The organism is Pseudarthrobacter sp. lyk4-40-TYG-27 (assembly GCF_030209295.1).
GTDB lineage: Bacteria > Actinomycetota > Actinomycetes > Actinomycetales > Micrococcaceae > Arthrobacter.
This window is the reverse complement of sequence record NZ_JARVSH010000001.1, coordinates 55,392-516,764: the sequence shown is the minus strand read 5'-3', so window position 1 is coordinate 516,764 and position 461,373 is coordinate 55,392. Positions and strand designations below refer to the sequence as shown.

The window sequence follows — 461,373 nt, the reverse complement described above, 5'->3', positions numbered from 1 at the left end:
GAGGCGCAGCACCGAGCGGTGCATCACCCAATGGGTCGCTCTCGATGCAATGGCCCGGGTTAAGCCTGTCGGTGCTTGAGCAACTGACAGTTGCTGTGGCGGTTGGCGGTTGAGCCGTGGGGGTGACGGTTTGCCTTTGCGCTGTAGGGGTGGCGGCCGGCGTGGGAGTTTCAAATTGCGGTTGGGCCGTGATGGTCGCTGGGATCGTTGCAGAATCCGTTGTGGGAGCGGCAGAGGTTGCTGGGCCGGCGGGTGGCCCTTGGTTGGCAGGTGTGGCGGGCTGCGAACTGCAGCCGGATATGACCAGGGCAAAAAATGCGGTCATCGAGAGAAACTTTGCGGTTTTGCGGGGGAGCGAATTCATTGTTGCCTCCTGGCAATTAATGACGAGCTGAATTCGGTGGGGAGCCCCTGCACTCCCTGCGGCGGATGGGAAAACCTGGATATTGGGGCCATGAAAGGCCGCGTTTGGGTCCGCCAATTCTAAGGATCATTTAGCGCGTATAGCTATTGTCCTGCCTCCCTAATCTGTTTTGGGGGAGCTAACTGGAGATCTCCGTACAATTCCGGGTTTGACACGCGGGCGGAGTCCTGACAGGCGCCGATACCTACAACAGCCCTGTCTCGAAGCATCAGCCCATCGGGAATGAACACCGCCTGGCGCTTCTCGGGCACGCCGAAGACGGCCGTCTCTCCAGGGCGCCGTCGGCGGTGGCATCCGAGGGAGGGTTCACCACTTGGCCGGCGCGGTGGTAACCGTGATGAAATAACGGCATCCGCGCCGGCGTTTCTTCAATGAGTGGGAGTACGGCCAGGAGGCGCCAATGACCAGGATCCAGGTCATCATGGGAACAACCAGGACGGGCCGCTTCAGCGAACGTGTCGCCCCTTGGGTGCAGCAGCGGCTGCGGGAGCACGGGTTGGACGTGGAACTGCTGGATCTCCGCGACTATCCGCTGCCGTTCTTCGACCAAAAACCGCCGTCCGTCACCGGGCGTGACTACCCAACCGAGGCAATCGCGGCGCTGGGCCGCAAACTTGATGAAGCGGACGGGTTCGTCATCATGAGTGGTGAATACAACCACGGCTACCCCGCAGTGTTGAAGAACGCCATCGATCACACCTTCATCGAGTGGCAGCGCAAACCTGTTGGCTTCGTCGGCTGGGGCGGCGTAGGGGGAGCCCGGGTGATCGAACAACTCCGACTGGTGGCCGTGGAACTTGACATGGCAGCCATCCGCCAGGCCGTGCACATCCTGCCTGACGTCATACGCCCGGCACTGAAATCCAAAGACCCTGCTGACTTCAGCGTCTTCGAGCCTATCGAGCCCCGGCTCAAAGCTCTCGCCGAAGGGCTCAAGTGGTGGGCCGAAACCCTCGCCAAAGGCCGCGCCATCGACTACGAATGACGGGCTTGCCGCACCCGTGACACGGGTCGTCGTCGGTGACGACGACATGCCTGGGCACCAGAACCGCCGCCTTCGAGACCGCCTGGTTAAAGCGCAAACCCCGCATGTCTACCTACCGGGTTTATTTGCCGCGTTCTGTGAACTCATCATCGAGTTCGTAGTGGCGGAATTCCGTTTCGGGATCCGATTCGCCCGTAGTGACGATTTCATGATCGAGCTGTCGCTGGATCCTGCTGTCCAGTACCTGAACATCGTTATCGGTCATCACTTCCAGATCCTCCGGGAAGTCGTCGTCCGGGGTGAGGCGCAGCTTGTCCGTCATCTCTTGGCCATCCTTCAGGTACTGTCCCGATTAATCGTGTGTGGATCAGTGTACTGGGGCCTGGCCGCAGGGCGCGCGGGTGTCCAGAGCGTCTCGACCCACCGGCCTGCGGTGGAACTCCCGGACCGACATCCGCGGCGTCGATCTGCTGACGACGAGGCGAGGTCACAGGTGTGCGTGCTTCAGGGTGCCGTCTCATAGCCGATGAGCCAGTGGAGCCCGTGGCGGTCGATGACCTGGCCGTCCGCCGCGCCCCATGGCTTCGGGCCAAGGGGATCGACCACCCTGCCGCCCAAGGCGAGCTTGTCGAACCACTGGTGAAGAACGGCAGGTACGGCGGTTCCCAGCAGCGAGAGCATCAGCCCCTCAGATTGGACGGCATTCTCGCCGGTGGCCGCGTCCGCCCCGGCCACGGCGACCGGGCCTGAGAGGACGCCGTGGGCTATGGCATCCGGTGGTCCGTCATTCCGGCTGAACTCCCGGTACGTGAACAAGGAGAGTTCGCCGCCGAAAACGTCCGCGTAGAAACCAAGTGCTTCACGCGCCGTGCCGGGGAACATGACATAGATTTGCGGCGCCGTCATGGCCCACAGCGTACACGGCGTTTCTTGCCCAGGGGAGCGAGAACACGGTGTCTGGGCGGATGTTGCCGGGGGACCGCGGGTCCGACGAGTGTGGCAGGCACCACGGGCGCCGTTGCGCGCGGCAGCGGTGGTTCGAAGCTTCCGTTGACGCCGCGAGAGCTCTCGCCCAACTGGAAACCATCCAAGTAAAAGGTCGGGCGCCCAAGACCGGCTATACCCGCGATGAGTTCGGGCCGGCGTGGGCGGACGTCGACCACAACGGTTGTGATACCCGCAATGACATTCTTGGGCGTGATCTCCTGGACAAGACTTTCAAGCCCGGCACCAATGGCTGTGTCGTTGCCAGCGGCACCTTGGCCGACAAGTACACCGGCACGAGGATCGGCTTCGTCCGCGGCCAGGACACGAGTTCCAGGGTCCAGATCGACCATATCGTTCCACTCAGTGATGCATGGCAGAAAGGTGCACAGCAGCTCAGTGAAGAGCGGCGCAAGGAATTCGCCAACGACCCGCTTAACCTCATGGCTGCGGACGGACCGACCAACGCCGCCAAGGGTGACAGCGACGCGGCAACGTGGCTGCCGCCGAACAAAGCCTTCCGTTGCGACTACGTCGCCCGCCAGACTACCGTCAAGGCCAAGTACAGCCTCTGGGTCACTCCGGCCGAGCATGATTCCATCGCCCGCACCCTTAAGGGCTGCAATTAGAGGAGGTGCCTGCGTCGCCCGTCCTCTGATTCCTGGTTAGAGCCCGCATATGAGCTGCGAACGCCCAATGGAAAGTAGTTGCCAATTTGGAAACTACTTGTTTAGATGGACAGACATTCAACTGAGCGAGGAGTTTCCGTGACAAACCATCCAACCCCGGAGCAAGCCCGTGAGCAGCTCTCTGCCGTCCAGGCCCGCAGCATCACCTCAGAGCGGGACCGTTCGGTCCACGCCCTGGCAACGGCTGTGTTCGGTGCTACCACGGCCTTTTACATGGCGAGTCAGAATATCCTCGCCGGCGGCATGGCCCATGCCGTGAAGACCGTTGCCTTCATTGCCTTGTGGCTGCTCGTTGCCTGGTGGATCGAACGGGCAGCGAAAACGGTCCCTCGAAGGGCGAGGTTGTGGTCAAGGACAGGCATTGCAGGATCCTTCGTCCTGTCCTTGATCGCCGTTCTGCCCTGGCTCAACCATGCGTCCCAATCCGCCGACAACACGTGGCCCATGGTCGCTCTGGGCGCCGTCCTCGCCGCCGCCCCAGCCTTGGCGGCCGCTGCAGCTATCCGTTGGATCTCCAGGTGAGCAGTGCCGGCCAGCATGCCCGGCACAGGCTGGATGAGCACATTCACGCACCCGTCCGGTTCAGTATCGTTGCCGCCTTGGCGCAGGTCGACGAAGCCGAGTTCGCCCACGTCCGCGACACGATCGAGGTGACGGCCCCGGTGCTCTCCAAGCAGGCTGCCCAACTCGAAGCTGTCGGCTACATCAAAATCCGAAAAGGCTACGTCGGAAAACGCCCGCGGACCTGGCTCTCCCTCACGCCTGCCGGGCGGACTGCCTACCAGCACCACCTCGAAGCGCTCCGGTCCATCGCCGCCGGACTGTAGGGGCCCCTGCCTGGTACGCGACAGTGCGGGACGGTCAAGCAGGCACCGGAGAATCGAACGCCGAGGCCAACCGGCCGCCGGCCCCCCAAACGAATGAGTGTGTGGAGTGGCCGGCTGCGCGCGTCTGCCACGGAGCTAACCAGCACGGCGGACGTGGCAGGCCGGGTGTCAGCGGGGGTTTTCGATTGAAACAGTCTCCTGGTGTTCAGGAACGCGGACTTTCCAGCCAAGTTGACGCTTGATTCGGACACGGAGAGCGTCAGCGGCGTCCGGCTCCCCGTGCGTGATGTAGGTCATGTCTGGTGCCTGCGGGGCTGCCTGCATCCATTGGAGCAATTCATTGGAGTCCGCGTGCGCGGAGAGGCCTTCCATCTGGATGACTTCTGCTTCGATGTGGACATCCTGCCCGTAGATGCGGAGGTGTTTTCCACCTGCGGCGAGTGCTGCGCCGCGCGTGCCTCCGGCCTGGTATCCGCTAAGGATGATGGCATTGCGCTTGTCTGGGCCGTAGGCAGCGAGGTGGTGCAGGATCCGGCCGCCCGTGAGCATGCCGCTGGCGGAGATGATGATCATGGGTCCGCCGCGGAGGTTGAGCAGTTTCGATTCGTCCGCGCTGCGGATGGGCTTCGCGACCCTGTACATGGCTTCAAAGTCGTGCTGTGCCAGCCTGTGTTCCTCGCGGTGGCGCTGATACATACCGGAGGCGTCGATCGCCATCGGGCTGTTGAGGTATATGGGGATGGCGGGAATCGCATGCCGGGCCAGGAGGCGGGAGAGGTACAGCAGGACGGTCTCGGCCCGGCCGACGGCGAACGCGGCGACCATGATGACTCCATGTCGCTTGGCCACGCGGCTGATGATTTCGCCGAGTTCAGCTTCCGGGTTTCCTCCTGGGTGTGTCCGATTGCCGTACGTGGATTCCGTGACAAGGACGTTAGTGGTCCCAAGGTCTCGAGGCGGGTACATCAGGGGGTCGTTCCTGCGTCCCAGATCGCCGGTGAAATGCACGGTGTGGCCTGCGAGTGCGAGGTGTACCTGTGCTGCCCCAAGGATATGCCCGGCCGGAAGGAATGTTGCCTCGATGCCCCCTGGCAGCAGGAAAGGGGAGTCGAAGGTCCGGGTTTGAAAACTGTCCAGCGACCGGACGGCGTCTTCAGCGGTATAGAGGGGCATGGGCGGATGGTGCGTTGACGATTCGGTGCGGTCCGCATACCGGGCCTCCTCCTCCTGGAGATAACCGCTGTCCGGGAGCAGGAGGGAACACAGCTCCGCGGTACCGGGTGTCGAGTAAACAGGACCGCGAAAACCATCGCGTACCAAGGCGGGGATGTACCCGCTGTGATCCAAATGGGCATGGGTGAGGACCACCGCATCGACACTCGCCGGGCTGACCAGCAACGGAGTGCGGTTTCGATCACGGAGGACCTTATAGCCTTGGAAAAGTCCGCACTCAACAAGGATCCGGTGATTTTCCGAACGGACCAAGTATCGGGAACCTGTCACCGTGTCCGTAGCGCCCAGGAACTGCAGCGCTGGTGGATGTTGCCCGCTCATACGTGCTCCTGATCCGCCTGGCTGGGTGACTCAACCCTGCGCTCGACTCGTTGGCCGTAAAGGGCCACGCAGGGCCCGCCGTCCTTTCAGTAGATACCTGACCTGTGGGCGCCGACAGGGCCTAACGCCCCTGCCTCCGGGGAGGGAATCCTGGGTTCATGCCTGTACTCCGGATCCCTATCCCAAAATTGCGTCCATTTCCCGGCCCGCGATGTCCACGATGCGTTGCATGGCCGCATGTGCCGCCGCGGGTTCGCTGGCGACAACGGCCCGTGCGACTTCGAGGTGCAGGCGCAGCGGCTCTGGTTCGGGCCGGTCGGGCATCAGCCCGTGGTGGGTCCGGCCGGTCAGGACCTCTCCGATCGCCGATTCCAGGTTGAGCAGCATCTCGTTGCCGGACGCTTTGAGGATCAACGCGTGGAATTGGATGTCCAGGGGAAGAAAGGCTTCGAGGTCGCCGGCTTCGGCCGTGACTTCAAGTCCTGCCGCGAGTTCAAGCAGCAGGCGGCCGTCCTCCGCCGCTATCCGCGTGGCAGCGAGTTTTGCGGCCAGCGGTTCGACGGCGGAGCGGAGCTCAGTCAGTGACCGAAGCTGGGCTGCCCTGCCTGAACCATTCAGCCGCCACCTGACCACGAGCGGATCGAAAACGTTCCATTCGGATTGGGGGCGGATGGATACGCCCACGCTGCGGCGGGAGGTCACCATTCCCAGCGTTTCCAGGACGCGCAGGCCTTCGCGGAGCACGGATCGCGTGACGTCGTACTGCTGCTCCATGTCTTCGGAGCGGAGCACCAGTCCGGTGGCCAGCTTGCCGGACGTAATGTCACTCCCGAGCCGCTCGACGATCGCAGAATGCCTGCTGACGTGCCGGGCGGTCCCTGGTTGATCAGTCATCGCAGCGTCCCCCTTTGGGCCGGAGGCGCACGTCAATTTGCTGGCAGCGCCGCCGGGTTCCATAAATCGTATTTAGTGTGTACGGTGATCCACAGCATATTTGGCGGTCCGGTCAAAAACAAACAGATCCCGGTTCCGCCCCAACCCAAGGAAACCCATGACACCCCTCCTCCTTCCTGCGGCAGCGCAGCCCTGGAACGGCCACGACACCCAACTCGTGGTGGTCGCCGCGATCGGCATCGCCCTCATCGTGCTGCTGATCGTCAAATTCAAGCTTCATCCCTTCCTGTCACTGGTGCTCGGCTCGGCCTTTGTCGGGCTGGCGTCAGGCGTCGGCTTGGACAAGGTCATCAGCAACTTCGAAGACGGCGTGGGCAACACCCTGAAGGAAGTGGGCCTGCTGATTGCCCTGGGCGCGATGCTGGGCAAACTGCTTGCCGATTCCGGCGGGGCAAACCGCGTGGTGGACACGTTGCTTGGCAAGGTCTCCCCGAAGCTCCTGCCGTGGGCCATGGCCCTGGTGGCGGTGATCATCGGTCTGCCGATGTTCTTCGAGATCGGCCTGGTGCTCCTGTTGCCGGTCATCGTGCTGGTCGCCCAGCGGTCCGGCGGAAAGCTGATGCGCGTTGCCATACCAGCCCTTGCCGGCCTTTCCGTGCTCCACGGACTGGTCCCGCCGCACCCCGGCCCCCTGGTTGCCATTTCCAGCCTGAACGCCCCGCTCGGCATCACACTTGCCCTCGGCCTCCTGATCGCCATCCCCACCGTCATTATCTGCGGACCGCTTTTCGCGATCTACGCCGCCCGCTGGGTCCCCGTCGACGCACCGAAGCTGGCCGGCGGTATCGACACCGAACACACGCAGGCGGACCCGGACGCCAAACGCCAGCCGTCCTTCCTCGTCACCCTGCTGACCATCGTCTTCCCTGTCGTGCTCATGCTCCTCAAGGCCATCGTTGACATCATTTCCCCGGACGCCAAGAACCCCAGCGCGGCACGCGTGTTCTTCGACTTCATCGGTGAACCGCTCGTCGCCATGACCCTCGCCGTGCTCCTGGCCCTGGTGACCTTCGGCTACGCCGTCGGCTTCTCCGGCAACAAGATTGGCGGCAAGATCGGTGCCTCCGTGGGACCGATCGCCGCGGTGATCCTCATCGTCGGCGCCGGCGGCGGGTTCAAGCAGACACTGATCGGCGCCGGCGTCGGAGACGCCGTCGCGAAATGGGCCACCGGCGCGAACATCTCGGTGCTGGTCCTCGGGTTCCTCATCGCCGTGGCCATGCGGCTGGCCACGGGTTCGGCCACGGTGGCAACCGTCACGGCGGCCGGCATCGTCGCTCCATTGGCCACGTCCCTTTCCCCGGGGCACGCAGGCCTGTTGGCACTCGCGGTGGGTGCAGGATCGCTGTTCCTCTCCCACGTCAACGACGCCGGATTCTGGCTGGTCAAGGAACTCTTCGGCCTGACCGTGGGCCAGACCTTCAAGACCTGGTCAGTGATGGAGACGCTGATCTCGCTCGTCGGCTTCGGCCTGGTGATGCTTCTTTCCGTGGTGATTCCATGACGCAGGATCCAGTGCCCGCACCAGGGCAGGACCAACAGCCCGTCCTCGTCATCATGGGTGTCTCAGGTTCCGGCAAGTCCACGGTGGCAGGCATCCTCGCCGGCCAGCTTGGTTGGGACCTTGAGGAAGGCGACGACCTCCACTCACCGGAAAACATCGAAAAGATGGCGTCCGGCATCCCGCTGACCGATGACGACCGTTGGCCCTGGCTCGACACGATCGCCTCCTGGATCATCGAACACACCATGGCCGGGATACCAGGCATCATTACCTGCTCAGCGTTGAAGAAGATCTACCGTGACCGGCTCCGTGAGAAGAACGTCGTCTTTGTGCATCTGTCTGGCTCCAAGGAACAGATCGCACGGCGCCTGACGAGCCGCATGGACCACTACATGCCGGCCACCCTGCTGGATTCACAGATCGCCACCCTGGAACCTCCGGGACCGGAGGAAAATACCGTCGTCATCGACGTGGGCCGCACTCCCGCAGAGGAAGCAGCCGAAATCGTCCGCCGTCTGGGCCTTTCCCCTGCCGCAGGCTCCTCGGCCCTCGGCCACCCCAGGCCGGGCACGTCATCCGCCGGCACGTCCGCTGCCGGAAGCGACGGCTAGGGCTACCTCAGGAGTGGCCACAAAATGCAGCGCGCCAATGGCGCGCTGCATTTTTCTTTGCCCGGAATCGATCCGCCGCATTTCGGATAGTTTCCTATCGCGTTCTCGGGGTACATCTTCACGCCGCATCTCGTGATGGTGCACCTGTTGAAGGCCCGGGTGTTTCACGGTCAGCAGTCGTCGACAATCTTGCCGAGGACACCGCCGATGGCGCCGCCGACGGCCGCGCCGCCCGGGCCCCCGAAGTATCCTCCGATGATGGCTCCCGCCCCGGCCAGGGTCCCTTGCCAGTTGCCGCCTGATTTTTTGTAGACGACTGTGGTCTGTCCACCGGAACTGGTTGGCACGTAGGAGCCCATGGCGCCGGATGCATAGGACAGCGCCACGGGGGTGGCGTTGCCGCGGACCAAGAGCTCTTCGTACGCCTTCTTGACCTCGGTGTGGGCCGCGGCAGCGTCGTGTTTGCCGCCCGTGACGGCGTATCCCAGTTCGCAGATGCGCGTCAGCACGGGCAGCTCCGATTCGGTGACGAACTGAAGCTCAAGGAGTTTGTTGAGGACGATCTTGTCGGCCTTGAGACGGTCGCCGCCTGCCTCGGCCATGATCCTCTTGACTTCCCTCCCCGCGGCGCTTTGCATCTCGCTGACGCCGATCCCAAGGAGAGGTTCGAAAGTGGTCATTGGAACGCCTTTCTGCTGGATGGTGTGTACGCGGGCACCCGCGTTCTCGCAGTTTGCTCCCGCCGCGCGCTCGATGGAAGACCGCACTTAAAGTCCCCGGCGCCGGACCAGGGTGACTTCCCGGCGGGCACCGCATGCCGGGACCGGCCGCCTCAAGGGGCCGCCCTGGACTGGCACCGCGGGGAGGTTCAGGCTCCGCCCGTCGCCTGGACCTGCCGCAGGATCTCGTCCACCACGTCATGGAGCGGCGCGGTGGCGTCGATGGCGATGCCGCCAGGCGGGATGTCCTCCCGTGTCCTGTGCAGCTGCTCAATCAGTGCCCGCTCCGCCGGCCGCCCACCCCATTCCTCATCGGGGCGCCCGTCAAGCCGCCGTTTCAGCGTCTCCAGGTCCACCTCCAAGACGAAGACGCCGTCAAACAGGTGGATGAACTTTCCGAGGTTTCTTGAACCGCCGCAGAAAAAGGTCACTGCCTCACTCCGGTCCGAGGCGAGGGCTTCCACGTCGCCCACCCGCCAGAGGTGGTGATGATGCGCAGCGGCGCCGGTGATGCCCGCCTGTGGTTCGCCGGTTTCCGGATCACCCTGGTAGGCCAGCTCCCGGTCGCCATTGATGGCTTGGAAGCCGCGCCGCCGCAACTCGTTGCATACGGCGGTCTTTCCGGTCCCTGAACCACCTTCCACCAGGTAATTCCTTCTGCCCATGCCTGATGGTACCCAGCCGTCAACCGGCTGCGGCCGGAAATGGTTTGATTGGTCAGTGCTCCGTTTCAAACGCTACCTGGTTCTCTGCCTCTTCCTGGTGGGCGTTATGACCGCGTTCTCGTTCTGGGCCATCGGGCAGCCGGGCGCTGACGCACACGGGGCCTTTTCGCCGCCGCCCCGGGCGGCCGTAAAGATGGATGCGTTGTCCGCCGGCATGACGACGGCGGTGAAGGTGACCAGGACCCCGGACGGTGGGTGGCTCGCGCAGGCGGCCGCGCAGACCGGGATCCCCGCTACCGTGCTGCGCGTGTATGTTGCCGCAGCTGCTGCTGCCAACGATTCCAATCCTGGCTGCGGGATCGGCTGGAACACGGTGGCGGCCGTGGGCTTCGTCGAATCGGCGCACGGAACTTACGGCGGCGGGAGCCTGGACAAGGACGGTCACGCAACGGGCCCCATTGTGGGCCCAAGCCTCAACGGCGCCGGCTTCGCCGCCATCCCTGACACGGACGGCGGTGCCCTGGATGGTGACGCCCGCTGGGACCATGCCGTTGGACCGATGCAGTTCATCCCTTCCACCTGGAAGATGGCGGGCCTGGACGGAAACGGCGACGGCCTGGCGGATCCGTTCAACCTGGACGACGCCGCCCTCACCGCCGCGACGTACCTGTGCGGCCACGGCCGCGACCTGACCACAGCGCAGGGGTGGACTAATGCCATCTACTCGTACAACCAGTCAGATGCCTACATCCGGCAGGTGCGCGCCCAGGCCACTGCCTATGCCGCGAAGACGGGCACGGCCGAGTAGCACAGAATTAAGGGCGTGGTTAGACACCTGCCAGGGCAATCCGCCACACCCGCACGGCAGGTAGTCTGGGCGCGTGGACTTCTCCTGCGAACTCGCCAACGGCATCGTGCTCCGTCCCGTCCACCTGTCTGACGCCGCGCCGCTGGCCGCCGCGTTCCAGGCCAACCGCGCTTACCTCGCACCGTGGGAACCGGTCAGGCCCGAGGAGTTCTACACGGTCCAGGGCCAGCATGACGTCCTCACCCGGCGGCTGAAGGACCTCGACGACGGCACCGCACTCCCGATGGTCCTCGTGGCGGACAAGGCAGTGGTCGGCCTGCTGACCCTGAGCTCGATCGTCCGCGGCGCCTTCCAAAACGCCCACGTGGGTTACTGGACCGCACAGGACGCCCAAGGGGGAGGGCTCATGACGTCGGCGCTGGCCGCGGCGATGATCATTGCCAAGGCCCAACTCGGCCTGCACCGCCTCGAGGCGGCCACGCTCCTGCACAACACGGCATCGCAACGGGTGCTGGAGAAGAACGGCTTCGAGGAGTACGGCACCGCCCGGGCCTACCTGCGGATCGCCGGCCAGTGGCAGGACCACCGCATGTACCAGCGCATCCTTTAAGAGCGCCGGACCGCGGCAGCCGCTGCCGCTTTGAGACGCGGGGAGCCTACTTTTCGTCCGGCCCAAGGTCCGGGCCGGACACGAACTGCGCTGCGCGGGTGGCGCTGCCTTGCAGTTCGAGAATGGCGAGTTCGTTGCTGCCGGCCCGGATCAGGGGCCCTGGCACGTAGAGAGTGCGCTGCGGCCCGCGGCTCCAGTAACGGCCCAGGTTGAAGCCGTTGATGAAGGCGTTGCCCTTGGTCCATCCGTCCAGCCGCAAATACCGGTCGCCGGGAGCGTCGGCCGTGAAGGTGGCGAAGGAGACGGAAGGTCCGGCCACGCCGCCGGAGCCGTGCGGCGCACCGCCCCCGGAACCGGGCAGCGGCACTGCAGCGGCCCGGAAAGCCGCAAGGGACGAAAGGTCCACACGCCGGATGGTCCAGTCCGCAAGCTCAACGCCATTCAGCAGCGCCGGCCCGATCAGGCCCTTGGCTTCGCCGATCCTTGGCCCGTAGTTGACCCGGCCCTGGTCTTCGACCAGGATCTGCAGTTTCCCACCTGACGGCAGGACGATGGTGCGCTCGCCGAGTTCGCGGGCCAGGACACCCGCCGGGATGCCGTCCAGGAAGAACTGGGCGCGGTCTCGCACGTCGCTGAACGTGAGGACTCCGGCGTCGGGCATGTGCCGTTCGTAGAGGACGAACCCCCGGTACTGGCCGGTGGCCTCGCCCGGTGGCACGGGGCCGGGGACCGCTGCGGCGGGCAGGGCGCCGGCAACGTCCAGCAGCGCGGCGCTCGACCCCACAACCACCGCCGCCTCGGCAGCGGCCGGGCGCCGCGAAGGGACCTCCGGAGGAACGGGGAAATGTTTGGCTATGACCTCGCGGAACGCAAAGTACTTGTCGGTGGGGTGTCCGTCCTCGGACAGCGGGGCGTCATAGTCGTAGGAGGTGATGGTGGGTTCGTAGATGCCTTTGTCGTTCGCGCCGTTGGTGAATCCGAAGTTCGTGCCGCCGTGGAACATGTAGATATTCACCGACGCCCCGGCGGACAGCAAGGTGTCCAGCTCGGCGGCGGACGCGGCGGCGTCCGTGGTGTGGTGGTGCGTTCCCCAGGTGTCGAACCAGCCGTTCCAGAACTCTGCACACATGAGCGGGCCGTCCGCCTGCCGTTCCCGCAGGAACGCAAGCCGCTCGGCGGCGCGGGAACCAAAAGTGCCGGTCTTGTGCAGCCCTGGCAGTGAGCCGTCCTCGATCATGGTCCCGAACGGCTGGTCGCAGGTAAAAAGGGGAACGTCCACGCCTGCCCGCCTTGCGACGTCCACCAGGTGTTGCAGGTACGCCTTGTCCGAGCCGTGTGCGCCGTACTCGTTCTCGATCTGGAACAGGATGACCGGCCCGCCGCGGGTGGCCTGCCGCTCCGCGACGATGGGCAGCAGGTTCTCCATGAAACCATCCACCGCCGCCAGGTAACGGGGTTCGCTGCTGCGGATACCGATCGAGGGATCGGTGAAAAGCCACGCCGGCAGTCCGCCGTTGTCCCATTCCGCGCAGATATACGGCCCCGGCCGCACGATGGCCCGCATTCCTTCCGCGTCTGCCAGGTCCAGGAACCGGGCAAGGTCCAGGCCGCCGCCGGTCCGGAACACTCCGGGAGCGGGGGAGTGCTCGTTCCACGGCACGTACGTTTCGATGGTGTTCAGGCCCATCAGCCGCGCCTTGCGGATCCGGTCTGCCCAAAGGTCCGGGTGGACGCGGAAGTAGTGGATGGCCCCGGAGAGGATGCGGAACGGCTCCCCGTCCAGCAGGAAGTCGCGGCTGCCGATGGCAAAGGTGTGCACGGAGGGAATCCTAGGAAGTACGCAGGACGGAAGAGTAGGCATAGGCGGCGTTGCTCCAAGCCACAAACAGCAGCGGTGCCGGTGCCAGGGCCACGCCCAGGACCGGTTGCAGCACGGCCGCGGAGGCAATGATCCCCAGCAGCACCAGCATGGCCAGGCTCAGGTACCAGCGCTGGACGGACAGGTAGAGGGACGCCTTGAGCAGGCTTTTCAGCCCGCTGCCGGGAAGGAGTACGACGCCGGCAATCGCCATCACGGCCACGCTCACGGTCATCGCGGCGGCCACCACGATCACGGGCACCAGGAGTGCGGCGGCCGGCATGGACTGCACGATCGCCAGGTCCACGCCAAGGAAGAGCAGTACCGCCACGGCCGCGACTCCGAGCAGGGCCGCCCGACGGAAACCGCGCCGGTAGCCCCGCAGGAAGGAGGCCACCGGCTTGGCCGCGGCGCCGTCGTCGCGCAATGCCTGGAAGGAGGCGAAGAGTCCGGCGAGCGACGGCGCAACGGTGACGCACAGCGCCAGGAAGAAAGGCCATGCCGCGGCCGGATCCGCCACCAGGGCAAGGCACAGCACCAGCGGGGCGTTGGCGAGCGCCACGAGCACATTACCGGCCAGGAAGGTGTAGATGAAGCCGAAAATGCTGCCGAACGCGTCGAACCCGGGGCTGGGGATGCGCCCGGCCAGGCCGCGCCGCGGGGGCCCACCCGGCCGGGACGTGTGGTCCTGCGCCACGGAGGTCATCCCTTCATCCCGCTCGTGGCGATGCCCTGGATGAAGTACCGCTGCCCGATGAGGAAGATGGCCAGGATGGGGATCACCGAGATGACGGACCCGGTCATGATCATGGCGTACTCGGCGTCGAACTGGCCCACGAAGGAACGCAGCCCCAGCTGAACGGTCCAGAGCCGGTTGGAGGTGAGGTAGATGAACGGGCCCATGTAGTCGTTCCACGTGTTCACGAACGTCAGCAGTGCCAGGCTGGCCAGCGCCGGCTTGGACAGCGGCAGGATCACCCGGGCCCAGATCCCGTATTCGCTCAAGCCATCGATCCGGGCGGCTTCGCACAGTTCATCAGGGATGGTCATGTAGTACTGCCGCATCAGGAAAACACCGAATGCGCCGAACGCCTGGAGCAGGATCAGGGCGTTGAAGCTGTTGGTCAGGCCCAGGTTCTGCATCATGATGTACTGCGGCACCATGTAGGCCTGCCAGGGCACGGCGATGGTGCCGATGTAGCAGAGGAACAGGACGTCCCGGCCCGGGAAACGGACCTTGGAGAAGCCGTAGGCTGCCAGCGATCCGGTGAGCACCTGCAGGAAGGTGATGATCACGGCCAGGTACAGCGAGTTCTGCAGGTACCCCATCATGGGGATCCGGGTCCAGATGTCCGTGTAGTTGCTCCACACGAACTCGCTGGGAATCCACTGGATGGGCACCGTGAGGACCTGGTTGTTTTCCTTCAGCGAGGAGGAGACCATCCAGATGAACGGCACCATGAGCGCCACCACCAGCACGGCCAGCACGGCGTAGATGACAAGGTCTGTGGTGCGTTTTTTCTGCTCCCGCGGTGAACGGCGGCGTTCGGTGCGGCGGTCCTCTTCGGCGGTGTTCGGGGGAAGCCCGATTCCCAGGAGCCGGGACTCGGCCTTGAGGTCTTCGGCCATGTTGGTCATCAGCGTTCCCTCCGCTGTTGGATCTTGAACTGCAGGACGGTGACCGTCAGCACGATCAGGAACAGCACGAGCGAGATCGCGGACGAGTAGCCGAACTTCCCCTCGCCGATGCCCTCCTGGTAGATGAGCTGGGACAGGACCGTGGTGGAGCGGCCGGGACCGCCGTTGGTCATCACCACGATGAGGTCGAAGACCTTGAAACTGGAAACCGTCAGCATGACCACCACGAAGAACGTGGTGGGCCGCAGCGACGGAATGGTGACGTTCCAGAACCGCTGCCAGGCGCTGGCGCCGTCAACCTCCGCGGCCTCGTAAAGTTCCGAGGGGATAGCCTGCAGGCCCGCCAGGTACAGCACCATGTAATAGCCCATGTCCCGCCAGACGCTGGTGATGATGACGGCGGGAAGTGCCCAGTCCGAGCTGGAGGTCCAGCCCGGCGCGTTGGCGATACCGATCGCGTGCAGGAACTGGTTGATGGGTCCGTTGTCCGGGCTGAAAAGCATGTTCCAGACGACGGCGACGGCCACCAGGGAGGTGATGTACGGGAAGAAGATGGCCACCCGGAAGAAGCCGATGCCTTTGAGCTTGCGGTTCAGCAGCATGGCCAGCAGCAGGGCCAGGGCCATGGTCAGCGGCACGTGCCCGATCGCGTAGACCACGGTGTTCCGCAGGGCCACCCAGAAGGAGTCGCTGGCCAGCATCCGCTGGAAGTTCGCCAGTCCCACCCATTTGGGGGCACTGAAGGAGGTCCATTCCATGAAGGAAAGGGCGAAGGCGGCCAGCACCGGGATGAGCGTGAAGGCCAGGAATCCCAGGAAGTTCGGCAGGATGAACGTCCAGCCGATCAGGGTGTTGCGCCGCGCCTGTTTCCGGTTGCCCCGGCCGGGAGCCGGGGCTGCAGCGGGCGCGGCGGCCGGGGTGATGGTTTTGGTTGTCATGGCTGCCTGTTACTGGCCCAGGACTTCGCTCTTGACACGCTTGCCCATCTCGGCGATTCCGTCGGCAACCGACTTCTCACCGACCATGATGAGGTCGTGCTCCTGGTTCAGGATCTTGTCCGTGGCCGCGGACTTGTCGCTGACCGGCATCTCCAGGGCGGTGCTGTCCGGCGCGAATGCCTTCTTGGACAGGGCATCGGTGGGCATGCCGTCGAGCTTGAAGTAGGCGTCCGTCACGGCGTCGTCCTGGAGGGCCGGGACCACGCCCACCTTGGAGATGGCCTTGGCTCCTTCTTCGCCGGCGGCCCACTCGATGAACTTCCTGGCCTCGTCGGAGTGGGTGGCGTTCTTGTTCACGGCGAAGGCGGTGGGGGAGCCGAAAGTGGTGGTTTTGCCGTTCGAGTCCTTCTGCGGCATGGGTGCAAGGCCCCAGTTGACGTTGGTCTTGCCGTCCTTCTTGGCCTGCAGCAGGCCGGCGATGTACCAGGTGCCCATGGGCATCATGGCAGCCTGGCCGCTTTCGAACATGGTCCGGTAACTGGTCTTCTGGCTCTTGGCCGTTGCGTAGTCCAGGGAGGCGCCGCTCTTCTGCAGGTCAAGGGCCATGGTGTATTGGTCCTTGAAGTAGCTGTAGTCGCCGCTGTTCTGGTCCTTGCCGTTCTGGGCCGCGGAGATGGCTTCCACCACCGAGCGCCAGATGTGCTGGTAGGTACCGTAGACCTTCTTGCCGTCGGGGGCGGTGCCGCTGAGTTTCTTGGCGATCTCGGCGTACTTGTCCCAGGTCAGGTCCTTGGGGTCGTCGATGCCGGCCGCCTTGAAGAGGTCCTTGTTGTAGTAGAGCAGCCAGAAGTCCTGGCGGTACGGGGCCGCGTAGTACTTGCCGTTGATGTTGAATGCGTCAAGGGTTGCCAGCTTGTCCTTGCCCACGGCGTCCACCACGTTGTTGATTTCCTGGAGCTGGCCGTTGTTCGCGTAGCGGGCATAGTCGATGACGTTCTTCATGGTCAGGACGTCGGTGGTGTCGCCGCCGGCCAGCATGGTGGTGACTTTCTGCGGATAGTCGTCGGCCAGGATGTCAACGGGTTCGATGTGGACGTTGGGGTGGCTGGCTTCGTAGCCGTCGAAGAGGGCCTTGAATTCCGGTGTCCCTGCGTAGTTCCACACGGATACCGTCAACGTGGTCTTGCCGTCCTGGGCCTGCGGTGCCGTGCCTGCGGCCCCGGCGCATCCGGACAGGCCGAGACCTGCGGTGACGGCCAGCGCCATGGCGGTGAAAGTCCTGCGCTTCATTGCGTTCTCCTTTGAGGTTTTGGTTGTGTGCGGCGTGAGGTTGTTCAGGCGCTGAGGGAGAGGTCTGCTGAGACCACTTGCGCCGCGAGTTGCTGCCCGGTCAGGTAGCGTTCAAGGTCGTTCAGTGCTGCATCGGACATCCGCCGGGTTTCCGTTCCCAGAGAGCCTGCGATGTGCGGAGTGATCTCCACGTTGGGAAGGTCGTAGAGAATCGAGTCCGCCGGGAGCGGTTCGGGTTCGGTGACATCCAACAAGGCCTGGATCCGGCCCGTGGCGCACTCGGCTTCGAGGGCCTGCGTGTCCACCAGTGAACCCCGCGCGGTGTTGATCAGTGTTGCGTGGTCCTTCATGGCCTGCAGCTCGGCGGACCCGATCATGTGCCGGGTTTCCGGCAGGGCCGGGGCGTGGACCGTGACGATGTCCGAGGACTCCAGCAGCTCCTGCAGGGACACCAGTTTCCCGCCGGCGTCCGCCACGGCCGCGGAGTCCGCATGGGGGTCGCTGACCAGGCAGGTCACGTCCTGCAGCTGCTGGACCAGCCGGACCACCCGGCGGCCGATGCGGGAGAACCCGATCACGCCGATCACCCGGCCGATGTTGCCCAACTCCCCGCGTGACGTGGCGTAGCCCCAGTCCTCGCGGTGGATGCGTGCGTCGTTCGCGAGCACGTGGGCCTTCTTGCCGGCCAGCACGATCGAAGCGAAAGTGAACTCGGCTACCGGGATGGCGTTTGCGTCGGCGCCGTTCGTCACCACGATGCCGCGTTTCCACAGCTCCGGGGTGACGAAGCTGCGAACTGTACCGGCACAATGGAACACCGCACGCAGGTTGGGCATCCGTGCCAGGGCAGGCGCGTCGAGGCGGGGCACCCCCCAGCTGGTCAGCAGGATTTCGACGTCGGCCAGGTGGCCGGTGATCGCCGGGTTGTCCAGGGAATCGGTCCACGGCGCTTTGCCCAGGTCCACCAGGCCCGCCAGCCGGTCGAGCCGCAGGGAATCGAACTGGTCGGCAAAGGTTCCCTGGTTCATGACCAGCAGGGCCTTGGGTTTACGCGACATTCGGGCCTCCTTTCTTCATTGGTTGGAGAGCGGATCGGGCCGCTGTTCATGTCTTGCATCACATCTAACAATCAGTACATACTCATGAACAAGACAGAACAACCAAGATGATCTAGATCACCCTCAAACGATCATGATCGAACAACAGAATCGATTTTTGATGCCTATTCCGTTAATCCCCGGCGCGGCAACGCCGCCCGGCGCCCCCCTTGCATCGGCGTGGGGGACGCACGCCCGGCCGGATGAGCTGCTGCGCGCCCTCGAGGGCGCGGAGGCCCGCATCACCGTCCGCCCGTCAGGCGATCGAGCCTGGCGCGCTGTGTCCGGAACCAGCCTGGCGGCGCTGCAGCATCAGGCGGTCCTGGAACACGGAACGCCTTGGCCGCAACCGCTGGTTTCCCACTACGCGAGCTACTTCCGTGACGGCAACCGCACCGCCTACGAGGATCTGGTGGCTGCCAGGCAGCAGAGACTCACCCGAGCCGTGGTGATGGCCCTGACCGCTGCCGACCGTGATAAAGCCGACGGGTGGCTTGACGATGTTGTGGACGGCGCCTACCTCCTCTGCGAGCAAAGCTCCTGGTCCTGGGCGGCACACGACGACGTTTTCCGCTGCTCCGGGGACGTGGTTCCGGACCGGGGGCGGCCGTTCCTCGACCTGGGCGCCGGCGAGGTGGCCGCCCAGCTGGCCTGGCTTGACCACGTCCTCGGTGCCCGCCTGGACAGCCGGGCGCCCGGCCTGCGGAAGCGCCTGCGCGAGGAAACCCACCAACGCGTGATCGAGCCCTTCCTGGAACGGCTCGACTGGCACTGGCTGGGCCTGGACGGTGACGTCCACAACTGGAATCCGTGGATCCATTCGAACCTCATCGTCGCGGCGCTGTTCCTGGTGGACGATTCCCGCCTGCAGGCCCGGGTCCTGGCCCGCTGCATCGAGGGGATGGACCGTTTCCTGGCCGCCATTCCGGCGGACGGCGCCATCGACGAAGGTTTTGCCTATTGGTGGAATGGGGCGGGCCGCGCCTTGGAGGGCCTGGCGCTGCTGGAGGAGGCCACCGCGGGCGTCCTCGGTGCCGGCTTGCCGGTGATCCGGGAGCTCGTTGCCTTCCCGCACCGGATGCACATCGGCGGCCCCTGGTTCCTGAACGTAGCGGACGGGCCCGCACGCGCCGCCACGGCCCTTCCGTGGGACATGCTCCACCGCTGGGCAGTGCGCCTGGGGGACGATGACGCGGCACGGCACGCGGCCTCGATGCTCTCCGGGGCGCCGGATGCGGCCGCCGGGTTGGGCCGCGTCCTGCATTCCCTGTTCCGGAGTGCGTCGGCGCCCGGGCGTCCCCAAGGCGTCAATGGCGCCTTCCCGCTGGTGCCGTTCACCTACCTGCCGTCGGTCCAGATCATGGTTGCCCGGGAAACGGCAGGTTCCACCCGCGGCCTCCTCCTCGCCGCCAAGGGCGGCCACAACGGCGAGCACCACAACCACCGCGACGTCGGATCCGTGGTGGTTGCCGTGGACGGCACCCCCGTGCTGGTGGACGCCGGCCAGCCCACGTACACCGCAAAGACGTTTGGTCCGGACCGCTACGATATCCGCGCCATGCAAAGCAGCTGGCACAACGTCCCTGCCCCGTTCGGCATGGAGCAGGGAACAGGCAGCGGGTTCGCCGCCGAAGTCCTCGGGTTGCCCACGGCGGAGCAGCCACGACTCCGACTCGCCCTGGGGGCAGCCTACGGGCTGCAGCCGCACCAGTGGATCCGCACGTCCACCCTGGACCGGGCCACAGGCCGGGTCACTATTGCCGACCACTGGGACCTCCGGGCCGGCCCGCACAGTGGAGGCCCGCACGCTCCAGCACCGGACGGAGCGGCGTCCGACGTCGACATCACGTTCCTGGCATCCGGCACCGTCCGCGTCGGTCCGGCGGGCAGCGCGGAAGTCCACCCGGCCGGTATTCCCGGCACGGACCCCGGAGGCACCGCGGCAACCGGGCGGGGAGCCGCCTTGCGCTGGGAGCCTGGATCCGCCGTCGTCCTCGTGGATGAATGGCACCTGGAAGACCCGCTGCTGTCCGCCGTCTGGGGACCGAAACTCACCCGCCTGCGCTTCCGCGCGCCAACCCCGCCCGGCGCCCCAGGCGCATTCACCCTCACTATGGAGGCAACACCATGAGTCCGGATCCATCCGCCGGCGCGGAAGGAAAATCGTTGTTTTCCCTGCAGCGCCGGGAACGGCTCATGGAGGAGCTGCGCGCCCATGGCGCCATCACCGTCAGGGACATTGCGGCGCGGTTCGGGGTCAGTGAGCTGACCATCCGCCGCGACGTGAACACCCTGGCGGATGAAGGGCTGGTGTCCCGGGTCCACGGCGGCGCCACGCTGCCCAGCCCGCTGGACCGCACCGCGGCGGGCCGGCCGGCCAACCACAGCTACTCGATCGGCATGGTGGTCCCGTCGCTGGACTACTACTGGCCGCAGGTGATCAGCGGGGCGCGTGCCGAAGCGGAAGTCCAGAACCTCCGGATCCTGGTCCGCGGCTCCGCCTACGACGCCGCAGACAACCGGCGGCAGGTCCAGGCCCTCCTGGATACCCAAAACATCGACGGACTGATCGTGGCACCGGACATGGGCGGGGAGCACGGGCAGGAGCTGCTGCGGTGGCTTAACGCGCTGCCCATCCCGGTGGTGCTGGCCGAACGCCGCTCGCCGCCCGAGGTTCCGGCGCACCGGCTCGAGTGGGTGGCCACGGACCATGCCTTTGGCGCCGGCATGGCCGTACGGCACCTGTGGCAGGAAGGGCACCGGCGGATCGGCTGCCTGACGGACTCCTCCAGCCCCACCAGCCCGCACGTCGTCCGGGGTTGGCAGCAGGCCCTCACCGCGCTCAAGATTCCAGTCCAGGGAGCCGTCCTCGAAGACTCCGTGAAACAGGTCAACGGTGACCGGGCACAGCACTTCGACCAGGTGCTGGCACTCTGCTCCGCAACCGGTACCACCGCCATCTTGGTGCATTCGGACACCCAGGCGGTCGCATTCGTCCAGCACTGCGTGGACCGTGGACTTGCCGTGCCGGGGGACATCGCTGTGGTGGGATATGACGACGAGGTGGCCTACCTCGGCGAACCCGCCATTTCAGCCGTCCGCCCGCCCAAGCAGTACGTGGGCAAGGTGGCGGTCCAGCTCGTGGCCGCCCGGCTCGCCGAGGGCCGGATGCGGCCCGTGCACCGGGTGGAACTGAATCCCGACCTGATCCTGCGTGATTCATCGGTGGGGGCGCCGCGCGCTGCCACGGGTGCGCTGCTGGACTCGCCGTAATCACGATGCCGCTCCGCGGGCCGCCCACTGCCCGGCCCGCGGGCAACACACACCCCTAGGAATCCATGCCTGTCCCTGCACGTCCCCTCGCCCTTGTCCTTCCCCCGCTGGACCGGGACTTGTCGCCCTACACCGGCCTCACCCGTGAGCACTGGTGCGCCTACGCGGACCACCTGCTGCGCTCGGCGCACAGATTCGCCACCGACGACCACGCCAACCTGTTCCTGCCGGGCGCCACCAGCGCCTACGGTCGCCGAAGCGACTCGCTCGAAGCCTTCGCCCGCACATTCCTGCTCGCCTCCTTCCGGATCGCCGGAGACCCGGAGGGCACCCGCTGGCTCGCGGACTGGTACGCGAAAGGGCTCGACGCCGGCACCGACCCCGCCAACCCCGACCGCTGGCCCACGCCGGGCGAACTGGACCAGGCCAAGGTGGAAGCCGCATCGCTGGCCGTTGGACTGGCCCTGACCCGCGACGTCCTCTGGGACACGTTGCCCCGCCGGGTGCAGGAACAACTGATCGCCTGGTTCGAGACGGTGATTGGTGAAACCTACCCACCAATCAACTGGGTGTGGTTCCAGATCATGGTGGAGATCTTCCTCGCCGGCGTTGGCGGCAGGTCTTCGGATGCCGATATCGACGCCGGCCTGGCCGTCCATGACTCCCTCCACCGCGGCCACGGCTGGTTCGCCGACGGGCCGGAGCGCGCGTACGACCACTACGTGGGCTGGGCCTTCCAGGTGTATCCGCAGTTGCTGCAGCTCATGGCGCCCGGGGATCCCCGGGTGCAGGCGCGGGCGGCGCTGGACGGCGGCCGGCTGGCGGACTTCCTCGACGACGCCATCCACCTGGTGGGGGCGGACGGCGCGCCCCTGGTCCAGGGCCGCAGCCTGATCTACCGCTTTGCGGCGGCAGCCCCGTTCTGGAGCGGCCAGCTGCTGGGCCATAACCGGTTGAGCCCCGGTGTCTCGCGGCGGGCAGCGTCCGGTGTCCTGGCCTATTTCATGGGCCGTGGGGCGACGAACGACGACGGCCTGCTCACCATTGGGTTCCACGGCGAGTTCCCGGGCATGAAGCAGTCCTACTCCGGCGCAGGTTCGCCCTACTGGGCGGCCAAGGGGATGCTGGGCCTGGCCCTTCCGGCGGACCACCCGGCGTGGACCGCCGTCGAGGAGCCGTTGCCGGTGGAGACCGCAGACACCCGGCTGTTCATCCCGGCCCCGGGCTGGCAGGTGGATGGCACGGCAGCGGACGGCGTGGTCCGGGTCCGTAACCATGGAACCGACCACGCCAACCCCGGAACCCGGGTGGCTGATTCACCGCTGTACGCACGCCTGGGTTACTCCACGGCCACCTTCCCGGACCTGGCGTCCGAGTCCTTGGACAACGCGGTGGTGTTCGCCGATGCCGGCGGGCGGCTGACGCACCGCACCGGGTTTGATTTCCTGGGCCAATTCGGCGCCGGCGGGGTGCAGGTGGGCGCCTCCCGTGCGGCCACGCACTGGATCGCGATCGATCCCGACGGCGGTCCGGACCACGGCAGCGGAGCTGCCGGGGTTGCCACGCCCGGTCCGGAAGTGACGGTTGTTTCGGTGACGCGCGGCGCCGTCGAGCTTCGCCTGGTGCGTGTGCGCGGGGCGTCCGGGGCGGCCGCGCGGCTGCGGATCGGCGGGTGGCCGGTCCCCGCCGGGTCCACGCTCAGCAGTGTGGTCCGTCCCGTGGGCTGGGGGCAGGACCTTGACGACGCCGGCACGTGGCAGTCGGAGGCGCCGCACCCGGTGGGGGAGCAGGTGGCCATTCCGTGGGCCGGCACCGCCGGTCCGGCGGCTGACGGAGATTACGCGGCCGTCGTCGGACTCGGCGGGAACGGACTCACCACCGAACTGGACGCCGCCGGCTTCCGCGGGGACGGCCTGTTCGTGTTTGCCGACGGCACTGCCGTGGACCCCGCCGCCGTGTGGGCTCAGCTCCGGCCGTAGGTCCGGCACCTTCCGCACGGGCCCACTGCACCTCAGGACGTTGCGGCGCCCTCGGCCGGAGGTGCCGCGGGCGGCGCAGCGGCCTCGTGCGGCGCCGCCTCCGATGGCGCCGTGGCCCCTGCCGCGGCGGGCTTGATGTTCTGGTTCACATGGAAGAAGTTGTCGGGGTCGTACTTCGCCTTCAGGTGGGCAAGCCGCGCATAGTTCGATCCGAGGGTGTCCTCGATCCGGGACTGGTCGTCGGCGTCCTGGAAGTTAAGGTAGCCGCCGGGCTCGGAGAACTCGTGCAGCGCGGACCAATATTCCCGGACCCAGGCAATGTTTCGCTCGTTTTCCGCCGGGTCGGGCCACTGCGCCGCGATGACCGGCGCAAAGTCAACGTCGCGGTACGCGAACGCGGTGGCCTCGGGCGCCACCCTCTGGACCGCCCCGTCGATCGGATAGAAGTGGTTGGCCGAGTGGACGCTGGGAATACCCGGTGCGTACTCGACGGCGGTCCGCAACGCCTCGTCGCTGAGGGTGCGGAGGAAGTCAGCCTTCCAGTAACCCTGCAGTCCCGGAACGCCGCTGAGTCCGTCGAACATGACGTTCAGCGCCGGGTACGGCATGGGTGCGAAAAAGCTGCCCAGCACCGTCCCCGCGTCAAGCATCTTCTGCCAGTGTGCCGGTCCCGCGTCAAGATCGCCCGTCCACATGCCGGCAATCACGGCCACCGGCTTCCCGTGCCATTCTTCGGGAAGGAACGGGACCGGCGGTCCCTGGTGGAATCCAAGGAAGGCCCCCATCTCGTCGGGCTCGGCGGCGATCCACTCCCGGTAGGCAGCGCCCACCGCGGCACCGGCCGATGCATCGAAGAACATGATCCCCACATGCACCATGTCCACCGGGTGCAGCCGGAATTCCATCGACGTCACCACGCCGAAGTTGCCGCTTCCGCCCCGCAGCGCCCAAAAAAGGTCCACGTTTTCCGCGTCGCTGGCCGTGACGAAGGTCCCGTCGGCAAGGACCACGTCCGCTGAAGCAAGGTTGTCGCAGCTCAGCCCATACTTCCGGGAAAGGTAGCCGATGCCCCCGCCGAGCGTGAGGCCGGCGACCCCGGTTGAACCGATAATCCCGCCGGTACTGGCCAGCCCGAACGCATGCGCAGCGTGGTTGTAGTCCGCCCACGTGGCGCCGGGCTCCACCCGGGCCAGCCGTGCCGCGGGGTCTACGCGGACGCCGCGGCGGGCCGAGAAATCAAGGACCAGGCCGCCGTCGACCGTCCCAAATCCCGGGGCACTGTGTCCGCCGCCACGCACGGCGACCTCGATCCCGAGGCCCCTGGCGAACCGGACGGCCGCCAGGACGTCCGCCACCTGCGAGACCCGCAGGACTGCTGCCGGACGGCGGCTGATCATGCCGTTGTAGACAAGGCGCGCGGCCTCATACTCGGCGTCCTCCTCTTCGATGACCTGCCCGCGGACCTGTTCGCGGAGCACGTTGAAACGTTCGCTACCCATCACAACTCCAGATATTTGTGTCGAAGACCAGGGGCAGCCGGCTCCATACAGGGCCCAGCGGGGGCCAGCATGATGATTCTTTCGGTATACGCCTGGCCTCTGGCGGGGTCAAGGGAGCGCCGGTGCCATCGGCCCGGTCCGGGCCGCAGGGGCCGTTGGACCCTGTCCTGCCCGCCAACACCCCCTCTACTGTGAAACCGAACACGTCACCGCAGCAACGCTTAAGGGGATCGAATGACCCGGATATCAGTCGTCACCGGCGCCGCCTCCGGCATTGGCAAGGCAACCAAAGAGCTGCTGGAGCAGCGGGGCGGCCGCGTCATTGGCGTGGACATCCACGGCACTGACGTGACCGCCGACCTTTCAACCCCCGCAGGGCGGACAGCGCTGGTGCAGGGAGTCCGGGACCTGGCGGAGCAGGTGGACGCCGTGTACGCGGTGGCCGGCCTGGCCACCCCCACGCCGGCTACCGTGGCGGTGAATTTCTTCGGCACCGTCGCCACCCTTGATGGCCTGCGCCCGCTCCTGGCCGGATCCCCTTCCCCGCGGGCCGTGCTGGTCTCCTCGATGGCCGCCCTGATGCCCAGCGACCCCGACCTCGTTTCCCTGCTCACGGCAGGGGACGAAGCGGCGTCGCTTGCCCGCGCCGAGGTCCTGGCCCGGGAACCGGAAACCACAGGGGGACTCATCTACGCCTCCACCAAGCTGGCGCTCTCACGCTGGGTCCGGCGGCAGGCAGCCACCCCGGAATGGGCCGGCGCAGGCATCCCGCTCAACGCCGTCGCCCCCGGCATCATTGCCACCCCCATGACGGCGGGCCTGATTGACACAGCCGAAGGCCGGGAAGCCCTGCTTGCGATGGTCCCGATGCCGTTGAACGGCATCGCCGAACCGATCGCCGTGGCCCGCCTGCTGGCCTGGCTCGGCGGCGAGGAAAATACCCACCTGTGCGGCCAAGTGGTTTACATCGACGGCGGCAGCGACGCCGTCCTGCGCGGCGACTCCGTCTGGTAACCCCGCAGCCACCCGGGCTGCACGGCCTCCCGCCTGATCCACGGCGTCGGCGCGGGACAGGCGCCCCGCCCCGGCCGTGGGGCTATGGTGGTGCCTATGCGAAGGTGCGCCGATGGCTGATGGACTGACGACGGGCGCCTTGGAGTGCCTATATACGGGAACCGTCTGGGCTGAAGGGCCCGTGTGGGTGCCCTCGACGCAGACCGTGCGCTGGAGCGACATTCCCAACAACCGCATCCTGGAATTCGACCCCGCCACCGGCGCCGTCCGCGACTACGCGCAGAACGTCGAATTCACCAATGGGCGCACGCTCGACCACGACGGCAGCGTGGTGCAGTGCAGCCACGGCCGACGCCGGGTGGAACGGGACAGGAACGGCACCGTGACCGGCCTGGTTGATTCCTTCCGGGGCCACAGGCTGAACTCGCCCAACGACGTGGTCATTGCCGGCGACGCGTCCATCTGGTTCACCGACCCGCCCTACGGCATCCTTCCCGGCACCACGGAAGGGCACGAGGGCGAGCAGGAATACGGAGGCTGCTACGTGTTCCGTCTCGATCCGGCGTCCGGAAACCTTGACGCCGTGATCCCCGACCTCGTGCACCCCAACGGGCTGGCGTTCTCCCCGGACGAGACTGTCCTGTACGTGGCGGACACCGCCGGGCCCAGCCACGGGGTGCCGCTGAGGATCGTGGCCTACGACGTTCGCGATTCCGCCTGCGGGCCCGGCCGCGTCGTGGTGGAACTCCCCGACGGGCAGGCAGCCGACGGACTCCGGGTCGATGTCGAGGGCAGGATCTGGACCTCCGCAGGCCCAGCCGTCAGGATGTACTCCGCATCTTTCGAGTTGCTGGCTTCCATCGACGTCCCGGAGACGGTTTCCAACCTGTGCTTCGGCGGCCCGGACGGCCGGGACCTCTATCTCACCGCGACCACCAGCCTGTACCGGATCCGCACCAGCACAAGCGATGCGGCCGGCCGGAACATTCCATCAACCCATCCCTGAACGTAAGGACATCCATGCAGTACAGAACCCTGGGCCACAGCGGCACTGTCGTGACCAACTACGCGCTCGGAACCATGACGTTCGGCGCGGAAGCCACTGAGGAAGATTCGCACGCCATCCTGGACAGCTACTTCGCCGCGGGCGGAAACTTCATCGACACCGCCGACGTCTACAGTTCGGGCACGTCGGAGGAGATCATTGGCCGCTGGCTGGCCCAGCGTCCCGCGCTGCGGGACACGGCGGTCATCGCCACCAAGGGACGCTTCCCCATGGGAACGGCACCGAACGACGTCGGAACCTCGCGGCGGCGCCTGACGCGCGCCCTGGACGATTCCCTCCGCAGGCTGGGGGTGGACCAGATCGACCTCTACCAGCTGCACGCGTGGGACCCCATCACGCCGCTGGAAGAGACCCTCCGCTTCCTCGACGACGCCGTGAGCCGGGGCAAGATCGCCTACTACGGTTTCTCCAACTTCCTCGGCTGGCAGCTGACCAAGGCCGTCCACACGGCGCGCAACCAGGGCTGGAGCGCGCCCGTGAGCCTGCAGCCGCAGTACAGCCTGCTGGTCCGGGACATCGAATTCGAGATTGTCCCCGCGGCCCTCGACGCAGGGATTGGCCTGCTGCCGTGGTCCCCGTTGGGCGGCGGCTGGTTGTCCGGCAAGTACAAGCGGGACCAGCGTCCGGCCGGCGCAACCCGCCTCGGTGAAAACCCCGAACGCGGCATGGAGGCGTGGAAGGCACGCAATGACAACCCCCGGACCTGGGCGGTCATTGACGCCGTCGAAAACATCGCCGCCGGCCACGGGGTAAGCCCCGCCCAGGTGGCCTTGGCCTGGCTCGCGGACCGGCCGGCCGTGACCTCGGTGATCCTGGGAGCCCGAACCACCGAACAGCTGGCCGACAACATGGCTGCTGCCGACCTGCGGCTCAGCAGTGAAGAAGTCAGCAGGCTGACCGAGGCCAGCCTGCCGCAGACGGGGGTCTACCCGTATGGGCCGATGGCGCAGGAGCAGCGAAGCCGCAAAATGGAGGGCGGCCGCTAGGAACGGCGGCGGTGCGTGGGCCTTTACGCCGGGTGCTTCAGCACATCGGGCAGTTGGTCCACGTACACCGTCTGCGGCGGGTCGTAGTAGATCACCAGCACTTCCTCGCCCACCGCGAAGCCGCTTGATTTGTCATACGGGTAGGCGTGGAACGCCATGATGCCGCCCAGGTACGGCAGCATGACCTCCCCGATGGTGCCCGGCCCGATGCGGCCGGTCACCCGCCCAATCTTTCCCGTCAGGCTCCGGTCCACCTCTTTGTGCATCGGCTGTCCCTACGCGCCCGGAGCCTTGGGCGCACGCTTATCCTCGCCGCCCTTCCGGAGCGCTGACGAGAGGGCCGGCAGATAGTCACCCACCTGGGCCAGGATCCCGCCCAGCATCTTGTTGACCCCATCGCCGCCGTTCAGGACCGTCATCTGCCCCACGTGGGAGAAGGGCTCGGCCGCTGCGGCGATGATCGCGGGCATGTTTTCGGCGAGCTGCTGCGAAATGACGGCGTCCTGGTTGGTTCCCAAAGCCTCGGCCCGGGCCTTGATGCCGTCCGCCTCTGCAAGGGCCTTGGCCTTGATTGCCGACGCTGCCGCGTCGCCCTTGGCCTTGGTGGCTGCGGCCTCGGCCTCACCGGTGACTTTGGTGGCGCCGGCGGCAGCAGCTGCGGCGTTGGCGTTGGCCTGCGCCTGAAGTTCCGTTCGGCGGGCATTGGCCGTGGCCTCAAGCTCGGTGCGCCGGGCCAGGGCCTCTGCGGCGGAGATGTCGGCGGCCTTTTGGCCCTCCGCATCGGTGCGCTTGGCGTACGCTTTCGCATCGGCAGGCTTCCGGACGGTGGTCTGCAGCTTCTGCTCTTCCCGGTCCGCCTCCAGCTTGGCAACTTCGGTCTCCTGAACCACCACCTGCTGCCGGGCCGTGGCCTCCGCCAGCGGGCCGGCCTGCGCAGCGTTGGCTTTGGCGCGTTCGGCGTTCGCCTGCGCCACTGACTGCCTGATCGCCGAGACGCTCTGCGCGTCGGCAATCAGCGCGGCAGCCTCCGCCTCCTTTTCGGCCGCCTCGCGGTTGCGGGTGGCCTCGGCAATGCGGGCCTCCATCTTCACCTGCGCGATGTGCGGCTTGGCGATGTTCTGGATGTACCCGGTGGGGTCCTGCAGGTCCTTGATCTGCAGCGAATCCACCACGAGGCCCAGCTTCTCCATTTCCACGCCGCTGGCGCTGCGGACCTGCGAACCCAGCTTGTCGCGTTCGCGGATGATTTCCTCCATGGTCATGCTGCCAATAATGGAGCGCAGGTGCCCTTCAAAAACGTTATAGACCTGGCTTTCCATTTTTGGTTGCTGGCCCAGGAAACGTCGGGCCGCATTGGCAATAAAAGGCGGGGCATCGCCGATTTTGTAAATGACAACCCCTTCCACGATCACTTGGATGCCTTGGGAAGTAACGCAGGACACTTTGAGCTCAGTCTCATTCAGCGTGAGCGAGAGGGTCCGCACCGTCTGGAGTCCGGGCAGCACCAGGGCGCCCTTGCCGGTGACGATCTTGAAGTCCATTCCGGCCCGGGTTTCGAGGGTTCCGCGGGTCAGCCCGGAAATGATCAGGGCTTCGTTGGGTTCGGCCACCTTCCACATCAGTTTTGTTGCCGTCCAAATGAATCCGATGGCGACGAGCACCGCCAGAATGGTGGCAATAAGCGGGAAGAATGCGGTGAAATCCGGCATGACCAGGTCCTTTCGATGCCGTGGAACAGGCATCACGGTAAAGCCCCAATAAATGCAGCCGTCGGGAATTCCGCCGTAGAAATAAACCTCGCCGTCGGCGCGCCCGGCCAGCTGTTGTAGACAGTCTGGTTGGGCCCCGCCCAAGAGTCCAGAGCTGGGCTGATATTTGCCTGCGGCAACAGAAAACGGGGCGGCCTGCGGGGGAGTCGGCGGCTGTCCGGTCTTGGCCGGCGAGCCTCACCGTCCGGCGGCGGCAGTGAAGGAGTCCACGACCGGCCATAGTACCTCGGGGTGCCGGATATCGCTGTGGGCGCCGGCGAAGGGGTTCTGGTCCTGGGATATCACCGCATTGGCGTCAAGGCAGTAGAACCCGCCCGCGCTGAATCCGTAGGACTCACCCGGCCGGCGCATGGGGACCGTCGTTGCGCCGGCCTGCTGGTAGCCGTCATGGCCCATCCCCTCCCAGCGGTACATGAAGTCATGGACGTCCTCGTTGTCCTGGCGCTGGAGGAAGCTTGCCGTCGGATACCAGGTCCCCACCGCGCGGTCGGCTTTGCTGAAGGTGGCGATGAACGGCCCGTCCACCCGGCCGGCACAGGATGCCAGGAGGCCCGACCGTGCGGGGTCGGTGGGCAGCGGGGACGCGAAACTGAAGTGTGAGAAGGCCCCTTGGATGAGGTAGAGCGACTTGACGGGGCTGCCAGGGCCAACAGCGGAGGCCGGCAGCCCGGCGAGCGCGTTGGCCACCAGCCGGGCCCCGAAGCTGTGCCCCATCAGGTAGATGCGCGGTTGGCCGCCGGGTCCTGCGAGGGAACCGAGGTACGGGCCCAGTCCCTGACTGCCGATGACACCGGCACGGTTCTTCATTTCGTAGTAACTGAACGCGCGCAGCACCTCACGGGCGCCTTTCCACAGCATGCCGAAGGGGTTCCCGATGTCCTGCGCACTCGACTGCGACGGGGCGGCGAGCGCGGCGGCGTGGGTCAGGAGGGGCGCTGTGGTGGCTGCCAACGCTGCCTGCAGGTTCGAGTCCTCGGATTCGGGCGGGGGCACGGGGGAGCTGACCAGCCGGAGCGCAAGGTGGTGGAAGCGTTCGAGGTCCTGCGGATCTTCCGGTTGCCGGTCCAGCAGGTCTCCGATCGCGCCGAGGTCCTGCTCGTTCCGGGGGAACGCCGGAGCCAGGTGCGCCGCCAGTGCCGCCCCCGTGGACGGGGCTGCCGGCGCGGCGGTTGCCTGGTCCTCGGGAAAGAGCAGGGACGGCCAGATGATTCCGACGGCGGCGCAGCCTTCCGCCTGTTGTCCCAGCTGGTCGGACAGATTGCCGAACATCCACTGGTAGAGGCTGCGCGCGGACTGGACATCGCTGTTCCAGCCGTGGGAGAAGACGAAAAGGTCACGGATGCCGCCGTCCGCAACGGCGGCGGCCAGGGAAGCACCGTCTGCCGGGTTTCCAGGGTCTGGGTTGCCATCGGCGGCGAAGGCCAGCTCGTAGTAGTCGAGGTCCCCGATGCGACCGGTCATGGCTGCTCCTGGCTGGTGGGTGGTCAGATCGAGTTCAGGACCCGCATCAGGTCCACCAGGCCGCTGCCTTGGAAGAACGGGTGCCGGCCCAGCGAGCTTGCATTTTGCATGAACAGGTCTTTGACCACCTCAGGCTTGCCGATGAATTCCGGCCGGGCCGAGAGGAACGCGGCGATGGCTCCTGAAACGTGCGGGGCAGCCATCGAGGTTCCGCTGTCCTCGACGTAGCAGGGCATGGGAGCGGTCGCGTCCTTGAAGCCCGGGACCTGGCTGCGGGTCTTTCCGGCTGCTGCTGACGTGATGCGCTCGCCGGGGGCTACAAGATCCGGCTTCAGGCGCCCGTCAAGGGTGGGCCCCTTGGAGGATGTATAGGACACCCCGAAGACGTGCGGCTGGTCCCGGTGCGTTGAGCCGACCGTGATGGCCTTGGCTGCGTTTCCCGGGTCGGTGATGGTGGAGAGCCGGCCGTAGAAGTCGCCGTTATCGTCCCGGGCGTCGCCACCGTTGCCTGCGCTGACCACCACCACGACGCCGGAGCCCACCAGCAGGTCGATCTCCCGGCACAGGGGGCTTTGGCCGGCTGCGAAGTCACCGGGGTACCAATCGCAGCCGAGCGAAAGGTTGACGCCGTGGATCACCATGTTGCGGCCGTAGGAGTTGACCGCCCTGACGTAGTTCAGTGCGGCGATCACGGCGCTGGACAGCGTGTGCTCCTGGTTGTTGAGGACCTTCAGGCTCACCAGCAGGGCCTCGGAAGCCAGGCCGGCCAGAGACCGGCCGGGGTCCAGTTCCCGCGGTGTCCATTCAGGCAGCCCGTCCGGGGTGGAGCGGCTCATCATGATGACTGCCGCCGGGGGAGCGGAGCCGGCGATGATCCCTGCCACGTGTGTCCCGTGTCCGACGTCGTCCACCAGGGCAGGTGCCGGGTCCTGCGGGACCAGGTCCTTGGCTGAGCGGACGGCTCCTGCGTCCTGGGGAGCCGAGCCGTCGGCATCCGGGCCGGAGACCAGAGCCGTGAAGTCGCGGTGGAGATCCGCCACCCGCGGGTCATGCAGGTTGTCCGCTTTTCCCGCGAGGACAGGAAGGAAATGCGGGTGCGTGCCGTCGATGCCCGAGTCGATGACGGCCCATACACATCCGCGGCCCGAGGCCCCGAATGTGCGCAGGGCGGCATCGGCCTGCACAGTGGCGGCCGACCTGTCGATGTGCGGACGCACAATGTAGTCGGGCCACACACGGTAGATGGTGCGCTCCGCAACCCCGTGTGCCGCATCTGCGGCCAGGAGGTCGGTGAGCTCGTCGGGCCGGAGCCGGCACTGGAGGTACAGGGTTGAGACCTGCAGCGGCGGGGCAGGCGGATCCGCAACCGATGAAAAGGTGTCGTTGAAGAGCGTGGCGAACCGGGCCCCCGCGGATGTGGCCAACGTCCCGTGCCCCACCTGCAGTTCCACCAGGACGGCCTGCCGCTGGTTGACGTCGGTGTGGACCAGAAGGTCGTGTCCGCGCTGCTCTGAATTGTTGCGGGGCCTCAGCAGTGAGCTCACCAAACGCGTCATGCCATTCTCCGGTCTCACTGAAGTGCTGCCACCAATTATGGGCAGCGGCCCCGGCATGTCAATAAGGCGCGGGCCGCCCTACCATGAGGTGTGGGCTCGAAAAACCGCATCGTGAGGCGGGCGGCGCTCGCGGTGGCCCTCTCCGTCTCCGGCTGCACCTACACGGACGACCCCCTTCCGCCCGGTACCTTTCCCCCTGCCTTGGAGCCTATGGTGCAGCAGATCCAGCTGTTCCTGAACCAAGGCGCCGTCTCGGCCGTTGTCCAGGTCCGGTGGCCGGGCGGCGAATGGTCACAGGCCTTTGGCGTGCGCGACCTCGACTCCCTGGACCCGGCGCAGCCCACGGACAGGGTGGAGATAGCAGGCGTCACCCAAGCGATGACCGCCGTCGCGGTGCTTCGGCTCGTCGATGACCATCTCATCGGCCTTGATGACCCTGTTATCGACGCCGTCCCTGAACTCGCGGGCCTGCTGCGGCCGCCCGGACCGCTCACTGTGCGCCAGTTGCTGAGTCACACTTCCGGGATGCCGGACGCCGCCACGGCACTGCCCCATGACGTGGACTTCCGCCCGGCACTGTCGCAGGCCCTGGACCTCGAGCAGCAGGTGCAGGCCGCCGGGACGCTGCCTTGGCGGGCCTCCGACGTCGGACTGTTCACATACTCCACCACCGACTACGTGGTCCTGGGCCTCGTGGTGGAAGCCTTGCGCCATAAGCCATTCGCGCAGGTCATGCTGGAACAGGTGTTCTCCCCGTTGGGGCTGAAGGACAGCACCCTGGACCGGCCGGACGCGCGGGCACCAAACATCCTCCATGGCTACGTCACCCTTCACGGCGAGCGTATCGACACCACCGACGACGCGTCCGTCGCCGGCTCCCCGGCATCCGGTGTGGTGTCAACGGTGGCGGACCTGAACCTTTTTATGGCCGCACTCCTCCAAGGCCGGGCCGTTTCCCCGTCCTCGCTGCGGGAGATGAAGACCAGCCCCGGCTTTGGCCGCTTCGGGCTGGGATTGTGGCGCTTCGCGGATCAGTGTTCACCGGCCATGCGGCAGGAAGGCAAGGGCTCGTTCCGGGACTTCCAGACCGTTGCCGTCAGCAGCGACGACGGGCGCTACCAAGCCGCAATGACGGTCACGGCGCCGCCCATGCCCGGCGAGGTTGAAGACCCCGCCAGCACCGGCCGCCGGGACCTCCTCAACGGCCAGATCGAGTCCACCCTCAACGAGGCGCTGGACAGGCTCTGCCAGCCTGCCCGCTGAGCACAAACGCGCCGGTCAGCCGCGCCTAAGGCCGCACCCGGGGCCTGTCCGGATGGTCCCCGCGGATCTACACTGAAGCATCCCGCGACACGTTGCGGCCGGGGAAAGCTGGCGTGGGAACAGAGGATCAACTACATAGCTGGAAGGGCGGACCATGGGCAACGCGTCGCAGGGAGCTAACCGGGCAGTTTCGGAAGCGGCATCGGCCAGCCGCAGCCCGGCGTTACGCATTCTGGCCCGTGCCGGCTTCGTGTTCATCGGCCTGGTCCACGTGTTGATCGGCGTGATCGCCCTGCAGCTGGACAGGGGCCAGGGCGGGGAAGCGGACCAGTCAGGGGCGATCGGATCCCTTGCCTCAAAACCCGGCGGCGGAATCCTCCTGTGGGCAGGGGCGGTTGCCTGCGCGGCCCTCGCTCTGTGGATGGTCGGCGAAGCCGTGTTTGGTGCGCGTTCCGAAAGTGATTCGAAGAAGAAGCTGAAAGAGGCAGGATCCGCTGCCGGAAAGGCCGTGGTGTTCGGTTTCCTGGCCTTCACGTTCGCCGTGTTCGCGACGGGCGGTTCCAAGAGTTCCAGCCAGTCGGCCAGTGACTTCACGGCCAAGCTCATGGCTGCGCCCGCTGGAGTGGTGCTGCTGGTCGTTGTCGGCTTGGCGATCGTTGCCGCCGGCGTTTACTACGCGTACCGGGGCTTCACCCGAAAGTTCATGGAAGACCTGCAGGATCCCGGAAACGCCCGCACCGCTGTCGAGTGGCTCGGCACCGTGGGCTACATCGCCAAAGGAGTGGTCCTCGCCGTCGTTGGTGTCCTGATTATCGTGGCGGCTGCGACTGCCGATCCGTCCAAGTCTTCGGGACTGGATGGCGGCCTGAAGGCACTGGGTTCACAGCCCTACGGCGTGTTCCTGCTCGCGGCCATCGCCGCCGGCCTCATCTGCTACGGCGTGTACTCCATGGCGCGGGCCCGGTACGGCAAGTTCTAGGGAGCGGTCTTGTCAGCCGATGGGCCACCAGTCCGGAAGCAGTTGCCACAGGTCCGCCAGGAATTCCTCCGCCGGCCGGGGCTGATCCTCCAGGAGGCGTGACTCCAGTGCCCCCACCACGCCGTAGGCAATGAACCGCGCCACCATGGGCGGCGGGACGTCGCGGCCACCCGGTGCCGGAACGGCGATGGCCCGGCGTTCGATCAGCAGGCGGACCGAACCTTCGAAATGGGCGCCGAGCATGCCGTGCAACCCCGCAGTTCCCGGCTCGGCGGCCAGGCCGTGGCGGTAGATCCGGCGGTGCGCATCCACGTGGCGGACCACCCCGGCGGTTACGGCTGCGACGGCGTGGCCAATGTCGCCGCCGGACACGGAGAGGTGCTCGTCCCGCAGGGCATCCAGTTCGGCGGAGAGGACCTGCCGCAGCAAGGCGGCGGGGGATGCCGCGTGCTGGTAGAACGTCGACCTGTTGACCCCCGCGGCAGCGGCGACCTGCGCGGCCCCCAGTGTCCCGGCGTCGTGGTCCGCTGCCAGTGCCAGGATGGCGGCGGCGAGCCTGGCATGGCTCCTGGCCGCGCGGGGATCGCGGGCAGCCGGTACCTCCGTGCCCTGATCCGGTCCTTTTGTCATGCCGGTCACACTCCCTGGTGATCTTGGCCGCCGGCGGTGGATATACCGCCCCCGCGGGCGTAGCGTTCTAACTATCCAACATTTGTTGGATAGTTCGATCGGGCCACTGTACCTTCGGCTCACGGTTGAAAGGAAGCACCACCATTCCCAGGTCTCGGCTGGGCCGCCCTGAGGACGTGGCGGCGGCATCCTGCCCGCCGCCAGCGACGACGCCGCGTTCATGACCGGGTCCGAACTCGTGCTCGACGGCGGCTACACCGCCCGCTGAAGCAGAAACCCACAACAATGCAACAGAAAGAAGAGGGCAGCAGCATGCGCGCCATAGTGTTCAACGAATGGAAGCAGTTTCCCGAGCTTCAGGAAGTGGCCCGGCCCGTTCCCGGGCCCGGCGAAGTCCTGCTCAAGGTGGCCGGCGCGGGTGCCTGCCACTCGGATGTGAGCATCTTCGAGGATTTCACGGCTGAGGTGCCCGGAAACATGTCGAAAGGTTTCATCCTGGGCCACGAGAACTCCGGGTGGGTTGAAGCGCTCGGCCCCGGCGTCGACGGCATCAACGTCGGCGACGCCTACCTGGTGTACGGGCCCATCGGCTGCGGGCACTGCAAGGCATGCTCCCGCGGCCAGGACACCTACTGCGAGAATGCGGCGACCAACCCCTACCTGGGTATCGGACTTGGACGGGACGGCGGCATGGCCGAATACGTCACCGTCCCGGTGCGCAACCTCATTCCGCTCGGTGCGGCGGATCCGATTGCCGCGGCACCGCTGGCCGACGCCGCCCTGACGCCCTACCACGCCATCAAGACTGCCCTTCCGCACCTGAACGGCGGAGGCCGCTTCGCGCTGGTGGTGGGACTCGGCGGGCTGGGACAGATCGCAGTCCAGATCCTCACGGCACTCACGGGCGCCACCATCATTGCCACCGACATGAAGCCGGAGGCCATGGCCAAGGCTGAAGCGGCAGGGGCCGTCACCGTGCCCGGCGGCCCGGACCAGGTGGCCAAAATCCGTGAGCTTACCGGCGGCCGGGGCGTGGACGCGGCCTTCGACTTCGTGGGCGTCACCCCCACCATCGCCACCGCCACCGGGTCCATGGCCCAGGGCGGACGGCTGACCGTGGTGGGCATCGCCGGCGGAGTCCACGAATGGACGTTCTTCAACACGCCCTACGAATCCACCATCACCAACACGTACTGGGGCACCATCGAGGAGCTCCACGAGGTGGTGGACATGTACCGGGCGGGCCAGATCGTACCGGAGATCGAGACCTTCTCCCTTGACGACGGCCTGGACGCCTACCGCCGGCTGGCGGAGGGGAAGCTGAGCGCCCGCGCGGTGGTTGTCCCGCACCAGGGCTGACCACCCGGGGCCGGTCCCGGGCGGCCACTCCAGGCCTGCCGGACGGGTCCGGCCGCCCGGCAGGCAACCGATGCAGAAGGTGTGAATTGGCTGTGGAGTTGCTGTGCGATCTGTCGCATTGGCCCCGCCGGCACTACAGTATCCTCACTGAATGCCTACGATGGGACACGGACAAACGACAATAACGTGGCGGCCGGCGACTTAGCCGCCGCCGGATTCCAGGCAGGAGGCGGCACCCATGCAACACACCGTGCCGCTGCGCGGGCACCCGGCCAGGCTCGTTGCTGCCGGCACGTTCGGCGTCCTGCTGGCCGTTACGTCAGGCAGCGCGGCGCAAACCCAGCCGCCGGCCACGGGGGAGGCCCCGGTCCGGGTGGTAGTGGTGGGGGACTCGCTCAGCACCGGCCACGGCACCTCGCCGCAGGAAGCCTGGCCGGCCCTGATGCGCAACGACCCCGTAGGCGCCGGCCTGGAAGTGGTCAACGCAGCAGAAGACGGCAGTGGATACGTCAGCCCCGGCGATTTTGACGGCACGTTTGGCACCCAGGTTGAGGAGCTCGTCAACGCCAAAACGGGGATTGTGGTGTTCTTCGGCTCGGAAAACGACCTCGGCTACGCGTCCGATGAAATTGGCGACGCCGCGCTGGCGGCGATGGACCGGGCCGAGACGCTCGCCCCGGAAGCGAAAATCATTGTGGTGGGACCGCCGTCGTACTCCCCGGACCCGGACCCCGGGCTCCTGGAGATCAGCAGCCAGCTCAAGGCCGCCGCGGCCCGGGCCGGAGGCGAATTCGTGGACCCCATCGCCGAGGGCTGGATCAGCGGCGACTTCGATGACTTGATCGGCCCCGACGGCGACCACCCCACCGTGGCCGGACAGCACTACCTCCTGGAACACATCGGCGCCTACCTTGAGCAGGCGGCGCCGGCTGCCGCGGCGGCCGTGCAAGGACGCCCCGAACCCCAGTGATACGCCGGCTCCTGCCGGCGGCCGGCATGTCGGTCCAGGAATCTGGAGGAATCTATCGATTACCTTCAGGGCGGGGATTACGGTAGAGGAGTGACTGACCGCCCCGAAATCTACACCGTTGGTGAACTCCGAGCAGCGGGCCATGTCCTCAAGGATCTGAGGCACGAAATCCGCGACAATCTCCTCGCCGCCCTGGCAGCAGGTCGTGACCCGTGGCCTGGCCTCTATGGGTTCAGCCGGACCGTCCTGCCCCAGCTTGAGCGAGCCCTGATCGCCGGCCATGACCTCGTGCTGCTGGGAGAACGCGGACAGGGCAAAACCCGCCTGCTCCGCACCTTGGCCGGGTTGCTGGACGAATGGTCCCCGGTGATTGAGGACTCGGAACTGAACGAACACCCCTATCAGCCGATCACCGAACAGTCCCTGGCCCGCGTCCGGGCCGAGGGGGACCGGTTGAGGATCGGCTGGCGGCACCGTTCCGAACGGTACGTCGAGAAGCTCGCAACGCCGGACACGTCCGTGGCGGATCTCGTCGGCGACGTCGACCCCATGCGCGTGGCCGAGGGCCGAAGGCTCGGGGATCCGGAGACCATCCACTACGGGCTTATTCCGCGCTCCAACCGCGGCATCATCGCCATCAACGAGCTCCCGGACCTGGCCGAACGCATCCAGGTGTCCATGCTGAACGTGATGGAGGAACGTGACATCCAGATCCGCGGGTACGTACTGCGGCTGCCCCTCGACGTGCTTGTTGTGGCCTCCGCCAACCCGGAGGACTACACCAACCGCGGCCGGATCATCACCCCGCTGAAGGACCGCTTCGGTGCCGAGATCAGGACCCACTACCCGATCGAACTCGAGGACGAGGTCTCCGTCATCCGGCAGGAGGGCCGGCTGGTGGCTGACGTCCCGCCCTTCATCCTGGAGATCCTTGCCCGCTACACCCGGGCGCTGCGCGAGTCCCCGGCCATCAACCAGGCCTCCGGAGTTTCGGCCAGGTTCGCGATCGCCGGTGCCGAAACCGTGGCCGCGGCGGCGCTCCGCCGGGCCCGGCTCCGCGGGGAGGACCACGCCGTGGCCCGGATCATCGACCTCGAACCTGCCGTGGAAGTCCTGACCGGCAAGATCGAGTTCGAATCGGGTGAGGAAGGCCGCGAACAAGGCATCCTCGACCACCTCCTCCGCACCGCCACCGCAGAGGCCGTCAGGGCCCACTTCCAAGGCCTCGATATGGGACCGCTCGTATCGGCCCTGGACGGCCACCGAACCGTCACCACCGGGGAGCAAGTCACGGCACAGGAGTTCCTCGCTAACCTCCCGTCCCTCAACGGCTCCGGTCTCTACGACGAAATCGGCCGCCGCCTGGGTGCGACGAACGACGGGCAGCGGGCTGCCGCCGTCGAACTGGCCTTGGAAGGGCTCTACCTGGGCCGGCGGATCTCCAAGGAGTCCGACGACGAGGAAACCATCTACGGCTAGGCGCAGGAGGCAGCATGGCCATCCACAAAAGGTCCGCCAGGTACGGCCGGTACACCGGCGGCCCGGACCCCCTGGCTCCGCCGGTGGACCTGGCGGAAGTGCTCGACGCCGTCGCCGAGGACGTGATGGCAGGCTATTCGCCGCGGCATGCCCTGCAAGAGTTCCTGCGGCGAGGTGTACGGAACCGCGAAGGCCTGGACGACCTTGCCCGCCGCGTGCAGGAGCGGCGGCGGGACCTGCTCAGCAGGCACCGGCTGGACGGCACGCTGGAGGAAGTCAGGAAGCTCCTGGATACTGCCGTGCTGGAGGAACGCAAGCAGTTGGCCCGGGACGCCATGATGGACAACACCGAACGCGACTTCCGCGAGATGCAGCTCCAGAACCTGCCGGCCTCCACCGCCGCAGCGGTCAACGAGCTCGCCTCCTACGACTGGCAGTCCGGAACCGCCAAGGAAGCGTACGACCGGATCAAGGACCTGCTGGGTCGGGAGGTCCTGGAACAGCGGTTTGCCGGAATGAAAGAGGCGCTGGAGAGCGCCACCGATGAGGACCGCGAGGCCGTCAATGCCATGCTCCGGGACCTCAACGGGCTGCTGGCGAAGCACCGCCGCGGCGAAGACACCGAGGCCGATTTCCAGGAGTTCATGGCCAAGCACGGCCAGTTCTTCCCGGAAGACCCGCAATCAGTGGAAGAGCTCGTGGATGCCCTGGCGCAACGTGCCGCCGCCGCCCAGCGGCTCCTGCAGTCCATGTCCGCCGAACAGCGCGCGGAATTGATGCAGTTGTCCGCCCAGGCATTCGGCTCGCCGGAACTGATGGCCCAGCTCAGCGAGCTCGACGCCTCCTTGCAGGCACTGCGCCCAGGGGAGGACTGGAGCGGCTCGGAACGGTTCGAGGGGCAGGAAGGACTCGGCCTGGGCGACGGAACCGGCGTCCTGCAGGACATCGCGGAACTTGATGAGCTCTCCGAACAGCTGTCCCAGTCCTACAACGGATCCCGGCTCGATGACCTTGACCTCGACGCGCTGGCCCGTCAACTTGGTGAGGGTGCGGCCGTCAGCGCCCGCACTCTTGCCGAAATCGAGCGGGCCATGCAGGAGGGCGGCTACCTGCGCCGCGGCGCCGACGGCGACCTCCGGCTCTCGCCGCAGGCCATGCGCCGGCTCGGCAAGTCGCTGCTGCGCGACACCGCCAAACAGCTGTCCGGGCGGCAGGGGAACAGGGATACCCGGACGGCAGGGGCCGCCGGTGAACAGTCCGGCTCCAGCCGCCAGTGGGAGTTCGGCGACGCCGAGCCGTGGGACGTGACGCGCACCTTGACCAACGCCATCCGCCGCACCATGGCCGACGGCGGCGATCCGGCGCGCGGACTCCGCCTCGCCGTCGGGGACATCGAGGTAACCGAAACCGAGGCCCGGACCCAGGCCGCCGTCGCGTTGCTGGTGGACGTCTCCTTTTCCATGGCCGCGGAGGGGCGGTGGGTCCCGATGAAGCGCACGGCGCTGGCCCTGCACCACTTGGTGTCCACCCGGTTCCGCGGTGACCGGCTGCAGCTGGTGACCTTCGGCCGTTACGCCCAGTCCATGGACATTGCGGAACTGACGGCCCTGCCGGCCCTGCGGGAACAGGGCACCAACCTCCACCACGGGCTGCTGCTGGCCGGCCGCTTCTTCCGCCGGCACCCCTCCATGCAGCCTGTTCTCCTGGTGGTGACGGACGGGGAACCGACCGCCCACCTGTTGCCGGACGGAGACTCCTGGTTCAACTGGCCGCCGGACGCGGAAACCATCCGGGCCACCGTTGCCGAGCTGGACCGGTTGGGAAGGGCTGGGACGCAGACCACGTTTTTCCGGCTTGGGAACGATCCCGGGCTGGAGCGCTTCATCCAGCGCCTGGCACGCCGGGTGGACGGCCGCGTGGTGGCCCCTGACGTCGGCGACCTGGGCGCAGCCGTGGTGGGGGAATACCTCCGGGCGCACGTCCGCAGCGCCTACGCCGACGGCGACTGGTTCTGACCGGGCCGGGCGCTCCGCAGCGTCCCGGCCCGGGCTGCGGCTTCCGTTCAGGCGGCCGGCTCAGGCTGCCGCGTCGATGCCGGCGGCTTCCCTCCTGGCGGCTTCGGCAGCGTTGAGGCGCTCCCGCTGGGGGACCACCACATACTTGGGGTCGCGCGTCGACGCTTTTCCGGCCTCGAAGACACCGAACCGCAGCAGGGCCGACCCCGCAGCCACGGCGAGGCCACCCACGACGCTGACGGTGCGCGACCGGTGACCGCCGAGGGCCAGCCCCACGGCGCCGCCGATGCTGAAGGCCTTGGACAGGCGCATCAACGTACCGCCCCGGCCCTCCCGCAGTGTCTCCGTGCTCAGGTGGCCGCTGCGTTCCATCCGCAGGCTCGCCACCGTTTCCAGCAGCGCACCCGCCACTGCCATGCGCCGCGCAGGACCGGCCTCCGGGACGGGCGCCAGGGCGGCTGCGATGCCGCCGCCGGCAGCGGCGGCCGAACCGGCAAACACGAACGGCAGGATTTCGTGGGCGTCATGCCAGGTGGGAACCGCGGTGTCGGCCAGCAGCACCGCCGTGTACGTGGCCACCGCGGAACCGCTGACAGCTGCGCCGAGGCCGCAGGCCCGCCCGGCCGCCGGGAACAGTCCCGTGATGTTGGCGGCCGCACTCGCGCCGGCGAGCGGGCCGTACACGGAAAGGATCCACGAACCCATGCTCATGGGCGAGGTGGGTTTGGCCACCCGCAGCATGTTGAGGAACCGTTCCGGCCGGCCCAGGTCATGCACCAGCGCCGCTGCGGACACCGAGATCGCGGTCAGCGCCGTGAGCTTGGCCCGGCGTTCCAATGCGGGCCGCCCCGAGTACTGCGCGCCGGCCGCCAGCATGGAGGAGGCCGCAGCCACGCCGCCGGCAAAAATGTACCCCGCGATGTCCGCCGCCTCCCAGGTGGGTTCCTTGAGAATGGGCCGGCCATAGTATGAGGTGAATTCCTCACGCTCCCGGCGGCGGCTCACTTCCTGGCTCCCCAGAAGACGACGGCGGCCCCCGCCAGGAGCCCGGCAGCAGCACCCGCGGCCCGCCGCCACATGGCAGGCAGGTCCCTGGTGGTCACTACCGGGTCCGGCGGCAGCCCGTAGGTTTCGGGTTCATCCAGCAGCAGGAAGAAGGCCCCGTCACCGCCCACCCCGCCGTCGGGATCCCTGCCGTAGAGCCTGGCCTCGTCCACGCCCCGCTCGTGGAGCTCCGCGACCCGGGCGTCGGCCCGTTCCCGGAGCTCATCAAGCTCACCGTACTGGATGGACTGGGTGGGGCATGCCTTGGCGCAGGCCGGCTCTTCGCCGACACCCAGGCGGTCGTAGCACATGGTGCACTTGAAGGCGCGGCCGTCGTCGGGCCGCTGGTCGATCACGCCGTACGGACACGCCGAAACGCAGTACCCGCAGCCATTGCAGATGTCCTGCTGGACCACCACCGTGCCATGCTCGGTACGGAACAACGCCCCGGTGGGGCACACATCCAGGCAGGCGGCGTTGGTGCAATGCTTGCAGACATCCGAGGACATCAGCCACTTGATGCCCTCGGTTCCGCCAGCCGCCGGAGCCGGAACCTTCTTCTCGATGAAGGCCACGTGCCGCCAGGTGTCCGCGCTGAGCCGGGAAGTGTTGTCAAAGGACTCACCGGTGAGTTGTAACGGCCTCTCCGCAGGCAGCGAGTTCCACTCCTTGCAGGCCACCTCACAAGCCTTGCAGCCGATACAGAGGCTGGTGTCCGTGAAGAAGCCCTTGCGTGCTTCACCGGGTGCTCCGATGGCGGGCATTCCCAACTGCGTGACGCTCATGCCTTGATTCCTTCCTGGCCGGTGTGCTCATCAATGCCTGCCCGCTGACGGTATTCCGCCACCAGGGATGGCAAGGCCGGCCCTTGCGGCCTCCGCCCGGGACGGATGTCCACTGTCAATGCCTTGACCTCCTGGATGTGGACGTTCGGGTCCATGGCGATGGAGGAGAGCTCGTTCATCGCATCGCCGCGGCTGAGTCCGTTGGGGCCCCAGTGGTAGGGCATCCCGATCTGGTGCACGGTGCGGCCCTGCACGGTGAGCGGTTTCATCCGGCCGGTCACCAGGACCCTGGCCTCGATGGCTCCGCGGGCCGAGACCAGGGTGGCCCAGCCGTTGTTGGTGAGCCCCCGCTCGGCCGCCAGTTCCGGTGACACTTCGCAGAACGACTCCGGCTGCAGCTCGGCAAGGTAGGGCAGCCAACGGGTCATGGCCCCGGCGGTGAAGTGCTCCGTGAGCCGGTAGGTGGTCAGCACGAACGGGTACACCTCCGCCCCCGGTTCGCGGCCACTGGGTTGGTACCGGTTGCCGTCATGTTTGAGGAGCTTCCGGACCGGGTTCCGGTTCTGCCCGTAGAGGGCATTGTCGAAGGGGGATTCCTGCGGCTCATAGTGTGTGGGGAGCGGCCCGTCGGTCAGGCCGGCGGGGGTGAAGAGCCAGCCTTTTCCGTCGGACTGCATGATGAACGGGTCGATGCCGGAGAGGGCGTCGGTGCCCGTGGCGTCCTCGGCGGGACGGTAGGACGGTGGTTTGGCGGGCTCGCAGTCGGGGACGTCGTCGCCGGTCCATGTCCCGGCGTCCGCGTCCCACCAGATGAGCTTTTTCCGCTCGCTCCACGGCCGTCCCTCCGGATCGGCGGAGGCCCGGTTGTACAGTTCCCTCCGGTTGGCCGGCCATGCCCAGCCCCACTCGCGGCTGGAAATATCCTGCTCGGTGTGGGGTTTCCGCCGGGCCGCCTGGTTGACGCCGTCGGCGCGGCAGCCGCAGTAGATCCAGCAGCCGCATGAGGTGGAGCCGTCGTCCTTGAGCTGGGTGTAGGCGGAGAGCGGGTTGCCGTCGGGGCCGCGGCCGTTGATCTCGGCGAAAACGGCGTCCGCGTCCGGTTCATCCTGGGTGCCGACGGTGGGGTAGTCCCACGTCAGGTCCAGGATGGGACGGTCGACGTCGTCGCGCGAGTCCGCGAGCAGCTTCCGGATGCGGTTGCCAAGGTGCCAGATGAACCAGAGGTCGCTGCGGCGCTCGGCGCCAGGCTCCACGGCCTGCTCGCGCCACTGGACAAGGCGGTTGGTGTTGGTGAAGCTGCCGGCCTTTTCCGTGTGGGCTGCGGCCGGAAAGAAGAAGACTTCCGTGCCGATGTCCTCCGTGCGCATCTGGCCGGTGGCGATTTCCGGGCCGTCCTTCCACCAGGTGGCGCTTTCGATCAGGGAGAAATCGCGGACCACGAGCCAGTCGAGGTTGGCCATCCCGGCACGTTGCAGGTGGGTGTTGGCGGATCCGACGGCGGGGTTTTCGCCCATGAGGAAGTAGCCCTTGCAGATTCCTTCCAGCTGCGCCATGACGGTGTCGTAGGTGCTGTGGCTGCCGGTGATCCGGGGAAGGTAGTCGAAGCAGTAGTCGTTGCTTGCCGTGGCGGCGTCCCCCCACCAGGCCTTGAGCAGGCTCACGGTGTAGGCGGACATGTTGGCCCAGAAGCCCTGCTTGGCGGAGTCCGCCTCCACGTAGCCGGCCAAGTCCAGGTGCTGCTTGGCGTGCGGCATGGGCAGGTAGCCGGGCAGCAGGTCGAAGAGGGTGGGGATGTCGCTGGAGCCCTGGATGCTGGCATGCCCGCGGAGGGCCATTATCCCGCCACCGGGCCGGCCGATGTTGCCCAGCAGGAGCTGCAAAACCGATGCGGCCCGGATGTACTGCGTCCCTGTGGTGTGCTGCGTCCAGCCCACGGCGTAGGCGAAGGCCGTGGTCCGGTCCCGGCCCGAGTTGCTGGTGAGCGCCTCGGCCACCTCCTCGAACAAGGCCTGCGGTACCCCGCACACCTCTTCCACCATCTCCGGGGTGTACCGCGAGTAGTGCCGGCGCAGGACCTGGAACACGCAGCGCGGATCCTGCAAGGTCTCGTCGCGGTGCCACTTCCCGGCCACGCCGGGCCCGCCGGAACCATGGGACTGGGCGTGCGAGGATTCACCCAGCCTGCTGCCTTCCTGCTCGTCCGCGTCCCGTTCACCGGAGGACGCAGCCGCGAAGCCTCCCTCGTACTGCCAGCTTTCGGTTTCATAGGAGGAATCGTCCGGGTTGAATCCGGAGAAGAGGCCGTCGAGGTCTTCGGTATCGCGAAAATCCTTGCCGAGGATGGTAGCGGCGTTGGTGTAGTTGACGACGTAGTCGTGGAAGTACGCATCGTGGCCAATGACCCAGTTGACCAGGCCGCCCAGGAAGGCGATGTCCGTCCCGGCGCGGATTGGAACAAACGTATCGGCCATGGCGCTGGTGCGGGAGAACCGGGGATCCACGTGGATGATTTTTGCCCCTCGTTCCTTCGCTTCCATGACCCATTGGAATCCGACGGGGTGTGCTTCGGCGAAGTTTGATCCCTGGATCAGGATGCAGTCGGCGCGTTGGAGGTCCTGGAGATAGGTGGTGGAGCCGCCCCGGCCGAAGCTCGTGCCAAGGCCGGCCACCGTGGAGCTGTGGCAGACCCGCGCCTGGTTCTCCACCTGGACGATCCCCAGGGAGGTGAACAGCTTCTTGATCAGGTAGTTTTCTTCGTTGTCCAGGGTGGCGCCGCCCAAGCTGGCGATTCCCATGCTGCGGCGGGTGCGGAGGCCCCCGGATTCCCATTCCCAGGTCTTCCGGCGGGTGTCCACCACGCGTTGGGCCACCATGTCCATGGCTGTTTCAAGGTCGAGCCGCTCCCAGTCAGTACCGTGGGGCCGGCGGTAGAGAACGTACTTTTCGCGGGACTCACCGGTGGTCAGCTGCAGCGAGGCCGAGCCTTTGGGGCACAACCGTCCCCGGCTGATCGGGGAGTCCGGGTCGCCCTCGATCTGGATGACCGTCCCGTCTTTGACGTAGACCCGCTGGGCGCATCCCACAGCGCAGTAGGGGCACACCGAAGGGACCACGTGGTCTGCGGTGGCGATCCGGGGCGTGAGGTTTTCGGTGGCGGATGATTTCACGGCATGATGCCTGCCCGTGGGATCGTTCTCGAGCAGTTGGCGCAGCACTGGCCATTGCAGCGGATTCACCATGGGGCACCCCTTTGGTCGTCGAATCGACATGCCTGTGGCACGGGTCACATGCACGTGGGGAAAATGCTAACAGGGGCTTAGCATTTCTGCACCGGCTTGTGGAAGCGAAATCGCGCCCGCAGATGAGCGTAGGCACGGGCCAGCGTCGGTGCGATACTGCGTTCATGAAGATATCCGCCTGGTGGCCGCTGGTAGGCGACGAAACACGCACGTGGCTCATTGAGCACAACGGCGAGCCCTTGGCGCCCCTTGTCATCACGGACATCATGGCCGTCACCGGCGGCTCGACCGATCCTGAATGGTGGGCTGGAGAATCAGCTGACGGTCCCCAGCTTACTGATGGGGCCGTGGATTGGATCGAAGCTGTCGCCAACGGCGAAGAGCCCACGACAGGCTGAATCCAGAGGTGGGCAGCCGCCGCGCGGTGAAGGCGTTGGCGGTGCTGTTGTCCCCGGAAGTTCCAAGGGTGAGTTCAGGTCACGGCTCCATCATGATGTCTCCAGGGAAGGGCTGGGGCTAAAAAGGTGCGGCGGTGTCGGCTCCTGGCCGCGCAGGCCAGTGGCGCCGGAACCACCGCACCGCGGAACCGAGTGCCTCGTCCAGTGGCGGTGCGTCGGGGTGCCACGCCTTCTCCCACTCCAGGCAGACGGGACCGGCGTAGCCGGCGTCCCGGAGCAGCCCGGCAAAGGCATCGACCGGGAGGGTGCCTGTGCCGACGAGGGCCGGGGTCCGGCTGGCGGGCAACCGGGCGTCCTTGACCTGGACGCTGCCCGCTCCGCCGGTGAGCCAGGGCTGCAGGGCCCGCCACGTTTCGCCGAGGGTCTCACCCACCCGCCACGGATGCATGAGGTCCCAGACGGCGCCTGCGGGCCCATCCACCATGTCCAGGATGGCGGCGATGTCGCTGCCGCGGGGGTGCGAATCGTGCGTTTCAAGCGCCGGGTACGTTCCCAGGTCCCGGGCCAAGCGCGCGACGGCGGTCAGCCGGCCGGCTGCCAGGGCGTTGGCTTCCTGCCTGGCTTGGATGGTTTCGGGAACACTGTCGTATCCGCAGGGGCGGGCAGGGGCTCCCGGGAATACCCTGACGGCCGGTGCGCCGAGATCATGGGCGAGGATCAATGCCGCTTCGAGTGCTCCCACCACCAGCACATCGTCAGCCGGTTCAGCGATCCTGATGTAGCTGGCCACTCCGGTGACCGCCAGGCCTGCCCCCTCGATCCGGGACCGGAGTTCGGAGCGTTCGCGCCGGGTCATGGCCGGGGCGGCGATTTCGCCGCGGCCAAGCCGCAGCTCCACTCCCCGTGCACCGTGCGCCACCAACCAGGACAGGACCGTGTCCAGGCTTTCGCCGGGCGCCCCCAGTGTTGACACCGTCAGTGTTGGTTCGAGCTCCGCTGGGTGGTGCATTCGTCGTCCTGGCCGTTCGCCGTCGCTAATAACGTTTCAACACTGGCGCACGGGGTGCGGCGGGGTCAACGGCCGGCGCCGGTTCGATCACACTCGGTCACCGGGCCCGGATGGTCCGGGCGCCCGGCATCAATGCAGGACCACCACGTCTGTCGCATAGACCTGGGACGAGGTCATGCTGCCGCGGAACCAGCAGACAGCGTGGGTGGAGGGATCCCCGGGCGGCACCATAGGCCGGAGATTGTCCACTGCGGAGCCTTCTGTGATCGCTTCCCAGCCAAAGGTGGCGCCGCCGTCCCGCGTCCTGCCCCGGTAGATCTCGTGGTGGCCGGTGGCCTGCCCGGTCCGCGGGTCGATGGGAGTGGAGATGTACACCTGGTTGAGGTCATGCGGGTCCACCGCGCCCAGGCCCGTATAGTCCTGCTCGTGCGGCAGCAGGGCCGGGCCGGCGGCCGCCAGCGGATGCAGGTTCCACTGCCTCCCGTCGAACCGGGCGTACAGCAGCCGGTGATCATCGACGTCGAGCGGCTGCTCCCGCCGCAGCGGGCCGTTGACGTCGTTGGCGCGGCAGCTGATGATGGCGGCCAGGTCCTGCCCCTGGCGGCGCAGGTCCACGGTCCAGCCGTGGGTAAGGATGTCACCGTCAATGTCCGTTCCCGCCGCGAACACTGTGGTCAGTGCAGCCTGGTTGATCCCCGGCGAGCCGATCAGCGGCTTGCTGACCACCTGGCCCCGGGCGTCGTGCAGTGCGTCGTCGCGGATGTAGCCGTGGTAGATGCTGTTGTTGAAGTCCCGCGGGTGGTGGTCGGTGGTGATGAGGTCAATGCGGTCCGTCCCGTTTCCGCAGTAGCGGGTGTAGCCGTTGACGTAGCCGATCTTGGGGCGGGTGAAGAGTTTTCCGCCGAACCGCCATGTGGTGCCGTCATCTTCTGACACCAGAAGGCTGGGGTCGTCGTTGATGGCACGGACAAAGTTGTACACCCGGGACTCGGCAGCGAGCCGGTGCAGGTTCGAGTAGGTCGCGCCGCGGCCGCCGGCCAGCTCCGTCCAGTCCAAGTGTTCCTCCGGGCCCCATTCGGAGGCGTCATGTGGCCGGGTGGAGATCCGCCAGCGGGAGTAGTTGTCGGTCTTGTGTTTGGCGTACATCGCCAGGTAGCGGCCATCGGGCCTGATCAGGAGCGCCGGGGCGTTGTGGTCGTCCGGCTCCAGCCTTGTGTGGACAACGTGGACCTGGCTGTCACCGGTAGCAAGGTCAAGGACGGCAACCTCGATGTTTCCGCCCCGGCTGTCGCCCCCTGCGCCCCCGGAGGCTGCCACGGAGCCCACCAGCAGCGTGTTGTTGGCCGGGTCCACCAGGGCGCGCTCGTCCTGGAACCAGCACCATGCGCCGTTGTCATTGATGGTGGTCTGCATGCCGGGCATCAGAATCCTGCTCTCGTTGTGGGGTGGGTTCCACCCGTGGGTGCGCCGCCTGGCGTCGGCCACGGAGCCGTCATGGGCTGTGTGGTTGGACCATATGGAAGTATCGGCGGGCCCGGGTGCGGTGGTCAAGGGTGTGGCCAAAACCGGTCGGATTCGAACGTTCAGGCAGCCCCGACTTGTCCGGACACAATGCTTGAAGCTTGAACTAATGCGGGATACCCTTACTTTAATCTTCAACCATTTATGATGATCGCCGAGGCCCGCAATGACAGCAATTGCCCATTCCGCACCGCATTCGTCCGCCCTGCCCGCGGCCACCGTCCGCAGCCAGGTCAGCGTCCCGCTCCGGTTCGTCGACGGCTACGCCACCACCGCCGTCGTCATGACGTTCCATGGCTTGGTGGACGGCCGCGAACACCTGCTGCTGGCCCTGGGCAACTGGGAGCAGGCCCTCCTCGGCGGCGCAACGGCGCCCCTGGTCCGGCTGCACAGCGAATGCATGACAGGGGACGTCTTTGGCAGCGAGCGCTGCGACTGCGGACCGCAGCTCCGGGAAGCCGTGGAACGCATTGCTGCCGCCGGAGGCTTCCTGCTCTACCTCCGCCAAGAAGGCCGCGGCATTGGCCTTTACCCCAAACTCGACGCGTACGCCCTGCAGGACCAGGGCCTTGACACCTATGACGCCAACCTTGCCCTCGGCCATAGCGAGGATGAACGCGACTATACGGCGGCAGCCCAGATGCTCAATGCCCTGGGCGCCACGTCGGTGAGGCTGTTGAGCAACAATCCCGACAAAGCTTCGCAGCTGGCCGCACTCGGCATCGCCACCGCCGAAAAGATCCCCACCGGTGTCCACCTCTCCGAGGCCAACTCCCGCTACCTCGCCGCCAAGCGGGACCGGACCGGACATACGCTGGAGCTCGGCCAGGCCGCCGTCGTCCGCGCCGCCCCGGAAGGCTCGGGCCGCGCCCCCGGTCACGCGGACATGCTGGGCCGCGTGGAAGCCCTGATCCCCGCCCTGCGCGCCAGGGCGGAGGAGGCCGAGCAGCTGCGCCGGCTCCCGGAGGGGACGATGCGGGACCTGGGGGCCGCCGGCATCTTCCGTCTCCTGGCGCCCGCGGGTGTCGGCGGGTATGGCCTGGGCGCACAGACGTACGGGGAAGCCATCAGGGGCCTCGCACGGGGTTGCGCCTCCACGGCCTGGACCGCCGGGCACCTGGCGGAGCACGCCTGGATGCTGGCACGCTGGCCCCGGAAGGTGCAGGACGACGTTTTTTCCGGCGGCGTGATGCCGCTCGCCGCCGCAACCAGTGCCCCGGTTGGTTCGGCGCGGAAGGTACCGGGCGGATATGCGGTTTCGGGCCACTGGAGCTTCGCTTCGGGCATCATGCACTCGCAATGGGCCCTGTTGGCTGTGCAGCATGATGGTATCCGGTTGCAGGCGCTGGTTCCGCTCACCGACCTGGAACTGGTGGACGCGTGGCATACGGACGGGCTCAGGGGAACCGGCAGCAACGACCTCCGCGCGGACTCGCTCTTCGTTCCGGCGGACCGGGTCATGGACTGGGCCGTGCTCAGCGGCCCCGACAATCCCGGCGCAGAGCTCCACTCCGAACCACTGATCTCTGCGCCGATGTCAACCTTGCTCAACCTGGTGGCCCCGGCGGCGGCACTTGGCTCCGCAGAGTATGCCCTGGAGCTGTTCCGGGACCAGCTGCTGCGCCGGAAGGAAAAGAACGGCACCATCACCCGGCAGGCAGACTACGTCCCGGCGCAAACCCGCTACGCCAAGGCGTCCGGGCTGGTGGCCACCGCCCAACTGCACTGGCAGGCGGCACTGTCCCTGCTGCCGGGGGACGGGCCGGCGCCCAGTGGGCCTGCCGCACGGGAGTGGGCCTCGTTCCGGCTGTCGCTGGCCCTAAGCGCGGAGGCCGCCCAGGAGGCGGTCCGGCTCGCCGTCGCCGGATCGGGCGCCGGTGCCCACCGCCTGTCCCATCCGCTGCAGCGGATCCAGCGCGACGTCGGCGTGCTCCTGAGCCACCCCACGCTGGGCCTCGACCCCATCCTGGAGCAGGCGGGCCGCGGCCTGCTGGGCATGGAATTCACCATGCCGTCCTTCTAGGCAGCGCGGCGTCGGTTGCCCGGTGCAGCCGCAGGCGGGAAATCCGTGTCAGGATCAGGTATGCCCCAGCGCCTGATGCTGCTTGACACTGCTTCCCTGTACTTCCGTGCCTTCTACGGCCTTCCGGACAGCATCCGGCGGCCGGACGGTACGCCGGTAAACGCTGTCCGCGGCCTGCTGGACATGATCGCGCGGCTCACCACCGACTACCAGGCCACCCATCTGGTGGCGTGCTGGGACAACGACTGGCGGCCCCAGTGGCGGGTTGACCTGATCCCCACGTACAAGGCACACCGCGTGGCGAAGGCGGTACCGGGCGGGACCGACATCGAGGTGGTCCCCGAGGGCCTCGAGGCCCAACTGCCCATGATCCGCCGGACCCTTGAGCTCGCCGGCATTGCCATCGTGGGGGCCGCAGACCATGAGGCCGACGACGTCGTGGGCACCTATGCCAGCCACGCCGCCTTCCCGGTGGACGTGGTCACAGGAGATCGGGACTTGTTCCAGGTTTGCGACGACGAACGCGGCGTCCGGGTGATCTACACCGCGCGCGGCATGAAGAACCTCGAGGTGGTCACGGAGGAAACCGTGGTGGCCAAATACAAGGTCCTGCCGCAGCAGTATGCCGATTACGCCACCCTGCGCGGGGACGCCTCGGACGGACTGCCGGGCGTTGCCGGGATCGGTGAGAAGACGGCGTCGTCACTGCTCCTGAAGTACGGCACCCTGGAACGATTGCTGGCAGCAGCCGATGAGCCCGGCGGCGGGGTATCCGGCCCGGTCCGGGCCAGGCTGGACGCCGCCGCCGAATACCTGGAAGCCGCCCCCGCCGTCGTGCGCCTGGTCCGCAACCTGGAGCTGCCCACCCTGGACGAGGCGGGGGCCCGGCTCCGGCCCGTGACCGGCAGTCGGCGCGCCGGGCTTGAGCAGGCGGCCGGGGACTGGAACCTCGGAGGCTCGGTCCGCCGGCTGCTCGCCGCACTGGACCAGCGGGCCTGACCGACCCTGGCTGGCCAACAGTATCGGCGGGACAGGCGGCGTTCGTCCCGTGCTGCCACGGCTGGTTACAGCCGCTCCAGTGCCCTGCCCAGGCGCACCGCGGCCTCCTCCAGCCGGGGAGCCGGCACGTCGCCGTACGCAAAGCGCAGGTGCCGGTGGGCATCGGTGCCTGGCCCGGAAGCGAAGAACGAACCGCGCTGGTATTCGACCCCTTCGGCGCTGGCAGCGGCCGCCAGGCGGTCCGGGTCAACTGCGGCATCGGCCAGCCGTGGCCAGAGGAAGAGGCCTCCCGCCGGCCGCACGCTCTCGAAGGCTCCCGGCGCCTCCCGCTCCAGCGCCGCGATCAGCGCCTCCGCCCGTGTCCGGTAGAGTTCGCGGGCACGGCCCAGCGTCGCTTCAAAGAGTCCGGGGTCCGCCGTCAACGCCTCACCCACGACCGCCTGAACCAAGGTTGAACTGTGCGAATCCTGCCGGCTCCGCAGCGCCACCAGGTCCGGAAGCAGCCGCTCCGGCGCCACCAGCCAGCCCAGCCGCAGCCCCGGACCCAAGGTCTTGGTAAAGGTATTGATGTGGATGACGTGGTCAGAGGTATTGAAGGCATCCACGCTCTCCGGGCCGCCGGCGTACCAGAGCTCCCGGTAGGGGTTGTCGGCCAGGATCACGAAGCCGTAGTGTTCCGCCAGCTCCACCAGCCTGCTCCTTGCGGCTGCGGGGAGGGTGCCCTGGGACGGATTGTGGAAGTCCGGCACCGTATAGAGGGCAGTGGGCCGCGCCCCTCGGCGCAGCCTGGCATCCAGTTCGTCCACATCGATGCCGTTGGCGCCTACGGTCACCGGTAGGGTCTGCGCACCCGAGAGCTGCAGCCCGCGCAGGAAGAGCGGGAAGATCGGGTTGTCCACCGCCACGAGGTCGCCGCGCTCCACCACCGCCTGGATGCCCAGGGACAGGCCGTGGAAGCCGCCGTTGGTGATGACGATCCGTTCCACGGGGACGCCCTCGCGTGCTGCGATCCACTCACGCAGCGGGGAGATGCCTTCCGTGCGTGAGTACTGGAGGGCAGGCAAGCCGGGCCTGGCGAGCACCCGGGCGGTGGCGGAGGCCAGTTCGGCGGCCGGCAGCACGCCGGGATCGGGAATACCGCCGAGCAGCTCGATCGCGTCCGGGCGCTTGTCGCGCAAGGTGGCGTCGCCGAACCCTTGGGGTGCGGTGAACCCGGCGATCAGGGTGGGTTTGCGGGCGGAGGCGGTCGGAGTAGCTGTCACAGTGCTGCCTTCTCTGGGTTCGGGATGCGGCTGCGGTCGGCGGGTGCCACGACGGCAGCAGGGATGGTGAGGCCGGAAGTGCCCGGGATGGCCGCCAGGAGCTCCCGGGTATAGGGATGCTTCGGGTGGTCGAAGACCTGGTCTACGGTGCCTTGTTCCACCACACGCCCGCGGCGCAGGACAGAGACCGTGTCGGCCACCTGGCGCACCAGGGCAAGATCGTGGGAGACGAAGACATAGGTCAGCCCGAGGTCGCGCTGGAGCCGGGCCAGCAGTTCCAGGATTCCCGCCTGCACGCTGACGTCCAGCGCAGACGTCGGCTCGTCCAGGACCACGACGTCGGGCCGGACCACCAGTGCCCGGGCGATGGCCACACGCTGCCGCTGGCCCCCGGACAGCTGGGCGGGCCTGCGGTCCGTTACGTCCTCCGGAAGTCCAACGGAGTGCAGGGCGTCCAGGACCCGGTCCTCGCGCTCCGCAGCGGTGCCCACGCCGAACCTGTCCAGCGGCTCCCGGACGATCCTGCCCACCCGCCACGTGGGGTCGAGCGAGGTGAACGGATTTTGGTATACCAACTGGAGGTGCCGGCGCAGGTCCCGAAGCCCCTCCCGGGACAGGCCGGCGGTTGATTGGCTGCCCACGCTGATGGTTCCCGTGTCCGGCGTTTCCAGGCCGAGCAGCAGCCGCACTGCGGTGGTTTTGCCAGAGCCGGATTCGCCCACCAGTGCATGGGTGCGGCCGCGTTCGACGGCGAAGGAAACGCCATCGACGGCGCGTACCTTGTTTCCCCGGACATGGAAGCTTTTGGCGACGCCGGTGACGGCCACCTGGACGGGCCGGTCCGGCGTCGGGCTTTGCCCGTCCGTGCGCTGAAGGCGGTAGCGGTCCGGGTTCAATGCCGGAACATCGGCCTGCAGGCGGCGCGCGTAGTCCGTCCGGGGCGCTGCAAAGACCTGTGCCGAGGACCCCTGTTCCTGGACCGTGCCGTCTTTGAGTACCACCAGTGTGTCGGCCCGTTCGGCGGCGATGGCGAGGTCGTGGGTGATCAGGAGCAGGCCGATGTCCAGTTCCCGGCGCAGGTCCCCGAGCAGGTCCAGGATGAGCTTCTGGACTGTGACATCGAGCGCCGACGTGGGCTCGTCGGCCACGATGACCGATGGCCGGGGAAGGACGGTCAGGGCAATGAGGACCCGTTGGAGCATCCCGCCGGAGAGCTGGTGGGGGTAGGAATCGTAGACGCGGGCCGGGTCCGGCAGACCCACCTGGCCAAGGACGTCCAGGATGGCCTGGCGCCGTAGGGTCGCGTTCCGCTCCCCGGTGAGGGCGGCTGCCTCGTGCGCCTGCGCGCCGATGGTTCGCACCGGGTTCAGGGCCGAGCCCGGATCCTGCGGGATGAACCCGAGCTTCCGGCCGCGGAGGGGGCGGAATGAACGCTCCGGCAGGGCAAGGACTTCCTCGCCGCGCAGCCGGACGCTCCCGCTCACGGTGGCGTCGGCCGGGTGGAGCAGCCGCAGGACCGCTTTGGCGATGGTGGATTTCCCGGACCCCGATTCGCCGATCAAGGTCAGGCTTCCGCCGCGGTCAAGGGTGAAGCCGACGTTGCGGACCACCTCCCTGTGGCCGTAGGCGACATTCAGGCCGTCGACGGCCAGCAGCGGGGACGTTTGATTGTCCGGCACCGGTGTGTCCTTTCCTCGGAGACCTTGAGGGCTCATTTGGTGTTCCTCAGCCAGCGGCTGATGCGGTTAATCGACAGGACGGTGGCCACGATCACCAGGGCCGGGGCGTACACCAGCCACGGGGCCGTGACGTACGTTTTGCCCGACGCGACCAGCAGGCCCCAATCCGATGCCGGGGGCGGATCACCGTAGCCCAGGAAGGCCAGGGCGGCAATCACCAGGATCGATGTGCCGAACTGCAGCACTGCCAGCACCAGCACCGACCGGTACGCGTTGGGCAGGACGTGCGTCAGCAGGGCCTGGAGCCGGTTGCCGCCCTCAAGGTAGGAGGCCTCGACGAACGCCGCGCGGCGGACCCGGATCACCTCCGCGCGCATTAGCCTGGCAAAGACGGCGACGGCGGAGACTCCCGTGGCGATGGCGGCGTTGATGGTTTGGAAGCCCAGTGAACTGACGATCACCACGGCCAGCAGGAAGCCGGGGATGGCGAGCAGTACGTCCACGAACCGGCCAAGGGTCGCATCCAGCCATCCGCCGCGGAAACCGCTCGCCAGGCCGATCGCGCTCCCCACCAGCAGGCCGATGGCCACAGCCACCAGGGCGCTCGTGACCGAGGACGCGGTGCCGTAGACCACCCGGGCGAATTGGTCGCGGCCAAGGTAGTCGGTCCCGAACCAGTGCTGCAGGCTGGGCGGTGCGAGTTTGCTTCCCGTGTTGCCGGCGGCAGGGCCGTAGCCGGTGAACAGCGAGGGGAACAGTGACCACAGCACCACCACGAGGACCACCAGGAAGGAGAGCAGCACCGTGGGCGGTACGGATGTCCGGGAGCGGAAGGGGGCGGCGGCGCTGCGGAGCCGGGCGAAGTCCAGGTTGGCGCTCATGCGTTGGCTGCCTTTCTGACGTTGACCCGCGGGTCGAGCAATGGGGTGAGGAGGTCGGCGGCGAGGTTGACCGCCACGAAGACGACGGCGGAGAGGGACACCACCGCTTGCAGGACCGGCTGGTCCTCGCCCGTGACGGCTTTCTGGACCACGGTGCCGATGCCGTCGCGGCCGAAGATGGTCTCGGTGATGACGGAGCCGCCCAGCAGTTCGCCCACGATGAGGGCCACCATTGCCACGGACGGGAGGGCTGAGGGCTTGACCAGGTGCCGGGTGAACAGTTGCGCTTCGGCGAGGCCCCGGGAGCGGGCCACGAGTGCGTACTCCTGCCGGGATTCGTGGTCCAGGCTGGCAATCAGCACTTCGGCGAGCGGCGCGGAGACCGGGATGGCGAGGGTGACGGCGGCGAACGCTGTGGCGGTGGCGCTGTTGGGGTCCGTGGTGGTGAAGGAGTGCAGCCGGAACGCGAAGAGCTCGATCAGGACCAGGCCGATCACGAAGTTGGGCACGGACAGGAAGAAAGACGGGATGGAGCGCAGCAGCCCGGCCCACCGCCGGGGTGCGTAATGGGCGCCGTAGGCGATGGCGACGGCGAACACGACGGCCATGGCCAGTGCGCTGGCGGCCAGTGTGAGCGTCGACGGCAGGGCGTCGCCAACGATCCGCGCCACCGGCAGGCTGGACTGCAGGGAGAAGCCGAGATCCCCGGTCAGGAACCGGCCCAGGGATAGCGCCAGCTGGACCGGCACCGGCTGGTCAAGGCCGTAGTAGGCCACGATCCGTTGGATGTCGGCCTCGCCGAGTCCCGACTGCGGGTCGCGGAGCGAGTTGCTGATGGCGTCGCCGGGCAGGACCGTGATGACCAGGAAGGTCAGGACGTAGGCGAGGAGCACGACGACCGCCGCCTGGCCGGCCCTGGCCAGGGCGAAGCGGCCGTATCCGGTGGTCATTTGGCGATCCAGGCGGTGTAGAAGTTGGCGTAGGCCAGGCCGTTGTACTGGACGCCCCGGACTGAGGGCGAAATGAGGTAAAGGCGCTGGACCAGCTGGTTCAGCGGGATGAAGTATCCCTGTTCCAGGACGTACTGCTGAAGCTCGCCGGCGGTCTTCGCGCGGGATTCTCGGTCCGAGGCGCTGGCGATCGCGGTGGACAGGTCGTTGAGCCTTTGGTCGCTGGTGCCGACGTTGAACCAGTTCTCGCCATTGTTCTGGCTCGTCAGGACCCCTGCCACGGTGCCGACGTCCACGAAGCTCCGGGAGGTCTGGAACAGCGGCGGCCGGGCGGCCTGGATGGCGGCGTATCCGGCGACGTCTACCACCTTCAGGGTGACCTTGATGCCGATCCGTCCGAGCTGCTGGGCGATGAGCTCGTCCTCGGCCTTGGTGGACGGAACGTACGGGTTGGGGGTCAGTGGGAATTCCAGGACTTTGCCATCCTTCACCCTGAAGCCGTCAGGGCCGGGTTTCCAGCCGGCGTCATCCAGCAGTTTCCTTGCCTTATCGTCGTCGAATGCGAAGGCGCTGCTGTAGTCGCCGGCCTCGGGGACGTTTCCCTGGATGAAGGTCGTGGCAGCGTCCCAGTCTTCCGTATAGACGGTCTTGCGGATCTCTTCGCGGTCGATGCCGTGCTGGATGGCCTTGCGGACGCTGGGGTCGTTGGTGGGGAAGGCCTGGGTGTTGACCTGGAAGCCGTCCACGAAGCCCAGGTACTTGGGGGTGCCCACGGTGAACCCCTGTGCCTTGAGGGATTCGATTTCCTGCGGTTCCACGTTGAAGGCCACTTCCGCCTGGCCGGAAGCCACGGTTGAGGTACGGACGGAGGTGTCCTTGATGACCTTGTACGTGATGGTGTCCAGCCGGGCAGGGCCGGTGTGGCCCAGGGCCGCCGGCCCCCAGTTGTAGTCCTTTCGCTTCTCCAGGACGTAGGAGTCGCCCTGCTTCCAGGACTTCAGGACGAACGGGCCGCTGCCGATTTCCTGGGCGAGGTCCGCCTGGGCCTCGACCGGCAACGCAAGCGTCTTGGGCGACAACAGGATGCAGCCGTGGTAGGAGAGGGTGGCAATGAAGCCCAGGGCGGGGGAGGAGAAGGAGACCTTGACCGTCCTGGCGTCGGTCGCAACAGCTGCGACGAAGTTGCCTGATGGGAAGAGTCCAACTTTGCTGATGCCGCGGTCCGGGGCGCCTTTGGCCCAGGCGGTGAGGTTGGCCACCACGGCGGCGGCGTCCAGGGGCGTGCCGTCCGAGAACGTGACCCCATCCTTGAGGTGCAGCACGAAGTCCTTGGCGCCGTTAAGTTCCTCCCAGCTTTCGGCAACCCAGGGGCTGAGCTGCCCTTTGTCATCGACATAGACCAGCTTGTCGGTGATCTGGCCCCACAGGTTGCCCTCGTAGCTGGAAATGGACGTCTTGCTCGAAACCCAGCCGGTGTCGTACCCCTGGATGAGGAAGGTGATGTTGCCGCCCTCGACCGGAGGGCCGGCGTCGGACGTGCTGCTCGCGGCCACTCCGCCGCATGCGGTGAGGACGGCGGAACCGGTAATGGACGCGAGGCCGGCGAGGAACACACGGCGGCGGAATTCAGTGGGGTTCATGGGAAAGTCTCCTGGATAAAGGGTGGCCGGCTAGATGGCTTTGCCGGGATTAAGAAGTGCGCGCGGGTCAAGCGCTGATTTGATGGCGTGCTGCGCCTGGCGGACGCGGGGGGACAGTTCCAAGGCGGCCCAGTCCTGCTTGATGCTGCCGACGCCGTGTTCCCCGGTGACGGTGCCGCCCAGGGAAAGAGCAACCCTGACCAGTTCCGTGGCGGCATCCTGCAACGCCTGTGGGGGCCGTGTCGGATGGTCGCCCGGACGCTTGTCGAGCGTGATCAGGGGATGGAGGTTGCCGTCGCCTGCATGGGAAACCGCCGAAATCCTGACCCCGAACCGGTCCTCGAGCGCCGGAAACGCAGCATAGACCTGGGGCAGCCGGGATTTTGGGACGGCGATGTCCTCGCCGATGTACCACTGGTCCTGCGGAAGGCCGCGGCCGTTGCGGCGAAGTTCCCACAGCCGTGCGCCGTCGTCGTCCCCTTCCACGCTCACCCGGCCGCCGGCAGCGGCCAGTGCGGCAGCCAGGTCCGCCGTTTGTTCCGCAATGCCGTAGCCGTCGAGTTCAATCAGGATCAGGGCCGCGCCGCGCTCGCGGAGCACCGTGCCGGAGTGCCGGTCGATGTTTTCGAGGCTCGGGGTGTCGAAGAATTCGATGGCGGCGGGCCGCACCGGGGATAGCGTGATGGCTGAGAGTCCATTTGCGCCGTCGGACGTGCTGTCGAAAGATGCAGTGACGGTCCTGCGGGCCACGGGGAGGGGCCGCAGCCGCACGGTGGCGCGGACAACGATGCCCAGGATCCCCTCGGAGCCTACGAACAGCGAGGTCAGGTCGAGCCCGGTGACACCCTTGATGGAGCGGTGCCCCACGGTGACAAGGCTGCCGTCGGCCAGGACGACGTCGAGGGCGAGGACCGATTCCCTGGTCACCCCGTATTTGGCGCAGCGCAGCCCGCCGGCGTTGGTGGCGACGTTGCCGCCGATGGACGAGATGTCGAAACTGGCTGGATCGGGGGCATAGAACAGCCCGTACGGCTCCACGAGTGTATTCAGTGTGGCGTTGATGATGCCCGGCTCCACCACGGCGACTTCGTCGAGCGGCGAGATTTCGATGACCGCATTCATCCTTTCCGTGGACACCACCACCTGGCCGGCTCCGGCGGCTGCGCCCCCGGAAAGTCCCGTCCCGGCTCCCCGTGGAACCACTGTGACGCCCAGGTCCGCGGCCAGACGCACTGCCTGCTGCACCTGCTCCGCGGTGGCGGGAAAGACGACGGCGGGCCCATCGCCGTGCCCGGTGCCTGCGGACTTCGCCGTCGCGGCGTCGTGGCCGTATGGCCGGGTACCGGGCGCCGGGGCCAGAACCTCGATGTGTGGAAACCGGGCAGCCAGTTCGAGGACGAAGGGATCGGCTGCCCTCGACGGTTGAAGGGTGCGTGCTGGCGCTTCGGGTTCTGCTGATGTCATGCCGTGTCCCTTTCAGAGGCAGTTGAGGCGGAAATTATGGCGGCGCAGGGAAATGCGCATTCCGGATGCCGTCAATTTCCGATGAGGTTCCATGGAAAATTAGCCGGGTCCGGCACGTCGCGGCGAATGCCAATGACACCGGGATAAACAAATCGAAATTACGGGACACAGGAATAAATGCGCAGTAAAAGAAGGTCATTCAACGCGTCATAAACTCTTGTTATGACGCTGAAAGTACCGGCATGAAGCTCCATTGCGGTCCGCGTCAGTGCATTGCGTTGGCGGTTGTCGAAAGCAATCCGCTGATGGTTTGGTGAGGTAACGATCCAAACGAGAGGCCACATTATGACCGCCACATCAGATCTCGCTCCCCGCCGGCTGCGGGACATTTTTGGAACTTTTGCCAGCGGATTGACGGTAATTACGAGCTCTACGCCACAGGGGCCGGCAGGCTTCACCTGCCAGTCGTTCGCGTCGCTGTCCCTGGAACCGGCGCTCGTCACGTTCAGCCCGGCGCGTACGTCCACCACCTGGCCCGTGCTGCGCAATGCGGGCACCTTCGCCATCAACATCCTCCCGGCTGAACACCAGCACCTCGCGGGTCAGTTCGCCCGCTCGGGGGCGGACAAATTCGCCGGCGTCAGCCACACCTCGTCGCCCTTGGGCAATCCGGTCCTGGATGACGCCCTGGCATGGCTCGACTGCGAACTGCACGCGGAATACGACGGCGGCGACCACACCATCGTGGTGGCGGCGGTACGGCACCTGGATGCCCGGGTGGACGCTGAGCCGCTGTTGTTCTTCAAGGGACGCTACGCGGGGATCTCGCCGGCCGAGCGCCTGCTCGAAGCTGCCGGCTGACCGGCACCGGTATTTCGGCCAGCCCACCGTCCCGCCCTTTACCCTCCGGGCTCTTGAATCAGTCCCGCCAAGTAGTAAGCTTGCTGAGCAATACCAGTAAGCGTGCTGACTAAATGGGATGGAGCAGGAGCCATGGGCGTTATCTCAGGAACGGCCCTGTCAATGATGTTGACCGTCGGCGGCGTGGCGATGGCAGCCGAAGGGGGTCCGGGAGCCGGGCAACATTACGTTGCAGGACACGTGCTCCTCGGGATGGGGATCGGTCTATTCCTCACCACCTGGATCCGCACCGCTGTCCGCCATATCCTGGCGCGGTCGACTTTCGGTTCGCGGAGGACGCCGGCAGCCCAGGAGCCCGCGGACCCCGCCACCGTTACCGTGCTGCCCCTGCGCGCACCCTCCGTCGTCCCGCTCCGTGGCCGGCATGCGGCCTGAAGCCGGACGCGACACGGACAATGACCGTGTAACAGCGCCCGGCACCCGTGGCAGCCTGCGGCGCCGCGGAACGCGTGCCCTGATCCTCGTGTGCATTGCCGTCGCAGCCTCACTGGTTGCCGGCGCCGCTGCCGTTGGCCCCGGGCGCACCGACCAGGGCCTGCTGCGGGGCTTCCAGGTTCGGGTGCTGGGCATCAGCCAGGCGGCGGCCGAAAACAGGATGGACGGCGCCTTGTCAGCGCTTGCGGCACTGGAGAAGGACCTGGGCGAGGCGGCAGCGGACGGGCGGCTTTCACCCGAGCGGTACAACGGGATCGAAAGCGCACTGGCCTCGGTCCGGGCAGACATCGCAGCGCACGTGGCGGCAGTTGCGCCCGCCGAGGCACCACAGGCTGATCCGGCCGGCGGCGGCCTCTCCGGGGCGCCGGGTGACACCGTAAGCGTTCCGGGTGAACCGGCCGTGGCGGCCGTGGCGCCTGAACCGGCGCCCGCCGTCGATCCGCCGGGCGCGGGGCGTTCGAATGCGGCGAAGGAAGCCAAGGGCAAGGCCAAAGGCCAAGGCAAGCCCTGACAGGGCGCCAAAGAACTCGTCCCGGTCAGGGGAGAATAGATGGATGATTCCTCCTGCAGGCCAAGCCGACGACGGCTTTGACCTCCGCGCCATTGGCGCCGGCCTTGCCTTCGCAGCCTCCGTTCCCCGGCTGCGGCAGGCACTGGAAACCGGCCCCGGGGCCGCCGCCGTGGTGCAGGCCCCGCCGGGAACCGGAAAGACCACCCTCGTCCCGCCCCTGCTGGCCAACCTTGTGGGCACCTCGGGCCGCGTCGTCGTCACCCAGCCGCGGCGCGTCGCAGCCCGCGCAGCAGCCCGGCGGCTCTCGGAACTTGTTGGCAGCCCGGCTGCCGGGCGGGTGGGCTACACGGTCCGCGGCGAACGCCGGGCAGGCCCGGACACCCGGATTGAGTTCGTCACCCCCGGCATCCTCCTGCGCCGGCTCCTGGCGGACCCGGGCCTGGACGGGACGGCCGCCGTCGTCCTGGACGAGGTGCACGAACGCGGCCTCGAAACCGACCTCCTGGTCGGGATGCTCGCCGAGGTCCGCGAGCTGCGCGGTGACCTTGCCGTCGTCGCCATGTCAGCCACCCTCGACGCACCCAGGTTCGCTGCGCTGCTGGGCACATCCGGCCGCCCGGTCCCCGTGGTGGACTGCCCGGCGGTGCATTACCCGCTCGAGGTGCAGTGGCTCCCGGCACAAGCGCCGCGCCTTGACGCCGGGGGAGTGACCCGCGCCTTCCTTGACGAAGTGGCCGCCACGGCTGCGGAGGCCCACGCCGCGGCAGACAGCTCCGTGGACGCCCTGGTCTTCGTTCCGGGAGCCCGGGAGGTCTCGCACGTGGCCGCGGCCCTGCGCGGCAGGCTGGGCAGCAGCGTGGATGTCCTGGAACTGCACGGCCGGATTGGTGCGGCCGAACAGGACAGGGCCGTGTCCGGCCGGCACCCCGGGGACGGCCCACGGATCGTCGTCTCCACGGACCTTGCCGAGTCGTCCCTGACCGTGCCCGGCGTGCGGTTGGTCATCGATTCCGGCCTGGCCCGGGAGCCCAGGCGCGATGCGGGCCGCGGAATGAGCGGGCTTGTCACCGTTTCCTGTTCCCGGGCATCCGCTGAGCAACGCGCAGGACGCGCGGCCCGGCAAGGCCCGGGCACCGTGGTCCGCTGTTACAGCCAGCAGGCCTACGGTGCCGCGCCGGCGCACGTCATGCCGGAGATCAACGTGGCGGACCTGACCAGCGCGGCGTTGACCCTGGCCCGCTGGGGCTCGCCCGGCGGGGAGGGCTTGCCCCTGCCGGACGCGCCACCCCGCCAGGCCATGGATGACGCCGTCGAGGTCCTGCGGGAGCTCGGCGCCGTAACCGACGACGGCCACGTGACGGCCGAAGGCCGGCTGCTCGCGGCCGTACCCGCCGACCCCCGGCTCGCCCGGGCGTTGCTTGAAGGTGCCGCATCCGCCGGGACCCGGCTGGCCGCCGAGGTGGTGGCTGCGCTCTCCGGGGACCACCGCGCGCCCGGGGCGGACCTGCCCCGGCTCCTGGCCCAGCTGCGGGCAGATCCCGGGCCTGCCGGCCGGCGTTGGGCCGAGGAAGCCAAACGCCTTGCGTCCCTGGCCCGCCGGCAGCCGGACCGCCATGCCCCGGTTCCCGCGGCGTTGCCCCCGGGCCGGGGCGAAGCTGTGGGCGCCGTCGTCGCCCTCGCCTATCCCGACCGCGTGGCACGCCGCGTCCCCGGCAGCGAGGGGTCGGGGCAGTACCTGTTCACGTCGGGCACCCGGGCGGGCCTCCCCGGCGGCAGTACCCTCTCAGGCAACGAATGGCTGGCCGTGGCCGACGTTTCGCGGGCCGGTGGCCGGGACGCGGCCGGAACCGGTGCCGTGATCCGCGCCGCGGCACCCTTGTCCGCCACCATGGCCGAAACTGCGGCCGCGCACCTGCTGGCTGAAACCGTGGACACGCGCTTCAGCGGAGGGCGGCTGACGGCCCGCAGGACCAAGCGGCTGGGGGCGGTCGTACTTGCCTCGACACCGGTGCGTCCCACGGCCGCCCAAGGCAGGGCCGCGGTGGCAGCCGCTTTCCAGGCGGGCGGGCTGGCAGCCCTTTCCTGGCCGACGGCGGCGGCCTCCTTCCGGAGCCGGCTCGCTTTCCTGCACCGCCAGGCAGGGGAGCCGTGGCCCGATGTCTCGGATACGGCCCTGCTGGCCCGGCTGGAAGAGTGGCTGGGAACCGGGTTGGAAGCCCTCGCCGCGGGGGCGCCGCTGGATTCCCTCGACCTGGCCGGGGCGCTGCGCGGGCTGCTCCCGTGGCCCGAGGCCGCCAGGCTCGACGAGCTCGCTCCGGAATGGCTTGAAGTGCCCAGCGGTTCGCGGGTCCGGATCGAGTACCCGGAGCCTGGCGACGACGGCGCGGCGCCCGTGGTGGCGGTGAAACTCCAGGAATGCTTCGGGCTGGCTGAATCACCCCGGCTTGCCGGCGGACGGGTTCCGGTGCTCTTCCACCTGCTGTCCCCGGCACGCCGCCCCCTGGCCGTCACGGACGACCTGACCTCTTTCTGGTCCGGCCCATATGCCCAGGTGCGTACCGAAATGCGCGGCCGCTACCCCAAGCACCCCTGGCCGGAGGATCCGTGGTCAGCCCCGGCGAGCGCACGCGCCAAGCCACGCACATAGGGCCGTTAGGGGGCGGCGGGCAGCACCCGCGGCCTGCCCGTGAGGTATCAGATGAACGGGCGACGCTGCCAGGCGCCCTAAGCGTGCGCGGCGATGAACCGGGCCACTGGAAGCGCCAGCGACGCACCCACCTCGTCGGTGGGGCGCTTGTTTCCCGCCACGGCAAAGGAGTGGTCACCGCCCTCCACCCACTCCAGGACCGCATTGGAGCCGATCCGGGCCACGACGTCCGTCAAAATGTGGGGGGTGGCAAACGTGTCGCGCGTTCCCTGCAGGAACAGCATCGGCACCGTGATCCCGTACAGGTGCCCGTCCCGGAGTTTCTCCGGTTTGCCGGGGGCATGCAGCGGGTAGCCCAGGTACACCAGGCCCTGGGCGGCCATGCCGTCGGCAACGGCCATGGATGCCATCCTGCCGCCGAATGACTTGCCCGCCGCCCAGACGGGGCCGCTGTCGCCGTTGGCCTTCGCCTGGGCGCGGGCTGTGTCCATAGCGGCCCGCCAGGCGGCGATGGCAGCCGGAGGGCGGTCGGGGAACTTCCGCCCTGCCTCCCGGTACGGAAAATTGAAGCGCAGGGTGGCCAGGCCCAGGCCGTTAAGGGCGTCCGTGAATCCGCGCAGGAACGGGTGGTCCATCCCGGCTCCTGCGCCGTGCGCCACCACCACTGTTGCGGTGGGTTGGTGCGGGCGCGCGTAGATGGCCGAAAACGTGGCGTCACCTGCAGCGATGACGAGCTGATGGTCGGGGTGGGGCATGGATCCATCATGCCCGAGGGCGGCCGCATATGCCGGTGTCTGCCGGCGGCCGGGTGTACGTTGTCCCCATGGCGAGCGAACAGACCACCATCACCGTCCAAGGTCCCAACGGCGAGCGCGAAATGCGCATCTCCAGCCCCAGCCGCGTCCTCTGGCCGGACCTGGGCCTGACCAAGTTGGACCTCGCCAGGTATATCTGCGACGTGGGGGAGGCCTTCATTGCCGCCAACGGGGACCGGCCCGTGTCCCTCCAGCGGTACTCGGACAACATCGAAGGCGAGATGTTCTTCTCAAAGAACCCGCCAAAGGGCACGCCGGACTTCGTCAGGTCCGTCAAGGTGGTGTACCCCAGCGCCAGGTCCCATCCCCAACTGGTCCTTGACGAACCGGCAGCTGCCGTCTGGGCCGTCCAGATGAACACCGTGGTCTTCCACCCCTGGCCGTCCCGGGCGGAAAACACCGACAATCCGGACCAACTCCGCATCGACCTCGACCCGCAGCCCGGGACAGATTTCGGCGACGCCGTCCCCGCTGCCCTGGTGCTCAAGGACGTCCTTGCGGAGGCAGGGCTCACCGGCTTCGTCAAGACCTCCGGAAACCGCGGCCTGCACGTCTACGCTCCCATCGAGCCAAACCGCGAGTTCCTTGATGTCCGGCACGCCGTCATCGCCGCCGCCCGGGAGGTGGAGCGCCGGATCCCGGACAAGGTGACCACGGCCTGGTGGAAGGAAGAACGCGGCCGCCGGGTGTTCCTCGACTACAACCAGGCCAACCGGGACCGTACCATCGCCGGCGCCTACAGCCCGCGGGCCCTCCCGCACGCCCCCGTGTCCTGCCCCCTCACCTGGGCGGAACTGGAAAAAGCGGATCCAAAGAACTTCACCATCCTGACGGTGCCGGAACGCTTGAAGACGGTGGGAGATCCCTGGGCTGACTTCAGCGCCAAGCCCGGCACCATCGACACGCTCCTGGAATGGTGGGACCGGGACTGCAAGGACGGACTCGGGGAGATGCCCTTCCCGCCGGACTACCCCAAGATGCCGGGCGAACCGCCCAGGGTGCAGCCCAGCCGGGCAAGAAAGCCGGCCGACGCCAACAACGACTGACCCGGGCCCGACACGACGGGCACGTTGGCCCTGTGGCGGCGCCGTCGTCGTCGGACAGTACGACGGCGGCGCCGCCACAGGGCCACGCCACCGCAGGTGCGGCGAGGCTATTCGAAGCGGGACGGGTCGCCCATGCCGCGCCGGACCACCTCGGCCACCCCGCTGGAGAAGTCGACCACAGTGGTGGGCTCGGCGCCGCAGTCTCCGGCGTCGATCACCGCATCCACCTGGTGGTCCAGCCGCTCCTTGATTTCCCAGCCGACGGTCAGCGGTTCGTCCTCATCCGGCAGCAGGAGCGTGCTCGAGAGCAGGGGCTCACCAAGTTCGGCGAGCAATGCCTGGACCACCCGGTTGTCCGGAATGCGCACCCCCACCGTTTTCTTCTTCGGGTGGAGCAGCCGCTTCGGAACCTCCTTGGTGGCAGGAAGGATGAACGTGTAGCTGCCCGGAGTGACAGCCTTGATGCTGCGGAAGACATCGTTCCCAATGTTCACGAACTGGCCCAGCTGAGCGAAATCCCGGCACACGAGGGTGAAATGGTGCTTGTCATCCAGGTGGCGGATGCTTCGGATCCGGTCCAAGGCATCCTTGTTGCCCATCTGGGCTCCCAAGGCATAGCAGGAGTCCGTGGGGTAGGCGATCAGTCCGCCGTCGCGAATGATTTTGACTGCCTGCGCAATGGCGCGCGGCTGGGGGTCGTGCGGATGAACATCAAAGAATCTGGCCATCACCCGAGCCTACGTTCCCTGGGCCGCACCGCACCATCACCCGGGGCACGTTGAGGCTGCCCTTTCGACCGCTCAAACACGGGATGAACAGGGGAGGCATCCCCTACCGGGCCGGCGCCGGATCGGGCAGGATGGTTTCTGCACCCGTTCCGGCCATGTTAAGGAGACCCCGCCATGCCCACCATCCTCAACCCCTACCTGAGCTTCCGGGACAACGCCCGGGAGGCAATGAACTTCTACCAGTCTGTCTTTGGCGGCGAACTGACACTGAGCACGTTCGCCGACTTCCAGGCCAGCGACGATCCTGCCGAAGCCGAGAAGATCATGCACGGCATGCTCACCACCACCCAAGGCCTGGTGCTCATGGGTGCCGACACCCCGAACAGTATGGAATACCACCCGGGTTCATCGATCTCGGTGTCCCTGAGCGGGGACGACGAAGGGGAGCTCCGGGGCTACTTCGAGAAGCTCAGCGGTGAGGGCGGTGCGGTCACGGTCCCCATGGAAAAAGCGCCGTGGGGCGACGTTTTCGGCATGTGCGTGGACCGTTTCGGAGTGTCCTGGCTGGTCAACGTCAACGGCGCGCAAGCCACGCAGGCTCCCTGACCGCAACCTGCCCGGGCCTACGTGGCGGGGACGGCCGGCCACTGCAGTTCCTGCCGCGACCCGGACGAATCCACCCTGCCCACTCCTTGAGGCGGGCCCGCCGTGCTGCGAGGATGGAGGGGTGAGTCCCCTCATGGAATTTCTTTCCGACAAATGGTGGCTGGTTTTCCCGCTGATGGCTTTCGCCGGCCGCTGGGCCGGCGGCTGGCGGCGTGCCGCCGAACGGCGCCACCGGCGCCGGGTTGAACTGTACAACCTGAAGAACCAGGCACGTGAAGTCGAGAGCGCCTCCCTGGCAGAGGTGCAGGCGCTGATGGATGCCCATGACACCACCAACAAACGGTGGCTCGAGTACGAACTCGATGTCGGCAAGCTCATCGACTTTCCGCTGATGACCGACGTCCGTGAGCCGCTCACGGTCGCCTTCCTGCGAGCCAAACGGGAAGCAGACGGCAAGCGGCCGGCATCTGCCGCGGACCTGACTTCCGTGACCGGACTTGAGTCGTACCGGCAGGCAGTCAACAACTTTGCGGTGGCGCTCGACGTCGCGGAACGAGAAGCAAAGCGGATCAGGGACAGCAGGTTCAGCGGTCCCGAGCGCGAACGGCTTGCCACGGCACGGAAACTTCTGATGATCGCGGAAAACCAGGCCGCCACGCCCGCTGAACGCCAGGCCGCTTACAAACGGGCCCGCCGCGAACTGGACGGCCTGATTGTCCTGCCCGATGTAACCGTCGCCGCGATCGAAGAGAAGATCGCGCCGGAACTGGATGCGCCGCCCCGTTCCGCGCAGTTCCACCAGGGCTGAAGCCGCGCGACAGGAGACAGCCCCGGTCCCCGCCGCGATGGCGTGGAAACGAGGCGGACCAACGCCGGCGGACACCCGTTGGCGGCGCCCGCCACTGTTTTGTCCTCATGCCGGGGACGCGTACGATCGATAAGGTTTCCCGCCGGTCCCGGCCCCCACCGCAAGTCATTCCACGCAAACAGCTGGTGAACTATGCTGTGCAAGGCAGCCTGGTAGGAGAAACTGCTGAACGTCGACTCTGCAGATTGGGCAACAGGTGGATATCACCTTCATGGTGGCGCTGGTCATCGCACTGGCACTATTTTTCGACTTCACGAACGGGTTCCACGACACCGCGAACGCCATGGCCACACCCATCGCAACGGGCGCCATCAAGCCGCGGACAGCGGTGGCCCTGGCGGCCGTCCTGAACCTTGTGGGCGCTTTCCTGTCCACCGAAGTGGCCAAGACGGTGTCGGGTGGAATCATCCGCGAAGGATCCGGTGGCGTGCAGATTACCCCGGAGATTATCTTCGCCGGCCTGATGGGGGCCGTCCTGTGGAACATGGTCACCTGGCTCAAGGGGCTGCCATCCAGCTCATCGCACGCACTCTTCGGCGGCCTGATTGGTGCCGCCGTTGTCGGTGCAGGGTTCAGTTCCGTCAACTTCGAGAGCCTGCTCCAGAAGGTCATCCTTCCCGCTGTCTTCGCCCCGGTTATCGCCGGGCTCGCGGCCTACGTCTGCACCCGGCTTGCTTATGCGCTCACCGCCCGCCACGATCCCGAGACCGGCAGCAAGCTCACCCAGAAGCGCGGCGGTTTCCGCACCGGCCAGATTTTCACCTCCAGCCTGGTAGCCCTCGCCCACGGCACCAATGATGCCCAGAAAACCATGGGCATCATCACCCTGGTGTTGATCGCCGCGGGCAGCCAGGCTCCCGGTTCGGGCCCGCAACTCTGGGTGATCACAGCTTGCGCCCTGGCCATTGCGATCGGTACCTACGCCGGCGGCTGGCGCATTATCCGCACCATGGGCTCCGGCCTGACGGAGGTCAAGCCCGCGCAGGGCTTCGCGGCCGAGACCAGCACCGCCTCCGCGATCCTCGCCTCCTCCCATCTTGGCTTCGCCCTCTCCACCACCCAGGTGGCGTCCGGCTCGGTCATCGGCTCCGGAATGGGACGCCGCGGTACCACCGTCCGCTGGAACATGGTGGGCAAGATCGCACTCGGCTGGCTCTTCACCTTGCCGGCAGCGGGAATTGTCGGTGCCCTGACTGCCCTGCTGGTCAAGACCGGCGCGGTGGGCGTGCTGATTGCTGCCGTGGCCGGCAGCGGCGCTGTGCTGTTCATGTTCTTCTACTCGCGCAAGTCTTCTGTGGGCCACCAAAATGCGGTCGAGGTCGAGGAGGCCGGCCAAGCGGTCCGCTTCGCCAAGAAAAAGGCCATGGCCCGCGCCCGGGCCAAAGCGAAGGAACAGGCCAAGGAACAGGCCAAAGCTGACAATGGCGCTGCTGCCAACACCCCTAAGGAGAATCAGCGATGAAGTGGTTGGAACTCCTGACCGTCGCAGGCACCACGCTCATTTCCGCCGCACTGGTGGTTACGCTCTACTCGCTCGGCGTCAGGTTTACGGCAATCGCCGCCGACGCCCAGCAACCCTCCCCGGGGATCAAGCGCTCGGTGGCCTACCTGTGCTTCTCCCTGTGTGGCGTGGCCGTGCTCTTCGGGCTGTACCTGATCATCCCGTACTTCACCAAGTAGCGGGTTCCTCCGGCTGGACCCGACCATGGGCAGCACGGCCGGGGTTGGCTAGGCTGGGCCCATGCCGCGCATCCAGTACTTCGTAGCCGCCTCCCTGGACGGATTCATCGCCACCTCAACGGACGACCTCGGCTGGCTCCTGCAGTTCGACGGATTCGAGGGCGGGGCGGAAAGCTACGACGCGTTCATGGCCGGGGTGGGGTGCATCGTCATGGGCGGGGAGACGTACGCCTGGCTGCAGGAGCACGACGCCGGCACCTGGCCCTACGCGGGCACTCCGACGTACGTCTTCACGCACCATGAGTACGCGGTCGCCGAAGGGGCCGACGTCACCTTCGTCCGCGGCGACGTGGCCGAATTCATAACTGACTTCCGGAAATCCGCGCAGGGCCGGAACATCTGGGTGGTGGGCGGCGGCAACCTGGCCGCCCAGTTTGCCGACGCCGGGCTGCTGGATGAGATCATCCTCTCCCTGATTCCCGTGGTGCTGGGGGAGGGAAAGCGGCTGCTGCCGCTGAAGGGGCCGACGGCCCCGCTCGAACTGGCCGCCTCCCGCACCCTCGGCAGGGGGATCGTTGAATTGCGCTACCTGCTGGCCGCGCAAACAACACCGCCCGGCGCTGCCTGATTCAGCCGGCGTTGTCCCGGAGCATGTTCGTGATCCGGGCAGATGACAGCCGCCGCCCCCGGGCGTCGGTCATGACCACCTCATGGGTGGTGAGCGTGCGGCCCAAATGGATCGCGGTGCACGTACCCGTAACCAGCCCCTGCGCAATCGAACGGTGATGGGTGGCGTTGACCTCGATGCCGACGGCGTGCCTTCCCGGACCCGCGTGCATTCCGGCGGCGAACGAACCGAGGGTTTCCGCCAGCACCACGTGGGCGCCGCCGTGGAGGATTCCCGCGACCTGCGTGTTGCCCTCCACCGGCATGGTGGCGACTGTCCGTTCCGGGCTCATCTCCAGGAAATGGATCCCCATTTTGACCACGAGTGCGCCGACGCCAAACGCGCCCAGCCAGCCGTGCATATGGTCGGGGATTCCGGCCGCTGCCAGCTCTTCGGCGAAGGGGCCCGGCGTGAAATTGTCTGTCATGGCAACTAGGCTGGCACCTGTGAGTGAAACAACCAAACCGGCCCCTTTCCCGTCCCAGGTCCTGGAGGAAGAGCCCTCGGCGCAGCCTGCTTCCACCCCCCAGGACCCGGGAGCCAGTGACGCTTCCCCTGCTGCCGGCGGGTCGGTTTCCGCTACCGTTGCCCCCGTTGTCCCCATCACCGGCCAGCCGCGCCTCCTGGTGCTTGACGGGCACTCCATGGCTTTCCGGGCGTTCTTCGCCCTTCCGGCGGACAAGTTCTCCACCGCCAACGGCCAGCACACCAACGCCATCCACGGGTTTACGTCCATGCTGATCAACCTGATCAAGGAACAGCAGCCCACGCACATCGCCGTTGCTTTCGACGTCTCGGACGAATCCACGCACCGCAAGGCCGAGTACAGCGAGTACAAGGGCGGCCGCAACGAGACACCCCGCGAGATGAGCGGGCAGATCGACCTCATCGGGCAGGTGATGGAAGCCTGGGGGATCAAGACCATCAAGATGCCCGGTTACGAGGCCGACGACATCCTCGCAACCCTTGCCGCCATGGGCGAAAAGGCCGGCTTCGAGGTCCTCCTCGTTTCCGGCGACCGAGACGCCTTCCAGCTGATCACGGACAACGTCTTCGTCCTCTATCCCAAGAAGGGCGTCAGCGACATTCCCCGGATGGACGCCGCGGCCATCGAGGCCAAGTACTTCGTGAGCCCGTCCCGCTACTCCGACCTCGCCGCCCTGGTGGGCGAGACGGCGGATAACCTGCCCGGCGTACCCGGTGTCGGGCCCAAGACGGCAGCCAAGTGGATCAACCTCTACGGCGGCCTCGAAGGGGTGCTGGAAAACATCGACTCCATCGGCGGCAAGGTAGGTGACGCCCTGCGCGGGAATGTGGACGCCGTCAAGCGCAACCGCAGGCTGAACCAGCTCCACACCGACCTCGACCTGCCGGTCACGCTCGACGACCTCTACCAGCCGCGGCCCGACCAGGCCGTCCTTGAGGACCTTTTCGACCAGCTCGAATTCAAGGCCATCCGCGGCCGCCTCTTCGCCCTCTACGGCGACGCCGACACCCCGGCAGCGGAGCGGGACAGCATTGACACCCCGGAGTACAGCACTCCCGCGGATGCCTCTGAACTTGCCGCCTTCCTGGCCGCGGGAGTGGGCCACCGCTCGGCCCTCGCCGTCGACCTCGTGCCCGGACGGATCGGCGAGGACGCCGCGGCGCTGGCGATCGTCCGTGGTGACGCCGCCGTCTACATCGACCTCGCCGGCCAGGACGCGGAGACAGAGAATGTCCTGGCCGGGTGGCTTCGGGACCGGGAGGCGGCCAAGGTGATACACGGCTTCAAAGCCGCGCTGAAGGCACTCTCCGCCCGTGGCCTCAAGCTGGAGGGCGTGGTGGACGACACCTCCATTTCCGGCTACCTGATCGAGCCGGACCGGCGCACCTACGAGCTCGCCGAACTGGCCCAGCACCACCTCAACGTGGGAATCCCCGCTGCCACGGCCAAGGCCGGGCAATTGGAGCTGTCGTTCGACGGCGAGGACACCGCCGCCGCCGATGCCCTGGTCCAGGCCGGCGCCGTCGTCCTCGCCCTCAGCCGCTTCTTCGAGGATGAACTCAAGGAGCGCAAGGCCGAAGACCTGCTGTCCACCCTTGAGCTGCCGGTGGGCCGCGTCCTCGCGGACATGGAACTCGCCGGCATCGCGATCGACATGGACAAAATGGACGAACAGCTCGCCGATTTGGCGCGAGTGATCGACCAGGCCCAGGAACAGGCGTTTGCCGCCATCGGGCACGAGGTCAACCTGGGCTCGCCCAAGCAACTCCAGACGGTACTGTTCGACGAACTGCAGCTGCCCAAAACCAAGAAGATCAAGTCCGGTTACACCACGGACGCGGCATCGCTGAAGAACCTCCTGGAAAAAACCGGGCACGAGTTCCTGGTCCAGCTCATGGCCCACCGCGAGGCCGCCAAGCTGCGCCAAATGCTCGAGTCGCTGAAGAAATCGGTGGCAGAGGACGGCCGCATCCACACCACCTACGCCCAGAACGTCGCGGCAACCGGCCGCATCTCCTCGAACAACCCCAACCTGCAGAACATCCCCATCCGCAGCGAGGAAGGCCGCCGCGTGCGCGGCATCTTCGTGGTCAGCGACGGCTACGAATGCCTGCTTTCCGCGGACTACTCGCAGATCGAAATGCGCATCATGGCGCACCTGTCCGGCGACGAAGGGCTGATCCAGGCCTACAAGGACGGCGAGGACCTGCACCGCTTCGTCGGCTCGAACATCTTCCACGTGCCCACGGACCAGGTCACCAGCGCCATGCGCTCCAAGGTCAAGGCCATGTCCTACGGGCTGGCCTACGGGCTGACCTCCTTCGGCCTGTCCAAGCAGCTGGAGATCTCCGTCGACGAGGCCCGTACCCTGATGAAGGACTACTTCGACCGCTTCGGCGCCGTCCGCGACTACCTGCGGGGCGTGGTGGACCAGGCCCGGGTGGATGGTTACACGGCCACCATCGAAGGCCGCCGCCGCTACCTCCCCGATCTCACCAGCACGGATCGCCAGCTGCGCGAAAACGCCGAACGCATTGCCCTGAACAGCCCCATCCAAGGCTCCGCCGCGGACATCATCAAGCGCGCCATGCTCGGTGTTCATGACGAGCTCAAGGCCCAGGGGCTGAAGTCCAGGATGCTGCTCCAAGTCCATGACGAACTTGTCCTCGAGGTGGCGGCGGGGGAGCGGGCCGCCGTGGAAAAGCTGGTCACCGAGCAGATGGCAGCCGCCGCCGACCTCAGCGTGCCCCTGGAAGTGCAGATCGGCGTCGGCCCCAGCTGGTACGACGCCGGCCACTAGGCTTCCTGCCGGTCCAGCAGACGGCCGGCGTGTTTGTGCTGGTCAAGCGCCGGATTCATTGGCTAGGCTCGGGTAAATGGGTGATCTGAGCGGAAACTATGAAATCCGGCGCTTTCCCGCCGTGTCCAAAGGCAACGAAGGGTACGCGGAGGCCGAAACCTGGGCCAAGGCCGTCGGGTTCGGTTTCCACGACTCCACCCGCACCCCCGAGCACCGGGAGCGGTCCCTTGCCACCTATGAGGTCGACGGCCGGATCTTCACCGGGGTTTACCAGACCGGTCCCGTGGCCCCCTCGTCGCTGCCTGCCGAGGTGCCCGTTGCCACCTTCGGGACCTTCCGCAAAACCCTGAACATTGGCTTCGGCCGCATGCTGGAAACGCAGATGGTTACGGCCGTGACCGTCCGTACATCGCACCGCCGGCGCGGCCTCCTGCGCCGCATGATGACCGAAGACCTCCAGGCCGCCAAGGATGACGGCATCGCCATGGCAGCGCTGACGGCCTCGGAGGGCAGTATCTACGGCAGGTTCGGCTACGGCGTGGCAAGCCTTGAGCGCACCGTGAAAGTGGACACGACGGCCCGGTTTGCCCTGCGGCACACGGCCACGGGCGCCGTGGAAGTGGCGGACCCCAAGACCCTGTTGGACGTGGCCCCCGCCGTGTTCGAACGCGTCCACCGGCACACGCCAGGGTCCCTCGGCCGGCAGGAATGGTACCGGCACCTGGCCTCCGGGTCGCTGGGACGCGACGGCAAGGAAGATCCCGCCATCAAGGTGGCGCTGCACTACGGCCCGGACGCAACCATCGACGGCTATGTCTCCTACAAGTTCCTTGGCTGGGACACCACCCCCTACACGGTGGAAGTGGTGGACCTTGTCGCCGCCACCGACCATGCCTACCTCGAACTGTGGCAGTACCTGGCGGCCATCGACCTCGTGGAGCGGGTCACCTGGAACGAGGCGCCGGTGGATGATCCCCTTGCCTGGGCCCTGGCTGACCCGCGCTGCATCGACGCCTCGGACAGCCGCGACATGCTCTGGCTGAGGATCCTCGACGTTCCACAAGCCCTCGCTGCGCGCCACTACCCTGCCGATGGCCGGCTGGTCCTCAAAGTCGATGATCCGCTCGGCCTCACGCCGGGGATTTTTGCGCTGACCGTGGAGGGCGGCCAGGCCGGCGTCGAACGCCTGCCCGAAGGCACCGCCGCCGACCTCGAACTGGGCGTCTCCGCGCTGTCCTCGATCTTCCTCGGTGCTGTGTGCCCGGTGACCCTGAAAGCTGCCGGCGCCATCGGCGAGCCACGGCCGGGCGCCGCCCTCGAGGCCCGGCAGATGTTTGCGGTGGAACGGGCGACGCACTGCCTGACCCACTTCTGAGTCCCCGTCCCCGCTCCCGGCCGCTTTGACCCGCGTTGCCGGCACCGACTAGAATAAACGGGCGTGTACCACGTGCACGTCCTTGCGGTCCCAGGCCGCATTGAAAGTAATCCACAAAATCAGGATGACCCGGAGGATCCGTCGGATTCACCGTGAATCGCGCCTGCGTTCCATAACGCGGGCGCGCCGGTTTGCCTGACCGACTAACTATCCACAACGGAGCCCCTACTACATGACCATCACCTCCACCGAGAAGCCCGGTACCCCCGTAGTCGCAATTAACGACATCGGTACCGCTGAGGACTTCCTCGCAGCAGTCGACGCCACCATCAAGTACTTCAACGACGGAGACCTCGTCGAAGGTACCGTCGTCAAGGTCGACCGCGATGAAGTCCTGCTCGACATCGGTTACAAGACCGAAGGTGTCATCCCCTCCCGCGAGCTGTCCATCAAGCACGACGTTGATCCCGGAGACGTCGTCTCCGTCGGCGATCAGGTCGAAGCCCTGGTGCTCACCAAGGAAGACAAAGAAGGCCGCCTGATCCTCTCCAAGAAGCGCGCTCAGTACGAGCGTGCCTGGGGCGACATCGAGAAGGTCAAGGAAGAAGACGGCGTCGTCACCGGTACCGTCATCGAGGTCGTCAAGGGTGGTCTTATCCTCGACATCGGCCTGCGCGGCTTCCTGCCCGCATCCCTGGTCGAAATGCGCCGCGTGCGCGACCTGGCTCCGTACATCGGTCAGCAGATCGAAGCCAAGATCATCGAGCTGGACAAGAACCGCAACAACGTTGTGCTGTCCCGCCGTGCATGGCTCGAGCAGACCCAGTCCGAGGTCCGCTCCACCTTCCTCAACAAGCTCGAAAAGGGCCAGGTCCGTCCCGGCGTCGTGTCCTCCATCGTCAACTTCGGTGCCTTCGTGGACCTGGGCGGCGTCGACGGCCTGGTTCACGTTTCCGAGCTGTCCTGGAAGCACATCGACCACCCGTCCGAGGTTGTCGAGGTTGGCCAGGAAGTCACCGTCGAGGTCCTCGAGGTGGACCTGGACCGCGAGCGTGTCTCCCTGTCGCTCAAGGCTACGCAGGAAGATCCGTGGCAGACCTTCGCCCGTACCCACGCCCTGGGCCAGGTTGTCCCGGGTAAGGTCACCAAGCTGGTTCCGTTCGGTGCGTTCGTCCGCGTCGAAGACGGCATCGAAGGCCTGGTCCACATCTCCGAGCTCGCCGTGCGCCACGTTGAGCTGGCCGAGCAGGTTGTCTCCGTTGGCGACGAACTGTTCGTCAAGGTCATCGACATCGACCTCGAGCGCCGCCGCATCTCGCTGTCCCTCAAGCAGGCCAATGAGGGCGTCGACGCCGACAGCACCGAATTCGATCCCGCCCTGTACGGCATGGCCGCAGAGTACGACGAAGAGGGCAACTACAAGTACCCCGAGGGCTTCGACCCCGAGTCCAACGAATGGCTCGAGGGCTACGAGAACCAGCGCGCCGCCTGGGAACAGCAGTACGCTGACGCCCAGACCCGCTGGGAAGCACACAAGAAGCAGGTTGCCCAGCACGCTGCCGACGACGCTGCAGCTGCAACGTCCGGTGACAGCGATTCCGGCGCTACCAGCTACTCCTCCGAGCCTGCTGCCACCGACACCGGTGCCGGCACCCTGGCCTCGGACGAGGCACTTGCTGCTCTCCGCGAGAAGCTGACCGGCAACTAGTTGCCACCGGTGCCGGGTTCATCCCGGCACCAACGCGAACAGGCCCCCTGCCTCTGGCAGGGGGCCTGTTCTCGTTGCTGCGGGTCCCGGGCGCTGCTGCGGCGACAGCGCCTCCCGCCCTCACAGGTGGACGACGGCGTGGACCGTTCCATCGTCGTCGGGCGTCAGAACGGCGCCGGCCGCCTCGAGGAGCCGCTGGGCTTTGAGGTTACCGGCCAAAGTGCGGGCAGTGACGCGGTGCAGGCCCGCCATGCGGGCCTCCTCAAGGACCAGCCCCAGGGCGGCGCGGGCGACCCCGCGGGAGCGAAAGCTCCGTCCCAGCCAGATGCCGGTTTCGGCCGAAAGCACATCGGTGTGGGCTTCCCGTTTGAGCCGGACGGAACCGGCTATGTCACCGCCACTGAACACGGCCCAGGATTTCTCCGCCGCGGGGCCGTCAAGGCCGGCGGCTGCCGCGTGGTGGTAGCTGAAGAACCAGGCGGTGCGCTCAAGGTTCCAGCCGGGGCCGCCGAGCGGGGGAGCCACTTCGTCAGGGGAGGCATCACGTTTGGCCAGTTCGAGCAGCTGGTCCGCGACAGCCCGGTCCACATCCACGATGGTGACCTCAGGCAAGGCGTTCATCAACCCACTCCGTTCCTTCGGGAGTCAGCGCAGCGGAGCCTGCGGTGAGCTGCTGGATCCGTTCAGTTGCTGCCGCAATGGCATCGGCATGGTCGGGTACGGCGATGCGCAGGACCGTGAGGCGGTCCTGGTAGGACGTTTCCGCCATTACCAGGCCGGCGGCGCGCAGGTCGTTCTCCAGCCGGCCGGCCCCGGCGTGCGGCACCGCCGTCCAGCAGATCCGCAGCCTGCTGCGCCGGATCAGGGGTGCCTGTTCCAGTGCCGCGGAGACAGATTCCGAGTAGGCGCGGACCAGGCCGCCCGCGCCCAGCAGCACTCCGCCGAAATAGCGCACGACGACGGCACTGACGTCGCTGAGGTCGGCCACCCCGGGTGCCGTTTCCCTTTTCACCAGCGCTTCGAGCATGGGGATCCCTGCGGTGCCCGCGGGCTCGCCGTCGTCGCTGGAGCGCTGGATGCTGCGGTCCGGGCCGATGACGAACGCGGAGCAGTGGTGCCGGGCATCGTGGAACTCGCGGCGAAGCCCGGCAGCCAGTTCCCGGGCGTCCTCCTCCGTTCCGGCCCTGCGGAGGACGGTGATGAACCTGGACCGCTTGATCTCCAGCTCGTGCCGGACGTCATGGCCGGCCGCCAACGTGGTGTAAGTAGTGGTCCTGCTGTCTTGCGCTTGCACCCGGCCCAGTCTAGCGGCGGCGGGAACCGGCGCTTTCGGGGTTCGGTGGACATTCCGTGACGCCACGGACGCCGGCTTCACACGCGGTTCAGTAGGGTGGGAGGGTGTTGAAAATCGGCTTGACGGGCGGAATCGCCTCAGGAAAATCGGTGGTGGCGGCCCGGCTGAAGGAGCGCGGCGCGATCCTGGTGGATGCGGATGCACTGGCCCGGGAGGTTGTGGAGCCCGGGACCCAAGGCCTGGAACAGATCGCTGCCGGGTTCGGCGCGGACATGCTCGACGGCGACGGGCGGCTTGACCGCGCGCGCCTCGGCGAAGCGGTGTTCGGCCAGCCGGAGCGCCTGGCGGCCCTGAACGCCATCGTCCACCCCCTGGTGCGGGCCCGCGCGGCCGAGCTGACGGCAGCGGCACCGGATGACGCCGTCGTGGTCCAGGACATTCCCCTGCTGGTCGAGACCGGGCAGGGGAGAAGCTTCCACCTTGTCGTGGTGGTGGACGCTCCCGATGACGTTCGGCTGCAGCGCATGCAGGCGCTGCGGGGAATGACCCCGGAAGCGGCGCGTTCACGGATGGCCGCCCAGGCCACCCGCGAGCAACGCCTGGCAGCCGCCGACGTCGTCTTGGACAACTCCGGCACCGTGGAGCAGCTCCTGGACCAGGTGGACCGGCTCTGGGAACAGCGGTTGCAGCCTTACGCCCGCAACCTCGCCGCCGGGACCCGGGCCCCGCGTACCGGCGGGCCGGTCCTTGCCCCGCACAGCCGGGACTGGTCCCGGCAGGCCGCGCTGATCGCGGCGCGGCTGAGGGCGGCCGCCCCTGACGCCATCCTGGCGGTGGACCACATAGGCTCCACCGCCGTCCCCGGCCTGGCTGCCAAGGACGTCATCGACCTCCAGGTGGCCGTGCCTGACATGGCGGCCGCAGCTGCGATCGCGCCGCTCCTGGCCGCTGCCGGATACCCGGCTGTGCGGGGGATCGAATCGGACACGCCGAAACCCGGTACGCCGGATCCCGCGTCATGGCTCAAACGATTCCACGCCAACGCGGATCCAGGCCGGGCGGTGAACGTGCATGTGCGGCCGGCCGGCTCGGCCGGATGGCGATATGCGCTGATGTTCCGGGACTGGCTGCGGAACGATCCTTCCGCGCTTGCGCTCTACCAGGCGCACAAGGCGGACCTCGCCCGCCGCTTTTCCGACTCCGCCGGAACCGGATCCTACGCTGAGGCGAAGGAACCGTGGTTCACCGACGTTGCCTGGCCGGCGATGTCCGCATGGGCCCGGACAGCCGGGTGGGCGCCGCCGTCGTACGCGTCGTGAACGGCCGCCCCGTCCCGGCGCTTGTTCGCCCGTAACGGATTGGACGCTTCACTGTCGGTGCCCGGCTGTAAATTAGATCCATGAGCCTTGCGCAGGAGATCAACCGTGTTGTAGCGCCCTTTGAAGTCATCAGCGAATTCAAGCCCGCGGGTGACCAGCCGGCCGCCATCGCGGAGCTGACCGAACGCATCAACAACGGGGAGAAGGACGTGGTGCTCCTCGGCGCCACCGGTACCGGCAAAAGCGCCACCACCGCGTGGCTCATTGAGCAGGTCCAGCGGCCAACCCTGGTGATGGTCCAGAACAAGACCCTTGCCGCCCAGCTCGCCAACGAATTCCGCGAACTGCTGCCCAACAACGCGGTGGAGTACTTCGTCTCCTACTACGACTACTACCAGCCCGAAGCCTACGTGGCGCAGACGGACACCTTCATCGAGAAGGATTCCTCCATTAACGAGGAAGTGGAACGGCTCCGGCACTCCGCCACCAACGCGCTGCTGACCCGCCGGGACGTGATCGTGGTGGCCACCGTGTCCTGCATCTACGGCCTGGGAACCCCGGAGGAATACATCTCCGGCATGGTCACCCTGCGCAAGGGTGCAGAAATGAACCGGGACGACCTCCTGCGCAAGTTTGTTTCCATGCAGTACGCGCGCAACGACGTCGACTTCCACCGCGGCACCTTCCGGGTCCGCGGGGACACCGTGGAAATCATTCCGATGTATGAGGAACTGGCCATCCGGATCGAGTTCTTCGGCGACGAAATCGAGAACATCCACACCCTCCACCCGCTGACCGGTGAGGTCATCCGCGACGAGGAAGAGATGTACGTCTTCCCGGCATCGCACTATGTGGCTGGACCGGAGCGGATGGCGCGGGCCATCAAGCGGATCGAGGATGAACTCGCGGACCGGCTGAAGGTGCTGGAAAGCCAAAACAAGCTCGTCGAAGCCCAGCGGCTGCGGATGCGGACCACCTACGACCTCGAAATGATGCAGCAGATGGGCTTCTGCAACGGCATCGAAAACTACTCCGCCCATATCGACGGCCGGGAACCGGGCACCGCCCCGCACTGCCTCCTGGACTACTTCCCGGACGACTTCCTGCTGGTGGTGGACGAGTCCCATGTAACCATTCCGCAGATCGGCGCCATGTACGAGGGTGACATGTCCCGTAAGCGGAACCTCGTGGACTTTGGCTTCCGCCTTCCGTCCGCCATGGACAACCGGCCGCTGAAATGGGACGAGTTCCTCCAGCGGGTGGGCCAGACCGTCTACCTTTCGGCCACCCCGGGCAAGTACGAACTTGGCAAGGCGGACGGATTCGTCCAGCAGATCATCCGTCCCACCGGGCTGGTGGATCCCGAGGTGGTGGTCAAGCCCACCAAGGGACAGATCGATGACCTCCTCGGTGAGATCAAGACCCGGGTAGAGAAGGACGAACGCGTCCTGGTGACCACGCTGACCAAACGTATGGCGGAGGACCTCACAGACTACCTGCTGGGTCACGGCGTGAAAGTGGAGTACCTGCACTCGGACGTCGATACCCTGCGCCGAGTGGAACTCCTGCGCGAGCTGCGGATGGGCTCCTTCGATGTCCTGGTGGGCATCAACCTCCTCCGTGAGGGCCTTGACCTGCCAGAGGTGTCCCTGGTCAGCATCCTGGATGCGGACAAGGAAGGGTTCCTGCGTTCGTCCACGTCGCTGATCCAGACCATCGGCCGTGCAGCCCGCAATGTCTCGGGCCAGGTGCACATGTACGCGGACCGGATCACCGACTCCATGGCCCTCGCCATCGACGAAACCAACCGCCGCCGCGCCATCCAGGTCGCCTACAACAAAGACCATGGCGTCGATCCCCAGCCGTTGCGCAAGAAGATCGCCGACATCACGGACCAGTTGGCCAAGGAAGATGCCGACACCGAGGAACTGCTCAAGAACAACCGGCTCGCCAAGGGCGCCAAGCGGGCCAAGTCCGGAGCCAAGGGTGCGGCCCAGGTCCGTGCGGATGGTTTGGCGGCAGGTCCGGCCGAGGACCTGGTGGGACTGATCGAGCAGCTTACCGAACAGATGCACGGAGCCGCCGCCGAACTGCAGTTCGAAGTGGCGGCGCGGATCCGCGACGAGGTCAGCGAACTGAAGAAAGAACTGCGCCAGATGCAGGCCGCCGGCCACGCCTAGGCGGTCTCGTTCCAGGCCTGCCCGGAGGACTGGATGGGCTGCCCATGGAACGGCGGGCACCTCCGTGGGGAGGCGCCCGCCGTCGTTAACGCATGTGGTGCCGGGGTTTCACTTCCTGGCCGAGTCGATCATTCCCTTTGCTTCGTCCATCAGGCCCTTGGCTGCGTCAGCGGGGGACTTCCGGTCGAACAAGACGTCCGTGCAGTACCGCTGGATCAGCGCCTGAACCCCGGAGGAGCCGGTTGGGGGCACCGGCGGGCCGCTCTGCAGGTCAGGCTTGATGTCCTTCAGGAATGCCGCCGCGGACTTGTCCGCCGGGGTCAGCAGCGGGTCGATTGCCGCCTGGACTTCTGAGTTCGTGGGGAAGCCGCGCTCGGTCAGGATGGTCTTGGCTGAGTCCAGGTTGTTGAGCATGTAGTTGACCACCTCAGCAGCTTCCTTGGGATGCTTGCTGCGCGAAGACACGGACCAGAACATGGATGGTTTGTAGGACATTCCGTTGTCCTTCGCGCTGCCTGTGGAACTGGGCGCGCGCAGGATCTTGACGTCGGTCTTCAGCGCCGACTGAAGCGCATTGACCTGGTTGGTCCACCACCACGACATCGCAGTCTTGCCGGTGGCGAAGAGGGTCTGTTCCACCGGGGCGCTGATGTCCTCGGTGGCAATGTTGGCCGGCGGGGCAGCCCCGGCGTTGCGCAGGTCCACGAGGTTCTGGAAGAAGGACGTGGCGGTGCTTTCCTCGAAGCCGAGGCCGCCGTCCGCCGAGTAGAGCGATTCGCCGTGCTGCATCGCCCACGTGTTCAGGTCGGAGTCCGTCAGCGAGTAGGAGCTGCCGTAGTTGGTTTGGCCCGCCTTGGCAGCGGCCTTTGCGATCTGGGCGGCGGTCTTGGTGTAGTCAGCCCACGTCCAGGTCTTGTCGTCCGGGATGGGCACACCGTAGTCCTGGAACATCTTGGCGTTGATCATGACGGCCTTGGCGTTCTGCCCGGTGCTGAGGCCAAACTGCTTACCGCTGACCTGGCCCGAGTCAAGGGCGTCCTGGTCGATCTTGGAGGTGTCGATATTGCTTTGCTTGGACAGGTCCAGGAGGGCGCCCCGGCCGCCATACTCAGCGATATAGGCCTGGTCCATCTGGATCACGTCGGGGGAATCATTGGCGGCGGTGGTTGTGGCCAGTTTGTCCCAGTAGCTGCTCCACACTCCGGGCTCGGCCTGGATCTTGATGTTGGGGTGGGAGGCCTGGAACGCGTCGATCACCTGTTGGGTTTCTTTGTTGCGGAGGTCGTTGCCCCACCACGTGAAGCGGACCGTGACGTTCCCGCCGCTGTCGCCGGCCGAGGAGGGAGAACAGCCGGTGGCAAGCAAGGCGAGGGTGGCCGCAGCTGCGAGCGACTTGACCATCGTGCTGGTGCGAAGCGAAGTCTTCATTGACCGTGACTTTCTGGAGGGGTCTAACAGATGGGGCGAGAAACCGCTTTCTCGCTGGATGTGATTATGACAGCAGCGTCTGCCGGGGGTCAATGGTTCCGGGAAACCGTTATCCAACGGCGTTGCTGGGGTAGAGTTGAAGGCACGTAGGGGAGTATCCCAAAGCGCTACGATCGTCAACACGCAGGGCATGGTTGCCCCGCCGGGCGTAGCGGGCCGCCGCTTCAGCACCAAGTGCACTGGCAGGCCGGAGAGACTTACACCATTTTGTGTACCCTGCGAAAGGCTGTCCCTGTGCTCGACTTGCCCGTATGGTTCGAGGTTGGCTCATTTGTCATCCTTGGCCTGATCCTCCTGACCGACCTCCTCCTGGTGGTCCGCCGGCCCCATGAACCCTCCATGAAGGAAGCCGGCCTGTGGGTTGCCTTCTATGTCGCACTGGCCATGGCCTTCGCCGGAGCGATGTTCGCCTTTACCGGCCCCGAGTTCGGCAGCCAGTTCGTCGCGGGCTGGGTCACGGAATACAGCCTCAGCATCGACAACCTGTTCGTCTTCATCATCATCATGGCCAGGTTCTCCGTACCGCGGAAATACCAGCAGGAAGTGCTGATGGTGGGGATCATCATCGCGCTCATCCTGCGCGGCATCTTCATCCTGCTCGGCGCCATTGTCATTGAACAGTTCAGCTGGGTGTTCTACATCTTCGGCGCATTCCTGCTGTGGACGGCCTGGAAGCAGGCCCAGGACGAAGGCGAAGAGGAAGAAGACCGCGAGAACCCCCTGATCGCCAGGATCCGCAAAGTCATCCCCATGTCGGAGAAGTTCGACGGCGGCAAGCTGCGGACCACGGTGAACGGCAAGAAGGTGTTCACCCCCATGGTGATCGTCTTCATCACCATCGGCCTCACGGACCTCCTGTTCGCCGTGGACTCCATTCCGGCGATCTTCGGCCTCACCCAAAGCCCCTTCATCGTCTTCACCGCCAACCTGTTCGCCCTGATGGGGTTGCGTCAGCTGTACTTCCTCCTCGGCGGCCTGATGAACCGGCTGATCTACCTCAAGCACGCACTCTCCTTCATCCTGGCGTTCATCGGCGTCAAGCTCGTCCTGCACGCCATGCACGTCAACGAACTGCCCTTCATCAACGGCGGACGCCACATCGAGTGGGCACCCGAGATTCCGACCTTCGTGTCGTTGGCAGTCATCGTGGGCACCATCATCGTTGCCGTGGTGGCCAGCCTGCTGAGCTCCAAGGCCAAGGCGGCGGCGATCGATCCGCGGCTCGAGGAAGACGCCCGGAAGAGCCACAGCGACGTCGACTAGGCGTCCGCTGCACCTCTGCAACAGGTAATCCCGGCCCCGCCGGGATTACCTGTTTAAGCCCCTGCATCAGGCGGCAGCGCAGGACTATGCTCGGATCATGGCCAGCACAGCAGCGGACCAGCGCGTGCGCCAGGTGCAGCGGCGCACCGTTGTGCTCCTGGGGACAGCCCAGGTCTTCGGCGGCATCGGCACCGGGGCAACCGTGTCGATCGGTTCCATCCTGGCCGTGGAATTGTCCGGTTCCAGCGCGTGGGCGGGGGCCGTGGCAACGGTCATGACGCTGGGGGCCGCGGCAGCCGCACTTCCGCTGGCGTCGTTGGCCGACCACCGAGGGCGCAGGGCGGGCCAGGTGGCGGGTCTTTCAGCGGCCTTGGCAGGTGCGCTTCTTATGGTCCTGGCCGTCGTGTCCGGGCTCTTTATCCTCCTGGTCCTGGGTGCCGCAGGCATCGGCGTCGGCACTGCGGCCACCCTGCAGGCACGGTTCGCCGCCGTGGACCTTGCAGCCCCCGAACACCGGGGGAGGGCGCTGTCGACGGTGGTCTGGGCCGTGACCGTCGGCGCCGTGACGGGGCCAAACCTCATCCAGCCCGGCACGGTGGTGGGCACGGCACTGGGCCTGCCGCCGGTGGCCGGACCATTCGTCATCGCCGCGGCGGGATTGCTGATTGCCTCCGGCCTGATGTTCGCCGGGCTTCGCCCCGACCCGCTGTTGCTGGCACGCCAGCTCGCGGCTGCGGGAGCCAACACCGCCCAAGACCATGACCCGGCACGCCCGGACGGTGTGGCGGCCGGGCGTGCCGGCGGTTCACTCATCCGCGGGCTCCATGCCATCAGGGACTCCCGGACGGCGGTCCTGGCGGTGACAGCCGTCGTCGCCGCCCACGCAGTGATGGTGGGCGTGATGTCCATGACGCCGCTGCATCTGCAGCACCTGGTGGAAGGGCCTGCGTTCCACCCAGGGCACGTCGCCGAGGGGGACGTGCTGGTGATCATTGGCTTCACCATCTCGCTGCACATCGCCGGGATGTTCGCCCTGTCGCCGGTCATGGGCTGGCTGACGGACAGGGCCGGCCGGATCGAGACCATCGTGATCGGTTTCGCAGTGTTGGTCGCGGCGGTGGTGGTCGCAGGCCTTGGACAGTCTTCCACCCCCGCTGTTGCGGCAGGCCTTGTCCTGTTGGGCGTTGGCTGGTCGGCTGCGACCATCTCCGGGTCCACGCTGCTGGCCGAAAGCGTGGGACGCGACGCCCGGGTCGCGGTGCAGGGCGTCTCGGACATGCTGATGGGCGCTGCCGGAGCGGCAGGCGGTGCGGTGTCGGGGCTCGTCCTGGGCGCCGCCGGCTACCTCGGCCTGAACCTCATCGGTGCCGCCATCGGTGCCGCGGTGCTGGCGGCGGCCATTCTCGCCCGCGCCTCACGCCGCCGGTCAGCGGCCGCCTGAACGCGCCATCCCCAGCAGGCGGGCAAAGATCCGCTCGCCGTCGTCGGCGATTCCATCGTGATGGAAATCGGCGGTCTCCCACACCTGCAGTCCGCGGACCGCTGCCGCCGTCTGAAGGGAGAGGTCCCGGTCAACGTAGATGTCGTCGGTGTAGACGGCCGCTGCCACGGGAACGGTATTGGCAGCCAGCGCCCGCGAATCGTACAGCGGCTTCCAGTCCCGCTTGGCTGCCAGCAGTTCGGCCACGTCCCGGAGCGGCTGCAAGGCGGGATCCTGCTCGAAGTACCACGGGTACACCATCTCGCCGGTCAGGAGCAGCGGCTCGGCGTCGGGCCTGAACCAGGGGTTTTCACCCAGCATCCGCCACGCGGACCAGTTGGTCGCCTGCCCCTGGCCATAGATGGATTCGTGCATGAGCGCATACAGCGGGTTGGAGCGGCGGGAGACGACGGCCTGGAGCTGTTCCAGGAAGGCATCGGACAGGCGGGGTCCACCGGGAGCGGCGACGAAGGCATCTTCCAGGAGATAGTGGAGGCTGTCCACCCGCGTGTTGCCGCCCAGGAATGACCCGGCCATCTGGAACCGCTCCACGGTGAGGGGCGCGCCGTCGGGCATGATCTCGGTCGTGGACCGCAGGTGCCGGGCGATCCGTTCCACCGTCTCCCGGTCCTCGGGGTACCAGCCGAAGTATTCCCCGTTCCGGGCGGCGACGCGCTGGAACGTGGCACGGTAGACCTCGTCGGCGCTGCCAGCGAGCGGCGCCAGGCCACCGGTGATGAGTGCTTCGCGGAGTCCTTCCGGCGCGAAGGAGAGATAGGTCAGGGCGCAAAAGCCGCCGTAGCTTTGGCCGTAGATGGTCCAGGGCGCTGATTCGAGGGCGGCACGGATCAGTTCCGCGTCCGCCACGATCGAATCGGCCCGGAAGTGCTCCAGGTAGGCAGCCTGTGCGGCCGCATCCCCCCGCGCCGGCAGCGTATGCCTGTCGATGGGGGTGGACAGGCCCGTACCCCGCTGGTCCAGCATCAGGATGCGGAACTCTGCCGCCGCAGCCTTCCCCCAGCCGCCCAGGGAAGCCCACCTGTTGCCGCGGCCGCCAGGACCGCCCTGAAGGAAGAGGAGCCAGGGCAGCGCGGCCGCCGCCTCCTCGCTGTACGCGGCGGAGACGTACTCGCGGGCGAAAACGGTGATCGTCTCAGCCGCCGGGGCGGAAGGATCATCTGGAGCGAAGTGGTCCAGGGGGACGGTGAACCAGTGTTCGACGGTCCGCATACCCCGGAAGGCGTGGCTGGCGCCAACGCGATGCCTGGCGGCAAGTGCCGCGCTGTGCCGCTCAGCCACGCGCGGCTGCGGGGACGGAGGTGCCGGACTGCGCCCGGCCGAACCGGTCCAGTGCCTGGCCGGTGAGCCGGAAGGTTGACCATCCGTCCATGGGGACGGCGCCGACGCGGCGGTAGAAGTTGATGGACGGCTCGTTCCAGTCCAGCACGCTCCATTCCACCCGCGCGTAGCCGTTCTCGACGGCAATCCCGGCCAAGTGCTGCAGCAGCGCCTTGCCGTGTCCTTCGCCCCGCGCTCCGGGGCTGACGTAGAGGTCTTCCAGGTAGATCCCGTGCACGCCCTCCCAGGTGGAATAGTTCAGGAACCAAAGGGCGAAACCCTGCACTTCACCGGCCGTGTTCTCAGCCATGGCCGCGAACACGCTTGGGTTGCCGCCGAACAAGGCCCGCTCCAGCAGTTCGGGAGTGTTCCGGACGGCGTCCGGTTCCTTCTCGTAATCGGCCAGTTCGTGGATCATCCGGAGAATGGCGGGAACGTCGTGCGGGGTGGCGGGGCGGATAACACTCATTGCTCGAGCTTACCGCCGGTCCCGCGTCAGAGCCGGTTCACGTCCGTCACCCTGACCACGGCGGTCCCGGTGTCGTCCGACTCGGCCAAGTCCACCTCGGCCGAGATCCCCCAGTCGTGGTTGCCTGCCGGGTCGTCGAAGATCTGGCGGACTTTCCACGTGCCGCGCTCCTCGGTGATGATGAGCAGGCCCGGCCCGCGGGCGTCCGGGCCCGTACCGATGTCGTCGTGTTCGTCGAAGTAGTCGTCCAGCGCGTCTTCCCAGCGCTCGGCACCCCACCCGGATCCGGCGTCGAGTTCACCCAGCGCGGCGGCGTCCTCGTCGGCGAACAGTTCCACGCGGCGGAACATCTCGTTGCGCACCATCACCCGGAACGCGCGGATGTTGGAGGTCAACGACGGCGGGGCAGGCGGTGGCGCGTCGTGCGGCGTGGGCGCCGCGCCGGAGGCCAGTTCCTCCCACTCGTCCAGGAGGCTGGAATCCACCTGCCGCACCAGCTCGCCGAGCCAGGCGGTCAGGTCCTCAAGGTCTTCCCGCAGCATGTCCTGGGGCACGGTCTGGCGGAGCGCTTTGAAGGCATCGGCCAGGTAGCGCAGCACGATCCCTTCGGAACGGGCCAGACCGTAGAACTGCACGAATTCGCCGAAATTCATGGCGCGCTCGTACATATCGCGGACCACCGACTTCGGCGCGAGCTCGAAGTCGCCCACCCACGGTGCAGCCTTGCGGTACACCTCGAAGGCCTCGCCCAGGATCTCCGCGAGAGGTTGCGGGTAGGTGACCTCGTCCAGCATGGCCATCCGCTGGTCGTAGTCGATACCGTCCGCCTTCATGGCGGCCACCGCTTCGCCGCGGGCCTTCTTCTGCTGCGCGGAGAGGATCTGCCGCGGTTTCTCCAAGGTCGCCTCAATCACGGACACAGCGTCCAGGGCGTACGACGGCGACTCCGGGTCGAGGAGGTCCAGCGCCGCGAGGGCGAACGGGGAGAGCGGCTGGTTCAAGGCGAAGTTCGGCTGCAGGTGGACGGTCAGCCGCACGGTGCGGCCGTCAGGTCCCTGTTCTTCCGGCGGGATGCGTTCCACCACCTCGGCGGCCAGGAGTTCCCGGTAAATCCCCAGCGCCTTCTTCATCAGCCGCAGCTGGGACGACCGTGGCTCGTGGTTTTCGGTCAGCAGCCTCCTGGCAGCGGCAAACGGGTCCCCGGGCCGCTCCATCAGGTTCATCAGCATGGCGTGCGTGACGGTGAAACTCGACGTCAGCGGGTCCGGCACGGATTCCACCAGCCGTTTGAACGTCGGCTCGCCCCACGAGACGAAACCTTCAGGCGGCTTCTTCTTCACCACCTGGCGCAGCTTCTTCTGGTCATCGCCGAACTTGGCGGTGGCCTTCGCCATCGCCTTCACGTTCTCGATGACGTGCTCGGGTGCCTGCACCACGACGGTCCCGGCGGTGTCGTACCCTGCCCGTCCGGCGCGGCCGGCAATCTGGTGGAACTCGCGTGAGTTGAGCAGCCGGGTCCGGACGCCGTCGTACTTGCTAAGGGCGGTGAGGAGCACTGTCCTGATGGGGACGTTGATGCCGACGCCCAGGGTGTCCGTGCCGCAGATTACCTTCAGCAGACCGGCTTGAGCCAGCTGCTCCACCAGCCGGCGGTACTTGGGCAGCATGCCGGCGTGGTGCACGCCGATTCCGTGGCGCACCAGCCTGTTCAGTGTCTTCCCGAACCCGGCGGCGAACCGGAAGTTGGCAATCAGCTCGGCGATCTTGTCCTTTTCCTCCCGGGTGCACACGTTGATGCTCATCAGGTTCTGGGCGCGGTCGATCGCTTCGAGCTGGCTGAAGTGCACCACATAGACCGGCGCCTGTTTGGTGGAAAGCAACTCTTCCAGCGTTTCGTGGACCGGGCTCTGGTGGTAGTAGTAGTGCAGCGGGATGGGCCGCTCCGCAGAGCTCACGGTGGTGGTGGGCCGGCCCGTCAAGGACGTCAGGCCTTCCTCGAAGCGGGTCACGTCCCCCAGCGTTGCTGACATCAGCAGGAACTGTGCCTGCGGAAGCTCCAGCAGCGGCACCTGCCAGGCCCAGCCGCGCTGCGGGTCCGAGTAGAAGTGGAATTCATCCATGATCACGGCGCCCAGTTCTGCCGCGGAGCCCTCGCGCAGGGCGATGTTGGCGAGGATCTCGGCCGTGCAGCAAATGATGGGGGCGTCCTGGTTCACGCCGGAGTCGCCGGTAATCATCCCCACGTTCTCCGCGCCGAAGATGTCGCAGAGCGCAAAGAACTTTTCCGATACGAGGGCCTTGATGGGCGCCGTGTAATAGCTGCGCCTGCCCTGGGCCATCGCCTGGAAGTGCGCTGCGATGGCTACCAGGGACTTGCCGGATCCGGTGGGCGTGGCCAGGATGACGTTCGCCCCGGTGGCCAGCTCCATGATTGCCTCATCCTGCGCCGGGTAGAGCGCGAGCCCCCGGCTTTCCGTCCACTCCACGAACAGGGTGTAGAGGGCGTCCGGGTCGACGGCGGAGGCCTGGTTGGGGACGGACAGATCGGTCAGCTGGTCAAGGAGTTTCATTGACTTCCACCTTAGTGCCACGTCATGTCCGTGCTCCCGCCCATGGCCGGGTTAGGCTCGGCCTGGCCGTGTGCGCAGCAGAACCTGGAGAACCTCATGAAATGGGACCCCGTCAAGTACGTCCAATTCGGCGATTACCGGAACCGGCCCTTCTTCGACCTCACCGCCCGGATCCTTGCCGGACACCCTGCCAAGGTGGTTGACCTGGGCTGCGGGCCGGGCAACCTGACGGCGACGCTCAGCGACCGCTGGCCCGGGGCCGACGTGGTGGGCGTGGACTCCTCCGCGGAAATGCTGGCCAAGGCTGCACGCCTCGCGCAGGAGCACCCGTCGTTGCGGTTCGAACAGGCCGACATCGCCGACTGGACGCCCTCGCCGGACACGGACGTCGTGGTCAGCAACGCCGCCCTGCAGTGGGTCCCCGGCCATCAGGACATGCTGCGGGGATGGCTCGCGGCGCTCGGCCCGGGTGCGTGGTTCGCCCTGCAGGTTCCCGGAAATTTCGACGCTCCCTCGCACGCACTGATGCGGGAACTGGCGTCCTCAGCCCCGTGGGCCGACAAGCTTGGCGGGGTGTTGCGTGGCGGGGAGTCCGTGGGGGAGCCGGGGGACTACCTTGGGATCATGCTCGACGCCGGGTACGCCGCGGACGTGTGGGAAACCAGCTACCAGCAGGTCCTTCCCGGGCCGGACCCGGTCCTTGAGTGGGTTCGGGGCACGGGGCTGCGTCCCGTCCTGGCCGCGTTGGCGGAGGATGACGCCAAGCGCTTCGAAGCCGAATACGCCGCAGCACTGCGTGACGCCTATCCGCGGGGACCCCACGGCACCGTCTTCCCGTTCCGCAGGATCTTCGCCGTCGGGCGCAGGGACGGCTGAAACGGGCGACGACTCTTGTTTGATGCATTGGTCACAAGGCGTGACAGCGGCGAAAAGTGATCTGGCTTACAATGTGGTCTGTGGTTTAGGGTCGAGTCGCCGGCCCGCTTCGACCGGGTGCATCTACGGGGGGTATTTTGCTGGTCGGTCTCATCAGGCGGCAACTCGCTGGACAGCAAGCCCAGGTGTGGGCCATCGTGCTGCTCCAGTTGGTCCAGGCAGCGGCCAACCTGCTTCTGCCAACAGTGAACGCGGCGATCATTGACGATGGCATTGTGGCCGGGGATACGGCCGCCATATCCAGGCTGGGCGCGGCGATGGCCGTCATCGCCGTGGTACAGGCGGCGTCAGCCATCGGGGCAGGCTACCTGGGAGCCGTGGTGGCCATGCGGATCGGGCGCCGGCTGCGGGCGGAAGTCTTTGCCCGGATCCAGTCGTTGTCGTCACAGGACGTGGCTCTGTTCGGAACCCAAAGCCTGACCACGCGTGCCACCAACGACACCCAGCAAATCCAGGCATTCGCCGTCCTGGTTTTCACCATGCTCTTTGCCGGACCCGCCATGGGCGTCGGGGGAATCGTCCTGGCCGTGCAGCAGGACGTGGCGCTGTCCGTGGTGGTGATCGTCATCGTTCCGCTGCTCCTGCTGATCATGTACCTGATCGTGCGCCGCCTGATTCCGCTCTACCGGGAGGGCCAGGACCTGTTGGACCGCTCGGGCGGAATCCTGCGCGAACAAATCATCGGTGTGGATGTTATCCGCGCCTTCGTCCGCCAGGATTACGAAGCACGGCGGTTTGCCCGGGCCAACGCCGGACTGACCGCGAACAACCTGCAGTCTGCGCTGCTGGTGGCGGGGATGCTGCCGATGATCATGCTGGTGGTCAACATCAGTTCGGTCGCCGTGGTCTGGTTCGGCGGGCACCGCATCCAGGACGGCCTGATGAACCTCGGCGCCCTCACCGCCTTCATCGCCTACATCATGCAGATCCTGCTGGCCATCATGATGGCCATGTACGTCCTCATGACGGCGCCGCGCGCGGCTGCCTGCGCCGAACGCATCCAGGCTGTCCTGGACACCGAGCCGTCGGTCCGCGACGCGGCGGCCCGGATTCCCGGCGCCGGTAATGGACCAGCCAGGCCGGGCGGCCGGAGTACGGACGCGGGCGCACCGGCACCCGGGCCGGGCCTCCTCCAGTTCCATGGGGTTGGCTTCTGCTACCCGGGAGCTGAAGCGCCGGTGCTCGCGGACATCAGCTTTACCGCAGCACCGGGTACCACCTTGGCGATCGTCGGCTCAACGGGAAGCGGGAAGTCGACGCTGCTGAACCTGATTCCGCGGTTCCTCGACCCCACGGAAGGCCACATCACCGTGGGCGGCCGCGACGTCCGGGACATGCCCCTGGACCTTTTGCGCGGAGCCATGGGGATCGTGCCGCAGCACTCCCACCTCTTCACCGGAACCATTGCGGATAACCTGCGGCTGGGTGCGCCGGAGGCCACCGACGAGGAACTGTGGGCGGCCCTGGAGGCGGCGCAGACCATGCGGTTCATGCGCGACCTCCCGTTGGGTCTTGCCACGCCGGTGGGGCAGGGCGGCGCAAGCCTGTCGGGCGGGCAGCGCCAGAGGCTGTGCATTGCCCGGGCACTGTTGCGCCAGGCGCCCCTCTACCTTTTCGACGACAGCTTCTCCGCCCTCGACTACCGCACCGACACCAGGCTGAGGCTGGCGCTGGACCAGGTTTTGGCGGCCGCCACGGTGGTCGTGGTTGCTGAACGCCTGTCCGCCGTCGAGGACGCGGACCTCATCCTGGTGCTCGACGACGGCCGGGTCGCCGCCCAGGGAACGCATACGGAGCTGTTGCAGGACTCGGCCACCTACCGGGAAATCGCCGAGTCCCAGCTCGCGCTGGACGGCCCCCTGTGACGGCGGCCGGCGAAGCCGTGGCTGCTGCCCACTCCTTCCGGCCCACCGCGGCGAGGCTCCTTGGCCTCCTCCGCCCTTTCCGGCTGCGGGTCCTGGGCGCCGTCGGCGCCACGTGCGCCTTCGCCGGCCTCAACGTTGCCGCTCCCAAGTATCTTGGTGACGCCACGGACCTGGTGGTGGACGGCGTCGTCCAAGGCAGCCTGGACCAGCGCCTCGGCACCCTGCTCGCGGTTGTAGCCGGCATGTACGTGCTCGCCTCACTGTTCAACTGGATCCAAGGGGCGCTGACGGCCCGTGCCGTCCAGGGCCTCATGTTCAGGCTCCGCGCCTCGGTGGAGGACAAGCTGCACCGCCTGCCGTCCACCTACTTCCGGGAGCGATCCCGGGGCGACGTCCTCAGCCGCGCCACGAACGACATCGACAACATTGCCCAGGCCCTGAACCAGGTCTTGACGCAACTGATCGTCTCCGTCCTCATGCTGTGCGGCTCGCTGGCCATGATGCTGTGGATCTCGCCGCTGCTCGCCGCCATTGCCGTTGCCACCGTCCCGGTCTCGACGTGGATCACCGTGCTGGTGGCGCGCCGCTCGCAGGAGCATTTCGCCAGCCAATGGAAGGAGACCGGCGAGCTCAACGCGCACGTGGAGGAATTCATCAGCGGCCACGAGGTGGTCAAGGCCTTTGGCTGGCAGGAGCAGGCTGCGGGAGTGTTCGGCCAGAGCAACGCACGGCTGGCCCGGGCCGGCCGCAAGGCCCAGTTTTCCGCGGGGGTGGTCCAGCCGCTGATGGTCCTCATGTCCAACCTCAACTACATTGCGGTGGCGGTCGTGGGAGCCCTGCAGATCCTGTCCGGGTCCATGACCATTGGCGGGGTCCAGGCGTTCATCCAGTTCAGCCGGCTGTTCACCCAGCCCGTGGGGCAGATTGGCGGCCTGCTCAGCGTCATGCAGTCCTGTGCGGCGTCGGCTGGAAGAGTCTTCGCACTCCTGGACGCGGTGGAGGACCCCCCGGAACCGGCCGGCACGGCACCGGCCGGGCCGGTTGCCGGCCGCATCGTTTTCGATGGTGTCACGTACCGCTACCCGGGTTCGGTCCCCGCGGTCCGCGACCTCACTTTCACGGTTGATCCGGGGCAGGCGGTGGCCATCGTGGGACACACCGGCGCCGGCAAGAGCACCGTGGTGAACCTGCTGATGCGTTTCCTCGAGCCTTCCTCGGGCCGGATCTCCATTGGCGGGCAGGACATCTCCTCCGTTCCCCGCGACCAGCTGCGCTCCCGGTTCGGCGTGGTTCCGCAGGATGCCTGGCTGTTCGCCGGGACCATCCGGGAAAATATCGCCTATGGCCTTCCGGAGGCTTCGGACCACGCCGTCGTCGCCGCCGCGGAGGCCACCCATGCCGACCGTTTCATCCGGTCCCTGCCCCACGGCTACGGCACCGTACTGGAAAACGGCGGCGAGCCCCTCAGCCAAGGACAGCGGCAGCTCATCACGATAGCCAGGGCGCAGCTGGCCGGACGCTCGGTGCTGGTCCTGGACGAGGCCACCAGCTCGGTGGATTCCAGGACCGAGCTCCTGATCCGCCAGGCGATGCAACGGCTCCGGAACGGCCGGACCAGTTTCATCATCGCCCACCGTTTGTCCACGGTCCGGAACGCTGATCTAATTCTGGTCATGGACCATGGACGCATCGTTGAGCAGGGAACGCACGAGAGCCTCCTGGCCGCCAACAGCTACTACGCCGCGCTCTACAACGCACAGTTCGCCGCCCGTGACGGCCGCGCCGGTGTCCTGGAGGGTGGCCTGTGAGCGCCCCGGCGGACTTCCCCGGCGCCTGGCGGCCGAATCCCGCCAGCACCGTGGCGCTGTTCGAGCAACTGCGGCTGCAGGTCATCCACCTTGCTGACAACGGCGCGCTTGCCCCGGGCACCAGGCTCCCGGCCGTGCGTGCCCTGGCGGAAAAGCTCGACGTCGCCCCGCACACCGTGGCCAGGGCTTACAAGGAGCTCGAAGCCGCGGGGATTGTAGCCACCCGCGGGCGGAATGGCACGGTGGTTTCGGCGCGGGATGAGAGGCTCGGCGGCTTGGCCGCCGCCGCGGCGGCGTACGCGGACGTGGCCAAGGCGCAAGGGGCCAGCTTCGCGGAGGCCGTCAAGCTGCTGGCGGCCGCCTACGATGTTCCCTGAGGGCGGAACCGCGCATGTTCGAAGAAGTTTTCGATTAGCATTATGGGGTGCCTAAAGCCGTAGCTGAAGAAACCTCTGCCCCCGCCTCCTCCTTCACCGCCGCCCCCGCTGCCGTCCAGCAGCGGCCAGACCTCTCCAGGCTCGTCGTGAAGGGCGCGCGGGAGCACAACCTGCGCAACGTGGACCTGGACCTGCCCCGTGACGCCATGATTGTCTTCACAGGCCTCTCCGGATCCGGAAAGTCGTCCCTGGCGTTCGACACCATCTTTGCCGAAGGCCAGCGCCGCTACGTCGAATCGCTCTCCGCCTACGCGCGCCAGTTCCTGGGCCAGGTGGACAAACCCGATGTCGACTTCATCGAAGGGCTGTCTCCCGCGGTCTCCATCGACCAGAAGTCCACCAGCAAGAACCCGCGGTCCACCGTGGGCACCATCACCGAAATCTACGACTACATGCGCCTGTTGTGGGCACGTGTCGGCAGGCCGCACTGCCCCGTGTGCGGTGAGCCGGTATCCAAGCAGACGCCGCAGCAGATTGTGGACCAGCTCCTGGAACTCGCAGACGGAACCCGATTCCAGGTCCTGGCGCCGGTGGTGCGCGGCCGCAAGGGCGAGTTCGTTGACCTTTTCAAAGAGCTCAGCGCCAAGGGCTACTCCCGTGCGCGGGTGGACGGCAACCTGGTCCAGTTGAGCGATCCGCCCAAGCTGGGCAAGCAGTTCAAGCACACCATCGAGGTAGTGGTGGACCGCCTCGTGGTCAAGGAAGGCATCAGCCAGCGGCTCACCGACTCCATCGAGACGGCCCTGGGGCTGGCGGAAGGCCGCGTCCTGGCCGAGTTCGTGGATCTTGACGCCGACGATCCCGGACGGATCCGGGCTTTCTCCGAGAACCTCGCCTGCCCCAACGAACACCCGCTGGCCATCGACGAGATCGAGCCCCGCTCGTTCTCCTTCAACAACCCCTTCGGTGCCTGCGCGGCCTGCAGCGGCATCGGTACCCGGCTGGAGGTGGACGAGGAACTGATCGTTCCCAACCCGGAACTCTCGCTCTCCGAAGGCGCCATCGCGCCATGGTCCCTGGGAACCGCCACCACCGAATACTGGAACCGTCTCCTGGAAGGCCTCGCCAAGGAAGTGGGCTTCTCCATGGCCACGCCGTGGGAGAAGCTCGGCAAGGACGTCCGCCAGACCATCCTGCACGGCAAGGACCACAAGGTGGTGGTGCAGTACCGGAACCGGTTCGGCCGGGAACGCAAATACAGCACCGGCTTCGAGGGTGCCATCCAGTACGTCCACCGCAAGCATGGCGAGACCGATTCCGACTGGGCCCGCGACCGCTACGAAGAATACATGCGCCAGGTCCCATGCCCTTCCTGCAACGGTGCCCGGCTCAACCCGGCCTCGCTCTCGGTCCTCATCAACGGCAAGTCCATCGCCGAAGTAGCGGCACTGCCCATGCGGGACTGTGCGGAGTTCCTGAACACCCTGGTCCTCACCGGACGTGAAGCGCAGATCGCGCACCAGGTCCTCAAGGAGATCCAGGCGCGGCTTACCTTCCTGCTGGACGTGGGCCTCGAATACCTTAACCTCGAGCGCCCCTCAGCCACCCTCTCCGGCGGCGAAGCACAGCGCATCAGGCTCGCCACCCAGATCGGGTCCGGCCTGGTGGGCGTGCTGTACGTCCTGGACGAGCCCTCCATCGGCCTGCACCAGCGCGACAACCGCCGGCTCATCGAAACCCTCACCCGGCTCCGCGACATGGGCAACACCCTCATCGTGGTTGAGCATGACGAGGACACCATCCACGTGGCTGACTGGATCGTGGACATCGGACCGGGCGCAGGAGAACACGGCGGCCAGGTGGTGCACTCCGGAACCTACAAGGAGCTGCTGGAAAACAAGCAATCGCTGACCGGCGACTACCTGTCCGGCCGCAAGGCCATCGCCGTGCCCAAAAAGCGCCGGAAGTACGACAAAAAGCGCGAAATCAAAGTGGTGGGCGCCCGGGAGAACAATCTCGTCAACGTCGACGCCGCCTTCCCGCTGGGACTCTTTACTGCGGTGACCGGCGTGAGCGGTTCCGGTAAGTCCACGCTCGTCAACGAAATCCTCTATAAGGTGCTCGCCAACAAGCTCAACGGCGCCAAGCAGGTGGCTGGCCGGCACAAGACCGTCCAGGGCCTCGAGCACCTGGACAAGGTGGTCCACGTGGACCAGAGCCCCATCGGCCGCACCCCCCGATCCAACCCGGCCACGTACACGGGAGTGTTCGACAACATCCGCAAGCTCTTCGCGGAGACCACCGAAGCCAAGGTTCGCGGCTACCTGCCGGGCCGGTTCTCCTTCAACGTCAAGGGCGGCCGCTGCGAAGCATGCTCCGGTGACGGCACGCTGAAAATCGAAATGAACTTCCTGCCTGACGTGTACGTCCCCTGCGAGGTCTGCCACGGTGCCCGTTACAACCGGGAAACGCTGGAAGTCCACTACAAGGGCAAGACCATCGCTGACGTCCTCAACATGCCCATCGAGGAGGGCGCCGAGTTCTTCGCGGCATTCTCGCCCATCGCCCGCCACCTGAACACCCTGGTGGATGTCGGACTGGGCTATGTGCGGCTGGGCCAGCCCGCCACCACGTTGTCCGGCGGTGAAGCGCAGCGCGTCAAACTCGCGGCCGAACTGCAGAAGCGGTCCAACGGGCGCAGCATCTACGTCCTGGACGAGCCCACCACGGGGCTGCACTTTGAGGACATCCGCAAGCTCCTCATGGTCCTCCAAGGGCTGGTGGACAAGGGCAACACGGTGATCACCATCGAGCACAACCTGGACGTGATCAAGAGTGCGGACTGGCTCGTGGACCTCGGGCCCGACGGCGGTTCGGGTGGCGGCCAGATCGTCGCGGCGGGAACGCCGGAGCAGGTCGCCAAGTCCAGCACCAGCCATACGGGGAAGTTCCTGGCAGAAATACTGGGCTGACCAGCAGAGGAATCTGTCCGGAAATATTCCTGTACGGGAATGCGAGTTTCAGGCACTCGCGCTGTCGTGAGAAACTAACCCGGTGACTTCAACAACAGTGCCCGTGATCTTTGACCTGGACGGCACTCTTGTCGACCCGGCCGGTGGAATAACAGAAGGCATTGCATCGGCCCTCCGCGGGCTGGGGCTGCCGGTTCCCGCCCAGGACCTGCTGGATGCGATGATCGGCCCCAAATTGAGCGACTCACTGCTCAACCTAGCGAAGGTGCCGGCGGACCGCCTTGAAGAGGTGGTCCGCCGCTACCGGGAACACTACGTCTCCACCGGAATCGCCCAGAGCAGGCTGTACCCCGGAATCCAGGAAATCCTCGAATCCTTCGCAGCGGCCGGACGGCCCGTTGCCGTGGCCACCCAGAAGCCGCAGCGCCTTGCGCACACCGTACTGGCACACCACGGCATCGACGGCTTCTTCCACGGCATCCACGGGTCCGCCGACGACGAAGCTGCCGTGGACGGCGTTCCGCTGGGCAAGACCCAGATCATTGCCGCAGCCCTGCGGGACCTGGATACCGAACACGCCATCATGGTGGGGGACCGGGCACAGGACGTTTCGGGAGCGATTGCCAACGGCCTGGACTGTATTGGCGTGGCCTGGGGATTCGCGCCAGACGGCGAACTTGAAGAGGCCGGGTCGGTCGCCGTCGTCAGCACTGGTGAGGAACTGGTCACAGTCATCGAACGGCTGCAAGCCGTCCACGCCGCGGCCATGAGCGGGGTGAGCAACAATGGAAATGTTTGATGCCGTTCGCTGGACGACGCGGAGCCTCATCTCCGGCACCTGCCGCCCCACCGTCGTCGGCCTGGACAATGTCCCCTCCGACGGCCCTTTCATCGTGGCCCCCAACCACCTGTCCTTCTTTGACAGTGTGATCGTGCAGGCGCTGATGCCCCGCCCGGTCGCGTTCTTCGCCAAGGCCGAGTACTTCACCACCGGAGGCGTCAAAGGCAAGGTCATGAAGGCCTTCTTCGAATCAGTGGGTTCCATCCCCGTGGAGCGCGGCGAACAGGCAGCCAGCGTCCAGGCGCTCAAGACACTCCTGGACATCCTTGAATCCGGCCGCGGCATCGGCATCTACCCTGAGGGCACCCGGTCCCGCGACGGCATCCTGTACCGCGGACGCACCGGCGTCGGCTGGCTCGCGCTGACCACCGGGGCACCGGTCATTCCGGTGGGCCTGATCGGGACCGAAAAACTCCAGCGGGCCGGCGAAAAGGGTGTCAGGCCACAGCATTTCACCATGAAGGTGGGGGAGCCGCTGTACTTCGATAAGACCGGCCCGGACCACTCGCTGCCCGCGCGCCGTGAAGTCACGGACCGGATCATGGACGCGATCGCTGCCCTGACCGGCCAGGAGCGCTCCACCAGCTACAACCAGAGCAAGTCCGCCGAGTAGCCGTGCTGGCGCAGATGCCCGGCGCGCCTTAGTAGACTTGATAGGTGGCAAATCCAGCAAGTTACCGGCCCAAAACCGGTGAAATCCCCACCAACCCGGGCGTCTACCGGTTCCGTGACCCGCATGGGCGGGTGATTTACGTGGGAAAGGCGAAGAGCCTCCGGTCCCGGCTGAACTCATACTTTGCCAACCCGGCGGGCCTGTTGCCGAAAACCTACGCCATGGTCCACGCGGCCAGCAGCGTCGAGTGGACCGTGGTGGGCAGCGAACTGGAATCGCTGCAGCTTGAGTACACCTGGATCAAGGAATTCAAGCCCCGGTTCAATGTCGTGTTCCGGGACGACAAGACCTACCCCTACCTCGCCGTCACCATGGGCGAAAAATACCCCAGGGTCCAGGTCATGCGCGGGGACAAGCGGAAGGGTACCCGCTACTTCGGCCCCTACACCGCCGGTGCCATCCGCGAAACCATGGACACCCTGCTGCGCGTCTTCCCTGTGCGCAGCTGCAGTGCCGGCGTCTTCAAACGGGCCGAAGCCAGCGGCCGCCCGTGCCTGCTGGGCTACATCGACAAATGTTCCGCACCTTGCGTGGGCCGGATCTCGCCGGACGACCACAGGGCGCTGGCCGACGACTTCTGCGCCTTCATGGGCGGCGAGGCCAAACGGTTCATCAACAAGTTGGAAAAGCAGATGGCCGACGCCGTGGCGAAACTGGACTACGAACACGCCGCGCGGCTGCGCGACGACATCGCCGCCCTGCGCAAAGTCTTCGAACGCAACGCCGTGGTGCTGTCCGAAGACACCGACGCCGACGTCTTCGCCCTGCACGAGGACGAGCTCGAAGCCGCAGTCCAGGTGTTCCACGTCCGGGGCGGCCGGATCCGCGGGCAACGCGGCTGGGTGGTGGAAAAGGTGGAGGACTTCACCACCCCGGACCTCGTGGAGCACCTGCTCCAGCAGGTCTACGGCGAAGACGGCGAGACCCACGGCAGGCTGCCGCGCGAGGTCCTGGTCCCTGTCGCACCCAGCAACGCGGAGGACCTCGCCACCTGGCTTGGCGGCATCCGCGGGGCCAAAGTGGACATCCGCGTCCCGCAGCGCGGAGACAAGGCGGCGCTGATGTCCACTGTGCGAGAAAATGCCGAGCACGCGCTCAAGCTCCACAAAACCCGGCGTGCCGGTGACATCACCGTCAGGTCGCAGGCACTCCAGGAACTGCAGGAAGCCCTTGACCTGCCCGTTCCGCTGCTCCGGATCGAATGCTTCGACGTTTCGCACGTCCAGGGGACCAACGTGGTGGCCTCCATGGTGGTGGTGGAGGACGGCCTGCCCAAGAAGTCCGATTACCGCAAGTTCTCCATCACCGGGCCTGCCGCCTCCGACGACACGGCGGCCATGCATGACGTCCTGACCCGGCGTTTCCGCCATTACCTGCAGGACAAGTCCGCACAGGTGGATGAATCCCTCCTTGCCGCGGATGGGAAAGACCCTGTGGCCGGGGACGCAGTGCTGGACACCACCACGCCGGCGCCCAAGGCCAAATTCGCCTACCCGCCGAACCTTGTGGTGGTGGACGGCGGCCAGCCGCAGGTAAACGCGGCAGCGCGCGCCCTGGCCGAGCTGGGCATCGATGACGTCTACGTGGTGGGCCTGGCCAAACGGCTGGAGGAAGTATGGCTGCCGGACAGCGATTTTCCGGTGATCCTGCCCCGAACTTCCCAAGGCCTGTACCTGCTGCAGCGGATCCGTGACGAGGCCCACCGCTTTGCCATCACCTTTCACCGGCAAAAGCGCGGCAAGGCCATGACCGTCTCCGCGCTTGACGCCGTCCCGGGCCTGGGCGCGTCCAAACGGAAGGCCCTGCTGGCGCATTTCGGTTCGGTCAAGGGCGTCAAGGCCGCCACCGTGGAAGAGCTCTCCGAAGCCAAGGGGATCGGACCCGCCTTGGCCGGCGCCATCGTGAACCACTTCGCCACCGGCACGGACGACGCCGTGTCCGTCCCGGCAATTAACATGGCCACCGGCGAAATCATTGAAACTTAGCTAGGGTAAGTGACGGGGCGGCGCCACTGCGGCGGCCCCTGGCACAACAACGAAACGGGGCGTACTTCATGGCAGACACGACGGCGGGATCCGAGGACGGGCAGGACGGGCTGGAGACAGTCAAGCCGCTCGAAGCGGAGCTGCTGGTGGTCACCGGAATGTCCGGCGCCGGGCGGAGCACCGCCGCCGACGCGTTGGAGGACCACGGCTGGTATGTCGTGGAGAACCTGCCGCCGCAGATGCTCGGCACCCTGGCCGAACTCGTCTCGCACGCTCCCCAGTCCATTCCCCGGCTCGCGGTGGTCATCGATGTCCGCAGCAAGGGACTCTTCGCCGACATCCGGTCCGCACTGGGCGCACTCGCCGCCAGCGGGGTCACCTTCCGGGTGCTGTTCCTGGACGCCAGCGACAACGTCCTGGTCCGGCGCTTCGAACAGGGCCGCCGCCCCCACCCGCTCCAGGGCGGGGGCCGTATCCTTGACGGCATCGCCGCGGAACGCGAGCTGCTGCAGGAGCTGCGCGACAGCTCCGACGTCGTGCTCGATACCTCCAATTACAACGTCCACGGACTCGCCACGGCCATTACGGAGCTGTTCAGCGAAACCGGTCCCGTGGCCCTGCGCCTGAACGTCATGAGCTTCGGCTTCAAGTACGGCCTCCCGGTGGACGCCAACTACGTGGCCGACGTGCGGTTCATTCCCAACCCGCACTGGGTGCCCCAGCTGCGCCCCCTGACCGGCCTGGACAAGGACGTCAGTGACTACGTGCTTGAGGCAGAAGGGGTCAAGAACTTCGTGGACCGCTACGTCCTCGCCCTGGAGCCCGTGTTGGAAGGATACCGGCGGGAAAACAAGCACTACGCCACCATCGCCGTTGGCTGCACCGGCGGCAAGCACCGCTCCGTCGCGGTCGCCGTCGAACTTTCCAAGAAGCTCGCCCAGTACCCGCGCGTCACCGTGACCACCGCGCACCGGGATCTGGGCCGCGAATAATGGCCCTTTTCACCGGCGCCCTGCCCCTGGTGCCACCGGCCGGCGGTACGTCGCCCGGCCAGGACAAGGGCCCCAACGTTGTAGCACTGGGCGGCGGACACGGCCTCGCGGCCTCCCTGTCGGCCCTGCGCCTGCTCACCTCCGAGCTCACCGCAATTGTCACCGTGGCGGACGACGGCGGCTCGTCCGGGCGCCTGCGCGAGGAGTACGGCGTGCTCCCGCCCGGCGACCTCCGCATGGCCCTGTCCGCCCTGTGCGACGACACCGACTGGGGCCGCACCTGGCGCGACGTCATGCAGCACCGGTTCCGCGCCGGCAAAGGCCCGGGCGGTTCCCTCGATGAACACGCCATGGGCAACCTGCTGATCGTCACCCTGTGGGAACTGCTGGGCGACGCCGTCGCCGGACTTAAGTGGGCCGGTGCGCTGCTGGGCGCCCGTGGCCAGGTGCTGCCCATGTCCACCGTCCCGCTCACGATCGAAGGCGACGTCCGCGTCACCACCCCCGGCGGCGGAACGGGGCTGGAGACCATCCACGGGCAAGCGCGCTGCGCCGTCGCCGGGTCGCTCGAAGAAGTGCGGCTCCTGCCGAAATCGGCGCCGGCCTGCACGGAGGCCCTGACGGCGATCGAGCTGGCGGACTGGGTGGTCCTGGGCCCGGGGTCCTGGTACACCTCGGTCCTGCCGCACCTGCTGCTGCCCGAGATGCGCCAGGCACTGTGCAGCACGCCGGCCAAGCGCTGCCTGACCATGAACCTTGCCACCGATACCAAAGAAACGTCGGGCATGAGCGCCGCCGACCATCTCCACGTCCTCCGGCGCTACGCTCCGGAGTTCAGCGTGGACGTGGTCCTCGCCGATCCCGCTTCAGTACCCGACCGGCAGGAGTTCGAGAAGGCCGCCGCCATGATTGGAGCGGAGGTGGTCTTGGGTAAAGTAGGGGCGTCGGGACGCCGCCCAGTCCACGAGCCACTGCGGCTGGCCACGGCGTACCAGGACATTTTTGGGAACAGTTAGGAAGGTGCCATGGCACTGACAGCATCAGTCAAAGAAGAACTGTCCCGTCTGGACATCAAGAAGTCATCAGTGCGCAAGGCGGAAGTCTCCGCCATGCTCCGGTTCGCCGGGGGACTGCACATCATCTCCGGCCGGATCGTCATCGAAGCGGAAGTGGACCTGGCGTCCACGGCCCGCCGGCTCCGCGCCGCCATCGCCGAAGTCTACGGACACCAGAGCGAAATCATCGTGGTCTCGGCCGGTGGACTGCGCCGCGCCAGCCGCTACGTGGTCCGCGTGGTCCGCGACGGCGAAGCACTGGCCCGGCAGACCGGCCTGCTGGACGGCCGGGGCCGCCCGGTGCGGGGGCTGCCGTCCGCCGTCGTCAACGGCTCGGCGGCCGATGCCGAAGCCGTATGGCGCGGGGCGTTCCTGGCCCACGGCTCACTGACGGAACCGGGACGGTCGTCCTCGCTGGAGGTCACCTGCCCGGGGCCCGAATCGGCCCTCGCCCTGGTCGGGGCGGCCCGCCGCCTGGACATCCAGGCCAAGGCGCGTGAGGTCAGGGGAGTGGACCGCGTGGTCATCCGCGACGGCGACACCATCGCGGCGCTGCTGACCAGGATGGGCGCCCACGACGCGTTGATGGTCTGGGAAGAACGCCGCATGCGCAAGGAAGTCCGTGCCACGGCCAACCGGCTCGCCAACTTCGACGACGCCAACCTGCGCCGTTCCGCGCAGGCCGCGGTGGCCGCAGGCGCCCGGGTGGACCGGGCCCTGGAGATCCTCGGCGACGACGTTCCGGACCACCTGAAATACGCCGGGGAACTGCGGGTGGCGCACAAACAGGCGAGCCTGGACGAACTGGGCCGGCTGGCCGACCCCGTGATGACCAAGGACGCGATTGCCGGCCGGATCCGCCGGCTCCTGGCCATGGCGGACAAACGCGCCCTTGACCTGGGCATTCCCGGAACCGACGCCAATGTGACGCCGGAAATGCTGGACGAGTAAGCGCCCCATAGAATCAAAAAGATTCCGGGCGCCAGACGCCCGGATGCACAATCCGAGAGTCACCAACCGGACCGCGTGTCCACGATATTGGAGGATTTTGTGACTGAGTACGTATTGCCCGAACTCAAGTACGACTACGCCGCCCTTGAGCCGCACATCTCTGCGCGGATCATGGAGCTGCACCACAGCAAGCACCACGCAGCCTATGTCACCGGCGCCAACAACGCACTGGCCCAGCTTGCCGAAGCACGGGAAAAGGGCGACTTCGCCAACATCAACCGTCTCTCCAAGGACCTCGCGTTCCACACCGGCGGCCACATCAACCACTCGGTCTTCTGGAACAACCTGTCCCCGGACGGCGGCGACAAGCCCGAAGGCGAGCTGGCAGCTGCCATCGACGACGCGTTCGGTTCCTTCGATGCGTTCCGCGCCCAGTTCAGCGCCGCGGCACTGGGCCTGCAGGGCTCGGGCTGGGGCTTCCTGGCCTACGAACCCATCGGTGGAAACCTGGTCATCGAGCAGCTGTACGACCAGCAGGGGAACGTTGCCTTGGGAACCACGCCGCTGCTGATGCTGGACATGTGGGAGCACGCCTTCTACCTGGACTACGTCAACGTCAAGGCCGACTACGTCAAGGCATTCTGGAACATCGTCAACTGGGCCGACGTCGCCCAGCGCTTCGAAGCTGCACGCGCCAACGCCACGGGACTCATCACCCTCCCGTAGTGAGCTGCGTTATACATCGATGTAACAAACTTCACATTCTGACTTAAACCGGCCGGGATGTGGATGGTCCGCCCCCGCACTTGCGGGGGCGGACCCAGTTAAACGTAAGATGGGTCACGGAAGGCGGTTAGCCTTCAGCAATGAGGCTGGTCGCCCTCCGTGTTAATCATCTCTGCCCAATGGCGTGCGGGATCTGTTAGTTGGCTTGAACGCCCGCTCAACTAGTAGTGCTTCTCAAAGCACCAAGGAGACTGTAAAAGTGACGACCCGTATTGGTATCAACGGCTTCGGCCGCATTGGCCGCAACTACTTCCGCGCAGCACTTGCACAAGGCGCGGACCTGGAGATCGTTGCCGTCAACGACCTCACCAGCCCCGAAGCCCTGGCCCACCTGTTCAAGTACGACTCCGTCGGCGGACGCCTGAAGGAGACCATCGAGGTCAAGGACGGCAACATCGTCGTCAACGGCAACGTCGTCAAGGTCCTGGCCGAGCGCGATCCCGCCAAGCTCCCCTGGGGCGAACTGGGCGTGGACATCGTGATCGAATCCACCGGGTTCTTCACCAAGGCAGCAGACGCCCAGAAGCACATCGATGCAGGCGCCAAGAAGGTCCTGATCTCAGCTCCGGCCTCGGACGAGGACATCACCATCGTGATGGGCGTCAACGACAAGCTCTACGACAACGCCACGCACAACATCATCTCCAACGCCTCCTGCACCACCAACTGCCTCGGCCCGCTGGCCAAGGTGGTCAACGACGAATTCGGCATTGAGCGTGGGCTCATGACCACCGTGCACGCCTACACCGCGGACCAGAACCTGCAGGACGGCCCGCACAAGGACCTGCGCCGTGCGCGTGCTGCCGCGATCAACATGGTCCCCACCTCCACCGGCGCCGCCAAGGCAATCGGCCTTGTCCTCCCCGAGCTCAAGGGCAAGCTGGACGGTTACGCCATCCGCGTCCCTGTGCCCACCGGCTCCGCCACCGACCTCACCGTCACCGTCTCCCGCGAGACCACCGTGGAGGAAGTCAACGCCGCCCTCAAGCGCGCCTCGGAGTCCGAGGAACTGCAGGGCTTCCTGACCTACACGGACGAGCCCATCGTCTCCTCCGACATCGTTGGCGACCCTGCGTCCTCGATCTTCGACGCCGGCCTGACCAAGGTCATCGGCAACCAGGTCAAGGTTGTTTCCTGGTATGACAACGAATGGGGCTACTCCAACCGCCTCGTCGACCTCACGGAGCTCGTGGCATCCAAGCTGGGCTAGGGTTAGACACATGACATCTCACACCCTCAACGAACTGATCGCTGAAGGTGTCCGCGGGCGGTACATTCTGGTTCGAAGTGACCTGAATGTGCCGCTCGACGGCTCTACAGTCACTGACGACGGCCGCATCAAGGCCTCACTTCCAGTGCTGTCAAAGCTCACGGACGCCGGTGCCCGCGTGCTGGTAACAGCCCACCTCGGACGCCCCAAGGGCGCCCCGGAGGACAAGTATTCCCTTCGCCCCGCCGTGGACCGCCTCGCCGAGCTGGCGGACTTCAAGGTCACCCTGGCAGCTGACACCGTGGGTGGTGCCGCCAAGGAGGCTGCTGCCGCCCTGCAGGACGGCGAAGTGCTGGTCCTGGAGAACGTCCGCTTCGACTCCCGGGAGACCAGCAAGGACGACGCCGAACGCGGCGCCTTCGCCGACGAACTCGTGGCACTCACCGGCGACAACGGCGCTTACGTGGAAGATGCCTTCGGCGCCGTCCATCGCAAGCACGCCAGCGTCTATGACGTCGCCACCCGGTTGCCGTCATACCAGGGCGACCTGGTCCGTACGGAGGTGGAAGTCCTTCGGAAGCTGACCACCGACACCCAGCGTCCCTACGTCGTGGTGCTCGGCGGTTCCAAGGTCTCCGACAAGCTTGCGGTCATCGACAACCTGCTTGGCAAAGCCGACACCATCCTGGTGGGCGGCGGCATGCTGTTCACCTTCCTGGCAGCGTCCGGTCACAAGGTGGGCTCCAGCCTCCTGGAGGAAGACCAGATCCCCGTGGTCCAGGACTACCTCAAGCGGGCCGCGGATGCGGGTACCGAGTTTGTCGTGCCCACGGACGTCGTGGTGGCAGAGAAGTTTGCTGCCGACGCCGCGCACGAAACGGTGCCGGCGGAGGCCATCGAAGGCAGCAGCTTCGGTGCCAGCGGCATCGGCCTGGATATCGGCCCCAACACCGCTGCCGCGTTCGCGGAGCGCATCAAGGGAGCCCGCACGGTCTTCTGGAACGGACCCATGGGCGTCTTCGAATTCGAGGCGTTCTCCGCCGGCACCCGCGCCATCGCGCAGGCGCTGACGGAAACCGGGGGTTTCACCGTCGTGGGCGGCGGCGACTCCGCGGCTGCGGTGCGTACGCTGGGATTCGCAGACGACGAGTTCGGCCATATTTCCACTGGCGGCGGTGCAAGCCTGGAATACCTTGAAGGCAAGGAGCTTCCCGGCCTCAGCGTCCTGGACCGGTAGCACAACTGCCACAGCAGTATCGGACTGAACAGTCCTCCGGCCGGCAGGTTGCCCGCGGCAGCCTGCCGGCCGCACACATATCAAGACTTTTATGGAGATCACGTGACTACGTCAACGAACGGCGCCTTCGACCGCAAGCCCTTCATCGCGGGCAACTGGAAAATGAACATGGACCACGTGCAGGGCATCACCCTCCTGCAGAAGCTGGCCTGGACCCTCTCCGATGCCAAGCACGACTACAGCCGGGTCGAGGTTGCCGTTTTCCCGCCGTTCACGGACCTCCGCGGCGTCCAGACTCTGGTCCAGGGCGATGACCTGCAGGTGGCCTACGGCGGCCAGGACCTTTCCCAGTTCGACTCCGGAGCCTACACCGGCGACATCTCCGGCCAATTCCTCGCCAAGCTTGGCTGCACCTACGTCCTGGTGGGCCACAGCGAACGCCGTACCATCCACAACGAGTCCGACGACGTCCTGAACGCCAAGGTCAAGGCGGCTTTCAAGCATGGGGTCACTCCGGTCCTGTGCGTCGGGGAGGGCCTGGAAATCCGCCAGGCGGGAACCCATGTGGAACACACGCTCCAGCAGCTCCGCGCCGGAGTTGCAGGGCTCACCAACGACCAGGCCGCCGAACTGGTGGTCGCCTACGAGCCCGTCTGGGCGATTGGCACCGGCGAGGTCGCGGGCCCCGAGGATGCGCAGGAAATGTGCGCTGCGATCCGGGCGGAGCTCGGCAACCTCTTCGGTGCGGACGTTGCCGCCAAGACCCGCCTGCTGTACGGCGGTTCGGTCAAGGCCAACAACGCCGCCGCCATCCTGCAGGAGCGCGACGTGGACGGGGTCCTGGTGGGCGGTGCCAGCCTTGATCCTGCCGAGTTTGCTAATATTGTCAGGTTCGAGAGCCACCTGGTCACGGACTAGTCCGGCGCCAGTACAAACTCCCGCCATCCCAACTTCCGAAAGGCCGTCGTGGACGTTCTTCATGTCATCCTGCAGATCCTCCTGGGCATCACCAGCCTCCTGCTGACGCTGCTGATCCTCTTGCACAAGGGTCGCGGCGGCGGGCTTTCCGATATGTTCGGCGGCGGCATGAGCTCGGGCCTTAGCTCCTCCGGGGTAGCCGAACGAAACCTCAACCGTTTCACCATCGTCTTGGGCGTTACGTGGGGCGTGGTAATCATTGCCCTCGGCCTGATTATGCGGTTCAGCGGCGGTGGCGACTCCTAAGGGTCCCGCTGACTAGGGTCCAGAGGCCCTCCCGCTGCCCGGATCGGGCATCTAAACTGTGGCTGTCGGTTTACCGGCGGCCACAGTTGCGTTTAAGCTGCCGAAACCGGCCATCCGCTTCGAGGCAGGAGATGTCATGGTCCATCCAGCATCGGGCTTTCGGGGGACCCGCGCCGGGGTGACGGCAGGGTCCGGATCGAGCCTGCAGTCCACCGATTCTTCCGCCCAGCCCCTCCCTCGCATCCGGGTGTCCTACTGGTGCGCGAAGGGACACGAGACCCAGCCAGTCTTCCTTAAGCTCCCAGAGGACCAGATTCCCGTGACCTGGGACTGCCGCCGCTGCGGGGGTCCCGCCTCCCGTGACGGCCAGGCGGCCGCCTTGGCTGATCCGTTCGACGACGGATACAAAAGCCACCTGGAATACGTTAAAGAGCGGCGCTCCGACCGGGACGCGGAAGACGTCCTGGCCGGAGCGCTGGAAAAGCTACGCGCCCGCGGCGTCTTTTCGGACGAGTTGCTGCGGGACACGTGAGGCGGCGTTCTCGTCGATCAGCCACAGGGTACGGGACGTACCGCGCGGTCCGGCGGCAGGTACCTGAACCGGGTTGGCGCCGGCAAGGGCAAGCCCTACCGCCCCGGCCTTGTCCTCTCCGGCCACCACCATCCAGACCTCTGACGCCGTATTAATGGCTGGCAGGGTCAGTGAAATGCGCAGCGGCGGGGGCTTGGGCGAGTTGCGGACGCCCACCACTGTGAGGTTCTTTTCCCTGATGCCGGCTTGCTCAGGAAACAAGGACGCGATGTGGGCGTCGGGACCGACGCCCAGGAGTACCACGTCAAGGCGCGGCAACGCTGACGGCTCATCCGGGCGGTCATCGGACATGTCCGCTGCATGTTCGGCTGCTGCCGCTTCCCGGAGTTGCCGCGCATAGTCTTCGGCCGCCTCCTCTGCGGTACCGAAGTCGTCCGCGGAGCCCGGGGAGTGGACCCGTTCCGGGTCCACGGGAATGTGTGAGAGCAGGGCATCGAACGCCTGCTTGGTGTTCCGGTCCGGGTCCGCGGTACCAACGAAACGTTCGTCACCCCACCAAAAGTTGACCTTGGACCAATCGACGGCGGGAGCCGCCGGGGAATCGGCCACTGCCTTCAGCGTACCGATCCCCACGGTCCCCCCGGTGAGCACCACTGTGGCTTCGCCGTACTTGTCCTGGACATCAACGAGCTTGGTGATCAGGCGGGCCGCGATGGCGGCCATGAGGACGGACGAATCAGGATGGATGCTTACTCTGGGGTCAACGCTCACTGGGTCGGACGCTCCTTAGATTGGTACGTGGCAGTCCAATAGTAATCACTTCGCCAAACACTTCGTCCGGGTCAAGCCGGCGGAGCTCCTCGGCCAGGCAGTCGCGGAGGCTGCGTCGGGGGAGGGTGATCCGTTGGGCGGGTTGGCCGGGCTGGGTGAGTTCGGCGACCGAGAGTCCGGGGCGGAAGAGCTGCACGTCGCCGCCGGGCCGGCTGAGGCGGACGCGGCGGATCCCTGTCCCGGCCGGGTCCGCGACGATGGTCACGGGTGCGTCCAGGGTCAGCGTGAGCCACGCCGCGAGCAGGATGGTGGACGGTGAGTCCGAGGCGCCTTCGACCGCGACCGCGGTGACGGGGGAGGAATCGACTTCGTCCAGTGCCGCGGCCAGCTGGATCCGCCAGTTGGTCAGCCGGGTCCAGGCGAGGTCGGTGTCACCGGCTTTGTAGGTGTGGTGGATCCGTTCCAGTGCCGCCTGCGGGTCCGGTTCGTTGGCAGAGTCTGTGATCCTGCGGTGCGCGATCGCGCCGATGGAAGTCTCGCACGCGTTCTCGGGTGCCCCGTGCGGCCACCAGGCCACGATCGGGGCGTCCGGGAGCAGCAGGGCGGCCACCAGGGATTCGGACTCGTGCGCGAGCTGGCCATAGCCGCGGAGCACGATGACCTCGGATGCGCCGGCATCCCCGCCCACGCGGATCTGCGCGTCGAGCCGGTCCTCGGCGTCCTTTCCGGCGTCGGCCAGGACGATGATCCGGCAGGGGTGTTCCCGGCTGGCGTCATTTGCGGCCTCAATGGCTTCTTCCTCAAGCCCGGACTTGGTCACCACCACGAGGGTGAGGACCCGACCCAGGGCGATCACCCCGCCCTGCTCGCGCAGGGACATGAGCTTCTTGGATACCTTCGAGGTGGTGGTATCGGGCAGGTTTACGATCATGGCCTTCTCCAGGTTCGTCCGTCGCGGGCCAGCAGCTCATCGGCGCTGGCCGGGCCCCAGGAGCCGGGGGCATAGGGTTCGGGCTGTTCGGCCAGGGTGGCCCAGTATTCCTCGAACGGGTCCAGGATCTTCCAGGACAGCTCCACTTCCTGATGGCGCGGGAACAACGGCGGCTCACCAAGCAGAACGTCCAGGATCAGCCGCTCGTACGCTTCGGGGCTCGATTCGGTGAACGAGTGCCCGTAGCCGAAGTCCATGGTCACGTCACGGACTTCCATCTGGGTGCCGGGGACCTTGGAACCGAACCGGATGGTTACGCCCTCGTCGGGCTGGACCCGGATCACCACGGCGTTCTGCCCGAAGTCGTCCTCGCCATGGTCGCGGAAGAGCAAATTCGGGGCTCGTTTGAAGACCACGGCAATCTCGGTGACGCGGCGGCCCAGGCGCTTGCCCGCACGCAGGTAGAACGGAACCCCGGACCAGCGGCGGGTGTGGATGTCCACCCGGATCGCCGCATAGGTCTCCGTGGTGGAGTCGGCGGGGATGCCTTCCTCTTCCAGATAGCCCTGGACCTGCTCGCCGCCCTGCCATCCACCGGTGAACTGGCCGCGCGCGGAGTGCGTGGAGAGATCGTCCGGGAGCTTGACCGCGGCGAGGACCTTTTCCTTCTCCGCCCGCAGGTCATCGGCATTGAAGGAGATCGGTTCCTCCATAGCCGTCAGTGCCAGCAACTGGAGGAGGTGGTTCTGGATGACGTCGCGGGCCGCACCCACACCGTCGTAATACCCGGCCCGGCCACCGGTGCCGATGTCCTCGGCCATGGTGATCTGGACATGGTCCACGTAGTTGGCGTTCCACAGCGGTTCGAACAGCTGGTTCGCGAAACGCAGTGCCAGGATGTTCTGGACCGTCTCCTTGCCCAGGTAGTGATCGATCCGGAACACGGCGTCCGGCGGGAAGACGGACTCGACAATGTCGTTAAGCTGCCGCGCCGATTCCAGGTCATGGCCGAACGGTTTCTCGATCACCACCCGCCGCCACTTGTCCCCGTCAGCCTGCGCCAGGCCGTGCTTGGAGAGCTGCCGGCACACCTGCTCGAACGCCTTGGGCGGGATCGACAGATAGAACGCGTGGTTCCCGCGGGTGCCGCGGACGTCGTCGAGCTCCTTGATCGTCTCGCCGAGGCGCTCGAACGCGGCGTCGTCGTCGAACTCGCCCTGGACAAACCGGATGCCCTCGGACAGCTGGTTCCAGACCGCCTCATCGAACGGTGTGCGCGCGTGCTCCTGCACGGAGGCCTTCACCTCGGCGGCGAAGTCCTCCTTGTCCCACTCACGGCGGGCGAATCCCACCAGCGCAAAGCTGGGAGGCAACAACCCGCGGTTGGCGAGGTCATACACCGCCGGCATGAGCTTCTTCCGGGCAAGGTCGCCTGTCACCCCGAAGAGGACAAGCGACGAAGGACCGGCAATCCGGTTCAAACGGCGGTCACGCGGGTCGCGCAACGGATTACGCCCGCGGCCCGCGCCCTTCCTGCCGTATTCAGTTTCTGGCATGGTTGCTTCTGCGCCTTAGCTCTCGGTTGCGGATGCGCGGGTGGACAGCGCTGCGACAAGGTCCTGCAGCTGCGCCACACCGGCGGCACGGTCGGTGAGGTGGAGGCGCAGCACGGGCCGGCCGTGCTGGCCCAGGACCTGGGCGTCGCCTGCAGCCTGGGCGGCAATGAGCTCGCCGAAGCTGAACGGCCGGTCCGGGATCGCGAGGTCCTCGGCCGCCGCAGCGGTGACCTGCAGGAAGACGCCGATCGCGGGGCCGCCCTTGTGGAACTGCCCGGTGGAGTGCAGGAAGCGCGGGCCCCAGCCGAACGTCACCGGCCGGCCGGAAGCCGCGGCGAGCTCGTCACGGATTCCTTCAAGGCCTGAAAAGGCCAGGCGGTCGAAGTACGCCTGGACGCTCAGGTAGCTGTCGGCAGCGAGCGTGCCAAGGAGTGCTTTGACGGCTTCGGCGGCGGTGGTGGCGCCGCCGAGCCAGTCGCCGCCCCGGACCTCGATGGCACCGTCCACGAAAGCGGCAGGGGTCGGCTCCGGCTGGGCATCCAGCAGCCCCCGGGCAGCCACCTTGGCGGCTTCCACGTCAGGCTGGTCGAAGGGGTTGATGCCCAGCAGCCGGCCCGCAACGGCGGTGGCGAACTCCCACACCATCATCTGGGTGGCGAGGCCTCCTGCGATGGCCACCTGGTTGTCTCCGAGTTCGACGTCGGCATCCGCGGCTACCAGCCGCACCACCAGGACGTCCGGCGCGCCGGAGGTCACCTCGGGCGCGTTGGGACCCGCCACGACAGGCAGGATGCCCGTCCCCAGCTTGCCCGTCGATTCAGCGATGAGCTGCTCGGCCCAGTCGGCGAAGCCAACGATGCCGGAGCCGTCCTCGGCAATGACGATCTTGTTCCGCAGCGGGCTGGTACCGCCGAGGGCGGCGCCCAGGGCGAGGCCGATGTTTTCGGGTGCGTCGTCATTGAGGACCTCGGCGGCTTCCTCGGCCTCATCCAGGAAGGCCTGGATATCAACCCCGGCCAGGCCTGAGGGCACCAGTCCGAACGCCGTCAGCGCCGAGTAGCGTCCGCCGACGTTCGGATCGGCGTTGAACACCGCGCGGTAGCCGGTTTCGCGGGACGACTTGTCCAGCGGGGAACCGGGATCGGTCACGATGATGATCCGGCTCTTGGCGTCCAGCCCGGCCTCGGTGAAGGCCTGCTCGAAGATGCGGCGCTGTGAGTCGGTTTCCAGGGTGGAACCGGACTTGGACGAGACCACGATTGCGGTCTCGGCCAGCCGGTCTTCAAGGGCAGCACGGACCTGGTCGGGGTCCGTGCTGTCCAGCACCGTCAGCTCGACGCCGGCCGTGCCTGCGATAACCTCGGGGGCCAGCGAGGATCCGCCCATGCCGCAAAGCACGATCCGGGTGACGCCTTCGGCGCGCAGGGCGTCGCGGAGTTCCAGGATGTCCTTGACCAAGGATTGTGAAACGGTGGCCGCCTCCACCCAGCCGAGGCGGATGGCCGACTCCGACTCCGCATCAGGACCCCACAGGGTGTGGTCCTTCGCGAAGATCCGGGTGGCGATCCGGTCATTTACCAGGGCGGGAAGGTGCTGGTCCAGGGCTTGCTGGGCAGCGCCGGTGGCGTCGAAGCTGAGTGTGCTCATTGTGTGTTAGGAGGCCTTCCGTGCAGAGGCGAGGGCACCTTCGACGTCGGCCAGCAGTTCTTTCCAGCTGGCCACGAACTTGTCCAGGCCTTCGGTTTCGAGCAGGGCGACGACATCGTTGTAGGAGATGCCGAGCTTTTCCAGGGCGTCGAGGGTGGCGTTCGCCTCGGCGTACGTGCCGGTGACCGTATCACCGGTGACCACGCCGTGGTCGAAGGTGGCGTCCAGGGTCTTCTCCGGCATGGTGTTGACGACGCCGGGAGCGACAAGTTCGGTGACGTAAAGGGTGTCGGGGTACGCCGGGTCCTTAACGCCGGTGGAGGCCCACAGCGGACGCTGGGGGAGTGCCCCGGACCCGGCGAGCAGTGCCCACCGCTCAGTCGAGAAGAGTTCCTCGTAGACCTGGTAGGCAAGGCGGGCGTTGGCAACGCCGGCCTTCCCCTTCAGTGCCTTGGCTTCGTCGGTGCCGATCTTGTCCAGGCGCTTGTCGATCTCGGTGTCCACCCGGGAGACAAAGAACGAGGCCACGGAGTGGATCTTCGCGAGGTCGTGGCCGTTCTCCTTGGCCTGCTCCAGGCCGGACTGGAAGGCGTTGATGACCGCGCGGTAACGCTCCAGGGAGAAGATCAGCGTTACGTTGACGCTGATGCCCTCGGCCAGGGTGGCGGTGATGGCCTCGAGGCCTTCCAGGGTTGCCGGGATCTTGATGTGGACGTTGTCCTTGTTGACCCGCTGGTAGAGGTGCTTGGCCTCGGCGATGGTGCCTGCGGTGTCCCAGGCCAGGCGGGGGTCGACTTCGATGGACACGCGGCCGTCGACGCCCTTGGTGGCTGCGGCCACCGGGGCGAAGAGGTCGCAGGCGTCGGCGACGTCGGTGGTGGTGATCTCGAAGATCGTGTCTTCCACGCTGGCGCCCTCTGCTGCCTTGCCGGCAATGATGGCGTCGTAGTCCGTGCCGGAGGTGATGGCTGCGTGGAAGATGGACGGGTTGGTGGTCACGCCAACCACGTTCTTCTCTTCAATGAGCTTGCGGAGGGTGCCGGTTTCCAGGCGTCCGCGGGAGAGGTCGTCGAGCCAGATGGAGACTCCGGCGTCGGAGAGCTGCTGGGTGGGAGTAGTCATTTCTGTATCTCCTAAAAGATGAGGTTTAGCCCTGGAGGCTGGAGAGGGAATCCTTGGCGGCGGCAGCAACTGCTTCTGCCGTGATGCCGAATTCCTGGAAAAGGCGCTTGTAGTCGGCGGAAGCGCCGTAGTGCTCGAGGCTGATGGAACGGCCGGCGTCGCCGACGAATTCCCGCCAGCCCAAGGCCAGTCCGGCTTCAACCGAGACGCGTGCCTTGACGGCGGCCGGCAGGACGGATTCGCGGTAGGCGGCATCCTGCTTCTTGAACCACTCGACGCACGGCATGGAGACGACGCGGGCGGCGATACCGTCGGCCTGCAGCGCTTCGCGTGCCTGGACGGCCAGCTGGACCTCGGAACCGGTGGCAATGAGGATCACGTCGGCAGGTACCGTGGCGCCGTCTTTCGAAGCCTCGGCCAGGACGTAGCCGCCCTTCGCAACCCCGGCCGTGGAACCGAAGGTGTCGCCGTCGGCGTCGCCCGCACCGCGTTCCCACGTGGGGATGTTCTGGCGGGTCAGGACGATGCCTGCGGGGTTGGCGTGGTTTTCCAGCATGGTCTTCCAGGCGGCAGCAACCTCGTTGGCGTCGCCGGGGCGGACCACGTCCAGTCCCACGATGGCGCGCAGTGAGGCCAGCTGTTCCACCGGCTGGTGGGTGGGGCCGTCCTCGCCCAGGCCGATGGAGTCGTGCGTCCAGACGTACAGGGACGGCACACCCATCAGGGCGCCGAGGCGGATGGCGGGCCGCTGGTAGTCGCTGAAGATCAGGAAGGTGCCCGAGAACGCCCGGGTGTTTCCTGCCAGGCTGATGCCGTTGACGATCGACGCGGCAGCGTGCTCGCGGATGCCGAAGTGCAGCACCCGGCCGTACGGGTTGCCGGACCACGCGTCGGTCTGCTTGGAGGCCGGCACGAAGGACGGCGAGCCCTCGATGGTGGTGTTGTTGGACTCGGCGAGGTCGGCGGAGCCGCCCCAGAGTTCGGGCATGACCGGGCCCAGCGCATTGAGGACCTTGCCGGACGCCGCGCGGGTGGAAACGTCCTTGCCTGCGGGGAACACCGGCAGGGCGTCGTCGATGCCCTCGGGAAGTTCGCGGGCTTCGATGCGCTGCAGCAGTGCTGCCCCTTCCGGGTTGGCTGCCTGCCAGGCGTTGAACGACTCTTCCCACTCTTTGTATTCGGCAGCGCCGCGTTCAACCACCGCACGGGCGTGTTCGAGCACTTCCTGGTCCACGTCGAAGGACTTGGCGGGGTCGAAGCCCAGGACTTCCTTCAGCGCGGCGACTTCCTCGGCGCCCAGGGCCGAGCCGTGGATCTTGCCGGTGTTCTGCTTCTTGGGTGCCGGGTAGCCGATGACGGTGCGCAGCGAGATGATTGACGGCTTGGAGGTTTCGGCCTTCGCGGCGAGCAGGGCCGAGTAGAGCTCCTGGACGTCTTCCTTGTATTCGCCCGTGCGGGTCCAGTCCACGCGCTGGGTGTGCCAGCCGTAGGCCTCGTAGCGCTTCAGGACATCCTCGGTGAACGCGATGTCGGTGTCGTCCTCGATGGAAATGTGGTTCTCGTCGTAGATCACCACGAGGTTGCCAAGCTCCTGGTGGCCGGCAAGCGAGGATGCCTCGGAGGTCACGCCTTCCTGGAGGTCGCCGTCGGAGGCGATAACCCAGATGGTGTGGTCGAACGGCGATTCGCCCGCGGGAGCGTCGGCGTCAAAAAGACCGCGCTGGCGGCGCTGCGAGTAGGCAAAGCCCACGGAGGACGCCAAGCCCTGGCCCAGCGGGCCGGTAGTGATTTCCACGCCGGCCGTGTGCTTGTACTCAGGGTGGCCCGGGGTGAGTGAACCCCAGGTGCGGAGCGCTTCCAGGTCCTTCAGTTCCAGCCCATAGCCGGAAAGGAACAGCTGGATGTAGAGCGTGAGGGAGGTGTGGCCGGGGGACAGGATGAAGCGGTCGCGGCCCAGCCAGTGCGGATCACGCGGATCGTGGCGCATCAGCTTCTGGAAAAGAAGGTACGCGGCCGGGGCCAGGCTCATCGCCGTACCCGGGTGGCCGTTGCCCACCTTTTCTACGGCATCCGCTGCCAGCACGCGGATGGTATCCACGGCGCGCTGGTCCAGGCTGGTCCATGACAGTTCTTGCTCTTCCAAATGTGGCACGAAAACCGGGCCCCTCTCTGTGCTGGTGGCAGTGGTACACCGGATCCGGCTAAGGGCGCGCTCTGTGGCGCCGCTTTGGTGTGTACCAGCCGTTCACCATCGAAACGTTGATCTTTGCATTCAGTCACGAACAGCAAGTGGGAATGCGTTTTCCACCGCTTACTTGCTGCGTGCTGATCTGGTGACAGCTTAGCTCTTATCCATAGTCCGGGCGGCCCGAATCTCACGTTTTGGACGCAATTTCCCCTTTTGTGAAAGGCTCCGGCGGAAGGCTGAGTTAATCTGCTCGAATGGGCCTGCGAGCGATCAACTGCGCATATGGCAGGCCCCGGGCGGGGGTGCCGGCACGGTATGATATTCGGAGGCCAACACCGGTGGGCACCACTGCAGCCGGAGTCTCCCGGCAGATGCAGGCACATGGCAATTTCTTTTCGTCGTGCCATGCCCGGGGCGGGGCCGCACGACCGGAGCTGCACAGCCAGCCTCAACTGCCACACAGAACGGGTGACTGCCACCGTGAGCACAACAGATACGCCGCTAAACGCATCCCGGGCCTCCGGCGCCGGGTTTGCCCGCAAGGCAAAGGCGTATCTCGCCCTCACCAAACCCCGCGTGATCGAACTGCTCCTGGTGAGCACCCTGCCCACCATGATCTACGCCGAGCGGGGCTTCCCGCCCATCGGCCTGATCCTTGCCACCCTGGTGGGGGGCGCCTTCGCCGCCGGAAGTGCCGGGGCATTCAACTGCTACATCGACCGGGATATCGACAAGCTGATGCACCGCACCGAAAACCGGCCGCTGGTGACGGGCGAAGTCACGCCCCGCGAAGCGCTGGTCTTCTCGTGGCTGCTGGGTGCGGCGGCGATCGTGATCCTCTGGTTTGGTGCCAACCCGCTGTCAGCCTGGCTCGGCCTGGGCGCCATCTTCTTCTACGTGGTGGTCTACACCATGATCCTCAAGCGCCGTACCGCACAGAACATTGTGTGGGGCGGCGCCGCAGGGTGCTTCCCGGTCCTGATTGCCTGGGCTGCGGTGACCAATTCGGTGGAGTGGCCGGCGGTCATCCTCTTCATGGTGATCTTCCTGTGGACACCGCCGCACTACTGGCCGCTGTCCATGCGCTACGGCGAGGACTACCGCAACGCCAATGTCCCGATGCTCGGCGCCATCGCCGGCGCCAAGGTGGTTTCCGTCCAGGTTGTCCTCTATGCCTGGGCCATGGTCGCCTGCTCGCTGCTGATGATTCCCGCAGGCGGTGCCGGTTGGGTCTACACGGCCACCGCCGTCCTGGCGGGCGCATGGTTCCTTTATGAATCCCATGCCCTGTATGCGCGTGCGCAGCGGGAGGACATCCCCGACAAGCGGGCCATGAAGGTGTTCCACGGCTCCATCAGCTACCTGACCCTGCTCTTTATCGCCCTCGCCGTCGATCCCTTCATCGGCCGGGCGGTGGCAGGCGGCTAGCCCAAACGCCGCACCAACCTGCCGGCGGCCCCCACCTCACGGTGGGGGCCGCTTTTTGTTGTTGAGCCTTGTTGGGCGGCAAGCGTGGGGGGGTAAGCCAATGATTCGTTGCCTTGGCGAACAATATGACATCTTTGTCATATCTGTCACGTTAACTGTCATTGAACATGACCAGCTGCTTACGGTGGACCGGACCCTTCCCGCAAGCAAAGGAAAGAGCCCATGGAAGCCCGTCCCACAGCCGTCCCCGCTCCCAGCCACAGCCCACCGGGTGGAAACTGGAATCCGCTCCGGAAAAAACCCGGCATCTCCGGGTTTGCCTCCCATCTCGGTGCCGACATTCCCGCTTCACTGGTGGTGTTCCTCGTCGCGCTCCCGCTCTCGCTTGGCATTGCGGCCGCATCCGGTGCCCCGATCATGGCGGGATTGATCGCCGCCGCCATCGGCGGCATCGTGGCCGGCAGCCTTGGCGGCTCGCCGCTTCAGGTGAGTGGTCCCGCCGCCGGGCTGACCGTCGTCGTGGCCGGCCTGGTGCAGGTGTTCGGCTGGCAGGTGACGTGCGCCATCACCGTGGCCGCCGGCGTCGTGCAGCTGCTGCTGGGCATCAGCCGTGTCGGCCGGGCAGCCCTGGCCGTTTCCCCCGTGGTGGTCAAAGCCATGCTCGCCGGCATCGGCGTCACCATCATCCTGCAGCAGCTGCACGTGCTGCTGGGATCGCGGCCCGCGGGCTCTGCGCTTGAGAACCTCGCAGGACTGCCCGCCGCCATTATCAACCTGGAACTGCATGCCGCCCTGCTGGGCCTGGCGGTCATCGTGATCCTGCTGTGCTGGCGGTTCCTTCCCGCCATTGTCCGCCGGGTGCCCGGCCCGCTGGCAGCAGTTGCCGCCGGTACCGCGTTGGCGGTCGCCTTTGCCCCGGGGGTGGAACGGATCTCCCTCGACGGTTCGATCTTCGATGCGATCGCCCTGCCGCAGCTTCCCGACGGAAACTGGCGGGCGTTCGCTTTCGCAGTCCTGACCATGGCCCTGATCGCGAGCATCGAATCGCTCCTTTCCGCGGTTGCAGTGGACAAAATGCACACCGGACCGCGAACCAACCTCAACAAGGAACTCGTCGGCCAAGGCGCCGCAAACATCGTCTCCGGATCACTGGGCGGCCTTCCCGTCACGGGTGTGATCGTCCGCAGCGCCACCAACGTGGAAGCCGGCGCAGCCACCCGCACGTCCGCCGTGCTGCATGGCATCTGGGTCCTCGCCTTCTCGGCGCTCTTCGCCGGACTGATCCAGCTCATCCCGCTGGCCGTCCTCGCCGGCCTGCTGGTGGTCATCGGTGCACGCCTGATCAAGGTGGCCGATATCCGCACCAGCCTGCGGACCGGTGACCTCCTGATCTACGCCGTGACCCTTGGCTGCGTCGTTTTCCTGAACCTGTTGGAGGGCGTCATGATCGGGCTCGCCCTGGCCGCCGCGTGCGTGCTGTGGCGGGTCCTGCGCGCCCCGATCCAGGCCCACCCGCCCGCCGCCGCGTCGTCGCCCTGGCGGGTGACAGTTGCCGGATCCTGCAGCTTCTTCGCCCTGCCGCGGCTGAACGGGACGCTGCAGTCAATCCCCGCCGCCGTGGACGTCGTGGTGGAGCTGAATGCGGACTACGTGGACCATTCGTTCCGCGAAGCCCTGCTGGCCTGGCAGGTCCAGCACCAGGCCACAGGCGGAACCGTGAACCTCGAAGAGCACGGGAACACCCTGTTCCGGGACGCGGCCCACCAATCGCCCCGCCGCGGAGAAGCCAGCGAGCTGCCGCTGCCACCCCGGAAGGAATCCCTGCTGCAGGGAATCAACAAGTATCACCGCCGGTTCGCGGACCAGGTGCGTCCCCTGGTGCACGACCTGGCCGAAGTGCAGAACCCGGACAGCCTGTTCGTGGCCTGCGTTGACTCGCGCGTCAACCCCAACCTGATCACCAGCAGTGGTCCGGGCGATCTGCTCACCCTGCGGAACATCGGCAACGTTGTGTGCAACCACGGCCAGGATTCCTCGATCGACTCGGCCCTGTCCTTCGCCGTCACGGGCCTGGGCGTGAAGTCGCTGGTGATCTGCGGGCATTCAAACTGTGGCGCCATGAAGGCGCTGATCGCCGAGGCGGACGGCGCGGACCACGCTTCCCTGGGCCCGGCGTTCGGGCGTTGGCTGGGGCACGCCCGGCAAAGCCATGCGGAACTGCTGGCGGGCCACCCGGTGGGGAGGCAGGCCGCCGCCGCCGGGTACGGCACGGTGGACCAGTTGGCGATGGTCAACGTCGCCGTGCAGCTGGGCAAGCTCCACAACCATCCGCACGCGGGGCCGGCCCTGGCCGGCGGGCAGGTCCAAGCAACCGGCCTGTTCTACGACATTGCCACCGCGCGGGTCCTCGAAGTGACGCCGGACGGCATAGCGGACCTCGACCCGGCGCTCGGGTCCAGGCTGCAGGACGGCGCCTTGGCGTCCGGTTAGTCCGGGCACCTGCGGCACGGCCTGCGACTAGAGAAAAGGCGCCCCGGTCCATAGACGGACCGGGGCGCCTTCTTCGTGGCGATGCCTGAACCTACGTGGCTGTGCTCGAGCGGGCGAGATCCCAGGCGTTCGTCGATGCAGCCATCAGCAACGCGGCACCGAGCATATGGGCCGCCACCAGCAATGCGGGAATGCCGTTGTAGTACTGCGTGAACCCGATGACAGCCTGCAGGACCGTGACTCCGAGGAGGGCCAGCACGGCGGTCCGGAACGGGCCGGTGATCCGCCGGCGCACCACCAGGACGAGGGCCACCACCGTGCCGGCAGTCACCAGGTAGGCGGGTACAGCATGGATGTGCGACACAAGGTCCCAGTCGAGGTTGTTGCGGGGCGCGTCGGCGTCACCGGCGTGCGGCCCGGCCCCGGTCACCACCACGCCAAGCATGACGGCCACGGCAGAGAAGAGGGCGACGGCGGCCGTCACCGGGCGCAGGACCGCGGGGAGCACGGCCGGCCGGGCCGCCAGGAAACGGCCGGTCCGGCCGAAAGCGCGGTTCACCAGCAAGGTGGAGAACACCACCAGGGCCATGGACACCAGGAAGTGCAGGCCCACCACCCATGGGTTGAGGTTGGTCAGCACGGTGATGCCGCCGATCACGGCCTGCGCCGGGATGCTGGCCAGCAGGCCCAGGGCCAGCAGGAAGAGGTCCTTGCGTTCCTTCCGCAGGTTCCACAGGTACACCAGCAACAGCACGGCAACCGCGGCCAGGACAAACGTCAGGAGCCTGTTCCCGAATTCGATGAAACCGTGAACGCCCATTTCCGGGGTGTTCACCAGCGAATCGGAAGTGCAGCGCGGCCACGTGGGGCAGCCAAGCCCGGACGCCGTCAGCCGGACGGCGCCGCCGGTGACCACCAGGAGTGTCTGGCCAATCAGCGACGCGACAGCGAGGCGGCGGACGCGGACGTCCACGGTGCGGGGCAGCCGGGACGCCAGGCGGCTGGCGAGCTGGGGGAGGCGGGAAGCCGTGGTCACGATTTTCTCAATTCCACTTGAACCAACGGATGGCTGCGGCCCCGGCGATGACGGTCCAGAGCAGCAGGATGAGGGCGGCGCCGCCATTGACGGCCCCGCCCAGGAAAGCGGCGCGCATGGATTCGCCGAGCGCGCCGGAGGGCAGGAAGTGGATGACGGCCTGGGCTGCGGCGGGCAGCCGTTCGGCAGGGATGACGATGCCGCCCATGGCGCCCAGGAGGATCCACAGCAGGTTGGTGATGGCCAGGGTCGCTTCCGGCCGCACCGTTCCGGCCACCAGCAGCCCCAGCGACGTGAAGGCTGCGGCGCCAAGCGCCAGCAGTCCCAGGCCGGGAAGCCAGCCGGCCGCCGTCGGCTGCCAGCCCAGGGCCAGCGCCACGAGGCCCACCACAACCACCTGCAGGCAGAGGACGGCCAGGACGGAAAGGACCTTGCCGGCGATCAGGCCGCCACGGCCGAGCGGCGTGGTGGAAAGGAACCGCAGAACGCCGTACCGGCGGTCAAACCCGGTGGCGATGCCCTGGCCGGTGAAGGCGGTTGACATCGCGCAGAGGGCCAGGATGCCGGGGACCGCCACGTTCACGCGGCTGGAGCCCATGCCGTCCAGGAACGGGGTCACCGTCAGGCCAACCAGGGCAAGGAGCGGAAGCACCACTGCAAGGATCAGCTGTTCTCCGTTCCGGAGCATCGTCAGTGCCTCGTACTTGCCCTGCAGCAGCACGCGGCGAAGCAGGGGAGCGGGCTGCTGGTGCTCCTGCGGTGCTGCGGCGCTCATCGGATGTCCTTTCCCGAGATATCCAAAAAGACGTCTTCAAGGCTACGCGCCTGAAGGCTCATCGAGGCCGGCATGATTCCCTTCGCTTCCCACCACTGCGCCAGGGCGGCCAGATGGCGCGGTGTCAGGGTGCCGGTCACCGTGTAGCTCCCGGCGCGTGCTTCGGAGACGTCGACGCCGGCGGGCAGCACGGCGGCCACGTCCAGGCCGGCCGGTGCCTCGAAGACCAGGGTCCGGACGTGTTCGGCGCCCGGGTCCGCCACCGGGCTGCGCTGCAGCAGTTCCTGGACCGTTCCCTCTGCCACGTTGCGGCCGCCGTCGATGATGTAGACGTAATCGGCAAGGCGCTGGGCATCGTCCATCAGGTGTGTCGTGAGGATGATGCCCATGCCGCCGTCGCGAAGTTCGGCAATCAGGTCGAACACCAGCTGGCGGGACTGGGGATCCAGGCCGGCGCTTGGCTCGTCGAGGAACAGTACTTCGGGACGGCCAATCAGGGCGGCGGCCAGGGCAAGGCGCTGCTTTTGGCCGCCGGACAGCCTGCGGACGCTGGTCCGGCTGAAGGTATCGATACCCAGCCTGCCCACCAGGTCTTCAAGGGGCCAGGGGTCGGCGTAGAGGCCGGCGATGTGCCGCAGCAGCGGCAGTGGCCTTGCTGACGGCGGGAGCCCGCCATCCTGGAGCATGACGCCAACGCGGGCGCGGAGGCCGGACCCGGCCGCGGCCGGGTCCTGGCCCAGCAGCGAGATGCTGCCGCCGCTGCGTTTCTGCAGGCCTTGGGCGCATTCGAGGGTGGTTGTCTTGCCGGCACCGTTGGCGCCCAGCAACGCGGTCACTTCCCCCCGCTCGGCGATGAGTGAAACGCCGCTCACCACCCGAAGCATCTTTCCGTCCAGGTTGGACAGGGGGCCTACGTCCTTGATGAGCCCATTAATGGACAGGACAGGGGACTTGGGGGATCGCACCACAGTATTCTACGGGATGTAGTATTCAGTGCCGTCCTTGCTGCGGCTCCCGCGTCCGGCGCCGGGCGGCACTCCCGGGTGGCACGGGAAGCGCGCGGTCACATTCCGGCAGGACCCAAGGTCAGCCTGCCCTTACTGGAGTCGTGGACTAAATTACGACATGATTGTGTTGTGTATTCCATGACCAATGCTGCCGCTGTGCCCTTGGCGGGGCCGGCTCCCGTGGCTGATGCCGACGAGCGTACCCGTGACCGGGTGCTCGCTGCCGTCCTGGAACACGGACCCGTCAGCGCCGCCGAGCTCGGAGACATGCTGGGATTCACCCCGGCGGCTGTCCGCCGGCACCTGGACCACCTCTCCCGTGCAGGCGTCATCGAGGTCAAAAGGGTGGCGAAGCCCGGCGCGGGTGCAGGCCGTCCCGCCCGCCGCTACGTCCTGAGTTCACAGGGCCAATCGAGCTTGGGCAATGACTACCTGGACATCGCCGCCCTGGCCCTCCAGCAGCTGCAGAAGGTTGCCGGCCCGGACGCGGTGCGCGCCTTCGCGGAAGAACGATTCGCGGACATGGAGCGGCGCTACGCACCCGAAATCGAGGAAGCAGGCCCGGACATCCGGGACCGCGCCACGGCACTTTCGGCCGCTCTGAGCCGGGACAACTTCGTGGCTTCCGCCGCCGCCATCGAAGCGAAGGCGCCGCTGCCCGCCGCACTGTCCAGCGTGCAGCTCTGCCAGGGGCACTGCCCCATCCAGCAGCTCGCCGCCCGCTTCCCCGTCTTCTGCGACGTCGAAACCGAAGTGTTCTCACGACTGGTCGGAGTGGACGTCCGCCGCCTGTCCACCCTGGCCCGCGGCGGCCACGTCTGCACCACCCACATTCCTACAGGCAGGCTGCCTGCCAAACCGGCCACCGTGCCGGCCGCAGCCCCCGCCGGCCTGGACGAAGTAATCAACCATCAGCAAGAAAGGCCGTGATGACGGACCAACTATCAGAGAAAGCAGTAGCCGAAAACACTGTGATCTCGGAGATTCTGGAAAAGAATCCCGAGCTCCACGGCATCGGCAACTACGAGTACGGCTGGGCTGACAAGAACGATGTCGGCGCCAATGCGCGCCGTGGGCTCAACGAAGAGGTTGTCCGGGACATTTCGGCTAAAAAGAGCGAGCCGGAATGGATGCTTGACCTGCGCCTCAAGGGCCTGAAGTACTTCGACCGCAAGCCCATGCCCACCTGGGGCGCGGACCTGTCCGGCATCGACTTCGACAACATCAAGTACTTCGTACGGTCCACCGAGAAGCAGGCTGCCACCTGGGATGACCTGCCCGAAGACATCAAGAACACCTACGACAAGCTGGGCATCCCCGAGGCCGAAAAGCAGCGCCTTGTTTCCGGTGTCGCCGCCCAGTACGAGTCCGAGGTTGTCTACCACCAGCTGCGTGAGGACCTCGAACGGCAGGGTGTCATCTTCCTGGACACCGATACTGCCCTGAAAGAGCACCCGGAGATCTTCCAGGAGTACTTCGGCACGGTTATCCCGGTGGGCGACAACAAGTTCGCCTCGCTGAACACCGCCGTCTGGTCCGGCGGCTCCTTCGTGTACGTGCCCAAGGGCGTCCACGTGGAGATCCCGCTGCAGGCCTACTTCCGCATCAACACGGAAAACATGGGCCAGTTCGAGCGCACGCTGATCATTGCCGACGAGGACTCCTACGTCCACTACATCGAAGGCTGCACCGCGCCGATCTACACCTCGGACTCGCTGCACTCCGCCGTGGTGGAAATCATCGTCAAGAAGGGCGCCCGCGTCCGCTACACCACCATCCAGAACTGGTCGAACAACGTCTACAACCTGGTGACCAAGCGCGCCATCTGCGAAGCCGGCGCCACCATGGAATGGATCGATGGCAACATCGGCTCCAAGGTCACCATGAAGTACCCGGCCGTCTACCTGGTGGGCGAGCACGCCAAGGGCGAAACCCTGTCCATCGCGTTTGCGGGCGAAGGCCAGCACCAGGACACCGGTTCGAAGATGGTCCACATCGCGCCGAACACCAAGAGCTCCATCATCTCCAAGTCCGTTGCCCGTGGCGGCGGCCGCGCCGCCTACCGCGGCCTGGTCCAGGTCCGGGAAGGCGCCAAGCACTCGGCCAACACCGTGCGCTGCGACGCGCTCCTGGTGGACACCATCTCCCGGTCTGACACCTACCCGTACATCGACATCCGCGAGGACGATGTCCAGCTGGGACACGAGGCCACAGTCTCCCGCGTCAGCGAGGAGCAGCTGTTCTACCTCATGTCCCGCGGCATGCCCGAGGACGAGGCCATGGCCATGATCGTGCGCGGCTTCATTGAGCCGATCGCCCGTGAACTGCCCATGGAATACGCCCTTGAGCTGAACCGCCTCATCGAACTCCAGATGGAAGGATCCGTCGGTTAATGACTGCCGAAGCTACTACTGAAAAGGCGCGCATCGGCGCACCGTCGATCGCCGGTTTCACCGAGGAGGGCGAACACCTCGTTGCCTCCAAGGTGGACCGCCACCACAGCCATGGCGTACAGGTCATGGCCTCCCGCGCCGAGCGCCTCACCAGCCACAAGGTGGCCGATTTCGCGCTGCCGAACGGCCGCGAAGAGGAGTGGCGCTTCACTCCGGTGCGCGAACTGGCGAACCTGCTTTCCGACACGGCCGCGGAAGCCGGCGCCCTGGGCGTCTCCGTCGAAGCGCCCGAGGCTGTCCGCCAGGGAACCCTGCGGGCCGGTGAGGCCCCCCGCGGTGCCACCCTGGTCCCGGCCGACCGGGCCGCCGTCGTCGGCTCCGCCAACTCGGAAGAGGCCCAGTTCATCTCGATCCCGGCCAACACCGAACTGGACGCCCCGGTCCGGCTCGTCCTGACCGGCAACGGGGCGGGACTGCGCACCAACTCCCACCATGTGATCGAAGCCGGGGTGAACAGCCGTGCGGTGGTGATCATCGAACACGACGGCTCGGCCGACCACAACGGCAACGTGGAGATCCTGGTCCGCGAAGGCGCCCACCTCACTGTCGTTTCACTGCAGCTGTGGGGCGACGACGCCAAGCACCTGGCCCAGCACGACGCCGAGGTCGCCAAGGATGCGGTCTACAAGCACATTGCCGTCTCCCTCGGCGGGAAGATCGTGCGGATGAACTCCAACGTCCGCTTCGCCGGTGAAGGCGCCGAGGCCGAGCTCCTGGGCCTCTACTTCGCCGACGCCGGCCAGCACCTCGAGCACCGCTCCTTCGTGGACCACAACGTGGCCAACTGCAAGTCCAACGTCCTGTACAAGGGCGCGCTGCAGGGCAAGGGTGCGCACACGGTCTGGGTTGGCGACGTCCTCATCCAGAAGCAGGCCGAAGGCACCGACTCCTACGAAAAGAACCAGAACCTGGTCCTGACCGAGGGCTGCCGCGCGGACTCCGTTCCGAACCTCGAGATCGAAACCGGCCTGATCGAAGGCGCCGGCCACGCAAGTGCCACCGGCCGCTTCGACGACGAGCACCTGTTCTACCTGATGGCGCGCGGCATCCCCGAGGATGTTGCCCGCCGGCTGGTGGTGCGCGGCTTCCTGAACGAGATCATCCAGCAGATCAAGGTTCCGGCCCTCGAAGAGCGCCTGACCGAGGCTGTGGAACGCGAACTCACCGCAATCGACTACTAGGACGGACGGGCACGAACGCATGAACGGGACTCCCAAGGGCGAGCTGGTGTGCAGCGCCAATGACATCAAGGTCAAGCAGGCGCTGCGCATCCTGGTGGACGGCTATCCTGTGGCAGTCGTCAGGGACTCGATGGGCGACATCCACGCCATCGGCGACACCTGCTCGCACGCGGACATCTCACTGTCCGAGGGCGACGTGGAAGGCTGCGCCATCGAGTGCTGGGGGCACGGCTCCCAGTTCGACCTGCGCAGCGGCCAGCCCCTCCAGCTCCCTGCCTACGATCCCGTGCCCGTCTTCGCCGTCGAACTCGATGGCGACGACGTCTACGTGGACGTCACCAACGTTTTGAACGGCGCGGCAGTAAACAACTACTGAGCGCCCGCAGCACCGGACTTACGAACGAAGAAGAAAGAAGAGCATGTCAACTCTTGAGATCAAGGACCTGCACGTCAGCATTGACACGGAGCAGGGCACCAAGGAGATCCTGAAGGGCGTCAGCCTGACCATCAGGACCGGCGAAACGCACGCCATCATGGGCCCCAACGGCTCCGGCAAGTCCACGCTGGCATCCACCATCGCCGGCCACCCCCGCTACACCGTGACCAGCGGCACCATCACGCTGGATGGCGAAGACGTCCTGGCCATGAGCGTCGACGAGCGCGCCCGCGCCGGTGTCTTCCTGGCCATGCAGTACCCGGTCGAGGTTCCCGGTCTCACCATGACCAACTTCCTCCGCACCGCCAAGACCGCCATTGACGGCCAGGCGCCGGCCCTGCGCACCTGGACCAAGGACGTCAAGGCCGCGATGGAGAAGCTGCGGATCGACGCCGACTTCGCCCAGCGCAACGTCAACGAAGGCTTCTCCGGCGGCGAGAAGAAGCGCGTGGAGATCCTGCAGCTCGAGCTCTTCAAGCCCAAGTTCGCCGTCCTCGACGAGACTGACTCCGGCCTGGACGTCGATGCCCTCAAGATCGTCTCGGAGGGCGTCAACCGCGCCCACGCCGAAGGCAACATGGGCACCCTGCTGATCACTCACTACACGCGCATCCTGCGCTACATCAAGCCTGACTTCGTCCACGTGTTCGTGGACGGTCAGGTCGTCGAGGAAGGCGGCCCCGAGCTGGCCGACCGCCTCGAGGAAGAGGGCTACGACCGTTACGCCACGGGCGCCGGTGCAGCCACCATCGCGGCTGCTGCCGCAGCACAGGCCTAGTAAGGACTTGTCATGACCGAAATCAAGCCGGGCCGAACGGCCCTGGAGGACGTCGAAGAGGCGCTCAAGGACGTCATCGACCCTGAGCTTGGCGTCAACGTGGTGGACCTGGGTCTGCTGTACGGCCTCAAGTACTCCGACGACGACGGCGCCCTGCTGATCGACATGACGCTCACCACTGCTGCCTGCCCGCTCACCGATGTTCTCGAGGAGCAGGTGGGACAGGCCCTGGACGGCGTTGTGGACGACTGGCGCCTGAACTGGGTATGGATGCCGCCCTGGGGTCCCGAGCGGATCACCGACGACGGCAAGGACCAGATGCGGGCCCTCGGCTTCAACATCTGAATAAGTACGACGACGGCGGGCCACCTTCCCCTGGGAAGGTGGCCCGCCGTCGTCGTCCCCACCGGCCCTTTACGCCCCTCGGTGGCGTAGGGCCAGGCGTGGGCCCGGTTAAAGGGTGGCGGCGCTGAAGGTGTCGCACTGCTTGATGTCCCCGGACTGGTAGCCGCGGGCAAACCAGCGCTGGCGTTCCTCGCTGGACCCGTGCGTCCAGCCCTCGGGGGAGACCCGCCCCGTGGCCGCCTTCTGGATCCGGTCGTCACCCACGGACGCGGCCGCCGAGAGGGCATCGTTGACATCCTGCTGGGTGAGCGGTTCCAGGTAAGGCTGGCCGGTGGCCGGGTCCGGAGTGCTGGAGGCATACTTGGCCCACAATCCTGCGTAGCAGTCAGCCTGCAGCTCGGTCCGCACGGAACCGGATTCGGGTCCCTGGGGGTCCTGCTGGGCCCGCCCCAGGTCGCCCAGCAGGTTTTGGATGTGGTGGCCAAACTCGTGGGCCACCACATATTCCTGCGCCAGCGGGCCGCCGGAGGAGCCAAACCGGTCCACGAGTTCCTGGAAGAACCCTGGGTCGAAGTACGCGGTGGTATCGGTGGGGCAGTAGAACGGACCCACCTCCGAGGTGGCGGCCCCGCAAGCGGTATTGGTGCCGCCGCTGAAGATCACTGCTTCGGGGCGGGGATACTGCACGTTGTACTTCTTAAGGTAGCCGGGCCAAAAGGCGTTGAGGCTGTTGACCGTACCGGTGATCCGGCAGTCGAGGCGGGCATCCGCGTCCGCACCGGTGGTGCAGGCAGGTGCGGTGCCCTGGGATTGTCCGGCAGTCCCGCCGTCGGTCAACCCGCCAAGGAGGTTGGGGTTGACGCCCAAGAGCAGCGCAATGAGCAGCACCAATCCGCCGCCAATCCCGCCCCCAACCTTGACCCCGGTGCCCATGCCCCGCCGGTCCTGGACCTGGGACGGATCCAGCTGCGCGTTGTCGTTGAAACTCATAACGTCACAATACCCGCGGCCCGGAGGCTCAATCCGTGCCTGCCGGTAAAGTTGGTCCGTGCCTTTCCTGAACAAGATCCAGCGCTGGGCGGAGCAGCGGCCCCACCACACCGCCGTCGTGGTCGCCGGGCGCCGGCTGGACTGGGCGGAGCTGCGGGACGCTGCCGCAGAGCTGGTGGCGGAGACAAAGTCGGTGACCACCCTCTGCGAGGCCAATTCGGTGGATTTCGCGGCCAGGTTCGCTGCGGCGGTCGCCGGCATCCGGCAGTGCGCGGTCCTCGACCCCTCCTGGCCCGCCGCCCTGCAGGAGGACATCGTCCGCCGGGTTGAGGCGTGCGCGGTTCCTGCCCAGGTGGACCCGGACGACGCCCTGGCCGACGGGCCGCCGGACACCGGATTCCTCATTGGCCTTACCTCGGGAACCACGTCGGTGCCCAAGGCCTTCACCCGCTCCCGGGACTCGTGGCAGCAGTCCTTTGACGCGTCCATCGAGTTCTTCGGCCTGCGCCAGGATGATGTGACCCTCGCGCCCGGCCCGCTGGCGGCCAGCCTGAACCTGTATGCCCTGGCCGAATGCCTTTATGCCGGCTCCGAGTTCCAAACGCTGGAGTCGTTCGACGTCGGCGACGTCCATGCGGCTATTACGCACGACCGGGTAACCCGGCTGGTGCTGGTGCCCACCATGCTGCGGATGCTCAGTGAACGCGGCATGACCGGATGCGTTGACGCATCGGGGATCCGGACCATCATCTGTGCCGGTTCCAAACTCGATGCCAGGACCCTTGAAGCCGCCCGGCGCTGGGCGCCCAACGCGACGATCTACGAGTACTACGGTGCGTCCGAGCTCAGCTTCGTCTCCGGACTCGGACTGGCGGCCGGTCGGTCCGGCACGCCGGGTGGGACCGGCATAGGCCGGCCTTTTCCCGGCGTCGAGGTCAGCATCCGGGATGACGCCGGCGCCGGGGTGCCGGAGGGCAGTTACGGCAATATCTGCGTCCGCAGCGGCATGGTCAGCAACGGCTATTTGTGGGGGGACGACGGCGAGGCCCTGCGCTCGTTCGGGAGCTGGTTCACGGTGGGGGACCAGGGCTATCTGGCGGACGGGGAGCTGCACATCCTGGGCCGGCGTGCGGACATGATCCTTACCGCCGGGCGGAACGTCTACCCGCATGAGGTTGAACTGGCGTTGGCCGCCGTTCCAGGGGTGGCCGCAGCGGTGGCTGCCGGCATGCCTGACGACCTGCGCGGGCAGCGTGTGGTGGCCGGCGTGGTCCCGTCCCAGGGCGGAATCACCGCCACCCAGCTGCGGGCCGGGCTGGAGGAGCTCCTGGCCAGGGACAAACGGCCGCTGCAGTACTACGTCCTGCCCGAACTCCCCACCACGGACCGCGGCAAGGTCAGCCGCAGCCTGCTGCTGGAATGGATCAACGCCAGGGACCCGCGGGTGCGCAGCCTTGGTGGCTGAGGATCTCCCGGCGGAGCGGCAGCCGGTCATCATCGCCGCCCTCCGGACACCGGTCTGCCGGATCAATGGGCCTTTGCGGGCCCTGCGCTCCCATGAACTCCTGGCCCCGGTCTTGCGGGAGCTGGTCGGCCAGGCCGCCCTGGAGCCGTCCGCCGTTGACGACGTCGTCATCGGCAATGCCGTGGGGGGCGGCGGAAACGTGGCCCGTCTTGCCCTCCTGGAAGCCGGGCTGCCGGTCACCGTTCCGGGGCTCACCGTGGACCGGCAGTGCGGCTCCGGCCTGGACGCCATCGTCCTCGCAGCACGGCTGGTCGCCGGCGGCGGCAACCCGGTATACCTTGCCGGCGGAGTGGAAAGCACCAGTACGGCACCGTTGCGTGCGCACCGGAACGACGACGGCGGTCCGGAGTTCTACCATCGCGCCCAGTTTGTGCCGCACAGCTTCGGCGATCCGGACATGGGCGTGGCCGCCGAGACGGTGGCGCAGGAATACGGTGTCGGCCGGGACCGGCAGGATGCGTTTGCGCTGACCAGCCACCGGAAAGCCCTGGCAGCAGGGCGGGACGGGACCTTTGAGGGCGAAATCGTAGCCCTGCCCACCCCGGGAGGCACCGTCGCCACCGATGACGGACCGCGGGCCGGCCTCACCCCGGCAATCATGGCGCGGTTCCCTGCCGCCTTCGTCGCCGGGGGCACCGTCACCGCCGGGAACTCGTGCTTCGACGCGGACGCAGCGTCCGCCGTCGTGATGACATCGCTGCAGCGTGCACGCGAACTGGGCGCCCGTGACGCGCTGTTGGTGCGCGGTACCCACACCGCCGGGGTTGCTCCGGGGGTGCTGGGGATCGGTGCCGCGAGCGCGGCCCGGCAGGTGCTGGCCGGGGCCGGTGTCGCGGCCGGGGACCTGGACCTCGTGGAATTCAACGAAGCGTTCGCCTCGCAAACGCTCGCATGCCTCGATGAGCTGGGGATCGATCCGGCGGGGGTGAACCTGGATGGCGGTGCTTTGGCCCTGGGGCACGCCTACGGGGCCTCCGGGGCCGTCCTGGTGACCCGGCTGTTCGCGCAGGCACGGAAATCGGGAGTCGATGGCACCTTGGCGATGGCGATGATCAGCATGGCGGGCGGCATGGGAACGGCCGCGCTCCTGGAGTACCGGCGCCTGGGCTGCTGAGCCGGGTTTTAGCGTGCCCCGTCAGTCCTCGGCCTCGCCCAGGCCGCGGGCGGCGAGGGCTTCCCCGGTTTGCCGTGCGTAGGCCACGGAGGTGATGAACACCGGCAGGACCAGGGCCCGCGGATTGCGTTCCAGGCCCCTTGCCCGCGCGGAGTCCCGTACGTCAGCGAATGTTCCCGCGATGTACGGAATGCTGCGGAGCATGATGCCGATGGTCAGCGCGAAACGCTCAGGGTCGGCACCGAACCTTTCGAAGGGGCGTGCCAGCCGGACGACGCCGTCAAGCAGCTGCTGCACCGGAGTGGTGGCGGTGAGCAGGGACGCAGCAACGACGCACACCAGGATGTTCAGCACAATCCTTGCGCCGGTGGGTGCGCCCAGCTGCCACGCCTGGAAGAGTCCCACCACCAGGAGCACGGGGACCAGCGGCCGGACAGCCCCCCAAAGCCTCTTCCCCCCGGCGCCTGCCGCCAGGAAGAGTCCGCCGAGAACTGCCAGGACCGCAGCAGAGACGCCCCAGTCCACGATGACGAAGGATGCCAGGCCGCACCCAACCACGAGGAGGAACTTCAGCGCCAGCGGTGACCGGTGGAGGAACGAGCTCCCCGGCACGTAATTGGCCAGGAGGAATCCGTGGCCCCTCATGGCGTGTCCGTTGCGGTGTTGATCCTGTTGAGCCCGTCCATGCACCAGGAACGGTAGGCTGCCACGGCGTCGGCCGGTGCGCCATCGAAAGCCACACGCCCCTGTTCGATAACCAGCACCCGGTCCATTTCCAGGGCAAGGTCCAGGTCGTGGGTGGACATGATGATCTGCTGGTCCAGGCCCGCCAGGGTCCTCCGGAGCAGCTCGCGGTTGCGCAGGTCCAGCAGTGTTGACGGTTCGTCCAGGACCAGGACCTTGGGGTCAATGGCCAGGACGGCGGCGAGGGCCATCAGCTGCCGTTCGCCGCCGGAGAGTTCGTAGATGCTTTGGTCTGCCAGCGTCAGGAGGCCGAGCCGCGCCAGGGCAGCCTCGGCCCGGCTGCGCCGCTCGGCTCCGTTCTTCACCGAGCGGCGCAGTGACAGCTCCACGTCCTCCCGGCCGGTGGGCATCACCAGCTGGGAGAGAGGGTCGGTGAAGACGAAACCGACGTTCCGCCTGACTTTCCGCACGGCACGTTCTGTGTCGTCGCCGTCGACCGCCACCGTGCCCGTGGTGGGCTGGACCAGCCCGTTGACCAGCCGCAGCAGCGTGGACTTGCCGGAGCCGTTGGCGCCGATGACGCCCACCCGTGGTTCGTCCAGCCGGAGGTTGACGTCATCAAGGAGGACCTTGGGCTGCGGGGAATCCTCTTGTTGGACCGCAACCGTTACCTTGTCGAATGTCACGGTGGGCATGGCTTGCAGTCCTACGCCGTTGCAGGGGTGGCGGCCTGCCGCCGTACCCGGCGGACCAGGACATCGGGGAAGGCGCGGTGCAGCGCGACGGCGATGGCCGCCGCAAGGATGTTCTTGATGACGTCGCCGGGGTAGAAGACAAGGTCGCCCACGAAGGCCTGTTCCAGGGTTGCCTTCGAGTTCAGGGCGATGCCCAAAATGCCCAGGGTGTGGACCACCACAACGCTGGTGGCCGTGGCGGCGAGGAAGAACCAAAGCGCGCGGGCCTTGCTGGTGCGTTTGATGATGATGGTGGCCAGCCAGCCCACCACTCCCGCCGCGATGGGGAAAGCGATGATGTAGCCGGCTGAGGGGCCGGCAAGGATGCCCAGGCCGCTGCGGCCCTGGCTGAAGATGGGCAGGCCGGCGAGCCCCAGGAGGGTGTAGAGCCCGACGGCGGCAAGTCCGCGGGCAGGACCGAGCACCAGGCCGGTGAGCATCACGGCGAGGGTCTGGAAGGTAATGGGGACGCCAAAACCGTTCAGGGCCAACCCCGGCACGAGTGCTGCGCCGGCGACGAGGGCGGCGAAGACGGCAATAAGCCCCAGGTCGGTGCCGTTCCAGCGGCGGCGTCCTGTCGGTTGGCTGTTCGGTGTAGTGGTGCGGGTGTTGCTCATGGCGGTCCTGTCGGGGTTGTACAAGCGGAATCTAATGTACCGCCGACGTTACCGGGGTGGAACGGTGCCTATTTTGTAGGGGGTCTACTACGCCGGGTGCGGGCTGCGTTGGGCTGGGCACAAATTGGCTCCTAGGTTGCCTTCCGACGGCGGGGTGCGGCTGAGCGCGGCGGAGCTGCGCGGAGGTGCGCGGATGCCCGGCCGAGGATGCGCGCGAGGTCGTCAACGTCGCTGTCTGACAGGGCCGCGAACAGCAAGCTCCGCACGGCGTTGATATGGCCGGGGAACACGGCCCCGAGCACGGTGCGGCCGGCGTCGGTGAGTGTCAGGACGGTGCTGCGTTCGTCCTCGGGGGAGGGGGAGCGGGAGACGAGGCCGCGCTGTTCGAGCGATTGCGCCTGGTAGGTCAGCCCGCTGCGGCTGTAGACAACGCCGTCGGCGAGGTCCGTCATGCGCAGCTGCCCGTCCGGGGCGTCTCCGAGGCGGGCCAGGAGCTGGAACTGGACGTAGCTGAGGTCACCGGCATCGCGGAGCTGTTTCTCCACTGCGTGGCGGAGCAGGCTGCTGACCTCCGTGAACGCGAAATACGCCCCGAGCTGGGTGGGGGTCAGGTTCAAGGGTGCTTCGTCCATGGTTCCATCCTAGGGATTGATTCGAGTTCGAAGCAATGCTACCTTCATTCCATTGCTTCAAATTCGAAGCATCAACTGAAAGGGACAATCATGAAGGCAGTGCAGTTTCACGAGGCAGGCGGCCCCGAGGTGCTTCAGCTCACGGAGATCGAGCAGCCGGTGCCGGCCGCTGGAGAGGTCCGGCTGCGTGTAGCCGCGTCCGCCTTCAATGCGGCCGATAACGGAATGCGGGCGGGATTCCTGCCGATCCCGGTGGTGCTGCCGCACGTTCCCGGCTATGACGTATCCGGCATCGTCGATGCGGTAGGCAAAGACGTCGAGGGTATTTCGGCAGGCGATCCGGTCATCGGGTTCCTGCCCATGGAACAGGACGGCGGCGCCGCGGACTACGTCATTGCCCCCGCCGATGCGGTCGTGGCCGCCCCGGCGACCATTCCACTGGCTGATGCAGCGGCACTGCCTTCTGTGGCATTGACGGCCTGGCAAGCCCTCGTTGACGAGGGGCAGCTGGAGGCGGGGCAGCGGCTGCTCATTGTCGGCGCCGGCGGTGTGGTGGGCAAATACGCCATCCAACTCGCGAAGCGCGCCGGCGTGCACGTGGTGGCAACCGCAAGTCCACGCAGTATCGACGCTGTCCGCGCGGCAGGCGCGGATGAGGTCATCGACCATACGGCCGTCGACCTGCTCGGCGCCGTCGACGGGCAGGTGGATGTGCTGCTCAACCTGGCTCCGATCGAGCCGGAGCAATTTGCTGCGCTGGTGGCCCTGGTACGCGATGGCGGCGCGGTGGTCAGCACCACGGCATTCATGCAGACGCCGGGCGACGAGACGCGTGGTGTGCGTGCTGCCACCGTCTACGTCCGTCCCAACCGCGAACGCCTCTCAGAGTTGGTATCCCTGGTCGACGACGGGCAACTCACCGTCGAAGTCACCCGACGCATTCCCCTCGCGGAACTGCCTGCCCTCCACGCGGAGGCGAGCGTTGGCCGCGTGCCCGGCAAGGTCATTGTCCTGGCGGGCTGACCTGCTGCCCGAACGTCGGTTTCGGGGATGGCGAACGCTTCCGGCATTCGGGCTTTGCATTGGTGGGCAGGCAAGCAGGCGTTGTAGCCGCCTTACATCGGAGAGAGGATGAACGCACCAGCTGAAATTCTCGGACAAGGACCCGACGATGCCCGAACTCCTCATCGACTTCATCACCTCGCTCGACGGCTACGCGGCTGCGGACGGCTGGCCGGGCTGGTGGGGACTTGAAGGGCCCGAATACCTGGCATGGCTCGGAGATACCCCCGAAGTCGACTACACCGTGCTGATGGGGGCAACGACGTACCGCGTCATGTCAGGCCTCTCCGCTGCCGGCGAACCCGGTACCGAACCTCTGGCCGGTCTGTCGACGATCGTGTTCTCGAAGACATTGCGCGAACCCCTCGCGTGGGCTAACGCTCAACTCGTCGCGCGGGACGCCGTTGAGGCCGTGCGAGAGATGAAGGCAGCCGGGACGACGTCAATGCGCACGATAGGCAGCCTCAGGCTGTGCCGGTCGCTACTGAAGGCAGGTGTCGTGGACCGCTTCCGCGTGGTCATCTTCCCCGTCATCACCGGGAGCACCGGCCGAGAGAGGATCTACGACGGGTACCCCGACGTCGCCCTCGACATGATCGGCAGCCGGACCTTCGATGGACGCATCCAGCTGGTTGAATACGTCCCGACTGTGCTGTCAGGGCCCACGGGTTCGTAGATGGTCTGAACCGGACCAGTATTAGCTCAAGCTGAGATCAGATGGATGCTCATCAGTGTCAGTTCGCCTGCAGGGAAGATCCCGCGCCACGCCGGGCCGCGGCGGATCACTCACTCGGCCGGATCGGCGTCCGGTTTCATCCAAAACGGCGAGTAGTGGTAACCGTCAGGATCGTCGAACTGGCGCTGGTACATGAAGGGGTAGTCGTCGGTATCACCGATCCGCCCGCCGGCGGCACCGGCGCGCTCAACGAGCTCATCGACCGCCTCACGGCTCCCGACATCAAACGAGACAGTGACCTTTGACGGCGTATCGGGTCCGCCTACCAGCTCCTCGGCGCCGCCGACGCTCGCATACATCTCGCGGCTGCCGAGCATGACGAACTGCTCTGGTGCGATCGCGAAACATGACACGTTCTGATTGGACATTTCCGGTTTAAGAGTCCACCCCAGTGCGGCGTAGAAAGCGGTGGCGCGTTCAACGCTGTCAACCGGGCAGGTGATGAAGAGGCTCATGCGGCTCATAGTTGCAAGATGCAAGTATGAGGTCAAGATCCCAGCGGCGGTCCGCAACTGGGCTGGGCGCTGCCGCATTGCCGAGGCGTCCCGCCCGGGTCCGCTGTGGCTTCGCCACTGACTTCCAGCCGGACAATCGCTCGACCGCTGGACGACCCCAACCCAGCCGAATACTGGTTACGCCGGTTTAAGGACTGTCACACGACATGTCGGCACATCTGTCTGCCGCCATGAGCGGGACTCAGGCAGCAGACTGCGCGCCAAAACAGGGGTTTGCGGGAAGCGCCTGCTTGGTACCCTGTGCCGTATGCCCATCAAACTTGAAAACGTCGGCATCGCCGTCAGCGATCTGGAAGCAACAATCGCGTTCTTCACCGACCTCGGCCTCACCGTCCTGGGACGGGACACGGTCAGCGGCGACTGGGCAGACACGGCTGTGGGCCTGGAGGGCAACCACGCCAAAATTGCCCTCCTCCAGACCCCGGACGGCATCGGCCGCCTCGAACTGTTCGAATACATCCACCCCGATGCAATCCCCACAGAGCCCACCCTGCCCAACGAAATCGGCATGCATCGAGTGGCCTTCTCCGTTGACAGCATCGAGGATGCCCTTGGCATTGCTGCCAGGCACGGCTGCCACCCGCTGCGCGGCGTCGCAACGTATGGCGACGTCTACAAACTCTCCTATGTGCGCGGCCCAAGCGGAATCATTGTGATGTTCGCCGAGGAACTGCAGAAGGGCTGAGGACGCCCGGCGCCCTGCAATATACTCCGAACATGCCCATCACGCACCCTGCCCCAAATCCCCACCGCCGCAATAGCACACTGCGCGGAGGCCGGCTGTGAGCGGCGGTCTCGTCGCCCTGCTCGATGACGTGGCAGCGCTGGCCCGGATCGCGGCCGCCTCGGTGGACGACGTCGCGGCCGGCGCCGCAAAGGCCGGAGCCAAGGCCGCGGGCGTGGTCATCGACGACGCCGCCGTCACCCCGCAGTACGTCTCAGGTGCGGACCCGGCCCGGGAACTGCCAATGATCAAGAAGATCTTCTGGGGCTCGATTCGCAACAAGCTCTTGATCATCCTCCCGGCCCTGCTGCTCATCAGTGCGTTCGTTCCCGGGATCATCCCCTTCATCCTCATGCTCGGCGGTACCTACCTCTGCTATGAAGGAGCGGAGAAGGTCTGGCACAAGTTCCGTGGCGGCCATCATGACGCCGGGGAGGCTCCGGCCGTGGAGCGCGGGCACGATGCCGAGGCAAAAGTGGTCAAGGGCGCCATCACCACCGACTTCATCCTGTCCTGCGAAATCATGGTCATCTCCATGAATGAGGTGGCAACGGAATCCATTTGGGTCCGGGCGTTCATTCTGGTGCTGGTGGCGTTTGCCATCACGGTGCTGGTTTACGGTGCGGTGGCCCTCATCGTCAAAATGGACGATATCGGGCTGCACCTGATGGACAAGGACTCGTCACGTTCAAAGCGCATCGGTGAACTGCTCGTCAGGGGGATGCCGGCCGTCCTGGCGGCCATCACGTTCGTCGGCACGATTGCCATGCTGTGGGTTGGCGGCCACATCATGCTGCAGGGGGCCCACGATCTCGGCTGGCACGCACCCTACGACCTCGTCCACGCCCTGGAGCACCCGGTGGAATCCGTTCCAGCCGTCGGCGGCCTCCTCGCGTGGCTCGTCAACACTTTGTGCTCGGCGGTACTGGGACTTGCCTGGGGCCTGGTGGTCCTGGCCGTCGTGGGCCCGCTGATGAAAGTGCTGCCGTTTGGCAAGGCCAAAGAAGCCAAGGACGGTCATGACGCGGCCGCCCGCCGGCAGTCGGAGAATCACCAGGGCTGACGCCGCGCGGCGAACAACAGCCTCCGCTAGAACGCGTAGCGGATCCGGCAGTACGGCGCTATGTCGGCGACGAGTGTGGAGAGCTGCCGCACGTAACCGGCCTTCGCCCGGGCGCGGTACCTGACGTTGCTGAAGCCGTTCGACGAGACCTTGGCTTCCTGCAGGCCGGGACGCCACAGCACCTCCTCTGCCTGTGGGTGCCAGCCAAGGTTGACGTTGTGCAGCTGCTCATTATGGGTGAGGAAGATGACCTCCGCCGCCAGTTGGGCTTTGGCTTCGGAGGTCAGGGTTGCGTCGAGTTGGCGCAGCAGTTGTTCCCAGTCCGCAAGCCAGGTATCCGTGATGATGACCGGGGAGAAATTCACGTGCACTTCGTAGCCGGCTGCAACAAAATCGTTGATGGCGGCCATCCTGTCGGCAACCGGCGATGTGCGGACATCGATGGACTTTGCCAGGTCCGCGGGCATCAATGAAAAGCGGATCCTGGTGTGGCCGCCATGGTCCCATTCCAGCATCGCGGGGTTGACGAACTTCGTGGCGAAGGACAGCTTGGCGTTGGGCAGTTCGCGGAACAACGCGACCAGCTCTTCCACGTTGTCGCTGATCAGGGCGTCTACGGAGCAGTCGCTGTTTTCTCCGATGTCATAGACCCAGAGCTCAGCGTCGCACTGGTTGGGCTCCAACTTGATCCCCTGGCGGGCGGCATGCCGTTCGATGGCTCCGGCGATCTGCCCGATGTTGGCGAACACGGTGACCGGGTTGCTGTAGCCCTTGTGGCGGGGAACATAGCAGTAGGCGCACGCCATGGCGCACCCGTTCGCGGTCGAGGGTGCGATGAAGTCCGCCGAACGCCCGTTGGGCTTGACGGCCAGCGACTTCTTCACGCCGAGGACCAGCGCCTCCGTCTTGATCCGTGACCAGCGCGGGACGTTCGTTTCGTCACCGTGCACGTCCGGAATGTTCCAATGGTTCTCCACCAGCACGACATCGGCATCCGGCCAGCGTGCCACGATCTCCTGGCCACGGGGCAGCTCCAAAGCTTCAGGCTGGGCATAGATGCGGCGGACCTGGAGGAGACGGTCAAATTCCATGCACCCCATTCTCCATGGGTGCAGGAAGCCGGCATCCGCACGCCACGGCCGGTGCCGGCACCGATAATCCACTGGCCCGGACGTTGAAAATGCGGTGGCCCGCTGGACGGTAGACTGGACTGTGCCGTTCTCCGGCCGTTTACCGCCCCGCCCAACCACAGACGCTCCGGGCCGCGGCTTATCCCTGTTTGTGAAAGGCCTTACCTGCTGTGATTACTGTCCAGGATCTTGAACTGCGTGCCGGCGCCCGGCTCCTCATGGACCAGGTGAGCTTCCGCATCGACAAAGGGGACAAGATCGGCCTGGTGGGCCGGAACGGGGCCGGCAAGACCACGCTGACCCGCGTCCTTGCAGGGGAGGGGCTTCCGGCTGCCGGCAAGGTCACCCGCAGCGGCGAAATCGGCTACCTTCCCCAGGATCCGCGGACCCCTGACATGGAACAGCTGGCCCGGGACCGGATCCTCTCTGCCCGTGGCCTCGATATCGTCGTCGGCAAACTCCGCAAGGCGCACGATGAGATGGCCAGCGAGGACCCCGAGGTCCAGCGGAAGGCCATGAACCGCTACGACCGGCTGGAATCGGAGTTCCTGGCCGCGGGCGGCTACGCGGCCGAGGCTGAAGCGGCGTCGATCTGTTCCAACCTCGCTCTCCCCGACCGCCTGCTGAACCAGCCGCTGAAGACGCTCTCCGGCGGGCAGCGGCGCCGCGTGGAGCTGGCCCGCATCCTGTACTCCGATGCCGAGACGATGCTGCTGGACGAGCCCACCAACCACCTCGACGCCGACTCCATCGCCTGGCTGCGTGACTTCCTGAAGAACCACCAGGGCGGCCTGATCGTCATCAGCCACGACACGGACCTGCTGGAAGCCACCGTCAACAAGGTGTTCCTGCTGGACGCCAACCGTGCCCAGATCGACTTCTACAACATGGACTGGAAGCGCTACCTCCAGCAGCGCGAAACGGATGAGCGCGCCCGCAAGCGTGAACGCGCCAATGCCGAAAAGAAGGCACAGGTCCTCATGGACCAGGCCAACAAGATGCGGGCCAAGGCCACCAAGGCCGTCGCCGCGCAGAACATGGCCAAGCGTGCCGAACGGCTGCTCAGCGGCCTGGAAGCGGTCCGCGAGCAGGACCGCGTGGCAGCGCTTCGTTTCCCCGATCCGTCGCCCTGCGGCAAGACCCCGCTCACCGCGGACGGGCTCAGCAAATCCTACGGTTCGCTGGAAATCTTCACCGACGTGGACCTGGCGATCGACCGCGGTTCCAAGGTGGTCATCCTGGGGCTCAACGGCGCCGGCAAGACCACCCTGCTGCGCATGCTCGCCGGCGTGGACGCACCGGACACCGGCGAGGTCATCCCGGGCCACGGGCTCAAGGTGGGCTACTACGCCCAGGAACACGAAACCCTGGACCACGACCGCACCGTGCTGGAGAACATGCGCTCCTCCGCGCCGGACATGAAGGACGCCGAGGTCCGCGGCATCCTGGGCTCGTTCCTGTTCTCCGGCGACGACGTCGACAAGCCCGCCGGCGTCCTCTCCGGCGGAGAGAAGACCCGCCTGGCCCTGGCCACCATCGTGGCTTCCAGCGCCAACGTCCTGCTCCTCGATGAACCTACCAACAACCTGGACCCCGCCAGCCGCGCCGAAATCCTGGGCGCCCTGCGGAACTACACCGGCGCCGTCGTCCTGGTCAGCCACGACGAGGGCGCGGTGGAGGCCCTCAACCCCGAACGCGTCGTCATGCTCCCGGACGGTGTGGAGGACCTCTGGAACGAGGACTACCTGGACCTGATCACCCTAGCCTAGCGGACGGTCAGCTCCCGGGCCGCGGTCATGCGGAGCAGCTGCTGGTAGGTGATGCTGAACATGGAGTTATGGTCGCCTGCTCCGGCCCAGAGCACTTCGTGTTCCCGCAGGCTGGTATCCAGCAGGGTCCTGATGGGCGCGGGGTGGCCCACCGGTGCCACGCCGCCCACCTGCTGGCCCGTGTGCTCCAGGACAAAGTCGGGGGAGGCCCGGCGGATCCTGCCGTGGCCCAGCTGCCCGGCCACCAGCTTCGTGTCCACCCGCGCCGCGCCGCTGGCGAGGATCAGCAGCGGCCGGCCGTCCAGTTCAAAAACCAGGCTGTTGGTAATGGCCGCAACGTCGCACCCCAGCGCTTCCGCCGCTGCCAAGGCGGTGGGGACGCCGGCAGCAAAAGTCCGCACCGTATCCGGTAACCCTGCTTCGAGCAGTGCCGAGCGCACCAAGGCGACCGGGCCGGCGTCGTACCCGCTCATTCTTAGAACCCCTGCGCGTCCAGGAGGGCGTCTTCTTCTTCCTCGGCCGTCGCCTTGGTGCGCTTCCGCGCTGGTGCCGGCCGACGGCGGGCAGCCGGGACGGCGGAGTGGACGGCCCCGTCGGCGGGCGTCTCCTCATCCTCGGCGTCAATCGCGGCGTTGCGCGCCTGCTGCCGCGCCGCATAGCCAAAGCCGACGAACATGAGCACGCCGAACGCGAACCACTGCAGGGAGTAGGACAGGTGCGTCCCCTCGTCCGTGGACGGCTTGGGGAACGCCACGGGCATGTCGGCAACAGCGGGCGTTTCCGAGGCCAGCTGGCCGTACGCCCCCGTGAACACCGGATAGCCCAGTTGCGCCGCATAAGTTTGCAGGTCGATGGACGCCAATTGTCCCGTGGGTGCCCCGCGCTGCAGCTCGGGCTCGCTGTGCTTCAAGCGCACGACGGCGGTCACCTCACCGGCCGGGGGCGCCGGCACCGAATCCGGACTGCCGGGATTCTTGTTTCCGATGGGCAGCCAACCCCGGTCGATCACCACGGTTTCGCCGCTGTCCAGCCGGAACGGGACAACAACCTCGTACCCCGGCTGGCCGTTGAGGGGCCGGTTCCTCACCACGCGCTGGCCGGCAGCATCGTAGGTTCCCTTGAGCTCAACCTGGGTCCATTCCTTGGCCGGGTCCAGCTGCGCGAACTGGTCCTTCGCCTGGGAGAAAGGGATGGGGGTTGCCGAATAGTTGTTGACGACCCTGTTGATTTCGGCAAGGGTTTCGGCGCGGCGGTCCATCTGCCAGCGGCCCAGGAAGACGCAGGCCGTGGCAAAGATGGCGGCCAGCAGGAGATAGCCCAGCCACTTGCTGGAGAAGAGGAAGCGGTACATTCAGATGTCCTGCTCCAGGGGGACCGCGTCCGCCTGCAGGGGAAGGGTTTCCTTCCAGAGTCCCCGCGTTTGCAGATAGTCCTCAAGCCATACCCGGTGCTCCGCGCAGGCCAGCCAGGTCTTCCGCCGCTCGGGAGCGTGGATCTTGGGATTGTTCCAGAGGAGTTGCCAGGACGCTTCGGACCTGCAGGCCTTCCGCGAGCAGAGAGCCGTTGACTCCGATGCCATGTCCGATCCTGCTGCGAAATCGAAAAGGCTCATGGCGCCTGCCGCTCCTCTCCCTGTTCCTCGTCGTCTGCTACCAGTTCGCCCTGGAGCACCGCGCTCCCTGCTTCTTCGTCCTCGGCCGGGGGAGCTGGGCTTTCGAGCTCCGCCAGGGGCGCGGAATCGATCAGCAGGTCGCTGTGCCCTTCGGCCTTGTCGTTGCCGTTGGCTATGACCACCGCCACCCAGGGAAGGAACACCGCGCCGGCCACCGCAATGATCTTGAACCAGCCGTCCACTACGAAAATCATGACCAGGCAAACCATGCGGATGCCCATTGCCAGGGCGTACTTGATCATCCGCTGTCGCATGTCCTCCGAGTGCGCTCCAGCAGCTTCGGTAATGCTGTGTACCTCGGTATCGCCGGAGAACCGGCCCGGTTCTCCGGGCGCGGAATGTCCCGCATGGTTTTCAAGGGTCACGGTGAATAATCACGCTCCAAAGGCTTCCCTCAATTCTCGCACCATCGGCAGTGCTGCCCAAACCCGTACCGGGGCTGCCGCTAAGATCGGAGGCAGCCCAAACCACTCACTGCAACCGCGGCCCAGCCTGCCGCAGAAAACCGGAGCCCTCTATGACTGAAGCAGTTTCCGCAGCCCGCAGCGTCCTGATCACCGGCGGAAACCGCGGTATCGGCCTGGCAATCGCACAGGCATTCCTGGCCAACGGCGACAAAGTGGCCGTGACCTACCGCAGTGAATCGCAGCTGCCGGAGGGAATCCTCGGGGTCAAGGCCGACGTGACCGACGAGGCCTCCGTGGACGCAGCCTTCAAGGCAGTGGAAGCCGCCCACGGCCCCGTCGAAGTCCTGGTGGCCAATGCCGGCATCACCAAGGACACGCTGCTGCTGCGCATGAGCGAGGACGACTTCACCTCCGTGATCGACACCAACCTCACCGGCGCGTTCCGCGTCATCAAGCGTGCGTCCAAAGGGATGATCCGGCTGCGCAAGGGCCGCGTCGTCCTGATCTCCTCGGTGTCCGGCCTGTATGGCGCTCCGGGCCAGATCAACTACTCCGCGTCCAAGGCCGGACTGGTGGGCATCGCCCGGTCCCTCACCCGCGAACTTGGTTCACGCGGCATCACCGCCAACGTGGTGGCCCCCGGTTTCATCAATACCGACATGACCGCCGAACTCCCCGAAGCAACCCAGAAGGACTACCTGGCCAGCATTCCGGCCGGCCGCTTCGCCGAAGCGTCAGAGGTTGCCAATGTGGTCCGCTGGATCGCCAGCGACGAAGCCGCCTACATCTCCGGGGCCGTCATCCCGGTGGACGGCGGCCTGGGCATGGGGCACTGACCGGTCCTGCCCACGGCCATGCAGCGAACTAGGCCGGCGGCGCTTATTTGTCGAGGTCGGACAAAGGCATTGGGAACAGCCGCTGGCATGATGGACTGCAGGCCACAACGATTTGGATGTTTCGAACAAAGGAAGCTCGTATGGGACTGCTGGACAACAAGACGGCCATCGTCACCGGATCATCGCGGGGCATCGGCGCGGACGTAGCCAAGCTCCTCGCCTCGGAAGGGGCCGCCGTCGTCGTCAACTACCGCCAGAAGGCGCCCCGCGCCAACAAAGTGGTGCAGGGAATCGAGGCTGACGGCGGCCGGGCGGTAGCCATCGGTGCCGACCTCACCACGCAGGAAGGCGTGCAGGCGCTGGCCAGCGCGGCCATGGAAAACTTCGGGTCCCTGGACATCCTGGTCCTGAACGCTTCCGGCGGCATGGAAACGGGAATGGGGGAGGACTACGCGCTCAAACTGAACCGTGACGCGCAGGTCAACATGCTCAACGCCGCCGTGCCCCTCATGCGGGAAGGCTCCCGCGTGGTGTTTGTCACCAGCCACCAGGCCCACTTCATCAACACCGTTCCCACCATGGAAGCCTACGAGCCCGTTGCCCGCAGCAAGCGCGCCGGTGAGGACGCCCTCCGGGAACTGATCCCCAACCTCGCGGAGAAGGGCATCTCCCTCGTGGTGGTCTCCGGGGACATGATCGAAGGCACCGTCACCGCCACGCTCCTGGACCGCTCCACGCCAGGTGCCATCGAGGCACGCCGCGCCGAAGCCGGGAAGCTGTATTCCGTGGAGGAATTCGCCCAGGTTGTGGCCGGCATGGCCACGGCCGACGTCGAGTCCGGCCACACCGAGTACGCCGGCGGCGCAGACTACTTCGGCAAGGGCGTCCAGTAGCCGCCCGCTGTTGTACCCCTTAAACCCCTGATGGGCTCCGCCAGGCGGAGCCCATCAGTTGGTTAACAGGGACTCAGACCCCGGCGATGTAGCGGACGGCGTCCAGGTACGGCATGTTCACTGCGGCATCCGCGACCGCCCTCACGGCCGGCTTGGCGTTGAACGCTACGCCGATGCCGGCGGCGCCGAGCATGTCCAGGTCGTTGGCACCGTCACCTACGGCAACAGTGTGTTCAAGGGCGATGCCCTCCGCCGCGGCCCACTCGCGCAGGTACTTCTCCTTCGCGGCCCGGTCCACCACCGCGCCGAGCACCTTGCCGGTCAGCGCACCGTCCACGATTTCCAGTTCGTTGGCCTGCCAGTAGTCCAGGCCAAGGTCCGCGGCGATCGGCGCGAGGATCTGGTTGAAGCCACCGGAGACCACAGCCACCACGTGGCCTGCGGCCTTGAACGCGGCAACGAGTTCGGCGGCGCCTTCGCTGAGTTTCACTTCGTGGCGGACGGAATTGACGACGTCGGCCGGCAGCCCCGCGAGGACAGCCACCCGGGCGTGGAGGGACTGCGCGAAATCCAGTTCGCCGCGCATGGCGGCCTCGGTCACGGCGGCAACTTCCTCCCGCTTGCCGGCGTACGCGGCCAGGAGTTCGATGACCTCCTGCTGGATCAGGGTGGAATCGACGTCCATGATCAGCAGCTTCCGTTCGGCGGCGCGCAGCCCAGCCGGTACCAGAGCGGTGTCAAAACCCCCGATCGCGGCCTCCGCCACGGCCCGCCGCAGGGACGCGAGCCCGGCCGCCGTGTCGTCTGGAAAGTCCAGTTCGGCCAAGGACACCTGGTAGCGGTCATCGCCCAGGCCGGTCTCGGACAGCACCTCGGCGCCCTGTGCAGCAAGGACGGAACGCAGCTGCTCCAGCCCGTTGGGGGTCAAATTTTGGCCATAGCTGACCGCAGTCACGTTCGAAGTCATGCCTGCAATCTTATCGAGCGGCAACAAGGTCCCCTGCATTCGTTGCGCACCCGCCTTCGGGGTTCCCTGGGACCTTCACACCGGTTATCAGTCATCATCTTTTTTGTCCTAGTGTCTATTCCTATGAGTGATGTTCTGGAACTGGACTCCGTCAGCGTTGTCCGAGGTAAAAAGACCCTGCTGGACAAGGTCGACTGGCAGGTCAACGAAGGCGAGCGGTGGGTCATCCTTGGCCCGAACGGCGCCGGCAAAACCACCCTCCTCCAGATTGCGGCAGCCCGGCTCCACCCCAGCAGCGGCACCGCAGGCATCCTTGACGAAGTCCTTGGCCGGGTGGACGTCTTCGAGCTCCGGCCACGCATTGGCCTGTCATCGGCAGCCCTGGCCACCCAGATCCCCGAGCATGAGAACGTCCTCAACGTGGTGGTCACCGCGGCGTACGGCGTCACCGGACGCTGGCGGGAAGGGTACGAGCGCGACGACGAACGGCGCGCCTTCCGGCTCTTGAACGACTGGGGCATGGGACCGCTGCTCAACCGGACCTTCGCCACCTTGTCCGAGGGGGAGCGGAAGCGTGTCCAGATCGCCCGCGCCCTGATGACCGATCCCGAGCTGCTGCTGCTGGATGAGCCGGGCGCCGGCCTGGACCTTGGGGGACGTGAAGAACTGGTGCACAAGCTTGGCGAGCTCGCCCGCGACGAAGCTGCTCCGGCCATGGTCCTGGTCACGCACCACCTCGAAGAAGTGCCTCCCGGCTTCACGCACGCCATGCTGCTCCGCGACGGAGGCGTGGTGGCCGCCGGCCCCATCACCGAGGTCCTCACCGAAGAACACCTGAGCACCACTTTCGGCCTTCCCTTGGACGTGTCCGAAAACGCGGGCCGTTACACCGCCACCGCGCGCCGTTAAGCCACGCCTGCCCAACCGTTGTGGAATTTTTCAGCAGCATCATTGTGTTCATCGCCGGCCTGTGGGCCGGGACCATCAATGCAGTAGTTGGCTCCGGGACCCTGGTCACCTTCCCGGTCCTCATCGCCCTGGGGGTGGCCCCGGTCGTGGCTTCCATGAGCAACGCCATGGGACTCGTCGCCGGTACCGCGGCCGGTGCGTTCGGCTACCGCCGGGAGCTCGCAGGACGGGGACGCCAGGTGCTCCGGCTCCTGCCGGCGTCGGTCCTCGGCGGGATCACCGGGGCCTGGCTGCTGCTGCACCTGCCCGAACAGGTCTTCCATTACGTCGCACCCGTGCTCCTGGTACTGGCGCTGCTGATGGTGGTGTTCCAGCCCAGGCTCCAGGACTGGGTCCGCAACCGCGAGGCCAATCCGGAGCACGCCGTACGGGACAAACGCCACGGGATCCTCCTGGTGGTGCTTGTGTACCTGGCCGGCGTGTACGGCGGCTACTTCGTCGCAGCACAAGGAATCCTGCTGGTGGGAATCCTCGGCGTGTTCCTCACCGGGACCATCCAGAACGCCAACGCCATGAAGAACATCCTGGTCCTCGGCGTGAACATGGTGGCCGCCATCTCCTACCTGGTCTTCGCCTTTGACCGGATCAACTGGCTGGTGGTTCTGCTGATTGCCGTCAGTTCCACCATCGGCGGCCTGATGGGATCGAAGGTGGGCCGGAAGCTCTCGCCGCGCGTCCTCCGGGCGGTCATCTTCAGCCTGGGCATCGTGGCCCTGGGCGTCATGATCGCCAACCTGCTGAAATAATCACCCGGTGACCTTCCACTACCTCGAATCCGCTGATGACCCGCGCGTAAGCGACTACACCACGCTCACCGATGTCCACCTGCGCAAGCTCCGCGAGCCTGCCGAGGGGATGTATATCGCCGAATCGTCGCGGGTGCTCCGCCGCGCCCTGGCGGCAGGCCATGCGCCGCGCTCTTTCTTCCTAGCAGAGAAGTGGATGGCGGACCTCGACGACGTCTTCCAGGCCTACCCTGACGTTCCCGCCTACATTGGCTCGGCCGCGTTGCTGGAGGAAATCACCGGTTTCCACCTCCACCGCGGCGCGATGGCGGCGATGCAGCGCCCGGCCCCGGTGCCCCTGCCGGAGCTCCTCGCCGGTGCACGCCGCGTGGCCGTGCTGGAGGACACCGCGGACCACACCAACGTGAGTGGTCGCAAAATCCAAGAGCCTGATCGAGCTCGTACGCCGGGACGATCAAGGATCGCGGTCCTGGAGAACCTTACCGACCATACAAACGTTGGGGCGATTTTCCGCAGCGCCGCAGCCATTGGCGTCGACGCTGTCCTGGTCTCTCCGCAGTGCGCCGACCCGCTCTACCGACGCTCCATCCGGGTGTCGATGGGGACTGTGTTCCAAGTGCCCTGGACCAGAATCGAGTCGTGGCCTGGTGACCTTGAGGTACTCAAGGACGCAGGCTACTTCGTCGCCGGCATGTCGCTCGGCCAAGGTGCCATCACACTCGATGAGCTGGTCGCCCAGGATCACCCGAACCTGGCCCTGGTCTTCGGCACGGAGGGAGAGGGGCTGAGGCCTGAGACTGATCAGGTGCTCGACGCGCGCGTGACCATTCCGATGATGAACGGCGTCGACTCCCTCAACGTGGCCGCCTCGTCGGCGGTCGCCTTCTACGCGACCAAGTAGGGGCTGAGCGTGACGCCCCCGCCCCTACCGCGGCGTCAGGAGCATGAAGAGCCGGCATTGATGCGCCGGGGGATGCACCGCATCAATGCCAGCGGCGACTCCCCAGGATCGTCACAGCGGCGGTGATGGTGACGCCGAGGCCGATCGGGACGCTGAAATGGATTTGCAGCAGGAGTACTCCGCTGGCGGCCCCGGCGAACATGGCCAGGACAGCGCCCAGCCGTCGGTTGAGCAACCGGGGCCGTTGCTTGCCCACAAGTGACTCTCCGGCGAGGGAAGTCATGGTGGAAGTAATGACCACTGTGGTCATGTCTCGTACGCCCAAATGCCGCGCAATCAGGGCTTGGGAGCCCATGTGCATGGCGATAACGGCGGCCACAATGACACCAATGGACTGCCGGCCGACGTCTTCCACGATGAGAGAGATGGCGGCGGTTCCCGTCAACGCGATACAACCCGCTGTGAGAAGGAGCGTCACCCGGCGGTTCCAGCCTTTCGGGCTTGACTGGAGCGTAGATCCGGCAACCGCCGCGCCAAGGAGAAAGGCACCAAGTGCTACCAGTGGGCCCAAAGTTGGCAGGTTCGCCGCCCCGGCTAACGCCATCGCAAGAATCACCACGTTGCCGGTCATATTTCCGGTGAAGACGTGATCAAGTCCAAGGTAGCCGACCGCGTCAACCACACCTGTAACGAGCGTTAGGGCCATCATGAGCATCAGTCGGAACTTTTCCGGAGACGACGCATTTTCTTGTGGGGTAGAGGCGGTTTTGGTACCTGAGCTGGCTACAGCTGATGTCATGGTCTAAGGGATCTTTCATCGTGAGGGGAGGTCTCTATGACCGCCCCTCGGACATGCTTGTTGGTGGTTTTAGATGGAATTTGCGCCGGTGGCCGGGGCGCCATCGTAGCGTCGACGTGCAATCACGGAATGGCCGGCAAGGTCGTCCCGGCCCTTGCCGTTCCGGATCGTGAACGTTGTCTCGCCCAACTGGGCAACGGTGTCATCGTCAATCAGGCTTCAAGCTTGGAATGCTCGCCCAGACGGTGCCATGAACGGTTGTAGTAGACCAGGGCGTCGCCGGGTTCGCCCGCTTGGACGTCACGCAGCACGCGGGACTCCAGGGCGTGAACGGCGATGATGGTGGATGTGCCCACCTCCATGCGATCGATGACGGCGCAGCGCACCCAGGCGCGGACATCCTCATACACCGCTTCGCCGGTTGCAAGGGGCGACCAGCGGTGCGTCTGGTCAAAGCGGTCGGCGCCGGGGGTCGCTCCAAACTTCGCCAAGTCGACGTCGAGCGCGTCCAGCAGGTGCACGACGACGGTTTCGGCGCGGGAAAGTACTTCGGACGCAGAGGACAGTGCCGAGACCGAGAAGATCATCAACGGAGGTTCCGCACTCACTGACACGACCGAAGATACCGTCAGTGCCACCGGTCCTTCGCCGGCATCGGCCGTGATGACGGCGACACCTCCCGGATGGCCACGGAACAGTGCTTTGAATTCGTCGGCGGAGAGGGAGGACGGGAAGCTTTGCGTCGGAGCCTCGAGCCATGTGTCCGTGGGGTAAGCATGGAACATCCTTATGACACCTTGGGGGCGGAGCGGGCGAGTTCCTCGCGAATGATGTTCGTCCCTGCGCTGAGGGCACTCAGCTTGGCCAGTGCGACGTCCCGGGGGAACGGTGCCATGCCACAGTTGGAGCTGGGGATGAGCTTGTCCGCATCGACGAACTGGAGGGCCATGCGGAGGGTGTTGGCGACCTCCTCCGGGGTCTCGATGGTCTCGCTTGCGACGTCGATTGCCCCGAGCATGACTTTCTTGCCGCGGAGGAGCTCGATGAGGTCCATGGGCACGTGAGAGTTCTGGGATTCCAGCGAGATGATGTCGATGCTGGAGTTCTGCAGGAGCGGAAACGTTTCCTCGTACTGCCGCCACTGTGAGCCGAGCGTCGCCTTCCAGTCATTGTTCGCCTTGATCCCGTAGCCGTAGCAGATATGCACGGCGGTCTCAGCGCGCAGTCCTTCTGCGGCTCTCTCAAGCGCAGCCACGCCCCAATCCTTGACCTCATCGAGGAAGACATTGAACGCGGGCTCGTCGAACTGGATGATGTCAACGCCGGCCGCTTCGAGTTCTTTCGCCTCCTGGTTCAGGATCGTGGCGAACTCCCAGGCCAGTTTCTCGCGGCTCTTGTAGTGGTCATCGTAGAGCGTATCCACCATCGTCATTGGACCGGGAAGAGTCCATTTGATCGGCCGGTCAGTGGTCGCGCGGAGGAACTTTGCGTCGTCGACGAATACCGGCCGCTCGCGGCGCACCGGTCCGACGACGGTCGGTACGCTTGCGTCGTAGCGGTCGCGGATGCGCACGGTCTTGCGTTGTTCAAAGTCGACCCCGCTGAGATTCTCGATGAAGGTCGTGACGAAGTGCTGGCGGGTTTGCTCGCCGTCGCTGACGATGTCGATGCCGCGCAGGCTCTGCTCGTGGATGGCGATGCGCAGGGCATCCTGTTTGCCCTCGAGCAGCGCTTCTCCCTCCAGCTTCCACGGGGACCAAAGAGTCTCCGGCTGTGCGAGCCACGATGGTTTCGGCAGGCTACCGACGACGGTGGTGGGCAAAAGTGTGTTCATGATTGACGATTCTCCGTGGGTCAGTTGACGAGGGCGGGGTAGTTGGCGGTCCACTGGTCCAATAGATCCTTGTGGGGCTTGATGAAGTGCTCCTCCGTGTACTTCGCCTGCGTGATCGCGAGCTGACCGCGCTCGACGCGGTCGTAAGCGATCTGGGTCCGCGAGTAATCCTGCTCGCACAGGCTCGGCTGGTAAACGTGGGCGGCGGCGGAGTTCGCGTTGTAGACCTCCGGGCGGTAGATCTTCTGGAACGTCTCCATGGCGCTGATGGTGCCGATGAGCTGCAGGTTGGAGTAGTCGTTGAGCAGGTCGCCGCGGAAATAGAAGGCGAGCGGCGCAACGCTGCCGCGTGGCATGAAGTAGCGCACCTGCAGCCCCATCTTTGCGAAGTACGCATCCGTCAGCGAGAACTCGTCCTGCTGGAACTCGACGCCCAGGACCGGGTGGCGGTTCTCCGTTCGCCGGTACGTCTTGCTTGTGGAGACGCTGATGCACACCACTGGCGGCTGCGGGAAGCGCTCCCGGTATGCCGGGGAATCGAGGAAGTGCTGGAACAGCTTGCCGTGAAGATCGCCGAAGTCCTCGGGCACTGTGGGCTTGCCTGAGTCCCCGGCTGCCGCTGGCAGTACGACGCTGAAGTCGAAGTCTCGGACGTAGGAGGAGAAGTTGTTGCCGACGATCCCTTGGTGGCGGACCCCGTTCAGCAGGTCGACGATCTGGATATCGAGAACCTCGAACAGCGGGAACTGCTGATCCGTGCCGTCCGCGGTGAACTGTATCTGCACGGAAACGATCTCAAGCTCGAGCGCGTAGCGGTCCCGATCCGGGTTGTCCCAGTCTGCGAGATCGTTGAAACGGCGCCGAATCATGGTCAAGGCGTTGCGGAGGTTCTCCTGACGGTGCTCGCCCCGCGCCAGGTTGGCGAAGTTCGTCGTGATCCGGGATCCTTCCGACGGGGAGTAGTCCTCGTCGAAGCGGGTCGTGGTAATGCTGAAGGTGAAGTCGTCTGCCATGTGCTGCCAATCCGTTGATGGGCCGGAGACGGCCTTTCCGAAGGGGATGCATCCATGCTGCAACCTTCCGAGGGGTATCAAGTAACTAGTGGCGGTTATGCATTCATATAGAATTTGCCTATGCCTCAGATAACGAGCGGATTGACCCTGCAGCAACTGCGCTACTTCATAGAAGTTGCAGCTGAGGGGTCGATCTCCGCGGCTGCCGATCTTCTCTACGTCGCGCAGCCGACGATGTCCGCCGCGATGAAGGACCTTGAGGCCAGGGTGGGCCGTGCGCTCCTGGTTCGCTCCGCCCGCGGGGTCACCCTCACCGCCGACGGAGTAGAGTTCCTCGGCTACGCGAGGCAGGTCGTCGAGCAGTTCGCTCTCCTCGAGCAGCGCTACCTTGGTAGGCCACCGCGGCGACGCCTGCTTGGGGTGTCAACGCAGCATTACTCGTTCGCGGTGGACGCCTTCGTCCGGATGGTTAAGGCCACTGAGGTGGCCGAATACGAGTTCTCGCTGCGTGAGTCCCGCACTTGGGACATCATCGAGGACGTCCGGACGCTCCGCAGCGAGATAGGCATCCTCTACCGGAACGATTTCAACCGGAAGATCATCGACAAGCTGCTCCGCGAATCCGGGCTTGCGTTCTCTCCGCTGTTCCTCGCCGATCCGCACATCTTCATTTCACGGAACAACCCGCTCGCCTCAAAAGAGCGGGCGACCCTGGAAGACCTTGCCGCCTTGCCGCGGCTGACCTTCGATCAAGGTGCGAACAACTCCTTTTACTTCGCCGAGGAGATTCTCTCCACCTTGTCCAGTAAGCAGGAGATCCGGGTCTCTGACCGTGCGACGATCTTCAACCTCATGATCGGGCTCCACGGCTACACGATTTCGACGGGAATCATCAGTGGGCAGCTCGACCCGGAGATCGTCGCCATCCCGCTCGACGTTGACGAACGCATCGAAATCGGCTGGATTGGCCACGCCGCGATTCCGCTCACCGACCAAGCGCAGCGCTACCTCGGGGAACTGCGGGCCGTCGTCGCTGAATTCGGCGTAGCGCTACTCGGCTGACTGCAGTTGAGCGGGCGGTTCTTTACCCTTCCCTCAATGTGGCCGCGGCCTCAGCCGTGGCGTTCTGGGAGTTGCGCGCACGGGGGTGACCTGCACCTTCGCAGGGGCGCCGGTTCGTCAGCCCCCTCGGCTTGGTCTATGATGGATAGCTGGTTGTCCTGCTTTTTCAGCTTCGGCTGATCCGACAGATCCCAGCCATCCCATTCATACCTGGCAACTGGCAAAATCCAGTTGCGCGAACAAAGGTCCAATTATGAAGTCTGATACCCACCCGAAGTACGAAGCTGTTGTCTTCAACGACCTGGCCTCCGGCACGAAGTTCCTGACCCGCTCCACCGTGTCTTCCTCCAAGACCATCGAGTGGGAAGACGGCAACACCTACCCGGTCATCGACGTCGAAATCTCGTCCGAGTCCCACCCGTTCTACACGGGCAAGCAGCGCATCATGGACTCCGCAGGCCGCGTCGAGCGCTTCAACGCTCGCTTCAAGGGCTTCGGCGGCAAGAAGTAATTCCTTCGCCCAAGCTTGTTGCTGGACGCCCGCACCGGAAACGGTGCGGGCGTTCTGCTTTAACCGTGCACCCGTTTTTTGGGGCAGGATGGGAAGCATGAGCCAGCCCTTTCCTGCCACTGATCCTGCCGGCACCCCGCGACTGCACGGCGAATACAAGGTCCCCGGCGGCAAGCTCGTCGTGGTCGACCTTTCCGTCGAGGACGGGGCTCTGGCGGAGGTCTCCGTCAGCGGCGACTTCTTCCTCGAACCCGACGAAGCCCTGGAAGACATCAACCGGGCATTGACCGGACTGCCGGAGACGACGACGGCCGCGGACCTTGCTGCTGCCGTCACGGCCGCCCTCCCGGCCGGGGCCGTCCTGTTCGGCTTTTCGGCCTACGCCGTGGCCGTGACGGTCCGCCGCGCGCTTGCCAAGGCGACCTCCTGGACGGACCACCACTGGAACGTCATTGCGCCAACGGTGCTCCCCACGGAAATCAACGTTGCCCTGGACGAGGTTCTCACCGAGGCCGTCGGAGCGGGGAAGCGGACTCCCACCCTCCGGTTCTGGGACTGGCAGGAACCGTCCGTGGTGATCGGCAGCTTCCAGTCCGTCCAGAACGAGGTGGATCCCGACGGCGTGGCCAAGCACGGCATCAACGTGGTCCGGCGGATCAGCGGCGGCGGCGCGATGTTCATGGAAGCCGGCAACTGCATCACGTACTCGCTCTACCTGCCACAGACGCTGGTGGACGGGCTGAGCTTCGCCGACTCCTACCCGTTCCTGGACGCCTGGGTCATGGCGGCACTGGAGAAGCTCGGTATCAACGCCTTCTACGTCCCCCTCAACGACATCGCCACGGATCAGGGAAAGATCGGCGGCGCCGCGCAAAAACGCCTGGCCAACGGGGGAATGCTGCACCACGTGACCATGAGCTATGACATCGACGCCGACAAGATGGTCGAGGTGCTGCGGATCGGCAAGGAAAAACTCTCTGACAAGGGCACCCGCAGCGCAAAGAAGCGCGTCGATCCGCTCCGCCGGCAGACGGGCCTTGCCCGGATGGCGATCATCGAAGCCATGATCGAGGTGTTCAGCGAGCGCTACGGGGCCGCCCCGTCACAGCTGGCCGGGCACGAGCTCGCAGCCGCCGAGGAACGCGTGGCTGCGAAATTCGGCACCGAGGAGTGGCTCTACCGCGTTCCGTAGCCTCACGGCGGTTACCCGCCGACCGATGACGAAACGCCGGCGGCCTGCGCCTTGAGCGCCCGCACCAGGTGGCTTCGCTGTTCGATGATGATCCGGCGCAGGGCTCGCGGTGCATCCCCGTTGGCCGCCAGCCAGTCATCCGTCCGCCGGACCACTGCATGCTGTTCAGGAGCCGCGCCCTGCGCCAAGTTCTGCGTTGACGGGTAGAGCCCGCGCACGATCCGGCTGGCGATTTCGATGCTCCGCTCAGCCCAAACGGTCCGCAGGCAATCGAAGTACGGGCCGACGTACGGGTCAAGCAACTGTGCCGGTGCCGTGCTGAAACCATTGATGGTGGCTGACAGCAGCTGGTTGGAAAGCTCGTCTTTCTTCACGGCGGCGTCCCAGGCTGCCGCTTTCACGTGGGCTTCGGGACGGGCCGCCATCGCCGTTGCGTGGCCGGCGCGGCCGGAGGCCGTGGTGTCCCGGGCGAGTTCGGCATCGAGTTCGGTGGCGGTGGCCTGTCCGTTGGCGGCCAGCGCGTGCCACAGTTGCCAGCGCAGTTCAGCGTCGACGGCCAGGCCTGGCACGGGAGCTGAGCCGTCCAGCAGGCCGCGGAGCCGCGGGAGCAGGGCGGGATCGTGCCTGCTGAAGCCCGCCAAGGTCCGCGCCCAGGCCAGTTGCTGGTCCGAACCCGGTGTGGCCCGGTCCAGTTCGGTTGCCGCGGTGGCGAGGAAGGACGCGCGGACCGAGTCCCTGGCTGCCGGCGGGACATAGTGTTCGACGGCGGTGGCCGCGTTGTCGAGGACGTTCAACAGGACGCCGATTCCGGTCTCGGCGGGGGCAAACGCGGCTACGGCGTCCACATAGAGGGCGGCTGGGCTTTGCGCGTCGCGGGCAGAGTTCCACAAGGCCGTCCAGCAGAGGGCGCGGGCCATGGGGTCGGTGATCCGGTCCAGGGCGGCGCGGACAGTCGCCAGGGAGTCCGGGTCCAGCCGTACCTTGGCGTACGTCAGGTCGTCATCGTTGACCAGGATGAGGGCGGGCCGTGGCTGTGCGGCAAGCTGGGGGAGTTCCGTCCTGGCGCCCGCCACGTCGGTCTCAAAGCTCTTGGTACGGACCAGCGCGCCCTCGCCGTCGAAATCGTAGGAGCCGACCCGGAGGCGGTGCGGCCGCAGCTCTTCGCGTCCGGTGGCCGGGTCCACTGCTTCCTGGACGATGGCCACCCCTGCCGGCAGGCCGTCGTCGGAACCGCCGGCGCCTACTTCAAGGGACAAGGTGGAGATCCCGGAGGTCTGCAGCCACTGGTGGGCCCAACCGGTCAAATCCCGGCCGGAAGCGGCCTGGAGGGCCTCGAGGAGATCGGCCAGCGTGGTGTTTCCATAGGCGTGGTTGCGGAAATACTCCCGTGATCCGGCGATGAAGGCGTCAAAGCCGACGTAGGCAACCAGCTGCTTCAGCACCGAGGCGCCCTTGGCGTAGGTAATGCCGTCGAAGTTCTGCTTGGCGGCTTCGAGGTCGGGGATGTCCGCCACGATCGGGTGGGTAGTGGGGAGCTGGTCCTGCACATAGGCCCAGGCCTTGCGCTTGTTGGCGAAGTTGACCCAGGCGGTGTCCCAGCCGGTGGCCTGGTCCACGCCCAGGGTGCCCATGTAGTCGGCGAACGACTCCTTGAGCCAAAGATCGTCCCACCACTGCATGGTCACCAGGTCGCCGAACCACATGTGCGCCATCTCGTGCATCAGGGTGTTGGCCCGGGCTTGGTACTGCGCATCCGTGGCGCGGGACGTGAAGACGTAGCTTTCCGTGAAGGTGACCAGGCCGGGATTTTCCATGGCGCCCAGGTTGTACTCGGGCACGAATGCCTGGTCGTACTTCCCCCAAGGGTAGGGGAAGTCGAAGAGGCGGTTGAAGAAGTCCAGGCCTGCCTTGGTGAGCCCGAACAGCGCCTCCGGGTCAAAGGACGCCGCCATGGACGCCCGGCAGTAGAGGGCGAGCGGCACGTCCAGGCGGGTGCCGTCGTCGAGCGTTGCCTCCCAGCGGTCTTCTGCCTTGAAGTAGGGGCCGGCGAGGACCGTGGTGATGTACGTGGACAGGGGCAGCGTGGTGGCGAAGTCCCACCGGGCGGTCGCCGGATCGCTGGTGAGCAGGGTGCGGTTCACCTCTGCCCCGTTGGATGCCACCTGCCAGTGGGCCGGCGCCGTCACATGGAAGGTGTAGGCGGCTTTGAGGTCCGGCTGCTCGAAGTTGGCGAAGACCCGGCGGGCGTCGGCCGGCTCGTACTGGGTGTAGAGGTAGCACTGGCCGTCGGCCGGATCCACGAAGCGGTGCATGCCTTCGCCCGAGCGGCTGTACAACGCCGTGCCGGTAACGGTCACCTGGTTCTCGGCCCGCAGGTTGTCCAGCCGGATCCGGGCGCCATCCACCACCTCCGCCACCGGCAGGCCCTTGCCGTTGAGGAACACGCTGTGCACTTCGCCGCCGATGAAATCCAGGAACGTGCTGGCGCCGGGCTCTGAAGCCGTGAAGTTGATGACGCTGCGGCTCGTGTACCCTGCGACGGCCGGATCCGCCGCTTGCCGCACATCCAGCGAGATGTCGTAACTGGTGGTGCTGATCAGGACTGAACGTTCAGCGGCTTCGCGGCGCTGCAGATTCTCATGTGACACCCGGCTATCTAATCATGGTGCCGTTTGATTGACTCAGCCCGCGATCACGAAGGCGGCTGCGAGGCCCAGCACGGCAATCAGGAGCCAGGAGGCGAGGGCCGCGAGGAGCGCCGGCCCGCCCGTGTGCAGCAGGGTGCGGATCCGCACCGCGGAGCCCAGCCCGAACAAGGCTGCGCCCAGGAGGATGTCCTGCAGGGTGGCACCGGCCTCGAGCCAGCCGGGACCCAGCCAACCCGTTGACCGGAGCGCCACCATGGCAACGAACCCCAGGACAAACAACGGCACCAGCGGCGGCCTTTTCGCGGTGGAACCGTCCGGCCCGGCCGGGGGCCGGGCGCCGCTGCGGTGGTGCGCCCCCGCCAGCGCGGCAACCGGGGCCAGCAGCAGGACCCGGGTGAGCTTGACGACGACGGCGATCGCCAGCGCCGCGGTGCCGGCGGTTTGCGCCGTGGCCACCACCTGGCCGACGTCGTGCACCGAGGCACCCGTCCAGGCGCCGAAGACGGCCGCGGAAAGCCCCAGCGGATGGGAAAGCAGGGGAAGGACACCAATGGCCAGGGTTCCGCAGAGGGTCACCAGGGCCACCGGCAGGACCGTATCCGCGTGCCGGATGCGGCGGACGGCGGCCATGGCGCCGATTGCCGAGGCGCCGCAGATGGAGAACCCGGTGGCCACCAGCAGCGCTGTCACCGGCGGCAGGCGGAACAGGCGGGAGATCGCGTAGGTCCCGCCGAAACTGGCAGCCACGACGCCCACGATCAGGACCAGCGCCGGCCAGCCCAGGCCCAGGACGTCCATGACGCTGACCTTCAGGCCCAGGACCACGATCCCGCCGCGCATCAGGTGCTTGCCGGCGAAATCCAGACCCGGCCGGGCACGGCCGGCCGTCCACGCTCCCGATCCCGGCAGGTTGGCGGCGAGGACGCCCAGGACCACGGCAACGGTCATGGCCGGCAGGGCAGGAACCAGTCCGTGCACGAGAAACGCGGCGGCAACGGCGGCTGCCGCGGTCAGTAAGCCTGCCATGAGCCGGACCAGCGGGCGACGGGAACCGCCGTGGCCCGGCGCTGGGAGGCTTCTGCTGTCTGGCACTCACCTACTGTGCCCGAAGAGGCCCGTAAAGTACGAACCGGGCCATCGGTGCCAACACGCCAGAATGGATGGCAGTAATGAATTCGAAACAAAAAGATGGTTGGCTATTGGACATGTCAGACCTATTCCAGGATTACTCCGAGGCCGCGGGCCGCACCGGGGCCTACGACGAGATGTTCGCCCCCGGCCAGCAGGCCAGGGACTCGTACGGGCAGGTGGCGGACGCCCTCCGGAAGCTCTCGCTGGCGGACGTGAGTGCGCGCGCGGATTCGATGGCCCGCACCTTCCTGGACCGCGGTGTCACGTTCGACTACGCGGGCGAGGAACGGCCCTTTCCGCTGGACATCGTTCCCCGCGTCATCCCGGCCGCCGAGTGGAGCGTCCTGGAGCGCGGCGTCGCCCAGCGTGTGCGCGCCCTCGAGGCTTTCCTGAACGACGTCTACGACAAGATGACGGTGGTCTCCGACGGCGTCATCCCGCGCCAGCTCGTGACCACCAGTGCACACTTCCACCGCCAGGTCCACGGCTTTGAACCGGCCGGCGGGGTCCGGGTCCACATTTCCGGCATCGACGTCGTCCGCGACGCCGCCGGCACGTTCCGCGTCCTGGAGGACAACGTGCGTGTTCCCTCCGGCGTGAGCTATGTGCTGGAGAACCGGCGCGCGATGGCCAAGGGCCTGCCCGAAGCCTTCGGCCAGCAGCTCATCAGGCCCGTCGAGGAGTATCCCCGCCGGCTGCTCTCGGCCCTGCGCAAGACCGCGCCGGCCGGCGTCGACGACCCCACCGTCGTCGTCCTCACCCCCGGCGTGTTCAACAGCGCCTACTTCGAGCACACGCTCCTGGCCGGGCTCATGGGCGTGGAGCTGGTGGAAGGCCGCGACCTCATCTGCCGCGGCAACCGTGTCTACATGCGCACCACCGCGGGCGAACAGCGCGTGGACGTCATCTACAAGCGGATCGACGACGACTTCCTGGACCCGCTGCAATTCCGCTCCGATTCCATGCTCGGCTGCCCCGGCCTGGTCAACGCCGCCCGCGCCGGCGGTGTCACCATCGCCAATGCCGTGGGCAATGGCGTGGCGGACGACAAACTGGTTTACAGTTACGTCCCTGACCTGATCCGCTACTACCTCAGCGAGGAACCCATCATCGCGAACGTGGACACCTTCCGCCTCGAGGAGAAGGAGGCCAGGGAGTACACCCTGGACAACCTTGCCGAACTGGTGGTCAAGCCGGTGGACGGGTCCGGCGGCAAAGGACTGGTCATCGGCCCGGACGCTTCCAAAGATGAACTGGACGCCCTCCGCCAGCGGATCATCGCAGATCCGCGCGGCTGGATCGCCCAGCCCGTGCTGCAGCTATCCACCGTTCCCACCCTCGGCGGGGACAAATTCGGTCCCCGGCACGTGGACCTGAGGCCCTTTGCCGTGAACGACGGCGAGAATGTCTGGGTGCTCCCCGGCGGGCTCACCCGGGTGGCGCTGAAGGAAGGGTCCCTGATCGTCAATTCCAGCCAGGGCGGCGGATCCAAGGACACCTGGGTCCTCGCCGATTCACCCCAGATGCCGGTGGAAACTGTTCCCCGCCAGTCGGTCACGGTCCGCGAGCGGGTCTCCGTGTGGCCCGTGGAAAGCAACTGGCGGGACCGCCAGTCGGAGCAGCAGCAGTGAGCCGCGCCGCCGTCGGGCATTTTTCTTTCAACGTTCCGGACGCGCAGGAGGTAGCCGCGAATGCTTAGCCGTATTGCCGAGTCCTTGTTTTGGATCGGCCGCTATGTGGAGCGGGCGGACGGCACCGCCCGCATCCTCGACGTGCACCTGGAGCGCCTGAACCACCTCCCGATGGAGGAACGCCGAAGCGTTGCCCAGGAACTCCTGGCGGTAATGGGAGCCCGGCCGCAAAGCGAAGACTTTGGCCTGCCCGAACTGCTGCACGCCCTGGCCTACGACAAGACGAGCGCCACGTCCATCGCCGGGTCCCTCGGGGCAGCCCGGGAAAACGCCCGCCGTGCAAGGGAAACCGTCTCGTCCGGTTTGTGGGAGAGCCTGAACACCACGTACTACGGGCTCAGCCAGCACCGCAAGGATGTGGTGGGCACATACCGCTTCTGCAACTGGACCCTGGAGCGGACGGCCATGGTCAGCGGCCTGGCCGACACCACGGTCAGCCACGACGAAAGCTGGCTCTTCCTGGTCCTGGGCCGATCCCTGGAACGCGCCGACATGACGGCCCGGATGCTCTCGACCCGCGACGTGCTCTCTGCGGGCATGTCCTGGGTCAACATGCTCCGCTGCGCCGGTGCCTACGAATCGTTCCTGCGGACCCGGCGGGCAGCGTTCGGCGACCAGCACGCGGCCGAATTCCTGCTCCTGGACCGGTTGTTCCCGCGGTCGATTGTCTACGCGCTGCGCGACGCCGACGAGTGCCTTGCCAAGCTGGATCCGTCCGCGCAGCGGGTTGGCTTCATCAACGACGCCCGCCGCATCGTTGGCCAGGCCCGGACCTTCCTCGAGTTCCATCGGACGGATGACCTCATGTCCGAACTGCCAGAGCACATGGAGCGGGTGCAGAAGGCGGTTTCCCAGGCCTCGGATGCCATTTCCCGTAAGTACTTCAATCAGGCGGACGAACTTGCCTGGGTGGGAGAAGTGTCATGACCCGGTTGAGCATCGTCCACAGGACGGCCTACAAGTACAACAAGCGGGTAACGCTGTCCTACAACGAAGCCCGGATGACACCGCTGACGGACTCCCAGCAGGTAGTGCTGGAATCCGTGGTCAAGGTGTCCCCGTCCCAGGCAGCCGTCAGCACCTACCGTGACTACTGGGGCACCCGGGTGACGGCCTTTGACATGCAGATGCCGCACGACCACCTCGAAGTGGTCTCCAACATCACTGTGGAGGTGCACCGGGCGGAAAAGATCCCCACCGAGGCGGACATCGTGGGCTGGGACGTCCTGGCGTCGCCGGACACCCTGAACACGTTCAGCGACTGGCTGCCGCAGTCCCGGCTGAGCGACCCCGGTGAGGAAGTCCTGGGCATCGTTCCCGGCGTGGTGGCCGGCAAGAACCCGCACGAGGCGGCCATGGCGGTCTTTGCTTGGATGCGGGGCGAGATGACGTATATGTCCGGCTCCACCGCCGTCACCACCAATGCGGAAGAGGCCTGGGGCCAGCGCCAGGGTGTCTGCCAGGACTTGGCCCACCTTGCCATCGGTGCACTGCGGAGCTGCGGCATTCCGGCCCGGTATGTTTCCGGCTACCTGCACCCGCGGTCCAGTGCCGGGATCGGCGAAACCGTGGCCGGGCAGTCGCACGCCTGGCTGGAATGGTGGGACGGGGACTGGCGCAGCTGGGACCCCACCAACCACAAACCGGCCGGGGACTTCCACGTCACGGTGGCGCGTGGCCGGGACTACCGGGACGTGCCTCCGCTGAAGGGCATCCTGTCCGGCGGTGGCGGGTCCGCCCTCAACGTAAGCGTCGAGATCACCCAGCTCGCCTGACCACGGCGCCCCCGGCCCTCGCGGCCGGGGGAGGTGCCGGCGTCGTCCTATTCCGGTGCTGACCTGGCCGAACTGCTGATCTGCGTCCACCAGGTCATCGGATCGGTGACTTTGAAGCGGCGCCCGGTCATGGACTCCGGGGTGACGCGCACGAACGCATCCTTGCGTCCTGCCTGCCAGGGGAACAGGTAGAGGCGGGAGGTATCGAGGACCTCCTCGGTGCTGGTGACCAGTGCGGCGGTCCCCTTGATCACCACGCTCCACGCCAGGCCAGTGGCCGGGTCCACGCCGTCTGCCTCCACGGCGACGGCGGCGTCCTCACCGGTTGCGGCGGAGAGCTTGGTGCCCTGGCCGGTGCGGAACACCAGGGTGCCCCCGTCCACTGTGTAGTTGACCGGAAAAATGTCCGGCCGCCCGTCCACCAGTACCGCGAGCCTGCCCACGGAGACGGTCCGCAGCAATGCCCAGCAATCGTGGTGTTCCAGGTTCTCCACTTGGGTTGATGACTCGTTGCTCATGCCGTGAGCATACGCCCATCACCAGGGGCTGGGCTTGTAGTCCTTGAGGAAGACACCGTACTGGTCCTCACCGTTTTCGCCCATGACGATCGGATCATAGACGCGGGCCGCGCCGTCCACCAGGTCCAGGGGAGCGTGGAAGCCTTCCTCCATGAGCCGGACCTTGGTGAAGTGGGGCCGTTCGTCGGTGATCCACCCGGTGTCCACGGCCGTCATCAGGATGCCGTCGGTGTCCAGCATCTCCTGGGCGCTGGTGCGGGTCATCATGTTCAGCGCTGCCTTGGCCATATTGGTGTGCGGGTGTCCCGGTCCCTTGTAGGCCCGGGAGAACTGGCCTTCCATGGCGGAGACGTTCACGATGTACTTTCGTCGCGCCGTGGACCGTTTCATGGCCCCGCGAAGGCGGCTGACCAGCAGGAACGGGGCCGTGACGTTGCAGAGCTGGACTTCGAGCATTTCCAGCGGATCCACTTCGTCCACCACCTGGGTCCAGCTGTTGATGGTGGCCAGGTCCGGGACCAGCCCCCCGGCGTCGATGGCCGTCCCGGACGCAATCCGTTCCAGTGACGCCGAACCGGTGGACAGGGCGAGCGACGTGATCGCATCGCCGGCCAGGACCGGGTGTTCGGTCACGCTGCCGGCCAGGGCCAGGGGGTGCTTGTCATGGGCGTGGCCGAAGGTCAGCAACTCGGGACCACCGTTGGCGTGTTCCAGGGCCGGGGGTAACGGCTCATCCTCGGCATCCACCAGCGGCTTGTAGGCGTTGCCTGACCGGCGGACGGTCTGGGCCGCGTTGTTAATGATGATGTCCAGCGGCCCGGCCTCGTCCAGCGAATCGGTCAATGCCATCACCTGGGCCGGATCACGGAGGTCGATGCCGACGATCCGGAGCCGGTGCAGCCAGTCGGCGCTGTCCTCCATGGCGGCGAACCGGCGGGCGGCGTCCTTGGGGAAGCGGGTGGTGATGGTGGTATGGGCACCGTCCCGGAGCAGCCGGAGGGCGATGTACATCCCGATCTTGGCGCGGCCGCCGGTGAGCAGCGCACGCCGGCCGGTGAGGTCAGCGCGTGCGTCGCGCTTGCTGTGGCTGAAGGCCGCGCATTCGGGGCAGAGCTGGTGGTAGAAGGCATCCACCTGGGTGTAATGCTGCTTGCAGATGTAGCACGGACGTGACCGGATGAGGTGGCCGGCGATGTTTCCGGTGGCGGACGGAGCCAGTTTGTTGCCGCGGGTTTCGTCGTCGATCCGGTCCGGGGCAGCGGTGGCGGTCTGGGCGATGACTGCCCGGTCGGCTTCGGCAATGGAATCGCGCTTGGTGACCCTGCGGTGGCGCTTGACGGCCTTGAACATCTTGCCGGTGGCGCGGCGCACCGAAACGTAGTCGGGGTGCTCCTCGTCGTACGCGTGGATCGTATTCAGGACCTTGAGGCAGGCCTGGATTTCCTCAGGGGTCAGATCGGGGGAGCTCATTAGCCAAATTTTACAGCGTACGGCGCGGGCCGAAGGACCGTCCAGGTGCTCCGGCCCGCGCCGTATGCTCTTGCCGTCAGTACTAGGTCAGGACACCCTGGCGCCGTCCGGTGAGGCCTGCGCCGCGGCGGCCGCGTGCGTCCCGGCCACCTTGCCCACGGTCTCGCGGACCTCGGGGTACCGGTCAGCCGCAGCCTTGACGGCGTTTGGCATGAGCCCCAGGTGTTGGGCGGCCAGCTGCCGTTCGTCGTCGCCGGGTTCCGGTACCTGCTGGCCTTTGGCCAGGACGGTGATGCCGGATTCGGTGACCTTGAAACCACGCGCCCGGTCCAGGTCCGGGTCCAGGCCGATGGCAGCCCCTGCCGGCACCTTGACATTCTTGTCCAGGATGGCCCGGTTGATCACGGCGCCCGCTCCAACCTGAACCTTGTCCATCAGGACCGAGTCCGTGATCCTGGCGCTCGTGGCCACGTAGACGTCGTTGGAAAGGACGGAGCCTTCAACGATGCCGCCGGAGATGACCACGCCGCTGGCCACGATCGAGTCCAGGGCCGTTCCCACCGTGTTGTTGTCGCCCCGGACGAACTTCGCGGGCGGCGAGATGCTTTGCCGGGTGTAGATGGGCCACTCGGAGTTGTAGAGGTTGAACACCGGCATCGGGGAGATGAGGTCCATGTGGGCATCGTAGAAGGAGTCGATGGTGCCCACGTCGCGCCAGTAGGTGCGGTCACGGTCAGTGGAGCCGGGAATGTCGTTGAGCGTGAAGTCGTAGACACCTGCTTCACCACGGTTGACGAAGTAGGGGATGATGTCGCCGCCCATGTCGTGTTTGGTGTCCAGCCGCTCGGCATCCACATGCAGGGCTGCCACCAGGGCGTCAGCGTCGAATACGTAGTTGCCCATGGAGGCCAGGAACTGGGACGGGTCCGCCGCCAGGCCCGGCGTGCTGGCCGGTTTTTCGACGAACGCGGCGATCTTCTGGGAGTCGTTCTGGTCCACTTCGATGACGCCGAACTGATCGGCCATGTGCAGCGGCTGCCGTACGGCCGCGACCGTGGCCTTGGCGCCGCTGTGGACGTGCTGGGCCACCATCTGGGCGAAGTCCATTCGGTAGACGTGGTCCGCGCCGACCACGACGACGATGTCGGGGTTGGCGTCATGGATGAGGTTCAGGGATTGGTAGATGGCGTTGGCGCTGCCAAGGAACCAGCTCTTGCCCACGCGCTGCTGGGCGGGAACGGAAGCGATGTAGTTGCCCAACTGGGTGGACATGCGCCAGGTCTCGGAGATGTGGCGGTCAAGGCTGTGCGACTTGTACTGGGTCAGGACGACGATCTGCAGGTAGCGGGAATTCACAAGGTTGGATAACGCGAAATCGATAAGGCGGTAGCTGCCGGCAAAGGGGACGGCGGGTTTGGCCCGGTCTGCCGTCAGTGGCATCAGCCTGTTTCCCTCGCCGCCTGCGAGGACAATGGCCAGGACTTTCTTATTTAACGGCATGGTGGTCGCTCCTGTACGCCTTCGTAACTCCCAAGACAGTCCGGTGCACCCGGACTCCTTCACACTAGAACAGTTATGCGTGAAGGACTACCTTGGGTCTTGTGCGTATAGACATTGTGACTAAAGAGTTTCCGCCGGAGATCTACGGTGGCGCCGGGGTGCACGTCGCCGAATTGAGCAGGGTGCTTAGTAAGCATGTTGACCTGCAGGTTCGTGCTTTCGGGGCGCCGCGCGACGCTGACTACCACGGGGCGACGGTGACGTCCTACCAGGTGCCGGAGGACCTCGGCGGGGCCAATGCCGCGGTCCAGACCCTGGGCGTGGACCTCCGCATCGTGCCGGATGTCCAAGGCGCCGACGTGGTCCATTCGCACACCTGGTACGCCAACATGGCGGGGCATCTGGCGTCGCTGCTTCACGGAATTCCGCACGTTCTCAGTGCCCACAGCCTCGAGCCGCTGCGTCCTTGGAAGGCTGAGCAGCTCGGCGGTGGCTACGCCCTTTCGTCCTGGGTGGAGAAGACGGCGTACGAAGCTGCGGCCGCCATCATCGCCGTTTCGGAGGGCATGCGGCAGGACATCCTGCGCAGCTACCCCAACGTGGACCCGGAGAAGGTCCGGGTGGTCCACAACGGCATCGATGTTGCGCTGTGGCAGCGTGACGAGAATGACGACGCCGTCCGCGCCCTGGGCATCGATCCAGCCAAACCAAGCGTCGTTTTTGTGGGAAGAAACACGCGGCAAAAGGGCGTCCCCTACCTCCTGCGGGCCGCCGCGAAGCTTCCCGCCGACGTTCAGCTGGTCCTGTGCCTGGGCGCGGCCGACACCCCCGAGCTGGCAGCGGAAACCGCCGCACTGATCGAGGACCTGCAGAAGCAGCGCACGGGCGTTGTCCTCATCGAGCGGATGCTGCCGCGCCATGAGCTGATCCAGGTGCTCAGCCACGCCACAGCGTTCGCGTGCCCCTCCATCTACGAACCCCTCGGAATCGTCAACCTCGAGGCGATGGCCTGCGGGGCAGCCGTGGTCGCCAGCGCCACCGGCGGCATCCCCGAAGTGGTGGAGCACGGCACGACCGGGCTCCTGGTGGACCTGGAGCAGGTGACCGACGGTACCGGAACGCCGCTGGATCCGGAGAAGTTCGTCAAGGAGTTCGCAGCAGCGCTCACCGAAGTGGTGTCAGATCCCGAGCGTGCCCGCGCCATGGGACAGGCCGGCCGGGAACGTGCCGAAAAACACTTCTCCTGGGAATCCATCACCGAGACCACCCTTGAGGTCTACCGTTCGGTGCTGCCCGCCACCAGCTGAGCGTTCCACGCAGAAAACGACGCCGGCGCCGCCCCCGTGGAAGGGGAGCGGCGCCGTCGTCGTTATGCCACCCGAGGGGGCGGCCCGTGTGTCTCAGCCGTTGCGGCCGGCCGCGGTCTTAGCGATCAGGACCTTCTCGTCCACCGGAGCCTGGCCACTGGCACGCTCATTCCGGAAGTGCGCACGGGCCTCGTCCTGGCGCACCTTTTCGGCACCCGTGGCGATGGCGGCGCGGACATGGTCCTCCCCGTAGCCGAAAGCGTCCACCAGGTCCACGGCGTGGGGACGGATCCTCTCCAGCAGCCGGTTGATGTAGCCGCCCACTGTCCGTGCCCGCTGCATGGAGAGGCGGCCGTTCATGAGGTACCAGGACAGATTCTTCTCGATCAGGGACAGGCCAAAGAGGTCCCGCAGCCAGGTCAGGACCTTCCTGGTGCCCGGGTCGGCCACCTGCTGGAGCGCCTCGGTAAAGGCCTCCCACTGCAGCAGCTCGGCGTGTGCCTGGGCAGCGTCGATAAGCTCGTTCTGGTGCCTGTTGAACAAGGCTGCGCCCTTGTCCAGCGAGAGGCGCTTGCTGCCCTTGAGTGCGGCACCCGCCTCAGCCACCATGGTCTGCACCCTGTCGGTCAGGAGCGCGCGCTGGCCTTCCTCGTCGCGGAGGGCGATTGCAGCCTTCTGGACCGACCCGGTGTCCGCCACGAACTGCGCCACCTGGCGCAGGCCGGTGCGGTGGACCGCGGCGCCGGCCGCCTGGTTTACCACGTAGCGCGCCAGCACGCCGAAGTCCACGTTCCGGAACTCCTTGGCGTAGTCGGCGAGCAGGCGCTTGGCCACAAGCTGCAGCAGCACGGTGTTGTCGCCCTCGAACGTGGCGTAGACGTCAAGGTCGGCCCGGAGCGAGGCGAACCGGTTCTCGATCAGGAATCCGGCACCGCCGCATGCCTCCCGGCACTCCTGCAGGGTATCCAGCGCGTGCCAGGTGCTCAGTGGCTTGAGCGCCGCCGCCAGGGTTTCGAGGTCCTGGCGGTCCGCGTCGGTGTCGTGCGCGCCGGAGAAGACGTCGTCGAACTTCTGCAGCAGCTGTTCATGGGCAAAGCCGGCAGCATAGGTGGTGGCGAGGCGGGTGAAAAGCCTCCGCTGGTGCCGCTGGTAGTCCAGCAGGACTTCCTCGTCGGTGTGGGACGAAGCGTTGAACTGGCGGCGTTCGGTGGCGTACTGGATGGCCGCCTTCAACGCCAGCTTGGACGCGGCAACGGCAGCGCCGTCCAGGGACACGCGCCCTTGGACCAGCGTTCCCAGCATCGTGAAGAAGCGGCGGCCGGGACTCGCAATGGGGGACGTGTAGGCGCCATCGGCGTCCACGTTGCCGTACCGGTTCAGGAGGTTGGTGCGCGGGACGCGGACGTTCGTGAAGTGCAGGCGGCCGTTGTCGATCCCGTTCAGGCCGCCCTTGATGCCATCATCCTCGCCGCCGATGCCGGGCAGGAACTCCTTGGTGTCCGGGTCCCGGAGGTCAACATAGAGTGCGTGGACGCCGTGGTTGACTCCCCTGGTGACAAGCTGGGCGAACACCACTGCTCCCAGTCCGTCCATGGCAGCGTTGCCGATGTAGTCCTTCCACGCTGCACGGAACGGGGTGTGGATGATGAATTCCTCGGTATCCGGGTCATAGGTGGCCGTGGTGGCGATGCTGGCAACATCAGAACCGTGCCCTGTTTCCGTCATGGCGAAGCAACCGGGGATGGCCAGGCTCATGATGCCCGGCAGCCACTTGGCGTGGTGTTCGGCCGTGCCCAGGTGCATGACGGCCGACCCGAACAGCCCCCACTGGACCCCGGCCTTGATCTGCAGTGAAGGATCCGCCACCACGAGTTCCTCGAACCCGGCGATGTTTCCGCCGTGGTCGTCGGAGCCGCCCAGTTCCGCCGGGAATGCGCGGTGGACGGCGTTGTTGTCCACGAGGTATTGCAGCTGGCCGAATACCCGTTGGCGATGGTCCGTATGTGTCAGGCCCTCGACCTTGTGCAGTTCCGGCCGTGCAGCCAGGTCCCGGGCTTGGAGCCGGACATCGGCCCACTTTCCCAGGAGGTGCCGGCCCAGGGCCGCGACGTCGACGGCGGGTGCAGGGGAGTCGGCTACGGGGTTGGCTGCCGGGGTTGCCGGGGAGCGGAGCCCTTTTCGGGCGGTGCGGTCCACTACGTCAGTCATGTCACAGTCCTTCTTTGGCGGATAACTTGGTGGTCGGTGGGGCGGGGGTGAGTTCGGGTGCTATGCCAACACACAGCCACGCCGTAATGTGGCGGGCCATGGCTTCCTGGCTGGGCTTGGCGGGGGAGTCCGGAGTGTTGAGCCATTGCTCTCCAGCGTTCCGTACCAGGCCGATCGCGGCCCGGGGCCAGAATCCGATGACCGTTTCCCCCACATCACCCAGATGGGAGCGCATGGGCGCAGCGATCATGTCCGCAATGGCATCGAAGAAGTGGCCCAGGGCGCCGGTCGACGTCGCGGGAGACGTGGGTTCCGTGGGCTCGGCGGGGGTGTAGCTGGTGACGAATGCATAGACGCTGGGGCTGGTGTCCGCCATCTGCAGGTAGGCCGAGACCATCGCGAGCAAGCCTTCCCGCGGCGTCACGGCACTCTGCGCGGCTTCCTTGATGCGGTTCTGCATCTGGCTCAGGACCACTTCCCCCACCGCCTGTTGCAGGCCGGCTTTGTCCCCGAAGTAGCGGTAGAAAACAGACTTGGAGGTTCCTGCCGCGGTGGCGATCTCCTCCATGGACGCATCGCTTCCGAGGGCATGGACCGCTCTGCGGGCCTGCTTGATCAGCTCCCGGCGGCGTTCCTCGCGGTGACTCTGCCAGCGTGCCGAGCGGCCGTCTGAACTGGCGGCAGGCGGGAGCTCGACGGTAAGCGGAAGGCTGGAAGTGTGGAAGTTCACGATACCCAGCGTATCAGGTACGCTGGGTATCGATAACCGCATGTGAGCAGAGGAGCCACCCATGTCCATCGACGGACAGTCCACGCCAGCACCTGACGAATCAGTTCGACCAGCAGTTTCTGCGCCGCGCAGGGCGGTGATTGTTGGCGGCAACAGGATTCCCTTCGCGCGCGCCGGCGGCGCCTACGCAAAGTCCTCCAACCAGGACATGCTGACCGCAGCCCTTGACGGCCTGATCGCACGGTTCGGCCTCCAGGACGAACGGATCGGACAGGTTGCCGCAGGAGCCGTCCTGAAGCACTCCAGGGACTTCAACCTCACCCGGGAAGCCGTCCTGGGGTCTGCACTGTCCGCCGAAACCCCGGTGTACGACCTCCAGCAGGCATGCGCCACCGGGCTCGAAACCGTGGTGGGGCTGGCCAACAAGATCAAGCTGGGACAGATCGATTCCGCCATCGCCGGCGGCGTGGACTCAGCCTCTGATGCCCCCGTGGTGGTCAGCGAGGGGCTCCGCGACATCATCCTTGACCTCAACCGCGCCAAGTCGCTTCCACAGCGGCTCCAGATCCTGAGCCGCCTCCGGCCAAAGGACCTGGCCCCGCTGGCACCCGGTACCGCGGAACCGCGCACCGGCCTGTCCATGGGGGAGCACCAGGCGCTGACCACGGCGCAGTGGCAGATTTCCCGCGAAGCGCAGGACGAACTGGCACTGAACAGCCACCGTAACCTCGCAGCCGCCTATGATTCAGGCTTCTTCGACGACCTGCTGACTCCCTACCGGGGACTGACGCGGGACGCCAACCTCCGCGCTGATACTTCCTTGGAAAAACTGGCATCGCTGAAGCCGGTGTTCGGCAGGAACCTGGGCGCCGGCGCCACCATGACAGCAGGCAACTCCACCCCGTTGACCGACGGCGCCTCAACCGTCCTTCTTGCCTCCGACGACTGGGCCGATGCCCGCGACCTGCCCAAACTCGCCGCCGTGGTGGACGCCGAAGCCGCAGCAGTGGACTTTGTACACGGCAAGGATGGCCTGTTGATGGCCCCGGTCTTCGCCGTGCCGCGGCTCCTGGCCAGGCAGAACCTGACACTGGGAGACTTCGACTTCTTCGAAATCCATGAAGCCTTCGCCGCCACGGTCCTCAGCACGCTGGCCGCCTGGGAGGACGAGGAATTCTGCCGGACCCGTCTCGGGCTTGACGGCGCGTTCGGCAGCGTCGACCGTTCACGCCTCAACGTCAACGGATCTTCGCTCGCGGCGGGTCATCCCTTCGCCGCCACCGGCGGACGGATCGTGAGTTCGCTGGCCAAGATGCTGCACGCCAAGGCGGACGCGGAGGGCCGGCCCGTCCGCGGCCTGGTGTCTGTGTGCGCGGCGGGCGGCCAGGGCGTCGTCGCGATCCTGGAATCGGTGTAGGGGGCAGTCATGACGGATACATATACCCAGCTGGTCAACAGCGGTGCGGGCCGCAACCTGGCCAGAAAGCTCGGACTCCCGCAGCCCGCAGTGCTTCGGCGCTACCAGCCAGGACAACCGCTGGTCGTTGGCCCGGTCGTCGTCGTCGGAAACAGTCCTGCGGCGGACAGCCTCGCCACCGAACTGCTGTCGTGGGACCTCGATGTCCGGAGGCACGCCGTTCCGGCCGAAAAGCTGGGCGCCATCATCCTGGTCCTCGACGAGCTGGAGCATCCCGCGGATTTGGAACAGCCGGTACTCTCCGCTGCAGGTTCGTTGCGGGACCTGCAGGCCGGAGGTCGGGTCATTGCGGTGTCCCGGCCCGCGGCGGGCGTTTCTTCCCCTGCAGCAGCGGCTGCCCGCCAGGGCGTGGATGGTTTCCTGCGTTCCCTGGCCAAAGAGTTGCGGGCGGGCGCCACGGCCAACGGTGTCCTCCTCTCGGACGGCACCACCACCACGAGTCCCAGCGCACTGGGCGCCATCAGGTTCTTCCTTTCCAGCCGCTCGGCATTTGTTGACGGGCAGTTCCTGACGGTCTCTTCCCCGGACGGTGCGCTTCCCGCCAACACAGACCGGCCGCTGGAGGGCAAGGTCGCTGTGGTGACAGGCGCAGCCAGGGGTATCGGCGCGCAGATTGCCCGGACCCTGCACCGCGACGGTGCCATGCTGGTCCTGGTTGACATTCCGGCGGCGGGTGACCAGCTGGCGGCCGTGGCCAACGAGGTGAGGGGTACGGCGCTGCAGCTGGACATCAGCGGCGCAGACGCCGGGGCGCGGATCCTTGAGCATGCAGCGCAGCGGCATGGCCGCCTGGATATCGTGGTGCACAATGCCGGGATTACCCGGGACAAACTGCTGGCCAACATGGACCATTCCCGGTGGAACTCGGTCATCAACATCAACATCGCAGCCCAGCTTCGGATCAACGAAGCCCTCCTCGCCGCGGACCACTTCCGCTCGTCACCGCGGATCGTGTCAGTTGCCTCCACGAGTGGCATTGCCGGCAACAGGGGCCAAACCAACTACGCCGCCTCCAAAGCAGGCGTGATGGGAATGGTGCGGGCCACGGCACCGCTGCTCGCCGCCAGTGGCGGCACCATCAATGCCGTCGCGCCCGGGTTCATTGAGACCGAGATGACTGCGCGGATCCCTTTTGCGGTCCGTGAGGTGGCGCGCCGGCTCAACTCGCTGCAACAGGGAGGCCTTCCCGCGGACGTGGCGGAAACCATTGCCTTCCTGGCCAGCGACGCCGCAGGTGGTATCAACGGGGAGGTGTTGCGGGTGTGCGGTCAAAACCTGGTGGGGGCATGACACTCCAGCAACCAGTGATCCTGGCGGAGATGCCCTCGCTGTCCAAGCTGTATGTCAACGCCGCCGCCCAGGCAGCACGTCGCAGGCTCCTGGGAACGCATGATTCCGCCGATCTTCCGGCCGAGAGCCACGACGTCAGGGGCGTCACCGTGGACGTTGGAAACCTCACGGCGTACCAGCACCTCATTGGTGAGACCGCCAGTGACGTCCTGCCTGCCGGCTTCATCCATGCCCTGGCCTTTCCCCTCGCCATGAGCGTCATGAACCGCGACGACTTCCCACTGCCGCTGCTGGGGATGATCCACCTGCGCAACAGCGTTGAGCAGAGAACGCCGTTGGTCTTCACGGACGTGCTTGACATGACCGCCAGGGTGGAAAATCTTCGAGGCCACCGGGCAGGGACGCAGGTGGACGTCGTGGCTGAGGTGCGACGCGCGGGCTCGGCGGACATTCACTGGCGCGGAGTTTCCACCTACCTGGCCAAGGGGTTGTTCCTTCCCGGCATCGACAAACCAACCGCCGCGGCGCCGAAACCGGAATTCATTGCTCCGGCACCGACGGCGCTGTGGCACTTGGGGGTGGACACAGGACGGGCGTACGCCGCCGTGTCAGGTGACTTTAATCCAATCCACCTGAGCGTCCTCTCGGCCAAGGCGCTGGGGATGCGCCGGTCGATAGCCCACGGAATGTACCTCGCCTCGCGTGCGCTCGCCGACGTCGGTCCCGCCCGGGGCGACGCCTTCAGCTGGGACGTGGAGTTTGAAGCGCCGGTTTTCCTGCCGTGCCGGGTGGCTTTGGAGATCAGCACGGACCAGGCCTCGTCCGGTGCGTGGAAACATTCGCGCTATGTGGCCTGGAACCCACGTTCGGGGCGGCGCCACTTCCACGGCACAGTCTCAGCGCTTTAGGCAGTATGACGGTGCGCCGGATCAGTCCTTCGGCTTGGCGGCGCGCAGGATGCGGTGCAGGCTCAGGAGGACCGATTCGGAGGCCGGGACGGTGCCCTCCTCGGCTTGCCTGGCGGTGGTGGCGGCCATGCAGGCTTCCACTGCCGCCTTGGCCGCGGCATAGCGGTCCTGGTGATTGTTGTCTTCACCTTCGACATCGATAGACAGCAATTCTCCAGTGGCCGTGATCGCAGCGGCCAGGGGTTCGGTGTCCTCGAGGGGAATCTCATACGGCAGGTCGTTGTTCCAGATCACGTCGGAAAGAACATCGGTCATGTCCTGGATATGGAATGTCACCTGCTCCAGGTTCTGCAACTCGCGGTAGTCCTGGTCGATGTCCCTCGGATGCAGCTTTCGCCGCGGGTTGGCGCGCCGGCTGGCATCAGCTTCCTTGACCAGGTGGCGTACCGATCTTGCCGCGTCGGACAGCTCCTCCGACCTGCGCGACCATTCCTCGTGTTCCGGCGGCCATTTTTCCGTCAGGGCCGCACCCATGTCGGTCAGTTGCCTGCCAAGGGCGCGCCTGAGTTCGGCCAGGCTGGTGGCGGCCGCGTTCAGGTGCAGCGGTGGAAAGATCAGGAAGTTCACGGCGATGCCCACTGCCACTCCAGCGGCCATCTGCAGGAGGTAGCCGTAGGAGAAGTCCTCGGCATTCCTGCCGCCGACCAGCAGGACCAGGAGCGCGGCCGTTGGAATCCAGTCACTGCCGGAGCCGATGCCTGGCAGCCCGCCCAACAGCACTCCGACGCCCATGAAGAGAGCCACCGTCAACGGTGAGGGATCGGAAATGCTGACCAGGATGAACGCCAAACCGATCCCCACGGCAAGTCCCGCGATGGCCTGGAGTCCGTTCCGGACCGAGCCCGCGACGTTGCGGTACATGGCCACCAGGGCGCCCAGCGGCGCATAATACGTGTAGTGCGACGCCGCCCCGGGCATCAGCGGAGCGATTGTGAAAGCCAGGCCCGCTGCGAGCGCGGCTTTCGCCGCCAGTTGCAGCCGTTGCGCTGCAAAGGCAGCGGAAATTCCTTCCACCGATTGTTTGAGAAGTTGGGTCCCCCGAGCCCACCGTGCGTCCGGTCGTGCTTGAGTATTGCCCATCCGGCCACAGTAAGGCCGGCATCCCGTCAGGACAAGCCGGCCGCGGAACGCCGCACTTCGGAGGCCAGCCGGTGGGCCCTGCCCGGGGTCCGCCCTTCCTCCTGGCGGCGGGGGACATATCCGAAGCCAAGGGCGTAGGAGGGATCCGCAAAGCCAAGGGCAGCGTTCGCTCCCTCATGCCCGAATGCGCGGTGGCTGCCGAAGTTCCTTGACGGGTGCGGTTTCATGAAGACGACGGCGAACGCATTATCGAGCCCAGAGGACCGGTCAAGGCCCCACACCTGTTCCCGTGACATTGCTTCGATGGTTGTGGCCTCGAGGAAGGGACGGCCGCCGTCGACGCCGGTGGTTGCGGCGGCGTAGAGGCGGGCCAGCCCCTCGGCGGATCCCACTCCTCCGGCCGCGGACATGCCTGCTGCCCGGACTGCGCGGATGTTCGGCAGCTCCATGATGGTGCTGACGGGTGCGTTGCCGTTAATCCCTTCCAGGCTCAGCGGGTCCACCCATCCCTGGTCGGGGGTGTCCTGGTAGAGGACGTCCCGGTACCGCGGTTCCAGTTCTTCCGGCAGGCCGAGGAAGAAGTCCACGCCGTGGGGCGCGCGGATCCTTGCTTCGTAGACAGCCTGCAATGGCTCGCCGGCGGTGCGTCGGCACAGCTCCTCCATCAGAATTCCAATAGTGAGGGCGTGATATCCGAACTGCCGCCCCGGCTCCCAGAGGGGCGGTAACGCGGCGAGCCGCGCCGCAGCCTCGGGCGTGGTGAACTCGGTGAGCCCGAACCCGCCGTCGATACCCAATAATCCGGCCTGATGGGACAGGGCTTCCCGGACCAGCAGCCTGTCTTTGCCGTGGGCGGCGAACTCCGGCCAGTAGTGGGCCACCGGACGGTCCAAATCGAGGAGGCCGTCCTGGACCAGCAGTGCGATGACCATCGCACCGACGCCCTTTGAACAGGAGTACGCCCCCGTCAGGGTGTCCGGCGCCATGTCCGGGCCTCCAGTCAGCCGGACCACCTGCCGGGATCCCTGGTAGGCCGCCAGTTGGGCGCTGTACCGGGGGTCCTCAGCGAGCAGGGTCTCGAACAAGGCCAGCACGTTCTCGTATCCGGGGGCGACGAAGCCAAGGGAAGTCAGCATGCCTCCCAGCATAGGGGAAAGCGATTTCCTGCCCGGGCTTTGCGGACTAGCCCACGGCTCCGTGTCCGGCAGCCACTTCTTCGCCCGGCCGTACCGGACCCGGCGGTGTGCCGTCCCCGAAAGGCCGGCCGCCAAGCGCTTCGCGGCCATGCGGGGTCAGCCAGCCAGCCAGGTCCGGCCCCTTCGGCACGATCCCGGTGGGGTTGATGTCCTCGTGGACGATGTAGTAATGCTGCTTGATCTGGACGAAATCGGTGGTATCACCGAAGCCCGGAGTTTGGAACAGGTCCCGGGCGTAGCCCCAGAGCGCGGGCATCTCACTGAGCTTTTGCCGGTTGCACTTGAAGTGGCCGTGGTAAACGGCGTCGAAGCGGGCCAGCGTGGTGAAGAGCCTGACGTCCGCTTCGGTGATGGTATCGCCGACGAGGTACCGCTGGCGCGAGAGCCGCTCTTCGAGCCAGTCCAGGGCCGTCCAGAGCCGGTCGTACGCGGCGTCGTAGGCCTCCTGCGAACCGGCGAAACCGCAGCGGTAGACGCCGTTGTTGACTTCGGTGAAGACGCGCTTGTTGATCCGGTCGATCTCCCCGCGGAGGTGCTCCGGGTAGAGTTCCGGTGCGCCCGGCCGGTGGAAATCCACCCATTCGGTGGAAAAGTCGAGCGTGATCTGCGGGAAGTTGTTGGTCACGACTTCGCCGGTTGGTATATCCACGACGGCGGGGACGGTGATGCCCCGCGGATAGTCAGGGAAACGCTTGAAATAGGCCTCCTGGATGCGCTCAATGCCCAGGACGGGATCAACGCCACCGGGATCGAGGTCGAACGTCCAGGACCGGGCATCGTGGGTAGGTCCGGGCTGGCCCAGTGAGATGACGTCTTCAAGGCCCAGCAGCCTGCGGACTATGACCGTTCGGTTGGCCCACGGGCAAGCCCTGGCGGCAATGAGCCGGTACCGTCCCGCTTCCACCGGCCAGCCGGGTTCACCGTTGCTGCCGGGGGCGGCATCCCTGGTGATGCGGTCTTCGATGTAGTTGGTGTCACGGGTGAACTCCGCACCGCCGGTCACATATGCGCCTCGGGTGCTGTGCTCGGTGCTGTGGTCCGTCGCTGTGGGACTGCTGTCGGTTTCCTGGCTCATGGCACTAGCGTATGCGTCCGGCTCAACAATTCAGGCGCCGCCAAGCAGGATCCGGGAGACGGGCAGCCAGGCCGCAAGCCATGAGCCGGCCACGAGCGCGCTGAAGATGGTGATCCAGACGGCGGACGGCACGGAGGTGGCGCGGTACAGCAGGTATGCGTCGGAACTTTCCAGGCGGTCGCGACGCCGGAGGTGGACGTGGGTGAGTTTGGCCAGGTCCCGGACTGCGGCCACGAGCAAGGCGAGGCCGAAGATGACGGCGGCATGTCCGGCAGCCGAGGCCGTTGCCAGGAACGTGAGGGCAGCGGCGCCGGCCATGGCGGTCAGGGTGATGGGGAATCCGGCAAGGTTGCGAAGGAACAGTATTGACGCGGCCAGGACCACCACGCTTGCCGCCATGGCTGCGGCACCCCACCCGGTGACTCCGCACCACACGAACGCCGCACCAACGAGTGCCGGGACCGGATAGCCCCAGAAACACGACCAGGCAGCGGCAACACGGCTCCGGCTGTAGGCAGTCGTTGTTCCGGAGTGGTCCAGACGGAGCCGGATCCCGGACAGCCGCTGGCCCGAGGTTACAGCGGCAACCGCGTGGCCCAGTTCGTGAGTTGCGGTGGCAAGGAGTCCAAAGTAGCGCCAGGAACGGCGCGGGATGGACAGCGCCGTGGCTGCTGCCAGGGACAGCAACATCTCTACCCAGGTGATGTTGGGCACGGGTGCCTGGGAGAAGGCCGCCGCGAAGGTGTTCCATACGCCAGCTGGGCTGTCCAACGCTGCCTCCTGGCTGCCGGGTCGTCGTCGTAAGTTCCTTGACGGCACGTTACCCACTTTGTCTGGGTGAACGCTTAAAACCGGAAGGCACGCCTTGTGCGGCGTGCCTTCCGGATGGTTTTCACGAGGGTCCAGGTGTTTTGCCCGGAACTGTTTCTTCCTAGCCTTCGCACTCAGTGCAGTAGCTGTGGCCGTCTTTCTGGCGCGCAATCTGGGACCGGTGCCGGACCAGGAAACAGGAGTAGCAGGTGAATTCGTCCTCTGCCTGCGGAATGACCTGGACTACGAGTTCCTCAGCGACGAATTCGCCGCCAGGGACGCCGGCGCCGTCCAGCCCGTCAGCTTCGTCCAACTCCTGCACAACACTGCGGGCGTCGGGAGCATTTGCTGACTGGAGCTGCTCAAGTGAGTTGTCCTGCGATTCCTTGACGTCGGAACGCAGTTCATCGTAATCGGTTGCCACTTTAGGTGCTTCTCTTTTCTTTGATTGGCTGTCGGGTATGAAACGTACAGCATCCGGCCCGTATTCCCCAATAGGAAGCGCCGCGGACGCTGTGGATTTAGGCGGCTTCGATGTGGATCTGCGCAGGGTCAGCCGGAGCCGTGGGGCCCTAAAATTGGGACTATGAGCACGGAGCTGGAGATCGCTTTGGTGTTGGGGACCGCACTCCTGTGGATGGCGGTGACGCTGACCATCCTGTCCGCCATTGACCGTCCGGAACGCAAAGCGCGGCGCCAGCAACGGCGTGATGTCCGGACGGAGAAACGTCGGATCGAGTACCGGCCTGCCGTGGCCGGTTCGCGTATCCACCGCCATTCCCGTCCCCGCAGGTTGCATCCGCACTGACGGCTTGTGGGCGGGTGTGCACACGGCGACCAGGCGGGCGGCGAGGCTGCCCGGTGCGGCTCGGCGCCCGCCGTTGGACACGCTCCCTGGGAGCCCTCCACACACCGCAAAGCCGGCTGCATAGTCAAGTCTTGACGAGGTTCTCAACGCCGCTGACACTTTCACGATGGGAGTAAGCGAAGAGTTGCGGGCCCTCGGCGAAGTGGTGGACCGGTTGGCAGCGAGGTTTCCTACGCTGTCCAGGGAGCAGATCGAAGACGTGGTGCAGCAGGAGCACAGCATGCTTGATACCGGGAGGGTGCGCGCTTTCATACCGGTGCTTGTCGAGCATGCGGCGAGGGACCGGCTTTCGCAATAGTGCCCAGGCGGCGTCGCCGCCGCCGGTCCCCGCCGGTTACGGCGCGACGTCGATGAGCACCTTTCCGACGATGCCCTGTTCAACGGCGTCGTGCGCAGCGGCGGTCTCTTCAAGGGGGAAGCGGGTCAGCGGCAGCCCGTAGTCTTCGCCGACCCGGAGCGCGCCGGCCTCAAGGGCTCCGGAGACCGCAGCAACCGCATCCTGTTTCTGTTCGTCAGTCACCGTGTAGGTGAGGATGAATTGCAGCCGGACGTTTTTCGTCATGCCCTCGCGGATGGGCACGGTCAGTGACTCCCCGGGGTTTGCGGCGTAGACGGAGATCGTCCCGCCCGGCTTGAGCACCTCCAGGCCTGCCTCGATGTTTGCCGGAGCGTTAACCTCCACAATGGTGTCCACACCGTCCGGGGCCGCGTCGCGGACAGCACGCACCACGTCGTCGGTCCGGTAATTGATGACCGTGCCTGCTCCCGCCCGCCGGGCCAGTTCCGCTTTGTGGTCGCCGCTGACGGTGGTGATGACGGTTGCCCCGGCCCATCGTGCCAACTGGATGGCTGCATGACCCACTGCCCCCGCGCCGCCGGTGACAAGGACGGTCCGTCCGGCCAGGGCCCCGGGGGAGAGCCGGGACGGTCCGCCTTCGCTTGAGGTGAGGGCCCGGTGGGCAGTCAAAGCAGGGATGCCGAGTGAGGCGCCGGCGTCAAAGGACTCTCCGTCCGGAAGAGGCACAACCTTTCCGGCCGGGACAGTGACGTACTCCTGTGCGGTGCCTTCGTTGCCGCCCCACGCGACATCCCAGAGCCAGACACGGTCCCCGACGCCGAACCTGGCTACCCCGGCACCTACGGCATCGATCACCCCGGCTCCGTCCTGGTTGGGAACCTTGGGCGCGTCCAGTTTCCTGCTCCCGCCGCCGGAGCGTGACTTCCAGTCAGTAGGGTTCACTCCGGACACCAGCAGCCGGACCCTGACCTCGTCCTGGCCGGGGTCCACCAAGGGCCTGTCGCGGAGCTTCAGGACCGCCGATGGGCCCGTCTCTTCGTACACGATGGCCTTCATGTCTTCTCCCTATCCACGCTCGGCTGTAAGTACCGCTCCAACTTACCGCGCCCGCACAGTGCCACTGCAGGTTGTTCGTGCCGCGTGGCCCCCGTTGCGTGGCCCGAAACCTTCCCGCTACCGGCGCCTAGAACCGGTCTGTGCCGCGGAGGGACCGAGGGCGCCCGTCCGGGTCCACGACAAGCCGGTACAGGGGATCGGCCCAGAGCCGGTGGAGGGGCGGCAGGGGCTCTATGGTGTGGCGCTGCACCTGTCCGGGAGGCCGAGGAGCGCGGCGCCCGTTTCGGTGCCACTGCGCAAGGGCATCGGCAGTGCTGTTCCACAAGTCCAGGCTGGCCGTCGGCTCAAGGAGCCGCGGGTCGTCGGGGTCCAGCCCCAGGTGCTCGGTCCACAGCTGGATCCGTAGCTCCCTGGCCAACGGCCCGGATCGGGCAGGTTGGCCGGCCTCGCCGGGGCTGCCTCTTTCCGGTTGGGAGGTATCGACGACGGCGCACGTCAGTTCGCTGTCAGTGGTCCAGGACCGGCGGTTGAAATTGTCCGATCCGCAGGTAAACCAGGTGTCGTCGATAATGCAGATTTTGGCGTGGACGTAGATCGGCGTGCTGTCGCTGTTCTCCAGGTCGAAGACGCCAACCCGGTCCGGTGCGGCCCGCCGGAGCATGGAGACGGCACGCTGTTGGCCCAGCCGCCTGGGCGGGCCGCCCAGCCGACCGTCAGAGTCCGGATAGCGAGGGACGACGATGATCACCTGGAGCGAAGGGTTGCGCTCCAACGCGGTTGCGATTCCGGCCGCGACATCTGTTGACCACAAATACTGGTCCTCGATGTAGATGAGGGAACGGGCCTGCGAGAAGGCTTTCGCGTAGGCGCGGGCAATGCTGCGCTCGCCGTTGGGAGCGAACGGGAAGGGTGGATGCTTCCGGCCGTACGTACGCAGCAGCTGGACTGCGTGCGGGCCCGCCGGCGGCGGGGGTGGGGCAGCGTCAGGCAGGGGCCGGGGGTGACGGGGCATCCGGGCCAGGCGCTGCAGCAACATGCGGTATGGCGTGTGCCGGTCCAACGGGTGGGGATCGTTCCAGCGTTCAGCGAAGACCGCCAGGACATCAGCCACTACGGGGCCACGCAGCTCCAGCGCGGCGTCGTGCCAGGGGGGCCGCTGACCGTACTTGGGGTCCATCTTCACCGCCTGCGGGTCACCGCCATGGCGGGCGTCATCCCGGCGGCTGTGTGAGAGGTCCAGCCCGCCAACGAAAGCGACGTCCTTCGATGGGTCGTCGCGACGGCGGATCACCACCAGTTTCTGGTGATGGGAACCGAAGAGGCGCACCCGCTGGTCCAGCAGCGCTTCGCCGCCTGCATCGTTGATTCGCCTGCTGAGCAGTTCGTTGGAGCGTCCACTGATGGGGGCCGATATCCGCTCTCCATGGGACCGCCAAACGAGTCCACGGACTTCCACCCCTACCCGGGCCAGCTCCGCCAGCACCGTGCCAATCGTTGGGCCGTCAGCGGAAAGCCGCTCATCGGCATCCCCCCGCCAGTCCGTGAACCACACCCGGTCACCGGCCTTGAGAGCCGACAATTCCCCGTGCAAGCGGGAAAAGTAGGACGCCCCGTGGATCAAGGGCCGCACCAGGTTTCCCTCTGACCACGCTGGTGATCCGTCGTTCAACGCTTGCACGGCACTGGCAGGATTTCCGCGCTCGGACCTGCTCAAAAACCACTTGCGGGCGATGTTGTCCAATCGGCGCTCCTTGTCGGGGCCCCGGGGCAGGGCGCTTCGTTCCCAAACTAGCCCATGGACGCGGCCCGCGGCGGTATCTCCGGGAGCGGCCGTTTCCTTGTTGTTCCGGGGAAAATTGGGAAAATTGTTACCCCTGTGCAGGCTATTTCGACCGCATCGACAGTACGATGAGCACGTTCCAGTCACTTCTGACACCTGGGGGAAACCTTGAGCTATCCGCAATACCCGTCGCAGCAGCCCTATCCGCCGCAGCAGTATCCGTCCCAGCAGTCCTGGCCCGGCGGGGAACCCCCGCTCTGGGCCCCTTACTATGGCGCCCCGTTCCCGGTGGCGGTCAAGCGGTTCTTCAAGAAGTATGCAGCCTTCTCCGGCCGGGCCAGCAGGAGCGAATACTGGTGGTGGACGCTCGTCGCCGTCATCGTCGGCATCGTCCTGAACATCATCATCAGCTCCGGCATGGTGGCGTCAACGTCGACTTACGGCAGCGCTCCGCAGCTGGGTCCTGGAGCAGTTGTCGGACTGATCCTGGGCATGATCTGGGGCCTGGCCACCATCGTCCCGTCGCTGGCTCTGACGGTCCGCCGCCTGCATGACAGCAACAAGAGCGGCTGGCTGATCCTGCTGGGACTCATTCCGTTCGCCGGAGCGATCATCCTGCTGGTCTTCACCCTCATGGGGCCGGACCCGGCCGGGCAGCGGTTCGACCAGCCCACTCAATAACCCAGCTGCCGGCCCGCCGGAAAGGCGGGGGTAAGGAAGAGGGGAAGACCACCATGGTCTTCCCCTCTTTCATGTCTTGGGCCCGTCGCATTCCCGGGTGGCGGCAGGTGCCGGCTGCAGCGTTTGGGATCAGCGATCGGCCGTTGTCTGTGCCAGGTGACCTTGGAGGACATCGCGGACCGAAGTCCACCGGTGCGGCCCGTACCGGTGGTTGTCGACATGGCGGAGTTCGGCCTGGCCGCTGAACATGCTGAAGAAGTACTGCATGCCCTGCCAGGCCGGAAAGGCTCCCTCCCTGTCCTTCGAGAAGCGGCGGCCGATCCTGCCCATCGCCGACAGGGTCCCGGTGGTTCCGGCCCACTGCAGCGCAAAGGGCTTTCCCGTGAGTTCGGTCATGGTCCGGGCAACGGAACGGGCAGTGACCCGGTCACCGGCCACTTCGACAACCCGGGGTGCGGCCTTGTCGAGCGCGACAAGCGCGACGACGCGTGCCACATCATCTTTGGTGGTGAAGTCGAGGATTTGGTCGGCTGAGGACCAGTAGAGGACCCGGCGGCGCGAGAACAGGATCATGGGCGCCTGCCCGGTGAGCATGTCCGCAAACGCACCGTTCAGGACGGACGTCACGCGGAGGGGAGCGGCGTCGAGTTCCGCGGCGAAATCACGGCGGAGCTCGAAGTTCCGGTTGCTGCCGGGAGTGACGCGACGGTAGTCGGCGGAGTAATCCGACGGGATGAACCGCGCCACACCTGCCTCGATGGCGGCTGCGAGGAGCGACCTTTGCGCGTCGATGATGACCGGACGCGCCCCGCTGACAGCCGAGATGACCGTGTCGACGCCGGACAGGGCGGAGACGAGGCCGGCGTGGTCCGTGTAGACGGCCTCGCGGACCTGCACGCGATCCGCCCCGCCGAAGACTTTCTGCGCCCTGCCGCTCCCGGGACGGGTAAGGACCCGGACGAGCGTGTCGTGGCGCAGCAGCTCACGAACAATGCGTTGGCCGAGATCGCCGGTGGCTCCGGCGACAAGGACGGTACTGGTAGTCATGGCCTGCCTTCCCGGTGGGATTGGTGGTGCGACGCCGGTAAGGAACCCCGGGAATCGCCTGGGGTTGCCCGGATACAGAAAAACCCCGGAAAATCATTGATTTTCCGGGGTTTCCCAATGTGCGCGGAGGGGGACTTGAACCCCCACCCCCTTTCGAGGACTAGCACCTCAAGCTAGCGCGTCTGCCATTCCGCCACCCGCGCAGGTGGTATTTCGGGAAGCCGTCCCGCCTTTCAGCGTTTCGCGCCTCTCCGAAGCAGCGAGAAAAACTCTAACATGACTTTTCGGGAAGAACGAATCGGGCCGAATGGGTAGGCTGAGGACAGCGATTCAGCTCGTGCCACCCAGTCATTCCCTACAAAGGAGATACCAATGCCTGACGTCCTGCCCGAGGATGAAGTTGTCCGGATTTGCCAGGAACTCATCCGGATCGACACGTCCAACTACGGTGACGGATCGGGTCCGGGCGAGCGGGCAGCTGCTGAATACACCGCAGGGCTGATCGAGGAAGTGGGATTGGACGCGGAGATCTTCGAATCCGCCCCGGGCCGCGCCAGTGTTGTGAGCCGCTTGGCGGGGGAGGACCCTTCGGCAAGTGCCCTGGTGGTCCACGGCCACCTGGACGTCGTGCCCGCCCTGCGTGACCAGTGGTCAGTGGACCCGTTCGGCGCGGAACTGAAGGACGGGCTTATCTGGGGACGCGGCGCCGTCGACATGAAGGACATGGATGCCATGATCCTGTCCGTCATGCGCAGCTTCGCCCGGGACGGCAGGAAGCCCAAGCGCGACATCATCTTTGCGTTTTTCGCCGATGAGGAGGCCGGCGGCGTCTACGGCGCCCGGTACGCCGTGGACAACCGTCCCGAACTCTTCGAGGGCGCCACCGAGGCAATCTCGGAGGTGGGCGGTTTCTCCGCCACCATCGGCGGCCAGCGCACCTACCTGCTGCAAACCGCCGAGAAGGGGATCTCCTGGCTTCGGCTGGTGGCCCATGGCAGGGCCGGCCACGGCTCGCAGATCAACACGGACAACGCCATCACCCGACTGGCCGCGGCTGTCACCCGCATCGGCGAGTACAAATGGCCCATCGAGCTCACCCCCACGACCCGCCAGTTCCTTGACGGAGTGACTGAACTCACCGGAGTGGAGTTCGACGCCGACAACCCGGACCTCTTGCTGGACCAGCTTGGCACCGTGGCCCGCTTCGTCGGCGCCACCCTGCAGAACACCACCAACCCCACCCTCCTCAAGGGCGGTTACAAGCACAACGTCATTCCGGAGTCGGCCGAAGCCCTTGTCGACTGCCGCACGCTGCCCGGCCAGGAACAGCAGGTCCTGGAAATCGTCCGCGAGCTCGCCGGCACCGGCGTGGATGTGAGCTATGTCCACAACGACGTCTCATTGGAGGTTCCCTTCGCCGGGAATTTGGTGGACTCCATGATCGATGCCCTCCACAAGGAGGACCCGGGCGCCAAAGTGCTGCCCTACACCCTCTCCGGTGGCACGGACAACAAGTCGCTCAGCCGGCTGGGGATCACCGGCTACGGCTTCGCACCGTTGATGCTTCCGGACGAGCTCGACTTCACCGGTATGTTCCATGGGGTGGACGAGCGGGTCCCGGCCGATTCCCTCAAATTCGGCGCACGGGTGCTGAACACCCTGCTGACCAACTACTAGGGGACGGCTGTGACTCCGGAACAGCTGCTGCCGGACGCTCTCCTGGAGCGGATCCGGCAACGCGCGGCCGGTTACGACCGGGACAACGCCTTCTTCCACGAGGATTTGGAGGAGTTGGCGGCTGCGGGATACCTGAAGCTCTTCGTGCCGGCGTCCGACGGCGGTCCGGGCCTTGGGCTCCGGGCGGCGGCGCAGTGCCAGCGCAGGCTGGCAACGGCTGCCCCCGCCACCGCACTGGCAGTCAATATGCACCTGGTCTGGACCGGCGTCGCACATGTCCTGGCCGCCCGGGGCGACGACTCCTTGTCCTTTGTCCTGGAAGAAGCCGCGCAGGGCGAAGTGTTTGCGTTCGGCAACTCCGAGGCGGGCAACGACTCCGTCCTCTTTGACTCACGGACCATCGCGGCGCCGGCCCCGGACGGCGGGTACACGTTTACCGGAACGAAAATCTTCACGAGCTTGTCGCCTGCCTGGACCCGCCTCGGGATCTTCGGCAAGGACCCTGCGGCCAGGGATGGAGCGGGAGAGCTTGTCCATGGATTCATCCGCCGCGGATCGCCGGGCTACCGGATCCTTGACGATTGGGACACGCTGGGCATGCGGGCCAGCCAGTCCGCCACCACGGTGCTGGAAGGCGCGGCAGTACCGGCGGACCGGATCTTTCGGAAGCTGCCGGTGGGGCCCAACGCCGACCCCCTCATCTTCGCCATCTTCGCCTGCTTCGAGACGCTCCTTGCCGCCGTCTATACGGGGCTGGGGGAGCGTGCCCTGACAGTGGGCGTGGAGACGGCAAAGCGGCGCACATCGTTCAAGAACGGCGGACGCAGCTACGCCCAGGACCCCGACATCCGCTGGAAAGTCGCCGAAGCGGCCATGGCCATGGATGCGCTCTACCCCCAGCTGGACGCCGTGGCGGCGGACGTCGACGCGCTGGCTGATCACGGGTCCCAGTGGTTCCCCAAGCTGGTGGGGCTGAAGGTGAATGCGACCGAAACCGCCAGGCGGGTAGTGGACCTGGCCATCCGGGTCAGCGGCGGATCCAGCTACTTCAGGGGCTCCGAACTGGAGCGGCTGTACAGGGACGTGCTGGCCGGCATGTTCCACCCTTCCGACGATGAGTCAGCCCACAACACCGTCGCCAACGCCTGGCTCGGTCCCCTGGAGGAGTAACCCCGGCGCGGGGCACCTGCTCCTGTTCGTTCCCCCAAGGGCCGCTGGTTCCCCAAAGCCCGCCCTATACGGTGCGTTGGACCTGCATGACCCGGCGGCGCAGCCAAAACCGCCGGCCGCCGCCCATGTAAAGCTTGCTGCGTTCCAATTCCCACTTGCCGTACTCGGAGTGTTCCACCAGGCGGCGCCGCGCCTCCGGCAGGGAATCCTCAGGGCTGAGCGTCAGTACGAGGTATTCGTACTGCCGTAAATAGTCCCGCTCCCGCTGGACTGAGCTGGTGAGAAATTGCTCCTTCATTTGCTCTCCATTTTCGTTCTTTTCCGGCTAACGTGAAGTCATGAGCATCGATCCGCGTGTCGCGCTTTCGTCCCTGACCACCGCTTTGGAAGAACACCTTATAGCAGCATCGAACCGGCGCGGGGACGGTGACCCCTCCGTGGAGGCAGCCTTTTTTGCAGTTGCAGATGCGTTCGAAGTTTATGAAGACGCCCTCTATGAGGCCTACAACGAAGTTACCCCGTTGCAGGTGTTCGACGATGAAGACGACGATGATGAAGCCGACGTGGACGACGACGAAGACCTGGAGATTGTGGAGGAATAGCGCAGCGGGGAAAGACTCTGGAGCCCGCGGGATCCCGGTGGTGGGTCGCTAGGCGGACACGTCTTCCAGCGCCCTGGCAATTTGGGGCGGCAGCGGGGAGAGCTGGGCGTCGAGGATCTCTTTCAACTGCACGTTCGTGCGGGCCCCGACAACAACTGTGGCGACGCCGTGCTGGGACAGCAGCCAGGACAATGAGACATCATGCGGTGAACGTCCCAGCCCGTTGGCTGCCATGCACACGGCGTCCACGATGCGGGACGGCTTCTCTTCCAGGTAGGGCTCCACGTAATCGGCCTCGCCCGCGGAGGCGCCGCGCGAACCGGCCGGAATGCTGCCCCGGTATTTGCCCGTGAGGACACCCCGGCCCAGGGGACCCCAGGCCATCAGGCCCAGCCCGGCGTCTTCGAGGGCCGGCATGAGTTCCGATTCCGCCGACCTGTTAAGGAACGAATACTCGGCCTGGGCGGCCACGAGCGGTACGCTGCTGATCGCCGCAGCCTTAGCCGCCTGCCAGCCTTTGAAATTGGAGATTCCGGCGTACCGGGCCCGGCCCGACCGGACAGCGAACTCCAGTGCTGCCAGCGTCTCCTCGAGGGGAACGTTTCCGTCCCACTCTTCGGCGAACCAGAGGTCCACGTAATCCGTGCCCAGCCTGGCCAGGCTGGCGTCCAGCCCGGTGAGCATCGCATTCCGTGAGGTATCCACGGCGCGCCGGCCATCCGGCGTCGTCATTCCCGCTTTGGTGGAGATGGAAATTTCCGTGCGGGATACCACGTCGCCCAGCAGCGCGCCCAGGATCGCTTCGGAGCCCCCGCCAGCGTAGGACGCGGACGTGTCCACATGCCGGCCGCCCGCACCAAGGAACGTCCGCAGCATCTCGGAGGCGTCCTGCTCGTCGGTCTCCCGGCCCCAGGAACGGGTGCCCAGGGAGAGGGCTGAAACTCGCAATCCACTGTTGCCGACGTAACGCTGCTGCATAGCAGCAAGCTTACGGGCAGAAGCGCCACCGCCATGCCGTAGGGTCTTAGCGTGAACTGGTTTGAAGCGGCCCTGCTGGGCCTAGTGCAGGGACTGACCGAATTTCTACCGATTTCATCGAGCGCACACCTGCGGATTGTGGGGGAATTCCTTCCCAACGCGCAGGATCCGGGTGCAGCTTTTACGGCCATCACCCAGCTGGGCACGGAAACAGCTGTGCTGATCTACTTCTGGCGTGACATTGTCCGCATCGTCAAAGCCTGGGCGGGCTCACTGGCCGGCAAAGTGCCGCGGCAGGATCCCGATGCCCGCATGGGCTGGCTGGTGATTCTGGGCAGCCTGCCGATCATCGTGCTGGGGCTGCTCTTCCAGGACCAGATTGAATCGGTCCTGCGCAGCATGTGGATCGTTGCCACCATGCTGATTGTCTTTGGCCTCGTCCTCGCCGTGGCGGACGCCATCGGCGCCCAGAAGCGGGACCTGGCCCACCTGACCTACAAGCACGGCATCTTTTACGGCCTGGCCCAGGCCATGGCCCTGATCCCGGGTGTGTCACGCTCCGGCGGCACCATTACCGCCGGACTCCTGATGGGCTATACCCGTGAGGCCGCCGCCCGGTATTCCTTCCTGCTCGCCATCCCCGCCGTTTTCGGCAGCGGGCTCTACCAGCTCTACAAAGTGGTCACCAAGGAAGGCATTACGGGGCCGTTCGGTCTGCCGGAGACCGCCCTGGCCACCGTGATCGCACTGGTGGTGGGGTACGTGATCATCGGCTGGTTCCTGAAGTTCGTCTCCACCCGCAGCTACAGGCTGTTTGTCTGGTACCGGATCTTCCTTGGCCTCGCCCTCTACCTCCTCCTCGGTTTCAACGTCATCAGCGCCTAGGACTAGGCTTTACCTGTGAAATCCTGGACTTCCCGCCCCGTTCCCGCACTGCCCGGAAACATGCCCGCCATCCGGCTGTTCGACACTGCGGCAGGCCGCGAAGTGGCCCTCGAACCGGAGGCCAGGCCCTCCATGTACGTCTGCGGCATCACCCCCTACGACGCAACCCACATGGGTCACGCCGCCAGCTACGTCGCCTTCGACCTGCTGAACCGTTCGTGGCGCGACGCCGGCAGCGAGGTGTCCTATGTCCAGAACGTCACCGACGTGGACGACCCCCTGCTCGAGCGCGCCACCGCCACCGGGGTTGACTGGCGCGATTTGGCCGCACAACAGGTGGAGCTCTTCCAGACCGACATGGAAGCCCTCAACGTCCTGGCGCCGGACCACTACGTGGGCGCTGTTGAGTCCATCGGGCTCATCGTGCCCGAAGTGGAACGGCTGGTGAGCATGGGCCTGGCCTACACAGTGGGCGGCAGCAACGGCGAACCCGACGGAGACGTCTATTACGACGTCGAAGCAGCCGGCAAGCAGTCAACCGCACCTGACGCGTGGGCACTTGGCGCCATTTCCCACCTGGGCGAAAGCGCCATGCTGGAGCTTTTCGCCGAACGTGGCGGCGACCCGGGGCGCGCCGGAAAGCGGCAGGCCCTGGATCCGTTGCTGTGGCGGGTGGCGCGGGACGGCGAACCAAGCTGGCCCGGTGGAAGCCTGGGCCCAGGCCGGCCCGGCTGGCACATCGAATGCACCGTCATCGCGCAGAAGTACCTCCCGTCACCATTCACCGTGCAGGGCGGCGGCTCCGACCTGATCTTCCCGCACCACGAAATGGGCGCCGGCCACGCCTACTCACTGGCTGGAGTCCCCCTGGCGAAGCACTACGCACACGCCGGCATGGTGGGGTTGGACGGCGAGAAGATGAGCAAGTCCAAAGGCAACCTGGTGCTGGTTTCGAAGCTCCGTGCCGCCGGCGAGGACCCGGCTGCCATCCGGCTGGCGATCCTGTCCCACCATTACCGTTCCGACTGGTCGTGGACGGATGAAGGGTTCTCCGCGGCCAAGGCAGACCTCGCGGCATGGCGGACGGCCCTGCAGCATGCCCCCGCAGGTTCGGGGACGGCGCTCCTGGCCGAGATGCGCGAAGCGCTGGCAGCGGACCTCAACGCGCCCGCAGCGGTTGCCGCCGTATCCCGGTGGGCACGCAAAGCCAATGATGCCGGCGCTGCTGCCAGCGCCGCCGACGCCGCCCTGGTCAAGGACGCGGTGGACGCCCTCCTGGGCATCCAGCTGTAACGAACTCCGCTTCGGGCGGCACAAAAAGGGCCTGGCCCGGAGTCCTCCGGGCCAGGCCCTTTCCGCGTCCGGCGGGTTTCAGCCCCTGTCCTGGCCCCGCCGCTTCAAATACCGCTCGAATTCCCGGGCAATGGACTCGCCGCTCGCTTCGGGCAGATCGGCGGTGTCCTTGGCTTCCTCCAACTGGCGCACGTAGGCGGCGATCTCCGGGTCCTCCGTGGCCAACTCATCCACCCCGCGCTCCCACGCCTCGGCCTCCTCGGCCAGCTCATGGGTATCCAGGGGCACCTGGAGGAGTTCCTCGATGCGGTGCAGGAGGGCGAGCTGGGCCTTGGGCGAGGGTGCCTGGGCCACGTAGTGCGGTACGGCAGCCCACAAGGACACGGTGGGAATGCCTGCCAGCAGGGACACCTCGGACAGCACGCCGACAATGCCCACTGGCCCTTCGTATTGGGACGCTTCCAAGTCCATCCGCTCCCGGAGCGGGGCGTCGTCGGAGGACGTGCTCACCGGAATCGGGCGGCTGTGCGGGACATCCGCCAGGAGCGCTCCGACGAGGACCACGTAATCCACGTGCAGCGCTTCCGCATGAACCAGGAGCTCAGCGGTGTAGGCGCGCCATTTATAGGATGGCTCGGTGCCCTGCACAAAGATGACATCCACATTGGAATTTGGCGCGCTGGCTTTGTAGATCCGGGTGGAAGGCCACTTGATCTTCCGTTCGCCTGCCGCGTTCCTGCGGACGGTGGGGCGCGTGAACTGAAAGTCGTAGTACTCGTCAGCATCGATGGAGGCGACTTTCTTGCCGCCCCACAATTTGTTCAGGTAGCGCAACGAATCGCTGGCCGCTTCTCCGGCGTCGTTCCACCCTTCAAAGGCGGCAAGCATCACCGTTACGCGCTGTCCGTCTGCCACCGGCTGGAGGAACCGTTCCCGCTCGGGTCCGGCACCCTCTTCCGCCGTGGCTCCCTCGAAGCTATTCATTTCTTCACCCTACGTCCAAGGTGCTTGGTCGTGCATGGATTGAAGCGCCGCAAATCCCCGTAAACCCGTCCTTGTGGCACCCCTGCCGCGTCATATTCGCCAAGGGCGTAGCCCACAGCCTCCGCCCAGCCACGCCCCGTAGACTGGCTATATGTCAATACCTGCCGCCAGTTCACCGCTCAAGGCCGTCCTCTGGGATATGGACGGGACCATCGTGGATACCGAGCCGTACTGGATCGCCGCCGAGCGGGCACTGGTTGAGGCGCACGGAGGAACCTGGAGCCACCAGCAGGCCATGCAGCTGGTTGGACAGTCACTGACTTTTTCTGCCGGACTGTTGCAGCAGGCGGGTGTGGAGCTGGAAATCCGCGACATCATCGACGCCCTGACGGCCCAGGTCATCAGCAGCGTCCAGCAGCAGGTGCCGTGGCGGCCCGGTGCCCGTGAGCTGTTGGAAGAACTCCACCAAGCCGGGGTCCGGTGCGCCTTGGTCACCATGTCCGAAGGTCCACTGGCCCGGGAGGTGGTGGCCAACCTTCCCAGGCCTTACTTCGACGTGCTGGTCACCGGTGACACCGTTACCCAGGGCAAGCCGCATCCGGAGGCCTACCTGACGGCAGTGGAGTTGTTGCAGGAAGCCGACCCCGAGCTCGGCATCCACCATTGCGTCGCGCTGGAAGATTCCGTGCCGGGCGTGGCTGCAGCGGTTGCCTCCGGGGTCGCAACGGTGGCAGTGCCGCACATCGTTCCCCTGCCCGACCATGAGAGCTACGAGCTCTGGGACTCCCTGGCCGGCCGGTCACTGGGAGAGCTGGAAGCCCTGCTGGTGGGTGCGGGTCCAAAAGGCCTCGCGGCACCCGCTTCGGGTGATCCCCGTGGCTGAGCACAGCACGAAGCCTGGCACCGGCCAGGAGGCCCCCGGGCGCCGCGAAGGGATCCCGCTGGGACGGATCGCCGGCGTCCCCGTGGTCCTGGCCTACTCATGGTTCGTCATTGCGGCCTTCACGGTGATCGTGTACGGACCGGTACTGGCACGGAACAACCCCGTGCTGGGCGCCAGTGCCTACGTCGTCGCTTTCGCCTACGCCGTCCTGCTGTTGATCTCTGTGCTCGTGCATGAACTGGCCCACGCCCTCACCGCGAAAATCTACGGCTGGCCCACCCAGAAAATCGTCCTGAACCTCTGGGGCGGCCACACCCAGTTCGAGAGCTTCACAGCTTCCCCGGGGCGCTCGGTAGTGGTGGCCCTTGCCGGACCGGCGGCCAACTTCGTCCTGGCCGGGGGCGCGTGGCTGGTGCTGGGCACCAACAGCCTGGGGAGCGTCGCCGAAATCCTGACGAACATCTTCATGTGGGCCAACTTCCTCATCGGCGTCTTCAACATCCTTCCTGGCCTTCCGCTGGACGGGGGCCGGATGGTCGAGTCCATCGTCTGGAAAGCCACCGGCAGCCAGGCCAAGGGCACCGTTGCCGCCGGCTGGGGCGGGCGGATCATCGTCCTCGCCATCGCCTACTGGTTCCTGGTACGCCCCTTCCTTGCCGGTGACAGCCCGGACTTCAGTTTCCTGATGATCACCATCCTTGTTGGCGGCTTCCTGTGGATGGGCGCGTCGGCGTCCATCCAACAAGGGACACTGCGCGGCAGGCTCCCGCTGGTCAGTGCCGCGGCATTGTCCATGCCCGCTGCCGGCCTGCCTGCGACCGCAACCGCCGGAGACGCCCTGCGCCTCTCGGAGGGAGGGGCAAGGGCAGTGGTGGTCTGCGGACCGGACGGACGGCCGCAAGCCGTGGTGGACCCGGAGGCACTCCAGTCAGTCCCCGCTGCCGCGGCGGATTCGACGCCGGTTGATGCCGTTTCCTTCCCGCTCGCGGGCGGCGCGTACGTTCCCGAGTGGTCCAAGGGACAGGAGCTGGTCCAGTTCCTGTCCCAGGTTGCGGGCCGCCACTATGCGGTGGTGGACCACAATGGACAGGTCACCGGACTGTTGACGCAGGAAGCCGTCCTCGCAACCATCACCGGCAAGAGTCCGCGGAACAATAGCTCCCCTCAGGGCCAGAACCGGTAGAGTTACCTGCCGGTCATGCATTGCCGCCGCCAACGCCAACTGGCGCCCCGAGGGACCAGGGGAGCGCGGCACCACCAGGTTTACAGGAGCGAGGAAAAATCATGAGCAGCGAAACTGCCGTCAACGACGCCAAGGGTGCAGCACCATCCAGTGTTGCCGCCAGCGGCTCGCAGCCGGTGGGAGCCGCCCGTCGCCGCGGCCCTTTCCGCGAGGGCGAACGCGTCCAGCTGACCGACGAACGCGGCCGGATGAACACCATCACCCTGGAGCGTGGCGGCGCTTTCCACACCCACCGCGGCTTCCTTAATCACGACGAGATCATCGGCAAGGTGGATGGCTCGGTCGTGGTAAACAATGTGGGCCAGCAGTACCAGACACTGCGCCCGCTGCTTTCCGACTTCGTCCTCTCCATGCCGCGCGGCGCCGCTGTCGTCTACCCCAAGGACGCGGGCCAAATCGTCACCATGGCGGACATCTTCCCCGGCGCCCGCGTGGTGGAAGCCGGCGTCGGCTCGGGTGCCCTGTCCATCTCGCTCCTGCGTGCGGTCGGCGACAACGGCTACCTCCACTCCTTCGAGCGCCGCGAGGAATTCGCCGACATCGCCCGCGGCAACGTGGAAACCATCTTCGGCGGCCCGCACCCTGCGTGGCAGATTTCGCTCGGCGACTTCCAGGAGGAAGTGGTCAAGGCCGAGGCCCCCGGCTCCGTCGACAGGGTGGTCCTGGACATGCTGGCACCCTGGGAATGCCTCGACGCCGTGGCCACGGTCCTCGCCCCCGGCGGCGTGTGGATCAACTACGTCGCCACCGTCACGCAGCTCTCCCGGACGGCTGAGGCCATCCGCGCCGACGGGCGCTTCACGGAACCCGATGCCTGGGAGTCAATGGTCCGCGGCTGGCACCTCGAAGGTTTGGCGGTACGCCCCGACCACCGCATGGTGGCCCACACCGGGTTCCTCCTGGTCAGCCGCCGGCTGGCCGACGGGGTCACCGGAATCTCCGTGAAGCGCCGTCCTTCGAAGACCGAATTCAACGAAGAAGACGTCAATGCCTGGACCCCCGGTGCCGTAGGGGAGCGGGCGGTGTCGGACAAGAAACTCCGCCGGGCCGCCCGCGACGCCATTGCCGGCACGAACGTCGTGGACACCCCCGAGGTTACGAACTAGTCCATATTTCGGGAGTCTCCATCCCTACCCGCCTTCTTGGGACTAATGTCTTAAGAGAAGCGCAGGAAGGGGCTGATACATCATGGAGACTCCAAACCAGGACTCCGGACGTACACCGGCAGAGCAGTCTGCCGCCAACGACCTCTCGGTTGCTGACCGCCAGGTCAACATACTTCGGGACAAGCTCAGGCACATCGACCGCCAGCTCGCAGCGGCAACCCAGAACAACACCAAGCTGGTCACCATGCTTGAGACCGCGAAAGCGGAAATCCTGCGGCTTAAGAACGCCCTGGACCAGGAAGGACAGCCGCCGTACAGCTTCGGCACCATCCTGCAGATCAATCCCAAACGGCAACCCGCTCCGGGCAGCAGCGGACAGGCCGCCACCGAGGAATCAGTGGACATTTTTAATGCCGGCCGGAAGATGCGGGTGGGCATCAGCCCCTTGGTCAACATCAACCAGCTGGCGGTCGGGCAGGAAGTACTGCTTAACGAGGCGCTCCTGATCGTCGCCGGGCTCGGCTATGAGCGGGCCGGCGAGCTCGCCACGTTGAAGGAGATGCTGGGACGCGACCGCGCCCTGGTGGTGGGCCGTGCGGACGAAGAACGCGTCGTCCGCCTGTCCGGTGCCCTCCTGGCCGAAAAGCTCAGGGTCGGCGATGCCCTTTCCATCGATTCACGCACCGGATATGCGCTGGAAAAGGTTCCGCGTTCCGAGGTGGAGAACCTGGTCCTTGAGGAAGTTCCGGACATCACCTACGAGGACATTGGCGGCCTCGGGCCCCAGATCGAACAGATCCGCGACGCAGTCGAACTGCCGTTCCTGCATCCGGACCTCTACCGGGAGCACGGGCTGAAGGCCCCCAAGGGCATCCTCCTCTACGGTCCCCCCGGCTGTGGCAAAACGCTGATCGCCAAGGCGGTGGCCAATTCCCTCGCCGCCCGGGCGGCAGAGCGGTCCGGGAACGTGGATCTCAAGAGCTACTTCCTCAACATCAAGGGGCCCGAACTCCTTGACAAATATGTGGGCGAAACGGAACGGCACATCCGGCTGATCTTTTCCCGCGCCCGTGAAAAGGCTTCCGACGGCAGCCCCGTAGTGGTCTTCTTCGACGAGATGGACTCGCTGTTCCGTACCCGCGGCACCGGGATTTCGTCCGACGTCGAGACCACCATCGTGCCCCAGCTCCTCAGCGAGATCGACGGCGTGGAACGCCTCGACAACGTGATCGTGATCGGTGCGTCCAACCGTGAAGACATGATCGACCCCGCGATCCTCCGGCCGGGCCGGCTGGACGTGAAGGTCAAGATCCAGCGCCCGGACGCGGAAGCCGCCGCAGACATCTTCAACAAATACATCACACCCGACCTGCCGTTCCACGAATCGGACCTGGCCGAACACAACGGTGACGTCCAGGCGACGGTAGACGCCATGGTCCAGCGCACCGTCGAAGCCATGTACTCCACGGACAAGTCCAACGAGTTCCTGGAGGTCACCTACGCCAACGGTGATACCGAAATGCTCTACTTCAAGGACTTCAACTCGGGCGCCGTGGTCCAAAACGTGGTGGACCGGGCCAAGAAGTACGCCATCAAGGATTTGCTGACCTCGCACCAGAAGGGACTGCGGATCGAACATCTCCTGCGCGCCGTGGTGGATGAGTTCCGCGAACACGAGGACATGCCCAACACCACCAACCCTGACGACTGGGCGCGCATCTCCGGGAAGAAGGGCGAACGGATCACCTACATCCGAACCATCGTCCAAGGCAAAGCCGGGCAGGAGCCCGGGAAGTCGATCGAAACCATGCCCACCACGGGACAGTATCTGTGACGGGTGCATCAGGACCCGCCGTCGGGGACGCCCTCCCTGCCGGCGGGGCCATGCGGGTGATGGGAGCGGAAACCGAATACGGCATCCATGCTCCCTCGGCACCCTCGGCCAACGCCACCATGATGAGTGCCCGCGTTGTCCAGGCCTATGCCCAGGTCACCCGGCAGCGGGCCGCCGGGGGAGCGGAAACCCGGTGGGACTACACGGATGAAGAACCCCTGCACGATGCCCGGGGCTGGACGGTGGACCGCGGATCGGCGCATCCCAGCCAGCTGACCGACCAGCCGCCGGTGCTTGACGCCGAGTCCGTAGCGTTGGCCTACGGCCGTGAGGAACTTGAGCTCGACGGCCAGGACGAGTCCGGGTCCCTGTTAATGAACATGGTCCTTGGCAACGGGGCACGGCTGTACGTTGACCATGCCCACCCGGAGTACTCAAGCCCCGAGGTCACCAACCCGCGCGATGCCGTGGCCTGGGACGCAGCGGGCGACCTGGTCGTCCTGGCCGCTGTCCGGCGCCTGGCAGCCGACCCTGCCCTTCCTCCGGTCAATCTCTACAAGAACAACACCGACAACAAGTCCGTTTCCTATGGGTCGCATGAAAACTACCTCATGCCCCGATCCGTACCATTTGGCGACATTGTCCGTGGACTGACACCCTTCTTCGTCAGCCGTCAGGTGGTGTGCGGAGCCGGACGCTTGGGACTGGGCCAGGACAGTTCCGTCCCCGGTTTCCAGGTCAGCCAGCGGGCCGACTTTTTTGAGGCGGAAGTCGGGCTGGAAACCACCATCCGCAGGCCCATCATCAACACCCGGGACGAGCCGCACGCCACCGCGGACAAGTATCGGCGCCTGCACGTGATCATTGGGGATGCCAACCTCAGCCAGGTGTCCAGCTACCTCAAATTCGGTACCACCGCCCTGGTCCTCAGCCTGATCGAAGCCGGGCTGGCACCAAAAATCGAGGTCTACGAGCCTGTTACCGCACTGAAGACGGTCAGCCACGACACGTCGCTGACCGCCAAGCTGCGCCTCCTGGACGGCCGTCGGGTGACGGCGCTGGACCTTCAGTGGATGTACCACGAGGCCGCCGCAAAACTTGCGCAGGACACCGGCGTCGGTGACGCCGTGGATGGCGACGGCCACACCCACGACGTCCTGGAACGGTGGGCTACCGTCCTGACGCAGCTGGACAACGACCGCACCGCGGCTGCGGGGTCGGTGGAGTGGCTGGCGAAACTCTCCCTGCTGGACGGCTACCGGCAACGCGACGGACTGGAATGGAGTGATGCCCGGCTCGGCTTGGTGGATCTGCAGTGGTCCGACATCAGGCCTGAAAAAGGCCTGTACTACCGCATGCTCGCCAGGGGCCGGATGCAGCGTGTGGTGGACGACGCCGCCATCGCCGCCGCAGTGGCGGAGCCTCCGGAGGACACGCGGGCGTTCTTCCGCGGCAAGTGCATCAGCAGCTTCGGCAAGGACGTCGTGGGCGCCAGCTGGGATTCGGTGATCTTCGACGTGCCGGGTTACGGACGGCTCCAACGCGTGCCCACCCGGGAGCCCTTGAAGGGAACCAAAGAGCTGACCGGAGCGTTGTTTGAGCGCTACCGGGAAGCCGGACCGTTCCTGGGAGAACTGCTGGGACACAACAGCACTCCGCCTGCGGCGTAAACCGCGCCGGAATGCCCGTCCCGTGGCAGGATGGGGATATCGGAGGATCCGCCGGATCCGCCGGAAGAACGAGGAGGGAAACCGATGGCAGGCCAGGAGCAACAGCAGCCGCAGTCACGTGACAGCCAGGTCGAAGACGACATTCCCGAGGCACCCCCGGCACCGCCCGAGGCGCAGGCATCGGCGTCGACCGAAGGCGTGGACGACCTCCTGGATGAAATCGACGGCGTGCTGGAATCGAACGCCGAAGAATTCGTCCGGGCCTTCGTCCAAAAGGGCGGCCAGTAACCCGGACCCGATGGGTGGCGGAAGCCGCGGCCGGCCGGAATCTGTACCGACGTTGAGGTACCACGTTCAAGGAGTGATGAGTGCAGGAATCAACCGCCAACCAGGTAGCCGCCAACGCCACCTCGTCCTTTACCGAGCATCTGCAGCGGGACCGGCCGGAGCTATTGCCCTTTAGCCGGTCCTTCTCCGGCAGCGCGTCAGCGGCTGCCCCCGTGCAGGTTCCCCACGCCACCACGATCGTAGCGATGAGCTACACCGACGGTGTCCTGATGGCGGGCGACCGGCGGGCCACCATGGGCAATGTCATTGCCAGCCGGCACATTGAGAAGGTTTTCCCCGCCGACCGCTTCTCGGTCCTTGGCATCGCCGGAACCGCAGGCATTGCTATCGACCTGACCCGGCTCTTCCAGGTTGAACTCGAGCACTACGAGAAGATCGAGGGCACCCAGCTCAGCCTTGAGGGAAAGGCAAACCGGCTGGGCGCCATGATCAGGGGCAATCTGCCCATGGCATTGCAGGGCCTGGCAGTGGTACCGCTCTTCGCCGGCTTCGACACGGGCGCCAACGTGGGCAGGTTGTTCTCCTATGACGTCACCGGAGGCAGGTACGAGGAACACGAACACCACACGGTGGGCTCGGGTTCAGTCTTCGCCCGCGGGGCCTTGAAGAAGCTTTGGCGGCCCAACCTCACCGCCGCCGAGGCGCTGTCCGTGGCCGTGGAATCCCTCTACGACGCGGCGGACGATGACTCCGCCACCGGCGGTCCGGATACCGTCCGGCAGTTGTGGCCGGTGGTCTATACCGTGGACAGGACGGGCGCCCGGCGGGTTCCGGACGCCGAACTATCGGCCGCATCGCGGAACATCATCGAATCCCGCACCATCGCCGGACGGGAGGCCTGAGATGACGCAGCAGTTCTACGTCTCGCCTGAACAGCTGATGAAGGACCGCGCGGACTTCGCGCGGAAGGGCATCGCCCGCGGCCGCTCGGTGGTAGTGATCAGCTGCGCGGACGGCATCGCCCTGGTCGCCGAGAACCCTTCCCCGTCACTGCACAAGATCGGCGAGATTTACGACAAGATCGCTTTCGCAGCCGTAGGGAAATACAACGAATTTGAAAGCCTCCGCCAGGCAGGTGTCCGCTACGCCGACGTTCGCGGCTACTCCTATGACCGCGAGGACGTCACCGCCCGCGGGCTGGCCAGCGTGTACGCGCAAAGCCTCGGAGCAGTCTTCACCGCCGAGCAAAAGCCCTTCGAGGTGGAGCTTGCCGTCGCCGAGGTGGGCCCCACCCAGGCCGACGACCACCTGTACCGCCTGACCTTCGACGGCTCGATCGCAGACGAACACAGCTTCGTCGTCATGGGTGGGCAGGCCGAAAAAGTCTCCTCCGCCATCGACGCCGGCTGGCAGGCCTCCCTGGGGTTCGCCGACGCCGTCCGCCTGGCCCTGAAAGGGCTGACCCCCGCCGCGGACACGGACCAACCGCCCACCCCGCTGCCCGCAAGCGCCCTCGAAGTGGCGGTCCTGGACAGGCGTTCCGAAAGCTCCCGCGGGACACGGCGCGCCTTCCGCAGGCTGAACGACGCGGACATTACGGCATTGCTGGCCTAGGAGGACCACATGGACAAGAGAATCTTCGGTATCGAAACCGAATTCGGGATCTCGTATTCAAGCCCCGACTCGAGGCCTCTTGCTCCCGAAGAGGTGGCGCGGTACCTCTTCAGGAAGGTGGTCAGCTGGGGACGCTCATCCAATGTTTTCCTCACCAACGGTTCCCGGCTCTACCTCGATGTTGGATCCCACCCCGAGTACGCCACCGCCGAGTGCGATGACCTTGCCCAGCTGATCGCCCATGACCGCGCGGGCGAGCTGATCCTCGACGACCTCGTGGACGAAGCCCAAGCCAGGCTGGCGGCGGAGGGCTTCAACGGCACCGTTTATTTGTTCAAGAACAACACGGACTCCGCCGGGAACTCCTACGGCAGCCACGAGAACTACCTCATCCCGCGGCGCGGGGAATTCTCCCGCCTCGCGGAGATCCTGATCCCTTTCCTGGTGACCCGCCAGCTCATCGCAGGGGCCGGAAAGATCCTCAAGACGCCGCACGGAGCCACCTACGCGTTCTCCCAGCGTGCCGACCACATTTGGGAGGGCGTATCCTCCGCAACCACCCGGTCACGCCCCATCATCAACACCCGGGACGAGCCACACGCGGATGCCGAGTTCTACCGTCGGCTCCACGTCATTGTCGGGGACTCGAACATGTCAGAGGCCACAGCGCTCATGAAGGTGGGCACCGTGGACCTGGTCCTGCGGATGATCGAAGCAGGCGTGATCATGCGCGACATGCGGATGGAAAACCCCATCCGGAGCATCCGCGAAATTTCCCATGACCTCAGCGGCAGGGCACTCGTGCGGCTCGCCAACGGCCGCCAGCTTACCGCCCTGGAGATCCAGCAGGAGTACCTCACCAAGGTCACCGCTTTCGTCCAGGAACATGGCGCGCACAACCCGCACGTTCCAGTAATCCTGGACCTGTGGGAACGGACCCTCCACGCGATCGAGACCGGTGATACCAGGAGCATCGACACCGAAATCGACTGGGCCATCAAGAAGAAGCTGATGGACAACTACCGCGAACGCCATGGCCTGGGCCTGGAGGCGCCACGCATCGCCCAGCTGGACCTGACGTACCACGACATCTCCCGCAGCCGGGGCATCTACTATTTGCTGCAGTCCCGCGGTGCCGTGCGCCGGATCGTTGACGATACCGTCATCAAGGGAGCCGTGGACGCGCCGCCGCAAACCACGCGCGCCAAGCTGCGGGGCGACTTTGTCCGCCGCGCGCAGGAGTTGGGCCGCGACTACACGGTGGACTGGGTGCACCTGAAGCTCAACGACCGTGCCCACCAGACCATTCTCTGCAAGGATCCGTTCCGCAGCGTAGATGAGCGCGTGGATGCCCTGCTCGACTCTATGGGCTGACGTCCAGCTTCAGGGTCTATTCTGGATAAGGTCCTTTTAACGGGACCTGCCACGGCATTGTCCGCTGCCATGCGGAATGCCGTATCCATCTTGCCCCGACGAAAGTTTCCTACGTGCGCCGACTACTAGCAATCCTCCTTCCCGGCCTGCTGCTGCTGACCGCCTGTGGAGGCACAGCTTCACAGCCTGAGCCCACCAGCCAGTCCGCCGGGGAGACTGCAAAGTTCGACTCCCTCAAACTCACGGACAACGGGGACAAGAAGGCCCCGGGCGTGGACTTCGACAAGCCCCTGTCCGTCACTGAACCGACCATCAAGGTCGTTTCCCAAGGCAGCGGCGACGCCGTCAAGGCAAACCAGGTAGCCAAGATTTCGATCCTGGCCCTGAACGGCACCGACGGATCCCAGCTGGAGGACACGTTCCCCAGCGAGCCCGAGAGCCTCGAGCTGACCGACGACCTCAAGACCAGCAGCCCGGTCATCTACAACGCCTTCGTTGGCGCGAAGGTCGGATCCAGCCTGGCCTTGGCCGTCCCCGGCCAGCAAAGTGCCCCGTCAGCCAGCCCCAGCCCGTCCGACGGCGCCAGCCCCAGCCCGAGCGCTGCAGCTGATCCCACCCAGTTGCTGATCATCAAAGTCATTTCCGCTGCCGACTCCACGCCCGTCCTGGACAAGCCCCAAGGCGAGACCGTGACGCCGCCTCCCGGCCTGCCCACCGTGACGGAAAAAGACGGCAAGCCGGAAATCAACGTTGCGGGTGCCCCCGCGCCCACATCCCTCGTATCGCAGGACCTGATCAAGGGCACGGGCGCCACCGTCAAGGAATCCGACACCCTGACCGTGAACTACGTTGGCGTCAACCTCGCCGACGGCACAAAGTTTGATTCCAGCTTCGACCGCGGCCAACCGGCAACCTTCCCGTTGACCGGTGTCATCAAAGGCTGGACCCAGGGCCTGGCCGGCAAGACGGTAGGCTCCCGTGTCCTGCTGGTCATCCCCAAGGACCTGGCTTATGGCGACGCCGGCCAGGGCCAGGCGAAGGGTGACCTTGTCTTCGTAGTGGACATCCTCGGGGTCAAGTAGCAACACTTACAAGGAGGCCGCATCCTTTCGCGGCACCCACCAGTACACTCACGCAGAGGAGCAAACATGTCGTTTGGACAGCGGGAATTCGACCGCCAGAAGCCCGAAATCGATTTTCCGGAAGGCGACGTCCCCACGGAACTGGTCATCACCGACATCATTGAGGGCGACGGCCGGGAAGCCCAGGCGGGCGACACCGTCTCCACCCACTATGTTGGCGTGGCCTGGTCCACGGGCGAAGAGTTCGACGCCTCATGGGGCCGCGGCGCACCGCTGGACTTCCGTGTCGGCGTCGGCCAGGTCATCCAGGGCTGGGACCAAGGCCTGCTGGGCATGAAGGTCGGCGGCCGCCGCCGCCTCGAGATCCCCTCAGAACTGGCATACGGCTCCCGAGGAGCCGGTGGAGCGATCAAGCCCAACGAGGCGCTGATCTTCGTTGTGGACCTCGTCGGGGTCCGCTGACTTTCAGCACACCGCACCAACCACAGGCGCGGCAGCACGGGGATGTTTCCCGGTGCTGCCGCGCTTTCGGTTTAAGGCGGAGGAGTTTAGTAACGTAGCCAAGGTGTCCGTATCCCGCACTGAACGACTCCTCAACCTGTTGATCGCGCTCCTGAATACCCGCTATGGGCTGCGGCGCAGTGAACTGCGGGAGAAGGTCTACCACGACGCCTCCGGCAACGACGTCGCATTTGGACGGATGTTCGAGCGCGACAAAAACGACCTGCGGGCGATGGGCTTCGACGTCGAGACCCTCACGGACACCGGCTGGAGCGAAGACGACCCCGCCACCACGCGCTACCGGATCGGCAAGGAATCCAACAGGCTCCCCGACGTCCAGCTGGCACCAGAAGAATGGACCGTCCTGCTGCTCGCCTCGCAGCTCTGGGAGCGGGCGGCCCTGGGCGCGGCGGCCCAGAGCGCACTTCGCAAAATCCAGGCCTCCGGACAGCTGGCGGACGTTGAACTGCCCGCCGGTGTCCAACCCCGGATCAAGCCCGCCGGACAAGCCTTTGATGACATCGTCACCGCCATGCATGCCCGGCATCCGGTCAGCTTCACCTACCTGGCCGGCAGCACCGGCAAGGAGGAAGAACGGGTGGTGGAACCCTGGGGCCTTGGCAGCCGCTTTGGCCAGTGGTACCTGATGGGGAAGGACCGCATCCGCAACGCGCCCCGGCATTTCCGTCTTTCCCGGTTCACCAGCGCCGTCACGGTACTAAGCAAAGACCAGTACGCCCCGCCCGCGGACTTCAGTATCCGCGCCGCATTGGACCGGCTGCCTGAACTGCCGCTGCGCGCCGCCGTCGTGGACGTCAGGAAGGGGCGCCTCCTCGCCTTGCGGAGCCGTGCCGGAGCCGCCGCAACGCAGGTGCCGGGCGGACCGCCCGCCGACGGCTTTGACCGGCTTGTCCTGGAATACCGGGATCCGGAAGTGCTTGCCGAGGAACTCGCCTCCTACGGGCCGGACGCGCTGGTGGTGGACCCGGAAGACCTCGCCGCTGCCGTGCGCCGCCGGCTTAGGGCCGCCGCCGCCTTCAGCGCCGCACCCATCCCCGCCTACACGTTCGTCGACGTCCACGCCCGGGCCGCCCGCAAGCGGACCTCCGAGGACCAGCTCAAGCGCATGCTCCAACTGGTCCCTTTCCTGGTCCACAACCAGGGCCTGCACATCCAGGATGTCGCAAAGCATTTCGGGATCACCCGCGAGGAACTGGAGGCTGATCTCCAGATCCTCATCTGCTCCGGGCTGCCCGAGGGTTACCCGGATGACCTGCTTGATATCCAATGGGAAGACGGCCACGTCTTCATTTCCCAGGATCTGGACTTGAAGCGTCCCGTCCGATTCACCGTGGAGGAAGCCTGCGCACTGCTGACGGGCCTCGAAACGCTCAACGGCCTGCCCGACCTGCCCGGCGGCGGTGCACTGGAATCGGTCACCCTCAAGCTGCTCGCCGCAGCCGGTGAGGAAGGCCTCCAGGCGGCCTCCATTGCCGGACCCCAGGTGGCACCGGCAGACGCCGACACCCATGCCACCATCCGGCAGGCCATTGAAACCCGCTCCCAGCTGCGGCTGACCTACCTCTCGCCCCAGCGGGACGCGGTCACGATCCGGGATGTCGACCCCCTACGGCTCTATTCGCTGGACAACACCTGGTATTTCGAAGCCTGGTGCCACAGCGTGTCAGGACTTCGGAACTTCCGCCTGGACCGGGTGCAGGAGGTGCACCCCAACGGCGCACCTGCAGGCCGCCACGCCACGCCCGGCCGCGGCGTGCCCGCCAAACTCTTCACCCCCAACGACGACGACACCACAGTGATCATCCAGCTCACCCGGCAGGGGAGGGGCCTGGCGGACGACTATTACGCGGAGCGCACCGCGGAATTGCCCGACGGCGGCCTGGTGGCCGAGATCAGGTTTGGCAGCACTGCGTGGCTGCCCATGTTCGTGGCCCAGCACGGGGGCACGGCCAGGATCCTGGCGCCGGCGGAACTTGCCGCGGCGGCAAGCGAGTGGCTCGCGGCGTCGCTGGCAACCTACGGCGGATAGACTTCCAGCATGCCTTGGTGGTCCTGGATCCTGATATGGATAGCGCTTGTTGCGGTGTCCCTGCTGTTCTATGTCCTGTTGGGCATCCGCCTTTACCGCCAGTTCATGGCTACGGTAAGGGACCTCAGCGAGGCTGCCGCCAGGCTGGGAAGCCTGGGTCCGGCCGGGTTGCCGGAGGAGCCCGCCGCTCCATTAGGTGTCGCGCCAGGTTCGGCCGTTTTTGCCTCGCCCGCTGTCATGAGACATGATTACGAGGCATCCAAATCGGCCAGGCAGGAAGAACGCCGCCGCCGTCGAGTGCAGCGCAAAAAGGACCGGGGCCAGCCGCAGGCGTTCGGAGATCTCGACTTCACATAGAAGTAGGATGTATTTAGAGGAAAGGATTTCCCGTGGGAAGACTCTTTGATGGCCCCTGGCCAATCGTCATTATCATCGTCGTAGCTTTGCTTCTTTTCGCCGCCCCCAAGCTTCCGGCCATGGCCCGCAGCCTGGGCCAGTCAATGCGGATTATCAAATCCGAGGTAAAGGAAATGAAGAACGACGGAAAAGCCGAGCCCGCCGAGCCCTCCGGGCCGGTGGAAGGCACCATCGTGAACCATCCCAAGGCGAAGCCCGGTGAGCCGACAGACGGCACTGACGTTCCGCCGTCGACCCGCGCCTGACCTCCCGTGGCACTGTCGCGGGCCCGTAAAGCCAACCCAGAGGGACGGATGTCCCTCTGGGAGCACCTCAAGGAGCTGAAGAACCGGCTGATCAAGTCGGCCATCGGCGTCGTTATCGGCGGCATTGGGGGCTGGATACTTTACGATCCGCTGTTGAAGGCGCTGGCCGAGCCGGTCAACAGGATCTCCGATGAAACCGGCGGCCTGGCCGCCATCAACTTCGGGACCATCGCCTCACCCTTTGACTTCAAGCTCCAGATGTCGCTCCTCATTGGGGCAGTGATCTCCAGCCCGATCTGGATCTACCAGCTGTGGGCGTTTATCACTCCCGGCCTGACGTCCAAGGAACGCCGCTACACCCTGGGCTACATGGCAGCCGCCATCCCGCTGTTCCTTGCCGGCATTTGGGTTGGGTGGCTGGTGGTTCCCCAGGTGGTGCATGCGCTGACGCAATTCACCCCCGCAGGCTCCTCAAGTGTGATCGATGCACGCACCTACATCGAATTCGTCACGCGCATGGTGCTGATGCTGGGCCTGGCGTTCCTGGTTCCGGTGGTCCTGGTCGGCGTCAATATGGCAGGCCTTGTGTCCGGCCGCACCATCCTCAAAGCGTGGCGCATCACGGTGTTCCTCGTCTTCGTCCTGGCAGCTATCGCCGCCCCGGGCGCGGATGCCATCTCGATGTTCATGCTCGCCGGGCCCCTGCTGGCGCTGTTCTTTGCCGCCATTGGGATCTGCATCATGAATGACAAGCGGCGTGACCGCCGCCAGGCCAAGCAGGTTGCCGAAACCGAGGCCACCGCAGACGTAGCCACCCCGAGCAGTGAACTCAAGAAGCTCTAGCCTGCCGCTAGGCTTGGGATATGTCTTCCAACACCGGGCCGTTCTCCACCGGGCCCACCGATTCAGAAGAACTGTCTCCCGCTGAAAGGTACCGTGCCAGCGCCGAACGCAGGGCTGAAGCCGCCACGTACCTGGGACAGTTTTCCGGAACCCTCGAGTTCGAGCTTGACGACTTCCAGCGGCAGGCCTGCCGTTCACTGCAGGAAGGCAGGGGAGTCCTGGTGGCGGCCCCCACCGGCGCGGGCAAAACCATCGTTGGCGAGTTTGCCATCTACCTGGCCCTGCAACGTGGCCTGAAGGCGTTCTACACCACGCCCATCAAGGCGCTCAGCAACCAGAAATTCAGCGAGCTCGCCGCGAAGTACGGCGCGGACAACGTGGGGCTCCTTACCGGCGACACCAGCATCAACGGCGACGCGCAGGTGGTGGTGATGACCACCGAGGTCCTCCGGAACATGCTGTATGCCGACTCTGCCACGCTTGGCGACCTTGGCTACGTGGTCATGGACGAAGTGCACTACCTGGCCGACCGGTTCCGCGGGGCGGTCTGGGAAGAAGTCATCATCCATCTGCCCAGCGAGGTCCAGGTAGCTTCGTTGAGCGCCACCGTCTCCAATGCCGAAGAATTCGGGGCGTGGCTGGACACCGTGCGCGGCGACACAGACATCATTGTCTCTGAGCACCGGCCGGTACCGTTATGGCAGCACGTCATGGTGGGCCGCCGGATCATGGACCTGTTCGCCGGCGAAACCACCTTCGACGAGATCGCCCCGCCCGGTGGGGACGGAATCGATGAGGCGCCCGCGCAGGCCAAACCCCGCGAAGACGCCAAGGGCCGCGGCTTTGACGTCAACCCTGAACTGCTTGATGTGGCACGCCGCGAAATCCAGCAAAGCTTCCGGAGCCGGCAGGGACCGGGAAAGCGCGGCCAGCGCGGCCGGCGCGGCGATGACCGCCCGGTCCGTGGCAGCGAACCCGCAGGGGTGCGCAGGGCCAGCCGCCCCCAGGTGATCGCCAGCCTCGACCGGATGGACCTCCTGCCGGCCATCACCTTCATCTTTTCCCGTGCCGGGTGTGAGGGGGCAGTCGCCCAATGCGTCGCATCCGGCCTGTGGCTTACCACGGAGACCGAACAGCGGATCATCGCGCAGCGGGTAGACGAAGCCGGGCAGGACATCCCACCGGACGACCTTGATGTCCTGGGCTTTTGGACCTGGCGCGACGGACTGCTCAGGGGTTTCGCTGCCCATCACGCCGGAATGCTGCCCACTTTCAAAGAGGTGGTGGAGAAACTCTTTGCCGACGGACTGGTCAAAGCCGTCTTCGCCACGGAGACCCTTGCCCTCGGCGTGAACATGCCCGCGCGTTCGGTGGTGCTGGAGAAGCTGGACAAGTTCAACGGTGAGGCCCACGTGGACATCACCGCGGGCGAATACACCCAGCTCACCGGCCGCGCCGGCCGGCGCGGCATCGACGTCGAAGGCCACGCCGTGGTGCTGTGGCAGCCCGGGACGGACCCGACAGCGGTCGCCGGCCTCGCCTCCCGGCGCACCTACCCGCTGAACTCGAGTTTCCGGCCCACCTACAACATGAGCATCAACCTGCTTGCACAGTTTGGCCGGTCCCGGGCCCGCGAAATCCTCGAATCGTCCTTTGCCCAGTTCCAGGCCGACCGCTCCGTGGTGGGTCTCGCCAGGCAGGTCCGAAGCAGGGAAGAATCCCTTGCCGGTTACGCCAAATCCATGACCTGCCACCTGGGCGACTTCACCGAGTACGCCCGGCTGCGGAGGGAATTGTCGGACGCCGAGAACGCCACGTCCCGGACCAAGTCCCGTGTGCAGAAGTCGCTGAGCGACGACTCGCTGGCCCGGTTGCTGCCCGGAGACGTGGTCAACGTTCCGGGTGGACGCGCGCCAGGACCCGCCGTCGTCCTCAGTTCCGACCACGGCAGCCGCGAACCGCGGCCGGCCGTCCTCACGCTGGACAACCAGCTCCGGCGGATCGGCACGGACGACCTTGAGGGTCCCATCGCGCCCGTAACCAGGATCCGGATCCCCAAGTCCTTCAACGCCAAGGTGCCCAAGTCACGCCGGGACCTCGCCTCCTCGGCGCGGAATGCGCTGCGGGAGAACCGCCCACCCGCGCCCGGCCAGAACCGGAACCACGACTTCGGCCGCGGAGCGGCGCTGCCCAACCAGGAAAAGCGCATTGCCGATCTCCGGCGTGCCCTCCGGGCGCACCCCTGCCACGGGTGCAGCGAACGGGAAGACCACGCGCGGTGGTCCGAGCGCTGGTGGAAGCTGCGGCGGGAAACGGATGGCCTGGTCCGGCAGATCCAGGGCCGTACCAATACCATCGCCAAAACCTTCGACCGGGTCTGCGACGTGTTGTCCGCTTACGGCTACCTGGAAGACACGGGAGACGGCCGGCTTGTCATCAGTCCCGACGGGCAGCGGCTGCGCCGGATCTACGGCGAGAAGGACCTGCTCATCTCCCAGTCCCTGCGGCTGGGTGCCTTCGACGACCTTGACGCCACAGAGGTGGCAGCGCTGGCCAGCGTCCTGGTGTACCAGGCCAAGCGGGAGGACCGGGGACTGCGGCCACGGATGCCCAGCGTCTCGCTGGAGACCTCCGTGGACATCGTGGTCAGGGAGTGGTCCGCCCTGGAGGACGTGGAGGAGGAGAACAAGCTTCCGCTGACCGGCGAACCCGAACTTGGACTCGTCTGGCCGCTGTACAAGTGGGCCCGGGGACGGCATCTGCAGGATGTCCTGAGCGGGACGGACCTCGCCGCCGGCGACTTCGTCCGTTGGGTCAAGCAGGTTGTGGACCTGCTTGACCAACTGGCCAAAATTCCCGGCCTTGATCCACGCCTGTCCCGGCTGTGCGTTGAAGCCATCACCCTGATCCGCCGCGGCGTCGTCGCTTACTCGTCTGTTCTCTGACCTTTCTACCCCGCCGGCCGGCGTCGGCCTGTTCACACCCCAGGAGTCCTGCCCACCATGCCCAATCCCGCTGCCACGTCCCGCCCCGCTCCGGTCCTGTACCGCAACGGATCCGTCTACACCGCTGCGGACCCATTCGCGACAGCCATGCTGGTGGATGGCGACACCGTCGCCTGGGTTGGTTCTGAACAGGCGGCTGCGTCCATCGCCGACAGCTCGATGGAGGTCATCGACCTCCGCGGCGCACTGGTGGCACCGGGCTTCGTGGACTCGCACATGCACCTGACGGAAACCGGCATCGCCCTGGACTCCCTGCAACTCGGCTCAGCAACGTCTGCCCGGGAGCTCCTGGACGCCGTCGCCGGCGCTAAGGGCGAAGGCACGGTGTTGGGGCACGGCTGGGATGAGACCACATGGGCGGACCCCACGCTGCCCACGGCGGACGAATTGGAGCGGGCGGCCGGAGGCCGGCCGGTCTACCTTTCCAGGGTTGACGTGCACTCGGCGCTCGTCTCACCGTCGCTTGCCCGGTCCGCGGCCCTTCAGGGCCAGGACGGGTTCGACGGCGGAGCCAGGGTCATCCGGGCAGCCCACGCCGCAGCGCGGCTGGCCACACGGAAGCTGCCGGCCGGGGCCCTGAAGCAGCACCAGGCCCGCGCCCTGGCCGAGGCTGCCGCCAACGGGTACGTCGCCCTCGCCGAGATGGGGGCGCCCCACATCGGCGGCCTGGACGATCTCAAGAGCGCCGTCGCATGGAACGCACAGGATGCATCGGCCCGGCCGGTTCCCGAAATCCTGCCGTACTGGGGCGAGGCGGTATCTTCCGAGGAGCAGGCCCGCGCCCTCGTTGCGCAGTTCGGCGGTGGCATCCGCGGGCTCGCCGGGGACCTGAATATTGACGGATCGATTGGCTCCCGGACTGCCGCCCTGCGGGCCGGTTACAGCGACGCCGGCCACGAGCGCGGCGCTGCGTACCTGGACGTCGAGCAGGCCGCAGCCCATCTCGCCGCCTGTTCTCTGGCCGGTATCCAAGGCGGTTTCCACGTGATTGGAGACGCCGGGCTGGACGTTGCCCTGGAGGCGCTCGACCGTGCCGCCCAAGTGGTCGGCGCACAGCGGGTGCGTGCCGCCGGCCACCGCTTCGAGCATGTTGAAATGGTGGATGCCGCCGCCGTCGAAAAACTGGCTTCCTATTCGGTGACTGTGAGCGCCCAACCGGCGTTCGACGCAGCCTGGGGCGGACCCGGCGGGCTTTACGAGCAACGACTGGGGGAGCGGAGCCGGTCCATGAATCCGTTCGCCTCGTTCTACTCAGCAGGGGTCCCAGTCTGCTTTGGCAGCGACAGCCCGGTGACCCCGCTGCGTCCTTGGTCCAGTGTCCGCGCGTGCGTGGAGCACCACAACGAGGGCGAAAGAATTTCCGCACGTGCCGCGTTCCTGGGCCACACCCGCGCCGGCTGGAGGGCCGCCCGGCACACCAACCCGATGGCCGGGCAACTCGTCCCCGGAGCCCCGGCAAGTTTCGCCGTATGGGAGGTGGAAGAACTGATGGTCCAGGTGGCTGACGGCCGGGTCCAATCATGGAGTACGGATCCGCGTGCCAGGACCCCGCTGCTGCCGGCGCTGGACACGGGTTCGGATCCCGTGTGCCTCCAAACCGTGAAAGACGGAGCCGAACTGTTTGCCAGCCCGGCCTTGCGTTCCTGAGCCAGGTTTCTACCGCCCTATAATGGGTAGTTGCGCCCACCGCCGGCCAGCCCGGCACCAGGTGCTCCGACCACTTCCACCAGGAAAGGCCCTTCGTGCGCGTCCTTACGATCATTCCCACCTACAACGAACTGGAATCGCTGCCCAAGACGCTCCAGCGCCTGCGGACGGCTGTTCCGGCGTCGGACGTACTGGTGGTCGATGACAACAGCCCCGACGGTACCGGCACCCTGGCCGACGGCTTCGCCGCGGAGGATCCCCAGGTCCACGTCCTGCACCGCAAAGGCAAGGAAGGCCTTGGGGCGGCCTACATCGCAGGTTTCAAGTGGGGACTGGAAGCCGGCTACGACGTCCTCGTCGAAATGGATGCCGACGGCTCGCACCAGCCCGAACAGCTCCCGCAACTCCTTGAAGCCATTGAGCAGGGCGCAGACCTGGCCATGGGCTCGCGCTGGGTCCCCGGCGGCAGCGTGGTCAACTGGCCGCTGTACCGGCAGGCAATCTCCCGTGTGGGCAGCACGTACGCCCGGCTGATGCTCGGCCTCCGGATCAAGGACGTCACCGGCGGCTACCGCGCCTTCCGCCGAAGCACTTTGGAAAAGCTCAACCTGGACCAGGTGGATTCGGTGGGCTACGGCTTCCAGGTGGACCTCGCCTGGCGCGTCGCCAAACTCGGCCTCCGTATCGAAGAACGCCCCATCACCTTCGTCGAACGCGAACTGGGCGCCTCGAAGATGAGCGGCAACATCGTGGTGGAAGCCATGATCAACGTCACCAAGTGGGGACTCGCGGCTCGCTGGAACACGCTCGCCGGCAAAGTGAAAAACACAAACTCGTAGCCCTTACCGCGGTTAAAGAAAGGGGGCGTCCCCGCACTGGAAGTGCGGGGACGCCCCCTCGTTTTTGCGTGGCCTAAGCGGAGCGGCGCTCTCCACGGCGTTCGCGCAGAATGGTGAGGCGGTCCTCAAGGATCTGTTCCAGCTCAGGAAGGGACCGGCGTTCCAGCAGCATGTCCCAGTGGGTGCGGACTGCTTTGTCGTTGCTCGTATCCGGCTTTTCGCCGTCTACCAGGAGCGCTTCCTTGCCGGTCTTGGAGACCCATACCGGAGGAATTTCCGCCTCGGAGGAGAACGTGACGAAGACCTGCTCGCCATCCTCGCAACGGTACTCGACCCGCTGGCGCGGAGCCGGCTCAACTCCGGACTCGGTCTCCATGCTCTGCGCACCAAGGCGCATGCCCCGCAGGCTGCGATCGCTCATGATTTCTCCCTCTGGTCGGTTCGCGGATGAAAACTCCGCGACTGCCGGTGGTGACGATGCGCCGCCGGACTCTTGTGTGCACTGTGCTGCATCATTGGATTCAACGCATTGCGAAGCTGTGTTGTTCCAGCTGGTGGTATCCTGCCGGACAAATACACAATTATACGGGCTTTTTGCCGCCGGAACCAAAACAGGGAGGGGCCCGCGGCGCGGGTCCCTCCCTGTTTCAGGGTCTGGTTAGGGCTCGGTCCGCTGGGCCGGAACGTCGTCGAACAGTCCGTTCGCCGCCTGTTCAGGTGCGTTGCCTCCCAAGGCGCTTCCGATTCCCTTCAGGGCCTCACCGACTTCACTGGGGATGATCCACAGCTTGTTTGCCGAGCCTTCGGCCAGTTTCGGCAGCGTCTGGAGGTACTGGTAGGCCAGGAGCTTCTGGTCCGGGTTTCCCTTGTGGATCGCATCGAAGACCTTCTGGATGGCTTGCGACTCGCCGTCTGCCCGGAGGATGGCGGCTTTGGCCTCGCCCTCGGCCTTGAGGATGGCGGCCTGCCGCTGTCCTTCAGCGGTAAGGATGGCGGACTGCTTGGTCCCCTCGGCGGTAAGAATGGCGGCGCGCCGGTCGCGTTCGGCACGCATCTGCTTCTCCATCGAGTCCTGGATGGAGTGGGGCGGATCGATTGCCTTCAGCTCCACCCGGGACACGCGGATGCCCCAGCGGCCCGTCGCCTCATCAAGAACGCCGCGGAGCTGCCCGTTGATCTGGTCACGCGAAGTCAGGGCCTCCTCGAGGTTAAGCCCGCCCACCACATTGCGCAGCGTTGTCGTGGTGAGCTGCTCCACCGCCTGGATGTAGTTGGCGATCTCATAGGTGGCGGCGCGTGGATCTGTGACCTGGAAATAGACCACCGTGTCGATGGACACCACCAGGTTGTCTTCCGTGATCACCGGCTGCGGTGGAAAGGAAACCACCTGTTCGCGCAGGTCCAGCAAGGGCAGGAGCCGGTCCACAAAAGGAATCAGGATGGTCAGCCCCGGGTTGAGCGTCCGCTGGTATTTGCCCAGGCGTTCAACGACGCCGGCACGTGCCTGCGGGATGATCCGGACCGACCGGACCAAAACGATGATGACGAACACGATCAGGACCACCAACACAACGGCCAGTGCGGTTCCGCCTGCGTTTTCCATAAAACTCCTTATCCCCCAAATGTCAGGCTGTTTCAGGGCCGGTGGCCGCCGCCGGCGGCACCGAAACCACTGCTGTTGCGCCGTCAATGGCCGAGACGACCACTTTCTGGCCTGCGGGAAGAACTCCCGCCGCGGAGCGTGCGCTCCAAATATCGCCGCCGATTTTCACCAAACCGCCGTCCGAGGTCACGGCCTCCATGACGATTGCGGGTTCGCCGATGAGGCGGTCAACGTTGGTCCGCTGCTCGGACGGGCCCTTCTTCAGGTGCGAGAGTGCCACCGGCCGCACGAACGCGACCATGAGCAGGGATACGATGCAAAAGACCACCACCTGGAGCCAGGGTTCGGCGCCGGCAAAGTCAGCTGCCAGGGCGGCAAGAGCGCCGCCACCGAGCATGATGAAGAACAGGTCAAGGGTGATCATCTCGATCACGGCAAACGCCAGGAACGCCGTGAGCCACAGCGCCCACCAGTTTTCCCCAAGCCACTCGAACATCCTGTTTCCCCCTTCGTCACGGGGGAGCCGCGTCTGCGGACCCGCCTGCAACTGTCTTTTCATCCTAGTCCGGGGACCGGGCAAGCGCGCCGGACGCAGGCGCCGGCCCGGGGATAGTGGCCAAGTCGTTACGCGGCGCCGTGTTTCCTGGGCCGGAACACCATCAGCCTGAACCGTGCGCCGGCCGTCACGGGTTCGGGGCGGCTCTCCAGCCTTTCCGCGATGTGCCCGGGATCCAGGTGGTGTCCCGCCGGTCCCATGAAGGCAAGGTCCGCGGCGGCCGCGCGGGTCAACGTGAAGGCTATGTCGACGTCGGAGGAGCTGTCCAGGTCGAAATAGCCGGCCATGCCCTCCGCCAGGCGGTCATCCTTCCCCTCTTCGATGCCGAGCATCCCGGTGACCGCGGCAAGTTCCGAGAGGTGGCCGGGCCGGGGAGTCACCACCACCAGCGCCCCGGCAGGGCGCAGTACCCGGGCGAATTCGGCCGGGTTCCGCGGGGCAAACACCACCGTGACAGCGTCCACCGAGCCGGTGGCCACCGGAAGGGGCTGCCAGATGTCGCAGACCATGTTGATGGCTTCCGGGTTGAGCCGCGCGGCGCGGCGCAGCGCAAACTTGGATATATCCAGGCCGATGGCCGCCACGTGCCGCCCGCCAGCGTCCGCGGCGTCGAGGATCTCGCGGAGGTAATGGCCGGTTCCGGTTCCGGAATCCAGCACCGCGGCACCTGTTTCCGAGAGATAAGGGACGACAGCGGAAGCTACGGCGCGTGCCAGCGGCAGGTAATGGCCGTTCCCCAGGAAATTGACGCGGGACTGCACCATGGCGGCGCTGTCCGCCTCAAACGACGTTCCCTTGCCAACCAGCAGGTTGAAGTAGCCTTGCCGGGCGGCATCAAAGTGGTGACCGGCAGCGCAAGCCAGCCGGGGTTGCGTCCCGGCGCCGGGTCCGAGGAGTACCAACGGATTCGAGCAGACGGGGCACAGGAGGGGGAGGTCCGCGGATGGCATGGACACCAGTTTATGGTGGTCTGCCCGTCCTGCTGCCCGTTACTGGACAGAGGGTGGCCCGCCCGAGGTCAGCCGAGGGATATTCCCGCGGGGCCGGCGTCGAACCCCAACCCGGTGCTTGCCCTGCCGATGCCGGGTTCCGCCCAGTGGGCCGCATATTCCGCATTGCTGCTGAGGGAACGGAGCTGGGCACGGTCGATATAGAGGATGCCGTTGAGGTGGTCCGTCTCGTGCTGGACGATGCGGGCCTGCCAGCCGGAAAAAACGCGCTGCTCCGCCGCGCCGTCGGGCGTCAGGTAGTCCAGCAGCACGGTGTCCGGCCGCGACACCACGGCCTGCAGCCCGTTGAGGGAAAGGCATCCCTCGTAGAACGCTGCCTGCCCGGACCCTTGCGGGGTGTAGCGGGGGTTGAGGATTGCCAGGAATTCCAGCGGGCTCCGGTGCCGCAGCGCTGCGGCGCCGGGGTCGACGTCGTACAGGTCTTCCAGGACCGCGAGTTGCAACGGGATGCCAAGCTGGGGCGCGGCCAGGCCGACACCGGGGGCTTCGTGCATGACCTGGCGCATGACCTCGATGAGGCGGCCAAGCTGCTCCGCCGAAAGTTGGCCGTGGAACTCTGCGGCCTGCTGGCGCAATGCGGGGTGGCCGGCCTGGACGATCGGCGGCAGGGAACCGGTCGACAGGATCCGCTCCACGGCCTCGCGGATTTCGTCGGGTCCGGCAGTCGTCGGGGGAGCACTCTGGATCATGATGACAGCCTACTGGGGGACGGCCTGCGGAAACCTCGGCTAGGGTCGATTGCATGGTTGATGAGTTGGCGCACGGCTCGCCGCTGGCGCGTGTCCTGGAGTTTATCCGTGTCCTTGAAGCGGGGGGTGGCGCCGCTGAAATCCGCCCGTTCCTCTCGGACGGATTTGTCCTCACGGAAGCGCCGCACCTGCTGGCACCGGAGGGATCCACCCGGACGCTGGAGGGCGTGCTTTCCGGTGCTGACCAGAGCCGCCAGGTAGTGGAGGACCAGGAGTTCGTGGTCCGTCGGACGACATGCGAGGGCGGCCGCGTGGCCGTGGAAGCCGATTGGTCGGCCACCCTGCTGATGGATCTGCGGTACTGGGATCGCGGCGAGACCATCCGGGCCAGGACGTCCTCCGTCTTTGAGGTGAAAGACGGCTTTATTGTGAGCCAGGACAGCTACGACTGCTATTTCCGCTAGGCACGCCCCGGCCCACCACTGGTTCATTGCATGGTGAACCGCATGGCTGCCCACCGGTTGACTGCCGGAATGGAGGCGGCAGTACCGAGTGCCGCCGTACGGATTCGAAGCAACGGAGCCGGCAGGGGCCGGCCGAGCGCCATGTTGATTTCGGCCTGGCGGCGCGCACGGACCGCTGCCCTTCGCCGGGCCCTTTCGAAGTCACTGAAGTGGCTGTCCGCAGGGCCGCCGGGGAGCGCCTCGAGAACCAGCGGGGCGAGTGCTTCGGCATCAAGCCAGCCCAGGTTCATGCCCTGGCCGCCGATGGGGCTGATTTCATGGGCCGCGTCGCCCAGCAGGATTACCCGTCCGGCCACAGTACGGCCGGCGATGGCCGAACTGACGCTGAAGGCGCTCAGCATGGAAGTGGTGGCCGGGTCGGGAACGATTCCGGTCCGCCGGCCCACCAGGCCGGCCAGGTCGGTGGCCGTTGCGGAACCGGCCGGGCAGTCGAGCCGCACCACCCAGCGGCGGATTCCGCCCGGGAGCGGGAACGATTCCACGATGCCCTGCTGCTCGAGGAAGAGGGCAGCCTTTTCACCCAGTCCGCTGTCGTCGTCGAAATCCCCCATGAGGTAATGGTCCTGATACGTCCGGCGGGCGGCAGCCACGCCCAGGGCGCCCCGGAGCCGGGAGCGGGCACCGTCCGCGGCCACCAGCAGTGCGGCCGTGGCCCGGGCCGGCGCGAGCGATGGATGATCCGGGGACTCGAACGCGACGGTGACCCCGGCGCCGTCGTCAGTGAGCCCCGTAACGGTTGCGCCCCTGACCAGGGCGTTCGGGTCCAAGGCCAGCACGCGGTCCGCCAGGATTTGCTCCGTCCTGAACTGGGGCAGCGCAAGGACAAAGGGAAAATTGGCGGACACAGTGCCGAAAGCCATGGTGCCGACTGTCCTTCCCCTGCTCAGGGCGACGCCTTCACGGATCCGGACACCCTCCCGAACCAAGGCTGGTACCACGCCGATCCGGCTAAGTGCCTGCAGCGCCGGCGGGTGGATACCGATGGCCCGGGTGTGCTGGTTCCGTGACGTACGCTGTTCCAGCACCTTGACGGTGACGCCCTCCTGGAGCAGGAGCCCGGCAAGGAACAGCCCAACAGGGCCGCCGCCGGCGATGACAACATCGGCAGCCAGCTCAGCCATGTCGCCACGTCAGGACGTGGTGGAATGCAGACGACCGTTCCACGAACCAGCCCGGGGGAGCGGCGGCGGACAATTCAGCGGGTTTATAGCTGCGCCGGATGGAAGTCAGGCCGTCCTCGCGGATGAAGGAGCGCCGGAACGGCAGCGCGGCAACGCTGAAGAGGGCGAAGGCTGCCGGGCTGCGGATGAGGTCGTTATGCAGCGATGTCCTTTCCGCGAGGATTTCCGAATCTGCCAGCAGGTGCCGGAACTCTTCGGGAGACAGATGGTGCAGGACATGGTTGGAAATGACGACGTCGAACCGGGCCTTCTCGCGGACGAGGTCGCTGCTGTGGGCCTGCCGGAAGTCCACACCGGAGGCAGCAGCACGCTGCCGGGCAAAGCGGGCGGCTCGGGGATCCGGGTCGATTCCCGTGATGTGCATCTCTTTCCCGTCCCGGGCGGCCCAGCGGGAGAGCATGACGGCGAGGTCGCCGCCGCCGCATCCGACATCCAGGATGGTCAGCGGGCGCGGCTGTGGCGGAACGATGGGCCGAAGCTCCCTCGCGTACAGTCCCCGCCACCCGGACAAGACTCTGTTGATGACGCCGAACTGGCGGTAGGTGTTGTCCAAAAGCTGGGCATCACAGTCGGCGCGGTCCATCTGCTCGACGGCAGCAGCAGCGCGGCGGGCCAGCATGAAATCCATCGCCCGGACCCGGTCAGCCGACTGTGGCTGCCTCGGCGGTGGCCGCATCGGACGTTTTTCCGTGTCTTGCAACGGCCTGACGGAGCTTGGTAAACAGGCCTGTTTCCACGGTGAGTCCTGGGCCGAAGGCCATGGAACAAATGCGTTCACCCCCGCCGGTTCCGTCCCGGAGTGGTTGTTCCAGGATGTGCTTGAGGACGAAAAGCACCGTGGCGCTGCTCATATTCCCGTAGTTGCGAAGGATTTCGCGGGCGGGCACCAGCTGCTCCTCCGTGAGGTCAAGCCGGGACTCGACCTTGTCCAGGATGCTGCGGCCGCCCGGATGGATGGCCCAGTGGGGGATTGAGGTGTAGGGGAGTGCCGCCAGTTCCGGTTCCCGTGCCAGCAGGGGCTCCAGGGCGCCCACAATGTGTTCGTCGATGATGTGGGGCACGTAGTTGCCGAGCACCATTTCGAACCCGTTGTTGCCGATGTTCCAGGCCATCGAGTCTTCGCCGACAGGGGTGAGGACCGTTTCGAAGTGGTCCAGGGCGAGCAAAGCGGTGTCGTGGGCTCCGGGCCGGGCCGTGACGACGGCGGCAGCGGCTCCGTCGGCGAACAGCGCTGAACCCATGATGGCATCGGGATCGTTGGACGTGCGCACGTGCAGGGAACACAGTTCCGCGCAGACTACCAGGACGACGGCCTTGGGATCGGCCTCGCAGAACAACTTTGCGGCGCGCAATGCGGGAAATGCCGCGTAGCAGCCCATGAAGCCCAAGTGGTACCGCTGGACGGCCGGGTTCAGCCCCAGCTCGCGGACCACCTTATAGTCCGGGCCGGGGTTGAAGAATCCAGTGCATGAAACAGTGATGAGGTGAGTTATGTCAAGTAAACCAAGATCCGGGACGGCCGCCAGGGCAGCGCGGGCTGCCTCAATGAAAAGCTTCGTGGCTTCCCGGGCAAAGATATCGTTGCGGACCTTGGTGCTGGGATTCAGCAGGAGTCCGGATTCCTGGTCGTAGAACTGCGGGTTGTCCGAGCGGGATGCGTTCGTCATTTCCTCTACGGCGGTAAACCGTGTCTCGATGGCTGCACCGTCAAAGCAGGTGTTCACCAGCCGGGATCCCAGACGCGACAATCCCGGCTGCGCAGCGAAGACATCGCGGGCTTCGGACTGGATCAGCTTGGTCGTCGGGACTGCAGTTTCCAGGGAACACACGTAGGCCGTCATTGGTTCATTCTTGACGCGCGCCGCACCAAAGACAATGGGCCCCGTGCCGATTGACCAGCCGATTCGCGGGATTGGGCCTTGGGGATCCGCCCCGCTCCCGGAGATTCCCAAAGCGCCGATAATCTACATTATGTAAAGTAACGTTTTCGGAGAGCCTGGACTGGAGCGCTTCGCAGCCCTCTCCCGGTTCCCGATTTTGGCGGACGCTCAGTGGCGCCGGCGTATGGAGGCCCCAACCACGCCTCCGAGGGCGAGCCCCACAGCGCAACCCCAGAAAGGGCTCTGAAACAGGGCCAGGCCCAGGCTGAATCCCATAGCGGCCCCGACCAGCGTGCAGATCCATAACGGTTTGTTCACTATCTCTCCGGATGCAGGGAGTGACGTCGATCCCTGCCGACATTACTGCATGCCCCCATAACTGCTTCGAAGAGACAACACCCCCCATTGCAGCAAATAGGTAGCTGCGACCGGTGTGCGGCGGCTCTTTGCGGTCCTATCCTGTTGCACATGGCGGCAAGCCGAAAGGCCTGCTGCGGGCCACAAGGTGGAGCGGTTCCTCGGATGCCGCCCTTTTCATGAAGCTGGCGCCGGCGCCCCACCCCTACGTTTCCCAGGACGCCCGATGCGAGAATTTGCCTGCCTTCAACATTGCCCAGCCTGCCCCGCGAACGGGCAGGCGTGTCAGAGCCATTTGCGGGGGGAAGCCCTGAAGCGGGCTCCGGGACGTCCGATCCTGCTACTGCGGCCGGCCCCGGTTTGGGTCCGGTCACTCCGGGCCATCGCCATCGCATATACAGTCACAGACGTCCTCGTTGAGTGGGATGGTGACGCCGGGTACCAGCTCAGCTGGGAGGCGAGCTGGCTTGTCCGCAAGGTGCGCCGAGCGCCTGCCGGCGACCCCCTTCCGGAGGCACCCTGACCACCCCACTCCCCTGGCCCTGCCTACCAGCCCGGCAGCCGCTCATGCTGCCCCGGACAGCTAGAGTGAAAGCCATGGATTCCCTCAAGACGAAGCCTGCACCATCAGTTGTGGCGCGAACCGTTATCCTTGCCGCCGCGGCTGACCTCATCCTCATCCTGGCATTTGCGGCAATTGGACGCGATGCCCACCACCGGGAAGAACCGGTCCTGGGTGTCTTGCTCACAGCGTGGCCATTCCTTGCCGGCGCAGCCGCCGGCTGGATGGCCGCACGGGCATGGAGGAATCCACTGTCAGCACTCCGTGCAGGAGTTCCCGTATGGGTTGGCAGCCTGGTTGGTGGAATGGTCCTCCGGGCGCTGACCGCCCAGACCGTGGTCCTCCCCTTCATCATCGTGGCCACATTGGCCTTGGCAGTTTTCCTGGTGGGCTACCGGCTGCTGCTTGCCGGCGTGGTACGCCTGCGTCGCAGGTGAAGCCTCAGCTCAACGGGGAAATCCCCAGCCTGGAAGGCATCCGGAAGATGCCCGCCCGTGTAATAGGCTGGCAGCAGGGAAACAGCTGCCGGGCTTAGCCGCGGCGGAACTGATTGAAGGGGTTCAAACGTGGTCACCGCATTTGTTCTGATCAAGACTGACGCCGCACGCATTCCGGAGACGGCCGAGGAAATATCGGCCATTGAGGGCATCAGCGAGGTGTACTCCGTCACCGGGGAATGGGACCTTATCGCCGTGGCGAGGGTGCCAAGGCACGAGGACCTGGCAGACGTCATCGCTGACAAGCTCTCCAAGGTGCCAGCAGTGGTCCACACCACCACGCATATTGCCTTCCGCGCCTACTCGCAGCACGACTTGGACGCCGCATTCTCGCTTGGCTTCGAACAGTAGGCGGACCTAGGCGCGGGACAGCGAAACCCAGCGGTCCAGCACCGCAGCGGCTGCACCGGAATCGATTGAGTCCGCCGCCCGTACGAAAGCCGCCTGCATACGTTCCAGGAACGGACCACTTGCGTCGAGATCGAAGGCGACCAGGCCGGCGGCCGCGTTGACCAGGACCGCGTCCCGGGCCGGACCTGGCTTCCCGGAGAGCACATCCCGGACCACACCGGCATTTGCAATGGCGTCTCCCCCGCGCAGTTGTTCCACGGTGGCCAGGCTGATGCCCAGGTCTTCAGGTGAGAAACGGAGCTCGCTGACGGCACCGTCGCGGATTTCCCACACGGTCGACGGACCGGTTGTCGTCAGTTCGTCGAGGCCGTCGTTCCCCCGGAACACCAATCCCCTGCTCCCCCGCCGCGCCAGGACGCCGGCCACGAGGGGCGCCATCCTTGCGTTGGCAACGCCGACGGCCGACGCCTGTACGTTGGCGGGGTTCGTCAGAGGCCCCAGGAAGTTGAACGCGGTGGGAATCGCCAGCTCGCGCCGGGGAACGGCGGTGTGCCGGAAGGAGGGGTGGAAGACCTGGGCAAAGCAGAACGTGATGCCGGCTTCCTCCGCATTGCGTGCCACCCGGTCGATAGGCAGGTCAAGGCGGACACCGAGCGCCTCCAGCACATCGGCAGAGCCGGACGACGACGACGCCGCCCGGTTGCCGTGCTTGACGACCTTGGCGCCGGCACCCGCCGCTACCAGGGCGGCCATCGTCGAGATGTTGACAGTGTTAAGTTGGTCACCACCGGTGCCGACGATATCGAGCTTCTCCCCGGAGATTGCCACCGGCTTGGCGTGGGCCAGCATGGCTTCCACCAGGCCGGAGAGCTCGGCCACTGTCTCCCCCTTGGCGCTGAGTGCCACGAGGAAACCGGCGATCTGGGTTGGCGTCGCTTCGCCGGACATGATGGTGTCCATGGCCCACGACGTGTTGTCGGCCGTAAGATCGGCGCCCTTGATCAGCGCCGAGATGAGCCGGGGCCAGGTGTTGCCGGACGCTGCAGATGCCTGTGAAGTCACCTGCTGATGCTATCGAGCGATGGTGCGCGCTGACCAATATGAACGTCGGCCGGAACTTTTCGGGGCGAATTCGCGTCTTTGTAGAAAAAGTCCCCCGAAAAGGCGGTTTGCGTTGGGCAGCACGGACTTTTGCAGACATAATGTCTATGTGACATCTGCGACCCATGCCCCCAGTACCCCGGCGCACCCCACGCTGAACCGCCCCAATATGGTTTCTGTCGGAACCGTAGTGTGGCTGTCCAGCGAGTTGATGTTCTTCGCCGGTCTCTTTGCCATGTACTTCACGCTGCGCTCAACGAGCGGTCAGATGTGGGCGGAAGAGACAGCCAAGCTCAACTTCCCCTTTGCGCTCGTCAACACGATCGTCCTCGTGGCCAGTTCCTTCACTTGCCAGATGGGCGTGTTCGCCGCCGAACGGCTGCAACCCCGCCGCGCCGGCGGAGCCCTGCAGTTCGCCCGCTGGGGAATGAACGAATGGTTCACCCTGACGTTCCTGATGGGCGCGTTCTTCGTTGCCGGCCAGACCACCGAGTACGCAATGCTGGTTTCCGAGCACGTCTCGCTCTCCTCCAACGCTTACGGCTCTGCCTTCTACATGACCACCGGCTTCCACGGCCTGCACGTCATTGGCGGCCTGATTGCCTTCCTGCTCATCATGGGCCGGTCCTTCGCCGCGAAGAAGTTCGGACATTTCGAAGCAACGTCCGCAATCGTCACCTCTTACTACTGGCACTTCGTTGACGTCGTGTGGATCGGCCTCTTCCTGGTCATCTACGTACTCAAGTAGCCAGCTTTGATTCTTTTTCTACAAGAGGCAGAATTTCAGGTAGCGGCTCCCGGAGCCGGCGCAGGATCGAATAAAGGAACCACCACGTGAAGGCACTCTCACAAAAGCGGCGTCACCCACTTGCAGCAATAGCGCTGCTCCTGATGGGGCTCCTCATCACTGGTGGGCTCTACGCCGTGGCCACCAGCATGAACGAGGCCAAGGCGAGCACCACCACGGCAAGCGCAAGCGACGTCGAAGAGGGCGGCAAGCTTTTCGCGGCGAACTGCGCCACCTGCCACGGCATGGGTGCCAGCGGTTCCAAGGATGGTCCCTCGCTGGTGGGCGTCGGCGCCGCAGCTGTTGACTTCCAGGTTGGCACCGGCCGCATGCCGATGCAGATGAACGGACCCCAGGCGATGAAGAAGCCTGTCCAGTTCAACGAGCAGCAGACCTCACAGCTTGCAGCCTATGTCGCTTCCCTGGGAGCCGGCCCGGCAATTCCTGCAGACGAGCTGACAAACGGCGGCGGCGACGCTGCTGCCGGTGGAGAGCTGTTCCGCACCAACTGCGCCATGTGCCACAACGCCGCCGCCGCCGGCGGTGCGCTGACCCGCGGCAAGTTTGCTCCTGCTCTTGCCGACGTAACCGGCAAGCACATCTACGAGGCCATGGTCACGGGCCCGCAGAACATGCCGGTGTTCAACGACGCCAACATCACCCCCGAGGGCAAGAAGGACATCATCACCTTCCTGAAGCAGATCGAGTCCACCGGATCCCCGGGCGGAGCCGACCTGGGATCCCTTGGCCCGGTAGCTGAAGGCCTGTTCGTGTGGGTTGCCGGTCTCGGCGTCATCATCGCCTTCACCATCTGGCTGACCTCCAGGACTTCCTGACGTCCCGCAGGACACACAAAACTTCTGCTGCCCTGTCAGCAGCTTGAAATTAGAAACTAACCCGGCAACTGCCGGGACGAGAGAAGGATGAGGCGAATTATGGGCAACCATAGTGACGGCAGTCCGAACCACTCGGGCACCGTAGCTACGGCTGGTCAGAATGAGGTGGAGAAGTTCCAGGATCCTGGGATTCCCCCGCATCGTTTGCGCCTGGCTGACACGGACCCGAGAGCCGCAAAGCGGGCAGAACGGCAGGTCGCCTTACTGTTTGGCATTTCTGTTGTTGGCACCCTGATCTTCCTGGTGGCGTACTTCGCCATCGATCTGGGTGACGACTCCAGCATCGCCACCATCCGGCTCCAGAACGCCCTGCTGGGCATTGGCACTGCCTTTGCCATGTTGGGTATCGGAACCGGCATCGTGCACTGGGCCAAAGCCCTGATGCCCGATCACGAAGTCTCCGAAGAGCGTCACGCGATCCGTTACGAGGAAGACCGCCAGGCTGCGGTCCGCATCGTCGACGACATCGTGGAAGAGACCGGCATCAAGCGCCGCCCGCTGATCCGTAACACCCTCCTGGGTGCGGTGGCCCTGGCTCCGCTTCCTGCAATCGCGATCTTCGGCGACCTCGGACCCCGCCCTGACGACAAGCTTGCACATACCATGTGGGCTCCGCAGGACGGCAAGCGCAAGCGCCTGACCCGCGACCCTGACGGAACCCCCATCAAGGCTTCGGATGTCACCATCGGCTCGGCGTTCCACGTCATCCCCGAGGGACTCAACGAACTCGAGGAAGGCAAGCTCAACGAGAAGGCAAAGTCCGTTGTCTTGCTCATGCGCCTGGATCCCGCCTCGCTGAACCCGTCCAAGGGCCGCGAAGAGTGGGGTTACAACGGCATCGTTGCCTACTCGAAGATCTGCACCCACGTTGGCTGCCCCGTTGCTCTCTACGAGCAGCAGACGCACCACCTGCTGTGCCCGTGCCACCAGTCCACCTTCGACCTCACGCAAGAGTGCAAGGTGATCTTCGGCCCCGCCAGCCGTCCTCTCCCCCAGCTGCCGATCGCAGTTGATGACGAGGGCTACCTCGTCGCTACCAGCGACTTCCATGAACCCGTAGGACCAAGTTACTGGGAGCGTGATTCGCATGAGCGCAGCATCAACAGCTGAGCCGGCTTTCGTCGCCAAAACCAAGACAGGCCGGATCACCGACTTCGTCGACTCGCGTGTCGGCGGTTCGGGGATCCTCCGCGAGTTCGGCCGCAAGGTCTTCCCCGATCACTGGTCATTCATGTTCGGCGAAGTGGCGCTGTACTCCTTTGTCATCCTGCTGCTGTCCGGAACCTTCCTGACGTTCTTCTTCGATCCGTCCATGGCGGAGACCCACTACGACGGGTCCTACGTCCCCCTTAAGGGCGTGGAAATGTCGGTGGCGTACAGCTCGTCACTGAACATCTCGTTCGACGTGCGTGGCGGACTCTTCATGCGCCAGGTCCACCACTGGGCAGCACTGCTGTTCGTGGCGTCGGTGGCCGTGCACATGCTCCGGGTCTTCTTTACCGGCGCGTTCCGCCGCCCGCGTGAGATGAACTGGGTTGTCGGCTGTGTCCTGCTGATCCTGGCCATGGCCGCCGGCTTCACCGGCTACTCGCTTCCCGACGACCTGCTCTCCGGCAACGGCCTGCGCATCATCGACGGCGTGATCAAGTCGATTCCGGTCATCGGCACGTACATCTCGTTCTTCCTCTTCGGCGGAGAATTCCCGGGCACGGCCATCATCAGCCGCCTGTACATGCTGCACATCCTGTTGGTGCCGGCACTCATCCTGCTGATGATCGTTATGCACCTCTTCATGGTCGTGGTCCACAAGCACACCCAGTACCCCGGTCCCGGCCGGAACGACAACAACGTCGTCGGCTATCCCCTCGGACCCGTGTACGCCGCGAAGGCCGGTGGATTCTTCTTCATCGTCTTCGGCGTGATCGCTTTGATGGCCGCGTTCTTCACCATCAACCCCATCTGGAACTACGGACCTTACGATCCCTCCCCGGTTTCCGCAGGCACCCAGCCTGACTGGTACATCGGGTTCGTCGACGGCGCCCTCCGGCTCATGCCCGGGACGCTTGGCAACTGGCACGTCGAGCAGATCTTTTTTGGTCACGTGTTCACGTTCAACGTCCTCCTGCCTGCACTGGTACCGGCCGGGATCCTCTTCACCGTGATGTTCACCTACCCGTGGATCGAGCGCTGGGTGACCAAGGACGACCGTGAGCACCACGTCCTCGACCGTCCGAGGAATGCTCCGACCCGTACCGCCATCGGCATGGCCGGCTTCGTCTGGTACTGCGTCATGTGGGCGGCCGCAGGTTCGGACCTCATCGCAACCCACTTCGGTGTCTCCCTGAACGATGTCACCTACTGGCTGCGTGCACTGTTCTTCGTCGGCCCGATCATCGCGTTCATCGTCACCAAGCGCGTGGCTTTGGCCCTGCAGCGCAAGGACCGCGAAATCGCCCTTCATGGCCGCGAGACCGGCCGGATTGTTCGGCTTCCGCACGGTGAGTTCATCGAGGTGCACGCGCCCCTGGATGAATACAAGCGGTACAAGCTGGTTGGTTTCGAATCACCCCAGGTACAGCCGGCTGTGCCGAACGAGCACGGCGTGGTCACCCGGAAGGAAAAGCGGCGCGCGCTGCTCTCCCGCTGGTTCTTCGAGGACCGCGTTGCTCCGGCAACACCCGCGGAGCTGGAAGCAGCACACGGCCACGGCCACGAGGCTGTCGAAGCTGCAGAGGGCACCAAGAGCCTGACGCACTAGGAAACTCCAGCTGCAACGAAGGGCCCGATCCATGCCGGATCGGGCCCTTCGTTTTGTCTTCCGGGCTCCTGTACCCTGAACACCGCCGGCAGTACTCCCCCGGGCTGTTTCAGTGGTTGCGCGTCCTGCGGGCACCAGGCCGCTGCAACGGAACCCACAGCTTGTACCGGTCGGCGCGGTAGTACGAAACGGAATAGTCGACCATGGCGCGCGCCACAAACGCATGCCGTTGGATCTTCAACAATGGCGCCCCCACCTCCACGTTCAGCAACCGCGCCGTGGAGGGCGATGCAGCCGTCGCCTCGATCATGTCCTCGCCCCACTCCATCACCAGGCCGAATTGTTCGCTGAGGACGTTGTACAACGACGTGGGAGGTTCGTGGTCAAGCAGGCCAGGGACGCGGTGGGCAGGAATAAAGTTCTCGTCGACACTCATCGGCTCCCCGTCCGCCAGCAGGAGCCGGCGGAACCGTACCACCGGTGTTCCCTCGTCGAGCTGGAGTTCGCGGGCCAGGAAGGCACTGGCTCCTATCTGCTCGAAACTGAGGACTCTTGCCGCGGGAACCATGCCGCGGCGCTGCATCTCCTCGCTGTAGGACGTCAGCTTAACCTGAAGGTCGAGTTTCGGCCGCCGGACGAACGTTCCCAGCCCGACTACACGTTCGATGACCTCCTCCCCCACCAAGGCATCGATGGCTTGCCGGACGGTCATCCGGGCAAGTCCGAATCGTTCGGCAAGGTCACGCTCAGATGGAAGCGCTGAACCCGGAAGGCAGGATTCGGCTATGTACGCCCTCAGGATCTCGCGGAGTTGCACATAGATCGCGGTGCCGCTGGTGCGGTCAATTTCGCCGGTGATAGCGGTGGCGCCAGCTGCCATGGTCCCTCTTCCTGCCGTGGTTGTCTTCCCTCATTTTAGGACGGTCTAGACCAGTGGGTGACCGCTGTCCTTTTTAGTGCCGCGGGTTGCCCGCCCGCTATATTTAGTCAGGAAAATTTGACCGCCGACGGATGGGGCCGTCGTGACGAAGGAGTCCCCTTTGCCAACACTGAAGGCCGTAGTGACAGCACCTGAGGGCCTGCACGCACGCTCTGCAGCCGTGTTCGTCCGTGCCGTTACCGACACAGGGTTTCCCCTGGCCATTCGAAAGGACGGTGGCGGCCTTGTGGACGCACGTTCCCTGCTCCAGGTGATGGCGGCCGACTTCCGGCAGGGCTGCGAAGTGGAACTGGTGGTCAGCGACGACGCCTTGGACGGCGCTCAGGACCACGGGCGGGCGCTGGAAGCACTCAGGGACCTCTGCAGGCTCCTGGAGTCCCAGGGGGCCACCCAGGGCGTCTAGGAAATGCAAAAACGTCGGGCCCCACCGAAAGGTGGGGCCCGACGTCGTTATTACTGCGGAGGCCTAGTGCGCGTGGTCACCGCGGCTGTATTCGTAGACCCAGCCGACGAGGGCGACGACGGCAATGCCGCCGGCGATGAAGACGATCCAGAAACCGACTGCCATACCGAGGAAACCGGTGGCGCACGCAATCCCGAGAACCAGGGGCCACCAGCTCCAGGGGCTGAAGTGTCCCTGCTCGCCGGCACCCTCGTGGATCTCGGCATCGCTGCGGTCTTCAGGCCGCAGCCCAACCCGCTTACCGGTGAATCCGAGGTAGGCGCCGATCATGCCTGCCAGGCCGCCGACGAGGAGAATGCCCAGGATGCCGACCCATTCGCTCCAGTTGGTCAGGAAGCCGTAGACCAGGGCGACGGGGACGAAGAAGAAGACTCCAGAGCCAAAGATCCAGGATTCAATTTTCACTGTGCGGTGTCCTTCTGGTCAGCGTTGCCGAGCACTGCGGCTGCGGGGGCAGGCGAATCGACGGTGTGTACCTGTCGGAGTTCCGGGTGGTGGAGGTCCAGCGCAGGACGCTCTGAGCGGATCCGGGGCAGGGACGTGAAGTTGTGGCGCGGCGGCGGGCAGGACGTGGCCCACTCCAGCGACGCTCCGAAGCCCCAAGGATCATCCACCTGGACCTTTTCGGCATTCCGCCACGTGATGTAGACGTTCCAGAAGAACGGAATCAGGGAAGCGCCGAGCACGAAGGATGCCACCGTGGAGAACTGGTTCATCCAGGTGAAGTTGTCCTCAGGCAGGTAGTCGGCGTAGCGGCGGGGCATGCCCATGACGCCGAGCCAGTGCTGGATCAGGAAGGTGCCGTGGAAGCCCAGGAACAGCAGCCAGAAGTGGATCTTGCCCAGGCGTTCGTTGAGCATCTTGCCGGTCCACTTGGGCCACCAGAAGTAGAACCCGGCGAACATGGCGAACACGACAGTGCCGAACACCACGTAGTGGAAGTGCGCAACCACGAAGTAGGAGTCCGATACGTGGAAGTCCAGCGGCGGGGAAGCCAGGATGATGCCTGTCAGGCCACCGAAGAGGAACGTGATGAGGAAGCCGATGCTCCACAGCATGGGGGTCTCGAAAGTCAGCGACCCCCGCCACATGGTACCGATCCAGTTGAAGAACTTCACGCCGGTGGGCACCGCGATGAGCATGGTCATGAACGAGAAGAACGGCAGCAGGACTGCGCCGGTGACGTACATGTGGTGGGCCCAGACGGTCACGGAGAGGGCAGCAATGGCGATGGTTGCGTAAACCAGGCCCTTGTAACCGAAGATCGGCTTGCGGCTGAACACAGGGAAGATCTCAGAGACGATACCGAAGAAGGGCAGCGCAATGATGTATACCTCGGGGTGCCCGAAGAACCAGAACAGGTGCTGCCAGAGGACTGCACCGCCGTTCGCGGGATCGAAGATGTGCGCACCGAACTTCCGGTCCGCGCCGAGGGCGAAGAGGGCTGCGGCCAGCGGCGGGAATGCCATGAGCACCAGGATCGCCGTGATCAGGGTGTTCCAGGTGAAGATGGGCATCCGCCACATGGTCATGCCCGGGGCGCGCATGCAGATGATGGTGGTGATGAAGTTGACCGCGCCGAGGATGGTGCCGAAGCCGGACAGTGCCAGGCCGAATACCCACAGGTCACCGCCGATGCCAGGGGTAAACGTGGTGTCCGAGAGCGGCGCGTAGGCGAACCAGCCGAAGGACGCAGCACCCTGGGGGGTGATGAAGCCCGACACCGCGATGGTGGAGCCGAAGAGGAAGAACCAGAACGCGAGGGCGTTAAGGCGCGGGAACGCGACGTCGGGGGCGCCGATCTGCAGCGGCATGATCACGTTGGCGAATCCGGCAAAGAGCGGGGTGGCGAACATCAGGAGCATGACCGTGCCGTGCATGGTGAACAGCTGGTTGTACTGTTCCTTGGTCTGCAGAATCTGCATGCCGGGTTCGAAGAGCTCGGCGCGGATCAGCAGGGCCATCACGCCGCCGAGGCAGAAGAACACAAACGATGCGATCAGGTACATGTACCCGATGGTTTTGTGGTCTGTGGAGGTGATCCAGTTGACGACGATGCGTCCCTTGGATTTTGGTACCACGGGCGCCGACAGGGCTCCCGCGGGTGCGGATTGGGTGTACGTAGCCACGTCGCTCCCCTTACTTGGTTTCGTTCAGGTTCGGGTTGCGGTCGTACTCAGCACCAAGCAGGCCGGTGTTGCCTTCAGCCTTGAGCTGGTCCATGTGTGCCTGGAATTCGGTTTCCGACACCACCTTGACGCGGAACAGCATTTCGGAGTGGTACTCGCCGCAGAGTTCGGCACACTTGCCGTCGTAGGTGCCCTCTTTAGTGGGGGTGAACCGGATGTAGTTGGTCTTGCCGGGGATCATGTCGCGCTTCTGCAGGAAGGCGGGAACCCAGAACGAGTGGATGACATCGCGGGAATTGAGTTCGAGGTCAACGGACTTGTTGACCGGCAGGTACAGCGTCGGAAGCTGTTCCATGTCGATGTTGCTGCCGGTCAGGTGGGCCTGGACACCGGCCTCGTGGAGGTCTTCCTGGATGACGTCGCCGGACTTGTAGTTGAAGTCCCACGCCCACTGCTTGCCGCGGACGTCGACGACGACGTCGGCAGGCTGCGAACGGTCATCGATCGCCTGCTGGTCACGGTCGGTGAAGTAGAAGAACACCAGGACCATGAAGATCGGGATAGTGAGGTAGAAGACCTCGAGGGGAAGGTTGAAGCTGGTCTGCCGCGGGAAGCCCACGGTTCCCTTGCGGCGGCGGTAGGCCACCAGGCACCAGATGATCAGGCCCCAGGTAATGGTGCCCACCACGAGCGCAGCAATCCATGAGTTGACCCAGAGGTCCATGATGCGGTCGGTGTTGCTGGTGGTGCCACGTTCAGTGGGCATCCACCCTTTCTCTACCTCTGGCGAACATCCGGTCAAAACCAACGCGCCGGCAATAGCCAAGCTTGAGATCGTTGTGATCGTTTTGCGTCGGCTGCCGGTTCGGTTCTGCGAACTCACAGACGGCCCTTCCTACTTGTTGCTGTTGTCCGGGCTGCCATGGGCGCTCCGGGCACACTAAAAGTTTTACTACTCGGTGTAGAGCTTACCGCTCTGCCGGGCGTTTCGCCCACATGTCAGCGCCGAGCCTCCGTGCCGTTTTGGACGGCGGGAAGCTCGGCGCGGACATCGGGCGAAATAACCGGGTTAGTGGAACGAATCACCGCAGGCGCAGGAGCCTCCGGCGTTCGGGTTGTCGATGGTGAAGCCCTGCTTCGAGATGGTGTCCTCGAAGTCGATGCTGGCCCCGCTGAGGTACGGAACGCTCATCTTGTCCACGACGACCTCAACTCCGTCGAAGTCACGGACGGCGTCGCCGTCGAGGAGCCGCTCGTCGAAGTAGAGCTGGTAGATCAGCCCCGAGCAGCCGCCGGGCTGCACAGCCACGCGGAGCCGCAGGTCCGTGCGGCCTTCCTGCTCGAGGAGGCTGCGTACCTTGCCTGCAGCGACGTCGGTCAGGTCAACCTCGTGAACGGGCAGTTCTTCACTGGCCGCAGCGGTGGTCGCGGTGCTGTTTTCGTTGGTTGCGGTGCTCATTGGCCTACCTTCTTAGGACGGTCTGGCGGCGCCGCCTGACGGCGCCTGCCCCTACGGATACGGTATGGGCTATAGCTACATGCTACGCGCGGCAGTCCTGTAGCTCTAACTCCTGACGTAACCGTCAAAACCTGCCGGTTGTTCCCTGGGAGCGCCGCCTAGGCGAGGCCTTCGCTGTTGAGCCGGGCCAGCATCAAGGCTTCAGCCAGGACGGCGTTGCGGAAGTCCCCGATGTGCAGGGATTCGTTGGCGCTGTGGGCGCGGGAATCAGGGTCCTCCACACCCGTCACCAGGATCTGCACGTCGGGGTAGACCTCCGTCAGGTCGGCGATGAACGGGATGGAACCGCCTATCCCGGTTTCGACGGCGGGAACTCCCCAGGCCTCGCCCAGGGCCCACATGGCCAGCGAAGCGGCGGCCGAAGAGGTGTCGGTGCGGAATGGATTCCCGGCCTCCCCCGGCGTGAAGACCACCTTCGCGCCGAAGGGGGCGTTCGCTTCCACGTGGCGGCGCACCGCTTCCATGGCCTCCGCCGGCGCCTGCCCCGGCGCCAGCCGGAGGCTGAACTTGGCCCGTGCCCGCGGAATCAGGGTGTTCGAGGCAACATCGACGCCGGGCGCGTCGAACCCGATGATTGACAACGCGGGTTTGGTCCACAGCCGTGAGGCGATGCTTCCGGTGCCGGCGAGGCGCACTCCGTCCAGGACCGACGCATCGGCGCGGTAGTCGGCCACGGGCATCTCGACGGACGCTGTGTCGGTGGCGACCAGCCCCTCGATGGCGACGTTCCCGTCGTCGTCGTGAAGGGTGGCGATCAGGCGGGACAGCAGGGTCGGTGCGTCGAGGACGGGGCCGCCGAACATGCCCGAATGCACGGCATGTTCGAGGACCTGGACCTCGATGACGCCGTCGACCAGTCCGCGGAGGCTGGTGGTCAACGCCGGTATCCCGACTTTCCAGTTGCTGGAATCCGCAACAACGATGACGTCCGCACGCAGCAGTTCGCGGTTGGTCTCCAGGAAGGAACGGAACGTTGGCGAGCCGGCTTCCTCCTCGCCTTCGATGAAGAAGGTCACGCCGAGTCCAAGGGAGTCGGAAAAGACCTCGGAGACGGCAGCATAGGCGGCAATGTGCGCCATGATGCCGGCTTTGTCGTCGGCGGCACCGCGCCCGTACAGCCGGCCGTCCTTTTCGACGGCGGTGAATGGCGCGGTCTCCCACAGGGCTTCGTCACCCACAGGCTGGACGTCGTGGTGGGCGTAGAGCAGGATGGTCGGCTTCCCTTCCGCCGCAGGGCGGCGGGCGACCACGGCGGGGCCGCCGGGGGTGCCGTCCTCCTTGTTAACAGTCAGGACCTGTACCTCGGGCAATCCTGCTTCACGGACCAGGGCGGCGACGGCGTCCGCGCTGCGTTCGAGCGGGGTGCGGTCGAAACTGGGCCAGGCAATGCCTGGAATGGCCACCAGATCCTTGAGCCGGGCGAGGGTCTGGTCGAAGGACCGGTCCACCGCCGAACGGAGATCGTCCGTCCAGCCGGCAGCGCCCTGTCCTGATGTATCTGCAGTGGTGTGCGGGCTCGCCGCAGGTGATGAAGTCATGGCCAAAACATTACCCCCGTCACATTGGGCCGCAGGCCGCCTGCAGCCGGGCGGACAGGCGGCGGGCGTGTTCCCGCAAGGTATTCTTGTCAGGTGTTCGGACGTAGAAAAGAAGCGCCCTCGGCGCAGGAAACAGTAGACCAGCAGGCAGCGGAAGCGGCAGCCCGGCAGAACAGCGCGGTGGGCAAGGGTGCCCCGACCCCCACCCGGAAGGCCCAGGAAGCTGCCCGTAAGCGTCCGCTGGTGCCGGAGGACCGCAAGGCGTCCAAGGCCGCCGAACGCCAGGCTGTCCAGGACCAGCGCTTGAAGATGCGCCGCGCGCTGGACACCGGAGATGAGAGGTTCCTCCCGCTGCGGGACAAGGGGCCGCAAAAGCGTTTTGCCCGGGACTTTGTGGATGCGCGCTTCAATCTCGGCGAATACCTGATGTTCGGTGCGCTGCTCTTCGTCCTGGTGTCCTTGGTGGTTCCGGCCTCGAGCGACATGATGGTCTACGTGCTCGGCGCGTTCTGGGTGATGTTCCTGGCCGTCTTCGTTGACGTTTTCATCCTCTCCCGCAAGCTCCGGAAGAACCTGGCCCAGAAGTTTGGTGAGGTGGAACGCGGAACCGTCTGGTACGGCTCCATGCGCTCCCTGCAGTTCCGCAAGCTGCGCCTGCCCAAACCGCAGGTTGGCCGCGGCCAGTACCCGTCCTGACGCGCGGGACCACTTAAACGCAGGAACCCCGGTGGTCAGCCCACCGGGGTTCCTGCGTTTAACGCTGGGGGTCAGCGGTGCCGGCGCTTCGCCAGCTGCCTGTTGATCCGTGCGGCCCAGAACGGTCCTTCGTACAGGAACGCGGTGTATCCCTGCACCAGGGTGGCCCCTGCGTCGAGCCTGTCCTGGACGTCCTGGGCGGACTCCACGCCACCAACTGACACCAAAGCCAGCGCATCATCAGTGGCGTCTTTGAGCCGCTTCAAGACCTCCAGTGAGCGCTGTTTCAGGGGAGCCCCGGACAGTCCGCCGGCTCCGCACTTTTCCACATCGCCGGCCGCCGAGGAAAGCCCCGTACGGGCGATTGTTGTATTGGTGGCGATGATGCCGTCCAATTTCAGGTCCAATGCAAGCCGGGCAACGTCGTCGATGTCCTCATCGCTCAGGTCCGGGGCGATCTTCACCAGCAGCGGTACGTGCCGCCCGGCGGCCCTGTCGGCTTCCTGCCCCACGGCGACCAGGAGCGGGCGGAGCGTTTCCACGTCCTGGAGCAGCCGCAGCCCCGGAGTGTTGGGTGAACTGACGTTGACCACCAGATAGTCGGCGGCGGGGGCCAGGCTGCGTGCGCTGACGAGGTAGTCGTCCACGGCGTCGGCCAGCTCCACCACCTTCGTTTTGCCGATGTTCACACCGATGACGGGACGAACGTCCGGGTACCGGCGCTGAAGCGCTGCGCGCGCGGCCTTGAGCCGGGGCGCGACGGCTGCGGCGCCGTCGTTGTTGAATCCCATCCGGTTGATCACGGCCCTGTCCTGAACCAGGCGGAAAAGCCGGGGCTTCTCATTGCCGGGCTGTGCCTGGCCGGTGATGGTTCCCACCTCCACGTGGCCGAATCCAAGCTCGCTGAGGGCTTCGATGCCAAGCCCTTCCTTATCGAACCCCGCGGCAAGGCCGAAGGGCGAGGGGAAAGTCACGCCAAACGCGGTGGTCCGCAGTGACGGCGCGGGAGCCGTGAGCTTCTGCAGGACCCTTCCCGCGCCTGTGGCATGCGCGAGCCGGATCCCCTTGAATCCAATTTTGTGGGCGCGCTCGGCGTCCATCCATGAAAAGGCCAGCTTGAAGAAAGTGGGATAAACGCGCATGCCTCCAGTTTCCCGTCTCGTGGCGTCCCACACCAAAACGGAGAAGCGCCCTGGCAGGCGGCCGTACCCGCAGCGCCGGATTAGCATGATGGCATGCACTGGCAGCGGGACATCCTGGGCGGGGACTTCGAGTCCTGTTCCTTCGTGGCGACCAGTGCCGACGGCGTGGAGCGGACAGCAACCTTGGTCCGGCTCCGGCCGGCCGGCGATGTGGCCGCTTCGGATGGCCCGCGACGGTCAGTGCTGTTCCTTCACGGGTGGAGCGACTATTTCTTCAACGCAGACCTGGCCTATTTTTGGGCGCGGGCCGGGTACGACTTCTACGCGCTGGACATGCACAACCACGGGCGCAGCCTGCGGCCGGATTTCCCGGGCGGCTATGTTGGCGATCTGGCCGCCTATGACGCGGAAATACAGGAGGCGTGCAGGCTCATCGCCCGTGCCGGCGGGCCCGGGCCCATGGCACTGATGGGCCACTCCACGGGCGGGCTGGTGGCGGCACTCTGGACGAGCCGCCACCCTGGCGCCGTGTCGCAACTGATCCTCAACAGCCCCTGGCTGGAGATGCACGGGAGTGCACTGGTACGCCGCGCCGCGTCAGGCATGGTGGGGCCGGTGGCCCGGTTCCGGCCCCAGGCGGTGCTCCGGCTTCCCCAGCGGGGCCACTACTGGCGCACCATCAGCAGTGCGGCCGACGGCGAGTGGCCGCTTGACGAGCGGTACCGCCCACGCATGGCGTTCCCGGTGCGTGCCGGCTGGCTGAGGGCTGTCCTCGCCGGCCACGCCCGGGTGGCACGGGGACTGGGGATCCAGGTGCCCATCCTGGTGCTGCTGTCCGCGGGAAGCGCCAACGGGCTCCTCTGGTCGGAGGACATGCGGCGGACCGATGCGGTCCTGGATGTGGCAATCATCGGCGCGCGTGCCCTGACCCTGGGCACCACGGTGACCGTGGAACGAATCGACGGCGCGCTGCACGACGTCTTCCTGTCCCCTGAGGCGGTCCGAACCGACGCCTACGCGCGGCTGGCACGCTGGCTGCGGGCTTACGGCTGAGGCCGTTCCGCTTCTGACCCGGCCGGTGCGGCGGCGTCGACAGCCCCACCGTAGCGGCGGTCCCGGCGCGCATATTCTTCGACGGCGGCCCACAGGGTGCGCCGGTCCACGTCCGGCCAGAGCGTGTCCATGAAGACGAACTCGGCGTAGGCGGACTGCCAGAGCAGGAAGTTGGACAGCCTTTGCTCACCCGAACTGCGCAGGAAGAGATCCACGTCCGGCAGGTCCGGCTCGTCGAGGTACTTCTGGATGGTCCGTTCAGTGATGGAACCCGGTTTGAGCCGTCCCGCGGCCACATCCGCGGCTATCGCCGACACCGCGTCCGTGATCTCAGCACGGCCGCCGTAATTAACACACATGGTCAAATTACAGGTGCTGTTGGCCGCCGTGAACTCCTCGGCTTCCTCCAGTTCGCGGATCACGGACCCCCACAGCCGGGGCCGCCGGCCTGCCCAGCGGATCCGCACGCCCCACTCGTCCAGCTGGTTCCGCTGCCTGCGCAGCACATCCTTGTTAAATCCCATCAGGAAGCGGACTTCTTCCGGAGACCTGCGCCAGTTTTCCGTAGAGAATGCGTAAACACTGACGTACTCGATCCCGAGTTCGATGGCACCGGCCATGACGTCAAGGAGGGCCGGCTCCCCCGCCTTGTGCCCTTCGATCCGGGGAAGGCCCCGCTGGTTGGCCCAGCGGCCGTTGCCGTCCATCACGATGGCCACGTGGCGGGGTATGAACTCCGCCGGGATCTTGGGCGCCACCTCGCCTGAAGGATGCGGGTAGGGTGCCGTTACCGGATGGGTCCGCCTGCGGGCTGCATTGTTCTTCTTACCCAGGGCCACTGTCAGGTACGCTCCACGTGTTTGAGGGATTTCAGGACTCGTTCCAAATGCCATTGCAGGTACGCCGCCACCAGGCCCGCCGCTTCCTTGCGGTGCTGGGCCAACGATGCGTCCGCCGTCGTCCAGTCACCGGTCAGCAGGGCAGCGAGCAGGCCGACGGTCTCGGGCGCCGGGGCAGGGGAACCGGGGGGCCGGCACCGGGCACACACCATGCCGCCAAGGGGCGCCGAAAACGCCGAATGCGGCCCCGGCGCGCCGCAGCGGGAACAATCAGTGAAGCTCGGCGCCCATCCGCCAGTGGACAACGCACGCAGGAGGTAGGAGTCCAGAATCAGGCCGGCAGCATGTTCATCCCGGCTCAACGCAGCCAGGGCACCCACGAGCAGGTTGTACTGCGCCGTGCCGGCCTCGCCGTCGACGTCTGTCAGCTTCTCCGCCGTCTCGGTCATGGCGGCGGCCACCGTGTACCGCCCGTAGTCCGCTGCGATGCTGCCGCCGTAGGCACCCTTGGCCACCGCCTGGGTGACGATATCAAGGGTGCGTCCGGATACGAGTTGCAGGTCAGCCACCATGAACGGTTCAAGCCGGGCACCGAACCGGCTGCTGGTGCGGCGTACGCCCTTGGCCACCGCGCGGACCTGCCCGTGGTGCTTCGTCAGGAGCGTGATGATCCGGTCCGCCTCGCCCAGCTTGTGGGTGCGGAGCACCACGGCGTCGTCCCGGTACGCCCGGGAGGCAAAAGACTGTTGGACCACGCTCTATCTTCCCATTCTGCCCGGCCGTAGGTCGCCAGGACGCGGTTGTGCCGCCGGCGGAACCGGCGGCACAACCTCGCAGGCGTCAGGCCTGGGCGTCGCGGATGGCGCGGTTGACGGCCGAAATGACCGCCTTCAGCGACGACATGCTGGTATTGGCGTCGATGCCGACACCCCACAGGACCCGCTCCCCCACTGCGCACTCGACGTACGCGGCGGCCATGGCGTTGCCGCCTTCGGACAAGGCATGTTCGCTGTAGTCCAGCACCCGGACGTCCACGCCGTCGTCGTGCAGGATGCTCAGCAGCGCGGCGATCGGACCGTTGCCGGTACCGGTGCGCCGGACCTGCGCGCCATCAATGGTGAGCGAGGCGTGAAGCGTCATGCCGCCGTCGTCATCTGTTTCCGTCTTGACGGCACCCAGCGAGTAGCGGCCCCACTGCCCGTCCGCCTGGCCGGAGGGCAGGTACTCGTCCTGGAAGATCTGCCAGAGCTGGGCCCCGCTGACCTCCCCGCCGACAGTGTCGGTGCGCCGCTGGATGACGCCGGAGAACTCGATCTGGGCACGGCGCGGCAGGTCCAGGCTGTGCTCGTTCTTGAGCAGGTACGCAACGCCACCCTTGCCGGACTGGGAATTGACCCGGATCACGGCTTCGTAGCTGCGGCCCAGGTCCTTGGGATCCACCGGCAGGTACGGCACCTGCCAGGTGAAGTCGTCCACGGCCTTTCCGGCCGCAGCGGCATCGCGCTCCAGGGCTTCGAAACCCTTCTTGATGGCGTCCTGGTGGGAGCCGGAGAACGCGGTGAACACCAGGTCGCCGCCGTAGGGGGACCGCTCCGGGACGGGCAGCTGGTTGCAGTACTCCACGGTCCGGCGGACGTCGTCAATATTGGAGAAATCGATCATGGGATCGATCCCCTGGACGAACAGGTTCAAGCCCAGCGTCACCAGGTCCACGTTGCCGGTCCGCTCGCCGTTGCCGAAGAGGCAGCCTTCGATGCGGTCGGCACCGGCCATGTATCCCAGCTCCGCGGCGGCGACACCGGTGCCGCGGTCGTTGTGCGGGTGCAGGGACAGGATGATTCCCTCGCGCGGGTGCAGGTGGCGGCTCATCCACTCGATGGAGTCGGCGTAGACGTTGGGCGTTGCCATTTCCACCGTGGCGGGGAGGTTGATGATGACCTGGCGGTCGGCGGACGCCTCGAAAACATCGGCGACGGCGTTGCAGACGCGGACGGCGTACTCGAGTTCCGTGCCGGTGAAAGACTCCGGCGAATACTCGTAGGTCACGTGCGTGTCAGCGAGCGTTTCCTCGTACTTTTTGCAGAGCCGCGCACCCTGCAGGGCGATGTCCAGGATTCCGTCCTCGTCCTGGTTGAACACCACACGTCGCTGCAGGACCGACGTGGAGTTGTACAGGTGCACGATGGCCTGCTTGGCGCCCACCAGGGACTCGTAGGTCCGCTCGATCAGGTGCTCGCGGGCCTGGGTCAGGACCTGGATGGTGACATCGTCAGGAATATGGTTTCCCTCAATGAGCTGGCGGACAAAGTCGAAGTCCGTCTGCGACGCAGACGGGAAACCGACCTCGATTTCCTTGTAGCCCATGCGGACCAGCAGGTCGAACATCTTCATCTTGCGGGCCGGGCTCATGGGATCGATCAGGGCCTGGTTGCCGTCGCGCAGGTCAACGGCGCACCAGCGCGGGGCTTTGGTGATGATCTTGTCCGGCCAGGTGCGGTCCGGCAGTTCAACCTTGATCAGGTCCTGGAAGGGCGTGTACCGGTGGGCAGGCATTCCGGAGGGCTTTTGTGCGTTACGCATGATGTTCGTGGCCTTTTCTATCGATCTTCAGTGAAAGGGTGGCCGGGCAACACAAACTCCGCAGCGAGGGTGGGCCGTGCGCTAGATAGCGTCTGTGGCCTCGCCGCGGCAGCTAAGGAGAAGGAGCTCTGCACGCACACTTTGAGCGTAACACGGGTGCGTAAGATGAAAGGGCACTACCGTCCGTAAAGTCCAGCATGCAGACGCCTCCGTGTTCGCCCGGCAGCGGCGTCGCAGCAAAAAGGAGTTTCAGTGCCCATTTCGGGGATCGATCTGTCCACCATTGATCACACAGTCCGGCCGCAGGATGACCTGTACCAACATGTGAACGGCGCCTGGTTGAAAGCCACCGAGATTCCCGACGACCGGCCCCTGGAAGGTACGTTCACTGCCCTCCGTGACGGGTCCGAGATCGCCGTCCGGGACATTATCGAGGAAGCGGCGGCCAAGGGCGCGGATGCCACGGGCATCGAACGGAAGATCGGCGACCTCTACAACAGCTTCATGGACGAGGCAACTGTTGAGGGCAAAGGCCTGGAACCCATCCGGGCCCGGCTGGCCGAAGTCTTCGCCACGGCGTCAGTCGAAGAGCTCATGGCGCTGGCAGGCCGGCTCTTCCGCGCCGACGTCGGCGGCCTCTTCTACATCTACCCGGCACCGGACGCGGGTAATCCGGACCGGGTCCTGCTCTACACCGGCCAGGGCGGCCTGGGCCTGCCCGACGAGTCCTACTACCGCGAAGAGAAGTTCGCTCCCATTGTCTCGGCATACACCGGACACGTGGGGAAGATGTTCGAACTGGCCGGCGTGGCTGATCCGAATGGTGCGGCTGACCGGGTGGTCCAGCTGGAAACGAAACTCGCCGCCCACCACTGGGACAACGTCACCCTGCGGGATCCGCAGAAGACCTACAACCTGAAAACGGCAGATGAAGCCGCTGCGCTCTTCCCGCTTTTGGGTACCTGGTTTGAGGCAGCCGGGATTGAGCCGGCCAAACGGGCCGAAATCGTGGTGAGCACGCCTGACTTCTTTTCGGGGGCCACCGCGCTCCTGGACGAAGTGCCGCTTTCCACGTGGCAGGAATGGCTGGCGATGCGCGTCGTCAGCGCCGCCGCACCCTACTTGTCCTCGCCGTTCGTGGACGCCAACTTCGCGTTCTACGGCACCACGCTCAGCGGCACCCCGCGGAACAAGGACCGTTGGAAGCGGGGGGTCGCGGTGGTCGAATCCGGTCTGGGCGAGGCCGTGGGCCAGATTTATGTTGCACGGCATTTCCCCGAAACCCACAAGGCCCGGATGCAGACCCTGGTGGCAAACCTGACCGAGGCCTACCGCCGGAGCATCAACGATGTCGCCTGGATGGGTGAGGACACCAAGGCGGAGGCCCTCCGCAAGCTTTCGGCCTTCCGTGCCAAGATCGGCTTCCCGGACGAGTGGATCGACTACTCAGCCGTCGAAATCAAGCCCGATGACCTGCTGGGCAACGTGGAGCGCGCCCACAACGCCGATGTGGACCGGCACCTGGATGAGGTGGGCAAACCCGTGGACCGCAACAAGTGGCTGATGACGCCGCAGACGGTCAACGCCTACTACCACCCGATGATGAACGAAATTGTGTTCCCGGCAGCCATCCTGCAGCCGCCCTTCTTCACGGCGGACGCCGACGACGCCGTCAACTATGGCGGCATTGGTGCGGTGATCGGGCACGAGATCGGCCACGGTTTCGATGACCAGGGTTCCCAGTTCGACGGCGGCGGGGCGCTCCGCAACTGGTGGACGGACGAGGACCGTCAGGCATTCGAGGCCCTGACGGCCCGGCTCGTGGCGCAGTATGACGCCCTGTCCCCCACCGCGGCACCCGGCCACCACGTCAACGGCAGGCTCACGCTGGGCGAGAACATCGGCGACCTGGCAGGGCTCACCATCGCCTACAAGGCTTACCTGATCAGCCTGGACGGTAAGGAACCCGAGGTCCTGGACGGCTTCACCGGGCAACAGCGCTTCTTCGCCTCCTGGGCCGCGGGCTGGCGCCAGGTCATCCGCCAGGAGGAAGCCGTCCGTCGCCTGGCCACGGACCCGCATTCCCCGAACGAATTCCGCACCAACGCGATCGCCAAGAACCTTGACGCATTCCATGAGGCATTCGACGTGACGGAGGCTGATGGCATGTGGATGCCCGCCGCTGACCGCGTCAGCATCTGGTAGCGGCCGCGCGGGATTCCGGGCAAACAGCAGGCCCCGCCGGTACCGGCGGGGCCTGCTGTTCGTCTGCGGGAGCCTTCGCCTGCTCCGGGCAGGGCGCTGCCTGCTACTGACGGACGATCAGTGCAGGGTTGGCCTGCTGGCAGACCTTGTCCCCTGCGGTCTGGTTGACGATGTCAGACGGCAGCGCGGGCGCGCCGGAACCGAAGGCAGTGCCGGTGGTGAAGTCACTGCCCACGTACACCTGGACGCCCTGGATGGCCGGCAGCGGAATTACCTGTTCGGCTGGAATGCCCAGCAGGGCGGCGACGTCGGTGGCCACGTCGGCGAAGTTGGGGCCGTAGTAAACGGCCGTCTTGGCCACCGGCTGTGCCTGGAACTGCGACGTTGCGGCGAAGCCGCCGCTGACCAGGGCCTGCACAAGTTCCTGCGCCCTGCCGGGGACGCCACTGCCATTGGCAACGGTGACGGGCTGGATCGCCTTGTTGTACGGGGGTACCGGCGCCGCTGTCTCCGTCGGCGAGGGCGTTGGCGTGGCAGACTCGCCAGGGGCCGGTGCTGTGGTGGTGGGTGCCGTCGGGTCGGTCAGGTCGACGTTCTTCCGGAGCGCGGAGAAAAGCTGGGCGCCCGCAGGTTCGGCGATCACCAGGCGGTTGGGGTCGGTGGGTGCCGGCGTGGTGGGCACGGCCACGAACGCAACCTTGCCGATGTCGATGTTCTTCAACCGGTTGCCGATGGTGAGGAGGGCCGGAACGGAGGCCAGGCCATCGTCCACTGTCAGGTTCTGGGTGACGACGTCAGCGATCTTGAGCATCCTGGCGGGGTCGGACAGCGTCCCCTCGTCCTTGATCTTGCGGGTCAGCGACGACAGGAACCCCTGCTGGGCCTTGATCCGGCCCAGATCGCCGCCGTCGGCGAACGCGTGCCGGGTCCGGAGGTAGGAAAGGGCCATCTCGCCCTGGACGGACGATGTCCCGGCGGGGAGGCGAAGCCCCGAGTCGGGGTCGAAGACGGCGTCGCTGATGCATACCTCCACGCCACCGACGGCGTTGGAGAGTTCCTTGACGGCGTTGAAGTCGGCCATCATAAAGTGGTCCACCTGCATGCCGGTGAGTTTGTTGACGGTATCCACGGCACATCCGATGCCGGCCTCACCCATGGCCTCATTGATCATCACGCCACTGCGGGCAGGGTAGACCTTTTTGGTCTTCTGGTCGGTGCACTGCGGGATGTCGACCAGGAGGTCACGCGGGAAGCTGATGACGTTGACGCGCTTGTTGTCCTCGGAAATGTCCATCAGCATCATCACGTCCGACTTGCCATAGCCGGTGGAATCGTCCGCGGACCCGTACTGGGAGTTCTTCCCGTCCCGGGTGTCCGAGCCGAGAATCAGGATCTGCATCCGGCCTGTGGCATCATTGGCAGGCGATTCGGTACTGCCACCGCCGGCGTTCAGTGGGGCCTTGGAAATGTTGCCCTGCAGCCGGAAGAACCAGAAGCCGGCAAAAGCGATCCCGCCCACCAGGACTGCGGCCACCACGCCGGTGAGGATCTTCAGCCAGAGGGGCATGGTGCGCAGCGGCCCCAGGTGGCGCGCCGCCCCTGTGGCACCGCCGTCCGCGTGCCGGGATACCGGTCCCGGTCCGGCTGAGAGGTCAGCCTCGTTGTCGCGTTCGTCGCGGCCTCGACCCACGTGGTGAACCTTCCTCTTAGTACAAAGTCCGGTCCATTTTAGTGGTCCAGTCTGGAGATGCGGCAGGACGGCTCCATTGGGCGCCCTGGGGGCTGCTCAGAAACCCAGTTTGACCAGTTGCTTCGGGTCGCGCTGCCAGTCCTTGGCTACCTTGACATGGAGGTCGAGGTAGATGCGGGTTCCCAGGAGCGCTTCGATACCCTTTCGGGCGTTGGTGCCCACTTCACGCAATCGGCTGCCGCCCTTGCCGATAATGATGGCCTTCTGCGAGGGCCGTTCCACGTAAAGGTTGACCCGGACGTCCAGCAGCGGGTTGTCATCGGGACGGTCTTCCCGGGGGACGATCTCCTCGACGACGACAGCCAGGGAGTGGGGAAGCTCATCCCGGACGCCTTCCAGCGCCGCTTCGCGGATCAGTTCGGCCACCATGACGGCCTCGGGCTCGTCCGTGAGCTCACCGTCCGGGTACAGCGGAGGCGACGGCGGCATGTGGCTGATCAGCACGTCGGCCACGGTTTCCACCTGGAAACCGTCAGCGGCTGAGACGGGCACGATGTCTTTCCAGCCGTCCTCCCCCATCACCTCGCGGCCCAGGGCCGCAACGGCGAGGAGCTGCTCAGTCAGAGCCTGCTTGTCCACCAGGTCAGCTTTGGTGACGATGGCGATGACGGGTTTGCGTCCGACGGCGGCAAGCTGTGTGGCGATGAACTTGTCACCGGGTCCGATCTTCTCGTTGGCCGGCAGGCAGAATCCGATGGCGTCAACTTCGGACAGGGTGTCGGCGACGAGGTCGTTGAGGCGCTTGCCCAGCAGCGTGCGTGGCCGGTGCAGTCCAGGGGTGTCCACAAGGATCAGCTGGGCGTCTTCACGGTGGACGATGCCCCTGATGGTGTGCCGCGTGGTCTGCGGTTTGGCCGAGGTGATGGCCACCTTCTTGCCCACCAGCGCGTTGGTCAGGGTGGACTTGCCGGCGTTCGGCCTGCCGACGAGGATCGAAAACCCTGCGCGGAAGCCGCCGAAATCGTCCGGCGCCGCGTCCTTATTTTTCTTGCTCACGTGGAACTCCCTGCTGGGTTGTTTCGGCCTCTTCCAGGAGGCCTTCAAAGTCAGTCTCTACTCTTGGTACGGGCGCCGCAATGATGTGGCTGACCCTGTTGCGCCGGCCTTCCAGCCGCTCAGCGCGAAGGGACACTCCCTGTACTTCCACGCTGCTGCCCACGATCGGGACCCGGCCAAGTGCCTTGGCCAGCAAGCCACCGACGGTGTCCACCTCGTCGTCGTCGAGCTCCAGGTCGAAAAGTTCGCCGAGATCGTCGATGCCCATCCTGGCGCTGACCCGGTAGGAGCCGTCACCCAGCGCCACAGCCTCGGCACTTTCGGTGTCGTATTCGTCCACGATCTCGCCGACGATTTCCTCGATCAGGTCTTCCAGCGTGACCAGGCCTGCGGTACCGCCGTACTCGTCGATCACGATTGCCACGTGGGTGGATTCCTTCTGCAATTCGCGCAGGAGGTCACTGACGGGTTTGGACTCTGGCACGTAGCGCACTTCCCGGGCCAACGCCTCAACGACGGGTGGCTCCTCACCGGTTTCCAGCTGGTGGATGACCGCTGCGACGTCCTTGAGGTAGATGATGCCCAGGATGTGGTCGGTGTTTTCGCTGATCACCGGGATCCGTGAATATCCGGAGCGGAGGAACAGTGACATCGCCTGGTGAAGGCTGGAACCGGCGTCGATGCTGACGATGTCGGTCCGCGGCACCATCACGGCCCTGACCAGGGTGTCGCCGAAGTCGAAGACCGACTGGATCATCTCCGCCTCGGTGTCCTCGATCATGTCCGATTCACTGGCCCGGTCCAAGAGCTCACGGAATTCCTGCTCACTGAAGAATGCGTCGTCCCCGCCCGGTGCTCCCGGGGCAGCGGAACTGCCGAGGGCCACGAGCCAGCCGGGAATGGGGCCCAGCACACTGGTGAGGAAACGGACCATCGGGGCGGTGAACCGCACCACGGTCGTGGAGTGCAGTCTCCCGAGCTGTCGGGGTGAGACACCTACGATCACGAACCCGAGAACGGCCATGATGCCGGTGGCTACGAGGCCTGCCAGCCAGACGTTGTCCAGGAGGCTGGCCACCAGGACGGCCACTGCCACGGCCGAGGCCATCTCGAACCAGACACGCCAGAACCGGAGGGCCCGGGTGTGTGCCACCGGCTCCGCGAGGATGCGGCGCATGGCCGTGCCGCGGCTTTTGTGCAGTGCCGCTTCCGCGTCGTGCCGGGGAAGGAAACTGAAGGCGGCTTCGGCCGCTGTCAGCAGGGCCGCGACGGCAAGGAAGACCAGTGCCACCGCGACGAGGAGCAGTTGCGTCACTGGGTCGTCTCGGCGGGTGCTTCTTTGCCGGTGAATCCGGTCAGGAGTTCGCGCTGCAGGCCGAACATCTCCGCTTTTTCCTCCGGTTCCGCATGGTCGTAGCCCAGCAGGTGGAGGATTCCGTGGGTGGTCAGGAGCAGCATTTCGTCCTGCAGCGAGTGGCCGGCGTTCCTGGCCTGGACCTTCGCCACCTGCGGGCAAATTGCGATATCGCCCAGCATGCCCTGGGGCGTCGGCCGACCCGGGGTTCCGGGCGTGAGTTCGTCCATGGGGACCGAGAGCACATCCGTGGCGCCGGGTTCGTCCATCAGTTCAATGTGCAGCTTTTCCATGGCCGGTTCGTCCACCAGGAGGATGGACAGCTCGGCCTGGGGATGGATGTAGAGCTGTTCAAAGATGTACCGCGATAATGCAACGAGTTCGGCTTCTTCGACGTGGACGCCGGACTCGTTGTTCACCTCGATGCTCACGCGTGTTCCCCCCGCTTTTCCCTGTTGACTGAGTGCTTGACGCGGTTCCGCTGGGCTTCGTCCCAGACGCTGTAGGCGTTGACGATGTCGCCGACCAAGCGGTGACGGACCACGTCCGCGGCGTCAAGGACGGAGAAGTTCACGTCCTCGATGCCCTGCAGGATTTCCTCCACGATCCGCAGCCCCGAACGCGTTCCAAACGGCAGGTCCACCTGGGTGACGTCTCCGGTGACCACCATCTTGGAGCCGAACCCGAGACGGGTGAGGAACATCTTCATCTGTTCCGGCGTGGTGTTTTGCGCCTCGTCGAGGATGATAAAGGCGTCGTTGAGTGTCCGGCCGCGCATGTAAGCCAGTGGTGCCACCTCGATGGTCCCGGCGGCCATCAGCCGAGGGATGGACTCGGGATCCATCATGTCGTGCAACGCATCGTAAAGCGGCCGAAGGTATGGATCGATCTTGTCGCTCAGCGTTCCGGGCAAGAAGCCAAGGCGTTCCCCTGCCTCCACCGCAGGGCGGGTGAGGATGATGCGGCTGACCTCTTTTTGCTGCAGGGCCTGGACGGCTTTGGCCATGGCCAGGTAGGTCTTGCCGGTGCCTGCGGGCCCGATCCCGAAAATCACCGTATTGGCGTCGATCGCGTCGACGTAGTTCTTCTGGTTCAGCGTTTTGGGCCGGATGGTCCTGCCGCGGCTGGAGAGGATGTCATGGGTGAGGACGTCCACCGGGTTCTGCAGTGACTGGGTGCGCAGGAGCGCCACGAGCTGCTGCAGCACAGCAGGGGTGATCACCGTGCCGCGGGCCACGAGGCCACGGACCTCCTGGAGGAGCCGCATGATCCGGGGGACGTCGCTGGCCGGACCGCTGATGGAGAGCTCGTTGCCGCGCACGTGGAAGTTGACGTCCGGGAACTGGACTTCGATGAACCGCAACGCCTCATCGTGGCTGCCAAGTGATTGAACCATCTGGTCCGAATTCTCAAACAGGACAACTTCGGTCCTGGTGCCCGGCAGTGAGTGGGGAAACTCCCCCGGGCTGCCGTCGCCTGTGTTGAGCCGGCGCTTACCATTCGCTGATTCAGTCATGGTGCTGGCCCGCAGGCCTGTGGTCCCCTCGAAGTTCTTCAATCCAATTTTCCGTGCCGGAAAGGGGCGCCCGTTGCACGGTGCTCCTTGCCCAGCGATCCCATCATCTTACGCCAGCAGCAGGCGTCTGCGGGCACGGCGGGCTGCTGCCCATCACACAGGCGCGGCCGTTTGGTATCAACTTCATATCGGCCTCATATCGTTCCCGTTGCAGTTGGGGCGTGAGGGCCACAGAACCGCTGCTGGGCTGCACCGCTGTGCAATGCTGGAAATCCAGCAACTGCTGGGACTCCAGGCCGTCAGGGGATCGGCCCGCCACGCCACGAAAGGACAAGGGCAGGACAGTGCCGGATACCTCTGTGCCCAAAAGGGCAGGCCGAACGATGGGCCCCTTGCGCCCGGCGGTCCTGGCAGGCGTCCTGGTGCTCGTTCCCATACTGGCAGGCTGCACCGCTGAGGGCGGCCCATCGCCCACCGGCACCCTCGCCTCGGTCCCGGCGTCCGGCGGGACCATGCCGGACGCACCGTCCACCAGCGCTCCGCTGGAGACCACCCAATCCTCCAACAAGGCGCCCGTGTATTGGATCGGCCGCAGCGGCGGCAACATTTTCCTGTACCGCGAATTCCGCGATGTCCCGGAGCAGGACAACCCGGTAACGCGTGCGTTGCGGGCCATGATGTCGGAGAAGCCGCTCGACCCCGATTTCTTCACGCCATGGCAGAATCCGGATAAGTTGGCCACCTCGATTTCAGGCAAAGACGTCATTACGGTGGACGTTTCGGCTGACGCGTTCAACAGCAACCTCGACGCCGACATGGCTGCCCGCGCCATCCAGCAACTGATTTATACGGCCACCGCGGCGGCCGCCAGTTCGGGGCTGATCGACACCAGCCAGCAGGTCCGGGTCCGGATCCTCGTGGACGGGCACACCGACTACGTCGCTTTCGGGAAGGTCCAGCTGGGCGCCCTGATGACCCGTGCTGCCGGCCTGGTGGCGCCGGTCTGGATCATTGATCCGCAGGAAAATACCGAAGTCCCGGCAGGAACCGTGAAGATCACGGGCCGCAGCACGTCGCCGGGAGCCAAGCTCCACTGGCAAATCCTGCAGGTTGCGGACAACGGTGGCGGCAAGACGCCTTTCCTGAGCGGCGAAACGACGGCGGCCGCGGAGCAGGGCCAGGCGGGGGTCTTCACACTGGCCCTTAACCTGCCGGCCGGTGACTATGAACTCCACGTGGCGCAGGCCGGATCCGGTGGAGAACCGGACCGGAACGAGGACACCCGGTCCTTTAGGGTGCGGTAGCCCAGCGTCCCAGGATATCGCTGGCCAGCACGACGGCGGCCGGGCCGGCAGTGGAGGACCGCAGGACGTGGTGCCCCAGCAGGGCCGTCACCGCGCCGTTGTCACAGAGCTTCGTCACCTCGCGGGGACTGATGCCGCCTTCGGGGCCAACAATCAGCAGGATCTCGCGGGGCCCGGTGCCCGCGCTCCCCTGCCATCCTTCCAGGACGGTGCGCAGGGGCCTGACAGCGTCTTCGTGCAAGATCACGGCCAGGTCCGCGGCGGCCACGGCGTTGCAGAGCCCGGACGTTTCAACGGCGTCCCGTACCTCGGGAATCCAGGCGCGGCGGGCCTGCTTGGCGGCAGCGGCAACGGCCGACTGCCACTTGGCATGGGCCTTGGCGGCCCGGTCCCCCTTCCAGCGGACGATGGACCGTTCCGACTGCCAGGGTATGACGGCATCGATGCCCAGTTCCGTTGCCGTCTCAATGGCCAGTTCGTCCCTGTCGCCCTTGGCCAGCGCTTGCGCCAGCACCAGCCGGACCTCGGGCCTGTCTTCGGCCACCACGGTCCCGCACTCCACTTCCAGCGCGGAGGACGATGCTGATGCCACCTTGCCGGTCATGCGGGCGCCGGCGCCGTCCACGATGTCCACGGCCTCCCCCGGCGACAAGCGCTTCACGGTGACTGCGTGCCGGGCTTCAGGGCCTTCCAGGACAAAGACCTGGCCGGGCGCCAGGCCGTCCAGCGAGCCGGGGCTGGCAAAGAATACGGGGTTGCTCACCGCTACAGGTTACCGAGCCGGTCCCGGAGCTTGGCGAACATCCCGCCGCTGGCAGCGAGCTTACCCTCGGTGATCTGTTCCCCACGGAGCTTGGCCAGCTGGCGCAGCAGGTCCTCTTGCGCGGCGTCGAGTTTGGCGGGAGTGTCCACTTGGAGGTGGACCTTCAGGTCTCCGCGCCCGTAGCCCCTCAGGTGGGTGACGCCCAGACCGCGGAGGGTAATGACCTCGCCGGACTGGGTGCCGGGCTTGACGTCGATCTCCTGGCTGCCGTCGAAGGTTTCCAGGCTGACGTCCGTGCCGAGGGCAGCCGCTGTCATGGGGATGTGCAAAGTGGCGTGCAGGTCATCGCCTTCGCGGACATAGGTGGCGTCGTTGTTGACCCGGATCTCCACGTAGAGGTCGCCTGCGGGGCCACCGGCGGGGCCGGCTTCGCCTTGCCCGGAGAGCTGGATGCGGGTTCCGGTGGCAACACCGGCAGGAACCTTGATGGTCAGTGAGCGGCGGCTGCGGATGCGGCCCTGGCCGCTGCATTCGTTGCAGGGATCCTTGATGACCGTGCCGAAGCCTTCGCAGGTGCCGCAGGGGGCCGCCGTCATGACCTGGCCAAGAATGGAGCGGACGGCACGCTGGACCTGGCCGCTGCCGCCGCAGATATCGCAGCGCTCGGGGTGTGTGCCGGGGCGGCAGCACGATCCGTCGCAGGTGGGGCAGACGACGGCGGTGTCCACTTCGAGCTTCTTGTTGACGCCAAAGACGGCGTCGCGGAGGTCGATCCGGACGCTGATGAGCGCGTCCTGGCCCCTGCGCACCCGGGACGCCGGACCGGACGTGCCGCCGGCGCCGAAGAAGGTGTCGAAGATGTCCTGGAACGCGAACCCTTGGCCCGCGTAGCCCGCACCGCCGAAGCCGTTGTCCGTTCCGTTCTCATTGCCGGTGGTGTCGTAGATGCGGCGCTTCTGGGGGTCGGAGAGGACCTCGTAGGCGTGAGTGACTGCCTTGAAGCGTTCCGACGCGTCCGCCCCGGGGTTTACGTCCGGGTGGAGGGTGCGGGCCAGTTTGCGGTAGGCCTTTTTGATCTCTTCGCCCGTAGCTTCGGGGGAGACTCCAAGGACGTCATAGTGGCTGCTCAAAGTTCGTATCTCTTCCTTGTTGTACTGCGTGCCGTTGGGCCCGGTGTCCGGTCCCGTTGCCGGACGTGGTCCGGCAACGGAGGATCAGGGCCCCAAAATCCTGGAAAGGTAGCGGGCCACGGCCCTGACGGCGGCCATGGTGGTGGGGTAGTCCATCCGTGTGGGGCCAAGGATCCCTACCTTCGCGGCGCTGTCAGGGCCGTAGCCTGTGGCCACCACCGATGCCTCCGCGAGGCCGTCGTAAGGGTTCTCCCGTCCGATGCTGACGGCCACGCCGCGGTGGTCCTGTGCCATTTCGCTCAGCAACCGCAGCATCACCACCTGCTCCTCGAGTGCTTCGAGCACCGGGCCGATGCTGAGTGGAAAGTCTACGTTGGACCGGGCCAGGTTGGCCGTTCCGGCCATGACCATCCGGTCTTCCCGGCTGCTCTGGGCCAAAACCTCCAGCCCAAGCGCGAGTGCGTGCGCGGCCTGGCGCTGAGGGTGCGGCGCGGCGGCGACGACGGCGGGCAAGGCCTGGGCGAGGTGGCTCAGCGACGTGCCGCCCAAGGCCCCGAGGAACCGGGTCCGCAACTCCGCCAGCGCCTCGTCACCCAAGTCCTGGCCGACGTCGATCACGCGCTGCTCGACTTTGCCGCTGTTGGCAATCAGCACCACGAGTACTTTGCGCGGTGCCAGCAGCACGAATTCGATGTGGCGGACCAGGGCCCTGCTCAAGTGCGGGTACTGGACCACTGCCACCTGGTTGGTCAGCTGGGACAGGAGGCGGACCGTGCGATCCAGGACGTCGTCGAGGTCGTCCGCTCCTTCCAGGAGTGATTGGATGGCCCGCCGCTCTGCGGCCGACAGGGGCTTGACCGCCGAGATCTGGTCCACGAACAGGCGGTAGCCCTTGTCCGTGGGTATCCGCCCTGCGCTGGTGTGCGGCGCGGTGATCAGGCCCTCATCCTCCAGCGCCGCCATGTCGTTGCGGATCGTGGCGCTGGACACACCGAGATGATGGCGCTCCACCAGCGCTTTTGAGCCGACCGGCTCGCGGGAGTGGACGTAGTCCTCCACGATCGCCCGCAGCACTTCCAGTTTGCGTGGCTCGCTCACTCTCCACCTCCATCCACGGTCCGGGGCGCGTGCCCCGTCCGGTGCCGCCCAGGGGTTAGCACTCGACATGCCTCAGTGCTAACAGTCTATTATGCCTCGGCCCGTTGTTAGCATTGGTACCGCTCCGGGCGAAACTCCGGGGGTGAGGACCTAATGCGAGGCGGATCGAATCCATGGACTACCAGAACTGGGGCCCCCGCGGGATTTCCGCCCCTGCCCGGACCGAACTGCCGGAGGTTCCCGTGGAGCGCGGCATGGTGCTTGAGGAAGTCCAGTCCGGCTGGGTTGGGGCTGTCACCCGGGTGGAGAAGTCCGGCGGAATGCACGTGGTTGCCCTCGAGGACCGGCGCGGAAAGTCGCGGTCCTTCCGGCTGGGCTTCGGCTTCCTCCTGGAGGGACAGCCGATCCGCCTGATGCCGCCGGCGCCCGCCCGCGCTGGGGCCGGTCCCGCCGCAGGGCGGACCGCGTCCGGGTCGGTTCGGGTGGCAGGGCAGCGCGCCCAGGTCGCAAAGGCGAGCCGGATCTGGGTGGAAGGCAAGCATGACGCTGAACTGGTGGAGAAGGTGTGGGGAGACGACCTTCGGGTGGAAGGCATCGTCGTCGAACCCCTGCACGGCATCGACGACCTCACGGCCGCCGTGGCGGACTTCAGGCCGGGACCTGGGCGCCGCCTCGGGGTCCTCGTGGACCACCTGGTGCCCGATTCAAAGGAATCGCGCATCGCCGAGGCTGTGATGGCCTCCCCTGGTGCCGCCGGAAATGTCCTGATCGTCGGCCACCCCTACGTGGATGTGTGGCAGGCCATCCGCCCCGCGGTGCTGGGCATCCAGCAATGGCCGGCGATTCCCCGCGGCCAGGACTGGAAGACCGGCATCCTGAAGGCCTTTGGCTGGCCGCACTCCACCAAGGAAGATATCGGGCTGGGGTGGCAAAAGCTCCTCGGCGCCGTCCGCACGTACGCCGACCTGGAACCGTCGCTGCTGGGGCGGGTTGAGGAAGTGATCGACTTCCTCACCGTGCCCTGAAAGCCGCTCCCGCCCCGCGACCCAGTATTCTGGATACTGCGATGCCTTGCTTTTCACAGCATGTCACCGAGTCCTTATTAGTCGTCAGCACCACTTGCACCCCAGAAGGAAAACAGACTGTGGCAGAAAACGCACGTGATCACAGGGATGGCCAAGGCCGTTCCGAGTACCATGGCGTCCCCGCCAATGCGCTGCCGCTCACGGCCAGCGAAGACCGCCAATGGGCCACGCTGGCCCACTTCGGCGGGATCCTGGGGTGCATTCCGTCCCTGCTGATCTACCTGATCTTCCGGGACCGCGGACCGTTCACCGCGCAGGAGTCGAAGGAAGCGCTGAACTTCAGCCTGACGCCCACCATCGCCGCGGTCCTGGCCAACATCCTGGTGTTCATTCCCTACGTGGGCAACATCTTCGCCGTGATCGCCACGCTGATCTGGGTGGCGCTGACCTGCTTCTCGGTGGCCGCAGGGATCCACGTCAACCGGGGCCAGCCGCACCGCTACCCGTACAACCTGCGCTGGATCAAATAGTCCCCAGCGGCTCCCAGCCCTCGCAAGCTCAGGCCGGGGCCCTCGCCGCTGTGGGCCCACCCAGCGGCTCCCAGCGCAATCAAGCCCCCACAAGCCCCGCCGGGTTCGTGCTGCGGTTAGTCGGGCAGGATCCTACGGACCACGGCGTCCGCCAGGAGCCGGCCCTTCAGGGTGAGGACCAGCCGTCCGTGGAACGCCGCGGCCGGTTCCACCAGTTCGTCCGCGATCAGGGCCGCCACCTCATGGCGGCCCAAGGTGCTGAGCGTCGAGACGTCGAGCCCTGACTGCAGCCGCGCCTCAAGCATCACCCGCTCCAGTCGCCTGGTGTCCGAATCCAGGGTTTCGCGGCCCGCAGCCGGCGAATAGCCCTGCGCGAGCCGGTTGGCGTAGGCCACAGGGTGCTTGACGTTCCACCAGCGCACGCCGCCCACGTGTGAGTGGGCGCCAGGCCCTATCCCCCACCAGTCGTCGCCCCGCCAGTAGGCCAGGTTGTGCCGGCAGGCCTGGTCCGGGGTCCGGGCCCAATTGCTGACCTCGTACCAGCCCAGCCCGGCTTCGGTGATCAGCTGGTCGGCGAGCTCGTACTTGTCGGCGTGGTCGTCGTCGTCGATTCCCGGGACCTCGCCGCGCCGCATCTGTGCGGCGAGCTTGGTGCCTTCCTCGACGATCAGCGCATAGGCGCTGATGTGGTCGGGCTCGTACGACAAGGCTGTTTCAAGGGAGTACCGCCAGTCGGCCAGGGATTCACCGGGCGTACCGTAAATCAGGTCCAGGCTGACGGCAAGTCCCGCCTCCCGGGCCCACCGGACCACCTGCGGAACCCGGCTCGGGGTGTGGGTGCGGTCCAGGACCTTCAAGACGTGCGGGACGGCGGATTGCATGCCGAACGACACCCGGGTGAAACCGGCTTCCTTGAGGATGGCGAGGGATTCGGGCGTGACCGAGTCGGGATTGGCCTCGGTGGTGACTTCCGCGTCCTCTTCGATTCCCCACTGGTCGATGGCGGCACGAAGAATCATGGCGAGGTCGCCGGCCGGCAGGAGCGTAGGCGTGCCGCCGCCGAAGAAAACGGTGCTGAGCTTGCGTGCCGGGACGCCTGAACGCTGCAGTACCCGCGCGGCCAGCCCCACTTCCGAGACGGCCGTGCCCGCATAGGCATCCTGGGAAGCTCCGCCGCCGAGTTCCGTGGCCGTGTACGTGTTGAAGTCGCAGTACCCGCAGCGCACGGCACAGAACGGGATGTGGACGTACAAGCCGAAAGCCCGGGCCGCCGCACCGTCCGCTGCCTGAGCAGGCAGCAGGCCGTCCGACGGCGCCGGGTCGCCAAGGGGAAGAACGCTGGGCATCAGCGGGTCCCCCGCTGCGCGGTGGTCACTTCTTCTTGGCCTTGTCCTTTGAATCGTCAGTGGTGAGGGCGGCGATGAACGCTTCCTGCGGAACTTCCACCGTGCCCACCATCTTCATGCGCTTCTTGCCTTCTTTTTGCTTCTCCAGCAGCTTGCGCTTACGGGAGATGTCGCCGCCGTAGCACTTGGCCAGGACGTCCTTGCGGATCGCGCGGATGCTTTCACGGGCGATGATCCTGGAGCCGATGGCCGCCTGGATGGGCACCTCGAACTGCTGCCGCGGGATGAGTTCGCGCAGCTTGCCGGTCATCATCACGCCGTACGCGTACGCCTTGTCCCTGTGCGTGATGGCACTGAACGCGTCCACCTGTTCGCCCTGGAGCATGATGTCGACCTTGACCAGGTCGGCTGCCTGGTCACCGTCGGCCTTCCAGTCCAGGGACCCGTAGCCGCGGGTCTTGGACTTCAGGATGTCGAAGAAGTCGAACACGATCTCGGCCAGCGGGAGGCGGTACCTGATCTCCACCCGGTCCTCGGACAGGTAGTCCATCCCGCCCAGCACGCCGCGGCGGGCCTGGCAGAGTTCCATGATGGCGCCGACGAACTCGTTGGGGGCCAGGATGGTGGCGGACACCATGGGTTCGCGCACCTCCGCTACCTTGCCTGTGGGGTACTCGCTGGGGTTGGTCACCTGGACCACCTTCTTGTCCTCCAGGGTCACCTCGTACTCAACGTTCGGTGCGGTGGAGATGAGTGCCAGGTTGTATTCGCGTTCCAGGCGTTCGCGGGTGATCTCAAGGTGGAGCAGGCCGAGGAATCCGACACGGAAACCGAAACCAAGGGCTGCGGAGGTTTCCGGTTCGTACACCAGGGCTGCGTCGTTGAGCATGAGTTTCTCAAGGGCGTCGCGGAGTACCGGATAGTCGGCCCCGTCCAGCGGATACAGGCCGGAGAACACCATGGGCTTGGCGTCGGCGTAGCCGGGCAGTGACTTTGCGGCCGGCTTGGCCAGGTTGGTGACGGTGTCGCCCACCTTGGACTGGCGCACGTCCTTAACGCCGGTGATGAGGTAACCCACTTCACCGACGCCGAGGCCCTTTGACGGCGTGGGTTCCGGGGAGCTGACCCCGATTTCCAGCAGCTCGTGCGATGCCCTGGTGGACATCATCTGGATGCGCTCACGGGGGTGGAGCATGCCGTCCACGACGCGGACGTAGGTGACGACGCCACGGTAGGTGTCATAGACGGAATCGAAGATCATGGCACGGGCCGGTGCATCCGGGTCGCCCGTCGGGGCGGGGAGGTCGCGGACAATCTTGTCCAAGAGCGCCTCCACACCGACGCCGGTCTTGCCGGACACGCGCAGGACGTCCTCCGGATCGCCGCCGATGAGGTTGGCGAGTTCGGCTGCGTATTTCTCCGGCTGCGCTGCCGGAAGGTCGATCTTGTTCAGCACCGGGATGATGGTGAGGTTGTTCTCCATGGCCAGGTACAGGTTTGCCAGTGTCTGCGCCTCGATACCCTGCGCTGCGTCCACCAGGAGGATTGCCCCCTCGCAGGCGGCCAGCGATCTGGAGACCTCATAGGTGAAGTCCACGTGGCCGGGCGTATCGATCATGTTCAGTGCGTAGCTGACCCCGTCCACTTCCCATGGCATGCGCACGGCCTGGGACTTGATGGTGATGCCCCGCTCACGCTCGATGTCCATCCGGTCCAGGTACTGGGCCTTCATGTCGCGCGCCTGGACAACCCCGGTGGACTGCAGCATCCGGTCAGCCAGCGTGGACTTGCCGTGGTCAATATGCGCGATGATGCAAAAGTTCCGAATAATGGCCGGATCTGTCGCGGCGGGCACCGGTGCGGTGCGGGCCATGGGAGACACGCAGGGTCCTTACTGTTGGCATTGTTCGCAGCCAGCCGGCAGGCAACCCCGAAGGTGCCGGGCGGTATGGCCGCACATCTTGAACTCCCAGTGTCCCACGTCCCGGGCCGCGGCACCGCATCCTGCCGCGCCACAGTGGGGGCGTTCCGCCGGCCGCGCAGGGCGATAGGGTTTCAGCATGGCTATCGACCTCCGCTCCGTGGCTAACGCCGTCCGCCGCGGCCTGCGCATGCTGCAGTTGCGAGGCCCCGTCGAGGGTGCTCCCAAGTCCGCCTATCCGGGTGACTTCACCGGCCGGTCTGCCGTGCGGTATGCACCCCGGCCCGACGGCGATCCGGACCCCGGTGAGGTGGTGTGGACCTGGGTCCCTTACGAGGAGGACCACAGCAGGGGCAAGGACCGCCCCGTGCTGCTGGTGGGACATCATGGGACATATCTCCTGGGACTGATGATGACCAGCAGGGACCGGGTGGCGCCGGGTACGGCCTCCGACCTCTACGTGGACCTGGGCTCCGGCGCCTGGGACAAGCAGGGCAGGGCCAGCGAGGTCCGGCTGGACCGGGTCCTGCAGATCAGGCCGGACAGCGTTCGGCGGGAGGGCGCCGTCCTGGACAAGGCGCGTTTTGAGAAAGTTGCCTCCGGGCTGCGCCGGCGGCACGGTTGGACATAGGCACCGGAAATGGCCAGTCCCGTCCCTGACCTGCTATTCTTTATTGCTGTGTGTCCGTGCAGGTCGACGGTCACTGATGGTTGGCCGCCATAGGTATCCCCACGCCGCTCAGTCAAGGCCAGCCGGAAAGCCCTCTAGACCATTTCCGCATTACAAAGAGAGTTCACACGTGGCGAATATCAAGTCCCAGAAGAAGCGCATCCTGACCAACGAGAAGGCCCGCCTGCGCAACAACGCAGTCAAGTCTGAGCTGAAGACGGCCATCCGCGCCGTCAACACCGCCGTTGAGTCCGCTGACAAGGAAGCTGCTACTACTGCGCTCGTTTCTGCCAGCCGTAAGCTGGACAAGGCTGTCAGCAAGGGTGTTCTGCACAAGAACAACGCAGCGAACCGCAAGTCGGCGATCTCCAAGAAGGTCAACGCACTCTAAGGTTTCCAGTTCCCGCGAACTGATGGTGTGGCCGGTACCGGAAGGTGCCGGCCACACGCGTTTAAGCGGCGGCCTGCCAGGCAGCGGGCACAGTGGTACGCAGCCGACCCTGGACGCCGGCAGCAGGATGCCCCGGGCGCCTCGCCGGCAGTCGCGTCTGCCGGCGTTACCTGCCCTGGACCGACATGGCGATCACCGTCACGGCATGTTCGACGGCGTAAACCGGATCCCGTGACAGGCCCTTCACTTGGGCGTCAGCCTCTGCCGTGGCCTGGATGGAGCGCACGAGGCCCTCGGGGGTCCAGCGGCGGACGTCCCGCTGGGCCTGTTCAACCAGCCAGGGCTGCATTCCGAGTTCCGCCGCAATCTGGGCGGACGATCCTGATGCGCCGGCCACCCGCGCCACCGTCCGCAGCTTTGCGGCGAGGGCGGCAACCAGGGGTACCGGATCCGCGCCCGTGGCAAGGGCGTGGCGGAGGGTGGACAGCGCCAGCGGCGCGTTTCCCGCCATGGCGGCGTCCGCCACCTTGAAGGCCGTGGCTTCGATGCGCCCTCCGTAGTACCGGTCCACAGTCTCGGACGTGACGGTAGTGGTGGCGTCAGCGATCAGCTGGCTGCAGGCGGCAGCGAGTTCGGACAGGTCTGCACCCACGGCGTTCACCAGGGCCTGGACGGCGTCCTGGTTGATCCGGCGTCCGGCCGCCTTGAATTCCGAGGTGACGAAAGAGATTTTGTCAGCGTCCTTCTTCAAGGGCTGGCAGTCAACGACTGGCCAGCCGCCCTTCTTGACGGCGTCGAGCAGCTTTTTTCCGCGGGCGCCGCCGGCGTGTCGAAGCACGACGACGGCATCCGGCTCGGGGTGCTGCACGTAAGCCAGCGCGTCGGCCAGGAAGGCTTCGTTCATGGCTTCCACAGATTCGACTTCAATGAGTTTGCTCTCGCCGAACAGCGAGGGGCTGACCTGCATGGTCAGGGCCCCCGGCTCATAACCGGCGGCGTTGATGCGGCTGAGTTCGACGTCCGGCGCCGCCGCCCGGACTTGCGCCCGGACCCTGTCCATGGCCCGGATGCCAAGGTATTCCTCCGGACCGGTGACCAGCACGATCTGCGCCGGGGTCACGTCCCGCCAGGAGGCAGCGTTCGACGCCGGAGAGCGGGTTTCACGCTTTTGCGCAGCGGCCATCGAAGGTCCCTTCCGGAGGTTTTGGTGCAGTATCCCAGCCTGCCATGTCCGCGCCCGGGCTCCAAGCTGCCGGTTCTGAGGCGGCGGGTGGAGACGACCAGCGGCCCTCCCCGGAACCCCGGACAGGGCCGATGGTGTGACTGGCCTACACCGCTGCGAACGGCTCGGCAGGTCGCGTTCCTCCCTTTAATACCTGCTGTAGGTCAGCTTTACCTTGCCGTCCTCAACAGAGACGTTGGCACTCATGGAAACCGAGGTTGTGTCTGTTGCAGGCTTCCAATCGGCTGTTCCGAAACCGAATGAGGTATCCCTCTCGTAGCTGACTGTCGCTTTCCCGGGGGTCTGTGTACGAATACGCCACGGGGTAGACCCATATGGGTCCTTGCTTATGGTGAACGTGGGTTTCGACGTGAGTGTCCAGTGAAAGTTCCGGGAGTAGCGCGAGGAACTGTAGTTGTCGAGCGGGCAATTGGCCGGCTGGGCCTCGGTGGACTTCACACACTCGGCAAGATAGGCGTCGATCTGTGACATGGCTTCGGACTTCAGGGCGTCAGAGGCGTCCACTTTGAGGCTGGCGGTCGAGGGCGCCTGGGCGGCCCCGATGGTGACCAGTGCCGTGGACTTCTGAGCGGCCAGAAATTTTTCCGAGGAGGGCAGTTCAACGGTGTATTCGCCGGGCAAAGCAGGGTAGCTAAGGCCGGATGAGCCCATAGAGCTGCCCGCTAGGTCGACGTCGAGCTCTTGACCGTTGATTAGGACCTTCTTCAGCGGCGTGTCCGACGTGATGCGGACGCTCTGAAGAGGTGTGGACTCCATCTTCCAGTGATCGTCCAGGAGTTCAGGATTCGACTTGCGAAGGCTGTACGTCTCCTGCTTCTTACGGCCGTCCTGGTGTACCTCAGCCACCACCGTAGCCGTGTCATCGGCGACCTTCGTGGACACAATGTCGAAGCCGTCGATGCGCTTGGCAGCCTTGGCGTAGACCTGATCGGACAGCAGGACCCGTTGGTCGTTGGCCACGCCGGGATCGGCCAGTGCCATCGCCTTGGAAGCCTCGCCGTTCTGAAGTGCCTGTAGGTAGCTGCCCACGGCCTTATCAGGACCGTTGTTGCCCTTGATGACGTTGAGTGCAATGACTCCCCCGACCACCAGTACGACCACCAAACCGGCGGAGCCCAGCATGAGTCCAAGCTTGCGCTTCGTGCGGGCGGACATCGGCTCCCGGGGCGCCAGCGCAGGATGGGCTCCGGGTGCTGCACGGCCAACTGGGGCCCCGGCACCCGGTGCAGGGGCCGTGCCAGCCGGTGCAGCTGCTGCCGATTCGGAAGGAGCAATCTTGTAGGCCAGGGCCAGGGGAACATACCGGCTCAGCTGGGGCGCGAGATAGCGCGCTGATGCTTCTGTAGCGCCGCCCCAGAGCATCAGGAAGAACGGGGTAAACCATGCCAGCGTCATGCTGCCGACACCGGACGCCAGTGACCCGGCGTCAAAGGTGCCGGTCACGCTGCTCAGCCACGTGACCAGTGCCCCGGCAACGAGGAATGCAGCAGGGAGCGCTGCCCAGTCAGTGACCTTGTTGGTCACCACGGGCCCCCGGCGCAAGTACCAGAAGACCGAGGTCGCCACGATTGATATCAGCGCCAGGAGAAGCAGCAACCATCCGGCCCAGCCAGGGATGCCGTACTGGTCCAAGGCGTGCCCGAAGCCGAAGCTGATGTCGGAAGCGGAGGAATTCGCCGATGAGGCCACTGAGGAGCCCAAGTTCCAGTTGCGGGTGAGAGCACCCAGATGGCCCAGGCCGAACATGAAGAAGCCTGCCGTGGGTGCCCACAGCGGCGAGGAGAGGGTGGACTGCCACCCGGACTTGATGCCCAGGACAATCACAACTACCGGGATGGCGATGGCCAGAAAAACGACGTAATGCACCGCGACAGTCTCAAACGCCCGGCGGACCGCCGCACGGAGACCGGCGCCTGTAATTGCGCGCGGGCGCACTGATGCCCGCCCTGCGAAAGTGGCGAGCGTTCCGATCACGAGCGCAAATACGAAGGACCCGAGGGTCACAGCGCCGATCGGGCTGATCTTCACGCTCGGCACCGGTATGGAAATGGCGAAGATCGCCCCGAGGATATTGACCAGCAGAGTGAACACCAGGCCCGTTGTTACTGCCTCGATCCAAGTTCCGGCGGTTGTTTGGGCTGCGGCCCGCTTGGCGGCGTACCGGCCGCCGAAGTACAGCACTGCGATCGAGACGGCCGTCAGCAGCAAGGGAACCGCGAAGACGGAAGCGGATCCGTGCACGTTCCCCATGAAGGGAATGGTTGCGTCGATGCTCGAACCGAGCGCGCCAAGCTGGCTCATGACGACCAGCTGCACGGCCAGCTGTCCTATCAGGGACCACGGTGACGGCATCGGGCTTTCACTGGGAAGCATGGAATTCGACGGCAATTCGGTATTGCCACCGTTGCTGGCGCTAATACCGATCAGTGCCAGAATTAGGAAAAGAAAGGCGGTGATGAAAATCACCACATACGAAATGGCGCCGACCAGGGCCCCGGGAATCAAAGTTTTATAGTCGAAAGTCTTCAGGAGACTGGAGCCCGGGGCCGCGCCCGACCCGGAATGGCCGGCGTTTCCTGCATTGCCGGCAGGCGGCCAGCCAGGTGTCTCAGTGGTCTGCCCGGATGACCCGGCCTGCGGATACTGCTGTTCAGTCACAAATTCCCCCAATTGTTCTTGTGCTTCTCAATCGTGCCACAGCCTGAATATTGTTGCGCGGTCAACCTCTGTGTTTTGTGGATTTCTTTGGCACGCACACTTTCAGGACATCGCCTGAATACTTGCTGAACTTTTTTCGAAGCCCAACTTATGAATTGCTTCCGTTGCATTTGCCGCCGCAGCCGGGGCCGTCGCGCCAGCGCTTCAAGCTCTGCACGTGGCGGAGGCGATGCATTCGGATCTCGAGCAGTTCGATCAACGCTTCAGTCCCCGTGTGCGCCTCCTGGATCCGACGGAGGAGGTGCCTTGGCCGGGCAGTCGCCCACACCACGGCGAACGTGAGGACTGACAGCAGCAGCATGGAGAGCAGGCCGGGTACCCCTTCCGGCCATGGCAAAGCGGACCCGGGCAGCTGCGCCGCGAACCTCGCCGTGGCGGCAACCGCTGAACTGAAGGCTCCCGCCACGGCAATCAGGACCGTGGCGGCGCAAGGAATGAGGGACACCAGGGGCACTGCGGCGGTCCCCAGCAGGGTCACAGGCGCAACCAGGGGCGCGGCCACCACGTTGGCCGGCAGGGCATATGTGGCGAACTGTGGCTGCAACAGGACGATGACGGGCCCGCACAGCAGCTGGGCGGACAGCGGGACGGCTACCGAAGCAGCCAGCCACCTCGGCACCACCACGGGAATCCAGTCGATGATCGGCCGGCCCAGGAGGATGATGCCCAGCGTAGCCAGCACTGATAGAAGAAAGCCGAAACTGGTGCCAAGTGCTGGATCTGACAGCAGGAGACCGATGACGGCCAGGCAGAGGAAGCTCAGCCCACGTCCCGAGCGTCCCCCGGCGAGGCTTGCAACCCCGATGGCTCCCATCAGGGCCGCACGCAGGACGCTGGCATCCGGACCCACAAGGACCACGAACAGCGCCAACCCGGCAAGGGCCACTCCCGCAGCGGGCGCACGGGGCAACCGGAACCGCCGGCACAACACCAGCAAAGCCCCCAGCACCAGGCTGCAGTTTGCCCCGCTCACCGCGGTCAGGTGTGTCATGCCCACCGCTTTCATGGCGTTCCCCAATCCCTGGTCCAGGGCGCTGGTGTCTCCGGTGACCATTCCCGGCAGGAGACCGCGGGCGTCCGGCTCCAGGAAGGACGCGGCCGACACGAACCGGTCCCGAAGCTCCCGTGCAGCCTCCTGCAGGACTGGACCGGCCGATGTCCCCGCAGGCGCAGTGGAGGCCGCGAGGCTTCCCGCTTCCGTGCGTCCAGGTTCGGCCGGCCGCAACGTACCGGCCGCACGCACCGTTTGTCCCGGGACCAACGAGCCCCAGTCCTGTCCGCCCATGACAACCAGCGGGGCATGCGTGCGAATTCGAGCCCCGCCGGTCGAGACTTCCTGGGTCACCACCGGCACCGACCACCGTTCCGCCGCTCCCCCTGGTCCCGTCACCGCCCGTGGACTTCCGGCGACCTCCACGATGGCGACGACCGACCTGCCTGCTGCGATCGCCTCTGCCAGGGGTCCGTCGAAGCGCTGTGCTGAGCCCGCCGCCGACTGCGCGGCAGCGGCAGCGGCAAGCATCAGGGAGACCCCGACAGCAGCCATGAAACTCCTGGCCCGGGCCTTCCGGCTTGGTGTGGCCCGCGGCCCTTGGACGGGTTCACGTGTTCCCCTGCGGCTGCCTCTGGCGGCGCCGGAAATGAACGCTGCCGCAACGGCCGCCAAGACGGCGCACAGCAATCCCAGGGACGGAGGCGGCAACCAGATCCCGGCCACGGCGCCTCCCCAAACCAGTGCTGCCGGAAGGGCGAGACGGAGATCGGTGCGGCGCCGGGGCGCAGTAACAGCAGAATCCGCCGCTGCCGGGGCGTCCGGCGCTTCCGCCGCGTGCTTGCGCACAAAGCCGGCGCACCATATCAGGCAGCCCTGAAGGAGCCGGCGTTGACGTGAACCAAGCGGAACCGTTCGTGAGTGTCCCGCGGTTCTTGAGGGCACCGGACCCTGCCCGTTCCCTGGCCGCCCGGGTGCTTCTCCCCGGACCGCTGACTCCACGAATTTGCTCCATGAGTTCTGCTGCGGGCCCCTTGCATGGCGGTCCTGCTCAGGCAATCCAGGCCCGGTGTCACCACCACGCGGCGCCATCTCAGACCGTCACCAGGGGCAGCAGGGACTCAAGCATCTTGGGCCCGACGCCATCCACCGCGTCCAGTTCCTCAACACTCTTGAAGGGGCCATGGTCTTTTCGCCAGTCGACGATCCGCTGCGCGAGCACGGGGCCGACCTTGGGAAGGGTGTCCAGTTCCGCCACACTTGCGGTGTTGAGGTTGATCTTCCCGCCGGGCTGGCCTGATCCGGCAACCGGACCGGCGGTGTCCGGGCCACCACCGCTTCCTGTCCCTTGGGCGGACGGAAGCGGCTCCCCCACCTTCGGGACCTGGATCTTCTGTCCATCTTCCAGGACAAGTGCGAGATTGAGCCGGTCCACGTCAGCATCGGCTGCAGGACCGCCCGCTGCAACAATGGCGTCGTCAACGCGGCTGCCCTGCCGCAAACGGATGACCCCGGGGCTGCCCACGGCCCCGGTCACATGCACCACCACCTGGCCGCCGCCGGACACGGGCTCCCCCTGGGCCTGGCCGGAATCCGCTGGCGAGTCCGGGCGGCCCTCTGCTGCACCGGCAACCGGGTCCTTGGAGGACGCATGGCTACCGCCGGAAATGCCTGTGCCGCCCAGTGGCAGGATTTCGGGGGCGCCGGCTCCCGCCTGCCACCAGAACCAGGCTCCGGCAGCCAACGCCAGCGCGGTGAGCAGCGCGGCAACGCGCAGTCCCATCCGCCACCGGAGGCGCAGGCCCGCATCTTTCCTGCCATCCGCGGCGGGCCCTGTGCCGGCCTCGTCCGGTTGTCCCGGGCCATGGTACTCAAAGCCACCCGGGCCCGGACCGTCCAGCAGGAGGCCCGGGCGTCCCCCGCCCAGCGTGGACTGGAGCCGGTCCCTCGCATGCCGCGCCTGCTGACCTGCTGCTCCAGCATCCCGGCGTGACATAGCTCCACCCTAGGGAGCCCCGCCACCGGTCGACAGGGAGCGAAGCTCCTATGTGGAAAGGCTGGCGCCGCCGGTTCCCCTGCCGACGATGACGGCAAGCACTCCGAGCCCGGCGTGGGCCGCAAGGACAGCGGGCAGGGCGCTGATCTGGGCAGGAGGGCAGTCGGGCAAAGCCGCTGCCAGCCTGGCGGCCAGGCCGTCCGCTTCCGCCTGGTTTCCAAAGTGGTGTACGGCCAGGCGCACGGTTTCTCCCGGGCGGGGCACCGCTTCTGCCGCAACGATCTCTTCCAGCCGGGCCACGGCTCGCGCGGCGGAACGCACGCGTTCCAGCGGAACGATCCTGCCGCCGTCGACCGCCAGGATGGGTTTGATGGCGAGCATGGTGCCCACCAGCGACGCTGCGGCGCCGATCCGGCCGCCGCGGCGCAACTGTTCCAGGCTGGGAACGTAGAAGTAGACCCTGGTCCGGGTTGCCTGGGCGTGGGCGGCCGCGGCGACGTCGGCGCAGCCTGCACCGGCTGCCGCGGCTGCGACTGCAGCTTGGACGGCCATTCCCTGGGCCATGCCGACAGTTTCCGTGTCCACCACCTCGACCGGGATTCCAACCCGTGCCGCAGCGAGCCTTGCGGCGTCCGCCGTACCGGAGAGTTCACCGGAAATGTGGACTGACACCACGGCCTCGAATCCGCGCTGTTGGGCTGCGCGGTACGCCTGCTCGAACTGCCCGGGTGAAGGCCGGGACGTTTTTACGGCGGTTCCCGAAGCGAGGGCCACGGCGATGGTTTCCAGGATGTCGTCTTCGCCTTCGCCATAGATCTCCGCGCCCACCATGACGGGCATCGGCACTACGGTGAGGATTCCGTCGTGCGGAAGCCCCGCCAGATAGCTGGCCGGCAGGGCGGCTGCAGAGTCTGTGACGACGGCGGTGCGGACCGCGGCGCCGGGGCCCTGCCGCGTGGTCCCGGGACGGGCAGAGGGCCTGAGCGCCGAGAGCCGGGACCGTACCCACGGCCAGGCGGCGGCATTACTGTCAGGCAAGGGGCCTCCTGGATACGGTGTCCGGCTCAGGCGGCACCGGCCGCCGGAAAATATCCGACGGCCGGTGGATACTGCGGGTGCAGCGGTCAGGCCGGAACGATGTTGACCAGCTTAGGCGCACGGACAATCACAGTCCGGATGCCGCGGCCGTCGAGGGCACGCTGGACATTTTCGGAGGCCAGGGCCAGCTCACGCAACTGGTCCTCGGAAACGTCCGGAGACACCTCCAGGCGGTCGCGCACCTTGCCCTGCACCTGGACAACGGCGGTGACCGTGTCCTGGACCAGGAGGGCGGGATCGTGTGCCGGCCAGCCTGCATTGGCCACCGATGCCGGGTGGCCCAGCAGGTTCCACATGTCCTCGGCCGTGTACGGTGCGAACAGGCTGAGGATCACGGCTACAGCCTCTGCGGCCTCCCGGACGGCCGGGTCCGCGGCGCCGGCCCCGGAATCGATGGTCTTGCGGGTGGCGTTGACCAGTTCCATCAGCTTGGCCACCACCACGTTGAACTTGTTGGCATCCAGCAGTTCGGCGGCGTCGGCGATGGTGCGGTGCGTTACCGAGCGCAGGGTACGGTCACCGGCTGCGGCGTCCACCCCTGGGTCGCTGGCAACATCCTGTGCGAGGCGCCAGGCGCGGGCCAGGAACTTGGCCGAACCCGACGGCGACACGTCGGCCCAGTCCACATCGTCCTCGGGCGGGGAGGCGAACACCATGGTCAGGCGGACGGCGTCCACACCATACTTGTCCAGCTGTTCACCGAGGTCCACGCCGTTGCCCAAGGACTTGCTCATGGCCTTGCCGCCGTTGAGCACCTGCCCCTGGTTGAGGAGGGCACTGAACGGTTCGTCGGCGTCGATCATGCCCAGATCGTGGATGACCTTGGTGAAGAACCGGGCATACAACAGGTGCAGGATGGCGTGCTCCACGCCGCCGACGTACTGGCCAACAGGCATCCAGTCGTTGATCTTCTGCGGGTCGAAGGGGCCCTCGGTGAACTGGGGCGAGACGAAGCGCAGGAAGTACCAGGACGAGTCCACGAAAGTGTCCATGGTGTCCGTGTCGCGCTTTGCCGGGCCGTGGCAGGAGGGGCACTCGACATTGACCCACGCTTCGGCAGCCGCCAGCGGGGACGTGCCCTTCGGCGACAGGTCCTCGCCACGGAGGTCGGACGGCAGCGTCACCGGCAGCTGCTCGTCCGGAACGGGCACTTCCCCGCAGGACGGGCAGTGGATGATGGGGATCGGGGTGCCCCAGAACCGCTGGCGGCTCAGCAGCCAGTCGCGGAGCCGGAAGTTGACGAACTTCTCGCCGGTGCCCTGCTCTTCGAGGATCTTGATTGCGGCCGGGATGGCCTCGGCCTTGGGCAGCCCGTCCAGAGCCCCGGAATTGATCAGGGTGCCCTCGCCGGCAGTCGCCGTGCCGGACACGGCCGGATCCTCCTCGCCGGTGTCCAGGACCGCCCGGACAGGCAGGTCAAAGGTCTTGGCGAAGTCCAGGTCGCGCTGGTCGTGGGCGGGCACGGCCATGATCGCGCCGGTGCCGTAGTCGGCCAGGACGTAGTCTGCGGCCCAGACCGGGAGTTTCTCCCCGTTCAGCGGGTTGATGGCGTACCGGCCGGTGAAGACACCGGTTTTCTCCCGTTCCGTTGACTGCCGTTCTATTTCCGAAAGGGCCTTGACCTTCTCCCGGTAGTCCTCCAGGGCGGCGGCGTGTTCGTCGGTGACGAGTTCGACGGCGAGCGGCGCGTCAGCGGCCACCACGAAGAACGTTGCCCCGTACAGCGTGTCCGGACGGGTGGTGAAGACCGTGACGTCCTTGGCGGGCTTGCCGCCGTCGGCCTCGATCACGAAGGTGACGTGGGCGCCCTCGGACCGGCCGATCCAGTTCTTCTGCATGGCCAGCACGCGCTCGGGCCAGTGCCCGCGGAGCTCGTCCATGTCGTCCAGCAGCCGGTCGGCGTAGTCGGTGATCTTGAAGTACCACTGGTTCAGGGACTTCTTGGTGACGGTGGTGCCGCAGCGCTCGCAGGCACCGTTGACCACCTGTTCGTTGGCCAGCACGGTCTGGTCCTTGGGGCACCAGTTGACCGGCGAGTCCTTGCGGTAGGCCAGGCCGCGCTCGTAGAAGCGCTTGAACAGCCACTGCGTCCAGCGGTAATACTCGGGGTCGGACGTATGCAGCCGGCGCGACCAGTCGGCGGAGATCGCGTACCGCTTGAATGAGGCTGCCTGGGTGTCGATGTTGGCGTACGTCCACTCACTGGGGTGGGCGTTGCGCTTGATGGCTGCGTTTTCCGCGGGCAGGCCGAACGAGTCCCACCCGATCGGGTGCAGGACGTCGTAGCCCTTTTGGCGAAGGTACCGGGCCACCACATCGCCCATGGCGAACGCTTCGGCGTGACCCATGTGCAGGTCGCCCGAGGGGTACGGGAACATGTCAAGCACGTAGCGGCGTTCCCGGGACCCGTCGTCCACCGGGGTGAAGACCTTGAGGTCCTCCCACACCTGGGGCCATTTGGCCTCCATGGCGATGAAACTGTAGGTGCCCTCTTCGGGCCCTGCCGATACTGTTGCTGTTCCGGTCTCTGTCTCCGGCTGAACGCCCACTGCTGGCCTCTTCTATTCTTTTCGATCTTGTCCGATCAGGACGGGTCGCGCCTGATCCTTCGGTCCCCTGCTCCGGGCCCGCACTTCGTCCCGGACACACAAAAGCCCCTCACACGGAGGGGCTGCCGCTCGACAATCCGGGAGTCTGGCCGGGATGCCGGGCGGCTAGCTAAGAAGGAGGATCGCACGCATACCACCACTTTAGCGCACGGCTTGCGAGCGTTATGTAAGTCGCCACGAGCGGCTGAATCGGCCGGCCCGGAAATGCCGAACTGTTGAGGGGGCCCGGGAGCGGCTTCGGGCGTCCGCGAAGCGGGCGGGGCCCCCTCAACAGTGAAGGCATCGGCTCGTCGGCCTACTTCACGTCCTCGTCAACCCAGTCCATGGACTTGGTCACGGCCTTCTTCCAGAGGCGCAGCTGGCGCTCCTGCTCCGCCTTGTCCATTTGCGGCTCCCACCGCTTGTCCTCGGACCAGTTGGCGGACAGTTCGCCCAGGTCCTTCCAGAAGCCGACGGCGAGGCCGGCCGCGTAGGCGGCGCCCAACGCCGTGGTTTCCACGACCTTGGGCCGGATCACCGGAACACCCAGGATGTCGGCCTGGAACTGCATGAGGGCATCGTTGGCGACCATGCCGCCGTCGACCTTCAGCTCGCTCAGCGGCACGCCGGAGTCCGCGTTGACGGCGTCGAGCACTTCGCGGGTCTGGAACGCGGTGGCTTCCAGGGCAGCCCGGGCGATGTGGTTCTTGTTGACGAAGCGGGTCAGGCCGACGATCGCGCCACGTGCATCCGAGCGCCAGTAGGGAGCGAAGAGGCCGGAAAACGCGGGGACGATGTACACGCCGCCGTTGTCTTTTACGGCCGCGGCCAGGGTCTCCACCTCCGGCGCGCTGCTGATCATGCCCAGGTTGTCCCGCAGCCACTGGATGAGGGAACCCGTGACGGCGATGGATCCTTCGAGGGCGTAGTGCGGCTTGGCGTCGCCGAGCTTATAGCCAACGGTAGTGAGAAGCCCGTTCTTGGAGTGGACGATCTCCTCGCCGGTGTTGAAGATCAGGAAGCAGCCGGTGCCGTAGGTGTTCTTGGCTTCGCCGGTGTCGAAGGCTGCCTGCCCGAAGGTTGCCGCCTGCTGGTCGCCCAGGATCCCTGCTACCGGCGTCTCGCGGAGCAGCTGGGATCCGTGGACCTCGCCGTAGACCTCGGAGGAGGACTTGATTTCCGGCATCATGCTGCGCGGCACGCCGAAGATGCCAAGGATTTCGTCATCCCACTGGAGGGTGTCAAGGTCCATGAACAGCGTGCGGGACGCGTTGGTGACATCGGTGACGTGGACGCCGCCGTCCACGCCGCCTGTCAGGTTCCACAGGACCCAGGCGTCGGTGTTGCCGAACACCAGGTCCCCGGCCTCTGCCTTTTCGCGGGCGCCGTCGACGTTGTCCAGGATCCATTTGATCTTGGTCCCGGAGAAGTAGGTTGCCAGCGGGAGCCCCACTTTTTGCTTGAACCGGTCTCCGCCGCCGTCCTTGGACAGTTCATCGACGATGTCCTGGGTCCGGGTGTCCTGCCACACGATGGCGTTGTAGACCGGCTTGCCGGTGGTCTTGTCCCACACCACGGCGGTTTCGCGCTGGTTGGTGATGCCGACGGCGGCAATATCGTGCCGTGTCAGGTTCGCCTTGGAAAGCGCGGAGCCGATGACCTCACGGGTGTTGTTCCAGATTTCCGTGGCGTCGTGCTCCACCCAGCCGGCTTGCGGGAAGATCTGTTCGTGTTCCATCTGGCCGGAGGAGACAATGGCGCCGCTGTGGTCGAAGATGATGGCGCGGGTGCTGGTGGTGCCCTGATCGATAGCGATTACGTACTGGTTCATGATGACGTCCTTGTCCGGTTTGTTGATCTGTCGTGTGGGTTCAGGATGCTGCTGTGACGATGATGGGGACAACGCGGGCCACGAGGCCACCGAGTGCGCCGCCGATCAAGGGTCCGACGACGGGCACCCAGGAGTAGGCCCAGTCGCTGGAGCCCTTGCCCTTGATGGGAAGCAATGCGTGGGCGATGCGGGGTCCAAGGTCCCTCGCGGGGTTGATGGCGTAGCCCGTCGGGCCGCCGAGGGAAACACCGATGCCTACCACGAGCAGGGCAACGGCGAGCGGGCCGAGCCCGGAGGGGGTTCCGCCGAGGGTCAGGATGACCAGCACCAGCACGAAGGTGCCAATGACCTCGGTAATGACGTTCCAGGGCGTGGACCGGATGGCCGGCCCGGTGGAAAACACGCCGAGCTTGCTGGCGGGCTCAGGTTCGTCGTCGAAGTGCTGCTTGTATGCCAGCCAGCAGACCACGGCGCCGAGGAACGCGCCCAGCATTTCGCCGCCAAAGTAGGTCAGGGTGGAGGCGAAATCCACGGTGACTCCCGGAGCGTACTCGGCTTTGCCGTTAAGCAACAAGCCGAGCGTGACGGCGGGATTCAGGTGCGCGCCCGACTTGGCGGCAACGAAGACACCCGCGAAGACGGCTATTCCCCACCCCCATGTGACCATGAGGAACCCGCCGTTGTTGCCTTTTGTTCCCCGCAAAGCCACGTTGGCAACGACGCCGCAACCCAAGAGGGTCAGCATGCCGGTACCAAAGACTTCGGAGAGGAAAACTATTCCTAGAGACATCTTTGACTCCTTCTGTTTTTAGTTGTCGGCCCTCCGCGGGTGGAGGGCCGTTGGGCCGGGGTGACTCGCTCCCCCGGCCCCGCCCGGCCTCAGGAGACCAGGCTGTGCGTTTCCACCCGGTGGAAACGCTGCAGCACGTCCTGGGCGTGCTTGATCTCTGCGGTCCGCGTCGCAGCGTCCCAATTGAGCGGTCCGGAGAGCACCTCGGCGAGCTCGTTGAGCAGCTCGCCGGTGACGAGTCCCCGGAAGGCCAGGGAGGTGCGCCGGATCAGGACATCCACCAGATGGCCCACCTGTTCGTGTGCCGCCATGTATTCCAGTTCCCGGACGCTGAGCTCACGGGTGGAACGCAGCGCCTGGTCAGGGGCGGCGTCGAGGTACCCGATCACTTCTTCGGCCCGCGTTCCGTAGCGGGTCAGCAGGCCCGCCGTGCGGTCCGCGTCCCGGCCGGCCGACATGTGCGCCTTGATCCACTGCTGGACGCCGTTATCGTCAGCGGGGAATCCGGCACCGCCGCCGATGGGCAGCTGCGCGGTGGAAACCTTGCGCTGCATGCCGAGTTCGGCGAGGACGTCGTTGGCGAGGTGCTCTGCGAGGGCGCGGAACGTTGTCCACTTGCCGCCCACCAGGCTCAGGACGACGGCGGAGCCCGCGTCCTGTCCGGAGGTGCGGCGTTCGATGCGGTAGTCGCGGGAGACGAAGCCGGGCTGGGTGGCGTCATGGCGTGGCAGGGGGCGGACCCCGGAGAACGTATACACGATGTGTTCAGGAGTCACGTCGACGGACGGGAAAACGTGCCCGATCAGGTCGAAGAAGTACGCAATCTCGTCGTCGGTGCAGACGGCGTCCTCGGACATGTCGGCGTCGACGTCGGTGGTACCCACCAGGACCCGGTCACCCATCGGGTAGATCAGGACGATCCGGCCGTCAGTGTGCTCAAAGAAGATTTCGCGGCCCCGGCACGCGGCAAGGAGGCCCGGGTGGTCAAGCACGATGTGCGAGCCCTTGGTGCCGCCCATGAAGGATGACGCGGCACCCATGGCTCCGTTGGTGAGGTCCACCCACGCGCCGGTGGTGTTTACGATGACGTCCGCCGTGAAATCGAACTCCTCGCCGGTGAGTTCGTCACGGAGCCGGACGGTGCTGCCCCGCCCGGTCCCCGGGTTGGGTGCCGGAGACACGGACTGCAGGGACAGGTAGTTGCTGGCACGCGCCGTGTTGCCCTGTGCGTTGTGGGCCTGCTCCGTCCCCGCGGGGCGGCCGGCCTTCACGCCGTCCTGCAGGACGTCGAGGGTGAGCCGCTCCGGGTTGTGCACGGAGGCATCAAAGTAGGTGGCAGTGTATTTGACGTCCGGACGGAGGGCAGGCAACTCCTTGAGGGCGGCCTTGTGCGTGCGGAACTGGTGCCGCGGCACGGTGCCGCCGTCGCGGGAGAACGAGTCGTAGAGGCTCAGCCCGACTTTGATAAGGAACGCACCGCGCTCCTTCGGCTTGCCCTGCTGCTTGTGGGTCAGGAAGCGCATAGGCGCGGACAGGATGCCCGAAAACGTGCTGAAGATGGGAATGGTGGTCTGCAGCGGCTTGACGTAATGCGGCGCGATCTTCAGCAGCCGGTTGCGTTCCACCACGGATTCGCGCACCAGGCGGAACTCGCCGTTTTCGAGGTAGCGGATCCCGCCGTGGATCATGTGCGAGGATGCGCCGCTGGCCCCCTGGCAGTAATCTCCGCGTTCCACGAGCGCGACGTCGACGCCCTGCAAAGCCAGGTCGCGGAACGTACCTACCCCGTTAATGCCGCCGCCCACCACGAGTACTTTGGCGTGCGGCCTGCGCCGGAGGCTGTGTACCGATGAGCGTTCGGCTCCGGCCCGGGGCGCGCCGGCAGACAGTTGGACAGTTGGTTCCTTGGGTCCCAAAACAAACTCCCTTGGGGCTTTGAGTGATGCGGCTGCCACCGTGGCGTGCCGCCGTTCTGCTCTATTCTTTGGAGATATGGAAAATGGAGTCAAGCACTATGCACAAACGTGCAGATGGGAAATGAGATGACTCTCTCCAGGGACGCAGATGCCCTCCGAGCTGCACAAATGTACTATCTGCAGGACCTCACCATGGATGCGATCGCACGCGAACTGCGTACCTCCCGGTCCACCGTTTCACGCCTCCTGTCCGCCGCCAGGGAATCGGGGCTGGTGCAGATCCAGATCCGCAATCCGCTCGATACCGGCCCGGAGTTGGAAGGCATGATCCGGCGCAGGTACAACCTTGACGTGCACGTTGTACCGGTCCTGGGGACGCTCAACGAAGCCGAAACCCTGGACCGCGTGGCCATGCAGGCCGCACGCACCATCGGTCCCCTGGTGGACTCCAATGCCATCATCGGCGTTGCCTGGGGATCCACCCTCAGCGCGGTCAGCCGGCACCTCACCCGGAAGATCACCCACGACAGCGTTATCGTCCAGCTCAACGGCGCAGGAAACATGCACACCACGGGCATTACCTACGCCAGCGACATCATGCGAAGGTTTGGCAGCGCCTACGGCGCACGGGTGGAGCAGTTTCCCGTCCCGGCCTTCTTCGACCACGCCGCCACCAAGACGGCCATGTGGAATGAACGCAGCGTGCAGCGCGTCCTGGAACTCCAGGCCAAGATGAGCATTGCCATCTTCGGTGTCGGTTCGGTGCACGCCGACTACCCCAGCCACGTCTACGCGGGCGGATACCTCGACGAGGAGGACCTGAACGCGCTGGCCAACTCGGACGTGGTGGGCGACGTAGCCACCGTGTTCTTCCGGGCCGACGGTTCCTCCAACGGGATCGTCCTGAACGAACGCTCCACCGGGCCGGCACTTGCCCAGTTGCGCCAGGTGCGCCGGAGGATCTGCGTGGTCTCAGGTGTCTCCAAGATCAACGGCCTCCGCGGGGCCTTGGCCGCGAGGCTGGCCACGGACCTGATCCTGGACGAAGCCACCGCCCGCCGGCTGGTCGATTACGAGGGCCTGACAAGCTGAAGTGGGTAGAGTCGTTTCCATGAGAACCTCACCCCGGCTCAGCCTGAACAACGGCGTGCTGATCGACCAGCTTGGCTTCGGGCTGTATAAGGTGCCGGCGGCGGACGCAGAAGGCCTGGTGGCCACGGCGCTCGCGGCAGGCTACCGCCACTTCGACACCGCGGCCATGTACGGAAACGAGACCGGCGTCGCGCGTGGCATCAGTTCCCAGCTTGGCGACGGAACCGGAAGCGGCGGGTCCGGGGAGCTGTCCCCTTCCCTGACCCGGGAGGACGTCTTCATCACCACCAAGGTCTGGAACGACCATCACGGCTACGACTCCACGCTGCGTGCCTTCGACGACTCCATGGTCAACCTGGGCCTGGACTACGTGGACATGTACCTGATCCATTGGCCATGCCCGCGGCGCGGGCTGTTCCCGGAAACGTACCGCGCACTGGAGACCCTCTACCGCGAAGGCCGCGTCCGCGCCATCGGCGTCAGCAACTTCCAGCCCGCCCACCTTGACCGGCTCCTGCAAAGCGCCGAAGTGGTTCCTGCCGTGAACCAGATCGAACTGCACCCCTGGCTGCAGCAGGAAGAACTGCGCAGCAAGCACGCTGACCTGGGTATCCGGACCGAAGCATGGAGCCCGCTGGGCCGCGGCCAGGTGCTTGCGGATCCGGTCATCGAAGCCTGCGCCGCCGAGCACGGCAGGACCCCGGCGCAGGTAATCCTGCGCTGGCACATGCAGCTGGGCAACATTGCCATCCCCAAGGCAAGTTCGGAGGCCCGCATCCGGGAAAACCTGGACGTCTTCGGGTTCGAGCTTTCCGAACGGGACCTGGCCGCGATTACTGCGTTGGACCGCGGGCAGCGCACCGGTTCGCATCCGGACAACGTCAACTAGGCGCGGGCATGGATACCGTGAACCCGGGGACCTCCACTGCGCCGGCATACGTGAGTGCCGCACTGGCAGCGCGGACTTCGGCCGGCACCGTAACCCTCGACGGCGGCAGCGTGGCGTTCTGGACCTACGAGCCGCTGGAGGAAACACCGGAAACCCGCACCATCCTGGTGATCCACGGTTTCCGGGGCGACCATCACGGGCTCCTGCGCGTCGCGGACCAATTGCCGGACATGCGCATCATCATGCCCGACCTGCCGGGCTTTGGCAGGTCCGACGCCTTCGGGCAGGACGAGCATTCGGTGGAACGCTACGGACAGTTCGTCAGCGACTTCATGGCGGCCCGCGGGCTGGGACCGGACACCGTCCTGCTGGGCCACTCTTTCGGTTCGATCGTGGCAGCGCACTTTGTGGCCGGCCACCCCGGCGCAGTCCGTCCCCTGATCCTCATCAACCCCATTGCTGCCCCGGCGCTGGAGGGGCCCAAAGGCGTGATGACGCGGCTGGCAGTCCTGTACTACCGGCTGGCGGCAAGGCTCCCCCGCAAACCGGGGCTGGCCCTGTTGCGCAACCGGCTGATTGTGCGCGTCATGAGCGAGACCATGGCCAAGACACGCGACAAGGAACTGCGGGCATTCATCCACGGCCAGCACCACGCGTACTTCAGTTCCTTCGCCGACCGCGACAGCCTGCTGGAGTCCTTCACGGCGTCGGTCAGCAACCACGTGGCCCAGGTGGCCGGCCGGCTGGACCTCCCCGTGCTGCTGGTGGCCGGCGAAAGGGACGAAATAGCCACGCTTCCCAGCCAGCAGCGCCTCCTGGCACTGCTGCCGGACGGGGAGCTGAAGGTGATTCCCGGCGTCGGACACCTGATCCACTACGAAACGCCGGAGCCCGCCGCCCGCCACATCCGCAGCTTCCTGAAGGATCATCCCGCGTGAAGATAGTTATCGACGCCCGCTTTACCCGCACCGACCACCATGACGGCATCAGCCGCTACGGGGCCAGCCTGATCGCCGCCACGGCGAAAATCGCAGACGTCTCCATGCTGGTCTCCGACGTCCGCCAGCTCGCCCTCCTGCCGGATGTTCCGTACACGCTGATCAACAGTCCGCTCTCACCGCTGGAGCTGTTCGTGGCCCGCAAGGTCAACGGCCTCGGCGCCGATGTGGTGGTGTGCCCCATGCAGACCATGGGCACCTGGGGCAGGAAGTACGGCCTGATCCTGACGCTGCACGACCTCATCTACTACGAGCACCCCGCTCCCCCGGGATTCCTGCCGGCCCCGGTCAGGCTGCTCTGGCGCCTCTACCACAAGGCGTTCTGGCCCCAGCGGCTGCTGCTGAACCGGGCCGACACGGTGGCCACCATCAGCCGGACCACGGAGGCGCTCATCGCCAAGTACCGCCTCACCCGCCGGCCGGTGCGCATCATCGCCAACGCCCCCCAGCCGGCCCAGGTCCACCGCACCCCGGGTGACGGCGCGGACAAGACGCTCATCTACATGGGCTCGTTCATGCCCTACAAGAACGTGGAAACCATGGTGGCCGGCATGTCCGGGCTGCCCGGCTACACCCTGCACCTGCTGAGCCGGATCAGTCCACAACGGCGCGCGGAACTCGAAGGCCTGGTGCCGCCGGGCGCCGCCGTGGTGTTCCACAACGGCGTCACCGACGAGGAGTATGACGGGCTGCTGCGGCGGGCCACCGCACTGGTAAGCCTGTCCAGGGCCGAGGGCTACGGGCTCCCCCTGGTGGAAGCCATGGCTGTGGGGACGCCGGTGATCGCCAGCGACATCCCGATCTTCCGCGAGGTGGGCGCGGACGCAGCCCTGTACGTGGACCCGGGCTCCCCCGAACAGTTCGCGCACGCGGTGGCGCAGTTGCAGGATGACGGGCATTGGCAGGACATGTCCCGGCGTTCCGTGGCGCGGGCCGCCGAATTCAGCTGGGACGAATCGGCGAGGCAACTGGTGGATGCGGCACACGAAGTGGTGGCGAACAGGCGGCGCTGAGCGCGTCTCCAGTCCGGTGACGCAGGCGAGGCAACAAGCACCGTGCTGCCAACCCGTTACAGGACGTCCACGCCGTCCAGGCGCAACTGTACCGGCTCCACGGTCCGCTTGGCGCCCGCGGCTGCCCGGGTGGCCCGCAGGACACGGACGACGGCGGCCGCCTGGCCATACGGGAAGAACAGCAGGGTCCGGACGTCCTCGGCCGAGCGCCTCCCGGACGGCGGAGCGGTCAGCACCAGCGGCGCCGGGCCTGCGGTGCGCACCGTTATTCCGGCGCTGCCGAGCCCGGCCTCCACGGCGGCCGTGAAATGTTCGACGGCGGGTCGCGGCCCGGTGACAGATGCGATCCGGACCGCCGGGGGCAACTGGAGTTCCATCCTCAGGGCCAGCTCCCGCTGGGCATAGCCGGCAGGATCCCAACGGAGCAGGGCGCCTGTGGCAGCGGTGTCCGTGGCCGTCACCACCACCAGTCCGCCGTCCGGGGCAGGGCGCACCAGTGCCGCGGCGTTCAGCCACCGCCTGACCGTGTCCTCGCCGGCGCGGAGGGTTTCCCGCCGCAGCAGGGAGTCGCCGTCCAGGAGCAGGGCCGCTGCATAGCCGCCGGCCGCGACCGGCTCCGCCCCCACCGTGGCCACCACCAGGGCCTTTGCCTCCCCCACCCTGGCCTTTACCTGGTCACCGGAGGAGGTAACGACGGTTTTGCCGGGAAAAGCCCTCCCCAACTCCTCCGCAGTACGCAGGACCCCGGTGGCCCCTTTCCGGAGCCGCCGGCCGCCGCAATGGGTGCAGCTCCAGTCCGGTGCCGGCGTCGAACACCAGCGGCACTGGGGAAGCGCCGACGTGCCTGCCAGCGCCAACGGCCCCTGGCAGGTTCCGCAGCGTGCCGGCTCGCGGCACGTTTCGCAGACCAGTGACGGCGCGTAGCCGGACCTGGCCACCTGCACCAGGACAGGTCCGCGCTCCAGGCCTTCCTTGGCGGCCTGCCAGGCCGCGTGCGGAAGCCGGGCGACCGTTGCGAGCGGGTCGCGGGCCTGCTCGAAGGTGTCGGCGGTGCTGACGACCCGCGGAACGGTGGCCCGCAGGGTGTTACGCGGGGTGCTCACGGGGATGGCCCACCCGGACTCCACCAGCCGCTGGACCTCCGTGCTGCGCGAGTGCCCGGCCAGGAGGCAGGCGGCGCCTTCCTGTTCCGCCCGCAGGAGCAGGACTTCCCGGGCGTGCGGGTAGGGTGCGCGTTGCTCGATGTGGAGGTCGTCCCCGTCGTCCCAGCAGGCGACCAGGCCGAGGTCCGGTACCGGTGCGAAGGCGGCAGACCGGGTGCCGATGGCCACTTTGGCGGTGCCGGCCAGCAGGCGAAGGTAGTTGCGGTACCGGGGCGTGGGGCCATCGTCTGCGGTGAGCCGTGCCACGGCGTCATCCGGCAGCACGTCCTTGAGTGCTGCCTCGAGGCGGTCAAGGTCGCGGTAGTCCGGCACCACCAGCAGGGCGCCGCGGCCCGACGTGTAGGCGGCGGCAGCGGCTTCGGCGAGGAGGTGCGGCCACCCGGCGGGTCCGTAGCCCTGGAGCGGGTTGACCACCGCGCGCGGCGCTCCACCGGCGGCCAGGTGCCGCAGGAAGGCCGCACCGGTGCGGTAGTCCGCCCAGGCTGAGGGGCCGGCGGCGGCGGGAGTGGTTCCGGCTTCCGCTTCCGCGCAGGCGCCCGGGTAATCCTTCTCCAGCCTGGCGACGCGGGGTGGAACGGCGAGGCGGAGGACATCGCTGACGGTACCGGCGTACCGGGCGGCGACTGCGGTGGCCAGGTCCCGGACGGCGGGCGTGAGGACCGGAACCGGTGAAACGACCTTGGCCAGGGGCACCAAGGCATGTCCGGCGTCGGACTCCGCCACCCGTTCGAGGAGGAAGCCGTTGAGGTCCTGGCCGTTGAACTTGACCTTGACCCGCACCCCGGGCCGGGCCTCCCGGTCAAGGGAGGCCGGGACGGCGTAGTCGAAAGGCCGGTCCAGGTGCGGGAGGGAGGACTCCACGAGAACCCGCGCCACCGGCAGCTGTGCTGCCATGGCTCCGGAGGACGGAGTCCGAACCGGAAATCCCTGCAGCAACGATGGCTGGACGGAACTGTCAGCAACCATGGCGGTTACCTCCGTTCAGCTACCGGGTTGGACAAGGACAGCCAAGCAGCGGGCACTGACATTGGTCTTCCGGACGCCTCACGGGGACTGTCAGGCGTTGAAGAATGCCTTCAGGTCATCCACCCGGTCCAGGCGTTCCCAGGTGAAGTCAGGATCGTCGCGGCCGAAGTGCCCGTGCGCGGCGGTCTTTGCGTAGATGGGCCGCTTCAGGTCAAGGGCGTCAATGATGGCGCGCGGGCGCAGGTCGAAGATCTCGGCGATGGCGGCGCTGATCCTGGCCGGGTCCACGGTCTCGGTGCCGAACGTCTCCACGTACGTTCCCACGGGCCGGGCCTGGCCGATCGCGTAAGCGATCTGGATCTCGGCGCGCTTGGCCAGTCCTGCGGCCACCACGTTCTTGGCCACCCAGCGCATGGCGTAGGCAGCAGAGCGGTCCACCTTGGACGGGTCCTTGCCGGAGAAGGCGCCACCGCCGTGGCGGGCCATGCCGCCGTAGGTGTCCACAATGATTTTGCGGCCGGTGAGTCCGGCGTCCCCAACCGGTCCGCCGATAACGAACTCACCGGCCGGGTTGAGGATGTTCGTGGTGCGCGAGAGGTCCAGGTTGGCGCCGGCAAGAACGGGTTCGATCACGATGGCGGCGAGGTCCGCGCGGAGCTGCTCGAGGCTTGCGCCGTCGGCGTGCTGGCTGGAGATCACTACTGTCTCCACGGAGACGGGGACGTCTTTGTCGTAGCCAACGGTCACCTGGGTCTTGCCGTCCGGGCGGAGGTAGGCCAGCTGGCCCGTCTTGCGGACCTCGGTGAGTCGTTCGGACAGCCGGTGGGCGAGCCAGATCGGCGTCGGCATGTAGGAAGGGGTCTCGTCGCTGGCGTAGCCGAACATCAGGCCCTGGTCCCCTGCGCCCTGGAGGTCGTAATCGTCCTCCTGGCGGCCCTCGCGCGCCTCGAGTGAGTTGAACACACCGCCGGCAATGTCGTTGGACTGCTGTCCGATGGAGACGGAGACGCCGCACCGGGCGCCGTCGAAGCCGTTGGCCGAGGAATCGTAGCCGATTCCCAAGATGGTCTCACGGACGATCTGCGGGATCTCGACGTAGGCGTCGGTGGTGACTTCGCCTGCCACGTGCACCAGACCCGTGGTGGCCATGGTTTCCACGGCCACGCGCGACTCGGGGTCGGCTGCCAGCAGCGCGTCCAGGATGGCGTCGCTGATCTGGTCGCAGATCTTGTCCGGATGGCCCTCGGTGACCGACTCGGACGTGAAGAGCCGGAGCGCGGCGGGCGTGGCCCCGTGGGCCTGGGGAAGGTGCAGCGGTAAAGTCACTCAACTACCTTACTGGTTGGTGTTGCTTGCCAGGCGGGAGATGTCCCCGTGCTAAGCAAACGTGGCCTGAAACACTTCAGGCGCGGGGCGAAACGTGGTTCAGTTCAAAGCTGATGCGCCTGATGATGGCTTCCGAAACCTCGGTTTTGGTCCCGGACGCCTCCTGTGGTTCGGAGCCGGCCCGGGAGAGGATGACCACCGCGTTGGAGTCCTGGCCAAAGACCTTGTCCATCCCCACGTGGTTGACCACCAGCAGGTCGCAGCCCTTGCGCTGCAGTTTGGCTTGGGCGTAAGCCAGGACGTCGCCCTGGCTGTCTCCCGTTTCGGCGGCGAAGCCGACGACGAGCTGGCCGCTTCCGGCACGGGATGCGTTGCGCTTCTCCACGAGTTCCTGCAGGATGTCCGGGTTGCGGACCAGGGTGATGACGGGGTCGGCGGTGTCGTCCCGCTTCTTGATTTTGGTGTCCGAGACTTCTCCGGGCCGGAAATCGGCCACGGCAGCGGACATGATGATCACGTCGGAATCGGCTGCTGCAGCCAGTGCGGCCTCACGGAGCTCCAGGGCCGTCTCCACACGTTGCACCTCAACCCCTGCCGGCGCCGGGACCTCCATGTGGGCTGCCAGCAAGCGCACGGTGGCCCCGGCATTCCGCGCGGCAACGGCCAGCGCGACGCCCTGCTTGCCGGAGGACCGGTTGCCGAGGAACCTGACCGGGTCCAGGGATTCCCGGGTTCCGCCGGCGCTGATGGTGACGGTGCGTCCCGCCAGCGGAAGCTGGTAATCGGACCGGCCCTGCACCAGCGCCATGGCGGCGTCGAAGATGGCCTGGGGTTCCGGGAGCCTGCCCGGTCCCGAGTCTGCCCCTGTCAGCCTGCCGGAGGCGGGTTCAAGGACTGCAGCACCACGCCCGCGGAGAGTTTCCACGTTGGCGCGGGTGGCGGCATGTTGCCACATCTCCGTGTGCATGGCCGGGGCGAAGAGCACCGGGCCGTGGGCCATGAGCAGCGTGTTGGTCAGGAGGTCGCCGGCCTGGCCGGTGGCTGCCTTGGCAAGGAGGTCGGCCGTGGCGGGTGCGACGACCACGAGGTCGGCCTCGTGGCCCAGCCGTACGTGGTTGACCAGGTGCACGTCATCGAAAACGCTGTTGCTGACCGGGTTCCCGGACAGCGCCTCCCAGGTGGCGGTACCGACGAACCGGGTGGACGCCTCGGTGGGGATCACCGTGACGTCATGGCCGGCTTCAGTAAAAAGCCGGAGGAGCGACGCCACCTTGTAGGCGGCAATCCCTCCCCCGACTCCGAGGACTATGCGCACGTGACCTCCGTCAACAGCAAGTCAGTTCGGCTGCAGGACTACTCTGCGGCTTCGATCGGCGTGGAAACCAGCTTGCCTTCGTTGATCTCGCGCAGGGCGATCGAGAGCGACTTCTCGTTCAGCTTGGTATCGACCAGGGGGCCGACATATTCGAACAGGCCCTCGTGCAGCTGGGCGTAGTAGGCGTTGATCTGACGAGCACGCTTGGCACCGAAGATCACCAGGCCGTACTTGGAATCCGCTACCTTCAGCAGATCGTCGATCGGCGGGTTGATGATGCCTTCAAGGTTCGTAGACACGAATTTCTCCAAATTCCTAGCGGGCTGACGGTTCCGGCAGATGTGGATGCGGGGTCAGCCCCATGAGTGAAACAAGCTCGTCCGCTGCCCGGCGGACGTCATCGTTGATGACGGTGTGGTCGAACTCCGGTTCAGCAGCAAGTTCCAGTTTAGCGGTTTCCAGCCGGCGCTGCTGTTCCTCGGGGGTTTCGGTCCCCCGGCCCACCAGCCGTCGGACCATCTCGTCCCACGTCGGCGGCGCCAGGAAGACGAACTGCGCGTCCGGAACAGCCGCCTTGACCTGCCGGGCCCCCTGCAGGTCGATCTCCAGCAGGACTGAGCGGCCCTCGGCGATCGCCCGGTTCACGGTGCTCTTCAACGTGCCGTAGGTGTTCTGGCCGTGGACCACGGCCCATTCCAGCAGTTCACCGTCGGCGATGAGCTGCTCGAATTCTTCCTTGGACTTGAAGAAGTAGTGGACGCCATCCTCTTCCCCGGGCCGGGGGGCGCGGGTGGTGGCCGAGACGGAAAGCCAGACTTCGGGGTAGTTGTCCCGGATGTAGGTGGACACGGTGCCTTTGCCAACAGCCGTCGGACCTGCGAGGACTGTCAGTCCGGGTTTCTTGCTCACGTATTCCTTTTGCTGGAGGTGGGGAAGCGCAGGCGGCCGGCCTGCGCTAATGCTCGTCTATAAAATCTACCAGCGCCCGCCGCTGGTGGACGCCCAGCCCGCGGACCCGGCGGGAGGCCGCAATGCCCAGCTGCTGCATGATGGCCGCGGCCCGCACCTTCCCGATGCCGGGAAGGGCTTCAAGGAGTTCGGACACCTTCATCCGGGCCAGGGCGTCGTCCTCAAGGGCTGAGCCAATGATGTCCGCCGCGGACCTGTCCCCGTTTCGAAGGCTTTCCTTGGCCGCTGCCCGGGTGGCCCTTGCCGCCGCCGCCTTGCCCAGGGCCTCGGCCCGTTCAGTCGCAGATAAAGGTCGCAGGACCATCACGGACACCCCCGGAGTCGGCGGATTTCATCCAAGGGCGGCCGCCCTTGGACCTGTCCTGAAAATACCCTTTGGTGCAGCCTGAAGCAATGCATCCGGGGAATTGGCGGACTATTGTCCCCGCAGCCCGTCCAAGGTGCGCTGGGCAGCTTCCCGCAATCCGCCCGGCAGGGGTCCCGCCGAGAGGATGTCCCGGCTGGAGGTTCCCAGGACCAGCGGGTACGCGGCGCCGAACGTGGCCCGGAGGTCGGCAGGGGTAGCTCCCTGGGCGCCAAGGCCTGGCGCCAGGATGGGGCCGCGGACTGCTGCGAGGTCCAGCTCGAGGTCCGTCAGCGCTGTGCCAACGGTGGCGCCCACCACCAGGCCCACGGACCCCAGGTTTCCTGCGTAGCGGGCGTTCTCCGCGGCTGCGGCGGTGGTGATCCTGCGCGCCACCGAATCGCTGCCGCCAACGTGCTGGACGGAGGCGCCTTCCGGGTTGGACGTCAGGGCGAGGACGAACACGCCCCGGCCTGTGTCCGCGGCAAGGTCCAGCGCCGGCCGCAAGGACTCGAACCCGAGATAGGGGCTGAGGGTGACCGAGTCCGCCGCCAGCGGGGAGCCGTCACGGAGCCACGCGTCGGCGTAGGCGGCCATGGTGGATCCGATGTCCCCGCGCTTGGCATCGGCGATGCTGAGCACCGACTGCTCGCGGGCCCCGGCCAGGACCTCTTCCAGCACGGCAATACCGGCGGAGCCATGCCGTTCGTAAAGGGCCACCTGGGGCTTCACCGCGGCAGCGAGCGGAGCCACGGCCTCAAGGACCGTCAGCGAAAACCGTCTCAGCCCGGCGGCGTCGTCGTCCAGGCCCCAGCTTTCCAGCAGCGCCGGGTGCGGGTCGATGCCCACGCAGAGCGGACCGCGGGATGCCATGGCGGCGCCCAGCCGGGAGCCAAAGGACTCCCGGCCGGCGCCCGGTACCTGCTCAGGCATGCTGCAGGGCCGCCTTCTGCTGCGACTCGGCGAGGGCAGCCGCGTGCTCCTGCAAGCTGGTGACGGACCACTCGTAGGTGCGCATGGCTTCGATGGCCTGGACGGCGGCGTTGAACTCGGCCACCGTGGTGATGCACGGAATGCCGATGGACGTGGCCGCGGCCCGGAGCTCGTAGCCGTCGCTGCGGGCTTCGCCGCCGGACGGTGTGTTGAAGACCATGTCGATCTCTCCCGCGACGATGAGGTCGGCGATGGTGCCTTCCCCTTCGGCGCTGCTGCCCTCGGCCACCTTGCGTACCGGGGTGGCCTGGATGCCGTTGCGGCGCAGGACATCGGCGGTGCCGCCGGTGGAGACGATCTCGAAACCGAGGTCCGAGAGGCGCTTGACGCCCATGATCACCGAGCGCTTGTCCCGGTTGGCCACGGACACAAAGACCTTGCCTTCGGTGGGCAGGGCGTTGTTCGCGCCCGCCTGGCTCTTGGCGAAGGCGGTGTCGAAGTGCTTGTCGATGCCCATGACTTCGCCGGTGGAACGCATCTCGGGCCCGAGCAGGGAGTCCACCACCTTGCCCTCGAGCGTCCGGAACCGGCTGAACGGCAGCACGGCTTCCTTGACGGCCACGGGCGCGTCCAGCGGGAGGGTGGATCCATCGCCGGTTTCGGGCAGCATCTTGTAGGCGCTGCGCAGCTGGTTGATGGTCACGCCGGTGCCGATCAGCGCGGCGGCCTTGGCCATCTGGACGCCGGTGGCCTTGGACACGAACGGCACGGTCCGGGAGGCGCGCGGATTGGCTTCCAGGACGTACAGGACGTCCGAGGCCAGCGCGAACTGGATGTTGATCAGTCCGCGCACGCCCACGCCCTCGGCGATGGCGCGGGTGGCCACGCGGACCCGTTCAATGACGTTGCTGCCCAGGGTGATGGGCGGCAGGACGCAGGCGGAGTCACCGGAGTGGATGCCGGCTTCCTCGATGTGTTCCATGATGCCGCCCAGGTACATGTCGGTGCCGTCGAAGAGGGCATCGACGTCGATCTCGACCGCGTCTTCCAGGAACCGGTCGATCAGGACCGGGTGGTCCGGGGTGATCTCGGTGGCGTTGGCGATGTAGCGCGAGAGGTTCGGCTCGTCGTAGACGATTTCCATGCCGCGGCCGCCCAGCACGTAGGACGGGCGGACCAGGACGGGGTAGCCAATCTCATCGGCAATCTTCTTGGCGTCCTCGAAGGAGACGGCCGTACCGTTCTTCGGCGCCACCAAGCCGGCCTTGTCCAGCACGCGGGAGAAGGCGCCACGGTGCTCGGCGAGGTCGATGGCCTCCGGTGAGGTACCCAGTATGGGCACGCCGGCGTCGGCGAGCTGCTGCGCCAGCTTCAGCGGGGTTTGGCCGCCGAGCTGGACGAACACGCCCATGACGCCGCCCGTGCGTTCCTCGGCCGCGATGACCTCGAGGACGTCCTCGAGCGTAAGGGGCTCGAAGTACAGCCGGGTGGAGACGTCGTAGTCGGTGGAGACGGTTTCCGGGTTGCAGTTGACCATGACGGTCTCATAGCCTGCCTTGCGGAGCGCCATGGACGCGTGGACGCAGGAGTAGTCGAACTCGATGCCCTGGCCGATGCGGTTGGGGCCTGAGCCGAGGATCAGGATGGACGGCTTGGAGTGCAGCGCGACCTCGTCCTCCTCGTCATAGGCCGAGTAGTGGTACGGCGTGTAGGCGGCGAATTCGGCGGCGCAGGTGTCAACGGTCTTGTAGACGGGGCGGATGCCGAGGGCCTGGCGGACGCCCCGGACCACTGCCTCAGGGTTGTGCGTGAGGGAGCCGATCTGCTCGTCCGAGAAACCGTGGCGCTTGGCGCGCTTGAGCATGTCCGCTGTCAGAGCACCGGCCTGGCGGATTTCGCGGGAGATCTCGTTGAGCAGCTGGAGCTGGTCAAGGAACCAGGGATCGATCTTGGTGGCCTCGAAAAGCTGCTCCACGGTGGCGCCGCCCAGGAGGGCGCGCTGGACCTGGTGCAGGCGCTCGGTGGTGGGGCGTTTGGCCTTTTCGATGAGTTCGGCCACTTCCCATTCAGGGACGCTGCTGAAGTCCAGCTGCGAGCCCTTCTGTTCCAGGGAGCGCAGTGCCTTCTGCAGTGCTTCGGTGAAGTTGCGGCCCATCGCCATGGCCTCGCCCACCGACTTCATGGTGGTGGTAAGGGTGTTGTCCGCCGCAGGGAACTTCTCGAAGGCGAAGCGCGGCACCTTGACCACCACGTAGTCGAGGGTGGGTTCGAAGGACGCCGGGGTCTTCTGGGTGATGTCGTTGGGGATCTCGTCCAGGGTGTAGCCCAGCGAGAGCTTGGTGGCGATCTTGGCGATCGCGAAGCCGGTGGCCTTGGAAGCCAGTGCGGAGGAGCGGGAGACGCGCGGGTTCATTTCGATGACCACCACACGGCCGGTGGCGGGGTCGATGGCGAACTGGATGTTGCAGCCGCCGGTATCGACGCCCACCTCGCGGATGACGGCGATGGCGACGTCGCGCAGCTTCTGGTACTCGCGGTCAGTGAGGGTCAGCGCCGGAGCAACGGTGATGGAGTCGCCGGTGTGCACGCCCACGGGGTCGAAGTTCTCGATGGAGCAGACGACAACCACGTTGTCGTTCTTGTCCCGCATCATTTCGAGCTCGTATTCCTTCCAGCCCAGGATGCTCTCCTCGAGCAGCACCTCGCTGGTGGGGCTGTACTGCAGGCCCTGGCCGACAATGCGGCGCAGGTCGTCCTCGTTGTAGGCCAGTCCGGAGCCGAGTCCGCCCATGGTGAAGGAGGGGCGGACCACCATGGGGTAGCCGAGGTCGTCGGCTGCCGTGAGGGCTTCATCCATGCTGTGGATGATGTGGCTGCGGGCGGATTCCGCGCCGCAGCGCTCCACGACGCCCTTGAACTTTTCCCGGTCCTCGCCCAGCTCAATAGCGGCGATGTTGGCACCGATCAGCTCGACGTTGTACTTCTCCAGTACACCGTTCTTGTCCAGGGCGATGGCGGTGTTCAGCGCGGTCTGCCCGCCCAGGGTGGGCAGGACGGCGTCCGGCCGTTCCTTGGCGATGATCTTCTCCACCACCTCAGGGGTGATGGGCTCAACGTAGGTGGCGTCGGCGAACTCGGGGTCGGTCATGATGGTGGCCGGGTTGGAGTTCACGAGGATGACGCGAAGGCCCTCCTCCTTGAGGACACGCAGGGCCTGCGTGCCGGAGTAGTCGAATTCGGCGGCCTGGCCGATGACGATCGGGCCGGAACCAATGACGAGGACGCTTTTGAGGTCTGTACGTTTTGGCATTACTTCTTGTCCTCGGTCTTGTTGTCGTTGGCAGTCTTGGTTTCAGCGTCCTTGGTGTCCGCCATCAGGTCGATGAAGCGGTCGAACAGGTACGCGGCGTCGTGCGGGCCGGCGGCAGCTTCGGGGTGGTACTGCACGGAGAACGCCGGGATATCCAGGCAGGCGAGGCCTTCCACAACATCGTCGTTCAGGCTGATGTGGCTGACTTCCACCCGGCCGTACCGTGATTCCGGCGCCTGGGTGGCGCCGTCGAGCGGGGCGTCCACGGCGAAGCCATGGTTCTGGGAGGTGATTTCGACCTTCCCGGTGCGGCGGTCCATCACGGGCTGGTTGATGCCGCGGTGTCCGTAGCGGAGCTTGTACGTGCCAAAGCCCAATGCCCGGCCCAGGATCTGGTTGCCGAAGCAGATGCCGAAGTACGGCAGCTTTTCGTCCAGGACTGAGCGGAGCAGCTTGACCTGGGCGTCTGCGGTCGCTGGGTCGCCAGGGCCGTTGGACATGAAGAAACCGTCCGGGTTGACGGCCTTGACATCCTCAAGGGTGGCGGTGGCCGGCAGCACGTGGACGCGGACGCCCCGCTCGGCGAACCGTACCGGGGTCATGGCTTTGATGCCGAGGTCGATCGCCGCGATGGTGAAGCGGGGTTCACCTTCCCAGCCGTGGTCCTTCGGTTCTACGACGTAGGCTTCGTCGACGCTGACCTCCTCGGCCAGGCGGGAACCTTCCATGGGCGCACTGGCCAGGACGGCGTCGAGCAGTTCCTTGTCCGTGGCCCCTGCCGCCCCGCCGGAGAAGATGCCGGCGCGCATGGTCTTGTGCTCGCGCAGGTGGCGGGTGATGGCTCGGGTGTCCACGCCCTGGATGCCGACGATGCCCTGGGCCACCAGCTCCTCGTCAAGGGAGCGCTCGGAGCGCCAGTTGGAAGGCCGGCGGGCAGCGTCCCGGACAATGTAGCCGGCCACCCAGATCCGCCGCGACTCGGCGTCCTCGCTGTTCACACCGGTGTTGCCGATGTGGGGTGCCGTCTGTACCACGAGCTGGCGGGCATAGGACGGGTCGGTAATGGTTTCCTGGTAGCCGGTCATGCCGGTGGCGAAGACGGCCTCGCCCAGGGCGGTGCCGGTGGCGCCGTAGCTGGTGCCTCGGAAAATGCGGCCGTCTTCGAGAACCAGCGCAGCGGGGGCTGACACAGGAGCGGAGGTGGTTGCTGTCAATGTATTCGCTTTCACTGTCTTACTTTCCACTGGTGGCACCAGCCGCTGGGGCTGACGAAATCAATTCCTGAAGGGCCTGGTAAAGCACGTCTTTGTCGGCGGCGCGTCGGGTCCGGAAGCCGGTGTCAAGCTCATGCGCGCCGAGCATCCAGGCCAGCACGAGCAGGCCGTCTTTCTCGACGAACTTCCCGGCCATGCCGCTGTCCTGCCGGACACCGGTCAGGGAAGCGGCAGGGATGTAGAGCGCCGGCGCTCCGGCCCGTTCGTAGAGGACGCCATGCGGGTAGACCGCGAGGGTTGCGTTGGTGCGGATCCCAAGGCCGTGGACGGCGATCCGGTCGAGCCAGTCACCGGCGGTGGTGGTGGCAACGTACTGCCCTTCGGCGACAGCGGCGGGTTCACCGGTTGCCGCAGGCACCTCGGGCAGCTGTTCGACGTCGGCCTGGCGCCTGAGCCGGTTGCGCCAGCCGATGCCCAGGAGGACAAAGGCGACGGCGACGACCGCCAGCATGGCAAGTCCGGGGAGGATTTTGTCCATCAGGCAACGCCCGCCGTGGTGGCTGCGGCGTCGGGGTGGGGCGTGTTCAGTGCACCCTCGAGCACCGTGGGGTGTCCCTTGTAGAAGGTGGCAACCACCTTGCCCGGCAATTCCCGGCCCTTGAACGGCGAGTTGCGGCCCATGGTGGCCATCGTGGACGGATCGACGGTCCAGCGGGCTGCCGGGTCCACCAAAATGAGGTTGGCGGGTTCGCCGGCTTCGATGGGCCGTCCCTGGTCGGACAGCCGCCCGATCTTCGCCGCGGCCGTGGAGGTGACGCGGGCGAAGTCCGCCCACGTCATCAGTCCGGTTTCGATCATGGCGTGCTGCACGACTGAGAGGGCCGTTTCAAGTCCGGTCATGCCCATGGCGGCCTGCGCCCATTCACATTCCTTGTGCTCGCTGGGGTGCGGTGCATGGTCGGTACCCACAACGTCGATCGTGCCGTCTGCGAGCCCGGCACGCAATGCCTGGACGTCGGCATCGGTGCGCAGCGGCGGGTTGACCTTGAAGACGGGGTCGTAGCTGCGCACGAGGTCATCGGTCAGCAGCAGGTGGTGCGGGGTCACCTCGGCGGTGACGTCGATGCCCCGTTCCTTGGCCCAGCGGATGATTTCCACGGAGCCTGCCGTGGATACGTGGCAGACGTGCAGCCGCGAGCCGACATGCTGGGCCAGCAGGACGTCGCGGGCGATGATGCTTTCCTCGGCGACGGCAGGCCAGCCGGTCAGGCCGAGAACCGCGGAGACGTCGCCCTCGTTCATCTGTGCCCCGGCGGTGAGGCGGGGTTCCTGCGCGTGCTGGGCCACGACGCCGTCGAACGCCTTGACGTATTCCAGCGCCCGGCGCATCAGGACGGGATCGTGGACGCAGATGCCGTCGTCGGAGAACATCCGGACCCGGGCGCGGGAGTCGGCCATGGCGCCAAGTTCCGCCAGCTGCTCCCCCGCCAGTCCGACCGTGACGGCCCCGACCGGACGCACGTCCACCCAGCCTGCGGCCCGGCCCAGGGTGTAGACCTGCTCGACGACGCCGGCGGTGTCGGCGACGGGGGTGCTGTTGGCCATGGCATGGACAGCCGTGTAACCACCCAGGGCCGCTGCGCGGGTTCCGGTTTCGACGGTTTCGGCGTCCTCGCGGCCGGGTTCGCGCAGGTGGGTGTGGACATCCACCATGCCGGGCAACGCCACGCAGCCGGCGGCGTCGATCACCGTGGCTCCGCCGGCATCCAGGCCGTGGCCGATCTCGGCGATGATGCCGTCACGGATCAGCACGTCCGAGGCTTCGCCGCCCAGGATGGAGGCGCCCTTGATGAGGTAGGTTCCGGTGGTGGTCGTCATCAGATGCTCTCCTTGATGGGCGCGGCGGTGGTGTAGGCCGGGGCCCGGGTTGCGGCTGGTTCGCGGGAATCCCCGGAGAGCAGCAGGTACAGTGCGGCCATCCGAACGGACACGCCGTTGCGGACCTGTGCCAGGACGGTGGACCGGGGTGAGTCGGCTGCGGCGGCGCTGATTTCCAGGCCCCGGTTCATGGGACCTGGGTGCATGATGATGGTGTCTGTCATGCCGAGGTCGTCCAGGGCGCGGAGCCGGTTGTCGTCGAAGCCCCAGCGGCGGGAGTATTCCCTGGTGCTGGGGAAGAACGAGGCGTTCATGCGTTCGCCCTGGACCCGGAGCATCATGACGGCGTCCACGCCGTTTGCCAGGGTTTGGTCGAGGTCATAGCTGACACTGCAGGGCCATTGTTCGACGCCGACCGGCAGCAGGGTGGGTGGCGCCACCAAGGTGACCTCCGCGCCCAGGGTCCGGAGCAACCAGACGTTGGACCGTGCCACGCGTGAGTGCAGGACATCGCCGACGATCGCGACGCGCAGGCCTTTGAGGTCTGTTCCCTCCGACGCCGTTCCGGCCAGCCGCGCCCAGTGCCGGCGCATGGTGAAGGCGTCCAGGAGGGCCTGGGTGGGGTGTTCGTGGGTGCCGTCACCGGCGTTGATGACGCCGGCGTCGATCCAGTCCGTTGCGGCGAGCCGGTGCGGCGCGCCGGAAGCCCAATGGCGGATGACGACGGCGTCGGCCCCCATGGCGGACAGCGTCTGGGCGGTGTCCTTGAGGGATTCTCCCTTGGATACCGAGGACCCCTTCGCGGCGAAGTTGATCACATCCGCGGAGAGCCGCTTGGCTGCGGCTTCAAAGGAGATCCGGGTCCGGGTGGAGTCCTCGAAGAAAAGGTTGACCACCGTGCGTCCGCGCAGGGCCGGGAGTTTCTTGACCTCCCGCTCGCCCACGGCAGACATTTCCTCGGCGGTGTCCAGGATGCGGATGGCATTTTCAAGGCTGAGGTCCTGGGTGGACAGGAGGTGTTTCATGCGCCGCCCTCGATCACGACTTCGTTGACCGGTGATCCGCCTTGGGGTGTGTCGGTCTCCTCGAGCCGGACCCGTACCTTTTCGGCGGAGGAGGTGGGCAGGTTTTTGCCCACATGGTCAGCACGGATGGGAAGTTCGCGGTGGCCCCGGTCGATCAGGACGGCCAGCCGGACGATGCGCGGGCGGCCGAGGTCAACGAGGGCGTCCAGGGCGGCGCGGATGGTGCGTCCCGAGTACAGGACGTCGTCGATCAGCACCACTACCTTGTTGTCGATCCCCGTCCGGGGCAGTTTGGTGGGGTACGGCGGCCGGGTCCCCTGGTGGGAAAGATCGTCGCGGAACATGGTGACGTCAAGCTGGCCCACGATGGCGGCGGCGTCCACGGTGGCGTCGGCAGCCGCGATTTTTTCGGCCAGGCGGACGGCCAGCGGGTATCCGCGGCGGGGAATGCCCAGCAGGACCAAGTCCCGGGATCCCTTGTTGGCTTCGAGGATCTCATGGGCGATACGAGTGAGTGCCCGGTCGATGTCCGCCTGGCTGAGGACAACCCTGGCTGGAACCGGTGCGCTGGTGACAGAAGTCAACGCTCGTCTCCCCTTTCCCCGCCTCACAGGACGGAATTAAAAAAGGAACATTTGCTGTTCAAAATTACCACATCGCCTCGCCGTGCCTGCGCCCGGGAGACGCGTTGCTGGTCACATCGGCTGGCGCGGATTCGTGGTTCCTTGGCGCTCCGGCGCCCCCCGCCTAGGCTTTCCGTTATGCCGATGTATCCGCAGCAACCAACACCAGGGCTCCCCGAGGACCCCTACCGCGAAGCACCCGGGCCGGTCCCCCGGCAGGCCAACCCCAGCTGGATGGGCCAGGTCCATCCAGGACACTACCGCCCGGCACCGGGGCACGGCGGCCAGCCCCTGGCAACGGTCGGTCCGCACCTCCCGGAGACTGCGCTGCGGGTATCCCGGGCACGGACCGGACTGGCGGGACTGTCCATCGCAGGCGGTGTGCTCGCGTTCCTGAGCCTGTTCCTGGTGGTCCCGTTCCTGCTGTCCAATACCGGCGCCGGCGGATTCCTGATCGGGTTCCTCGCGTCCCTGGTTCCCTTGTCCGTGGTCCTGGCGGCGGTCCACATTATCGACAGGTGGGAACCGGAGCCGAAGCGGCTGCTGTTGTTCGCCTTCGTGTGGGGTGCTGCGGTATCCGTTGCGGTGACCCTGCTCATCCAGCCGTTCTTTGTGATCGCGTTCCAGTTCACGGACCAGGCGGACCTGCAGACGTATATGGCCACCGTGCAGGCGCCGGTGGTCGAGGAATTTGCCAAGTCCCTGGGCCTGCTGATCATCCTGCTGGCAGCGCGACGGCAATTCGACGGGCCCGTTGACGGCGTCGTTTTTGCCTTCACCATCGCCGGCGGGTTCGCCTTCACCGAGAACATCCTCTACTTCGGCAGGGCCGTGGCCGAATCGGCTTCCCCAGCCAGCGACCTCGCCCAGATCTTCTTCCTCCGCGGCGTGATGTCGCCCTTCGCGCACGCGATCTTCACCGGAACCACGGGACTGGTGATGGGGTTCGCCGCGCGGAAGTGGCATACCGGAGCGTCCGTGGGAGCCTTCCTGGCAGGGCTGCTGCCGGCCATGTTCCTGCACAACAGGTGGAACAGCATGGGCAGGGGCTTCCTGCTGGACTACATCATGGTCCAGGTTCCGATCTTCCTGCTGGCGGTGGCAGGCATCATCTTCCTTCGGGTTGCCGAGAAGCGCCTGACCCGGCAGCGGCTGCTGGAGTATTCGGCCGCGGGCTGGTTCACGCCGGACGAGGTGCAGCTCCTGGCGACCCCCGCCGGAAGGCGCACGGCGTTGTCCTGGGCCGCCACCGCGGGCCGGAAACCGCAGATGAAGCAGTTCCTGAAGGCGGCCACACAGCTCGCGAATATCCGCCAGCGGATCCTGAGCGGGCGGGACGTGCCTCTTCACCAGGCCGAGGAGCGGCACCAGCTCCAAAGGATCCTGGAGCTCCGGGCGGCCATCGCCCGTTGAGAACGCAGAAGGAGCCCGCCGGATGTCCGGCGGGCCCCTTGGCGTTCGGCTGACGCCGCAAACCTGGGCTCTTCCCTAGGCGAGCAGCGAAGGCTTCAGCTGTTGCAGGCGCCCGAGCAGGCCGTTGATGAACTGCGGAGACTCATCCGTGGACAGCGTCTTGGCCAGTGCAACGGCTTCGCTGACCGCAACTCCGTCGGGGACGTCATCGTTGTACAGGAGCTCCCACGTACCGATGCGGAGGATGATGCGGTCCACTGACGGCATCCGTTCCAGGCTCCAGCCCTGCGAGTAGGTCTCCAGGAACTCATCAATGGCTGCCTGCTGGGACACTACGCCCTCAACGATTTCCACGGTGTAGGGGTTGACCACCTGGTCGGTCTTTTCCCGGCGTGCGCGGAGCACGTCAAATGCCGAAACAGAGCGTTGCTCCGCCTCGAAAAGAACATCCAGTGCCCTGTTGCGGGCTTTACCGCGGGCGCTCACTACTCGGTGACCCGGCCCAGGTAGCTGCCGTCGCGGGTGTCCACCTTGACCTTGGTGTTGTTCTCGATGAACAGCGGCACCTGGATCTCGTAACCCGTTTCCAGGGTGGCAGGCTTGGTGCCGGCGGACGAGCGGTCGCCCTGCAGGCCCGGCTCGGTGTAGGTGATTTCGAGGACGACGCTCGGCGGCAGTTCGATGTAGAGCGGGTTGCCGTCGTGGATGGCGATGTTCACCATCTGGTTCTCAAGCATGAAGTTGGTGGCGTCCCCCACCGTGGCCCCGGAAACGGTGATCTGGTCGTAGTCGGAGGTGTCCATGAACACGAAGTCCGCGCCGTCCTGGTACAGGTACTGGTAGTCGCGGCGGTCGACGGTGGCCGTCTCAATCTTGAGGCCGGCGTTGAAGGTCTTGTCGACAACCTTGCCGGACATCACGTTGCGCATCTTGGTGCGGACAAAGGCGCCGCCCTTGCCGGGCTTGACGTGCTGGAACTCGATGATGTTCCACAACTGGCCCTCAAGCTTCAGGACCGTTCCGTTCTTAATGTCGTTAGTGGTTGCCACTGGTTTCCTCTGGTTCCTTTATCCGGCCGTGTGGGCCAGGTGCTGTATGCCGGGCGGGCAAACCAAAGCGGCCCGCCTGCACGTGTTTGTCAAAAATCGCGTGGATGCAAAAATTCCACAACCATTCTACCGGTAAATACCGGGCAGCTTGTCCGCTGCCGCCGCCTGCCTCCTCAGCAGGCCAATTCCAGGATGTCCCGTGCACGCTGGAGCGCCACGGTGGAGGAATAGATTTGGGCAGCATCCGCGGACTGCGCCACCCGCAGGTCCAGCGCCTTGGAGAACGACTCAACGGCGGCCGAGGTTTGGCCGGCTGCGTACTGGGCCTTGCCCAGGAACTGCAGTGCCAGCGCTTCGCGGGGCGTGCCGTGCACCTCGGCCAGGAGTTGCCGGAACAGCTCTATGGCGCGGTCCATCCGGTGGGTGACGCTCAATACCTCGGCTTCGAAAACGCGCAGCCGGAACGATTCCGGGTCCTTGAACCGTGCTTCGGCCAGCAGTTCAGCCGCTTCGGAGGCATGGCCCTCGACCAACAGGACGAAAATGTGGTCCGCGGGGTCGGTGGAGGCCGACAGGGCTTCCCGGACAGCGTCCTCGTTGACGATCTGGGGCATCAGGGTATCCGGGTTTATGCGGATGCCGGGAAATCCGGCCTGGGGCCAGTCGGCGGTGCCATTCATGTCGCCCTGCATCAGGACGCAATTTCCTGGTACGCGGCGAACAGCAGCGAGGTGTCCGGCACATCAAGGATGCCCGGCTTGGCGATTCCGTCCAGCACCACGAAACGCAGCAGGTCGCCGCGGGACTTCTTGTCGCGGCGCATCCCATCCAGCAGACCCTGCCAGCGGTCCCGGCGATAGGTGACCGGCAGCCCAAGGCCGTCCAGGATGCTTCGGTGCCGGTCGGCGTCGGCATCGCTGAGCCTGCCCACGCTGCGGGCAAGTTCGGCCGCAAACATCATGCCCACGGACACGGCTGCGCCGTGCCGCCACGAGTAGCGTTCCACCAGCTCGATGGCGTGGCCCAGGGTGTGTCCGTAATTCAGGATTTCCCGGAGCCCGGATTCTTTGAGGTCCTCGGAAACCACCTTCGCCTTGACGGCGATGGCGCGTTCAATCAGCTCGCGCAGCGCGTCGGAGCGGGGGTCCACCACTGCGGCCGGGTCTTTCTCCACGAGATCGAGGATGGCGGGGTCGGCAATGAAGCCGCACTTGATGACCTCGGCAAGCCCGGAAATGATCTCGTTCTTCGGCAGCGTTTCCAGCGTGTCCAGGTCGGCCAGGACGGCCGCGGGCGGGTGGAACGCCCCCACGAGGTTCTTTCCTTCCGCGGTGTTGATGCCGGTTTTGCCGCCTACCGAGGCGTCCACCATGCCCAGCAGGCTGGTGGGCATGTGGATGACCTTGACGCCGCGCAGCCACGTAGCGGCAACGAAGCCGGCGAGGTCGGTGACTGCTCCCCCGCCCACAGCCACGATGGCGTCCGAGCGGGTGAAGTCGTTCTGGCCCAGGACCTGCCAGCAGAATGCCGCGACCTGGATGTGCTTGCCTTCCTCGGCGTCCGGGATTTCCGCCGTAAGCGAGGTGAAGCCGGCCTCGGCCAGCTCGTCGCGGACGGTGTCTCCGGTGAGGCGCAGCGCGCGGGGGTGGATCACCAGCACCCGGCGGACGCGTTCACCCAACAGGGCGGGAAGTTCTCCAAGCAGGCCGCGCCCCACGACGACGCCGTAGTTGTTTCCAGCACCTTCGCCGGTGACGTTGATGACTGTTGATTGAGTGTTCACTTCTCAACTTCCTGTTTGGCAGCTGCGTGGTGCCGCAGTGCTGCTTCCAGCCGTGCGCCGAGCTCGGGTATGGAGCCGTGGCGGACGTCCAGGGTGATGTCGGCCAGCCTCTCGTAGACCGGCCTGCGGGTGGCAAACATTGCTGTCCAGCGGCCCATGGCGTCGCCGGCGAGGAGTGGCCGGCCCGAGTTCCGGGCGATCCTGCCTGCCACCGTATCAGCGTCGCATTCGAGGTAGACCACGGTGCAGCGGCCCATGAGCTGCTGGGTCCCGGAGTCCAGTACGGCCCCGCCGCCCAGGGAAATCACCGTGGTGGTCCCGGCCGCGTCCTCAACGGCGTCGGCGACGGTCCGGGCTTCGATTTCGCGGAACGCGTGCTCCCCGCGGCCCGCGAAGATATCGGCGATGGAACCGTGGCCGGCAACGATGACGGCGTCGGTGTCAATGAAGCGGGCGCCCAGCTGTTGCGCCAGTTGCTGGCCGATGGCCGATTTGCCGACGGCCATGGGGCCGATGAGCACGATCGGCCGGCCGCCTGCGGGGCCGGTACTGCTGTGATGGAGCACTACTGGCCGATCGAGTCCAGGGAAGCCGGGATGTTGTCCAGGTAACCCTTGATGTTGCGGGCGGTTTCCGGCACGGAGTCACCACCGAACTTCTCCATGACGGCTTCGGCCAGGACCAGTGCCACCATGGCCTCGGCCACGACGCCCGCAGCCGGGACGGCACAGACGTCGGAGCGCTGGTGGTGGGCCTTGGCCGGTTCGCCGGTGCTGACGTCGATGGTGCGCAGGGCGCGCGGCACGGTGGCGATCGGTTTCATGGCGGCGCGGACCCGGAGGACGTCGCCGATGCTCATGCCGCCTTCGATACCGCCGGCCCGGTTGCTGGCACGGCCGATCCGGCCCTTGCCGTCACGGACAATTTCGTCGTGGGCGGCTGAACCCCGGCGTGCAGCGGTCAGGAAACCGTCGCCGACCTCCACGCCCTTGATGGCCTGGATCCCCATGAGTGCCGCGGCCAGCCGGGCATCGAGCCGCCGGTCCCAGTGCACGTAGCTGCCAAGTCCCGGCGGAAGCCCGTAGGCGAGGACCTCGACCACGCCGCCCAGCGTTTCGCCTTCTTTGTGCGCGGCGTCGACCTCCGCAACCATCGCGTCGGAGGTTTCGCGGTCGAAGCAGCGCAGCGGATCCGTGTCCAACGCGATGACATCGCCGGGCAACGGCAGCGGCCGGCCTTCGGGGACGGTGACGCTGGCGATCGAGACAGTGTGGCTGACCAGTTCGATGCCGAGGTGCCGGAGGAACCGGGCTGCCACGGTGCCGAGGGCCACCCGGGTTGCCGTTTCGCGGGCGCTGGCGCGTTCCAGGACAGGACGCGCTTCATCAAACCCGTATTTCTGCATGCCGGTGAAGTCGGCGTGGCCCGGACGGGGCCGCGTCAGCGGTGCGTTGCGGGCCTGGTCGGCGAGGAGTTCAGCGTCAACGGGGTCGGCAGACATGATCTGCTCCCATTTGGGCCATTCGGTGTTGCCCACCTGGATGGCGACGGGACCGCCCTGGGTGCGGCCGTGCCGTACACCGCCAAGGATGGTGACCACGTCCTGCTCGAATTTCATCCGTGCGCCGCGGCCGTAGCCGAGCCGGCGGCGGGCCAGGGAGTCTGCGATGTCCCCGCTGGTGATTTCCACACCAGCCGGGACGCCCTCAATAATTCCCATCAAAGCCGGGCCATGGGATTCACCGGCAGTCAACCAACGCATAATTTCCATCCTGCCACGTAGGGCGGTCAGAACGCCCGTCGGGCAAGGCCGACTGCGTCACACATCACATCTATGACAGCTGCGTTAACGTCTTCCCCGCGCCGGGTGAAAAGCCGCACCTGCTCCACCGCCTGGTACAACAGCATCTCCAGGCCGGGCACCACGCGGCCGCCTCCGGCCTGCCACACAGAGGCCACCAGGCTGGGCCAGGGATCGTAGGCGACGTCCAGGAGGACACCCGGCGTCGTCGTCTTCAAGGCGGCGATTTCGGCGGCGAGCCCGTCGGCCGCGCGTGGCGGCAAGGTGGAGATGACGACGTCGGCTTCCGACGTCGGGCGCGCGGCGGCGGTGAGGGGGCGGACCTCCAGCGCGACCCCCAGGCTGTCGGCAGCGGCGCGGACGTCCGACGTCCGCGACGAATCACGGACGTACACCTGGACCGTGGTGGTGCCAAGTTCCTTGAGGGCAGCAACAGCCGACGCCGCCGTGCCGCCGCCGCCGAGGATGACGGCGGACGGCGCCGCAGCCGTCCCGGCGTGGCGCAGGGCATTCACGATCCCCGGGACGTCGGTGTTGGAACCTACCGTCTTCACTGCGCCGCCGGATTCCTCGAAGGTGACTGTGTTCACGACTCCCAGGGTCTGGGCCACTCCGCGGACTTCGTCCACTTCATCAAGCATGGCGGTCTTCAGCGGCATGGTCACGGAGAGCCCGCGCCAGCCGGGCTGGTTCCGGATCTGGCGCATGAACGACGGCAGCAACTGCTCGGTGACGTCGATGGCCGTGTAGCTGATGGCCGCGCCCAGCCGCTCATACGCCGAAAGGTGCAGCGCGGGAGACTTTGAGTGGCTGATCGGGTGGCCCAGGACGGCAGCCCGCAGGCTCATGTGCAGCGGCCCGCGTTGGCCTTGCACCACGCGTTGTATTGCTCAACATTGACGTTATGTTCGGCGAGCGTCTTCGCGAACTTCGTTTCGTTGGTGTCCAGGTTGACGGTCACCCAGTACAGGTAGTCATTGGACTTGGGCCGTGCTGCCGCGTCGATGGCAGTCTTGCCGGGCGAACCAATGGGGCCCGGCGGGAGTCCGGGGTTGGCATAGGTGTTGTACGGGTTGGACTTGTCTTTGCGCTGGTCATCCGTGAAGTTCAGGCTCTTGGTGCCCAAGCCGTAAGTCACCGCCGAATCCACCTGGAGGAAACCGCCGGTCTGGTCGTTCGGCTTGAGCCGGTTATAGATCGCACCGGCCACGTCGCCGTAATCGGCCTGGCCACCCTCGGCCTGGACAATGCTGGCCACAATGACGGCCTCGTACTGCTTGGCGGGGTCGGTGATTCCCTGCGACACCAGCTCATCGGTGGTGGCTTTCACGAGGGCCTGCAGGATGTCCTTGGCCGGGGTTCCGAGCGGGAAGCGGTATTCTCCGGGGGCGAGGTAACCTTCGAGGTTCTTCGCGTTTGCCGGCAAGCCAAACTGGGCAGGCTGGTTGCTCAGGGCCTGCAGCTGCTGGATGGAAACGCCCGAACCCTCGGAAATTGCCTGCAGCGACTCACCGATCCGCAGACCTGCGCTCAGGGCGAAGTAGATGACCTTGGACTTGTCTTTGCCGGCCAGGACATCAACGGCGTCGGCGTTCTTCATTTCGGTCTTGAAGACGTAGTCGCCCGGCGACAGCGTTGCGCCGGAGGCATGGAACGCCTGCATGAAGGTGTCGGCATTGGCGACGACCCGCTGGTTCTCAAGGTCCACAGCTACGGACCGGGTGCCCTCGCCGCTTGCCACGGTCACGTGGACCTCGCCGGTCCCCGGTCCGGGGAAGTCCGATGGCTTGCCGCTGCCGAGGAGGGGCTTGAGGAACTGCGCGCCCACGGCCACGGCCGTCACGAACACAGCGAGCGTCAGGAACAGCGCCAGCAACCTGCGCCGGCGCCGGACCTTCTTCGAGGGCCGGGGCACTGACTGGGCTGCCGAGGACACGGGAAGCAGCTCATGGGCGGCATCCGGGTGGGCAGCATCCGGATGCGCATCGTCGTGGTATCCGGCGTCGTATGAATGGTCGTCGGGGATTTCCCCGTAATGGTGCCCGTCGGCGTCATGGTGGCCGTCGGCGAAGGGGGCGTGGTCCGGGTGGTGGGCCACGTCGTCGTGGTGCTGCACGTCCTGGTGGTGTGCCACGTCCGCGTAGGCGTACGCGTCCCCGGGGTGCTCCGTATCCGGGACATACGCCAGCTCCTCGTGCTGGTGTACGTCGTCGCCAACCTGCACGTCGTCATGCGGCGGCGCAACGGCGTCCTGGTGGGTTCCGGCGGAAAGCCCGTTACTCCAGGCTCCAGCGGGGTGGGAGTCACCGGGGTGCGGTCCGTCCTGGATGGATGGCGGCGCATCGGGGGCAGCCGGCACGTCCTCGGCGCCAGGCAGCGGAGCAAAGGTTGGTTCTCCGGCCGAGGGTGCGGTTGCCGGCGGCGTGACGGGAGGCGGCGGGACCTCGCCCGTCTCATAGGCCTGCTCGGGGACGGCGTCGTGGCCGCCGGTATTGAGGCTCTTTTCGCGTGCGCGCAGTTCCTTGCGGGTCAACGGCCTCGCGGCCCCGGCGTCCTGCGGGCCGGAAGTGTCGTCAATGTTGGCAGGGCTCACTGTTGCCTTCCATTATCTGAAAATCGGGCCGTGTCTGCGGAGATGGCGCGGACTGGTTCGTCCACCCCACCGGCCCCCAGGTCCACGGTCGGGGATGGCGCTGTCACGCGTGAGCCGACATCCGCTCCCCTGGCTTTCTGCATGTCGATGGCGTGCTGAAGGATACCCGCCGCCGCGACCTGATCAACTACTTTACGGTGGTTCCTGCTGCTCATGCCAGCTTCGTGCAGGTTCCGGTGCGCCGTAACGCTGCTCAGCCGCTCGTCCACGAGGTTCACCGGGACCGCCAAACCGCGGGCGGAAAGCTCTTCAACCAGCAGCAGGGCGTAGTCCGTGGCCATCCTGGCGGACGCGTGTTCTTCGCCCTTCATGGTGCGCGGCAGTCCCACGAAAACCTGGACGGCTCCCTGTTCCTCCGCCAGTTTGGCGATGACCCGCACGTCCGAGTTCTTCTTGGCGTTCCGGTCAAGGGTCTTGTAGGGCGTGGCCAGGATCCCGTCGCGGTCGCACAGGGCCACCCCTACCCGGACGGTGCCCACGTCCACCCCCAGTTTGACGCCCTGGGGGTAGCCGCCGGCAGCTGCAGGATTGGTCATGACAGGATTAGCGCGCGGAAATGGCGTCGACGACGGCGGCCAGCGCGGCGCCAACCTTTCCGGCGTCGGTCCCTCCACCCTGGGCAACATCGTCCTTGCCGCCACCGCCACCGCCGAGAACGCCGGCGGCGATCCGGACCAGCGCACCGGCTTTGACGCCGGCCTCCCTGGCTGCCTCGTTGGTGGCCACCAGGATCAGCGGACGGTCGTTGGCGACACCGGCGACGGCAACCGCGGAGGCCGCCGAGCCGAGCCGGTTGCGCAGGTCCAGGGCCAGGCCGCGGAGGTCGTCGGCTCCACTGACGGTGCCGGCGTCGTGGGCCAGCACCTTCACTCCCCCGGCGTCCTTGGCCGTGTCCACCAGCCGCGCGGCAGAGGCGGCCAACTGTTCCTTGCGGAGCCGGTCCAGTTCCTTCTCGGTGGCCTTCAGCTTGGCCAGCGTGGCGGAAATCCTGTCGGCGAGCTGGCCGGACGGGACTTTCAGCAGGTCGGTCAGTTCGGTCACCAGGGCCCGCTCGGCGGCAAGGTGGCGGAAGGCTTCCATGCCCACGAAGGCTTCCACGCGCCGGTTGCCTGAACCGACGGACTGTTCGCCCAGGAGGGACAGGCTGCCGATCAGCGAGGTGTTGGCAACGTGGGTGCCGCCGCAAAGCTCGCGCGACCACGCGCCGTCGATTTCCACCACGCGTACTTCGCTGCCGTAGTTCTCGCCGAAGAGGGCCATGGCACCCATGGCCTTCGCCTCGGCCAGGCCCATGATCTTCGTTTCCACCGCGTAGTTGTTGCGGATGGCAAGGTTGGACACCTCTTCGATTTCCGAACGCGTCGCCGTGCTCAGGCCTTCGCCCCAGGCAAAGTCGAAGCGCAGGTAGCCGGCCTTGTTGAAGGAGCCGCGCTGGGTGGCCTCCGGCCCGAGGATCTGGTGCAGGGCGGCATGCACGATGTGCGTGCCCGTGTGGGCCTGCTCGGCGGCGTGGCGGCGTTCACGGTCGACGGCGGCGCGCACCAGCGAGTCCGCGCCGATCTCGCCTTCGCGGACAATCGCCTTGTGTACGCTCAGGCCCTTGATGGGGCGCTGGACGTCCAGGACCTCGACGACGAACCCGTCACCGGTGATGAGGCCGGTGTCGGCAGCCTGGCCGCCGGCCTCGGCGTAGAACGGGGTTTCGGCGAGCACGAGTTCGATTTCGTCGCCGGTGGCAGCCTGCTGGACCTTGCGTCCGGCGCTCAGGAGGCCGCGGACACGGGACTCGCCTTCGAGTTCGGTGTAGCCGGTGAAGACCGTCTCACCCTGGCCCAGGAGCTCCTGGAACACGGTGACGTCGGCGTGGCCGCCCTTCTTGCCCTTGGCATCTGCCTGGGCGCGCTGGCGCTGTTCCTGCATCAGGCTGCGGAAGGCAGCCTCGTCAACCTTTAAGCCCGCCTCTTCGGCCATCTCGAGCGTGAGGTCGATGGGGAAGCCGTAGGTGTCATGGAGGGTAAAGGCGTCCTCGCCGGACAGCGGCTTGTTGGCTGCCTTGGATTCCTTTACGGCGTCCTCAAGCCGCGCAGTCCCGGACGCAATGGTGCGCAGGAACGCTTTCTCCTCGGCGTAGGCGATGCGGCTGATCCGGGCGAAGTCGGCGTCAACGACGGGGTACACGCCCTTCATGGCATCCCGCGACGCCGGCAGCAGCTCCGGCAGGCAGGCCTGTTCGACGCCCAGCAGGCGCATGGAGCGCACGGCACGCCGGATCAGGCGGCGCAGGACGTAGCCGCGGCCCTCGTTGGACGGGGTGACGCCGTCGGAGATCAGCATCAGGGCCGAGCGGATGTGGTCGGCCACAACCCGCATCCGGACGTCGTCCGTGTGGTGGGGGTCCTCGGGAGTCTCAGCGGAGGTGTACTCCTTGCCGGAGAGTTCCGCGGCCTTGTCGATGACCGGCCGGACCTGGTCGGTCTCGTACATGTTCTCGACACCCTGCAGGATCATGGCGAGGCGTTCCATGCCCAGGCCCGTGTCGATGTTCTTCTTGGGCAGCTCGCCCACGATGTCGAAGTCCACCTTGGAGCGCACGTTCTCGATCTGGTACTGCATGAACACGAGGTTCCAGATCTCGATGTAGCGGGTCTCGTCAGCCAGCGGGCCGCCTTCGATGCCGTAGGCCGGTCCGCGGTCGTAGTAGATCTCCGAGCAGGGCCCGGCAGGACCCGGCTGGCCGGTGGACCAGTAGTTGTCCGACTTGCCCATCCGCTGGATGCGTTCAGCGGGGACGCCGGTGTTCTTGAGCCACAGTTCCTCGGCTTCGTCGTCCTCTTCGTAGACGGTCACCCACAGCCGCTCGGGCGGAAGGCCGTAGCCGCCGTCGTCAACGCTCGTGGTGAGCAGCTCCCACGCGAACTTGATGGCGTCTTCCTTGAAGTAGTCGCCGAACGAGAAGTTGCCGCACATCTGGAAGAAGGTGCCGTGCCGGGCCGTCTTGCCCACTTCTTCGATGTCACCGGTGCGGATGCACTTTTGCACGCTGGTGGCACGGGAGTAGGGCGGTTCCTCACGGGCGGTGAGGTAGGGGATGAACGGGACCATGCCGGCCACCGTGAACAGCAGCGAGGGGTCGCTGGAGACCAGCGATGCGGAGGGAACCGCCGTGTGGCCCTTGCTGACAAAAAAGTCCACCCAGCGCTTAGTGATCTCCTGCGACTTCATGAGCTGTTTTCTTACCCTTCGTGGTCCGCGGCTCCTGCCGGGCGCGGAAAGTTAATTCAGGTGGCGGGATCCGGGATTGGTTCCTGCCGGTTTTCGTTGGCTGCCGTTGCTTGCCCCGGGGCTCAGCGGCGCACCAGTTCCGCGGAGTCGACGCCCAGTGCGGCGCGGAGGTCGGTCTCACGCTCGCGCATCCCGGCCCGGACGGCATCAGCGAAGTCGTAGACGCCGTCTGCCAGGCGCCCAACAGCACGGTTGAGGCCTTCGGGTCCGAGGTTGGCCTGCGCCTCGGTGACTTTACGGAACGCGATGACGCCGATGGCCACGCCAATTCCCATCCAAACAATTCTTTTCATGTTCGTTCTTTTCGAATCTAGCGGCTGCGGCGGCCGGCTGCGGGCTTCCTGCGGTTCGCGAAGGCACTGCGCACGCCGTAGCTGAACGCGGCCACCTTGATCAGCGGCGAACCCACCGTGGCGGCGACCAGCGAAGACAGGGCGGAAATGTTGGCGGATGCATCCGAGACGTTGGACGAGATGCCATCGACCTTCTTCAACTGCTGGTTGGTGGTCGAAACGGTGGCGGTGACCTCGTCCATCAGGGGCGTGGCGCCGTCACTGATGGACTTGATGGCGGTGCGCACCTCGTCGAACACACTTCCCAGCTTCAGGATGGGTACCGCGAGCAGCAGCACCAGGAGCGCGAACACCCCGGCAGCGATCAGGCCGGCAATATCGCCACCAGACATAGACGTTCATCTCCTCGAAATTCCGTGGTGGGGTTCCATCCTGGCCGGGCCCGGAAGGCCCGATGCGCAGATGTCCCCCAAGTACCTTACATACAAAGAAGCCCGTGGCGCTTGCCACGGGCTTCTTTGGATACGCTGCTGGGATTTAGCGTGCGTAGAATTCGACGACGAGCTGCTCTTCGCAGGTCACCGGGATTTCCGAACGCTTGGGGCGGCGGACCAGGCGGGCCTGCAGGGCTTCCAGCTTGACGTCCAGGTAGGCCGGAACGGCAGGCAGGACGTCGCGGTGGGCACCGGCGGCGGCAACCTGGAGCGGAACCATGGTCTCGCTGCGGCTGTGGACGTGGACCAGCTGGCCCTCGCCGACGCGGAACGACGGACGGTCAACGCGGACGCCGTCAACCATGATGTGGCGGTGCACAACCAGCTGGCGGGCCTGGGCGATGGTGCGGGCGAAGCCGGCACGCAGGACCAGGGCGTCAAGGCGCATTTCGAGCAGTTCGATGAGGTTCTCACCGGTCAGGCCCTTGGTGCGGCGGGCTTCTTCGAAGGCACGGGTCATCTGCGCTTCGCGGATGCCGTACTGGGCGCGCAGGCGCTGCTTTTCGCGCAGACGTACGGCGTAGTCGGAGTCCTGCTTCTTGCGGGCGCGGCCATGCTCACCGGGGCCGTACGGGCGGCGCTCCATGTACTTGGCGGCCTTGGGGGTCAGAGCGATGCCGAGGGACCGCGAGAGGCGGGCCTGACGGCGAGCACGAGTGTTGTTAGCCACTTGTGTCCTTCCAATATCTGCGGTGTGTCAGTGTTACTGGCCTCCACGATGGAGAGCATCGGCCAACCGCTGCCTTTTGCTACTGGGCACAGGGCATAACCTTCTCAACGGTAAAATTGGGGAGATTGTGCGCCGGGCCTTGCCAGACAAACATATAGCCTACCACGGCAGCTACGTGCCCCTCACAATCTTCCGCAGCCGCTCCAGCCGCACGGCGATGTCCCGTTCGGCTCCATTGCCCGTTGGCTGGTAGTAGTCCCGCCCCACCAGGTCATCCGGCGGATACTGCTGGCTGGCCACCCCGTGCGGAGCATCGTGGGCGTACTTGTAGCCCACACCATGGCCCAGCTGCTTGGAGCCCGGATAGTGTGCATCGCGCAGGTGGGCGGGGATTCCGACCCCGAGGCCGGCCCGCACATCGGCGATCGCCTTGTTGATGCCCATATAGGCGGCGTTGGACTTCGGCGCGGTGGCCAGGTGGACCACTGCCTCGGCCAGGATGATCCGCCCTTCCGGCATCCCGATCAGCTGCACTGCCTGTGCTGCGGCCACCGCCGTCTGGAGCGCGGTGGGATCCGCCATGCCCACATCCTCTGCCGCGGAAATGACGATCCGCCGGGCGACGAACCGGGGGTCCTCCCCCGCTTCGAGCATCCGCGCGAGGTAATGCAGTGCGGCATCCACGTCGGAGCCCCGGATGGACTTGATGAAGGCGCTGGCCACGTCATAGTGCTGGTCGCCGGCCCGGTCGTACCGCACCGCGGCAGCGTCCAGGGCACGCTCGGTGTGGCGCAACTCCACCGTGACCGGCTCGGTGGTGCCGCTGCCCTCCGGGACAGAACGTTCGACGTCGTCCGCGTCCCCGAAGGCAACCCCCGCCGCGGCTTCCAGCGCCGTCAACGCCCGGCGGGCGTCGCCGCCGGAGAGCCGGACCAGGTGGTCAAGGGCCTCGTCGCCAAGCCTGACCTTGCCGCCGAGACCGCGGGGGTCTTCCACGGCCCGCACCAGCAGGCCCTCTATATCGGCGTCCGTGAGTGGCTTGAGCGTCAGGAGCAGGGACCGTGACAGCAGCGGGGAGACCACGGAAAAGGACGGGTTCTCGGTAGTGGCCGCCACCAGGACCACCCAGCGGTTTTCGACCCCTGGCAGCAACGCATCCTGCTGGGCCTTGTTGAACCGGTGGATCTCGTCCAGGAAGAGCACGGTGGTGGTCTTGTAGAGGTCGCGGGCCGTCAGGGCGTCGTCCATGACGCGCCGGACGTCCTTGACCCCTGCCGTGATGGCGGACAGTTCAACGAATTTTCGTCCGGGCCCGCGGGCAATGACATGCGCAAGGGTGGTCTTGCCGGTGCCGGGGGGTCCCCACAGGATCAGCGAGCTGGGACCCGCCGGGCCTGCGGCGTCGGCCCCCGCCGCCAGCTGCCGCAGGGGTGAGCCCTGGCCGAGCAGGTGCTGCTGGCCCACCACCTCATCCACGCTGCGCGGCCGCATGCGCACCGCCAGCGGGCTCCGCGGCGATCCCTGTCCGCGTGCACCCTGTCCTCGCGCGCCTTGTCCTCCGGTACCGGCGCCTGCCTCGGCGACGGCATCGTCGTCGTCGTCGTTTTCTGGGCCGTGCCCGAAGAGATCATCCACATAGATAGGCTACTTCCAGTCCCCTCCTGCATTTTCCCGCCCCCACCACAGCGAAGGAACACTTATGCCCGCCACCGCTTCCGCCGGCGGCCCGCCATCAGTCCGGACGGCATTCGTGGCCGGCGCCCGGCTGGCCGGCTGGGTGGAACGCTTCGGCTCCTCCCACGGCGGCTTCCGGTTGCGGGATGACGACGACGGTCTCCGGCTTTTGGCCGCTGACGGCACTGAGGCGCTCCTGCAGGCGCCGTGGCCGGCTGACGGCCGTCCCGGACGCGGCAACGGCCCGGTGGATCGGCTGGCCGCCCTTGCGTCCCAGCCGCGCCGGCTGGGACTGCTCCTGGTGCGTCGGGGCGGCTACGGCGTCGGGGTGGCATGCGAAGGCATGCTGCTGGCGTCCAAGGCCGGGACCCGGTACGTTCAGTCGCGTACCGCGGCGGGCGGCCAGTCCCAGCAGCGGTTTGCCCGGCGCCGTTCCAACCAGGCGGATGCCTTGGTGGCCTCCGTGGCGGAACAAGCGGCTGGGGTATTCGGTGGTGCGCCGTTCGAGTACGTGGTGCCGGGCGGTGACCGGGCCCTGGCTGACCTTGTCCTGCAGCAACCGCCGTTGCGGCCCTATCTCCCGCTGCCCCGCCTCGCATATCTCGACGTCATTGAGCCGCGGGCGGCCGTGCTGAAGAAGGCCGCGGCGGACGCCTGCTCCGTCCGGGTCCAGGTAACCGACCCGTCCGGCTAACGTGGGCCGCCGCCTGGTCAGCAGCCCGTCAGCGGCCGGCGGGGCCGCTCCTGGCGGTACAGGTAGCGCCCGTACTCACTGAAGCCCGCCCTTGAATAGAGCTCCCGGGCACCATGGTTCTGCGCCGTCACCAGCAGCCAGAAGTCCGTCATACCGTGGTCGACGCCGGCATGCAGCAGCGCATGGAGAATGGCTGCCGCAAACCCCTTGCGGCGCGCGTCAGTCCGTGTGGCCATGCCGTACACCCCACCGAGGGTGCTGCCGGCAGGCATGGCAAGGCGTCCGACGGCGGCGGCGCGGCCGTCGCTGTCCCGCGCCAGGGCGTACAGCGACGGGCAACCTTCGAGTATTGCCCGTGCGGTGCCCAAGGCATCCTTGCCGCCGCGGCCGTCCACCTCCCACCAGACCCGCAGCCAGTCCTCGGACGGCATCGGTGCCAGTTCAACCGCCGCGCCGTTATGGCCGCCTTCAGGGGTACCGCCCGCGGCCGCACTGCGTGTCATGACCACGGTCTCGGACTGGCGCGTGAACCCCTCGGCGTCGAGCAGGTCGTGGAGTGCTGCCGTGGCGGGGTGGTCGAACAGTTGGAAGATGACGGGCAGCCTGCGGAGGCGGTACCAGGCCCTTGCTTCGGCGAGCAAGGCGGCCAGGTCGCCGTCGGGGTGGCCGTCCTCCAGGACACGTGGCCAGATGGAGTTGGCCCGTTGCGTGACGCCATCCGCCGCCCGGAGCACCCAGTTTCCGGCCTCCTGCCGTTCCCGGGCCGGCCACGCTGCGTCCATGGCAGATTCGAGTTCCAGGGCACTGGGTTTCACATCGTCCGGGCTCGCCACCGGCATTCCTTCCTTAACGGCCGAAGGTCCCCCGGTTTCCCCGGGGAACCTTCGGTGACGGACGGCGCCCTGCGGCTGCCGTCCTTCCTCTACTTCTTTTCTTCCGGCTTCTTGGCCTCCGGCTTGAAGTCCACGCCGGCCTCTTTGCGCTGCTGCGGCGTAATGGGCGCCGGAGCCTCGGTCAGGGGGTCATGGCCGCCGCCGGACTTCGGGAAGGCGATGACGTCGCGGATGGACTCCACGCCGGCGAGCAGCGAAACAACGCGGTCCCAGCCGAAGGCGATGCCGCCGTGCGGGGGTGCGCCGTATTTGAAGCCCTCCAGCAGGAAGCCGAATTTGGTCTGCGCGTCTTCCTTGTCCAGGCCCATGAGCTCAAAGACCCGTTCCTGGACCTCACGCTGGTGGATACGGATGGAGCCACCGCCGATTTCGTTGCCGTTGCACACGATGTCGTAAGCGTAGGACAGCGCCGATTCCGGGTCCTTGTCAAAGGTGTCCAGGAACTCGGGCTTCGGTGAGGTGAAGGCGTGGTGGACGGCGGTCCACTTGCCGGCACCGACGGCGACGTCACCGGAGGCGATGGCGGCGGCGGCAGGCTCGAACATGGGTGCATCCACGACCCAGCAGAAAGCCCACGCGGTGGGGTCGATCAGGCCGGTACGGTGGCCGATTTCCACGCGCGCGGCGCCCAGCAGGGCACGCGATGGCGTCTTCTCACCGGCGGCGAAGAAGATGCAGTCGCCGGGCTTGGCGCCGACGGCGTCGGCCAGGCCGGCGCGTTCGGTGTCGGTGAGGTTCTTGGCCACGGGGCCCGCGAGTTCGCCGTCTTCCTTGTAGAGGACATAGGCCAGGCCTTTGGCGCCGCGCTGCTTGGCCCATTCCTGCCAGGCATCCAGGGCCCGGCGTGCCTGCGAAGCGCCCCCGGGCATCACGACTGCGCCGACGTAGGGGGCCTTGAAGACGCCGAAGTTGGTGTCCTTGAAGAATTCTGTGAGCTCGGTCAGTTCCTGCCCGAAGCGAAGGTCAGGCTTATCGGAACCGAAGCGCGCCATGGCGTCCGCATAGGTGATGCGCTCGATGGGGGTGGGGATGTCGGCACCGATGAGCTGCCATACGGCCTTGACGATGTTCTCGCCCAGCCGGATGATGTCGTCCTGGTCCACGAAGCTGGCCTCGATGTCCAGTTGCGTGAATTCCGGCTGGCGGTCCGCGCGGAAGTCCTCGTCCCGGTAGCAGCGGGCGATCTGGTAGTACTTCTCAAAGCCGCCCACCTGCAGCAGCTGCTTGAACAGCTGCGGGGACTGTGGGAGGGCGTACCAGGAACCCGGTGCCAGGCGGGCCGGAACCAGGAAGTCGCGGGCACCTTCCGGCGTGGAGCGGGTCAGCGTCGGGGTCTCGATCTCCACGAAGCCCTCGTCGTGGAGCAATTCACGGGCCACGCGGTTGGCCTCGGAGCGCAGACGCAGGTTCCGGCTGGGGCCCGGACGGCGGAGGTCGAGGTAGCGGTGCTTGAGGCGAGCTTCCTCGCCCACCTCGACGTGCTCGTCAATCTGGAAGGGCAGCGGGTCCGAGGTGTTGAGGATGGTGACGTCCTCGGCGATGACCTCGATCTCGCCCGTGGCCAGCGCCGGGTTCTCGTTGCCCTCGGGGCGGCGGGAAACAGTGCCCTTGACCTGCAGGACATACTCGTTGCGCAGGCCATGGAAGACCTCTTCTTCACGCACCACTACCTGCGAGACGCCGGAAGCATCGCGCAGGTCCACGAAGGCCACACCACCGTGGTCACGACGGCGGCCCACCCAGCCGGCCAGGGTTACGGTTTGTCCAATGTGCTCGGAACGGAGGGATCCGAGGTCATGTGTGCGCAGCACAGCACGCCTTTCTGCGGGAAAACAGTGGGAAGTTCAATATGATCGTTCCGGGAACGATCCCGTCCGAGTTTACCCGCTGGAAAGGTACTGCCGCCTCATGGCCCAACCCCAGCAGCTCCAACGCCGGCTCGGCGCCTTCGATGCCACCGCCATAGGCCTTGGCTCCATGCTGGGCGCCGGCGTGTTCGTGGTGTTCGCCCCCGCCGCAGCCCTGGCCGGCAACCTGCTGGCCTGGTCCGTGGTCCTCGCCGGTGTCGTGGCATACTGCAACGCTGTTGCCTCCGCGGCGCTTGCCGCACGGTACCCCACCAGCGGCGGCACCTATGTCTACGGCCGGAAACAACTGGGTGAGTGGCCCGGCTTTGTCGCCGGATGGGGATTCGTCACGGGGAAGACCGCGTCCTGCGCGGCCATGGCGTTGACCTTCGGCAGTTACGTCGCACCGGGCTACGCCGTGCCGGTGGCCGTCGCTGCCGTGGTTGCCCTGACCGGCATCAACCTCTTGGGGATTACCCGCACTGCCCAGCTCACGCGGATCCTGTTGTGCGTGGTCGTGGCGTCCCTGGTGTTCGTCGGAGTTGCCGCAGTCCTCGGCCCGCATCCCGCGGCGGACGCGGCCGGTCCGGGTTCCGGTGGCCCGGCCGGGGTCCTGCCGGCAGCCGGGCTGGTGTTTTTCGCCTTCGCCGGGTACGCGCGGATCGCCACACTGGGCGAGGAAGTCAAAGATCCCTCCCGCACCATTCCGCGGGCCATTCTGGCCGCGCTCGCCTCCGCCTTCACCATCTACCTGCTGCTGGCCCTACTTTTGCAGGCCCACCTGGGAGACCGGCTCGCTGGTGCCAGGACTCCCCTCCTGGACGCGGTATTGGCATCGCAGCTGGCGGCGGGTGCACCACTGGTGCAGGTGGGCGCCGCCGCCGCATGCCTGGGCGCCCTGCTCGCGCTGATCACCGGCGTCGGACGCACGACGCTGGCCATGGCGCGGGAAGGTGACCTTCCCCGCACCCTGGCCAGGGTGGGCGGGGCGCACACCGTTCCGTTCGTCGCGGAACTGGCCGTGGCCGCCGTCGTGATCCTGCTCCTGCTGACCACGGACGTAATGACCGTGGTGGGCTTCTCAAGCTTCGGGGTGCTGGTGTATTACGCCGTTGCCAACGCCTCCGCCTACACCCTCGGTTCGCATCCGGCCTATGCGCCGCGCTGGCTGAACGCGGCGGGCTTCCTGGGGTGCGTGGTGCTGGCCTTCACGCTGCCGCCGGCTCCCCTGCTGACCATGGCAGCGGTCCTGGCCGCGGGTACGGCCGGCCGTTGGCTGGTGCTGCGCTTCAGGCAGCGCCAGCACGGCCGGCCGCGCGGCCGCTAGGCCGACGCCGGTGCGGTGGCCGTGGTGCTCACCTGGACGGTGAGGTCCTCCAGCGGCGGGGCCCAGGTCTCCGGGGCTGCCACCACCTGTTCACCGGTCCGGATGTCCTTGACCTGGTGCGTGCCGTCGTCGTCCGTGAACCATACGAACGGGATTCCGCGCCGGTCGGCGAACTTGATCTGCTTGCCGAATTTCTCCGCTTTCGCCGCGACCTCCGTGGGGATGCCCCTGCTGCGAAGCAAAGCAGCAACGTCCTGCGCTGCGCCCCAGCTGTCGTCGTGGCTCAGGGCCACCAGCACGGCGGTGGGCACGGAACGGGAGGCCCTGGCCAGGTCCTGGCTGAGGATCCGGGACACAAGGCGGGTGACGCCGATGGACAGGCCCACCCCGGGGAACTTCCGGTTGCCCTTGGACGCCAGTGCATCGTAGCGGCCGCCGGAGCAGATCGATCCCAGCTGTTCATGGCCTACCAGGACGGTCTCCACGACAGTGCCCGTGTAGTAGTCCAGGCCGCGGGCGATGCTCAGGTCCGCCAACACCTTGCCGGGGGCGCGCTGCACGGTGGCATCGATTACCTGCTCCAGTTCATCCAGGCCCTCGTCCAGGAGCTCGTCGCTGACGCCCAGGGCGCGGACCTTCGCCACGAACGAGGTGTCTTCCGTGCGGATGGCCGCCAGCTGCAGCGCCTTGGCTGCCTGCTCGTCGGTGGCACCGAGCTCTGTCTTCAGGAGCTCCGCCACCTTGGCAGGACCGATTTTTTCGAGCTTGTCGATGCTGCGCAGCACGCCCGCGGTGTCATCGAGCCCGATCCCCCGGTAGAAGCCTTCAGCCAGTTTGCGGTTGTTGATCCGGAGGCGGAAGTCCGGGATGGGAAGCGCGCTGAGCGCCTCAGCGATCACCAGGGCAATCTCCACGTCGTAGCGGAACGGCAACTCACCGTCGCCCACAACATCGATGTCCGCTTGGGTGAACTCCCGGGCCCGGCCCTCCTGGGGCCGCTCGCCGCGCCACACCTTCTGGATCTGGTACCGGCGGAACGGGAACGCCAGGTACCCGGCGTTTTCCACGACGTACCGGGCAAACGGAACCGTCAGGTCAAAATGCAGGGCAAGGGCGTGTGGATCGGCCTTGCCGCCCTTGACGGGGTTGTCGCCCTCGTCCTCCTGCAGCCTGCTGAGTCCGTACACTTCCTTGTCGATCTCTCCCTTGCGCAACAACTGGCCCACCGTTTCCACGGCGCGGGTTTCGATCGAGGCAAACCCGTGCAGTTCAAAGACCCGGCGCAGGGTATCGAGCACGTGCAGCTCCACCAGCCGCTCCTCGGGAAGCCACTCGGGGAATCCGGACAGGGAGGCGGTGCGTGCCATGGGGAAAGTTCTCCTTACGGTGAAAGGTGCGCCGGGGGCTGCCCGCGCGCCGCTCCAAGGCGACGTTCGGCGGCAGCACAGCCAGCCATGCATAAACTATGTGCGGCAGCCAGTTTATGCGCCATCCGTGTGCATCTCTAATGCAGCGGACCGGCGCTGATGGCGGCCCCACCTGCGCCCGGCGGCCATCCGCCGGGCATCAGCAGCCCGACGACGAGGAGGACCCTTGGCGGCCAGTTCACGCAGTGCCCGCGAAACAAAACGGCGCATCCAGCAAATGGAGGCCAAGCGCGAGCTGCGGCGCAGCCAGGAGAAGCGGCGCAAACGCGACAACCTCGTGGCCGCCGGCGCGGGAGCCGCCGCCGTCGCGCTCGCCGTCGTGCTTCAACTCACCGCCTTCGCCGGAAATCCCACCGAGGACGAATACGCTGCCGCGCAGGCCGGGCTGACCGACCCGTCGGCGTCCGCAAGCGCCTCCGCCACCCCGTCTCCGCAAGTATCCAACGGGGCGAACATTCCCGCAGCCGAGACGGCCGCCGGCAAGACGTTCTCCGGTGAGCTGTCGCTGAACGGCAGCCCCCTTGGCGTGGAAGTGGACGGCACCAAGGCGCCCCAAGCGGCCGCAGTGTTCAAGTCACTCAGCGACCAAGGCTTTTTCAACGGCAAGACCTGCCACCGCTTGACCACAGCGGACCAGTTCGGCGTCCTGCAATGCGGCTCCGCCAACGGTGACGGCCAGGGTGACCCGAACTACACCTGGGGCCCCTTGGAAAATGCTCCTGCCGACAACAAATATCCCGCAGGAACCATCGCCGTGGCGCGGAGCGGCAACAACGCCTACGGAAACGGCACGCAGTTCTTCATTGTCTACAAGGACACTGTCATCAATCCTGACTCTGCCGGCGGCTACACGGTGGTGGGCAAAGTGACCTCCGGGCTGGACGCAGTGACCAAGATTGCCGCCGCAGGTATTAAGCCCGGGGCCAGTGACACAGACGGCGCACCGATCCAACCAGTCACGATAGACTCGTTTTCTCTGAAGTAGGACGCCGGGCCCAAGCGGACACGGTGCAGTACGTGAGTATTTCCCTCCAAGCGAAAGACTTTTAGCGGTGACAGACAGTCAGAAATCCGACGAAACAGCAACAGACCTGACCGTGGCGGCGGCCTCGGACACCAGCGAAGGCGCCGGCACCGAAGCAACCAACCCACCGGCACCCGCAGCCCCGGAAGAGGCCGCACCCGAGGAAACGCCCTCCGCAGCACCTGCTGCGGGCCCCCGGCCTTCCGCGCCTTCTCCTGCCGCGTTTGCGTCGCGCCCGAAGCCTGCTGCAGCCGCTCCTGCCGCCGCACCCGTTCCTGCCGCTCCCAGCACGTCCGTCGCCGAGGCCTCCAAGTGGGGCCGGGTGGAAGGGGACGGCCACGTTTACCTGACGATCGACGGCGGTGAGCACCCGGTTGGGCAGTACCCCGGCGTCAGCGGCGAGGAAGCCCTGATCTACTTCGCCCGGAAGTACGACGACGTCGTGGCACAGATCGTGCTCCTGGAACAGCGGGTCAGCTCCAAGGCTCCCAGCACTGACATGCAGAAGACCGTGACCCACCTGCACGAGCAGCTCGCCGAGCGGAACATGGTGGGCGACCTCCGCGCCGCCGAGGCCAGGCTGGAAAAGCTGGCCGGCCAGATCACGGAACTCGAGAAAGCCGAAAAGGCCGAGCACGACGCCGTCCGCGCCGCCGAACTCGCGGCCAGGGAAGCCATCGTGGCTGAAGCGGAGGAGATCTCCGGCCAGGATCCCGCGCAGACGCAGTGGAAGACTTCCAGTGCCCGGATGAACGAGTTGTTCGAGAATTGGAAGGCCGCGCAGAAGAGCGGTGTCCGGCTGGGCCGCAGCAACGAGGATGCACTGTGGAAGCGGTTCAGGGCTGCACGTACCGTCTTCGACCGCCACCGCAGGGCGTATTTCTCGCAGCTGGACAGCAACAACTCGGCGGCCAAGGCCGCCAAGGAGAAGCTGATCGCCGAGGCTGAGGCGCTGTCCACCTCGACGGACTGGGGCTTCGCCGCCGGCGAGTACCGCCGGCTGATGGACCAGTGGAAGGCATCGCCGCGCGCCAGCCGGAAGGACGACGACGCACTGTGGGCCCGGTTCCGTGCCGCCCAGGACGTGTTCTTCACCTCCCGCCAGGCTGCCAACGACGAGATTGACCAGGAGTACACGGCCAACCTCGCCGTCAAGGAGGAGCTGCTGGCTGAGGCCAACGCAATCCTCCCGGTGAATGACCTCGCGGCCGCAAAGAAGGCACTGCAGTCCGTCCGGGACCGTTGGGAAGAAGCAGGCAAGGTGCCCCGGGCAGACATGGGCCGGATTGAAGCAGGCCTGCGGAAGGTGGAGGACGCCGTCCGCCACGCCGAGGAAGAGCAGTGGCAGCGGTCCAACCCGGAGCGCAAGGCCCGCACCAACAGCGCCCTGTCACAGCTGGAGTCCGCCATTGCAGGGCTCCAGGAGGACCTCGCAAAGGCAGAGAAGAGCGGCGACCAGCGCAAGATCAAGGCCGCCCAGGAAGCCCTCGAAGCCCGCCAGGCATGGCTGGACCAGATCCAGCGCTCGGCCAGCGAGCTGTCCTGACGCTTCCCCTGCCTGACGCGGGCCCGGTCCGGTTATCCACATAACCCGGACCGGGCCTGTGCTCGTTAACGGCAATCCGGGCAGGATGGGGGCATGGCCACAGCACCAGTTCCTCCGGCTCCCGGGCAACCCAGCACTTCCGTTGCGGGCACTCCCGGTGCAGGCAGCCAACTCCAGGGCACAGACGCCGCCTCAGCGCCCCGTTTTCCGGAGCTCTACGCCCCAGGGGCTCCCTTTGCTGCGCCCGAACTGCAGTCCCTCGCCGCCGACGGACTGCTGGCCCGGTTCCACCAACACGGCTACACCCTGCCCGGGATGCCCGCCTCGCCGAAGCTCCGGGCCCGGGCGGCCGCCGCAGTGGTCCCCGCGGCGGTACGGCAACGTGTGGTGGCCGGCCGGATGACCGCTGCCTGGATCTTCGGTTGTGCCGCGGAACCTGACCGGCTGGCACTGCTGGTGGATACGAAACGGAGGGTATCGAGCCTGCGGAACACGCGCGGCTGCACCCTTCACGAAGTGAAGCTTGGTCCGCTCGATGTCATCAGCCTGGGCGGCCTGATGGTCTCCACCCCGCTGCGGACGGCGCTGGATATTGCCCTGCACGTGGAAGCGGAACGAGCCCTGCCTGCCCTCACGGCCTTACTGGCCAGGCCGCAGCAGGACGTGGGACTCCGGCTGCTTGTCCGTGCCATCGAAGCCACACCCCGGGTTCCCCACAAGCGGGCAGCGCTGGAAAAACTGGCGCTGCTAGCTCCGGCGCTTGTTCCCGGTGGTGCGGTAGACATCGAACACGCCGTCGATCCGTCGGACCGCGCTCAACACGTGGCTGAGGTACTTGGGGTCGCCCATTTCAAAAGCGAACTTTGAGATGGCCACCCGGTCGGTGGACGTGTGGACACTGGCCGCCAGGATGTTCACGTGGTTCTCCGACAAGACGCGGGTGACATCGGAGAGCAGCGATTTGCGGTCGAGCGCCTCTACCTGGATTTCCACCAGGAACACGCTTGACTGGGTGGGCGCCCAGTCAACGTCCACGATCCGGTCCGGCTGGTCCTTGAGGTCCGAGATGTTGGTGCAGTCGGTGCGGTGCACGGAAACGCCCGAACCCCTGGTCACGAACCCGAGGATGGGATCCGGCGGCACGGGGGTACAGCACCGGGCCAGCTTCACCCAGACGTCGCCCACGCCGCGGACCACCACGCCGGAATCGGAGAAGCGGGCCTTGGTGACCTGGGTGGGGATGCTGACCTCTTCGACGTCATCATCGGCGCTTTCGTTGCCGCCCAGGCTCTCGATGAGCTTCTCCATGACGGACTGGGCCGACGTGTGGCCGTCACCCACGCCAGCGTAGAGGCCGGAGATGTCGGTGTACTTGAACTCCTCGGCCACGGCGGCCAGGGCCTCGTGTGTCATCAGCCGCTGCAGCGGAAGGTTCTGCTTCCGCATGGCGCGGGTCAGCAGTTCTTTGCCGCGGTCGATCGCCTCTTCGCGGCGTTCCTTGCTGAACCACTGCCGGATCTTGTTGCGGGCCCGCGCGCTTTTAACGAAGTGCTGCCAGTCCTGGCTGGGGCCGGCGCCCTCGGCTTTCGAGGTGAAGATCTCCACCCAGTCGCCGTGGTTCAGTTCGCTGTTGAGCGGAACCAGCTTCCCGTTGACCCGGGCGCCGATGGTGCGGTGCCCCACCTCGGTGTGCACTGCGTAGGCGAAGTCAACGGGTGTCGATCCCGCCGGCAACGCCATGACCTCGCCCTTGGGGGTGAAGACGAACACTTCGCGGGCGTTGATTTCAAAGCGGAGCGAGTCCAGGAACTCTCCCGGATCGGACGTTTCCTGCTGCCAGTCCACCAGGGAGCGCAGCCAGCCCATGTCGCCGTCGCGCGGGCTCCCGGGGCCGACGGCGGTGCGGTTCGGCTGGTCTTTGTATTTCCAGTGTGCGGCCACGCCGTATTCGGCCCGGCGGTGCATTTCGTGCGTGCGGATCTGGATTTCCACCGGCTTGCCGCCGGGGCCGATCACGGTGGTGTGCAGGGACTGGTACATGTTGAATTTGGGCATCGCGATGTAATCCTTGAACCTGCCAGGCAGCGGGTTCCAGCGCGAATGCATGGTGCCCAGGGCTGCATAACAGTCCCGGACGGAGTCCACCAGGACACGGACACCCATGAGGTCATTGATGTCATCAAAGTCCTTGTCGCGGACAATCATCTTTTGGTAGATCGAGTAATAGTGCTTGGGCCGGCCGGTGATGGTGGCCTTGATGCGGGCGGCACGCAGGTCCTCGGTGATCTGGTCGCGGATGACGCCCAGGCTCTTTTCCCGCTCGGGGGTCCGGTCCCCCACCATCCGGACAATCTCTTCGTACACCTTGGGATAGAGCGCCGCGAAGGACAGGTCCTCCAACTCCCATTTGATGGTGTTCATGCCCAGGCGGTGCGCGAGCGGAGCGAAAATCTCCAGGGTCTCCCGCGCCTTGCGGGCTGACGACTCAGCGGACACGAACCGCCAGGTGCGCGCATTGTGCAGCCGGTCCGCCAGCTTGATCATCAGCACCCGGATGTCCTTGGCCATGGCGACGACCATCTTGCGGACCGTCTCGGACTGGGCGGCTTCGCCGAAACTGACCTTGTCCAGTTTGGTCACGCCGTCCACCAGCATGGCCACTTCGGGCCCGAAGTCCCGCTTCAGGTCCGCCAGGGTGTACGGGGTGTCCTCCACGGTGTCATGCAGCAGGGCCGCTGCCAGGGTGGTGCCGCTGAGCCCTAGTTCTGCCAGGATGGTGGCGACGGCCACTGGGTGGGTGATGTAGGGGTCGCCACTCTTGCGTTTTTGCCCGCGGTGGCTTCGCTCGGCGACGTCGAACGCGCGCTGGATGAGGTCGAAGTCCTCTTTGGGATTGTTGGCCCGGACCGTCCGCAGCAGTGGTTCGAGGATGGGCGAGTATGTGGCCGTCCCCCGTCCGGTCAGGCGGGCAAGCCGGGACCTGGTGCGCTCACGGCGGCCGGGAAACGTGGCGCGCGAGCCTGAATTGTCCACGGGAACCAACGATCCGGGGCGCGCCGAAGATGCCATACCGGCCTGTACACCGGCAGGATTCTTATCATCCTCTGCCGTAGGCGCCGACGCCGATCGTTCTTCCAATGAAGCACCCCTCACCACCATTTAATTACCCCAGTCTATTCCCCAAGGCAGTGACTTTTATAACCGGCCCCGCATATGCGAAGACCGGGCAACGCAGAGGATGCGTTGCCCGGTCTTTCGGGAGTAACGGGTGCCGTCGGCGGCGGATCAGGCCTGGGCCGGCGAGGCCGGAACTGGCCGTTCCGGCGCACCCGCCCGCCGTTGTTCCACGCGCCGCGCCTGCTTGACGAGGTCCGGTTCGCCCTGGCGGAGCCACGCGTACATCGGAGCGGCCACGAAGATGGTCGCGGCGGTGCCGATGAGGATGCCGACGAACAAGGCCAGCGACAGGTCGCGCAGGGTTCCCGCACCCAGGAGCCCGGCCCCGATGAAGAGGATGGCTCCGACGGGGAGGATGGCCACCATCATGGTGTTGATGGAACGGACCAGGGTTTGGTTGACGGCAAGATTGACCTCCTCGCCGAAGGTCCGGCGGGTGGAGGCATCAATGCCGGAGGTGTTTTCCCGGATCTTGTCGAAGACCACCACGGTGTCATACAGCGAGTAGCTGAGAACCGTAAGGAAGCCGATGATGGCCGACGGCGTGACCTCAAAGTCGCTGAGGGCGTAGACCCCGGCGGTGATGAACATCGTCACCGCCATGCCGGCAAGAGCCGACAGTGACATCTTCCAGGTGCGGAAGTAGAGGGCCATCAGCAACGCCGCGAGGAGCACGAAGACCGCCAGGCCGATCAACGCCTGCTTGGTCACGTCAGCGCCCCAGGTGGGACCGACGAACGTGGATGTCACTTCGTTGTCGGTGACTCCGTAGGCCGTGGTCAGGCCTTGCTTGATCTTAAGGGTTTCGTCATCGGTCAGCTTGTCGGTCTGGATCCGCATGGTGTTGCCCGCGACGTTCGCCACGCGGGGGACACTGCCGGCCACCACATCGGTGACGGCGCGCTCACCCACGGTGGCGTCGGTCGTCTTAACATTGGAGACCGTGAATTCAGAGCCGCCCCGGAATTCGATGCCGAGGTTGAAGCCGCCCTTGGCCACCGGGATGAGGATGGACAGGGCCACTGCCACGGCAGCGATGAGGAACCAGATCTTCTTGGCGCCCACAAAGTCGTAGGAGCGCTTTCCGGTGTAGAGCTCGTTACCAAAACTGGCGAAGCCTGACATTACTTGTTCTCCTTCGCGGAGGTTTTCGACGAGCCGGCGAGCTGTTCCTGCTTCTCCGCCAGGCGCCGTTCGGCGATGGTCATGCGTCGTTCGGCCTCGGCTGCGGCACCGGCATTCTTGCCGCGCACCGCCATAGGCCGGTCCTCCGGGGTCCGGATGCGACCGGCACCGCGGTACAGGGGCACCGCTCCGAGCCGCTCCGGATCCAGGCCGGAGAATTTATGGCCCTCACCGAAGAACTTGGTGCGGGCCAGGAGCTGCAGCGTGGGGTGCGTGAACATGAACACCACTATGAGGTCGGCGATGGCTGTCAGGCCAAGGGTGAAAGCGAACCCCCGCACGTTGCCCACAGCGACGAAATACAGGACCAGCGCAGCGAGGAGGTTGACCGCCTTGGAGGCCAGGACGGTGCGCTTGGCGCGCTTCCAGCCGTTTTCGACGGCGGACACCAGGCCGCGGCCCTCACGCAGTTCGTCACGGATGCGTTCAAAGTAAACAATGAACGAGTCCGCCGTCTGGCCGATGGCGACGATAATGCCCGCGACGCCCGCCAGGGACAGCCGGTAGTTCTCGGTCCAGCCGAGGATCGCGATGGCCAGGTAGGTCAGGGCTCCGGCCACCACCAGGGATGCGATGGTGACAAATCCGAGCGCCCGGTACTGGAACAGCGAGTAGACCACCACAAGGAGGAGGCCGATCAAGCCGGCCAAAAGGCCCATACGCAGCTGTTCACCACCGAGGGTGGCCGAAATCTGCTGCTCGCTTTGGATGTCGAAGCTGATGGGCAGGGCCCCAAAGCGCAGCTGGTCGGACAACGCCTTGGCGGTTTGCTCGGTGAAGCCGCCCGTGATCTGCGGGCGTCCGTCAGTGATGACGGCCAGCGAGCGGGGAGCGGAGATGACCTGATCGTCAAGCACAATGGCGAACTGGGACTTGGGATCGGTGCCAGACTCGCCCCCAGCGGCGACGTAGAACTGGTTCAGGCGCTCGGTGACGTCCTTGAACTTGGCCGTGCCTTCGGCGTCGAACTGGATGTTCACGGCCCAGTCATTGGTGACCGCGCCTTGCGCGCCCTGCTGCAGCTGGAAGGACGAGGTGACGATGTTCGTTCCCTTGACCTCCACCGGCCCCAAAATGTACTTGATGGCAGGGGTTTTGGCGGTGGCGGGTTCGCAGGTTACCAATGGCTTGGTGGGATCTGACCGCTGTGATTTCTCGGCTGCGGCGCTGTTGCAGTCCAGCGCTTCGAACTGCTTGTAGATTTCCGGCGTGATCCAGTTGGTGTCGCTGCTGTTGGCCGGCGCAGCGGTCGGCTTGGGCAGCTGGTCGTCCGGGGTCTGTGATTCCGGCGGCACTGCTGCTCCGTCACCGTTGAGGATCACGGGGCGGAAGTTCATGTCGGCGGATGCCTGGATCAGGTTCCGGGTTTCAGCCGACGGCGTGCCGGGAAGGCTGACCACCACGTTGCGGCCGGACTGAGTGCTGATTTCCGCTTCGGAGACGCCGGAGCCGTCCACGCGCTGGCGGATGATCGCCACGGCCTGGTTGAGTTGCTGTTCGTTAATGTCCGAACCACCCTCAACCTTCGGCGCCAGGATCATCTGGGTGCCGCCTTCGAGGTCCAGGGCCAGTTTGGGTGCCCAGCTGGCTTGTCCGGCGATGGTGCCGCCCGCCAGGACGGCGGTCAGTGCTGCCAGGAGTACGCCAAGCCAGACCAGGACGCGCAGCCCTGGTTTCTTGCGGCCAGTTCGTGCCATTGTCGATCTTTCTCTTATTCGCGGAAGAACCGCCGGCGCGGGCTGCAGCCTGCGCCGGCGGCAATCCGCAGCGGTAGAGGGAGGAAAGGAGCCAGCGGGCCTAGCTGTCCTTCTTGCCCTCGTCGTTGAGGCGCTTCAGGGTTTCCTCGGGAGTCTCAGTGCCCGTCACTGGGCTGCCCGTCTCCGGGGTGGTGAGCGAGGAAGCATCGTCGGGGACGGCAGGCGAGGCGGCGGCCGGCTCAGCTGCAGGCTCGACCACCTTGGTCACCGCTTGGCGGTGCACGGTTGCAAGGTTTCCGGGGGACAGTTCAAGGGTGACCTTGTTCTCTGCTTCGTCGATGTCCACGATCCGGCCGAAAAGGCCGAAGCTGGTCATGACCTCCACGCCCGGGGCAAACTTCGACTGGAGCTCTGCCTGCTGCTGCTGCGTCTTCTTGTTGCGGCGGAACATCATGAAGATGAAGACGCCGAGCATGACGAACAGGAGAATTGACATTGGATCCAAGGGGAATTCCGTTCTTTTGCGTGGGTGTTGCCGGTTTTCCAGCGACGTCGGCCTCGCTTCAGCCGGGGCGGGATGTAGATGCAGGCAAAGCCTGACGGTTCCTTCCCCAAGCGACGGAGGCGTCAGGGCCACCGGCGAAACAAAGCGCCGAACGTGCCGGGCGTCATACCAGTCTAAAGGGAAAAGCTGAAGGGAGCCTGCTATTGGCCTTCCGGGGCCCATTCGCCGGCGCCGGCGGCTTCTTCCCCGGAATCGAAAAGGTCCAGCTGTTCCTGCGCGAAGACTCCCGACGGGATGGCGTAGCCCAGGTGCGTCCAGGCGGGCGCCATGGCGATCCGGCCGCGGGGGGTCCGCCCCAGCAGGCCCTCGCGGACCAGGAAGGGTTCCGCCACCGTCTCCACGGTTTCGGTTTCTTCACCGACGGCGATGGCGAGCGTGGACAGGCCTACGGGGCCGCCGCCGAACTTGGTGATCAGGGCCTCAAGGACGGCCCGGTCCAGCCGGTCAAGGCCCTTCTTGTCCACTTCGTACATGTCCAGGGCGGCTGAAGCTGCCCGTGAGTCGATCTGCTCGATGCCGTGCACCAGCGCCCAGTCCCGGACCCGGCGCAGGAGCCGGTTGGCAATGCGGGGGGTGCCGCGGGAACGGCCTGCGATTTCGGCGAAGCCCGCGGAGTTCACTTTCAGGTCCAGCAGGCCGGCGGAGCGCCGCAGGACCAGCTCAAGTTCGGGAACGGAGTAGAACTCGAGGTGGCCGGTAAAGCCGAACCGGTCCCGGAGCGGGCCCGGGAGCAGACCGGCCCGGGTGGTGGCGCCCACCAGGGTGAACGGCGGGAGCTCCAACGGAATGGCGGTTGCGCCGGCTCCCTTGCCCACCACGATGTCCACGCGGAAGTCTTCCATGGCCATGTACAGCATTTCTTCTGCGGGCCGGGACATGCGGTGGATTTCGTCCAGGAACAGCACCTCGCCCTCCGACAGGGAGGAGAGAATTGCGGCGAGGTCGCCGGCATGCTGGATGGCTGGGCCGCTGCTGAGCCGCAAGGGCGCATTCATCTCCGCGGCAACGATCATGGCCAGCGTGGTCTTGCCAAGGCCGGGAGGCCCCGAAAACAGCACGTGGTCCGCCGTCCGCCCGCGCATCCGGGAGGCCTGCAACACCAGGGACAGCTGCTTGCGGACCCGGTGCTGCCCGACGAAGTCGTCGAGGTTCTTGGGCCGCAGCGCCGCCTCGATGGCCCGCTCTTCCGGCTCCTCCCCCGCCGCAACCAGGGAAGGTTCAGCCACGGCTGCCTACGCGGTTGCCTGCCCGGGCGCCGTCCTGGCCCAGCCAGCGGAGCGTGGTGCGCAGGATCTCCGGAACGTTGCCGCGGAAGGAGACCTCGGGTTCGTCGGCCAAGGCTTTGTCGATGCTGCCCGACGCGTCTTTTTCGGACCAGCCAAGGCTGGTCATCGCGGCGATTACCTGCGGCTTCCAGGCGGTCTCGGCGGGTGTGGCGGCACCGGCCGCGGGAGCGGTCCCGTGCGGAACGAGCTTGCCGGCCAGTTCCAGCACGATCCGGCCCGCCACCTTGGGACCGATCCCCGGAACCTTGGTGAACGTCTTGCTGTCCCCCGTGTGCGCGGCGACGCGGATCGCCTCCGGCTCATGGACCGCCAGCACGGCAAGGGCAAGCCTGGGGCCGACCCCGCTGACACTGAGCAGGACGTCGAAAACCTCGCGTTCGTCGTCGGAGGCGAAGCCGAAAAGCGTCAGCGAGTCTTCCCTGACGATCAGGGACGTGAAGAGTTGCCCCTGTTCACCCACCTGCAGCCGGCTGAGGGTCTGCGGCGTCGCGTTCACGCTCATGCCTGCGCCATTGAGGTCGATGACGGCCGTGGACAGGCCGACGTGCGCTACGGTTCCGCGGAGGAAACTGATCAAGGCCGGGCTCCCGTTGTATCGCCGGCCTCGCAGTGAGCACCCGGCTATCCGAACATATCTACGAATACCCTAGCAAGCGGCAGGGACATTCAGCGTGCGCGGCGCGCCTTGGCCTCAGCCTCGGCCCACGCCCGCTGGGCCGGCGTCAAGGACGAACTGCCCGGCCCGGTGGTTGCCACGGCCGCACCGCTTCCGGCCCGCCACGCGTGGGTGATGGCCAGAGCCAGCGCGTCGGCGGCGTCAGCCGGTCGCGGCGGCGCCTCGAGGCGGAGGATCTTGGTGACCAGCTTGGTCACGGCGTCCTTGTTGGACGAACCGCTCCCGGTGACGGCCGCCTTCACTTCCGACGGCGTATGCAGGGCCACCGGGATGCCGCGGCGGGCGGCCGCCGCGATGACCACTCCGGACGCCTGCGCTACGCCCATGACGGTGCTGACGTTCAGCTGCGAAAAGACGCGTTCGACGGCGAGGACCTCGGGTTCGTAACGGTCCAGCCACTCGTCGATGGCGGTGGCGATCACCAGCAGCCGCCGGTCCAGCGATTCCTCGGGCGAGGTGCCCACCACACCGACGGCCACCATGGTGGCCCTGCGGTTCCGCTCGACGTCCACCACGCCGATCCCGCAACGGGTCAGGCCGGGGTCGACGCCCAGGACACGGAGCGTCAACGCCGGTGCCGGGCCTTAGTTGGCAAGGCGGGACGTCACTCTGATTCCAGGGCAGCCTGGACTTCGTCGCTGAGGTCGGCGTTGCTGTAGACGTTTTGGACGTCGTCGAGGTCTTCGAGGGCGTCTGCCAGCTTCAGGAACTTCCGGGCGCCGTCGACGTCGAGCTCCACCTGCATCGACGGCACGAACTCCACCTCGTCGGTGTCGTACTCGATGCCGGCTTCCGTCAGGGCCTCGCGGATGGCCTGCAGGTCACCCGGTTCCGAGTGGATCTCGAAGGTCTCGCCGTTGTCCTTCACTTCCTCGGCGCCCGCGTCCAGCACGGCCATCAGGACGTCGTCCTCGCTCAGGCCGTTCTTGGGCAGGTTAACCACGCCCTTGCGCGTGAAAAGGTAGCTGACCGACCCGGGATCGGCAATGGTGCCGCCGTTGCGGGAGATGGCCAGGCGGACCTCGGAGGCCGCGCGGTTCTTGTTGTCCGTGAGGCACTCGATCAGCAGCGCCGAGCCCTGGGGGCCACGGGCCTCGTACATGATCTCGGTGTAGTCCACCACTTCGCCGGTGAGGCCGGCGCCGCGCTTGATGGCGCGATCGATGTTGTCGTTGGGGACCGAGGTCTTCTTGGCCTTGGTTACCGCCAGTTCCAGGCCCGGGTTGCCCGCGAGGTCCGGCCCGCCCATCCGGGCGGCTACTTCGATGTTCTTGATCAGCTTGGCGAACGACTTTGCGCGGCGGCTGTCAATGATCGCCTTTTTGTGCTTGGTCGTCGCCCATTTGGAGTGGCCTGACATGCTTTACGCTTCTCCTCTGATCATGCGGATAAAAAGTTCGTGTACGCGTTTTTCGCCAGTCACTTCCGGGTGGAAGGAGGTGGCCAGCAGCTGGCCGGAACGCACTGCCACAATTCTAGCCGCCCCGGGCAGCGGGACGGCGTGGGAGGCGTGCTCCGGGTCCGCCGGTTCAACCTGGGCGAGGACTTCCACTCCCGGGCCTACCCGCTCCACCCACGGGCCGCGGATGAACACGGCGTGCACCGGGGCCACCCCTGATTCGGTGGCGCTGAAGTCCAACCCCTTGAAGTCCAGGTCGGTTTCGAAGGACTCCCGCTGGCGCCCGAACGCGTTGCGGCGGACGGTAATGTCCAGCCCACCGAATGTCTGCTGCGGGGCGCCTGCGAGGTCGGTTGCGGGATCCGCGATGTCCGAGGCGAGCAGGATCATGCCCGCGCACGAGCCGTAGACGGGGAGCCCTTCGGCGATGTACTTCCGGAGCGGATCGGCGAGCTCGAAGGCCCGGGCGAGCTTGTCGATGGTGGTCGATTCTCCGCCAGGGATGATGAGGCCGTCCAGGCCGTCCAGCTCCCGGGGCCGGCGCACCGGCACGCCGCGTGCGCCGGTGGCCTCGGCCGCATGGAGGTGCTCGCGGAAATCGCCTTGCAGGGCCAGGACACCGATCCGCAGGCCTGCTCCTACGCGCGCAGGAGCAGCTGAAGGGGGATTTGTCATCCCTCCAGCATACGGGCCACGCCCGTTGCCCGCGGTCCGGCGGCACGGTCCCGGCAGCGGTTGCATGCCGTTGCTGGGATATATTCAAAACATGGTCTTCTTCAGTGTTCCGCTCGGCAAGCTGGTCCGCCGGGTGTCCCGGCTTCGGGGCGGCGGCTCGGCCCTGCCGGGCCTGGTGGTCGAGAAAATCGATCCCGGGTTCATGCGGCGGACGCTCAGTACCCTCCCCCACGGTGTGGCCGTCGTCAGCGGCACCAACGGCAAGACCACCACCACGAAAATGGTGGTTGAACTGCTCGAAAGCCAGGGTCTGAAGGTTTTCACCAACCGCACCGGCAGCAACTTCACCCGCGGCGTGGCGGCGGCGCTCCTGGGCGAAGTGGACTGGCGTGGCCGGCTGGACGCCGACGTCGCGGTCCTGGAACTCGACGAAGCCCACGCGGTGCACTTCGTGAACAGCGTCCCGCCCCGCTACTGCCTGCTGCTGAATGTGCTGCGCGACCAGCTGGACCGCTTTGGCGAGATCGACAAGACCGCCCAGCTGCTCCAGCACATCGCCGCCAAGACCACCGGAACCGTTGTCCTGAACCGTGAGGACCCGCGGGTGGCACGCATCGCGGACACCCTCACCGGCCAGCAGGTCAAGTACTTCGGCCTGGACGAATCGTTGCTGGGAACCTTTCCCAACGACGACGACATGCGCGCAGCCCCCGGCAGCCCTGCTCCGGCGGCCCTGCCCGCAAAGCCGCCGGCCGACGTCGTACTGCTGAAGGTGGGCGCGGACAGCGCCGAGTTTGCGTACGACGGCGGAACGGTCACCACGGCGATGAAGCTGCGGGGCGTATACAACATCTTCAACGCCGCGGCGGCATTGACGCTGGCCCGCAGCATTTGCGGCGGCGGAGCCGCCACCGCAAACCACGCCACGTTGTTGGAGGCGCTCTCCCGGGTGGCGCCCGCGTTTGGACGCGGCGAAAGCCTGACCGTCGATGGACTGCCACTCGACCTTGTCCTGGTGAAGAACCCGAGCGGATTCCGGCTGGGGCTCAAGTCCTTCCCGGCCGGCGGGTACGCCACCATGATCGCGATCAATGACAACTACGCCGACGGCCGGGACATGTCCTGGCTGTGGGATGTGGAATTCGATTCGCTCCGGTCCGAAGGTGTTGACCAGCTGACCGGTTCCAGGGCCTATGACATGGCCCTCCGGCTACAGTACGACGACGTCCGCATCGGCGCTGTCCAGCCCGAGATCGCCCCCGCGCTGGCGGCTTTCATCAGGGAAGGACGCGGGAAGCCCAAGCGGATCTTCTGCACATACACCGCCATGCTGGCCATCCGCCGTGAGCTGGCCAAAATCACCACCGTGGAGGTTGTCTCGTGAACCCTGCCGAAGCCTCGACCGCTGCCGCTCCGTCCAAGGGCAGGCTCCGCGTGGTGCAGCTTTACCCGCGGGACATGAATATTTACGGCGACTGGGGCAACGCCCTGGTCCTGCAACGCAGGATCGCCTGGCACGGCTACACGCCCGATGTCCTTGAATACAACGTGGGCGATCCTTTTCCCGACAATGTGGACATCATCGTCGGTGGCGGCGGCCAGGACAGCGGGCAGCTGGTGATCCAGGACGATCTGCAGGCCCGGGCCGGCGAATTGCGGGAACTGGCCGAAGAAGGGGCGCCCATGCTGGTCATTTGCGGCCTCTACCAGCTTTTTGGCCGCTTCTTCAAGACCCGCACCGGTGCAGTGATTCCGGGCATCGGCATCCTTGACGTCGAAACCCACGGCACGGACGAGCGCCTGATCGGTAATGTCAAGGTGTCAACCAGCGAGTTCGGCGAAGTCCTTGGCTACGAAAACCACAGCGGGCAAACCACCCTGGGCAGCGGGGTCAGGCCCCTGGGCACGGTTCCCAAGGGCACAGGAAACAACAGCACTGACGGCCACGAAGGTGCCCGGTATCGCAATATTGTGGCCAGCTACCTGCACGGTTCCCTGTTGCCGAAGAACCCGGCCATTGCCGACTTCCTGATCCGGACCGCGGCAGAACGAAAGTTCGGCAGCTTCTCCCCCGGAACACCGGACGATGCCTACGCTGTCCTGGCGCGGGAGCACGCAGCCCGCAGGCCCCGCTAAAGTCACTGCCGCACGCGGGCGCCGCCGCCTAGCGCCATTGGAAATACTCGCGGTGGATGTTGGCCCGGCGGACTCCGGCTGCCCGGAAGGCCTTCCGGAACTGGCGCAGCATGGTGTCCGGGCCGCCCATGAACACCGACAGCCTGCGCGGTTCGGTGCCCACGGCTTCCAGGACCGACTCAGGGGTCAGGCGGCCGTCCGCCGCGGTGTCCACCATGTGGACCATAAGCCGCGGATGGTTCCTGGCGACGGCGGCGATCTCGTCGGCGAACGGGGAGGGTCCCGCCGACGTGACGAAGAAATGGACGTTTTCATGCAGTTCCCCGTCGAGTGACCGGAGCCAGCTGAGGAACGGCGTGATGCCCACGCCGCCGGCGATCCAGACCTGGTCAAATGTGCCGCGGTGCCGGTCGAAACGTCCGTAGGGGCCGCCGACCACCGCCGGCATCCCCGGCTGGATGACGTCCGGAAGCCTGGTGGTGTGGTCCCCCAGAGCCTTCACCGTGATGCTGATGCCGCCCTCGCCCGCGGGCCCGGAAATGGAAAATGGATGCCGCTGCCAGCCTTCTGCCGTTTCCAGGTAGATCATGGCAAACTGCCCGGGTTTGAAACCCAGGGGGCGGCCCAGGGGACGGAGGGCCACCTCCACCAGGTCCGCAGCGACCGTCCGGACGCCCGATACCTGGTAATCGTGGTGCGGCAGGAAGTGGCGGGAAAGCAGCTCCCGATAGGCATAGAACGCCAGACCCGTCGCCCCGATGGCCACGTAGCTCCACCGCAACGCGGGGGCCGCCTCGAAGGCGCTGGCATCCAGCAGGCCGTGCAGGAATCCGGCAGCCACGAACAGTCCGGTCAGCCGGTGGAAGCCGCGCCAGCGTTCATAGCCACCGAGCACGCGGCCTGCCAGTTGGAAGGCCCGGGTTTGCAGCGAGGCGATGACGACGCGGCGGGCGGACGCCGGAAGCATGGTCCGCCACCGCGGGAGGACAGCCCACACCACCAGCGCAATAAGGCCGCAGATGGCCACCACGGCCAGCGTTTTGCCCAGGCTCGTGGCCTCGGGGCTGGCCGCAAATTCAATGTGCGGCAGCAACAGGACAGTTGCCGTGATGGCCGCCCTCCGGTGCCAGATGGCCGCGTGGTCAATTCCGCCAAAAATCGGTTCGACGTGCGGGAGCGTGCTGACCAGGACCAGGGCGATCGAGTACAGCAGGACCGACTCCCCGCCGAAAAGCTGACCCACGTAGCCAAGGACAGGTTCCCCCGCCGGACGCACCGCGTACCAGAACAAGGCGTACGCCACTGCCAACACCAGCACCGCCCCGGGACCCATCCAGCGGAGGGGCATTCCCAGGATGGCGGCCCGTGGCCTCTTGGCAGGCTTGGTCATTGGCCGGATCCCTTCGTGGTGGCAACCTGCTGCGGATCCAGGCAAAGGACACGCAAAGTGCGGGCCGTTCGTGGCACGCACTCGCAATTCTAGGGAGGGCCACGCGCCGCAGCCGCCTTTTCGGATAATTGAGAAGCGTGGCCTGCTGTGAAAGGTTTACCCCATGACGAACCCGCTGTTGACCCCGAGTCCCTTGCCGTATGGCCTGCCGCCCTTTGCAGTCCTCACCGCTGAGCACTACGGGGAGGCCGTCAGGGCAGGGTTGGCGGAACACGTGCGCGAGATCAACGCCATCACAGACTCTGAAGAGGCCCCGACCTTCGAAAATACTGCACTTGCCATGGAGCGCTCGGGGCAACTGCTGAACCGGGCGGCAGCTGCCTTCTTCACGCTGGTTTCCGCCGACGCCTCGCCGCGGATCAGGGAACTGGAAACGGAACTGTCGCCGCTCCTTTCAGCCCACCAGGACGAGATATATCTCAATCGGGCCTTGTTCGACAGGTTTTCCGCGATCGACACCGACCGCCTCGACGCCGAATCAGGCCGGCTGGTGGAGGAATACCTCAAGGAGTTCCGCCAGTCCGGCATCCAGCTGGACGACGCCGGCCAGGAACACCTGCGGGCCATCAACGCCGAGCTGGCCCGGCTGGGCACCGAATTCGGGCAGCGGGTGAAGGAAGGGATGAAATCGGCCGCCCTGTTGCTCGATGATGCCAGCGACCTGGCGGGCCTGCCGGCGGACGATGTCGCCAGCGCCGCCGAGGCCGCCCGCACCGCTGGGCACGAGGGGAAGTTCCTGCTGACCCTGATCCAACCCAGCAACCAGCCGGCCCTGGCGGCGCTGCAGGACCGGGATGTCCGGCGCCGCCTGTTCGAAGCATCGGTGGCGCGGGGAAGCGATGGCAGCAGCCTGGACGTCCTGGACCTGGCCCGGTCCACGGCCGGCCTGCGGGCCGAGAAAGCCCGGCTGTTGGGCTTCGCCAATTACGCCGAGCTCGTGGCGGACCGGCAAACGGCGCCTGACTTCCAGGCGGTCCACACCATGCTGAACCGGATGGCCCCGGCTGCCGTCCGCAATGCCGACGCCGAGGCGGCAGCCCTGGCGGAAATTGCCGGCCACCCCCTGGAACCCTGGGACTGGGCTTTCTATTCGGCCATGGTGCGGCGGGACAAGTACGACGTCGACGAACAGGCCCTACGCCCGTACTTCGAACTGGACCGGGCCATCACGGACGGCGTCTTCTTCGCCGCCACAGCACTGTACGGGATCACGTTCCACGAGCGGACCGACCTCCAGGGCTACCACCCGGACGTACGGATCTGGGAGGTCCGCGATGAAGACGGCGCCGGCCTGGGCCTGTTCCTCGGTGACTACTTCGCCCGCGAAACCAAGCGCGGCGGGGCATGGATGAACTCGCTCGTTGAACAGTCGGCGCTGCTGGAGTCCAGGCCCGTGGTGATCAACACCCTCAATATTTCCAAACCGGCGGCCGGTGAACCCACGCTGTTGACCCTGGATGAGCTGCGCACCTTGTTCCACGAATTCGGCCACGCACTCCATGGCCTGTTGTCAGCGGTCACCTATCCGCGCTTCGCCGGGACGTCCGTGCCGCGGGATTTTGTTGAGTACCCATCCCAGGTCAACGAAATGTGGATCATGTGGCCCGACGTGCTGTCCAACTACGCCCGCCATCACGTCACCGGGGAGCCGTTGCCCCGGGCCGTCGTGGAGCGGCTGGACGAATCGCGGTTGTGGGGAGAAGGTTTCGCCACCACGGAGTACCTCGGCGCGGCACTTCTCGACCTCGCCTGGCACGTGCTGGAGCCGGGAGATATCCCTGATGACGCACTTGCCTTTGAGGCGAAGGCCCTTGCAGCGGCCGGAGTCGGACACCGCCTGATTCCGCCGCGGTACCGGACCGGGTACTTCCAGCACATCTTCGCGGGGGCGGGCTACGCGGCAGGTTATTACTCCTACATCTGGAGCGAGGTGCTCGACGCCGAGACCGTCGAGTGGTTTAAGGAGAACGGCGGCCTGTCCCGGGCCAACGGGGACTTCTTCCGCACCGAACTGCTCTCCCGCGGCAACAGCCGCGACCCGCTGGAGTCCTTCCGGGCCTTCCGCGGCCGGGACGCCCGGCTGGATCCGCTGCTCAAGCGCCGCGGCCTGGAGTAACGCCGCATCGATTGCCCAGTAAGCGTCGTTTAGAGCCCCCAAAACGACAAGTACGGAGCAATCGATGCAAAAGAACGACGCCGGTCCCCCACCAAGAGAGGTGAGGAACCGGCGTCGTACTATAAAGAAAAGCACGACGGTGGGTGCTGATCCGGCAGCGTGCGTAAAAGGGGCCCCGCCCCCAGCCACCACCAAAAAATGGCGGCAGCGGAAGGCGGGGAATAGCACGCCGAGGATCAGCGCCCACCGGGCGCGGAAGCGACTTACCAGCCGCGTTCGGCCAGGCGGTGCGGCTGGGGGATTTCGTCGACGTTGATGCCCACCATGGCTTCGCCCAGGCCGCGGGAGGCCTTGGCGATGACGTCGGGGTCATCGAAGAAGGTGGTGGCCTTGACGACGGCGGCGGCGCGCTGGGCCGGGTTGCCGGACTTGAAGATGCCGGAGCCGACGAACACGCCGTCGGCGCCGAGCTGCATCATCATGGCGGCGTCAGCCGGGGTGGCGATGCCGCCGGCGGTGAACAGCACGACGGGCAGCTTGCCGGCAGCGGCAACTTCCTTGACCAGTTCGTACGGTGCCTGCAGTTCCTTGGCCGCGACGTAGAGCTCGTCTTCGGGGAGGGCGGCGAGCTTGGCGATCTCGGAGCGGATCTTGCGCATGTGGCCGGTGGCGTTGGAGACGTCGCCGGTGCCGGCCTCGCCCTTGGAGCGGATCATGGCCGCGCCCTCGTTGATGCGGCGCAGGGCCTCACCGAGGTTGGTGGCACCGCAGACGAAGGGAACCTTGAAGTTCCACTTGTCGATGTGGTTGACGTAGTCGGCCGGGGTCAGGACCTCGGACTCGTCGATGTAGTCCACACCGAGGGACTGCAGGACCTGGGCCTCGACGAAGTGGCCGATGCGGGCCTTGGCCATGACCGGGATGGACACGGCGTCAATGATCTGGTCGATCATGTCGGGATCGGACATGCGGGACACGCCGCCCTGGGCGCGGATATCGGCCGGAACACGCTCCAGCGCCATGACTGCCACGGCACCGGCGTCTTCGGCGATGCGGGCCTGCTCGACGTTGACGACGTCCATGATGACGCCGCCCTTGAGCATCTCGGCCATGCCGCGCTTCACGCGGCTGCTGCCCGTGACGCTGTTCGCGGACGAACCGGCCTCGTTGCTTACATCAGGTGTAGACACAAAAACCCCTATGGGTAGACAGATGATCTTCGCCGGGCATGCGGCGGCAGCTGCCGGAGGTGCACGCACGGATTGCCGGGTCGCTTGACCGGGCACTTATATACTAGTCCCCCTCCGCACGGCAGGCTTAATCATGTCTAATCCGCGGGCGTGGGCTCCGCCAACGCCTGCCGGCGCACGGAAGTGATGCGCTGGACCACCGTCACAAGGCTTGCCGCCGCCAAGAGGACCAGTGTCGCCAGGAGCACCACCGAGGGCAGGCCCAACCCCGTGAGGCCGGTCACCACCAGGACGGACACCAAGCGTTCAGCCCGCTCCGCGATCCCCACATTGGCGGTGAACCCCAACGACTCGGCCTTGGCCCGGGCGTACGAGACAACCATGCCCAGGACAAGGCAAACCAAAGCTGCCGTGGCGATGATGACATTGCTGCCGCCGGTGTAGAACCAGACGGCTACCCCGGCAAAGAGCGCGCCATCGGCGACGCGGTCCAGGGTGGAGTCAAGGAAGTTGCCCCAGCGGCTCTTCACGTCCTGCATCCGGGCCATGATGCCGTCCAGGACGTCGGAAAAGATGAAGGCCGTGATAAAAAGCGTTCCCCAGAAGAGCTGGCCCAGCGGGTAGAACACCAAAGCCCCCACGGCCACACCGAGGGTTCCCGCAATGGTGACCGCGTCCGGGGACACGCCCATCCGAAGCAGCCAACGGGCCAGCGGGGTGAACAGTGCGGTGAAGAATCCGCGGGCGTGCCTATTCAGCATCCGACTCCCCGGGCCAGGCCTGGGCCACTTGTTGACGGACCTCGTCGAGGGTCTGGGTGATGGCCTTGGTCTGGGCAATGATCGGGAAGAAGTTGCCGTCCCCGCCCCAGCGCGGAACGATGTGCTGGTGCAGGTGGGCGGAAATGCCTGCTCCGCCGACAACGCCCTGGTTCATGCCAAGGTTGAAGCCCCCTGGATTGGATACTTTGCGCAGGACCCGCATGGCCGTCTGGGTGAGCTCGGCGAATTCGGCTGTTTCCTCACGGGTCAGGTCCGTGTAGTCCGGGATATGCCGGTAGGGGCACACCAGAAGGTGGCCGGGGTTGTAGGGAAACAGGTTCAGCACCACGTAACAGGTCCTGCCCCGGTAGACGATCAGCGCTTCTTCGTCTGTGCGGGCGGGCCCTGTGCAGAACGGGCAATCGTCTTCGTTCTTGAACTGGTGCTGGCCGCCCTTGATGTAGGCCATGCGGTGCGGAGTCCACAGGCGCTGGAAGGCGTCCGGGACACCGGCGAGGTCGAAATCGTCGGTAACGCCGGCATCACCTGGATACCCTGCGCCTGTGTTCTCCTGCACTCTGCTGCTTCCGTTCGGCTAGCTGGTCCGGTTGCGGACGGCTTCGGTGATCCGCTTGACCGCTTCGGCCACGGGCACGCCGTTGTCCTGGCTGCCGTCGCGGAAGCGGAAGGACACGGCTCCTGCCTCCGCGTCGTCGCCGCCGGCGATGAGCACGAATGGAATCTTGTCCTTGCTGGCAGTGCGGATCTTCTTGGGGAACCGGTCCGAGGAGGTGTCCACCTCGGCGCGGATTCCCGCCGCTTTAAGCTCGTCGACGACGTCGAACATGTACTCGTTGAAGGCCTCCGCCACGGGGATGCCCACCACTTGGACCGGGGCCAGCCAGGCGGGGAACGCGCCGGCGTAGTGCTCGGTCAGGACGCCCATGAAGCGCTCCACGGATCCAAACAGCGCACGGTGGATCATCACGGGGCGCTGGCGGGTTCCGTCCGCGGCCTGGAACTCGAGTTCGAACCGTTCGGGCAGGTTGAAGTCCAACTGGATGGTGGACATCTGCCAGGTCCGGCCGAGCGCGTCCTTGGCCTGCACGGAGATCTTGGGTCCGTAGAACGCGGCTCCGCCCAGGTCCGGCACCAGTTCCAGCCCGGACTCCTGTGCCACCTCGGCGAGGGTCCTGGTGGCTTCCTCCCAGGTGGCGTCGTCGCCCACGTACTTCTCCGGGTCCTTGGTGGACAGTTCCAGGTAGAAGTCGTTCAGTCCGTAGTCCTTGAGCAGGTCCAGGACGAAGGTCAGGGTCTTGGTGAGCTCGTCCTTCATCTGCTCGCGGGTGCAATAGATGTGGGCGTCGTCCTGTGTCATGCCGCGGACGCGGGTCAGGCCATGCACCACGCCGGACTTCTCGTACCGGTACACCGAACCGAATTCGAACAGTCGAAGGGGCAGTTCGCGGTAGGACCGGCCGCGGGCGCGGAAGATGAGGTTGTGCATGGGGCAGTTCATCGGCTTCAGGTAGTAATCCTGGCCGGGCTTGCGCACGGTGCCGTCCTCATTGAGTTCGGCGTCCACGTGCATGGCGGGGAACATGCCGTCCTTGTACCAGTCCAGGTGCCCGGAGACTTCGTACAGGTGGCCCTTGGTGATGTGCGGGGTGTAGACGAACTCGTAGCCGGCCTCGACGTGGCGCTGGCGGGAGTAATCCTCCATCTCCTTGCGGATAATGCCGCCCTTGGGGTGGAACACCGGCAGGCCGGAGCCAAGCTCGTCCGGGAAGGAGAAGAGGTCAAGTTCGGAGCCGAGCTTGCGGTGGTCGCGGCGTTCGGCCTCGGCAATGCGCTCCTGGTAGGCCTTCAGCGCGTCCTTGGTGGGCCAGGCGGTTCCATAGATGCGCTGCAGCTGCTGGTTCTTCTGGTTGCCCAGCCAGTAGGCAGACGAGGACCGGGTCAGCGCGAAGGCGTTGGAGATGAGCTTGGTGTTGGGCAAGTGCGGGCCACGGCAGAGGTCGCACCAGACAGTGGTGCCTTCCTTGCGCTCCACGTTGTCGTAAATGGTGATGTCACCGGCGCCGACCTCGACGTTAACGCCCTCCCCGGCCTCGGCAGCGCCGTCCTTCTTGCCCAGCAGTTCAAGCTTGTAGGGCTCGTCCTTCATGGCCTCGCGGGCCTCGTCCTCGCTGACCACGCGGCGGACGAATTTCTGGTTCTGGTTGACGATTTTGAGCATCATCTTTTCGAGGGTCTTGAGGTCCTCAGGGGTGAAAGGCTCGGCCACGTCGAAATCGAAGTAGAAACCGTCGGTGATGTAGGGGCCGATGCCAAGCTTGGCGTCGGGACGCAGCTGCTGCACTGCCTGCGCCATCACGTGGGCAGTGGAGTGGCGCAGGACGTTCAGGCCGTCGGGGGAATCGATGGTGACGCCCTCCACTTCGGCGCCCTCGGGAAGTTCCTGGTCAAGGTCCTTCAATTCGCCGTTGACGCGGGCTACAACAACGTCACGGCGCTCAAAGAAGAGTTCCGCACCGGTTGTCCCGGTAGTCACCTTGGTCTCTTCGCCATCGACGAGAAGGGTGATCTGCTGGGCATCTGACACGGGTGTCTCCTATTCAAAGTTCAGGCTTCATAGCTTGTGGCATACGGGGACCACAGCCAGCCATCGTCAATGCTATAGGTTCCGACTGGGGCCGACCAACGCGGCGGGTGGTGCCCGGGGCTTGGTTCAGCCGCTGAAACCGGTGATGGCCAGTGCCCTGCTGATGCCGTCAAGGGGATGTGGACCGTCAGAGTCCGGATGCGGTGTTGATTCCAGGAACGGCAAAGTCGCGGTCCTGGCCAGGTCCCAGGCCATGCTCGCGCTCAGGCTGATGCCCCGGGGTCCGGTCCTTCTGGTGGTGCCCCGGATCAACAGCAAACGGGTGCCAAAAAGGAGGGGCCCTGCACTCTCCTGGGCCTCATGGAAGAAGACTGAGTCCACGCAGCCTGTACCGTCGTCGATGCTGATGAACACAACCCGCCTTCCGCCGCGCATGGGAGGGGTCTGGGTGGCCACCCGCACACCGGCCACCAGGACCTCGGTGCCGTTGCGCAGGCTGAGGAGTGAGTCAGCAGTGGTGACGCCAAGCTTGTCCAGTAACGGCCGGTGGCTGTCCATCAGGTGGCTGCTGACATCGACGGCCATGAGATCGAGTTCGGCCCTGACATTCTCCACCAGGGTGGGTGCCGGGAGTCCGGGTTTGATATTTCGCAGTTCAACATCCCCCAAGGGCAGGGAAAGTTGCCCTTCAAGGACTTCAACTCCCTTCCGTGCCCCTTTGCCTGCTTGGAGTTGTTGGAGGTGTTGCACAAGATCGGCCCGGTTTGCGTGGCCTCCCGCTTCACGGTGCAGTGAATCGAAGGCGCCCAGCTGCGCCAGGCGCCGGATGCTGGGCTTGCTGAGCCGCGAGCGCGCCCTGAGGTCCGCCAAAGAGTCGTAGGGCTGTCCGGCGACAATCCGCTTCAATTCCGTCGCTGAGAGCCCGTAAATACCGTTCAGGCTCAATCGGATACCCAATTTTCCCTGGTCCTTGCCTTCCTCCACCCGTTCCACCCGGTACTCCGCCTGGCTGCGGTTGATGTCCAGGGGCAGGATGGGGATGCCAAGACGCCGGGCTTCGGCTACCAGCAGCCGCTTGGGATACATTCCCGGGTCATGCTCCCAGAGCCCGGCGAGGAACGCTTCCGGATGGTGGGCCTTGAGCCAGGCAGACTGGTAGGTGGGCACGGCAAAAGCGGCACCGTGGGCCTTGCAGAAACCAAAGCTGCCAAAGGCCTTGAGGGTTCCCCAGACCTTGTCCACCACGTCAGGAGCGTAATTGCGGGCACGGGCTTCGCGGCGGAAGAATTCCTCCACCGCAGTCTCCAGCGCTTCGTTGCCCAAGGCGCGCCTGAATTCGTCCGCGCGGGCCAGCCCACAACCGGTCATGACATTGAACGTCTTGAGGATCTGCTCATGGAAGACCGTCACTCCATGGGTTTCCTGGAGAACGGGCTTGAGGTCCGGGTGCGGATACACCTCCGGGGCGAACCCATGGCGGTGTTCCAGGAAGGGACGGACCATGTCCGATTTCATGGGTCCCGGCCGGAACAAGGAGATGTCGATAATGAGGTCGTTGAACTCCCGGGGTGCCAGCTTTCCAATCAGTTCCCGCTGGCCCGGGGATTCGATCTGGAAACACCCGAGGGTGTGGGTGCTGCGGATCAGCTCATAGGTCGGTTCGTCATCGAGGGGGACGGCGTTGAGGTCGATCCGGCCGTCAGCGGCGATGTAGTCAGGTCCCCTGCCATCCGGACCTGCCGGGTGGCGGCCAGCAGCCACCACCTCGGCCTTGGAAGGGTGCAGGCGGATCACTTCCCGGACCGCGAAGGCCATGGCGCTCTGCATCCTGACGCCGAGGACATCGAGTTTGAGCATTCCCATGGGGTCCATGTCGTGTTTATCGAACTGGCTCATGGGCAGGCCCAGGCCGCTGGGCTGGACAGGGGTGCGGTCCAGGAGCGTGGCGTCTCCCAGGATGACACCGCAGGGGTGCATCGAGATATGCCGGGGCAGCCGGTCCAGCCGCTCCGTCAGGTCGACCAGAAGGTCCAGCTGCTGGTTTCCGTCGGCGTCTTTGTGCTCCACCCGGCCGGCGAACTCCTTGAGTTCGGGTTTTTCCTGCAGCGCTTCGCGGAATTTCCTGGCCGAGAACCGCCACAACTGCTTGGCAATCTCCCCCACCTCGTCATCGTCCATCCCCAACGCCATCCCGGCGTCGCGCACTGCCCCGCGGGCCCGGTAGCCGTTTTGCATGCTCATCAGGGTGACGCGCTCTGAGCCGAAGCGTTCGAAGATTTGGCGGTAGACGTTGTGGCGTTCAGCGCTTTCAACGTCGATGTCGATGTCCGGCAGGGTGGCACGGTCGTTGGAGAGGAACCGTTCAAAGATGAGATCGTGCTGCAGCGGATTTACGTGGCTTACCTCGATCAAATAATTGACCAGGCTGGACGCCCCGGACCCACGGGCTGCCGCCCTGACTCCCATGTCCTGGATCATCCGGGATACCTCTGCCACAGTCAGGAAGTAGGACGAGAACCCCAGGTTCCGGATGATCCCCAGCTCATGCTCAAGCCGAGCCAGCATCGTTTTTTCGTCGTGTCCGCCGATCCCCGGGAACCGCCTGCCAATTCCGGCATGGCACCGCTGGATGAGTTCCATATGCGGATCCCGGGTAATGCCAATGACTGATGCCTCCGGCACCACGGGCTGCTTCCATCCCATGTCCGAGGTGGGGTCCATCCGGCAGAGGTCGGCGAGCGCCTCGGTTTGGGCCATCAGTTGCTTGAGGTCAGCGGCCCCATACCCTGCTGCGGTAATGATTTCCTTTCCCAGGCCGAGCATCTGTTCCGCGGTTTTCAGCCACCCCTGGCCTGTGGGCTGGAGCAGCGGTTCCCCTGCCAGCTCCGGCAGGGACTTCAGCGTCCGGGCAGAGTCAAGGACATCCGCGGTTGGCGCCCCGTCCGCAGCGCAATACCGCACCGCGTTGCTGAGGATGGCGGGGACGTGGTGTTCTTCGGCGAGCCGGAGCATGCGGACTGCATGGGCAGTGCTGAGGGGGAAGCCGGGCGCGCTGAGCTGGGAGACGATTTCTGCAACGACGGTTCCCGCGGGCATGGCATCCAGCCATTGTTTGAAAAGGGTTCGGGGACGGAGGTACCGCCTGCCTCCCATGGCCTTGCCGACGTCGGAATCCGGTCCAATCAGCACGGTCAGCACCGGTTTGAGCGTTGCCGGGTCGAGGGTCCGGGAGGCCAATTCGGCGCGGGTGATCGCTACCGGCACTGTTCCCCCGGCCTTCCCGGAGGTCCGGGCGTGGGCATCGGAAACCAGCCGGCATAGAGCACGATAACCCGCGCCATTGTTGTGCCCGCGGGCGAGCACCACCACCCGCCCGGCTACCTGCGTGCGGTGGTCCCCGTCGTCGTCGAAGACCGCAAGGTCCACCCCCACGATGGGGTCGATGCCTGCAGCCATGCAGGCTTTGAGGTGCTTGATGGTGCCATACAGGCCGTCCCGGTCGGTGCATGCCAGGGCAGTGGCGCCGTCGCTTGCGGCGGCCTGTGCAAGTTCCTCCGGCCAGGAGACGCCGTAATGGGCGCTGAATGCTGTGGAAACGTGAAGGTGGGTGAAGCTCATGCTGTTCTGGGGCGAAGGGCGTCATGGATCTGCAGCAGCCGCCACCGGCCGCTGCCAACATGCCGGGTGAGGTCGAGGGTCAGGGGTTCTGAAGCATTGTTCCCAGCAGCGGGAAGCACCTGGATTCGCCAGATTTCGTGGTCCACCACGCCAGGGCCGCTCCCCAGGGGAGCCCTGGCGTCTTCAGCCCACCACTGGCGGCGTTCATACCACCGGACGGGGTCGGCGCAGACGAGATAGTCCCTGCCTGCCCACGTTAACGATTCAGGCTGCCCGGAGGGGGAACATGCCACGTCTATGGACTCGCTGAACATGCCCATGCGCGCCTCCCGGACGGTTCTTCCCAAATGCTCCATTCGAATATGTGTTCGAATAAATCAAGTCTACGCCGGGGAGCCGGCAAAACATAGGCGGGGGTGGACGGACCGTGCGGCAGGGAGCAGGATGATGGCATGAGTACCGATGACGCACTCCTGAAGCAGGCAAGCATCAAGACCCAGGACTCCACCCTGGTGGCCACGTTCGATATCGATGGCGCCATTCCGGAGTCCGGCGCCTACGTGGTGGGCTTGATGGGAGCCACGCCGGACTATTCAACGCAGCGGCGGCTTTGCATTGAATTCATGAACGGTGAGGCCATTGCCTGCTACGCGTTCAACCGGGACCAGGGAATCGAAGAAGATTACGACCTGTCCGGCGTATCCCACTCGGAAAACACCATTACCGGGAGCTTTCCCGCCACGGCCTTGAACGGGCTCGGGAAAGGACACGTCCTGTCAGCCTTCAGCGAGGCGGACGGGCGGGAGTTCCAGCATGGGGTTCCGGTAGAGGAAACCCTGTAGGGGTTTCCTTAGCTGTTTTCCTTATGGATCTTCAGTTCGAGTTCAATGAACGCGGAGATCATGGCCCGGTAGGTTGACTCGACGATGTCCGGGTCAATGTCTTTTTTCTCTGCCGCGGCCCGGACGTGCTCGATGATCCGCTCCACCCGGCCGGGGGCCCGCACCTCGGCGTCGTCGCCTTTCAGGGTGCCGGCGATCCGGATCAGCCGCTCGCGGCGGGCGATGAGGGCAACAATCTGGTCATCCACCTCATCGACGGCAACCCGGACAGCTGCGAGCTGTTCCCTGTCGGCCTGGGCATCCCGATCGTTTCCTTGAATTGTCGCCATCATCTGACAGTATCGAAGCATGGAGCCAAGAGTCGACTTTATCTCCCTCGGCGTCCGCAGCGTTGACCGGTCGCGGGCCTTCTACATCGACGGCCTCGGCTGGCCGGTCCACCGCGAGGTTGCCGGGGAGGTGCTGTTCATCCAGGTGAACCACGGACTGGTGCTCTCCCTCTGGGACGCCCGGCAGATGCAGGCGGAGGCAGGCGTCAGCCCGCCGGACGGGGTTCCCTGCATCACCCTCAGCCATAACCTGGCCAGCGCCGGGGACGTGGACCGGGTCATGGAAGAGGCCGCAGCGGCGGGGGCAGCCATCATCGCCGAACCCGTTACCCAGCCCTGGGGCGGCTACACGGGGTACTTCGCGGATCCTGACGGCTTCCGCTGGGAAGTCGCCTACAACCCCACGTGGACCGTGGACGACGCCGGCACGGTCACCGTGTGACGGCGTCCGCACCCTGGGCAGTGGCTGCTAGAACAGTAACTCCACAGGGCGGATCAGGTCCGGTCCGTTGTTGCGGACGTTCCCCACGTCCTTGCCCACGGACTCCACGTGCCAGTCGGCGGCAGCTTCCTTGACCCCGGCCCGCACCAGGTCCACAAGGGCGGCTGCGTCGTCAGCCTGCGGGTCCAGCCAAGCCTGCGTGGTGGCCTTGTCCATGGGCAGGGGCACGCGGTCGTGCAGTTCCGTCAGCTTCCCGAAGATGGTGGATTCAGTCCCGGGCGGTGGGGTGTCCGCCGTGAGGATGGAAGTGGACAGCAGCCAGCGCCCTGGTTCCCCTTCCGGAATGGACGGGTCCTTCCACCACTCGTAAAGGCCGGCGAATACCAGCCCGTGGTCCTCACCGGGGTGCACATAATAGGGCTGCTTGGACTTCCCGGGCCCTTGCTTCCATTCGTAGTACCCGTCGGCGGGGACGGCGCAGCGGCGTGACTTCACGGCCTTCCTGAACGCAGGCTTCTCCAGCACCGATTCGCTGCGGGCGTTGATCATGCGCGACCCGATCCCGGGATCCTTGGCCCAGGACGGGACCAGGCCCCAGCGGGCCACATGCAACTGCCGTACCTGCCGGGCCCCTGCAGCATCCTCCACCAGCCGCTCCAGGACGATGGGGACGGCGTCCGTTGGCGCTACGTTCCACGACGGCGGGATGCTGACCTCCTCCTCCAACTCGGCGTCGAACTCGGCCAGCAGGTCCCCCACGGCGCGTGCCATTACGTAGCGTCCACACATGGGACCAGCATGCCACCGTCGCCACATACTGTCATGCAGCCGCCCCGCCGCCCCGGAAAGTCCGGGAATACCGGCGGCCACGCTACCGTTGACCGTAAGGAAACCTTTCAAGCGACGTTTAGGAGATCCGCGTGGACTTCACTCCCGAATCCGGCACCATCACCATGTTTTCCACTACTTGGTGCGGCTACTGCAACCGGCTGAAGAAGCAGCTGGACGCAAAGGGCATCGGCTACACGGAAATCAACATCGAAGAGGTGGACGGCACCGCCGAACTCGTGGAGAAGCTGAATGGCGGCAACCGCACCGTTCCCACCGTCCTGTTCCCGGACGGTTCCGCTGCCACCAACCCGTCAGCTGCTGAGGTCCAGAGCAGGCTCGCTGCCTAAGCGGCAGGAGACAGCCGGCTTCGCGCCGAAGAAACCGATGCGGGTCACGCCCCCAGGCTGCTGAAGGAAGCAGTTTCCAGGGCGGCGTGGCCCGCATACGTTTCCAGGAGGGCATGCTCCACGGCCGCCACATCCAGCCCGGGTACCAGGTCGTCGGCGGCGCCGGCCGTGGACGGGTCCCAGTCCAGGCCGAGGGCGGCATAGCTGTCCGTGAGCACCTTCCGGATCGGGCCTGAATCCTCCACCAAAATCACCGAGCTGAACAGCCAGCCACCGGAAACCACCCGTTGGGCGGTGCCGACCAGCTTCACGCGGCGGGAGCTGTCGGCCGCATCGGTTCCGTGCACACTGAACTCGCCGGGGCAGTATTCGCCGGGAATTTCCCCTACCGCGGCCTGGACCCCGACGCTTCGCAGAGCCTGGGCAAAGAGCTCACCGAAATAGGCGAACCGGGCTTTGGACCCGGCTACTGCGTCGGCGTCCGGTTCGATGTGGTCCACCACCAAGGTCCCCTGGTGGTAGGCGGCGGCCCGTCCCCCGGCCCTGCGGACCAAGGGCTCAAATCCGTTGGCCAGGCAGGCCCGTGCGGCCGCATCAAATCCGGGCAACCGGGTGTCCCGTTGCCCGAAGGCGACGGTGGGAGCGGGCCGGTACAGGCGCAGGGTGGGACCGAGGCTGCCTGACCTGGCCCTGGCCAGCAGCTCCAGCCCGAATTCGAGGTCACGTCCCGCGCCGAGGGACACGTCCTGCCGCACCACAGTCAGCGGGCGGGCGTCGGTACCGGTGTGGTGCATTGTTGCTGAACTCCCTGGGGTCGATGGCCGCCGGCGGACAGGCCTCCCTTAGGTTACGCCCGACGACGGCACGGGCCTTAACGGCCCCGGCGCCCTGCCCACACTGCGTGCATCAAGGGAACGGCAGAAACGGCCATCAGGACGTTGCCGAAAACCAGGTCGTCAGAGCGGACGATGGCGCCCGCCACCAGCAGCGCACCGAACACCAGGGCCGAACCGGAGCGCCGCGCCGCCCTTTCCAGCCGGGCAGCCTGCCGCTCCAGCCGCGGGACTGCGACCTCAAGCGATCCTTCCTCGAGCCGGCCGGCCAGGGCGTCCAGCCTGCCGGGCAGGCGGAAGGCGGTAGCGGCGGCATCGAGGGCCTGCCGGGCCACGTCCTGGACCACGTTGCCGCGTTCGTTCCGCAGCAGCTGCGCGGCGTAGGGTTCCACTGAGTCCCAGAGGTTGAAGCGCTCATCCAGGGCGCTGCATACCCCTGACGTCAGGGACATGGCGCGGATGATCAGGAGGAAGTTCTCCGGCAGCTGGAATGGCAGCGAGCGGACCACGTCACCGAATTCCACCGCGAAGTCGCGGAACTCGCGGGGGTCCACCTCGCGGAGTTCGGCAAAGCCCATGCCGCCGAAGCGGGCGAAAAGCTGGGTCATGGCCCGTTCCAGTCCTGCGCTGTCCGCCGACGGCATCAGCACGCCGACGTCGTTGATCGCCGCCACGAGTCCCTTGCCGTCGCGCGCGGCCGCAGCGATCAGGAGCTTCCGCAGGCCGCTGCGAGTGGAAGCCGTGACCTCCCCCATCATGCCGAAGTCGATGAACGTCAGCTTCCAGCCAGGTCCCCCCGTCCCTGCAGGGACAGGCGTGACGAAGATGTTGCCCGGATGCGGGTCGGCATGGAAGAACCCGTTGGTGAAGAGCTGGTCGAACATGATGGACGCGAAAACGGGGGCCACCGCGGCGGGATCGATGCCGGCGGTCCGGAGCGCTCCCGCATCGGTGATTTTGATGGCCGTGACGTCCTCGAGCGTGAGTACGCGGCGGGTGGTGCGCTCCCAGACGACTTCCGGCACTGCGACCCTGGCGTCGCCGGCAAAGTCTGCGGCGAAGCGTTCGGCGTTGACGGCCTCGTGCAGGTAGTCAATCTCCTGCAGGCTGATCTGGGCGAATTCCTCCACCAGCGCCGGCATGTCCGCGCGGCGGGAGACGAGGCGGACATGGCTGAGCCAACCGGCCACCTTCCGAAGGGCGGCGAGGTCGACGTCGACGATCGCGCCGATGCCCGGACGCTGTACCTTCATGACGACGGCGTCCAGGCCCGTATCTTCGGCGTCCAGGAGATTCAGGCGGGCGCGGTGGGCCTGGCCCAGGGAGGCGGCCGCAATCGCGGATTCGTCCACGCTGGCGTAGACCCGGCCCACGGGGGCACCCAGTTCACGCTCTGCCAGGGCGGCGATCAGCGGGAAGGCCACGGGCGGCACCTCGTCCTGAAGCCCTTCGAGTTCTTTGGTGATTTCGGGCGGGAGAACGTCGAGCCGGGAGGACAGGAATTGCCCCACCTTGATCATCAGGCCGCCGAGGTCGATGGCCAGGTCGTGGAACCGGCGGGCAAAGTTCTGCATCCGTCGGGACCGTGTCCGCGTGGAGATGCTGCCCAGCCCCACCCTGGGCAGCAGCAGTTCGAACCACCACGTGGTGGCAAGATGCCAGGCGGCAAACCGGAGGATCCGCCGGTACCGGCCGCGGTGTTCCCGCATGGGCGACGCCGGGTCGGCCCGGTCCCGTACGGTCAGCGCCACCCGGGTCAGTCCTGCGCGAGGATGGCGTACAGCCGCCGGCGGGCCTCGTCGAGCACCGCCACTGCCTGCTGCACCTGGTCCGGTGAACCGGTCCTGCCCACCTGCGCCGCGGCCTGGGCCAGCTCAATCCCGGCCTTCGGAAGGGAGGCGCCGCCGGTTCCGAAGGTGGCGGCCGCGGGATCCCAGGGCGCGGACCCGTGCAAGTCAGCCGCCTCTTCGCGGCCCGCATCGGTCAGCGAGTAGATCTTCCTGCCGTTGGATTCCTCGGCCCTGATGGACCCTTCGTCTGCCAGGAGCTGCAAGGTGGGGTAGACGGACCCTGCGCTCGGCTTCCAGCTGCCGCCGCTGCGCTCCTCAATCTCGTGGATGACCTGGTAACCGTGCATGGGCTGCTCAGCGAGCAGCGCCAGAATCGCCGCCCGGACCTCGCCTTTCCCGGCCCGGGTTCCAGCCCGTTTCTCGAACCTGGAGCGAAACTCTTCGACCGCTTGCCACATTCCGTCCAGGTTGTTCCCGCCGAACCCGCCTGCAGGGTTTGAACCACGCATGATGCACTCCTTCGTCAATCGCGAACGATACACAACGATACTCAGCGATACATTCCGGCACCATAGCCGGACGGCCGGTTTCCGGGGCCGGAAAGGCCCAGGCGGCGTCAGGTCCTGCGCAAGGTGAGGATTTGCTCCGCCCGGCCGAAAGGTCCCTGCCGGTCGTGCAGCACCGTGGACGTCAGCCCAATCCCGTCCGAGCCGAAGGAAACGGCGTTGTCCAGCCCCAGCCACTCCCCTTGCGGCCGGCGGTACATGTGGATCTGCAGGTCCAGGTTGGGGAAGGCATAGCTGTCCTTGCCGGGCGGGACCCTGGCGGCGATTCCGTTGGCCGTGTCCACCATTCCCATCAGCCGCGCCAGGTCGCCACTGTCGGCCCGGTCGGTCAGCGGGTGTCCGGTGCGGAGCCACACTTTCCCGGCGCCGGGGCGGTGCCCCTCAGCCACCCGCATTTCCAGGGAACGGATGTAGCCTCCCGGCCACACGGCCGAGCCGTCATACGGCTTGCATTCGTCCGGGCCCGGAATGGCCGGGTCTTCGACCTCCGCTATGGGGCTGGTGTCGCTGGTCAGCATGCGCCACGCCGTGGCACGGATGGCGGTCCGGCCGCCGGCCACCAGTTCGGCCTGCACAAGTTCAATGGTCCTGCCGGGCCGCAGCGTGGTGGTCTCGATCCGGAAGTCGCCACCGGGGATCAGTCCCAGGATCTCGTAGCTGATCCGGGCCATCCGCATGTCGTCGCGCGGCTTGTGCCGTTCCAGGAGGTCAGCCATCAGGCCCGAGGCCGGCGCCATGTGCTGCTCGTGGGTGTTCCAGGCACCCTGGGCATGGATGGTTGACCGGAACCGGCCCCCGCCCAGTTCCTGGTAATAGAAGTTGCCCTCGGCGAGTTCAGGCAGGTCTGCAGTCAAAGCTGGCCCCTTAAGCAAAGTTCAGTGAATTGCCACTAACCCTATCGCCAGTGAGTGCGCCGCGACGCGGCAGGCAACGAAATGTTGGCGGGTACCACAGCCAAGCGGACTACACTCAGGAACTGGTCCTGTCAGCAACCCTCAAAAGAGGTGTTTCATGCGCGTCATCAGCTACAACCTCCGCAAGCATGCCGCAAGCGGCGAACTTCTCGCCCTGGCACGGAATCACGACGTCGATGCGCTGTGCCTCCAGGAGGTGGATTCCAGCGACCTCCCGGAGACCCTGGGCCCCCTCCATCTGGCGGATGCCACCAAGGGCAACAGGCTGGGCCTGGCCATCTACTACCGGACCAGCAGGTTCACGGCCCTGGACACGCAGTCCTTCGCGTTGAAGAAATCGATGCACGACAGGGTCCTTGCACCGGCCCATGAGCGGCTGATCGGCACGCGGGTCATGGACAACCAGACGGAACACGAACTGGTGATCGGCTCGTTCCACGCAGCACCCCTGACGGCGTCGAACTCATTGCGGCGAAAGCAGATCCACGCGGCCCACGCGGAACTGCTCAGCATGGGCAAAGGCCTGATGACGCTGATGGTGGGCGACTTCAATTATCCGTTCTTCACCAAGAACCTGGATATGCACATGAAGAACTCCGGCTATGCCCTCTCCTTGAGCAACCGGCGCACCTACACCCGGTACAAGGTTTTCAAGGGCCATTTCGACTTCGCCACCTCCCTGGGGCTGGATATCGCCAGCGTGGAAACCCTTCCGCGCGGCAATTCAGACCACCTGCCCATCCTGGTGACAGCCGAGTACGGCGAAGGCTACTAGGCCCGGCCGCAACGCCGCCAATTACCAGGACTCCCCGGCGTCCAGTTGTGCCATCAGGTCCGGCCAGGCTGCTGCGAAACCGGGGTGGAGTTCCATGCCGTGGACCTCAGCCACCGGAACCCAGAGCAGGGCAATGCTCTCCGGATCGCTGATGACCGGCTCAAAGGACTCCCGTACACGAACCACCACGGTGGTGTAGGACCAGTAGCCATGGTCCAGCACGGAGGTAAAGAGAACGTCGACGTTGCCGGGCGGAACCGACGCTTCCTCGTAGGCCTCCCGGAGGGCGCCGTCAACCGGTTCTTCGCCCTGGTGCAGGGCCCCGCCGGGCAGGCCCCAGGTTCCGCCGTTGTGACTCCATACCGCGCGGTGCTGCAGCAGGACTCCCCTGGCGGGATCCCAGGCCAGGACCCCGGCCGCTCCGAACCTGCCCCAGAACCGGCCGCGGTCACCTTCCACCCAGGCGTCGCCCGGATCGCGGGGGCCGGTCCGCGGCGGCGGAGTGGAGGACAGGCTGGAGGGCGGGTAATGGTCCATTGCCCCAGTTTGACAGGTGAAGCGGCGGGACGTCAGGTGCCCTGCCCGTGGTCGACGGCGAAATCACCGCCCGGGTACATGACTGTTTCGTGGCCGTCGTCGAACCGGACCAGGTAGGGCGGGCCGCCGCCTTGGCCGCGCACCTCCAGGATCACCCCGTGCCGGTCCGCGGACCCCACGTTCCTGCCGCGCACCACGATCCGGTCGCCTTGGGCTGCCTCCATGGCAATCACCTCCACGGCCCAAGGGTACGACCCGCGGGCGCACCGGAACAGTGCCGCATGGCAGGATTTCCGGTATGCCGCTGAACCTCGTCCTGCTCGCCGACACCCATGTACCAAAACGCGCCAGGGACCTGCCGGGGCAGGTGTGGTCCGCCGTCGAAAATGCCGATGTGGTTTTCCACGCCGGCGACTGGGTGGAGGCAGCCCTGCTGGACGAATTCGAACGCCGGAGCAAGCGGCTGCTGGCCGTCTACGGCAACAACGACGGTCCCGAACTGCGCCGGCGCCTGCCGGAAACGGCAACTGCCGCCCTGGATGGGGTCCGCTTTGCCATGGTCCATGAGACCGGGCCGGCCACAGGACGCGAGCTCCGGTGCGAAGCGCTGTACCCGGACGCCGATGTGCTGGTCTTCGGCCACAGCCACATCCCCTGGGACACGGTGTCACCGCGCGGGCTTCGGCTGCTGAACCCCGGGTCGCCTACGGACCGCCGGCGCCAGCCGGTTTGCACCTATATGGAGGCGGTACTCGACGATGGCGCCCTTGCCGGGGTCCGGCTGGTGGAGGTCCCGCGGTGAGCCGCTTGGCACGGCGGCCGGAATTGCCTAGGCTGGAACAGTAAGCAAGCTTAGTTTTTGTTGGCTACCCTTTCCGCAATTGCCGGCTGCTTCATGTCCCGGGCCGCCAATGGGCCCGCGTCCCACCCGAACAGGAGGACCACCATGACTGACCAGTACACCTTCCGCAATCCCGTGACCGCCTACGAAAAGATCTCCCCGCCCAAGCAGCACCAGCCCGAACCGGGCCTGGACGCCGACCTGGAGCCCAAGGCCGACCTGGGTGAGGAAACCTACCGCGGCACCGGCCGGCTGGAAGGCCGCCGGGCCATCGTTACCGGCGCGGACTCCGGGATCGGCGCCGCGACGGCCATCGCCTTCGCCAGGGAAGGCGCCGACGTCGTCCTTTCCTACTTGCCGCAGGAAGAGGAAGACGCCGCGCGCATCGCCGGGATCATTGAGGCCGCAGGCCGGAAGGCGGTCAAGGTGCCGGGCGACCTGAAGGATTCCGCAGCGTGCCGCGAACTGGTGGATACTGCCGTGGCAGTGCTGGGCGGGGTTGACGTCCTGGTCAACAACGCCGGAAAGCAGGTTGCACAGGAGGATCTGCAGGACATATCGGATGAGCAGTTCGACCACACGCTCAAGACCAACGTCTACGCCATGTTCTGGGTCACGAAGGCTGCCGTGCCGCACATGCCCGCCGGCTCCACCATCATCAACACCACGTCCATCCAGGCCTACAACCCGTCGCCGACCCTGGTGGACTATGCCACCACCAAGGCCAGCATCAACAACTTCACCAAGGGCCTGGCTCAACAGCTTGCGCCCAAGGGAATCCGGGTCAACGCGGTGGCGCCCGGGCCCATCTGGACTCCGCTGCAGGTCAGCAGCGGCCAGCCCAAGGAAGAATTGCCCGAGTTCGGCCAATCCACTCCCCTGGGCCGCGCCGGCCAGCCCGCTGAACTGGCCCCCGCCTACGTCTTCCTGGCCTCACCCGAGTCCAGCTACGTGGTCGGCGAGACGCTGAATGTCAACGGCGGCAGCCCCACGCCCTAGGCTCCCGGCCGCCCAACACGGCGGGCCCTCCGGTTATTCGGCGGCCTCCTGGCCGGCCAGGAGCTCATCCGTGGCAGGATCCGGCTCGCCATCAAAAAATTGGGCCAGGACCGTCTTGAACACTGTTTCTCCGGGCGCGGCCCGGAGAAACAGTGTCATGGACGAACGGAGCTTCTGCGTATCGATTCCGCCAAGGATGTCCGACGCCGAACGGCCGGAATGCGTGGTGAGAGCCAAGGCACACTCAAGAAGGCGCGGGCCCAGGACGGGGTGGTCCAGGTAGGCCCGTGCCTCTGCCAGGGACGAGATGGCGTAAGTCCGCGAGGTGGCGCTCTGCCCCAGCCCGGCAACTTGGGGGAAAATGAACCACATCCAGTGCCCGGTCTTGTTGCCGAGCTGCAGTTCGCCAAGCGCGCTTCGGTAGGTTCCCCCACTGTCTTGGGCGGCGACGAATCGTTCCAGGTCAAACGCTTCACTCATGGGCTCTCCTCTGTGGCCTGCAGGTCATTGTGTCAACTCTTTCTCCAGGAGGCGTGCTGCCGTTTGGAGTTGGGATTCAGGGTCTTCGCGCCAGCGCGCCAGGACAGCCGCGGCCCGCTGGCGGTCTCGGTGGTCCAAGCCGGCCAGCAAGGGCACCAGGACGTCGGAGACCAAAGGCCCGGCCAGCTCTGCCGCCTGGGCCGAGCGGAGAAAGCCCTCCAGCCGGGTGAGGTCCGAATGCCGCAGCACCTGCACCTTTGTTTGCAGCAGGACAACGGCGGCCAGCCGGCGTTCGAAGACCGGCTGCGAGCCTGGTTTCGGCTGGCCCCACAGGGCGGAGGCCAGCATGACCGTGGTGTCATGGCCCATGTCCTTGAACTTCCGAAGGGCGTCCCGGACTGTGCCGCGGACTGCGCCGATCGAAGACCCGTAGGAGGCCAGGGCTCCGCCCAGCCGGTAGCCCACCTCGTCGGCCCGATACCAGGCACCCTCGTTCTGAAGGGTCCGGTCGATAAATTCAGCAGCAGCCGCGACGTCGGGCACCTCGGTCACCGCCCCCGCCCCGCAGAGGCATGAAGGATACAGAATGGGGTCCAAGGCCGCGCCTCGAGTCTGCCGGCCGCGATGGGCTCGCCGCAGACCGCACAGGTTCCATATGTGCCGTTGGCCAGCCGCTCCAGGGCTGCCTCCACCTGGTCCAGCCCGGCTGAACTCTGCTTCAACAATGCCGACGCCTGCGACAGTTCGAAGGCGATCGTGGCGCCCTCGGGATCGTGTTCGTCATCGACGTTGGAGTCCTGCCGGGCCGCGTTGGCCGCGTCGATATCAGCCCGCAGCGCCGGCAACAGGGCCAACCTCCGGGCCCGTTCCTCTTCGAGCAGCACCCTGAACCGTTCGAAATCTGGCATGCGGAAAGCCTAGCGCGCCAGTCAGTACCAGTTCAGGGCGACGGAATGGCTCCAGGCGCCGCACGGGGACCCGTAGCGGTCGCGGATGTAGCCGAGCCCCCAGTCAATCTGCGTCCGGTAACTCGTCAGCCAGTCGCTTCCGGCGCTGGCGTACTTTCCCGGCGGCAGGGCCTGGGCTATGCCATAGGCCCCGGATGAGGCATTCGTGGCCGTGGTCAGCCAGCCGGATTCCTTGGTCCACAGCTGGGACAGGCACTGGAACTGGTCGGCGCCCCAGCCGAGGGCACCCAGGCGTCCTGAGGCATAGGCCTTGGCGCCGGCAGGATCATTGACGGCACCGCCCGGGACGGAGGGAACGACGACGGGCGGCGGGCCGGGCACGGCTGGCTGCGGCGGACTGCCGGGAACCGGGTCGGCCGGCGGGGCCGGTACCGCCGCGTTGCCGGCCGGAGCCGCAGCCGCGGGTTTGGGCTGCCGGGCTGCGGCCGCGGCAGCCTGCGCCGCGGCTTCGGCCTGCCGGCGGGCCTGCTCCGCCGCAGCGGCGCGCTTGGCCTCCTGGGCCGCTTCATAGGCAGCCAGCGCCGCCTGGCCCTGGCGATACTCCCCCTCAAGTGCCGCCGTCGTTCCCTTCAGCGAGGCCAGCTGGGCGGTCAGTTCGGTGCTGTGCTGCTGTTCGTCATTTACCTGCCGGGCAAGCGCGTCCTGGGCGGAGCGGGCTGCGTCCAGTTTGGCTTTTGCTTCCCCGGACAGTCGTTCCCGCTCAGTGCGGGCCACTTTTTCCTGCTCTGCCAGGGATGCGGCAACTTTTCCGGCAGCCGCAGCTTTCTCCACCAGAGCAGCAGTCTTGTCGCCCACCAGCTGGACGAGGTTGAGCCCTTGGACGCTGTTGTTCTGCAGGGCATCAAGGGCCACGAAGAATCCGGTATTGGTCCCGCCCGTCTTGTACGCCTGGACGGCAAGCGCTCCGATTTCCTTGCGATGACGGGCCAGTTCGTCGTTGGCGCGGGCAGCCTGGGCGGACAATGTATCCAGCCTGACCGATGCCGCTTGCAGCCCGGCGTCGGCTGCGGCGTAGTCGGCCGCTGCCCGGACCGCCGTGTTGCCGGCGGCTTCAGCCTGGGTCTGGAGGCCGTCCAGGAGCCCATTGATGGTGGTGATCTCTGCCGCTTTCGCTGCCTCGGAAGACTGCGCCTGCTGCACGTCAGCCCAAGACGGATACCCACCGGGAGGTGCAGGCTCGTCTGCCGTGGCAGGCAGGACCGTGGCCGCTGCCACTGCGATGGCGAGCAGTCCCCCCACCAGCGGGGACGTGGGCATGGTCACGAACAGGGGCATAGTCCCGAAGCATACCGGCGGCACGCCGGAGCGGAAAGGCGGCCGTGCCTGCTTTGTTACCCGTTTGGTCCGGTGCCGGACCGGCGGGAGCCCGGCGAGGGTGGATCGGACCCATCCAATCGCTGGTTGAATACGAGAGAAGAACCTCGCATGTTATCTAAACGTGACAATGGGAGGGTCGGCGGGTTATGGTCTTCTGGTGTCCCTCCCCAAACGGGACACTCCCATCAGTTTGCCGAGCCCTGCCGCTGATACCGGGATTCAACCGCATTCATGCTGGCAGGGACGGGGGAACCAAGTTTCCACGGCCTTTCAGGTCTTGGGGTTAAGCCGGACAGCTCCTCCGCCCACCGCGGAGATATGTTCGGCCGGGTATCTCCAACCCGAACCCGACAGCTCACCCCGCAGGCATGGGAGAGGCGATCAATCGTGTCAAAGAATCTCAGCACTGCCCGCCACCGCGCGACCCCGGCCCGCTCCATTGCGCTCGAGGGACTCGCCATGACGGCCAAATCACAGGCCCGTTCGTTTGGCCGTCCGGCCCTCGCTGTTGCCGCCGCGTCCGGCATCGCGTTCGGCGTCGGCGCCCCGGCACATGCGGGCGTGACGGGCGCGGACACCACTGAGCAGGCCAGCGTCCAGGCCGCCGCAGCTCCTGCAACTGCTCCGGCAGCCGCGGCAGCAACCGTCCACACCGTCGTTTCCGGGGACACCCTCGGCGCGATTTCGGCCGCGTACGGAGTCAGCCTCAATGACGTCCTGGCTGCCAACGGCCTGGGATTGTCGTCCATCATCTACCCCGGTGACCAGATCCAGATCCCCGGCGCCGGCTACGTGGCAGCACCTGCCCCGGCGCCGGCAGCGGCCCCCGTCCAGGCGGCAGCCGCCACCGCACCGGCGAACACCGGCATGAACATGTCCTACGCATCAGCAACGCCGGTGGCGTCCACCACCGGGAGCGGGACCGGTGCTGCCATCCTGGCCTCCGCCTACGGCCAGGTCGGCGTGAGCCAGGACTGCACCGCCATGGTTGAAAAGGCCCTGCGCTCCGTCGGCAAGAGCGTCGGCGACCTGGCTCCCACGCAGTTCTTCCAGTACGGCAGCGTGGTCGGGAGCCCGGCACCCGGCGACCTCATCATCACCTCGGGCCACGTGGGCGTTTACGCCGGAAACGGCCAGGTTGTGAGTGGCGGCGTCAACGGCTACACCACGCAGGTGCACTCCATCAGCTGGCTCAGCGGCTACTCAGTGGTCCGCGTCGCCTAGTCTTCGCGCAGTAAAGCCTGCTCCCAACAGGAGGGTGGCAGCCGGGTCTCCGGTTGCCACCCTCCTGTTGTTGTCGGATCAGGTCCCGCAAAAGGTCGTATAGGTCCCGAAGTCCGCCGGGGCACCGTCCATGTAGCGTTCCAGTCCGGCCCGCTCGGTGAAAGGATCGGTCACGGCCTGAAGCAGGCGGTGCAGCGGGGCAGTGTCTCCCTCCGTGCCGGCGGCGAGGGCTTCCTCCACCAGATGGTTCCGTGGAATGTACGCCGGGTTGACGCTGTCCATCAGACCTGCGTCGGGTTGCAGCGCCAACCACCGCTCCGACCAGGCGTCGAAGCCGGCCAAATCCATCACCATGCCGCGCACCGGGCGCAGGTCGCCGCGGGCGGCCCTGCCTAGGTTACGGAAGAACAGGGTGTAATCCACCGGGCCGTCCTTGAGGATGGCCACCACATCGTCAATAAGGCTGGACGCGGCGTCGTCGCTGGCGTTTCCAGCGGCAAGACCCAGTTTGGTTTTCATGCCGCCCGTCCACGCCGTGCTGTACTGTCCACGGAATCCACCGAGCACCTCAACCGCTGCAGCAACAGCCTTGTCCTCGTCTTCGTCAACGAGCGGCAGCATTGCCTCGGCAAGGCGGGCAAGGTTCCATTCGGCAAGGACTGGCTGGTTGGCGTAGGCGTAACGGCCACTGACATCGATGGAACTGAAGACGGCGGCGGGATCGAAGGCATCCAGGAACGCACACGGGCCGTAATCAATGGTTTCCCCTGAGATGGTCATGTTGTCCGTATTCATGACCCCGTGCACGAATCCCGCCAGCATCCACCGGGCCACCAGCCCGGCCTGGGCGGAACAGACGGACGCAAACAGTGCCAGATAGGGGTTTGGGGCGACGGCAGCGTCCGGATAGTGCCTGCTGATGGCGTGGTCAGCCAGCCGCTTGAGCAGGTCCATGTTCTCCGTGGCCCGGGCGTACTGGAAACTCCCAACCCTCAAGTGGCTGCTGGCCACCCGTGCCAGGACAGCACCGGGCAGCATGCCCTCGCGCCGGACCTGCCGCCCCGTCGCCACCACGGCGAGGGAGCGCGTGGTGGGAATACCCAGGGCGTGCATGGCCTCACTGACAACGTACTCGCGCAGCATTGGCCCGACGACGGCCCGGCCGTCCCCGGCGCGGGCGAAGGGGGTGCGCCCCGAGCCTTTGAGGTGGATGTCCAGCAGGCGGCCGGCGCGGTCCGTGACTTCCCCCAGCAGGAGCGCGCGTCCGTCGCCGAGCAATGGGGAGTAGCCGCCGAACTGGTGGCCCGCGTAAGCCTGCGCCACCGGGGTGGCACCGGCGGGAACGTGGTTGCCCACGAGGAGGCGCACCCCTTCGGGACTGCGGAGGTATCGCGGGTCAAGGCCCAGGCCTGCTGCGAGCTTTTCATTCAGGACCAGGAGTTCGGGGTCCGGAGCTTCCTCGGCCTGCCAGGGAACGGCAAGTTCCGCCAGTTCACGGGCGAAGTGGCCGTCGAAGGTGACCGTGGATTCAGCTGCTGCCGTCATGGGTTAACCCTATCGCCGTGGTGCCGCCCGCCCCTCCTGCACGGAGAGCTTCAGGCCCTGCCGCCGCTGGCCCCTGCATCATCCAGCCCCTTGGCATAGGCCGCCTGGCCGGCATGCTGGAGGCAGTCCCCCAGAATGCTGACAAGCCGCACCCCAAGGGTCACCGGCGGATCCCAGCGCCTGTCCACCACGCGGTCCAGGTCCTGTTCTTCCAGGCTTTCGAGGACCTTCGTGGTCTGCCGGTGGACTGCTTCACAGTACTCAAGCAGGAGCTCACCGGATGCCCGGACAGCATCCACCTGGCCGCTGGAGTGGCCATAGCCCGTGTCGCCTTCCGCCAGCGGGAGGCCAAAACGCGACACGAAGCCTTCCGACGTCCAGACCTGTTCCAACTCCGAGGCGGAGGCGACCTGCGCATCCTCCACCCTCCCCAGGTGCCACACCAGCCAGGCGATGGAGTTGCCGCGGCCGGAGGGGCGGTGCTGGAGCTGTTCCTCGTCGAGCCCGTCGAGCACCTGCCGGACCATGCCCGGGAGGCGGCCAAAGGACTCGAGGAGCAATTCTTTGGAATCCATGGATCTGGCGCCTTTCGGGTTGCCCGGTCGGGGGAACAATAAGGTTACTGAGTAAACATAATGCCTGTGAACAGGCGGCCCCAGCCAACACGTGCGCTTGTTTCGACTTTGAGGGGGACGCGGGGTACAAGGTAACCAAGGTGCATCATGTCGTGGGCCGGGCGTTGACCGCAAGCAAGGAGAACCGATGGAACGCAGCAATGTATCCCCGGACAGTCACGGGGCAGAACCGTCCCGGACCCAGTCCCCCGCGGCAAGGATGTCAGCGCTCTGGGCGGATGGTTTGGGCAGGGCCAGCATCAGGGCCGTCCAGGCGCTCTCGCTGCTGGCGCTCGCCTGGGTGGCCGTGGTGGCCGCCACCCGGGTTCCGCTGGTGACCGTACCCGTGCTGGTCGCCCTGATCCTGGCGTCGGCAATGGCTCCCGCCGTGCGGTGGCTCGCCGCCCGCGGGTTCCCCCGGTCGCTGGCCGTGCTGTCATCCTTCCTGGTGATCATCGCCGTCGCGGCCGGAGTGGTGGGCGGCATCGTTGCACTGGTCCGCCAGCAGGCCCCGGTTCTGGCAGCACGGGCGGAAGCAGGGATTGGCCAACTGCAACAATTCATCACCACGGGACCCGTCGCACTGACCGGCGCGCAAATCGACGCGGCCCGCAACGAATTCCAGAAGTTCCTTGCCGGCGGAACCCTGGGAGCCGATGCGCTGACCGGACTCAGGACCGCCGGGGAGATAGCTGCCGGCACGGTCCTGACGGCCGTCATCCTTTTCTTCTTCCTCAAGGACGGCGAGAGGATCCGGTCGTTCCTGATCGGGTTCCTTCCCGGCAACCATCAAGGAAAAGCGCAGTTGGCCGCGGAACGCAGCCTCCTGGTGCTCGGCGGCTACGTCCGGGGCACCCTCATCATTGCCGCGATCGATGCGATCCTGGTGCTGGTGGGGCTGCTCATCCTTCGGGTCCCCCTGGCCGTGCCGCTGGCCGCCGTGGTCTTCCTGGGCGGGTTCATTCCGATCATCGGGGCAACCACCGCCGGCAGCCTCGCCGTACTGGTAGCCCTGGTGGAAAACGGGCCGGTACCGGCGCTCATCGTGCTGATCATCCTGGTGGCTGCCAACCAGTTCGAACACCACATCCTGCAGCCTGTCTTCATGGGCCGGGTCCTGCGGATCCACGGGCTGGTCATCATCCTGGCGCTGACGGCCGGGGCCACCTTGGCCGGCGTGGTCGGGGCGCTGCTCGCAGTCCCGCTGGCCGCCGTCGGATGGACCATCTACAGGACGCTGTCCGGACGCGAAGCAACGGCCGGCGATCCACCGGCACCTTCGGCCTAGCGGCCCTCCTGCACGCCTGCTTCGGTGACTTTAGGCCCTAGAGTGCCGGTGGGGCGGGGGCCAGTCTTGAAGGGCAGGAAGACCCTTTCACGACAAGCAGGAAGTGCGGCCATGTCATCCCAGAAACCCATCGCCGTGGGCACCAACGATTCAGCACAAAGCCAGGCCGCAGTCTTGTGGGCTGCCCGTCGTGCACACGACGCCAAGCTGCCCCTGGTGATCCTCCACGTCGTCGATGACCGGTGGATCGCCGAGCCCTACCCCTGGTTCGGGACCCTGCAGCACGCTGGCGAGGAACTCCTGAAGACCGCCGCCGCGCGCCTTGAAGGATCCGTCCCGATCACGCCCGCCACGGAAATGCTCACCGGGAGCGTGGGCGGATCGTTGGCCAAATACTCCAAGAAGGCCTCCATGATGGTCATCGGCTCCGGGAGCGGACACCTCGGCGGCACCCTGGCCGACCGGGCGCTCCAGGTTGCCACCGCGGCGAAAGTCCCGGTCGCCGTTATCGGAACCCAGGACCTTGAGGGCAGGACGGGCGTCGTGGTGGGCGTGGATGGGTCCGCGGAATCGACCCAGGCTGTCGCGTTCGCCGCTGCCGAAGCAGACCGCAATGGTGACGAACTCACGGTCGTCTACGCCGTTAACATCCCGAATCCGGTCGTCGATGCGGGCCTGACACCCGGCGCCCTCGCTGACCTGATCGTCGATGAGGAACGCGTTGTCCTCTCCGAAACCGTCGCGGGGCTCAAGGAAGACTACCCCGACCTGACGGTGCACCAGCGCCTTGTATCGGACAAGGGCCCGGTGGACGCCCTGGTCGACGCCGCCGCAGGGGCCCGCCTCCTGGTGGTGGGCAGCCGCGGACGGGGCGCCTTCAAGCGCCTGCTCCTTGGTTCCACCGCCCATGGCGTGCTGAAGCACCTTCCTTGCCCCACCATCATTACCCGGACCCAGGCCATGAAGGACACCATCTAGCCGCAGAGCCTGCAGGTCCTCTTCCCCACCTGTCCATGACCCCACCCGGAAGGTCCGGCGCCATGAAAAAACCCGCCGCAATCATCATGCTGATCCTTGGGATCCTGCTGGCACTCCCGGGCCTTGCAGCACTGGCGGGAGGCGCCGTGGCTTCCGCGGTGGGGTCGATCCAGGGAGACGGATTCCTCACGTCCGGTACGTCACGGTTCTCGGTGAACTCCTTCGCCCTGACTTCCCCACGCGGCGACACCATGGGGCAGGAAGTGCCCGGCCGGCTTCCCTTTGACATTGGTACCCTGCGCCTGCGGGCAGAATCCGAGACGCCGGGCAAGGCGGTCTTCATTGGCATCGCACCGCAGGCCGACGTCGAAAAGTACCTGGCCGGCGTGCACCACTCCGAACTGCTCAACGTCTCCCAGCGGCCGTTCCGGGCCGATTACCGTGATGTTCCCGGGACCAGTCCTGCCACACCGCCGGCGGACCAAGGCATCTGGAGCGCCTCGGTTTCCGGCTCCGGCCAGCAGGAACTCACCTGGAACCTGGCACCGGGGGCCTGGGAAATCGTGGTGATGAACGCTGACGCCTCCTCCGGCGTGGACGTCCAACTGCAGGCGGGCTTCCACTCAGACCTCTTCCGTCCGGCGGCCACGGCCCTGCTGGTGGCCGGGATTATTGCCCTGCTGATCGGGATACCCCTGATCATTGTCGGCGCGGCTGGGCTGGGGCGGCACGCAGGACCCCCAAGGGGCGGCCCGCCGGTGGGAGCACCGGCAACCACAGGCCCGGCGATGGCCATGGCCGGGCCCGGCCAGGCAGCCGGACCAGCAGTACCCGGCACACAGGCGCCGTACGGGGCATTCCATGAACCACAAGCCTTCGCTCCGGTACCTGTTTCCCCCACGGGCTACCCGGCGAGGCTGGTCGGCGAACTTGATCCAGGCCTCTCCCGCTGGTTGTGGCTGGTCAAGTGGTTCCTGGCCATTCCACACTTCATCCTGCTGTTCTTCCTCTGGTTCGCCTTCGTCATCACCACGATCGTGGCAGGATTCGCCATCCTGTTCACCGGCCACTACCCGCGGGCACTGTTCGATTTCAACGTCGGCGTGATGCGCTGGAACTGGCGGGTGGCCTTCTACGCCTACGCCGCCGTCGGCACCGATCTCTACCCGCCTTTCACGCTGAGGCGCACCAACTATCCTGCCGACTTCGACGTGGACTACCCTGAGCGGCTCTCCCGCGGCCTGGTCCTGGTGAAATGGTGGCTCCTGGCCATCCCGCATCTTCTCCTCGTGGCCGCATTCGCGGGCACCACGGGCGCCGTATGGCGGTGGGAGGCAGGGAACGACATCATCGGTGGCACGTATGAACGCGGATCGGGCCTGTCCCTCCTGGGCCTGCTGGTGCTGATTGCGGCGGTCATCCTGTTGTTCACCGGCCGCTACCAGCGTCCATTGTTCGATTTCATCCTCGGCGTGGACCGCTGGATCTACCGGGTCCTGGTGTACACCTCACTGATGCGTGACGAGTACCCGCCCTTCCGGCTGGACCAAGGTGCCGGTGAGCCCGGCGTGGCCCCGGCCGCTCCCCCGGCGGGCCTTCCACCCGCCGCGGCCGGGCCGCCTCCGGCGGGCGGGCCCCAAAGCGTGGGGCCGGCGCAGTGACCTTCGCCCCTACCTCCCGGCCGCCGGGGCGAACGATGATGGGCGTGACCAGCCGGGTCCGATTGAGGAGCAGACATGAGCGTTGCCGGGGCACCGATAACCAACATCGTGGTGGGCGTCGACGGATCGGAGGCGTCCGTTGAAGCCCTCCGCCAGGCCCAGCGGATGGCCGTCCCGTTGGGCGCCAAAGTCCAGGCGGTAGCCTGCTGGGACTACCCCCAGGTGTATACCGGCTACGTGATGATGGGCGTGGAAGGCTTCGAGGAAGGCGCTAAAGCAGTCCTCGACGGCGCCGTGACGCAGGCCTTCGGCGCCGACACGCCGTCGAACGTCACCGCCACGCTGGTCCGGAGCCATCCGCGGGAGGCGCTGATCAATGCCAGCCGCGAGGCTGACATGGTCGTGGTGGGGCGCCGCGGGCACGGCGGGTTCGGCGGCCTGCTCCTGGGCTCGGTGAGCTCCGCCGTCGTCGCCCATGCCCACTGCCCGGTCCTGGTGGTTCACACCCCGGAGGCCAGCACCGCCGATTCCAAGGCCTCCTGACGGCGACGGCGACGGCGCCAACAGCCACCGGCGTGCCGGGCGGGTGAGGCAAGTGCCGGCGGATGACGTACGACGACGGACGCTCGCCCTGGCGATCGCCGGCGCGTTGGTGGTCCTCGCCGTCGCCCTGGCCCTGTTTCGCCCGGCACCGGCGGCCGGCCCGCCCCTGCCCACCCCGTCGGGGGCGTCTGACGCCCCGACCGCAACCCAACCCATCCGGTCCGCATCCGCCAGCGCGGATGCTGCCCCCGGCACTGCGCCGCCGGCAGAAACGGACACGCCCGAAGCGGGCGGGACACCGGTGGAACCTCCAGCCACGATCCCGCCGGCCGGGCCCTCCGAGGTACCGGATGAACCGGTGGCACCCCCGGCACCCCCGGCTCCCCCGCTCCCGGAGTTTCCCGAAACCCTCCGCGGCCAGGACCTCACAGTCGTGCCCGGGGCAGGCCCCAACGTCGCACTCACCTTCGATGCCGGAGCCAACGCGGCAGGGCTGGCTGGAATCCTGTCCACCCTCGCGGCCAAGGGCGTTGCCGGCACTTTCTTCCTGACCGGAAACTGGGCTGCCAGCAACCCGCAGGGAGTGGCACAGATTGCCGCAGCCGGGCACCGGGTGGCAAACCATTCCATGACGCATCCAGGATTCACCGGGCTGGCAGGGGACGCCATCCTCAACGAGGTGCGAAGTGCAGAACAGGCCATCCTGGCCGCGGGCGCCGACCCCAGGCCCCTGTTCCGGTTCCCCTACGGCGAGCGTGATGCGCGGACCATCGCGGCCGTCAACGCCCTGGGATATGTGGCTGTTCGATGGACGGTGGACACTTTGGGGTGGAAAGGAACCAGTGGCGGCGCCAGCGTCCAGTCGGTGGCCGACCGTGTCCAAGCCGGGCTGCAGCCCGGGGAGATCGTCCTGATGCACATCGGTTCAAATCCCGACGACGGCACCACGCTCGACGCGGACGCCCTCCCCCAGGTCATCGACCGCATCAGGGCCGCTGGCTACGGTTTTGTCACTCTCGATGCCCTGCTGGCGCGCTAGCCTCCGGCCGCACCACCATCATGGGCAACAAGACGCCGGCAGGGACCACCCCGGCAGGCACCCCGGGCCCGGCCCACCATGGACTGCCCGTCCACGAAGTGGTGCTGCTGTTTGGCACGGACACCGCCACAGGCCTGGACCCGGCCGAGGTGGTCCGCCGGCGGGCGCAGTTCGGCGCGAACATGCTTCCCAGGTCACGGCGCGGGGGTATTGCCGGCAAACTCGGGCGTCAGTTCAACAACCCGCTGGTTTACGTCCTGCTGGCGTCCGCCGCGGTGACCGCGTTCCTTCGCGGGTTCCTGGACGCCGGGGTGATCCTCGCCGTGGTTCTGGTCAATACGCTCATCGGTTTCATCCAGGAGGTTCGGGCCGACGAGGCCCTCGATGCCCTCCACTCCTTGGTTCGCACCCATGCGGCAGTCGTGCGGCGCGGCGAAAGGTTGAGCATTCCCTCCGAAGACGTGGTGCCCGGAGACCTGGTGCTGCTGGAAGCGGGTGACAGGGTCCCCGCCGACCTGCGCCTGGTCCGCCTTTCAGCGATGCGGGTGGATGAATCCGCCCTGAGCGGCGAATCCGAACCGGTTGCCAAGGACCAGGTGGTGCTCCCCCGGTCCACACCCGTGGCAGACCGGCGGAACATGCTGTACAGCGGCACGTTGGTGACTGCCGGAACCGGGGCAGGGATCGTCGTCGCTATCGGCGGCGAAACCGAACTCGGCGAAATCCACCGGCTCATCGGCGACATCCGGCCCGAGGCCACGCCCCTTACGCGCAAGCTGGCACGGTTCAGCACAACGCTTACCGCGGCCATCCTTGCACTGGCGGGCGTGGCTTTCCTTGCCGGCGTGGCGCGCGGTGAACCGCCCGAAGAAATGTTCACCGCAGCGGTCGCCCTTGCCGTTGGGGCCATCCCCGAAGGCCTGCCAGCCGCTGTCACGGTGACCCTTGCCATCGGCGTCCGCCGGATGGCGAGGCGCCGTGCCGTGGTCCGCCGGCTTCCGGTTGTGGAGACGATCGGCAGTGTCACCGTGATCTGTTCGGACAAAACAGGAACCTTCACCGAAAACCAGATGACCGTCCGAGTCCTCTGGACCCCTGCCGGCAGGTATGGCGTGACAGGCACCGGCTACAGCCCGGAGGGACACATCATTCCCCCAAGCACCATCCACACCGGCGGCACAGCGCAGCCGCCGGTGTCCCTGGGGCGCGACGGGATCCGGGACGAGGCTCTGCGGTGGTGCCTCCTGGCCGGGGCAGCCTGCAATGACGCCGGTGTCCGCCGCGAGGGAGCAACCTGGCAGGTGCGCGGAGATCCCACCGAGGCCGCGATGCTGGTGGCCGCCGGGAAGGGAGGCATCTCGCTTGCGGAGTTCCTCGCCGGCTGGCCGCGGCACGCCGAACTGGCCTTTACTCCTGAGCGTCAGTTCATGGCCACGATGCATCGCTCCGCCCATCCGGACGGTACCGGGTTCGTGTTTGTCAAAGGTGCCGTGGAACGTGTCCTTGAACTCTGCGGTGGCGAGATGGACGCACAAGGCGGCGCCAGGCCGCTCCGCAGGCAGGCCGTGGTCAATGCTGCACATGCGCTCGCCGACGGTGGACTGCGTGTGCTGGCAACGGCCATGATGCGCCTCCCCGCGGCTACCGGAGCCCTTGACGGCACGAAGTTGGAAGGCCGCATGACCCTGACCGGGCTCCAGGCAATGCACGATCCGCCGCGTGAAGCGGCGGCATCGTCAGTCCTGGCGTGCCGACGCGCCGGGGTGGCCGTCAAGATGATCACCGGCGACCACGTCCGGACCGCCCTGACTGTCGCCGCGGCGGTAGGGCTGACCAACGGTCCAGAACCCGGAGCAGCGCTCACCGGCGCGGAGCTGGACACCATTCCAGCCGACCGGCTGCCGGATGCGGTGGAACGCGCCACGGTGTTCGCCCGGGTTTCCCCGGAACAGAAGCTCCGCCTTATTCAGGCCCTCCAGTCCCGGGGCCATGTGGCGGCCATGACCGGGGACGGCGTCAACGATGCGCCCGCCCTCCGGCAGGCCAATGTTGGCATATCCATGGGGCGCACCGGAACCGAGGTGGCCAAGGAAGCCTCGGACATTGTCCTGACGGATGACGACTTTGCCACCATTGAGGCTGCCGTTGAAGAAGGACGGAACGTTTTCGACAACCTGGTCAAGTTCATGGTCTGGACCCTGCCAACCAACATGGCAGAGGGGCTGGTGATCCTGGCGGCCATCCTGGCGGGCGGGACGCTCCCCATCCTCCCTACCCAGATCCTCTGGATAAACATGACCACGGCCGTTGCCCTTGGGCTGATGCTCGCCTTCGAACCGAAAGAGCCCGGACTGATGACCCGGCCGCCGAGGGCACCGGACCGTCCGCTCCTGACCTGGGCCCTCACCGTGCGCGTCATGCTCGTCTCAGCGCTCCTGGTCGCGGGCACCTGGTGGCTCTTTGGCCACGAGCTCACCGTCGGTGCATCCGTTGCCCAGGCCCGGACGTCCGCCGTGAATCTCTTCGTGGCCGTTGAGGTCTCCTACCTCTTCAGCTGCCGGTCCCTTACCCGGCCGGCCTGGCGGATCAGGCCATTCGGCAACCGCTGGCTCCTCCTAGGGGTGGGCCTCCAGTCCGCCGGACAGGTGGCCCTCACCTACGTTCCCCTCATGAACGAACTCTTCCATACCGCCCCCATCGGACTGGATGCCTGGCTGCGGATCCTCGGCCTGGCCATGCTCGCATCCTTGGCGGTCGCCGTCGACAAGCGCCTGCGCCGGCAGGGTTTCTAGATCGTTTTCCCGCTGGCTCACGAGCGGCGGCGGATCTGCCGGCGCAGGGCTCCGGTGCCGGCCGGAACGGGACTAATGGCTCTGCCTGCGCCCACCCCGCAATCCAATACTGGAAGGGAAGGCAGCCGGTTGGCGGCGGCCTTCTGTGAATCGGAGGTCGGGGAAGTGTACGGCTGGAACGACGGCATGGGCCTGTGGGGCTATGCCCTGATGAGCATCAGCATGCTGGTGGTCTGGGGAGCGATCATCACCGGCATTGTGCTGCTGGCCCGATCATTGCGGGCCCCCTCCCCGCACAATCCACAGCCTCCGTCTCCGCGGATGGCGGAAGACCTGCTGGCGGAGCGTTTCGCCCGCGGGGAGATCGACGTTGCGGAGTACCAGAACAGGCTGGCCGTCCTGCGCGGCCACCCGGGCACCTGAGCCAAGGTCCGCAGGAAACGGACACGGAGAGCCCACGATGCCTCTTTCCGAATTCGAGAAAAGGGAACTCGAACTGATCGGGCACGGCCTGGAGCAAGACGACCCCAGGCTCGCCGTATTGCTGAACCACGACGCCTTTGCCTTGTCCCGCCGGACAAGCTTCCGGCGCGCAGTGGTGCTCTTCGCGGCCGGGGTCTGCATCCTCCTGCTTGGCCTGGTGGCCCACGCCCCTGTCGTTGGTATTGCCGGCTTCACGGTGATGAACGGTGCCGGGTACTGGGCCATCAAAGATCTGCATTGGTCGCCGCGGAAGGCAGCCCCGCACGCCACCCGGATGGAAGGCACCACCAGCGAATAGCAGGACGACGCCGGCGTCCCGGCTGTGCGGGGCCAAGCGTCCCGGGCGGCATCGGGCCAGGCGGGTCGACGTTCAAGCGGGTCGGCGGTGCAGGGCTTCAGGGGCGCTTCAGGGCTGTGCCGTCGCGTCGGTCAGCGCAACTTCTTCCGCGGCACCGGTTTCCGCGGCGTGGACCACGAGTACCGGGCAGTGGGCATGGCTGACAAGGGTTGAACTGACCGAGCCAAGGACAAAGCTGCCGTGGCCCCGCCGTCCCACGATCAGGAGCGATGCGGTGCGGCTCGCGTCCAGGAGAACGGGGCCGGGCTTCCCGCGGACCACCCGGGGGTGCACAAAGGGCGGCGCCTGTCCGAATGCGTCCCGGATCGCCTGGCCCAGCACCTGCTCGGCGGCATACTTGAAACCCTCAATGCCTACGGCCAGGTAAATCCCGTAACCGGCCGGGACATCCCAGCACGCCCATGCTTCAACCGGAGCCCCCAGGGGTTCAGCCACCGCCCGCGCCACGCGCAGCGCCGCGACGGACGCGTCGGAACCATCAACTGCGACGATGATCCTGGGGCGCCGTTCAGGTGCCGCGGACGGCCCTTGGTTCCCTGCTGTTGCCACATTTCCTCCCGTTGCCCTTCGGACCAAGCGTGGACCGGAGCCGGCCGCCGGACCAGGGCCAAAAGTCATGCGGCATACAGCAGCTCCACGGTCCGGACGGTGCACCCGGCAGCGGCAGCACCGGCGCGGCGGACTTTGGTCCCTTCCGGCGGGGCCGGTTGCGGGTAAGAATGGGGTGTGGCCGCTCCGGGGAGCTGCCCGCACAGGTGCGGTTTGGTCCTGCAAGCGTTTGGGAGCGTGGGTGCACATGCATGAAACTGCCGGCAGTGAAGCCACCGGGTCCTCCGGGCCGGTCCGGGTGTTCATCCTTGACGATCATGAACTAGTCCGGCAGGGCCTGAAGGACCTCCTTGAGGGCGAGGGTTTCGTGGTGGTTGGCGAAAGCGGCTCGGCGGCCGAGGCCACCCGCCGTATCCCGGCCCTGCACCCCGACATTGCCGTCCTTGACGGGCGCCTTCCCGACGGGACCGGAATTGAGGTGTGCCGCGATGTCAGGTCCCTTGATCCACGCCTGCGTTGCCTGATCCTCACAAGTTACGACGACGAGCAGGCCCTTCGCGGCGCCGTCCTCGCCGGCGCATCCGGGTACATCCTGAAGCAGATCAGGAGCGATGACCTCCTGGCCGGCATCCGGAGGGCGGCGGCGGGCGAGTCCCTGTTTGAACCGGGCGTTGAGCAACGGATCATCGCGGGCCTTTCCACAGCACCCACGGACCCCCGCCTGGACGGGCTGAGCACCCAGGAAAAGAAAGTGCTCGCCCTGATTGGCCAGGGCCTGACCAACAGGCAGATTGGCGATGAACTGTTCCTGGCGGAAAAGACGGTCAAGAACTACGTCTCGTCCATCCTGGCCAAGCTCGGTTTTGAACGGCGGACGCAGGCCGCCGTCTACGTCACCCGGAACAGTACGGACGGCGCCTGACCGGCTACACCCAACAGGGGTGCCGCGCCGCCGGCCGACGCGCACTCAGGACAGGCGGGCAACCCATTTCACTGACGTGCCCTCGCCGGGGATGCTGTCGATGTCGCAGCGGCCGCCAAGAAGCCCGGCGCGATAGCGCATGTTGGCAAGCCCGCTTTCCGTGGCGGGTCCGCTGAATCCATGGCCGTTGTCCTTAATGCACAGCTGGACGTCATCGCCGGAAACGGTGAGGCTGACCTGGATCTCCTCGGCACCGGAGTGCCGCAACGCGTTACTGAGCGCTTCGGAGAGCACGGGCAGCAGTTGGGCAGCCACATCTTCCCTGACCGAATCCACCGGACCGTCGAGCGACACCTTGGGAATCAGCCCGTAGCTGCGCGAGCTTTCCCGGACAACCCGGAGGATCCGGCCGGTGAGGGGTTCCCGTTCCACATCTGCCGTGCGAAGCGAGTAAATGGTGTCCCGCAGCTTGCGGATGGTGTCATCAAGTTCCTTGGTGACCGCAGCAATTCGATCATGGGCCACGGGGTCTGTGGTGAAGCGTCGCAGGCTTTGGATGCTCAGGCCGGCAGCAAACAACCGCTGGATGACAAGGTCGTGCAGGTCGCGGGCAATCCGTTCCCGATCCGTCAGGAGCAGGTCCTGCTCGCGCAGGGCACTCACGCGTGCCAGGTCCAGGGCCAAGCCGATCCTGCTCCCAAAGATCGAACTGGATTCGGCGTCAGCCTGGGTAAAAGCGGCAGCTCCGTGGGCACGGGCCAGGACAAGCACCCCGTTGCCGCTGTTGCCGTGCCCCAGTTGGCAGACAAGGACAGGCCCCAGCGTTTCGACAATCGCGTGCTCGAAGACCTGGCGCGGCTCCGGAGCCACGAAAGATTCGCCGGTTGCGAAGACTCCGGTTACTGCACTGGAAACCACCAGTTCCTGCCCTGCCTTGATGCCCTGCACGCCAAGGCACGACCGGCACCGGATCACGCCGTCGCCGGCCGGAACTCCGATGAAGGCCACCGAGGCGTCGGCTGCCTTGAGGGCGGTCCCGGCCACGATATCCAGGCTTTCCGCATCCCCTGCATGGGGCTCCATGATCAGTCGGCTGCTCAGTTCCATGCCGGCCTCCAGCCATTTCTGCCGGCGGCTGCTGTCTTCAAAGAGGCGGGCGTTCTGGATCGCGACCCCGGCTGCGGCCGCCAAGGCCACTGCGAGGTCTTCGTCTTCCTGCGTGAAATCAACGCCGCCCTGCTTTTCGGTCAGGTACAGGTTTCCGAATACCTCGTCCCGGACGCGGACCGGCACACCCAGGAATGTCCTCATCGGCGGATGGTTGGGTGGAAAACCCGACGCTATGGGGTGCTGGCCGAGGTCATGAAGGCGGAGCGGCTTGGGTTCGCGGATCAGGAGCCCGAGGACACCGTGCCCCGTGGGCAGGTCTCCGATGGAACGGATGCCCGCCTCATCAATTCCCACCGTGATGAAGTGGCTGAGCCGGCGGTCCTCGCCAATGACACCAAGCGCCCCGTAGCCGGCACCCACCAGGGCGCAGGCAGACCGCACCAGCCGGTCCAGGACCGCTTCAAGGCTCAGGTCCTCCGCGACGGCTATGACGGCCGCCAAGAGGCCGTTGATCCGCTCGCGGGTATCCAGCAGCTCATCGCCCCTGGCTGTGAAATCCCGCAGCAGGTCTTCCATCTGGTCCCGCATTGGGGAGCGCCACGGCTGCTCAGTACTCACGTCCCACCTCCGGCGGCAAAAGCCCGCAAGGCAGCAGGCCCGTAGCGCGAATCAAGTGTTCGAAGACATCCTCTGGGAGTAGTCTAGGGGCCGCGTCAACGGCAGGCAGTCCCTGCCGTTGACGTTGAGTCCGGCTCACCGCCGCCAGCCCGCTGTACCGGCGGGACCTTTTCCCCTACCGGCCGAATGATCGCGGACCTAGGCTACGGCCATGAACACAGCAGGGGCAGATCCGGAAATCAAGGAACTCGGTGTCCACGATTGTTGGAAACTCCTTCATTCCACATCCGTTTGCAGGATCGCGTTCACGGACGGCGACTCGGTCGAGAACTTTCCCATGAACTTTGTCACCACCAACGGAACCCTGCTGATGCGGACGGGTGGGGCAACAAAACTCTCCTCCTTCGACGGCAAGGCCGTGGCTGTTGAGGCGGACGGCATGAACCAGTACGGAACCATCGCTTGGAGTGTCATCCTCAAGGGGCACGCCACAGTGGTTTCCGATGCCGAGGAGACCCAGGACGCCATGGATGCCGGACTCTCACCGTGGCAACCGGGCCAGAAGAACACCCTGATCCGGGTTACGCCCCACGACATCAGCGGCCGGAGGTTCGTCATCGCGGCACCTACTCACTGGTGGCCGCCCCGGGAGCCGGCAGCGGACTGAAGTTCGCAGCGGCCAGGAACCCGACTTTCGACCTCGCCCCAGCCAACGCCACAACACTCCAAAGGATGGCCCCCATGGCACCTGCCAAGCCAATCGCCGTCGGCATCACCAACACACCGGCGTCCGACGCCGCCCTGATGTGGGCTGCCGCACGGGCCGACAGGCTCAAGGCTCCCCTCGCCGTCGTCACCGTGGTCGATGACCGGTGGATGGCCTCCGAAGTACTGCCCTACTTTGAGGTGTTGCGTGAATCAGGCCTGGGCCTGCTCAGGGAGGCCGGCGAGAAGGTCAGTGCCGCCTACCCGGGGCTGAGCCTTTCGCTGAAACTCCTCGAAGGAGGGGTGGGCTCGGCGCTGGGCGCATACTCGAAAGAGGCCGCAATGCTTGTCCTGGGTACCAGCGGCCACTCACGGGGCGCACTGACAGACCGTGCCCTCCAGGCTGCTGCAACGGCCGAATGTCCGGTTGCGGTCATCGGCGGGGGGCAAGAGGCCGGCCGCGGCGTGTTCGTGGGGGTGGACGGTTCCGAGGAGTCAACGCAGGCGGTGGCCTACGCTGCCGCCGAGGCCGACATGCTGGGCGAGGAGCTGACGGTCCTCTACGCGTTCACCGGGCCCAACCGTTGGATCGCGGCGGGACTGCCCTCAAGCAGTTTTGCCACCCATGTGCTCGAGGAGGAGCAGATTGTCCTGGCCGAAACGGAGGCAGGCCTGCGGCAGGACTACCCTGACCTCACCGTGCACACGGTGATGGAAACCGTCGTGGAGCCCGCGGCTGCCCTGGTCCGGGCCGCCTCCGGGGCGCGCCTGCTGGTGCTGGGCAGCCGCGGCAAGGGCGGCTTCGAGCGGCTGTTGCTGGGCTCCACGGTGCACGCGGTGCTGGCACAGCCGCCATGCCCCACCATCATCACGCGGATGCACGTACCGCAGCACGGCGATTGAGCGCGCCCGCTTGGTGGAGCATGCCATGCAGGCCGCCGGGAAAGCCGGGGCCTCCGCCCCCGATGTGGAGGCCCGCCGTGCCCGTGAGGGGCTGACCACCCGTGAAGTCCAGGAGCGGACCGCTGCCGGCCGGATCAACAGCGTGCCCACGGCCACCAGCCGAACGGTCCGGGCGATCATCCAGGCGAACGTGTTGACGCTTTTCAACGCCGTTGTGGGCGGCTGTTTCATCCTGCTGTTCGTCCTGGGCCAGTGGCGTGACGCCCTCTTTGGGTTGTCGGCCATCAGCAACTCGTTGATCGGGATAGTCCAAGAGTACCGGGCCAAGCGTTCGCTCGACCGGTTGGCCATCACGCAGGCGGCGACGAACACGGTGATAAGAAACGGCGCACGGGAACGGATCCCGTCGGCGGGGCTGGTCCCCGACGATACCGTCGTCCTGGCCGGCGGCGACCAGGTCACGGCTGACCTCCTGCTGCTGGGCGGAGCCTCACTGGAGGTGGACGAATCCTTGTTGACCGGCGAATCCGAGCCGGTTCCCAAGATGGGCGGCGCCGTGCTGCTCTCCGGGTCGCTGATCCTGGCGGGCAGCGGCCGGGCCACCGTGCTCAGGGTGGGGCCGGATACGTTCGCCTACCGCCTCGCGGCGGAGGCACGCCGGTTCTCGCTGGTCACGTCGGAGATCCGCAGGGGCCTGGGGAAGGTCTTCGTCGTCATCACATGGTTGCTGCTGCCCACCGCGTTGCTGCTGGTAAACGCGCAGATGCAGGACCGGGGCGGATGGACGGGTGCCTTCGGCTCGGGGCGGTGGATCCCCGCCGTGGTGGGGGCAGTTGCCGGGATCATGGCGATGATCCCCCTCGGCCTGCTGCTGATGACCAGCGTGGCATTCGCCGTTGGAGGCCTCCGGCTGGCCCGCCAAAAGGTCCTGATCCAGGAGCTGGCGGCCGTGGAAGTGCTGGCGAGGGTGGATGTCCTGTGCCTCGACAAGACGGGCACGCTGTCCTCAGGCTCCATGGTGTTCGACGCCGTCCACACTCAGGGGGCCTTCCGGGCAGCACGCTGGCAGCCGGTGCTGGAGTGGTTCGGGGCCCAATCGGAAGGCGGCAGCACTGCAGCGGCCATTGGTGCGGCTTTTCCCGCGGCCCCGCCGCTGGCGGAACTGTCCGCCATCCCCTTCTCGTCCGCCCGGAAATGGAGTTCTGTCACTGTGGGGCCGGAATCCGGCGCGGCCGGCACGTGGATCCTCGGGGCGCCGGACGCCGTCCTCGGAGGCTCCCCTGGTTGCGCGGCGGCACACAGGGAGGCCGCCGCCCTGGCCTCCACCGGCCTTCGGACGCTGGCCTTGGCCTACCTTCCGGGCATCCTGCCGCCGGATGCGGGCGAGACGGGTCTCCCCACGACACTGGAGCCGGTGCTGCTGATAACTTTCCGCGAAAGAATCCGGGCGGACGCCGCCGCGACACTGGACTACTTCCGCCGGCAAGGCGTCACCGTGAAGATCATCTCCGGTGACGACCCCCGGACGGTGGCGGCCCTGGCACGGGGAGTTGGCTTCGGCAACGGGGCCGCGTACGACGCACGCCTCCTTCCCGGGGATCCGGCCCAACTGGAGGACATAGTGGACTCGCAGAGCCTCTTTGGCAGCGTCACGCCGTCCCAAAAGCGGGATCTGGTCAGGGCCCTGAAGCGGCGCGGGCACACGGTGGCCATGACCGGAGACGGCGTCAACGACGTCCTGGCACTGAAAGAGGCGGACCTGGGCATCGCCATGGACTCGGCCTCGCCGGCCACCAAGGCGGTGGCCCGGCTGGTTCTCCTTGACGGCCGCTTCGAAAGGCTGCCCGCGGTGGTGGATGAGGGGCGCCGGGCGATCAGCAATATCGAGCGGGTTTCCTTGGTATTCCTCAGCAAGACCGTTTACGCCACGGTCATCTCCGTGGTGTGCGGCATCCTGCTGCTGGCCTTCCCGTTCCTGCCACGGCAGTTGTCCGCACTCGACGGCTTGACCATCGGCCTGCCGGCCTTCTTCCTGGCCCTGCAGCCGGGAGGCGAGCGCTATGCCCCCGGGTTCCTCCGCCGTTCCCTGGCCTTTGCCGTGCCGGCGGGACTCTGCACCGCCGTGTGCGTTTTGGCCGTCAGTGCACTCGCCACAGGCTTCGGCGGGCACACCCGGGAGAACGCGCAGTCCGCAGCCACCGTAACCTTGGGTCTGTTGGCTGCGTGGATCCTGGTGATGGCGTCCCGGCCGCTCAACGGCACCAAGGACCTGATCCTGGCCGGTATGTACGCGGGCCTGGTCCTCCTGTTCAGTGTGCCCCTGACCCGGCATTTCTTCCGGGTGGATTGGCCTCCCCCGGGCCTGCTGGCCCTCGCGGTCGGGGTTGGCCTGGCAGGCTGCGCGGCCATCGAAGGGGTGGGCCGGTTTACCCGGCACAGGCGCGCCCGTGCCGGGTGAACCGGCGCTGGGACCTTGGACTCTGGCTGCTGTCCTGCCAAGAGGGGATGGTGGAAATGCCGGGCGATCCGATGGTCCGGCTTCCACTTGAGCAGGAGGCAGTAATGACTGACCTGATGAAATGGTTCGATTCACGGCGCTCACCCTTGGACGTCATCGAACGGCTTTTTGAAGGTGACGTGGGAACTTCCGCCATCCGGGTGGAGGAGATGGTGGACGGCAATACCCTCGTAGTACGGGCTGAGCTGCCCGGCATCGACCCCGAAAAGGATGTTGACGTCACCGTTTCCGACGGCGTGCTGTCCATCAAGGCGCAGCGGGAGGAAAAGAAGGAACACAAGGACAAAGGCAGTTACCGCTCCGAGTTCCGGTACGGGTCCTTCGTCCGGCGTATTCCGCTTCCCGGTGGCGTCCAACAGGCGGACGTCACCGCCGCCTACAAGGACGGCGTCCTGGAGGTCCGTGCCCCGATGCCTGACCAGGCGGTCGAAGCCAGCGCGTCGAAGATCCCCATCACCAGGGGCTGAGCAGCGCCGGGCGGACGACGCCGGTGCCTGGCCCCCGCGGGGACCAGGCACTTTCTATGTCCAGCTGGCTTAGGACGCCTTGCCGGCCGCAGCTTCAGCTGCGGCGATGACCGGAACTGTTTTGACGTAGGTGTCCGGGTTCAACGAAACGGAGTCGATGCCCTGGCCGACCAGGAATTCGGCAAGGTCCGGATGGTTGCTGGGCCCCTGCCCGCAGATTCCGATCTTGATGCCGGCCGCGTGGGCTTTGCGGATGGCCTCGGCAATGAGCGCCGTCACGGCGGGGTCGCGTTCATCGAAGAGGCCGGCAAGCTCCTCGGAGTCGCGGTCCACTCCCAGGACCAGCTGGGTAAGGTCGTTGGACCCGATGGAGAAGCCGTCAAAGCGCTTGGCGAATTCCTCGGCCAGGACCACGTTGGATGGGATCTCGCACATCATGTAGAGCTGCAGGCCGTCAGCGCCACGGACCAGGCCGTGCTCCGCCATCGCCTCGATGACCTGGTCCGCTTCGCCGACTGTGCGGCAGAAGGGGACCATGACGATGACATTGCGGAATCCTGCCTGCTCCCGGACCCGTTTGAGGGCCCTGCACTCCAGGGCGAACCCTTCCCTGTAGTGGTTGCTGTAGTAGCGGGAGGCGCCGCGGAAGCCAATCATGGGGTTCTCCTCGGGACGTTCGAAGAACCTGCCGCCCACCAGGTGGCTGTATTCGTTGCTCTTGAAGTCGCTGAGCCGGACGATCACCGGTTTCGGATGGAAGGGAGCGGCGATCTTGGCGATTCCCGTCGCCAGCATGTCCACGAAGTACTCCTGCGGGTCGTCGTAGCCGCTGGTGAGCCGCCTGATGAGGTCTGCTTCCTGCGGATCAGTCACTTTTTCCGGATGGACCAAGGCCATGGGGTGGACGCGGATCAGGCTGTTGATGATGAACTCCATCCGGGCCAGTCCCACCCCGGCTGCAGGCAGCCGCCACCATTTGAACGCCGCGGCCGGGCTGGCGATGTTGACCATCACATCCGTTCGGGTGGCGGGAAGACCCGCCATGTCCACATCCTCCACTGAGTACTCCAACAGTCCTTCATAGACGCGCCCCTCCTCCCCTTCCGCGCAGGACAAGGTGACCGGGGCGCCGTCGGACAGTATCTCCGTTGCGTTGCGCGTCCCGACGACGGCCGGCACGCCAAGCTCACGGCTGACGATCGCGGCATGGCTCGTGGTCCCGCCGTGATCGGTCACGATGCCGGCGGCGCGCTTCATGACCGGCACCCAGTCGGGGTCGGTCATCCGGGTGACCAGCACGGAACCGTCAACGAAAGACTCGATGTCCTTCGCATCGCGGATCACGCACGCCGCGCCCTTGGCGATGGCATCGCCAATCGCCGCCCCGGTTGCCAGGACCGGGCTGGGGTGCAGGAGATGGTAGGTCCGGAAGGTGGAGGCGCTTCTGCGCGCCTGGACAGTTTCCGGCCGCGCCTGCACCATGAAAAGGTCACCGGTCAGGCCGTCCTTTGCCCACTCCATGTCCATCGGCCGCCCGTAATGCTGTTCGACGGCGGCGGCCCACCGGGCCAGGAGGACAATTTCCGGGTCGCTCAGCACCAGCGACCGCCGCTCGCGTTCACTGGTGTCAACGGTCCGGGTCCGTGCATCACCGCCCTGGCTGTACACCATCTTGCGCTCCTTGGCGCCCACGGCCCGTTCGATGACGGGACTGAACCGCGGGTCGGCCAGGAGCGGCTTGAACACCTGGTATTTGTCCGGGTTGATGGTGCCCTGGACCACGGTCTCCCCCAGCCCCCAGGCGGCGCTGATCACCACAACGTCGGGAAAGCCTGATTCGGTGTCAATCGAGAACATCACCCCCGAAGCCCCGACGTCGGACCGGACCATTCTTTGGACCCCTACGGAAAGGGCGACGTCCAGGTGGTCATAGCCCTTCATCTCCCGGTAGCTGATGGCGCGGTCCGTGAACAACGATGCGTAGCAGCGCCTGCAGGCATCAAGGACGCCGCGCTCGCCCGCCACGTTCAGGAAGGTTTCCTGCTGCCCGGCGAAGCTGGCATCGGGCAGGTCCTCTGCCGTGGCGCTGCTGCGCACGGCCACGGGCACCTGGGCCTGCCCCGTCCGGCGGCACAGGTCACGGTAGTGTTCCTGGATGTCTGTGGCGATGGCGTCGGGAAAACTCGCTTGCAGGAACAGTTCCCGGATGGCTGCGCCCGCCTGGCGCAGCGTTGCCCGGCCGGCGCGGTGGTCATCCATGTGCTGCCGGATCCCCGGTTCCAGGCCGTTGGCTGCCAGGAAGGTTCGGTAGGCGGCGGCAGTCGTGGCGAACGCTTCGGGAACCCGCACTCCCGAGGATTGAAGGGACCGGCTCAGCTCACCCAGGGATGCGTTCTTGCCGCCAACCGAAGGTACGTCCGCGAGCCCGGTGTCTTCGATCCAGGTGACATTGACGTTGGCCAGGACGGCTTCTGCGGGGGCACTCATGGCTCGATTCTGGCGGCCGCCGGGCAGGGCAGGCAGAGTCTTTGGTCCCGGTGCCGCCCCCTCAGCGGCACCAGTACTTACGCAACAGCGGACCCCTGGGCCGGCCGCAGGCGGTTCCGGACAGCTTTGTGGATCCAGTCGGCTGCCAGGACGGCGGGGGCGGCGAGGAGGGCGAGGGCCATGCCCATGGGGGTAGGCGGGGCCTGGCCCAGCACTGCCGCAAGATAGGGCACGTAGAGGCATGCTGCCAGGATGGCCAGTTCAGCCAGCACGGCCCACACCAGCAGCCTGTTGGTCCCCCATCCCAGCTTCCACGGCGGCACGGTGGCGCTCCGGCACGCGAAGGCGTTGGCGAGCTGCCCCAGGACCACCGCCATGAAGGCGGCGCCGGATGCGGCCGCCAGGAGGCCGGGAGCCGGTGGTTGCCCCCGGGTCCAGCCGCCCGCGCCAAGGACAGCGGCGAACACCGCCATTTCCGTCATGGCCTCCACCGGCCCCAGGATGCAGAAAACCCTGATGATCAGCCGCCTGTCCATGAGGTGCCGGCGTTCGGGCGGACGGGACAGGACACGTTTGCCCGGCGCCTCCGCCCCGAGCGCCAGGGCCGGCAGCAGGTCGGTGCCAATGTCCAGGGCAAGGATCTGGAGCACCCCCAACGCCAGCGGAAACTGCCCGCCGGAAAGTGCCCAAATGACGAAGGGGGTCAGTTCCGCCACATTGTCAGTGAGGTGGTAGGTGAGGAAGCGGTGGATGTTGGCGTAGGTGGCACGGCCCTGCTCGATGGCTGCGACGATGGTGCCGAAGTGGTCGTCAAGGAGCACCAGGTCCGATGCCTCCCGCGCCACGTCGGTCCCGCTGAGCCCCATGGCCACGCCGATATCGGCTTCGCGGAGGGCAGGGCCGTCGTTGACGCCGTCGCCGGTCATGGCCACCACATGCCCACGGGCCTGCAGGGCCCTGGCGACGCGGAGCTTCTGCTCGGGCGATACCCTGCTGACTACTACCCCGTCCCGGTCCAAAAGGGCCCCCAGAACCTGGTCGTCCGCGGGAAGGTCCGAACCTTCAAGGACACATTCGGGTGATCCCGTCAGACCGATTTGGCGGGCAATCGCTGCCGCGGTCCCCGGATGGTCACCGGTAATCATGGCGATCTTCAGGCCGGCCCGGCGCGCAATCCCAATCACGTCGCCCACATCGGGGCGAGGCGGATCCTGGAGGCCAATCAGGCCGAGGAATTCCAACCCCCTTTCAAGGTCGGCCGGCGTGCCGGTCTGCCATGTTGCCGGCACTCCCCCGAGTCTCCGCCGCGCGACGGCGATGACGCGCAAGCCACGTGATGCCATCACTTCAACATGTTCCTTGACGTGCGGCGGCACGGAGCCGCACACCGGGAGCACAGTTTCGGGGGCGCCCTTGCAGAACAGGTCCGCTCCCACAAGGGCAGATTCCCGGCGCCGCACCGGGTCAAAAGGCAACCGCCGCGCAGGGGCTGCCCCGGGTCCGGTTCCAGTCAGCCTGCGGGCCAGGACGTCCAGGGCTGCTTCCATCGGATCTCCTTGCGCGCGCCACTGCCCGCCGTGCAGCTCGGCCCGGCCCTGCGACGCCGCCCGTGCTGCGAGTGCGGCGGCGGCCGCCTTGTCCATTCCGTGTCCCTGCACGTCGGCGTCGGGGCCATACCCGTCGCCGGTCACGTGGACGGATCCGTCCGCGGTGAAGACTTCGACGGCGTTCATCCGGTTCTGGGTCAGGGTGCCGGTTTTGTCGGTGCAGATGAATGTTGTGGACCCGAGCGTTTCGACTGCTTCGAGGTTGCGCACCAGTCCGTTGCGTGCAGCCATCCGCTGTGCGCCCATGGCAAGGGAGAGAGTCACGGTGGGAAGGAGCCCCTCCGGTACCAGCGCCACGGCAACGCCAATGGCGAAGAGGAACGAATCGCGCCATTGGAAACCCACCAGCAATGAGGCCATGAAGAAGACGGCCGCGATTCCCAGCGCCATCGCCGCGGTGACCCGGACGATCCGGCGCAGTTCCAGGGACAGTGGTGTGGGGGGCGAAACCGCTTTGCTGGTGAGGTCGGCGATTCCGGCCAGCCTGGTGTTGGCGCCGGTCGCCGTGACGGTCGCTTCCCCGTAACCGTTGACCATGAAGGTGCCGCCCCAGACCCGGTCTCCCGCCGCTTTGGAGACCGATTCGCTTTCGCCGGTCAGCATCGATTCATCCACCGCGCATGCGGAGGCCAGCATGAGGGCCATGTCGGCGGGGAGCCGGTCTCCGGCAGCGAGCAGGACCACGTCGCCCACCACCAGTGCGCTTGCGTGGACGGTCTGCACCTTCCCGTCCCGGCGGACCATGACGTCGGCCGGCAGCAGGGCGCGCAGCTTGGCTGCGGCGTGCTGGGCGCGTTCTTGCTGGATGTGGGCAAACACGCCGTTGACGATCACGACGACGACGATCGCCACCGCCAGCTGGGGCATGTCGGCAATGAAGGCCAACCCGGCGGCACACCAGAGCATGAGGGCGAAGAAGTGCGTCATCTCGGCCCAGAGCTTCCGCCATTCCGGGACGGGTTTTTCAGTGGGCAGCTGGTTGGGGCCGGCCTGTTCCAGGAGTTGCGCGGCCCTTGCAGATGTCAGGCCCTCCGCGGTCCTCACACAGCGTCCGCCTCCTGGCCCACCAGGAGCACCGGGCAGGCGGAGTGCGCTGCGCACGCCTTGGTGACGGACCCCATGGACTGCTTAAGGAGGCCGCCCTCTCCATGCCTGCCCACCACCAGCATCTGCGCCCGGCGGCTTTCGTCCACCAGCACCTTCGCCGGTGGCCCGAATTTGACGTCCACATCGACGTTCGCCGGCCGCTCGCCCGGGAAGGCCCGGCCCAGGGCGTCCTCCACGAGCCGTTCGGCGGCGTCCTCCAGCCTCGCGGTGAACTGCCGGTCTGCCCCCTCGAGGCGTGAGGTCACCAGGTAGTCGGGCATCCCGACGCATGTGATGACCTCAAGGCGGGTCCCCAGGCGGGCGGCCAGCTTGCCGGCATACCGCAGGGCGGCGGAGGAATATTCGGAACCGTCCACGCCAACGATGACGGGCTTGGCCACTGTTTCTGCGTTCATACCACCACGTTGGCCGCTGGTGCATTTGGGCGGAAGGGCCGAAAGTCATGCTGACGGGCGGACAACGCCGGCAGCAGGCGAAAGGCGCCTGGAGCCTGCCATCCGCGTCGGGTCGGCACCGTGGAGAGCGCGCAGGCCGTTCAGGATGGTGGCCAGGTCCACCAGCTCCTGCAGGAGGGCACCGGCGACGGCGGGAATGTACCCGGTCATGGCGATGGCCATCAGGACCAGGCTGAGCCCTATCCCGGTCCAGATGCTCACCAGGGCCACGGCTACCGTCCGTTTGCCGATGGCGACGGCCTGGGCCACCTTGGACAGGTCATCGAGCATGATTACCACGTCGGCCGATTCGCTGGCGGCCGTTGCGCCTTTGGCGCCCATGGCTATTCCTACCTCGGCGGCGGCCAGGACGGGCGCGTCGTTGACGCCGTCGCCCACCATGATGACCGGGCGTTCCCGGATGGCGGCCACGGTGTTGACTTTGTCCTCCGGCAGGCATTCCGCCTGCACGCGGCCGATTCCCGCTTCCTCGGCAATGTGCGCCGCGGTGGCTTGGGCGTCCCCGGTCAGCAGCATGGTGTTCCGCACTCCCAGGGAGTTCAACTGTGCCAGGGTATCCACGGCGTTGCGGCGTAACGGATCCTTCATGACCAGCGCACCGGCGTACTCGCCGTCCACGGCCACGTGGATGGCCAGCTGGCCGCTGTGGACCGGTGTTTCACGGAACCCGGTCGAGACATTGCTGACCAAAGCTGCTTTGCCCACCACCACGCGCCGGCCGCCGCAGACAGCTTCCACCCCGTGCGTGGCAGTTTCGGCCGCCTGCTGTACCGGCAGGAGCTCCAGGTTGGCCAACTGTGCCGCCTCGATCACCGAGCCTGCCAGGACGTGCGAGGAGTATTGTTCAGCCGAGGCAGCCAGCTGCAGGATCCGGTGGCTGCCCAGGGACCCGCCCTTGCCCGGGGCCACCCGGACCTCGTCAAGGACGGGACGCCCGGAGGTGAGGGTTCCGGTCTTGTCGAAAACCGCTGTCTGCGCCTTCGCAAGTTGCTCGAGGGTCCGGGTGTTCTTGATGATGATGCCCTTGTGCGCGGCCTGGCTGGTGCCGGCCAGGAAAGCCACCGGCGCCGCGATCAGGAGCGGGCAGGGCGTAGCCACCACCAGGACCTGTGCAAAGCGGAGCGCTTCACCTGACAGGATCCAGGCCGTGGCGGCCATGGCCAGTGCCAGGAGGGTGAAGGGGACGGCGTACCGGTCAGCGAGCCTCACCACCGGGGCCCGGCTGTTTGATGCTTCCTCTACCAGGGCGATGATGCGGCTGTACTGGGAGTCGGCCGCGGTGGCCGATGCCCGCATGCGGATTGCTGCCACACCGTTCACCGATCCGCTGAGCAGCACCTGCCCCCGTGCGTGTTCCACGGGAAGGCTCTCGCCCGTCAGCGAAGATTCGTTAAGGCTGGCCGTTTCAGACAGCAGCGTGCCGTCCACCGGCACCAGCTCGGAGGGGCGTACCATCAGCACGTCCCCCGGCACCACCTCGCCGATCGGGATATCTTCGAGCACGGTGCCGGCTCGCTCGCGGTGCGCGAAGCGGGGTGCCCGGTCCAGCAGGGACCGCAGCTCCCGGGCGGCACGTCCCTGGGCGAAGTTTTCGAGCGCTTCCCCGCCGGTCAACATGAGGATGACCACCAGGGCGGCCAGGTATTCGCCCACTGCCACGGTGCTGCCGATCGCCATGAGCGCCAGGAGGTCGATCCCCCAGCGCCCTTCCCGCAGGGCGCGGACCATCCCGGCGGAACGCAGTACCACGATCACAGCGGCATAGGCAGAGGCCAGGATCCGGACCTGCAGTTTCAGGCCGGATTGCATCAGCACCAGCGTGGCCGCCAGCACCAGGCACGTCAGCGCGACGACGGGATACTGCTTGGTGAATCGCCACGCCTTCTCCGCGGGGGACTTTGCGGGCCCTTCGGGGTCAACTCCATCGAGGCGCCCGCCCGACGCCGTGGGCGGGGCGGCCGGCTTCCTCATTCAGGACACTTCAAAGCTGTGTACCGATGGTGTTCACGCATAGAGCCGAACCTACCGGTCCGGCACTGCCTGGGGTAGGGCATTTGGACCCGGCACCGGGCTCGTCGCTCCTTGTGGCGGTGTGACCTTTGGCCCTGTCATGTAACCGGCCTCGCGGCAATGCTGGTGGCATGAACGGAAATGGGCAGGAACCGCGGAAGACCCACGTTGCGGAGCAGGCTGTGGCAGTGGTCCGCGAACGCGTCCCGATGGACGCACTGACAGGCTTTTTTGGCAGGGCCTTCGGTGCCGTCATGGCGGCTGTCCAGATGCAGGGCGCCAGCCCTGCAGGCCCGCCGTTCGCGCTGTACCACGGTATGCCTGGCGAATCAGTGGACGTCGAAGCGGGTTTCCCCGTCGCGGGACGCTTTCACGGAACAGACGAGGTGGCCAGCGGGACGCTTCCCGACACCGATGCGTATGAGGCCATCCACAGCGGCCCGTATGACACGTTGGGCACCACCTACGATGCCATCCGGCAGCGCATGGAGGAAGACGGCGCCACCCCGGGCGGGATGGTGTGGGAATACTACTTGAGCGATCCGGAAAAGCAGCCGGATCCGGCCACGTGGCAGACCAAGGTGGTTTGGCCCGTTGCCTAAGGCAGGGCAGACGCCGTCGATCAACTCCTGGCACGGCTGAAGGTCAGATCCCAAGGCTGTGTGCCGCGGGCAGATAGTTGCCACCCGTCACGGGCTATGTCCCGGCGCAGTTGGCGGAGGCTGGCCTGCAGGCCCGGGGCCCACTGTTCCTCAGGAGGAGTCTGGTTCAGCGGTGGCCCGGGAAACGTGCAAGGACCGGCGCCACAGAACAGGGCACTTGGTACCTCTTTGGGTGAACCAACGGAACCGCCTGACAGCCGGGCCGAATGGTGCTGTCTGCGCCGGCGCCCCATATGGCGGAGCCCAGGCATGAAGAGGCCTGGGCATGTTGCTCTTTGACGGGAGCCTGCCGCTGGTGGCCTTGGTATTCGGCGCCCTGCCGTGGGCCCTGCCCGGCAGCCGGAACCGGCCAACCGGGACTTTGGGCCCTAAACGCGGGCCGTGTCCTCTGGGATGGTGGTCTGGGCCGGAACACCGCTGTGGTTGTACATCCGTCAGGATCCGATTCCGGCTTGTGATGCCGGACGGCCACGTTCTGGCTGTCTCCGGCCCGTTCACGAACAAGCGGTCGGCGGCCGCGGCCATAGAAGAAGTCCGGGAATGTGCCGGGACCGGACTGATCCGTGACGTGGTGCCACCAGCGGGACTCGTCCTCGCTCCCGCAGCACCCACCCGGTGCAGCATCCGGCGCGGAATCGGCCGGTTGGGTGCGCTCGGCGTCGCGTAGGCCCCCGGATACCGCCCCCGGAACTAGAAGCTTGACGAACTGCCCGACCCGGAAAAGCTCCCGCCGGTGCTGCCGTACCCGGTGGTGCTGCCGCCGCCCCTGGCCGAGTTGACACTGCCGATGCCGGTGGTGAACCCGGAGTTGAAGGTGGCAACGGAGAAGAACTGGTATGTGGGATAGCACGTGCCAAGGATGCTGGGTTCGTACCTGCGCTGCCCGTGGTGGGTGGGCCCTTCATGGGCGGCGTCCATTTTCTCCCGCATCAAGCGCGCCTCGTCCTCATTTCTGGCGAACCCCTGGATGACCGTTTCGGCGTGCTGCTCCAACAGCTCCGACAGCCGGGAACGGGCATCGTAGAGCCGGTCCAGTGCCTGCTCCGGCGTGATTGTTCCGTCGGCCAGGTCAGCCGTCCAGCGCTCGATCTCCCGCAGGCTTTCGTCCCTGAAGGACCGCAGGGCCGCCGCGCTGGCGGACTCGCCCTGCCCGTGCCTCTTGCTCAGGAGCTGCTCCAGCCCGGCTAAGTCCTCGCGGAACGGTGCAAGCTGCCGGTCCCAGGCCGTGGGCCAGGTGGCGGCGCGGTTCAGCAGGGCGTTGCTGTCCGCGATGACGTCATCCAGGGCATCCAGCTGGGCTGCGTTGTCGGCGAATTCGCGGGCAAGGTTGAGGCTTTTCCGCCGACTCAGCGCTCGCCGCGGGAGCGCATGCACCTGGTTGGACAAGTCCGTGGTGGCTGCGTACCGGCTCAGGAAAGTGCGGTGCTTCTCCAGGACCTGGCTGCCATAGCGCGACGATTCGGGGATGGTGCCCGCGTTCAGCTCCGTGACCTCCAGGTCCATGCTGACGTTGGAATAGCTGCGGTCCCCCCGATCAATCTGCCTGCGGCACCGGGCTCGTGTCACGCCGCGGACTGTAAGCCATGCGGCTGCGCCCAGCGCCGCCAGCCCGCCCGTTACCCCCACTGTGATGAGGAACCCGGCAGAGCGGTACCATGGCTGGTTGATGAGCTCGGCGGCCCGGCGGATGCCGGCCACGGTGCCGTCGGTCCACTGGGCGTCACGGAAGAGTTCCTTCGACGCGTCCTGGATGTCGCTACGCTGCTCCAAGGACACTTTCCGGTCCTCACCCATGTATGTGCCCACGTGGCGGCCCACAGGATCGAGCGCGAAAATGAACAACCCGTCCGCCCATTTCTGCCCATCCGCACTGATCCATTCCGGATGCCGGGACCGGGCAAACGCGAGGACCTTTTCGTTAAGGTTGTCCGCGGCGGTTCCGTTGTAGGTGAAGACTGCGATACGGGTGGGTTCGTAGAACTGGATACTTTCGACGGCGGGGACCAGCGTGTTCTGGTCCAGCACCCCTGCGGTGTCCTCCACAACGATGGCCACGGGCGCACCCGCGGCGCTCGCCGCCGGCACCCCCACCAGGAGGGCACCCAGCGCAAGCACGATCGCACCAATCCGGCTGGCCAGAGTACCCATGTCCCTCTCCTTACTGCGTGGAATCAGGATGGAACCAGGACCCAGCCGGACAAAGGGCCAAAAGTCCCGCCGGGCCGAGTGGTGGCGGCGGACCCCGTGGGCCTTGGACAGGGCCCTGGACCCGGGCGAAGGAACCAAAGCGCTGGGGCTGGCCACCCTGGAGGTGCTGGCACGGAGCGGGCTCGCGCGCACCGAGGAGCTCGAGCTGTTCGATATTGCCTGGAAGAGCGTCTCCGGGGAAAGAGAACGGAGAGGACACTGAGACGGACACGGGCCCATGGGAGGAGGCGGCCGGCGTGGACGGCCGCGCCATCTTGGGCGAGAATGAAACGAAAGACGAAGAAAATGCCGAGGAGGTTGGACCATGAGCGCAACGTCGCCTGAGCAGCGTTATGTCCACCCCGCACGGGAAGCCGCTGCCCCCTCGGCCACAAAGAAGGCAACCCCCGCCGAGCGCCGGGTCCAGGTCGCTGCGGCCAGGCTCCGGGTCACGCTCGATGAAAGGCTGGGGCGCGAAACACCCGCCAAGACCAAGGCGCTGGCCAAGGAACCGATCTAAATCCCGCTGCACGGTGGGGGCCGGCCCCGCGCGCCAAGGCAAGGTGAACAGTGGCTGCAGTAATACTGGCCGTGGACGCCGACGACCTGCATCGCCGGGACTACCGTGCCGCCGTCGAACAGGTCATGGAATCCGGCAGGTTCGTGGACCGGTGGAAACTCGATTCCCGGCCGGAAGCAGTCCCGGGAACGGACGCCTGGCTGCTGCTGCGCGGCGGCGGGCAGGGCAATGGCCTGATCGGCCACGGGCTGGTGGAGTCCGAGCCTTACCAGGTCCCCGCAGCCGGCCATGCCGCAGACACTGGCTGGTTCATCACGGTGGTCTTCGACTCGCTGCTGCCCGTTGGTGAACAGACCGGCCCTGAAATCATTGAGTGCGCGTTTCCGGGTGGCTTCCCCGCCGGTGAGTCCGCGCAGTCCTTGGTGGAAGTCCCGCCGGAGTCCGAGCCGGCTCTTCACAGGCTGTGGCGTGGCCAAGGTCCTGCGATGACGGATCCCGATGAAATCCCCGGTGGAACCTTTCACCCTTCTGCCGTCCGCCACGTCCAAGTGAACCGTTACGAGCGGGACCCGGATGCGCGCAGGTTGTGTTTGGCGTTCCACGGCACGTCCTGCGCGGCCTGCGGCTTTTCCTTTGAAGCCACCTACGGAGTGGCCGGTGCCGCCATGGTTGCCGTGCACCACCTGGTTCCGGCAGAGATGCTGGGGAACAGCTATCAGCTTGACCCCGTAGCCGATCTCGTCCCGCTGTGCCGGAACTGCCACGTGGTTGCGCACAGCGAGAACCCGCCCCGGACGGTTGCGGAACTGCGCACCATGGCCTCCGCCGGCGGCAACGTGGCGGGTGACGTGGTCAGCACGGCCCAACTCCAAGCGCAGGCCGATGCACGCCGGATTCTCGGGGGCGGCCCCACATAGGGTTTACCGGACTATGTTGGGACCATGGCAAAGCCTGGCCGGAGCGGGAACGGGGAAGACCCGGGGGACCTCGGTCGTGCCCGGGTGGACGCGGCCGCACTGCTGGATGCGGGGCTCGGCGACGTCGACTGGGCAGTCCCGCCGCCAGGCTCGGTGGACTTCACCATCGACGTGCCGAGCGGGAAGCTTGCGGCTGTCGCGTTGGGCGATCCGGAGGATCCCTGCGTCGTGCTGGTCCCCGGCGCCACGGGGTCGAAAGAGGATTTTTCCCTGATGATGCCGGACCTCGCCGCGGCGGGTTACTTTGTTCTCGCTTACGACCTTGCAGGCCAATACCAGTCAGCCGGGGCCGGCCCGGAGAATCTGGTTCCGCCACGCAACCATTACGACTACCGGCTGTTCGTGGATGACTTTGTGGCCGTCCTGGAGACGACGGCAACGCCGGTCCATGTGGTTGGGTACTCGTTCGCCGCCATCATCGCCCAGCTCGCCTATGTGGAGCGGCCCGGGCTTTTCCGGTCCTTGACGCTGCTGGCCTGCCCGCCCGAACCGGGACAGGGCTTCAAGGGAGTGGGCAGGATCGGCCGGTTCAGCACGTGGGTGAACGGCCGGGCAGGGGCCGCCCTCCTCATCTGGGGCATCCGCAGCGGCCGGGTGGCGAGGGTCCCGCGGGGCAGGCAGCGGTTCGTGAACTATCGATTCCGTTTCACCCGGCGGGCCTCAATCCGGGACATCTACACCCTCATGCAGCATGTTCCGGATGTCCGGCAGGAGCTGGCCGGGGCATCCCTGCCCAAATTCGTAGCGGTCGGTGACCACGACCTGTGGCCGCTGAGCCTGCACCGGCAGTTTGCCCAGGCCATCAAGGCGCGGATCGGGGTGTACCGGGGTGGCCACAGCCCCTGCGAAACCTCGCCCCACGAGTTCAGCCGGGATTTGCTGGCCCTGTACGCCGGGGCCGGGGAGGCGTAGCGCCCTGCTGCCGCCAGGGGCCGGCGGATCGGCAGCCAGGCCCTGAGGGAAGGCCTAGCGGATGCCTGCGGCGCGCAAAGTGCGGGCCAGTTCGCCGGCCGCTGAGTGCAGGGTCTCCACGGTCTTTTCGATGACGTCATCGGTGGCCAGCTCGATCGGCATGGAGCAGCTCATGGCGTCCGTGCCGGGGATGCGGTACGGGACCACCACACTGACACAGCACAGCCCAACCGTGTTCTGTTCCCACTCCACGGCGTGCCCGGTTTTCCGGAATTCGGCCAGCTCTGCCTGCAGCGCCCCGAAGTCGGGCACCGTGTTGGGGGTCAGCGGGGCGTAGGGTCCCGGACCAAGCCGTTGCCTTACTTCCTCGTCGGTGTATTCGGACAGGATGGCCTTTCCCAGCGCAGTCACCTGGGCCGGCAGCTTGCGGCCCACCCGGGAGGAAAGCCGGCGGCGGTCCACTGCCTGCCGGGTGGCCAGATAGATGACGTCGGAACGGTCCAGGCGGGCGTAGTGGGTGGTGAAAGTGGTCGCGTTGCGGACTTTTTCCAGGATGCCGGAGACATGTTCCATCACAGGATCACGGTCAAGGTACGCGGTGCCGCACAGGAGTGCATGCGTCCCGATCCGGTAGGCGCCCTCCGGCGTCTGCTCGATCCAGTTCAGCTCAAGCAATGTCAGCAGCAGCCAGTGCAGGCTGGAGCGCGGATAGCCGGTCAGTTTGAAGATCTCGGCGGTGGTCAGCGGCTGCGGGGCCGCAGCGACCAGTTCGAGGATCGCGATGGTGCGCTCGGCGGACTTTACCAGTTTCACGTCGCCGCCCGGCGCCTCCCCGCGCGGACTCTCCTGGACCTCGAGTGATGCCATCAGTGCTCCCCCTGTCGCCACAGTCCCGGCTCGCCGCAACTCATTTGACGGCCAGGTGCGGGTAGTTGTCTACTCCCACCTTATGGTCACTGCCCGCCCAGGCGCCGCCAAGGAGTGCAGCCCATTCATCGGGAGTCGTGGTGTCAACGTCGCCGGCGAATTCCTCCGCATTGTCCCGCGGCTCAAATCCGATGGCACGGCCGGCTTCCAGGTTCGCCCATCCCCGGCTGTTGGCGGATACCGCCCACACCACATGGTGGCCGGGCGCGCCCGCATCGCTGAGTGCCGCCTCCACCAGGCGGAAGGAATCCGCCGGGGAGAGCCACGAACCAAGGGTCCGCAGGTTGTCCGGCCGCGCACCGCCGGTGCCGATGCGCGCACTGACCACCTTCATGCCGAACTTGTCGGCGTACAGGCTGCCCAGCGCCTCCACGGCGGCTTTGCTGACGCCGTAGTAGGTGTCCGGGCGCGGCGCCAGGACAGCATCCTCTGCCGCCGCGTGCGTGGGATGGAATCCCACGGCGTGCGTGGAGCTGGCCAGGAGGACACGGTCGACGCCGTTGCGACGGGCCGCTTCAAGCGTCACCTGGGTGCCCGTGATGTTGGTGGACACAATTTCCTCCCACGTCATCTCGCGGTGCAGGCCGCCCCAATGCACAACCCCGGTGACTCCGGCCAGGGCGGCGTTCATGAAGTCGGGGTCCGTTACCGATCCCACGTATACCGACTCGTGCGCACGGGGGTCGGCAGCCTCTGCCAGGTCCAGCAGGCGGACGGCATATCCGGCCTCTGCCAGATAAGGCCGCAGCAGCGTGGCCATCATTCCCGCCCCTCCGGTGACGGCAACAGTGACGGGCTTCGATCGTGCGGCCAAGATTTCCTCCAGTGGTTGACAGCCTGTGACCATGATCATACTCTCGTGAAGTACGTTTCACATAGTAACAGTCATTTATATATGTAAAAAGGAGAATCAGAGTGGATTCGAAATTCAAGTCCCGCTCCCGGGCGGCGCTGGCGCTGTCCATAGCTTCGGCTGCCTTGCTGACCGGTTGCGGCAGCGGATCCTCGGCACCGGCGGCGAAGGATGATGGACAACCCATCGAGGTGTGGGCGCGAGCCGGAACCGATGCCGCCACCACATACTCCGCACTGTTCAAGGAGTTCACCGCCAAGACGGGTGTGCAGGTCAACTTCCAGGGTGTCCCGGACCTGGACCAGCAGCTTCAGACCAGGGCGGCGTCCAAGAAACTGCCCGACATCGTCATCAACGACTCAGCTGCGTTGGGCAACTACACATCCCAGGGCTACCTGCAGAAGATTGACAAGTCCTCCGTCGCAGGAAATGACACGATCCCGGACTCCCTGTGGAAGGAAACACAAGGCCTGGACGGCTCCACCTACGGCGTACCGTTTTCCCGCCAGACCATGGTGACGATGATCCGCAAAGACTGGCGTGAAAAGCTGGGCCTGCCCATCCCCAAGACGCAGGAGGACCTGGCAAAGCTCGCAACCGCTTTCGCCACGCAGGACCCCGACGGCAACGGCCAGGCCGACACCTATGGCATGACTGTTCCCGGCTCCACAGAGCGCGGCTACTTCGGCTGGTGGGCCTCCTCCTACCTCTGGCAGGACGGCGGGGCCTACCTCAAGGACGACGGCAACGGCAAGTACTCGGCCTCCGCCTCCGGCGCCCAAGCGGGCGTCACGTGGATCAAGCAGCAGTTCTGCACCCCGGGCAACACCCAGCCGGGCGCCCTCACCGCGGCCACGAGCGCCGCGACCCCATTCTTCCAGACCGGCAAAACAGGCATCATCCTGACCGGCCCCTACAACTTCTCCTCGTTCGATGCCTCGCTCGGCAAGGACAAGTACGAGGTCATCGAGACCCCGAAGGGCAGCAAGGACAACACCGTCCTGGCAGAAGGCGAGAACATCTACGTCACTGCCACCAATGGCAAGAAGGACCAGACCAAGCAGGTCATCGACTACCTCGTCTCGGCAGAGGGGCAGAAGGCGGGCATGACCGCCGGCAAGCAGCCGATCGTCCGGGTTCCCGTGAATTCGGGCGTCGATGCCGCCGCCGTCTACAACGATCCGCGCTGGGCCGTGGTCCAGGATGCGTTGAAGAACTCTTCGAAGGCCTTCCCGTCCGCCATCAACTTCGTCCCGATCAAGCAGGCCGCCGCGGAAGCACTGAACAAGATCGCCTCCGACTGCGCTGCAGACAACGTGTCGTCCGGCCTCAAGGACCTTGACACCGCCATCAACAACGAACTGACAAGCCAGAACGCGAAGTCATGACCACAGCCCCAACCAAACCAGCACGGTCGCTGACCGGAGCTCCGGACACGGGGCAGGTGCCGGTGCGCAGGAAGCGCAGCAACGGCAAGCAACTCCTGGCCATCTGGCTCTTCCTGGTGCCGGCGGCCGTGCTGGGCCTCTATTTCAAGTTCATCCCCATGGTCGAGGGCATCCGGCTGAGCTTCTTCAAGGTCCAGCCGTTCCTGGGGGACGTGTTTGTCGGCATGGACAACTACATCAGCGTCCTGACGGACGCCCGGTTCATGGAAGCCCTGGGCCACACGGTGGTACTCGGCGTAACCCAGACGCTGGGCGCCCTCGTGGTCGGGTTCGCGTTGGCCCTCCTCCTTGAAGGCCAGGCCCGGTCGCTGTGGATCCTGCGCACCACCATCTTCCTGCCTGTTGTGACGGCCCTGGCCGTCGTAGGCGAGATCTGGCGGATCCTGTACTTTCCCACCGCTGACGGACCGCTGAACAATATCCTGGGCTGGCTGGGACTCGGTCCGCTGCAGTTCCTCAACGGTACGGACACGGCACTGTGGTCCATCGCCGTCGTCGGCATCTGGAGCGGCGCACCCTACAACATGGTGATCATCCTCGCCGGCCTCACCGGCGTGGACCGTTCCCTCTACGAATCGGCGGGGGTGGACGGAGCCAGCGTCTGGCAGCGTCTGCGCTATATCACTTTGCCGGCCCTGCGCCCATCGCTGGTGATTGTCCTGACCCTGGCCGCCATCCGGAGCCTTCGAAGTTTCACCGAGGTCTACGTACTCACCGGCGGCGGTCCCGCCGGGTCCACCGAAGTCTGGATGACGCGCATGTACTCTCTCGGATTCCAACGCAATGACATCGGGGTCGCGTCTGCGGCCGCCGTCCTACTGCTGGTGGTCACCCTGCTGCTCACGGTGGGGACACAGCTTGTTGGCAAAAGGAAGGCCGTACGATGACCCATACCGTTTCCCGCCCCAAGGCGCGCCCAGCCAAGCCTTCCGCCGGCGCGCGATTCGACACCGCATTGGGCTGGTCTCCCCGGCTGGGGCCGAACATGGTCCTCCGCGTCCTGCTCTGCGTGCTGGTCTTCTGCATCTTTGCGCTGCCCTTCGTGGCCATCATTTCCGGTGCCTTTGACCGGAATTCCAGCCCCACGGACATATCGCTGCTGCCCAAGAGCTTCACGCTGCGGAATTTTGAGGCGGCCACGCAACAAGGGCTGTGGGGTTACCTGCTGAACTCCCTGGTGGTGGCCGGCGGCGGACTCCTGCTGCAGATGACAGTATCGGTGTTCGCCGCCTACAGCCTGAGCCGGAGGAAGTTCCGGGGACAGGCGCTGGTGCTGCTCCTGGTCCTGATGACCATGATGCTGCCGGAAGAGATCATCGGCATCCCGCTGTCCTTGGTCCTTGGAGACTTGCCGCTGCTGGGGATCAGCCTGCGCGGTTCCGTCCTGGCCGTCATCCTCCCGGTGGGCATCTGGGGTTTCTCCATCTTCATCATGAGCGAATTCATGAAGGAGATCCCGGGCGAGATCGAGGAAGCCGCCCGGCTGGACGGAGTGGGCGAATTCCGGATGCTGTTCACCATCATCCTTCCGCTCTGCAAACCCGCCCTCGGCGTCATCGGAATCTTCGGCTTCATGATGGTCTGGGACCAGTACCTGCTGCCCCTCATCGCCGCCAATGACCCCAGCGACTACACCCTGACCGTCGCGCTCTCGGTGCTGCGCAATGACACCACGGTGGGCCCCGGCGTGCTGCTGGCCGGCGCCCTGATGGCCATGATTCCCAGCCTCCTGGTGTACCTCTTCCTGCAACGCTCCATGATCCGCGGCATCACTTCGGGCGCCACCAAGGGGTAGGGCATACCCTTCACTCCCCCGCCGCCCATTCCACGAAAGAAACCTTATGAAAACCAGCACCACCATCCACGCAGCGTCCACACCCGTAGCGGCGGACCTCATCATCACGGATATCACCATCACGCCCATTGCGTTCTCAGACCCTCCGCTGCTGAACGCCGTCGGAGTGCACGAACCCTTGGTCCACCGGGTGGTCATTGAGGTCCGGACAGCCAACGGCCTGCTGGGGCTGGGCGAATGCGCCGGCGGCCGCAGCCGGCTGGACAACCTTGCTGTAGGGGCCAACGCCATCAAAGGCGTGAATGTCTTCGAGACCACCCGGATGGAACAGCTGATCAACCAGGCCCTCGACCCCGCCCTGTCCGCGTTCGAACGGGCAGCCGTCTTCTCCGCCTTCGAGGTTGCCGCGCTGGACATCCAGGGACACGCCACGGGCCGGACTGTCAGTGAACTGCTGGGCGGCACCGTCCGCAACGAAGTTCCCTTCAGCGCCTACCTCTTCTACAAGTGGAAGGAGCATCCGGCCATGGACGGCAAACCTGCCATCGGCGACGAGTGGGGTGAGGCGCTGGACCCCGCGGGCATCGTCAGGCAGGCACAAAAGATGATTGCCGATTACGGGTTCAAGTCCATCAAACTCAAGGGCGGAGTCTTCCCGCCGGCGGAGGAAATCGAGGCCATCAGGGCCCTTCGCGAAGCGTTTCCGGACATGCCGCTGCGGCTCGACCCCAACACCGCATGGACCGTGGAAACGTCCCGGTGGGTTGCCCGGGAAACCGAGGGTTTGCTGGAGTACCTGGAGGATCCGACGCCGGGCCTTGAAGGAATGGGGCAGGTGGCCGCCGTAGCCACCATGCCCCTGGCCACCAACATGTGCGTCGTTGCGTTCGAGCACATCAAGCGGAGCGTCGAACTGGACTCAGTCCAGGTCATTCTCGGCGACCACCACTACTGGGGTGGCCTGCGCCACACCCGGGAGCTCGGAGCCATCTGTGAGACGTTCGGAATAGGATTGTCCATGCACTCCAACTCCCACCTGGGCATCAGCCTCGCCGCCATGGTGCACGTGGCCGCGGCCACCCCGGCCCTGACCTACGCCTGTGACACCCACTATCCCTGGAACGGGCACAACGATGTGGTCAAGCCCGGCGCCCTGCGCTTCGAGGACGGCAGCGTCCGGGTTCCCACAGGCACGGGATTGGGCGTGGAACTGGACCGGGACAAACTGGCCGAACTGCACCAGCAGTACCTGGACGCCCGGATGACGGCCCGCGATGACACCGGCTACATGCAGCGCTTCGTTCCCGACTTCACGGCGGACCTCCCCCGGTGGTAGGCACGCAGGCGCCGCGGGCCACCGGCTACCTCTATCCTTGGGACGTGCTGGGTGACCCCGGAGCCGTTCACTGGATCAAGGCCAGCGGCGTGGATCGCGTGGCGCTTGCGGCGGCTTACCATTCGGTGCGGGCCGGCACGCCAAGGCACCCCGGCCGCCGCGTGGTGGACGCCCAATCCGCGGCACTCTATGTTCCCGCCGCGGATGCGTTCGCAGCCAACCCCATCGTCCCGGGCAGTGCGAGCGAATGGACGGGCACGGACAATGCGTTCGGTGAGGCCGCTTCGGTACTCCGTGCCGCCAACATCCCGGTGGACGCATGGACGGTCCTGACCCACTCAAGCGCAGCCGGGGGCAACAACCCCGGCATGTGCGTGCGCAACGCCTTCGGCGAGGTCTACAGCTATGCCCTGTGCCCCTCGCACCCCGAGGTCCGCGGGTACGCCGCCGGCATCGTGGCCCAGGTCCTGGCCCACGGGCAGCCCGACGGCCTCATCCTGGAAGCTGTGGGGCCGCTGGGATTCAGCCACCAGAACAGGCACGAAAAGACGGAGGGCGCGGAGTACTCACCATGGGTGCAGGCACTGCTGTCGCTGTGTTTCTGCGAGGCATGCAATGCTTCCTATGAGGCGCGCGGCCTGCCGGCTGACGTGGAGCAGGACCGGGTGCGTGCAGCAGTTATGGAATCAGAGGATCCCGGGCTCACCGCAGCCACGGCGGCCGGGGCGCAGGACTTCCTCCCGCTGCTGGAGGTCAGGTGGGACGCCGCCGCAGCGCTTCTCGATCAGTGCCTGACGGCCGTTGCAGCCTCCGGCTCCAATCCCCAAATCTCCTTGCACGCGTCCCCGGATCCCTGGAACACGGGACCGTTCCTGCCGGTGGAGGCGCTGCGCAGGAGCCGGCTGTGGAGGCAGCGTGGTGACGTGACCGCCGTCGTGCCTTGCTGGGGCAACCCGGACGACGGTGCGCTGACGGTCCAAGCCATGTCAGCCAACGGTGTGCGCACCGGCGCGTACGTCCTGGCGCTGCCGCCAAAGGCGCCCGACGGCGGCGGGCTGGCCGGCGAGTGGGGCGCACTTCATGCGGCCGGCGCCGACGAACTGCACGTGTATCATCTGGGACTTGCCTCGACCAGGCGGCTTTCGGCAATTTCTGCGGCACTCGCCGGGCTGCGCTGAGGGCTTGGTCCGGGCGGGCACCGGCGCGCTGCCGCCCTGGTCGCCGGCGCCCCGGTCCGAATCTTGAGCCAAATTTGCGGGGATCATGGGCGGCCGTTGGGGTTCCAGTCCTACCGTTGAAAACAAGATCCTGCCGGCGAGGGCAGGATCTTGGCACCAGGGACAGGACCGGCGGCCGGAGCATCCACGAGACCATGGGTGCCGCCCCCCAAACGCCGCCGGTCCAGCCCCACCTTGTCCGCCGGTGTTGGTTGCGTTCACCGGTGGCCGCGCCCACCATGGAAGCGTGCGAATGACAGGCTTCCGGCGCCGGCTGGCTATGAGCCTCTGCTTTCTGGTGCCGGCGGCCGGAACGGCCGGGTGTTCCTACGACTACCCGGATCCGGCGCACGGCCCCGGCACCGAAACTGAGGGCACGGCCACAGCCGTGACGGCGCAATCCGTCGCAAGCCCCGACCCCCAGGTCCTTGAGCGCGAGGTGGGGAACTATCGGGATTTGGACGGACTCCTCAAGGCTGTCCCGGGGGACGCCCTGCTGTTTCAAGAAGGGCCCTTGGACGGGCCCGCCAGCGGTTTTGGCACCACTGAACAGGTCATCACGGCTGGAGAATACACCGTCACGGCTGCCTGCATCGGCGCCCCAAACGCTACGATCTACATCCGCCAGGAGAATCCCAAAGTCACACTCTGGCCTGTCGAAATCACCGTTGACTGCCCGGGATCCACGTCACAGGTCATCACACTGCAACAGGGCTATGTTTCGGCGCACCTTTCCCTGCCTGCACCCGGCGCCACACCCTGGACGGGGGCGGTGGCTGGAGTGCGGGTAACCGGCTGGCGTGTGTCTTAGAGGCAGCGCCTGGCCCCCGGTTTCACCTGGCCGGTTCTTCGACGTCGATTTCCACCGTTTTCTCCCCGCACACCAGCCGCAGCACCGCCTCACCCGCGTCGAGCCTGCACTCCCGGTCCTTTACCCGCGGCCACCCGGACAACTCGGGGGCGCTGCGGGCCCATTTGTAGTAGAAGCTGCCGTTCTCCGTATAAATGTCCACCACGTCTCCGTCGAATCCGTCCTGGGTAACGAGCACCGACCGTCCGTCCACGGCTTCCAGCCTGACCGTATCCCCGATCCCCGTGGCCTCTAGGAGGGCGAAAACGGCAACCACCCCAAAACAGGTCGCAGCCGCTGCGGCCCCTCCTACGGTGGTCCATCCGGCGAGCCGTCGCACCGCTCTCCTGCGAATACGGCCGATCAGCACCGGAAGAAGGAGCAGCAGGCCTGCGGCGCCGATGGGAACCGCCACGACGAGAAGCCAAGCGGCCAGGGAGTTCAAGGGGGCGCCGACAAACAACAGTTGGTGCTCGCGCCTGGCGGCCCAATATGCATCGTCAAGTATGCAGAAACCCGTTACCGACAGGGCTGCACCGATGAAAAGGATGACACCCCAGCTTGAGCGGCTCCTCAATGCCTCACTTCCCGGGCGGCGGGCCGGCCGGCGGTCATCTGACGGCCACATCCCGCCAGACGGCCAGTCGACCCAGGGCAGCGGCGAAACCAACGGTTGCCCACAGGCCGAGGGCACCGACGGACCAACCGAAGCCGAGCACGGATCCCAGGGCCCAGAAGCCCAGTGTCGGCACGATGAAGAACGCGGCAACATGGATCCACTGGTTGCGGATGGGTCGGAGCAGGCGGCCAAGGATCCATGCCAGCGGGACTCCCGTCACCAGCGCGATGCCATACCCGTACATCAGGACCATCAGGGCAAGGTCGAGCAGGAACCCCTGCGAGGTGGCAGCCAGCACGATATACAGGCCGACGAGCCACAATGTCGTGGTGATGGCCCAGCCCTTGAAGAGCGCCCGGCCTGTCAGGATCACGCCGCTCCTGATCAGGACGTCGCCGGCGGCACCGGGTGTCATGGCACCTTTCCCCGAGCCAGGACCAGGGTCATTTGGCGGCCAGCTCGTTGCGGCGGAACGTTCCGGCAATGGAGAGTTTGCGGCCGTATTCAATGGATCCGTACCTGAACAGATGGACGGCCAGTCGAAGGATCAGGGTCCCGACGACGAAGAGTTCGACGACGACGATGGTCGCTTCAACAGGGTTGAGGGTTCCGAACCCGTTGCGAAGCAAGGCGGTGACGGGAGCGGTCAGCGGGAAGTAGGTGAAGATCTGGACGATCAGGGCACCCGGATTGGAGATGATCAGGCTGAATGTGTAGAAGGGGATGAACATCATCGCCACGAGGGGACCGAAGACGGTTCCGGCTTCCTTGGCGGTTGGCATGATCGCCCCGATGGCTACGAGGACCCCGGTGAAGACCGTGAACCCGCCCAGCGTGAGCAGCGCACCGGTGATCATGGGGCCGGGTTCGAAGACCAAGGAGGACAAGTCAACCTCCGGCAACGCCAGGCGGTCCCGGAAGAACAGGTAAGCCAGTCCCACTGGCGCCAGGAACACCAGGATCTGGACCAGCCCGACGGCGAACAGCGAGATGATCTTGCCGGTAATGAGTGTGGTTGGGTTCAACGTGGTCAGGATCATCTCGGTGACACGGTTTTCTTTCTCCTCCAGGGTGGAGTTCAGCATCTGGTTCGAAAGAAGGATCATCGAAATGTAGAAGACGACCAGGAACAACAAAGGCGGGATGATTCCGCCGACGCCTGGCGCGACGCTGCCGTCCTTGAACGTTTGCGAGTCAAACTTAACGGCTCCAGTCAGGGCAGCGGTCAGCTCGGGTGAGCCCACCTGGTTCTGGGCTGAGACCGCCAGAAGCTCTTTGGCCACTGCTTGGTATTTGTCATTCTCGAACATGCCTTTGTCAGCCCCGTAAACCTTCACCGATTCCTTCGCAGGGTCGGCCGGGTAGGCGAAGTAAGCCTCCGAGGTGCCGTCTTTCACAGCTGCGATGGCAGCCGCCGGGTCGCCGGCTACCGTCCCGCCGGCCAGTTTGGCAGCAGCGGGCACGATGATTCCGGACGCGTCGGTGTAGGTGAACGCGAACCTTGCGCTCTTCTGTGCGGCCGCGGTGTCCTTGGTGCTGGCGTTGGACGCGTACACCAGCGCGAAGATGAGCACGAGGATGACCGGGAGCGCCAGGGTGGCGATCACGAATCCGCGCTTCTTGATGGTCCGGAAGAACTCGAAGGAGATGACGGTGCCGAGGTTGTGCTGTCCCATTGCCATCTCAGCCTTCCGCCAGTTCATGCTGTTCGCCGTAAACCTGGATGAAGATTTCATCCAGGGAAATCCTTGCCGGGGTAAAGGACCGGATCCCGGCGCCGGCGTCCACGAGCGCGCGGAGAACGGATTCCTCCGTTGCCCCGGGCCGCGGCGAGAGTTCAGCCCGGCCGTTCTCCTCCGATACGACGTCGAACAGGGCCGACGCAGGCAGCGGACCGTCGTGGGTGACCCGGTAGACGGTGCCGCCGAATTCTTCCTGTACCTCTTCCACTGTTCCGTAGGCGCGGGAGACGCCGTCCTTGAGCAGGATGACGCGGTCGCAGAGCCGCTCGACTTCCTCCATTTGGTGGGTGACCATGATGACGGTCGCCCCGGCCCGCTTGTGCTCTTCGATGATGTCCATCAGCAGCCGCCGGTTGACCGGATCGAAGCCCTTGGTGGGCTCGTCCAGGATCAGCAGTCCCGGGTTGTTCATGATGGTAACCCCGAGCTGGACTTTCTGCTGCTGGCCGCTGGAGAGTTTGTCGAGCCGGGTCTTGGCTTTGCCCGCCAGTCCGACCCGTTCCAGGTAGTCCTCGGACCAGGACCGGGCCGAGGCCTTTGACAATCCTTTGAGCCGGCCGAAGTACACCATCACGTCCAGGACGTGTTCCTTTTTGTACAGGCCGCGCTCCTCGGGCAGGTATCCGAGGCTGGCCCCGTCCCTGGGCTCGAAGACCTTCCCGCCGATGTGCAACGTCCCTGCCGTGGGCCGGTAAATACCCAGGAGCGCCCGCAGGGTGGTGGTCTTCCCGGAACCGTTGCTGCCAAGGAACCCGAAGGTCTCTCCGGCGTGGACATCAAAGGACAGGTCCCGGATGACCGTGGTGTCCCCGAAGTCCATCCTGAAGTCTTGAATGTGTACCAGCGGCTCCTGCGCCGTTTCCCCCATTGTCATGATCCCAGCGTATCGTTTGGCGAACCCGGCCTCCTCCCCCGCGTTTCACGTCAAGGGCCAGGTTCTTTTGTCGATGTCGCCATTTAGAGACAATGGGTATTGCGCGAACAAAGCTAAGCATGCTTATGATAGATGCAGCCGACGGGAGACGGCTGTGAGGGGATAAAGGGGGTGCGCTCGGTGAACGGGCGCACCCCCTCATCCGCATCCTTCCGGCGGCGGACTCCTCGCCACGCCCGCTTCCCGGCCTGCAGCCGACGATAGCGCAGGGCTGCGCGGAGCCGCTCCACCAAACCGTCAAGCGATGCGCGCCATTCCGGTTCGTCGGCATCGTCCCACAATTCGGCGCGCTCCGAGTCCTGCCCCGGCACGCGCTGAACGGCCTCCAGGGCCATCTCTACATCATCGGCGGTGGTCTCTGCGCCGTGGGCCGTGACCCAGTAAGTTCGCCATGTCTTGACCACCTAACTATCAGCATGCTTATGATGGGGGTAACGGATGGGGATCCGGGTTGTGGAGGATCGAAAGGGTGCGCCCAGCGAACGGGGCGCACCCTTTTCGTGTTCTCACGGTCCGGAGTTGCGCGAAGACATCACGCGCCCCGGACCTGGAGTCGCGAACATCTGATGTGGCTGCAGCACGGACGTAGCGGTCCCTTCGTACCGAAGCGCCGCCAGCCGACAGTCAAGACGCGAGGTCCTCGCGGTGGATCCGGCAAGACCGGCCGGTAGACTGGGCCGCGTAAGGACGGATTGGGGGATCCACGGCGGGCTCGCACTGCTGTTCCGCTGGTCAGTCGACGCCAGCACCCCAAGGAACCGCCTTGACCTTCTTCCAGGACCTGCCCGTACCCGAATTACCACCCCGGGGCCGTACCATCCGTTACGTACCGCCCGTATGGGCGGGCGCCCCGCGGCATGAGCTGCCCGCGGTGGTGGGGGTTGGCCGTTTCCTTCATCTGTCGCCAACGTTCGTCATGGCTGTTGAAGCCGTCAAGGTGTATTCCACGGGTTGCCTTTTTGATCTGTCGTGGAAGTTGCGTCGGCATGACGAGAACGACGAAGAATGGGCTGAGCTCAACGCTTCCTTCTTCAGCCAGCCGCACGCCCGGTGGGCCAAGGCCAGCATGCCTCTCGCGGCCCTTCTCTGCGGAGTGGAGTTTGCTGACGGCTCCAAAGCCTCCACCGTGGCGATGCTGAACAGACCCCACCCTGCACCCGACGCACCCCAGCCGGAGCCGCCGGTGGTTCTCTTTCAAGGCCAAGGCGGCAGCGGCGGGGACGACGAGATGGCGGCCAGCGGAACCCTCTGGCTGTGGCCCTTGCCGCCGGCGGGAGCCATGCGCCTGGTCACCCAATGGACCGACATGGGCATGCCCGAAACCTCCATTGACCTTGACGGAACCCAACTCCGCGATGCCGCGGCCGGCGCCCGGCAGTTCTGGCCGGAAGGTGACGGAGAGTAATGGCACTCGACAGCTTGGTCCTGTCCGTCGTCTTCGTGGCAGTGTTCTTCTACATCCTCTACGGCATCATCCGCGCTGCCGTCCGTGACGGCATCCTCCAAGCCGACGAACGGCGACAGAAAGCCCGTCAAACGGTGGGCGGCGGCGGACATGAAATGTAGGCGCCACAGGCTAATAGAGGAACACCAGCCCACCCTTCATGCGCTTGTCCTAGTCTTCGTCGCAGGTTGGCGGTCCCGATCGAGTCACCACGGCAGATTCAGCAGGAGGACCACGCCGATGGCAACCCCCAGCACAGCAATCCCTGCGCCCACTATCCGGTAGACACCGCTGTCGGGAGCCGACCCCTTTGCATACAGCGAGGCATTGTTCTGAGCGACCTGCCCCAGCCATTGCGCCGATCCGCGGACGTCGGCAAGAAGGCAGGTTCCCAACAGTACAGCGGCGCCCGCCGCCACACCCCCCGCATAAACAAAGTAGGGCCGCCCCATTTGGCCAAGCAGGACCATGGCCGCGACGGAGAGAAAGAGTAACCCGCCAGATAACATCAACGGCCACGGCATCCCAAGTTTAGGTTTCATCAGATCCCCCAAGTTCGCAAAGCGAGTCGTAGTCCTGCCATGAGCATAGAGGCTGAAATGCTACCCATCCGTCCCGGACGGATTAGGGGATCCAGGGCGGCTCACGCCGTCGTTCCGCTGGTTGGTCGCCGCCCGTGGACCAAGGACGACCGTGGCTTTTTCCAGGACCTGCACGTCCCGGAGCCACCCCGCCGCGCCCGCAGGACGAGAGCGACGAAGAATGGTCCGGGCTTGGCGCCCCATTTTTCCCCCAGCGGCACGCATGGGCATGCCAGAATCGTCCACCACGTTGGACGGTGCCCAGCTTCGAGACGCCGCTGTCGACGCGCCGCAGTTCGTCTCGGCGCCCTCCAAGCCGACGCCGACCGTCAGCAATTAGCTACAGTGATCCAGGTGACGCTTGAGAGAAAAATGTCCTTCAGCCGATCGTTGGCTTGGTTGGCATGCATAGCCGGTATCGTCCATGCCGGATTCAGCTTGTACTGGGCTCTGGGTGGGCAATGGCTTGTAGCCACGGTGGGCCAATGGGCGGTCCAGCTGTCCGTGGAGGCCCCGCTTGAGGCAGGGCTAGTGCTTGGCCTCGTTGGGATAGGAAAGTTGCTGGCAGCGACGATCCCCGTCGTCGTCGCTTATGACCGTATGCCCTGGCGAAGATTCTGGCGTGCGGTGAGCTGGGCCGGAGGCCTGCTCCTGGTCAGCTACGGGGGCGTGAACACCGTCGTCAGCAGTGCCGTCCTAGGAGGGTTGATCCATCCTTCAGGTGGCTATGACCTCAACGCGATGATTGGACACGCATGGTTGTGGGATCCCCTGTTCTTGCTTTGGGGTACAGCCCTGGTTATCTCGCTCTGGACCTCGCGAAGGAGCTCACCAGTGATTGCGTAAGTCCAATCAAGGTGGGCCGGAAGCTGGTGTGTCCGCTGCAGCACACGCCTCCCTCCGGGTTCCCCATGTCTAATTCCGACCGCTTCGCTGGACCGGCATCGACGGGGTCTTCTTCACTGCCGGCGCTGCCTTCGTGGTGTTCCTTGGCTCTGGATGGCGGGCGAGGCGAAGCAACACCCACTCGAAACGCGATAGGCAGACCATTATCCGGACGAAGAGCTCCGCCCATCAGCTGGCCCCGACCAAGCGAACGGACGGCACCACTTCCGCCGGAAGCGACTACGGGTTTGGAACAAGCTTGAAGGCATAACGGGTTTTGGTCCCGCTGCTCGGGACCATGCTGAATTCTGCTCCCCGGGTCCGGAGCTCAACAGGGGCCTTGAAGACGTTTCCGTTGCAAGGGATGCTCATCGGGCTCAAAACTTCCGCCCCTGTCCAACTGGCCACTGAAAACTCAACGTCGGCCGCTCCGTCGCAAAGGAACTGCACTTCGTAGCTGCCCGGTTCTGCCGATAATCCTTGGCTCGTGGGCGAGCTTGAGCTGGCGGCACCCGCCAACTGTCCAGGCAGTTTGGGTTGAAGCTGCCGAGCCACCCATTCCGACATGTCCTCAAACTCTGACGCGCGCGGATCAGTGTTGAGTTCAAGCATGACACCGGCGGCGGCAGGCTTGTCCACGGGCGAGACGGTACTGATGGTGATCGGGCCGCCGGCGTGCCGGACAAATCGCTCCAAGACAGAGTCACACGTGTAGGGCACCCCTATCGTTGGCTTCTCGCCTTGGACAATGGAGACTGTGACACCGTGAACACCAGCACATGCACTCTTGATCACGTAGTCCCCTGGCGCGAGGTCAACCGATAGTTTCCCTAATGGTTCCCCAACCGTCGGCATCCCTGGTTCATCCGAAGAAACCATGAGTGCGCGCGCAACTTCATCAACGTTTTCCTCAAAGGACAGCATTCGCGTGCCGCCGGCCTGGGCCTGGGAACTGACCGGCGCGCTCTCCGGGCCGGTGTACTCACATCCGGCCAGCGCGACGATGAGGACTGCGTATACCAAAGGACCTGTTGCCATGCGCATATGCGTTGCTTCCCCCAAGCTCGCTTATGAATCGAGTCTAGCCCCCGGCAGCGCCGTCCCCCACGTACATGCAGGCCCCGTTGCCAGACTGGGCCGGGCAAGGAGGGATTGGGGGATCGCTCGCTGCGACCGACCAGCGGAGCCGCGGGTGCGAGCCCCGTTCCCGCCAGTATTCGTCACGCTGCCACAATGAGAACCGGATAACGGCCGTTCCGTAGACGACGACAAACACGATCTCGACGGGCATAACTGCAAATCGCCAAGCATCAGGAAGGTTCGGAATTAGATTCCAGACCCCGAAGGCGATCATGAAGGGCAGCGACCAGTACGCGATTCGGTTGATCCTGCGCCGGGCTTCCTCTTTAGAGGCAACCGGCTTACGACTCTGAGGCCCGGTCGGTGCTGCTGACATGCCTGCACTGAACCACCCGACTGGCCCCCGTGCAAGGTGCTTGAGCTGATCTTGCTTCGGAGACTACGAGAATGCAGGCTCAACGGATTCATGATCTTTCGTAGCGCGGCGGGGCTGGCGGCCATCCCCGGATCTGATTGCCATTTGCACCGGTTGCGGAAACATTTCAGTGTGAACTGCCGGTGGACGTACACCGGGCGCGGCGCCGATTACCAGCCAAGGTCAAAGTGGCCAAGCGACTGAAGCTGGCCAAGCTAGTTGGCGCCGCGCCCCCTGTATGTCACAGCGCCAACTAGCTTGTCAGTGGTGCCAACTAAGTCGTCAACTCACAACCAGCCGCAAAACCGCCAACCAGCTTCTGGTCTCACACCCGATTTAGAAGTCCCAGTCCTCATCCTCAGTATTGACAGCCTTGCCGATCACGTAGGACGAACCGGATCCGGAGAAGAAGTCGTGGTTCTCGTCGGCGTTGGGCGACAGGGCCGAGAGGATCGCCGGGTTCACGTCGGTGACGGAAGCGGGGAACATCGCCTCGTAGCCCAGGTTCATCAGGGCCTTGTTGGCGTTGTAGTGCAGGAACTTCTTGACGTCCTCGGCCAGGCCCACGCCGTCGTACAGGTCGTGGGTGTACTGCACCTCGTTCTCGTACAGCTCGAAGAGCAGCTCGAAGGTGTAGTCCTTGATCTCCTGGCGCTTCTCCTCGGAAACCTTCTCCAGGCCCTTCTGGAACTTGTAGCCGATGTAGTAGCCATGCACGGCTTCGTCGCGGATGATCAGGCGGATCAGGTCAGCCGTGTTGGTCAGCTTGGCCCGCGAAGACCAGTACATCGGCAGGTAGAAGCCGGAGTAGAACAGGAAGCTCTCCAGCAGCGTGGAGGCCACCTTCCGCTTCAGGGGATCGTCGCCCTGGTAGTAGTCCATGACGATCTGGGCCTTCTTCTGGAGGTTCTCGTTCTCCGTGGACCAGCGGAACGCCTCGTCAATCTCCTTGGTGGAGGCCAGGGTGGAGAAGATGGAGGAGTAGCTCTTGGCGTGCACGGACTCCATAAACGCGATGTTCGTGTACACGGCTTCCTCGTGCGGAGTCAGGGCGTCCGGGATCAGCGAGACAGCACCAACAGTGCCCTGGATGGTGTCCAGCAGGGTCAGGCCGGTGAACACGCGCATGGTGAGCTGCTGCTCGGCCGGCGTCAGCGTGTTCCAGGACTGGACGTCATTGGACAGCGGCACCTTCTCCGGCAGCCAGAAGTTGTTCACCAGGCGGTTCCAGACGTCCACGTCCTTGTCGTCCTGGATACGGTTCCAGTTGATGGCCTCGACGTGGCTCAGCAGCTTGACCTTTTCGGTCATGTCATCCCCTATGCGTTGGGTGGGTTTTCTCTAAGTTAAAGCGTACGACGGCGGGCGGGCACCCGCCGTCGTACTCAACCTTTGGTCTCGACTGGCTCGACCGCCGGGGCTACAGCATGCAGCTGACGCAGCCCTCCACCTCGGTCCCTTCCAGCGCGAGCTGGCGGAGACGGATGTAGTAGATCGTCTTGATGCCCTTCTTCCAGGCGTAGATCTGGGCCTTGTTGATGTCGCGCGTGGTGGCGGTGTCCTTGAAGAACAGCGTCAGGGACAGGCCCTGGTCCACGTGCTGGGTCGCGGCGGCGTAGGTGTCGATGACCTTTTCGTAGCCGATCTCGTACGCGTCCTGGTAGTACTCCAGGTTGTCGTTCGTCAGGTACGGCGCCGGGTAGTACACGCGGCCCAGCTTGCCTTCCTTGCGGATCTCGATCTTGGACGCCACCGGGTGGATCGAGGAGGTGGAGTTGTTGATGTAGGAGATCGAGCCGGTGGGCGGCACGGCCTGCAGGTTCTGGTTGTAGATGCCGTGCTCCATGACCGAAGCCTTCAGCTCGCGCCAGTCAGCCTGCGTGGGGATGTGCACGTTCTTGAAGAGCTCGCGGACCTTCTCGGTCTGCGGAACCCATTCCTGCTCCGTGTACTTATCGAAGAACTCCCCCGAGGCGTACTTGGACTTCTCGAAGCCGCCAAACGTCTGGCCGGTTTCGATGGCCAGCAGGTTGGAGGCGCGCACCGCGTGGTACACCACCGAGTAGAAGTAGATGTTGGTGAAGTCCAGGCCCTCTTCGGAGCCGTAGTGGACCCGTTCCCGCGCCAGGTAGCCGTGCAGGTTCATCTGGCCCAGGCCGATGGCGTGGCTCTGGTCGTTGCCCTTGGCGATGGACGGCACCGAGGTGATGTTGGACATGTCGGAGACGGCGGACAGCGAGCGGATCGCGGTCTCGATGGTGAGGCCGAAGTCCGGCGAGTCCATGGTCTTGGCGATGTTCAGCGAGCCCAGGTTGCAGGAGATGTCCTTGCCGGTGTCGGCGTAGGACAGGTCATCGTTGTACGTGGTGGGCTGGGAGACCTGGAGGATCTCCGAGCACAGGTTGGACATGATGATCTTGCCGTCGATCGGGTTGGCCCGGTTCACGGTGTCCTCGAACATGATGTACGGGTAGCCGGACTCGAACTGGATTTCGGCGAGGGTCTGGAAGAACTCGCGCGCCTTGATCTTGGTCTTCTTGATCCGGGAATCGTCCACCATCTCGTAGTACTTTTCGGTGACCGAGACGTCGGAGAACGGCATGCCGTAGACGCGTTCGACGTCGTACGGCGAGAACAGGTACATGTCCTCGTCCTTCTTGGCCAGCTCGAACGTGATGTCCGGGATGACGACGCCCAGGGAGAGGGTCTTGATTCGGATCTTCTCGTCCGCGTTCTCCCGCTTGGTGTCCAGGAAGCGGTAGATGTCCGGGTGGTGGGCGTGCAGGTATACGGCACCGGCACCCTGGCGGGCACCGAGCTGGTTGGCGTAGGAGAAGCTGTCTTCGAGGAGCTTCATCACTGGGATGACGCCGGAGGACTGGTTCTCGATCTGCTTGATGGGCGCGCCCACCTCGCGGATGTTGGTCAGGGCGAAGGCCACGCCGCCGCCGCGCTTGGACAGCTGCAGCGCGGAGTTGATGGAGCGGCCGATCGACTCCATGTTGTCTTCGATGCGGAGCAGGAAGCAGGAGACCAGCTCGCCGCGCTGCTTCTTGCCGGCGTTCAGGAAGGTGGGGGTGGCCGGCTGGAAGCGGCCCTCGATGATCTCGTCCACCATCTGCAGGGCGAGCTGCTCGTTGCCGCGGGCCAGGTGCAAGGCAACCATGCACACACGGTCCTCGTAGCGCTCCAGGAAACGCTTGCCGTCAAAGGTCTTCAGCGTGTACGAGGTGTAGAACTTGAAGGCACCGAGGAAGGTTTCGAAGCGGAACTTCTTCTTGTAGGCACGGTTGAACAGTTCACGGATGAAGTTCATCGTGTACTGGTCCAGCGTTTCGCGCTCGTAGTACTGGTTCTTCACCAGGTAGTCGAGCTTCTCCTCCAGGTCATGGAAGAACACGGTGTTGTTGTTCACGTGCTGCAGGAAGTACTGGTGGGCGGCCTCGCGGTCCGCCTCAAACTGGATTTCGCCGCTGGGACCGTAGAGGTTCAGCATGGCGTTCAGCTCGTGGTAGCCCAGGCCCTTGTAGGCGGCCGGCATCTCGGGCTTCCCGGCCCTGGTTACTTCTGTGTCTGCGACAGTCGTGTCCAAAACGTGTCCAATCCTTGGTTGACCCGGGTGACGTCTTCCGGCGTTCCCATAAGTTCGAATCGATAAAGGTGGGGTACTTTGCACTTGGCGGCGATGATGTCACCGGCCATGCAGTAGTTGTCCCCGAAGTTCGTGTTGCCGGCACCAATCACGCCGCGGAGCAGTTGCCTGTTCTGCGGGTTGTTGAGGAACCGGATGACCTGCTTGGGAACGGACCCCTCTCCCCCGGTGCCACCGTAAGTAGGCACCACCAGCACGAACGGCCGGGTGGCGAGGAGGGGTGCGTCCTTCGCGTAGAGCGGGATCCGGGCCACCTCACGGCCTAGCTTCCTGACGAAGCGGCTGGTGTTCTCGGATGCGGAGGAAAAGTAGATGAGCTGGCTGCCGGTACTGACCGGCCCTGCATCAGCCTGTGCACCGGCCAATGCGGACGCCTCCATGCGCTGAGCCGCATGGTCACGCTGTGCTGTGGGTGCCACCATGGACGTCACCTCAGCTTGTTGCTGTCGGGAAAAGCGGAAACCTTAGGCTACGGAGGAAACGGCGGACAGTGCCAGTTCCTCGATCTTGTCCGGGCGGAAGCCTGACCAGTGATCCTGGTCGGTGACCACAACGGGAGCCTGCATGTAGCCCAGTGCCTTCAGGCGCTCCAGCGCCTCGGCGTCCTGGGAGATGTCGACGCTCTGGTAGGTGATGCCCTTTTTGTCGAGCGCACGGTAGGTGGCGTTGCACTGAACACACGCAGGCTTCGTGTAAACCGTTACGGTCATTGTCGCTGTCCCCTTAGTTGAAATCTCTTGCTGGTGCGGTGTCCCCGTCCAAGCCGTATGTAGATACTACATGTAGTGCAGGCGCCTCTTTTGGACCCCAAGATGATGTATTACAAGTATGTCATTTAATGCACCGTTAATCCACAGGCAGGGGCCCATAAAATGGCCGGGATCCCGGGATTTTTGGAAGTTCCGTCCACACCCTGTGGACTACTTAGCCACAATTAACGGCCAGCGTGTCGCGAAATCGACGGCGTGTCGCGGCGTTGTCCACAGGGCTTCCGGGCACGGAAAAGGGGTCCCGAAGTGACCTTCGGAACCCCTTGGGGTGACCAATCGCACCCGCCGCCTGGTGCCGGTGGAAGCGGCGGGAGCCGCTATAGCGGGGCGGGCCTGCTGCAGAGGATCTGCTCTACGCCCATCCGGCCTTCGGCAAAGCTGCGGAGGGCCCCCACCAGGTACAGCCGCCAGACACGGACCACTTCCGGGCCCATCATTTCCCGGGCCCGGTCCAGGTTTTGCTCGAACGTCGCGTACCAGGCGTCAAGGGTGCGGACGTAGTGCCTGCGCATGCCCTCGACCCCCTCCACCTCAAACCCTGCGCCCTCGAGGAAGTTCAACGTCTCCCCCACCGGGCGCATGTGCATGTCCGGCGCGATGAATGATTCGATGAACGGACCGCCGCCGGGGTGGCGGCCGCGCCGGGACATCTGCTGTACCAGCACTTTCCCGCCCGGCGCCAGGTTATCGAACAAGGCCTGGGCGTAGACGGGATAGTTCTTCTGCCCCACATGTTCGCCCATCTCCAAGGAGGCAACGGCGTCGAATGGCCCGTCCGGGATCTCGCGGTAATCCTGTACCCGGATCTCCACCTGGTCCGCCAGGCCGTACTCGTTGATCCGGGCGTCGATGAATGCTTTCTGTTCCACGGAGAGAGTGACACCAACTACCTTGGCTCCATACTGACGCGCGGCATGCAGGCTGAGGGAACCCCATCCACAGCCAACGTCCAGCAGGCGCATACCCGGTTCCAGCCCGATCTTGCGGCACACCAGGTCCAGCTTGTCGCGCTGGGCATCCTCGACGCCGTAGCCGGGACCGGGAGCTTCCGTCCAGTAACCGCTGGAGTAGGCCATCTGCGGGTCCAGGATCAGGCCGTAGAAGTCGTTGCTGAGATCGTAGTGGTGGCTGATCGCGGCGCGGTCACGGATCAGGCTGTGCAGCCGTCCCCGGACCTTGGCCTGTGTTGCCGGGGGCGCCGGCGGTGTCCCCAGGGCCCCGGCCGAGCGGGCGATCCTGCCGATCCCGGCGATGACTCCGGGCGTAAGGCGGATGCCGGACAACCGGCGCTGCCGGACCACTTCCCACAGCTGCTGCAGCGCCGAATTGAGGTCACCGTCAATGTCCAGTTCACCCGTGACGTAAGCCTGTGCGGCGCCAAGTTCGCCGGGGTTCCACAGCAACCGGCGGATGGCGTCCGGGCTGTTGAGCCGGACCACCGGGGCGTCCACCGGCCCCGCTTCCGAACCGTCCCAGGCCTTCAGGCGGACAGGCAGGTCCCCGCCCACCACAGGCCTCAACACCTCTGCGATCGTTTCGGCAAGTGCAGCGGTCATCAGCGGCCTCCGTTGACGGCAGCGTTCTTCCTCCGGTCCAGCACAATTTGCTGGACGTTCAGGTAGCCCGAGGCAAAACCGGCCCTTGAATAGCAAAGGTAGAAGAGCCACATCCGCTGGAAGACGGCGTCGAAGCCGAGTTCAGCAACCTCGTCCTTCCGCGCCATGAACCGTTCCTCCCAGAGGCGCAGCGTCTCGGCGTAGTGTTCGCCGAAGGCAAGGCGTTCACGCACCTGCAGTCCGGTCCGCTTCTCTGTGACTTCCTCGATGGCCCGCACCGACGGAATCACGCCGCCCGGGAAGATGTATTTGTGCACCCAGGTGTATCCGGTCCGGGTGGCCAGGAGCCGGTCATGCGCGATGGTGATGGCCTGGATGGCCACCTTTCCGCCGGGGGCAAGGACACGCTCGATGGTTTGGAAGTACGTGGCCCAATATTCGTAACCGACGGCCTCGATCATCTCGACCGACACGACGGCGTCGTATTCGCCCTCCACGGCACGGTAATCCTTCAGCTCAATGGTCACCTGGTCCGCGTAGCCTGCCTCCGCCACCCGTTTCCGGGCCAGCGCCTGCTGCTCGCTGGACAACGTGACCGAGTAGACGGTGGCGCCGCGGGCGGCTGCACGCAGCGCCAGTTCGCCCCACCCGGTGCCGATCTCAAGCACCCGGGTTCCGGGTCCGACGCCGGCCTTGTCCAGCAGTCGGTCGATCTTCGCCTGCTGGGCGGCGGCGAAGCCCTCCCACGGCATGTCCTTCACGGCGCTTCCCGATGCCGGGAAGAGCGCGCTGGAGTAGGACATGGTCTCGTCGAGGAACGTGGCGAACAGTTCGTTGGAGAGGTCGTAGTGACGGGAGATATTGGAGCGGGTGTTCTTCAGGGAGTTGCGTTCCGTCCGCGGCTGGCGCGGCAGGAAAATGGACCGCAGTTTCTGCAGCGGAACCGGTATCAGGGTGCCCGCCCGCTCCGCGAAGACCTCCAGCACTGCTGTCAGGTTGTCTGCATCCCAGTCGCCGGCCATGTAGGACTCGCCCAGGCCGATCAAGCCCCCGTCGCCCAGCCGCAGGGCAAACTGCGCGGGCCGGTGGATGGTCATGACGGGTGCGCCCGAGCCGGCCGGGGCAGAACCCAGCACCTGGCCATCGGGGTAGCGCACCTCGAGCGGAAGGCGCCGCACCGCGGCCTTGAAGATCCCGTCCGCAATCCGCGCTGCACCGTTCGCCTTGAAACCCGAAGGCACGGCGGCAATTCCCGGCCAGATGCCCGCATCGATGGACGCGGGTGGCCGCGGCACGGTGTACGGTGCGGCGGAACCGTGATGGTCCGCCGGCCGCTCAGCCGAGGCGGTGCCGTTATCGTCCGTCATTGTCATTGAACTGCCTCCTGTGGGGGGTGATGTGGTCTGGCGACGACGGGCAGGCGTCTTGCCCAGAGCTTAACGCCCTGGAGCCTGATAAGTGCGGATACCAGCATCGGCGCGGCAGGCACTGCAACGGCTGCCGCGAGGATGTTCCGGATGGTGGCCGGTTTACGCCTGCCGTCCATGGTTGCCACGAAGGGTCGGTGCCCTTCGCGTTCCAGGACGATTGACACCGCAAGCCGCTCTCCGGGGGCGGGTAGCTTCATCCGGTATTCGCCGTCAACGTCGTTAAAGGGTGAAACGTAGAAAACCTTCGGCACTGACGCGCGTCCCGAGGGGTCTGTCCGGAGCAGGTAGCAGTGCCGTTCGCCGTAGGTGTTGTGGACCTCGGCCACCACGCACCGGAGCTCTCCGTTGGTGCCGTAGCACCAGAAAAGCGTCAGCGGGTTGAAGACGTAGCCAAAAACCCTGGCACTGGTCAGCATGTGGATGGGGCCGCCGTCGGGCTCGATTCCCTGCGTCCGCAGGTAACGCTCCACGTTGGCCCTGAAGCTGGCCCCGGGATCGCCCAGATGGTCTCCCGCGCGGAATTCCGCCAGTGGCCGGAGCAGGCGGGGCAGGCGTGGCAGGTCATCCACGTCCACGAACCAGCTGTAGCTGCGGTAGGTGAACGCGTTCTTCAGCGGGGTCTGCCGCACATGCGAGATGGCGGTGCGGTAGATGGCGGCACCCATGGTCACGCCGGTTCCGCGGCAAGCAGTTCCCGCTCCCCCTCGCCGGAGGAGTTTCCGCCGTCATCGGCCCTGGCCACCGGCCAGGTGCGGCCGAGCTGCTCCGCGGCACGGACCCCGGAGAGGGCGCCGTCTTCGTGGAAGCCCCAGCCAAGATAGGCCCCGGCATAGGCGATCCGGTCGTTGCTGAGAGCCTTGATGGCCTGCTGGGCCTGCAGGGACTCGGGGGTGTACTGCGGGTGCTCGTAGACCATCCTGTCCAGGACCGCGACGTCGGCAATCAGTTCGGACTCGCCAAGACTGACCAGGTACGGCCTGCCGTCGGCCGGTTCAAGCCGCTGCAGGCGCGTCAGGTCGTAGCTGACCAGGACTTTGTCCGGTCGGGCGTCGCAGCCGGGAAGCCGGTAGTTCCATGAAGCCCTGGCATTCTCCGCCGCGGGCAGGACTGCGGGGTCCCGGTGGAAGACGGTGTGGTTGACCGAGTACGGCATGCCGCCGAGCGCTTCCTTCTCCGCAGGCGTTGCGTCGGCCAGGAACCCCAGTGCCTGCGCCGGATGGGTGGCGATGACGACGGCGTCGAAGGCTTCCAGCCCAGCGGCAGTTGCCAGTTCCACACCGTCAGGGGTCCGCCGAAGGGCAGTGACCGGGGTTTCCAACCGGACATCGGGAAGGGTCGCAGCCAGCTTTTCGACGTAGCGGGCGGAGCCGCCGGTGACGGTGCGCCACTGCGGTGAGCCTTTGATGCCCAGCATCCCGTGGTGGCCGAGGAACGTGAAGAGGTACCGCGCAGGGTAGGACAATGCGGTGGTGGGGTCGCAGGACCAGACGGCGCTCACTACCGGGGTCATGAAGTGCGAGATGAAGTAGGGGCTGAATTTTTCCCGCTCCAGGAAGGCGCCGAGCGTCAGGTCGGGAACGTCCACCTCGCCGCTGACGGCCGACGGCGGCGCGGTCCTGAGCAGTTCGCGCGCCTTCCGGTAGAAGCGGGTGACCTCCAGGAGCATCAGCAGGTAGCGGCCGCGCAGCAGGCTCGACGGTTTGGCGATGATGCCGCGTGCGCCGTCCCGGGCGCCGGCATATTCGAGTCCGCAGCCGTCACAGCGGATGGACATGCTCATCTCCGAGTCCTGGGTTTCCACGCCCAGTTCGGCGAACAAGCGCAGCAGCGTGGGATAGGTCCGTTCATTGTGAACAATAAAACCAGTATCGACGCCGATGGCGCTGCCGTCCGGCTGGGGCATGTCGTGGGTGTGGGCATGGCCGCCCAGGCGTGAATCTGCCTCGAACAAGGTGACGTTGTCCTGCCGGTTCAGCACGTAGGCGGCCGTAAGTCCGGCCACGCCGCTGCCGATGACGGCGATGCGCCGTCGCCCGCCTGCATCTACTGCTGGATTAGGTGACAATTCGTGCTCCTCTGTTGGACATCTGCCGCCGGACCGGGTGTACAGAGGGCAATTCGGTACCGTGGCGGCGGCGGATGGGTGCAGTACTGTGGGCTGGTGGTAAACCCCGTGCACTTGAAGACCTTATTGGAGGTCACGCGGCTTGGCTCATTCGCCGCGGCCGCCGCGACACTTGGTTATACTGCCTCCGCTGTTTCGCAGCAGATGTCCGCCCTGGAGCGGGACACCGGCGTCACGCTCTTCCAGCGCTCGGCGCGGGCCGTGGTCCCTACGGAAGCCGCCGTCGTCATGACCCGCCACGCCGCGAAAGTGCTCACGGACATCGAAGCCCTGATGGCGGCAGCGTCCAGGGCACAGGACACGGGAAGCCAGGAGCTCCGGCTGGGAATCTTCCCCAGCCTCGCCACCTATGTCCTGCCCCGGATCCTGAAAAATCCGGCCTGGAAGAAGCTGGGCATCGACCTGCGGGTGTCCGTGGCTGAACCGGGCCAAACCATCCAGGGGCTGCGGACGGGCGGCGACCTCGACCTGGCGGTAGTGTTCCAGGTGGGCCAGACCGGCTTCGCCTGGCCCAACACGATCAACCGGCAATGGATTGGCGACGACGACTTCCGGGTGGTGCTGCCTGCCGGTTGGGGATTCCGCGCCGACGCGAAGGTGGCAGCGGACCATCTCTCCGACATGCCATGGATCATGCACCACCCCGGCACCAGTGATGCCATGGTGATTGAGCGGCTCTTCGCCGGCTGCAACCTGCACCCGCGCGTGGTGGCGCACAGCGACGACTTCCACGCAAGCCTGGAAATGGCAGCTGCCGGGCTGGGCGCCGCCCTTGTCCCGGAGCTCGCGCTGCGGAACAAACCGGCTGGGGTGGTAGTGCTGGACGTCCCCGAGATCCGGCTGGCACGCAACGTGTTCGCGCTTCTGATCAATGACCGGAAAACGGCACGGGTGCAGCTGTTCGTCGACCTGCTGGCTGAAACCCTTGCCGGCATGCGCACCGCAGTGAATTAGCCCCGAACGCTGGAATGGGCCGGACTTCGGGTCTATGTTGAGAATATGAACAAGGTAGCGAGCCAGCACTTTGGAGAGATCGACCTGAACCACGGCATGGATCATCTCTTCGCCGCCCGGCACGAGCTGCGCGGCCACCCGCTGGAACTCGACCTGAACATCAATGCCCACGACCACTTCGATGAAGCCGCGCTCCGGAAAGTCGAATACCGGCTGCGTTTCCTGCCCGAACTGGTGGACGAGGTCCGCGAGATGATCGCCGAGGAACTTGAGCAGGAGGGCACCAGCCCGCAGGAATACCTGCATTTCCACTGCAACGCGCTCAAGGAAGAACATCTGCACAAGGTGTTCGGTGTCCAGGACCGCAGCCAGCTCACCAATGAGGTGTTCCTCAAAGCACTGAAGCTCGGCCATGTGGGCATCTACCCCGGCCAGCCCGAACGCTACTTTGTCCTGGACTTCACCCTCGGCGAGCACTTCACCGATGAGGTCCTGGTGGCCTGCGCTGACCAGGACGGCGTGGTCGACGACGAGATCGTCTGGGAGTCGTGAGGTTGCCGGCGCTGTTGTGACACCCCGGCACTAAGGAGTGCAGGCGCCATGGATGTGTTTAATGACAGTCGCGGAACCCGGCGGCTGGCGTCCTCGCTGCTGCTGGCCGGCGTCGTGGTGTCGATCCTCGCCGGCGTCCTGCACGCCGAATCCCACGACGCGAATGATCACGTGGCATCCTTCACCGCCTACGCCAACAGTGGAATCTGGACCGCCGTGCATCTGGGCCAGTTCGTGGGCATGGCGTTGGTGGGCGCGGGCCTGGTTTGCCTGGGCACCGTGCTCGGTGGCCAGCGCCGGTCGCTCGCGTGGACCGCACGCTTTGGTGCCCTTTTCGCTGCTGCGGCCATTGCGCTGTACGCGGCCCTGCAGGCGGTGGACGGGGTGGCCCTGAAACAGGCCGTGGACGCCTGGGCTGCCTCGCCCGAACCGGAGAAGGCCTCGCGGTTCGCCACGGCTGAGGGCATCCGCTGGCTGGAATGGGGCATGCGCAGCTATCAAAGTATCCTGCTGGGCACGGCGTTGGTGTTGTTGGGTTTCGTGGTGGCCGCTTCGCACCGAATGTCCCGGACAGCCGGTTATGCGATGGCGCTGGCCGGGCTGGCCTATATGGCGCAAGGGTGGATTATCGGGGAATCCGGGTTCTCCGCCGACAATGCGGTACCGACGCTGGTGGGCATTGCGGCCATCGTGGTGTCGGCGGTGTGGCTGACGGTCGGCGCATGGCGGATGAAGAAACCGGCGACGGCCGGCCACGTGATGTGACCGGCCGCCTGCCCGCTTCTCAAACTTCCTACTTGGCCGCTTCCAGCAGGCCGGCGCGGACCGTCTGGGTTGCCTTGGCCAGGTTGCGCAGGGATTCTTCGGTCTCGGCGTAGCCACGGGTCTTCAGGCCGCAGTCCGGGTTGACCCAAAGCTGGCGGGACGGGACGTGCTTGACGGCGGTGGACAGCAGCTCGGTGACTTCGGCTTCGCCCGGAACGCGCGGCGAGTGGATGTCGTAGACGCCGGGGCCAACGCCACGGCCGAAACCGTGGGACTCGAGGTCGTGGACAACCTCCATGCGGGAGCGGGCTGCTTCGATGGAGGTCACATCGGCGTCCAGGCCGTCGATCGCGTCGATAATCACGCCGAACTCCGAGTAGCAGAGGTGGGTGTGGATCTGGGTGGCGTCTGCGGCACCGGCGGTGGCCAGGCGGAAGGAGTCAACGGACCACTTCAGGTAACCGGCCTGGTCCGCCTTGCGCAGCGGGAGCAGCTCGCGCAGGGCGGGCTCATCCACCTGGATGACCTTGATGCCGGCGGCTTCGAGGTCGGCGATTTCGTCGCGCAGCGCCAGGCCAACCTGGTTGGCGGTCTCGCCCAGCGGCTGGTCGTCGCGGACGAAGGACCAGGCCAGGATGGTGACGGGCCCGGTCAGCATTCCCTTCATGGGCTTGGCGGTGAGGGACTGGGCGTATTCCGCCCATTTGACCGTGATGGGGGCGCTGCGGGTGACATCGCCCCACAGGATGGACGGGCGGGTGCAGCGGGAGCCGTAGGACTGGACCCAGCCGTGGACCGTGACGTCGAAGCCTTCGAGGTTCTCGGCGAAGTACTGGACCATGTCATTGCGCTCGGGCTCGCCGTGCACCAGGACGTCGTAGCCCAGCTCTTCCTGCAGGTCCACGACGCGCTTGATCTCGTCCTTCATGAGCCGCTCGTACTGGTCGTCGCTCAGCTCGCCCTTGGTGTTGCGGGCACGTGCGGAACGGATCTCCGAGGTCTGCGGGAAGGAGCCGATGGTGGTGGTGGGCAGGGGCGGCAGCTGCAGCGCCGCTTCCTGGGCGGCTTCGCGGACGGCGTATTCGGAACGGCCGAAGTCGGCGGCCGTCAACGCTTCGGTGCGGGCCCGCACATCCTGGCGGCGGACACCGTGGGCGGTGGCACGCGAAGCGATCACGGCGGTGGCGTCATCGATGGCTGCCTGTGCGGCCGCGGGGTCGGCCAGGTAGGACGCCAGGATCTTGACTTCGGCGGCTTTCTGGTCGGAGAACGCCAGCCAGCTGCGGAGCTGCGCGGACAGCTGGGTTTCTTCCTCGACGTCGTGGGGAACGTGCTGGGTGGAGGTGGAGGTGGAGACGGCAACCTTGGCGGCGGCGCCCTTCAGCTCGTCCAGCTTCGCCGCCGACGCTGCAAGGTCGTTGCGCCAGATGTTGTGCCCGTCAACGACGCCGGCAACCAGGGTCTTGTTGCCCAGTCCTGCCAGCGCCGCGGCGGACGGAACGGCGCCCTTGAAGACGTCGATGTGCAGGGCGTCGATGTTGGTGGCAGCAAGGGTGCCAAGCTGTCCGTCGAGGGAACCGTACGGGGAGGAGACCAGGATCTGCGGGCGGTTGGCCGCAGCGGTCAGTACCTCGTAGGCCCGGGCAACCGCGGCTTCGATCTGGGCGGCAGGGAGGTCCTGGTCGACCACCAGGGCGGGCTCGTCGAGCTGGACCCAGCTGGCGCCGGCGGCAGCGAGCTGTTCGAGGAGCTGGACGTAGATGGGGAGGATGTCCGCCAGCCGCGACAGCGGCGCAAAGCCGGCCGGTGCGTCGTCTGACGCCTTGGACAGCAGCAGGTAGGTGACCGGACCCACGATGTAGGGGCGGGTCTCGATGCCGTTCTCCAGCGCGAACGCGAACTCGTCCACCTTGGCGGTGGAGGCAAGGGTGAATTCAGTCTCCGGGCCGATCTCCGGGACCAGGTAGTGGTAGTTGGTGTCGAACCACTTGGTCATTTCCAGCGGCTGCTGGTCCTTGTTGCCGCGGGCCAGGGTGAAGTACGCGTCGATGTCCAGGCGGCCCTCGGCGTCGAGGAGCTTGCCGAAGCGGGCCGGGACGGCGCCCAGGTGGGCGGTGGTGTCCAGGACCTGGTCGTAATAGGAGAACGTCCCCGGCACGGCGGCGGCTTCGGTCAGGCCAAGGTCCTGCAGGCGCCGGGCGATGGTCAGTTGGATGTCCTTGGCGGCGGCGTCGAGGGCGGCGGCGTCAATTTTGCCTGCCCAGTAAGCTTCAACGGCCTTCTTGAGTTCGCGGCGGCGGCCGATGCGCGGGTAGCCGAGCAGCGATGCCGACGGGAACGGGGTGTTTTTGGGCGCGGTCAGTTCAGGCATGGAGTTCTCCTAGGAAGTGTGGAGCGTGCGGGGGTGGTCTGTGGGGTTCGGCCGGGAAGTGCTCAGCTGGCGAGCTGGGGCCGGGCGGCGGAGTCCCGGCGGGTGCCCAGGCGGCTGTGGCGCGGCAGGGCCAGCTTGTCCAGCACTTCGAGCGCGCTTTGGTGCTCGTTGAAGGTGTAGAGGTGGATACCGGGGGCTCCGGCATCCAGGGCGGCATTGGCCAGGTCCACCGTGGCGTCGACGCCGATGTGGAGGCGTTCGAGGTCGCTGTCGGCGGCGGCCAGGCGTTCCATCAGTGCGGGTGCCGGTTCGACGCCGGCCAGTTCACCGAGCCGGGTGAGCCGGCGGAGGCTGGTGAGCGGCATGACGCCGGGGATGATCGGGATGGTGACTCCGGCGCGGCGTGCCCTGGTGAGGAGGTTCGCGTACTGCTCGGTCTCGAAGAACACCTGGGTGATGGCGAAGTCGGCGCCGGAACGCTGCTTGGCCAGCAGCACCTCGACGTCGTGTTCCTCGCTGGGCGATTCCGGGTGCCGGGAGGGATACGCGGCCACGCCGACGGCGATCTTTCCGGCGCAGAGCAGGGCTGAACGCCGCTGCTCCACCCGCCTGATCAGCTCGATCAGGTCCTGGGCGTACCGCAGTGCACCGTCGGAGGGCCGGACGCCGTCCTTGGGCAGGTCGCCCCGCAGCGCGAGGATGCCCCGCACTCCGATGTCCAGCAGTTCGCCGATGATTCCGGCCAGCTCCTGCGGCGTGTTTCCAACGCAGGTCAGGTGTGCCAGCGGCCGGAGGGTGGTCTCGAGCAGGAGCCGGTTAATGAGTTCGACGGCGGTATCACGGTTGGATCCGCTGGCACCGTACGTCACGGAGACGTAGTCGGGCGCCGTGGTTTCGAGTTCACGGATGGTGGTCCAGAGCGTCTCGGCGGCGGCCGGGGAGCGCGGCGGGAACAGCTCATAGGACAGTGCCACCGGGGCGGTGTCCGAGAGGTTTGGGTGTGCTTCAATGAGGCTTGGTGGTGACATTTGCGTCCTTGGCTTTGGGCCACTGGGGTTGCCTGCCGGTAAATCTACAGGGAAACCCGCAATGAATTGAGTTTGGGGAACACGGAGGGACTCCATTGAGGACGCAGCCGCGACTGTTACGCCTGGAATGAAGTAGTCCGTGAGCAAATGTCAGGCCCACATGGGGGCACCCACACCCTCCGGAACGGAGGATCGCTGACACGTTACCGCGGTAACTTGTCTACGACTCTATGGGGGCACGGAGGGTTCATTCAAGTCGGCAACCGAATAAGACGCAGTTTTACGGCGTGTTCCACACCCTCTGCAGAATTTCCTTCGCCGGCGGACCAGCCCTACCAGGGCCGGTCCGGCGCCGTTCCGCTGGAGTCGTCCAGGTATTGCTCGCGTTCACGGCCGCTGTTCCGTTCCCGCTCGGCCTGCCGCGCACTGTCCCGAAGTTGGTCCAGCTGGCTTTGCCGCGCCTCTGCCGAAGGGTCAGGCGCGGGCTCCGCCGACGGTGCCGCTGTTGGGCCTGGCCCTTGGGCGGCCGAGCTAAGCTTTCCTTCCAGCCGTTCGGCGGCTTGCCCCAACCGTCCACCGGCCCCGGCTGGCGCGTCCGGCGACAAGCAACCCGGTGCCTCCTTCGCCGCGGACAGTGCGGCCTGGTACAGGGCAGCGGCCGACGCCGGATCCCCGGCCTCCAGCCGTTCGTCACCAAGGCGTTCGATCACCAGGGCCAGGTTGACCCTGATCAGGCATTCATCCCCGGAACCGGCCGGGACGGTGCGGAGCGCCGTTTCGAAGTCGGTCCGGGCGGCCCCGTAGTCTCCGCGCAGCACCGCAGCGCCGCCGGCGGCGAACGGCGCTTTGTGCGGCTCCACCACGTTGGCCACGCCGAGGCCACCGGCGGCGGCGTCCACGCCGGAAGCGTCCCCGGCCGCGTACCGTACGGCAGCATGCTCGGCGAGGACGCCGAGGCTGAGGAGCTTTGCCGCCACGCACAGCGCCAGGAGCACCGGCAGCAGCGACCAGAGCAGCAGGCGACGGCGGCGGACCGGAGGCCTCACCGTACGGCCTCCGCCCGTGCCGGCCGCGGGAGCCCGCGCAGCCGGCGCAGGACCGCCGCCGCTTCGGGCAGGGCCAGCAGGAACGCACCGGCGGCCAACAGCCAGTACACCTCGGTCCGGGCCGCGACGGAACCGTCGCCGTCCGAGTGTTCCGCCTTTCCCGGGTGCACCTGCCGCATCATGTCCGCCACCGGGGCGCCCGCGTCCCGATGCACGTACGGTACGCCCAGTTGCGCCGAAATGGTCCGGAGCCGTCCCTCGTCGATGACGGAGCGTGCGTCCCCTGCGCCGTTGTCCTGGACATATCCGCCGTGCGGTCCTGTCCCAGCGCCGCCGGCAGAGCCGTCGCCGGCGTCCAGGCCGGTGTTTTCCTTCATCCGGCCGCCCTCCGCCGTGCCATAGCCGAGGACCGCTCCCCCAGCCACCAGTCCGGCGTCGAAAGCCATTGCCTCCGGTTCCGTGCCACTGGTCTGTTCCCCGTCACCCAGGTAGTACACCAGCCGCGGGCGGCCGGGGTGGCTGTCCCGGGCGGCGGCCAGCCGCTCTGCGAGGACCTGCCTGGCGGCGGTGATGCTGCTGCCCTTGGCGTAAGCGGTGACTTGGGGCTCGAGGACGTCGGTGATGGTCTCAAGGGCCAGGGTATCGGTGCTCAACGGCATCCGGACATGGGCGGTGGTGTCGAAGGTGATGACTGAAAAACGCGCGCCCGGCAGCTGTTCCGCAATGGCCTTGATGTCCTTGCGGACGCCTTCCAGCCTCGGGGTTGCGCCGCCGTAGTCCTCGGCCACCATGCTGGTGGTGGTGTCCACCACGAAGAACACGTTGAGGTCCGTCGAGGCGGCCGGCACGTTACCGCCGGGCAGGCCGGGCCGCAGGGCTGCTGCCCCGACGAGCAGGACGACGGCGGAACGCCTGAACCATGCACGGCGCCCCGGCCCGGCGGGACGTGGCGGCGTGCCATGCCGGCCGCGCCTCAGCGGTGGCTGCACCTGCCACAGTGCAGCGCAGAGTACCAGTGCAGACAGAGCTGCGGTGGCCAGCGGTACTCCGGGAACCTCCGTCAGCACGGCCCGCGGCGCTCCCTGGATTGCAGCAGCCTTGGTCTTTTCGACGCCGGACACGATACCGGCCACGGCGTCAGGGCTGTCCAGGGCGTAGTAGGAGCCGCCCGTAGACTCCGCCGCAGCCCGCAGCCGGGCGCCCGGCTGGTCCGTCCCGGCGCCGTAGTCAACGTCTCCCGGATTCAGTGCGTAGACGTGCACCGACCTTTCCTTGGCCAGTTGCGCCGCCTGCTCCAGGGTCATGATGGGTTTGCCGGAAAGGAAGTTATCAGTGGCCAGCACTACCGACCGCGAGCGCTGCGGTCCGGCGGCACCCGGGCCGGTGGCGCCCTGGAAACTGTTCAGGCAGGACGCCAGGCCATCGCCGATCAGCGAGGAACCACGGCCGCTCCAGGTGCCGTCCAGGAATCCGGAGCTGCCGGGCTTGCCGTCGAAAGCGTCCTTGGCGGCCTGGAGTTGCTCCTGGGCGTAAGCGTAATCGTCCGTCAGCGGGAACACCTGGATAGCGCTGCTGTCGAAAATGGTCAGGCCGATCCGCTCGCCGTCGAACTTCCTGGCCAGGCCGGCGAAGACGTCCACCACTGCGGCGTCGGCGTTGCTCATGGAGCCGGATGCGTCCAGGCAGAGCATGATGTCCCGGTTGTGCTGCTCCGGCCTGGTGGTTGCCACGTCCACGGGGCGGGCAGCAGCCACCGCCGTCGAGGCCAGCAGCAGGGCACACGCGGTCCCGGCCACGAGCAGCCATCTCCGGTGCCGCCGAAGGGCTGCCTGGTATTCCGGCAGCGCGGTGAGCCGGTCCGCGTGGGCCACCGGACGGCGTCGAACGTCTTCCCGTCCGTTGCGCCGCAGCCCGGCCCACACGGCCCACGCCACGGCAGCGGCAGCCGGCAGCAGCACCCACCACAACATCAACTCCATGCGCGCACCACCGCCGAAGTCCTTGCCGCGGAGGCGCCCACGGAGGGCAGCGGACCGGGCCCGAATTCGGCCGGGTAGAGGGCTTCGACGGCGTCCGCGGCCGCAGGAAGCGGGTGCTGCGCCAGGTCCTGCTGCGTCATCCGGGTGGCGTCCACCCCGGTGGCGTCCCGGACGAATCCGCGCAGGAGCATGCTGATCTGCTGGTGCGCGGCCCGGGCGTCGAGGGTGCCCGCCGCAGCATCGAGTTCCACGTCACGGATGCGCTGCAGGTAGGCGGCCTTGAGCGACGGGAGGTCTGTCAGGGCGGGACGCGCCGGTTCGGAACCGGAAGCGGGGCCGGTACGGGAGCTTAACCACACGTAGGCGTACCAGCCGGCCACCAGGGCCAGGATTGCCGCTCCGCACCACACCCATGCGGGGTTGTACGGCAGCGGTCCGTAGAATCCGGGGTCAGCCTGCACGCCGGTGCCTTTCCAGCAGGGCAAACAGACCGGTCATGACGTCGTCGCTGGCGGCCACATCCCCCTCAACGATCCCCGCAGCACGCAGCATGGCCTTGCGCTCCGCATCGCGCTGGGCGGCCGCGGTGGCATAGGCGGCCGCCACGCCGGCCGCCGCCGCAGGCTGCCAGGCCAGGACCGCGGAATCGGCCACGCTATAGGAATCGGAGGTGGAAGATTCCCGTATCTCCTGGCTGGACGGCGCCAGGTCCGCGTCCCGGACCGTCAGCCAGAGGATCTCGTGCTGCGCGCGGAGCCTGCGGAGGAGCTGGCCCGTGGCGTCATCAGCGGGCAGTTCATCCGCGACGACGAACAACAGGCGGCGGCCCTTGACGTTGGCGGCCACGTGCTTCAACTGGTCCTGGAGCCTGCTCGGGGGGCCGTCCAGCCTGGTGTCGGTGTCGACGTGCCTCAGCAGCCGCTCCAGGTGCTCCTCACCGCCCTTAGCGGGCAGGGACCGGGTGGTGGAAGAGTCGCCGCAGACCAGGCCCACCACATCCCCATGGCGGAGGGCAAGGTAGCCCAAGACTCCCAGTGCGAGGATGGCAATGTCCTTCTTTGCCTCCCCGGATTTGGCCTCCGCAGCCATGTTGCGCCCGGTATCGGTAACGAGGAGGACTGTTTGCCTCCGGACTGCCACATAGCGCCGGATCAGGGGTGAGCCGTGGCGCGCCGAGGCCTTCCAGTCGATGTCGCGGACCTCGTCACCGGGAACGTAGGCGCGCAGGTCATCGAAGTCGAGGCTGCGGCCACGGAAGACGGAACCGTATTCGCCGTCGAGCATTCCCCGGGCTTTCCGGTGCGCGAAGATGGCCATCTTCGACTTCACGCGCTGGAGCAGGCTTGGCATGCGGGGTCAGGGGGTCTGGATGGCTGCGACGATGGCGTCGATCACCGATTCGACCGGCACTTGCTCGGCCACGGCGTCGAAGTTCAGGATCAGCCGGTGCCGCAGCACACGGTGGGCCAGCGACTTGACGTCCTCAGGGACCACGTGGTCGCGGCCATTCAACAGGGCCACCGCGCGGGACGCCTGGCTGAAGGCGATGCTGGCGCGGGGGCTGGCGCCGAATTCGATGAATCCGGCAAGCCGGGAGTCGATGTACTGCGAAGCATGCCGGGTCACGTACACCAGCCCTACGATGTAGTTGATCACCGCAGGATCAATGTAGATCCGCCTGGCGAGGGCCTGGATTTCGGTGATGGCGTCGAGGGAGGCGGCGGCAGCAGGCTTCTGGTCCGCGGTGAAGATGCCGGCATCGATCCTGCGGATAATCTCCGCTTCCTCCGCAGGCGAGGGGTAGTCCAGCACATCCTTGAGCATGAAGCGGTCCATTTGGGCTTCGGGGAGCTGGTATGTGCCTTCCTGCTCGATCGGGTTCTGGGTGGCCAGGACCAGGAACGGTGAGGGCAGCCGGTAGTCCTGGCCGCCGATGGAGGTCTGGCGTTCCTGCATGGCCTCCAGCATGGCGCTCTGGGTCTTGGCGCTGGAGCGGTTGATCTCGTCCAGCAGCACGATGTTTGCGTGCACCGGACCCAGCTGGGTGACGAAAGTTCCTTTGGCGGCGTCGTAGATCTGGGTTCCCACAATGTCGCTGGGCAGCAGGTCCGGGGTGCACTGGATGCGGCGGAACTCGGCGCTGACGGCCTCGGCCACCGTTTGCGCCGCAGTGGTTTTCGCCAGTCCCGGGACGCTTTCGAGGAGGATGTGGCCGCCGGTCAGCAGGCCCACCAGGAGCGATTCGCGCAGCCGGGACTGCCCCACCACCTTGGCGTCGAAACTGCGGGAAATGTTCGCGACCACCTGCTGCGCCCTGGCCAGCTCCGCCGGTTCGATTCTTGCGGGCACGCTGGTCGAAAGCACTGGTATTCCCCCTGGTGACGGTGATGGAGTCGCGGGCCGGGCCGGCCGTGTCCCGCCCGCCATCCTATCCAAGACCGCGGGGCCCGGAACGGCAATGGGCACCCCTCCCCATGCGGGCCGGGCAGGTCTATCCTTTTGCCATGACCGAGCTTCCAGACAGTTACAAGGAGTACCTCGCCGGCAAGAACCAGTTGTTCGTCGACACCGTCAGGCCGGTCCTGATGCAGTCCGCGGCGGACAAACTGCACGGCGTCCGCGTGGTGGACACCCACCACGGACACCAAGCCCACCTGGACGATACCCTCCCCTTCGGGGTGGTGCTGGAGGACATCGACTAACCCCTGACAGCTCCCGACAGCGCCAACGGGTTGCCGGCGCCGCGCGCCACGATGCCGTAGAGGGCCAGCACCGGCAGGGAGTACAGGATGGAGAAGGCGGCCAGCTGGCCATACGCCACGGCCCCGTACTGGCCGAAAAAGCTGAAGATCGATACCGCCGCCGGCTGGTTGGCTTCAGAGAGCAGGAGCAGGAACGGTACGAAGAAGTTCCCCCAGGCCTGGATGAACACGAAGATAAACACCACGCCGAGGCCCGGGCCCATGAGCGGCAGCACGATTGAACGCAAGGCAGCCAGCCGGGATGCCCCGTCCACCCAGGCGGCCTCCTCCACGGCCAAGGGCACCGCATCCATGAAGTTCCTGGTCATCCAGATGGCCATGGGCAGGCTGGTCGCGGACAGGAACAGCACTGTGGCGGGCAAGGAATCCAACAGCTGAAGCTGAACGAACAATCCGTACACGGGAACCATGATGGCCGTCACCGGCAGGCAGGTGCCGAACAGGATGCCGTAGAGGAACGGGGTGTTGAACCGCGACCGGAAACGGGAGAGCGGATAGGCAGCCAATACGGCCGCTGCCAGCGTCACGGCACCGGTCCCTGCAGAAAGCAACAGGCTGTTCCACAGCGGCCGGAACAGCAGCTCCGGGGTGAGGACTGCGGAAAAATTGTCCAGGGCAGGCCGCAGCGGAACTTTGGTGCCATGCCCGGCGGCCGGGTCCAGCGAACCGAGGACCAGCCACAGCAGCGGCAGCACGAAGCACGCGCCGATCACCAGCAGGACGGCATCCGCCACCGCGCTCCCCCGCGGACGGCGGCGGGCCCGTGGCCGGACGGCAGTCCGTGCGGCGGTCACGGCCTCTGCTCCCGCAAGAGTCGAAGATAGGCGGCCCCGAACACTGCCCCGATCAGGATCAGCACCGAAGCGACCGCCGTGCCATAGCCGATATCGCCGAATTTGAAGGCCTCCTGGTAGGCCATGACGGGCAATGTGGAGCTGCCGTTGGCCGGACCGCCCGCGGTCATGACCCAGATCAGGGTGAACACGGCGAGGGTCTGCAGCGTGACCAGCATCAGGTTGGTGGCGATGCTGCCCCGGATCACCGGCAGGGTGATGAACACCAGCCGCTGCCAGGCGCCGGCACCGTCCATGTGTGCCGCTTCGGTGAGCTCGGCCGGCACCCCGCCCAGCGCCGCGCGGTACACCAGCATGGAGAAGGCGGTGCCACGCCACACGTTCGCCATGATCACGGCCAGCATGGGCACGGCGTAGAGCCAGTCGACCTCCGCCAGTCCCATCCCGCCGAGCAACTGGTTGAGCGTCCCGTCGCGGCTGAAGAAGGCGTAGGCAGCGAAAGCCGCCACGATTTCGGGCAAGACCCAGGCGGCAACGACGGCGGTACCCACCACCGCCGAGACTGCGGGCCGTGCCCGGCGCAGAAGGACCGCCAGGGCCAGTCCCAGGACGTTCTGGCCCAGAACGGCGGAGCCGCCCACGAACAGCACCGTCAGGGCCAGCGAGAGCGGGAACACCGGGTCCTGCAACAGCCGCTGGTAGTTCTCCAGACCCACCCATTCCGGGTTCCTGGCATGCCGGCCGGTCAGTCCGGCATTGGTCAGCGAGGCCTGGAACGCCCACAGCACCGGGCCCGCCAGGAAGACAGCAAGCAGCAGGACGGCCGGCAGGACCGGCAGGTAGCGGGCGAGCTGCCGACATTGGTGGTGGCGTGCCACCGCTACTTCCGGACGGTCTTGTCGCCGCCCACGAGGCCTGCCACGGCCGTGTCGTAGTCGGCGGCCGCCTGCTCCGGGGTCCTCTTGCCCGTGATGACGGCTTCGGTGGCCTCCTGGACGGCAGCGGAGATCCGGGGGTAGTCCGAGGTGGCGGGGCGGTAGCGGGTCACCGACACCAGGCTGGACACGTCTTTGACGAAGGGGTTGGCGGACTGGTAGCCCGGATCGGCTGCGACGTCGGTGCGGACGGCGATCTGTGAACTGGCGACCGTGAACTGCAGGGAGTTCTTTGCATTCAGCGCCGTGGTCAGGAACGTGAAGGCGAGGTCAGGCTGCTTGGTTTCCGCGCCCACGGCCAAGGTCCAGCCGCCGGACATGCTCACGGCACCCGGTGCCCCGCCGTTCTGCGTGGGGAACGGGGCCACGCCCATGTCCTGCGCGTACGCCGGCCATTCGTAGCTTCCACCTTTTTGCCAGAACGACGGCGTATAGGAGCCTTCCACGGTGGCGCCCAACTGTGCTTTCGGGAACCAGTCCCCGAACACCTTCTTCCAGACGTTCGGGTCCAGCGCATCGGCAGGCGGCACTGCGAGGCCCTCCTGGTAAAGCGTCTGGAGGAAGGCGAGTGAATCCTTGAAGCCTGCTGAGCCGACGACCCACTTTTTCGCATCCTGGTCATAGAGGCCGGCACCGGTGCCGTAGAGCAGCTCGTAGAACCCCTGCATCACTGTTCCCTCGCCGGTGCCTTTGCCGGCGTACATGTTGAACGGGATCACGGCGGGGTTCGAGGCCTTGATCTTCCTGGCGGTGTCCAGGAGGTCCTGCCAGGTGGCCGGGCGCCAGGGCAGCGCGATGCCCGCGGCTTCAAAGACTTTCTTGTTGTACCAGATGGCCCGTGTGTCGGTGCCCAGCGGCACTGCGTAGGTGCCGCCGTCGTCCGCCTTCCCGGCTTCCTTCGCGCCGGCGTCGAACTTGTCCCAGTCTTCCCACGCCGCCAGCCGGCTGTCCAGGTTCAAGAGGTACCCGGCATCCACGTCCGAACGGACCTTGAAAGTGTCTTCGTAAAAAACGTCGGGGGCGGTGGCAGGCGACCTGAGCGCGAGGGCCAGTTTGGTGCCGTAGTCGTCGTCGTTTGCCTGGATGGGCTGGAGTTCAACGGTGATGCCCTGGTGCGCTGCTTCGAACTCCTTCTTGGCGTCCTGGAACATGGTGTCCAGTGCGGTGAAGGAATCCGTCTTCTGGTAGGCCACCTTGATCGTCTTGCCGCCTGCAGGATCGGCGGGAGTACAGCCGGCGAGGGCCAGTGCTGCGGCGGCCAGCAGGGACACCGTGGCGGATACCCGGCGAAGCATGGTCCGGTCAGCTTTCCAGCAGCAGCCGCTGGGCGCGGGGCGCGAGGGTATGTTCCAGGACCAGCGATGCTGCGCCGATGGCGCCCACGTCCTCGCCTACGCCGGTGCCCACAACCTCGATGGGGTGGATCAGGCGGGCGGCGCTGTTGGTATCCAGGAGGGACGGGATCAGCTCCAGGTAGCGTTGGGACAGGCAGGTCCAGAACGGCCCGCCGAAGACAACCCGTTCAACATCCAGGGTGTTGGTGACCACTGAAACTGCGCGTGCCACCAGGACGGCTGACTTGTCCAGGATGGCGGAGGCCCGTTCGTCCCCGCCGTAGGCGCGTGCGCAGAGATCGGCGAAGCTCTGCTTGATTTCGGCGGCACTGCTGGCGGGGGGCCCTTCCAGGATGCCGGCCGCTTCCGCCTCTGCCACCAGCACCTGCGGGATGCAGGAGGATTTGACGCAGCCCCGCTGGCCGCAGTCGCAGGGAGGGCCGTCCGGATCCACCACGATGTGGCCGATCTCGCCGGCATTGCCGGAGGTTCCGCGAATGACCTCGTCGTTGAGGACGATGCCGCAGCCGATGCCGGTCCCCATGTACATGAAGACGAAGCTCCCCGCGCCGCTGGGGCCGCCCGCCCAGGTTTCCGCCACGGCCGCGCTGGTGACGTCCTTGTCCACCAGCACCGAGTAGCCGGTGGCCCTGGCCAGCGCCTCACGCAGTTCCACCCGGTCCCAGCCCGGCAGCAGCGGCGGGTCCACCACGGTGCCGTTGTCCAGGTCGATGGGGCCGGGAGCGGCCACGCCCACGCCTGCGATGCGGCTGCGGTCCACGCCGGAATCGGTGACGAGCTGCGCCAGTTCCGCGGCGATGGTGGTGATGACGGCGGAGGGATCGTTCCCGCCCGGGGTCTTGATGCGTGAATGCCGGACCACCGCCCCCACGAGGTCCAGGACCACGAACGTGGTCACTGCCGGGTCAAGGTGGACACCCAAGGCGTACATTCCGCCAGGGTTGAGCCGCAGGATGGTGCGTGGCTTGCCCGGTCCGCTGCCCTCTTTGCCGGCTTCCACGATCAGGTTCTGGTCCAGCAGGCGCCGGGAAATATTGGAGATGGTCTGCGGGGACAGGCCCACGATCTGCGCGAGTTCCACGCGGCTCAAACCGCCGGTGGTCCTGCGGATCGCGTCGAGGATGACGGTGAGGTTGAAATCCCCCATCCTGGGCAAGTTGGTTCCGCGCCTCGGAGAAGATTGGCGGATCTCAGACACGGTGTCCCCTAAACGTCTTCGGCTACCTGCATACGGTGATGCTTTGAATCGTACGTTACGGGCGGGCGCCCGCCCACATGGCCGGGCGGCGGCGCGGCGCGGGAACGGTCCACGTCAGCGGCGGGTTGGCGGTGGGCGCCGGTCAACGGGTGGCAGCCGCCGGCCCGGATCAGCGGGGACGGCGGACGCTTCGCGTGACGGTGAATTTAGGATTCATGCCTTCCACGACGGTGGGTCCGACGTGCCGTTCCAGCGCCGGCAGGTAGGCAAGGTGCCGGTTGAAGACCGTCCACAGCTCCCCGCCGGCGGCCATGACGCGTCCTGCCGCCTCGATCATCTTGATCCCGGCGCCCGCGTGGACGCCGGCGCCAACGTGGAAGGGCGGGTTCAGCAGGACGGCATCGGCAGCGCCGTCGGGGAAGGTACTGAGCGCGTCATCCTGCAAGACAGTGATCCGGTCCGCCAGGCCGTTCGCCCGTGCGGTGGCGAGGGCCGACTGCACGGCGGCCGCGGACTGGTCGGTGGCCGTCACGGCGGCGCCAGGGAACTGGCGGGCGTACATGGCGGCGAGGATGCCGGTGCCGCAGCCGAGGTCGACGGCGTGCCGTGCCGGTTTCATGGCGGGCAGGAACGTCAGCAGGAATCGGGTGCCGATGTCCAGTTTGGCGCCGGCGAAGACAGCGCCGTGGGCGGCAACGTCAAGGTCCAGCTCAGCGAGGTGCTCCACCACCGGAAAGCGTGGCGGTGCGGCCGGCTTTGGTCCGGCGGCCAGGACCAGCCGCGACTTTTGCCGGGCGAGCTGCGGCTGGACGGACGCGAAAAAGCGTTCCAGGACCGCGTTCATGCCCAGGGACATGTGTTTGACCCTGCCGCCGGCCAGCAGCAGCACCCCGGGGGCCGCATGGCGGGCGACGGCAGCCGCAATCTCCTCCAGCTCCGCCAGGGTCTTGGGCAGTTGCAGCAGGACAGTTTCCGCGCCTGCCAGGAGCTCAGGCCCGAGGGGCAGCTGGACGAACTCCGTGCCGTCACCGGCGTATCCCGGCAACTGTGCGTCGCATTGCGCGGCGTTCAACCGCAGCGCCCGCTCCCCCGTCACCAGGTCCTGGTGCACGCGCAGGGAGGCCGGGGCGAGGACTGCGGAGGCGCCCAAGGTCAGGGCGCCGTAACGGTCACCGATGACGGCAATGGTGCTGCCGGACCGGCCAAGCTGCACAGCGGTGTCCAGGAGCAGCCGGTCCGTGGCGTCCCAGGCGTGGAGGTTGGGCGCTTCAACATCGGGCCGCCGGCGCAGGACATCGAAAATCTCCGCCAGGGTATGTGCTGCCACCGCTGTCCTGCCGCCTTCTGTCGTCCGTGCCGGCCCCGGGTTCCCCGGAGTCACCCCCACGTTACCGTTTCCGCCGCCGGAGCCATCCCGGGCAGTGCCGCGATGGCTGCCACTGCAGCCCGGCCGGCCCGGTTGGCGCCGATGGTGGACGACGACGGACCGTAGCCCACCAGGTGGACGCGCGGCTCAGCTGCCACCTGGGTTCCTTCCATCGCGATCCCGCCGCCCGGTCCGCGGAGGTGGAGCGGGGCAAGGTGTTCCAGTTCGGCCCTGAAGCCGGTGGCCCACAGGATGACGTCCGCCTTCAGGAAACTGCCATCGGCGCGGCGGACTCCGTCCGGTTCGATGGACGTGAACATGGGCTGCCGGTCAAGGACGCCGCGCTCCCGTGCTGCGCGGAGCGCCGGAGTCCAGATTAGTCCGGTCGCCGATACGACGCTTTGCGGCGGGAGGCCCCGGCGGACACGGTCCTCCACCAGGGCCACTGCGTCGTGCCCGGCCCGGGCATCGAAAGGGGCGTCCCGCCAGACCGGTTCCCGGCGCGTGAACCAGCTGGTGGACGTCACCCGGGAAATCTCGTCCAGCAGGCCGACGGCGGAGATGCCGCCGCCCACCACAATCACGTGCTTGCCCGTGAATTCAGCGGCGGAGACGTAGTCGGCAACGTGCAGCTGGCGGCCGCGGAATGAGGACCGGCCCGGGTAGATGGGCCAGAACGGGCGGCTCCAGGTGCCGGTGGCGTTGATGAGGGCCCTGGCGCTCCAGACGCCGTCGGACGTCTCCACCCTCAGCCGTCCGGCTGGGTCCTCGTCTTCCCGCCGGACAGCACGCACTTTGACGGGCCGGTGCACGGCAAGGCCCAGGGCGGCCTCGTAGCCGCCAAAGTAGCGGGTCAGGAATTGGGAGCTGGGCTCGGTTGGATCGACGTCCGGTTTGGGGATCCCCGGCAGGTCGCTGATTCCGTTGACCGTTGCCATGCGCAGGCTCTTCCACCGATGCCGCCAGGCACCGCCCGGACCGTCCTCGGCGTCGAGCACCGCAAAATCGAATCCCCGGCGCTGCAGGTGGTAGGCGGCGGACAGGCCGGCCTGGCCCGCCCCGATGACCACCACATCGGTCGGCTCAGGAATCACTCCCCAATGATAGTCGCGGAGGGCAGCACAGCCTTAGGGTGGGCCCATGGACACTGCGGGAGCCACCAAGGCCACGGGACATGCTGACCGGCTGGCAACAGCGTTGGGGGTGGTGCTGGGGACGGATCGGATCCCCTTGCGCCTGAGGGCCTGGGATGGCTCCGAGGCCGGGCCCGCGGACGCCCCGGTCCTGGAGTTCAGGTCCCGCCGGGCACTCCGGCGGATGCTGTGGTCACCGGGGCAACTGGGACTGAGCCGGGCGTATGTAGCGGGTGAGATCGACGCTCCGGGAGACGTGTTCGCGGCCTTCGGGGCACTGAGCTCGGCAGGGAAGTTTGCCGAGCCCGGCCCCTTCCGTCCGCCCACTGCCCGCGAACTGTTGCTGCTGGCACGGACTGCGGTCAGGCTGGGCGCGGTAGGTCCCAACCCGGTTCCGCCGCCGGAGGAGGCCCGCATTGCACGGAAGGGCCGGATGCATTCCCGGGGCCGGGATTCTGCCGCCATCTCCCATCACTACGACGTCGGCAATGATTTCTATGCCCTGGTGCTGGGATCCTCCATGGTCTATTCCTGCGCGGTATGGCCGGCCGCCGGTGCGCCGGATCCGCAGGCGCCGGACGTGGGCCTGGACGCCGCGCAGGAGGCCAAACTGGACCTGGTCTGCCGCAAACTGGGCCTCCAGCCCGGGATGCGGGTCCTGGACGTGGGGTGCGGCTGGGGCAGCTTCGCCCTCCACGCGGCCGCCAGGTACGGGGTCAGCGTGGTGGGGGTGACGCTGTCGACGGAACAGGCCGCCCTGGCCGCCAAGCGGGCTGCAGATGCCGGCCTCACCGGCAGCGTGGAGATCCGGGTGCAGGACTACCGGGATGTGCACGACGGACCGTTCGACGCCATCAGCTCCATCGGCATGTCCGAGCACGTGGGCCGGGCCCAGACCCCCGCCTACGCCGCAGCGCTCTTCGGGCTGCTCAAGCCCGGCGGCCGGCTGCTGAACCACGCCATCTCCTGGAATGCCGGCCCCACCAGCCCCGATCCCGACTCGTTCATTCCCCGGTACGTTTTCCCCGATGGGGAAATGATCAGCCTGGGCGAGATGGTGGCCGCCTTGGAAACAGCCCGGTTCGAAGTCCTCGACGTCGAGGCCCTCCGCCGCCACTATGCCCTGACCCTCCGGGCCTGGGTCCGGCGGCTGGAAGAGAACTGGGACGAAGCGGTAGCCCTCGCCGGGGCGGGGCGCGCCAGGGTATGGCGCCTCTACATGGCGGCCAGCGCCCTGGGCTTCGAAAACGGGCTGACCGGCGTCAACCAGGTCCTTGCCCGCCGGCCGGGCGGGGCTGAGCCGCCACTGCGCCGCCACGACTGGTTGTGACACCAGGCCCGGATGGGCGGCTAGGCCACTGGCGACGGGCCGCCCGGCTGGGTGTAATGCTGGGTCTGCTCGATCTGCACGACCTTCGGGTCGGTCTCATCGGCGGCGTAGTCCGTGGGCCGCGTCAGGTCCTCCCCCGTCCGGACCTTCAGTGCCCGCAGCACCACGGTCAGGACGACGGCGACCACCAGGTTGAGCGCGAACGCGGACACCGCGATGTACACGCTGAAGTCCGTCCCCGGGAAGGCGGCCACCGAGCCACCAAAGTGCGCCTTGGTGACAGGGTTGACCACGTTATAGGCGGAGACTGTTCCGAATACGATGCCCACTGCCCAGCCGGCCAGGAGGGCCCACCGGTCGAACCAGCGGGTGTACAGGCCGGCCACTACCGCCGGGAACGTTTGCAGGATCCAGATGCCGCCCAGCAGCTGCATGTTGATGGCGGCGGACTGGTCCATGGCGATGACGAAGACCAATGCGCCCACCTTCACCACCAGGGAGACGATCTTGGATACTTTCGCTTCGGTCCTGGCGTCCACGTCGGGCCGGATGAAGTCGCGGTAGATGTTGCGGGTGAACATGTTCGCGGCGGCGATCGACATGATCGCTGCCGGCACCAGGGCACCGATGGCGATGGCGGCCAGCGCGATTCCCGCGAACCAGGCCGGGAAGTGGTCAAGGAACAACTGAGGGACCACCAGCTGCGGGTTGACCGATCCATCCAGGTCGATGGGCTTGGTCCCGGCCTGGATGGCCACGAATCCCAGCAGGGCCAGGAAGCCGAGCATCAGCGAATACAGCGGGAGGATCGCGGCGTTGCGGCGGATGGTGTTCCGTGCCTTCGAGGCCAGCACGGCCGTCACGGAGTGCGGGTACATGAACAGTGCCATGGCTGAACCAAGGGCGAGTGACCAGTATGCGGAGTAGTTGGCGGCGCCTGGAATGAAGACGCCGGCCGGCTTGCCCGTGGCCTGGTTGACGGTGCCCAGTTTGGCCTGCGCGGAATTGAAGATCGTGTCCCAGCCACCAAACTTGATGGGCAGGTAGATCACGGCCACGATGACGGCGAGGTAGATCAGCAGGTCCTTGACCACGGCGATCATCGCCGGTGCACGCAGCCCCGAGGTGTACGTGTAGGCGGCCAGGACCACGAAAGCCAGGATCAATGGCAGGTCGGTCAACAGCACGTTGCCGGAGCTGCCCAGGCCCAGGACCGTGAGCACCGCCTTGATGCCGACAAGCTGCAGCGCGATATACGGCATGGTGGCTACGATTCCGGTGACTGCCACCGCCAGGGAAAGCCAGCGGCTGCCGTACCGGCCGCCCACGAAGTCGGCCGAGGTGACGTAGCCGTGGCGGTGGGAGACCGACCACAGCCGGCTCATGATGATGAAGATGATCGGGTAGAGGACGATCGTGTAGGGGACGGCGAAGAAGCCGCTGACCGCGCCCGTGGCCCACATGGCCGCCGGGACCGCCACAAAGGTGTAGGCGGTGTAAAGGTCACCGCCCAGCAGGAACCAGGTGATCCAGGTTCCGAACCCGCGGCCGCCCAGGCCCCACTCGTCAAGGCTGTGCAGGCCCTCCACTTCGGTTCCGCGCCGCCACTTGGCAGCGAGGAACCCCATCACGGCCACGACGACGAACAGCAGCACAACGATGACCAGGGCGGTCCAGTTGATTTCGCGCCCGTTCATGGCCGGTCCCCTCCCCGGCCGGGCCGGGCGGAGGCGCCACCCGCCCTCGGCGGGCCGCCGGCCCGTGCTTCAGCCCGCCGTCGTCGGTCTTCCCTGGTGACCAGCCAATAGGCTGTGCCGGTCAGCACGGCGGAAATTGGCACCCACGCCAGCTGGTACCAGTAGAAAAACGGCATGCCGCCCAGCCGGGGTGCGTCAAAGGAGTACAGCTGCGGCATCAGCGGGAGGAGAATGGCTGCCGCCAGCAGGAGGCCGGCCCCGATATACGGAGCCGGCCTGGCCGGTCCCCGGATGGCTGTATCACGCGACAGCGGCGTCCCGTGGGGAACCCCTTCGCCATTCGCACCGTAACCGGACTCATTCGCCTGGGACATCTGCGACCTCCTCGTCAGCGACGTCCCGGGGCTGGACTCTGGTGAATGAAGACCAGCGGCGGGACGCTGTGCCCTCCATGATCAGTTGTACGCCGGTTTGACCTGCGCGGGAAGGGTTTTGCAACGGGGCCGGCCCGCTTCCAGGGAGCAATGGAAAAGGGAACCATCACCAGGTGATGGTTCCCTTTTTCCTACTTTGCACGGTGGAGCTGAGGGGACTCGAACCCCTGACCCCCTGCATGCCATGCAGGTGCGCTACCAGCTGCGCCACAGCCCCGTACTTCGCGTTCCTTCGGTTGATTTCCCCGGAGCAACCTGACCAGAGTAATGCACTTTTCCGCTGGACGCCAATCGGGCTTTTCCTGCAGCACCGGCGGCGATGGACCACCGCCGAAAGCTGCCCCGGCGGCTGCCGCGAACAACGCAGAACAAAAAATCCGCCGGAACCGTGATGGTTCCGGCGGATGTCCGGTGGAGCTGAGGGGACTCGAACCCCTGACCCCCTGCATGCCATGCAGGTGCGCTACCAGCTGCGCCACAGCCCCGGAATGTTGCCGCTCCGAGAAGCTTTGTTCGGGGTCTCCCCCGAAGCAACTCAAATATCTTAGAACAGCAATTCCGAAAATTCCAAATCGGGAATATTCACGGATCTGGCGTCTCGCCTACTCGCCGTCGGCCGCCGCACCGGCTTGGGCGGGGACGTCGTCGCCGAGCTGCAGGTCCACCACCGGGCAGTCCTTCCAGAGCCGCTCGAGGGCGTAGAACACGCGGTCTTCCTCGTGCTGGACGTGGATGACGATGTCCGAGTAATCCAGGAGCACCCACCGGCCACCGGAGCGGCCCTCGCGGCGCACCGGGCGGAGGTCCTGCTTGGCAAGTTCTTCCTCGATGCCGTCCACGATTGCGTTGACCTGGCGTTCGCTGGGTGCAGAGGCGATGAGGAAGACGTCGGCCAGGGCCAGCCGTTCGCTCACGTCAAGGGCCACGATGTCGTGGGCTATCTTGTCAGCGGCAGCCTTGGCGGCCGTACGGGCCATGGCGATGGACGTTTGTGTTGCAGTCACGGGACTCCTTGTTTGGGTTAAGTGTTTGTTGCCGCTGGTGGGATCAGCGGGACATGCCGGTGACGATCAGGATGATGCCGGCAACCAGTGCCAGGATCCCGAACGCGAGGATGCAGAACTGGAGGACCCGGTTGCGGCGCGCCCTGCTGAGCCCTGCTGTTGCGGCGTCCAGCGGATCAAGGCCGTAGGCGGACCGTGCGGGTACCCGGGGCAGGTCTTCGAAGAGGTCTTCGGACTGGCCCTCCGGCCGTGCAGCCGGTTTGGGCCGGCCGGCCGCCTTTGCGGCCGCTTCGGCCCTGGCAATCACCTGGGACCGGCCGGTGCCGGACTCGGCTGGCGCTGCTTTGGTACGGGCTGCCGGCCGGCGTTTGCCGCCCGCCTGGACCTTCGTACCGGGCCGGGTGGTGACCGGAACATGCGAAGTTGCCGGCGGTTTCATCACCGGGCGCTCCACGCCGGGCACCTGGACGAACTCAAGCGGCGTGACCATGGCAAGGTTGCTGGCGGTGGATGGGCCGGATTTGTCCTGGGTGCCCGCAGCCGCTGCCTGCTTCGCGGGATCTGCGGCTTGGGCCTGGCCTCCCGCCTGTTCGGCGAGTTTTTGCCGGGCCATCGCCCGCCGGTTCATGACAGCGGCCCTCTCGGCCAGCGCGATCTGTTCGGCGAGGATTTCCGGGTCCACCGCTTCGGGGTCCTGGGAGGCGATGTGCTCCATTTTGGCGATCTGGTTCCGCGCCTGTGCGGCGATGAGGGCCCGTGCTTCCAAGGCCTGCTCCACGGTCATGCCGTCCGGGGCGGAACTGCCGGCTTCCGTCGTAGGTCCCGGGTTGACGGTGTCACCTGGCGCACTGTTCTTTCCGCCGGCGGGCTTGGCTGTGGGCGCAGGAGCTCCGGCGGCCGGCGGGGAGGTTGGGCCGGCCGCGGGTGGAACCACTGGATTGGCGGCCGTCAGTGCCTGCTCCTTGAGCTGCTGCAACCGCAGCTGGCGCCGGGTGGGCGGACCGCCGGCGGACAGCTGCCCCTCCTTCTCTTCGAGCTCCTTGATGGTGCGCAATGCGGCGCGGTCGCGGGCACGGATCTGGGATGAGCGCTGGGGGGCCGACTGGCTTGGAACAGCCTCTGGACGCGCGGCAGGCTCGGCGCTTGCGGTCGAGGCAGGGCGGACCGCAGGGTCCTGCGCGGCAGGTGCCCGCCTGGCAGGTTCGGGCGCACCCTCGGCCGGCCGATTCGCGGCAGGCGGGCGTTGCTCCGTGATGGCCGGGGTGCCCTGTTGGGCGTCCCTGGCCTTCCGGAGTTCCCGGCGGCTGCGGATGGGAGGCTGTTCCTGACTCATTGAGAACTCATTCAGTACTGGCTGGTTCGCGTGCTTCGGAAAGTGGTTCATCCGCGCCTGCCGGCGGATCGGCATAGAGGTCGTACTTGGCGATGTACTGCACCACCCCGTCCGGGACCAGATACCACACCGGATGGTTCGCTGCCACGCGGGCACGGCAATCCGTGGACGAAATGGCCATGGCAGGCACTTCCAGGAGACTGACGTCCTTACGGCCCATCCCGTCCAGGACGTGCCCCGGGCGGGTGACTCCCACGAAGTGGGCCAGCGACCAGAGCTCGTCAATGTCTTTCCAGGACAGGATTTGCGCCAAGGCGTCAGCACCCGTGATGAAGAACAAGTCGGCGTCCGGCCGCTGGGCCCGGAGGTCGCGCAGGGTGTCGATGGTGTACGTGGGACCCGGCCGGTCCACGTCGACCCTGCTGACGGTGAAACGTGGATTGGAGGCCGTGGCGATCACGGTCATCAGGTAACGGTGCTCAGGCTCGCTGACCTGTTTATGGGACTTTTGCCATGGCTGCCCGGTAGGCACGAAGACCACTTCGTCGAGGTCGAATTCGGCCGCGACCTCGCTGGCCGCCACCAGGTGCCCATGGTGGATGGGATCGAACGTCCCACCCATGACACCAAGCCGCAGCCTTCCCCGGGCACCATTGCGGTGCAGGTTGTGCGAAATGTTAGTGGCCCTGCCCGCGATCGTGCTTGTTGGGGTGCTGGCGGTGCGGATCCGCGTGCTCTTCGGTGGCCGCGTGCCGGTTGCCCAGGTTGTTGTAGGACAGCGTGATGAACATCAGGACCACCAGGATGGCGAACATTGACACGCCGAAGACCCACGGCTCTGCCAGCAGCGGGGCGGGCTCCTCATGGGCTGCGTCGCCTGCCGCGGCGATGGACGTGACGATCTGCTGGAGCAGCATTTTCTCCCCTATGGTCAAGGATTTTCAGGCAGCGGAACCTTCCGCTGCTTTCTAAGGTTCTGGTCTATGTTACCGCGTTGCTACCCGCGGACCTGGCCTTCGCCCTGGACAATCCACTTCGTGGTGGTCAGCTCGGTCAGTCCCATCGGGCCGCGGGCGTGCAGCTTCTGGGTGGAGATCCCCACCTCGGCGCCCAGGCCGAGTTCACCGCCGTCGGTAAAGCGTGTGGAGGCGTTGACGATGACCGCTGCGGAATCCACCTCTGCGATGAACCGTTCAGCGTTGGCGAGGTTGTTGGTGAGGATCGCTTCGGTGTGGCCCGTGGACCATGTGCGGATGTGCTGCACGGCTTCGTCGAGGCTGTCCACCATGGCCACGGCAAGGTCCAGGTCCATGTATTCCGTGGCCCAGTCTTCGTCCGTGGCCGGCTCCGCGTCGATCCCGGCGGGCAAGGCTGCACCGATCCGTTGGTCCACATGCAATCGGACCCCGGCGTTTCGAAGGGCTGTTGCGACGGCGGGCAGCACGGTCGCGCCGGAGTGGACCAGCAGGGTTTCGACGGTGTTGCAGACGCTGGGCCGCTGGGTCTTGGCGTTGAGCAGGATCTCCACCGCCATGGTCTCGTCCGCGGATTCGTCCAGGAAGATGTGGACGTTTCCCTCTCCCGTCTCGATGACCGGCACGGCGGAATTGGTCACCACCGTCTGGATGAGGTCGCGGCCGCCGCGGGGAATCAACACGTCCACCCGGCCGCGGGCCTTCATCAGGACATTGGCGCCGGCGCGGCCGAACTGGTCCACGGTCTGGACGGCGTCGGCCGGCAGGCCTACGGATTCGAGGGCTTCGCGCAGTACCCGCACCAGGACCTGGTTGGTGGCTTCTGCTGCACTGCCGCCGCGCAGGATGACGGCGTTGCCGCTCTTGAGCGCCAGGCCGGCGATGTCCACAGTGACGTTGGGGCGTGCTTCGTAAATGGCTGCCACAACGCCCATGGGCACGTTGACCTGGCGGAGGCGCAGTCCGTTGGGGAGGGTTTGGCCGCGGACAACGTTGCCCACGGGGTCCGGGAGGTTGGCCAGGTTCTCGAGGGCCGCCACCAGGCCGTCAACACGGCTTTCGGTGAGGGTGAGCCGGTCCAGGAGCGCTTTGGAGGTGCCGTTGTCCCGGCCGCGCCGGACATCCATGGCATTGGCTGCGAGGATTGCCTGCACGTTCTCCTGCAGGGCCGCGCCCACGGCCCGGAGGCCGCGGTCCTTCCATGCCCGGTTGGCGGTGGCCATGCTGCGGGCGGCGTGGCGGGATCGGTCCGCGATGGCGTGGACTGCCGCTTCGACGTCCGCTGCGGCGGCCGGCACCCCTGCCTCCTGTCCTGCCGCCGGGCCCGGCTGCGCGTGGTCAGCAGTGGTTCCGGTATCAACGGCAGCGTGGATCAGGGCGTCAGTCATAGTCCAAGTTTAGGCGAGCCGGGGGCCTGGACCAGCACCAGGTCATCTACATGAACAACTTCGCGGTCATAGCCGCTGCCGAGTTCCTCGCCCAGCTCCCTCGTGGAGCGCCCCAGCATGTGCGGCAGCTCCTGGGATGAGTAGTTCACCAGTCCCCGGGCAACTACGGTGCCGTCGGCACCGGCCAGTTCGACGGCGTCGCCCGCTTCAAAGTCGCCATGCACCGCCGAGATGCCCGCCGGCAGCAAGGACGTGTGATGGTGGCGCACGGCCCGCACCGCGCCGTCGTCCAGGACCAGGCGGCCCTGCACGGACGCGACATGTGCCAGCCAGAGGAGGCGGACGGGCTTGCGCGAGCCGTTCACGGAGAACCAGGTGCCAACGTCCTCGCCGTTCAGGGCGGCGGCGGCGTTGGGCGTGGATGTCACCAGCGCGTGGATGCCGGAGCCTGCCGCCATGCTGGCGGCTTCCACCTTGGTCATCATTCCTCCGGTGCCCACCCCGGCCTTGCCTGCTTTGCCAATGGACACGCCCTCGAGGTCCTGCGCTCCGGTGACCAGCGGGATGCGCTTGGCACCGTGGGCCGGCGGACCGTCGTAGAGGGCGTCGACGTCGGACAGCAGCACAAGCGCGTCGGCGCGCACCAAGTGTGCCACCAGGGCGGCGAGCCGGTCGTTGTCGCCGAAGCGGATCTCGTGGGTGGCCACGGTGTCGTTTTCGTTCACGACGGGGACCACTCCGAGGCTGAGCAGCCGGTCCATGGCGCGGAGGGCGTTGGTGTGCTGGCTGCGGCGCATCAGGTCCTCGGCCGTAAGCAGGACCTGGCTGACAGTGACGCCGTGGGCGCCAAACGCCTGGGTGTACCGGGCCATCAGGAGGCCCTGGCCCACGCTGGCCGCCGCCTGCTGGGTGGCCAGGTCCCGGGGACGCTTTTCCAACCCCAGCGGGGCCAACCCGGCGGCGATGGCGCCGGAGGATACCAGGATGATTTCGGCACCCGCGTTGCGCTTGGCGGCGAGGGCGTCGGCCAGCGCGGTGAGCGACTCCTCGGAAATGCCGCCCTTGATGCTGGTCAGTGAGGAGGACCCCACCTTCACCACGATGCGGCGGGCATCTGCCAGCAGGCTTCTGTCCGCGGAGCCCGCAACCGGCGCCGCGTCCACGACCCTAGAGGTCATCGTCCGCTTCCATTCCACTGTCCTGGACGGGGCGGGCAGCACGGCGTCCGCTGACGGACTCGGTCCAGATACCGGCTTTGCGCTCGGCCTCGAGTTCGGCACGGGCGGCGGCTTTGGCGTCGCGGCGTTCCTGCTGTTCCTCACGCTTCTGGCTGCGGGTGGGGCGGTCGCCGATATCGGCGAACCGGACGTCCGTGCCACGGGGTGAAGCCAGGAGTTCCGCGCCTGCCATCATGGTGGGCTCCCAGTCGAAGACAACGCCGTCGTCCTCGCCAATGACCACCGTATCCCCCGGCTTGGCGCCCTGCTTGAACAGTTCGGTTTCCACGCCCAGCTTGGCCAGCCGGTCGGCAAGGTAGCCGATGGCTTCCTCGTTGGTGAAGTCGGTCTGCTTGACCCAGCGCTCGGGCTTCTCGCCGAGGACACGGAACAGCGGCTCCAGGTTCTTTTCCTCGCGGCGGATCTTGAACCCGGTTTCATTGACGGCGCGCGGCCGGAGCACGACCGGCTGGACCTTGGGAGGTTCGGCCGCGACGGCGTCGCGGGCGGCTTGGACGATTTCGGCCATTGCGAAGCCGAGCTGGCGCAGGCCCTCGTGGCTGGTGGCGGAGACCTCGAAGACGCGGTAGCCGCGCGATTCCAGTTCCGGGCGCACGAATTCTGCCATGTCCTTGCCGTCGGGCAGGTCCACTTTGTTCAGTGCGACGAGGCGGGGGCGGTGGTTGAGGGGGACCACTTGGCCGTCGGAGCCTGCGTAGCTCATGTCCACCGCGTACTTTTCGAGTTCGCCTTCGATGATTGCGAGGTCCGAGAGTGGATCGCGGTCGGATTCGAGCGTGCCGCAGTCGAGCACATGCACCAGGGCGGCGCAGCGCTCAACGTGGCGCAGGAAGTTGTGCCCGAGGCCCTTGCCTTCGCTGGCGCCTTCAATCAGGCCGGGGACATCGGCAATCGTGAAGCGGACGTCGCCTGCCTGGACGACGCCCAGGTTGGGGATGAGGGTGGTGAAGGGGTAATCGGCGATCTTGGGCCGGGCGGCAGACATCGCGGCGATCAGGCTGGACTTGCCAGCGGACGGGAATCCCACCAGCGCGATGTCTGCAATGGACTTCAGTTCCAAGACCACGTCGCGGGATTCGCCTTCGATTCCCAGCAGGGCAAAACCGGGAGCACGGCGTTTCTGGGAGGACAGGGCTGCGTTGCCGAGTCCGCCGATGCCGCCGGCGGCGGCCACATATTCGGTGCCTTCACCCACCAGATCGGCCAGAACGGTGCCGTCCTTGGACTTGACCACGGTGCCGTCCGGAACGGGAAGGACCAGGGTTTCGCCGTTCTTGCCGCCGCGCCAGTCGCCCATGCCGGGTCCGCCGTTGCTGGCGTGCCGGTGCGGCGCGTGGTGGTAGTCGAGGAGGGTGGTGGTCTGGTGGTCCACCCGGAGGATCACGTCGCCGCCGTTGCCGCCGTTACCGCCGTCGGGCCCGCCAAGGGGCTTGAACTTCTCACGGTGGACGGAAACGCATCCATGGCCGCCGGTACCGCCGGATACATGCAGTACTACCCGGTCTACAAAGCTGGCCACGTGGATCTCCTCAGATGCTGTTCAAGCGGCGCCCGGGGACGCCACAACGATTGTAATGCGGTTAAAAGAACAGTGGAGCGGGCCCTCAGGCCCGCTCCACCGCTTCAAAACTGGTTGTTACTCTGCGGCTGCAGCAGCAACGATGTTGACCACGCGACGTCCGCGGCGGGTGCCGAATTCAACGGCGCCCGGGGTCAGTGCGAACAGGGTGTCGTCACCGCCGCGGCCTACGCCGGCTCCCGGGTGGAAGTGGGTGCCACGCTGGCGGACGATGATCTCGCCTGCGGAAACGACCTGGCCGCCGAAGCGCTTGACGCCGAGGTACTGTGCGTTGGAATCGCGACCGTTGCGAGTGGAGCTCGCGCCCTTTTTATGTGCCATCTGAAATGCCTGCCTCTAAATTCTGGGGAATCTGTTGAAATGCCTGAACAGTAACCGGTGGTTACTTGATGCCGGTGATCTTGACCTTGGTCAGTTCCTGGCGGTGACCCTGGCGCTTCTTGTAGCCGGTCTTGTTCTTGAACTTCTGGATGACAATCTTAGGACCACGCAGGTCCTGGAGGATTTCAGCCGTAACAGTTACCTTGGCCAGGTCCTTGGCTGCGGAGGTGACCTTGTCACCGTCAACCAGGAGCAGTGCGGGCAGCTCAATGGTGCTGCCGGCTCCACCGGCGACGCGGTTCAGGGTAACGAAGTCTCCAACGGAAACCTTCTCTTGGCGGCCGCCTGCGCGGACAATCGCGTACACCACTTGGGAACTCACTTCTCTCGACGTTTATAACAAAATTTGCGTGCGGAACCGACTCAATAAAAGCCTGGTTTCTCGCTGTGCCTCAACGCCGTGGGGTCATAACCCAAGTGTTGGCGTAAGCACCGAAGATCCAGAATACGCTAAATCCGTCTCCAGCCGCAAATGAGGCTGGTTCCGGAGGGCCGGCTGTGATAGTAACCACAGCATGGCATGCAGCGCCGCAACCGTGCGTATCCATTGTAGCCGGGGCGCCGCCGTTGGGCGTCAGGAGTGAATGCGCGGCGCGTCGAAGAATTCCACTTCGAGCCGGCAGGACTGCTTGAACGCCGTGACCATGGCGGCCTGTTCATGGTCGGAGGCCTTCCGTCCGGCCGCATCCACCATGGCGATGGCCTGCCGGGTGGCCTCGGCGAAGCCCTCGTCGGCATAGGTGCGGAGCCACGCGGCGTAGGCGTGCCCGTCCGGTTCGCCCGCCGCGAGGAACCGGGCGTGCAGTGTCCTGCCAACCTCGGCGTAGAGCCAGAAGCAGGGCAGGACGGCGGCGGCAAGGACGGCATAGCTGCCCGACGCCGAGACGGCTGTGAGGTGGTCGACGTAGGACTTGGTGACGGGTCCCAGGCCCGTCTGCCCGGGCCGGGTGCTGAGCCATGAGCGGTGCAGTTCCGATTCAACCTCCAGGCACTGCCGGGCCGAGCCTGCCCAGAACAGCTGCTCCTCTTCGGAGGGGGCCAGGGCACTGGCACGGGCCAGGACCCGGGAGTAGCCGTTGAGGTATTGGGCGTCCTGGGCCAGATAGTAGGCAAAGTCCTTTTCCGCCAGTTCGCCGGAGACCAGGCCTTGGATGAAGTCCAGGGCGTAAATATCCGCCAGGTCCTGCCGGGCTTCGGCCCAGAGCCTGGCCGCGAAGCCGCCTTCCGGCAGGTGGGGCCGCACATGGTGGAAGTGGTGCACGGGCCCGTTCCCGTGGCCGACCTCCAGCCTGCCGGAATCCTCAAGCGCTCCGGCCAGCCAGGGCTTGACCGTCCGCAGCGCCCCTTCCCAGTCGCCCAACCGGGCCTGGACCGTGGCCATGGCAGAGGACAGCGAACAACCCGTCCCGTGGCTGTTGCGGGTGTTGACGCGGGGGCCGGGCACTTCCACCACGTCCCGGGCCAGCACACCGGCGGTGTTCACCAGGGCGTCCGGGCAGCCTTCGCCTGACAGGTGTCCGCCTTTTACCAGGACGGTGGCGCCGGTGGCATCCGCCAGGCGCCTGCCCTGGTCCAGCGCACCTTCCCAGTCCCCCGCTGGCTCTTCGCCCACCAGCATGGCCAGTTCGGGCAGGTTGGGGGTGATGAGGTGGGCAAGCGGGAGCAGGTCGCGGAGGGCGGCTTCGGCGGTTTCCTTCAGCAGGCGGTCGCCGCTGGTGGCCACCATCACCGGGTCCAGGACTACGACGGCGGGACGCACCTTGTCGAGCCATTGCTGGACCGTGCGGATCACCGCTTCGTCGCCGAGCATGCCGATCTTGACGGCGTCGATGGTGATGTCGTCGCTGACGGCATCGAGCTGCTGCGCCAGGAACGCAGCAGGCGGGACGTGGACGGCCACAACGCCACGGGTATTTTGCGCCGTCAGTGCCGTGATGGCGGCCATGCCATATCCGCCGTGCGCTGCAATGCTCTTCAGGTCCGCTTGGACTCCTGCTCCGCCGGATGGATCCGAGCCCGCAATGGAGAGGACCCGTGGGATGTCGCGGCCCGCAGGGGTGCCGGAGGCGTCAGTGGAGGCACTTGGCAGGGGCATGGAGAGGGTCGAAGACAACAGACATCCCTTCGCCGGTACTAGCCGGACAGGTTCAACGGGTGTGGATCTCAGCCGGCCTTCTGCGCGGCACCCCGTGTCGGTTTCCCAGCCTAGCCGGTGGCGCGGTGCCCGGCTAAAGGTGACAGCGGCCAGATGCAGGAAGTCCCCGCCCCGTGGACTGTTCCCCCTGTACTTTCGGGGGGAATGGTCCACGAGACGGGGACTTCACCTTTCGACGCCGTGGCTTGCCGGAATTTAGAGCTCCGAAGCCGGGACGCCCACGCCGAGGATGATGGGTTCCTCGGAACGCTTGCCGCTATCAGCAGGCTGCTGGTTCGCGGGCTCGGGGGCCTTGGCTGCGTGTGAGTGCCCGGTAGTTGCGGCTTGGACGTTCTCATGGTGCTGGACGGCGGTTTCGTTCGCGGCGCCCTGGGCTCGGCTGGCGGCCCGGTGGCGGCGCGGCCTGCGCTGCCTTGTCTGCTCCAGCGTGTGGTCGGAGTAGTCCTTTTCAGCCGGTGCTTCCGCGGCCCGCGAAGGGGCTTCGCCGCCCTGCGGCCGGGGCTCCTGTGCGGCCTGTTCCGGTGCCGGTTCAGCCGCTGCAGGATTTTTTGGAGCGTCCTCGACGGCGGAAACCGGCTGGCCGAGGTGCGCGAATGCTTCCGCGAGCCGGTCCAGCGTCAGGGCGGGCTTGGGCTGCTGATCCTCCGCGTGCTCCACGAACGGAAGCGGGACTTTCTCGCCGCCGAACGTCAGGACCGCCGCGGGACGCCCGTGCGTATCGGCGTCGTGCTTTTCCCCGTCAGCTGCCGGTGCAGGCTGGACCGGTGCTTGCGGGGCCGTAGCCTGCTCTGCCGGCGCGTGCCGGGCAGCTGCCAGCTCGTCGTCGTGGAGGTGCGCCGCGTGGGCCGCCGCGGCGATGTTGGCCAACGCGAGCCGGGTGGCTTCAGCCTTGGCGTGCCGCTCGGCGTCACTGGGATCCGGCTGCACAGTGTGCACGTGCACTGCCGGCGCCGGTACTGCCTCGGCCTGCTGGCCGCCGCGTCCACGGCGGCGTTTCCGCTCGGGGCGTGCACCGGGCTGGCCGGCATCGGTCCGCTGTCCGTCGGGGCGGTGGGCCTCCCCGCGGGCTTCGGGACGGTTGTCGGCGCGCTGGACGTGGTGTTCGGCCGCCACGATGTTGGCGCGGCGGTGCTCCACGGGATCGTCGTGGGTCACGACGCCGCGTCCGGCACACGCCTCGCATTGCTCGCCGAAGACTTCCAGCAGGCCCGTGCCCATGCGCTTGCGGGTCATCTGGACCAGGCCCAGGGACGTGACCTCGGCAACCTGGTGCTTGGTCCGGTCGCGGCCCAGGCACTCGACGAGGCGGCGCAGGACCAGGTCCCGGTTGGATTCGAGCACCATGTCGATGAAGTCGATCACGATGATGCCGCCAATATCGCGCAGCCTCAGCTGGCGCACCACTTCCTCGGCAGCTTCGAGGTTGTTCTTGGTGACGGTTTCCTCGAGGTTGCCGCCGCTGCCGGTGAACTTGCCGGTGTTGACGTCCACCACGGTCATGGCTTCGGTCCGGTCGATGACCAGGGATCCGCCGGAGGGCAGGAACACCTTGCGCTCGAGTGCCTTGTGGATCTGCTCATCGATCCGCCAGGCGGAGAAGATGTCCTGGTCCTTGGTCCATTTCTCGAGGCGGCCCACCAGGTCCGGGGCGACGTAGGTGACGTAGGCCTCGATGGTGTCCCAGGCTTCCTCGCCGGAGACGATCAGCTTGGAGAAGTCCTCGTTGAAGACGTCGCGGACCACCTTGATGGTCAGGTCAGGTTCGCCGTACAGCAGTTCGGGGGCGAGGACCTTGGTGGAGGTGGACTGGCTTTCGATGCCTTCCCATTGTGCGCGCAGCCGGTTGATGTCGTGCGTGAGTTCCTCTTCGGAGGCGCCCTCTGCGGCGGTGCGGACGATGACACCGGCGTGTTCGGGGAGGCGGTCCTTGAGGATGCGCTTGAGGCGGTTGCGTTCGACGTCCGGCAGTTTGCGGGAAATGCCGGTCATGGAGCCGCCGGGCACGTACACCAGGTAGCGTCCGGGCAAGGAGATCTGGCTGGTGAGGCGGGCGCCCTTGTGGCCCACTGGGTCCTTGGTCACCTGGACCAGGACAGTGTCGCCGGACTTCAGGGCGTTTTCGATCCGGCGCTGCTTGCCCTCGAGGTTGACGGCTTCCCAGTTGACCTCGCCGGCGTAGAGCACGGCGTTGCGGCCGCGTCCGATGTCCACGAAAGCAGCTTCCATGGACGGCAGCACGTTCTGGACCTTGCCCAGGTAGACGTTGCCGATCAACGAGTCCTGCTGGGTCTTGGACACGAAGTGCTCGGCCAGGACGCCGTCTTCGAGGACGCCGATCTGGATTCTGTCGTCGCGCTGCCGGACGATCATCTGGCGGTCCACGGATTCGCGGCGGGCCAGGAACTCGGCTTCGGTGATCACGGTGCGGCGGCGGCCGGTATCGCGGGATTCGCGGCGGCGCTGCTTCTTGGCCTCAAGGCGGGTGGAGCCCTTGACGCTGGTGACCCGGTTGTTGACCGGCGCTTCGCTGACCGCGCGCGGCGCACGGACCCTCGTCACCGTGTTGGGCGGATCGTCGCCTTCCCCACCGGTCAACTCCAGGTCCTGGTCACCGCGGCGGCGGCGGCGGCGACGGCGGGAGGTCACGCCGTCTTCCAGTGGGCCGTTGGCGTCCTCGTCGGCTTCGTCTTCGGCATCGGCGTCACCGGTGCCGCCCTCGACGTCTTCATCTGTCCGCTCGCCGATGCGGCTGCGGCCACGGCGGCCACGGCTGCGGCGCCGGCGGCGGCTGGCGGAATCGTCTGCGTCGTCGGCCTCTTCTTCGTCGGCGTCCTCCGCCGCGGGCGTCGCGGGGCGGACCACGGTGCTCAGGTCCGGCGCCTGGAAGAGGACTGACGTGGGGGAACCTGGTTCCAGGAACAGCGAACCAAAGGGGCTTGCTGCCGCCGTGGACGCGGCGTCGCTTCCGGCCTCGGGAGCTGCAGGTGCGGCGGCGGGCTCCTGTGCCTGCACCGGCGCCTGCGGGACCTCCTCGACGGCGGGGGCGGCGGCTTCCGGGGCAGCAACAGACGCCTCGGGGGTTTCCTCCGATGCGGTTTCCTCCACGGCGTCCTGCACCGGAGCGGCGGCAGCAGCTTCCGCCGCTGCAGTTTCCGGGGCCGGAGCCGGGGAAGCGACCTTGCGGGTGGCTACCCGACGGCGGCGCACAGGCTTCGTTTCGACGTCCGCCGCGGCATCCGGGGCGGGGCCGGCAGCCGGGCCCTCATCGGCCGGCGCCGGTGCGGATACCTCAACTGCGGCAACGGCTGCGGCGGTGGTGGACGCAGCGTCGTCGGCGAACGCGGGCAGGGGTTCGGCGGCGTCGGCTTTCTTCCGGGCGCGGGTGCGGCGGGCCGGGGCCTTCTTCTCCGCGGCTGGTTCTTCCACCGGCGCGTCGGTCGCAGGCTCTGGTGCGGCAGCTTCGTCCGCTACGGCTTCGGCAGCCTTGGGCGCCGCCTTGCGCCGGACCCTTGGAGCCCTCTTCGGTGCAGCAGCGGCCTCCGGGGCCACTGCTTCGTCGTTAACGGCCAGTTCTCGATCAATATCCATATGTGGCTACACTCCTGCCCCTGACGTACCGCCACATCCGGCACCCATTGGGGCACATATTGTCAAAACCCGCAGGCGTTGACAGAAGTCAAATGGATGCTCCCGGGTTCGCACCGTCATTGGGGTGCGGCAGCCCACAGGAGCCGGTGGATGTTCTGAAACCCGTTGTTCTGCGTGCCACAACCAGGTGCCGCTCAATGGAGTCGCGGGAGTGCCGGAGAATTCCGAAGCCTGCCCTGCTCATCATTGGCGGTCTTGGGAACAAACCACCGGACCGGAGTCCGAATGTGGATCGGCTTCCAGCCACGTTCATTCTCTCATACCCGGGCCGGATCGCCGCGGAGGCCCGCGCTGCTCCTGCCTTCCTGGGTGGCGGGACCAGCCACCGGCGTTACAATCAGGCACAGGAGCACCGGATGAAAAGGACGCCACACCCATGCCCAGCATCTCCCCCGTCAGCGCCCACGAAAGCGATCGAGCCGTTGCGCCGCGCACCGCTGCTGCCGAAAACCTTCCCCGGATGACCCGGAACCGGCCGTTCGGCTGGCTTCTGGTCATCACTGGAATTGTGGGATGGCTTGCCTCCGGAACCCTTGTCCTGGAGAAGCTCGAGGTTCTCAAGGACCCCAACCACACCACCGTCTGCGATGTGAATCCGTGGATCTCATGCGGCCAGGTCATGCAGACCTGGCAGAGTTCACTGTTCGGGTTCCCCAACATGTTCATCGGAATCGTGGCCTTCGCCATCATCATTACCGTAGGCATGGCCCTGCTCGCCGGCGCCACCTTCGCCCGCTGGTACTGGGTTGGCCTGCAGGCGGGCGTCACGCTGGGCTTCGCATTCGTCGTGTGGCTGTGGTCCCAGGCCCTGTACTCCATCCACATCCTGTGCCCGTTCTGCATGATCGTGTGGTCGGCCATGATCCCGCTCTTCGTCTGGACCACCATCAGGAACATCACAGCAGGAGTGATCCCCCTGCCCGCCCGGGCAACCCGCATCCTCGGTGACTCCGGCTGGATCATCACGGCGCTGCTGTATGTTGCCGTCATCGCCACCATCTTTTTTGCGTTCATCCAGGTGTTCGCAGGTACCTCCGGCTTCTAGGCCGCAGACGAAAGAAGCCCTTGGTTCCGAAGAACCAAGGGCTTCTTTCTGTTCCGGGGCCTGTCAGCCCTGGAACCAGATCTTGATCTCGCGCCCGGCGGATTCGGTGGAGTCCGAGCCGTGCACCAGGTTCTGCTGGACCTTCAGGCCCCAGTCGCGGCCGAAGTCGCCGCGGATGGTGCCCGGCGCCGCCGTGGTGGGATCGGTGGTCCCGGCCAGTGAACGGAAGCCTTCGATGACGCGGTGGCCTTCGAAGATGGCTGCCACGACCGGGCCGCTGAGCATGAACTCCACCAGCGGCTCGTAAAAGGGCTTGCCCACGTGCTCTTCGTAGTGCTGCTCCAGCAGTTCGCGGGTGGCGTCAACCTTCTTCAGCTCAACAAGGCTGTAGCCTTTGGCTTCGATCCGGGCCAGGATGGCGCCGGTCAGGTTACGGGCGACGCCGTCGGGCTTGATCAGGACGAGGGTGCGCTCTGTGGTCACAACTGCTCCAATGGTTCGGGTGGGGTTTCAGGTCAAGTCTACGGGGACTATGGCTGGGCCGGGCCGGCGGCCTGGTCCGGGTGGGAGGCTTCCCATTCAGCTTGCTCGCGGGCGCGCTGCGCAGCTTCACGGTCAAGCCGGATGCCCGTGCGGATGCCGTACCACCAGGCGATGGCGAACAGGGCGCCCACCAGGAACATGGCCGGCTCAAAGATGCCGGTCAGGATCAGGATGACCTGCAGGATCCACCCCAGCGCCACCCCCCAAGGCTTATTGAGGACCGCACAGGCCACCACCATGACGGCGCTCAGGGCAAGGCCCACGCCCAAAATGAGGGCGGGCGGGAACTCCTCCCGGCGCAGGCCGAACACCGCGAGGGTGGCGAAAAACATGACGAACGCTTCCAGGAGCAGCACCGTGGAGGCAAACATGACCTTGGTGGAGCGGCGCTTCTTTGGCATCCCGGGGCGCCACTCGCGCTGTGCCCTTGTCAGTCTGGCCATGGATTACGCCTCAGTCTTCCCGAGCAGGATCCGTGCCTCAGCCACCAGGGTGATGGAGCCCGTGACCAGGACGGCGCCGGAGAGGTCGTCGTTGGCTTCGGCCCGCTCAACAGCCCATTCCAGTGCGTCGTCCAGCTTCTCGGCGATGTGCACTTTGTCTTCGCCGAAGCCAAGGTCAATGGCGAGCTCGGCGAGTTCGGCTGCCGGAACTGCGCGCGGGGAGTTGGACTGGGTGAAGCAGTACTCGTCTGCCAGGCCGCCCAGGGATTCCTTGAGTTCGCGCAGGATCTCTTCGGCATCCTTCTCCTTGAGTACGCCCACTACCGGAACCAGCTTGGTGAACGTGAATGCTTCCTGCAGGGCGGCGGCGGAGGCCCGGATGCCGTCCGGGTTGTGTGCGGCATCCACGACGATGGTGGGCGCCGTGCGCACCACTTCCAGGCGGCCGGGCGAGGTCACTGCAGCGAATCCTTCCTGCAGGACCTCGAAGTCGAGTTCCTTATCGCCGCCAAAGAACGCCTCCAGTGCGGCGACCGCCACGGCGGCGTTTTGGGCCTGGTGGGATCCATGCAGGGGCACCAGCAGGTCAGGGTAGCGCCCGGCGATGCCCTGGATGGTGACCATCTGGCCGCCCACGGCCACGGTGCGTGACTCGACGCCGAACTCCACCCCCTCGAAGCGGAAGGGCACGCCAACTTCCTTGGCCTTCTCCAGCAGGACCTGGGCCGCGTCGATGGGCTGGGCGGCACTGATGAGGTAGCCGCCGGGCTTGATGATGCCTGCCTTTTCGTGGGCGATGTCCTCTGTGGTGTCACCGAGCAGGTCGGTGTGGTCCAAGGAGATCGGGGTAACCACCGAGACCTGGCCGTCCCCGACGTTGGTGGCATCGGTGATGCCGCCCAGGCCCACCTCGATGACGGCCACGTTGACCGGCTGGTCAGCGAAGATGGCGAAGCCAAGGATGGTGAGGCATTCGAAGTACGTCAGCCGCGGCTGGCCCTCGGCTTCCAGTTCCGAATCCACAATCTGCAGGTAGGGCCGGATTTCGTCCCAGATCCGCACAAACGTCTCATCCGGCACGGGGTGTCCGTCGATGCTGATCCGCTCGGTGACCTTGGACAGGTGCGGGCTGGTGTACCGCCCCGTGCTCAGGCCATGGGCGCGGAGCACCGACTCGATCATCCGCGACGTGGAGGTCTTGCCGTTGGTTCCCGTCACGTGGATGATCGGGAACGCCTTGTTGGGTTCGCCGAGGACGTCCATGGCGCGGAACAGCGGAGCCAGGCGAGGCTCCATCTTGTTTTCCGGCGCCCGGCCCAGCAGTTCCGCGTAGACGCTTTCCACCGAAAATTCGTCGGTCATGTCCTAGGCCTCCACTTTTTCCACCACGACGGCGGGTTCGTCCACGTCTGCCGGTTCGGCAGCCAGGTCAACGGTCAGGGTCTCGCCCTTGACCAGTTCGGCGTTCGCCCGCAGGGCGGCCACGACGTTCTGCGCGGCGGTTACCGTGGTGCGGATCCGGTCGCTGACATTGAGTCCGGCATCCTTGCGGGCCTGCTGGATGGCGCGGACCATGTCGCGGGCCAGGCCTTCGGCCTCAAGTTCAGGGGTCACTTCGGTGTTCAGCACCACGAAGCCGCCACCGGGCAGCACGGCCACGGCCTTGGAGCCGCCGTCACTGCCATCGGAATCCGCCACGACGGTCTCCAGGGTGTATTCCTGGGGTTCCAGGCGCAGCCCGCCCGCGGTGACCACACCGTCGTCGTCCACTGACCAATCGCCGGACTTGGCGCCCTTGATGGCGGCCTGGACGTTCTTGCCCAGCCGCGGGCCGGCGGCGCGGGCGTTGACTACCAGCTTCTGCTGGATGCCAAATTCCTCCGGGGACGCGTTCTCCGCGTCGAGCAGGCGGACTGCGCGCAAGTTGAGTTCATCGGCGACGACGGCGGCGAAACCGTCCAGTGCACCGGCACCAGGTGCCACCACGGTGAGCTCCTGCAGGGGCAGCCGGACGCGCAGGTTGGCTGCCTTGCGGAGCGAGGATCCTGTCGAGCAGATCTGCTGGACCCGGTCCATGGCTTCGACGAGGGAGGGGTTTGCGGGGAAGAGGCCCGCGTCCGGCCAGTCGGCCAGGTGCACGGACCGGCCGCCGGTCAGGCCGCGCCAGATTTCCTCGGACACCAGCGGCAGCAGTGGCGCGGCGGCACGGGTGACGGTCTCGAGGGCCGTGTACAGGGCGTCGAAGGCGTCCTTGTCCTCATCAAAGAACCGCTGCCGGCTGCGGCGGACGTACCAGTTGGTGAGCATGTCCAGGTAGCTGCGCAGCGAGTCGCAGGCACCGGAGATGTCATAAGAGTCCAGCTGGGCCGTCATGTTCCGGACCAGGTCGCCGGTGTTGGCCAGCAGGTACTGGTCCAGGGTGTCCGCGTAGCCGTCATAGCGCAGCGTGGCGTCGTAACCCCGGCCGCCGTCTGCGGCGTTGGTGTAGAGCGTGAAGAAGCTGTACACGTTCCAGAGCGGCAGGATGACCTGGCGGACGCCGTCGCGGATGCCTTGCTCGGTGACGATCAGGTTGCCGCCGCGGAGGATGGGGCTGGACATCAGGAACCAGCGCATGGCGTCGGAGCCGTCGCGGTCCAGCACTTCGGAGACATCCGGGTAATTGCGCAGGCTCTTGGACATCTTCTGCCCGTCGGAGCCCAGCACGATGCCGTGGCTGATGACGTTCCGGAACGCCGGGCGGTCGAACAGCGCCGTGGAGAGGATGTGCAGCATGTAGAACCAGCCGCGGGTCTGTCCGATGTACTCCACGATGAAGTCTGCCGGGTTGTGCGTGTTGAACCAGGCTTCGTTCTCGAACGGGTAGTGGACCTGGCCGTAGGGCATGGAGCCGGAGTCGAACCAGACGTCCAGGACGTCCTCGACCCGGCGCATCACGGACTGGCCCTCTTCCGGGGTGCGGGGATCGTCCGGATTGGGCCGGGTGAGCTCGTCGATGAACGGGCGGTGGAGGTCCACCTGGCCGTCCTTGTTCAGGGGCAGGCGGCCGAAGTCCGCTTCGAGTTCGGCGAGGGAACCGTAGACGTCGGTGCGCGGGTAGTCGGGATCCGTGGACTGCCACACCGGGATGGGGCTGCCCCAGTAGCGGTTGCGGCTGATGGACCAGTCACGGGCGTTGTCCAGCCACTTGCCGAACTGGCCGTCCTTGACGTTGCCGGGGATCCAGTTGATCTCCTGGTTCAGTTCGGACATCCGGTCCTTGAACTTGGTGACCTCGACGTACCAGGAGGACACGGCCCGGTAGATCAGCGGGTTACGGCAGCGCCAGCAGTGCGGGTAGCTGTGCTCGTAGCTCGCCTGGCGGACCAGCCGGCCCTGGGCGCGGAGCACCTGGGTGATGGGCTTGTTGGCCTCGAAGACCTGCAGTCCGGCAATGTCGTGGAGTTCGCCGTGCTTGAACAGGGGCAGGAACTTTGCGCCCTCGTCAACGGAGAGCACCACCGGGATGCCGGCTTCCTCGCAGACCTTCTGGTCGTCCTCGCCGTAGGCCGGAGCCTGGTGCACGATGCCGGTACCGTCCGTGGTGGTCACGTAGTCGGCCACCAGGAAGCGCCAGGCGTTCTCCATGCCGTACTTTTCGTTGTCGGCGAAGTCGTCCCAGAGCCGCCGGTACTCCAGGCCTTCCAGTTCGGCACCGGTGTGGGTGGAAACGACCGCCGCTTCGGCGTCCTCGAAGCTGTCGTATCCGAGGTCCTTGGCGTAGTTGCCCAGCAGGTCTGCCGCCAGCAGGAAGCTGCCCGTCACCGGGGCCTCGGCCGAGGCAGCCTTGACGCCGTTGGGTCCGGCGGGGAGCACCGCGTAGGTGATGGCGGGGCCGACGGCGAGCGCGGCGTTGGTGGGCAGCGTCCAGGGCGTGGTGGTCCAGGCGAGGGCCTGGACGCCGTCGAGCTGCTTGGACAGCGCGGAGTCGCCGGCCAGGATGGGGAACGTGACGGTGACCGTCTGGTCCTGGCGGTTCTTGTAGACGTCGTCGTCCATGCGCAGCTCGTGGTTGGACAGCGGGGTCTCGTCCTTCCAGCAGTACGGCAGGACGCGGTAGCCGTTGTAGGTCAGGCCCTTGTCGTGCAGCTGCTTGAAGGCCCAGAGCACCGACTCCATGTACTCGACGTTCAGGGTCTTGTAGTCGTTGTCGAAGTCCACCCAGCGTGCCTGGCGGGTGACGTAGCTGCGCCATTCGTCGGCGTACTTCATGACGGATGCCCGGCAGGCGTCGTTGAACTTGTCGATGCCCATGGCTTCGATCTGGGTCTTGTCCGTCATGCCCAGCTGCTTCATGGCTTCGAGCTCGGCGGGCAGTCCGTGCGTGTCCCAGCCGAAGCGGCGCTCGACGCGGCGCCCGCGCTGGGTCTGGTAGCGGCCCACGAGGTCCTTGGCGTAACCGGTGAGGAGGTGGCCGTAGTGCGGCAGGCCGTTGGCGAACGGCGGGCCGTCGTAGAACACGAATTCGTTGCTGCCCGGCTCGCCGCCGGGGGTATCCGCGCTGCGCTGGTCGATGCTGGCCTGGAACGTTCCGTCCTGGTCCCAGTACTTCAGGATGCGCTCTTCGATCTCCGGAAACTTCACGGAGGCGGAAACGCCGGCATTGCCGCTGGCTGGGGTGCTGGAGGCTGAGGCCTTGGGGTAAAACGTCATGTTCGACATCCTGGGTTGGGCGCGGTGAACCTCCGGCGCGGGCCGGCTGTTCCGTTCAGGATGCGAGGACGGCGTCCGTGCCGTCCTGGGACTGCACGCTCACCGCGGTACCACCTCACTTACCGGCACTGCGTGTCCCTCGCGGAACGGGCGCCGCACCGGCCTCTCGTTGACTGCTGTGACGGGCTTACCCGTCCGGTTCTACTGGCGCGGCCGCCGTTGACGGGCGGCAGCGTGTTCTTCCGGAAGCTCACCGGTGATTGCCGGGTCATAGCCACTGGCCAGTCTACTATTTCCGCCGCGTCCAGTGCCATTCCGAAGGCGGGGGTGGCGGCACGGTGCCATCGGCTGCATCCGGTTGCCGCTGGTGGGTGATTTGGCCGGCATCGCAGGATCGGCCATCCCACCTCCATGTCCAACACGATCACACCCGGGGCATGGGGTGCCTAGACTCGCCCCATGACAGCATCGAAAGGTTCTTCCCCCGGCGCGCGGGCGGCTGCGGTGTGCAGGTGGCTGTTTCTTCCCGCGGTCCTGCCTGTGGCGGCGGGAACAGCCCTCCGTGCAATACCAGCCGATTGGCCGGTGCTTGGGGTGCAACTGGTGGCCTTCACTCCGTGGCTCGCAGTCCCGGGCGCCGCAGCACTTGCCTTGGCTTTCGCAGGGCGGCGCCGCTGGCAGCAGGCTGTGGCAGCCATCCTGCTGGGGGTCCAGGTTTTGTGGCTTGTTCCACTGGACATCAGGGAGCCTGCGGTCGAGGCCGCAGCGCCGGTCACGCTGGTAGCCATGACCATTAACGCAGAACTGGGCGGTGCGGACGCACCCAGCATCGTGGGGATGGTCCGTGACCGGCGGGTGGACCTGTTGGCCGTGGAGGAGTACACGCCCGCGCTGGCACGGAGGCTGACGGCGGCCGGCTTGGACCAGCTGCTCCCCCACCGCGTTGCCCACGCCAGGGAGGGCGCAGGCGGCGCCGCCATCTATTCCACCTACAAGCTCAAAGAGTCCGGAGTGCTGCCCGGCACCCAATTCACCATGCCCGTGGCCAGCCTCGAACTGGCCGATGACAGCGGGACGGCCCTGCGGGTGGTGGCCGTTCACACGTTGGCGCCCGTAGGCGCGGCCGTCAGGCAATGGCGCAGCGACCTCTCGGCCGTGGGGAGGGTGGACACCGGCTCCGGGCCGCTGCTGCTGGCCGGCGACTTCAACGCCACCTGCGACCATCACGAATTCCGGTCGCTGCTGGCAGGAACCGGCCGGACCCGAAGCCTCGTGGACGTGGCCGCCTCGCTGGGAACGAGGCTCGTGCCCACCTGGCCGATGCGCGACTACCGGCTGCCCGGGATCACGTTGGACCATGTGGTGACCAGCCCGGACATCAGGGCCACGAACTATTCAGTCCAGCCGGTTCCGGGCACCGACCATGCGGCGGTGGTTGCCACCCTGCACGTCGGGGGCTCCTAGCCCTTCCTGATCAATTTGTGTGTCGCGGCCTGCGCCACAGGCCGGACAACGATTTGGTCCAGGTTGACATGGTGCGGGGCGGAGACGGCGTATCGGACCACGTCCGCGACGTCCGCCGCGGTCAGCGGCTTTTCCACCCCCTGGTAGACCTTCCCGGCGGCCTGCGCATCGCCCAGCCGATTAAGCGCGAATTCCTCGGTCTGCACCAGGCCCGGCGCCACCTCAATGACGCGCAGGTTGTGCTCCGCTTCCTCCAGGCGGAGGGCATTGGTCATGGCGTGCTGGCCGAACTTGGCCGCGTTGTAGCCGCCGCCGCCCTCATAGGCGTCCAGTCCCGCCGTCGACGTCAGGTTGAGCACGGTGCCCCGGCCGGTGGCGCGGAGCATCGGCAGGAAAGCGCGGGTCAGCTTCATGGTTCCCAGGACGTTGACCCGGAACATCCACTCCCAGTCCTCCGTGCTGGCATCTCCTACCCTGTCGGCGCCGCGGGCGCCGCCGGCGATGTTGATGAGCGTATCGATGCCGCCCGCATCGGTGACCCGGGCAAGAAGCCGGGACACGTCGTCGTCCTCTGCGATATCGGCCGGGATGGCCATGGCGCCTGTCTCACCCGCCAGGGTGGCGAGGCGGTCTGCCCGGCGCGCGACGGCGAAGACTGTCCAGCCTTCTGCGCGCAGGGCACGGACGGATGCTTCCCCGATTCCGCTGCTCGCTCCGGTCACCAATGCTGCCTTTTTCTGCAAGTCCTCAGTCATGGCACCACCCTAACGGGACCGGGCGGCCCGGCGTTGGTTGGGTGGGATTGAAGCGGGCATGAAAGAATTGCCCAATGGCTGAAGACACGCAGGGTACAGACACGCCCACCACCGCCCCCATCAACGTTCCGGACAAGCCGGCCCTCGAAGGCCTGGAAGCCACGCTCACCCAGCGCTGGCTGTCCGAAGGAACCTACAAGTTCAACCCCGACACCACCCGGGAGCAGGTCTACTCGATCGATACTCCCCCGCCCACCGCGTCGGGTTCCCTGCATGTGGGGCACATGTTCTCCTTCACCCAGACGGACGTCCAGGCGCGCTACATGCGCATGACGGGCAAGAACGTCTTCTACCCCATGGGCTGGGACGATAACGGCCTGCCCACCGAGCGGCGCGTGCAGAACTACTACGGCGTGCGGTGCGACCCCGCTGTTCCGTACAACGCCGACTACCGGCCACCGGCCCAGCCGGCCAAGAACCAGCGCGATTTCGACGTCGTGTCCCGGCAGAACTTCATCGAACTCTGCGAGGAACTGGCTGTTGAGGACGAGAAGGTCTTCGAGAACCTGTTCCAGACCCTGGGCCTGTCCGTCGACTGGGACCTGACGTACCGCACCATCGATGACACCTCCCGTGCCGTGTCACAGCGCGCTTTCCTGGCCAACCTGGCCGCCGGCGACGCCTACATGGCCGAGGCCCCGACCCTGTGGGACGTGACGTTCCGCACGGCGGTGGCGCAGGCAGAGCTGGAGGACCGCGAGGTTCCCGGCGCGTACTACCGCTACCCCTTTTTCACCGAAGACGGCGAAAAGATCTTCATCGAGACCACACGTCCGGAATTGCTGGCCGCGTGCGCCGCGCTGGTGGCAAACCCCGACGACGAGCGGTACCAGCCGCTGTTCGGCAAGACCGTGACGTCGCCGCTGTTCGGCGTCGAACTGGAGGTCAAGGCCCACCCGCTGGCAAAGGCGGACAAGGGCTCGGGTATCGCCATGGTCTGTACCTTCGGCGACCTGACCGACGTCACCTGGTGGCGCGAACTGCAGTTGCCCACGCGCGCCATCATGGGCCGTGACGGCCGCATCATCGGCGAAACCCCCGAGTGGATCACCAGCGAGTCCGGCAAGGAGGCGTACGCGGCCATTGCCGGCAAGACGGCGTTCTCCGCGAAGGAGGCCGTGGTGGAACTGCTCAAGGAAGCCGGCCTGCTGGACGGTGAGCCGAAGAAGATCACCCACCCGGTGAACTTCTTCGAGAAGGGCGACAAGCCGCTCGAGGTTGTGACCTCACGCCAGTGGTACATCCGCAACGGCGGCCGCGACGAGGACCGCCGCGAACGCCTGATCGGCCGCGGCAAGGAGATCGACTTCCACCCCTCGTTCATGCGCTCCCGCTACGAGAACTGGATCGCCGGGTTGAACGGCGACTGGCTGGTCTCCCGGCAGCGGTTCTTCGGCGTGCCCATTCCGGTCTGGTACCCGCTGGACGGGCAGGGCAACCCGGATTACGACCACCCCATCCTCCCCTCGGACGACATGCTCCCCGTGGATCCGGCAGCGGACGCCGCGCCCGGCTTCGACGAGACGCAGCGCGACCAGGCAAACGGCTTTACCGGAGATGCCGACGTCCTGGACACCTGGGCCACGTCATCCCTGACCCCGCAGATCGTGGGCGGCTGGAGCCGCGACGAGGACCTCTTCGCGAAGGTGTACCCGTTCGACCTCCGCCCCCAGGGCCATGACATCATCCGCACCTGGCTGTTTTCCTCTGTGGTCCGCGCCGACGCCCTCCAGGAGAGTGCGCCCTGGAAGCACGCGGCCATCTCGGGCTGGATCCTGGACCCGGACCGCAAGAAGATGTCCAAGTCCAAGGGCAATGTCGTTGTCCCCACGGATGTGCTGAATGAGTACGGCTCGGATGCGGTCCGTTACTGGGCCGCCTCTGCGCGCCTCGGGGCCGATACCGCCTATGAGATTGCGCAGATGAAGATCGGCCGGCGCCTGGCCATCAAACTGCTCAACGCCTCCAAGTTCGTGCTGAACCTGGGCGCCACCGAAAACTCTGTCCTCTCTGACGATCTTTCGGTGTTGACCAACCCCTTGGACCGCGCACTGCTGGCGCAACTTGCCGACGTCGTTGCCCAGTCCACCAAGGCGTTTAAGAACTACGACTATGCCCGGGCCCTGCAACTCACGGAATCGTTCTTCTGGCAGTTCACGGACGATTACGTGGAACTGATCAAGGACCGCGCCTACGGTGCCGCCGGCGAATCAGAGCAGGCGTCGGTGCTGGCCGCTTTGGCAACCACCCTGGACGCCCTGCTGCGGCTCTTTGCCCCCTTCCTCCCGTTCGCCACGGAGGAAGTCTGGAGTTGGTGGCGCAGCGGCTCAGTCCACCGCGCAGCATGGCCGTCGGCGCTGGAGATTCCCGGCGGGGACACCACCATGCTGGCCACGGTGGGGATCGCCCTCAGCGG

At 66.2% G+C, this 461,373-nt stretch carries 421 protein-coding genes, 3 tRNA genes, 1 pseudogene and 2 riboswitches (2 of these 427 running past the window's edge); of the genes and pseudogenes, 186 read left to right on the top strand and 239 right to left on the bottom strand.

Annotated elements, in window-relative coordinates; translation table 11 throughout:
• Positions 1-364 carry the beginning of a neutral zinc metallopeptidase gene (locus tag QRM96_RS02420; RefSeq protein WP_285318212.1) on the bottom strand. The gene continues 701 nt to the left of window position 1, outside the view, so 364 of the gene's 1,065 nt are visible here — the first part of the coding sequence; its start codon is at positions 362-364; the stop codon falls past the left edge of the window.
• A 460-nt stretch (positions 365-824) separates the two neighbouring features.
• On the opposite strand from QRM96_RS02420, the gene QRM96_RS02415 reads away from it, so the two are divergent.
• The gene (locus QRM96_RS02415) at positions 825-1,409 is read left to right on the top strand and encodes an NADPH-dependent FMN reductase (RefSeq protein WP_018761173.1); all 585 of its coding nucleotides are present in this window, start codon (positions 825-827) and stop codon (positions 1,407-1,409) included.
• Between the two features lie 121 nt (positions 1,410-1,530).
• Here QRM96_RS02415 and QRM96_RS02410 read toward each other — a convergent pair whose 3' ends face one another.
• Both QRM96_RS02410 and QRM96_RS02405 read right to left on the bottom strand, forming a co-directional pair.
• Positions 1,531-1,731 carry a hypothetical protein gene (locus QRM96_RS02410; protein WP_018761174.1) on the bottom strand — a complete coding sequence of 67 codons (201 nt, stop codon included), beginning with the start codon at positions 1,729-1,731 and terminating at the stop codon, positions 1,531-1,533.
• 182 nt (positions 1,732-1,913) lie between these two features.
• Positions 1,914-2,315 (bottom strand): VOC family protein, encoded by a 402-nt coding sequence (locus tag QRM96_RS02405; RefSeq protein WP_018761175.1) that lies wholly within the window; start codon positions 2,313-2,315, stop codon positions 1,914-1,916.
• Positions 2,316-2,374: 59 nt separating this feature from the next.
• On the opposite strand from QRM96_RS02405, the gene QRM96_RS02400 reads away from it, so the two are divergent.
• From QRM96_RS02400 to QRM96_RS02390, 3 genes are all read left to right on the top strand, one after another.
• Positions 2,375-3,022: an HNH endonuclease family protein gene (locus QRM96_RS02400; RefSeq protein ID WP_285318209.1), complete on the top strand. Its 648-nt coding sequence runs from the start codon at positions 2,375-2,377 to the stop codon at positions 3,020-3,022.
• Between the two features lie 138 nt (positions 3,023-3,160).
• On the top strand, positions 3,161-3,604 hold the full coding sequence (locus QRM96_RS02395) for a hypothetical protein (RefSeq protein WP_018761177.1): 444 nt from the start codon (positions 3,161-3,163) through the stop codon (positions 3,602-3,604).
• Positions 3,601-3,909: a winged helix-turn-helix domain-containing protein gene (locus QRM96_RS02390; RefSeq protein WP_018761178.1), complete on the top strand. Its 309-nt coding sequence runs from the start codon at positions 3,601-3,603 to the stop codon at positions 3,907-3,909. The genes QRM96_RS02395 and QRM96_RS02390 overlap by 4 nt, the downstream gene beginning before the upstream one ends.
• A 168-nt stretch (positions 3,910-4,077) precedes the next feature.
• Here the strand turns inward: QRM96_RS02390 and QRM96_RS02385 are convergent, their stop codons facing one another.
• Positions 4,078-5,463: an MBL fold metallo-hydrolase RNA specificity domain-containing protein gene (locus QRM96_RS02385; protein ID WP_018761179.1), complete on the bottom strand. Its 1,386-nt coding sequence runs from the start codon at positions 5,461-5,463 to the stop codon at positions 4,078-4,080.
• 177 nt (positions 5,464-5,640) lie between these two features.
• On the bottom strand, positions 5,641-6,357 hold the full coding sequence (locus QRM96_RS02380; RefSeq protein ID WP_109044676.1) for a FadR/GntR family transcriptional regulator: 717 nt from the start codon (positions 6,355-6,357) through the stop codon (positions 5,641-5,643).
• Between the two features lie 157 nt (positions 6,358-6,514).
• On the opposite strand from QRM96_RS02380, the gene QRM96_RS02375 reads away from it, so the two are divergent.
• Both QRM96_RS02375 and QRM96_RS02370 read left to right on the top strand, forming a co-directional pair.
• Positions 6,515-7,921 carry a GntT/GntP/DsdX family permease gene (locus tag QRM96_RS02375; protein WP_285318205.1) on the top strand — a complete coding sequence of 469 codons (1,407 nt, stop codon included), beginning with the start codon at positions 6,515-6,517 and terminating at the stop codon, positions 7,919-7,921.
• Positions 7,918-8,532, top strand: coding sequence for a gluconokinase (locus QRM96_RS02370; RefSeq protein ID WP_043423874.1), 615 nt, complete (start codon positions 7,918-7,920; stop codon positions 8,530-8,532). Before QRM96_RS02375 ends, QRM96_RS02370 begins: the two co-directional genes overlap by 4 nt.
• A gap of 170 nt (positions 8,533-8,702) precedes the next feature.
• Here the strand turns inward: QRM96_RS02370 and QRM96_RS02365 are convergent, their stop codons facing one another.
• On the bottom strand, positions 8,703-9,212 hold the full coding sequence (locus tag QRM96_RS02365) for a hypothetical protein (protein ID WP_109044675.1): 510 nt from the start codon (positions 9,210-9,212) through the stop codon (positions 8,703-8,705).
• Positions 9,213-9,400: 188 nt separating this feature from the next.
• Positions 9,401-9,916, bottom strand: a complete 516-nt coding sequence (locus QRM96_RS02360; RefSeq protein WP_109044674.1) for a nucleoside kinase — start codon at positions 9,914-9,916, stop codon at positions 9,401-9,403.
• A gap of 55 nt (positions 9,917-9,971) precedes the next feature.
• Here QRM96_RS02360 and QRM96_RS02355 point away from each other — a divergent pair, with 55 nt between their 5' ends.
• Complete coding sequence (locus tag QRM96_RS02355) at positions 9,972-10,724, top strand: lytic transglycosylase domain-containing protein (RefSeq protein ID WP_133831482.1); 753 nt, start codon at positions 9,972-9,974, stop codon at positions 10,722-10,724.
• Between the two features lie 73 nt (positions 10,725-10,797).
• Positions 10,798-11,334 (top strand): GNAT family N-acetyltransferase, encoded by a 537-nt coding sequence (locus QRM96_RS02350; protein ID WP_285318203.1) that lies wholly within the window; start codon positions 10,798-10,800, stop codon positions 11,332-11,334.
• 46 nt (positions 11,335-11,380) lie between these two features.
• On the opposite strand, the gene QRM96_RS02345 is transcribed toward QRM96_RS02350, so the two are convergent.
• Genes QRM96_RS02345 through QRM96_RS02320 form a run of 6 tightly spaced genes read right to left on the bottom strand, consistent with a single transcriptional unit; the run spans position 11,381 to position 18,116 of the window.
• Positions 11,381-13,153 (bottom strand): glycoside hydrolase family 35 protein, encoded by a 1,773-nt coding sequence (locus QRM96_RS02345; protein WP_285318201.1) that lies wholly within the window; start codon positions 13,151-13,153, stop codon positions 11,381-11,383.
• Between the two features lie 10 nt (positions 13,154-13,163).
• Positions 13,164-13,898 carry a DUF624 domain-containing protein gene (locus QRM96_RS02340; RefSeq protein ID WP_133831484.1) on the bottom strand — a complete coding sequence of 245 codons (735 nt, stop codon included), beginning with the start codon at positions 13,896-13,898 and terminating at the stop codon, positions 13,164-13,166.
• Positions 13,895-14,830, bottom strand: a complete 936-nt coding sequence (locus QRM96_RS02335) for a carbohydrate ABC transporter permease (RefSeq protein WP_133831485.1) — start codon at positions 14,828-14,830, stop codon at positions 13,895-13,897. Before QRM96_RS02335 ends, QRM96_RS02340 begins: the two co-directional genes overlap by 4 nt.
• Positions 14,830-15,768, bottom strand: coding sequence for a carbohydrate ABC transporter permease (locus QRM96_RS02330; protein ID WP_018761190.1), 939 nt, complete (start codon positions 15,766-15,768; stop codon positions 14,830-14,832). The genes QRM96_RS02335 and QRM96_RS02330 overlap by 1 nt, the downstream gene beginning before the upstream one ends.
• Positions 15,769-15,777: 9 nt before the next feature.
• Positions 15,778-17,058 carry an ABC transporter substrate-binding protein gene (locus QRM96_RS02325; RefSeq protein WP_133831486.1) on the bottom strand — a complete coding sequence of 427 codons (1,281 nt, stop codon included), beginning with the start codon at positions 17,056-17,058 and terminating at the stop codon, positions 15,778-15,780.
• A 44-nt stretch (positions 17,059-17,102) separates the two neighbouring features.
• Positions 17,103-18,116 (bottom strand): hydroxyacid dehydrogenase, encoded by a 1,014-nt coding sequence (locus QRM96_RS02320; protein ID WP_285318200.1) that lies wholly within the window; start codon positions 18,114-18,116, stop codon positions 17,103-17,105.
• 160 nt (positions 18,117-18,276) lie between these two features.
• Here QRM96_RS02320 and QRM96_RS02315 point away from each other — a divergent pair, with 160 nt between their 5' ends.
• The 3 genes from QRM96_RS02315 to QRM96_RS02305 all read left to right on the top strand — a co-directional run bounded on the left by QRM96_RS02315 (position 18,277) and on the right by QRM96_RS02305 (position 23,407).
• The gene (locus QRM96_RS02315; protein ID WP_285318198.1) at positions 18,277-20,286 is read left to right on the top strand and encodes a heparinase II/III family protein; all 2,010 of its coding nucleotides are present in this window, start codon (positions 18,277-18,279) and stop codon (positions 20,284-20,286) included.
• Positions 20,283-21,428 (top strand): LacI family DNA-binding transcriptional regulator, encoded by a 1,146-nt coding sequence (locus QRM96_RS02310; protein ID WP_133831488.1) that lies wholly within the window; start codon positions 20,283-20,285, stop codon positions 21,426-21,428. Before QRM96_RS02315 ends, QRM96_RS02310 begins: the two co-directional genes overlap by 4 nt.
• Positions 21,429-21,493: 65 nt before the next feature.
• Positions 21,494-23,407 carry a DUF2264 domain-containing protein gene (locus QRM96_RS02305; protein WP_285318196.1) on the top strand — a complete coding sequence of 638 codons (1,914 nt, stop codon included), beginning with the start codon at positions 21,494-21,496 and terminating at the stop codon, positions 23,405-23,407.
• Positions 23,408-23,439: 32 nt separating this feature from the next.
• Here QRM96_RS02305 and QRM96_RS02300 read toward each other — a convergent pair whose 3' ends face one another.
• Positions 23,440-24,906 (bottom strand): FAD-binding oxidoreductase, encoded by a 1,467-nt coding sequence (locus tag QRM96_RS02300; RefSeq protein ID WP_285318195.1) that lies wholly within the window; start codon positions 24,904-24,906, stop codon positions 23,440-23,442.
• 234 nt (positions 24,907-25,140) lie between these two features.
• On the opposite strand from QRM96_RS02300, the gene QRM96_RS02295 reads away from it, so the two are divergent.
• From QRM96_RS02295 to QRM96_RS02285, 3 genes are all read left to right on the top strand, one after another.
• Complete coding sequence (locus QRM96_RS02295; RefSeq protein WP_109044665.1) at positions 25,141-25,920, top strand: SDR family oxidoreductase; 780 nt, start codon at positions 25,141-25,143, stop codon at positions 25,918-25,920.
• Between the two features lie 112 nt (positions 25,921-26,032).
• A complete protein-coding gene (locus tag QRM96_RS02290; RefSeq protein ID WP_285318192.1) occupies positions 26,033-26,926 on the top strand; it encodes an SMP-30/gluconolactonase/LRE family protein in 894 nt (297 codons plus the stop codon).
• A 14-nt stretch (positions 26,927-26,940) separates the two neighbouring features.
• Positions 26,941-27,972: an aldo/keto reductase gene (locus tag QRM96_RS02285; RefSeq protein WP_109044664.1), complete on the top strand. Its 1,032-nt coding sequence runs from the start codon at positions 26,941-26,943 to the stop codon at positions 27,970-27,972.
• Between the two features lie 23 nt (positions 27,973-27,995).
• Here QRM96_RS02285 and QRM96_RS02280 read toward each other — a convergent pair whose 3' ends face one another.
• The 4 genes from QRM96_RS02280 to QRM96_RS02265 form a co-directional block, all read right to left on the bottom strand.
• Entirely contained in the window at positions 27,996-28,238 is a 243-nt protein-coding gene (locus QRM96_RS02280) for an NfeD C-terminal domain-containing protein (protein ID WP_109044663.1), read from the bottom strand.
• A gap of 9 nt (positions 28,239-28,247) precedes the next feature.
• On the bottom strand, positions 28,248-29,681 hold the full coding sequence (locus QRM96_RS02275) for a flotillin family protein (protein ID WP_285318190.1): 1,434 nt from the start codon (positions 29,679-29,681) through the stop codon (positions 28,248-28,250).
• Positions 29,682-29,918: 237 nt separating this feature from the next.
• Positions 29,919-31,202, bottom strand: coding sequence for a serine/threonine protein kinase (locus QRM96_RS02270; protein WP_285318188.1), 1,284 nt, complete (start codon positions 31,200-31,202; stop codon positions 29,919-29,921).
• 23 nt (positions 31,203-31,225) lie between these two features.
• Entirely contained in the window at positions 31,226-32,758 is a 1,533-nt protein-coding gene (locus QRM96_RS02265) for a S8 family serine peptidase (protein ID WP_285318186.1), read from the bottom strand.
• Positions 32,759-32,848: 90 nt separating this feature from the next.
• Between QRM96_RS02265 and QRM96_RS02260 the strand changes: the two genes are divergently transcribed.
• Together QRM96_RS02260 and QRM96_RS02255 are read left to right on the top strand one after the other, a co-directional pair.
• Entirely contained in the window at positions 32,849-34,021 is a 1,173-nt protein-coding gene (locus tag QRM96_RS02260) for a serine hydrolase domain-containing protein (protein ID WP_285318185.1), read from the top strand.
• Between the two features lie 154 nt (positions 34,022-34,175).
• Positions 34,176-35,000 carry a DUF1206 domain-containing protein gene (locus tag QRM96_RS02255; protein WP_109044659.1) on the top strand — a complete coding sequence of 275 codons (825 nt, stop codon included), beginning with the start codon at positions 34,176-34,178 and terminating at the stop codon, positions 34,998-35,000.
• A gap of 12 nt (positions 35,001-35,012) precedes the next feature.
• Here QRM96_RS02255 and QRM96_RS02250 read toward each other — a convergent pair whose 3' ends face one another.
• Positions 35,013-35,630 (bottom strand): TetR family transcriptional regulator, encoded by a 618-nt coding sequence (locus QRM96_RS02250; protein WP_285318184.1) that lies wholly within the window; start codon positions 35,628-35,630, stop codon positions 35,013-35,015.
• 312 nt (positions 35,631-35,942) lie between these two features.
• Between QRM96_RS02250 and QRM96_RS02245 the strand changes: the two genes are divergently transcribed.
• The 4 genes from QRM96_RS02245 to QRM96_RS02230 all read left to right on the top strand — a co-directional run bounded on the left by QRM96_RS02245 (position 35,943) and on the right by QRM96_RS02230 (position 41,453).
• On the top strand, positions 35,943-36,989 hold the full coding sequence (locus QRM96_RS02245) for an NAD(P)-dependent alcohol dehydrogenase (RefSeq protein ID WP_285318367.1): 1,047 nt from the start codon (positions 35,943-35,945) through the stop codon (positions 36,987-36,989).
• A gap of 238 nt (positions 36,990-37,227) precedes the next feature.
• On the top strand, positions 37,228-37,959 hold the full coding sequence (locus tag QRM96_RS02240; RefSeq protein ID WP_285318183.1) for an SGNH/GDSL hydrolase family protein: 732 nt from the start codon (positions 37,228-37,230) through the stop codon (positions 37,957-37,959).
• A gap of 90 nt (positions 37,960-38,049) precedes the next feature.
• Positions 38,050-39,438: a sigma 54-interacting transcriptional regulator gene (locus QRM96_RS02235; protein WP_285318181.1), complete on the top strand. Its 1,389-nt coding sequence runs from the start codon at positions 38,050-38,052 to the stop codon at positions 39,436-39,438.
• 14 nt (positions 39,439-39,452) lie between these two features.
• Positions 39,453-41,453, top strand: coding sequence for a vWA domain-containing protein (locus QRM96_RS02230; protein WP_285318180.1), 2,001 nt, complete (start codon positions 39,453-39,455; stop codon positions 41,451-41,453).
• A 60-nt stretch (positions 41,454-41,513) separates the two neighbouring features.
• On the opposite strand, the gene nrfD is transcribed toward QRM96_RS02230, so the two are convergent.
• From nrfD to fdh, 3 genes are read right to left on the bottom strand one after another with little or no spacing between them, the layout of a single operon-like run.
• Positions 41,514-42,458 carry an NrfD/PsrC family molybdoenzyme membrane anchor subunit gene (gene nrfD / locus QRM96_RS02225; protein ID WP_285318179.1) on the bottom strand — a complete coding sequence of 315 codons (945 nt, stop codon included), beginning with the start codon at positions 42,456-42,458 and terminating at the stop codon, positions 41,514-41,516.
• Complete coding sequence (locus QRM96_RS02220; protein WP_018761212.1) at positions 42,455-43,282, bottom strand: 4Fe-4S dicluster domain-containing protein; 828 nt, start codon at positions 43,280-43,282, stop codon at positions 42,455-42,457. The genes nrfD and QRM96_RS02220 overlap by 4 nt, the downstream gene beginning before the upstream one ends.
• Positions 43,279-46,521: a formate dehydrogenase gene (gene fdh, locus QRM96_RS02215; RefSeq protein ID WP_285318177.1), complete on the bottom strand. Its 3,243-nt coding sequence runs from the start codon at positions 46,519-46,521 to the stop codon at positions 43,279-43,281. The genes QRM96_RS02220 and fdh overlap by 4 nt, the downstream gene beginning before the upstream one ends.
• A 164-nt stretch (positions 46,522-46,685) precedes the next feature.
• Between fdh and QRM96_RS02210 the strand changes: the two genes are divergently transcribed.
• Entirely contained in the window at positions 46,686-46,919 is a 234-nt protein-coding gene (locus QRM96_RS02210) for a hypothetical protein (RefSeq protein WP_109044652.1), read from the top strand.
• Between the two features lie 118 nt (positions 46,920-47,037).
• Here QRM96_RS02210 and QRM96_RS02205 read toward each other — a convergent pair whose 3' ends face one another.
• Together QRM96_RS02205 and QRM96_RS02200 are read right to left on the bottom strand one after the other, a co-directional pair.
• Positions 47,038-47,928 carry a sugar phosphate isomerase/epimerase family protein gene (locus QRM96_RS02205; protein WP_285318175.1) on the bottom strand — a complete coding sequence of 297 codons (891 nt, stop codon included), beginning with the start codon at positions 47,926-47,928 and terminating at the stop codon, positions 47,038-47,040.
• Between the two features lie 129 nt (positions 47,929-48,057).
• Positions 48,058-49,350 carry a BNR-4 repeat-containing protein gene (locus QRM96_RS02200; protein ID WP_285318174.1) on the bottom strand — a complete coding sequence of 431 codons (1,293 nt, stop codon included), beginning with the start codon at positions 49,348-49,350 and terminating at the stop codon, positions 48,058-48,060.
• A gap of 265 nt (positions 49,351-49,615) precedes the next feature.
• On the opposite strand from QRM96_RS02200, the gene ribA reads away from it, so the two are divergent.
• Entirely contained in the window at positions 49,616-51,472 is a 1,857-nt protein-coding gene (ribA, locus tag QRM96_RS02195; protein WP_285318172.1) for a GTP cyclohydrolase II RibA, read from the top strand.
• Positions 51,473-51,532: 60 nt separating this feature from the next.
• On the top strand, positions 51,533-52,471 hold the full coding sequence (locus QRM96_RS02190) for a 5'-3' exonuclease (RefSeq protein WP_285318171.1): 939 nt from the start codon (positions 51,533-51,535) through the stop codon (positions 52,469-52,471).
• A gap of 65 nt (positions 52,472-52,536) precedes the next feature.
• Here the strand turns inward: QRM96_RS02190 and QRM96_RS02185 are convergent, their stop codons facing one another.
• Genes QRM96_RS02185 through QRM96_RS02160 form a run of 6 tightly spaced genes read right to left on the bottom strand, consistent with a single transcriptional unit; the run spans position 52,537 to position 60,347 of the window.
• Complete coding sequence (locus QRM96_RS02185) at positions 52,537-53,733, bottom strand: aminotransferase-like domain-containing protein (protein ID WP_285318169.1); 1,197 nt, start codon at positions 53,731-53,733, stop codon at positions 52,537-52,539.
• A complete protein-coding gene (locus QRM96_RS02180) occupies positions 53,730-55,448 on the bottom strand; it encodes a dipeptide ABC transporter ATP-binding protein (RefSeq protein WP_285318167.1) in 1,719 nt (572 codons plus the stop codon). Before QRM96_RS02180 ends, QRM96_RS02185 begins: the two co-directional genes overlap by 4 nt.
• The gene (locus tag QRM96_RS02175; protein WP_285318166.1) at positions 55,445-56,293 is read right to left on the bottom strand and encodes an ABC transporter permease; all 849 of its coding nucleotides are present in this window, start codon (positions 56,291-56,293) and stop codon (positions 55,445-55,447) included. The genes QRM96_RS02180 and QRM96_RS02175 overlap by 4 nt, the downstream gene beginning before the upstream one ends.
• The gene (locus QRM96_RS02170; protein ID WP_285318165.1) at positions 56,290-57,243 is read right to left on the bottom strand and encodes an ABC transporter permease; all 954 of its coding nucleotides are present in this window, start codon (positions 57,241-57,243) and stop codon (positions 56,290-56,292) included. Before QRM96_RS02170 ends, QRM96_RS02175 begins: the two co-directional genes overlap by 4 nt.
• The gene (locus QRM96_RS02165; protein ID WP_285318163.1) at positions 57,240-58,883 is read right to left on the bottom strand and encodes an ABC transporter substrate-binding protein; all 1,644 of its coding nucleotides are present in this window, start codon (positions 58,881-58,883) and stop codon (positions 57,240-57,242) included. Before QRM96_RS02165 ends, QRM96_RS02170 begins: the two co-directional genes overlap by 4 nt.
• Positions 58,884-58,913: 30 nt before the next feature.
• Positions 58,914-60,347, bottom strand: a complete 1,434-nt coding sequence (locus QRM96_RS02160) for an FAD-binding oxidoreductase (protein ID WP_285318161.1) — start codon at positions 60,345-60,347, stop codon at positions 58,914-58,916.
• Between the two features lie 345 nt (positions 60,348-60,692).
• Here QRM96_RS02160 and QRM96_RS02155 point away from each other — a divergent pair, with 345 nt between their 5' ends.
• The 4 genes from QRM96_RS02155 (at position 60,693) to hrpB (ending at position 64,861) form a co-directional block, all read left to right on the top strand.
• Positions 60,693-61,208, top strand: a complete 516-nt coding sequence (locus QRM96_RS02155) for a flavin reductase family protein (protein ID WP_285245992.1) — start codon at positions 60,693-60,695, stop codon at positions 61,206-61,208.
• 132 nt (positions 61,209-61,340) lie between these two features.
• Positions 61,341-61,643 (top strand): hypothetical protein, encoded by a 303-nt coding sequence (locus QRM96_RS02150; protein ID WP_285318159.1) that lies wholly within the window; start codon positions 61,341-61,343, stop codon positions 61,641-61,643.
• Entirely contained in the window at positions 61,633-62,214 is a 582-nt protein-coding gene (locus QRM96_RS02145) for a hypothetical protein (RefSeq protein WP_285318157.1), read from the top strand. The genes QRM96_RS02150 and QRM96_RS02145 overlap by 11 nt, the downstream gene beginning before the upstream one ends.
• 43 nt (positions 62,215-62,257) lie before the next feature.
• Positions 62,258-64,861 carry an ATP-dependent helicase HrpB gene (hrpB, locus tag QRM96_RS02140; protein WP_285318156.1) on the top strand — a complete coding sequence of 868 codons (2,604 nt, stop codon included), beginning with the start codon at positions 62,258-62,260 and terminating at the stop codon, positions 64,859-64,861.
• 77 nt (positions 64,862-64,938) lie between these two features.
• Here the strand turns inward: hrpB and QRM96_RS02135 are convergent, their stop codons facing one another.
• Positions 64,939-65,616, bottom strand: coding sequence for an alpha/beta hydrolase family protein (locus QRM96_RS02135; RefSeq protein WP_018761224.1), 678 nt, complete (start codon positions 65,614-65,616; stop codon positions 64,939-64,941).
• A 68-nt stretch (positions 65,617-65,684) separates the two neighbouring features.
• Here QRM96_RS02135 and ligD point away from each other — a divergent pair, with 68 nt between their 5' ends.
• Complete coding sequence (gene ligD, locus QRM96_RS02130) at positions 65,685-66,722, top strand: non-homologous end-joining DNA ligase (RefSeq protein ID WP_026264433.1); 1,038 nt, start codon at positions 65,685-65,687, stop codon at positions 66,720-66,722.
• Positions 66,723-66,829: 107 nt separating this feature from the next.
• Here ligD and QRM96_RS02125 read toward each other — a convergent pair whose 3' ends face one another.
• Positions 66,830-67,450: an L-threonylcarbamoyladenylate synthase gene (locus QRM96_RS02125; RefSeq protein ID WP_133831507.1), complete on the bottom strand. Its 621-nt coding sequence runs from the start codon at positions 67,448-67,450 to the stop codon at positions 66,830-66,832.
• 174 nt (positions 67,451-67,624) lie between these two features.
• Here QRM96_RS02125 and QRM96_RS02120 point away from each other — a divergent pair, with 174 nt between their 5' ends.
• The 5 genes from QRM96_RS02120 to QRM96_RS02100 all read left to right on the top strand — a co-directional run bounded on the left by QRM96_RS02120 (position 67,625) and on the right by QRM96_RS02100 (position 71,232).
• Positions 67,625-68,056 (top strand): VOC family protein, encoded by a 432-nt coding sequence (locus QRM96_RS02120; protein ID WP_018761227.1) that lies wholly within the window; start codon positions 67,625-67,627, stop codon positions 68,054-68,056.
• Positions 68,057-68,189: 133 nt separating this feature from the next.
• A complete protein-coding gene (locus tag QRM96_RS02115; protein WP_018761228.1) occupies positions 68,190-68,864 on the top strand; it encodes a hypothetical protein in 675 nt (224 codons plus the stop codon).
• A 256-nt stretch (positions 68,865-69,120) separates the two neighbouring features.
• On the top strand, positions 69,121-70,386 hold the full coding sequence (locus QRM96_RS02110) for an inorganic phosphate transporter (RefSeq protein ID WP_018761229.1): 1,266 nt from the start codon (positions 69,121-69,123) through the stop codon (positions 70,384-70,386).
• The gene (locus tag QRM96_RS02105) at positions 70,383-70,604 is read left to right on the top strand and encodes a hypothetical protein (protein ID WP_018761230.1); all 222 of its coding nucleotides are present in this window, start codon (positions 70,383-70,385) and stop codon (positions 70,602-70,604) included. The genes QRM96_RS02110 and QRM96_RS02105 overlap by 4 nt, the downstream gene beginning before the upstream one ends.
• A gap of 61 nt (positions 70,605-70,665) precedes the next feature.
• Positions 70,666-71,232, top strand: coding sequence for a dihydrofolate reductase family protein (locus QRM96_RS02100; RefSeq protein ID WP_018761231.1), 567 nt, complete (start codon positions 70,666-70,668; stop codon positions 71,230-71,232).
• A 1-nt stretch (position 71,233) separates the two neighbouring features.
• On the opposite strand, the gene QRM96_RS02095 is transcribed toward QRM96_RS02100, so the two are convergent.
• Positions 71,234-71,698 carry a hotdog fold thioesterase gene (locus QRM96_RS02095; protein ID WP_018761232.1) on the bottom strand — a complete coding sequence of 155 codons (465 nt, stop codon included), beginning with the start codon at positions 71,696-71,698 and terminating at the stop codon, positions 71,234-71,236.
• Positions 71,699-71,915: 217 nt separating this feature from the next.
• On the opposite strand from QRM96_RS02095, the gene polA reads away from it, so the two are divergent.
• The 3 genes from polA to rpsA all read left to right on the top strand — a co-directional run bounded on the left by polA (position 71,916) and on the right by rpsA (position 77,641).
• Positions 71,916-74,558, top strand: coding sequence for a DNA polymerase I (gene polA / locus QRM96_RS02090; RefSeq protein WP_502934872.1), 2,643 nt, complete (start codon positions 71,916-71,918; stop codon positions 74,556-74,558).
• Positions 74,559-74,634: 76 nt separating this feature from the next.
• Positions 74,635-75,933 carry a GNAT family N-acetyltransferase gene (locus QRM96_RS02085; protein ID WP_018761234.1) on the top strand — a complete coding sequence of 433 codons (1,299 nt, stop codon included), beginning with the start codon at positions 74,635-74,637 and terminating at the stop codon, positions 75,931-75,933.
• 232 nt (positions 75,934-76,165) lie between these two features.
• Positions 76,166-77,641, top strand: coding sequence for a 30S ribosomal protein S1 (rpsA, locus tag QRM96_RS02080; RefSeq protein WP_018761235.1), 1,476 nt, complete (start codon positions 76,166-76,168; stop codon positions 77,639-77,641).
• 120 nt (positions 77,642-77,761) lie between these two features.
• Here the strand turns inward: rpsA and QRM96_RS02075 are convergent, their stop codons facing one another.
• Positions 77,762-78,262, bottom strand: a complete 501-nt coding sequence (locus tag QRM96_RS02075; protein ID WP_018761236.1) for a GNAT family N-acetyltransferase — start codon at positions 78,260-78,262, stop codon at positions 77,762-77,764.
• Positions 78,246-78,935, bottom strand: coding sequence for an IMPACT family protein (locus QRM96_RS02070; RefSeq protein WP_026264436.1), 690 nt, complete (start codon positions 78,933-78,935; stop codon positions 78,246-78,248). The genes QRM96_RS02075 and QRM96_RS02070 overlap by 17 nt, the downstream gene beginning before the upstream one ends.
• A 104-nt stretch (positions 78,936-79,039) precedes the next feature.
• On the opposite strand from QRM96_RS02070, the gene coaE reads away from it, so the two are divergent.
• Both coaE and uvrB read left to right on the top strand, forming a co-directional pair.
• Complete coding sequence (gene coaE / locus QRM96_RS02065; RefSeq protein WP_285318152.1) at positions 79,040-80,254, top strand: dephospho-CoA kinase; 1,215 nt, start codon at positions 79,040-79,042, stop codon at positions 80,252-80,254.
• Between the two features lie 80 nt (positions 80,255-80,334).
• Positions 80,335-82,434 (top strand): excinuclease ABC subunit UvrB, encoded by a 2,100-nt coding sequence (gene uvrB, locus QRM96_RS02060; RefSeq protein ID WP_285318150.1) that lies wholly within the window; start codon positions 80,335-80,337, stop codon positions 82,432-82,434.
• 108 nt (positions 82,435-82,542) lie between these two features.
• Here the strand turns inward: uvrB and QRM96_RS02055 are convergent, their stop codons facing one another.
• A complete protein-coding gene (locus QRM96_RS02055; protein ID WP_285318149.1) occupies positions 82,543-83,862 on the bottom strand; it encodes an ABC transporter substrate-binding protein in 1,320 nt (439 codons plus the stop codon).
• A gap of 294 nt (positions 83,863-84,156) precedes the next feature.
• Between QRM96_RS02055 and QRM96_RS02050 the strand changes: the two genes are divergently transcribed.
• A complete protein-coding gene (locus QRM96_RS02050; RefSeq protein ID WP_109044638.1) occupies positions 84,157-85,185 on the top strand; it encodes a TerC family protein in 1,029 nt (342 codons plus the stop codon).
• Between the two features lie 97 nt (positions 85,186-85,282).
• Positions 85,283-86,626, top strand: coding sequence for an MFS transporter (locus QRM96_RS02045; RefSeq protein ID WP_285318148.1), 1,344 nt, complete (start codon positions 85,283-85,285; stop codon positions 86,624-86,626).
• On the opposite strand, the gene QRM96_RS02040 is transcribed toward QRM96_RS02045, so the two are convergent.
• The 3 genes from QRM96_RS02040 to QRM96_RS02030 form a co-directional block, all read right to left on the bottom strand.
• Positions 86,612-87,895, bottom strand: a complete 1,284-nt coding sequence (locus tag QRM96_RS02040; protein ID WP_285318366.1) for an alpha/beta fold hydrolase — start codon at positions 87,893-87,895, stop codon at positions 86,612-86,614. The genes QRM96_RS02045 and QRM96_RS02040 overlap by 15 nt on opposite strands.
• A 61-nt stretch (positions 87,896-87,956) precedes the next feature.
• Entirely contained in the window at positions 87,957-88,472 is a 516-nt protein-coding gene (locus QRM96_RS02035; RefSeq protein WP_285318147.1) for a GNAT family N-acetyltransferase, read from the bottom strand.
• 26 nt (positions 88,473-88,498) lie between these two features.
• Positions 88,499-91,042: a DEAD/DEAH box helicase gene (locus QRM96_RS02030; RefSeq protein ID WP_285318145.1), complete on the bottom strand. Its 2,544-nt coding sequence runs from the start codon at positions 91,040-91,042 to the stop codon at positions 88,499-88,501.
• Between the two features lie 96 nt (positions 91,043-91,138).
• Here QRM96_RS02030 and QRM96_RS02025 point away from each other — a divergent pair, with 96 nt between their 5' ends.
• From QRM96_RS02025 to QRM96_RS01945, 17 genes are all read left to right on the top strand, one after another.
• Positions 91,139-91,918, top strand: a complete 780-nt coding sequence (locus QRM96_RS02025; RefSeq protein ID WP_109044705.1) for a trans-aconitate 2-methyltransferase — start codon at positions 91,139-91,141, stop codon at positions 91,916-91,918.
• Between the two features lie 137 nt (positions 91,919-92,055).
• A complete protein-coding gene (locus QRM96_RS02020; protein ID WP_285318143.1) occupies positions 92,056-93,843 on the top strand; it encodes an ABC transporter ATP-binding protein in 1,788 nt (595 codons plus the stop codon).
• Positions 93,840-95,651 carry an ABC transporter ATP-binding protein gene (locus QRM96_RS02015; protein WP_285318142.1) on the top strand — a complete coding sequence of 604 codons (1,812 nt, stop codon included), beginning with the start codon at positions 93,840-93,842 and terminating at the stop codon, positions 95,649-95,651. The genes QRM96_RS02020 and QRM96_RS02015 overlap by 4 nt, the downstream gene beginning before the upstream one ends.
• Complete coding sequence (locus QRM96_RS02010) at positions 95,648-96,028, top strand: GntR family transcriptional regulator (protein WP_018761249.1); 381 nt, start codon at positions 95,648-95,650, stop codon at positions 96,026-96,028. Before QRM96_RS02015 ends, QRM96_RS02010 begins: the two co-directional genes overlap by 4 nt.
• Before the next feature lie 47 nt (positions 96,029-96,075).
• Positions 96,076-99,000, top strand: coding sequence for an excinuclease ABC subunit UvrA (gene uvrA / locus QRM96_RS02005; RefSeq protein WP_285318140.1), 2,925 nt, complete (start codon positions 96,076-96,078; stop codon positions 98,998-99,000).
• Between the two features lie 82 nt (positions 99,001-99,082).
• The gene (locus QRM96_RS02000; RefSeq protein ID WP_285318138.1) at positions 99,083-99,799 is read left to right on the top strand and encodes an HAD hydrolase-like protein; all 717 of its coding nucleotides are present in this window, start codon (positions 99,083-99,085) and stop codon (positions 99,797-99,799) included.
• A complete protein-coding gene (locus QRM96_RS01995) occupies positions 99,786-100,454 on the top strand; it encodes a lysophospholipid acyltransferase family protein (protein WP_285318136.1) in 669 nt (222 codons plus the stop codon). The genes QRM96_RS02000 and QRM96_RS01995 overlap by 14 nt, the downstream gene beginning before the upstream one ends.
• Positions 100,455-100,498: 44 nt before the next feature.
• Positions 100,499-102,499, top strand: coding sequence for an excinuclease ABC subunit UvrC (gene uvrC / locus QRM96_RS01990; RefSeq protein WP_018761253.1), 2,001 nt, complete (start codon positions 100,499-100,501; stop codon positions 102,497-102,499).
• Positions 102,500-102,567: 68 nt separating this feature from the next.
• Entirely contained in the window at positions 102,568-103,491 is a 924-nt protein-coding gene (rapZ, locus tag QRM96_RS01985; RefSeq protein WP_018761254.1) for an RNase adapter RapZ, read from the top strand.
• Positions 103,491-104,507 carry a gluconeogenesis factor YvcK family protein gene (locus QRM96_RS01980; RefSeq protein WP_018761255.1) on the top strand — a complete coding sequence of 339 codons (1,017 nt, stop codon included), beginning with the start codon at positions 103,491-103,493 and terminating at the stop codon, positions 104,505-104,507. Before rapZ ends, QRM96_RS01980 begins: the two co-directional genes overlap by 1 nt.
• 9 nt (positions 104,508-104,516) lie before the next feature.
• On the top strand, positions 104,517-105,497 hold the full coding sequence (whiA, locus tag QRM96_RS01975; protein ID WP_015937022.1) for a DNA-binding protein WhiA: 981 nt from the start codon (positions 104,517-104,519) through the stop codon (positions 105,495-105,497).
• Between the two features lie 99 nt (positions 105,498-105,596).
• Complete coding sequence (locus tag QRM96_RS01970) at positions 105,597-106,223, top strand: superoxide dismutase (protein WP_026264449.1); 627 nt, start codon at positions 105,597-105,599, stop codon at positions 106,221-106,223.
• Positions 106,224-106,482: 259 nt separating this feature from the next.
• On the top strand, positions 106,483-107,493 hold the full coding sequence (gene gap / locus QRM96_RS01965; RefSeq protein ID WP_018761257.1) for a type I glyceraldehyde-3-phosphate dehydrogenase: 1,011 nt from the start codon (positions 106,483-106,485) through the stop codon (positions 107,491-107,493).
• A gap of 10 nt (positions 107,494-107,503) precedes the next feature.
• Positions 107,504-108,730, top strand: coding sequence for a phosphoglycerate kinase (locus QRM96_RS01960; RefSeq protein WP_285318133.1), 1,227 nt, complete (start codon positions 107,504-107,506; stop codon positions 108,728-108,730).
• A gap of 102 nt (positions 108,731-108,832) precedes the next feature.
• Positions 108,833-109,648, top strand: coding sequence for a triose-phosphate isomerase (tpiA, locus tag QRM96_RS01955; RefSeq protein WP_133831520.1), 816 nt, complete (start codon positions 108,833-108,835; stop codon positions 109,646-109,648).
• 48 nt (positions 109,649-109,696) lie between these two features.
• Positions 109,697-109,954 (top strand): preprotein translocase subunit SecG, encoded by a 258-nt coding sequence (secG, locus tag QRM96_RS01950; protein ID WP_018761260.1) that lies wholly within the window; start codon positions 109,697-109,699, stop codon positions 109,952-109,954.
• A 136-nt stretch (positions 109,955-110,090) separates the two neighbouring features.
• Positions 110,091-110,486, top strand: coding sequence for an RNA polymerase-binding protein RbpA (locus QRM96_RS01945; RefSeq protein ID WP_018761261.1), 396 nt, complete (start codon positions 110,091-110,093; stop codon positions 110,484-110,486).
• Here QRM96_RS01945 and pgl read toward each other — a convergent pair.
• Genes pgl through tkt form a run of 6 tightly spaced genes read right to left on the bottom strand, consistent with a single transcriptional unit; the run spans position 110,439 to position 118,656 of the window.
• Entirely contained in the window at positions 110,439-111,257 is an 819-nt protein-coding gene (gene pgl / locus QRM96_RS01940) for a 6-phosphogluconolactonase (RefSeq protein ID WP_109044629.1), read from the bottom strand. The genes QRM96_RS01945 and pgl overlap by 48 nt on opposite strands.
• Entirely contained in the window at positions 111,247-112,188 is a 942-nt protein-coding gene (locus QRM96_RS01935) for a glucose-6-phosphate dehydrogenase assembly protein OpcA (protein WP_018761263.1), read from the bottom strand. Before QRM96_RS01935 ends, pgl begins: the two co-directional genes overlap by 11 nt.
• Positions 112,185-113,744, bottom strand: a complete 1,560-nt coding sequence (gene zwf / locus QRM96_RS01930) for a glucose-6-phosphate dehydrogenase (protein WP_026264452.1) — start codon at positions 113,742-113,744, stop codon at positions 112,185-112,187. The genes QRM96_RS01935 and zwf overlap by 4 nt, the downstream gene beginning before the upstream one ends.
• A 15-nt stretch (positions 113,745-113,759) precedes the next feature.
• Positions 113,760-115,391, bottom strand: coding sequence for a phosphoglucose isomerase-related protein (locus tag QRM96_RS01925; protein ID WP_018761265.1), 1,632 nt, complete (start codon positions 115,389-115,391; stop codon positions 113,760-113,762).
• 6 nt (positions 115,392-115,397) lie between these two features.
• Entirely contained in the window at positions 115,398-116,513 is a 1,116-nt protein-coding gene (gene tal, locus QRM96_RS01920; protein WP_285318131.1) for a transaldolase, read from the bottom strand.
• Positions 116,514-116,538: 25 nt separating this feature from the next.
• The gene (gene tkt, locus QRM96_RS01915) at positions 116,539-118,656 is read right to left on the bottom strand and encodes a transketolase (RefSeq protein ID WP_285318364.1); all 2,118 of its coding nucleotides are present in this window, start codon (positions 118,654-118,656) and stop codon (positions 116,539-116,541) included.
• A gap of 513 nt (positions 118,657-119,169) precedes the next feature.
• On the opposite strand from tkt, the gene QRM96_RS01910 reads away from it, so the two are divergent.
• Both QRM96_RS01910 and QRM96_RS01905 read left to right on the top strand, forming a co-directional pair.
• On the top strand, positions 119,170-120,129 hold the full coding sequence (locus QRM96_RS01910; RefSeq protein ID WP_285318130.1) for a heme o synthase: 960 nt from the start codon (positions 119,170-119,172) through the stop codon (positions 120,127-120,129).
• A 222-nt stretch (positions 120,130-120,351) separates the two neighbouring features.
• A complete protein-coding gene (locus tag QRM96_RS01905; RefSeq protein ID WP_285318128.1) occupies positions 120,352-122,619 on the top strand; it encodes a SulP family inorganic anion transporter in 2,268 nt (755 codons plus the stop codon).
• 91 nt (positions 122,620-122,710) lie between these two features.
• Here QRM96_RS01905 and QRM96_RS01900 read toward each other — a convergent pair whose 3' ends face one another.
• The 3 genes from QRM96_RS01900 to QRM96_RS01890 are packed head-to-tail and all read right to left on the bottom strand — an operon-like array spanning position 122,711 to position 125,395.
• Positions 122,711-123,655, bottom strand: coding sequence for a COX15/CtaA family protein (locus QRM96_RS01900; RefSeq protein WP_285318127.1), 945 nt, complete (start codon positions 123,653-123,655; stop codon positions 122,711-122,713).
• Positions 123,656-123,662: 7 nt separating this feature from the next.
• A complete protein-coding gene (locus QRM96_RS01895) occupies positions 123,663-124,430 on the bottom strand; it encodes an ABC transporter permease (RefSeq protein ID WP_018761271.1) in 768 nt (255 codons plus the stop codon).
• Positions 124,427-125,395 carry an ABC transporter ATP-binding protein gene (locus QRM96_RS01890; RefSeq protein WP_026264455.1) on the bottom strand — a complete coding sequence of 323 codons (969 nt, stop codon included), beginning with the start codon at positions 125,393-125,395 and terminating at the stop codon, positions 124,427-124,429. Before QRM96_RS01890 ends, QRM96_RS01895 begins: the two co-directional genes overlap by 4 nt.
• Positions 125,396-125,575: 180 nt before the next feature.
• Here QRM96_RS01890 and QRM96_RS01885 point away from each other — a divergent pair, with 180 nt between their 5' ends.
• From QRM96_RS01885 to QRM96_RS01860, 6 genes are read left to right on the top strand one after another with little or no spacing between them, the layout of a single operon-like run.
• Positions 125,576-126,367: a helix-turn-helix transcriptional regulator gene (locus QRM96_RS01885; RefSeq protein ID WP_109044703.1), complete on the top strand. Its 792-nt coding sequence runs from the start codon at positions 125,576-125,578 to the stop codon at positions 126,365-126,367.
• The gene (gene sufB / locus QRM96_RS01880) at positions 126,367-127,830 is read left to right on the top strand and encodes a Fe-S cluster assembly protein SufB (RefSeq protein ID WP_018761274.1); all 1,464 of its coding nucleotides are present in this window, start codon (positions 126,367-126,369) and stop codon (positions 127,828-127,830) included. The genes QRM96_RS01885 and sufB overlap by 1 nt, the downstream gene beginning before the upstream one ends.
• Positions 127,830-129,071 (top strand): Fe-S cluster assembly protein SufD, encoded by a 1,242-nt coding sequence (gene sufD, locus QRM96_RS01875; RefSeq protein WP_109044624.1) that lies wholly within the window; start codon positions 127,830-127,832, stop codon positions 129,069-129,071. Before sufB ends, sufD begins: the two co-directional genes overlap by 1 nt.
• A 19-nt stretch (positions 129,072-129,090) precedes the next feature.
• Positions 129,091-129,447, top strand: coding sequence for a non-heme iron oxygenase ferredoxin subunit (locus QRM96_RS01870; protein ID WP_018761276.1), 357 nt, complete (start codon positions 129,091-129,093; stop codon positions 129,445-129,447).
• A gap of 43 nt (positions 129,448-129,490) precedes the next feature.
• Positions 129,491-130,285: a Fe-S cluster assembly ATPase SufC gene (gene sufC, locus QRM96_RS01865; protein ID WP_285318125.1), complete on the top strand. Its 795-nt coding sequence runs from the start codon at positions 129,491-129,493 to the stop codon at positions 130,283-130,285.
• A 12-nt stretch (positions 130,286-130,297) separates the two neighbouring features.
• Entirely contained in the window at positions 130,298-130,630 is a 333-nt protein-coding gene (locus tag QRM96_RS01860) for a metal-sulfur cluster assembly factor (RefSeq protein ID WP_018761278.1), read from the top strand.
• Between the two features lie 108 nt (positions 130,631-130,738).
• Here QRM96_RS01860 and ypfJ read toward each other — a convergent pair whose 3' ends face one another.
• Positions 130,739-131,620 (bottom strand): KPN_02809 family neutral zinc metallopeptidase, encoded by an 882-nt coding sequence (gene ypfJ, locus QRM96_RS01855; protein WP_285318124.1) that lies wholly within the window; start codon positions 131,618-131,620, stop codon positions 130,739-130,741.
• Between the two features lie 58 nt (positions 131,621-131,678).
• Here ypfJ and QRM96_RS01850 point away from each other — a divergent pair, with 58 nt between their 5' ends.
• Together QRM96_RS01850 and QRM96_RS01845 are read left to right on the top strand one after the other, a co-directional pair.
• The gene (locus QRM96_RS01850; protein WP_285318122.1) at positions 131,679-133,085 is read left to right on the top strand and encodes a class I adenylate-forming enzyme family protein; all 1,407 of its coding nucleotides are present in this window, start codon (positions 131,679-131,681) and stop codon (positions 133,083-133,085) included.
• Complete coding sequence (locus tag QRM96_RS01845) at positions 133,075-134,259, top strand: thiolase family protein (protein WP_285318121.1); 1,185 nt, start codon at positions 133,075-133,077, stop codon at positions 134,257-134,259. The genes QRM96_RS01850 and QRM96_RS01845 overlap by 11 nt, the downstream gene beginning before the upstream one ends.
• 21 nt (positions 134,260-134,280) lie before the next feature.
• Here the strand turns inward: QRM96_RS01845 and QRM96_RS01840 are convergent, their stop codons facing one another.
• From QRM96_RS01840 to QRM96_RS01825, 4 genes are all read right to left on the bottom strand, one after another.
• Entirely contained in the window at positions 134,281-134,904 is a 624-nt protein-coding gene (locus QRM96_RS01840; RefSeq protein WP_133831529.1) for an energy-coupling factor transporter transmembrane component T family protein, read from the bottom strand.
• Positions 134,901-135,638: an energy-coupling factor ABC transporter ATP-binding protein gene (locus QRM96_RS01835; RefSeq protein WP_109044619.1), complete on the bottom strand. Its 738-nt coding sequence runs from the start codon at positions 135,636-135,638 to the stop codon at positions 134,901-134,903. Before QRM96_RS01835 ends, QRM96_RS01840 begins: the two co-directional genes overlap by 4 nt.
• Before the next feature lie 11 nt (positions 135,639-135,649).
• Positions 135,650-136,294, bottom strand: coding sequence for a biotin transporter BioY (locus QRM96_RS01830; RefSeq protein WP_109044618.1), 645 nt, complete (start codon positions 136,292-136,294; stop codon positions 135,650-135,652).
• 131 nt (positions 136,295-136,425) lie between these two features.
• Positions 136,426-136,926: a MarR family winged helix-turn-helix transcriptional regulator gene (locus QRM96_RS01825; protein ID WP_018761285.1), complete on the bottom strand. Its 501-nt coding sequence runs from the start codon at positions 136,924-136,926 to the stop codon at positions 136,426-136,428.
• 90 nt (positions 136,927-137,016) lie between these two features.
• Between QRM96_RS01825 and QRM96_RS01820 the strand changes: the two genes are divergently transcribed.
• Together QRM96_RS01820 and QRM96_RS01815 are read left to right on the top strand one after the other, a co-directional pair.
• Positions 137,017-137,949: an NADP-dependent oxidoreductase gene (locus tag QRM96_RS01820; protein WP_285318118.1), complete on the top strand. Its 933-nt coding sequence runs from the start codon at positions 137,017-137,019 to the stop codon at positions 137,947-137,949.
• Positions 137,950-138,097: 148 nt separating this feature from the next.
• A complete protein-coding gene (locus QRM96_RS01815; RefSeq protein WP_285318116.1) occupies positions 138,098-138,664 on the top strand; it encodes a dihydrofolate reductase family protein in 567 nt (188 codons plus the stop codon).
• Between the two features lie 110 nt (positions 138,665-138,774).
• Here the strand turns inward: QRM96_RS01815 and QRM96_RS01810 are convergent, their stop codons facing one another.
• Complete coding sequence (locus QRM96_RS01810; protein ID WP_285318115.1) at positions 138,775-139,179, bottom strand: VOC family protein; 405 nt, start codon at positions 139,177-139,179, stop codon at positions 138,775-138,777.
• Positions 139,180-139,486: 307 nt separating this feature from the next.
• Between QRM96_RS01810 and QRM96_RS01805 the strand changes: the two genes are divergently transcribed.
• Positions 139,487-139,924 (top strand): VOC family protein, encoded by a 438-nt coding sequence (locus QRM96_RS01805; RefSeq protein ID WP_285318114.1) that lies wholly within the window; start codon positions 139,487-139,489, stop codon positions 139,922-139,924.
• Between the two features lie 97 nt (positions 139,925-140,021).
• Complete coding sequence (locus QRM96_RS01800) at positions 140,022-141,026, top strand: DUF808 domain-containing protein (protein WP_018761290.1); 1,005 nt, start codon at positions 140,022-140,024, stop codon at positions 141,024-141,026.
• Positions 141,027-141,052: 26 nt separating this feature from the next.
• Here the strand turns inward: QRM96_RS01800 and QRM96_RS01795 are convergent, their stop codons facing one another.
• Entirely contained in the window at positions 141,053-142,117 is a 1,065-nt protein-coding gene (locus QRM96_RS01795; protein WP_109044613.1) for a spore photoproduct lyase family protein, read from the bottom strand.
• Between the two features lie 209 nt (positions 142,118-142,326).
• Between QRM96_RS01795 and QRM96_RS01790 the strand changes: the two genes are divergently transcribed.
• Positions 142,327-143,925 (top strand): ABC-F family ATP-binding cassette domain-containing protein, encoded by a 1,599-nt coding sequence (locus QRM96_RS01790; RefSeq protein ID WP_018761292.1) that lies wholly within the window; start codon positions 142,327-142,329, stop codon positions 143,923-143,925.
• Here the strand turns inward: QRM96_RS01790 and QRM96_RS01785 are convergent.
• Genes QRM96_RS01785 through QRM96_RS01770 form a run of 4 tightly spaced genes read right to left on the bottom strand, consistent with a single transcriptional unit; the run spans position 143,922 to position 145,962 of the window.
• The gene (locus QRM96_RS01785) at positions 143,922-144,398 is read right to left on the bottom strand and encodes a YbaK/EbsC family protein (RefSeq protein WP_018761293.1); all 477 of its coding nucleotides are present in this window, start codon (positions 144,396-144,398) and stop codon (positions 143,922-143,924) included. The two genes, QRM96_RS01790 and QRM96_RS01785, sit on opposite strands and share 4 nt — an antisense overlap.
• 2 nt (positions 144,399-144,400) lie before the next feature.
• A complete protein-coding gene (locus QRM96_RS01780) occupies positions 144,401-145,276 on the bottom strand; it encodes an SURF1 family cytochrome oxidase biogenesis protein (protein WP_018761294.1) in 876 nt (291 codons plus the stop codon).
• Entirely contained in the window at positions 145,277-145,537 is a 261-nt protein-coding gene (locus tag QRM96_RS01775; RefSeq protein ID WP_018761295.1) for a hypothetical protein, read from the bottom strand.
• A complete protein-coding gene (locus QRM96_RS01770; protein WP_018761296.1) occupies positions 145,534-145,962 on the bottom strand; it encodes a DUF3099 domain-containing protein in 429 nt (142 codons plus the stop codon). Before QRM96_RS01770 ends, QRM96_RS01775 begins: the two co-directional genes overlap by 4 nt.
• Before the next feature lie 152 nt (positions 145,963-146,114).
• Here QRM96_RS01770 and QRM96_RS01765 point away from each other — a divergent pair, with 152 nt between their 5' ends.
• Both QRM96_RS01765 and QRM96_RS01760 read left to right on the top strand, forming a co-directional pair.
• A complete protein-coding gene (locus tag QRM96_RS01765) occupies positions 146,115-146,840 on the top strand; it encodes a beta-ketoacyl-ACP reductase (RefSeq protein ID WP_018761297.1) in 726 nt (241 codons plus the stop codon).
• A gap of 140 nt (positions 146,841-146,980) precedes the next feature.
• Entirely contained in the window at positions 146,981-147,733 is a 753-nt protein-coding gene (locus tag QRM96_RS01760; RefSeq protein WP_285318112.1) for an SDR family oxidoreductase, read from the top strand.
• Between the two features lie 73 nt (positions 147,734-147,806).
• Here QRM96_RS01760 and serB read toward each other — a convergent pair whose 3' ends face one another.
• Positions 147,807-148,700 carry a phosphoserine phosphatase SerB gene (serB, locus tag QRM96_RS01755; protein ID WP_026264458.1) on the bottom strand — a complete coding sequence of 298 codons (894 nt, stop codon included), beginning with the start codon at positions 148,698-148,700 and terminating at the stop codon, positions 147,807-147,809.
• A gap of 123 nt (positions 148,701-148,823) precedes the next feature.
• On the opposite strand from serB, the gene QRM96_RS01750 reads away from it, so the two are divergent.
• The 3 genes from QRM96_RS01750 to QRM96_RS01740 are packed head-to-tail and all read left to right on the top strand — an operon-like array spanning position 148,824 to position 151,316.
• Positions 148,824-149,609, top strand: coding sequence for an ABC transporter ATP-binding protein (locus QRM96_RS01750; RefSeq protein ID WP_018761300.1), 786 nt, complete (start codon positions 148,824-148,826; stop codon positions 149,607-149,609).
• Between the two features lie 20 nt (positions 149,610-149,629).
• Positions 149,630-150,415, top strand: a complete 786-nt coding sequence (locus QRM96_RS01745; protein ID WP_018761301.1) for a sulfite exporter TauE/SafE family protein — start codon at positions 149,630-149,632, stop codon at positions 150,413-150,415.
• Positions 150,416-150,422: 7 nt separating this feature from the next.
• Positions 150,423-151,316 (top strand): TrmH family RNA methyltransferase, encoded by an 894-nt coding sequence (locus QRM96_RS01740; protein WP_285318111.1) that lies wholly within the window; start codon positions 150,423-150,425, stop codon positions 151,314-151,316.
• A gap of 82 nt (positions 151,317-151,398) precedes the next feature.
• On the opposite strand, the gene QRM96_RS01735 is transcribed toward QRM96_RS01740, so the two are convergent.
• The 4 genes from QRM96_RS01735 to QRM96_RS01720 form a co-directional block, all read right to left on the bottom strand.
• Positions 151,399-152,115 carry a YoaK family protein gene (locus QRM96_RS01735; protein ID WP_285318110.1) on the bottom strand — a complete coding sequence of 239 codons (717 nt, stop codon included), beginning with the start codon at positions 152,113-152,115 and terminating at the stop codon, positions 151,399-151,401.
• Between the two features lie 212 nt (positions 152,116-152,327).
• Positions 152,328-152,900: a flavin reductase family protein gene (locus QRM96_RS01730; RefSeq protein WP_285318108.1), complete on the bottom strand. Its 573-nt coding sequence runs from the start codon at positions 152,898-152,900 to the stop codon at positions 152,328-152,330.
• 2 nt (positions 152,901-152,902) lie between these two features.
• Complete coding sequence (locus QRM96_RS01725) at positions 152,903-153,949, bottom strand: methionine synthase (RefSeq protein ID WP_285318107.1); 1,047 nt, start codon at positions 153,947-153,949, stop codon at positions 152,903-152,905.
• Between the two features lie 20 nt (positions 153,950-153,969).
• Positions 153,970-154,962 carry a DUF1852 domain-containing protein gene (locus tag QRM96_RS01720; protein WP_285318106.1) on the bottom strand — a complete coding sequence of 331 codons (993 nt, stop codon included), beginning with the start codon at positions 154,960-154,962 and terminating at the stop codon, positions 153,970-153,972.
• Positions 154,963-155,082: 120 nt separating this feature from the next.
• Between QRM96_RS01720 and QRM96_RS01715 the strand changes: the two genes are divergently transcribed.
• The 4 genes and pseudogenes from QRM96_RS01715 (at position 155,083) to lplAB (ending at position 157,727) form a co-directional block, all read left to right on the top strand.
• The gene (locus tag QRM96_RS01715; protein ID WP_285318105.1) at positions 155,083-156,024 is read left to right on the top strand and encodes a LysR family transcriptional regulator; all 942 of its coding nucleotides are present in this window, start codon (positions 155,083-155,085) and stop codon (positions 156,022-156,024) included.
• Positions 156,009-156,113, top strand: a pseudogene (locus QRM96_RS21055) (TrmH family RNA methyltransferase); the annotation flags it as partial. The gene QRM96_RS01715 and the pseudogene QRM96_RS21055, both read left to right, overlap by 16 nt.
• 164 nt (positions 156,114-156,277) lie before the next feature.
• Complete coding sequence (locus tag QRM96_RS01710) at positions 156,278-156,535, top strand: type B 50S ribosomal protein L31 (protein WP_018761303.1); 258 nt, start codon at positions 156,278-156,280, stop codon at positions 156,533-156,535.
• 97 nt (positions 156,536-156,632) lie between these two features.
• The gene (gene lplAB / locus QRM96_RS01705) at positions 156,633-157,727 is read left to right on the top strand and encodes a lipoate-protein ligase LplAB (protein ID WP_285318104.1); all 1,095 of its coding nucleotides are present in this window, start codon (positions 156,633-156,635) and stop codon (positions 157,725-157,727) included.
• A gap of 11 nt (positions 157,728-157,738) precedes the next feature.
• Here lplAB and pepN read toward each other — a convergent pair whose 3' ends face one another.
• Both pepN and QRM96_RS01695 read right to left on the bottom strand, forming a co-directional pair.
• The gene (gene pepN, locus QRM96_RS01700; protein WP_285318102.1) at positions 157,739-160,375 is read right to left on the bottom strand and encodes an aminopeptidase N; all 2,637 of its coding nucleotides are present in this window, start codon (positions 160,373-160,375) and stop codon (positions 157,739-157,741) included.
• A 33-nt stretch (positions 160,376-160,408) separates the two neighbouring features.
• Complete coding sequence (locus QRM96_RS01695; protein WP_285318100.1) at positions 160,409-161,401, bottom strand: YeiH family protein; 993 nt, start codon at positions 161,399-161,401, stop codon at positions 160,409-160,411.
• A gap of 179 nt (positions 161,402-161,580) precedes the next feature.
• Here QRM96_RS01695 and QRM96_RS01690 point away from each other — a divergent pair, with 179 nt between their 5' ends.
• The 3 genes from QRM96_RS01690 to QRM96_RS01680 are packed head-to-tail and all read left to right on the top strand — an operon-like array spanning position 161,581 to position 164,972.
• The gene (locus QRM96_RS01690; protein ID WP_018761307.1) at positions 161,581-163,137 is read left to right on the top strand and encodes a circularly permuted type 2 ATP-grasp protein; all 1,557 of its coding nucleotides are present in this window, start codon (positions 161,581-161,583) and stop codon (positions 163,135-163,137) included.
• Positions 163,138-163,197: 60 nt separating this feature from the next.
• A complete protein-coding gene (locus tag QRM96_RS01685) occupies positions 163,198-164,124 on the top strand; it encodes an alpha-E domain-containing protein (protein WP_018761308.1) in 927 nt (308 codons plus the stop codon).
• Entirely contained in the window at positions 164,121-164,972 is an 852-nt protein-coding gene (locus tag QRM96_RS01680; RefSeq protein ID WP_285318098.1) for a transglutaminase family protein, read from the top strand. Before QRM96_RS01685 ends, QRM96_RS01680 begins: the two co-directional genes overlap by 4 nt.
• Positions 164,973-165,019: 47 nt before the next feature.
• On the opposite strand, the gene QRM96_RS01675 is transcribed toward QRM96_RS01680, so the two are convergent.
• The 3 genes from QRM96_RS01675 to glgC form a co-directional block, all read right to left on the bottom strand.
• Positions 165,020-165,490, bottom strand: coding sequence for a pyridoxamine 5'-phosphate oxidase family protein (locus QRM96_RS01675; protein WP_026264461.1), 471 nt, complete (start codon positions 165,488-165,490; stop codon positions 165,020-165,022).
• An 18-nt stretch (positions 165,491-165,508) separates the two neighbouring features.
• Entirely contained in the window at positions 165,509-166,960 is a 1,452-nt protein-coding gene (locus QRM96_RS01670) for an SDR family NAD(P)-dependent oxidoreductase (protein WP_133831539.1), read from the bottom strand.
• 87 nt (positions 166,961-167,047) lie between these two features.
• On the bottom strand, positions 167,048-168,460 hold the full coding sequence (gene glgC, locus QRM96_RS01665) for a glucose-1-phosphate adenylyltransferase (RefSeq protein ID WP_018761312.1): 1,413 nt from the start codon (positions 168,458-168,460) through the stop codon (positions 167,048-167,050).
• A 101-nt stretch (positions 168,461-168,561) separates the two neighbouring features.
• On the opposite strand from glgC, the gene glgA reads away from it, so the two are divergent.
• Positions 168,562-169,767 (top strand): glycogen synthase, encoded by a 1,206-nt coding sequence (gene glgA / locus QRM96_RS01660; RefSeq protein ID WP_026264462.1) that lies wholly within the window; start codon positions 168,562-168,564, stop codon positions 169,765-169,767.
• A 93-nt stretch (positions 169,768-169,860) separates the two neighbouring features.
• On the opposite strand, the gene QRM96_RS01655 is transcribed toward glgA, so the two are convergent.
• Both QRM96_RS01655 and QRM96_RS01650 read right to left on the bottom strand, forming a co-directional pair.
• On the bottom strand, positions 169,861-171,975 hold the full coding sequence (locus QRM96_RS01655) for an acyl-CoA dehydrogenase family protein (RefSeq protein ID WP_285318097.1): 2,115 nt from the start codon (positions 171,973-171,975) through the stop codon (positions 169,861-169,863).
• Position 171,976: 1 nt separating this feature from the next.
• The gene (locus QRM96_RS01650; RefSeq protein ID WP_285318096.1) at positions 171,977-172,705 is read right to left on the bottom strand and encodes a TetR/AcrR family transcriptional regulator; all 729 of its coding nucleotides are present in this window, start codon (positions 172,703-172,705) and stop codon (positions 171,977-171,979) included.
• Positions 172,706-172,766: 61 nt separating this feature from the next.
• On the opposite strand from QRM96_RS01650, the gene QRM96_RS01645 reads away from it, so the two are divergent.
• The 3 genes from QRM96_RS01645 to QRM96_RS01635 are packed head-to-tail and all read left to right on the top strand — an operon-like array spanning position 172,767 to position 176,380.
• A complete protein-coding gene (locus QRM96_RS01645) occupies positions 172,767-174,122 on the top strand; it encodes an acetyl-CoA C-acetyltransferase (RefSeq protein ID WP_018761316.1) in 1,356 nt (451 codons plus the stop codon).
• Between the two features lie 9 nt (positions 174,123-174,131).
• On the top strand, positions 174,132-175,472 hold the full coding sequence (locus QRM96_RS01640) for a 3-oxoacyl-ACP reductase (RefSeq protein ID WP_285318093.1): 1,341 nt from the start codon (positions 174,132-174,134) through the stop codon (positions 175,470-175,472).
• Positions 175,469-176,380, top strand: a complete 912-nt coding sequence (locus QRM96_RS01635) for a MaoC family dehydratase (protein ID WP_285318091.1) — start codon at positions 175,469-175,471, stop codon at positions 176,378-176,380. The genes QRM96_RS01640 and QRM96_RS01635 overlap by 4 nt, the downstream gene beginning before the upstream one ends.
• A gap of 21 nt (positions 176,381-176,401) precedes the next feature.
• Here QRM96_RS01635 and QRM96_RS01630 read toward each other — a convergent pair whose 3' ends face one another.
• The 5 genes from QRM96_RS01630 to QRM96_RS01610 all read right to left on the bottom strand — a co-directional run bounded on the left by QRM96_RS01630 (position 176,402) and on the right by QRM96_RS01610 (position 181,025).
• Positions 176,402-177,454, bottom strand: coding sequence for an FUSC family protein (locus tag QRM96_RS01630; protein ID WP_018761319.1), 1,053 nt, complete (start codon positions 177,452-177,454; stop codon positions 176,402-176,404).
• Positions 177,455-177,546: 92 nt separating this feature from the next.
• Complete coding sequence (locus QRM96_RS01625; protein WP_026264463.1) at positions 177,547-178,656, bottom strand: EstA family serine hydrolase; 1,110 nt, start codon at positions 178,654-178,656, stop codon at positions 177,547-177,549.
• A 46-nt stretch (positions 178,657-178,702) separates the two neighbouring features.
• Positions 178,703-179,791: a glutathione S-transferase family protein gene (locus QRM96_RS01620; protein ID WP_018761321.1), complete on the bottom strand. Its 1,089-nt coding sequence runs from the start codon at positions 179,789-179,791 to the stop codon at positions 178,703-178,705.
• A gap of 30 nt (positions 179,792-179,821) precedes the next feature.
• Entirely contained in the window at positions 179,822-180,562 is a 741-nt protein-coding gene (locus tag QRM96_RS01615) for a M50 family metallopeptidase (RefSeq protein WP_285318088.1), read from the bottom strand.
• A gap of 160 nt (positions 180,563-180,722) precedes the next feature.
• Complete coding sequence (locus QRM96_RS01610; RefSeq protein ID WP_018761323.1) at positions 180,723-181,025, bottom strand: DUF4193 domain-containing protein; 303 nt, start codon at positions 181,023-181,025, stop codon at positions 180,723-180,725.
• Positions 181,026-181,187: 162 nt separating this feature from the next.
• Between QRM96_RS01610 and QRM96_RS01605 the strand changes: the two genes are divergently transcribed.
• Positions 181,188-181,409: a hypothetical protein gene (locus tag QRM96_RS01605; protein WP_285318087.1), complete on the top strand. Its 222-nt coding sequence runs from the start codon at positions 181,188-181,190 to the stop codon at positions 181,407-181,409.
• A gap of 166 nt (positions 181,410-181,575) precedes the next feature.
• Positions 181,576-181,767, top strand: a complete 192-nt coding sequence (locus QRM96_RS01600; RefSeq protein ID WP_018761325.1) for a three-helix bundle dimerization domain-containing protein — start codon at positions 181,576-181,578, stop codon at positions 181,765-181,767.
• A 36-nt stretch (positions 181,768-181,803) separates the two neighbouring features.
• Here QRM96_RS01600 and QRM96_RS01595 read toward each other — a convergent pair whose 3' ends face one another.
• Both QRM96_RS01595 and QRM96_RS01590 read right to left on the bottom strand, forming a co-directional pair.
• Entirely contained in the window at positions 181,804-182,823 is a 1,020-nt protein-coding gene (locus QRM96_RS01595; protein ID WP_018761326.1) for an NADPH:quinone reductase, read from the bottom strand.
• 127 nt (positions 182,824-182,950) lie between these two features.
• Positions 182,951-184,414 (bottom strand): phospholipase D family protein, encoded by a 1,464-nt coding sequence (locus tag QRM96_RS01590; RefSeq protein ID WP_285318086.1) that lies wholly within the window; start codon positions 184,412-184,414, stop codon positions 182,951-182,953.
• Between the two features lie 357 nt (positions 184,415-184,771).
• On the opposite strand from QRM96_RS01590, the gene QRM96_RS01585 reads away from it, so the two are divergent.
• Positions 184,772-185,284 (top strand): DUF805 domain-containing protein, encoded by a 513-nt coding sequence (locus QRM96_RS01585; protein WP_109044599.1) that lies wholly within the window; start codon positions 184,772-184,774, stop codon positions 185,282-185,284.
• A gap of 129 nt (positions 185,285-185,413) precedes the next feature.
• Here the strand turns inward: QRM96_RS01585 and QRM96_RS01580 are convergent, their stop codons facing one another.
• Positions 185,414-186,331: an NmrA family NAD(P)-binding protein gene (locus QRM96_RS01580; protein ID WP_109044598.1), complete on the bottom strand. Its 918-nt coding sequence runs from the start codon at positions 186,329-186,331 to the stop codon at positions 185,414-185,416.
• A 120-nt stretch (positions 186,332-186,451) separates the two neighbouring features.
• Positions 186,452-186,534 (bottom strand) — tRNA-Leu (locus tag QRM96_RS01575).
• A 169-nt stretch (positions 186,535-186,703) separates the two neighbouring features.
• On the opposite strand from QRM96_RS01575, the gene QRM96_RS01570 reads away from it, so the two are divergent.
• Both QRM96_RS01570 and QRM96_RS01565 read left to right on the top strand, forming a co-directional pair.
• Entirely contained in the window at positions 186,704-188,008 is a 1,305-nt protein-coding gene (locus QRM96_RS01570) for a M20/M25/M40 family metallo-hydrolase (RefSeq protein WP_018761330.1), read from the top strand.
• 9 nt (positions 188,009-188,017) lie between these two features.
• Positions 188,018-189,178, top strand: a complete 1,161-nt coding sequence (locus tag QRM96_RS01565; RefSeq protein WP_109044597.1) for an acyl-CoA dehydrogenase family protein — start codon at positions 188,018-188,020, stop codon at positions 189,176-189,178.
• A 64-nt stretch (positions 189,179-189,242) separates the two neighbouring features.
• Here QRM96_RS01565 and QRM96_RS01560 read toward each other — a convergent pair whose 3' ends face one another.
• Entirely contained in the window at positions 189,243-189,476 is a 234-nt protein-coding gene (locus QRM96_RS01560) for a DUF5703 family protein (RefSeq protein ID WP_018761332.1), read from the bottom strand.
• Between the two features lie 40 nt (positions 189,477-189,516).
• Here QRM96_RS01560 and QRM96_RS01555 point away from each other — a divergent pair, with 40 nt between their 5' ends.
• Complete coding sequence (locus QRM96_RS01555; RefSeq protein ID WP_018761333.1) at positions 189,517-189,780, top strand: hypothetical protein; 264 nt, start codon at positions 189,517-189,519, stop codon at positions 189,778-189,780.
• A gap of 48 nt (positions 189,781-189,828) precedes the next feature.
• On the opposite strand, the gene QRM96_RS01550 is transcribed toward QRM96_RS01555, so the two are convergent.
• Positions 189,829-190,758, bottom strand: coding sequence for an aldo/keto reductase (locus tag QRM96_RS01550; protein ID WP_109044596.1), 930 nt, complete (start codon positions 190,756-190,758; stop codon positions 189,829-189,831).
• A 51-nt stretch (positions 190,759-190,809) separates the two neighbouring features.
• Between QRM96_RS01550 and QRM96_RS01545 the strand changes: the two genes are divergently transcribed.
• Positions 190,810-191,643, top strand: a complete 834-nt coding sequence (locus QRM96_RS01545) for an undecaprenyl-diphosphate phosphatase (protein WP_285318083.1) — start codon at positions 190,810-190,812, stop codon at positions 191,641-191,643.
• 15 nt (positions 191,644-191,658) lie between these two features.
• On the top strand, positions 191,659-192,936 hold the full coding sequence (gene mshC, locus QRM96_RS01540) for a cysteine--1-D-myo-inosityl 2-amino-2-deoxy-alpha-D-glucopyranoside ligase (RefSeq protein WP_018761336.1): 1,278 nt from the start codon (positions 191,659-191,661) through the stop codon (positions 192,934-192,936).
• 78 nt (positions 192,937-193,014) lie between these two features.
• Here mshC and QRM96_RS01535 read toward each other — a convergent pair whose 3' ends face one another.
• Positions 193,015-193,920, bottom strand: a complete 906-nt coding sequence (locus QRM96_RS01535) for a PAC2 family protein (protein ID WP_018761337.1) — start codon at positions 193,918-193,920, stop codon at positions 193,015-193,017.
• Between the two features lie 199 nt (positions 193,921-194,119).
• Between QRM96_RS01535 and QRM96_RS01530 the strand changes: the two genes are divergently transcribed.
• The 18 genes from QRM96_RS01530 to QRM96_RS01445 all read left to right on the top strand — a co-directional run bounded on the left by QRM96_RS01530 (position 194,120) and on the right by QRM96_RS01445 (position 214,561).
• Positions 194,120-194,803, top strand: a complete 684-nt coding sequence (locus tag QRM96_RS01530) for an HAD family hydrolase (protein WP_240617699.1) — start codon at positions 194,120-194,122, stop codon at positions 194,801-194,803.
• The gene (locus QRM96_RS01525) at positions 194,796-195,986 is read left to right on the top strand and encodes a site-2 protease family protein (RefSeq protein ID WP_109044700.1); all 1,191 of its coding nucleotides are present in this window, start codon (positions 194,796-194,798) and stop codon (positions 195,984-195,986) included. Before QRM96_RS01530 ends, QRM96_RS01525 begins: the two co-directional genes overlap by 8 nt.
• A gap of 101 nt (positions 195,987-196,087) precedes the next feature.
• Positions 196,088-197,152: a tRNA (adenine-N1)-methyltransferase gene (locus tag QRM96_RS01520; RefSeq protein WP_285318080.1), complete on the top strand. Its 1,065-nt coding sequence runs from the start codon at positions 196,088-196,090 to the stop codon at positions 197,150-197,152.
• Positions 197,153-197,234: 82 nt separating this feature from the next.
• Complete coding sequence (gene arc / locus QRM96_RS01515) at positions 197,235-198,986, top strand: proteasome ATPase (RefSeq protein ID WP_018761341.1); 1,752 nt, start codon at positions 197,235-197,237, stop codon at positions 198,984-198,986.
• Between the two features lie 50 nt (positions 198,987-199,036).
• Positions 199,037-200,656, top strand: coding sequence for a depupylase/deamidase Dop (dop, locus tag QRM96_RS01510; protein WP_285318362.1), 1,620 nt, complete (start codon positions 199,037-199,039; stop codon positions 200,654-200,656).
• An 84-nt stretch (positions 200,657-200,740) separates the two neighbouring features.
• On the top strand, positions 200,741-200,944 hold the full coding sequence (locus QRM96_RS01505; RefSeq protein WP_018761343.1) for a ubiquitin-like protein Pup: 204 nt from the start codon (positions 200,741-200,743) through the stop codon (positions 200,942-200,944).
• An 80-nt stretch (positions 200,945-201,024) separates the two neighbouring features.
• Entirely contained in the window at positions 201,025-201,846 is an 822-nt protein-coding gene (gene prcB / locus QRM96_RS01500; protein WP_018761344.1) for a proteasome subunit beta, read from the top strand.
• A gap of 1 nt (position 201,847) precedes the next feature.
• Complete coding sequence (prcA, locus tag QRM96_RS01495; RefSeq protein ID WP_018761345.1) at positions 201,848-202,558, top strand: proteasome subunit alpha; 711 nt, start codon at positions 201,848-201,850, stop codon at positions 202,556-202,558.
• A 9-nt stretch (positions 202,559-202,567) separates the two neighbouring features.
• Complete coding sequence (pafA, locus tag QRM96_RS01490) at positions 202,568-203,932, top strand: Pup--protein ligase (RefSeq protein WP_018761346.1); 1,365 nt, start codon at positions 202,568-202,570, stop codon at positions 203,930-203,932.
• Positions 203,933-204,045: 113 nt separating this feature from the next.
• A complete protein-coding gene (locus QRM96_RS01485; RefSeq protein WP_018761347.1) occupies positions 204,046-205,014 on the top strand; it encodes an FKBP-type peptidyl-prolyl cis-trans isomerase in 969 nt (322 codons plus the stop codon).
• A gap of 66 nt (positions 205,015-205,080) precedes the next feature.
• Positions 205,081-205,476 (top strand): FKBP-type peptidyl-prolyl cis-trans isomerase, encoded by a 396-nt coding sequence (locus QRM96_RS01480; RefSeq protein WP_018761348.1) that lies wholly within the window; start codon positions 205,081-205,083, stop codon positions 205,474-205,476.
• 103 nt (positions 205,477-205,579) lie between these two features.
• On the top strand, positions 205,580-207,565 hold the full coding sequence (locus QRM96_RS01475; RefSeq protein WP_285318075.1) for a helix-turn-helix transcriptional regulator: 1,986 nt from the start codon (positions 205,580-205,582) through the stop codon (positions 207,563-207,565).
• Positions 207,566-207,574: 9 nt separating this feature from the next.
• Positions 207,575-207,922, top strand: a complete 348-nt coding sequence (locus QRM96_RS01470; protein WP_018761350.1) for a hypothetical protein — start codon at positions 207,575-207,577, stop codon at positions 207,920-207,922.
• A 32-nt stretch (positions 207,923-207,954) separates the two neighbouring features.
• Positions 207,955-208,227, top strand: a complete 273-nt coding sequence (gene tatA, locus QRM96_RS01465; RefSeq protein ID WP_018761351.1) for a Sec-independent protein translocase subunit TatA — start codon at positions 207,955-207,957, stop codon at positions 208,225-208,227.
• 48 nt (positions 208,228-208,275) lie between these two features.
• Positions 208,276-209,070: a twin-arginine translocase subunit TatC gene (gene tatC / locus QRM96_RS01460; RefSeq protein WP_018761352.1), complete on the top strand. Its 795-nt coding sequence runs from the start codon at positions 208,276-208,278 to the stop codon at positions 209,068-209,070.
• 20 nt (positions 209,071-209,090) lie between these two features.
• Complete coding sequence (locus QRM96_RS01455; protein WP_109044590.1) at positions 209,091-212,015, top strand: DEAD/DEAH box helicase; 2,925 nt, start codon at positions 209,091-209,093, stop codon at positions 212,013-212,015.
• A gap of 57 nt (positions 212,016-212,072) precedes the next feature.
• Positions 212,073-213,722: an amidohydrolase gene (locus tag QRM96_RS01450; RefSeq protein ID WP_285318073.1), complete on the top strand. Its 1,650-nt coding sequence runs from the start codon at positions 212,073-212,075 to the stop codon at positions 213,720-213,722.
• 95 nt (positions 213,723-213,817) lie between these two features.
• Complete coding sequence (locus QRM96_RS01445) at positions 213,818-214,561, top strand: polyprenol monophosphomannose synthase (protein ID WP_018761355.1); 744 nt, start codon at positions 213,818-213,820, stop codon at positions 214,559-214,561.
• Between the two features lie 73 nt (positions 214,562-214,634).
• Here the strand turns inward: QRM96_RS01445 and QRM96_RS01440 are convergent, their stop codons facing one another.
• The 5 genes from QRM96_RS01440 to QRM96_RS01420 form a co-directional block, all read right to left on the bottom strand.
• Positions 214,635-214,982 carry an RNA polymerase-binding protein RbpA gene (locus QRM96_RS01440; RefSeq protein ID WP_018761356.1) on the bottom strand — a complete coding sequence of 116 codons (348 nt, stop codon included), beginning with the start codon at positions 214,980-214,982 and terminating at the stop codon, positions 214,635-214,637.
• A gap of 237 nt (positions 214,983-215,219) precedes the next feature.
• Entirely contained in the window at positions 215,220-216,164 is a 945-nt protein-coding gene (locus QRM96_RS01435) for an SPFH domain-containing protein (protein ID WP_109044588.1), read from the bottom strand.
• A 22-nt stretch (positions 216,165-216,186) separates the two neighbouring features.
• Positions 216,187-216,660 carry an NfeD family protein gene (locus QRM96_RS01430; protein ID WP_018761358.1) on the bottom strand — a complete coding sequence of 158 codons (474 nt, stop codon included), beginning with the start codon at positions 216,658-216,660 and terminating at the stop codon, positions 216,187-216,189.
• A 128-nt stretch (positions 216,661-216,788) separates the two neighbouring features.
• Complete coding sequence (locus QRM96_RS01425; RefSeq protein WP_285318071.1) at positions 216,789-217,670, bottom strand: putative RNA methyltransferase; 882 nt, start codon at positions 217,668-217,670, stop codon at positions 216,789-216,791.
• Between the two features lie 68 nt (positions 217,671-217,738).
• On the bottom strand, positions 217,739-218,419 hold the full coding sequence (locus QRM96_RS01420) for a peptide deformylase (RefSeq protein WP_018761360.1): 681 nt from the start codon (positions 218,417-218,419) through the stop codon (positions 217,739-217,741).
• A 53-nt stretch (positions 218,420-218,472) separates the two neighbouring features.
• Between QRM96_RS01420 and QRM96_RS01415 the strand changes: the two genes are divergently transcribed.
• Complete coding sequence (locus QRM96_RS01415; RefSeq protein WP_109044586.1) at positions 218,473-218,883, top strand: nuclear transport factor 2 family protein; 411 nt, start codon at positions 218,473-218,475, stop codon at positions 218,881-218,883.
• A gap of 23 nt (positions 218,884-218,906) precedes the next feature.
• Here the strand turns inward: QRM96_RS01415 and QRM96_RS01410 are convergent, their stop codons facing one another.
• From QRM96_RS01410 to QRM96_RS01400, 3 genes are read right to left on the bottom strand one after another with little or no spacing between them, the layout of a single operon-like run.
• Complete coding sequence (locus QRM96_RS01410; protein ID WP_285318070.1) at positions 218,907-220,064, bottom strand: FAD-dependent oxidoreductase; 1,158 nt, start codon at positions 220,062-220,064, stop codon at positions 218,907-218,909.
• Positions 220,057-220,743, bottom strand: a complete 687-nt coding sequence (locus QRM96_RS01405) for a class I SAM-dependent methyltransferase (RefSeq protein WP_285318361.1) — start codon at positions 220,741-220,743, stop codon at positions 220,057-220,059. Before QRM96_RS01405 ends, QRM96_RS01410 begins: the two co-directional genes overlap by 8 nt.
• A 22-nt stretch (positions 220,744-220,765) precedes the next feature.
• Entirely contained in the window at positions 220,766-221,965 is a 1,200-nt protein-coding gene (locus QRM96_RS01400; protein ID WP_109044584.1) for a type III polyketide synthase, read from the bottom strand.
• Between the two features lie 993 nt (positions 221,966-222,958).
• Here QRM96_RS01400 and QRM96_RS01395 point away from each other — a divergent pair.
• Complete coding sequence (locus QRM96_RS01395) at positions 222,959-223,360, top strand: DUF3054 domain-containing protein (RefSeq protein WP_051083435.1); 402 nt, start codon at positions 222,959-222,961, stop codon at positions 223,358-223,360.
• 129 nt (positions 223,361-223,489) lie between these two features.
• Entirely contained in the window at positions 223,490-223,771 is a 282-nt protein-coding gene (locus tag QRM96_RS01390; RefSeq protein WP_018761366.1) for an Lrp/AsnC family transcriptional regulator, read from the top strand.
• Between the two features lie 6 nt (positions 223,772-223,777).
• Here QRM96_RS01390 and trpD read toward each other — a convergent pair whose 3' ends face one another.
• The gene (gene trpD / locus QRM96_RS01385; protein ID WP_133831569.1) at positions 223,778-224,833 is read right to left on the bottom strand and encodes an anthranilate phosphoribosyltransferase; all 1,056 of its coding nucleotides are present in this window, start codon (positions 224,831-224,833) and stop codon (positions 223,778-223,780) included.
• A gap of 148 nt (positions 224,834-224,981) precedes the next feature.
• Between trpD and ctaE the strand changes: the two genes are divergently transcribed.
• The 4 genes from ctaE (at position 224,982) to qcrB (ending at position 229,313) form a co-directional block, all read left to right on the top strand.
• Positions 224,982-225,620, top strand: coding sequence for an aa3-type cytochrome oxidase subunit III (gene ctaE / locus QRM96_RS01380; protein WP_196803315.1), 639 nt, complete (start codon positions 224,982-224,984; stop codon positions 225,618-225,620).
• 86 nt (positions 225,621-225,706) lie between these two features.
• On the top strand, positions 225,707-226,495 hold the full coding sequence (qcrC, locus tag QRM96_RS01375) for a cytochrome bc1 complex diheme cytochrome c subunit (RefSeq protein WP_018761369.1): 789 nt from the start codon (positions 225,707-225,709) through the stop codon (positions 226,493-226,495).
• A 99-nt stretch (positions 226,496-226,594) separates the two neighbouring features.
• Positions 226,595-227,665: a cytochrome bc1 complex Rieske iron-sulfur subunit gene (gene qcrA / locus QRM96_RS01370; protein ID WP_026264469.1), complete on the top strand. Its 1,071-nt coding sequence runs from the start codon at positions 226,595-226,597 to the stop codon at positions 227,663-227,665.
• Positions 227,643-229,313, top strand: coding sequence for a cytochrome bc1 complex cytochrome b subunit (qcrB, locus tag QRM96_RS01365; RefSeq protein WP_018761371.1), 1,671 nt, complete (start codon positions 227,643-227,645; stop codon positions 229,311-229,313). The genes qcrA and qcrB overlap by 23 nt, the downstream gene beginning before the upstream one ends.
• Positions 229,314-229,422: 109 nt before the next feature.
• Here qcrB and QRM96_RS01360 read toward each other — a convergent pair whose 3' ends face one another.
• Positions 229,423-230,193 carry a GntR family transcriptional regulator gene (locus tag QRM96_RS01360; protein ID WP_285318064.1) on the bottom strand — a complete coding sequence of 257 codons (771 nt, stop codon included), beginning with the start codon at positions 230,191-230,193 and terminating at the stop codon, positions 229,423-229,425.
• Between the two features lie 160 nt (positions 230,194-230,353).
• On the opposite strand from QRM96_RS01360, the gene QRM96_RS01355 reads away from it, so the two are divergent.
• Positions 230,354-230,656 carry an HPr family phosphocarrier protein gene (locus QRM96_RS01355; protein ID WP_285318063.1) on the top strand — a complete coding sequence of 101 codons (303 nt, stop codon included), beginning with the start codon at positions 230,354-230,356 and terminating at the stop codon, positions 230,654-230,656.
• Positions 230,657-230,719: 63 nt separating this feature from the next.
• On the opposite strand, the gene QRM96_RS01350 is transcribed toward QRM96_RS01355, so the two are convergent.
• The 5 genes from QRM96_RS01350 to QRM96_RS01330 all read right to left on the bottom strand — a co-directional run bounded on the left by QRM96_RS01350 (position 230,720) and on the right by QRM96_RS01330 (position 235,902).
• Positions 230,720-231,121 (bottom strand): cytochrome c oxidase subunit 4, encoded by a 402-nt coding sequence (locus tag QRM96_RS01350; RefSeq protein WP_018761374.1) that lies wholly within the window; start codon positions 231,119-231,121, stop codon positions 230,720-230,722.
• The gene (gene ctaD, locus QRM96_RS01345) at positions 231,118-232,845 is read right to left on the bottom strand and encodes an aa3-type cytochrome oxidase subunit I (RefSeq protein ID WP_018761375.1); all 1,728 of its coding nucleotides are present in this window, start codon (positions 232,843-232,845) and stop codon (positions 231,118-231,120) included. The genes QRM96_RS01350 and ctaD overlap by 4 nt, the downstream gene beginning before the upstream one ends.
• A gap of 10 nt (positions 232,846-232,855) precedes the next feature.
• Entirely contained in the window at positions 232,856-233,728 is an 873-nt protein-coding gene (gene ctaC / locus QRM96_RS01340; RefSeq protein WP_285318061.1) for an aa3-type cytochrome oxidase subunit II, read from the bottom strand.
• A gap of 186 nt (positions 233,729-233,914) precedes the next feature.
• On the bottom strand, positions 233,915-234,304 hold the full coding sequence (locus QRM96_RS01335) for a HesB/IscA family protein (protein ID WP_133831571.1): 390 nt from the start codon (positions 234,302-234,304) through the stop codon (positions 233,915-233,917).
• A 158-nt stretch (positions 234,305-234,462) separates the two neighbouring features.
• The gene (locus tag QRM96_RS01330) at positions 234,463-235,902 is read right to left on the bottom strand and encodes a dipeptidase (protein WP_285318059.1); all 1,440 of its coding nucleotides are present in this window, start codon (positions 235,900-235,902) and stop codon (positions 234,463-234,465) included.
• 93 nt (positions 235,903-235,995) lie between these two features.
• On the opposite strand from QRM96_RS01330, the gene QRM96_RS01325 reads away from it, so the two are divergent.
• Entirely contained in the window at positions 235,996-236,598 is a 603-nt protein-coding gene (locus QRM96_RS01325; RefSeq protein WP_018761379.1) for a DUF3043 domain-containing protein, read from the top strand.
• Positions 236,599-236,669: 71 nt separating this feature from the next.
• Here the strand turns inward: QRM96_RS01325 and QRM96_RS01320 are convergent, their stop codons facing one another.
• A complete protein-coding gene (locus tag QRM96_RS01320; protein ID WP_285318058.1) occupies positions 236,670-237,740 on the bottom strand; it encodes a quinone-dependent dihydroorotate dehydrogenase in 1,071 nt (356 codons plus the stop codon).
• A 93-nt stretch (positions 237,741-237,833) separates the two neighbouring features.
• Between QRM96_RS01320 and QRM96_RS01315 the strand changes: the two genes are divergently transcribed.
• Positions 237,834-238,793: an alpha/beta hydrolase gene (locus QRM96_RS01315; RefSeq protein ID WP_109044570.1), complete on the top strand. Its 960-nt coding sequence runs from the start codon at positions 237,834-237,836 to the stop codon at positions 238,791-238,793.
• Here QRM96_RS01315 and QRM96_RS01310 read toward each other — a convergent pair.
• The 3 genes from QRM96_RS01310 to leuA all read right to left on the bottom strand — a co-directional run bounded on the left by QRM96_RS01310 (position 238,784) and on the right by leuA (position 242,212).
• Complete coding sequence (locus QRM96_RS01310) at positions 238,784-239,632, bottom strand: isoprenyl transferase (RefSeq protein ID WP_018761382.1); 849 nt, start codon at positions 239,630-239,632, stop codon at positions 238,784-238,786. The genes QRM96_RS01315 and QRM96_RS01310 overlap by 10 nt on opposite strands.
• Positions 239,633-239,634: 2 nt before the next feature.
• Positions 239,635-240,387, bottom strand: a complete 753-nt coding sequence (gene recO, locus QRM96_RS01305) for a DNA repair protein RecO (RefSeq protein ID WP_018761383.1) — start codon at positions 240,385-240,387, stop codon at positions 239,635-239,637.
• An 85-nt stretch (positions 240,388-240,472) separates the two neighbouring features.
• A complete protein-coding gene (leuA, locus tag QRM96_RS01300) occupies positions 240,473-242,212 on the bottom strand; it encodes a 2-isopropylmalate synthase (protein ID WP_285318055.1) in 1,740 nt (579 codons plus the stop codon).
• Positions 242,213-242,464: 252 nt separating this feature from the next.
• On the opposite strand from leuA, the gene QRM96_RS01295 reads away from it, so the two are divergent.
• Positions 242,465-244,417: a M13 family metallopeptidase gene (locus QRM96_RS01295; protein WP_285318054.1), complete on the top strand. Its 1,953-nt coding sequence runs from the start codon at positions 242,465-242,467 to the stop codon at positions 244,415-244,417.
• Between the two features lie 103 nt (positions 244,418-244,520).
• Here the strand turns inward: QRM96_RS01295 and QRM96_RS01290 are convergent, their stop codons facing one another.
• The 5 genes from QRM96_RS01290 to QRM96_RS01270 form a co-directional block, all read right to left on the bottom strand.
• A complete protein-coding gene (locus tag QRM96_RS01290) occupies positions 244,521-246,107 on the bottom strand; it encodes an LCP family protein (RefSeq protein ID WP_285318053.1) in 1,587 nt (528 codons plus the stop codon).
• 96 nt (positions 246,108-246,203) lie between these two features.
• On the bottom strand, positions 246,204-247,163 hold the full coding sequence (gene era / locus QRM96_RS01285) for a GTPase Era (protein WP_018761387.1): 960 nt from the start codon (positions 247,161-247,163) through the stop codon (positions 246,204-246,206).
• Positions 247,147-248,478: a hemolysin family protein gene (locus QRM96_RS01280; protein ID WP_018761388.1), complete on the bottom strand. Its 1,332-nt coding sequence runs from the start codon at positions 248,476-248,478 to the stop codon at positions 247,147-247,149. Before QRM96_RS01280 ends, era begins: the two co-directional genes overlap by 17 nt.
• The gene (gene ybeY, locus QRM96_RS01275; protein ID WP_285318052.1) at positions 248,475-248,948 is read right to left on the bottom strand and encodes an rRNA maturation RNase YbeY; all 474 of its coding nucleotides are present in this window, start codon (positions 248,946-248,948) and stop codon (positions 248,475-248,477) included. Before ybeY ends, QRM96_RS01280 begins: the two co-directional genes overlap by 4 nt.
• The gene (locus QRM96_RS01270) at positions 248,945-250,033 is read right to left on the bottom strand and encodes a PhoH family protein (protein WP_026264475.1); all 1,089 of its coding nucleotides are present in this window, start codon (positions 250,031-250,033) and stop codon (positions 248,945-248,947) included. The genes ybeY and QRM96_RS01270 overlap by 4 nt, the downstream gene beginning before the upstream one ends.
• 383 nt (positions 250,034-250,416) lie before the next feature.
• Between QRM96_RS01270 and QRM96_RS01265 the strand changes: the two genes are divergently transcribed.
• Positions 250,417-251,337, top strand: coding sequence for a GerMN domain-containing protein (locus QRM96_RS01265; protein WP_285318050.1), 921 nt, complete (start codon positions 250,417-250,419; stop codon positions 251,335-251,337).
• On the opposite strand, the gene QRM96_RS01260 is transcribed toward QRM96_RS01265, so the two are convergent.
• The 3 genes from QRM96_RS01260 to hrcA all read right to left on the bottom strand — a co-directional run bounded on the left by QRM96_RS01260 (position 251,324) and on the right by hrcA (position 254,328).
• Positions 251,324-252,100: a 16S rRNA (uracil(1498)-N(3))-methyltransferase gene (locus QRM96_RS01260; protein WP_018761392.1), complete on the bottom strand. Its 777-nt coding sequence runs from the start codon at positions 252,098-252,100 to the stop codon at positions 251,324-251,326. The genes QRM96_RS01265 and QRM96_RS01260 overlap by 14 nt on opposite strands.
• 2 nt (positions 252,101-252,102) lie before the next feature.
• Positions 252,103-253,230 (bottom strand): molecular chaperone DnaJ, encoded by a 1,128-nt coding sequence (gene dnaJ, locus QRM96_RS01255; protein ID WP_109044564.1) that lies wholly within the window; start codon positions 253,228-253,230, stop codon positions 252,103-252,105.
• A gap of 84 nt (positions 253,231-253,314) precedes the next feature.
• Positions 253,315-254,328 carry a heat-inducible transcriptional repressor HrcA gene (gene hrcA / locus QRM96_RS01250; protein ID WP_109044563.1) on the bottom strand — a complete coding sequence of 338 codons (1,014 nt, stop codon included), beginning with the start codon at positions 254,326-254,328 and terminating at the stop codon, positions 253,315-253,317.
• A 173-nt stretch (positions 254,329-254,501) separates the two neighbouring features.
• Here hrcA and QRM96_RS01245 point away from each other — a divergent pair, with 173 nt between their 5' ends.
• Positions 254,502-255,353 (top strand): DUF3097 domain-containing protein, encoded by an 852-nt coding sequence (locus QRM96_RS01245; protein ID WP_018761395.1) that lies wholly within the window; start codon positions 254,502-254,504, stop codon positions 255,351-255,353.
• Between the two features lie 119 nt (positions 255,354-255,472).
• The gene (locus QRM96_RS01240) at positions 255,473-255,883 is read left to right on the top strand and encodes a DUF4870 domain-containing protein (protein WP_285318049.1); all 411 of its coding nucleotides are present in this window, start codon (positions 255,473-255,475) and stop codon (positions 255,881-255,883) included.
• Positions 255,884-255,999: 116 nt separating this feature from the next.
• Here QRM96_RS01240 and hemW read toward each other — a convergent pair whose 3' ends face one another.
• Positions 256,000-257,229, bottom strand: a complete 1,230-nt coding sequence (gene hemW, locus QRM96_RS01235) for a radical SAM family heme chaperone HemW (RefSeq protein ID WP_285318048.1) — start codon at positions 257,227-257,229, stop codon at positions 256,000-256,002.
• A 25-nt stretch (positions 257,230-257,254) separates the two neighbouring features.
• On the bottom strand, positions 257,255-259,111 hold the full coding sequence (gene lepA / locus QRM96_RS01230) for a translation elongation factor 4 (protein WP_026264477.1): 1,857 nt from the start codon (positions 259,109-259,111) through the stop codon (positions 257,255-257,257).
• A 178-nt stretch (positions 259,112-259,289) separates the two neighbouring features.
• Here lepA and QRM96_RS01225 point away from each other — a divergent pair, with 178 nt between their 5' ends.
• Together QRM96_RS01225 and rpsT are read left to right on the top strand one after the other, a co-directional pair.
• Complete coding sequence (locus QRM96_RS01225) at positions 259,290-259,781, top strand: type II toxin-antitoxin system PemK/MazF family toxin (protein ID WP_018761399.1); 492 nt, start codon at positions 259,290-259,292, stop codon at positions 259,779-259,781.
• Positions 259,782-259,950: 169 nt separating this feature from the next.
• Complete coding sequence (gene rpsT / locus QRM96_RS01220) at positions 259,951-260,211, top strand: 30S ribosomal protein S20 (protein WP_018761400.1); 261 nt, start codon at positions 259,951-259,953, stop codon at positions 260,209-260,211.
• A gap of 166 nt (positions 260,212-260,377) precedes the next feature.
• Here rpsT and holA read toward each other — a convergent pair whose 3' ends face one another.
• The 10 genes from holA to QRM96_RS01175 form a co-directional block, all read right to left on the bottom strand.
• A complete protein-coding gene (holA, locus tag QRM96_RS01215) occupies positions 260,378-261,394 on the bottom strand; it encodes a DNA polymerase III subunit delta (protein WP_109044559.1) in 1,017 nt (338 codons plus the stop codon).
• 186 nt (positions 261,395-261,580) lie between these two features.
• Positions 261,581-263,770: a hypothetical protein gene (locus QRM96_RS01210; RefSeq protein ID WP_285318045.1), complete on the bottom strand. Its 2,190-nt coding sequence runs from the start codon at positions 263,768-263,770 to the stop codon at positions 261,581-261,583.
• Between the two features lie 338 nt (positions 263,771-264,108).
• Complete coding sequence (locus QRM96_RS20990) at positions 264,109-264,294, bottom strand: hypothetical protein (RefSeq protein WP_350224056.1); 186 nt, start codon at positions 264,292-264,294, stop codon at positions 264,109-264,111.
• The gene (locus QRM96_RS01205) at positions 264,261-265,718 is read right to left on the bottom strand and encodes a ComEC/Rec2 family competence protein (protein ID WP_285318043.1); all 1,458 of its coding nucleotides are present in this window, start codon (positions 265,716-265,718) and stop codon (positions 264,261-264,263) included. The genes QRM96_RS20990 and QRM96_RS01205 overlap by 34 nt, the downstream gene beginning before the upstream one ends.
• Positions 265,719-266,256: 538 nt before the next feature.
• A complete protein-coding gene (locus QRM96_RS01200; RefSeq protein ID WP_285318042.1) occupies positions 266,257-267,159 on the bottom strand; it encodes a helix-hairpin-helix domain-containing protein in 903 nt (300 codons plus the stop codon).
• A gap of 48 nt (positions 267,160-267,207) precedes the next feature.
• Positions 267,208-268,197: a DegV family protein gene (locus QRM96_RS01195; protein ID WP_018761404.1), complete on the bottom strand. Its 990-nt coding sequence runs from the start codon at positions 268,195-268,197 to the stop codon at positions 267,208-267,210.
• 86 nt (positions 268,198-268,283) lie between these two features.
• The gene (gene leuS / locus QRM96_RS01190; protein ID WP_285318038.1) at positions 268,284-270,806 is read right to left on the bottom strand and encodes a leucine--tRNA ligase; all 2,523 of its coding nucleotides are present in this window, start codon (positions 270,804-270,806) and stop codon (positions 268,284-268,286) included.
• Positions 270,807-271,161: 355 nt separating this feature from the next.
• Positions 271,162-272,676, bottom strand: a complete 1,515-nt coding sequence (gene glpK / locus QRM96_RS01185) for a glycerol kinase GlpK (protein ID WP_109044557.1) — start codon at positions 272,674-272,676, stop codon at positions 271,162-271,164.
• A 40-nt stretch (positions 272,677-272,716) separates the two neighbouring features.
• A complete protein-coding gene (locus tag QRM96_RS01180; protein ID WP_285318037.1) occupies positions 272,717-273,466 on the bottom strand; it encodes an MIP/aquaporin family protein in 750 nt (249 codons plus the stop codon).
• Between the two features lie 89 nt (positions 273,467-273,555).
• Entirely contained in the window at positions 273,556-275,382 is a 1,827-nt protein-coding gene (locus QRM96_RS01175; RefSeq protein WP_285318036.1) for a glycerol-3-phosphate dehydrogenase/oxidase, read from the bottom strand.
• Between the two features lie 126 nt (positions 275,383-275,508).
• On the opposite strand from QRM96_RS01175, the gene QRM96_RS01170 reads away from it, so the two are divergent.
• Genes QRM96_RS01170 through QRM96_RS01155 form a run of 4 tightly spaced genes read left to right on the top strand, consistent with a single transcriptional unit; the run spans position 275,509 to position 279,374 of the window.
• Positions 275,509-276,474, top strand: a complete 966-nt coding sequence (locus QRM96_RS01170) for a sugar-binding transcriptional regulator (protein ID WP_026264485.1) — start codon at positions 275,509-275,511, stop codon at positions 276,472-276,474.
• A gap of 19 nt (positions 276,475-276,493) precedes the next feature.
• A complete protein-coding gene (locus QRM96_RS01165; RefSeq protein WP_109044556.1) occupies positions 276,494-277,363 on the top strand; it encodes an aldo/keto reductase in 870 nt (289 codons plus the stop codon).
• Positions 277,364-277,371: 8 nt separating this feature from the next.
• On the top strand, positions 277,372-278,301 hold the full coding sequence (locus QRM96_RS01160) for an alpha/beta fold hydrolase (RefSeq protein ID WP_285318033.1): 930 nt from the start codon (positions 277,372-277,374) through the stop codon (positions 278,299-278,301).
• Positions 278,298-279,374 (top strand): glycosyltransferase family 4 protein, encoded by a 1,077-nt coding sequence (locus tag QRM96_RS01155; protein WP_109044554.1) that lies wholly within the window; start codon positions 278,298-278,300, stop codon positions 279,372-279,374. The genes QRM96_RS01160 and QRM96_RS01155 overlap by 4 nt, the downstream gene beginning before the upstream one ends.
• A 56-nt stretch (positions 279,375-279,430) precedes the next feature.
• On the opposite strand, the gene QRM96_RS01150 is transcribed toward QRM96_RS01155, so the two are convergent.
• From QRM96_RS01150 to pyrR, 13 genes are all read right to left on the bottom strand, one after another.
• On the bottom strand, positions 279,431-281,503 hold the full coding sequence (locus tag QRM96_RS01150) for a primosomal protein N' (RefSeq protein ID WP_285318030.1): 2,073 nt from the start codon (positions 281,501-281,503) through the stop codon (positions 279,431-279,433).
• A gap of 90 nt (positions 281,504-281,593) precedes the next feature.
• Positions 281,594-282,829: a methionine adenosyltransferase gene (metK, locus tag QRM96_RS01145; RefSeq protein ID WP_285318029.1), complete on the bottom strand. Its 1,236-nt coding sequence runs from the start codon at positions 282,827-282,829 to the stop codon at positions 281,594-281,596.
• 76 nt (positions 282,830-282,905) lie between these two features.
• Positions 282,906-284,144, bottom strand: coding sequence for a bifunctional phosphopantothenoylcysteine decarboxylase/phosphopantothenate--cysteine ligase CoaBC (gene coaBC, locus QRM96_RS01140; RefSeq protein WP_285318028.1), 1,239 nt, complete (start codon positions 284,142-284,144; stop codon positions 282,906-282,908).
• 38 nt (positions 284,145-284,182) lie between these two features.
• Complete coding sequence (gene rpoZ, locus QRM96_RS01135; protein ID WP_026264487.1) at positions 284,183-284,443, bottom strand: DNA-directed RNA polymerase subunit omega; 261 nt, start codon at positions 284,441-284,443, stop codon at positions 284,183-284,185.
• 16 nt (positions 284,444-284,459) lie between these two features.
• A complete protein-coding gene (gene gmk / locus QRM96_RS01130) occupies positions 284,460-285,053 on the bottom strand; it encodes a guanylate kinase (RefSeq protein ID WP_018761417.1) in 594 nt (197 codons plus the stop codon).
• 46 nt (positions 285,054-285,099) lie between these two features.
• Positions 285,100-285,417 carry an integration host factor, actinobacterial type gene (mihF, locus tag QRM96_RS01125; protein WP_026264488.1) on the bottom strand — a complete coding sequence of 106 codons (318 nt, stop codon included), beginning with the start codon at positions 285,415-285,417 and terminating at the stop codon, positions 285,100-285,102.
• 111 nt (positions 285,418-285,528) lie between these two features.
• On the bottom strand, positions 285,529-286,389 hold the full coding sequence (pyrF, locus tag QRM96_RS01120) for an orotidine-5'-phosphate decarboxylase (RefSeq protein WP_285318027.1): 861 nt from the start codon (positions 286,387-286,389) through the stop codon (positions 285,529-285,531).
• Positions 286,382-289,699 (bottom strand): carbamoyl-phosphate synthase large subunit, encoded by a 3,318-nt coding sequence (gene carB / locus QRM96_RS01115; protein WP_285318025.1) that lies wholly within the window; start codon positions 289,697-289,699, stop codon positions 286,382-286,384. Before carB ends, pyrF begins: the two co-directional genes overlap by 8 nt.
• Entirely contained in the window at positions 289,699-290,952 is a 1,254-nt protein-coding gene (gene carA, locus QRM96_RS01110) for a glutamine-hydrolyzing carbamoyl-phosphate synthase small subunit (RefSeq protein ID WP_502934871.1), read from the bottom strand. Before carA ends, carB begins: the two co-directional genes overlap by 1 nt.
• Positions 290,933-291,451 carry a PH-like domain-containing protein gene (locus QRM96_RS01105; RefSeq protein ID WP_285318022.1) on the bottom strand — a complete coding sequence of 173 codons (519 nt, stop codon included), beginning with the start codon at positions 291,449-291,451 and terminating at the stop codon, positions 290,933-290,935. The genes carA and QRM96_RS01105 overlap by 20 nt, the downstream gene beginning before the upstream one ends.
• Positions 291,451-292,791 carry a dihydroorotase gene (locus QRM96_RS01100; protein WP_018761423.1) on the bottom strand — a complete coding sequence of 447 codons (1,341 nt, stop codon included), beginning with the start codon at positions 292,789-292,791 and terminating at the stop codon, positions 291,451-291,453. Before QRM96_RS01100 ends, QRM96_RS01105 begins: the two co-directional genes overlap by 1 nt.
• On the bottom strand, positions 292,791-293,816 hold the full coding sequence (locus QRM96_RS01095; protein ID WP_018761424.1) for an aspartate carbamoyltransferase catalytic subunit: 1,026 nt from the start codon (positions 293,814-293,816) through the stop codon (positions 292,791-292,793). The genes QRM96_RS01100 and QRM96_RS01095 overlap by 1 nt, the downstream gene beginning before the upstream one ends.
• Complete coding sequence (pyrR, locus tag QRM96_RS01090; protein WP_018761425.1) at positions 293,813-294,400, bottom strand: bifunctional pyr operon transcriptional regulator/uracil phosphoribosyltransferase PyrR; 588 nt, start codon at positions 294,398-294,400, stop codon at positions 293,813-293,815. Before pyrR ends, QRM96_RS01095 begins: the two co-directional genes overlap by 4 nt.
• Positions 294,401-294,577: 177 nt before the next feature.
• Between pyrR and QRM96_RS01085 the strand changes: the two genes are divergently transcribed.
• Positions 294,578-295,852, top strand: a complete 1,275-nt coding sequence (locus tag QRM96_RS01085) for a PrsW family intramembrane metalloprotease (RefSeq protein WP_285318019.1) — start codon at positions 294,578-294,580, stop codon at positions 295,850-295,852.
• A gap of 75 nt (positions 295,853-295,927) precedes the next feature.
• Here QRM96_RS01085 and nusB read toward each other — a convergent pair whose 3' ends face one another.
• The 14 genes from nusB to QRM96_RS01015 all read right to left on the bottom strand — a co-directional run bounded on the left by nusB (position 295,928) and on the right by QRM96_RS01015 (position 309,512).
• A complete protein-coding gene (gene nusB / locus QRM96_RS01080) occupies positions 295,928-296,338 on the bottom strand; it encodes a transcription antitermination factor NusB (RefSeq protein WP_285318018.1) in 411 nt (136 codons plus the stop codon).
• Complete coding sequence (gene efp, locus QRM96_RS01075; RefSeq protein WP_018761428.1) at positions 296,338-296,901, bottom strand: elongation factor P; 564 nt, start codon at positions 296,899-296,901, stop codon at positions 296,338-296,340. Before efp ends, nusB begins: the two co-directional genes overlap by 1 nt.
• A 173-nt stretch (positions 296,902-297,074) precedes the next feature.
• Entirely contained in the window at positions 297,075-297,593 is a 519-nt protein-coding gene (locus QRM96_RS01070) for a tetratricopeptide repeat protein (RefSeq protein WP_018761429.1), read from the bottom strand.
• A complete protein-coding gene (gene aroB / locus QRM96_RS01065) occupies positions 297,593-298,684 on the bottom strand; it encodes a 3-dehydroquinate synthase (RefSeq protein ID WP_018761430.1) in 1,092 nt (363 codons plus the stop codon). Before aroB ends, QRM96_RS01070 begins: the two co-directional genes overlap by 1 nt.
• Complete coding sequence (locus QRM96_RS01060; RefSeq protein WP_018761431.1) at positions 298,681-299,250, bottom strand: shikimate kinase; 570 nt, start codon at positions 299,248-299,250, stop codon at positions 298,681-298,683. The genes aroB and QRM96_RS01060 overlap by 4 nt, the downstream gene beginning before the upstream one ends.
• On the bottom strand, positions 299,250-300,449 hold the full coding sequence (gene aroC / locus QRM96_RS01055) for a chorismate synthase (protein ID WP_026264491.1): 1,200 nt from the start codon (positions 300,447-300,449) through the stop codon (positions 299,250-299,252). The genes QRM96_RS01060 and aroC overlap by 1 nt, the downstream gene beginning before the upstream one ends.
• 23 nt (positions 300,450-300,472) lie before the next feature.
• Positions 300,473-301,333: a shikimate dehydrogenase gene (locus QRM96_RS01050; protein WP_109044544.1), complete on the bottom strand. Its 861-nt coding sequence runs from the start codon at positions 301,331-301,333 to the stop codon at positions 300,473-300,475.
• Positions 301,330-303,078, bottom strand: a complete 1,749-nt coding sequence (mltG, locus tag QRM96_RS01045; RefSeq protein WP_285318015.1) for an endolytic transglycosylase MltG — start codon at positions 303,076-303,078, stop codon at positions 301,330-301,332. The genes QRM96_RS01050 and mltG overlap by 4 nt, the downstream gene beginning before the upstream one ends.
• Positions 303,075-303,674 carry a Holliday junction resolvase RuvX gene (gene ruvX, locus QRM96_RS01040; protein WP_285318014.1) on the bottom strand — a complete coding sequence of 200 codons (600 nt, stop codon included), beginning with the start codon at positions 303,672-303,674 and terminating at the stop codon, positions 303,075-303,077. The genes mltG and ruvX overlap by 4 nt, the downstream gene beginning before the upstream one ends.
• A 7-nt stretch (positions 303,675-303,681) precedes the next feature.
• On the bottom strand, positions 303,682-306,360 hold the full coding sequence (gene alaS / locus QRM96_RS01035) for an alanine--tRNA ligase (RefSeq protein ID WP_285318013.1): 2,679 nt from the start codon (positions 306,358-306,360) through the stop codon (positions 303,682-303,684).
• A 122-nt stretch (positions 306,361-306,482) separates the two neighbouring features.
• Positions 306,483-306,713, bottom strand: a complete 231-nt coding sequence (locus QRM96_RS01030) for a DUF6167 family protein (protein WP_243835433.1) — start codon at positions 306,711-306,713, stop codon at positions 306,483-306,485.
• Between the two features lie 17 nt (positions 306,714-306,730).
• Positions 306,731-307,105, bottom strand: a complete 375-nt coding sequence (locus QRM96_RS01025; protein WP_018761438.1) for a DUF948 domain-containing protein — start codon at positions 307,103-307,105, stop codon at positions 306,731-306,733.
• Positions 307,106-307,250: 145 nt separating this feature from the next.
• Positions 307,251-307,877 (bottom strand): 30S ribosomal protein S4, encoded by a 627-nt coding sequence (rpsD, locus tag QRM96_RS01020; RefSeq protein WP_009357431.1) that lies wholly within the window; start codon positions 307,875-307,877, stop codon positions 307,251-307,253.
• Positions 307,878-308,048: 171 nt separating this feature from the next.
• Positions 308,049-309,512 (bottom strand): replication-associated recombination protein A, encoded by a 1,464-nt coding sequence (locus QRM96_RS01015; protein ID WP_285318011.1) that lies wholly within the window; start codon positions 309,510-309,512, stop codon positions 308,049-308,051.
• A 64-nt stretch (positions 309,513-309,576) separates the two neighbouring features.
• Here QRM96_RS01015 and QRM96_RS01010 point away from each other — a divergent pair, with 64 nt between their 5' ends.
• Positions 309,577-310,245: an acVLRF1 family peptidyl-tRNA hydrolase gene (locus tag QRM96_RS01010; protein ID WP_018761440.1), complete on the top strand. Its 669-nt coding sequence runs from the start codon at positions 309,577-309,579 to the stop codon at positions 310,243-310,245.
• Between the two features lie 17 nt (positions 310,246-310,262).
• Here QRM96_RS01010 and QRM96_RS01005 read toward each other — a convergent pair whose 3' ends face one another.
• Positions 310,263-311,084: a GNAT family N-acetyltransferase gene (locus QRM96_RS01005; RefSeq protein WP_109044540.1), complete on the bottom strand. Its 822-nt coding sequence runs from the start codon at positions 311,082-311,084 to the stop codon at positions 310,263-310,265.
• 83 nt (positions 311,085-311,167) lie between these two features.
• Entirely contained in the window at positions 311,168-312,949 is a 1,782-nt protein-coding gene (aspS, locus tag QRM96_RS01000) for an aspartate--tRNA ligase (RefSeq protein WP_109044539.1), read from the bottom strand.
• Between the two features lie 97 nt (positions 312,950-313,046).
• Between aspS and QRM96_RS00995 the strand changes: the two genes are divergently transcribed.
• Positions 313,047-314,312, top strand: a complete 1,266-nt coding sequence (locus QRM96_RS00995; protein ID WP_285318008.1) for an APC family permease — start codon at positions 313,047-313,049, stop codon at positions 314,310-314,312.
• On the opposite strand, the gene hisS is transcribed toward QRM96_RS00995, so the two are convergent.
• Entirely contained in the window at positions 314,309-315,679 is a 1,371-nt protein-coding gene (gene hisS / locus QRM96_RS00990) for a histidine--tRNA ligase (RefSeq protein WP_285318007.1), read from the bottom strand. The genes QRM96_RS00995 and hisS overlap by 4 nt on opposite strands.
• Before the next feature lie 226 nt (positions 315,680-315,905).
• On the opposite strand from hisS, the gene QRM96_RS00985 reads away from it, so the two are divergent.
• From QRM96_RS00985 to QRM96_RS00975, 3 genes are all read left to right on the top strand, one after another.
• Positions 315,906-316,724 carry a peptidylprolyl isomerase gene (locus QRM96_RS00985; protein WP_018761445.1) on the top strand — a complete coding sequence of 273 codons (819 nt, stop codon included), beginning with the start codon at positions 315,906-315,908 and terminating at the stop codon, positions 316,722-316,724.
• Positions 316,725-316,791: 67 nt separating this feature from the next.
• Positions 316,792-318,309 carry a DUF349 domain-containing protein gene (locus tag QRM96_RS00980; RefSeq protein ID WP_285318005.1) on the top strand — a complete coding sequence of 506 codons (1,518 nt, stop codon included), beginning with the start codon at positions 316,792-316,794 and terminating at the stop codon, positions 318,307-318,309.
• A gap of 93 nt (positions 318,310-318,402) precedes the next feature.
• Entirely contained in the window at positions 318,403-319,176 is a 774-nt protein-coding gene (locus QRM96_RS00975) for a type IV toxin-antitoxin system AbiEi family antitoxin (RefSeq protein WP_231369858.1), read from the top strand.
• Here the strand turns inward: QRM96_RS00975 and QRM96_RS00970 are convergent.
• The 9 genes from QRM96_RS00970 to pdxT all read right to left on the bottom strand — a co-directional run bounded on the left by QRM96_RS00970 (position 319,057) and on the right by pdxT (position 328,969).
• The gene (locus tag QRM96_RS00970; RefSeq protein ID WP_109044694.1) at positions 319,057-321,447 is read right to left on the bottom strand and encodes a RelA/SpoT family protein; all 2,391 of its coding nucleotides are present in this window, start codon (positions 321,445-321,447) and stop codon (positions 319,057-319,059) included. The genes QRM96_RS00975 and QRM96_RS00970 overlap by 120 nt on opposite strands.
• A gap of 147 nt (positions 321,448-321,594) precedes the next feature.
• Positions 321,595-322,611, bottom strand: a complete 1,017-nt coding sequence (gene secF, locus QRM96_RS00965; protein WP_018761448.1) for a protein translocase subunit SecF — start codon at positions 322,609-322,611, stop codon at positions 321,595-321,597.
• Positions 322,611-324,368 (bottom strand): protein translocase subunit SecD, encoded by a 1,758-nt coding sequence (gene secD / locus QRM96_RS00960; RefSeq protein WP_109044534.1) that lies wholly within the window; start codon positions 324,366-324,368, stop codon positions 322,611-322,613. Before secD ends, secF begins: the two co-directional genes overlap by 1 nt.
• Before the next feature lie 100 nt (positions 324,369-324,468).
• Positions 324,469-324,864 (bottom strand): preprotein translocase subunit YajC, encoded by a 396-nt coding sequence (gene yajC / locus QRM96_RS00955; RefSeq protein ID WP_018761450.1) that lies wholly within the window; start codon positions 324,862-324,864, stop codon positions 324,469-324,471.
• A gap of 209 nt (positions 324,865-325,073) precedes the next feature.
• The gene (ruvB, locus tag QRM96_RS00950; RefSeq protein ID WP_018761451.1) at positions 325,074-326,159 is read right to left on the bottom strand and encodes a Holliday junction branch migration DNA helicase RuvB; all 1,086 of its coding nucleotides are present in this window, start codon (positions 326,157-326,159) and stop codon (positions 325,074-325,076) included.
• Complete coding sequence (gene ruvA, locus QRM96_RS00945; protein ID WP_285318003.1) at positions 326,152-326,796, bottom strand: Holliday junction branch migration protein RuvA; 645 nt, start codon at positions 326,794-326,796, stop codon at positions 326,152-326,154. Before ruvA ends, ruvB begins: the two co-directional genes overlap by 8 nt.
• Before the next feature lie 89 nt (positions 326,797-326,885).
• Complete coding sequence (gene ruvC / locus QRM96_RS00940; RefSeq protein ID WP_018761453.1) at positions 326,886-327,464, bottom strand: crossover junction endodeoxyribonuclease RuvC; 579 nt, start codon at positions 327,462-327,464, stop codon at positions 326,886-326,888.
• A 35-nt stretch (positions 327,465-327,499) separates the two neighbouring features.
• Entirely contained in the window at positions 327,500-328,255 is a 756-nt protein-coding gene (locus QRM96_RS00935) for a YebC/PmpR family DNA-binding transcriptional regulator (protein ID WP_018761454.1), read from the bottom strand.
• A gap of 3 nt (positions 328,256-328,258) precedes the next feature.
• Positions 328,259-328,969 carry a pyridoxal 5'-phosphate synthase glutaminase subunit PdxT gene (gene pdxT / locus QRM96_RS00930; protein WP_285318002.1) on the bottom strand — a complete coding sequence of 237 codons (711 nt, stop codon included), beginning with the start codon at positions 328,967-328,969 and terminating at the stop codon, positions 328,259-328,261.
• A 91-nt stretch (positions 328,970-329,060) separates the two neighbouring features.
• Between pdxT and QRM96_RS00925 the strand changes: the two genes are divergently transcribed.
• Together QRM96_RS00925 and QRM96_RS00920 are read left to right on the top strand one after the other, a co-directional pair.
• Entirely contained in the window at positions 329,061-330,353 is a 1,293-nt protein-coding gene (locus tag QRM96_RS00925) for a Mur ligase family protein (protein ID WP_285318001.1), read from the top strand.
• Complete coding sequence (locus QRM96_RS00920) at positions 330,350-331,105, top strand: type 1 glutamine amidotransferase (RefSeq protein ID WP_285318000.1); 756 nt, start codon at positions 330,350-330,352, stop codon at positions 331,103-331,105. The genes QRM96_RS00925 and QRM96_RS00920 overlap by 4 nt, the downstream gene beginning before the upstream one ends.
• 28 nt (positions 331,106-331,133) lie before the next feature.
• On the opposite strand, the gene QRM96_RS00915 is transcribed toward QRM96_RS00920, so the two are convergent.
• Positions 331,134-332,495 (bottom strand): ferredoxin reductase family protein, encoded by a 1,362-nt coding sequence (locus QRM96_RS00915; protein ID WP_285317999.1) that lies wholly within the window; start codon positions 332,493-332,495, stop codon positions 331,134-331,136.
• A gap of 163 nt (positions 332,496-332,658) precedes the next feature.
• Between QRM96_RS00915 and QRM96_RS00910 the strand changes: the two genes are divergently transcribed.
• A complete protein-coding gene (locus QRM96_RS00910; RefSeq protein ID WP_285317997.1) occupies positions 332,659-334,671 on the top strand; it encodes a M3 family metallopeptidase in 2,013 nt (670 codons plus the stop codon).
• A gap of 263 nt (positions 334,672-334,934) precedes the next feature.
• Here QRM96_RS00910 and pdxS read toward each other — a convergent pair whose 3' ends face one another.
• The 6 genes from pdxS to QRM96_RS00880 all read right to left on the bottom strand — a co-directional run bounded on the left by pdxS (position 334,935) and on the right by QRM96_RS00880 (position 343,165).
• Positions 334,935-335,861: a pyridoxal 5'-phosphate synthase lyase subunit PdxS gene (gene pdxS, locus QRM96_RS00905; RefSeq protein ID WP_026264497.1), complete on the bottom strand. Its 927-nt coding sequence runs from the start codon at positions 335,859-335,861 to the stop codon at positions 334,935-334,937.
• 137 nt (positions 335,862-335,998) lie between these two features.
• Positions 335,999-336,622 carry a phosphatidylinositol phosphate synthase gene (gene pgsA, locus QRM96_RS00900; protein ID WP_133831607.1) on the bottom strand — a complete coding sequence of 208 codons (624 nt, stop codon included), beginning with the start codon at positions 336,620-336,622 and terminating at the stop codon, positions 335,999-336,001.
• Complete coding sequence (locus QRM96_RS00895; protein ID WP_109044526.1) at positions 336,612-337,199, bottom strand: HIT family protein; 588 nt, start codon at positions 337,197-337,199, stop codon at positions 336,612-336,614. Before QRM96_RS00895 ends, pgsA begins: the two co-directional genes overlap by 11 nt.
• 18 nt (positions 337,200-337,217) lie before the next feature.
• On the bottom strand, positions 337,218-339,227 hold the full coding sequence (gene thrS / locus QRM96_RS00890; protein ID WP_285317995.1) for a threonine--tRNA ligase: 2,010 nt from the start codon (positions 339,225-339,227) through the stop codon (positions 337,218-337,220).
• Between the two features lie 126 nt (positions 339,228-339,353).
• A complete protein-coding gene (locus QRM96_RS00885; protein WP_285317994.1) occupies positions 339,354-342,845 on the bottom strand; it encodes a DNA polymerase III subunit alpha in 3,492 nt (1,163 codons plus the stop codon).
• Complete coding sequence (locus QRM96_RS00880; RefSeq protein ID WP_285317993.1) at positions 342,842-343,165, bottom strand: DUF6504 family protein; 324 nt, start codon at positions 343,163-343,165, stop codon at positions 342,842-342,844. The genes QRM96_RS00885 and QRM96_RS00880 overlap by 4 nt, the downstream gene beginning before the upstream one ends.
• Positions 343,166-343,297: 132 nt before the next feature.
• Here QRM96_RS00880 and QRM96_RS00875 point away from each other — a divergent pair, with 132 nt between their 5' ends.
• Positions 343,298-343,687, top strand: coding sequence for a hypothetical protein (locus tag QRM96_RS00875; RefSeq protein ID WP_018761465.1), 390 nt, complete (start codon positions 343,298-343,300; stop codon positions 343,685-343,687).
• Between the two features lie 8 nt (positions 343,688-343,695).
• Here QRM96_RS00875 and QRM96_RS00870 read toward each other — a convergent pair whose 3' ends face one another.
• Positions 343,696-344,019, bottom strand: a complete 324-nt coding sequence (locus QRM96_RS00870) for a chorismate mutase (RefSeq protein ID WP_285317992.1) — start codon at positions 344,017-344,019, stop codon at positions 343,696-343,698.
• Between the two features lie 16 nt (positions 344,020-344,035).
• On the opposite strand from QRM96_RS00870, the gene QRM96_RS00865 reads away from it, so the two are divergent.
• Positions 344,036-344,458: a VOC family protein gene (locus QRM96_RS00865; RefSeq protein WP_018761467.1), complete on the top strand. Its 423-nt coding sequence runs from the start codon at positions 344,036-344,038 to the stop codon at positions 344,456-344,458.
• Positions 344,459-344,485: 27 nt separating this feature from the next.
• Here the strand turns inward: QRM96_RS00865 and QRM96_RS00860 are convergent, their stop codons facing one another.
• The gene (locus tag QRM96_RS00860; RefSeq protein WP_285317990.1) at positions 344,486-345,247 is read right to left on the bottom strand and encodes an SOS response-associated peptidase; all 762 of its coding nucleotides are present in this window, start codon (positions 345,245-345,247) and stop codon (positions 344,486-344,488) included.
• A 131-nt stretch (positions 345,248-345,378) separates the two neighbouring features.
• Here QRM96_RS00860 and QRM96_RS00855 point away from each other — a divergent pair, with 131 nt between their 5' ends.
• Complete coding sequence (locus QRM96_RS00855) at positions 345,379-345,636, top strand: mycoredoxin (RefSeq protein ID WP_018761469.1); 258 nt, start codon at positions 345,379-345,381, stop codon at positions 345,634-345,636.
• Positions 345,637-345,680: 44 nt separating this feature from the next.
• Here QRM96_RS00855 and QRM96_RS00850 read toward each other — a convergent pair whose 3' ends face one another.
• From QRM96_RS00850 to QRM96_RS00835, 4 genes are all read right to left on the bottom strand, one after another.
• Entirely contained in the window at positions 345,681-346,430 is a 750-nt protein-coding gene (locus QRM96_RS00850; protein ID WP_285317988.1) for a lipoate--protein ligase family protein, read from the bottom strand.
• Positions 346,431-346,507: 77 nt separating this feature from the next.
• A complete protein-coding gene (locus QRM96_RS00845; RefSeq protein ID WP_285318358.1) occupies positions 346,508-348,178 on the bottom strand; it encodes an ABC1 kinase family protein in 1,671 nt (556 codons plus the stop codon).
• 47 nt (positions 348,179-348,225) lie between these two features.
• The gene (locus QRM96_RS00840; protein WP_018761472.1) at positions 348,226-348,768 is read right to left on the bottom strand and encodes a PadR family transcriptional regulator; all 543 of its coding nucleotides are present in this window, start codon (positions 348,766-348,768) and stop codon (positions 348,226-348,228) included.
• A 107-nt stretch (positions 348,769-348,875) separates the two neighbouring features.
• Entirely contained in the window at positions 348,876-349,679 is an 804-nt protein-coding gene (locus QRM96_RS00835) for a thioesterase family protein (RefSeq protein WP_285317986.1), read from the bottom strand.
• Between the two features lie 157 nt (positions 349,680-349,836).
• Between QRM96_RS00835 and QRM96_RS00830 the strand changes: the two genes are divergently transcribed.
• A complete protein-coding gene (locus QRM96_RS00830; protein ID WP_018761474.1) occupies positions 349,837-350,514 on the top strand; it encodes an endonuclease/exonuclease/phosphatase family protein in 678 nt (225 codons plus the stop codon).
• A 21-nt stretch (positions 350,515-350,535) separates the two neighbouring features.
• Here QRM96_RS00830 and QRM96_RS00825 read toward each other — a convergent pair whose 3' ends face one another.
• Both QRM96_RS00825 and QRM96_RS00820 read right to left on the bottom strand, forming a co-directional pair.
• A complete protein-coding gene (locus QRM96_RS00825) occupies positions 350,536-351,051 on the bottom strand; it encodes an NUDIX domain-containing protein (RefSeq protein WP_285317984.1) in 516 nt (171 codons plus the stop codon).
• Positions 351,052-351,083: 32 nt separating this feature from the next.
• Positions 351,084-351,275: a DUF1918 domain-containing protein gene (locus tag QRM96_RS00820; RefSeq protein ID WP_018761476.1), complete on the bottom strand. Its 192-nt coding sequence runs from the start codon at positions 351,273-351,275 to the stop codon at positions 351,084-351,086.
• 74 nt (positions 351,276-351,349) lie between these two features.
• On the opposite strand from QRM96_RS00820, the gene QRM96_RS00815 reads away from it, so the two are divergent.
• Positions 351,350-351,853, top strand: a complete 504-nt coding sequence (locus QRM96_RS00815) for a metallophosphoesterase family protein (protein ID WP_018761477.1) — start codon at positions 351,350-351,352, stop codon at positions 351,851-351,853.
• Positions 351,854-351,997: 144 nt separating this feature from the next.
• Positions 351,998-352,891 (top strand): glucose 1-dehydrogenase, encoded by an 894-nt coding sequence (locus QRM96_RS00810; RefSeq protein ID WP_018761479.1) that lies wholly within the window; start codon positions 351,998-352,000, stop codon positions 352,889-352,891.
• A gap of 33 nt (positions 352,892-352,924) precedes the next feature.
• On the opposite strand, the gene QRM96_RS00805 is transcribed toward QRM96_RS00810, so the two are convergent.
• From QRM96_RS00805 to QRM96_RS00790, 4 genes are read right to left on the bottom strand one after another with little or no spacing between them, the layout of a single operon-like run.
• A complete protein-coding gene (locus tag QRM96_RS00805; RefSeq protein WP_018761480.1) occupies positions 352,925-353,371 on the bottom strand; it encodes a DUF1810 domain-containing protein in 447 nt (148 codons plus the stop codon).
• A 24-nt stretch (positions 353,372-353,395) separates the two neighbouring features.
• Complete coding sequence (locus QRM96_RS00800) at positions 353,396-353,923, bottom strand: DNA alkylation repair protein (RefSeq protein WP_018761481.1); 528 nt, start codon at positions 353,921-353,923, stop codon at positions 353,396-353,398.
• A complete protein-coding gene (locus QRM96_RS00795; protein WP_018761482.1) occupies positions 353,920-354,279 on the bottom strand; it encodes a TraR/DksA family transcriptional regulator in 360 nt (119 codons plus the stop codon). The genes QRM96_RS00800 and QRM96_RS00795 overlap by 4 nt, the downstream gene beginning before the upstream one ends.
• Positions 354,280-354,300: 21 nt before the next feature.
• Complete coding sequence (locus QRM96_RS00790; RefSeq protein ID WP_285317982.1) at positions 354,301-355,614, bottom strand: coiled-coil domain-containing protein; 1,314 nt, start codon at positions 355,612-355,614, stop codon at positions 354,301-354,303.
• A gap of 253 nt (positions 355,615-355,867) precedes the next feature.
• Positions 355,868-356,040: riboswitch (cyclic di-AMP (ydaO/yuaA leader) on the top strand.
• Between the two features lie 3 nt (positions 356,041-356,043).
• Here QRM96_RS00790 and QRM96_RS00785 point away from each other — a divergent pair.
• Positions 356,044-356,880: a C40 family peptidase gene (locus QRM96_RS00785; RefSeq protein ID WP_285317980.1), complete on the top strand. Its 837-nt coding sequence runs from the start codon at positions 356,044-356,046 to the stop codon at positions 356,878-356,880.
• Between the two features lie 78 nt (positions 356,881-356,958).
• On the opposite strand, the gene QRM96_RS00780 is transcribed toward QRM96_RS00785, so the two are convergent.
• Together QRM96_RS00780 and QRM96_RS00775 are read right to left on the bottom strand one after the other, a co-directional pair.
• Positions 356,959-358,425 (bottom strand): protein adenylyltransferase SelO, encoded by a 1,467-nt coding sequence (locus QRM96_RS00780; RefSeq protein ID WP_285317978.1) that lies wholly within the window; start codon positions 358,423-358,425, stop codon positions 356,959-356,961.
• A 50-nt stretch (positions 358,426-358,475) separates the two neighbouring features.
• Entirely contained in the window at positions 358,476-359,000 is a 525-nt protein-coding gene (locus QRM96_RS00775; RefSeq protein ID WP_285317976.1) for a mycothiol transferase, read from the bottom strand.
• A gap of 187 nt (positions 359,001-359,187) precedes the next feature.
• Between QRM96_RS00775 and QRM96_RS00770 the strand changes: the two genes are divergently transcribed.
• The 8 genes from QRM96_RS00770 (at position 359,188) to QRM96_RS00735 (ending at position 368,121) form a co-directional block, all read left to right on the top strand.
• Positions 359,188-360,327, top strand: a complete 1,140-nt coding sequence (locus QRM96_RS00770) for an AI-2E family transporter (RefSeq protein WP_285317975.1) — start codon at positions 359,188-359,190, stop codon at positions 360,325-360,327.
• Positions 360,328-360,438: 111 nt separating this feature from the next.
• Positions 360,439-361,305 (top strand): universal stress protein, encoded by an 867-nt coding sequence (locus QRM96_RS00765; RefSeq protein WP_018761488.1) that lies wholly within the window; start codon positions 360,439-360,441, stop codon positions 361,303-361,305.
• Positions 361,306-361,367: 62 nt separating this feature from the next.
• A complete protein-coding gene (locus tag QRM96_RS00760; protein ID WP_285317972.1) occupies positions 361,368-362,966 on the top strand; it encodes a DUF4389 domain-containing protein in 1,599 nt (532 codons plus the stop codon).
• Between the two features lie 75 nt (positions 362,967-363,041).
• Positions 363,042-363,509 carry a universal stress protein gene (locus tag QRM96_RS00755; protein WP_285317970.1) on the top strand — a complete coding sequence of 156 codons (468 nt, stop codon included), beginning with the start codon at positions 363,042-363,044 and terminating at the stop codon, positions 363,507-363,509.
• A gap of 52 nt (positions 363,510-363,561) precedes the next feature.
• Entirely contained in the window at positions 363,562-364,548 is a 987-nt protein-coding gene (locus QRM96_RS00750) for a polysaccharide deacetylase family protein (RefSeq protein ID WP_285317969.1), read from the top strand.
• Positions 364,549-364,568: 20 nt separating this feature from the next.
• A complete protein-coding gene (locus tag QRM96_RS00745; RefSeq protein ID WP_285317968.1) occupies positions 364,569-367,340 on the top strand; it encodes a cation-translocating P-type ATPase in 2,772 nt (923 codons plus the stop codon).
• A gap of 165 nt (positions 367,341-367,505) precedes the next feature.
• Positions 367,506-367,763 carry an SHOCT domain-containing protein gene (locus QRM96_RS00740; RefSeq protein ID WP_206073878.1) on the top strand — a complete coding sequence of 86 codons (258 nt, stop codon included), beginning with the start codon at positions 367,506-367,508 and terminating at the stop codon, positions 367,761-367,763.
• A gap of 37 nt (positions 367,764-367,800) precedes the next feature.
• Complete coding sequence (locus QRM96_RS00735; RefSeq protein WP_018761494.1) at positions 367,801-368,121, top strand: DUF3040 domain-containing protein; 321 nt, start codon at positions 367,801-367,803, stop codon at positions 368,119-368,121.
• 108 nt (positions 368,122-368,229) lie between these two features.
• Here the strand turns inward: QRM96_RS00735 and QRM96_RS00730 are convergent, their stop codons facing one another.
• A complete protein-coding gene (locus QRM96_RS00730; protein ID WP_018761495.1) occupies positions 368,230-368,730 on the bottom strand; it encodes a universal stress protein in 501 nt (166 codons plus the stop codon).
• A 247-nt stretch (positions 368,731-368,977) separates the two neighbouring features.
• On the opposite strand from QRM96_RS00730, the gene QRM96_RS00725 reads away from it, so the two are divergent.
• Positions 368,978-369,652, top strand: a complete 675-nt coding sequence (locus QRM96_RS00725; protein ID WP_133831626.1) for a response regulator — start codon at positions 368,978-368,980, stop codon at positions 369,650-369,652.
• Between the two features lie 45 nt (positions 369,653-369,697).
• Here the strand turns inward: QRM96_RS00725 and QRM96_RS00720 are convergent, their stop codons facing one another.
• Positions 369,698-371,350, bottom strand: a complete 1,653-nt coding sequence (locus QRM96_RS00720; RefSeq protein WP_285318357.1) for a GAF domain-containing sensor histidine kinase — start codon at positions 371,348-371,350, stop codon at positions 369,698-369,700.
• Between the two features lie 241 nt (positions 371,351-371,591).
• Between QRM96_RS00720 and QRM96_RS00715 the strand changes: the two genes are divergently transcribed.
• The 4 genes from QRM96_RS00715 to QRM96_RS00700 all read left to right on the top strand — a co-directional run bounded on the left by QRM96_RS00715 (position 371,592) and on the right by QRM96_RS00700 (position 375,973).
• Complete coding sequence (locus QRM96_RS00715) at positions 371,592-372,047, top strand: pyridoxamine 5'-phosphate oxidase family protein (protein ID WP_018761498.1); 456 nt, start codon at positions 371,592-371,594, stop codon at positions 372,045-372,047.
• A gap of 74 nt (positions 372,048-372,121) precedes the next feature.
• A complete protein-coding gene (locus tag QRM96_RS00710; protein ID WP_285317965.1) occupies positions 372,122-372,988 on the top strand; it encodes a universal stress protein in 867 nt (288 codons plus the stop codon).
• Positions 372,989-373,013: 25 nt separating this feature from the next.
• A complete protein-coding gene (locus tag QRM96_RS00705) occupies positions 373,014-375,446 on the top strand; it encodes an HAD-IC family P-type ATPase (RefSeq protein ID WP_285317963.1) in 2,433 nt (810 codons plus the stop codon).
• A 104-nt stretch (positions 375,447-375,550) separates the two neighbouring features.
• Positions 375,551-375,973 carry an Hsp20/alpha crystallin family protein gene (locus QRM96_RS00700; RefSeq protein ID WP_018761501.1) on the top strand — a complete coding sequence of 141 codons (423 nt, stop codon included), beginning with the start codon at positions 375,551-375,553 and terminating at the stop codon, positions 375,971-375,973.
• A gap of 69 nt (positions 375,974-376,042) precedes the next feature.
• Here the strand turns inward: QRM96_RS00700 and ppsA are convergent, their stop codons facing one another.
• The 4 genes from ppsA to QRM96_RS00680 form a co-directional block, all read right to left on the bottom strand.
• Positions 376,043-378,460, bottom strand: coding sequence for a phosphoenolpyruvate synthase (gene ppsA / locus QRM96_RS00695; RefSeq protein ID WP_285317961.1), 2,418 nt, complete (start codon positions 378,458-378,460; stop codon positions 376,043-376,045).
• 77 nt (positions 378,461-378,537) lie between these two features.
• On the bottom strand, positions 378,538-381,111 hold the full coding sequence (locus QRM96_RS00690; protein WP_285317960.1) for a cation-translocating P-type ATPase: 2,574 nt from the start codon (positions 381,109-381,111) through the stop codon (positions 378,538-378,540).
• Positions 381,108-381,569, bottom strand: a complete 462-nt coding sequence (locus QRM96_RS00685; protein WP_018761504.1) for a universal stress protein — start codon at positions 381,567-381,569, stop codon at positions 381,108-381,110. Before QRM96_RS00685 ends, QRM96_RS00690 begins: the two co-directional genes overlap by 4 nt.
• A gap of 45 nt (positions 381,570-381,614) precedes the next feature.
• Entirely contained in the window at positions 381,615-383,600 is a 1,986-nt protein-coding gene (locus QRM96_RS00680) for a heavy metal translocating P-type ATPase (RefSeq protein WP_285317959.1), read from the bottom strand.
• 170 nt (positions 383,601-383,770) lie between these two features.
• Here QRM96_RS00680 and QRM96_RS00675 point away from each other — a divergent pair, with 170 nt between their 5' ends.
• Positions 383,771-384,241 (top strand): GyrI-like domain-containing protein, encoded by a 471-nt coding sequence (locus QRM96_RS00675; RefSeq protein WP_285317958.1) that lies wholly within the window; start codon positions 383,771-383,773, stop codon positions 384,239-384,241.
• A gap of 325 nt (positions 384,242-384,566) precedes the next feature.
• Positions 384,567-384,968 (top strand): YegP family protein, encoded by a 402-nt coding sequence (locus QRM96_RS00670; protein WP_350224053.1) that lies wholly within the window; start codon positions 384,567-384,569, stop codon positions 384,966-384,968.
• 23 nt (positions 384,969-384,991) lie between these two features.
• Here QRM96_RS00670 and QRM96_RS00665 read toward each other — a convergent pair whose 3' ends face one another.
• A complete protein-coding gene (locus QRM96_RS00665) occupies positions 384,992-386,449 on the bottom strand; it encodes a DUF5129 domain-containing protein (RefSeq protein WP_285317956.1) in 1,458 nt (485 codons plus the stop codon).
• A 28-nt stretch (positions 386,450-386,477) separates the two neighbouring features.
• Between QRM96_RS00665 and QRM96_RS00660 the strand changes: the two genes are divergently transcribed.
• The 4 genes from QRM96_RS00660 (at position 386,478) to QRM96_RS00645 (ending at position 388,897) form a co-directional block, all read left to right on the top strand.
• Entirely contained in the window at positions 386,478-386,711 is a 234-nt protein-coding gene (locus QRM96_RS00660) for a hypothetical protein (protein ID WP_285317954.1), read from the top strand.
• A 102-nt stretch (positions 386,712-386,813) separates the two neighbouring features.
• Positions 386,814-387,008 (top strand): hypothetical protein, encoded by a 195-nt coding sequence (locus QRM96_RS00655; RefSeq protein WP_018761510.1) that lies wholly within the window; start codon positions 386,814-386,816, stop codon positions 387,006-387,008.
• Positions 387,009-387,058: 50 nt separating this feature from the next.
• Positions 387,059-387,925 (top strand): HNH endonuclease, encoded by an 867-nt coding sequence (locus QRM96_RS00650; protein WP_285317952.1) that lies wholly within the window; start codon positions 387,059-387,061, stop codon positions 387,923-387,925.
• Positions 387,926-387,949: 24 nt separating this feature from the next.
• On the top strand, positions 387,950-388,897 hold the full coding sequence (locus QRM96_RS00645) for an alpha/beta fold hydrolase (protein WP_026264509.1): 948 nt from the start codon (positions 387,950-387,952) through the stop codon (positions 388,895-388,897).
• Between the two features lie 54 nt (positions 388,898-388,951).
• Here the strand turns inward: QRM96_RS00645 and QRM96_RS00640 are convergent, their stop codons facing one another.
• Together QRM96_RS00640 and QRM96_RS00635 are read right to left on the bottom strand one after the other, a co-directional pair.
• Positions 388,952-389,764, bottom strand: a complete 813-nt coding sequence (locus tag QRM96_RS00640) for an IclR family transcriptional regulator (protein WP_109044495.1) — start codon at positions 389,762-389,764, stop codon at positions 388,952-388,954.
• Between the two features lie 40 nt (positions 389,765-389,804).
• Positions 389,805-390,638 carry an NAD-dependent epimerase/dehydratase family protein gene (locus tag QRM96_RS00635; protein ID WP_285317948.1) on the bottom strand — a complete coding sequence of 278 codons (834 nt, stop codon included), beginning with the start codon at positions 390,636-390,638 and terminating at the stop codon, positions 389,805-389,807.
• A gap of 101 nt (positions 390,639-390,739) precedes the next feature.
• Here QRM96_RS00635 and QRM96_RS00630 point away from each other — a divergent pair, with 101 nt between their 5' ends.
• The 6 genes from QRM96_RS00630 (at position 390,740) to QRM96_RS00605 (ending at position 397,284) form a co-directional block, all read left to right on the top strand.
• Positions 390,740-392,065 (top strand): ABC transporter substrate-binding protein, encoded by a 1,326-nt coding sequence (locus QRM96_RS00630; RefSeq protein ID WP_133831640.1) that lies wholly within the window; start codon positions 390,740-390,742, stop codon positions 392,063-392,065.
• Positions 392,062-393,012, top strand: a complete 951-nt coding sequence (locus tag QRM96_RS00625; RefSeq protein ID WP_018761516.1) for a carbohydrate ABC transporter permease — start codon at positions 392,062-392,064, stop codon at positions 393,010-393,012. Before QRM96_RS00630 ends, QRM96_RS00625 begins: the two co-directional genes overlap by 4 nt.
• Positions 393,009-393,920: a carbohydrate ABC transporter permease gene (locus QRM96_RS00620; RefSeq protein ID WP_018761517.1), complete on the top strand. Its 912-nt coding sequence runs from the start codon at positions 393,009-393,011 to the stop codon at positions 393,918-393,920. The genes QRM96_RS00625 and QRM96_RS00620 overlap by 4 nt, the downstream gene beginning before the upstream one ends.
• A 46-nt stretch (positions 393,921-393,966) precedes the next feature.
• On the top strand, positions 393,967-395,256 hold the full coding sequence (locus QRM96_RS00615) for a glucarate dehydratase family protein (RefSeq protein WP_018761518.1): 1,290 nt from the start codon (positions 393,967-393,969) through the stop codon (positions 395,254-395,256).
• On the top strand, positions 395,250-396,434 hold the full coding sequence (locus tag QRM96_RS00610) for a hypothetical protein (RefSeq protein ID WP_285317946.1): 1,185 nt from the start codon (positions 395,250-395,252) through the stop codon (positions 396,432-396,434). Before QRM96_RS00615 ends, QRM96_RS00610 begins: the two co-directional genes overlap by 7 nt.
• 292 nt (positions 396,435-396,726) lie before the next feature.
• Complete coding sequence (locus tag QRM96_RS00605) at positions 396,727-397,284, top strand: hypothetical protein (protein WP_109044491.1); 558 nt, start codon at positions 396,727-396,729, stop codon at positions 397,282-397,284.
• Between the two features lie 22 nt (positions 397,285-397,306).
• Here the strand turns inward: QRM96_RS00605 and QRM96_RS00600 are convergent, their stop codons facing one another.
• The 5 genes from QRM96_RS00600 to QRM96_RS00580 form a co-directional block, all read right to left on the bottom strand.
• Positions 397,307-397,738, bottom strand: coding sequence for a hypothetical protein (locus QRM96_RS00600; protein WP_285317945.1), 432 nt, complete (start codon positions 397,736-397,738; stop codon positions 397,307-397,309).
• 196 nt (positions 397,739-397,934) lie between these two features.
• On the bottom strand, positions 397,935-398,357 hold the full coding sequence (locus QRM96_RS00595; protein ID WP_018761522.1) for a hypothetical protein: 423 nt from the start codon (positions 398,355-398,357) through the stop codon (positions 397,935-397,937).
• A gap of 28 nt (positions 398,358-398,385) precedes the next feature.
• On the bottom strand, positions 398,386-399,678 hold the full coding sequence (locus tag QRM96_RS00590; RefSeq protein ID WP_231369859.1) for an ABC transporter permease: 1,293 nt from the start codon (positions 399,676-399,678) through the stop codon (positions 398,386-398,388).
• Entirely contained in the window at positions 399,626-400,552 is a 927-nt protein-coding gene (locus QRM96_RS00585; protein ID WP_491340408.1) for an ABC transporter ATP-binding protein, read from the bottom strand. The genes QRM96_RS00590 and QRM96_RS00585 overlap by 53 nt, the downstream gene beginning before the upstream one ends.
• Before the next feature lie 119 nt (positions 400,553-400,671).
• Positions 400,672-401,022, bottom strand: a complete 351-nt coding sequence (locus QRM96_RS00580) for a DUF4259 domain-containing protein (RefSeq protein WP_285317942.1) — start codon at positions 401,020-401,022, stop codon at positions 400,672-400,674.
• Positions 401,023-401,381: 359 nt separating this feature from the next.
• Here QRM96_RS00580 and QRM96_RS00575 point away from each other — a divergent pair, with 359 nt between their 5' ends.
• On the top strand, positions 401,382-402,023 hold the full coding sequence (locus QRM96_RS00575) for a hypothetical protein (protein ID WP_285317941.1): 642 nt from the start codon (positions 401,382-401,384) through the stop codon (positions 402,021-402,023).
• Positions 402,023-402,184, top strand: coding sequence for a hypothetical protein (locus QRM96_RS00570; protein ID WP_018761527.1), 162 nt, complete (start codon positions 402,023-402,025; stop codon positions 402,182-402,184). Before QRM96_RS00575 ends, QRM96_RS00570 begins: the two co-directional genes overlap by 1 nt.
• 84 nt (positions 402,185-402,268) lie before the next feature.
• Here the strand turns inward: QRM96_RS00570 and QRM96_RS00565 are convergent, their stop codons facing one another.
• Positions 402,269-402,604 carry a hypothetical protein gene (locus QRM96_RS00565; RefSeq protein ID WP_133247071.1) on the bottom strand — a complete coding sequence of 112 codons (336 nt, stop codon included), beginning with the start codon at positions 402,602-402,604 and terminating at the stop codon, positions 402,269-402,271.
• Positions 402,605-402,643: 39 nt separating this feature from the next.
• Here QRM96_RS00565 and QRM96_RS20985 point away from each other — a divergent pair, with 39 nt between their 5' ends.
• A complete protein-coding gene (locus QRM96_RS20985) occupies positions 402,644-403,489 on the top strand; it encodes a DUF3995 domain-containing protein (RefSeq protein WP_350224052.1) in 846 nt (281 codons plus the stop codon).
• A 279-nt stretch (positions 403,490-403,768) separates the two neighbouring features.
• On the opposite strand, the gene QRM96_RS00555 is transcribed toward QRM96_RS20985, so the two are convergent.
• The 9 genes from QRM96_RS00555 to QRM96_RS00515 form a co-directional block, all read right to left on the bottom strand.
• Entirely contained in the window at positions 403,769-404,572 is an 804-nt protein-coding gene (locus QRM96_RS00555) for a hypothetical protein (protein WP_285317937.1), read from the bottom strand.
• 787 nt (positions 404,573-405,359) lie between these two features.
• Positions 405,360-406,334, bottom strand: coding sequence for a class 1b ribonucleoside-diphosphate reductase subunit beta (gene nrdF, locus QRM96_RS00550; RefSeq protein ID WP_018761532.1), 975 nt, complete (start codon positions 406,332-406,334; stop codon positions 405,360-405,362).
• A gap of 109 nt (positions 406,335-406,443) precedes the next feature.
• Complete coding sequence (nrdE, locus tag QRM96_RS00545) at positions 406,444-408,564, bottom strand: class 1b ribonucleoside-diphosphate reductase subunit alpha (protein WP_285246337.1); 2,121 nt, start codon at positions 408,562-408,564, stop codon at positions 406,444-406,446.
• 20 nt (positions 408,565-408,584) lie between these two features.
• On the bottom strand, positions 408,585-409,055 hold the full coding sequence (nrdI, locus tag QRM96_RS00540) for a class Ib ribonucleoside-diphosphate reductase assembly flavoprotein NrdI (RefSeq protein ID WP_026264518.1): 471 nt from the start codon (positions 409,053-409,055) through the stop codon (positions 408,585-408,587).
• 84 nt (positions 409,056-409,139) lie between these two features.
• On the bottom strand, positions 409,140-409,385 hold the full coding sequence (gene nrdH / locus QRM96_RS00535; protein ID WP_013601222.1) for a glutaredoxin-like protein NrdH: 246 nt from the start codon (positions 409,383-409,385) through the stop codon (positions 409,140-409,142).
• Between the two features lie 377 nt (positions 409,386-409,762).
• Positions 409,763-411,001 (bottom strand): SAM-dependent methyltransferase, encoded by a 1,239-nt coding sequence (locus tag QRM96_RS00530; RefSeq protein WP_018761536.1) that lies wholly within the window; start codon positions 410,999-411,001, stop codon positions 409,763-409,765.
• Positions 411,001-412,374 (bottom strand): class I SAM-dependent methyltransferase, encoded by a 1,374-nt coding sequence (locus QRM96_RS00525; protein WP_285317935.1) that lies wholly within the window; start codon positions 412,372-412,374, stop codon positions 411,001-411,003. Before QRM96_RS00525 ends, QRM96_RS00530 begins: the two co-directional genes overlap by 1 nt.
• Positions 412,371-413,102, bottom strand: coding sequence for a DUF1365 domain-containing protein (locus QRM96_RS00520; protein WP_285317933.1), 732 nt, complete (start codon positions 413,100-413,102; stop codon positions 412,371-412,373). The genes QRM96_RS00525 and QRM96_RS00520 overlap by 4 nt, the downstream gene beginning before the upstream one ends.
• Positions 413,099-414,496 carry an NAD(P)/FAD-dependent oxidoreductase gene (locus QRM96_RS00515; RefSeq protein ID WP_109044484.1) on the bottom strand — a complete coding sequence of 466 codons (1,398 nt, stop codon included), beginning with the start codon at positions 414,494-414,496 and terminating at the stop codon, positions 413,099-413,101. The genes QRM96_RS00520 and QRM96_RS00515 overlap by 4 nt, the downstream gene beginning before the upstream one ends.
• Positions 414,497-414,592: 96 nt before the next feature.
• Between QRM96_RS00515 and QRM96_RS00510 the strand changes: the two genes are divergently transcribed.
• Genes QRM96_RS00510 through QRM96_RS00500 form a run of 3 tightly spaced genes read left to right on the top strand, consistent with a single transcriptional unit; the run spans position 414,593 to position 416,827 of the window.
• The gene (locus tag QRM96_RS00510; protein WP_026264521.1) at positions 414,593-415,510 is read left to right on the top strand and encodes a LysR family transcriptional regulator; all 918 of its coding nucleotides are present in this window, start codon (positions 414,593-414,595) and stop codon (positions 415,508-415,510) included.
• A 45-nt stretch (positions 415,511-415,555) separates the two neighbouring features.
• Positions 415,556-416,062 (top strand): DUF2004 domain-containing protein, encoded by a 507-nt coding sequence (locus tag QRM96_RS00505; RefSeq protein ID WP_018761541.1) that lies wholly within the window; start codon positions 415,556-415,558, stop codon positions 416,060-416,062.
• Between the two features lie 48 nt (positions 416,063-416,110).
• Positions 416,111-416,827 carry a DUF4386 family protein gene (locus QRM96_RS00500; protein WP_285317932.1) on the top strand — a complete coding sequence of 239 codons (717 nt, stop codon included), beginning with the start codon at positions 416,111-416,113 and terminating at the stop codon, positions 416,825-416,827.
• Positions 416,828-416,855: 28 nt separating this feature from the next.
• Here QRM96_RS00500 and metE read toward each other — a convergent pair whose 3' ends face one another.
• The 7 genes from metE to QRM96_RS00465 form a co-directional block, all read right to left on the bottom strand.
• Positions 416,856-419,198 (bottom strand): 5-methyltetrahydropteroyltriglutamate--homocysteine S-methyltransferase, encoded by a 2,343-nt coding sequence (gene metE, locus QRM96_RS00495; RefSeq protein WP_285317931.1) that lies wholly within the window; start codon positions 419,196-419,198, stop codon positions 416,856-416,858.
• Positions 419,199-419,260: 62 nt separating this feature from the next.
• Entirely contained in the window at positions 419,261-420,226 is a 966-nt protein-coding gene (locus QRM96_RS00490; RefSeq protein ID WP_018761544.1) for a methylenetetrahydrofolate reductase, read from the bottom strand.
• 332 nt (positions 420,227-420,558) lie between these two features.
• Entirely contained in the window at positions 420,559-421,272 is a 714-nt protein-coding gene (locus QRM96_RS00485) for a hypothetical protein (RefSeq protein WP_285317929.1), read from the bottom strand.
• The gene (locus QRM96_RS00480) at positions 421,269-423,251 is read right to left on the bottom strand and encodes a vWA domain-containing protein (RefSeq protein WP_285317928.1); all 1,983 of its coding nucleotides are present in this window, start codon (positions 423,249-423,251) and stop codon (positions 421,269-421,271) included. The genes QRM96_RS00485 and QRM96_RS00480 overlap by 4 nt, the downstream gene beginning before the upstream one ends.
• Positions 423,242-423,712 carry a hypothetical protein gene (locus QRM96_RS00475; RefSeq protein ID WP_018761547.1) on the bottom strand — a complete coding sequence of 157 codons (471 nt, stop codon included), beginning with the start codon at positions 423,710-423,712 and terminating at the stop codon, positions 423,242-423,244. Before QRM96_RS00475 ends, QRM96_RS00480 begins: the two co-directional genes overlap by 10 nt.
• Positions 423,702-424,601: a DUF58 domain-containing protein gene (locus tag QRM96_RS00470; RefSeq protein WP_285317927.1), complete on the bottom strand. Its 900-nt coding sequence runs from the start codon at positions 424,599-424,601 to the stop codon at positions 423,702-423,704. Before QRM96_RS00470 ends, QRM96_RS00475 begins: the two co-directional genes overlap by 11 nt.
• 6 nt (positions 424,602-424,607) lie before the next feature.
• Positions 424,608-425,615, bottom strand: coding sequence for an AAA family ATPase (locus QRM96_RS00465; protein WP_285317926.1), 1,008 nt, complete (start codon positions 425,613-425,615; stop codon positions 424,608-424,610).
• Positions 425,616-425,725: 110 nt separating this feature from the next.
• Here QRM96_RS00465 and QRM96_RS00460 point away from each other — a divergent pair, with 110 nt between their 5' ends.
• Positions 425,726-425,953, top strand: a complete 228-nt coding sequence (locus QRM96_RS00460) for a hypothetical protein (RefSeq protein WP_018761550.1) — start codon at positions 425,726-425,728, stop codon at positions 425,951-425,953.
• Here the strand turns inward: QRM96_RS00460 and QRM96_RS00455 are convergent.
• From QRM96_RS00455 to QRM96_RS00430, 6 genes are all read right to left on the bottom strand, one after another.
• Positions 425,950-426,807, bottom strand: coding sequence for a carbohydrate ABC transporter permease (locus tag QRM96_RS00455; RefSeq protein WP_502934870.1), 858 nt, complete (start codon positions 426,805-426,807; stop codon positions 425,950-425,952). The two genes, QRM96_RS00460 and QRM96_RS00455, sit on opposite strands and share 4 nt — an antisense overlap.
• Complete coding sequence (locus tag QRM96_RS00450) at positions 426,804-427,685, bottom strand: carbohydrate ABC transporter permease (RefSeq protein WP_285317924.1); 882 nt, start codon at positions 427,683-427,685, stop codon at positions 426,804-426,806. Before QRM96_RS00450 ends, QRM96_RS00455 begins: the two co-directional genes overlap by 4 nt.
• A 2-nt stretch (positions 427,686-427,687) precedes the next feature.
• Complete coding sequence (locus tag QRM96_RS00445; protein WP_285317922.1) at positions 427,688-429,037, bottom strand: extracellular solute-binding protein; 1,350 nt, start codon at positions 429,035-429,037, stop codon at positions 427,688-427,690.
• 7 nt (positions 429,038-429,044) lie between these two features.
• Positions 429,045-430,244: an ROK family transcriptional regulator gene (locus QRM96_RS00440; protein ID WP_133831660.1), complete on the bottom strand. Its 1,200-nt coding sequence runs from the start codon at positions 430,242-430,244 to the stop codon at positions 429,045-429,047.
• 220 nt (positions 430,245-430,464) lie between these two features.
• Positions 430,465-431,622 (bottom strand): class I SAM-dependent methyltransferase, encoded by a 1,158-nt coding sequence (locus QRM96_RS00435; protein ID WP_285317921.1) that lies wholly within the window; start codon positions 431,620-431,622, stop codon positions 430,465-430,467.
• Positions 431,623-431,672: 50 nt separating this feature from the next.
• Positions 431,673-432,755, bottom strand: a complete 1,083-nt coding sequence (locus QRM96_RS00430) for an FAD-dependent oxidoreductase (protein ID WP_285317920.1) — start codon at positions 432,753-432,755, stop codon at positions 431,673-431,675.
• A gap of 46 nt (positions 432,756-432,801) precedes the next feature.
• Here QRM96_RS00430 and QRM96_RS00425 point away from each other — a divergent pair, with 46 nt between their 5' ends.
• Positions 432,802-434,124, top strand: a complete 1,323-nt coding sequence (locus QRM96_RS00425; RefSeq protein ID WP_018761557.1) for a class I SAM-dependent methyltransferase — start codon at positions 432,802-432,804, stop codon at positions 434,122-434,124.
• A 20-nt stretch (positions 434,125-434,144) separates the two neighbouring features.
• On the opposite strand, the gene mctP is transcribed toward QRM96_RS00425, so the two are convergent.
• The 15 genes from mctP to QRM96_RS00350 all read right to left on the bottom strand — a co-directional run bounded on the left by mctP (position 434,145) and on the right by QRM96_RS00350 (position 449,895).
• Positions 434,145-435,821 carry a monocarboxylate uptake permease MctP gene (mctP, locus tag QRM96_RS00420; protein WP_018761558.1) on the bottom strand — a complete coding sequence of 559 codons (1,677 nt, stop codon included), beginning with the start codon at positions 435,819-435,821 and terminating at the stop codon, positions 434,145-434,147.
• The gene (locus tag QRM96_RS00415; protein WP_018761559.1) at positions 435,818-436,195 is read right to left on the bottom strand and encodes a DUF3311 domain-containing protein; all 378 of its coding nucleotides are present in this window, start codon (positions 436,193-436,195) and stop codon (positions 435,818-435,820) included. The genes mctP and QRM96_RS00415 overlap by 4 nt, the downstream gene beginning before the upstream one ends.
• A gap of 204 nt (positions 436,196-436,399) precedes the next feature.
• Positions 436,400-436,472 (bottom strand) — tRNA-Ala (locus QRM96_RS00410).
• A 195-nt stretch (positions 436,473-436,667) separates the two neighbouring features.
• Positions 436,668-436,740: transfer RNA gene (locus tag QRM96_RS00405), tRNA-Ala, on the bottom strand.
• Between the two features lie 117 nt (positions 436,741-436,857).
• Complete coding sequence (gene rsfS, locus QRM96_RS00400) at positions 436,858-437,259, bottom strand: ribosome silencing factor (protein ID WP_026264528.1); 402 nt, start codon at positions 437,257-437,259, stop codon at positions 436,858-436,860.
• Between the two features lie 43 nt (positions 437,260-437,302).
• A complete protein-coding gene (locus tag QRM96_RS00395) occupies positions 437,303-438,592 on the bottom strand; it encodes a hypothetical protein (RefSeq protein WP_133831664.1) in 1,290 nt (429 codons plus the stop codon).
• A 7-nt stretch (positions 438,593-438,599) separates the two neighbouring features.
• Complete coding sequence (nadD, locus tag QRM96_RS00390; protein ID WP_018761562.1) at positions 438,600-439,214, bottom strand: nicotinate-nucleotide adenylyltransferase; 615 nt, start codon at positions 439,212-439,214, stop codon at positions 438,600-438,602.
• A gap of 55 nt (positions 439,215-439,269) precedes the next feature.
• Positions 439,270-439,509: a hypothetical protein gene (locus QRM96_RS00385; RefSeq protein WP_018761563.1), complete on the bottom strand. Its 240-nt coding sequence runs from the start codon at positions 439,507-439,509 to the stop codon at positions 439,270-439,272.
• Positions 439,510-439,589: 80 nt separating this feature from the next.
• Entirely contained in the window at positions 439,590-440,954 is a 1,365-nt protein-coding gene (locus QRM96_RS00380; protein ID WP_285317917.1) for a glutamate-5-semialdehyde dehydrogenase, read from the bottom strand.
• Positions 440,951-442,132 (bottom strand): glutamate 5-kinase, encoded by a 1,182-nt coding sequence (gene proB, locus QRM96_RS00375; protein WP_109044464.1) that lies wholly within the window; start codon positions 442,130-442,132, stop codon positions 440,951-440,953. Before proB ends, QRM96_RS00380 begins: the two co-directional genes overlap by 4 nt.
• The gene (obgE, locus tag QRM96_RS00370; RefSeq protein WP_109044463.1) at positions 442,122-443,711 is read right to left on the bottom strand and encodes a GTPase ObgE; all 1,590 of its coding nucleotides are present in this window, start codon (positions 443,709-443,711) and stop codon (positions 442,122-442,124) included. Before obgE ends, proB begins: the two co-directional genes overlap by 11 nt.
• A 117-nt stretch (positions 443,712-443,828) precedes the next feature.
• Complete coding sequence (rpmA, locus tag QRM96_RS00365; RefSeq protein WP_009372867.1) at positions 443,829-444,092, bottom strand: 50S ribosomal protein L27; 264 nt, start codon at positions 444,090-444,092, stop codon at positions 443,829-443,831.
• A 61-nt stretch (positions 444,093-444,153) separates the two neighbouring features.
• A complete protein-coding gene (rplU, locus tag QRM96_RS00360) occupies positions 444,154-444,462 on the bottom strand; it encodes a 50S ribosomal protein L21 (protein WP_018761567.1) in 309 nt (102 codons plus the stop codon).
• Positions 444,463-444,726: 264 nt separating this feature from the next.
• A complete protein-coding gene (gene thiD / locus QRM96_RS00355) occupies positions 444,727-446,247 on the bottom strand; it encodes a bifunctional hydroxymethylpyrimidine kinase/phosphomethylpyrimidine kinase (protein ID WP_285318352.1) in 1,521 nt (506 codons plus the stop codon).
• Positions 446,248-446,254: 7 nt separating this feature from the next.
• Positions 446,255-446,352, bottom strand: a riboswitch (TPP riboswitch).
• Between the two features lie 150 nt (positions 446,353-446,502).
• Positions 446,503-449,895: an Rne/Rng family ribonuclease gene (locus QRM96_RS00350; RefSeq protein WP_285317915.1), complete on the bottom strand. Its 3,393-nt coding sequence runs from the start codon at positions 449,893-449,895 to the stop codon at positions 446,503-446,505.
• Between the two features lie 436 nt (positions 449,896-450,331).
• Between QRM96_RS00350 and QRM96_RS00345 the strand changes: the two genes are divergently transcribed.
• Entirely contained in the window at positions 450,332-451,000 is a 669-nt protein-coding gene (locus QRM96_RS00345; RefSeq protein WP_018761570.1) for a vitamin K epoxide reductase family protein, read from the top strand.
• A gap of 63 nt (positions 451,001-451,063) precedes the next feature.
• Here QRM96_RS00345 and ndk read toward each other — a convergent pair whose 3' ends face one another.
• Genes ndk through ileS form a run of 4 tightly spaced genes read right to left on the bottom strand, consistent with a single transcriptional unit; the run spans position 451,064 to position 456,678 of the window.
• Entirely contained in the window at positions 451,064-451,483 is a 420-nt protein-coding gene (gene ndk / locus QRM96_RS00340; protein WP_018761571.1) for a nucleoside-diphosphate kinase, read from the bottom strand.
• A 47-nt stretch (positions 451,484-451,530) separates the two neighbouring features.
• Entirely contained in the window at positions 451,531-451,986 is a 456-nt protein-coding gene (locus QRM96_RS00335; RefSeq protein WP_285317914.1) for a DUF4233 domain-containing protein, read from the bottom strand.
• Positions 451,987-451,989: 3 nt separating this feature from the next.
• Positions 451,990-453,348: a bifunctional folylpolyglutamate synthase/dihydrofolate synthase gene (locus tag QRM96_RS00330; RefSeq protein WP_285317912.1), complete on the bottom strand. Its 1,359-nt coding sequence runs from the start codon at positions 453,346-453,348 to the stop codon at positions 451,990-451,992.
• Positions 453,349-453,351: 3 nt separating this feature from the next.
• Entirely contained in the window at positions 453,352-456,678 is a 3,327-nt protein-coding gene (ileS, locus tag QRM96_RS00325; RefSeq protein ID WP_285317911.1) for an isoleucine--tRNA ligase, read from the bottom strand.
• Positions 456,679-457,137: 459 nt separating this feature from the next.
• Between ileS and QRM96_RS00320 the strand changes: the two genes are divergently transcribed.
• Positions 457,138-458,142, top strand: coding sequence for an endonuclease/exonuclease/phosphatase family protein (locus QRM96_RS00320; protein ID WP_026264537.1), 1,005 nt, complete (start codon positions 457,138-457,140; stop codon positions 458,140-458,142).
• On the opposite strand, the gene QRM96_RS00315 is transcribed toward QRM96_RS00320, so the two are convergent.
• Positions 458,139-458,897 carry an SDR family oxidoreductase gene (locus tag QRM96_RS00315; protein WP_018761576.1) on the bottom strand — a complete coding sequence of 253 codons (759 nt, stop codon included), beginning with the start codon at positions 458,895-458,897 and terminating at the stop codon, positions 458,139-458,141. The genes QRM96_RS00320 and QRM96_RS00315 overlap by 4 nt on opposite strands.
• 74 nt (positions 458,898-458,971) lie before the next feature.
• On the opposite strand from QRM96_RS00315, the gene valS reads away from it, so the two are divergent.
• A protein-coding gene (valS, locus tag QRM96_RS00310) for a valine--tRNA ligase (protein WP_285317907.1) crosses the window boundary here: on the top strand, positions 458,972-461,373 show its 5' portion. 220 nt of this gene lie beyond the right edge of the window; the window shows 2,402 of its 2,622 coding nt (coding positions 1-2,402); the start codon lies at positions 458,972-458,974; its stop codon lies beyond the right edge, outside the window.

Coding starts and splice junctions, on each gene's coding strand:
- QRM96_RS02100 (WP_018761231.1), top strand. CDS start 70,666: ATGCCGCGCATCCAGTACTTCGTAGCCGCCTCCCTGGACGGATTCATC.
- QRM96_RS00710 (WP_285317965.1), top strand. CDS start 372,122: ATGGCACCTGCCAAGCCAATCGCCGTCGGCATCACCAACACACCGGCG.
- QRM96_RS00685 (WP_018761504.1), bottom strand. CDS start 381,569: ATGAACGCAGAAACAGTGGCCAAGCCCGTCATCGTTGGCGTGGACGGT.
- sufC (WP_285318125.1), top strand. CDS start 129,491: ATGTCAACTCTTGAGATCAAGGACCTGCACGTCAGCATTGACACGGAG.
- serB (WP_026264458.1), bottom strand. CDS start 148,700: ATGACTTCGAACGTGACTGCGGTCAGCTATGGCCAAAATTTGACCCCC.
- QRM96_RS01170 (WP_026264485.1), top strand. CDS start 275,509: ATGACTCTCTCCAGGGACGCAGATGCCCTCCGAGCTGCACAAATGTAC.
- QRM96_RS02190 (WP_285318171.1), top strand. CDS start 51,533: ATGCCCCAGCGCCTGATGCTGCTTGACACTGCTTCCCTGTACTTCCGT.
- QRM96_RS02320 (WP_285318200.1), bottom strand. CDS start 18,116: ATGTCGCGTAAACCCAAGGCCCTGCTGGTCATGAACCAGGGAACCTTT.
- QRM96_RS01560 (WP_018761332.1), bottom strand. CDS start 189,476: ATGAAGGAGCAATTTCTCACCAGCTCAGTCCAGCGGGAGCGGGACTAT.
- QRM96_RS00620 (WP_018761517.1), top strand. CDS start 393,009: ATGACCCATACCGTTTCCCGCCCCAAGGCGCGCCCAGCCAAGCCTTCC.
- QRM96_RS00745 (WP_285317968.1), top strand. CDS start 364,569: ATGGGCAACAAGACGCCGGCAGGGACCACCCCGGCAGGCACCCCGGGC.
- QRM96_RS02175 (WP_285318166.1), bottom strand. CDS start 56,293: ATGAGCGCCAACCTGGACTTCGCCCGGCTCCGCAGCGCCGCCGCCCCC.
- sufB (WP_018761274.1), top strand. CDS start 126,367: ATGACGGACCAACTATCAGAGAAAGCAGTAGCCGAAAACACTGTGATC.
- QRM96_RS01695 (WP_285318100.1), bottom strand. CDS start 161,401: ATGGCAGGCTTACTGACCGCGGCAGCCGCCGTTGCCGCCGCGTTTCTC.
- QRM96_RS01945 (WP_018761261.1), top strand. CDS start 110,091: ATGGTCCATCCAGCATCGGGCTTTCGGGGGACCCGCGCCGGGGTGACG.
- QRM96_RS01810 (WP_285318115.1), bottom strand. CDS start 139,179: ATGAGCCTCTTCATCACCTGCCCGGTTGACAGCGTTGAACGCGCCACC.
- QRM96_RS02145 (WP_285318157.1), top strand. CDS start 61,633: ATGCGGCCTGAAGCCGGACGCGACACGGACAATGACCGTGTAACAGCG.
- QRM96_RS00775 (WP_285317976.1), bottom strand. CDS start 359,000: ATGGATTCCAAAGAATTGCTCCTCGAGTCCTTTGGCCGCCTCCCGGGC.
- QRM96_RS00625 (WP_018761516.1), top strand. CDS start 392,062: ATGACCACAGCCCCAACCAAACCAGCACGGTCGCTGACCGGAGCTCCG.
- ruvX (WP_285318014.1), bottom strand. CDS start 303,674: ATGACCAATCCTGCAGCTGCCGGCGGCTACCCCCAGGGCGTCAAACTG.
- QRM96_RS01010 (WP_018761440.1), top strand. CDS start 309,577: ATGCCCGCCACCGCTTCCGCCGGCGGCCCGCCATCAGTCCGGACGGCA.
- QRM96_RS01520 (WP_285318080.1), top strand. CDS start 196,088: ATGAGCAGCGAAACTGCCGTCAACGACGCCAAGGGTGCAGCACCATCC.
- QRM96_RS02270 (WP_285318188.1), bottom strand. CDS start 31,202: ATGACCGGTCGCATCGGGGACCTCGACTACTACGAGCTGGCCTTCGCC.
- QRM96_RS00795 (WP_018761482.1), bottom strand. CDS start 354,279: ATGCCAGATTTCGAACGGTTCAGGGTGCTGCTCGAAGAGGAACGGGCC.
- holA (WP_109044559.1), bottom strand. CDS start 261,394: ATGGCCGCTGCGCAAAAGCGTGAAACCCGCTCTCCGGCGTCGAACGCT.
- QRM96_RS00880 (WP_285317993.1), bottom strand. CDS start 343,165: ATGGGCATGTTCAGCGAGTCCATAGACGTGGCATGTTCCCCCTCCGGG.
- sufD (WP_109044624.1), top strand. CDS start 127,830: ATGACTGCCGAAGCTACTACTGAAAAGGCGCGCATCGGCGCACCGTCG.
- QRM96_RS02255 (WP_109044659.1), top strand. CDS start 34,176: ATGGGCAACGCGTCGCAGGGAGCTAACCGGGCAGTTTCGGAAGCGGCA.
- QRM96_RS02315 (WP_285318198.1), top strand. CDS start 18,277: ATGCCTATTCCGTTAATCCCCGGCGCGGCAACGCCGCCCGGCGCCCCC.
- QRM96_RS01835 (WP_109044619.1), bottom strand. CDS start 135,638: ATGCCCACCGTGACATTCGACAAGGTAACGGTTGCGGTCCAACAAGAG.
- QRM96_RS00385 (WP_018761563.1), bottom strand. CDS start 439,509: ATGCTGCTCCAGCAGATCGTCACGTCCATCGCCGCGGCAGGCGACGCA.
- QRM96_RS01330 (WP_285318059.1), bottom strand. CDS start 235,902: ATGACTTCATCACCTGCGGCGAGCCCGCACACCACTGCAGATACATCA.
- QRM96_RS00715 (WP_018761498.1), top strand. CDS start 371,592: ATGAACACAGCAGGGGCAGATCCGGAAATCAAGGAACTCGGTGTCCAC.
- QRM96_RS01635 (WP_285318091.1), top strand. CDS start 175,469: ATGACACTCCAGCAACCAGTGATCCTGGCGGAGATGCCCTCGCTGTCC.
- QRM96_RS01410 (WP_285318070.1), bottom strand. CDS start 220,064: ATGGCTGAGCTGGCTGCCGATGTTGTCATCGCCGGCGGCGGCCCTGTT.
- QRM96_RS01415 (WP_109044586.1), top strand. CDS start 218,473: ATGGTTGATGAGTTGGCGCACGGCTCGCCGCTGGCGCGTGTCCTGGAG.
- QRM96_RS00590 (WP_231369859.1), bottom strand. CDS start 399,678: ATGAAATCTTCATCCAGGTTTACGGCGAACAGCATGAACTGGCGGAAG.
- QRM96_RS01150 (WP_285318030.1), bottom strand. CDS start 281,503: ATGGTTGCTGACAGTTCCGTCCAGCCATCGTTGCTGCAGGGATTTCCG.
- QRM96_RS02025 (WP_109044705.1), top strand. CDS start 91,139: ATGAAATGGGACCCCGTCAAGTACGTCCAATTCGGCGATTACCGGAAC.
- mihF (WP_026264488.1), bottom strand. CDS start 285,417: ATGGTCCTGCGACCTTTATCTGCGACTGAACGGGCCGAGGCCCTGGGC.
- QRM96_RS00565 (WP_133247071.1), bottom strand. CDS start 402,604: ATGAAACCTAAACTTGGGATGCCGTGGCCGTTGATGTTATCTGGCGGG.
- QRM96_RS01860 (WP_018761278.1), top strand. CDS start 130,298: ATGACCGAAATCAAGCCGGGCCGAACGGCCCTGGAGGACGTCGAAGAG.
- QRM96_RS01895 (WP_018761271.1), bottom strand. CDS start 124,430: ATGAGCGCCGCAGCACCGCAGGAGCACCAGCAGCCCGCTCCCCTGCTT.
- QRM96_RS00640 (WP_109044495.1), bottom strand. CDS start 389,764: ATGGCATCACTCGAGGTCCAGGAGAGTCCGCGCGGGGAGGCGCCGGGC.
- QRM96_RS00725 (WP_133831626.1), top strand. CDS start 368,978: ATGCATGAAACTGCCGGCAGTGAAGCCACCGGGTCCTCCGGGCCGGTC.
- QRM96_RS01750 (WP_018761300.1), top strand. CDS start 148,824: ATGAGTGATGTTCTGGAACTGGACTCCGTCAGCGTTGTCCGAGGTAAA.
- QRM96_RS00780 (WP_285317978.1), bottom strand. CDS start 358,425: ATGACGGCAGCAGCTGAATCCACGGTCACCTTCGACGGCCACTTCGCC.
- QRM96_RS01820 (WP_285318118.1), top strand. CDS start 137,017: ATGAAGGCAGTGCAGTTTCACGAGGCAGGCGGCCCCGAGGTGCTTCAG.
- QRM96_RS00605 (WP_109044491.1), top strand. CDS start 396,727: ATGACAGGCTTCCGGCGCCGGCTGGCTATGAGCCTCTGCTTTCTGGTG.
- QRM96_RS02305 (WP_285318196.1), top strand. CDS start 21,494: ATGCCTGTCCCTGCACGTCCCCTCGCCCTTGTCCTTCCCCCGCTGGAC.
- QRM96_RS01645 (WP_018761316.1), top strand. CDS start 172,767: ATGTCCATCGACGGACAGTCCACGCCAGCACCTGACGAATCAGTTCGA.
- QRM96_RS01780 (WP_018761294.1), bottom strand. CDS start 145,276: ATGTACCGCTTCCTCTTCTCCAGCAAGTGGCTGGGCTATCTCCTGCTG.
- hrpB (WP_285318156.1), top strand. CDS start 62,258: ATGATTCCTCCTGCAGGCCAAGCCGACGACGGCTTTGACCTCCGCGCC.
- ppsA (WP_285317961.1), bottom strand. CDS start 378,460: ATGAGTGCCCCCGCAGAAGCCGTCCTGGCCAACGTCAATGTCACCTGG.
- QRM96_RS01025 (WP_018761438.1), bottom strand. CDS start 307,105: ATGTCTGGTGGCGATATTGCCGGCCTGATCGCTGCCGGGGTGTTCGCG.
- QRM96_RS01690 (WP_018761307.1), top strand. CDS start 161,581: ATGTCAGACCTATTCCAGGATTACTCCGAGGCCGCGGGCCGCACCGGG.
- QRM96_RS02040 (WP_285318366.1), bottom strand. CDS start 87,895: ATGCGGACCGTCGAACACTGGTTCACCGTCCCCCTGGACCACTTCGCT.
- hemW (WP_285318048.1), bottom strand. CDS start 257,229: ATGCCCAGCGTTCTTCCCCTTGGCGACCCGGCGCCGTCGGACGGCCTG.
- QRM96_RS01200 (WP_285318042.1), bottom strand. CDS start 267,159: ATGTCACGCCGGGATGCTGGAGCAGCAGGTCAGCAGGCGCGGCATGCG.
- tal (WP_285318131.1), bottom strand. CDS start 116,513: ATGACTACTCCCACCCAGCAGCTCTCCGACGCCGGAGTCTCCATCTGG.
- QRM96_RS01100 (WP_018761423.1), bottom strand. CDS start 292,791: ATGACGACCACCACCGGAACCTACCTCATCAAGGGCGCCTCCATCCTG.
- QRM96_RS01735 (WP_285318110.1), bottom strand. CDS start 152,115: ATGACATCAGCTGTAGCCAGCTCAGGTACCAAAACCGCCTCTACCCCA.
- yajC (WP_018761450.1), bottom strand. CDS start 324,864: ATGTCAATTCTCCTGTTCGTCATGCTCGGCGTCTTCATCTTCATGATG.
- QRM96_RS01095 (WP_018761424.1), bottom strand. CDS start 293,816: ATGAAACACCTCCTGTCCACCCAGGACCTCAGCCTTGAAAATGCCATC.
- QRM96_RS01670 (WP_133831539.1), bottom strand. CDS start 166,960: ATGAGCTCCCCCGATCTGACCCCTGAGGAAATCCAGGCCTGCCTCAAG.
- QRM96_RS01530 (WP_240617699.1), top strand. CDS start 194,120: ATGGACGGGACCATCGTGGATACCGAGCCGTACTGGATCGCCGCCGAG.
- QRM96_RS01840 (WP_133831529.1), bottom strand. CDS start 134,904: ATGAGGGGCCACGGATTCCTCCTGGCCAATTACGTGCCGGGGAGCTCG.
- QRM96_RS01550 (WP_109044596.1), bottom strand. CDS start 190,758: ATGCAGCAGCGTTACGTCGGCAACAGTGGATTGCGAGTTTCAGCCCTC.
- QRM96_RS00505 (WP_018761541.1), top strand. CDS start 415,556: ATGAACAAGGTAGCGAGCCAGCACTTTGGAGAGATCGACCTGAACCAC.
- ileS (WP_285317911.1), bottom strand. CDS start 456,678: ATGACGTTTTACCCCAAGGCCTCAGCCTCCAGCACCCCAGCCAGCGGC.
- QRM96_RS00830 (WP_018761474.1), top strand. CDS start 349,837: ATGCGCGTCATCAGCTACAACCTCCGCAAGCATGCCGCAAGCGGCGAA.
- QRM96_RS00490 (WP_018761544.1), bottom strand. CDS start 420,226: ATGTCACCACCAAGCCTCATTGAAGCACACCCAAACCTCTCGGACACC.
- tatC (WP_018761352.1), top strand. CDS start 208,276: ATGTCCCTCTGGGAGCACCTCAAGGAGCTGAAGAACCGGCTGATCAAG.
- hisS (WP_285318007.1), bottom strand. CDS start 315,679: ATGGCACGCACCGCCTCCCTGTCCGGATTCCCCGAGTGGCTTCCCGAG.
- QRM96_RS02135 (WP_018761224.1), bottom strand. CDS start 65,616: ATGCCCCACCCCGACCATCAGCTCGTCATCGCTGCAGGTGACGCCACG.
- whiA (WP_015937022.1), top strand. CDS start 104,517: ATGGCACTGACAGCATCAGTCAAAGAAGAACTGTCCCGTCTGGACATC.
- QRM96_RS01050 (WP_109044544.1), bottom strand. CDS start 301,333: ATGAGCCTGCGGGCTGCCGTCCTGGGCCACCCGATCAGCCACTCAAAG.
- QRM96_RS00925 (WP_285318001.1), top strand. CDS start 329,061: ATGGTCTTCTTCAGTGTTCCGCTCGGCAAGCTGGTCCGCCGGGTGTCC.
- QRM96_RS02210 (WP_109044652.1), top strand. CDS start 46,686: ATGAAGATATCCGCCTGGTGGCCGCTGGTAGGCGACGAAACACGCACG.
- QRM96_RS00500 (WP_285317932.1), top strand. CDS start 416,111: ATGGATGTGTTTAATGACAGTCGCGGAACCCGGCGGCTGGCGTCCTCG.
- QRM96_RS02365 (WP_109044675.1), bottom strand. CDS start 9,212: ATGACCACTTTCGAACCTCTCCTTGGGATCGGCGTCAGCGAGATGCAA.
- QRM96_RS01005 (WP_109044540.1), bottom strand. CDS start 311,084: ATGCCGGTGGCGAGCCCGGACGATGTGAAACCCAGTGCCCTGGAACTC.
- QRM96_RS00395 (WP_133831664.1), bottom strand. CDS start 438,592: ATGAGTCAGGAACAGCCTCCCATCCGCAGCCGCCGGGAACTCCGGAAG.
- QRM96_RS02300 (WP_285318195.1), bottom strand. CDS start 24,906: ATGGGTAGCGAACGTTTCAACGTGCTCCGCGAACAGGTCCGCGGGCAG.
- QRM96_RS01675 (WP_026264461.1), bottom strand. CDS start 165,490: ATGAGCAACGAGTCATCAACCCAAGTGGAGAACCTGGAACACCACGAT.
- QRM96_RS02335 (WP_133831485.1), bottom strand. CDS start 14,830: ATGACCAACATGGCCGAAGACCTCAAGGCCGAGTCCCGGCTCCTGGGA.
- QRM96_RS00935 (WP_018761454.1), bottom strand. CDS start 328,255: ATGTCAGGCCACTCCAAATGGGCGACGACCAAGCACAAAAAGGCGATC.
- QRM96_RS02385 (WP_018761179.1), bottom strand. CDS start 5,463: ATGAGCGGGCAACATCCACCAGCGCTGCAGTTCCTGGGCGCTACGGAC.
- QRM96_RS01335 (WP_133831571.1), bottom strand. CDS start 234,304: ATGAGCACCGCAACCAACGAAAACAGCACCGCGACCACCGCTGCGGCC.
- QRM96_RS02125 (WP_133831507.1), bottom strand. CDS start 67,450: ATGGCCAGATTCTTTGATGTTCATCCGCACGACCCCCAGCCGCGCGCC.
- QRM96_RS01620 (WP_018761321.1), bottom strand. CDS start 179,791: ATGAGCCAGGAAACCGACAGCAGTCCCACAGCGACGGACCACAGCACC.
- QRM96_RS00860 (WP_285317990.1), bottom strand. CDS start 345,247: ATGTGTGGACGCTACGTAATGGCACGCGCCGTGGGGGACCTGCTGGCC.
- QRM96_RS01980 (WP_018761255.1), top strand. CDS start 103,491: ATGGCCCTTTTCACCGGCGCCCTGCCCCTGGTGCCACCGGCCGGCGGT.
- QRM96_RS01450 (WP_285318073.1), top strand. CDS start 212,073: ATGCCCAATCCCGCTGCCACGTCCCGCCCCGCTCCGGTCCTGTACCGC.
- QRM96_RS02245 (WP_285318367.1), top strand. CDS start 35,943: ATGCGCGCCATAGTGTTCAACGAATGGAAGCAGTTTCCCGAGCTTCAG.
- QRM96_RS02410 (WP_018761174.1), bottom strand. CDS start 1,731: ATGACGGACAAGCTGCGCCTCACCCCGGACGACGACTTCCCGGAGGAT.
- polA (WP_502934872.1), top strand. CDS start 71,916: ATGGCTTTCCGGGCGTTCTTCGCCCTTCCGGCGGACAAGTTCTCCACC.
- carB (WP_285318025.1), bottom strand. CDS start 289,699: ATGCCAAAACGTACAGACCTCAAAAGCGTCCTCGTCATTGGTTCCGGC.
- QRM96_RS00660 (WP_285317954.1), top strand. CDS start 386,478: ATGGAACCAGGACCCAGCCGGACAAAGGGCCAAAAGTCCCGCCGGGCC.
- QRM96_RS02055 (WP_285318149.1), bottom strand. CDS start 83,862: ATGAAGACTTCGCTTCGCACCAGCACGATGGTCAAGTCGCTCGCAGCT.
- QRM96_RS01320 (WP_285318058.1), bottom strand. CDS start 237,740: ATGCGCGTTTATCCCACTTTCTTCAAGCTGGCCTTTTCATGGATGGAC.
- QRM96_RS01995 (WP_285318136.1), top strand. CDS start 99,786: ATGGAAATGTTTGATGCCGTTCGCTGGACGACGCGGAGCCTCATCTCC.
- QRM96_RS00380 (WP_285317917.1), bottom strand. CDS start 440,954: ATGACTGACGCCCTGATCCACGCTGCCGTTGATACCGGAACCACTGCT.
- QRM96_RS02290 (WP_285318192.1), top strand. CDS start 26,033: ATGGCTGATGGACTGACGACGGGCGCCTTGGAGTGCCTATATACGGGA.
- QRM96_RS02325 (WP_133831486.1), bottom strand. CDS start 17,058: ATGAAGCGCAGGACTTTCACCGCCATGGCGCTGGCCGTCACCGCAGGT.
- QRM96_RS01205 (WP_285318043.1), bottom strand. CDS start 265,718: ATGGCTGCTGTCGGGGTCTCCCTGATGCTTGCCGCTGCCGCTGCCGCG.
- QRM96_RS01160 (WP_285318033.1), top strand. CDS start 277,372: ATGGATACCGTGAACCCGGGGACCTCCACTGCGCCGGCATACGTGAGT.
- QRM96_RS01720 (WP_285318106.1), bottom strand. CDS start 154,962: ATGGCAGACGACTTCACCTTCAGCATTACCACGACCCGCTTCGACGAG.
- dop (WP_285318362.1), top strand. CDS start 199,037: ATGCGGGTGATGGGAGCGGAAACCGAATACGGCATCCATGCTCCCTCG.
- QRM96_RS00975 (WP_231369858.1), top strand. CDS start 318,403: ATGGCCACAGCACCAGTTCCTCCGGCTCCCGGGCAACCCAGCACTTCC.
- qcrA (WP_026264469.1), top strand. CDS start 226,595: ATGGGCAACCATAGTGACGGCAGTCCGAACCACTCGGGCACCGTAGCT.
- QRM96_RS01775 (WP_018761295.1), bottom strand. CDS start 145,537: ATGAGCCTTTTCGATTTCGCAGCAGGATCGGACATGGCATCGGAGTCA.
- QRM96_RS00700 (WP_018761501.1), top strand. CDS start 375,551: ATGACTGACCTGATGAAATGGTTCGATTCACGGCGCTCACCCTTGGAC.
- QRM96_RS20985 (WP_350224052.1), top strand. CDS start 402,644: ATGAGCATAGAGGCTGAAATGCTACCCATCCGTCCCGGACGGATTAGG.
- QRM96_RS01425 (WP_285318071.1), bottom strand. CDS start 217,670: ATGCCATCCGCGGACCTCCCCCTCCTGTGCCCCGTCTGCTCGAATCCG.
- QRM96_RS01815 (WP_285318116.1), top strand. CDS start 138,098: ATGCCCGAACTCCTCATCGACTTCATCACCTCGCTCGACGGCTACGCG.
- ribA (WP_285318172.1), top strand. CDS start 49,616: ATGACAGCAATTGCCCATTCCGCACCGCATTCGTCCGCCCTGCCCGCG.
- QRM96_RS01105 (WP_285318022.1), bottom strand. CDS start 291,451: ATGGACAAAATCCTCCCCGGACTTGCCATGCTGGCGGTCGTCGCCGTC.
- QRM96_RS01805 (WP_285318114.1), top strand. CDS start 139,487: ATGCCCATCAAACTTGAAAACGTCGGCATCGCCGTCAGCGATCTGGAA.
- QRM96_RS00655 (WP_018761510.1), top strand. CDS start 386,814: ATGAGCGCAACGTCGCCTGAGCAGCGTTATGTCCACCCCGCACGGGAA.
- nrdH (WP_013601222.1), bottom strand. CDS start 409,385: ATGACCGTAACGGTTTACACGAAGCCTGCGTGTGTTCAGTGCAACGCC.
- leuA (WP_285318055.1), bottom strand. CDS start 242,212: ATGCGTAACGCACAAAAGCCCTCCGGAATGCCTGCCCACCGGTACACG.
- QRM96_RS02095 (WP_018761232.1), bottom strand. CDS start 71,698: ATGACAGACAATTTCACGCCGGGCCCCTTCGCCGAAGAGCTGGCAGCG.
- QRM96_RS00570 (WP_018761527.1), top strand. CDS start 402,023: ATGGCACTCGACAGCTTGGTCCTGTCCGTCGTCTTCGTGGCAGTGTTC.
- proB (WP_109044464.1), bottom strand. CDS start 442,132: ATGACCTCTAGGGTCGTGGACGCGGCGCCGGTTGCGGGCTCCGCGGAC.
- QRM96_RS02155 (WP_285245992.1), top strand. CDS start 60,693: ATGACCGCCACATCAGATCTCGCTCCCCGCCGGCTGCGGGACATTTTT.
- pgsA (WP_133831607.1), bottom strand. CDS start 336,622: ATGCTGAATAGGCACGCCCGCGGATTCTTCACCGCACTGTTCACCCCG.
- QRM96_RS01085 (WP_285318019.1), top strand. CDS start 294,578: ATGCCGATGTATCCGCAGCAACCAACACCAGGGCTCCCCGAGGACCCC.
- QRM96_RS02330 (WP_018761190.1), bottom strand. CDS start 15,768: ATGACAACCAAAACCATCACCCCGGCCGCCGCGCCCGCTGCAGCCCCG.
- QRM96_RS00335 (WP_285317914.1), bottom strand. CDS start 451,986: ATGGCCAGACTGACAAGGGCACAGCGCGAGTGGCGCCCCGGGATGCCA.
- QRM96_RS02405 (WP_018761175.1), bottom strand. CDS start 2,315: ATGACGGCGCCGCAAATCTATGTCATGTTCCCCGGCACGGCGCGTGAA.
- QRM96_RS00480 (WP_285317928.1), bottom strand. CDS start 423,251: ATGGAGTTGATGTTGTGGTGGGTGCTGCTGCCGGCTGCCGCTGCCGTG.
- QRM96_RS02375 (WP_285318205.1), top strand. CDS start 6,515: ATGACACCCCTCCTCCTTCCTGCGGCAGCGCAGCCCTGGAACGGCCAC.
- nrdI (WP_026264518.1), bottom strand. CDS start 409,055: ATGGAGGCGTCCGCATTGGCCGGTGCACAGGCTGATGCAGGGCCGGTC.
- QRM96_RS02205 (WP_285318175.1), bottom strand. CDS start 47,928: ATGCACCACCCAGCGGAGCTCGAACCAACACTGACGGTGTCAACACTG.
- QRM96_RS01470 (WP_018761350.1), top strand. CDS start 207,575: ATGCCTTGGTGGTCCTGGATCCTGATATGGATAGCGCTTGTTGCGGTG.
- ypfJ (WP_285318124.1), bottom strand. CDS start 131,620: ATGAGTTTCAACGACAACGCGCAGCTGGATCCGTCCCAGGTCCAGGAC.
- QRM96_RS01315 (WP_109044570.1), top strand. CDS start 237,834: ATGCACTGGCAGCGGGACATCCTGGGCGGGGACTTCGAGTCCTGTTCC.
- QRM96_RS01030 (WP_243835433.1), bottom strand. CDS start 306,713: ATGAAAAGAATTGTTTGGATGGGAATTGGCGTGGCCATCGGCGTCATC.
- QRM96_RS00810 (WP_018761479.1), top strand. CDS start 351,998: ATGACTGACCAGTACACCTTCCGCAATCCCGTGACCGCCTACGAAAAG.
- QRM96_RS01595 (WP_018761326.1), bottom strand. CDS start 182,823: ATGAAGGCCATCGTGTACGAAGAGACGGGCCCATCGGCGGTCCTGAAG.
- QRM96_RS01400 (WP_109044584.1), bottom strand. CDS start 221,965: ATGACGGCCTACGTGTGTTCCCTGGAAACTGCAGTCCCGACGACCAAG.
- fdh (WP_285318177.1), bottom strand. CDS start 46,521: ATGGTGAATCCGCTGCAATGGCCAGTGCTGCGCCAACTGCTCGAGAAC.
- QRM96_RS00460 (WP_018761550.1), top strand. CDS start 425,726: ATGCGGGCCGGGCAGGTCTATCCTTTTGCCATGACCGAGCTTCCAGAC.
- QRM96_RS01830 (WP_109044618.1), bottom strand. CDS start 136,294: ATGAGCAACACCCGCACCACTACACCGAACAGCCAACCGACAGGACGC.
- QRM96_RS01625 (WP_026264463.1), bottom strand. CDS start 178,656: ATGCTGACTTCCCTTGGCTTCGTCGCCCCCGGATACGAGAACGTGCTG.
- ligD (WP_026264433.1), top strand. CDS start 65,685: ATGGCGAGCGAACAGACCACCATCACCGTCCAAGGTCCCAACGGCGAG.
- prcA (WP_018761345.1), top strand. CDS start 201,848: ATGACGCAGCAGTTCTACGTCTCGCCTGAACAGCTGATGAAGGACCGC.
- QRM96_RS00675 (WP_285317958.1), top strand. CDS start 383,771: ATGAACGGAAATGGGCAGGAACCGCGGAAGACCCACGTTGCGGAGCAG.
- QRM96_RS01580 (WP_109044598.1), bottom strand. CDS start 186,331: ATGACTACCAGTACCGTCCTTGTCGCCGGAGCCACCGGCGATCTCGGC.
- QRM96_RS00680 (WP_285317959.1), bottom strand. CDS start 383,600: ATGAGGAAGCCGGCCGCCCCGCCCACGGCGTCGGGCGGGCGCCTCGAT.
- QRM96_RS00865 (WP_018761467.1), top strand. CDS start 344,036: ATGGAGCCAAGAGTCGACTTTATCTCCCTCGGCGTCCGCAGCGTTGAC.
- QRM96_RS00645 (WP_026264509.1), top strand. CDS start 387,950: ATGGCAAAGCCTGGCCGGAGCGGGAACGGGGAAGACCCGGGGGACCTC.
- pyrF (WP_285318027.1), bottom strand. CDS start 286,389: ATGCCTGAGCAGGTACCGGGCGCCGGCCGGGAGTCCTTTGGCTCCCGG.
- QRM96_RS00670 (WP_350224053.1), top strand. CDS start 384,567: ATGTTGCTCTTTGACGGGAGCCTGCCGCTGGTGGCCTTGGTATTCGGC.
- secD (WP_109044534.1), bottom strand. CDS start 324,368: ATGGCACGAACTGGCCGCAAGAAACCAGGGCTGCGCGTCCTGGTCTGG.
- QRM96_RS00995 (WP_285318008.1), top strand. CDS start 313,047: ATGGCCCAACCCCAGCAGCTCCAACGCCGGCTCGGCGCCTTCGATGCC.
- QRM96_RS01730 (WP_285318108.1), bottom strand. CDS start 152,900: ATGTTCCATGCTTACCCCACGGACACATGGCTCGAGGCTCCGACGCAA.
- QRM96_RS02265 (WP_285318186.1), bottom strand. CDS start 32,758: ATGACGCGTTTGGTGAGCTCACTGCTGAGGCCCCGCAACAATTCAGAG.
- QRM96_RS00815 (WP_018761477.1), top strand. CDS start 351,350: ATGCCGCTGAACCTCGTCCTGCTCGCCGACACCCATGTACCAAAACGC.
- arc (WP_018761341.1), top strand. CDS start 197,235: ATGGAGACTCCAAACCAGGACTCCGGACGTACACCGGCAGAGCAGTCT.
- QRM96_RS01870 (WP_018761276.1), top strand. CDS start 129,091: ATGAACGGGACTCCCAAGGGCGAGCTGGTGTGCAGCGCCAATGACATC.
- QRM96_RS01265 (WP_285318050.1), top strand. CDS start 250,417: ATGGGCCCCTTGCGCCCGGCGGTCCTGGCAGGCGTCCTGGTGCTCGTT.
- QRM96_RS02240 (WP_285318183.1), top strand. CDS start 37,228: ATGCAACACACCGTGCCGCTGCGCGGGCACCCGGCCAGGCTCGTTGCT.
- QRM96_RS01535 (WP_018761337.1), bottom strand. CDS start 193,920: ATGAATAGCTTCGAGGGAGCCACGGCGGAAGAGGGTGCCGGACCCGAG.
- nrdF (WP_018761532.1), bottom strand. CDS start 406,334: ATGACCGAAAAGGTCAAGCTGCTGAGCCACGTCGAGGCCATCAACTGG.
- pafA (WP_018761346.1), top strand. CDS start 202,568: ATGGACAAGAGAATCTTCGGTATCGAAACCGAATTCGGGATCTCGTAT.
- QRM96_RS01655 (WP_285318097.1), bottom strand. CDS start 171,975: ATGACTGACGTAGTGGACCGCACCGCCCGAAAAGGGCTCCGCTCCCCG.
- QRM96_RS00470 (WP_285317927.1), bottom strand. CDS start 424,601: ATGCCAAGCCTGCTCCAGCGCGTGAAGTCGAAGATGGCCATCTTCGCG.
- QRM96_RS00425 (WP_018761557.1), top strand. CDS start 432,802: ATGGACACTGCGGGAGCCACCAAGGCCACGGGACATGCTGACCGGCTG.
- QRM96_RS00875 (WP_018761465.1), top strand. CDS start 343,298: ATGAGTACCGATGACGCACTCCTGAAGCAGGCAAGCATCAAGACCCAG.
- QRM96_RS02105 (WP_018761230.1), top strand. CDS start 70,383: ATGAAGTGGTTGGAACTCCTGACCGTCGCAGGCACCACGCTCATTTCC.
- QRM96_RS01405 (WP_285318361.1), bottom strand. CDS start 220,743: ATGCTGGCCCGCCGCGCTGCTGCTGCCGTCGAGCAGATGGACCGCGCC.
- pdxT (WP_285318002.1), bottom strand. CDS start 328,969: ATGACAAATCCCCCTTCAGCTGCTCCTGCGCGCGTAGGAGCAGGCCTG.
- QRM96_RS00445 (WP_285317922.1), bottom strand. CDS start 429,037: ATGCTTCGCCGGGTATCCGCCACGGTGTCCCTGCTGGCCGCCGCAGCA.
- QRM96_RS02170 (WP_285318165.1), bottom strand. CDS start 57,243: ATGACCACCGGATACGGCCGCTTCGCCCTGGCCAGGGCCGGCCAGGCG.
- QRM96_RS01395 (WP_051083435.1), top strand. CDS start 222,959: ATGGATTCCCTCAAGACGAAGCCTGCACCATCAGTTGTGGCGCGAACC.
- QRM96_RS01685 (WP_018761308.1), top strand. CDS start 163,198: ATGCTTAGCCGTATTGCCGAGTCCTTGTTTTGGATCGGCCGCTATGTG.
- QRM96_RS00770 (WP_285317975.1), top strand. CDS start 359,188: ATGGAACGCAGCAATGTATCCCCGGACAGTCACGGGGCAGAACCGTCC.
- QRM96_RS01555 (WP_018761333.1), top strand. CDS start 189,517: ATGAGCATCGATCCGCGTGTCGCGCTTTCGTCCCTGACCACCGCTTTG.
- QRM96_RS02085 (WP_018761234.1), top strand. CDS start 74,635: ATGGGTGATCTGAGCGGAAACTATGAAATCCGGCGCTTTCCCGCCGTG.
- QRM96_RS00615 (WP_018761518.1), top strand. CDS start 393,967: ATGAAAACCAGCACCACCATCCACGCAGCGTCCACACCCGTAGCGGCG.
- QRM96_RS01725 (WP_285318107.1), bottom strand. CDS start 153,949: ATGAACACACTTTTGCCCACCACCGTCGTCGGTAGCCTGCCGAAACCA.
- QRM96_RS00345 (WP_018761570.1), top strand. CDS start 450,332: ATGCCCAGCATCTCCCCCGTCAGCGCCCACGAAAGCGATCGAGCCGTT.
- QRM96_RS00705 (WP_285317963.1), top strand. CDS start 373,014: ATGCAGGCCGCCGGGAAAGCCGGGGCCTCCGCCCCCGATGTGGAGGCC.
- rpsA (WP_018761235.1), top strand. CDS start 76,166: ATGACCATCACCTCCACCGAGAAGCCCGGTACCCCCGTAGTCGCAATT.
- QRM96_RS01600 (WP_018761325.1), top strand. CDS start 181,576: ATGGGAGTAAGCGAAGAGTTGCGGGCCCTCGGCGAAGTGGTGGACCGG.
- QRM96_RS02295 (WP_109044665.1), top strand. CDS start 25,141: ATGACCCGGATATCAGTCGTCACCGGCGCCGCCTCCGGCATTGGCAAG.
- QRM96_RS00755 (WP_285317970.1), top strand. CDS start 363,042: ATGAGCGTTGCCGGGGCACCGATAACCAACATCGTGGTGGGCGTCGAC.
- QRM96_RS00820 (WP_018761476.1), bottom strand. CDS start 351,275: ATGGAGGCAGCCCAAGGCGACCGGATCGTGGTGCGCGGCAGGAACGTG.
- QRM96_RS00595 (WP_018761522.1), bottom strand. CDS start 398,357: ATGACACCCGGTGCCGCCGGCGACGTCCTGATCAGGAGCGGCGTGATC.
- QRM96_RS01430 (WP_018761358.1), bottom strand. CDS start 216,660: ATGTTCGAGTGGCTTGGGGAAAACTGGTGGGCGCTGTGGCTCACGGCG.
- QRM96_RS00850 (WP_285317988.1), bottom strand. CDS start 346,430: ATGCACCACACCGGTACCGACGCCCGCCCGCTGACTGTGGTGCGGCAG.
- QRM96_RS02045 (WP_285318148.1), top strand. CDS start 85,283: ATGGCCAGCACAGCAGCGGACCAGCGCGTGCGCCAGGTGCAGCGGCGC.
- QRM96_RS01570 (WP_018761330.1), top strand. CDS start 186,704: ATGCCTGACGTCCTGCCCGAGGATGAAGTTGTCCGGATTTGCCAGGAA.
- QRM96_RS01440 (WP_018761356.1), bottom strand. CDS start 214,982: ATGAGCGATCGCAGCCTGCGGGGCATGCGCCTTGGTGCGCAGAGCATG.
- secF (WP_018761448.1), bottom strand. CDS start 322,611: ATGTCAGGCTTCGCCAGTTTTGGTAACGAGCTCTACACCGGAAAGCGC.
- QRM96_RS01905 (WP_285318128.1), top strand. CDS start 120,352: ATGGAAGCCCGTCCCACAGCCGTCCCCGCTCCCAGCCACAGCCCACCG.
- QRM96_RS02075 (WP_018761236.1), bottom strand. CDS start 78,262: ATGAACGCCTTGCCTGAGGTCACCATCGTGGATGTGGACCGGGCTGTC.
- QRM96_RS02220 (WP_018761212.1), bottom strand. CDS start 43,282: ATGAGCGTCACGCAGTTGGGAATGCCCGCCATCGGAGCACCCGGTGAA.
- QRM96_RS01785 (WP_018761293.1), bottom strand. CDS start 144,398: ATGAGCGGGTACGACGCCGGCCCGGTCGCCTTGGTGCGCTCGGCACTG.
- metE (WP_285317931.1), bottom strand. CDS start 419,198: ATGCCTGAACTGACCGCGCCCAAAAACACCCCGTTCCCGTCGGCATCG.
- alaS (WP_285318013.1), bottom strand. CDS start 306,360: ATGAAGTCGCAGGAGATCACTAAGCGCTGGGTGGACTTTTTTGTCAGC.
- QRM96_RS02160 (WP_285318161.1), bottom strand. CDS start 60,347: ATGACATCAGCAGAACCCGAAGCGCCAGCACGCACCCTTCAACCGTCG.
- QRM96_RS00415 (WP_018761559.1), bottom strand. CDS start 436,195: ATGTCCCAGGCGAATGAGTCCGGTTACGGTGCGAATGGCGAAGGGGTT.
- QRM96_RS01165 (WP_109044556.1), top strand. CDS start 276,494: ATGAGAACCTCACCCCGGCTCAGCCTGAACAACGGCGTGCTGATCGAC.
- QRM96_RS02250 (WP_285318184.1), bottom strand. CDS start 35,630: ATGACAAAAGGACCGGATCAGGGCACGGAGGTACCGGCTGCCCGCGAT.
- QRM96_RS00760 (WP_285317972.1), top strand. CDS start 361,368: ATGAAAAAACCCGCCGCAATCATCATGCTGATCCTTGGGATCCTGCTG.
- QRM96_RS00790 (WP_285317982.1), bottom strand. CDS start 355,614: ATGCCCCTGTTCGTGACCATGCCCACGTCCCCGCTGGTGGGGGGACTG.
- QRM96_RS02360 (WP_109044674.1), bottom strand. CDS start 9,916: ATGGGCAGAAGGAATTACCTGGTGGAAGGTGGTTCAGGGACCGGAAAG.
- QRM96_RS01640 (WP_285318093.1), top strand. CDS start 174,132: ATGACGGATACATATACCCAGCTGGTCAACAGCGGTGCGGGCCGCAAC.
- QRM96_RS02340 (WP_133831484.1), bottom strand. CDS start 13,898: ATGACCTCCGTGGCGCAGGACCACACGTCCCGGCCGGGTGGGCCCCCG.
- nadD (WP_018761562.1), bottom strand. CDS start 439,214: ATGGGTGGGACGTTCGATCCCATCCACCATGGGCACCTGGTGGCGGCC.
- QRM96_RS01070 (WP_018761429.1), bottom strand. CDS start 297,593: ATGCAGGGCGACATGAATGGCACCGCCGACTGGCCCCAGGCCGGATTT.
- QRM96_RS01710 (WP_018761303.1), top strand. CDS start 156,278: ATGAAGTCTGATACCCACCCGAAGTACGAAGCTGTTGTCTTCAACGAC.
- glgC (WP_018761312.1), bottom strand. CDS start 168,460: ATGCCGTTAAATAAGAAAGTCCTGGCCATTGTCCTCGCAGGCGGCGAG.
- QRM96_RS01505 (WP_018761343.1), top strand. CDS start 200,741: ATGGCAGGCCAGGAGCAACAGCAGCCGCAGTCACGTGACAGCCAGGTC.
- QRM96_RS00315 (WP_018761576.1), bottom strand. CDS start 458,897: ATGACTGAGGACTTGCAGAAAAAGGCAGCATTGGTGACCGGAGCGAGC.
- QRM96_RS00330 (WP_285317912.1), bottom strand. CDS start 453,348: ATGACCGACGAATTTTCGGTGGAAAGCGTCTACGCGGAACTGCTGGGC.
- QRM96_RS01825 (WP_018761285.1), bottom strand. CDS start 136,926: ATGGACGAAGCACCCTTGAACCTGACCCCCACCCAGCTCGGGGCGTAT.
- QRM96_RS01480 (WP_018761348.1), top strand. CDS start 205,081: ATGTCGTTTGGACAGCGGGAATTCGACCGCCAGAAGCCCGAAATCGAT.
- QRM96_RS02415 (WP_018761173.1), top strand. CDS start 825: ATGACCAGGATCCAGGTCATCATGGGAACAACCAGGACGGGCCGCTTC.
- QRM96_RS00885 (WP_285317994.1), bottom strand. CDS start 342,845: ATGAGCTTCACCCACCTTCACGTTTCCACAGCATTCAGCGCCCATTAC.
- QRM96_RS01360 (WP_285318064.1), bottom strand. CDS start 230,193: ATGGCAGCTGGCGCCACCGCTATCACCGGCGAAATTGACCGCACCAGC.
- QRM96_RS01420 (WP_018761360.1), bottom strand. CDS start 218,419: ATGATCCAGAGTGCTCCCCCGACGACTGCCGGACCCGACGAAATCCGC.
- QRM96_RS00765 (WP_018761488.1), top strand. CDS start 360,439: ATGTCATCCCAGAAACCCATCGCCGTGGGCACCAACGATTCAGCACAA.
- QRM96_RS00585 (WP_491340408.1), bottom strand. CDS start 400,552: ATGGGGGAAACGGCGCAGGAGCCGCTGGTACACATTCAAGACTTCAGG.
- QRM96_RS00555 (WP_285317937.1), bottom strand. CDS start 404,572: ATGCGCATGGCAACAGGTCCTTTGGTATACGCAGTCCTCATCGTCGCG.
- QRM96_RS02200 (WP_285318174.1), bottom strand. CDS start 49,350: ATGCCCGGCATGCAGACCACCATCAATGACAACGGCGCATGGTGCTGG.
- QRM96_RS01180 (WP_285318037.1), bottom strand. CDS start 273,466: ATGTCTCTAGGAATAGTTTTCCTCTCCGAAGTCTTTGGTACCGGCATG.
- QRM96_RS00525 (WP_285317935.1), bottom strand. CDS start 412,374: ATGACAATGACGGACGATAACGGCACCGCCTCGGCTGAGCGGCCGGCG.
- QRM96_RS01715 (WP_285318105.1), top strand. CDS start 155,083: ATGCCTCAGATAACGAGCGGATTGACCCTGCAGCAACTGCGCTACTTC.
- QRM96_RS01935 (WP_018761263.1), bottom strand. CDS start 112,188: ATGATCGTAAACCTGCCCGATACCACCACCTCGAAGGTATCCAAGAAG.
- QRM96_RS00915 (WP_285317999.1), bottom strand. CDS start 332,495: ATGACCAAGCCTGCCAAGAGGCCACGGGCCGCCATCCTGGGAATGCCC.
- QRM96_RS02035 (WP_285318147.1), bottom strand. CDS start 88,472: ATGAGTGTTATCCGCCCCGCCACCCCGCACGACGTTCCCGCCATTCTC.
- thiD (WP_285318352.1), bottom strand. CDS start 446,247: ATGCCCCTGCCAAGTGCCTCCACTGACGCCTCCGGCACCCCTGCGGGC.
- QRM96_RS00910 (WP_285317997.1), top strand. CDS start 332,659: ATGACGAACCCGCTGTTGACCCCGAGTCCCTTGCCGTATGGCCTGCCG.
- QRM96_RS00350 (WP_285317915.1), bottom strand. CDS start 449,895: ATGGATATTGATCGAGAACTGGCCGTTAACGACGAAGCAGTGGCCCCG.
- QRM96_RS02120 (WP_018761227.1), top strand. CDS start 67,625: ATGCCCACCATCCTCAACCCCTACCTGAGCTTCCGGGACAACGCCCGG.
- uvrB (WP_285318150.1), top strand. CDS start 80,335: ATGAGCCTTGCGCAGGAGATCAACCGTGTTGTAGCGCCCTTTGAAGTC.
- QRM96_RS01795 (WP_109044613.1), bottom strand. CDS start 142,117: ATGGAATTTGACCGTCTCCTCCAGGTCCGCCGCATCTATGCCCAGCCT.
- QRM96_RS02030 (WP_285318145.1), bottom strand. CDS start 91,042: ATGAAACTCCTTGACCAGCTGACCGATCTGTCCGTCCCCAACCAGGCC.
- rpmA (WP_009372867.1), bottom strand. CDS start 444,092: ATGGCACATAAAAAGGGCGCGAGCTCCACTCGCAACGGTCGCGATTCC.
- QRM96_RS02275 (WP_285318190.1), bottom strand. CDS start 29,681: ATGCCGGATTTCACCGCATTCTTCCCGCTTATTGCCACCATTCTGGCG.
- QRM96_RS02380 (WP_109044676.1), bottom strand. CDS start 6,357: ATGACTGATCAACCAGGGACCGCCCGGCACGTCAGCAGGCATTCTGCG.
- QRM96_RS02370 (WP_043423874.1), top strand. CDS start 7,918: ATGACGCAGGATCCAGTGCCCGCACCAGGGCAGGACCAACAGCCCGTC.
- zwf (WP_026264452.1), bottom strand. CDS start 113,744: ATGCCAGAAACTGAATACGGCAGGAAGGGCGCGGGCCGCGGGCGTAAT.
- QRM96_RS01885 (WP_109044703.1), top strand. CDS start 125,576: ATGACCAATGCTGCCGCTGTGCCCTTGGCGGGGCCGGCTCCCGTGGCT.
- QRM96_RS01760 (WP_285318112.1), top strand. CDS start 146,981: ATGGGACTGCTGGACAACAAGACGGCCATCGTCACCGGATCATCGCGG.
- QRM96_RS01435 (WP_109044588.1), bottom strand. CDS start 216,164: ATGGAAAACGCAGGCGGAACCGCACTGGCCGTTGTGTTGGTGGTCCTG.
- QRM96_RS01925 (WP_018761265.1), bottom strand. CDS start 115,391: ATGAGCACACTCAGCTTCGACGCCACCGGCGCTGCCCAGCAAGCCCTG.
- QRM96_RS00320 (WP_026264537.1), top strand. CDS start 457,138: ATGACAGCATCGAAAGGTTCTTCCCCCGGCGCGCGGGCGGCTGCGGTG.
- QRM96_RS00840 (WP_018761472.1), bottom strand. CDS start 348,768: ATGCGTGGTTCAAACCCTGCAGGCGGGTTCGGCGGGAACAACCTGGAC.
- QRM96_RS02230 (WP_285318180.1), top strand. CDS start 39,453: ATGGCCATCCACAAAAGGTCCGCCAGGTACGGCCGGTACACCGGCGGC.
- mctP (WP_018761558.1), bottom strand. CDS start 435,821: ATGAACGGGCGCGAAATCAACTGGACCGCCCTGGTCATCGTTGTGCTG.
- QRM96_RS02165 (WP_285318163.1), bottom strand. CDS start 58,883: ATGAACCCCACTGAATTCCGCCGCCGTGTGTTCCTCGCCGGCCTCGCG.
- QRM96_RS01960 (WP_285318133.1), top strand. CDS start 107,504: ATGACATCTCACACCCTCAACGAACTGATCGCTGAAGGTGTCCGCGGG.
- QRM96_RS01605 (WP_285318087.1), top strand. CDS start 181,188: ATGAGCACGGAGCTGGAGATCGCTTTGGTGTTGGGGACCGCACTCCTG.
- QRM96_RS01270 (WP_026264475.1), bottom strand. CDS start 250,033: ATGACTGAATCAGCGAATGGTAAGCGCCGGCTCAACACAGGCGACGGC.
- QRM96_RS01765 (WP_018761297.1), top strand. CDS start 146,115: ATGACTGAAGCAGTTTCCGCAGCCCGCAGCGTCCTGATCACCGGCGGA.
- QRM96_RS02150 (WP_285318159.1), top strand. CDS start 61,341: ATGGGCGTTATCTCAGGAACGGCCCTGTCAATGATGTTGACCGTCGGC.
- rapZ (WP_018761254.1), top strand. CDS start 102,568: ATGGCAGACACGACGGCGGGATCCGAGGACGGGCAGGACGGGCTGGAG.
- QRM96_RS02115 (WP_018761228.1), top strand. CDS start 68,190: ATGGAATTTCTTTCCGACAAATGGTGGCTGGTTTTCCCGCTGATGGCT.
- QRM96_RS00530 (WP_018761536.1), bottom strand. CDS start 411,001: ATGACCGCTGCACTTGCCGAAACGATCGCAGAGGTGTTGAGGCCTGTG.
- QRM96_RS00665 (WP_285317956.1), bottom strand. CDS start 386,449: ATGGGTACTCTGGCCAGCCGGATTGGTGCGATCGTGCTTGCGCTGGGT.
- qcrB (WP_018761371.1), top strand. CDS start 227,643: ATGAGCGCAGCATCAACAGCTGAGCCGGCTTTCGTCGCCAAAACCAAG.
- QRM96_RS01245 (WP_018761395.1), top strand. CDS start 254,502: ATGGACTACCAGAACTGGGGCCCCCGCGGGATTTCCGCCCCTGCCCGG.
- QRM96_RS00825 (WP_285317984.1), bottom strand. CDS start 351,051: ATGGACCATTACCCGCCCTCCAGCCTGTCCTCCACTCCGCCGCCGCGG.
- QRM96_RS01680 (WP_285318098.1), top strand. CDS start 164,121: ATGACCCGGTTGAGCATCGTCCACAGGACGGCCTACAAGTACAACAAG.
- QRM96_RS00870 (WP_285317992.1), bottom strand. CDS start 344,019: ATGATGGCGACAATTCAAGGAAACGATCGGGATGCCCAGGCCGACAGG.
- nrdE (WP_285246337.1), bottom strand. CDS start 408,564: ATGCCGGCCGCCTACAAGGGCCTGGGCTACCACGAGCTGAACGCCATG.
- QRM96_RS02310 (WP_133831488.1), top strand. CDS start 20,283: ATGAGTCCGGATCCATCCGCCGGCGCGGAAGGAAAATCGTTGTTTTCC.
- QRM96_RS02280 (WP_109044663.1), bottom strand. CDS start 28,238: ATGCACAAAGAGGTGGACCGGAGCCTGACGGGAAAGATTGGGCGGGTG.
- QRM96_RS00735 (WP_018761494.1), top strand. CDS start 367,801: ATGCCTCTTTCCGAATTCGAGAAAAGGGAACTCGAACTGATCGGGCAC.
- QRM96_RS00805 (WP_018761480.1), bottom strand. CDS start 353,371: ATGAGTGAAGCGTTTGACCTGGAACGATTCGTCGCCGCCCAAGACAGT.
- QRM96_RS02180 (WP_285318167.1), bottom strand. CDS start 55,448: ATGAGCCCTCAAGGTCTCCGAGGAAAGGACACACCGGTGCCGGACAAT.
- QRM96_RS02400 (WP_285318209.1), top strand. CDS start 2,375: ATGTTGCCGGGGGACCGCGGGTCCGACGAGTGTGGCAGGCACCACGGG.
- QRM96_RS02285 (WP_109044664.1), top strand. CDS start 26,941: ATGCAGTACAGAACCCTGGGCCACAGCGGCACTGTCGTGACCAACTAC.
- QRM96_RS00720 (WP_285318357.1), bottom strand. CDS start 371,350: ATGCGGGACCAGATGGAAGACCTGCTGCGGGATTTCACAGCCAGGGGC.
- glpK (WP_109044557.1), bottom strand. CDS start 272,676: ATGAACCAGTACGTAATCGCTATCGATCAGGGCACCACCAGCACCCGC.
- QRM96_RS00845 (WP_285318358.1), bottom strand. CDS start 348,178: ATGCGGGAACACCGCGGCCGGTACCGGCGGATCCTCCGGTTTGCCGCC.
- QRM96_RS00440 (WP_133831660.1), bottom strand. CDS start 430,244: ATGGGGGATTTCAACCTCACCGTCATCCTCGACGCGATCCGCAGGACC.
- lplAB (WP_285318104.1), top strand. CDS start 156,633: ATGAGCCAGCCCTTTCCTGCCACTGATCCTGCCGGCACCCCGCGACTG.
- QRM96_RS01455 (WP_109044590.1), top strand. CDS start 209,091: ATGTCTTCCAACACCGGGCCGTTCTCCACCGGGCCCACCGATTCAGAA.
- QRM96_RS01225 (WP_018761399.1), top strand. CDS start 259,290: ATGGCTATCGACCTCCGCTCCGTGGCTAACGCCGTCCGCCGCGGCCTG.